At 38.5% G+C, this 461,373-nt stretch carries 486 protein-coding genes, 12 tRNA genes, 1 other RNA gene and 1 pseudogene (1 of these 500 cut by a window edge); 188 read left to right on the top strand and 312 right to left on the bottom strand.

Annotation, left to right across the window (positions count from 1 at the left end; all coding sequences use genetic code 11):
* Positions 1-10 precede the first annotated feature (10 nt).
* The 22 genes from MNY28_RS07605 (at position 11) to MNY28_RS07500 (ending at position 18,599) form a co-directional block, all read left to right on the top strand.
* Entirely contained in the window at positions 11-352 is a 342-nt protein-coding gene (locus MNY28_RS07605; protein ID WP_346389408.1) for a hypothetical protein, read from the top strand.
* 13 nt (positions 353-365) lie between these two features.
* Positions 366-599, top strand: a complete 234-nt coding sequence (locus MNY28_RS07600; RefSeq protein WP_346389407.1) for a hypothetical protein — start codon at positions 366-368, stop codon at positions 597-599.
* A 114-nt stretch (positions 600-713) separates the two neighbouring features.
* The gene (gene mraY / locus MNY28_RS07595) at positions 714-1,775 is read left to right on the top strand and encodes a phospho-N-acetylmuramoyl-pentapeptide-transferase (protein ID WP_151901544.1); all 1,062 of its coding nucleotides are present in this window, start codon (positions 714-716) and stop codon (positions 1,773-1,775) included.
* Between the two features lie 5 nt (positions 1,776-1,780).
* Positions 1,781-2,344 carry a phosphoribosylglycinamide formyltransferase gene (locus MNY28_RS07590; protein WP_346389406.1) on the top strand — a complete coding sequence of 188 codons (564 nt, stop codon included), beginning with the start codon at positions 1,781-1,783 and terminating at the stop codon, positions 2,342-2,344.
* Positions 2,332-2,931, top strand: coding sequence for a TRIC cation channel family protein (locus MNY28_RS07585; protein WP_346389405.1), 600 nt, complete (start codon positions 2,332-2,334; stop codon positions 2,929-2,931). The genes MNY28_RS07590 and MNY28_RS07585 overlap by 13 nt, the downstream gene beginning before the upstream one ends.
* A 64-nt stretch (positions 2,932-2,995) precedes the next feature.
* Positions 2,996-5,695: a cation-transporting P-type ATPase gene (locus MNY28_RS07580; protein ID WP_346389404.1), complete on the top strand. Its 2,700-nt coding sequence runs from the start codon at positions 2,996-2,998 to the stop codon at positions 5,693-5,695.
* Positions 5,696-5,740: 45 nt separating this feature from the next.
* On the top strand, positions 5,741-6,703 hold the full coding sequence (locus MNY28_RS07575; protein WP_151900927.1) for an ABC transporter ATP-binding protein: 963 nt from the start codon (positions 5,741-5,743) through the stop codon (positions 6,701-6,703).
* Positions 6,700-7,980, top strand: coding sequence for a biotin/lipoyl-binding protein (locus MNY28_RS07570; RefSeq protein ID WP_346389403.1), 1,281 nt, complete (start codon positions 6,700-6,702; stop codon positions 7,978-7,980). Before MNY28_RS07575 ends, MNY28_RS07570 begins: the two co-directional genes overlap by 4 nt.
* Positions 7,981-9,324, top strand: coding sequence for a TolC family protein (locus tag MNY28_RS07565; protein ID WP_346389402.1), 1,344 nt, complete (start codon positions 7,981-7,983; stop codon positions 9,322-9,324).
* Positions 9,325-9,382: 58 nt separating this feature from the next.
* Positions 9,383-9,904 (top strand): Na+/H+ antiporter subunit E, encoded by a 522-nt coding sequence (locus MNY28_RS07560; RefSeq protein WP_346389401.1) that lies wholly within the window; start codon positions 9,383-9,385, stop codon positions 9,902-9,904.
* On the top strand, positions 9,891-10,865 hold the full coding sequence (locus tag MNY28_RS07555; protein ID WP_346389400.1) for a universal stress protein: 975 nt from the start codon (positions 9,891-9,893) through the stop codon (positions 10,863-10,865). The genes MNY28_RS07560 and MNY28_RS07555 overlap by 14 nt, the downstream gene beginning before the upstream one ends.
* Before the next feature lie 8 nt (positions 10,866-10,873).
* Positions 10,874-11,155 carry a monovalent cation/H+ antiporter complex subunit F gene (locus MNY28_RS07550; RefSeq protein WP_346389399.1) on the top strand — a complete coding sequence of 94 codons (282 nt, stop codon included), beginning with the start codon at positions 10,874-10,876 and terminating at the stop codon, positions 11,153-11,155.
* Complete coding sequence (gene mnhG, locus MNY28_RS07545) at positions 11,148-11,441, top strand: monovalent cation/H(+) antiporter subunit G (protein WP_346389398.1); 294 nt, start codon at positions 11,148-11,150, stop codon at positions 11,439-11,441. The genes MNY28_RS07550 and mnhG overlap by 8 nt, the downstream gene beginning before the upstream one ends.
* Positions 11,429-11,692 carry a DUF4040 domain-containing protein gene (locus tag MNY28_RS07540; RefSeq protein ID WP_346389397.1) on the top strand — a complete coding sequence of 88 codons (264 nt, stop codon included), beginning with the start codon at positions 11,429-11,431 and terminating at the stop codon, positions 11,690-11,692. Before mnhG ends, MNY28_RS07540 begins: the two co-directional genes overlap by 13 nt.
* 20 nt (positions 11,693-11,712) lie before the next feature.
* Positions 11,713-12,372, top strand: a complete 660-nt coding sequence (gene mbhE, locus MNY28_RS07535) for a hydrogen gas-evolving membrane-bound hydrogenase subunit E (protein ID WP_151900935.1) — start codon at positions 11,713-11,715, stop codon at positions 12,370-12,372.
* Positions 12,369-12,677: an NADH-quinone oxidoreductase subunit K gene (locus MNY28_RS07530; RefSeq protein WP_151900936.1), complete on the top strand. Its 309-nt coding sequence runs from the start codon at positions 12,369-12,371 to the stop codon at positions 12,675-12,677. The genes mbhE and MNY28_RS07530 overlap by 4 nt, the downstream gene beginning before the upstream one ends.
* Entirely contained in the window at positions 12,677-14,143 is a 1,467-nt protein-coding gene (locus MNY28_RS07525) for a proton-conducting transporter membrane subunit (RefSeq protein WP_346389574.1), read from the top strand. The genes MNY28_RS07530 and MNY28_RS07525 overlap by 1 nt, the downstream gene beginning before the upstream one ends.
* The gene (locus tag MNY28_RS07520) at positions 14,140-15,633 is read left to right on the top strand and encodes a proton-conducting transporter membrane subunit (protein ID WP_346389396.1); all 1,494 of its coding nucleotides are present in this window, start codon (positions 14,140-14,142) and stop codon (positions 15,631-15,633) included. The genes MNY28_RS07525 and MNY28_RS07520 overlap by 4 nt, the downstream gene beginning before the upstream one ends.
* Position 15,634: 1 nt before the next feature.
* A complete protein-coding gene (locus tag MNY28_RS07515) occupies positions 15,635-17,278 on the top strand; it encodes a proton-conducting transporter membrane subunit (protein ID WP_346389395.1) in 1,644 nt (547 codons plus the stop codon).
* Between the two features lie 87 nt (positions 17,279-17,365).
* Positions 17,366-17,741, top strand: a transfer-messenger RNA (tmRNA) gene (ssrA, locus tag MNY28_RS07510).
* Positions 17,742-17,932: 191 nt separating this feature from the next.
* Positions 17,933-18,241, top strand: a complete 309-nt coding sequence (locus MNY28_RS07505) for a nucleotidyltransferase domain-containing protein (protein WP_346389394.1) — start codon at positions 17,933-17,935, stop codon at positions 18,239-18,241.
* A complete protein-coding gene (locus tag MNY28_RS07500) occupies positions 18,234-18,599 on the top strand; it encodes a HepT-like ribonuclease domain-containing protein (protein ID WP_346389393.1) in 366 nt (121 codons plus the stop codon). Before MNY28_RS07505 ends, MNY28_RS07500 begins: the two co-directional genes overlap by 8 nt.
* A 51-nt stretch (positions 18,600-18,650) precedes the next feature.
* Here the strand turns inward: MNY28_RS07500 and MNY28_RS07495 are convergent, their stop codons facing one another.
* A complete protein-coding gene (locus MNY28_RS07495) occupies positions 18,651-18,815 on the bottom strand; it encodes a hypothetical protein (RefSeq protein ID WP_346389392.1) in 165 nt (54 codons plus the stop codon).
* Between the two features lie 72 nt (positions 18,816-18,887).
* Here MNY28_RS07495 and MNY28_RS07490 point away from each other — a divergent pair, with 72 nt between their 5' ends.
* Positions 18,888-19,220, top strand: a complete 333-nt coding sequence (locus MNY28_RS07490; RefSeq protein WP_230973257.1) for a SprT-like domain-containing protein — start codon at positions 18,888-18,890, stop codon at positions 19,218-19,220.
* A 5-nt stretch (positions 19,221-19,225) separates the two neighbouring features.
* On the opposite strand, the gene MNY28_RS07485 is transcribed toward MNY28_RS07490, so the two are convergent.
* The gene (locus MNY28_RS07485; RefSeq protein WP_151900940.1) at positions 19,226-19,909 is read right to left on the bottom strand and encodes a hypothetical protein; all 684 of its coding nucleotides are present in this window, start codon (positions 19,907-19,909) and stop codon (positions 19,226-19,228) included.
* A gap of 101 nt (positions 19,910-20,010) precedes the next feature.
* Positions 20,011-20,085: transfer RNA gene (locus MNY28_RS07480), tRNA-Val, on the bottom strand.
* Between the two features lie 208 nt (positions 20,086-20,293).
* Here MNY28_RS07480 and pckA point away from each other — a divergent pair.
* On the top strand, positions 20,294-21,883 hold the full coding sequence (gene pckA, locus MNY28_RS07475; RefSeq protein WP_151900941.1) for a phosphoenolpyruvate carboxykinase (ATP): 1,590 nt from the start codon (positions 20,294-20,296) through the stop codon (positions 21,881-21,883).
* Between the two features lie 37 nt (positions 21,884-21,920).
* Here the strand turns inward: pckA and MNY28_RS07470 are convergent, their stop codons facing one another.
* Positions 21,921-22,481 carry a DedA family protein gene (locus MNY28_RS07470; RefSeq protein WP_151900942.1) on the bottom strand — a complete coding sequence of 187 codons (561 nt, stop codon included), beginning with the start codon at positions 22,479-22,481 and terminating at the stop codon, positions 21,921-21,923.
* Between the two features lie 123 nt (positions 22,482-22,604).
* Positions 22,605-24,587, bottom strand: a complete 1,983-nt coding sequence (gene uvrB / locus MNY28_RS07465; RefSeq protein ID WP_151900943.1) for an excinuclease ABC subunit UvrB — start codon at positions 24,585-24,587, stop codon at positions 22,605-22,607.
* 124 nt (positions 24,588-24,711) lie between these two features.
* Between uvrB and MNY28_RS07460 the strand changes: the two genes are divergently transcribed.
* The gene (locus MNY28_RS07460) at positions 24,712-25,089 is read left to right on the top strand and encodes a group III truncated hemoglobin (protein WP_346389391.1); all 378 of its coding nucleotides are present in this window, start codon (positions 24,712-24,714) and stop codon (positions 25,087-25,089) included.
* 5 nt (positions 25,090-25,094) lie between these two features.
* On the opposite strand, the gene MNY28_RS07455 is transcribed toward MNY28_RS07460, so the two are convergent.
* The gene (locus MNY28_RS07455) at positions 25,095-26,237 is read right to left on the bottom strand and encodes an aminoacetone oxidase family FAD-binding enzyme (protein WP_346389390.1); all 1,143 of its coding nucleotides are present in this window, start codon (positions 26,235-26,237) and stop codon (positions 25,095-25,097) included.
* Between the two features lie 246 nt (positions 26,238-26,483).
* On the opposite strand from MNY28_RS07455, the gene rimO reads away from it, so the two are divergent.
* Together rimO and tilS are read left to right on the top strand one after the other, a co-directional pair.
* Positions 26,484-27,809, top strand: coding sequence for a 30S ribosomal protein S12 methylthiotransferase RimO (gene rimO, locus MNY28_RS07450; protein ID WP_346389389.1), 1,326 nt, complete (start codon positions 26,484-26,486; stop codon positions 27,807-27,809).
* Entirely contained in the window at positions 27,790-28,782 is a 993-nt protein-coding gene (tilS, locus tag MNY28_RS07445) for a tRNA lysidine(34) synthetase TilS (protein ID WP_346389388.1), read from the top strand. Before rimO ends, tilS begins: the two co-directional genes overlap by 20 nt.
* Here the strand turns inward: tilS and MNY28_RS07440 are convergent.
* From MNY28_RS07440 to MNY28_RS07405, 8 genes are read right to left on the bottom strand one after another with little or no spacing between them, the layout of a single operon-like run.
* Entirely contained in the window at positions 28,728-29,285 is a 558-nt protein-coding gene (locus MNY28_RS07440; protein WP_346389387.1) for a hypothetical protein, read from the bottom strand. The two genes, tilS and MNY28_RS07440, sit on opposite strands and share 55 nt — an antisense overlap.
* Positions 29,275-29,808, bottom strand: a complete 534-nt coding sequence (locus tag MNY28_RS07435) for a hypothetical protein (protein WP_151900947.1) — start codon at positions 29,806-29,808, stop codon at positions 29,275-29,277. The genes MNY28_RS07440 and MNY28_RS07435 overlap by 11 nt, the downstream gene beginning before the upstream one ends.
* Positions 29,805-30,842 (bottom strand): hypothetical protein, encoded by a 1,038-nt coding sequence (locus MNY28_RS07430; protein ID WP_346389386.1) that lies wholly within the window; start codon positions 30,840-30,842, stop codon positions 29,805-29,807. The genes MNY28_RS07435 and MNY28_RS07430 overlap by 4 nt, the downstream gene beginning before the upstream one ends.
* Complete coding sequence (locus tag MNY28_RS07425) at positions 30,836-31,672, bottom strand: tyrosine-type recombinase/integrase (protein ID WP_151900949.1); 837 nt, start codon at positions 31,670-31,672, stop codon at positions 30,836-30,838. Before MNY28_RS07425 ends, MNY28_RS07430 begins: the two co-directional genes overlap by 7 nt.
* Positions 31,653-32,108, bottom strand: coding sequence for a hypothetical protein (locus MNY28_RS07420; protein ID WP_346389385.1), 456 nt, complete (start codon positions 32,106-32,108; stop codon positions 31,653-31,655). The genes MNY28_RS07425 and MNY28_RS07420 overlap by 20 nt, the downstream gene beginning before the upstream one ends.
* Positions 32,098-32,721, bottom strand: coding sequence for a lysophospholipid acyltransferase family protein (locus MNY28_RS07415; RefSeq protein ID WP_346389384.1), 624 nt, complete (start codon positions 32,719-32,721; stop codon positions 32,098-32,100). Before MNY28_RS07415 ends, MNY28_RS07420 begins: the two co-directional genes overlap by 11 nt.
* Positions 32,714-34,018, bottom strand: coding sequence for a tRNA (N6-isopentenyl adenosine(37)-C2)-methylthiotransferase MiaB (miaB, locus tag MNY28_RS07410; protein WP_151900952.1), 1,305 nt, complete (start codon positions 34,016-34,018; stop codon positions 32,714-32,716). The genes MNY28_RS07415 and miaB overlap by 8 nt, the downstream gene beginning before the upstream one ends.
* A gap of 10 nt (positions 34,019-34,028) precedes the next feature.
* Positions 34,029-34,274, bottom strand: a complete 246-nt coding sequence (locus tag MNY28_RS07405) for an HP0268 family nuclease (RefSeq protein ID WP_151900953.1) — start codon at positions 34,272-34,274, stop codon at positions 34,029-34,031.
* Positions 34,275-34,626: 352 nt separating this feature from the next.
* On the opposite strand from MNY28_RS07405, the gene nusA reads away from it, so the two are divergent.
* Entirely contained in the window at positions 34,627-35,763 is a 1,137-nt protein-coding gene (gene nusA / locus MNY28_RS07400; RefSeq protein ID WP_346389383.1) for a transcription termination factor NusA, read from the top strand.
* Between the two features lie 46 nt (positions 35,764-35,809).
* Here the strand turns inward: nusA and MNY28_RS07395 are convergent, their stop codons facing one another.
* Positions 35,810-36,769 carry an ABC transporter permease gene (locus MNY28_RS07395; RefSeq protein WP_346389382.1) on the bottom strand — a complete coding sequence of 320 codons (960 nt, stop codon included), beginning with the start codon at positions 36,767-36,769 and terminating at the stop codon, positions 35,810-35,812.
* 222 nt (positions 36,770-36,991) lie between these two features.
* Positions 36,992-38,245 (bottom strand): hypothetical protein, encoded by a 1,254-nt coding sequence (locus MNY28_RS07390; RefSeq protein WP_346389381.1) that lies wholly within the window; start codon positions 38,243-38,245, stop codon positions 36,992-36,994.
* Positions 38,246-38,352: 107 nt separating this feature from the next.
* Between MNY28_RS07390 and MNY28_RS07385 the strand changes: the two genes are divergently transcribed.
* Positions 38,353-38,769: a hypothetical protein gene (locus MNY28_RS07385; protein WP_346389380.1), complete on the top strand. Its 417-nt coding sequence runs from the start codon at positions 38,353-38,355 to the stop codon at positions 38,767-38,769.
* A gap of 200 nt (positions 38,770-38,969) precedes the next feature.
* Here MNY28_RS07385 and fabI read toward each other — a convergent pair whose 3' ends face one another.
* The 4 genes from fabI to gap (MNY28_RS07365) all read right to left on the bottom strand — a co-directional run bounded on the left by fabI (position 38,970) and on the right by gap (MNY28_RS07365) (position 42,792).
* Positions 38,970-39,791, bottom strand: a complete 822-nt coding sequence (gene fabI / locus MNY28_RS07380; protein WP_151900958.1) for an enoyl-ACP reductase FabI — start codon at positions 39,789-39,791, stop codon at positions 38,970-38,972.
* 71 nt (positions 39,792-39,862) lie between these two features.
* Positions 39,863-40,567 (bottom strand): triose-phosphate isomerase, encoded by a 705-nt coding sequence (locus tag MNY28_RS07375; RefSeq protein WP_346389379.1) that lies wholly within the window; start codon positions 40,565-40,567, stop codon positions 39,863-39,865.
* Between the two features lies 1 nt (position 40,568).
* The gene (locus tag MNY28_RS07370) at positions 40,569-41,780 is read right to left on the bottom strand and encodes a phosphoglycerate kinase (RefSeq protein ID WP_151900960.1); all 1,212 of its coding nucleotides are present in this window, start codon (positions 41,778-41,780) and stop codon (positions 40,569-40,571) included.
* 10 nt (positions 41,781-41,790) lie between these two features.
* The gene (gene gap, locus MNY28_RS07365; protein ID WP_346389378.1) at positions 41,791-42,792 is read right to left on the bottom strand and encodes a type I glyceraldehyde-3-phosphate dehydrogenase; all 1,002 of its coding nucleotides are present in this window, start codon (positions 42,790-42,792) and stop codon (positions 41,791-41,793) included.
* A 62-nt stretch (positions 42,793-42,854) separates the two neighbouring features.
* Between gap (MNY28_RS07365) and nadD the strand changes: the two genes are divergently transcribed.
* Both nadD and rsfS read left to right on the top strand, forming a co-directional pair.
* A complete protein-coding gene (gene nadD / locus MNY28_RS07360) occupies positions 42,855-43,427 on the top strand; it encodes a nicotinate (nicotinamide) nucleotide adenylyltransferase (RefSeq protein ID WP_346389377.1) in 573 nt (190 codons plus the stop codon).
* On the top strand, positions 43,387-43,704 hold the full coding sequence (gene rsfS / locus MNY28_RS07355; protein WP_151900963.1) for a ribosome silencing factor: 318 nt from the start codon (positions 43,387-43,389) through the stop codon (positions 43,702-43,704). The genes nadD and rsfS overlap by 41 nt, the downstream gene beginning before the upstream one ends.
* On the opposite strand, the gene mltF is transcribed toward rsfS, so the two are convergent.
* Genes mltF through MNY28_RS07325 form a run of 6 tightly spaced genes read right to left on the bottom strand, consistent with a single transcriptional unit; the run spans position 43,681 to position 50,764 of the window.
* Positions 43,681-45,111: a membrane-bound lytic murein transglycosylase MltF gene (gene mltF, locus MNY28_RS07350; protein WP_346389376.1), complete on the bottom strand. Its 1,431-nt coding sequence runs from the start codon at positions 45,109-45,111 to the stop codon at positions 43,681-43,683. The genes rsfS and mltF overlap by 24 nt on opposite strands.
* 23 nt (positions 45,112-45,134) lie before the next feature.
* Positions 45,135-46,415: an ArsS family sensor histidine kinase gene (locus MNY28_RS07345; RefSeq protein ID WP_188109982.1), complete on the bottom strand. Its 1,281-nt coding sequence runs from the start codon at positions 46,413-46,415 to the stop codon at positions 45,135-45,137.
* Entirely contained in the window at positions 46,412-47,074 is a 663-nt protein-coding gene (locus MNY28_RS07340; protein ID WP_151900965.1) for a response regulator transcription factor, read from the bottom strand. Before MNY28_RS07340 ends, MNY28_RS07345 begins: the two co-directional genes overlap by 4 nt.
* Before the next feature lie 33 nt (positions 47,075-47,107).
* Positions 47,108-49,249, bottom strand: a complete 2,142-nt coding sequence (gene feoB, locus MNY28_RS07335) for a ferrous iron transport protein B (protein WP_346389375.1) — start codon at positions 49,247-49,249, stop codon at positions 47,108-47,110.
* Positions 49,246-49,473: a FeoA family protein gene (locus MNY28_RS07330; protein WP_151900967.1), complete on the bottom strand. Its 228-nt coding sequence runs from the start codon at positions 49,471-49,473 to the stop codon at positions 49,246-49,248. The genes feoB and MNY28_RS07330 overlap by 4 nt, the downstream gene beginning before the upstream one ends.
* A gap of 19 nt (positions 49,474-49,492) precedes the next feature.
* Positions 49,493-50,764, bottom strand: a complete 1,272-nt coding sequence (locus tag MNY28_RS07325; RefSeq protein WP_346389374.1) for an OprD family outer membrane porin — start codon at positions 50,762-50,764, stop codon at positions 49,493-49,495.
* Between the two features lie 152 nt (positions 50,765-50,916).
* On the opposite strand from MNY28_RS07325, the gene MNY28_RS07320 reads away from it, so the two are divergent.
* Positions 50,917-51,474 carry a CDP-alcohol phosphatidyltransferase family protein gene (locus tag MNY28_RS07320; protein WP_346389373.1) on the top strand — a complete coding sequence of 186 codons (558 nt, stop codon included), beginning with the start codon at positions 50,917-50,919 and terminating at the stop codon, positions 51,472-51,474.
* Between the two features lie 185 nt (positions 51,475-51,659).
* On the opposite strand, the gene MNY28_RS07315 is transcribed toward MNY28_RS07320, so the two are convergent.
* Genes MNY28_RS07315 through MNY28_RS07305 form a run of 3 tightly spaced genes read right to left on the bottom strand, consistent with a single transcriptional unit; the run spans position 51,660 to position 53,531 of the window.
* Entirely contained in the window at positions 51,660-52,046 is a 387-nt protein-coding gene (locus MNY28_RS07315) for a DoxX family protein (RefSeq protein ID WP_151900970.1), read from the bottom strand.
* A 1-nt stretch (position 52,047) separates the two neighbouring features.
* The gene (locus MNY28_RS07310) at positions 52,048-52,245 is read right to left on the bottom strand and encodes a hypothetical protein (RefSeq protein WP_151900971.1); all 198 of its coding nucleotides are present in this window, start codon (positions 52,243-52,245) and stop codon (positions 52,048-52,050) included.
* Complete coding sequence (locus tag MNY28_RS07305) at positions 52,242-53,531, bottom strand: DNA recombination protein RmuC (protein ID WP_346389372.1); 1,290 nt, start codon at positions 53,529-53,531, stop codon at positions 52,242-52,244. The genes MNY28_RS07310 and MNY28_RS07305 overlap by 4 nt, the downstream gene beginning before the upstream one ends.
* Positions 53,532-53,904: 373 nt before the next feature.
* Here MNY28_RS07305 and MNY28_RS07300 point away from each other — a divergent pair, with 373 nt between their 5' ends.
* Positions 53,905-55,458, top strand: a complete 1,554-nt coding sequence (locus MNY28_RS07300; RefSeq protein WP_346389371.1) for a DEAD/DEAH box helicase — start codon at positions 53,905-53,907, stop codon at positions 55,456-55,458.
* 5 nt (positions 55,459-55,463) lie between these two features.
* Entirely contained in the window at positions 55,464-55,850 is a 387-nt protein-coding gene (locus tag MNY28_RS07295) for an HIT family protein (protein ID WP_151900974.1), read from the top strand.
* 284 nt (positions 55,851-56,134) lie between these two features.
* Here the strand turns inward: MNY28_RS07295 and MNY28_RS07290 are convergent, their stop codons facing one another.
* The 22 genes from MNY28_RS07290 to ppsA all read right to left on the bottom strand — a co-directional run bounded on the left by MNY28_RS07290 (position 56,135) and on the right by ppsA (position 76,337).
* Positions 56,135-57,133: a beta-ketoacyl-ACP synthase III gene (locus MNY28_RS07290; RefSeq protein ID WP_151900976.1), complete on the bottom strand. Its 999-nt coding sequence runs from the start codon at positions 57,131-57,133 to the stop codon at positions 56,135-56,137.
* A complete protein-coding gene (plsX, locus tag MNY28_RS07285; protein ID WP_151900977.1) occupies positions 57,134-58,132 on the bottom strand; it encodes a phosphate acyltransferase PlsX in 999 nt (332 codons plus the stop codon).
* A 3-nt stretch (positions 58,133-58,135) separates the two neighbouring features.
* On the bottom strand, positions 58,136-58,285 hold the full coding sequence (gene rpmF, locus MNY28_RS07280; RefSeq protein ID WP_013326319.1) for a 50S ribosomal protein L32: 150 nt from the start codon (positions 58,283-58,285) through the stop codon (positions 58,136-58,138).
* A gap of 75 nt (positions 58,286-58,360) precedes the next feature.
* Entirely contained in the window at positions 58,361-58,732 is a 372-nt protein-coding gene (locus MNY28_RS07275) for a hypothetical protein (protein WP_346389370.1), read from the bottom strand.
* A gap of 9 nt (positions 58,733-58,741) precedes the next feature.
* Complete coding sequence (gene ndk, locus MNY28_RS07270; RefSeq protein ID WP_151900979.1) at positions 58,742-59,155, bottom strand: nucleoside-diphosphate kinase; 414 nt, start codon at positions 59,153-59,155, stop codon at positions 58,742-58,744.
* A gap of 134 nt (positions 59,156-59,289) precedes the next feature.
* Entirely contained in the window at positions 59,290-59,574 is a 285-nt protein-coding gene (locus MNY28_RS07265) for a 4Fe-4S dicluster domain-containing protein (protein ID WP_151900980.1), read from the bottom strand.
* A 113-nt stretch (positions 59,575-59,687) separates the two neighbouring features.
* Positions 59,688-60,845, bottom strand: coding sequence for a methionine adenosyltransferase (metK, locus tag MNY28_RS07260; RefSeq protein ID WP_151900981.1), 1,158 nt, complete (start codon positions 60,843-60,845; stop codon positions 59,688-59,690).
* An 83-nt stretch (positions 60,846-60,928) separates the two neighbouring features.
* A complete protein-coding gene (locus tag MNY28_RS07255; RefSeq protein ID WP_346389369.1) occupies positions 60,929-61,909 on the bottom strand; it encodes a lipid A deacylase LpxR family protein in 981 nt (326 codons plus the stop codon).
* Positions 61,899-62,741 carry a M90 family metallopeptidase gene (locus MNY28_RS07250; RefSeq protein ID WP_346389368.1) on the bottom strand — a complete coding sequence of 281 codons (843 nt, stop codon included), beginning with the start codon at positions 62,739-62,741 and terminating at the stop codon, positions 61,899-61,901. Before MNY28_RS07250 ends, MNY28_RS07255 begins: the two co-directional genes overlap by 11 nt.
* Before the next feature lie 2 nt (positions 62,742-62,743).
* Positions 62,744-63,472 carry a DUF4395 domain-containing protein gene (locus MNY28_RS07245; protein WP_151900983.1) on the bottom strand — a complete coding sequence of 243 codons (729 nt, stop codon included), beginning with the start codon at positions 63,470-63,472 and terminating at the stop codon, positions 62,744-62,746.
* Positions 63,473-63,549: 77 nt separating this feature from the next.
* Entirely contained in the window at positions 63,550-64,248 is a 699-nt protein-coding gene (locus MNY28_RS07240; protein WP_346389367.1) for a 2,3-bisphosphoglycerate-dependent phosphoglycerate mutase, read from the bottom strand.
* Complete coding sequence (gene lipA, locus MNY28_RS07235) at positions 64,248-65,084, bottom strand: lipoyl synthase (protein WP_346389573.1); 837 nt, start codon at positions 65,082-65,084, stop codon at positions 64,248-64,250. The genes MNY28_RS07240 and lipA overlap by 1 nt, the downstream gene beginning before the upstream one ends.
* Entirely contained in the window at positions 65,074-65,655 is a 582-nt protein-coding gene (lipB, locus tag MNY28_RS07230; RefSeq protein WP_346389366.1) for a lipoyl(octanoyl) transferase LipB, read from the bottom strand. The genes lipA and lipB overlap by 11 nt, the downstream gene beginning before the upstream one ends.
* On the bottom strand, positions 65,652-66,944 hold the full coding sequence (locus MNY28_RS07225; RefSeq protein ID WP_346389365.1) for an NAD(P)/FAD-dependent oxidoreductase: 1,293 nt from the start codon (positions 66,942-66,944) through the stop codon (positions 65,652-65,654). Before MNY28_RS07225 ends, lipB begins: the two co-directional genes overlap by 4 nt.
* Positions 66,945-66,947: 3 nt before the next feature.
* The gene (locus tag MNY28_RS07220; protein WP_151900987.1) at positions 66,948-68,159 is read right to left on the bottom strand and encodes a dihydrolipoamide acetyltransferase family protein; all 1,212 of its coding nucleotides are present in this window, start codon (positions 68,157-68,159) and stop codon (positions 66,948-66,950) included.
* Positions 68,152-69,129, bottom strand: coding sequence for an alpha-ketoacid dehydrogenase subunit beta (locus MNY28_RS07215; RefSeq protein WP_346389364.1), 978 nt, complete (start codon positions 69,127-69,129; stop codon positions 68,152-68,154). Before MNY28_RS07215 ends, MNY28_RS07220 begins: the two co-directional genes overlap by 8 nt.
* Entirely contained in the window at positions 69,116-70,087 is a 972-nt protein-coding gene (locus tag MNY28_RS07210; protein ID WP_346389363.1) for a thiamine pyrophosphate-dependent enzyme, read from the bottom strand. The genes MNY28_RS07215 and MNY28_RS07210 overlap by 14 nt, the downstream gene beginning before the upstream one ends.
* Before the next feature lie 20 nt (positions 70,088-70,107).
* Entirely contained in the window at positions 70,108-70,539 is a 432-nt protein-coding gene (locus tag MNY28_RS07205) for a glycine zipper 2TM domain-containing protein (RefSeq protein WP_151900990.1), read from the bottom strand.
* A 17-nt stretch (positions 70,540-70,556) separates the two neighbouring features.
* Positions 70,557-71,564, bottom strand: a complete 1,008-nt coding sequence (gap, locus tag MNY28_RS07200) for a type I glyceraldehyde-3-phosphate dehydrogenase (RefSeq protein WP_346389362.1) — start codon at positions 71,562-71,564, stop codon at positions 70,557-70,559.
* A gap of 43 nt (positions 71,565-71,607) precedes the next feature.
* Entirely contained in the window at positions 71,608-73,008 is a 1,401-nt protein-coding gene (locus MNY28_RS07195; RefSeq protein ID WP_346389361.1) for an NAD(P)/FAD-dependent oxidoreductase, read from the bottom strand.
* Positions 73,009-73,017: 9 nt separating this feature from the next.
* The gene (locus MNY28_RS07190; protein WP_346389360.1) at positions 73,018-73,920 is read right to left on the bottom strand and encodes an aldolase; all 903 of its coding nucleotides are present in this window, start codon (positions 73,918-73,920) and stop codon (positions 73,018-73,020) included.
* A complete protein-coding gene (gene ppsA / locus MNY28_RS07185) occupies positions 73,920-76,337 on the bottom strand; it encodes a phosphoenolpyruvate synthase (RefSeq protein ID WP_346389359.1) in 2,418 nt (805 codons plus the stop codon). Before ppsA ends, MNY28_RS07190 begins: the two co-directional genes overlap by 1 nt.
* 173 nt (positions 76,338-76,510) lie before the next feature.
* Between ppsA and MNY28_RS07180 the strand changes: the two genes are divergently transcribed.
* Positions 76,511-77,554 (top strand): YfdX family protein, encoded by a 1,044-nt coding sequence (locus tag MNY28_RS07180; RefSeq protein ID WP_346389358.1) that lies wholly within the window; start codon positions 76,511-76,513, stop codon positions 77,552-77,554.
* On the opposite strand, the gene MNY28_RS07175 is transcribed toward MNY28_RS07180, so the two are convergent.
* The 6 genes from MNY28_RS07175 to MNY28_RS07150 are packed head-to-tail and all read right to left on the bottom strand — an operon-like array spanning position 77,551 to position 81,801.
* Positions 77,551-78,477: an NAD(P)-dependent oxidoreductase gene (locus MNY28_RS07175; protein WP_346389357.1), complete on the bottom strand. Its 927-nt coding sequence runs from the start codon at positions 78,475-78,477 to the stop codon at positions 77,551-77,553. The genes MNY28_RS07180 and MNY28_RS07175 overlap by 4 nt on opposite strands.
* The gene (locus MNY28_RS07170; RefSeq protein WP_151900997.1) at positions 78,478-79,398 is read right to left on the bottom strand and encodes an EI24 domain-containing protein; all 921 of its coding nucleotides are present in this window, start codon (positions 79,396-79,398) and stop codon (positions 78,478-78,480) included.
* Between the two features lies 1 nt (position 79,399).
* A complete protein-coding gene (locus MNY28_RS07165; RefSeq protein WP_346389356.1) occupies positions 79,400-79,627 on the bottom strand; it encodes a hypothetical protein in 228 nt (75 codons plus the stop codon).
* 59 nt (positions 79,628-79,686) lie between these two features.
* The gene (locus MNY28_RS07160) at positions 79,687-79,980 is read right to left on the bottom strand and encodes a DUF4282 domain-containing protein (protein ID WP_151900999.1); all 294 of its coding nucleotides are present in this window, start codon (positions 79,978-79,980) and stop codon (positions 79,687-79,689) included.
* Between the two features lie 15 nt (positions 79,981-79,995).
* Positions 79,996-81,216: an FAD-dependent oxidoreductase gene (locus MNY28_RS07155; protein ID WP_346389355.1), complete on the bottom strand. Its 1,221-nt coding sequence runs from the start codon at positions 81,214-81,216 to the stop codon at positions 79,996-79,998.
* A 39-nt stretch (positions 81,217-81,255) separates the two neighbouring features.
* Positions 81,256-81,801, bottom strand: coding sequence for a DedA family protein (locus MNY28_RS07150; protein WP_346389354.1), 546 nt, complete (start codon positions 81,799-81,801; stop codon positions 81,256-81,258).
* Between the two features lie 145 nt (positions 81,802-81,946).
* Between MNY28_RS07150 and MNY28_RS07145 the strand changes: the two genes are divergently transcribed.
* From MNY28_RS07145 to MNY28_RS07085, 13 genes are read left to right on the top strand one after another with little or no spacing between them, the layout of a single operon-like run.
* Positions 81,947-85,441: a hypothetical protein gene (locus tag MNY28_RS07145; RefSeq protein ID WP_346389353.1), complete on the top strand. Its 3,495-nt coding sequence runs from the start codon at positions 81,947-81,949 to the stop codon at positions 85,439-85,441.
* Complete coding sequence (locus tag MNY28_RS07140; RefSeq protein WP_346389352.1) at positions 85,438-86,064, top strand: type II secretion system protein; 627 nt, start codon at positions 85,438-85,440, stop codon at positions 86,062-86,064. Before MNY28_RS07145 ends, MNY28_RS07140 begins: the two co-directional genes overlap by 4 nt.
* Positions 86,055-86,954, top strand: coding sequence for a type II secretion system protein (locus tag MNY28_RS07135; RefSeq protein WP_346389351.1), 900 nt, complete (start codon positions 86,055-86,057; stop codon positions 86,952-86,954). The genes MNY28_RS07140 and MNY28_RS07135 overlap by 10 nt, the downstream gene beginning before the upstream one ends.
* Positions 86,954-87,415, top strand: coding sequence for a hypothetical protein (locus MNY28_RS07130; RefSeq protein WP_346389350.1), 462 nt, complete (start codon positions 86,954-86,956; stop codon positions 87,413-87,415). Before MNY28_RS07135 ends, MNY28_RS07130 begins: the two co-directional genes overlap by 1 nt.
* The gene (locus MNY28_RS07125) at positions 87,412-87,870 is read left to right on the top strand and encodes a prepilin-type N-terminal cleavage/methylation domain-containing protein (protein WP_346389349.1); all 459 of its coding nucleotides are present in this window, start codon (positions 87,412-87,414) and stop codon (positions 87,868-87,870) included. Before MNY28_RS07130 ends, MNY28_RS07125 begins: the two co-directional genes overlap by 4 nt.
* Positions 87,871-87,914: 44 nt before the next feature.
* The gene (locus MNY28_RS07120) at positions 87,915-89,390 is read left to right on the top strand and encodes a hypothetical protein (protein WP_346389348.1); all 1,476 of its coding nucleotides are present in this window, start codon (positions 87,915-87,917) and stop codon (positions 89,388-89,390) included.
* Position 89,391: 1 nt separating this feature from the next.
* Complete coding sequence (locus MNY28_RS07115) at positions 89,392-90,006, top strand: hypothetical protein (protein ID WP_346389347.1); 615 nt, start codon at positions 89,392-89,394, stop codon at positions 90,004-90,006.
* The gene (locus MNY28_RS07110; protein WP_346389346.1) at positions 90,003-90,341 is read left to right on the top strand and encodes a hypothetical protein; all 339 of its coding nucleotides are present in this window, start codon (positions 90,003-90,005) and stop codon (positions 90,339-90,341) included. The genes MNY28_RS07115 and MNY28_RS07110 overlap by 4 nt, the downstream gene beginning before the upstream one ends.
* Positions 90,338-91,900 (top strand): secretin N-terminal domain-containing protein, encoded by a 1,563-nt coding sequence (locus MNY28_RS07105; protein WP_151901011.1) that lies wholly within the window; start codon positions 90,338-90,340, stop codon positions 91,898-91,900. The genes MNY28_RS07110 and MNY28_RS07105 overlap by 4 nt, the downstream gene beginning before the upstream one ends.
* 9 nt (positions 91,901-91,909) lie before the next feature.
* Positions 91,910-92,695, top strand: coding sequence for an ATP-binding protein (locus tag MNY28_RS07100; RefSeq protein WP_346389345.1), 786 nt, complete (start codon positions 91,910-91,912; stop codon positions 92,693-92,695).
* On the top strand, positions 92,688-93,596 hold the full coding sequence (locus tag MNY28_RS07095) for a CDC27 family protein (RefSeq protein ID WP_346389344.1): 909 nt from the start codon (positions 92,688-92,690) through the stop codon (positions 93,594-93,596). Before MNY28_RS07100 ends, MNY28_RS07095 begins: the two co-directional genes overlap by 8 nt.
* Positions 93,593-95,272 (top strand): ATPase, T2SS/T4P/T4SS family, encoded by a 1,680-nt coding sequence (locus MNY28_RS07090; protein ID WP_346389343.1) that lies wholly within the window; start codon positions 93,593-93,595, stop codon positions 95,270-95,272. Before MNY28_RS07095 ends, MNY28_RS07090 begins: the two co-directional genes overlap by 4 nt.
* Position 95,273: 1 nt before the next feature.
* Positions 95,274-96,512, top strand: coding sequence for a type II secretion system F family protein (locus MNY28_RS07085; protein WP_346389342.1), 1,239 nt, complete (start codon positions 95,274-95,276; stop codon positions 96,510-96,512).
* A gap of 113 nt (positions 96,513-96,625) precedes the next feature.
* On the opposite strand, the gene MNY28_RS07080 is transcribed toward MNY28_RS07085, so the two are convergent.
* The 3 genes from MNY28_RS07080 to MNY28_RS07070 are packed head-to-tail and all read right to left on the bottom strand — an operon-like array spanning position 96,626 to position 98,946.
* Positions 96,626-97,123: a type II secretion system protein gene (locus MNY28_RS07080; protein WP_346389341.1), complete on the bottom strand. Its 498-nt coding sequence runs from the start codon at positions 97,121-97,123 to the stop codon at positions 96,626-96,628.
* A gap of 56 nt (positions 97,124-97,179) precedes the next feature.
* Positions 97,180-97,626 (bottom strand): type II secretion system protein, encoded by a 447-nt coding sequence (locus MNY28_RS07075; RefSeq protein WP_346389340.1) that lies wholly within the window; start codon positions 97,624-97,626, stop codon positions 97,180-97,182.
* Positions 97,627-97,683: 57 nt separating this feature from the next.
* A complete protein-coding gene (locus MNY28_RS07070; protein WP_346389339.1) occupies positions 97,684-98,946 on the bottom strand; it encodes an arsenic transporter in 1,263 nt (420 codons plus the stop codon).
* A gap of 344 nt (positions 98,947-99,290) precedes the next feature.
* On the opposite strand from MNY28_RS07070, the gene MNY28_RS07065 reads away from it, so the two are divergent.
* From MNY28_RS07065 to MNY28_RS07050, 4 genes are all read left to right on the top strand, one after another.
* On the top strand, positions 99,291-99,614 hold the full coding sequence (locus tag MNY28_RS07065) for a metalloregulator ArsR/SmtB family transcription factor (RefSeq protein WP_346389338.1): 324 nt from the start codon (positions 99,291-99,293) through the stop codon (positions 99,612-99,614).
* Positions 99,611-100,039 carry an arsenate reductase ArsC gene (locus MNY28_RS07060; RefSeq protein WP_151901019.1) on the top strand — a complete coding sequence of 143 codons (429 nt, stop codon included), beginning with the start codon at positions 99,611-99,613 and terminating at the stop codon, positions 100,037-100,039. The genes MNY28_RS07065 and MNY28_RS07060 overlap by 4 nt, the downstream gene beginning before the upstream one ends.
* Positions 100,020-100,274, top strand: a complete 255-nt coding sequence (locus MNY28_RS07055) for a hypothetical protein (RefSeq protein ID WP_346389337.1) — start codon at positions 100,020-100,022, stop codon at positions 100,272-100,274. Before MNY28_RS07060 ends, MNY28_RS07055 begins: the two co-directional genes overlap by 20 nt.
* 74 nt (positions 100,275-100,348) lie before the next feature.
* A complete protein-coding gene (locus MNY28_RS07050; RefSeq protein WP_151901021.1) occupies positions 100,349-100,945 on the top strand; it encodes a peroxiredoxin in 597 nt (198 codons plus the stop codon).
* A gap of 22 nt (positions 100,946-100,967) precedes the next feature.
* Here MNY28_RS07050 and MNY28_RS07045 read toward each other — a convergent pair whose 3' ends face one another.
* From MNY28_RS07045 to MNY28_RS07025, 5 genes are all read right to left on the bottom strand, one after another.
* Positions 100,968-101,108 carry a hypothetical protein gene (locus MNY28_RS07045; RefSeq protein ID WP_346389336.1) on the bottom strand — a complete coding sequence of 47 codons (141 nt, stop codon included), beginning with the start codon at positions 101,106-101,108 and terminating at the stop codon, positions 100,968-100,970.
* On the bottom strand, positions 101,098-102,366 hold the full coding sequence (locus MNY28_RS07040) for a sensor domain-containing diguanylate cyclase (protein ID WP_346389335.1): 1,269 nt from the start codon (positions 102,364-102,366) through the stop codon (positions 101,098-101,100). The genes MNY28_RS07045 and MNY28_RS07040 overlap by 11 nt, the downstream gene beginning before the upstream one ends.
* A 234-nt stretch (positions 102,367-102,600) precedes the next feature.
* Positions 102,601-102,918 (bottom strand): hypothetical protein, encoded by a 318-nt coding sequence (locus tag MNY28_RS07035; RefSeq protein ID WP_346389334.1) that lies wholly within the window; start codon positions 102,916-102,918, stop codon positions 102,601-102,603.
* Positions 102,919-102,953: 35 nt separating this feature from the next.
* Positions 102,954-103,178, bottom strand: a complete 225-nt coding sequence (locus MNY28_RS07030; protein WP_151901024.1) for a hypothetical protein — start codon at positions 103,176-103,178, stop codon at positions 102,954-102,956.
* A gap of 71 nt (positions 103,179-103,249) precedes the next feature.
* The gene (locus MNY28_RS07025; protein ID WP_151901025.1) at positions 103,250-103,966 is read right to left on the bottom strand and encodes a DUF4852 domain-containing protein; all 717 of its coding nucleotides are present in this window, start codon (positions 103,964-103,966) and stop codon (positions 103,250-103,252) included.
* 157 nt (positions 103,967-104,123) lie between these two features.
* Here MNY28_RS07025 and MNY28_RS07020 point away from each other — a divergent pair, with 157 nt between their 5' ends.
* The gene (locus MNY28_RS07020; protein ID WP_346389333.1) at positions 104,124-106,004 is read left to right on the top strand and encodes a sensor histidine kinase; all 1,881 of its coding nucleotides are present in this window, start codon (positions 104,124-104,126) and stop codon (positions 106,002-106,004) included.
* Complete coding sequence (locus MNY28_RS07015) at positions 106,001-106,696, top strand: response regulator (protein ID WP_151901027.1); 696 nt, start codon at positions 106,001-106,003, stop codon at positions 106,694-106,696. Before MNY28_RS07020 ends, MNY28_RS07015 begins: the two co-directional genes overlap by 4 nt.
* A gap of 14 nt (positions 106,697-106,710) precedes the next feature.
* Here MNY28_RS07015 and MNY28_RS07010 read toward each other — a convergent pair whose 3' ends face one another.
* Positions 106,711-107,595, bottom strand: a complete 885-nt coding sequence (locus tag MNY28_RS07010) for a DMT family transporter (protein ID WP_346389332.1) — start codon at positions 107,593-107,595, stop codon at positions 106,711-106,713.
* Positions 107,589-108,857: an AAA family ATPase gene (locus MNY28_RS07005; protein ID WP_346389331.1), complete on the bottom strand. Its 1,269-nt coding sequence runs from the start codon at positions 108,855-108,857 to the stop codon at positions 107,589-107,591. Before MNY28_RS07005 ends, MNY28_RS07010 begins: the two co-directional genes overlap by 7 nt.
* Before the next feature lie 81 nt (positions 108,858-108,938).
* On the opposite strand from MNY28_RS07005, the gene MNY28_RS07000 reads away from it, so the two are divergent.
* Positions 108,939-110,192, top strand: coding sequence for a diguanylate cyclase (locus MNY28_RS07000; protein ID WP_346389572.1), 1,254 nt, complete (start codon positions 108,939-108,941; stop codon positions 110,190-110,192).
* Here MNY28_RS07000 and MNY28_RS06995 read toward each other — a convergent pair.
* The 3 genes from MNY28_RS06995 to MNY28_RS06985 form a co-directional block, all read right to left on the bottom strand.
* Positions 110,183-111,322: a VWA-like domain-containing protein gene (locus MNY28_RS06995; protein WP_346389330.1), complete on the bottom strand. Its 1,140-nt coding sequence runs from the start codon at positions 111,320-111,322 to the stop codon at positions 110,183-110,185. The two genes, MNY28_RS07000 and MNY28_RS06995, sit on opposite strands and share 10 nt — an antisense overlap.
* A gap of 268 nt (positions 111,323-111,590) precedes the next feature.
* Positions 111,591-112,586 carry a MoxR family ATPase gene (locus tag MNY28_RS06990; protein ID WP_346389329.1) on the bottom strand — a complete coding sequence of 332 codons (996 nt, stop codon included), beginning with the start codon at positions 112,584-112,586 and terminating at the stop codon, positions 111,591-111,593.
* Positions 112,583-113,827, bottom strand: coding sequence for a hypothetical protein (locus MNY28_RS06985; protein WP_346389328.1), 1,245 nt, complete (start codon positions 113,825-113,827; stop codon positions 112,583-112,585). The genes MNY28_RS06990 and MNY28_RS06985 overlap by 4 nt, the downstream gene beginning before the upstream one ends.
* 75 nt (positions 113,828-113,902) lie before the next feature.
* On the opposite strand from MNY28_RS06985, the gene nhaA reads away from it, so the two are divergent.
* Positions 113,903-115,231, top strand: coding sequence for a Na+/H+ antiporter NhaA (nhaA, locus tag MNY28_RS06980; protein WP_151901033.1), 1,329 nt, complete (start codon positions 113,903-113,905; stop codon positions 115,229-115,231).
* Here the strand turns inward: nhaA and MNY28_RS06975 are convergent.
* Both MNY28_RS06975 and MNY28_RS06970 read right to left on the bottom strand, forming a co-directional pair.
* Positions 115,224-116,504: a sensor domain-containing diguanylate cyclase gene (locus MNY28_RS06975; RefSeq protein WP_346389327.1), complete on the bottom strand. Its 1,281-nt coding sequence runs from the start codon at positions 116,502-116,504 to the stop codon at positions 115,224-115,226. The two genes, nhaA and MNY28_RS06975, sit on opposite strands and share 8 nt — an antisense overlap.
* 3 nt (positions 116,505-116,507) lie before the next feature.
* Complete coding sequence (locus MNY28_RS06970) at positions 116,508-117,557, bottom strand: dipeptide epimerase (RefSeq protein ID WP_346389326.1); 1,050 nt, start codon at positions 117,555-117,557, stop codon at positions 116,508-116,510.
* A gap of 183 nt (positions 117,558-117,740) precedes the next feature.
* Between MNY28_RS06970 and MNY28_RS06965 the strand changes: the two genes are divergently transcribed.
* Both MNY28_RS06965 and MNY28_RS06960 read left to right on the top strand, forming a co-directional pair.
* Positions 117,741-119,738, top strand: coding sequence for a GGDEF domain-containing protein (locus MNY28_RS06965; protein WP_346389325.1), 1,998 nt, complete (start codon positions 117,741-117,743; stop codon positions 119,736-119,738).
* A 55-nt stretch (positions 119,739-119,793) separates the two neighbouring features.
* Complete coding sequence (locus tag MNY28_RS06960; protein ID WP_346389324.1) at positions 119,794-122,085, top strand: EAL domain-containing protein; 2,292 nt, start codon at positions 119,794-119,796, stop codon at positions 122,083-122,085.
* 42 nt (positions 122,086-122,127) lie between these two features.
* Here MNY28_RS06960 and MNY28_RS06955 read toward each other — a convergent pair whose 3' ends face one another.
* The 6 genes from MNY28_RS06955 to MNY28_RS06930 form a co-directional block, all read right to left on the bottom strand.
* Positions 122,128-122,517: a hypothetical protein gene (locus MNY28_RS06955; RefSeq protein WP_346389323.1), complete on the bottom strand. Its 390-nt coding sequence runs from the start codon at positions 122,515-122,517 to the stop codon at positions 122,128-122,130.
* Between the two features lie 250 nt (positions 122,518-122,767).
* Positions 122,768-123,106 carry a hypothetical protein gene (locus MNY28_RS06950; protein WP_346389322.1) on the bottom strand — a complete coding sequence of 113 codons (339 nt, stop codon included), beginning with the start codon at positions 123,104-123,106 and terminating at the stop codon, positions 122,768-122,770.
* 75 nt (positions 123,107-123,181) lie between these two features.
* Positions 123,182-126,058 carry a putative inorganic carbon transporter subunit DabA gene (locus MNY28_RS06945; protein ID WP_346389321.1) on the bottom strand — a complete coding sequence of 959 codons (2,877 nt, stop codon included), beginning with the start codon at positions 126,056-126,058 and terminating at the stop codon, positions 123,182-123,184.
* Positions 126,055-126,786, bottom strand: coding sequence for a hypothetical protein (locus MNY28_RS06940; RefSeq protein ID WP_346389320.1), 732 nt, complete (start codon positions 126,784-126,786; stop codon positions 126,055-126,057). Before MNY28_RS06940 ends, MNY28_RS06945 begins: the two co-directional genes overlap by 4 nt.
* On the bottom strand, positions 126,783-128,393 hold the full coding sequence (locus tag MNY28_RS06935; RefSeq protein WP_346389319.1) for a proton-conducting transporter membrane subunit: 1,611 nt from the start codon (positions 128,391-128,393) through the stop codon (positions 126,783-126,785). The genes MNY28_RS06940 and MNY28_RS06935 overlap by 4 nt, the downstream gene beginning before the upstream one ends.
* A gap of 28 nt (positions 128,394-128,421) precedes the next feature.
* Entirely contained in the window at positions 128,422-128,817 is a 396-nt protein-coding gene (locus MNY28_RS06930; protein ID WP_151901041.1) for a P-II family nitrogen regulator, read from the bottom strand.
* A gap of 725 nt (positions 128,818-129,542) precedes the next feature.
* Here MNY28_RS06930 and MNY28_RS06925 point away from each other — a divergent pair.
* From MNY28_RS06925 to MNY28_RS06875, 11 genes are all read left to right on the top strand, one after another.
* Positions 129,543-130,112 carry a carbon monoxide dehydrogenase beta subunit family protein gene (locus MNY28_RS06925; RefSeq protein WP_151901043.1) on the top strand — a complete coding sequence of 190 codons (570 nt, stop codon included), beginning with the start codon at positions 129,543-129,545 and terminating at the stop codon, positions 130,110-130,112.
* Positions 130,113-130,116: 4 nt separating this feature from the next.
* A complete protein-coding gene (locus tag MNY28_RS06920; protein ID WP_346389318.1) occupies positions 130,117-131,319 on the top strand; it encodes a transketolase C-terminal domain-containing protein in 1,203 nt (400 codons plus the stop codon).
* Between the two features lies 1 nt (position 131,320).
* Positions 131,321-132,190 (top strand): thiamine pyrophosphate-dependent enzyme, encoded by an 870-nt coding sequence (locus tag MNY28_RS06915; protein ID WP_346389317.1) that lies wholly within the window; start codon positions 131,321-131,323, stop codon positions 132,188-132,190.
* Complete coding sequence (locus MNY28_RS06910) at positions 132,190-132,891, top strand: 2-oxoacid:acceptor oxidoreductase family protein (RefSeq protein ID WP_346389316.1); 702 nt, start codon at positions 132,190-132,192, stop codon at positions 132,889-132,891. Before MNY28_RS06915 ends, MNY28_RS06910 begins: the two co-directional genes overlap by 1 nt.
* Positions 132,892-132,986: 95 nt before the next feature.
* Positions 132,987-133,979: a GTP-binding protein gene (locus tag MNY28_RS06905; RefSeq protein ID WP_346389571.1), complete on the top strand. Its 993-nt coding sequence runs from the start codon at positions 132,987-132,989 to the stop codon at positions 133,977-133,979.
* Between the two features lie 454 nt (positions 133,980-134,433).
* Positions 134,434-135,111: a carbon monoxide dehydrogenase beta subunit family protein gene (locus tag MNY28_RS06900; RefSeq protein ID WP_346389315.1), complete on the top strand. Its 678-nt coding sequence runs from the start codon at positions 134,434-134,436 to the stop codon at positions 135,109-135,111.
* Between the two features lie 12 nt (positions 135,112-135,123).
* Positions 135,124-136,308 (top strand): transketolase C-terminal domain-containing protein, encoded by a 1,185-nt coding sequence (locus MNY28_RS06895; protein ID WP_346389314.1) that lies wholly within the window; start codon positions 135,124-135,126, stop codon positions 136,306-136,308.
* Positions 136,309-136,320: 12 nt separating this feature from the next.
* The gene (locus MNY28_RS06890) at positions 136,321-137,229 is read left to right on the top strand and encodes a thiamine pyrophosphate-dependent enzyme (protein WP_346389313.1); all 909 of its coding nucleotides are present in this window, start codon (positions 136,321-136,323) and stop codon (positions 137,227-137,229) included.
* Between the two features lies 1 nt (position 137,230).
* Positions 137,231-137,941, top strand: coding sequence for a 2-oxoacid:acceptor oxidoreductase family protein (locus MNY28_RS06885; protein ID WP_151901052.1), 711 nt, complete (start codon positions 137,231-137,233; stop codon positions 137,939-137,941).
* Between the two features lie 385 nt (positions 137,942-138,326).
* Entirely contained in the window at positions 138,327-139,583 is a 1,257-nt protein-coding gene (tig, locus tag MNY28_RS06880) for a trigger factor (protein ID WP_346389312.1), read from the top strand.
* A gap of 7 nt (positions 139,584-139,590) precedes the next feature.
* Entirely contained in the window at positions 139,591-140,235 is a 645-nt protein-coding gene (locus tag MNY28_RS06875) for a leucine-rich repeat domain-containing protein (protein WP_151901055.1), read from the top strand.
* Here the strand turns inward: MNY28_RS06875 and MNY28_RS06870 are convergent.
* Positions 140,228-140,503: a GNAT family N-acetyltransferase gene (locus MNY28_RS06870; RefSeq protein ID WP_346389311.1), complete on the bottom strand. Its 276-nt coding sequence runs from the start codon at positions 140,501-140,503 to the stop codon at positions 140,228-140,230. The genes MNY28_RS06875 and MNY28_RS06870 overlap by 8 nt on opposite strands.
* Before the next feature lie 181 nt (positions 140,504-140,684).
* On the opposite strand from MNY28_RS06870, the gene MNY28_RS06865 reads away from it, so the two are divergent.
* Together MNY28_RS06865 and MNY28_RS06860 are read left to right on the top strand one after the other, a co-directional pair.
* Positions 140,685-141,275, top strand: coding sequence for a hypothetical protein (locus MNY28_RS06865; RefSeq protein ID WP_151901057.1), 591 nt, complete (start codon positions 140,685-140,687; stop codon positions 141,273-141,275).
* Between the two features lie 139 nt (positions 141,276-141,414).
* Positions 141,415-141,717, top strand: coding sequence for a hypothetical protein (locus tag MNY28_RS06860; protein ID WP_346389310.1), 303 nt, complete (start codon positions 141,415-141,417; stop codon positions 141,715-141,717).
* Positions 141,718-141,732: 15 nt separating this feature from the next.
* On the opposite strand, the gene MNY28_RS06855 is transcribed toward MNY28_RS06860, so the two are convergent.
* From MNY28_RS06855 to MNY28_RS06845, 3 genes are all read right to left on the bottom strand, one after another.
* On the bottom strand, positions 141,733-142,200 hold the full coding sequence (locus MNY28_RS06855) for a hypothetical protein (RefSeq protein ID WP_346389309.1): 468 nt from the start codon (positions 142,198-142,200) through the stop codon (positions 141,733-141,735).
* 1 nt (position 142,201) lies between these two features.
* Positions 142,202-142,651: a hypothetical protein gene (locus MNY28_RS06850; protein WP_151901060.1), complete on the bottom strand. Its 450-nt coding sequence runs from the start codon at positions 142,649-142,651 to the stop codon at positions 142,202-142,204.
* 107 nt (positions 142,652-142,758) lie between these two features.
* On the bottom strand, positions 142,759-143,889 hold the full coding sequence (locus tag MNY28_RS06845) for a DUF819 family protein (RefSeq protein ID WP_346389308.1): 1,131 nt from the start codon (positions 143,887-143,889) through the stop codon (positions 142,759-142,761).
* Between the two features lie 268 nt (positions 143,890-144,157).
* On the opposite strand from MNY28_RS06845, the gene MNY28_RS06840 reads away from it, so the two are divergent.
* Entirely contained in the window at positions 144,158-144,901 is a 744-nt protein-coding gene (locus MNY28_RS06840; protein WP_346389307.1) for a 3'-5' exonuclease, read from the top strand.
* Here the strand turns inward: MNY28_RS06840 and MNY28_RS06835 are convergent.
* Positions 144,879-146,231, bottom strand: a complete 1,353-nt coding sequence (locus MNY28_RS06835; protein ID WP_346389306.1) for a Na+/H+ antiporter NhaC family protein — start codon at positions 146,229-146,231, stop codon at positions 144,879-144,881. The genes MNY28_RS06840 and MNY28_RS06835 overlap by 23 nt on opposite strands.
* Positions 146,232-146,273: 42 nt before the next feature.
* Positions 146,274-146,897, bottom strand: coding sequence for an acyl-CoA acyltransferase (locus tag MNY28_RS06830; RefSeq protein WP_151901551.1), 624 nt, complete (start codon positions 146,895-146,897; stop codon positions 146,274-146,276).
* A gap of 70 nt (positions 146,898-146,967) precedes the next feature.
* Between MNY28_RS06830 and MNY28_RS06825 the strand changes: the two genes are divergently transcribed.
* Positions 146,968-147,660 (top strand): L,D-transpeptidase family protein, encoded by a 693-nt coding sequence (locus MNY28_RS06825; protein WP_346389305.1) that lies wholly within the window; start codon positions 146,968-146,970, stop codon positions 147,658-147,660.
* Between the two features lie 8 nt (positions 147,661-147,668).
* On the opposite strand, the gene argS is transcribed toward MNY28_RS06825, so the two are convergent.
* The 9 genes from argS to rpsB all read right to left on the bottom strand — a co-directional run bounded on the left by argS (position 147,669) and on the right by rpsB (position 156,204).
* Positions 147,669-149,264, bottom strand: coding sequence for an arginine--tRNA ligase (argS, locus tag MNY28_RS06820; RefSeq protein ID WP_151901064.1), 1,596 nt, complete (start codon positions 149,262-149,264; stop codon positions 147,669-147,671).
* 3 nt (positions 149,265-149,267) lie between these two features.
* Positions 149,268-149,498 (bottom strand): twin-arginine translocase TatA/TatE family subunit, encoded by a 231-nt coding sequence (locus MNY28_RS06815; RefSeq protein WP_151901065.1) that lies wholly within the window; start codon positions 149,496-149,498, stop codon positions 149,268-149,270.
* An 87-nt stretch (positions 149,499-149,585) separates the two neighbouring features.
* Entirely contained in the window at positions 149,586-150,206 is a 621-nt protein-coding gene (gene gmk / locus MNY28_RS06810) for a guanylate kinase (RefSeq protein WP_151901066.1), read from the bottom strand.
* Entirely contained in the window at positions 150,203-151,558 is a 1,356-nt protein-coding gene (locus tag MNY28_RS06805; protein ID WP_346389304.1) for a hypothetical protein, read from the bottom strand. The genes gmk and MNY28_RS06805 overlap by 4 nt, the downstream gene beginning before the upstream one ends.
* Positions 151,559-151,629: 71 nt before the next feature.
* Complete coding sequence (gene fliR, locus MNY28_RS06800; protein ID WP_151901068.1) at positions 151,630-152,394, bottom strand: flagellar biosynthetic protein FliR; 765 nt, start codon at positions 152,392-152,394, stop codon at positions 151,630-151,632.
* 10 nt (positions 152,395-152,404) lie between these two features.
* Positions 152,405-153,049: an ATP-binding cassette domain-containing protein gene (locus MNY28_RS06795; protein ID WP_346389303.1), complete on the bottom strand. Its 645-nt coding sequence runs from the start codon at positions 153,047-153,049 to the stop codon at positions 152,405-152,407.
* A 29-nt stretch (positions 153,050-153,078) separates the two neighbouring features.
* Positions 153,079-154,284 (bottom strand): FAD-dependent oxidoreductase, encoded by a 1,206-nt coding sequence (locus MNY28_RS06790; RefSeq protein ID WP_346389302.1) that lies wholly within the window; start codon positions 154,282-154,284, stop codon positions 153,079-153,081.
* Positions 154,285-154,369: 85 nt separating this feature from the next.
* Positions 154,370-155,422, bottom strand: coding sequence for a translation elongation factor Ts (tsf, locus tag MNY28_RS06785; protein ID WP_151901071.1), 1,053 nt, complete (start codon positions 155,420-155,422; stop codon positions 154,370-154,372).
* A gap of 2 nt (positions 155,423-155,424) precedes the next feature.
* Positions 155,425-156,204, bottom strand: coding sequence for a 30S ribosomal protein S2 (gene rpsB, locus MNY28_RS06780; RefSeq protein WP_151901072.1), 780 nt, complete (start codon positions 156,202-156,204; stop codon positions 155,425-155,427).
* 302 nt (positions 156,205-156,506) lie between these two features.
* Here rpsB and MNY28_RS06775 point away from each other — a divergent pair, with 302 nt between their 5' ends.
* Positions 156,507-158,081, top strand: coding sequence for a DUF3373 family protein (locus MNY28_RS06775; protein ID WP_346389301.1), 1,575 nt, complete (start codon positions 156,507-156,509; stop codon positions 158,079-158,081).
* On the opposite strand, the gene MNY28_RS06770 is transcribed toward MNY28_RS06775, so the two are convergent.
* From MNY28_RS06770 to MNY28_RS06710, 13 genes are all read right to left on the bottom strand, one after another.
* Entirely contained in the window at positions 158,078-160,015 is a 1,938-nt protein-coding gene (locus MNY28_RS06770; RefSeq protein ID WP_346389300.1) for an EAL domain-containing protein, read from the bottom strand. The two genes, MNY28_RS06775 and MNY28_RS06770, sit on opposite strands and share 4 nt — an antisense overlap.
* A 44-nt stretch (positions 160,016-160,059) precedes the next feature.
* Entirely contained in the window at positions 160,060-160,605 is a 546-nt protein-coding gene (locus MNY28_RS06765) for a hypothetical protein (RefSeq protein ID WP_151901075.1), read from the bottom strand.
* On the bottom strand, positions 160,606-162,666 hold the full coding sequence (locus MNY28_RS06760; RefSeq protein WP_346389299.1) for a TonB-dependent receptor: 2,061 nt from the start codon (positions 162,664-162,666) through the stop codon (positions 160,606-160,608). It abuts the gene before it with no gap.
* Positions 162,648-163,235: a GNAT family N-acyltransferase gene (locus MNY28_RS06755; RefSeq protein ID WP_346389298.1), complete on the bottom strand. Its 588-nt coding sequence runs from the start codon at positions 163,233-163,235 to the stop codon at positions 162,648-162,650. Before MNY28_RS06755 ends, MNY28_RS06760 begins: the two co-directional genes overlap by 19 nt.
* A gap of 12 nt (positions 163,236-163,247) precedes the next feature.
* Positions 163,248-163,718 (bottom strand): thioredoxin-dependent thiol peroxidase, encoded by a 471-nt coding sequence (bcp, locus tag MNY28_RS06750; protein WP_151901077.1) that lies wholly within the window; start codon positions 163,716-163,718, stop codon positions 163,248-163,250.
* A 289-nt stretch (positions 163,719-164,007) separates the two neighbouring features.
* Entirely contained in the window at positions 164,008-164,487 is a 480-nt protein-coding gene (locus tag MNY28_RS06745) for a DUF420 domain-containing protein (RefSeq protein WP_346389297.1), read from the bottom strand.
* A gap of 3 nt (positions 164,488-164,490) precedes the next feature.
* Positions 164,491-165,090: a DedA family protein gene (locus MNY28_RS06740; protein ID WP_346389296.1), complete on the bottom strand. Its 600-nt coding sequence runs from the start codon at positions 165,088-165,090 to the stop codon at positions 164,491-164,493.
* Positions 165,087-166,109, bottom strand: a complete 1,023-nt coding sequence (gene murG / locus MNY28_RS06735; protein WP_346389295.1) for an undecaprenyldiphospho-muramoylpentapeptide beta-N-acetylglucosaminyltransferase — start codon at positions 166,107-166,109, stop codon at positions 165,087-165,089. Before murG ends, MNY28_RS06740 begins: the two co-directional genes overlap by 4 nt.
* A 12-nt stretch (positions 166,110-166,121) precedes the next feature.
* Positions 166,122-167,288 carry an FtsW/RodA/SpoVE family cell cycle protein gene (locus tag MNY28_RS06730; protein ID WP_151901081.1) on the bottom strand — a complete coding sequence of 389 codons (1,167 nt, stop codon included), beginning with the start codon at positions 167,286-167,288 and terminating at the stop codon, positions 166,122-166,124.
* Between the two features lie 7 nt (positions 167,289-167,295).
* Positions 167,296-167,820: a hypothetical protein gene (locus MNY28_RS06725; RefSeq protein WP_346389294.1), complete on the bottom strand. Its 525-nt coding sequence runs from the start codon at positions 167,818-167,820 to the stop codon at positions 167,296-167,298.
* Positions 167,817-168,341, bottom strand: a complete 525-nt coding sequence (locus tag MNY28_RS06720; RefSeq protein ID WP_151901083.1) for a hypothetical protein — start codon at positions 168,339-168,341, stop codon at positions 167,817-167,819. Before MNY28_RS06720 ends, MNY28_RS06725 begins: the two co-directional genes overlap by 4 nt.
* On the bottom strand, positions 168,338-169,198 hold the full coding sequence (gene mqnP, locus MNY28_RS06715) for a menaquinone biosynthesis prenyltransferase MqnP (protein ID WP_346389293.1): 861 nt from the start codon (positions 169,196-169,198) through the stop codon (positions 168,338-168,340). Before mqnP ends, MNY28_RS06720 begins: the two co-directional genes overlap by 4 nt.
* A gap of 53 nt (positions 169,199-169,251) precedes the next feature.
* A complete protein-coding gene (locus MNY28_RS06710; protein ID WP_346389292.1) occupies positions 169,252-172,365 on the bottom strand; it encodes an FIST N-terminal domain-containing protein in 3,114 nt (1,037 codons plus the stop codon).
* Between the two features lie 102 nt (positions 172,366-172,467).
* Between MNY28_RS06710 and MNY28_RS06705 the strand changes: the two genes are divergently transcribed.
* Both MNY28_RS06705 and miaA read left to right on the top strand, forming a co-directional pair.
* Positions 172,468-173,139, top strand: a complete 672-nt coding sequence (locus MNY28_RS06705; RefSeq protein WP_151901086.1) for a hypothetical protein — start codon at positions 172,468-172,470, stop codon at positions 173,137-173,139.
* Complete coding sequence (gene miaA / locus MNY28_RS06700; RefSeq protein WP_346389291.1) at positions 173,136-174,032, top strand: tRNA (adenosine(37)-N6)-dimethylallyltransferase MiaA; 897 nt, start codon at positions 173,136-173,138, stop codon at positions 174,030-174,032. Before MNY28_RS06705 ends, miaA begins: the two co-directional genes overlap by 4 nt.
* Here miaA and aguB read toward each other — a convergent pair.
* Positions 174,013-174,870: an N-carbamoylputrescine amidase gene (gene aguB, locus MNY28_RS06695; protein ID WP_346389290.1), complete on the bottom strand. Its 858-nt coding sequence runs from the start codon at positions 174,868-174,870 to the stop codon at positions 174,013-174,015. The genes miaA and aguB overlap by 20 nt on opposite strands.
* 3 nt (positions 174,871-174,873) lie before the next feature.
* Positions 174,874-175,152 (bottom strand): peptidylprolyl isomerase, encoded by a 279-nt coding sequence (locus MNY28_RS06690; RefSeq protein WP_151901089.1) that lies wholly within the window; start codon positions 175,150-175,152, stop codon positions 174,874-174,876.
* A gap of 248 nt (positions 175,153-175,400) precedes the next feature.
* Here MNY28_RS06690 and MNY28_RS06685 point away from each other — a divergent pair, with 248 nt between their 5' ends.
* The gene (locus MNY28_RS06685) at positions 175,401-175,970 is read left to right on the top strand and encodes a hypothetical protein (RefSeq protein WP_346389289.1); all 570 of its coding nucleotides are present in this window, start codon (positions 175,401-175,403) and stop codon (positions 175,968-175,970) included.
* On the opposite strand, the gene MNY28_RS06680 is transcribed toward MNY28_RS06685, so the two are convergent.
* The 11 genes from MNY28_RS06680 to MNY28_RS06630 form a co-directional block, all read right to left on the bottom strand.
* Positions 175,960-176,712 carry a TIGR01458 family HAD-type hydrolase gene (locus MNY28_RS06680; RefSeq protein ID WP_346389288.1) on the bottom strand — a complete coding sequence of 251 codons (753 nt, stop codon included), beginning with the start codon at positions 176,710-176,712 and terminating at the stop codon, positions 175,960-175,962. The two genes, MNY28_RS06685 and MNY28_RS06680, sit on opposite strands and share 11 nt — an antisense overlap.
* 11 nt (positions 176,713-176,723) lie before the next feature.
* The gene (locus MNY28_RS06675) at positions 176,724-177,647 is read right to left on the bottom strand and encodes a glutaminase (RefSeq protein ID WP_346389287.1); all 924 of its coding nucleotides are present in this window, start codon (positions 177,645-177,647) and stop codon (positions 176,724-176,726) included.
* A gap of 128 nt (positions 177,648-177,775) precedes the next feature.
* Entirely contained in the window at positions 177,776-180,010 is a 2,235-nt protein-coding gene (locus MNY28_RS06670; protein ID WP_346389286.1) for an AAA family ATPase, read from the bottom strand.
* A gap of 4 nt (positions 180,011-180,014) precedes the next feature.
* Positions 180,015-181,295: a pitrilysin family protein gene (locus MNY28_RS06665; protein ID WP_346389285.1), complete on the bottom strand. Its 1,281-nt coding sequence runs from the start codon at positions 181,293-181,295 to the stop codon at positions 180,015-180,017.
* Positions 181,295-182,344: a dehypoxanthine futalosine cyclase gene (locus MNY28_RS06660; RefSeq protein WP_151901093.1), complete on the bottom strand. Its 1,050-nt coding sequence runs from the start codon at positions 182,342-182,344 to the stop codon at positions 181,295-181,297. The genes MNY28_RS06665 and MNY28_RS06660 overlap by 1 nt, the downstream gene beginning before the upstream one ends.
* Positions 182,341-182,775, bottom strand: coding sequence for a DUF302 domain-containing protein (locus MNY28_RS06655; protein ID WP_151901094.1), 435 nt, complete (start codon positions 182,773-182,775; stop codon positions 182,341-182,343). Before MNY28_RS06655 ends, MNY28_RS06660 begins: the two co-directional genes overlap by 4 nt.
* Entirely contained in the window at positions 182,775-185,204 is a 2,430-nt protein-coding gene (locus tag MNY28_RS06650; protein WP_346389284.1) for a multiheme c-type cytochrome, read from the bottom strand. Before MNY28_RS06650 ends, MNY28_RS06655 begins: the two co-directional genes overlap by 1 nt.
* 6 nt (positions 185,205-185,210) lie before the next feature.
* Positions 185,211-185,615, bottom strand: a complete 405-nt coding sequence (nusB, locus tag MNY28_RS06645; RefSeq protein WP_346389283.1) for a transcription antitermination factor NusB — start codon at positions 185,613-185,615, stop codon at positions 185,211-185,213.
* The gene (gene ribE / locus MNY28_RS06640; protein WP_151901097.1) at positions 185,615-186,079 is read right to left on the bottom strand and encodes a 6,7-dimethyl-8-ribityllumazine synthase; all 465 of its coding nucleotides are present in this window, start codon (positions 186,077-186,079) and stop codon (positions 185,615-185,617) included. Before ribE ends, nusB begins: the two co-directional genes overlap by 1 nt.
* A 20-nt stretch (positions 186,080-186,099) precedes the next feature.
* Positions 186,100-186,894 (bottom strand): 3-deoxy-8-phosphooctulonate synthase, encoded by a 795-nt coding sequence (gene kdsA / locus MNY28_RS06635; protein WP_151901098.1) that lies wholly within the window; start codon positions 186,892-186,894, stop codon positions 186,100-186,102.
* 53 nt (positions 186,895-186,947) lie between these two features.
* Positions 186,948-187,853, bottom strand: a complete 906-nt coding sequence (locus MNY28_RS06630) for a DMT family transporter (RefSeq protein WP_151901099.1) — start codon at positions 187,851-187,853, stop codon at positions 186,948-186,950.
* 43 nt (positions 187,854-187,896) lie between these two features.
* Here MNY28_RS06630 and MNY28_RS06625 point away from each other — a divergent pair, with 43 nt between their 5' ends.
* Complete coding sequence (locus MNY28_RS06625; protein WP_151901100.1) at positions 187,897-188,652, top strand: TerB family tellurite resistance protein; 756 nt, start codon at positions 187,897-187,899, stop codon at positions 188,650-188,652.
* 3 nt (positions 188,653-188,655) lie between these two features.
* Positions 188,656-189,012, top strand: a complete 357-nt coding sequence (locus tag MNY28_RS06620) for a cytochrome C (protein WP_346389282.1) — start codon at positions 188,656-188,658, stop codon at positions 189,010-189,012.
* Positions 189,013-189,164: 152 nt separating this feature from the next.
* On the opposite strand, the gene MNY28_RS06615 is transcribed toward MNY28_RS06620, so the two are convergent.
* Positions 189,165-189,617 carry a phosphoribosyltransferase family protein gene (locus MNY28_RS06615; protein WP_346389281.1) on the bottom strand — a complete coding sequence of 151 codons (453 nt, stop codon included), beginning with the start codon at positions 189,615-189,617 and terminating at the stop codon, positions 189,165-189,167.
* A 70-nt stretch (positions 189,618-189,687) separates the two neighbouring features.
* On the opposite strand from MNY28_RS06615, the gene MNY28_RS06610 reads away from it, so the two are divergent.
* Together MNY28_RS06610 and der are read left to right on the top strand one after the other, a co-directional pair.
* The gene (locus MNY28_RS06610; RefSeq protein ID WP_346389280.1) at positions 189,688-190,290 is read left to right on the top strand and encodes an LPP20 family lipoprotein; all 603 of its coding nucleotides are present in this window, start codon (positions 189,688-189,690) and stop codon (positions 190,288-190,290) included.
* A 119-nt stretch (positions 190,291-190,409) separates the two neighbouring features.
* A complete protein-coding gene (gene der / locus MNY28_RS06605) occupies positions 190,410-191,888 on the top strand; it encodes a ribosome biogenesis GTPase Der (RefSeq protein ID WP_346389279.1) in 1,479 nt (492 codons plus the stop codon).
* A gap of 131 nt (positions 191,889-192,019) precedes the next feature.
* Here der and MNY28_RS06600 read toward each other — a convergent pair whose 3' ends face one another.
* The 3 genes from MNY28_RS06600 to raiA are packed head-to-tail and all read right to left on the bottom strand — an operon-like array spanning position 192,020 to position 193,390.
* Positions 192,020-192,442, bottom strand: a complete 423-nt coding sequence (locus tag MNY28_RS06600; RefSeq protein WP_151901104.1) for a CopD family protein — start codon at positions 192,440-192,442, stop codon at positions 192,020-192,022.
* 9 nt (positions 192,443-192,451) lie between these two features.
* Positions 192,452-193,051 carry a hypothetical protein gene (locus tag MNY28_RS06595; protein ID WP_151901105.1) on the bottom strand — a complete coding sequence of 200 codons (600 nt, stop codon included), beginning with the start codon at positions 193,049-193,051 and terminating at the stop codon, positions 192,452-192,454.
* A 9-nt stretch (positions 193,052-193,060) separates the two neighbouring features.
* Positions 193,061-193,390 (bottom strand): ribosome-associated translation inhibitor RaiA, encoded by a 330-nt coding sequence (raiA, locus tag MNY28_RS06590; protein ID WP_151901106.1) that lies wholly within the window; start codon positions 193,388-193,390, stop codon positions 193,061-193,063.
* A gap of 108 nt (positions 193,391-193,498) precedes the next feature.
* Here raiA and trpS point away from each other — a divergent pair, with 108 nt between their 5' ends.
* On the top strand, positions 193,499-194,464 hold the full coding sequence (gene trpS, locus MNY28_RS06585) for a tryptophan--tRNA ligase (protein WP_346389278.1): 966 nt from the start codon (positions 193,499-193,501) through the stop codon (positions 194,462-194,464).
* Positions 194,465-194,517: 53 nt separating this feature from the next.
* Positions 194,518-195,369: a nitrate- and nitrite sensing domain-containing protein gene (locus MNY28_RS06580; protein WP_346389277.1), complete on the top strand. Its 852-nt coding sequence runs from the start codon at positions 194,518-194,520 to the stop codon at positions 195,367-195,369.
* A 21-nt stretch (positions 195,370-195,390) separates the two neighbouring features.
* On the opposite strand, the gene MNY28_RS06575 is transcribed toward MNY28_RS06580, so the two are convergent.
* From MNY28_RS06575 to hemB, 5 genes are read right to left on the bottom strand one after another with little or no spacing between them, the layout of a single operon-like run.
* Positions 195,391-196,578, bottom strand: coding sequence for a multiheme c-type cytochrome (locus MNY28_RS06575; protein ID WP_346389276.1), 1,188 nt, complete (start codon positions 196,576-196,578; stop codon positions 195,391-195,393).
* A gap of 20 nt (positions 196,579-196,598) precedes the next feature.
* The gene (gene purE, locus MNY28_RS06570) at positions 196,599-197,114 is read right to left on the bottom strand and encodes a 5-(carboxyamino)imidazole ribonucleotide mutase (RefSeq protein ID WP_151901109.1); all 516 of its coding nucleotides are present in this window, start codon (positions 197,112-197,114) and stop codon (positions 196,599-196,601) included.
* Positions 197,111-198,262 (bottom strand): 5-(carboxyamino)imidazole ribonucleotide synthase, encoded by a 1,152-nt coding sequence (locus MNY28_RS06565; RefSeq protein WP_346389275.1) that lies wholly within the window; start codon positions 198,260-198,262, stop codon positions 197,111-197,113. The genes purE and MNY28_RS06565 overlap by 4 nt, the downstream gene beginning before the upstream one ends.
* A 10-nt stretch (positions 198,263-198,272) precedes the next feature.
* Positions 198,273-199,193 (bottom strand): ornithine carbamoyltransferase, encoded by a 921-nt coding sequence (argF, locus tag MNY28_RS06560; protein WP_151901111.1) that lies wholly within the window; start codon positions 199,191-199,193, stop codon positions 198,273-198,275.
* 52 nt (positions 199,194-199,245) lie between these two features.
* Complete coding sequence (hemB, locus tag MNY28_RS06555; RefSeq protein ID WP_346389274.1) at positions 199,246-200,220, bottom strand: porphobilinogen synthase; 975 nt, start codon at positions 200,218-200,220, stop codon at positions 199,246-199,248.
* 121 nt (positions 200,221-200,341) lie between these two features.
* Here hemB and ribA point away from each other — a divergent pair, with 121 nt between their 5' ends.
* Complete coding sequence (gene ribA, locus MNY28_RS06550; protein WP_193151133.1) at positions 200,342-200,905, top strand: GTP cyclohydrolase II; 564 nt, start codon at positions 200,342-200,344, stop codon at positions 200,903-200,905.
* A 3-nt stretch (positions 200,906-200,908) separates the two neighbouring features.
* Here the strand turns inward: ribA and MNY28_RS06545 are convergent, their stop codons facing one another.
* Positions 200,909-201,352 (bottom strand): CZB domain-containing protein, encoded by a 444-nt coding sequence (locus tag MNY28_RS06545; RefSeq protein ID WP_151901114.1) that lies wholly within the window; start codon positions 201,350-201,352, stop codon positions 200,909-200,911.
* A 111-nt stretch (positions 201,353-201,463) separates the two neighbouring features.
* Between MNY28_RS06545 and MNY28_RS06540 the strand changes: the two genes are divergently transcribed.
* From MNY28_RS06540 to MNY28_RS06525, 4 genes are all read left to right on the top strand, one after another.
* Positions 201,464-202,027: a PAS domain-containing protein gene (locus MNY28_RS06540; protein WP_346389273.1), complete on the top strand. Its 564-nt coding sequence runs from the start codon at positions 201,464-201,466 to the stop codon at positions 202,025-202,027.
* A 75-nt stretch (positions 202,028-202,102) separates the two neighbouring features.
* Positions 202,103-202,690 (top strand): 16S rRNA (guanine(527)-N(7))-methyltransferase RsmG, encoded by a 588-nt coding sequence (rsmG, locus tag MNY28_RS06535; protein ID WP_151901116.1) that lies wholly within the window; start codon positions 202,103-202,105, stop codon positions 202,688-202,690.
* Positions 202,687-202,923 carry a PP0621 family protein gene (locus tag MNY28_RS06530; protein WP_346389272.1) on the top strand — a complete coding sequence of 79 codons (237 nt, stop codon included), beginning with the start codon at positions 202,687-202,689 and terminating at the stop codon, positions 202,921-202,923. The genes rsmG and MNY28_RS06530 overlap by 4 nt, the downstream gene beginning before the upstream one ends.
* The gene (locus MNY28_RS06525) at positions 202,923-203,312 is read left to right on the top strand and encodes a hypothetical protein (protein ID WP_346389271.1); all 390 of its coding nucleotides are present in this window, start codon (positions 202,923-202,925) and stop codon (positions 203,310-203,312) included. Before MNY28_RS06530 ends, MNY28_RS06525 begins: the two co-directional genes overlap by 1 nt.
* Positions 203,313-203,320: 8 nt before the next feature.
* Here the strand turns inward: MNY28_RS06525 and MNY28_RS06520 are convergent, their stop codons facing one another.
* The gene (locus tag MNY28_RS06520) at positions 203,321-204,349 is read right to left on the bottom strand and encodes an alanine racemase (protein WP_346389270.1); all 1,029 of its coding nucleotides are present in this window, start codon (positions 204,347-204,349) and stop codon (positions 203,321-203,323) included.
* Positions 204,350-204,365: 16 nt separating this feature from the next.
* On the opposite strand from MNY28_RS06520, the gene MNY28_RS06515 reads away from it, so the two are divergent.
* The 8 genes from MNY28_RS06515 to MNY28_RS06480 all read left to right on the top strand — a co-directional run bounded on the left by MNY28_RS06515 (position 204,366) and on the right by MNY28_RS06480 (position 213,730).
* The gene (locus MNY28_RS06515) at positions 204,366-205,421 is read left to right on the top strand and encodes an agmatine deiminase family protein (RefSeq protein WP_346389269.1); all 1,056 of its coding nucleotides are present in this window, start codon (positions 204,366-204,368) and stop codon (positions 205,419-205,421) included.
* Positions 205,422-205,697: 276 nt separating this feature from the next.
* On the top strand, positions 205,698-207,698 hold the full coding sequence (locus MNY28_RS06510) for a TonB-dependent receptor (RefSeq protein WP_346389268.1): 2,001 nt from the start codon (positions 205,698-205,700) through the stop codon (positions 207,696-207,698).
* A gap of 82 nt (positions 207,699-207,780) precedes the next feature.
* Positions 207,781-209,109 (top strand): DUF2202 domain-containing protein, encoded by a 1,329-nt coding sequence (locus MNY28_RS06505; RefSeq protein ID WP_346389267.1) that lies wholly within the window; start codon positions 207,781-207,783, stop codon positions 209,107-209,109.
* 47 nt (positions 209,110-209,156) lie between these two features.
* A complete protein-coding gene (gene ispG, locus MNY28_RS06500) occupies positions 209,157-210,215 on the top strand; it encodes a flavodoxin-dependent (E)-4-hydroxy-3-methylbut-2-enyl-diphosphate synthase (RefSeq protein ID WP_346389266.1) in 1,059 nt (352 codons plus the stop codon).
* 54 nt (positions 210,216-210,269) lie between these two features.
* Positions 210,270-210,557: a nucleotidyltransferase domain-containing protein gene (locus MNY28_RS06495; RefSeq protein ID WP_346389265.1), complete on the top strand. Its 288-nt coding sequence runs from the start codon at positions 210,270-210,272 to the stop codon at positions 210,555-210,557.
* Positions 210,550-211,011: a HepT-like ribonuclease domain-containing protein gene (locus MNY28_RS06490; protein WP_151901125.1), complete on the top strand. Its 462-nt coding sequence runs from the start codon at positions 210,550-210,552 to the stop codon at positions 211,009-211,011. The genes MNY28_RS06495 and MNY28_RS06490 overlap by 8 nt, the downstream gene beginning before the upstream one ends.
* Complete coding sequence (locus MNY28_RS06485) at positions 211,001-212,446, top strand: replicative DNA helicase (RefSeq protein WP_346389264.1); 1,446 nt, start codon at positions 211,001-211,003, stop codon at positions 212,444-212,446. The genes MNY28_RS06490 and MNY28_RS06485 overlap by 11 nt, the downstream gene beginning before the upstream one ends.
* Positions 212,447-213,730 (top strand): ComEC/Rec2 family competence protein, encoded by a 1,284-nt coding sequence (locus MNY28_RS06480; protein ID WP_346389263.1) that lies wholly within the window; start codon positions 212,447-212,449, stop codon positions 213,728-213,730. It begins immediately after the preceding gene.
* On the opposite strand, the gene MNY28_RS06475 is transcribed toward MNY28_RS06480, so the two are convergent.
* Genes MNY28_RS06475 through MNY28_RS06465 form a run of 3 tightly spaced genes read right to left on the bottom strand, consistent with a single transcriptional unit; the run spans position 213,677 to position 216,692 of the window.
* Positions 213,677-214,501 carry a YihY family inner membrane protein gene (locus tag MNY28_RS06475; RefSeq protein WP_346389262.1) on the bottom strand — a complete coding sequence of 275 codons (825 nt, stop codon included), beginning with the start codon at positions 214,499-214,501 and terminating at the stop codon, positions 213,677-213,679. The genes MNY28_RS06480 and MNY28_RS06475 overlap by 54 nt on opposite strands.
* Before the next feature lie 6 nt (positions 214,502-214,507).
* Complete coding sequence (locus tag MNY28_RS06470; RefSeq protein ID WP_346389261.1) at positions 214,508-215,893, bottom strand: FAD-linked oxidase C-terminal domain-containing protein; 1,386 nt, start codon at positions 215,891-215,893, stop codon at positions 214,508-214,510.
* Between the two features lies 1 nt (position 215,894).
* Entirely contained in the window at positions 215,895-216,692 is a 798-nt protein-coding gene (locus tag MNY28_RS06465; protein ID WP_346389260.1) for a plasminogen-binding N-terminal domain-containing protein, read from the bottom strand.
* A gap of 100 nt (positions 216,693-216,792) precedes the next feature.
* On the opposite strand from MNY28_RS06465, the gene MNY28_RS06460 reads away from it, so the two are divergent.
* Both MNY28_RS06460 and MNY28_RS06455 read left to right on the top strand, forming a co-directional pair.
* The gene (locus MNY28_RS06460) at positions 216,793-217,983 is read left to right on the top strand and encodes a peptidoglycan DD-metalloendopeptidase family protein (RefSeq protein WP_346389259.1); all 1,191 of its coding nucleotides are present in this window, start codon (positions 216,793-216,795) and stop codon (positions 217,981-217,983) included.
* Positions 217,976-218,551, top strand: coding sequence for an NUDIX domain-containing protein (locus tag MNY28_RS06455; protein ID WP_346389258.1), 576 nt, complete (start codon positions 217,976-217,978; stop codon positions 218,549-218,551). Before MNY28_RS06460 ends, MNY28_RS06455 begins: the two co-directional genes overlap by 8 nt.
* A gap of 309 nt (positions 218,552-218,860) precedes the next feature.
* On the opposite strand, the gene MNY28_RS06450 is transcribed toward MNY28_RS06455, so the two are convergent.
* The 4 genes from MNY28_RS06450 to MNY28_RS06435 all read right to left on the bottom strand — a co-directional run bounded on the left by MNY28_RS06450 (position 218,861) and on the right by MNY28_RS06435 (position 222,692).
* Complete coding sequence (locus tag MNY28_RS06450; RefSeq protein ID WP_346389257.1) at positions 218,861-220,777, bottom strand: primosomal protein N'; 1,917 nt, start codon at positions 220,775-220,777, stop codon at positions 218,861-218,863.
* 364 nt (positions 220,778-221,141) lie between these two features.
* Positions 221,142-221,627, bottom strand: coding sequence for a type II secretion system protein (locus MNY28_RS06445; RefSeq protein WP_346389256.1), 486 nt, complete (start codon positions 221,625-221,627; stop codon positions 221,142-221,144).
* Between the two features lie 16 nt (positions 221,628-221,643).
* Entirely contained in the window at positions 221,644-222,108 is a 465-nt protein-coding gene (locus MNY28_RS06440) for a type II secretion system protein (protein ID WP_346389255.1), read from the bottom strand.
* A gap of 143 nt (positions 222,109-222,251) precedes the next feature.
* A complete protein-coding gene (locus tag MNY28_RS06435; protein ID WP_346389254.1) occupies positions 222,252-222,692 on the bottom strand; it encodes a type II secretion system protein in 441 nt (146 codons plus the stop codon).
* Positions 222,693-222,933: 241 nt separating this feature from the next.
* Between MNY28_RS06435 and flgB the strand changes: the two genes are divergently transcribed.
* From flgB to MNY28_RS06415, 4 genes are read left to right on the top strand one after another with little or no spacing between them, the layout of a single operon-like run.
* Positions 222,934-223,365 carry a flagellar basal body rod protein FlgB gene (flgB, locus tag MNY28_RS06430; RefSeq protein WP_346389570.1) on the top strand — a complete coding sequence of 144 codons (432 nt, stop codon included), beginning with the start codon at positions 222,934-222,936 and terminating at the stop codon, positions 223,363-223,365.
* Positions 223,366-223,377: 12 nt separating this feature from the next.
* Complete coding sequence (gene flgC / locus MNY28_RS06425) at positions 223,378-223,872, top strand: flagellar basal body rod protein FlgC (RefSeq protein WP_193151109.1); 495 nt, start codon at positions 223,378-223,380, stop codon at positions 223,870-223,872.
* 18 nt (positions 223,873-223,890) lie between these two features.
* Positions 223,891-224,190, top strand: a complete 300-nt coding sequence (gene fliE, locus MNY28_RS06420) for a flagellar hook-basal body complex protein FliE (protein ID WP_151901138.1) — start codon at positions 223,891-223,893, stop codon at positions 224,188-224,190.
* Between the two features lie 24 nt (positions 224,191-224,214).
* Entirely contained in the window at positions 224,215-225,975 is a 1,761-nt protein-coding gene (locus MNY28_RS06415; RefSeq protein WP_346389253.1) for a penicillin-binding protein 2, read from the top strand.
* On the opposite strand, the gene panC is transcribed toward MNY28_RS06415, so the two are convergent.
* On the bottom strand, positions 225,952-226,773 hold the full coding sequence (gene panC / locus MNY28_RS06410) for a pantoate--beta-alanine ligase (RefSeq protein ID WP_346389252.1): 822 nt from the start codon (positions 226,771-226,773) through the stop codon (positions 225,952-225,954). The two genes, MNY28_RS06415 and panC, sit on opposite strands and share 24 nt — an antisense overlap.
* A gap of 63 nt (positions 226,774-226,836) precedes the next feature.
* On the opposite strand from panC, the gene prfB reads away from it, so the two are divergent.
* Positions 226,837-227,934 (top strand): peptide chain release factor 2, encoded by a 1,098-nt coding sequence (gene prfB / locus MNY28_RS06405; RefSeq protein WP_346389251.1) that lies wholly within the window; start codon positions 226,837-226,839, stop codon positions 227,932-227,934.
* Here the strand turns inward: prfB and MNY28_RS06400 are convergent.
* Positions 227,931-228,200 (bottom strand): hypothetical protein, encoded by a 270-nt coding sequence (locus MNY28_RS06400; RefSeq protein ID WP_346389250.1) that lies wholly within the window; start codon positions 228,198-228,200, stop codon positions 227,931-227,933. The two genes, prfB and MNY28_RS06400, sit on opposite strands and share 4 nt — an antisense overlap.
* A gap of 107 nt (positions 228,201-228,307) precedes the next feature.
* Here MNY28_RS06400 and MNY28_RS06395 point away from each other — a divergent pair, with 107 nt between their 5' ends.
* On the top strand, positions 228,308-229,021 hold the full coding sequence (locus MNY28_RS06395) for an arginyltransferase (protein ID WP_346389249.1): 714 nt from the start codon (positions 228,308-228,310) through the stop codon (positions 229,019-229,021).
* Here the strand turns inward: MNY28_RS06395 and MNY28_RS06390 are convergent.
* From MNY28_RS06390 to MNY28_RS06295, 20 genes are all read right to left on the bottom strand, one after another.
* Entirely contained in the window at positions 229,008-229,676 is a 669-nt protein-coding gene (locus MNY28_RS06390; RefSeq protein ID WP_151901144.1) for a hypothetical protein, read from the bottom strand. The genes MNY28_RS06395 and MNY28_RS06390 overlap by 14 nt on opposite strands.
* Before the next feature lie 109 nt (positions 229,677-229,785).
* Positions 229,786-231,876 carry an elongation factor G gene (gene fusA / locus MNY28_RS06385; protein ID WP_346389248.1) on the bottom strand — a complete coding sequence of 697 codons (2,091 nt, stop codon included), beginning with the start codon at positions 231,874-231,876 and terminating at the stop codon, positions 229,786-229,788.
* A gap of 11 nt (positions 231,877-231,887) precedes the next feature.
* Positions 231,888-232,355, bottom strand: a complete 468-nt coding sequence (gene rpsG / locus MNY28_RS06380; RefSeq protein WP_226067598.1) for a 30S ribosomal protein S7 — start codon at positions 232,353-232,355, stop codon at positions 231,888-231,890.
* 105 nt (positions 232,356-232,460) lie between these two features.
* Entirely contained in the window at positions 232,461-232,835 is a 375-nt protein-coding gene (rpsL, locus tag MNY28_RS06375; protein WP_151901147.1) for a 30S ribosomal protein S12, read from the bottom strand.
* A 358-nt stretch (positions 232,836-233,193) separates the two neighbouring features.
* Positions 233,194-237,714 carry a DNA-directed RNA polymerase subunit beta' gene (gene rpoC, locus MNY28_RS06370; protein WP_151901148.1) on the bottom strand — a complete coding sequence of 1,507 codons (4,521 nt, stop codon included), beginning with the start codon at positions 237,712-237,714 and terminating at the stop codon, positions 233,194-233,196.
* Positions 237,707-241,852, bottom strand: coding sequence for a DNA-directed RNA polymerase subunit beta (rpoB, locus tag MNY28_RS06365; RefSeq protein ID WP_346389247.1), 4,146 nt, complete (start codon positions 241,850-241,852; stop codon positions 237,707-237,709). Before rpoB ends, rpoC begins: the two co-directional genes overlap by 8 nt.
* A 212-nt stretch (positions 241,853-242,064) precedes the next feature.
* The gene (gene rplL, locus MNY28_RS06360; protein WP_151901150.1) at positions 242,065-242,436 is read right to left on the bottom strand and encodes a 50S ribosomal protein L7/L12; all 372 of its coding nucleotides are present in this window, start codon (positions 242,434-242,436) and stop codon (positions 242,065-242,067) included.
* A 180-nt stretch (positions 242,437-242,616) separates the two neighbouring features.
* Complete coding sequence (gene rplJ / locus MNY28_RS06355; protein ID WP_151901151.1) at positions 242,617-243,102, bottom strand: 50S ribosomal protein L10; 486 nt, start codon at positions 243,100-243,102, stop codon at positions 242,617-242,619.
* A 218-nt stretch (positions 243,103-243,320) separates the two neighbouring features.
* On the bottom strand, positions 243,321-244,013 hold the full coding sequence (rplA, locus tag MNY28_RS06350; RefSeq protein ID WP_151901152.1) for a 50S ribosomal protein L1: 693 nt from the start codon (positions 244,011-244,013) through the stop codon (positions 243,321-243,323).
* Between the two features lie 64 nt (positions 244,014-244,077).
* Positions 244,078-244,503 carry a 50S ribosomal protein L11 gene (rplK, locus tag MNY28_RS06345; protein WP_151901153.1) on the bottom strand — a complete coding sequence of 142 codons (426 nt, stop codon included), beginning with the start codon at positions 244,501-244,503 and terminating at the stop codon, positions 244,078-244,080.
* Positions 244,504-244,614: 111 nt separating this feature from the next.
* Positions 244,615-245,142: a transcription termination/antitermination protein NusG gene (nusG, locus tag MNY28_RS06340; RefSeq protein ID WP_151901154.1), complete on the bottom strand. Its 528-nt coding sequence runs from the start codon at positions 245,140-245,142 to the stop codon at positions 244,615-244,617.
* 10 nt (positions 245,143-245,152) lie between these two features.
* Positions 245,153-245,332: a preprotein translocase subunit SecE gene (gene secE, locus MNY28_RS06335; RefSeq protein ID WP_151901155.1), complete on the bottom strand. Its 180-nt coding sequence runs from the start codon at positions 245,330-245,332 to the stop codon at positions 245,153-245,155.
* A 71-nt stretch (positions 245,333-245,403) separates the two neighbouring features.
* A tRNA-Trp gene (locus tag MNY28_RS06330) sits at positions 245,404-245,479 on the bottom strand.
* A gap of 143 nt (positions 245,480-245,622) precedes the next feature.
* Positions 245,623-245,775: a 50S ribosomal protein L33 gene (rpmG, locus tag MNY28_RS06325; protein ID WP_151901156.1), complete on the bottom strand. Its 153-nt coding sequence runs from the start codon at positions 245,773-245,775 to the stop codon at positions 245,623-245,625.
* 45 nt (positions 245,776-245,820) lie between these two features.
* Positions 245,821-247,020 carry an elongation factor Tu gene (gene tuf / locus MNY28_RS06320; protein WP_151901157.1) on the bottom strand — a complete coding sequence of 400 codons (1,200 nt, stop codon included), beginning with the start codon at positions 247,018-247,020 and terminating at the stop codon, positions 245,821-245,823.
* 90 nt (positions 247,021-247,110) lie between these two features.
* Positions 247,111-247,185: transfer RNA gene (locus tag MNY28_RS06315), tRNA-Thr, on the bottom strand.
* Positions 247,186-247,338: 153 nt separating this feature from the next.
* Positions 247,339-247,414 (bottom strand) — tRNA-Gly (locus tag MNY28_RS06310).
* A 7-nt stretch (positions 247,415-247,421) separates the two neighbouring features.
* A tRNA-Tyr gene (locus MNY28_RS06305) sits at positions 247,422-247,506 on the bottom strand.
* A 60-nt stretch (positions 247,507-247,566) separates the two neighbouring features.
* Positions 247,567-247,643 (bottom strand) — tRNA-Thr (locus tag MNY28_RS06300).
* A 55-nt stretch (positions 247,644-247,698) separates the two neighbouring features.
* Positions 247,699-248,481, bottom strand: coding sequence for a 3',5'-cyclic-nucleotide phosphodiesterase (locus tag MNY28_RS06295; RefSeq protein ID WP_346389246.1), 783 nt, complete (start codon positions 248,479-248,481; stop codon positions 247,699-247,701).
* Positions 248,482-248,567: 86 nt separating this feature from the next.
* Between MNY28_RS06295 and yaaA the strand changes: the two genes are divergently transcribed.
* Positions 248,568-249,296, top strand: coding sequence for a peroxide stress protein YaaA (yaaA, locus tag MNY28_RS06290; RefSeq protein WP_346389245.1), 729 nt, complete (start codon positions 248,568-248,570; stop codon positions 249,294-249,296).
* Positions 249,297-249,308: 12 nt separating this feature from the next.
* Positions 249,309-250,058 carry an RNA methyltransferase gene (locus MNY28_RS06285; RefSeq protein ID WP_151901160.1) on the top strand — a complete coding sequence of 250 codons (750 nt, stop codon included), beginning with the start codon at positions 249,309-249,311 and terminating at the stop codon, positions 250,056-250,058.
* On the opposite strand, the gene MNY28_RS06280 is transcribed toward MNY28_RS06285, so the two are convergent.
* The 14 genes and pseudogenes from MNY28_RS06280 to MNY28_RS06215 all read right to left on the bottom strand — a co-directional run bounded on the left by MNY28_RS06280 (position 250,048) and on the right by MNY28_RS06215 (position 264,416).
* The gene (locus MNY28_RS06280) at positions 250,048-250,434 is read right to left on the bottom strand and encodes a CZB domain-containing protein (RefSeq protein WP_346389569.1); all 387 of its coding nucleotides are present in this window, start codon (positions 250,432-250,434) and stop codon (positions 250,048-250,050) included. The two genes, MNY28_RS06285 and MNY28_RS06280, sit on opposite strands and share 11 nt — an antisense overlap.
* A gap of 33 nt (positions 250,435-250,467) precedes the next feature.
* Positions 250,468-251,232, bottom strand: a pseudogene (locus MNY28_RS06275) (methyl-accepting chemotaxis protein); the annotation flags it as partial.
* A gap of 249 nt (positions 251,233-251,481) precedes the next feature.
* On the bottom strand, positions 251,482-251,991 hold the full coding sequence (locus MNY28_RS06270; protein WP_346389244.1) for a PAS domain-containing protein: 510 nt from the start codon (positions 251,989-251,991) through the stop codon (positions 251,482-251,484).
* A gap of 91 nt (positions 251,992-252,082) precedes the next feature.
* The gene (locus MNY28_RS06265) at positions 252,083-252,403 is read right to left on the bottom strand and encodes a thioredoxin family protein (protein WP_151901163.1); all 321 of its coding nucleotides are present in this window, start codon (positions 252,401-252,403) and stop codon (positions 252,083-252,085) included.
* Positions 252,404-252,407: 4 nt separating this feature from the next.
* Positions 252,408-253,601, bottom strand: a complete 1,194-nt coding sequence (locus MNY28_RS06260) for an O-antigen ligase family protein (RefSeq protein WP_346389243.1) — start codon at positions 253,599-253,601, stop codon at positions 252,408-252,410.
* The gene (locus MNY28_RS06255) at positions 253,598-254,890 is read right to left on the bottom strand and encodes an exopolysaccharide biosynthesis polyprenyl glycosylphosphotransferase (protein WP_346389242.1); all 1,293 of its coding nucleotides are present in this window, start codon (positions 254,888-254,890) and stop codon (positions 253,598-253,600) included. The genes MNY28_RS06260 and MNY28_RS06255 overlap by 4 nt, the downstream gene beginning before the upstream one ends.
* Positions 254,887-255,978, bottom strand: coding sequence for a glycosyltransferase (locus MNY28_RS06250; protein ID WP_346389241.1), 1,092 nt, complete (start codon positions 255,976-255,978; stop codon positions 254,887-254,889). Before MNY28_RS06250 ends, MNY28_RS06255 begins: the two co-directional genes overlap by 4 nt.
* Before the next feature lie 153 nt (positions 255,979-256,131).
* Positions 256,132-257,010 carry an NAD-dependent epimerase/dehydratase family protein gene (locus tag MNY28_RS06245; RefSeq protein ID WP_346389240.1) on the bottom strand — a complete coding sequence of 293 codons (879 nt, stop codon included), beginning with the start codon at positions 257,008-257,010 and terminating at the stop codon, positions 256,132-256,134.
* A 3-nt stretch (positions 257,011-257,013) separates the two neighbouring features.
* Positions 257,014-258,051: a GDP-mannose 4,6-dehydratase gene (gmd, locus tag MNY28_RS06240; RefSeq protein ID WP_223176099.1), complete on the bottom strand. Its 1,038-nt coding sequence runs from the start codon at positions 258,049-258,051 to the stop codon at positions 257,014-257,016.
* Between the two features lie 2 nt (positions 258,052-258,053).
* A complete protein-coding gene (locus tag MNY28_RS06235; RefSeq protein WP_151901169.1) occupies positions 258,054-259,343 on the bottom strand; it encodes a TolC family protein in 1,290 nt (429 codons plus the stop codon).
* Positions 259,333-260,628, bottom strand: coding sequence for an HlyD family type I secretion periplasmic adaptor subunit (locus tag MNY28_RS06230; protein ID WP_346389239.1), 1,296 nt, complete (start codon positions 260,626-260,628; stop codon positions 259,333-259,335). The genes MNY28_RS06235 and MNY28_RS06230 overlap by 11 nt, the downstream gene beginning before the upstream one ends.
* Before the next feature lie 14 nt (positions 260,629-260,642).
* Entirely contained in the window at positions 260,643-262,442 is a 1,800-nt protein-coding gene (locus MNY28_RS06225) for a type I secretion system permease/ATPase (RefSeq protein ID WP_151901171.1), read from the bottom strand.
* 17 nt (positions 262,443-262,459) lie between these two features.
* Positions 262,460-263,851 (bottom strand): SapC family protein, encoded by a 1,392-nt coding sequence (locus tag MNY28_RS06220; RefSeq protein ID WP_346389238.1) that lies wholly within the window; start codon positions 263,849-263,851, stop codon positions 262,460-262,462.
* A gap of 109 nt (positions 263,852-263,960) precedes the next feature.
* Positions 263,961-264,416 carry a hypothetical protein gene (locus tag MNY28_RS06215; protein ID WP_346389237.1) on the bottom strand — a complete coding sequence of 152 codons (456 nt, stop codon included), beginning with the start codon at positions 264,414-264,416 and terminating at the stop codon, positions 263,961-263,963.
* 79 nt (positions 264,417-264,495) lie between these two features.
* Here MNY28_RS06215 and MNY28_RS06210 point away from each other — a divergent pair.
* Positions 264,496-264,572: transfer RNA gene (locus MNY28_RS06210), tRNA-Thr, on the top strand.
* 2 nt (positions 264,573-264,574) lie between these two features.
* Here the strand turns inward: MNY28_RS06210 and MNY28_RS06205 are convergent.
* From MNY28_RS06205 to MNY28_RS06195, 3 genes are read right to left on the bottom strand one after another with little or no spacing between them, the layout of a single operon-like run.
* The gene (locus MNY28_RS06205) at positions 264,575-266,005 is read right to left on the bottom strand and encodes a DUF4214 domain-containing protein (protein WP_346389236.1); all 1,431 of its coding nucleotides are present in this window, start codon (positions 266,003-266,005) and stop codon (positions 264,575-264,577) included.
* Positions 266,006-266,032: 27 nt separating this feature from the next.
* Positions 266,033-267,553, bottom strand: coding sequence for a FecR family protein (locus MNY28_RS06200; protein WP_346389235.1), 1,521 nt, complete (start codon positions 267,551-267,553; stop codon positions 266,033-266,035).
* Between the two features lie 12 nt (positions 267,554-267,565).
* Positions 267,566-268,732 (bottom strand): hypothetical protein, encoded by a 1,167-nt coding sequence (locus tag MNY28_RS06195; RefSeq protein ID WP_346389234.1) that lies wholly within the window; start codon positions 268,730-268,732, stop codon positions 267,566-267,568.
* Between the two features lie 71 nt (positions 268,733-268,803).
* Here MNY28_RS06195 and MNY28_RS06190 point away from each other — a divergent pair, with 71 nt between their 5' ends.
* Both MNY28_RS06190 and MNY28_RS06185 read left to right on the top strand, forming a co-directional pair.
* Positions 268,804-270,966, top strand: coding sequence for an adenylate/guanylate cyclase domain-containing protein (locus MNY28_RS06190; RefSeq protein WP_346389233.1), 2,163 nt, complete (start codon positions 268,804-268,806; stop codon positions 270,964-270,966).
* Positions 270,967-270,981: 15 nt separating this feature from the next.
* On the top strand, positions 270,982-273,333 hold the full coding sequence (locus tag MNY28_RS06185; protein WP_151901178.1) for an HD domain-containing phosphohydrolase: 2,352 nt from the start codon (positions 270,982-270,984) through the stop codon (positions 273,331-273,333).
* On the opposite strand, the gene MNY28_RS06180 is transcribed toward MNY28_RS06185, so the two are convergent.
* On the bottom strand, positions 273,328-274,578 hold the full coding sequence (locus tag MNY28_RS06180) for a DUF4214 domain-containing protein (protein ID WP_346389232.1): 1,251 nt from the start codon (positions 274,576-274,578) through the stop codon (positions 273,328-273,330). The genes MNY28_RS06185 and MNY28_RS06180 overlap by 6 nt on opposite strands.
* Before the next feature lie 248 nt (positions 274,579-274,826).
* On the opposite strand from MNY28_RS06180, the gene MNY28_RS06175 reads away from it, so the two are divergent.
* Positions 274,827-275,189: a nucleotidyltransferase domain-containing protein gene (locus tag MNY28_RS06175; RefSeq protein WP_346389231.1), complete on the top strand. Its 363-nt coding sequence runs from the start codon at positions 274,827-274,829 to the stop codon at positions 275,187-275,189.
* Positions 275,179-275,583, top strand: coding sequence for a DUF86 domain-containing protein (locus MNY28_RS06170; protein ID WP_151901180.1), 405 nt, complete (start codon positions 275,179-275,181; stop codon positions 275,581-275,583). The genes MNY28_RS06175 and MNY28_RS06170 overlap by 11 nt, the downstream gene beginning before the upstream one ends.
* Before the next feature lie 45 nt (positions 275,584-275,628).
* Here the strand turns inward: MNY28_RS06170 and MNY28_RS06165 are convergent, their stop codons facing one another.
* Together MNY28_RS06165 and MNY28_RS06160 are read right to left on the bottom strand one after the other, a co-directional pair.
* The gene (locus tag MNY28_RS06165; RefSeq protein ID WP_346389230.1) at positions 275,629-275,889 is read right to left on the bottom strand and encodes a Txe/YoeB family addiction module toxin; all 261 of its coding nucleotides are present in this window, start codon (positions 275,887-275,889) and stop codon (positions 275,629-275,631) included.
* A gap of 2 nt (positions 275,890-275,891) precedes the next feature.
* Positions 275,892-276,137: a type II toxin-antitoxin system prevent-host-death family antitoxin gene (locus tag MNY28_RS06160; RefSeq protein WP_346389229.1), complete on the bottom strand. Its 246-nt coding sequence runs from the start codon at positions 276,135-276,137 to the stop codon at positions 275,892-275,894.
* Positions 276,138-276,326: 189 nt separating this feature from the next.
* Between MNY28_RS06160 and MNY28_RS06155 the strand changes: the two genes are divergently transcribed.
* From MNY28_RS06155 to MNY28_RS06145, 3 genes are all read left to right on the top strand, one after another.
* Positions 276,327-276,668 (top strand): type II toxin-antitoxin system RelE/ParE family toxin, encoded by a 342-nt coding sequence (locus tag MNY28_RS06155; RefSeq protein ID WP_346389228.1) that lies wholly within the window; start codon positions 276,327-276,329, stop codon positions 276,666-276,668.
* Entirely contained in the window at positions 276,659-276,943 is a 285-nt protein-coding gene (locus tag MNY28_RS06150; RefSeq protein ID WP_346389227.1) for an XRE family transcriptional regulator, read from the top strand. The genes MNY28_RS06155 and MNY28_RS06150 overlap by 10 nt, the downstream gene beginning before the upstream one ends.
* Positions 276,944-277,376: 433 nt before the next feature.
* Positions 277,377-277,577, top strand: coding sequence for a helix-turn-helix domain-containing protein (locus MNY28_RS06145; RefSeq protein ID WP_346389568.1), 201 nt, complete (start codon positions 277,377-277,379; stop codon positions 277,575-277,577).
* Between the two features lie 76 nt (positions 277,578-277,653).
* Here the strand turns inward: MNY28_RS06145 and MNY28_RS06140 are convergent, their stop codons facing one another.
* Positions 277,654-282,174, bottom strand: coding sequence for a DUF4214 domain-containing protein (locus tag MNY28_RS06140; protein WP_346389226.1), 4,521 nt, complete (start codon positions 282,172-282,174; stop codon positions 277,654-277,656).
* 259 nt (positions 282,175-282,433) lie between these two features.
* On the opposite strand from MNY28_RS06140, the gene MNY28_RS06135 reads away from it, so the two are divergent.
* A complete protein-coding gene (locus tag MNY28_RS06135) occupies positions 282,434-283,006 on the top strand; it encodes a hypothetical protein (protein WP_346389225.1) in 573 nt (190 codons plus the stop codon).
* Positions 283,007-283,040: 34 nt separating this feature from the next.
* Here MNY28_RS06135 and MNY28_RS06130 read toward each other — a convergent pair whose 3' ends face one another.
* From MNY28_RS06130 to MNY28_RS06110, 5 genes are all read right to left on the bottom strand, one after another.
* A complete protein-coding gene (locus MNY28_RS06130; RefSeq protein ID WP_346389224.1) occupies positions 283,041-283,784 on the bottom strand; it encodes a transposase in 744 nt (247 codons plus the stop codon).
* 453 nt (positions 283,785-284,237) lie between these two features.
* Entirely contained in the window at positions 284,238-284,489 is a 252-nt protein-coding gene (locus MNY28_RS06125) for a hypothetical protein (RefSeq protein WP_151901194.1), read from the bottom strand.
* A gap of 227 nt (positions 284,490-284,716) precedes the next feature.
* The gene (locus tag MNY28_RS06120) at positions 284,717-284,947 is read right to left on the bottom strand and encodes a hypothetical protein (protein WP_346389223.1); all 231 of its coding nucleotides are present in this window, start codon (positions 284,945-284,947) and stop codon (positions 284,717-284,719) included.
* A gap of 777 nt (positions 284,948-285,724) precedes the next feature.
* Positions 285,725-289,417, bottom strand: coding sequence for a DUF4214 domain-containing protein (locus MNY28_RS06115; protein ID WP_346389222.1), 3,693 nt, complete (start codon positions 289,415-289,417; stop codon positions 285,725-285,727).
* 166 nt (positions 289,418-289,583) lie between these two features.
* Entirely contained in the window at positions 289,584-291,344 is a 1,761-nt protein-coding gene (locus MNY28_RS06110) for a nidogen-like domain-containing protein (protein WP_346389221.1), read from the bottom strand.
* An 82-nt stretch (positions 291,345-291,426) separates the two neighbouring features.
* Between MNY28_RS06110 and MNY28_RS06105 the strand changes: the two genes are divergently transcribed.
* Positions 291,427-292,818 (top strand): MBOAT family O-acyltransferase, encoded by a 1,392-nt coding sequence (locus MNY28_RS06105; RefSeq protein WP_346389220.1) that lies wholly within the window; start codon positions 291,427-291,429, stop codon positions 292,816-292,818.
* Positions 292,819-292,919: 101 nt separating this feature from the next.
* Positions 292,920-293,801, top strand: a complete 882-nt coding sequence (locus tag MNY28_RS06100; RefSeq protein WP_346389219.1) for a hypothetical protein — start codon at positions 292,920-292,922, stop codon at positions 293,799-293,801.
* On the opposite strand, the gene MNY28_RS06095 is transcribed toward MNY28_RS06100, so the two are convergent.
* From MNY28_RS06095 to MNY28_RS06070, 6 genes are all read right to left on the bottom strand, one after another.
* A complete protein-coding gene (locus tag MNY28_RS06095) occupies positions 293,769-297,365 on the bottom strand; it encodes a glycosyltransferase (protein ID WP_346389218.1) in 3,597 nt (1,198 codons plus the stop codon). The two genes, MNY28_RS06100 and MNY28_RS06095, sit on opposite strands and share 33 nt — an antisense overlap.
* Entirely contained in the window at positions 297,365-298,612 is a 1,248-nt protein-coding gene (locus MNY28_RS06090; protein ID WP_346389217.1) for a methyltransferase domain-containing protein, read from the bottom strand. The genes MNY28_RS06095 and MNY28_RS06090 overlap by 1 nt, the downstream gene beginning before the upstream one ends.
* Positions 298,602-299,828 carry an ABC transporter ATP-binding protein gene (locus tag MNY28_RS06085; protein WP_346389216.1) on the bottom strand — a complete coding sequence of 409 codons (1,227 nt, stop codon included), beginning with the start codon at positions 299,826-299,828 and terminating at the stop codon, positions 298,602-298,604. Before MNY28_RS06085 ends, MNY28_RS06090 begins: the two co-directional genes overlap by 11 nt.
* Complete coding sequence (locus MNY28_RS06080; protein WP_346389215.1) at positions 299,825-300,619, bottom strand: ABC transporter permease; 795 nt, start codon at positions 300,617-300,619, stop codon at positions 299,825-299,827. The genes MNY28_RS06085 and MNY28_RS06080 overlap by 4 nt, the downstream gene beginning before the upstream one ends.
* Entirely contained in the window at positions 300,620-301,996 is a 1,377-nt protein-coding gene (locus MNY28_RS06075) for a mannose-1-phosphate guanylyltransferase/mannose-6-phosphate isomerase (RefSeq protein ID WP_346389214.1), read from the bottom strand.
* A gap of 74 nt (positions 301,997-302,070) precedes the next feature.
* A complete protein-coding gene (locus MNY28_RS06070; RefSeq protein WP_346389213.1) occupies positions 302,071-303,234 on the bottom strand; it encodes a glycosyltransferase family 1 protein in 1,164 nt (387 codons plus the stop codon).
* Between the two features lie 42 nt (positions 303,235-303,276).
* Between MNY28_RS06070 and MNY28_RS06065 the strand changes: the two genes are divergently transcribed.
* Positions 303,277-304,185 carry an AEC family transporter gene (locus MNY28_RS06065; protein WP_346389212.1) on the top strand — a complete coding sequence of 303 codons (909 nt, stop codon included), beginning with the start codon at positions 303,277-303,279 and terminating at the stop codon, positions 304,183-304,185.
* Here MNY28_RS06065 and MNY28_RS06060 read toward each other — a convergent pair.
* Positions 304,172-304,231, bottom strand: a complete 60-nt coding sequence (locus MNY28_RS06060; RefSeq protein ID WP_346389567.1) for a hypothetical protein — start codon at positions 304,229-304,231, stop codon at positions 304,172-304,174. The genes MNY28_RS06065 and MNY28_RS06060 overlap by 14 nt on opposite strands.
* 149 nt (positions 304,232-304,380) lie before the next feature.
* On the opposite strand from MNY28_RS06060, the gene MNY28_RS06055 reads away from it, so the two are divergent.
* The 5 genes from MNY28_RS06055 to MNY28_RS06035 all read left to right on the top strand — a co-directional run bounded on the left by MNY28_RS06055 (position 304,381) and on the right by MNY28_RS06035 (position 311,420).
* A complete protein-coding gene (locus MNY28_RS06055; RefSeq protein ID WP_346389211.1) occupies positions 304,381-305,928 on the top strand; it encodes a SagB/ThcOx family dehydrogenase in 1,548 nt (515 codons plus the stop codon).
* Positions 305,929-306,025: 97 nt separating this feature from the next.
* Positions 306,026-307,921: a TonB-dependent receptor plug domain-containing protein gene (locus MNY28_RS06050; RefSeq protein WP_346389210.1), complete on the top strand. Its 1,896-nt coding sequence runs from the start codon at positions 306,026-306,028 to the stop codon at positions 307,919-307,921.
* Positions 307,921-308,346 (top strand): hypothetical protein, encoded by a 426-nt coding sequence (locus MNY28_RS06045; RefSeq protein ID WP_346389209.1) that lies wholly within the window; start codon positions 307,921-307,923, stop codon positions 308,344-308,346. Before MNY28_RS06050 ends, MNY28_RS06045 begins: the two co-directional genes overlap by 1 nt.
* Positions 308,346-310,238, top strand: a complete 1,893-nt coding sequence (locus MNY28_RS06040; RefSeq protein WP_346389208.1) for a bifunctional diguanylate cyclase/phosphodiesterase — start codon at positions 308,346-308,348, stop codon at positions 310,236-310,238. Before MNY28_RS06045 ends, MNY28_RS06040 begins: the two co-directional genes overlap by 1 nt.
* 72 nt (positions 310,239-310,310) lie before the next feature.
* The gene (locus MNY28_RS06035) at positions 310,311-311,420 is read left to right on the top strand and encodes a GGDEF domain-containing protein (protein WP_346389207.1); all 1,110 of its coding nucleotides are present in this window, start codon (positions 310,311-310,313) and stop codon (positions 311,418-311,420) included.
* A 3-nt stretch (positions 311,421-311,423) separates the two neighbouring features.
* Here the strand turns inward: MNY28_RS06035 and tkt are convergent, their stop codons facing one another.
* The 16 genes from tkt to rpmJ all read right to left on the bottom strand — a co-directional run bounded on the left by tkt (position 311,424) and on the right by rpmJ (position 323,127).
* Complete coding sequence (tkt, locus tag MNY28_RS06030; protein WP_346389206.1) at positions 311,424-313,346, bottom strand: transketolase; 1,923 nt, start codon at positions 313,344-313,346, stop codon at positions 311,424-311,426.
* 2 nt (positions 313,347-313,348) lie between these two features.
* Positions 313,349-314,197: a polyprenyl synthetase family protein gene (locus MNY28_RS06025; protein ID WP_346389205.1), complete on the bottom strand. Its 849-nt coding sequence runs from the start codon at positions 314,195-314,197 to the stop codon at positions 313,349-313,351.
* Positions 314,198-314,216: 19 nt separating this feature from the next.
* Entirely contained in the window at positions 314,217-315,197 is a 981-nt protein-coding gene (locus tag MNY28_RS06020; protein WP_346389204.1) for a PDZ domain-containing protein, read from the bottom strand.
* The gene (locus MNY28_RS06015) at positions 315,198-315,491 is read right to left on the bottom strand and encodes a YbaB/EbfC family nucleoid-associated protein (protein WP_346389203.1); all 294 of its coding nucleotides are present in this window, start codon (positions 315,489-315,491) and stop codon (positions 315,198-315,200) included.
* Positions 315,492-315,512: 21 nt separating this feature from the next.
* Positions 315,513-315,878, bottom strand: a complete 366-nt coding sequence (gene panD / locus MNY28_RS06010; RefSeq protein ID WP_151901213.1) for an aspartate 1-decarboxylase — start codon at positions 315,876-315,878, stop codon at positions 315,513-315,515.
* A gap of 10 nt (positions 315,879-315,888) precedes the next feature.
* Positions 315,889-316,263 carry a (2Fe-2S) ferredoxin domain-containing protein gene (locus MNY28_RS06005; RefSeq protein ID WP_151901214.1) on the bottom strand — a complete coding sequence of 125 codons (375 nt, stop codon included), beginning with the start codon at positions 316,261-316,263 and terminating at the stop codon, positions 315,889-315,891.
* Between the two features lie 100 nt (positions 316,264-316,363).
* Positions 316,364-317,659, bottom strand: a complete 1,296-nt coding sequence (locus tag MNY28_RS06000; RefSeq protein ID WP_346389202.1) for a UDP-N-acetylmuramoyl-L-alanyl-D-glutamate--2,6-diaminopimelate ligase — start codon at positions 317,657-317,659, stop codon at positions 316,364-316,366.
* Positions 317,649-318,242, bottom strand: coding sequence for a hypothetical protein (locus MNY28_RS05995; protein ID WP_151901216.1), 594 nt, complete (start codon positions 318,240-318,242; stop codon positions 317,649-317,651). The genes MNY28_RS06000 and MNY28_RS05995 overlap by 11 nt, the downstream gene beginning before the upstream one ends.
* Positions 318,243-318,251: 9 nt before the next feature.
* On the bottom strand, positions 318,252-318,527 hold the full coding sequence (locus tag MNY28_RS05990) for a NifU family protein (RefSeq protein WP_151901217.1): 276 nt from the start codon (positions 318,525-318,527) through the stop codon (positions 318,252-318,254).
* 324 nt (positions 318,528-318,851) lie between these two features.
* A complete protein-coding gene (locus MNY28_RS05985) occupies positions 318,852-320,096 on the bottom strand; it encodes an aldo/keto reductase (protein ID WP_346389201.1) in 1,245 nt (414 codons plus the stop codon).
* A gap of 116 nt (positions 320,097-320,212) precedes the next feature.
* Complete coding sequence (rplQ, locus tag MNY28_RS05980; protein WP_151901219.1) at positions 320,213-320,563, bottom strand: 50S ribosomal protein L17; 351 nt, start codon at positions 320,561-320,563, stop codon at positions 320,213-320,215.
* Positions 320,564-320,574: 11 nt separating this feature from the next.
* Complete coding sequence (locus tag MNY28_RS05975) at positions 320,575-321,579, bottom strand: DNA-directed RNA polymerase subunit alpha (RefSeq protein ID WP_346389200.1); 1,005 nt, start codon at positions 321,577-321,579, stop codon at positions 320,575-320,577.
* Positions 321,580-321,606: 27 nt separating this feature from the next.
* Positions 321,607-322,233, bottom strand: coding sequence for a 30S ribosomal protein S4 (rpsD, locus tag MNY28_RS05970; protein ID WP_151901221.1), 627 nt, complete (start codon positions 322,231-322,233; stop codon positions 321,607-321,609).
* An 11-nt stretch (positions 322,234-322,244) separates the two neighbouring features.
* A complete protein-coding gene (gene rpsK, locus MNY28_RS05965; RefSeq protein WP_151901222.1) occupies positions 322,245-322,637 on the bottom strand; it encodes a 30S ribosomal protein S11 in 393 nt (130 codons plus the stop codon).
* Positions 322,638-322,648: 11 nt separating this feature from the next.
* Positions 322,649-323,011 (bottom strand): 30S ribosomal protein S13, encoded by a 363-nt coding sequence (gene rpsM / locus MNY28_RS05960; RefSeq protein WP_151901223.1) that lies wholly within the window; start codon positions 323,009-323,011, stop codon positions 322,649-322,651.
* A gap of 2 nt (positions 323,012-323,013) precedes the next feature.
* Positions 323,014-323,127: a 50S ribosomal protein L36 gene (rpmJ, locus tag MNY28_RS05955; RefSeq protein WP_041675103.1), complete on the bottom strand. Its 114-nt coding sequence runs from the start codon at positions 323,125-323,127 to the stop codon at positions 323,014-323,016.
* 275 nt (positions 323,128-323,402) lie between these two features.
* On the opposite strand from rpmJ, the gene MNY28_RS05950 reads away from it, so the two are divergent.
* From MNY28_RS05950 to MNY28_RS05935, 4 genes are all read left to right on the top strand, one after another.
* Positions 323,403-325,511, top strand: a complete 2,109-nt coding sequence (locus MNY28_RS05950; RefSeq protein ID WP_151901224.1) for a ribonucleoside triphosphate reductase — start codon at positions 323,403-323,405, stop codon at positions 325,509-325,511.
* The gene (nrdD, locus tag MNY28_RS05945; RefSeq protein WP_151901559.1) at positions 325,511-325,660 is read left to right on the top strand and encodes an anaerobic ribonucleoside-triphosphate reductase; all 150 of its coding nucleotides are present in this window, start codon (positions 325,511-325,513) and stop codon (positions 325,658-325,660) included. The genes MNY28_RS05950 and nrdD overlap by 1 nt, the downstream gene beginning before the upstream one ends.
* Positions 325,626-326,327 (top strand): anaerobic ribonucleoside-triphosphate reductase activating protein, encoded by a 702-nt coding sequence (locus MNY28_RS05940; protein ID WP_346389199.1) that lies wholly within the window; start codon positions 325,626-325,628, stop codon positions 326,325-326,327. The genes nrdD and MNY28_RS05940 overlap by 35 nt, the downstream gene beginning before the upstream one ends.
* Positions 326,328-326,458: 131 nt before the next feature.
* A complete protein-coding gene (locus MNY28_RS05935) occupies positions 326,459-326,587 on the top strand; it encodes a hypothetical protein (protein WP_255613235.1) in 129 nt (42 codons plus the stop codon).
* A gap of 7 nt (positions 326,588-326,594) precedes the next feature.
* Here MNY28_RS05935 and MNY28_RS05930 read toward each other — a convergent pair whose 3' ends face one another.
* Genes MNY28_RS05930 through MNY28_RS05920 form a run of 3 tightly spaced genes read right to left on the bottom strand, consistent with a single transcriptional unit; the run spans position 326,595 to position 328,855 of the window.
* Entirely contained in the window at positions 326,595-327,278 is a 684-nt protein-coding gene (locus MNY28_RS05930; RefSeq protein ID WP_346389198.1) for a response regulator transcription factor, read from the bottom strand.
* Complete coding sequence (locus MNY28_RS05925; protein ID WP_151901227.1) at positions 327,278-328,492, bottom strand: PAS domain-containing sensor histidine kinase; 1,215 nt, start codon at positions 328,490-328,492, stop codon at positions 327,278-327,280. The genes MNY28_RS05930 and MNY28_RS05925 overlap by 1 nt, the downstream gene beginning before the upstream one ends.
* Before the next feature lie 18 nt (positions 328,493-328,510).
* The gene (locus MNY28_RS05920; protein ID WP_151901228.1) at positions 328,511-328,855 is read right to left on the bottom strand and encodes a hypothetical protein; all 345 of its coding nucleotides are present in this window, start codon (positions 328,853-328,855) and stop codon (positions 328,511-328,513) included.
* Between the two features lie 95 nt (positions 328,856-328,950).
* Between MNY28_RS05920 and MNY28_RS05915 the strand changes: the two genes are divergently transcribed.
* Positions 328,951-329,580 carry an NAD(P)H-dependent oxidoreductase gene (locus MNY28_RS05915; RefSeq protein ID WP_346389197.1) on the top strand — a complete coding sequence of 210 codons (630 nt, stop codon included), beginning with the start codon at positions 328,951-328,953 and terminating at the stop codon, positions 329,578-329,580.
* Here the strand turns inward: MNY28_RS05915 and MNY28_RS05910 are convergent.
* Positions 329,570-330,013, bottom strand: coding sequence for an HAD hydrolase family protein (locus MNY28_RS05910; RefSeq protein ID WP_346389196.1), 444 nt, complete (start codon positions 330,011-330,013; stop codon positions 329,570-329,572). The two genes, MNY28_RS05915 and MNY28_RS05910, sit on opposite strands and share 11 nt — an antisense overlap.
* Positions 330,014-330,435: 422 nt before the next feature.
* Between MNY28_RS05910 and selD the strand changes: the two genes are divergently transcribed.
* The 8 genes from selD to MNY28_RS05870 are packed head-to-tail and all read left to right on the top strand — an operon-like array spanning position 330,436 to position 337,198.
* Positions 330,436-331,470, top strand: coding sequence for a selenide, water dikinase SelD (gene selD / locus MNY28_RS05905; protein ID WP_346389566.1), 1,035 nt, complete (start codon positions 330,436-330,438; stop codon positions 331,468-331,470).
* Between the two features lie 2 nt (positions 331,471-331,472).
* Positions 331,473-332,573, top strand: coding sequence for a tRNA 2-selenouridine(34) synthase MnmH (mnmH, locus tag MNY28_RS05900; protein ID WP_346389195.1), 1,101 nt, complete (start codon positions 331,473-331,475; stop codon positions 332,571-332,573).
* A gap of 20 nt (positions 332,574-332,593) precedes the next feature.
* Complete coding sequence (locus tag MNY28_RS05895; protein WP_151901232.1) at positions 332,594-333,277, top strand: Crp/Fnr family transcriptional regulator; 684 nt, start codon at positions 332,594-332,596, stop codon at positions 333,275-333,277.
* Positions 333,278-333,336: 59 nt separating this feature from the next.
* Positions 333,337-333,780: an Hsp20/alpha crystallin family protein gene (locus MNY28_RS05890; protein WP_346389194.1), complete on the top strand. Its 444-nt coding sequence runs from the start codon at positions 333,337-333,339 to the stop codon at positions 333,778-333,780.
* Between the two features lie 11 nt (positions 333,781-333,791).
* Positions 333,792-334,217 carry an Hsp20/alpha crystallin family protein gene (locus tag MNY28_RS05885; RefSeq protein WP_151901234.1) on the top strand — a complete coding sequence of 142 codons (426 nt, stop codon included), beginning with the start codon at positions 333,792-333,794 and terminating at the stop codon, positions 334,215-334,217.
* Positions 334,218-334,245: 28 nt separating this feature from the next.
* Positions 334,246-334,740, top strand: coding sequence for an Hsp20/alpha crystallin family protein (locus tag MNY28_RS05880; protein ID WP_151901235.1), 495 nt, complete (start codon positions 334,246-334,248; stop codon positions 334,738-334,740).
* Positions 334,741-334,766: 26 nt separating this feature from the next.
* Entirely contained in the window at positions 334,767-336,017 is a 1,251-nt protein-coding gene (locus tag MNY28_RS05875) for a spore photoproduct lyase family protein (protein WP_346389193.1), read from the top strand.
* A 14-nt stretch (positions 336,018-336,031) separates the two neighbouring features.
* Positions 336,032-337,198, top strand: a complete 1,167-nt coding sequence (locus MNY28_RS05870; RefSeq protein ID WP_346389192.1) for an NnrS family protein — start codon at positions 336,032-336,034, stop codon at positions 337,196-337,198.
* A gap of 204 nt (positions 337,199-337,402) precedes the next feature.
* On the opposite strand, the gene MNY28_RS05865 is transcribed toward MNY28_RS05870, so the two are convergent.
* Entirely contained in the window at positions 337,403-337,600 is a 198-nt protein-coding gene (locus tag MNY28_RS05865) for a hypothetical protein (RefSeq protein WP_151901267.1), read from the bottom strand.
* 748 nt (positions 337,601-338,348) lie between these two features.
* Between MNY28_RS05865 and MNY28_RS05860 the strand changes: the two genes are divergently transcribed.
* The 3 genes from MNY28_RS05860 (at position 338,349) to MNY28_RS05850 (ending at position 339,829) form a co-directional block, all read left to right on the top strand.
* Entirely contained in the window at positions 338,349-339,206 is an 858-nt protein-coding gene (locus MNY28_RS05860) for a S1-like domain-containing RNA-binding protein (RefSeq protein WP_346389191.1), read from the top strand.
* Positions 339,206-339,409 (top strand): hypothetical protein, encoded by a 204-nt coding sequence (locus MNY28_RS05855; RefSeq protein ID WP_346389190.1) that lies wholly within the window; start codon positions 339,206-339,208, stop codon positions 339,407-339,409. The genes MNY28_RS05860 and MNY28_RS05855 overlap by 1 nt, the downstream gene beginning before the upstream one ends.
* A 126-nt stretch (positions 339,410-339,535) precedes the next feature.
* Entirely contained in the window at positions 339,536-339,829 is a 294-nt protein-coding gene (locus MNY28_RS05850; protein ID WP_151901264.1) for a chorismate mutase, read from the top strand.
* A gap of 29 nt (positions 339,830-339,858) precedes the next feature.
* Here MNY28_RS05850 and infA read toward each other — a convergent pair whose 3' ends face one another.
* From infA to rpsJ, 23 genes are all read right to left on the bottom strand, one after another.
* Positions 339,859-340,077, bottom strand: a complete 219-nt coding sequence (infA, locus tag MNY28_RS05845; protein ID WP_151901263.1) for a translation initiation factor IF-1 — start codon at positions 340,075-340,077, stop codon at positions 339,859-339,861.
* 36 nt (positions 340,078-340,113) lie between these two features.
* The gene (map, locus tag MNY28_RS05840; RefSeq protein ID WP_151901262.1) at positions 340,114-340,872 is read right to left on the bottom strand and encodes a type I methionyl aminopeptidase; all 759 of its coding nucleotides are present in this window, start codon (positions 340,870-340,872) and stop codon (positions 340,114-340,116) included.
* 2 nt (positions 340,873-340,874) lie between these two features.
* The gene (secY, locus tag MNY28_RS05835) at positions 340,875-342,137 is read right to left on the bottom strand and encodes a preprotein translocase subunit SecY (RefSeq protein ID WP_226067371.1); all 1,263 of its coding nucleotides are present in this window, start codon (positions 342,135-342,137) and stop codon (positions 340,875-340,877) included.
* A gap of 2 nt (positions 342,138-342,139) precedes the next feature.
* Entirely contained in the window at positions 342,140-342,538 is a 399-nt protein-coding gene (gene rplO, locus MNY28_RS05830; protein ID WP_151901260.1) for a 50S ribosomal protein L15, read from the bottom strand.
* Positions 342,539-342,542: 4 nt separating this feature from the next.
* The gene (rpsE, locus tag MNY28_RS05825; protein WP_151901259.1) at positions 342,543-342,983 is read right to left on the bottom strand and encodes a 30S ribosomal protein S5; all 441 of its coding nucleotides are present in this window, start codon (positions 342,981-342,983) and stop codon (positions 342,543-342,545) included.
* Positions 342,984-342,991: 8 nt separating this feature from the next.
* Positions 342,992-343,348, bottom strand: coding sequence for a 50S ribosomal protein L18 (gene rplR, locus MNY28_RS05820; RefSeq protein WP_151901258.1), 357 nt, complete (start codon positions 343,346-343,348; stop codon positions 342,992-342,994).
* A gap of 13 nt (positions 343,349-343,361) precedes the next feature.
* A complete protein-coding gene (gene rplF, locus MNY28_RS05815) occupies positions 343,362-343,898 on the bottom strand; it encodes a 50S ribosomal protein L6 (RefSeq protein ID WP_346389189.1) in 537 nt (178 codons plus the stop codon).
* Between the two features lie 9 nt (positions 343,899-343,907).
* Positions 343,908-344,306: a 30S ribosomal protein S8 gene (gene rpsH / locus MNY28_RS05810; RefSeq protein WP_151901256.1), complete on the bottom strand. Its 399-nt coding sequence runs from the start codon at positions 344,304-344,306 to the stop codon at positions 343,908-343,910.
* Positions 344,307-344,378: 72 nt separating this feature from the next.
* The gene (locus tag MNY28_RS05805) at positions 344,379-344,564 is read right to left on the bottom strand and encodes a type Z 30S ribosomal protein S14 (RefSeq protein WP_151901255.1); all 186 of its coding nucleotides are present in this window, start codon (positions 344,562-344,564) and stop codon (positions 344,379-344,381) included.
* Complete coding sequence (rplE, locus tag MNY28_RS05800) at positions 344,564-345,109, bottom strand: 50S ribosomal protein L5 (protein WP_151901254.1); 546 nt, start codon at positions 345,107-345,109, stop codon at positions 344,564-344,566. Before rplE ends, MNY28_RS05805 begins: the two co-directional genes overlap by 1 nt.
* A gap of 3 nt (positions 345,110-345,112) precedes the next feature.
* The gene (gene rplX, locus MNY28_RS05795; RefSeq protein ID WP_151901253.1) at positions 345,113-345,343 is read right to left on the bottom strand and encodes a 50S ribosomal protein L24; all 231 of its coding nucleotides are present in this window, start codon (positions 345,341-345,343) and stop codon (positions 345,113-345,115) included.
* The gene (gene rplN, locus MNY28_RS05790) at positions 345,343-345,711 is read right to left on the bottom strand and encodes a 50S ribosomal protein L14 (RefSeq protein WP_013326030.1); all 369 of its coding nucleotides are present in this window, start codon (positions 345,709-345,711) and stop codon (positions 345,343-345,345) included. The genes rplX and rplN overlap by 1 nt, the downstream gene beginning before the upstream one ends.
* A gap of 4 nt (positions 345,712-345,715) precedes the next feature.
* Positions 345,716-345,961, bottom strand: a complete 246-nt coding sequence (gene rpsQ, locus MNY28_RS05785) for a 30S ribosomal protein S17 (protein WP_151901252.1) — start codon at positions 345,959-345,961, stop codon at positions 345,716-345,718.
* A gap of 9 nt (positions 345,962-345,970) precedes the next feature.
* Complete coding sequence (rpmC, locus tag MNY28_RS05780; protein WP_151901251.1) at positions 345,971-346,159, bottom strand: 50S ribosomal protein L29; 189 nt, start codon at positions 346,157-346,159, stop codon at positions 345,971-345,973.
* Positions 346,146-346,571, bottom strand: a complete 426-nt coding sequence (rplP, locus tag MNY28_RS05775; RefSeq protein ID WP_151901250.1) for a 50S ribosomal protein L16 — start codon at positions 346,569-346,571, stop codon at positions 346,146-346,148. The genes rpmC and rplP overlap by 14 nt, the downstream gene beginning before the upstream one ends.
* Before the next feature lie 2 nt (positions 346,572-346,573).
* A complete protein-coding gene (gene rpsC, locus MNY28_RS05770) occupies positions 346,574-347,290 on the bottom strand; it encodes a 30S ribosomal protein S3 (RefSeq protein ID WP_151901249.1) in 717 nt (238 codons plus the stop codon).
* Position 347,291: 1 nt separating this feature from the next.
* The gene (gene rplV, locus MNY28_RS05765) at positions 347,292-347,609 is read right to left on the bottom strand and encodes a 50S ribosomal protein L22 (RefSeq protein ID WP_013326025.1); all 318 of its coding nucleotides are present in this window, start codon (positions 347,607-347,609) and stop codon (positions 347,292-347,294) included.
* A 2-nt stretch (positions 347,610-347,611) separates the two neighbouring features.
* Positions 347,612-347,887: a 30S ribosomal protein S19 gene (rpsS, locus tag MNY28_RS05760; RefSeq protein WP_151901248.1), complete on the bottom strand. Its 276-nt coding sequence runs from the start codon at positions 347,885-347,887 to the stop codon at positions 347,612-347,614.
* 2 nt (positions 347,888-347,889) lie between these two features.
* Positions 347,890-348,735: a 50S ribosomal protein L2 gene (rplB, locus tag MNY28_RS05755; protein ID WP_151901247.1), complete on the bottom strand. Its 846-nt coding sequence runs from the start codon at positions 348,733-348,735 to the stop codon at positions 347,890-347,892.
* Position 348,736: 1 nt separating this feature from the next.
* On the bottom strand, positions 348,737-349,018 hold the full coding sequence (locus MNY28_RS05750) for a 50S ribosomal protein L23 (protein WP_151901246.1): 282 nt from the start codon (positions 349,016-349,018) through the stop codon (positions 348,737-348,739).
* The gene (gene rplD, locus MNY28_RS05745) at positions 349,018-349,632 is read right to left on the bottom strand and encodes a 50S ribosomal protein L4 (protein WP_188109991.1); all 615 of its coding nucleotides are present in this window, start codon (positions 349,630-349,632) and stop codon (positions 349,018-349,020) included. The genes MNY28_RS05750 and rplD overlap by 1 nt, the downstream gene beginning before the upstream one ends.
* Positions 349,632-350,207, bottom strand: coding sequence for a 50S ribosomal protein L3 (rplC, locus tag MNY28_RS05740; protein ID WP_151901244.1), 576 nt, complete (start codon positions 350,205-350,207; stop codon positions 349,632-349,634). The genes rplD and rplC overlap by 1 nt, the downstream gene beginning before the upstream one ends.
* Positions 350,208-350,215: 8 nt before the next feature.
* Entirely contained in the window at positions 350,216-350,527 is a 312-nt protein-coding gene (gene rpsJ, locus MNY28_RS05735; RefSeq protein ID WP_013326019.1) for a 30S ribosomal protein S10, read from the bottom strand.
* 177 nt (positions 350,528-350,704) lie between these two features.
* On the opposite strand from rpsJ, the gene MNY28_RS05730 reads away from it, so the two are divergent.
* From MNY28_RS05730 to MNY28_RS05705, 6 genes are all read left to right on the top strand, one after another.
* Positions 350,705-351,769, top strand: coding sequence for an ATP-binding protein (locus tag MNY28_RS05730; RefSeq protein ID WP_346389188.1), 1,065 nt, complete (start codon positions 350,705-350,707; stop codon positions 351,767-351,769).
* A gap of 352 nt (positions 351,770-352,121) precedes the next feature.
* Positions 352,122-352,601 carry a DUF2628 domain-containing protein gene (locus MNY28_RS05725; RefSeq protein ID WP_346389187.1) on the top strand — a complete coding sequence of 160 codons (480 nt, stop codon included), beginning with the start codon at positions 352,122-352,124 and terminating at the stop codon, positions 352,599-352,601.
* Positions 352,601-353,155: a ribonuclease HII gene (locus tag MNY28_RS05720; protein WP_346389186.1), complete on the top strand. Its 555-nt coding sequence runs from the start codon at positions 352,601-352,603 to the stop codon at positions 353,153-353,155. The genes MNY28_RS05725 and MNY28_RS05720 overlap by 1 nt, the downstream gene beginning before the upstream one ends.
* Positions 353,156-353,475: 320 nt before the next feature.
* Positions 353,476-354,846 carry an FAD-dependent oxidoreductase gene (locus MNY28_RS05715; RefSeq protein WP_151901240.1) on the top strand — a complete coding sequence of 457 codons (1,371 nt, stop codon included), beginning with the start codon at positions 353,476-353,478 and terminating at the stop codon, positions 354,844-354,846.
* Positions 354,847-354,859: 13 nt separating this feature from the next.
* Positions 354,860-355,606 carry a sulfur oxidation protein gene (locus MNY28_RS05710; protein ID WP_346389185.1) on the top strand — a complete coding sequence of 249 codons (747 nt, stop codon included), beginning with the start codon at positions 354,860-354,862 and terminating at the stop codon, positions 355,604-355,606.
* A gap of 11 nt (positions 355,607-355,617) precedes the next feature.
* Complete coding sequence (locus MNY28_RS05705; RefSeq protein WP_346389184.1) at positions 355,618-356,040, top strand: hypothetical protein; 423 nt, start codon at positions 355,618-355,620, stop codon at positions 356,038-356,040.
* Between the two features lie 386 nt (positions 356,041-356,426).
* Here the strand turns inward: MNY28_RS05705 and MNY28_RS05700 are convergent, their stop codons facing one another.
* From MNY28_RS05700 to MNY28_RS05685, 4 genes are read right to left on the bottom strand one after another with little or no spacing between them, the layout of a single operon-like run.
* Positions 356,427-356,972: a hypothetical protein gene (locus MNY28_RS05700; protein WP_346389183.1), complete on the bottom strand. Its 546-nt coding sequence runs from the start codon at positions 356,970-356,972 to the stop codon at positions 356,427-356,429.
* Positions 356,972-358,198: a gephyrin-like molybdotransferase Glp gene (gene glp / locus MNY28_RS05695; protein WP_346389182.1), complete on the bottom strand. Its 1,227-nt coding sequence runs from the start codon at positions 358,196-358,198 to the stop codon at positions 356,972-356,974. Before glp ends, MNY28_RS05700 begins: the two co-directional genes overlap by 1 nt.
* Positions 358,198-358,641 (bottom strand): molybdenum cofactor biosynthesis protein MoaE, encoded by a 444-nt coding sequence (locus MNY28_RS05690; RefSeq protein ID WP_346389181.1) that lies wholly within the window; start codon positions 358,639-358,641, stop codon positions 358,198-358,200. Before MNY28_RS05690 ends, glp begins: the two co-directional genes overlap by 1 nt.
* A gap of 3 nt (positions 358,642-358,644) precedes the next feature.
* Entirely contained in the window at positions 358,645-358,866 is a 222-nt protein-coding gene (locus MNY28_RS05685) for a MoaD/ThiS family protein (RefSeq protein ID WP_346389180.1), read from the bottom strand.
* A gap of 66 nt (positions 358,867-358,932) precedes the next feature.
* On the opposite strand from MNY28_RS05685, the gene MNY28_RS05680 reads away from it, so the two are divergent.
* Positions 358,933-359,574: an MqnA/MqnD/SBP family protein gene (locus tag MNY28_RS05680; protein WP_346389179.1), complete on the top strand. Its 642-nt coding sequence runs from the start codon at positions 358,933-358,935 to the stop codon at positions 359,572-359,574.
* A 324-nt stretch (positions 359,575-359,898) separates the two neighbouring features.
* On the opposite strand, the gene MNY28_RS05675 is transcribed toward MNY28_RS05680, so the two are convergent.
* From MNY28_RS05675 to MNY28_RS05645, 7 genes are all read right to left on the bottom strand, one after another.
* Positions 359,899-361,203 carry a malic enzyme-like NAD(P)-binding protein gene (locus tag MNY28_RS05675; RefSeq protein WP_346389178.1) on the bottom strand — a complete coding sequence of 435 codons (1,305 nt, stop codon included), beginning with the start codon at positions 361,201-361,203 and terminating at the stop codon, positions 359,899-359,901.
* 116 nt (positions 361,204-361,319) lie between these two features.
* On the bottom strand, positions 361,320-362,555 hold the full coding sequence (locus tag MNY28_RS05670) for a SpoIIE family protein phosphatase (protein WP_151901274.1): 1,236 nt from the start codon (positions 362,553-362,555) through the stop codon (positions 361,320-361,322).
* 8 nt (positions 362,556-362,563) lie between these two features.
* Positions 362,564-364,540 carry a methyl-accepting chemotaxis protein gene (locus MNY28_RS05665; protein ID WP_346389177.1) on the bottom strand — a complete coding sequence of 659 codons (1,977 nt, stop codon included), beginning with the start codon at positions 364,538-364,540 and terminating at the stop codon, positions 362,564-362,566.
* Positions 364,541-364,543: 3 nt separating this feature from the next.
* Positions 364,544-364,831 carry a hypothetical protein gene (locus tag MNY28_RS05660; RefSeq protein WP_346389176.1) on the bottom strand — a complete coding sequence of 96 codons (288 nt, stop codon included), beginning with the start codon at positions 364,829-364,831 and terminating at the stop codon, positions 364,544-364,546.
* 40 nt (positions 364,832-364,871) lie between these two features.
* Positions 364,872-366,056, bottom strand: coding sequence for a replication-associated recombination protein A (locus MNY28_RS05655; protein WP_346389175.1), 1,185 nt, complete (start codon positions 366,054-366,056; stop codon positions 364,872-364,874).
* A gap of 3 nt (positions 366,057-366,059) precedes the next feature.
* A complete protein-coding gene (locus MNY28_RS05650) occupies positions 366,060-366,857 on the bottom strand; it encodes a pseudouridine synthase (RefSeq protein WP_188109992.1) in 798 nt (265 codons plus the stop codon).
* A 2-nt stretch (positions 366,858-366,859) separates the two neighbouring features.
* Positions 366,860-367,822 carry a KpsF/GutQ family sugar-phosphate isomerase gene (locus MNY28_RS05645; RefSeq protein WP_346389174.1) on the bottom strand — a complete coding sequence of 321 codons (963 nt, stop codon included), beginning with the start codon at positions 367,820-367,822 and terminating at the stop codon, positions 366,860-366,862.
* Positions 367,823-367,890: 68 nt separating this feature from the next.
* Here MNY28_RS05645 and MNY28_RS05640 point away from each other — a divergent pair, with 68 nt between their 5' ends.
* The 3 genes from MNY28_RS05640 (at position 367,891) to MNY28_RS05630 (ending at position 371,103) form a co-directional block, all read left to right on the top strand.
* The gene (locus tag MNY28_RS05640) at positions 367,891-368,625 is read left to right on the top strand and encodes an ATP-binding protein (RefSeq protein WP_151901280.1); all 735 of its coding nucleotides are present in this window, start codon (positions 367,891-367,893) and stop codon (positions 368,623-368,625) included.
* A gap of 2 nt (positions 368,626-368,627) precedes the next feature.
* A complete protein-coding gene (locus MNY28_RS05635; RefSeq protein WP_346389173.1) occupies positions 368,628-370,028 on the top strand; it encodes an NAD(P)H-hydrate dehydratase in 1,401 nt (466 codons plus the stop codon).
* 295 nt (positions 370,029-370,323) lie between these two features.
* On the top strand, positions 370,324-371,103 hold the full coding sequence (locus tag MNY28_RS05630; RefSeq protein ID WP_346389172.1) for a thiazole synthase: 780 nt from the start codon (positions 370,324-370,326) through the stop codon (positions 371,101-371,103).
* 149 nt (positions 371,104-371,252) lie between these two features.
* Here MNY28_RS05630 and MNY28_RS05625 read toward each other — a convergent pair whose 3' ends face one another.
* Positions 371,253-371,534 (bottom strand): hypothetical protein, encoded by a 282-nt coding sequence (locus tag MNY28_RS05625; protein ID WP_230973273.1) that lies wholly within the window; start codon positions 371,532-371,534, stop codon positions 371,253-371,255.
* Entirely contained in the window at positions 371,531-372,868 is a 1,338-nt protein-coding gene (locus MNY28_RS05620) for a sodium-dependent transporter (protein WP_151901283.1), read from the bottom strand. The genes MNY28_RS05625 and MNY28_RS05620 overlap by 4 nt, the downstream gene beginning before the upstream one ends.
* A 148-nt stretch (positions 372,869-373,016) precedes the next feature.
* On the opposite strand from MNY28_RS05620, the gene MNY28_RS05615 reads away from it, so the two are divergent.
* From MNY28_RS05615 to MNY28_RS05595, 5 genes are all read left to right on the top strand, one after another.
* A tRNA-Pro gene (locus MNY28_RS05615) sits at positions 373,017-373,094 on the top strand.
* A gap of 37 nt (positions 373,095-373,131) precedes the next feature.
* Positions 373,132-373,208 (top strand) — tRNA-His (locus MNY28_RS05610).
* Between the two features lie 41 nt (positions 373,209-373,249).
* Positions 373,250-373,326: transfer RNA gene (locus MNY28_RS05605), tRNA-Arg, on the top strand.
* Positions 373,327-373,331: 5 nt separating this feature from the next.
* Positions 373,332-373,408, top strand: a tRNA-Arg gene (locus MNY28_RS05600).
* A 50-nt stretch (positions 373,409-373,458) separates the two neighbouring features.
* A tRNA-Leu gene (locus MNY28_RS05595) sits at positions 373,459-373,543 on the top strand.
* 214 nt (positions 373,544-373,757) lie between these two features.
* On the opposite strand, the gene MNY28_RS05590 is transcribed toward MNY28_RS05595, so the two are convergent.
* The 13 genes from MNY28_RS05590 to MNY28_RS05530 all read right to left on the bottom strand — a co-directional run bounded on the left by MNY28_RS05590 (position 373,758) and on the right by MNY28_RS05530 (position 382,298).
* Positions 373,758-374,381 (bottom strand): P27 family phage terminase small subunit, encoded by a 624-nt coding sequence (locus MNY28_RS05590; protein WP_151899716.1) that lies wholly within the window; start codon positions 374,379-374,381, stop codon positions 373,758-373,760.
* A 142-nt stretch (positions 374,382-374,523) separates the two neighbouring features.
* Positions 374,524-375,096: a hypothetical protein gene (locus MNY28_RS05585; RefSeq protein ID WP_346389171.1), complete on the bottom strand. Its 573-nt coding sequence runs from the start codon at positions 375,094-375,096 to the stop codon at positions 374,524-374,526.
* The gene (locus MNY28_RS05580; RefSeq protein WP_346389170.1) at positions 375,086-375,529 is read right to left on the bottom strand and encodes a hypothetical protein; all 444 of its coding nucleotides are present in this window, start codon (positions 375,527-375,529) and stop codon (positions 375,086-375,088) included. The genes MNY28_RS05585 and MNY28_RS05580 overlap by 11 nt, the downstream gene beginning before the upstream one ends.
* On the bottom strand, positions 375,526-375,846 hold the full coding sequence (locus tag MNY28_RS05575) for a hypothetical protein (RefSeq protein WP_346389169.1): 321 nt from the start codon (positions 375,844-375,846) through the stop codon (positions 375,526-375,528). Before MNY28_RS05575 ends, MNY28_RS05580 begins: the two co-directional genes overlap by 4 nt.
* A gap of 15 nt (positions 375,847-375,861) precedes the next feature.
* Positions 375,862-376,098 carry a hypothetical protein gene (locus MNY28_RS05570; RefSeq protein WP_346389168.1) on the bottom strand — a complete coding sequence of 79 codons (237 nt, stop codon included), beginning with the start codon at positions 376,096-376,098 and terminating at the stop codon, positions 375,862-375,864.
* Between the two features lie 85 nt (positions 376,099-376,183).
* Positions 376,184-376,603 (bottom strand): hypothetical protein, encoded by a 420-nt coding sequence (locus MNY28_RS05565; protein WP_346389167.1) that lies wholly within the window; start codon positions 376,601-376,603, stop codon positions 376,184-376,186.
* Between the two features lie 29 nt (positions 376,604-376,632).
* A complete protein-coding gene (locus tag MNY28_RS05560; protein WP_346389166.1) occupies positions 376,633-377,067 on the bottom strand; it encodes a hypothetical protein in 435 nt (144 codons plus the stop codon).
* A gap of 517 nt (positions 377,068-377,584) precedes the next feature.
* Positions 377,585-377,896, bottom strand: a complete 312-nt coding sequence (locus MNY28_RS05555) for a hypothetical protein (protein WP_346389165.1) — start codon at positions 377,894-377,896, stop codon at positions 377,585-377,587.
* Positions 377,897-378,121: a helix-turn-helix domain-containing protein gene (locus MNY28_RS05550; protein ID WP_346389164.1), complete on the bottom strand. Its 225-nt coding sequence runs from the start codon at positions 378,119-378,121 to the stop codon at positions 377,897-377,899. It abuts the gene before it with no gap.
* 144 nt (positions 378,122-378,265) lie between these two features.
* Positions 378,266-379,168 carry a hypothetical protein gene (locus MNY28_RS05545; protein WP_346389163.1) on the bottom strand — a complete coding sequence of 301 codons (903 nt, stop codon included), beginning with the start codon at positions 379,166-379,168 and terminating at the stop codon, positions 378,266-378,268.
* Positions 379,165-380,325, bottom strand: coding sequence for a tyrosine-type recombinase/integrase (locus MNY28_RS05540; protein WP_346389162.1), 1,161 nt, complete (start codon positions 380,323-380,325; stop codon positions 379,165-379,167). Before MNY28_RS05540 ends, MNY28_RS05545 begins: the two co-directional genes overlap by 4 nt.
* Before the next feature lie 277 nt (positions 380,326-380,602).
* On the bottom strand, positions 380,603-381,544 hold the full coding sequence (locus MNY28_RS05535) for a nucleotidyl transferase AbiEii/AbiGii toxin family protein (protein ID WP_346389161.1): 942 nt from the start codon (positions 381,542-381,544) through the stop codon (positions 380,603-380,605).
* Positions 381,537-382,298, bottom strand: a complete 762-nt coding sequence (locus MNY28_RS05530; RefSeq protein WP_346389160.1) for a type IV toxin-antitoxin system AbiEi family antitoxin domain-containing protein — start codon at positions 382,296-382,298, stop codon at positions 381,537-381,539. Before MNY28_RS05530 ends, MNY28_RS05535 begins: the two co-directional genes overlap by 8 nt.
* A gap of 594 nt (positions 382,299-382,892) precedes the next feature.
* On the opposite strand from MNY28_RS05530, the gene MNY28_RS05525 reads away from it, so the two are divergent.
* Positions 382,893-383,102: a hypothetical protein gene (locus tag MNY28_RS05525; protein ID WP_151901299.1), complete on the top strand. Its 210-nt coding sequence runs from the start codon at positions 382,893-382,895 to the stop codon at positions 383,100-383,102.
* A gap of 146 nt (positions 383,103-383,248) precedes the next feature.
* On the opposite strand, the gene MNY28_RS05520 is transcribed toward MNY28_RS05525, so the two are convergent.
* On the bottom strand, positions 383,249-383,662 hold the full coding sequence (locus MNY28_RS05520) for an Rrf2 family transcriptional regulator (protein WP_151901302.1): 414 nt from the start codon (positions 383,660-383,662) through the stop codon (positions 383,249-383,251).
* Positions 383,663-383,796: 134 nt separating this feature from the next.
* On the opposite strand from MNY28_RS05520, the gene MNY28_RS05515 reads away from it, so the two are divergent.
* The gene (locus MNY28_RS05515; RefSeq protein ID WP_151901303.1) at positions 383,797-384,231 is read left to right on the top strand and encodes a globin domain-containing protein; all 435 of its coding nucleotides are present in this window, start codon (positions 383,797-383,799) and stop codon (positions 384,229-384,231) included.
* A gap of 19 nt (positions 384,232-384,250) precedes the next feature.
* On the opposite strand, the gene MNY28_RS05510 is transcribed toward MNY28_RS05515, so the two are convergent.
* The 3 genes from MNY28_RS05510 to MNY28_RS05500 are packed head-to-tail and all read right to left on the bottom strand — an operon-like array spanning position 384,251 to position 387,007.
* Positions 384,251-384,952 (bottom strand): Sir2 family NAD-dependent protein deacetylase, encoded by a 702-nt coding sequence (locus MNY28_RS05510; RefSeq protein WP_346389159.1) that lies wholly within the window; start codon positions 384,950-384,952, stop codon positions 384,251-384,253.
* Positions 384,940-386,187, bottom strand: coding sequence for a sugar MFS transporter (locus MNY28_RS05505; protein ID WP_346389158.1), 1,248 nt, complete (start codon positions 386,185-386,187; stop codon positions 384,940-384,942). The genes MNY28_RS05510 and MNY28_RS05505 overlap by 13 nt, the downstream gene beginning before the upstream one ends.
* The gene (locus MNY28_RS05500; RefSeq protein WP_346389157.1) at positions 386,180-387,007 is read right to left on the bottom strand and encodes an HAD-IIB family hydrolase; all 828 of its coding nucleotides are present in this window, start codon (positions 387,005-387,007) and stop codon (positions 386,180-386,182) included. The genes MNY28_RS05505 and MNY28_RS05500 overlap by 8 nt, the downstream gene beginning before the upstream one ends.
* Positions 387,008-387,076: 69 nt before the next feature.
* On the opposite strand from MNY28_RS05500, the gene MNY28_RS05495 reads away from it, so the two are divergent.
* Positions 387,077-387,784 carry an SDR family NAD(P)-dependent oxidoreductase gene (locus MNY28_RS05495; RefSeq protein ID WP_151901306.1) on the top strand — a complete coding sequence of 236 codons (708 nt, stop codon included), beginning with the start codon at positions 387,077-387,079 and terminating at the stop codon, positions 387,782-387,784.
* Here the strand turns inward: MNY28_RS05495 and MNY28_RS05490 are convergent.
* Both MNY28_RS05490 and fliS read right to left on the bottom strand, forming a co-directional pair.
* Entirely contained in the window at positions 387,774-388,028 is a 255-nt protein-coding gene (locus tag MNY28_RS05490) for a hypothetical protein (protein ID WP_151901307.1), read from the bottom strand. The two genes, MNY28_RS05495 and MNY28_RS05490, sit on opposite strands and share 11 nt — an antisense overlap.
* Complete coding sequence (gene fliS, locus MNY28_RS05485) at positions 388,015-388,389, bottom strand: flagellar export chaperone FliS (protein ID WP_151901308.1); 375 nt, start codon at positions 388,387-388,389, stop codon at positions 388,015-388,017. Before fliS ends, MNY28_RS05490 begins: the two co-directional genes overlap by 14 nt.
* Before the next feature lie 158 nt (positions 388,390-388,547).
* Between fliS and fliD the strand changes: the two genes are divergently transcribed.
* On the top strand, positions 388,548-389,939 hold the full coding sequence (gene fliD, locus MNY28_RS05480) for a flagellar filament capping protein FliD (RefSeq protein ID WP_151901309.1): 1,392 nt from the start codon (positions 388,548-388,550) through the stop codon (positions 389,937-389,939).
* 11 nt (positions 389,940-389,950) lie between these two features.
* Here the strand turns inward: fliD and MNY28_RS05475 are convergent, their stop codons facing one another.
* Genes MNY28_RS05475 through MNY28_RS05440 form a run of 8 tightly spaced genes read right to left on the bottom strand, consistent with a single transcriptional unit; the run spans position 389,951 to position 397,953 of the window.
* A complete protein-coding gene (locus tag MNY28_RS05475; RefSeq protein ID WP_346389156.1) occupies positions 389,951-390,652 on the bottom strand; it encodes a nucleotidyltransferase family protein in 702 nt (233 codons plus the stop codon).
* The gene (locus MNY28_RS05470) at positions 390,653-392,065 is read right to left on the bottom strand and encodes a PfkB family carbohydrate kinase (protein ID WP_346389155.1); all 1,413 of its coding nucleotides are present in this window, start codon (positions 392,063-392,065) and stop codon (positions 390,653-390,655) included.
* 7 nt (positions 392,066-392,072) lie between these two features.
* A complete protein-coding gene (locus MNY28_RS05465; RefSeq protein ID WP_346389154.1) occupies positions 392,073-393,182 on the bottom strand; it encodes a radical SAM protein in 1,110 nt (369 codons plus the stop codon).
* 11 nt (positions 393,183-393,193) lie between these two features.
* A complete protein-coding gene (locus tag MNY28_RS05460; RefSeq protein WP_346389153.1) occupies positions 393,194-393,682 on the bottom strand; it encodes a transketolase in 489 nt (162 codons plus the stop codon).
* Complete coding sequence (locus MNY28_RS05455) at positions 393,675-394,466, bottom strand: transketolase (protein ID WP_346389152.1); 792 nt, start codon at positions 394,464-394,466, stop codon at positions 393,675-393,677. The genes MNY28_RS05460 and MNY28_RS05455 overlap by 8 nt, the downstream gene beginning before the upstream one ends.
* Before the next feature lie 2 nt (positions 394,467-394,468).
* Complete coding sequence (locus tag MNY28_RS05450; RefSeq protein WP_346389151.1) at positions 394,469-395,458, bottom strand: SDR family oxidoreductase; 990 nt, start codon at positions 395,456-395,458, stop codon at positions 394,469-394,471.
* Between the two features lie 8 nt (positions 395,459-395,466).
* Complete coding sequence (locus MNY28_RS05445) at positions 395,467-396,561, bottom strand: radical SAM protein (protein WP_346389150.1); 1,095 nt, start codon at positions 396,559-396,561, stop codon at positions 395,467-395,469.
* Entirely contained in the window at positions 396,562-397,953 is a 1,392-nt protein-coding gene (locus MNY28_RS05440; protein WP_346389149.1) for a glycosyltransferase, read from the bottom strand.
* 68 nt (positions 397,954-398,021) lie between these two features.
* On the opposite strand from MNY28_RS05440, the gene MNY28_RS05435 reads away from it, so the two are divergent.
* Entirely contained in the window at positions 398,022-398,582 is a 561-nt protein-coding gene (locus MNY28_RS05435; RefSeq protein WP_346389148.1) for an SIS domain-containing protein, read from the top strand.
* On the opposite strand, the gene MNY28_RS05430 is transcribed toward MNY28_RS05435, so the two are convergent.
* From MNY28_RS05430 to MNY28_RS05400, 7 genes are read right to left on the bottom strand one after another with little or no spacing between them, the layout of a single operon-like run.
* Complete coding sequence (locus MNY28_RS05430; RefSeq protein WP_346389147.1) at positions 398,558-399,250, bottom strand: acylneuraminate cytidylyltransferase family protein; 693 nt, start codon at positions 399,248-399,250, stop codon at positions 398,558-398,560. The two genes, MNY28_RS05435 and MNY28_RS05430, sit on opposite strands and share 25 nt — an antisense overlap.
* The gene (locus MNY28_RS05425; RefSeq protein WP_346389146.1) at positions 399,250-400,296 is read right to left on the bottom strand and encodes a nucleotidyltransferase family protein; all 1,047 of its coding nucleotides are present in this window, start codon (positions 400,294-400,296) and stop codon (positions 399,250-399,252) included. The genes MNY28_RS05430 and MNY28_RS05425 overlap by 1 nt, the downstream gene beginning before the upstream one ends.
* Positions 400,293-401,456: a UDP-N-acetylglucosamine 2-epimerase gene (neuC, locus tag MNY28_RS05420; protein ID WP_346389145.1), complete on the bottom strand. Its 1,164-nt coding sequence runs from the start codon at positions 401,454-401,456 to the stop codon at positions 400,293-400,295. The genes MNY28_RS05425 and neuC overlap by 4 nt, the downstream gene beginning before the upstream one ends.
* The gene (neuB, locus tag MNY28_RS05415; protein WP_346389144.1) at positions 401,453-402,451 is read right to left on the bottom strand and encodes an N-acetylneuraminate synthase; all 999 of its coding nucleotides are present in this window, start codon (positions 402,449-402,451) and stop codon (positions 401,453-401,455) included. The genes neuC and neuB overlap by 4 nt, the downstream gene beginning before the upstream one ends.
* Positions 402,448-403,023: an acetyltransferase gene (locus tag MNY28_RS05410; protein WP_346389143.1), complete on the bottom strand. Its 576-nt coding sequence runs from the start codon at positions 403,021-403,023 to the stop codon at positions 402,448-402,450. Before MNY28_RS05410 ends, neuB begins: the two co-directional genes overlap by 4 nt.
* Positions 403,020-404,156, bottom strand: a complete 1,137-nt coding sequence (locus MNY28_RS05405) for a LegC family aminotransferase (RefSeq protein ID WP_346389142.1) — start codon at positions 404,154-404,156, stop codon at positions 403,020-403,022. Before MNY28_RS05405 ends, MNY28_RS05410 begins: the two co-directional genes overlap by 4 nt.
* Positions 404,156-405,343: a UDP-N-acetylglucosamine 4,6-dehydratase gene (locus MNY28_RS05400; protein WP_151901329.1), complete on the bottom strand. Its 1,188-nt coding sequence runs from the start codon at positions 405,341-405,343 to the stop codon at positions 404,156-404,158. The genes MNY28_RS05405 and MNY28_RS05400 overlap by 1 nt, the downstream gene beginning before the upstream one ends.
* 74 nt (positions 405,344-405,417) lie before the next feature.
* Between MNY28_RS05400 and MNY28_RS05395 the strand changes: the two genes are divergently transcribed.
* On the top strand, positions 405,418-407,430 hold the full coding sequence (locus MNY28_RS05395) for a 6-hydroxymethylpterin diphosphokinase MptE-like protein (protein ID WP_188109995.1): 2,013 nt from the start codon (positions 405,418-405,420) through the stop codon (positions 407,428-407,430).
* A gap of 20 nt (positions 407,431-407,450) precedes the next feature.
* On the opposite strand, the gene MNY28_RS05390 is transcribed toward MNY28_RS05395, so the two are convergent.
* A complete protein-coding gene (locus MNY28_RS05390; RefSeq protein WP_346389141.1) occupies positions 407,451-408,668 on the bottom strand; it encodes a flagellin in 1,218 nt (405 codons plus the stop codon).
* 218 nt (positions 408,669-408,886) lie between these two features.
* Between MNY28_RS05390 and topA the strand changes: the two genes are divergently transcribed.
* The 4 genes from topA to MNY28_RS05370 all read left to right on the top strand — a co-directional run bounded on the left by topA (position 408,887) and on the right by MNY28_RS05370 (position 413,847).
* Positions 408,887-411,118 carry a type I DNA topoisomerase gene (gene topA / locus MNY28_RS05385; RefSeq protein WP_346389140.1) on the top strand — a complete coding sequence of 744 codons (2,232 nt, stop codon included), beginning with the start codon at positions 408,887-408,889 and terminating at the stop codon, positions 411,116-411,118.
* A gap of 153 nt (positions 411,119-411,271) precedes the next feature.
* The gene (locus MNY28_RS05380) at positions 411,272-411,799 is read left to right on the top strand and encodes a YfcE family phosphodiesterase (RefSeq protein WP_346389139.1); all 528 of its coding nucleotides are present in this window, start codon (positions 411,272-411,274) and stop codon (positions 411,797-411,799) included.
* Positions 411,792-412,637 carry a biotin synthase gene (locus MNY28_RS05375; RefSeq protein WP_346389138.1) on the top strand — a complete coding sequence of 282 codons (846 nt, stop codon included), beginning with the start codon at positions 411,792-411,794 and terminating at the stop codon, positions 412,635-412,637. Before MNY28_RS05380 ends, MNY28_RS05375 begins: the two co-directional genes overlap by 8 nt.
* A 52-nt stretch (positions 412,638-412,689) precedes the next feature.
* Positions 412,690-413,847, top strand: a complete 1,158-nt coding sequence (locus MNY28_RS05370; protein WP_346389137.1) for a cation:proton antiporter — start codon at positions 412,690-412,692, stop codon at positions 413,845-413,847.
* Here the strand turns inward: MNY28_RS05370 and MNY28_RS05365 are convergent.
* From MNY28_RS05365 to MNY28_RS05355, 3 genes are read right to left on the bottom strand one after another with little or no spacing between them, the layout of a single operon-like run.
* The gene (locus MNY28_RS05365) at positions 413,844-414,800 is read right to left on the bottom strand and encodes an NAD(P)-binding domain-containing protein (protein WP_151901336.1); all 957 of its coding nucleotides are present in this window, start codon (positions 414,798-414,800) and stop codon (positions 413,844-413,846) included. The two genes, MNY28_RS05370 and MNY28_RS05365, sit on opposite strands and share 4 nt — an antisense overlap.
* Before the next feature lie 41 nt (positions 414,801-414,841).
* A complete protein-coding gene (gene msrA, locus MNY28_RS05360) occupies positions 414,842-415,369 on the bottom strand; it encodes a peptide-methionine (S)-S-oxide reductase MsrA (RefSeq protein WP_151901337.1) in 528 nt (175 codons plus the stop codon).
* Positions 415,366-416,232: a 2-dehydropantoate 2-reductase gene (locus MNY28_RS05355; protein ID WP_346389136.1), complete on the bottom strand. Its 867-nt coding sequence runs from the start codon at positions 416,230-416,232 to the stop codon at positions 415,366-415,368. Before MNY28_RS05355 ends, msrA begins: the two co-directional genes overlap by 4 nt.
* Before the next feature lie 305 nt (positions 416,233-416,537).
* On the opposite strand from MNY28_RS05355, the gene MNY28_RS05350 reads away from it, so the two are divergent.
* The 5 genes from MNY28_RS05350 to MNY28_RS05330 all read left to right on the top strand — a co-directional run bounded on the left by MNY28_RS05350 (position 416,538) and on the right by MNY28_RS05330 (position 422,422).
* Complete coding sequence (locus MNY28_RS05350; protein ID WP_346389135.1) at positions 416,538-417,119, top strand: class I SAM-dependent methyltransferase; 582 nt, start codon at positions 416,538-416,540, stop codon at positions 417,117-417,119.
* Positions 417,119-418,918 carry an asparagine synthase (glutamine-hydrolyzing) gene (asnB, locus tag MNY28_RS05345; RefSeq protein WP_346389134.1) on the top strand — a complete coding sequence of 600 codons (1,800 nt, stop codon included), beginning with the start codon at positions 417,119-417,121 and terminating at the stop codon, positions 418,916-418,918. Before MNY28_RS05350 ends, asnB begins: the two co-directional genes overlap by 1 nt.
* 170 nt (positions 418,919-419,088) lie before the next feature.
* Positions 419,089-420,300, top strand: a complete 1,212-nt coding sequence (locus MNY28_RS05340; RefSeq protein WP_346389133.1) for a dicarboxylate/amino acid:cation symporter — start codon at positions 419,089-419,091, stop codon at positions 420,298-420,300.
* A complete protein-coding gene (locus MNY28_RS05335) occupies positions 420,278-421,150 on the top strand; it encodes a DMT family transporter (RefSeq protein ID WP_151901346.1) in 873 nt (290 codons plus the stop codon). Before MNY28_RS05340 ends, MNY28_RS05335 begins: the two co-directional genes overlap by 23 nt.
* A 90-nt stretch (positions 421,151-421,240) precedes the next feature.
* On the top strand, positions 421,241-422,422 hold the full coding sequence (locus MNY28_RS05330; RefSeq protein WP_346389132.1) for an FAD-dependent oxidoreductase: 1,182 nt from the start codon (positions 421,241-421,243) through the stop codon (positions 422,420-422,422).
* A 32-nt stretch (positions 422,423-422,454) separates the two neighbouring features.
* On the opposite strand, the gene MNY28_RS05325 is transcribed toward MNY28_RS05330, so the two are convergent.
* The 8 genes from MNY28_RS05325 to MNY28_RS05290 all read right to left on the bottom strand — a co-directional run bounded on the left by MNY28_RS05325 (position 422,455) and on the right by MNY28_RS05290 (position 429,586).
* Positions 422,455-423,495 carry a CNNM domain-containing protein gene (locus MNY28_RS05325; RefSeq protein ID WP_151901348.1) on the bottom strand — a complete coding sequence of 347 codons (1,041 nt, stop codon included), beginning with the start codon at positions 423,493-423,495 and terminating at the stop codon, positions 422,455-422,457.
* 14 nt (positions 423,496-423,509) lie between these two features.
* Complete coding sequence (mgtE, locus tag MNY28_RS05320) at positions 423,510-424,838, bottom strand: magnesium transporter (protein WP_151901349.1); 1,329 nt, start codon at positions 424,836-424,838, stop codon at positions 423,510-423,512.
* A 19-nt stretch (positions 424,839-424,857) separates the two neighbouring features.
* Positions 424,858-425,601: a DUF481 domain-containing protein gene (locus MNY28_RS05315; RefSeq protein ID WP_346389131.1), complete on the bottom strand. Its 744-nt coding sequence runs from the start codon at positions 425,599-425,601 to the stop codon at positions 424,858-424,860.
* Positions 425,602-425,616: 15 nt separating this feature from the next.
* Positions 425,617-426,267 (bottom strand): AMIN domain-containing protein, encoded by a 651-nt coding sequence (locus MNY28_RS05310; protein WP_346389130.1) that lies wholly within the window; start codon positions 426,265-426,267, stop codon positions 425,617-425,619.
* A 46-nt stretch (positions 426,268-426,313) separates the two neighbouring features.
* Positions 426,314-426,592 (bottom strand): hypothetical protein, encoded by a 279-nt coding sequence (locus tag MNY28_RS05305; protein WP_151901352.1) that lies wholly within the window; start codon positions 426,590-426,592, stop codon positions 426,314-426,316.
* Positions 426,593-426,599: 7 nt separating this feature from the next.
* The gene (gene eno / locus MNY28_RS05300; RefSeq protein ID WP_346389129.1) at positions 426,600-427,865 is read right to left on the bottom strand and encodes a phosphopyruvate hydratase; all 1,266 of its coding nucleotides are present in this window, start codon (positions 427,863-427,865) and stop codon (positions 426,600-426,602) included.
* 41 nt (positions 427,866-427,906) lie between these two features.
* Positions 427,907-428,944: a recombinase RecA gene (recA, locus tag MNY28_RS05295; RefSeq protein WP_151901354.1), complete on the bottom strand. Its 1,038-nt coding sequence runs from the start codon at positions 428,942-428,944 to the stop codon at positions 427,907-427,909.
* Between the two features lie 159 nt (positions 428,945-429,103).
* Complete coding sequence (locus tag MNY28_RS05290) at positions 429,104-429,586, bottom strand: hypothetical protein (RefSeq protein WP_346389128.1); 483 nt, start codon at positions 429,584-429,586, stop codon at positions 429,104-429,106.
* A 103-nt stretch (positions 429,587-429,689) separates the two neighbouring features.
* Here MNY28_RS05290 and MNY28_RS05285 point away from each other — a divergent pair, with 103 nt between their 5' ends.
* The 3 genes from MNY28_RS05285 to MNY28_RS05275 are packed head-to-tail and all read left to right on the top strand — an operon-like array spanning position 429,690 to position 431,620.
* The gene (locus MNY28_RS05285; RefSeq protein WP_151901356.1) at positions 429,690-430,553 is read left to right on the top strand and encodes an MqnA/MqnD/SBP family protein; all 864 of its coding nucleotides are present in this window, start codon (positions 429,690-429,692) and stop codon (positions 430,551-430,553) included.
* Positions 430,554-430,820: a flagellar biosynthesis protein FliQ gene (gene fliQ, locus MNY28_RS05280; protein WP_151901357.1), complete on the top strand. Its 267-nt coding sequence runs from the start codon at positions 430,554-430,556 to the stop codon at positions 430,818-430,820.
* Positions 430,820-431,620, top strand: coding sequence for a UDP-N-acetylmuramate dehydrogenase (locus MNY28_RS05275; protein ID WP_346389127.1), 801 nt, complete (start codon positions 430,820-430,822; stop codon positions 431,618-431,620). The genes fliQ and MNY28_RS05275 overlap by 1 nt, the downstream gene beginning before the upstream one ends.
* A gap of 243 nt (positions 431,621-431,863) precedes the next feature.
* Here the strand turns inward: MNY28_RS05275 and MNY28_RS05270 are convergent, their stop codons facing one another.
* The 7 genes from MNY28_RS05270 to MNY28_RS05240 all read right to left on the bottom strand — a co-directional run bounded on the left by MNY28_RS05270 (position 431,864) and on the right by MNY28_RS05240 (position 438,151).
* A complete protein-coding gene (locus MNY28_RS05270) occupies positions 431,864-432,616 on the bottom strand; it encodes a TIGR04219 family outer membrane beta-barrel protein (RefSeq protein WP_346389126.1) in 753 nt (250 codons plus the stop codon).
* A gap of 183 nt (positions 432,617-432,799) precedes the next feature.
* Complete coding sequence (gene tpx, locus MNY28_RS05265) at positions 432,800-433,306, bottom strand: thiol peroxidase (protein WP_151901360.1); 507 nt, start codon at positions 433,304-433,306, stop codon at positions 432,800-432,802.
* A gap of 127 nt (positions 433,307-433,433) precedes the next feature.
* Positions 433,434-434,411: a tRNA (adenosine(37)-N6)-threonylcarbamoyltransferase complex transferase subunit TsaD gene (tsaD, locus tag MNY28_RS05260; RefSeq protein ID WP_346389125.1), complete on the bottom strand. Its 978-nt coding sequence runs from the start codon at positions 434,409-434,411 to the stop codon at positions 433,434-433,436.
* Entirely contained in the window at positions 434,402-435,481 is a 1,080-nt protein-coding gene (dxr, locus tag MNY28_RS05255; protein ID WP_346389124.1) for a 1-deoxy-D-xylulose-5-phosphate reductoisomerase, read from the bottom strand. Before dxr ends, tsaD begins: the two co-directional genes overlap by 10 nt.
* Positions 435,482-436,237, bottom strand: a complete 756-nt coding sequence (locus MNY28_RS05250) for a phosphatidate cytidylyltransferase (RefSeq protein WP_346389123.1) — start codon at positions 436,235-436,237, stop codon at positions 435,482-435,484.
* Positions 436,238-436,279: 42 nt separating this feature from the next.
* A complete protein-coding gene (locus MNY28_RS05245) occupies positions 436,280-436,600 on the bottom strand; it encodes a hypothetical protein (RefSeq protein WP_151901364.1) in 321 nt (106 codons plus the stop codon).
* Between the two features lie 222 nt (positions 436,601-436,822).
* Positions 436,823-438,151, bottom strand: a complete 1,329-nt coding sequence (locus MNY28_RS05240; protein ID WP_346389122.1) for an NFACT RNA binding domain-containing protein — start codon at positions 438,149-438,151, stop codon at positions 436,823-436,825.
* A 79-nt stretch (positions 438,152-438,230) separates the two neighbouring features.
* On the opposite strand from MNY28_RS05240, the gene MNY28_RS05235 reads away from it, so the two are divergent.
* Positions 438,231-438,902, top strand: coding sequence for a precorrin-2 C(20)-methyltransferase (locus MNY28_RS05235; RefSeq protein WP_151901366.1), 672 nt, complete (start codon positions 438,231-438,233; stop codon positions 438,900-438,902).
* Here the strand turns inward: MNY28_RS05235 and MNY28_RS05230 are convergent.
* Genes MNY28_RS05230 through MNY28_RS05200 form a run of 7 tightly spaced genes read right to left on the bottom strand, consistent with a single transcriptional unit; the run spans position 438,899 to position 444,980 of the window.
* Positions 438,899-439,699 (bottom strand): precorrin-3B C(17)-methyltransferase, encoded by an 801-nt coding sequence (locus MNY28_RS05230; protein ID WP_151901367.1) that lies wholly within the window; start codon positions 439,697-439,699, stop codon positions 438,899-438,901. The two genes, MNY28_RS05235 and MNY28_RS05230, sit on opposite strands and share 4 nt — an antisense overlap.
* Before the next feature lie 19 nt (positions 439,700-439,718).
* Positions 439,719-440,768 (bottom strand): cobalamin biosynthesis protein, encoded by a 1,050-nt coding sequence (locus tag MNY28_RS05225; protein ID WP_346389121.1) that lies wholly within the window; start codon positions 440,766-440,768, stop codon positions 439,719-439,721.
* Positions 440,765-441,514 (bottom strand): cobalt-precorrin-4/precorrin-4 C(11)-methyltransferase, encoded by a 750-nt coding sequence (locus MNY28_RS05220; RefSeq protein WP_346389120.1) that lies wholly within the window; start codon positions 441,512-441,514, stop codon positions 440,765-440,767. Before MNY28_RS05220 ends, MNY28_RS05225 begins: the two co-directional genes overlap by 4 nt.
* Positions 441,507-442,676, bottom strand: coding sequence for a precorrin-6Y C5,15-methyltransferase (decarboxylating) subunit CbiT (gene cbiT / locus MNY28_RS05215; RefSeq protein WP_346389119.1), 1,170 nt, complete (start codon positions 442,674-442,676; stop codon positions 441,507-441,509). Before cbiT ends, MNY28_RS05220 begins: the two co-directional genes overlap by 8 nt.
* Positions 442,670-443,761, bottom strand: coding sequence for a cobalt-precorrin-5B (C(1))-methyltransferase CbiD (gene cbiD / locus MNY28_RS05210; RefSeq protein WP_346389118.1), 1,092 nt, complete (start codon positions 443,759-443,761; stop codon positions 442,670-442,672). Before cbiD ends, cbiT begins: the two co-directional genes overlap by 7 nt.
* A gap of 6 nt (positions 443,762-443,767) precedes the next feature.
* On the bottom strand, positions 443,768-444,277 hold the full coding sequence (locus tag MNY28_RS05205; protein WP_151901372.1) for a (2Fe-2S) ferredoxin domain-containing protein: 510 nt from the start codon (positions 444,275-444,277) through the stop codon (positions 443,768-443,770).
* Positions 444,267-444,980, bottom strand: a complete 714-nt coding sequence (locus MNY28_RS05200; RefSeq protein WP_151901373.1) for a precorrin-8X methylmutase — start codon at positions 444,978-444,980, stop codon at positions 444,267-444,269. The genes MNY28_RS05205 and MNY28_RS05200 overlap by 11 nt, the downstream gene beginning before the upstream one ends.
* A gap of 50 nt (positions 444,981-445,030) precedes the next feature.
* On the opposite strand from MNY28_RS05200, the gene bluB reads away from it, so the two are divergent.
* Complete coding sequence (gene bluB / locus MNY28_RS05195; protein WP_151901374.1) at positions 445,031-445,657, top strand: 5,6-dimethylbenzimidazole synthase; 627 nt, start codon at positions 445,031-445,033, stop codon at positions 445,655-445,657.
* Here the strand turns inward: bluB and MNY28_RS05190 are convergent.
* On the bottom strand, positions 445,641-446,897 hold the full coding sequence (locus MNY28_RS05190) for a cobyrinate a,c-diamide synthase (RefSeq protein ID WP_151901375.1): 1,257 nt from the start codon (positions 446,895-446,897) through the stop codon (positions 445,641-445,643). The genes bluB and MNY28_RS05190 overlap by 17 nt on opposite strands.
* Before the next feature lie 41 nt (positions 446,898-446,938).
* Here MNY28_RS05190 and MNY28_RS05185 point away from each other — a divergent pair, with 41 nt between their 5' ends.
* The gene (locus MNY28_RS05185; RefSeq protein ID WP_151901376.1) at positions 446,939-447,775 is read left to right on the top strand and encodes a sirohydrochlorin cobaltochelatase; all 837 of its coding nucleotides are present in this window, start codon (positions 446,939-446,941) and stop codon (positions 447,773-447,775) included.
* Between the two features lie 14 nt (positions 447,776-447,789).
* Here MNY28_RS05185 and MNY28_RS05180 read toward each other — a convergent pair whose 3' ends face one another.
* Positions 447,790-448,467 carry an energy-coupling factor ABC transporter permease gene (locus MNY28_RS05180; protein ID WP_151901377.1) on the bottom strand — a complete coding sequence of 226 codons (678 nt, stop codon included), beginning with the start codon at positions 448,465-448,467 and terminating at the stop codon, positions 447,790-447,792.
* Between the two features lie 62 nt (positions 448,468-448,529).
* Here MNY28_RS05180 and MNY28_RS05175 point away from each other — a divergent pair, with 62 nt between their 5' ends.
* Together MNY28_RS05175 and MNY28_RS05170 are read left to right on the top strand one after the other, a co-directional pair.
* A complete protein-coding gene (locus MNY28_RS05175; protein WP_151901378.1) occupies positions 448,530-448,955 on the top strand; it encodes a hypothetical protein in 426 nt (141 codons plus the stop codon).
* Positions 448,956-449,756 (top strand): phosphotransferase, encoded by an 801-nt coding sequence (locus MNY28_RS05170; protein WP_346389117.1) that lies wholly within the window; start codon positions 448,956-448,958, stop codon positions 449,754-449,756.
* 98 nt (positions 449,757-449,854) lie between these two features.
* Here the strand turns inward: MNY28_RS05170 and MNY28_RS05165 are convergent, their stop codons facing one another.
* Entirely contained in the window at positions 449,855-451,399 is a 1,545-nt protein-coding gene (locus MNY28_RS05165) for a DUF2130 domain-containing protein (RefSeq protein WP_346389116.1), read from the bottom strand.
* 373 nt (positions 451,400-451,772) lie between these two features.
* Between MNY28_RS05165 and MNY28_RS05160 the strand changes: the two genes are divergently transcribed.
* From MNY28_RS05160 to MNY28_RS05110, 11 genes are all read left to right on the top strand, one after another.
* A complete protein-coding gene (locus MNY28_RS05160) occupies positions 451,773-452,783 on the top strand; it encodes an aminotransferase class I/II-fold pyridoxal phosphate-dependent enzyme (RefSeq protein WP_346389115.1) in 1,011 nt (336 codons plus the stop codon).
* Positions 452,780-453,211 (top strand): thioredoxin fold domain-containing protein, encoded by a 432-nt coding sequence (locus tag MNY28_RS05155; protein WP_188109997.1) that lies wholly within the window; start codon positions 452,780-452,782, stop codon positions 453,209-453,211. The genes MNY28_RS05160 and MNY28_RS05155 overlap by 4 nt, the downstream gene beginning before the upstream one ends.
* Before the next feature lie 3 nt (positions 453,212-453,214).
* Positions 453,215-454,606 carry a cobyric acid synthase gene (locus tag MNY28_RS05150; RefSeq protein ID WP_346389114.1) on the top strand — a complete coding sequence of 464 codons (1,392 nt, stop codon included), beginning with the start codon at positions 453,215-453,217 and terminating at the stop codon, positions 454,604-454,606.
* A complete protein-coding gene (gene cbiB / locus MNY28_RS05145; protein ID WP_346389113.1) occupies positions 454,596-455,441 on the top strand; it encodes an adenosylcobinamide-phosphate synthase CbiB in 846 nt (281 codons plus the stop codon). Before MNY28_RS05150 ends, cbiB begins: the two co-directional genes overlap by 11 nt.
* A gap of 39 nt (positions 455,442-455,480) precedes the next feature.
* On the top strand, positions 455,481-456,356 hold the full coding sequence (locus MNY28_RS05140) for an AraC family transcriptional regulator (RefSeq protein ID WP_151901388.1): 876 nt from the start codon (positions 455,481-455,483) through the stop codon (positions 456,354-456,356).
* Between the two features lie 256 nt (positions 456,357-456,612).
* Positions 456,613-458,070, top strand: a complete 1,458-nt coding sequence (locus MNY28_RS05135; protein WP_346389112.1) for an NADP-dependent isocitrate dehydrogenase — start codon at positions 456,613-456,615, stop codon at positions 458,068-458,070.
* A gap of 136 nt (positions 458,071-458,206) precedes the next feature.
* On the top strand, positions 458,207-459,184 hold the full coding sequence (locus tag MNY28_RS05130) for a sodium-dependent bicarbonate transport family permease (RefSeq protein WP_151901390.1): 978 nt from the start codon (positions 458,207-458,209) through the stop codon (positions 459,182-459,184).
* A gap of 3 nt (positions 459,185-459,187) precedes the next feature.
* A complete protein-coding gene (locus tag MNY28_RS05125) occupies positions 459,188-459,466 on the top strand; it encodes a transcriptional regulator (RefSeq protein ID WP_151901391.1) in 279 nt (92 codons plus the stop codon).
* A 30-nt stretch (positions 459,467-459,496) separates the two neighbouring features.
* Positions 459,497-460,339, top strand: a complete 843-nt coding sequence (locus MNY28_RS05120) for a metallophosphoesterase (RefSeq protein WP_346389111.1) — start codon at positions 459,497-459,499, stop codon at positions 460,337-460,339.
* A gap of 60 nt (positions 460,340-460,399) precedes the next feature.
* Positions 460,400-461,113 carry a carbonic anhydrase family protein gene (locus tag MNY28_RS05115; RefSeq protein ID WP_151901393.1) on the top strand — a complete coding sequence of 238 codons (714 nt, stop codon included), beginning with the start codon at positions 460,400-460,402 and terminating at the stop codon, positions 461,111-461,113.
* Positions 461,114-461,171: 58 nt separating this feature from the next.
* On the top strand, positions 461,172-461,373 hold the 5' portion of the coding sequence (locus MNY28_RS05110) for a hypothetical protein (RefSeq protein WP_151901394.1). It continues 8 nt past the right edge of the window; the window shows 202 of its 210 coding nt (coding positions 1-202); it begins with the start codon at positions 461,172-461,174; its stop codon lies off the right edge, out of view.

Raw genomic sequence — 461,373 nt, 5'->3', positions numbered from 1 at the left:
GGGGTAAAATATGGCACAATCACTTATTAGAAATAAGGTCGGGGAAAAAACCTACAATATCTATGTTCCTGCTGATGATGTAAATGCACAAACATTTGCTGATGCTGTTCTTGAGGGCACTTATGCTGTTCTTGCTGAAACAAGCGTTGCTGGTTCTGATGTTGTCACTGAGGCTGAGGATGTTACAATCTTTTATGAAGAGGATGCAACTAAAAAACGTAACTATTTGCGTTTTCTTGCCAAAACTACTGTTGATGAGGAGCAAATCATTAATGCTCTTGTCGGTAAAACTTACAATGGAATCAAAGCTGATAAAGTTGTAATTATCTCTATGCGTACAGTAACTTTCTAGGAAGTTATTGTATATGGAACTTAGTACAAGTATAGAAATTGTAGGTGTTGTTATTCTTTTACTCACTCATTATGGTATCATTGTTGCTAAGTTCCAAAAGCATGATAATAAAATTGACTCTTTAGAGAAAAGACATTTAGAGCTTTTAAATACCCAAAACAAACATTCTGAATATTCAAAAACTTTACATAATATAGAGGGTAAATTAGAAATACTTTTAAGCCTCTATCAAAAACGTGTTCAATAATTTTATTACTTTTTGTAACACTTTTTATAAAATCTTCTTAAATTTGACTTAAATTATCATATAAACTATAATGTCACTTTCAAATAACAAACAAGACTCTAATCAGGACAAATATTGCTATATTTTATACATCAGTTTCTCGACATAAATATTTTAGGCTATATTACTATTCGTGCCGGAATCGCTTTTTTTATTGCCCTCACTCTTACATTGTACTTAATGCCAAAATTTATACGCTGGGCCCAAAAAACATCCAGTGTGCAGCCTATTAACGAATGGGCACCGCAAAGACATCAGGAAAAAGTCTCGACGCCTACAATGGGAGGCATCGTCTTTATAGGTGCTACCATTATTGCCACACTCCTGACAGTCCGTCTTGACAATGCGTATGCTTTGGCCGGACTGCTTACCCTTGTGCTTTTTTCACTCATAGGCTTTTGGGATGATTTTGCAAAAATCAAAAAAAATGAAAACCTTGCAGGCTTTAAAGCAAGAACAAAACTGCTGCTTCAAATCATTTCAGCCCTTGCTGTTTCGTGTTTTTTATGTTACTTTGCTGATTTTAACACCGATTTATATGTGCCTTTTTTAAAAACACCTCTTCTTGACATGGGTGCATTTGCCGTTCTTTTATGGGTTTTGGTCATTATTTCCACTTCCAATGCGGTCAACCTGACAGACGGACTCGACGGTCTTGCAACAGTGCCTTCCATCGTTGCCCTTGCCACTTTCAGTATTATCATCTATATTATAGGCAATGTCAAAATCAGTGCTTACCTGCTCATGCCTCATTTTGAGGTCAGTGAAGTAGCCATTATTGCCAGTGCCCTCATAGGTGCGCTTACAGGATTTTTATGGTACAACTGCCATCCTGCAGAAGTTTTTATGGGAGACAGCGGTTCTTTGACCATAGGCGCATTTTTGGGATATCTGGCAATTATCAGTAAAAGTGAGATACTTCTGCTGCTTATCGGTTCCATCTTCGTTATAGAGACGCTTTCCGTTATTCTTCAGGTAGGCAGCTTCAAGCTCCGTAAAAAACGGGTCTTTTTAATGGCACCGATTCACCATCATTTTGAAATGAAAAAATGGGCGGAAAACAAAATTATCGTCCGTTTTTGGATCATTGCTATTCTTTCGAATATTTTGGCACTCATCACACTCAAAATCAGGTAGAAAACATGAAGAACATAGCTATACTTTCATCGCATAACGGAAGCGGTCTCGATGCCATCTTTGAAGCTGTCAATGCAGGAATTTTATCGCTCAACATTGCCTTGGTGATTTCAAACAACACAGATGCCAAGGTTTTGCAAAAAGCAAAAAAATATGGGCTTACATGTAAACTTGTCAATGCAAAGACAGATACGGATCCTGATAAAACTATTTACCGGCTGCTGAAAGAGTATCAATGCGAATGTGTTTTTTTATCAGGTTACATGAAAAAGCTCCCTCCTTCGCTTACATTTAATTTTACAATAATCAATTCGCATCCCTCTCTACTGCCAAAATATGGCGGTGCCGGCATGTATGGACGCTTTGTACATGAAGCTGTCATACAAAACAGAGAAAAAACAAGCGGTGTCACCATTCATGAAGTCAATGAAAATTATGATGAGGGAAAAATCATCTTGCAAAAATCATTACAAATACTCCCTGAAGAGACCGTTGATTCACTTGAGAAAAAAATCAAAACCCTGGAAAAAAAAGCAATAGTTGAAGGGCTTGCTCTGTGTTTGAAATAGCAGAGTACATAGGCATTATCGCTTTTTCAATGAGTGGCTTTTTTGTGGCAACCAGAAACAGACTTGACCTGCTCGGTGTGTTAGTCGCTACATTTCTAACGGCTCTTGGCGGCGGGATCATGAGAGATGTTACCGTAGCAAAAATTCCTTTTACTTTTTCGCATAACTATCCGGCACTGATTGTCATCTCTGTTTTGCTGCTTCTTATCATTTTTAAATTTCATCACCGCAACTCTATCGAGAACAAAGCTCTTTTTATTTTAAGCGACTCTATCGGTCTGGTCTCATTCAGTATCTCGGGGGCACTGATCGCCATAGAGAGCAGTTTCAATCTCACAGGCATTATTGCCATGTCCTTTCTGACCGCAGTAGGGGGAGGAATTGCACGTGATGTCATCATCAACGAAGTACCTTTTGTTTTAAAAACAGGTTTTTACGGAACAGTTTCTATTCTTATTGCCGTTATTTTATATGCACTGCATACTTTACATGTAACCACGTATACAAATATCTCTATCCTCTTTTTTGCTGCACTGACCCTCAGGCTTATTGCCTACTATGCCAAATGGTCTATCCCTTTACGATAACATTTATCATTAAGCTAAAAAAGAGTACCATTTACCTGATTTTAAAATAAAAACAGGGTTAGATATGAAAAACAGCTGGCATGCTCTTCATCAAAAAAAGATATTGGAAACCTTAAGCTCGGATTTGAATAAAGGACTTCAAGAAGATGAGGCAATAAAAAGGTACAAACAATATGGTCCGAATCTTTTAAGTGTCAAAAAAACAAAATCTGCACTCCTTCGTTTTTTAAGTCAATTCAATCAGGCACTGGTCTATATTTTGCTGGCGGCTATTGTCATAAAAATATATCTGGGTGCCTACGTTGATGCCAGTGTGATCTTTGGTGTTGTTTTGCTCAATGCCATCATAGGATTCATCCAGGAGAACAAAGCACTCAATGCACTGGCCGCTTTGTCAGAGTCTTTAGTTACAGTAAGCACTGTGTTGCGTGGCGGAAAAAAACAGCAGATTGATGCAAAAAAACTTGTGGTTGGAGATATTGTGTTGCTGCAGTCAGGAGACAAAGTCCCTGCTGATATGCGACTTCTCTCATCCCGTGAACTGCAGATAGACGAATCCGCCCTTACAGGAGAATCAACCCCTGTTTCAAAAACAGATACAATACTTCCCGAAGATGTTTCTCTTGCGGATCGTACCAATATGCTCTATTCGTCAACTTTTGTCACATACGGTACAGGCACAGGTGTTGTTGTTGCAACAGGCGATGAGACAGAAATAGGTCATATTTCAAAGCTGCTCAATGATGCAACCGTATTGGATACTCCTTTGACACGTAAAATATCCAAATTCAGTCATCTCTTATTGTTGGTAATTCTCTTTTTGGCAACAGTCACATTTGCTGTAGGGCTATGGCACGGTAAATCCTGGGAAGAGTTGTTTATGGCATCCATTGCTCTGAGTGTTGCCATGATACCCGAAGGTCTGCCTGCTGTTATGACAATTATCTTGGCTATCGGTGTCGCACGCATGGCCAAACGAAATACAATCATTCGCCATCTTCCGGCTGTAGAAACCCTGGGAAGCACCACAATAATCTGTTCAGACAAAACAGGGACATTGACACGCAATGAAATGACCGTCCAGGAACTCTACTGCGCAAATGAGAAATTTGAGATAAGCGGAGTCGGGTATTCACCCGATGGAGAGATCCTCCAAGAAAACAAAAATTATGACAGCGGCAAGAACCGGACTCTTTTGGAACTCTTCAAAGCAGGAGTTTTATGCAATGATTCCACACTCAAAAAGAGTGAAAAGGCATGGAGCATAGAAGGAGATCCTACGGAGGGAGCATTGCTGGTCTGTGCAAAAAAAGCGGCAATAGACACTGACACATTAAGAGCTGACATGCCAAGGATAGATGCGATCCCCTTTGAATCGCAATATCAGTATATGGCAACTCTGCATTTTGACAAAAAAACAAACAAATATATCATTTATGTAAAAGGTTCTGCAGAGAGTATTACCCAGCGATGCAGTACTGTTTTGGATATAAACGGCGAGCCTGTCCCTCTCGATGAAAATGACATTTTTATGCAGGTGGAGTCTATGGCAAAAAAAGGCTTAAGGGTCTTGGCCTTTGCCAGACTTGTCATAGAGCACAAAATAACACTCGAACATGAACATATCTCTCATAATTTGGAGTTTATCGGTCTTCAGGGTATGATAGATCCGCCAAGAGAAGAGGCAATAATTTCGATTGAAGCATGCAAAACAGCAGGCATAGATGTAAAAATGATTACAGGGGACCATGCCATAACAGCCACAGCAATTGCCAGGCAGATGGGATTAATCCATTCTGCGCAAAAAGATGAAAACAGTGTCGTCATTACAGGAAATGCACTGAATAATTTACAAGAAAAAGAAATGCTCGAAGCTTCAAAAAATGCTTCGGTATTTGCCAGAGTAACACCGGAACAAAAACTGCGTATCGTCGAAGCCCTCCAAAAGAACAATGAAATTATTGCAATGACAGGAGACGGTGTCAATGATGCCCCTGCGCTTCGCAGAGCCGATATCGGAATTGCTATGGGGATCACAGGGACAGAAGTTGCCAAGGAAGCGGCAGATATGGTACTGACTGATGATAATTTTGCTTCTATAGAGGCAGCTGTCGAAGAGGGACGGGCTGTACTGGAAAATATTATCAAGTTTATCGGTTTCATATTGGCAACAAATCTTGGAGAGGGGCTTGTCATCATGGTTGCTATTTTAGCAAATGTCACACTCCCGATTCTTCCTGTTCAGGCTTTGTGGATCAACATGACAGCTGCAGTTTTTCTCGGACTGGCCCTGGCATTTGAACCGCAGGAACCAGGTTTGATGCAAAAACCGCCGCATCCGCCATCTACTCCGATACTAAGAAAAGAGATGCTGATTCGTATCTTTTTAGTGGGTACAATGCTCCTAGGCGGCTCTTTTGGCTTATTTGAACTGGCACTCATGCACGGAAACAGTTTGGAAGAGGCCCGCACAATAGCAGTCAATGTTTTTGCCGTTGGAGAATCTTTTTATTTGCTCAATTCCCGTTCACTGCGTTTTTCCATATTTAAGCTGGGACTCTTCAGCAATCTCTGGATATGGATCGGTATTTTTTGTATGATAGGCGCTTCTGTTGCCCTGACATATCTGCCGATTATGAATAAAATGTTTCATACTGCACCGATCAGTTTGCATGACTGGCTCAATATATTTGCCGTTGGAGTGCTGATTTATGTTACAGTTGCCATTGAAAAAATGGTTCGGCAGCGGTATTCAAGCATATAAAGCAGTTTTGTATGGCATAATTTAGATTTAGGGGCAAAAAACAACATGACAAATGAAGAAATTTTTAGTAATGTTTTCAAGCAGCTCAAAAGTATTGCATCAAAAGATAAAAAAAATATTTTTTATCTTCTGTACTATTCTGTTATTGAAGCAATTTTACTGCTTGTGAGTCCGTTGACCTCAGCATTTATTATTAACAGCGTACTGGCACATGCTTCTATCTCCATTACTGTCTTAAGCATTGTCGTAATTGTCATTTTTTCACTTATTGCAATTTTGCAAGTCATAAAAGAGTACATCATAGAAAAATTTGAGCAAAAAATATTTGTAAAAAATGCCATTAAAGTCTCTGAACTTGCGATCAACAATAAAAATAACCTTCAAAACAAAGATAAAATCGACAAATATATGAACTACTTTTTTGATGTTGTACACATACAGAAACTTTTTCCGATTTTGCTCCTCAATGGTTCCAGCCTTATTATCAAAGTTGTCATAAGCCTGCTGCTTCTTCTTCTGTTTGATGTTTCCTTCTTTGTACTGGGCGTGGTTTTTATAATTATATTTGCGATTATGATTTTATTTTTAGGAAGAAAAAGTCCAAAAAATGCAGTCGCACGGTCTGATGCAAAACATAATGCCATATACTTTTTGCAAAGTATTCCCTTCTTAAACGATACAAGCCAAAGCATATCATCCAGACTGGATGGATATCTGACAAAATACATTTCAAAAAGACAGCAAATGTTTGCAATAATCATCAAACAGGTTGCGCTTACTTTTGTTACAGAAGGATTTATTTTGGCATCCTTCTTCATTTTGGGCGGTTATCTTGTTTTTGAAGGCATTGTCCCTATTGGAGAGTTCGTTGCAGCTGAGATCCTCATTATCTCTGTTGTCGGTGCCTTAAAAGAGTTTATTGAAAAAATAGATTATATTTATGACATGATTGAGGGTTTTTACAAAATCGACAAACTCTCCAAAGTCTTTGAAAGTGAAGAAACGTGAAAAAATACAAATCATTGGAACTCGTCGAACCGCATAAGTTTATAAAACACTGGATGCTTATTACCTTCTCTATTATATCAATTTTCATAGTTTTGCTTTTTTTGCCATGGCAACAAACTGTTTTCGGTATAGGAAAAGTAATCGCATTAAACCCTACTGAACGGGAGTACAACATAGTTGCAACCGTTGATGGCGTAATAGAGAAGTTTTATGTGCAAGAAAATCAGGAAGTCAAAAAAGGGGAACTTCTTTTTTCAATGAGAGATTTGGACAAAGATTATCTGCAAAGGCTCCAGGATATCCAACAGCAGACACAAAACCAGATAAGCAATCTTGCAATTAAACTTGAAAATCTAAAAAACAACCTCACCAATCAAAAAGAAAACCTTGAAAACAAAATGAAAGCTTTTACTACAAAAATATCACAGCAAAGAAATAAAATCCTTGCTCTGCAGGAGAAAAAAACCGCACTGACCAGTCAGGAAAAAATTGCCTATATCAACTTTAAAAGAACGCAAAAACTTTTTCAAGACGGTATAGAATCAAAAAGAGCACTGGAGGTACAAAACAATGCGTACATATCAACCAAAGCAGAACTTTCAATAATAAACACAAAAATAGAAAATGCCTACAAAGAGATATCAGTACTCCAAAATGAAAAAGATGCGATTTTCAATACACTTACACAAAAGATAAACACCATAAAAAACAGACTGCTGGAAACAAAGAACAGCATAAATACACTTAAAAAGAATCTGCAAAACGAAAGTGTAAAACTTTTACGCTATGAGAATAAAGACATTAAAGCCAAATCAGATGGTTATGTGGTCAGAATCTATCAAAATGACACAAACAAACTTCTCAAAAAAGGGGAGAAGATTCTCTTTTTTGTTCCAAAAGTAACAACAAGGGCCATCCGCCTTGAAGTCTCCAACTTCAATATGCCACTCATTAAAAAAGGCCTTGAAGCCCGTATAATATTTTACGGATGGCCTGCTCTGCAGATTTCCGGATGGCCAAAAATCTCTCACGGAACATACGGCGGAAAAATCGCTACAACAGAACAAACGGCATATGATCAGAATAACTACTATGCACTTGTTGTAGAAAATGAAAAAGACAGCAAATGGCCTCCGTCACATCTTTTAAGAAACGGAACACAGGCAAAGATATGGGTACGGCTCTCAACGGTTCCTATCTGGTATGAAATATGGAGACTCATATCGGCACAACCGCCAAAAATGGTCCATGTAAAAATAGATGAATCGAGTTTTTAAATGCAGATAAAAAGCTTGCTTATCGTTCTTTTATGCAGTTACGGTTTTGCTCAGGAAGTATTTGTCCAAAAAGACATCATAAACTATTTTAATGAAAAAAACCCTTTTTACTACGAAAAAGTGGGTGATATTTACATTAAAGAATACAATGAGATTTTCTACAAAGGTGCTTTTGATATAAAACTTGATGCAAAATATGAAAAAAAAGAGTACCCGCTCTCTACATCAGAGTTTACAAAAGCAGGACTCAGGCAGTCTCTTGGAAACGGAGTGGAATTTTCAGCCGCATACAGAAAAGCAACAGGAACACAGGAGTACAACAACATAAAAACATCCAAAAAGGGAGAAGCCATTGTCAACCTGCATCTTCCAGTTTTCAATATCATTAACAGCATCAGCAAAAACCAAAAGAATCTCTCTCTTGCCCAACAAAAGACAAAAATAGCAAAACTGCAATCACAAGACAAAATAATCAAATTTTATCTTGATGTATCAAAGCTCTATTATAAACTTTTGCTTCACAAAGAACTGCTCCAAGCAAACAGAGAACTTCTCAACAAAGCATATATTAATTTTGCATTCATTGACAAAAGTATTCAAACCGGAAAATTGCCGCAAATAGCATTAACAGAGATAGAAAGTGAAATTATCAACAGAAAACAGAGAGTTGTACTGACAAATATGCAATTTCAAAAAGTTTTTTATTCTTTTTTGCAATATCTCAATATTAGCAAAAAAGATTTTGATGCCAAGTATACACTTTCGGAATTACCCAAACAAAGTTCTTTGGAGCTGCTGCAGGATCAAGCAGTTCAAACAGCCTTTAAAAACAGTTTGCTTCTCAAAGCGTTACATGTAAAGGAAAAAGAAATAACAATTAAACAAAAGTACAATGAAGTCAAAAAGTACCCAAAACTGGATGTCAATTTTTATGGTGTCTATGATTTGCAATACAAAGAAGGGTACAAAGCTACTTTTGATTTCAATCTTCCTTTACAGCGAAGTTCCTACAAAGGACAAAAAGGTGCCTATACAAAAGAAACGCTTTTGCTGCAAAACAGGATAGCACTCCAAAAGAGCAAACTAAGAACGGCCATCATTACAGTACTGCAGGAGATAAAAACAAAAAAAGAGATTATAAATCTTGCAAAAAAAGAGGTGACACTCAAACAAAAAGTTGAAGATGCGCAAAGAAGACGCTACAAGCTTGGCATAGGAAACCTGCTTACGCTCAACCAAAGAGAGATCATAACACTTCAGGCAAAACAAAAACTCCTCAGTGAATACTATAAACTTATAGAAAAAGAGCTGGAATTAAAATACATTCTAAGGGAGCCGCTGTGAATCTTTTTAAAATATTGAGAAAAAAGTGTACAATGTTATTATACAAGGTGGTCATACTATGAAAAATATTCAGATTGGAACCCGTTTTCTTTTTGTTCTTTCCAAAAGAATGTTTTTATTTTTTATTATTTGGATAATACTGACAGACGGCGACATCTCTTCTCTTTGGATTGGCGTTCCTTCTGTATTGCTCTCATCCATAATCAGTCTTATCCTTGTTCCTCCTGTCTTTTGGAACTTTACTGCATTCCTGAAATTTATTCCGTTTTATCTTATACGCTCTCTTTTGGGAGGATTTGATGTCATGTTGCGTGTTTTTCATCCGGCTCTTCCGATAAACCCTGGTTTGCTAAAGTATCAGCTGCATCTTCCAAAAGGAGTACAGCAGGATATGATTGTCAATGTATTAAACCTGCTTCCGGGTACACTTTCAGTAGAAATTGAAAATAATTTGTTGTTGATTCATGTTTTGGATATTGGTAAAAATATCAAACAAGAGGTCCTGCTCATTGAAGATTATATCGATGAGATATTTTCCAAAAAGACCAACACTCAAGGTAGTTCAAATGAAAAGATTTAAAAACATACTCTGCATTATTGAAGATACACAAGCGAGCCAAAGCATTTTGCAACGCGCTGTCAAGTTGGCAACAGACAATCAGGCAAAACTGACAGTTGCGAGTGTTATTAGCAACTCAAAAGCCAGTTTTGGTATTTTGAAAAACTTTTTGGATATGGATGTAAAAACTCTTTTAAAAAAAGAAAAAACAAAAGAGCTTAAAGATTTGACACAGACTGTTTCAAACCAGTCAGATATCGAAATTAAAGTATTTTTCGGAACGCCTTTTTATGAGATAATCTATCATGTTTTGCTAGACAATTATGATCTGGTCATCAAAATTCCGGAAAATGCAAGTTGGATGCATCGATTGTTCGGGAGCAATGATATGCATCTTTTACGAAAATGTCCATGTCCGGTTTGGTTTATCAAAAAAAACAGCCCTGAATCTTTCAATCATATCATGGCTGCTGTCGATGTAAATATTGACACTGAAACGGAAGAAGAACCAGATACACAAGAAAAACTAAACCATCAAATTCTTCAAATAGCAAGTTCTCTTGCTGTCAGCGAGTTAGCCCAATTACATGTACTGCATGTATGGGATGCTCCAGAAACAGCACTCATGCAGGGTGCATTTATAAAGATGCCGGATTCAGAAGTTATTAAATATGCACAGGAGATGCAGCATCTGCATGATTCAAAGCTGCAAGCACTCTTACGTGATGCAGCACATACGCAAATCGGTGATATGTTAAAATTTCTAAAACCGAATATTCATCTGCTGCGAGGTTTGCCAAATAAAATCATTCCCCAGTTTGCCCAAAAACTGCAAATTGATTTGATTGTTATGGGCACTGTCGCGCGAACAGGTTTGGCCGGAGTCATTATGGGAAATACAGCAGAAGACATACTCAACCAGATAGACTGTTCGGTTCTTGCAGTCAAGCCTCCGGGATTTAAAACTCCTGTATCCCTGTAGGTATGCAAATGATGAATATTATCTATACAGGTCTTGCAGTATTTTTATTTCTAAACCTTATTGCAGGCATATGGCGTCTTGCCTATGGTCCGACAAATGAGGACAGAATCTTGGCATCACAGTTATTTGGTACGATTGCCATCATTATTTTGCTTTTGCTTTCGCAAATAAACGGACATGCCGCTTTGCGCAACATAGCACTGCTTTTTGCTTCACTCGCTGCTGTCACTGCAATAGCCTTTGTCCAAAGCAATAGCAGAAAAAACCAAAAAAGGCGTGAAAATGATTGACATTCTCTCTATCATATTTCTCCTGTTCGGAGCAGTTTTCTTTTTAGCCGGCACAGTCGGGCTTTTACGGCTGCCGGATGTTTATACCCGATTGCATGCTTTGACAAAAGCTGACAATATCGGTGTCGGTTTCATTGTACTTGCACTCTGTTTGCAGGCAGATTCGTTCTTTGAGATAGGAAAACTGCTGCTTATCTGGTTTTTGGTTTTTTTGGCAGGAGCAGGTGTCTCACATTTAATCGCAAAAAACGCATTTCGCAATGGAATAAAAATATGGAAACGTTAGCAATCGTAGAATTTGTCTTTGACATGTTACTCTCAAGTTCATTGTTGCTTGTTGCCTATAAAACACTTACATGTAAAGACTTGTTTCAGGCTATTGTCTTTTTTATCGTCTTTGGTTTGTTAATATCTGTTGCATGGGGACGGTTGGGTGCTTACGATGTGGCTATGGCCGAAGTGGTTATTGGTGCCGGGCTTACAGGGGCACTGCTGTTAAGTGCTTTGGTCAAACTCAAGAAAATGAATATAGATTAAAACAAGAGAGGGTATAAAGTATGGTACGTTTTTTTACATTCATTTTAACAGCTCTTCTTTTTGCAGGCTTAACGTATACCGTTTTATCTTTACCTCAACAGACACAGGGTCTTGCCCAAACAGTAGGCTCACAAATGCAAAACAGCGGTGTTTCCAATCCTGTAACAGCGGTATTGATGAACTTCCGTGCCTATGACACCCTCCTTGAGATGGCGGTTTTGTTTATTGCTCTTTTGGGAGTTTATTCATTGGGCAGTTCAGCAAGAGAGGCGAAGTCTCTTTTAAAAAGCCCTGTATTAAAAAGATTGGGAGGGATTTTGGTTCCTGTATTGCTTTTGCTGAGTGCTTATATTTTATGGATTGGAGCGCAGGCTCCAGGCGGTGCTTTTCAGGCCGGTTCTATTTTAAGTGCTACTGGAATTTTAATCTTTTTAAGCGGGTGGAAACTTGATTTGTCTTATAAAAATTTCTTTGTACGACTTCTTGCAAGTACAGGTTTGCTTGCTTTTGTTCTTGTTTCGGCAATCACACTACTGTTTTCTGATACACTTCTTGAATTTTCTGCAACAGAGGCTTCTTATTTCATTTTTATTCTTGAAGCCGCTGCAACTGTTTCAATAGCAATAACTCTGTTTAATCTTTTTTTTACTATTTTTGCACAACCAAAGGAAGAGAAGTGAGCACACTGTTTTTCTATGCTGTCGCCGGAATCGGACTTTTTTGTACAGGTTTGTATACACTCATTGTACAGGCCCATCTTTTGCGAAAACTGCTTGCCATAAACATTATGGGAAGCGGTGTTTTTCTTTTACTTGTCTCCCTCTCCATGCGCACTGCAGGCACACAGCCGGACCCGGTACCGCATGCCATGGTCATTACGGGGATAGTTGTTGCTATATCCGCAACGGCCCTGGCCCTGGTTTTTATGATAAAAATTGCATTAAAAACAGGCAAAGCAGAGCTTTCAAGCCTGGAAGAAAAGTGATGTATTTAAAACTTGTATTAGCAACCCCTTGGGAAGTTTTTTTGATTTTATTGCCGATTTTAGGAGGATTGTTCTCTTTTCTTTTGCCGAAATTCAATAAAGCTATCGGTATTTCCACACTCATACTCACACTCTTTTTTGTAGTTTTTATTGCTCTGAAACTACGTACGCGAGGTGCTTTTTATCATCTTGTAGGCGGCTGGGATGCACCCTTGGGTATAAACCTTTACATAGACGGTTTAAGTCTTGTTATGCTTGGGCTAACTGCACTCATCGGAGTCGGAGCAAGTGTCTATGCAGGAAAATATTTTACGCAGACACAGTCTCTTTGGTTTTGGCCAATCTGGCTGTTTCTCATAGCCGGGCTTAATGCCCTTTTCTTATCGCAGGATATCTTTAATTTTTATGTAACTTTGGAACTTATCGGACTGGCCTCCGCCGCCCTGACTGCTTTGAGCAATACAAAAGAGGCACTGACAGGAGCTATGCGGTATTTGTTAGTGACACTGCTTGGCTCGCTTGCTTATCTTTTAGGCGTCGCTCTGTTGTATCATGGTTTTGGAAGTGTAGATATTGCCATTCTTTCAAATACAATAGAATCTACCCCTGCAGCATGGGCTGCAATGGGTCTGATGAGTGCCGGTTTGCTTCTTAAAAGCGCTCTTTTTCCTTTGCATTTCTGGCTTCCGCCTGCACATGCCAGTGCTCCTGCCCCTATAAGTGCAGTATTGTCGGCGCTCATCATCAAAGCTTCCATATATATACAACTGCGCTTATGGATATCTCTTTTCTTCCCTCTGCATAATTTTTATTTTGAAATATTTTTTGCTGTACTTGGATCCATAGCCGTTTTATGGGGCTCCGTTCAGGCACTTGTGCAGACTCGGCTGAAACTGCTCATAGCCTACTCCACAGTAGCGCAGGTAGGCTATCTTTTTCTTGCTTTTTCTTTGGCTTTGGGAGGGGTGTCTGTAGCATGGAGCGCACTTATCTATCTTATGCTCTCACATGCACTGGCAAAAAGTGCTTTGTTCCTTGTAGCAGGAAATTTATTGCATTTTCACGGGCATGACCGTATCATTGATTTGGACCGTATTGCACAAAGGCTTCCTTTGAGTACTGCTGCTTTTGCTTTAGCGGGAGTGAGTATTATCGGATTACCCCTCAGTGGCGGTTTTATAGGCAAATGGTTTCTCCTTGAAGCATCACTTGCAGACAACAACTGGGGAATAACCGCAGTAGTTCTTCTGGGCGGATTGTTGGCTGCAGGATATATTTTCAAGGTTTTAGGGTTCACTTTTACAAAGACCACTCGTACACAAAAGGCACAAAACATTCCTCTCTCAATGGAACTTGTACCTCTGTGTCTTGCGATAATGGCAGTTTTGACAGGTTTTTTTGCCACACCACTGCTTTCGCTGATACATATCGGAAATCCTTTTGGAAACATTGGAGCAGCTCCATGAGTTTCAATACATATGTACCCTTGTTTGTAGTTTTGAGCTCTTTTTTACCCGCTCTGATAATCTTCAGGCTTTCAGAAAAACAGCATAGGCTCCGTACTTTTTTAAATCTTTGGGGAATTTTCATAACACTTGTTTTAGTCATATGGATGTTTGTCGGTGTCTATTACGGAGAACATTATGAAATACGTTTTGCGCTTATCCAGAATCTTGATATCAGTTTGCGTGCCGGACCTTTTGCTCTTTTTTTTACAGGGCTTTCAAGTGTTTTGTGGTTTATAACCACAATCTATGCTATTGGTTATCTGGAGGGATCTGCGCATAGCAGCCGTTTTTTCGGGTTTTTCAATCTTTGTATTACGGCTACTATTGGCATTGCCTTATCCGGAAACCTCATCACTTTTTTGCTTTTTTATGAAATACTGACACTTTCTGCCTACCCTCTTATTATCCATAGAGGTACTGAAGAGTCCCGTCTTGCAGGCAGCAGATACCTTCTCTATACTCTGATTGGAGGAACCCTGTTACTTTTGGGAACAGTATGGCTTTATACATTAACCGGTACACTTGAGTTTACGCCAAAAGGATTTGTGCAAACAATACTGCAAGAGCATTCTTCGGCTCTTGTAGCAATTTTCATCCTTTTAATTGCAGGATTCGGTGTCAAAGCAGCACTCTTTCCTCTGCATGGATGGCTGCCGCAAGCCATGGTGGCTCCGGCACCGGTAAGTGCTCTCTTGCATGCAGTCGCCGTTGTCAAAGCAGGAGCATTCGGTATAGTACGCGTTGTATATGAAGTATACGGACTTGAAACAGCAGCTTTTCTTGGTTTGACAACACCTCTGGCTATTATAGCTTCCATCACTATCATATACGGCTCTCTCAGGGCACTTTTTCAGGATAATCTCAAACGAAGGCTGGCTTTTTCTACAATAAGCCAGGTTTCTTATATCATCCTTGGTATTGCCATAGTGGGTCCCATCGCAACAACAGGGGGAATTATACATCTTGTGCACCAAGGTGTTATGAAAATCACTCTCTTTTTTGGAGCAGGAAATTTTGCAGAAACACTTGGCGTACATCAGGTAAGCCAAATGAACGGCATCGCAAAACGCATGCCCTGGACTATGGTGTCTTTTACTATCGGCGCCCTTGGCATGATCGGTATACCTCCGATTGCAGGATTTATTACGAAATGGTACCTGGGACTTGGTGCTTTGGAATCCGGGCAGGGGTGGGTAATAGCTGTACTTGCTGCGAGCAGTCTCCTGAATGCAGGATACTTTTTACCTATACTTTATCGAGCATGGTTTTTGGCACCTCCAAAATCCTGGCCTGATGAACATAATTTTTCAAAAGGGGAAACAAAACTCAGTCTCTTATGGCCGCCGCTTATTACAGCATTTTTTGCTCTTTCTTTTGGTCTGTTCGCCGCTTCTCCCTGGAGTCCTTTAGCATGGGTGCATCTCATTACCCAGCGGGAGTTTTTTTAAAATGTATGAAACGTCTGTAAACAGCCTGCTCTTATTGGGTGTACTCTGGCCTCTAATGCTGGTTCCCCTGTTGTCTCTAAAAAAAATCCGTCCTATAACTTTATCGCTTGCTGCATGGGCAGGTATCCCTGCACTTTTTGCCGCTTTACTTGTCTCGCCTAGCATCGCTCATTGGAATTTTCCATGGTTGCTTCTTGGTATGAAAATCGGACTCGATGCCACAGGAACTCTTTTTTTGCTTGGCAGTGCACTCCTTTGGTCTGTTGCCGGCATCTACACAAAAGCATATTTTTCCAAAGAAGACAGACAGATCTCTTTTTATAGTTTTTTTCTGCTTGCAATGGCCGGAAACTTTGGACTTGTAATATCTCAGGATATTTTCAGCTTTTATCTTTTTTTTACTTTAATGAGCTTTGCTTCATATGGACTTGTCGTCTTTAATAAAGACAAGGAAGCCTTTGATGCAGGATTAGTCTATATAATTTTGGTTGTTATTGGCGAAGTGATGCTTTTTGTTGCTTTTTTATTACTGGCGCAGACATCTGATGTAACTTCATTTGAATCTGTACGAACAGGATTTATAAACAACCCGAATAAAAATTTAGTAATCCTGTTGCTTTTTACTGCTTTTGGTATAAAGGCAGGGATTATCGGTTTACATGTATGGCTGCCTCTTGCGCATCCCGTAGCGCCCACACCTGCAAGTGCAGTTCTCTCCGGTGCAATGATAAATGCCGGACTTTTGGGATGGTTGCGATTCCTTCCATTAGGAGAGATCATCTCCCTCTACTGGGCAGCAGGCATTATACTTTTAGGTCTTTTAGCACAATTTTACGGAGTCATTATAGGCTTGACACAACGTAATCCCAAAACACTTTTAGCCTATTCAAGCATAAGCCAAATGGGGATTATGACTATGCTTATAGGTTTTGGATTTTATCTGCCTGAGCATTGGAAGAGTATCTTGTCCGGTATCACTTTTTTTGCTTTGCATCATGGCCTCAGCAAAGGAGCTCTTTTTTTAGGTGTCGGCATGCTTGGCAGCACAAATAAACTGCAAAGATATGCGATATGGCTCGGACTCTGTATACCTGCTCTTGCATTGGCAGCTGTACCCTATAGCAGCGGCATGACAGCAAAATTTTTGCTAAAGAGCTATACCGCGTACTTTGCAGCACCTTGGAGCAGTATGCTTTCCGTACTTCTTGTTATCGGCACTGTAAATACAACATTGCTTATGATAAGATTGCTGTATTTGGTTCGGCCGGCTGCAGCTCCTTTTGGGGTCAGTACAAGTTTTTCTCTGCTTTGGCCTTGGATTTTACTTCTTGCAAGCATTCTCTCTTTGCCATTTTCTTTAGACTTTTCTGTAGAAATTATGCGAGAGCTGAATGCCCTCCCTTTCCTGTACCCCTTGCTTTTAAGTATCTTTATCACTGTTTTTATAAGGAAAATAAAAAAGTTTCAAAATATAAAACCTGTACCGGCAGGTGATATAGTCCTTTACTATGAAAAAGTTCTTCTTTTCTTAATCAGAAATGGCAAAAAATTTTATTTTATTTTGCTTTACTACACTCGCTTTCTCTCTTTTTTAACTGCCAAAATCACAAAATTCTCAGATAAAATAGCAGCATGGATAAAATAAACCAGCTAAAAAAGCATCCTACTATTTACAAATTAACAAATATATTTGGTATAATATATTATTACTTTTAAAATAAGTAATAAATATGGGGCTGACCTGGTTTCGACGGGATCTGGTGGCTCCCAACTGCATGTCGGACTGAGCATTCCGTTAGACGGCTCACAATTGCTTAAACGCAAACAATACAAATTATCGCCCAGCTTTAGCAGTAGCTTAAGTTTTAACCCCTCTTAAAGAGGCGGGCTGCTTCACCTGTGGATTCTAAATAAGCAGGACTCGAAGTATAACCCTTCATTTAGATATATCTTGAGTCTGTCTCAGCTCAAGACGAATCCTTGAGACTGGTCTTGCGTAGCTTTGCAGGTTGTGTGAAGCAAGACGAGATTAAACAACCTTTCTAAGCATGTAGACGTTGGGAGTAGCCAGGTTTCGGACTGCGGTTCGATTCCGCACAGCTCCACCATCCAACAATTTTTTAATCCCACTAAAAACCTATTATAAATACCCAAATTAAGGGATGCCTGTTCATCCAAATGGTCCAAATTTTTCCTTGGTCGAAAACAACTCTCAATTTTTGCAGAACAGTCTTATGAAAATTAATAAATTAAATAAGTAATTATGTAGTATAATTAAAAAAAAATATAGGTGCAGTTCATGGAGAAAAGCCAAATATTATCATACTTAAAAAATGTTAAATCAGAGTATGAAAAAGAGGGGTTTGTCATCAAAGCGCTCTTTGGCTCTTACTCTCGTGATGAAGCTGACAAGAATAGCGATATAGATATTCTTGTAGAAGCAAAGCCTGAATTTGCCAGCAGGTATGGTTTTGGTGCAATATCCCGCATACAAGAGATACAAAATGAACTCACTCAAGCATTTGGCATAAAAGTTGATTTAGCTGATAGTACAGGGATGGGAAAAACTGCTAAAAAGTTCATCATCGATAGAGCAATTTATGTCTAAAGAGTCTATAAGCAAAGTTTATCTCATAATTGAAAAAATAGACTACATTGAACAAACTGTTAAAAAAGCAGGAGGAGTTGTCAAAGCGCTGGAAGATGTAGCAATTTACAGAGCTGCGATACTTATGCATCTGACTGCCATAGCTGAACAGTTTAACAAACTAAAACAATCGCATAGTAACGAGATACTCTCAAATTTTGAAGATAAAGACCTAAAAGGCATGTATGATGTCAGAACATATATAGCTCACGATTATGAAGGTGTCAATCTTGCAATTATTGAATGGATAATAAGAAATGCTTTGCCAAAATTTAAAACAGAGTGTGAAAACATCATTAAAAATTACTCTCAAAATTAGCATAAAAAAGGATAATAAAAAAACTTATGCACAACAATATATACCACTTTTTTAAAGCCAATTCAAAAAGAGGCTTATTTTTGGAATGGTTCGATTCCGCACAGCTCCACCAAACAGGACTGCAACATCTTTGGTAAAAAACTTGAATACATTTTTATAGCTGTCATCTTTATTTTTGGGAGTATTCTCATTTTCAACTCCTACAAAAGCTATCAATTTAAGCACAATCCTCTTCCGCAAACATATATCAATCAAATACAGGCAAAAGAGCAGGATGTTTTACAACACATGCAGGACAATTTTGGTTTCATTTACAGGTTTCCAATTATTATTACAGATAAAGTGCCGGGAAGACTTTATGGTCTGACCTCTTACAAAAACGGAAAGATAAAGATATTTTTAAACAAAAAGGTAATGCAGGAGAGTATGCCTTATATGATTTCGGATGTAATCCCTCATGAATATGCCCATGCTCTTCTTTTTAAACTCCATCAAAATGCTGTAAGAAATGATGGGCACTCCAGACTTTGGCAAGAAACCTGTAAAAGTCTGGGAGGAAAAAACTGCAGGCGCTATGTAGATCAAAAAGAGATTATCATGTCAAAAATGCCCTTTAAATAATCTCCCTATTCGTCAATATCTCTTTGGGCATCTTGAAAATAATATCCTGGAAATTCTATTTTTTGTAAAGATTTCAGCCCCTCTTCATTTTCTATGACTTTATACAGTTCCCCGTAAATAATCTGCGGTTCAAAAACAAAATTTTCTACAGTAGCTTTATTCTCCTGTGTTGCCAGGGATTCTGGTAAAAAAGTATCACAGACTACATCATAGTAACTCTCACGCAATAAATCATACTCATCCAGGTCTGTACTGCAGTCAAAATAGGAAAAGCTCATAGCCTCATCGCTGTTGTTTATTTCAAGACTCAGCATTATATTTGCTTTTCCCTGCTCTTTTCTTAGATATATTATATCGCCCTTGCATGCCTTTGTTAAGAGGTTTTTAATAGGTTTGAGTGTTTGATTGACCAGTTTAAAACTCTCCATTGAAATTTCTTTTTCTTCATTCTCTTCATCAGCACATGCAAGATACTCAATCTCCTCACCGTTCATGACTTTATATGTACATACGTCAGTTACAGCATCAAGCTCACCGCTTTGCGCATAAGCATCAATCTCTTCCATAATGCTTTTTATTTCTGATTCTTCGTTGATTTCCTCGTTTTCTAAATTAAATTCCTCAAAAGTCCCGACATTGCTCAGACTTACTATAGAAATATCACCTTCGATTATAATTTTTCTTTCCATTGTATACTCCTGTCTGTTTTTTATGATTATACATCTTTTGGAATAAAAAGCAATGGAACTTAAGTAACAAATATGTGATTTTTTTATAAATTTTGTTATGATGGTGCTCGATACTGGATTTGAACCAGTGACTCCTACCTTGTCGAGGTAGTACTCTACCACTGAGTTAATCGAGCTGTAGTAAATGAAGAGTAAAATTCTACCAAAAAATCCTTAAACCAATTTTCTTTTTCAAACTTTTTGCGAATATCTTTTTCTTTTCTATAATATTTTGAAAAACAATCTATTTTACTTTTAATTTATGTTTAGAAGTAGTATAATTTCGCTCTAGAGATGATACACTGCTAAAAAGTATCAATTATTACATATACCACAAGGTAAACTATGAGCATAACAAAAGAATTAGAAGATTTAGGACTTAAAAATGTCGGAAAAATTTATCATAACCTTGACTATGATGAATTAATCAAGCATGAACTTGAAAATGGTGAAGTAAGAAAAACCAAAACAGGTGCAACTGCTGTAGATACAGGTATATTTACAGGCCGTTCACCCAAAGACAAATATTTTGTTGACCGTGAACCATCTAATAAATACATAGCATGGGGAGATGTCAACCAAAAAATCAGTGAAGAAATTTTCAATGAGCTTCTGGATCTTTCCCGTGAACAGCTTTCTGGGAAAAATCTTTATGTGACTGATGTATACAGTGGCGCAAGTCCCGCTTCAAAAAAATCTATTCGTTTTGTGACAGAGATTGCCTGGCAGTCTCATTTTGTTAAAAATATGTTTATTCGCCCCACTCCTTCCGAACTTGCATCATTTAAATCTGATTTTACTGTTTTAAATGCCTGTAAAGCTGTCAATGACAAATGGAAAGAACACGGCATGAACTCTGAAGTTTTTGTTCTCTTTGATATCGAAAGAAACATGGCTATAATCGGTGGTACCTGGTATGGCGGTGAATTGAAAAAAGGTATTTTTTCAATGATGAACTACTGGCTGCCGCTTGACGGAAAACTCTCCATGCACTGTTCTGCAAATGTTGGAGAACGCGGAGACACTGCTCTGTTTTTTGGACTGAGCGGAACCGGAAAAACAACACTCTCAACAGATCCAAAACGTGCCCTCATCGGTGATGACGAACATGGTTGGGATGATTACGGCGTCTTTAACTTTGAGGGGGGATGTTATGCAAAAGTCATTAACCTTGACGCAAAAAGTGAACCTGAAATTTACGGTGCAATCAAAAAAGATGCACTTTTGGAAAATGTTGTTATGCATGATGACGGTGAAGTTGACTATGATGACGGTTCCAAAACCGAAAACACCCGTGTTTCTTATCCTATTGAACACATAAAAAACCACAAGCCTGATTTAATGGCAGGACACCCTGAAAACATTATTTTTCTCTCTGCCGATGCGTTTGGTGTACTGCCTCCGGTTTCAAAACTGACCCGAGAACAGGCAATGTACTACTTCCTCAGCGGATACACTGCAAAAGTTGCCGGAACAGAACGTGGTATTACCGAGCCGGTTGCAACGTTCTCTGCATGTTTCGGTGAAGCATTTATGACCCTGCATCCTACAGTGTATGCCAAACTTCTCGGCGAAAAAATTGACAAACACAATGTAAATGTTTACCTTGTCAACACAGGTTGGACCGGTGGAGGATACGGTGTCGGCAAACGTATGAGTTTAAAAGACACCCGTGCATGCATCAATGCCATACTTGACGGTACCATCAATGAAAGTGAATTTGATACGACAGAGACATTCAGACTGCAGGTACCTAAAACACTGGGAGATATCAACCCTGACCTTTTAAACCCCAGAAATGCCTGGGAAGACAAAGAGGCCTTTGACGCAACCCGCGACAAACTTGCAGATATGTTTGTGGAAAACTTTAAAAGATACCAGGATGCCGACAGCGAATTTGACTTCTCTGCAGCAGGTCCCAAGGTAGAAAAGTAAAAAGCTTTTTGGCTTTTTACTCTTACTCTCTTTCAAGCTACTTTTTTTTCGTAGCCTTTTCCAGATAGATCCAAACTGCTCCGCCGATAGTAAGTAAAATCACAGGGGCTATCCATTTGTTATCATTAATATACAGGGCAAACTTACTCAAAACAGCCCCGAAGTAGTAACTGCTCAGACCAAATGCCAAAGCCCACACAGCAGCTGCAAAAATATTTAATATTGCAAACTTTTTAAAGTCATATTTTGTCAATGCTATTGCAATCGGTACGACAGTTTTTAAACCGTATATAAACTTTTGAATAAAAATAACCCAATCCCCATGTTTTTTTATAAGTATATGTGCAAGTGCGAGTTTACGTCTGTGCTTTCGCAACCCCTCAACCATCATAGACTTCTGGTATCTTGTCAGCCAAAAAAGTAAAACATCTCCAAGCGCATTGCCCAAAAAGGCAATACTGATTGAAAGTGTCAAATCCATCTTCCCCATAAAACTCAAAACACCTGCTGCTACAAGTCCGATGAATCCGCCGCCTAAAGAGTATAAAAAAAGTCCTATATACCCGTATGTTGCCAAATTACTGAATGTATCTTCCATATTTTATTGTTGCTCCTTGTTTGTTACTTTTTGCTTTCTAAATTGCTAAATTTTTCTGTAACCCAGTCTTGAATCTTGAAAGACACAAAGCCCGCACTGAAATACAGGTTCCAAAAAGCAAATCTAAAGTTTTTTAATTTTTGTGATTTCATCACGCAGTCGTGCCGCTTCTTCAAAATTTAGCTCACGGGCAGCCTCTTTCATTTTTAAGGAAAGCTCTTTTATCATTGCTTTTCTTTCACTTGGCGGTATTTTATCCTGTTTTTTGTATTTTTGGTAGAGCCCGCCATGATCTTCAACTTTAAGATTTTCATCCAGGGCCCGTTTTGTTGTTTTTGGCGTTATGCCATGCTTCTTGTTATACGCTTCCTGAATTGCCCGTCTTGCATTTGTTTTGTCTATGGCTCTTTGCATGGAGCCTGTCATTTTGTTTGCATACAGAATGACCCGACCGTTTTCATTTCTCGCTCCGCGTCCTATAGTCTGTACAAGCGCCGTTTCACTTCGTAAAAACCCCTCTTTGTCCGCATCCAAAATTGCCACCAGAGAAACCTCCGGCAGATCCAGACCTTCACGCAACAGGTTGATTCCTATAAGCACGTCAAACTCACCCAAGCGCAATGAACGAATAATTTGGTTTCGCTCGATTGTGTCAATATCTGAGTGCATATACTGTACTTTAATGCCCAAATCCGCCAAATATTTTGTCAAAGCTTCTGCCATTTTTTTCGTCAAAACTGTAATTAAAACACGTTCGTCTTTGACAATGGTCTTTTTAATCTCATCATGTATATCTTCTACCTGATTGTCTGAGGGCTTTATCTCTATAACAGGGTCAAGCAGTCCCGTCGGACGGATAATCTGTTCCGCTTTGACTGCCGACATCTCCAGCTCATATTCAGAAGGCGTCGCCGAGACAAAAAGATAATACGGCGCTTTGTTTATATACTCTTCTGCCTTTAGCGGACGGTTGTCGAGGGCTGACGGCAGGCGAAAGCCGTAATCGACAAGCACCTCTTTTCTGGCTCTGTCACCCGCATACATCCCCCTGTATTGCGGCAGAGAAACATGGGATTCATCTACGATAACAAGATACTCTTTATGGTTTTGTTCAAAATAGTCAAGCAATGTAAAAGGGGCTTCTCCCGGTTTTTTATTTGTCAAAAGTCTTGAATAGTTTTCAATACCCTTGCACATTCCGGTTGTCTGTAACATCTCCAGGTCAAATTCGACACGCTGTTTGAGTCTTTGATACTCGACTAATTTTCCCTCTTTTTGAAAATATGCCAAACGTTCATCAAGCTCTTCTTCTATGCGTTTGACAGCTACAGCCATTTTTTCCTGAGAAACACTAAACTGTGAAGTCGCATAAACAGTAACACTTTTATGCTCTTCGAGACGTTTGTTATCTATGACATCAAAAGTATAAATTGCCTCTATTTCATCACCGAAAAATTCGACACGGATTGCTTCTTGTTCAAAATACGGCGGATAGATATCTATGCTTTCTCCGTTCACGCGAATATGCCCGCTGTCAAAATAGCTGTCATTTCGGGAATATCCCATTTCCACCAAACGCAAAAGCAGTTTCTTCTGCGCTATTTCATCACCGACGGCCAAAGACTGCACCATGTTTTGGTACTCCTCAGGATCTCCCAAACCATAGTTTGCAGAAACAGAGGCGATGACGATAACATCATCATACGAAAGCAGGTTTGCCGTAGCGGAAAGTCGAAGACGTTCAAGTTCATCATTGATAGCGGAATCTTTTTCTATAAAAAGATCCTGACGCGGGATGTAGGCTTCAGGCTGATAGTAATCATAATAAGAAACAAAATATTCGACATGATTGTTTGGAAAAAACTGACGAAATTCTGAGTAAAGCTGTGCAGCAAGCGTTTTATTGTGTGTCATAATGATAGTCGGCATTTTTACATTTTCTATAACGCGTGCCATTGTATGGGTTTTTCCGCTCCCCGTGACTCCTTCAAGAGTCTGGTAACGATTTCCTTTCAGTATGGAGTCGGAGAGTTTTTTTATAGCTGTCGGTTGATCACCCGCCGGTTCATAGGGTGATACTACTTTAAATTCTGGTTTCTTTTTCATTAATGGAATTATAGCCAAATGAAAGAAACATCAAAGATTATAATGTATTTCTGATTGATTTATATCAAGTCAACCTCTGCTATTATATAATATAATTTTATACAAAACAGACAAACGAGGTTTTATGCAATACCAAACTATTACGAAAAAAAACATTCGCGTTATGGTTGACCGCTTTTACAGCAGTGTACTCAAAGACGACCTTATCGCTGATTTTTTTATTGAAAAACTTGGGGATGAGATGATTTCGGATGAATGGCAGCATCATCTTAATCTTCTGACAGACTTTTGGGCAGCGATGACAACAGGCGACAACAGTTATAACGGTACCCCCATAACACCGCACTTGGATATGCCCGGACTTAACAAAGAGAGTTTTCAAAGATGGCTGGAACTTTTTTCTGAAACAATAGACAGACTGTATGAAAAAAAAGCCGCAGATATTTTTAAGACCAGAGGTGAAATGATTGCAAATAATTTTATGAAACAATTGAAACTTTAAATTTTTTATTTTATAAATTTAGCACAACTGTAGGCACTTGAAAATGCCCACTGAAAATTATAGCCCCCGAGTTCGCCCGTTACATCTACAACTTCGCCTATAAAATAGAGACCTTTTACTTTTTTTGATTCCAAGCCATTATATGTAAGCTCATCTGCCAAAACACCGCCTCTGCTTACCTCCGCTTTGCTAAAACCAAAATTTCCCGCAGGAGCAAAGGTATAATTGTGCAATGTTTTTAATGCCTCTTTGTCATGTTTGCTCAGTTTTGTACACTCTTTGTCTTTAAAATCTATCGCGGACAAAAGAGCTTTTGCAAGTCTTTTTGGCAAGGGGATGAGTGAACTCACCAGTTTTTTACTCTTTTGCACCAAATCTAAAATATTTTTATTGGGCAAAAAGTCTATGCTTATTTCCCCTTTTTTCCAATAGAGTGAAGCAGAAAGTATGGCAGGACCACTAATGCCTTTATGCGCAAAAAGCATCTCTTCTTTGAGCATTTTATCTGCCACCTTTACATGTACATAGCAGCTCAGCCCGCTGAGCTCTTTCATCCAAAACTGCTCTTTTTGCAGTGTAAGCCCGACAAGTGCAGGCGTAAATTCTTTCACACCGATACCAAAGCTTTTTGCAATTTGCAACCCTGCATCACTTGCACCAAGCGTTTGAAAACTTTTTCCACCGGTGGCTACAACAACTTTTTTTGCCGTGTATTTGTTTTTGTCTGTCGTAACTGTAAAAAAATCTTCTGATTTGCTTACATGTAACACTTTGTTGTTCAAAATAATTTCACTGTTTTTTGCATTTTTTTTCAATACATTGATAATATCATCCGAAGAGTTTTTACAAAAATAGTAGCGTCCTTTTCTCAGTTCCAACGCTACCCTGTTTCTGTCCAAAAAGTCCAATAAATCATCTTTCGTGAATCGTTTAAAGGCTGCTGAGAGTAATCTCTCTTCACCGTCAAAATTATTTATCTGCACACTGACATTGGTAATATTACATTTACCTCCACCGGAAATTTTGAGTTTCTTGGCAGCTTTTTCATTGCCCTCGATTATAGCAATGCTCATTTTTTTACTCAGACTGCCTGCACACATCAGTCCACTCGCCCCGGCACCAAGAATAATTACATCATAGTTTTTCATAGACTAATTATACGGTATAATTACACAAATATATCGTAATTTAAAATCAATTTTGATCTTATTGCCTTAAATGAAGCAGCTTTTTTGGAACGCGGACTTCAGTCCGGGCTGAGAGTGGCAAGACTATTGCAACAGCCGGCACTGAAGTACCGGTTCCAAGAGGGCATTAAAGGACGGGTTTCAAAAAATCCATTCAGAAAATGAATTTTAAATTGCCATGAAGCAAAAACAATACAAAGAAGAGATATGAGCAACAAACTCCACATAGTTTCACTCGGATGTACCAAAAACCTGGTCGATACAGAAGTGATGATGGGAAAACTACAAAATTTTGAACTCACAGACAACAATGAAGAAGCCGATGTCATTATTGTCAATACCTGCGGTTTTATTGACGCGGCAAAAGAGGAATCAATCAATACCGTGCTTTCTCTGCATGATGCACGAAAAGAGGATTCACTTCTTGTGATGGCAGGCTGCCTGAGCGAGCGCTATCAAGAGGAGTTGATGGAGCAGATTCCCGAGGTTGATATTTTTACCGGTGTGGGTGATTATGACAAAATTGATGAGCTTTTGGTTGAGAAAAAGAGCCGTTTTTCTGATGAAGTATACCTTATTGACGGTGCTGAGCGTGTTGTAACAGGTTCTACATACCATGCCTACATCAAACTCTCAGAAGGGTGTAATCAGACATGCAGTTTTTGTGCGATTCCCTCTTTTAAAGGTAAATTAAACTCGCGTAATTTAGATTCTATCGCCAAGGAAGTTGAAGGACTTGTCAAAAAAGGCTATTGGGATTTCTCTTTTGTTTCACAGGATTCAAGTTCTTATCTGCGTGACCAAAATATCAAAGACGGACTTTCTCTGCTTATTCAGAGAATTGAACTGATTGAGGGTGTCAAATCTGCGAGAATTCTCTATCTCTACCCTTCAACTACAAGCATGAAACTTCTGAAAAATATTGCAAAAAGCAAAGTGTTTCACAACTATTTTGATATGCCTATCCAGCACATTAACGATGAGATGCTGCGTATTATGAAACGCGGATTCGGCAAAGAAAAAACACTCGAACTGCTGAACTACATGAGAAGCCTGCCAGACTCTTTTGTACGCACAAGTTTCATCGTCGGACATCCGCATGAAACAGAGGCAATGTTTGATGAGATGTGTAATTTTGCACAAAATTTCGGCTTTGACCGCATCAATGTTTTTTCCTATTCTGACGAAGAGACGACTTCAGCCCATGATATGCAAGATAAAATCTCAGAAAAAGTCAAAGCCGAGCGTGCACAGATTCTTGGTGATATTGCAGCAGAGTGCACAAAAAAATCTCTTCAAAAAGAGGTCGGCAAAACCACACAAATCGTCATAGACGGGGAGAGTGATGAACATGAGTATCTTTTAAGCGCAAGAGAACTTATCTGGGCACCGGAGATTGACGGTGAAATTTATGTCAATGACAGAACGCTTGATGAAGATTTGGATTTTGGCAAGATTTATCCTGCTAAAATTACCGAGCTAGTCGGAAATATTCTTACAGCAACCGTAGACAATGCTCAAAAGCAAGACTAAAAAGGCCTTACAAACAACAAAAAACCTGCTGGCATTTTCTGCCGGAGGCGACTCTACTGCCCTGCTCTTTCTTCTTTTGGAAAATGACATCAAATTTGATATTGCCATTGTCGATTACGGAATAAGAGAACAAAGCAAAGAAGAGGTAGTCTATGCAAAAGCCTTGGCAAAAGAGTACGGCTTTACATGTAATGTCCATCACGCACAAAAAATTACAACTAATTTTGAAGCCAATGCCAGACAAATTCGTTATGATTTTTTTGAATCTCTTATACAGCAGAATAGTTACGACACCCTCCTCACAGCCCATCATTTGGGAGACAGGTTTGAATGGATGCTTATGCAGTTTTGCAAAGGTGCCGGTTGTGCAGAACTTGCCGGCATGCAGGAAAAAACACAGCGCAACGGCTATATGCTTTACAGACCACTGTTACATGTAAACAAAGAGGAACTTCTTGAATATTTGCATGGAAACAACATTAGATATTTTGAAGATGCAAGTAATGCAGACGAAAAGTATACACGCAACATTTTTCGGCACAACTACACAAACCCTCTCTTACAAAAATATGCACAGGGTATCAAAAAAAGTTTTGCCTACATGGATGCGGATGTAAGGGATTTGATACAGAGTACTTCCTTGCAAAAGATAAATGAACTCGCCTGCTTTAAAAAAACACCTACAAGAAGAAATGACATCTATCATATTGACAAATATCTCAAATCAATCAATCATCTCATGAGTGGCGAAGAAAAAAAATTGCTACAAATTCAAGACAGTTTAGTCATAGGCAGAAAGTATGTGGTGACGATGATGGCAGAGTATATTTTGATTGCACCCTATATAAAACCCGTCAATATGCCAAAAAATTTTAAAGAAAGAATGCGTTCTTTACATGTAGAACCGAAATTACGGGGCTATTTACTCACAGACCCGGAAGCAGTAGAATTTTTATCTTTGTTATTGGTATAAACTTTCATTGTGAATGATGACTTTATCATTTCTCCCTCACGCTTAAAATCTATAGGAAAATTTACGCCTATAATCCAGTCAGCCTTGTTGAGTGCATCTAAAAAATTATAGAAATTTTTTGGTGAACTGATTTTGGATGTTGTATTGACTTCATATGTTGCAAAACCCTCTTCATCTTTTGAGCGCTCCACTTTCATTACATGTAAGGATGAAAAAAAAGTTTTATATTTTTTTTCAAACCTGTCAGGGTTAAATGTCATATCAAATGCAGTTATAATATGTCTGTTCTTACTCTGTAAATCTTTGAGTGTTTTGAGGGTTTTGTCATAAAAATCCTGATATTTACGCAACTCTGCATTCTCTTTTCGCAGCTCAAGCCTGGATTGGCGATACTCTTTTCCTTTAGGAATAAGCAGTCCAAAAGAAAAAACAAGCACAAACAGAAACAGAAAAACAGATATCAGTAAAATATATAAATAGTGACGGGAAATTTTAATTTTCACTGTCTAACTCCTCTGTCTGTGATTCATCCATATAGTTTGTCGATACAAACATAAGCCAACCATTCTTTGCAGGATAAAAGCTGCTGTATGTTTTATGAAAAATTGAACGTAATGGCGCCTGGAGCATAAAATTATAAACATCTTTGTTTGGTGTTATACCATACAGTATCAAACCGTTTTTTAAAAGTTGTGCCCGCGAAAGCGTGATGCGTTGCGGCACCAGGTCAAACAGGTTTGCGATAGAATCTTTTAATACCATATTTTGTGTAAATACTTTTTCTGCTAAAGCCTTTTGCTTTTGAATAAAGCTTATTTGATTCTGCATATGACTGATACTGGCTTCAAGTTCTTTTTTGTGTTCTATGATTGATTGCTTATCCTGTATGAATGTATAATCTTTATAAAGCAAGAACGAATATGTTGCAAGAAGCATTAACAGTGTCATCGCAAAAAAAGTGAACACTATTTGCAATTCCGGTGTCAGAGGCGTCTTTTTTCTTGGTTTTATATAGCTGTATTTCATAAACCAAGCTCCAGCTTTGTGAGTTCACATAACTCGGCTCCAAGATCAGCCTGTCTTACATAAACATTAAAGAACATCTCTTCTTCAAGGTACTTTTTTAAATCGTTTGTCACCCCTGTACCATCGGCAATATAGACATTCTCTACAAATCTGCTTTCATATTTTTCATCTTTGTAAAAGTGTGAAACAGCCAACTGAATGAGTGTAAACCGCTGATAGTCTTCATTAAAAGATTCATTTTGTTCATCTTCAGGCAACGCATTCTCACTCTCAAACAGTTCTTCTTCAACATCTTTACTTTCGGAAAACTCATCGATGTCCTCAATCGAATCCAGATCTTCAATATCACCAAAATCATCTAAAGAATCCAAGTCATTCTCATCAACATCTATATCTTCCAAATCAATACCCTCATCAAGGTCCAGATCAAGATTTGTATCAATATCTTCATCTATTCCTTCATGAAGTGTAATATCTTCAGCTTCATCAGATGCAATCATATCCAGATGTTCTGCATAAAGAAGATTTGAATGTTCAAAAATAGCCACAGAAATTACATTGTTTTGAACAAGAACATACATTGCAAGATTTCCATTAATTTTATCCTGAAAAAAATTTGCCAAAAGAACAAAAGGAGAAAATATCATATCAACACCAATATCTTCATATTTGCGTTCTATCTCATAAATATCATTTTTTGCAGTATAAAAAGTCCATCTGTTCTCAAAGCATTTGTATTTTGACATAGACAAATCAAAATAATGGTCCAACTTGTTTTTTTCACATGAAGGAAGAGCTCCCTGCACCAAAGATGTATCTAAAACAGCTATGTAAAAGTAGGGAGACTCTTTTGTGTATTCAGAAATAAAATCATACATTTGTGTAGTGAGAGAGGTTGTGTGAAATTCAGAGTTTACTTCATCGATTACTCCTTTTTTTCCATATAATTCTATATGAACCAGGGTACTCTCTTTTTGGACAACAATATTCACCAGGACTTTAAGGTAAAAAGATTCCAGTAATCTGCTCAGCACTCGTTCTCCCCTAAGGGGTGTGCTTTGTTGTAATTTTGTTGTTTCAATGCACTGCCTAATTTTGTATATATCTGCGTTGTTGCCATGGATGCATGTCCCAACAGTTCACTGACATCCACTATCGGTGCACCTCCGTTTAACAAAGAGGAGGCATAAGAGTGACGAAGCTGGTGGGGTGTGACTTTCAAGGCTACACGCTTAAATATTTTAGTTATCATATATCTTAGACTATTTTCGCTTAATCTTTCGCCATTTTTTTCAAAAAGAAATTTTTTTAGCACAAAAGTTGACAAATATTCATCAATGAGTGTTCTTGTGGATTTGAGAAGCGGTATATCTCTTTGTTTATTACCTTTTCCTGTAACCCGTATCCATTCACCCGAAATATTTTCCAGTTCCAGTGATGCAAGCTCAGAAATACGCAACCCCACAGTATAGAACATACTCACCAGCAGTTTTTCTTTTAAATCACACTTTTGCAAAGCTTCCAAAATATGTTCATGAGAGATGGGCTTTGGCAGTGTCTTTGCGACCTTTATACTCTCATCCGCCTGCAAGGTTACATGTAAACCCTGTTCTTGTACAAATGCAACAAAACTTCGAACAGCACTTAATTTTTTACTGATTGTTTTTGCATTTAAACCAGCGATGAAAATCCTGTAAGGCATCAAATTTAAAACGGTATGCCCGTTTTCCTCCACTGTCTCTATGTATCCGAATGCTTCACTCAGAACATCTGCATAGGTTTTTATCGTTAAATCTGAATAGCCTCTGTGCTCTTCCAAGGAGGTGAGAAAATCTTTTTTGTATTTATCTATTGACTTTTTCAAGAAGCTTCTCAAAATCTTTATAATATTTTGCTGCTTCACGTACTAACTTTTTATCTGTAATTACGCTTGGAGCAAGTTTTTTATAAGAATCCACCATTATCTCACTCATCAGTTTTATTTTGGCTCTGTCCGCATCACTTATGGTCTCTTTAGCTGCTATAAGATTAATCTCAGTCATATACTCTTTTGCCTGATCTATGTATTTTTTATACTTTATGGAAGTTTTGGACTGTGCCATTATTGTTGCAGCCATGCGGTTGTATATGTCTAGGCTGAAGGCCTCATTGGCACGTTTATAGGCTTCTTCATAATCACCAATCTCATAATAATATTTCGCTTCTATGGACTTTTCATAAGAGGGATTGACCAAAAAGTAGATACCCATAATTACTAAAAAAAGAGCAGCCAAAGCCGGAAAAAAAAATTTATTGTTCATGTTTGAGTAACCCCTTTTTAATCAAGTCTCTGGCCTCTTCAAGTTCAAGCCCTTTTATATCCAGCAAATCACTTATATAATAGGTAATTGTACCAAAAGGTTTGGGAATTACAAACTTATCCCATGAATTCAGCTGCCAGTAACTGCTCGGTTTGATCTCTACAAGGGTAATTTTCACATCTGCTTTTTGTGCCATGACGATGATCCCGTCAGCAACCTCATGCCGTGGGCCTTTTGGCCCATCCGGGGTAATGCCCAGGTCATATCCCTCTTTTAAAGCCTTTATCCCTTGCAAAAGCGCTCTTGCAGCATTGCGTCTGCTTGAACCCCGAATCGTTTTAAAACCAAAATAACTGAGTGTTTTTGCGATGAGTGTGCCATCAAAATGATCTGAAATTATAAGTTTTACATGAGGAGTTTTTCTGTAGTGTAAGTAGGCATAGGGAATCATCAAAAGTTCCCCGTGCCAGCAAGCCATTATGAAGTTCTCTTCACCAAGTGTTGCAGGCGCATGAAAAACTTTTTTATTTGTAAGGTAGAGTAGTTTTATAAGCAAAGAGCCTGTAAAGGGAAGGAGGTAAAGTGCAAGAGAACGGCTTATCTTCTTAAGCAACGACTTCGCCTGTTAAAATTGTTCTGCCGATAGAAGTAATTTTAACATCTCTAAACTCTCCTAACAACTCTTCGCTCCCTTTGACTTTGATTACGAGGTTATTATCACTTCTGCCTGAAACAAAATTATCTTTATTTAGATTTTCAAAATAAACACGAAAAGTTTGTCCCAAATACTTTGCATTGATCTCATCTAAAAGTTCATTATGCAATGATTGCAGATACGAAAGTCTCTCTGAAGCTACTTCTTCATCTACCGTATTTGTAAAATGCTGTGCTTCTGTTTCAGGACGAGGAGAATATTTGAATGAAAAAATCTGATCAAACTTTACCTGTTTCATCACATCAATTGTATCTGCAAAATCTTCATCACTCTCACCGGGAAAGGCTACTATAATGTCTGTTGATATACTTACATCAGGACACTCTGCGCGCAGTTTTTGCACACGGTTTAAGAACCACTCTTTTGTGTACCCGCGTTTCATATCTTTGAGCACTTTGCTTGAACCGCTTTGCAGTGGCATATGCATAGATTTGCAGATTTTAGGATTTTTGGCAAATTCTTCTATAAATTCATCATCCATATGAAAAGGGTGCGGTGAAGTAAAACGGATACGTTCCAGGCCCTCTATTTTTGAAAGTCTTCGCAATAATTCCGTAAAATTTACCTTTTCATGTTCACTTGATGAAAAACGGCGCCCGTAATTGTTGACATTTTGCCCGAGTAAAAATACTTCTTTTGCACCGTTGCTGACTGCGCGTTTTGCTTCATTTATAATCAAATCATCAGGAATCGAAATTTCATCTCCGCGTGTTTTTGGAACAATACAAAATGTACACCGCTTGTCACAGCCTATTGAAATGTTGATATATGCTTTATAGGGGGATGTTCTAAAATCATCAAAAGCAAATTCACTCTCATCATAATTTATGTCTATTTCCACAGCTTTGTCTTTATGTAAAACTTCACCGATTTTAGAAACATTTCTTGCACCCAGAACAAAATTAACATAGGGTGCCCGTTTTATAATCTCTTCACCGAGATGAGAAGCGGTACATCCGCATACACCGATTTTAGCCGAAGGTTTTTTTCGTTTGTTAAAACCGCCGAGCTCGGAGAAAAGCTTATGAACAGGACGCTCTCTCACAGAACAGGTATTTATCAAAATAAGGTCGGCCTCTTCAAGGGTCTGTGTCGTTTCATACCCCTCTTTTTCGCGTAACTGTGCTATCATATGTTCAGAGTCACGAGAGTTCATAGCACAACCCAAGGTTTCAATAAATAACTTTTTACTCATAAACTGCTCTTTAGCTCATGATGTGAACTTGGTACATGTAGTCATTGTCTGACAATCCGTACTTTACTTCACTCATATAAAAACTTTTTCCCATTGCTTCGTAATGGTCTTGCAGTTCGAGTAAATCTTTATGTGAATTTTCTCTGTCAAAATAAAATATTATACTCTCATTTTTTTCTACTTCTGCATCCAATTTAGCTAAATCAACTTTTTTCGGTTTTGCTTCTAAATCAGTTCTTGCAAATTTCAAATCCATTACTTATTCCTTTAATTTATTCTATACATTCAAGGGAACCTTTTTATTCCCTATTTACATGCCAAAGAAAATATACCCTCATGGGGTACCTTGATTCCTTTGACTGCGTTAATACCCCGAGGGTACTTCCTCGCTTCACTTACAGCGCACAGGTTTCCTTCGACAGGAAGTCCACGCCGCATTGCGGCTTTTTATAACTCATAAAAGTTTTGGATTATACTCAAAATCTACTAAAAATTGGGTTAAAGCTATTTTTAGTAGATTTTGGATACAATTATATACTTCAATTAAGAAATCCCCCGTCATAGCAATTATCAATGTCAGATTTCTTAAAAATACTAAGGAAATACCTATGGAAAAAATTTTAGATATAGCCGAAGCAATCGGTCATGAAAAGGGTTTACAACCTGAAAAAGTAATGGAAGCACTGAAAACTGCTTTTGTACAAACTGCAAAACGTGTAATCGGACAAAACTTTGCTTTTGAAGCAGATGTTGATGAAGATACAAAAAATTTAAAAATTATTCAGACAATCACAGTTGTTGCTGATAATGATGAAAAACTCCAGGATGAAGAGATTGCCCCCGCATATATTTCACTTACCGAAGCAAAAGAGTATGATGATCAAGTAGAAATCGGAGATCAACTCCAAATTGACCATGACCTTGAGGACTATGGCAGAACAGCCGCTTCACAACTTCACCGTGAAATAGAGTACCATATACAAAGACTTGTGGAAGATGAAATTTATAACAAATACAAATCCAAAGTAGGTACACTTGTCAGCGGTCGTGTTACACGTGTTGATGCACAAAACAACACATACATCGAAGTGGATGAAATTCGTGCAGTTTTACCAATGAAAAGCCGTATAAAAGGCGAAATATTTGAAGTGGGTGATCACATAAAAGCGGTTGTAAGGCGTGTAAATATGGACAAAGAAAACGGGATGCAAATCGAACTTTCTCGGACAAGTCCAAAATTTTTAGAAGCACTCTTGGAACTTGAAGTGCCAGAAATTGCAGAGGGTTCGGTCATCATAGAAAAGTCAGCCCGTATTCCGGGTGAGAGAGCAAAAATCGCTCTTATAAGCACACACCCGCAAGTGGATGCTGTCGGTGCAACAGTCGGTGTCAAGGGTGTGCGTATCAATGCGGTAAGCCAAGAGTTGATTGGTGAAAACATTGACTGTATAGAGTATACTACCATTCCTGAACTTTTTGTATCACGTACAATGAGTCCGGCTATCATCTCTCATGTAGAAATTGTCAAAAACGAAGAGGGCGAAAATGAAAAAGCCATCATTACACTGCCTACCGACCAAAAAAGCAAGGCAATCGGAAAAAGCGGTATCAACATCCGTCTGGCTTCAATGCTCACAGGTTTACAGATAGAACTTGTAGAAAATGATGCTGTCACTACAAATGAAGACGGTACCGTAGAAGAGAAAAAAGAGAGTGTTGATGCGTTGGAGGCACTTTTTAACTAGAAAAATTTTTGGAATCGGTGCATTAGTGCCGGCTGTTCCTGCTTACTTATGTTCTATTCATATAAGGATTTAATTTCAACAAAAGCAGATCTGCCAACATATTCCCCACAAGTGTCAACAATGCGGTTATCATTAAAATCCCCATAATGATGGGATAGTCTCGTGATAATGCCGAGATGTAAAAAAGCTGTCCCATCCCCTCTATACCGAAAATAGACTCCAAAATAACACTCCCACCGATGAGTCCGGGCAAAGAAAGCCCCAACAGAGTTATAACAGGTGGCATCAAATTTGGTAAAATATAATATCGCAACAGCTCTTTTTTTTCTAAGCCACGGGCACGTGCAAAAAAGTAATAATCACTTTTGAGTATCTCCAGAGTCAATGACCGGATGTAAATTATCATACTTCCCAAGCCTGTAAAAATCATTACCGACACTGGCAAAGTCACATGCCATGCCATATCTGTATAATTTGCAAAACCCTCTTTTGCTTCAATCGAATGAAGTCCCGCTATAGGAAACCATTCAAGTTTTATGGCAAAAAGAATAATAAAAATCAATGCAAGATAAAATGAGGGCATAGAAAAAGAGACTAAAGATATTTGACGAATAATATAGTCGCTCTTTTTTTCATACGAGAGTGCTGCTTCGATACCCAGATATAAAGATAGCACAAAAACAACAACCAAAGAGATACTGTTCATCCAAAGAGTTACAGGCAGGCGTTTGAGTATCTCAGAACTTACATCCTGACCACTTACAAATGATATGCCAAAATTAAGCATAGTAATGTTTTTTACCCAAGAAATATACTGCTCAAGAAGTGACTTGTCCAGTCCATACACAGCTTTTAGTTTTTCTATTGCCTCTTTCGTCATATTCGGATTCAATTCTCCCGCTCCAAAAAAACTGTTTGGTGCAGCGTGAATAGCTAAAAAAGAAATGATTGAGATTAGCAGTAACATAAAAAGGATATAGGCTGTTTTTTTCATAAAAAGTGTCATATCTCTGCTATAAACCCTTTCGTATATATTCAGAGTATTGTCTTATATCACTACTCTCTGTTTGATTATTTTTTGCATAGGAGCCAAACAGATATGCAAATTCTATTTCATTAATTTTTGCCATAAAGATATTATATCATAAGTTAAAAAAATATCTTTGTTAGTGTTTTTGAAGAAGAGTAGAAAAGACCAACTCCCGGAAGGGAGCTAGAAAAGTTTAGACTAGAAGTTTAAAGTTAAATATGCTTGTACTATATTGTCATTTGTTGCTGCATCTGTATTAATAAATACTAATGTTGCATCTAATGGTCCAAATGATTTGCCAGCAGTTACTGTAAGTTCTTTAAGATCTTGACTACCAGTTGCTTTATGGTTAACATCTGTATAATAAACACCTAAATCAAATAAACCCTGTACAGGTGATGTAACTGTTAAGTGGATTGAATCAGTATCACTCATAGTAACCTGTCCATAGTTCCACCATACTTCTGTGTAAAGTTTTGTTTGTGCAGTTGTTGCTGCTGTTGCAGTATTGAAACCGGCATAACCGATTGAACCACCTTTGTTTACTGATGAGAAAGACAAACTTGCAGCAAAAAGATCTTTCATTTCGTACCCTACCTGTAAAGCATATACATCATCAGCTTTTGCTCCACTTGCTACAGATTTAATATTAGAATATTGTGCACCTACAGTAAGACCTGCTACACCTAAGCCGCTAGCATCTAAATCAGCTTGTAACCAATAAGCATCTGCAACTGCAGTAACACTGTAGTACCACGCTTGTGCAGTTAATGGTTTAAATGAATTATTTATAACACCAACAGCATATGCTCCTGATTTACCATATGTATCAAACTTACCACCTTCATTTACTAAAGGTGCTGTTGCAATTGGACCTGCTGCCAAAGATGATCCACCAAGACTTTCTGTACCATTTCCGTTACCTACATATGCACCTACTAACGTAGTGTCTGGAAGATCTTGATTAATAACTACAGCCGCTTCAAAAGTATTTTTTTCAATAGACCATGTTTCTGTAAATGCTAATGGTGTATCTAATTCCATACGCCCAAGTTTTACTGTAGTTTTTCCAGCAGTTGCTGCAATCCATGCTTCATTCATCCAGTTAGGAGTATTTACATGTGCACCGCGACTTGATGTATTAGGAGTAATCCCATGTGCACCACCCCATACACTGCTTACAAGGTTTTGCTCTAAACCTAATGTTGTAAGTACTGTATAACCGGCACCGGCACTAATTGCCACAGTCGAATTTTTTACTAAATCAGTTGTAACATTTAGGTTGATTGAGGCATCTGCTGAACTGTTGTCTTTATCAAAAAAAGAATTGCTTCCCGCATCAGTTGTTTCATAAAACAAGTTAGCATCACCACTAATTTTTGTGTTTTCAATTGCAAACGCACTTGAACCTATTAGCAGCGCTGCCACCAAACTCATTTTTGTAAATTTCATATTTTCTCCTTATCCTTTTACAAATTTCACGGGTAGTATAGCATAATCAACTCTTAACTTTTCATTAAAGTGATGAATTATTATACAAAATAAGATATAATTACAATATGAAACAATTAATTACAACATCACTAACAATACCACTCTTTATATTACTCAGTGGATGCGCGACAGACGCTCCTGTGGCACCATCACAAAACAGTGATTTAAATAAGATAAGTAACTCAAACGGCAAAGCAAAACCGGGATTAATACAAAAAAATCTCGACAGTTGGCTCAAAAATGAGTGGACACCTACTGTAAATGAAGACAGAAAAGTGCAAAAAAAATATATGAAAAAAGTAGATATGAACGCTACAAATACCAGCAACGACAGGGAAGAAAAATATGTAGAGGACAAGGAAAGGAACTTTACACTTCAAGAGTATGTTGACAAAGCGGCAGCATATTCAAAATTACATCCTTCTGATGAAAAGGATTCTCATGTGAAAAAACTGGGAAATATGCCTGTTATAGGGAAATAATCCGTTTTTTTTCAGTTTAGCCCGCACTGAAGTACGGGTTCCGGGTTTTTTCGGAATCGGTACTTTCTATGCTAAAGCATGACTTGTGAGAAAAACTAAATTTTTTTCTGTAATGCCGACTGTAACTTTGTTGTCTTCTCAGCCCAGATTGAAATCTGGGTTCCAAAAACTTAATTAACTTACATGTAAGCTAAGAAATCCTATTTTCTGGTATCCCATGCCAAGACAGTTTTGCCTTCTTCGTTAGTAGCTGCGGCTGCCATACCCATGATGTTGTACCCTGCATCCACATAATGCACTTCACCTGTTACACCTGAGCTTAGATTGCTCAACAGATACATTGCAGAGTTGCCGACTTCGTCTATTGTTACATTTCGCTTCAATGGAGCATTTGTTTCATTCCAGTTCAGTATCTGCTTAAAATCACCTATCCCTGCAGCGGCAAGTGTTTTGATAGGTCCGGCAGAGATAGCATTGACACGTTGCCCTTTTGCACCGAGTTCAACTGCCATATAACGTACACTCGACTCCAAGGCTGCTTTTGCCACGCCCATTACATTATAATTTACAATGTATTTTGGTCCGCCAAGATAGGAAAGTGTCAAGATGGAAGCATCATCAGACAAAACAGATTCCAAGCGATTGGTCAAATCAATAAAAGAGTAGACAGAAATATCCATGGCAATCTGAAATGCACTTTTTGTTGTTTTCATAAAAGGTGCAGAGAGTGCCTCTTTTGGTGCAAACGCAACAGAATGCACCAAAAAGTCGATTTTTCCAAAATCTTTTTCAATTTTAGCAGCAATCCCGGACATATGCTCTTCATTTGAGACATCTAACTCATATACACAGTCACTTCCAAACTCTTTTGCTATAGGTTCTACTCTTTTTTTCAAGGCATCATTCAAATATGTAAAAGCCATTTCAGCTCCCTGTGCCGCACAGGCTTTTGCTATGCCGTATGCTATGGATTTATTGTTTGCCAGACCTACTATTAAGCCTTTTTTTCCTTTCATTATCATTCGATTTTTTCCTTTATAATTAAAATTTTAGTTTTAAAGACGCAAAGCCCGAATTGGAGTACGGGTTTCGGTTAGATGTGGTCTAACTCGTCTGCCGACTCTATCATTGTACAAAAATGTTCAGCATATAATGCTGCACTGCCGACTAAAACACCGTCAACATTTTTTACCTGCAAAATATCTTTAACATTGTTGACTTTCACGCTGCCACCGTATAAAAGAGGTGCAGATGATTTTTTCTTCAATTCGGAGTGAATATCTTCTATATCCTCTAGCGTCGGTATTTTGCCCGTACCTATGGCCCAAACAGGTTCATAGGCAATAATCAGGTTTTCATATTGGGTATCAATGCCTTCATATTGTTGATATAAATATGCAAGCATCTCCTCTTTTGAAGACTCTCTCACAGCAAGCGGCTCGCCTACGCAATAAATAATCCTAAAACCCTGTTCTTTAAAATAGTGAAATTTTTCAGCTATGAATTCTTGGGACTCACCCAAAATATGACGACGCTCACTGTGCCCTATCAGTATAGTTTTAATGCCAAACTCTGCAAGATGTTCCAGCCCTATTTCACCCGTGAAAGCTCCTTTTTCAACAGGATATGCATTTTGGGCACCTACAGTGATATCCGTCTTATAAGCATCAAGGGATGATATTGCAGGAAAAACTATAACCTCTTGTGAACTCTTTTGCACACAGGAATCCAACTCTTGCATATATTTGTGTGTCGCTTTTCTTGTAAGGTTTGTTTTCAAATTCGCTGCAATAATCATCTTAGTCCTTTTTATCTGTAGTTTCTACCATCAAAGGTTGTACACCCGGAAGAACCTTGCCCTCAAGCAACTCCAATGAAGCACCGCCGCCTGTAGAGATAAAGCTGATGTCTTCATCAACGCCCACTCTTTTTACCAAATCAGCAGTATCACCACCGCCTACGACTGTCGTGGCATAGGTATCTGCTACAAAATGTGCTATTTTTGAAGAACCTCTGGCAAATTTTTCCATTTCATAGACGCCCATAGGTCCATTCCACAGTACTGTCTGGACATCATTGAGCGCCTCTCTGTACAGTCTTACAGTTGCAGGACCGATGTCAAGTCCCATCCATTTTTGTGGAATCTCTTGCACTGTGACAATTTTACTGACAGCATCTTCAGAAAATTTTTCTGCTGCTATAACATCCACTGGCAGATAGAATTTCACACCCAGTCTTTTTGCTTCATCCATAATATTTTGTGCTTCTTCCAGTAAGTCATCTTCCACAAGAGAAGCGCCTATTTCATAACCCATCTGTTTTAAAAATGTAAAAGCCATGCCTCCGCCGATGAATACTTTGTCAACTCTAGGCAGTAGATTTACAAGTGCTTCAAGTTTACCTGAAACCTTGCTTCCACCGATAATAGCAGCAAACGGACGGACAGGATTGTTCATAAGTTTTGAAAAGTACTGAATCTCACGCTCAAGCAAAAAGCCGGCTGCTTTGTGCTCATTGTCAAAAAACTTTGTAATGCCGTGTACAGATGCATGCGCTCGGTGACTGACACCAAAAGCATCGTTGATATAAAACTCTGCCATTGATGCAAGCTTTTTTGACAACTCCGCATCATCTTTTGTCTCCCCCGGCTCGAAGCGCAAATTTTCAAGCAAAAGTACCTCATGCCGGGGCAAATCTTTTGCTTTTTGCATAGCATCTTCACCGACAACATCTTTTGCCAACGCTACATGACGCTTTAAAAGTTGCTGTAAACGCCTTGCGACAGGAGCCAAAGAGTATTTTTCTACAACTTCTCCTTTCGGACGACCAAGATGAGATGCCAATATAACAGCACAGTCCAAATCAAGACAATAGTTGATAGTCGCTATAGCAGAACGAATCCGACGGTCATCTGCAATGTTTCCAAACTCATCCATAGGCACATTAAAGTCACATCGAATGAAGACCTTCTTATTTGCTATATCTAATTTTTTAAGGTGTAATAGTTCCAAATTTTTTGTCCTATTTTGAAATATGAAGAGCCATATCTAAAAGTCGTGACGAATAACCCCACTCATTGTCATACCATGCCATAACTTTTATCATGTTACCCCCGATAACCTGTGTCAAATCTTCTGCAACAACTGCACTGAACTGCGAGCCTACAAAATCTTGAGAAACGCGCATCTCTTTATCCATATGCAAAAGCCCTTTGAGTCTTGTATCTGCCATTTCGTTAAAAACAGCCGTCACTTCTTCTTTTGTTGTATTTTTGGAAACGACAACATTTAAATCAACCATAGAAACATCAGGTGTCGGTACACGTACTGACTGCCCATGCAGTTTTCCTTCAAGCTGAGGCATTACAAGGCTGATGGCTTTTGCTGCGCCCGTAGTTGTAGGAATCATGTTTATAGCACCGGCACGTGCACGGCGTTTGTCTTTGTTGTGTTTCACATCTAAAATATTTTGATCGTTGGTATAAGAGTGGATAGTCGTCATTAAGCCTTTTTCAATACCGAATGCATCATCAAGAACACGGGCAACAGGACCCAGACAGTTTGTTGTACAAGAGGCATTTGAAACGATCTTTTGTCCCGCATATTTTTCTTCATTGACACCCATCACAAATGTCGGTGTTGCTTTGTCTTTCGCAGGAGCAGAAAAAAGAACTTTTTGCACGCCGTTGTCAATATGCACCTGCGCGGACTCCTGTGTCAAAAAGACACCGGTACACTCCAAAACCATATCAGCGCCACATTCGGCAAACTTCAGGTTTTTTGGATCACGATCAGAAAAAACTCTTATTTTTTTCCCGTCAATTGCAATGTTTTCATCATCAAGCTGCACAACTTCACTCTCAAATGTTCCGTGAACAGAGTCATTTTTCAATAGATAGATCATCATATCTATATTTGCAGTGTCATTTATAGCGACAACTTCCACATCATCTCTTTTGTGTGCAATACGTGCCACACAACGACCTATTCTACCAAATCCGTTAATTGCTATTTTTAGTGCCATTATAGTTCCTAATATAAAATAATTGGGTAATTTTATCCAAAATTAGTTATAATTCGCATTAAATGAAAACGATAGCACTTTACGGAGGTTCATTTGACCCTCCACACATCGCACATGAGGCAATAGTCAAGGCTTTGGGCGAACTGGACTTTATTGACAAAGTAGTGGTAATGCCTACTTTTTTAAATCCGTTTAAAAAAACTTTTACTGCTCCGGCTGAGTTACGGCTGCAATGGCTGAGAGATATTTTTTCATCTTATAAAGATGTGGAAGTCAGTTCATATGAGGTCGACTTGAAAAAAAAAGTGCCGACAGTTGCGACAGTCAAACATTTGCTGGATAGTTATGACAAAATTTATTTGGTTATCGGTGCAGATAATTTAAAATCACTGCATCAATGGTATGCTTATGATGAACTGAAAAAACTGGTAACTTTTATAATTGTCACAAGAGACAGTATAAAAGTACCAAAAGATTTCATTCAGCTTAACATAGATGAAGACATATCTTCATCTATGTTAAGAGAAAATTTTGACAGTTCAAAAATACCAAAAAAAGTCAGAGATGAAATAACACAATATTACAAGGAACACAATGCAAGACAGAATACAAAACATAGTAAACACACTCGATAAAAACAAAGCGGAATCCATAGAGGTTTTTGATCTCCGTGACAAAAACTATTTCGTTGATTATGCGGTTATAGCCTCTTCTCTTGGACAAAAACACACCACTGCCCTTTTGGACCATTTGAAAAATGAACTCAAACCTGCCGAACATTTTAACAATGTAGATGAAAGCGGTGACTGGATTGTTGTTGATTTGGGTGATATACTTATTCACATCATGACTCCGGAATACAGAACAAAGTATGATATGGAAACATTTTTAGGGGAGCTTGGAAGTCACTAGATCAGTTTTCAACACCTTGTTTTGTTTATCTAAAATATCTTTATAGTTATAGATGGACTCAACATATTTGACAGGCTCTGCCCCTCTTGCATATCCGTATTTTAAAGTTCTGTAATACTTTTTTTGCGAGAGCAGAGGCAGTACTATTTTCAAATCACTCCAGACATTTGGATTAAGTCCCAGTTTTTTTGCAAGCTTTTGCGCATCTTTTATATGTCCCATACCTATATTGTAAGCAGCCAGGGCAAATTTTAGTCTGTTCTCCCCTTCTACCTCTTTGGGAACAAATTTTATCATCTGTTTTAAATGCCGTGTTCCGCCAATTACACTCTCTTTCGGATTCAATCTGTTTTTCACACCTAACATCTTTGCTGTACGTTGTGTCAGCATCATCAACCCGCGAACACCTGTAAAACTTTTGGCTTTTGCATTCCAGTGTGATTCTTGATACGAAACAGATGCCAACAGTGTCCACGGAATGTCAAATCTTTTTGCAGCATACTTAAAATATTTTTCATACTTTGGCAGTCTGCTTTTCATTCTTTTGTAAAACATTTTTGTATTATAATAATCAAAGAAAAGAATATAGCTGTAATAGTGGTCTTTAAGCTGTGTCATCTTGCCTTTTTGGTTATAATCATTGAGCCAGGCATACATATCAGCTTCTAGCTCTTTTGCATTTTTTGGGAGCAGCCATGCCAACTGTTCTCTTTTACTGATGGAAAAAGCAAGTGCTATTTCAGGAAAATACCGCAAATTAAGTGCATAGATATTTGAATCCGCTATTGTGCAGTCTATCTCATGTTTGGCAACTTTTTCAAGTAACTCTTCTGTTGAGTATTCTGAAGTTGTCGTTGCATTTATTTCATATCCGTCTGCCTGCAGTGATTTTATCGTTTCGCTGTAACTCGTATCAGCACCTACCATAATATTTAATCCTGCCAACTCCTCCACATTTCTTGGAAAATTTGATCCGCGTAACATTCCTCTGTTACAAATCACCTGCTCTTCGACTTCAAAATACGAAGGTCCAAAGTGAAATTTTTTTTCTCTGTGTGGTGTTTTTGACAAAGATGCAGATGTGATATGAATATTTGGATTTTTGGAGAGTGCTATCGCTTCTTTGACAGTATGTGCTGTTGTAATGTTTAAATCCACTCCCAAATGTTCTGCATATGACTGTAACAAATCATATTCAAAACCCTGTGGACCATCCGGACCTATATAGTAGGTCGAAGGAGCATTGAGCAGAACAACGTTTAAAGTTTTGTTTTCGCGAATTGTATCAAGCAGTGTTTGCTCCTGCTCTTTTTCATAGGGCACATAGGCAGTATGGCTCACCCAGCCAAATGCAAAAAAAGAGAGTGCAAAAACAAGTAATATGAAGCTGTACATGTATCTATTCATTGCATTAGTTTACATTTTTAAACTTATGCAAATATAAAACGGTTGACTCCGTTTTCATACTCATGCGCCAAAACCTGCCCATGTGCTTTAAGGATAGAGTCAACAAGATACAGTCCTAATCCAAAGCTGTTTTTCGATGGGTTGTCTTTTGTAAAAGGCTCTATGTAATACTGTAGAGGATGCGAAAGGCATGCACCTTTGCTTTCAAAACAAAGTTCGTTTTTGTCATTCATACGAATTGTAATATGCGAATCGGTAGCATATTTCATTGCATTGTCAATCATATTTTTAATAGCTGTCGTATAAAGTCTGTAGTTTACATGTACTTTTATTTTTCCGCTGATTTTTACTGTGACATGTTCTTTGTCAACCATAGCCATATCTATAGCTCCATCAATTACATCAAGCAGCCTGTACTCGGAAAAATCTTTTTTATCGCTCAGACTTGTCACCTCTTCTATCATTGCAAATTCAGTTACAAGTGTCTCCAGGCGTTTAAAAATAGAGCTGAATCTGTCTTTTTGTTTTTGCGAATCAAGCATCTGTGTGGCGATAGTCCCTTTGGCTATAGGCGTTTTCAACTCATGCATCAAATTTCTTAAAAAGAGTGTACGGGATTCCAACACAGTATTTATTTTCTGTCGTGCATTTTCAAGTTCATTGGCAACTGCACCGATTTCATCTTCACGGTTTGTTTTAAAAGAAATGTCCATATTTCCGTTACCGTACAATTCAATCTTTTTTCTCAATCTGATTAAAGGACGCAGTCTTTGAAGTATCAGAATAAAAGAGAGACTGATAATCATAAATATTGTAATATAGGAATAGAGCAGATTAATATAGCTATAAGGTTTTAAATCGTTGTCTTTGATCAGGATATCACCACTTGGTGTTTCTATATGAAAGTATATATTTCTTTTATACTGAATCATAGTCGCTCTGAGATTTGTTACGATATTTTTCGTATATAACCCTTTGTCATTGATAAGCAAGGAGGTTTTAAAACTTTTAAATCCCTCTCTTTTGAGAACTTTTCCTTTTTCAAATATCTCTTTTTTCAGTTTTTCATCTTTGGTGACTTCAAGATTATACACAGCCAGATTTGCCTCAAGCATAATCTCTGAACTCTGGCGCTGCTGATGTTCACGGTATATTTGGGTGATTACTGAGTATTTTGTAAAAATGTGGTTTATATACTGTTCTTTGTTAAGTTTGTAAAACTCCCAAAAGATTGCACTCAGACTTGTCAAAGAGACAACAAGTGCAAAAAGTACCGTAAATAAAACAGCATGACGTTTGATCATTTGAGGAGCTTGTATCCTACACCACGGACAGACTCTATGAGGGATTTGTCTCCGAGCTTGTTTCTGATGCGTCCGACCATTACATCTATACTTTTGTTGGATGAGTCTTCATTAATGGCATTGACATTATGAATCAAATCTTCACGAGACACAACCAGACCCTGTTTGCTTATCATATAAGACAATATTCCAAATTCTGCATTTGTCAACTCAATCTTGCGACCTTTATAGGTAATGGTCATCGTCTCTTTATCGCATTTGAAATCACTTTTTGATTCTGCTTTTTCTTCACTTTTTGCTTCATAACGACGCAGTACTGAGTGAATCCTTGCCTCAAGTTCTCTCGGGTCATACGGTTTTGGCAAGTAATCATCCGCACCGAGTTCCAGTGCTTTTATCTTGTCTGTCACATCACTTCTCGCACTTGAAATGATTATAGGAATATCCTGGCGTTCACGAATTGCTTCACAAACTTCCAGCCCGTCCATACCCGGCAATGTCAAGTCCAGTATAACCAAGTCAAAAGGCTCTAACTTTAATATACTTACTGCTTTAAAAGGGTCGTCTTCAGTGACAACCTCAAACTCAAATTGTTCGAGATACTCTGTAAGTATCTCTGCCAGTTCCAAGTCATCTTCAATCATTAATATTTTTTGCATAATTTATTTTAACCAATCTAATCTAATAATGGGTTAATAACCCAGTAAGAGTGTTATATGATATGCTAAAAAAGCAAGAACATATGCCGTAATACTCGTAAATGCCAACAGATAAAAGAAATACTTCAAGCCGCCTGCTTCACGGGTAAATACGACAGAAGCGGCAAAACACGGAAGATATACCATGATTATCACTATAAACGCTACAGCTGATGCAAAAGAGATATTTTTGCTGATGGCATCTTTTAGCGAATAGGTTGTCTCATCGACATTTTCACCAAGTGCATACAATACACCCAGTGTTGAAACAATGACCTCTTTTGCCGCCAAGCCGGTTTCAAGTGCCACCGCCATTTTCCAATCCAGTCCAAGCGGACGAAAAAGCGGCTCGGAAAATGCACCGATTCGTCCCAAATAGCTCTGTTGTAAATTTTTACTTGCAAATTCGTTTGTCAGTTTTGCTTTTGCCTCTGCTGTTTGTGCCTGTTCTATTTTTACTTCATATTTTTTTTCTAACTCCGTATTGTGTGGATAATTACTTAAAAACCAGATAAGTATGGTAGCTCCGGCAATAAAAGTCCCCGCTTTTTTCAGATACATCAGTGTTTTTGAAACTACCGTATGCCATACAAGCTTGAAAGATGGCAAACGGTACTTTGGCATCTCCATAACAAAAGGTTCATCTACCCCTTTAAAAGCCGTAATTTTTAAAATTTTGGCAGCAATCAGCCCGAGCATTGCACCTGTAATATAGATAGCAAAAAGAACATTGCCTGCAATCGATTCACTGAAAAATGCTCCGGCAAAAAGCACATATACAGGCAGTCTTGCCCCACAGGACATAAAACTGATGATAAAAAGTGTGAGCAGTCTGTCTCTGTCATTTTTGAGGATTCTCGCACTCATATAAGCCGGAATGGAACATCCAAAACCGGTTACCAAAGGAATAAAACTCTGTCCGTGCAAACCAAATTTATGGAAAAATCCATCGAGCAAAAAAGCGACCCGTGACATGTAACCGGTACTCTCAAGCAAGGCTATCCCTATAAAGAGGATAATGATATTCGGTGTAAAAAGCACAACCGCTCCCACTCCCGCAATAAGCCCGTCAACAACCAAAGAACGTATATCCTCATTAGTGATTGTTGCACCGATGGCATCTCCAAACCAACCAAAAAATCCGTCAATCCACTCCATAGGTACTGCACCCAGTACAAAGGTAAGCTGAAAAAGCCCCCACATTAAAAACAAAAATATAGGAATACCGTATAAAGGATGAATCAAAACAGAATCGATCTTTTCCGTAATTGTCTTTTTCTCTTTTTCCTGTTTTGTTACTTTCACGACTTCAGCAACAATACCTCGGTTAAAAGAGGCATATTCTTCGGCAAAAGCTTCCTTGATGTCATCTGTATCATGGTGCAGTTCTATATGTTTGGACGCTTCTATCAAAATAGGCTGCAACTCTATCCAAATAGGATCATCATGCAGTTTTTCATAAGTTTTTCTGTTTTCCTTTAAAAGATTTATTGCAATATTTCTATAACTGTTTTTTGCTTCATATTTGTGTTTTTTCAGATAAGAGACTATCTTTTGTATCTCTTCTTCAACCGGTTCGCTAAATACAAGCTTCGGTTCAAGTTTGGGCTTTTCATGCACATCAACAACCATGTTTATCAACTCTTCTATCCCTGTTTTTTGTGCTGCTGAAACTTTTACACAGGGGACATTGAGCAGTTCGGACATATACTCGGCATTTATCTCTATGCCCTCTTTATCCGCTTCGTCACTCATGTTCAGGGCAATGACCATCTTTTTACTCATCGTAAAAAGTTCTGCTGTGAGTTGGAGATTTTTTTCCAGATTTGTAGAGTCTACAACATTGATAATAATATCATAGTCTTCCGCGCAAAGATAATCTCTTGTGACTCTCTCTTCTATTGTATAGTCCGTAAATGCGTAGGTTCCGGGCAAATCAACAACAGTAAAATGATAATGTTTATAATCAAACAACACCTCTGTTTTATCCACTGTCACACCGGAAAAGTTTCCTACATGCAAGTGGGCATTGGAGACAGAGTTAATCAGCATACTTTTACCGACATTCGGCTGTCCCACAAGTGCTACTTTAATATGATTGGCAATAATCGGGCATACTTTTGTTTCTTCATTCATATTGTTTCAACCTCAATAAGTTCTGCTTCTTCGGCACGTAAGGCAATTCGCATTTTTCCTACTTTTACTTCTATTGTTTTTTTTCGCGGGGCATGCTCTAGTACCTGCAGTTGTGTATCTTTCATAATGCCAAAGGAGATAAGTCTTTGTTTTAAATCATAATTTGTCGCCAACTTTAAAACCTTTACTTTTTCGCCTTTTTCACAGTCTATTAATTTTTTCATTTTATTCACTTTGTCTCTTTTAAAAATTATAATTAAGCATAAACTGAACACGATTCCAGTCATGGTCTGTATTTACAGAGTTTTCTTTATCTTTTTGCATACTGTATACACATGCAAACAATAATTCATTATCTATATTATACTCTAAACTTACATCTTGTTCTATTATATGTGCTTTCTCACCCAAACTGTTTGCATTTCCTTTAAAATCACCATAGGCATACAAAAGAGTAAAAATCTCTGTTGTATAACCAATTGAGGATACCAAAGCATGCGCATCCCTGTCATCCGCAATATCATCCAATATGAGTGTATCCATACTGCTAAAAAGTGTTCCTCCGCCAAATCCGCTAAAACTTGCTGTGGCAGGGTCGTTTAAAGATTTGTCATAGGCAATACTCAAACTGATTCCCTTTACTACAAATTCAAACAACCCGCCATAAATCGTAGTGTCATAAGCACTTGAAGCCAACTCTTTTTCATTTAAATACTGCAAAACACAGTGAAGGATCATATCCTCATTAAAATGGTACTGAATCCCTCCATCGAGGTAAAATGCATTTGTTACATCTGTAATATTATAAACCCAAAGATTTAATTCCCATACATTATGATAGCTTAGCCCGCCAAAATTTGTCCCTCGGCTACCCGTTTTTTCCCATGGAGTATCCAGTCCGGCATCAACTCCCTGCCATGACTGAATATTTCCGGCCATCATCTCTAACCCGCCATCCGAATAAGATGCAACATACGCTTCAAAAGTATTACTTATCATACGGATATCATCACTGTCAGCCAGTGGAGTGTCTAAAATCTGGCGTCCTGCCCTTATGTTAAATGCTTTATATTTATAATTTATATATGCTTCGGCAAGCTGCGTATAACTGCCGTCACTTGAAGAGAGTTCACTGTTGTGCCGAGTTCCCTCACCTGTTGCAAAGCCTAGATCATGTGATATGTAAACAGCCGCACCCGCATTAAAACCCTGCAGTTCTGCCAACTCATACTTTAACTTTCCGCCAAGTGCAGTCGCATAATTATTCGCCACATTTTGTTCTTTTTGCTCATATCCGGCAAACATAATCCTAAGCTGACCTGAGACTCTGGCATCTTCAAACATGTGTTCAATATTATTTATTGGAGAAACTTTTCTCACCTGCATCAAGGCCTCTTTGTCTATATTTTTTCTTACAGAGTGAAGACGTTTCTCATTGACTGATGTTTGTTCGGCAGCACTCAGCAATGCTGTAAAAGAAAAATATAATATACTGAGTCTAATAATTTTTAGCATAAAATTCCTATTTATGATTTTGATATGCAATAATAATTCAGTTCTACTTACAGTAAGCTTAATGATATTGATAATATTTATCATATCTTTCTATTCTGTTTAATATGATTTTGCTATAATTGCATTTATATTTTACAAAGGCAGCTATTTATATGAAATTTTTATGGACACCCTCTTCTCACTTTAATCTCGCAAATGTGTTTACCTTTGTCAACATCACAGCAGGACTCCTTGCAACCTATTTTATCACACAGAACAATTTTACTTTGGCGATAGTTTTGGCATGGATTGGCGGTGCTTTTGATATATTTGACGGAAAAATTGCAAGAAAGTATAAACTCTCCAATGAGTTTGGGGTACAGCTTGACAGCTTTGCAGATTTTTTAAGTTTTGTTCTCGTTCCTGTCTTTTTGATATTTCAAGCCGCATATGCACCTTCTTTGCATGGGTTGTGGTTTATTCTTGCGGCAATTGCAAGTATCTACTATGTGATATCAGGGCTGCGCCGTCTTATCCATTTCAATTTGCATACCGACGCCGGTGCGGTTGATAAATATTTTACGGGTGTGCCGACGCCGCTTGGAGCAATTCTGCTCTGGCTTGTCTATTTGTTAAATACTTACAATATTTTACCGGCATACGGAGTTATCGTTTGTATGTTGCTTATCGGCTGGAGTTTGAATTCTACTATAAAGGTAAAACATCCCTAAGCATCAGGCTTTAAAGACACAAGCCCGCACTGAAGTACGGGTTCCAAGGGTGCTTAAAATGTAAGTTTGCCATGTCAGCTTATAAATTTTTTGCAGCATATATTTCAGTCTGAATGCCATTAAACTAAGGAACTTTTCGGAACCCGTACTTCAGTGCGGGCTTTAAGCTTTAAAATCTCCATTTTCTATTTGGAATTTACAGCGTATTTTCCGCTTCCAAGAAGTATGACAAGCAGAGACAGTATCAGATAAAGCAACGGTGTCTCCCAGGACAAACCTCCAAACTTTGAAAGTGTCAGTGAAAATCCATATGCCAAATAGATTGCCGCAAACATATTCACAACCAAGGCAGTCGCCGCCACTCTGGCATAGAGCCCTAAAATAATAAAAATTGGCGCTATCAACTCCCCAAAGTAGACGCCATAGGCTAAAAACTCAGGCAATCCCGCACTGACAACCAGACTTTTAACACCGCCTATACCATGTATGACTTTGTGAATTCCGTGAAACAGGATCAACACACCCAAACTTATTCGCAACAGCAGTTTTGCAATATCCTGATTTTGAAACATTTTATCCCTTTTTCTCTGTTATTTTAAATTTGCATGAACCGACACTTATTACCTTACCCTTTTTCACAGCCTCTTTTATATAAGCAAAAACACCCTCTACATCATCATTGCCTATTTCTTCTTCTATTATTTTTAAAATATCCTTCTCAGATGTCAGCGTCCAGCTCTTTTCATAATTGTACCTTGTCTCTATTTTCATGTATCGTCTCCATCATCTTCACTCTTGAGCGGCAACTCTTTTTTCGGCTTTAATCCCAGTGCTTTCATATTTTGCGCTCTTTTGATAACATTGCCGCGTCCCGTGCTGAGTCTGTTCATCGCCTTGTCATAAGAGTCCTGTGTTTTTTGCAGGTAGGCTCCTATGTGTTTCATCTCTTCAACAAATAATACAAGTTTGTCATACATCGCTTCTGCTTCTGCGGCTATCTTTTTTGCATGTTCTTCCTGTCTTTGCGTTCGCCAGATGTGCTCTATGGTTCTGAGCGTTACAAGCAGCGTAGAAGGAGATACGACTAAAATATTGTTTTCATAGGCACGCTTGAAAAATTCACCGTCTTGTTCAAGTGCCAGTAAAAAAGCCCCTTCAATCGGCATAAAAAGCAGAACAAAATCAAGCGTATTGACCCCTTCAAGTTTTTCATAGTTTTTTGCACTCAGCTCTTTTATATGTGAAGAGATACTTGCAATATGCTCTTTTAAGGCTTTTGCTTTTTCTTCAGGCTCATCCGCATTGACAAACCGTTCATACGCAGTTAGTGAGACCTTGGAATCCACTATAATATCTCGCTTTTGCGGCATATGTATTATGACATCGGGTCGGTATGTTTTACCCTCGTTTGACTTGAGTGTGGCCTGAAGTTCATACTCAACCCCATCACGCAGACCGGATTGTTCCAAGATATTTTCTAAAACCAGTTCACCCCAGTTTCCCTGCGTTTTGTTCTCGCCTTTGAGGGCATTGGTCAGGTTGAGCGCTTCTTGTGCCAGTGTTTCATTCATCATTTTCAGGCGATGCAGTTCATCTTTGAGCAAATGGCGGTCTTTGAGTTCCACTTCAAACTGTTCTCTTGCCTCTTTTGAAAAATTTGTTATCTGCTCGCGAAAAGGTTTTAAAAGCAGTTCCAGCTGCTCTTTGTTTGCACTGCTGAACTGTTTTGACTTGTCTTCAAATATTTTATTTGCCAAAATTTTAAATTCCTGTGAAAGTTCTTCTTTTGCTTTTTGTAAAACTTCCAATTTCTCAGCCGATGCTTTCATCTCATCATTGTATCTCGCATTTAAAACCGCATATTCAATCTCCAACGCATTATAGTCTTCTTTTAGCTGTTCATACGAACCATTGAGTGTAAAATAACTGCTTTGTAACTCTTCTGCCTTTACATGTAAACGTTTGTTCGTGTTTTTTTCTTTTAAATAAAAATATAAAACCAGTAAAAATGAGAGGAGCAAAAAAGCAATAACGACTAAAGAGATGTTTTCATTCATATAAAACCTTCTATAATTTTCTTTTGTGTATTATACTGGATTTTGCCCAGACTTGAAGTCTCAATGCCGTTAAGTTAAGCAAAAAACTGCTGAGAAACTTCTCGGAATCGGTACTTTAGTGCCGACTATGAGCGCTCTTTTATCATTCCAGACCAGACTACAAAAAAATTTACCTGCTCTTTTGTAGCATTATAAACTTAAGTAATTAAAAATATTTGCAACTTTACTGTAAATATTAAAAAATTTAGCTATAATTCCATAAATATTTTAAGGGGAAGATGCCCTGATAGACTTAAAGTGGAAATTTTAGTAGAACTTGCGTCATCTCCTTATGTATAAAAAGGCTTCAAAAGCCTGTTAAAAAAGGATAATGATGCAAGAAACTGCACAAGAAACACAAACAACAACTACAGAAGAACCTACAATCACATTTGATTCGTTAAACCTAAAACCAGAAATACTTAAAAGTGTTAAATTCGCCGGCTTTACAGTCCCCTCTCCTATTCAGGAACAGGCAATTCCTATCATACTTGAAGGCCGTGATATGGTCGGTCAGGCACACACGGGTACAGGAAAAACAGCAGCTTTTTCACTTCCTGTTCTTTCAAACATGAAACTCAACGGCAAAGTGGAGATGCTTGTCATCACACCAACACGGGAACTCGCAACACAGGTTAGTGATGAAATATTCAAATATGGCCGTAATCTGAATGTAAAGACAGTTACCGTATACGGGGGAAGCTCTTATAAGCGCCAACTTGACCTTATCGGTCGCGGTGCAAGTGTTGTCGTAGCAACACCCGGAAGAATGCTCGATCTCTTAAAAAGAAATATGCTCAACAATTTTGCACCGAGTGTCGTTGTACTTGATGAGGCAGATGAGATGCTTGACATGGGATTTTTGGATGACATCACTGAAATTTTCTCTTATCTTCCGACAGACAGACAGACTCTGCTTTTCTCGGCAACTATGCCGCAGCCGATTAAAAATCTTGCAAACAAGATTTTAAAAGACCCTGCTTTTGTCTCTATCACAAAAGGGGAGACAACAAATGCCGATATCGAACAGGAGTATTATGTCATTGATGAGCACGAAAGAGATGATGCGATTATTCGCCTTATGGATGCTGAAAACAGTACAAAATCAGTTGTCTTTTGTAGAACAAAATCAGAAGTTGACAGATTAAGCAATGTTCTTTCAAATGCAGGATATCTGGCGAACGGTCTGCACGGTGACATGGAGCAGCGTCAGCGTGAGACTGTTATCAAAGGTTTCAAAAACGACTCTGTCAAAGTCCTTGTGGCAACCGATGTGGCTGCCCGCGGTATACATGTAAGCAATATTTCTCATGTATTCAACTATCATATTCCTTTTGATCCTGAGTCTTATGTTCACCGTATCGGGAGAACAGGACGTGCAGGAACAAAAGGAAAGGCTATCACACTGTTGACACCTTTGGAGTTTAAAGAACTGCAGCGTATCAAACAAAAAGTCGGTACCTCAATGAATCATGCATTCGTGCCAAGCAAAAATGATTTGCGTGAATCTACTGTGGAAAAAATGGTCAAAACAATTGAAGACCAAAAAATATATGATGAGGCACATAAAATTCTTGACCGTCTCAAAGAAGATATAGACGAAGAAAAAATCATGTTCAAACTCATCTCTATGATCCTGGACAGACAGGATATAAAAGGGCCAAGCAATATCGGTATTCCTGCTGACAAACTTGCTGCTATCCTGGAACGTGCCGGAAAACGCAATGACAGTCGAGGAAAAGGCGGCAGAGGCCGTGGCGGCTTCCGCGGAAACAGCCGTAACCGTTCAGGCGGAGACAGAAACCGTTCGGGCGGCGAAAGAAACCGTGACGGCGGCGGATACAGAGGCAGCAGAAGTTCTTCAAACAGAAACCGAAACAGAGACTAGTTTTTATGGACACTCTCATCATTTATGAAGATGAAAACTTTTTTATAGAAAAAGAAGAGAGTGAAATTCCCTGGCTCAAAATCTTCACAAAAAAGCCTTACAAAGAGCTTGGAGACATGCCAAAAGAGCTGCGCCTGCAGCTCTTTGAAATCTTTGATATCATCGAAGATGAAATGAAAAAATATTACAAACCTTCCAAAATAAATATGGCTTCCTTCGCAAATATGCTTCCGCGCGTCCATTTACATGTAATGGCAAGATTTGAAAATGACAGCTGCTTTCCTAATCCGATGTGGGGTGAAAAGCTAAGAGATGCTGTTTTAAACCTGCCGGATGAAGCAGAATTTTATAAAAGAGTTGTTGTAGCTTTAAAACAAATCAGCCTGGGTTAAAACCTAGCCTACGTGCTCTTTTAGAAACGGTGCTTTAGCATTTTAACAAAATATCATCGGAACCGGTACTTTAGTGCCGGCTATTGGCGTTTTTCTGCCACTCTCGCCCGCACTAAAGTACGGGTTCCGAAATAGTTGGCAATTGAGAAGCAAAAAAAATATTTTTCGCCTCTCAAGTTCTCATTTTTATTCTAGTTCAAGGCGGATATAAATATATTTGAGGAGCTTACTATAGTAAGTGACGAAAAGATATTATTATCCAACGCAGAAATTGGATAAAAATGTTACTTGAGTGGTGAAAAAGGGATAAGGGCGCTTCCCCAGGTTAATCCTCCGCCAAAGGCGTCAAGCAGCATCAGCTCACCAGGCTCAAGTTCCCCTGATTCATACAGATCATTAATAGCCATCGGAATGGAAGCTCCTGAAGTATTTCCATACTTTTGTACAGTGATTACGACCTGATCATCTCTCATTTTTAAAGCTTCGCCAACAGCTTTGATAATTCTCAAATTTGCCTGATGCGGAATAAAATGTTTGATATTTTCACTTTTTATGTTATTTTCTTCTAAAATTTCTTTAACATCTTTTGTCAGCGTACGCACAGCTACTTTAAAAGTTTCATTGCCTTTCATCTGCATAAAACAGCTTCCCGCTTCACTTTCAAGTGCATCATGTGCAGAACCGCTGCCGCCGTTTGGTGTCATTAGCAAATCTGCATATTGACCGTCAGCACCTGTATGTACATCTATAATAGCTTCACTTTTATCATCTGTTGCAGAAATTACAGCAGCCCCTGCACCGTCACCAAAGAGTATACATGTACCGCGGTCACTGTAATCTGTAATAGCAGAGAGTTTTTCCGCACCGATGATTAAAATGTTTTTTTTCATCCCTGATTCTATAAATGCTTTTGCTATTGCCAAAACATAGATAAAGCCTGTGCACGCTGCAGAAATGTCAAAAGCAGTGGCATTTTTGATACCCAGTTTTGTAGCAATGACTGTTGCGGTTGATGGCATACAAAAGTAGTCGGGTGAAATTGTAGCGGTTATTACCATATCTATCTCAGAGCTCTCTATACCGCTTCGCTCTAAGGCTTTTTGCGCGGCTTTTGCACCTAAATCACTTGTAAATTCATCTTTAGCAGCAATGTGACGCTCTTTAATTCCCGTTCTTTTGGTAATCCATTCATCTGAAGTGTCCACCATATGAGAGAGTTCTTCATTTGTAAGTATTTTTTCGGGCACATAGGCACCAATAGAGCGAAATGCAGCGTAAGCCATTTAGATATCCTTTTGTTTTAACTCTTGAAGCCTTGCAATAATATGTCTGTTAACGCCGGTATCGACATAATCAATAGCCTGATAAATTGCATTTTCAATTGCCCTGGCATTACTTTTTCCATGACTGACAATTGCACAGCCTTTTATACCGATAAGAGGAGCTCCTCCTATCTCGGCATAATCTATCTCTTTTTTTAAAAGTTTGAAAACTTTTCTCATTAACAGTGCGCCGGTAATGCGAATAGGAGATTTTTTTATATAGTCTTTAATCAGTTGTGAGATTGTAGAGGCAACACCTTCACTTGTTTTAAGGACCAGATTTCCTACAAAGCCGTCACATGTAATAACATCACAGCTTCCGTTAAAAATATCACCGCCTTCGACATTTCCTTTAAAGCCTTTGTAACCTTCTAAAATTTTGAAGGCTGCTTTTGTGACTTCGTTCCCTTTGGAGTCTTCTTCACCATTGGCTAAAAGCCCGATACTCGGCTCTGCTATACCTAAAACATCTTCTGCATAACAACCGCCCATAACAGCAAATTCTGCCAAATGCTCAGGTTTGGAATCTACATTTGCCCCCACATCCAAAAGAACAGAACGACGCCCTGTTTTTGTTGGCATCAATGTGACAAGTGCAGGACGGGAAACACCCTGCAGGCGACCAAGTCTTAAAGTGGCAAGTGTCATTGTGGCACCACTGTGTCCGGCTGAAACCACACCGTCTGCCTGACCGTCTCTAACTAAATCCACAGCTTTATAGATACTGCTCTCTTTGCGTTTTACTGCATCTGTTGCAGCATCACTCATTGCAATGATATCCTGAGACTCGACAATTAAAATCTTATCTCTATAACGTTTTGGTAACAGAGGTAAAATTTCTGATTTATTTCCTACAAGTATCGGAGTGAATCTTTTCTTTTTGAGTGCTTTTATGCATCCGTTTACAATCGGCTCGGGACCAAAGTCCCCGCCCATTGCGTCAATAGCAATTTTTACCATTGACTACTTATACTCACCGGTAGTTGGGTTAATGTGGTGTGGTAATCTATAAGTTCCGTCTTTATCTTTAACCGGACGGGCTAAAGAAATTTTATAATGAGTTCTTCTCTTCGCTGAACGGGAATGAGAGACTCTTCTCTTAGGTACTGCCATAACTTTTTTCCTTAATTTAATTTTTCAATTGCGCCGTTGAGACGACTAAAGCTTTGCCTCAAACGAGGCAAGAGTTTAAAACTCAATTTCTTCTGGTTTAGAGCAATTTCCACATGAATGGTAATCACTTTTGATAAGTTCGATCTCTGAGTGTAAAATCTCTTCAAGATCCACATTACCGTCCAAAGACTCAACAACATCCAAAAGAGTGCTGCTGTCATCTTCGTATATTCCGTCATTAATGAAAAATTCGACCTCTTCACTAACTTTAAGATTAAAATCCTGCGCACATATATCACAGGATTTTTCCAGTGTTCCACTGATGCTTGCTTTAAGCAGAATCAATTTTGCACTATGGTACTCCAAAAAACCTTTAAAAGTCATTTCATTCGAGGTGACTTCAAAGTCTAAAGGAGTTTTTGTTACTTTTCTAAGCACAATCCTCATCGGATATACTTAAGAAATTTCTCTCTCAGCAAAAAAGAATGCAATTTCATTCGCAGCATTTTCAACCGAGTCACTTCCATGAACTGCATTTGCATCGATATTTTCAGCGAAATCTGCACGGATAGTACCTGCTTCAGCCTCTTTAGGGTTTGTAGCACCCATTAAATCACGGTTTTTCTGCATAGCATTTTCACCTTCTAAAACTGAAACAACAACCGGTCCACTGATCATAAAATCAACTAAGTCGTTGAAAAAAGGTCTCTCGGCATGAACAGCATAAAATGCCTCAGCATCAGCACGGGAAAGCTGTAGTTTTTTTGTTGCTGCAATTCTAAGACCATTGCTTTCAAAACGATCTAAAATTTTGCCTATAACACCTTTTGCAACTGCATCTGGTTTGATTATTGATAGTGTACGTTCCATCAAATCTCCTCTGAAAATATAAAATTAGAATGGAATTGTATCTAAAAAAAGATTGTTTTTAGTTTAAAATGTAAATTTTATGGATTTAAATGAATTAAAAGGAGTGTTATGAGAGCACAGAAGTGCTCTTATAACTATTCTACTACCGGTTCGTGGTTTAAACGCTGTTCTTCAGTAATATCTTCACGGTGCTGTGGACTTGGCCCAACAACATCCCATGTTATACAACCCTCAGTCGGACAAGCAGTAGCACATGCAGGCTCATCATGATGTCCAACACACTCTACACATTTGTCTGGATACACATAATAAATATCCTCACCTGTTGGATTATCATCCTCATCTACGATTGCTTCTACCGGACACTCATCTATACAAGCTCCACAGTTAATACATGTATCATTAATTACAACTGACATTTTATTCTCCTTGTTTTTATTAAAATGCAACTATACACTGTAGACTTTTAAATACAGCTAAAAGCGCTCAGCTAGTTTAAAAACTGTAGTTTATAGGTTACACTTAAACTATATTAGATGCCTAAATACTCTTTTATTGCATCAACTCTGTCTGTTTTTTCCCAGTTGAAACCAAGATTTTCACGGCCGAAATGTCCGTAAGCAGCCGTTTTTCGATAAATTGGCTTTAATAAATCCAGTGATTTGATTATTCCGGCAGGGGAAAGATCAAAAAGCTCTTTTATACAGCTTTGGATTTTCTCTTCTGCCACTATGCCGGTATTGTGCGTGTCAACCATAATTGAGACAGGCTGTACTACACCGATTGCATAGGCAACCTGAATCGTCACCTTGTCACAGGCTCCTGCGGCTACAAGATTTTTTGCAACCCAGCGCGCTGCATATGCGGCTGAACGGTCAACTTTTGTTGGATCTTTACCGGAAAATGCACCACCGCCATGTGGACAGCTGCCTCCATAGGTATCAACAATAATTTTACGACCTGTAAGTCCGGCATCTCCCTGAGGACCGCCGATTACAAATTTTCCTGTCGGATTGATATGAAAAACAGTGTTTTCATCCATCATCTCCGCAGGAATTACTTTTCGTATCACTTCTGCTATAACATCTTTGTGGATCTGCTCTTGCGATACTTCAGGTGCGTGCTGTGTGGAAATAACAACAGTTTCTACAGAAACAGGCTTCTCGTCTACATACTTTACACTGACTTGTGCCTTTCCGTCAGGACGCAGATAGGGAATAATTCCCTCTTTTCTTACTTCTGCCAGGCGTTCTGTCAAACGGTGGGAGAGGTGAATAGGCAAAGGCATCAGCACATCTGTCTCACGACAGGCATATCCAAACATTAACCCCTGATCGCCTGCTCCGGTTTCTCCTCCGGCCTGATCAACCCCCTGATTGATATCAGGAGACTGTTCTCCTATGCCGTTTAATACTGCAGCTGACCTGTGATCAAAACCATACGTTGCATCGGTATACCCGATATCTCGGATCACTTCTCTTGCAATCTCTTGCATTGGGGCATACGCCGTCGTCTTCAGTTCGCCTGCAATTACACAAAAACCATTTGATACCAGTGTTTCACACGCTACACGTGCATTGGTATCATGCTCAATAATATAATCCAGAATTGCATCACTGATCTGATCTGCCATCTTGTCAGGATGCCCTTCTGTTACAGACTCTGAAGTAAATATATACTCTTTCGTCATCGATTTTCCTTATTGAAGTACAGAGTCTCGCTCCGTAAATCATGTGGATTATAGCGAAGTAGCTTAAATATCAGTTGAATTCACTACTTAAATATATAAATATATTCAAAGCCTCCAAAAATATTAATTGCATTATCTTCTTTTATATAAGGAGTTGGAATTTCATAAAAAAGTCTAAATTTATGCTGATTATAATAGATACTTCCGGAAAAATAAGCTAAAGCATTTAAAATATTCTTATGTACTGCATAACCATCACTAGATGCTTTATCCAATATAACAGAATACAATAATACCTTTGTTTCTAAACCACTGCTTAACGACCAACCAAAACCATGTTTTAATGTATCAACACTCAGTAAATTTGCTTCTTCCTTCAAATAAGGGTAATGTACATTGAAATTTTGCACATAATTTTTTCCAATGCGTATACCAGTCCCGGTAAAAACTGAAACATCAAAATTTCCAGCAGTCATGCCATAATGATAGCACCAATCGGTTTGCAAGGTGTTCACTATTTTTCTTTGCCATGCTTTTACACCATGTTGCAGTAAAAAGTTAAGTGTATACTTGGTACCTAGCTGAGTGCTCCAGCCCTGAGGCTGCTCACTTTTTATTATTTTATGAAATTTTTTTTGAATAAATTCAGCACCAGAATATTTCCCCATAACACCAATTTCCACACGATATTCGTTAAAACTATCATCATCCCACTCAAATAAAAAACTTGATATAGAAAGATACCCTGCATATGGAAAATCATTGTATTGTACATTCTTTACATCTATATTTTCAGGTGTTATAATAATTTGTTCAAGGCTAATACCTGCATTATATTTTTTTGAACCATTTACAGGCAATGAAATCTTGTGTGCCAAGGATAGCAACATATTTGTATATACATTATCACATTTTTTCTTATCTTCAAGCCAATTAAAAGAAGCCCCATTTGTAAAATGTCCATCACTTCCTCCAAAAAAATCATTATAAAATGTAAATGAAATATTATCCGCATCTAATAACAAAGTGAAAAATAATATCCCTAACAATAATTTATTCTTCATTTGTAACCCCTTTAAATTCCATTTTATAAAAGCTGTTAAACTCTTCAAAGAGTTCCGGAAAGTGTTTTTTCAAAGCTTCAGGCTTTTCAAAATAACGCTCCGTGACAACGGCAAAGAATTCTGCCTCATTTGTTGCGGCATAGGCACCTAAAAGCTTGTATTTCCCCCAGTCACGATTTTTCAGGGCAACATCACTGAGTTTGTTAAACTCTCTTGAAAGCACTTTTGCCCACTCGTGATATTTTGCATACGGCAATGGCGGTGTTCCGTCTGCACTGCCGTCAAGAAAGTCTATTTCATGGGCAAATTCATGCAGCAACACATTGTTTTCATGGAGATGATAGGCATCTTTTTTTGCATCATGCCAGGAGATGACAACGGTATCACTTGCTGACTGTCCCTCAAGCAAAAATTCACCTTTGGTGTATATACCACCGTTGGCACTCACCTGCCTTGCAACCATAGTATAAGGATATATCAAAATTGTCGAAAGATTTTCATAACAGGCTGTAAACTCTACATGCAACACCAATAAACAGGCATGAAAAGCAATCACTATTTTCATTTCATCACTCACATCAATATTGATACCTGTAAACTCTTTTGTGTTGATAAAAATCAATATAGATTTATGTATGCGCTGTTGTTCTTCCTCTTTGAGTCTGTTATAGAGCACAATACGTTTGAGTATTGCTATATATTCTTGACGTATTGGCTGTTCTAAGATTTTTTGCAGTTTTTTTTGTTTGGAGTATGTGTAAATCACATAGGCACTCAGCAATGCAAAGCCGAGACCAAGCATAAGCGTTAAAAGAGCAAAATAGTAGTTCATTCCTAAAAATCGTCTTGTTCAAATTCTTGATCGGCTTTTTCATCTTCAATTCTCTGCAGTTCTTCATCACTGAGCATCATTGTTTTTATCTTTTTTGTCAAATTTGTTCTGTCCGGGAGTTTCGTCATGTAGGCATAGGCTCCGTATGCCATTACAATCACAGTGATAATCAGAATGCTTTTTTGCACCGGATTAAATGTCTGAATAGGCTCTTTAATTTTCATCTCACACACTCCGCCAGGGCAGTGTGTTGCCTTATTCTTTTTTACCAGATTAAAAATTTTACATCCCAGACAAATGGAAAAAGCTGCTTCAAAAAAGAGCAGTGCCATACAGATAAGGCACACAAGAACTTTTAGCGGATTTGGCTGAAAATCAAGCACCAGATAATAAAACATCGGCCAGGCTATTATCATGCCCAGTGCCCAGGCAAAGCGTTTTTGTTCGGCTCCGACATATTCCGGTGTCTGATTGCTTACAAAAAAACGTCCCAATAACAGACTCGGAGCATATCGTGGCTGAATCACTCTGAGTGTAAAATCAATAGCAAAAAACGTCACAAAGTATTTAGAAAACACTGCTGTCCCAAGCATCACTCCGTTTGTAAGCCCTATAAATGCACCTACAAAAAGAATTGCCGCGGCAGCTCTTGCTTCTCTCTCATTGAGTACCCGTACATCATAGCCGGGAACTTTTTCGCCATATGCAAAAAATTCTTTTAGTTTTTCCATTTTTTTCCTTCTCTAACTATCCAATTCAAATATCATAAAGTTTTTCATTAAAGTGTCGAATTATACATAATTCGGGTTTAACCTATCAAAACATTTTTCTGTAGTATCTTCATATCGCTGTCAAAATCATACATTATAATCTCGCCTGTCGGTATTTCAAATTGCACTATCTCCTGTGGAGTCATTTTTTCAAGTTCCATTACCAAGGCACGCAGAGAGTTGCCGTGTGCCGAAATCAACACAGTTTTTTTCTCCTGCAGTTGCGAAAAAATCTGCTCTTTATAATATTGCAGCACTCTCTTTTTTGTATCCTGTAAAGATTCTGACAAAGGCAAAAGCGCTCTGTTGACATTCGCATATTTTTTATCATTCCATACACATCTTTTATCGTTTACATGTAAAGGTGGCGGCGGCACGTCATAGCCGCGTCTAACAGCCAGAAATTTTTCTTCTCCATACTCTTTTTTGACTGTATCTTTATCTCTGCCCTGCCAGTCTCCGTAATGTCTTTCATTGAGTTTATAACTTTTAAGCATATTTATATGCTCCCATTCCAGCTCCTGCAGTAATATCTGTGCTGTATGAATGGCACGTTTCAGCCATGATGTAAAACAGATGTCCGGATAAATATTATGCTTTTTTAACACTCTTCCGGCTTTTTTTGCCTCATCCCTGCCCTGCTGACTTAAGTCAACATCTGTCCATCCTGTAAAAACATTTTTTTGGTTATATATACTTTGTCCGTGACGCACTAAAACCAACCTTGCTTTGCTCATTAGTCATCTCCCAAATTTTCTGCAAAATAAGAACTTCTTACCAAAATACCTGAAGCTACTGCACGAAATCCCATACACAAGGCCTCCTCTTTCATTTCATCAAAAAACTCCGGCGGGTAATATTTTGCTACCTTATGATGTTTTTGCGTCGGTTGCAGATACTGTCCGAGTGTCAATTCACTCACGCCGACATCCAGCAACTCCTGCATTGTGACCAGCAACTCTTTTTTTGTTTCACCAAGCCCACACATCAAAGAGGACTTTACATGTAAAGGTGAATATCTGGCATAATACTCCAAAACTTTTAATGAACGGTCATAATCACTCTGCAGACGTATACTTTTACTTAATCGTCTGACAGTTTCCTGGTTGTGTGCCAGTTTGTCAGCACCGCTTGTTGTAATTGTCTGCAAGGCATCTTGATGGTATTTGAAATCAGGCGTTAAAAGTTCTATTTTTATCTCTGGATTTTTCTCTTTTATCGCTTGGACACAGCGTGCGAAATGCCCGGATCCGTAATCTTTCAAATCATCTCTGTCCACCGATGTAATCACAACATACTGCAACTCTAACTCCTGGACAGCCTTCGCCAGACGTTGCGGTTCGTTCATGTCGACAGCTCTGCCATGACCTGTTTTTACGTTGCAAAAAGCACAGGCTCTTGTGCAGGTATCGCCTAAAATCATAAATGTTGCACTGTTTCGCGCATAGCACTCTGCTCTGTTTGGGCAGGCTGCCGCTTCGCATACTGTTGTCAAAATATTTTTTTCCAAAATATCCTGCATATTTTGTAAAATCTCCGGAGCAGGCACTTTTACTTTTGGTTTAAACGGCATCTTCAAAATGTTTTCCTATAAATTGTATCATCTGCTCGTTTACTTCTTCTGACGTGAGAATCAAGCCTTCATTTTTTAAAGAAGTCGGTACAATATTTGCCAGGTTACACGGTGAAACCAGTGAATGAAAGTCCAAATCCACATCAACATTCAAAGCAACACCATGCAAAGAAACCCCTCTGGAGTAGCGAAAACCCAAAGAGGCGATTTTACGATTTTGTATATAAAAACCGGGCTTGTTTTTGTCATATCTGACTGCAGGCAGATTTTTCATAAAAAAACTCTCGAAAGCCTCAAGAACTTTTTTATAAAATCGCGCCGGCTGTTTTACCTGAAAACAGAAATAAAAGATGTTCTGTCCCCTCGAGTGACAGGTAACGGAACCCCCTCTGTCGCTTTGCACGGTGGGTACATTGAAATGCCTTTGCTCATCGCTGCCCACTGTGAAAACCGCAGGATGCGAACACAGTATGAGGTGATTTTGTGTATCTTGCTGTGCCTTTACATGTAAAGCGTGCATCTGTCTGTTTGCTGTAACATATGCAATTTCACCCCAGTTATGGACAATCATAACTTAAAGAATGTTCTCTCTAAAGCTTCACTGAATGTCGGATGTCCGAAAATCGTCCGTTTTGCCTGCGCCGCATCCATTTCACCAGCCAAACTCATACCTGCGATGGCGACAAGTTCTTCTGCATTCGGTGCCAGAATTTCGGCACCAAGGATAAATCCTTCCTGATCCGCATATGTAATCATCACTCCTTTTGCAGCATGATTATATACAGAGTAGGGAAAATGACTCAAAGGAACAATGCTTGATTTTAAACCGTCAGTTTTTCCGACTACAGCATAACTCATAGGCAGGGTGTGTATAAATTTGACAACATGGTCCAGATTGAGAGGACGTGGATTGTTCCCTAAAATACGCTCTACAACATTTAAAACCTCTGCTCTTGCAGCATGAGCGAGCTGAAGTTTTGCGTTACAGTCCCCTATGGCATAATGATTTTTCAGGGTTGTTTCAAAAAATCTGTCTGTGACAATGCCTTTTTCAACTTCTATCTCTTTACATGTAAGAAAATCAACATTCGGTCTGCGCCCGGCTGCAACAAGCAAAACAGGCATATAGATACTGCTTTTGTCTTCAAAAGTGATATGCACACCTTTTTTTGTACTTTTTGCAGTTTGTATTTTGTGCATTTCAAGAATTTTCACACCGATTTTTTCAAGCTGGTTTTTTATCTCTTTTTGAATAAGCGGGTTTGAGTGTTTTAAAATTTGGTCGTCGCGATTGACAAGTGTTACCTGTGTGCCTGCCGTTGCGAAAAAACCTGCCATTTCCAAACCTATAGCCCCGACACCGTAAATGGCAATTTTTTCCGGCAGCTTTTGCATCATCAGCACCTCATCACTGACGATAATATCCTTGGCATTATACTCTATGCCTTCAGGAATAAAAGCCGAAGAACCCGTGCCCATGACGATATGCTCTGCTTCAAGAATTTTACCGTTGACTTCTACCTTATGGGGTTCTTTGAGTCGGGCTTCGCCCTCTATTAAATCTACATGCGCACACTGTTTCTTAATTGCCTGCCAGGCATTGTTTATCAAATCTGTTTTTCTATGAAAAAGCTTTTGCATTGAAAGTGCTGTTTGTCCTTCTAAAATGTCACTTTTTGACGCATACACAACATTGGCATAATGTAAAAACATTTTTGAAGGAATACACCCCTTATGCAGACAGACACCTCCAAGCTGACGCATATCTTTTTCAACCAAAGCCACTTTTTTGCCGTTTTTTGCCGCAACAATTGCTCCTGCATAGTTCAATCCGCCACCGATAAAAATTATGTCATACATCTTTCAGTCCTTAAATTGAAGAGGATTTTGTGCCTCTTTCTTGAGATCCTGCATAAAGAGTGCTGCCTCATAGCCGTTTATCACTCTGTGGTCTGCACTCAGGGTGAGAGATATCTTCCCATCCTGCAAACTTCCTACCGCTGCGATACCCGAGTCATTCTTGTTGATCATTGCATCAAAAGATTCTACACCCAGCATCCCAAGATTTGAAATACCGAAGCTTGATCCCTGCATATCTGCTGCAGTAAAAGAATTTGCTTTGAGCTTTGTTTTAAAGCTTTGCAGCTGTGCCGAAATTTCTGCTATAGAGCATTTGTTCGCATCTTTGACAACAGGCATGTAAAGATTTTTCTTATCTGCCACAGCAACGGCAATAGAGGCATTGGGACTTATAACAAGCGCATCATTTTGCAGGCGTGAACGAAATGCTTCATGTTGCATCATCACTTTTGCAAAAATCTTTATCAGCCAGGCGGTTATGCTGTATGCATCATGCTCCACAAAAAGTTTTGCATCAATATGCTCATACAAACGGTACACAGGCTTTTGTGCAGAAGCCGTCACATTGGCAATAATCGCCTTTTGCATCTGACTCAAAGGCTGTGGCAGGGGTGTTTCATTTTTGTCAATAAACTCCTGCACTTCTGCTTCGTTTATTTTATGGTTGAGTGTAAATCCTGCAAGATCCAAGCCGTACCTGTCCAACAGCTGTAATGCTTTTGGTGTAAAATAATGTTCTCTTAAATATGCCTCCACATCCTTTACATGTAAAGCATCTTTGGCTGTTTTTTGCAAAACACTCTGCATATCGACACCATACTGTGCCGCTTTGGCTCTTGCTTTTGGAGATATACCGCCTGTTTCTTTTTTTTGAAGATGTTTGACAACAGGTGTTTTGGGGATTGGTTCTGCCTGTTTTGCCACCGGTTTCTCGACAACTGCTGTTTCTGATGTTTTTACAACTTTTTCATTCTTACTTTCACTGGTTTGAATCCGAGCAATAACTTTTCCAACAGGAACAACATCACCCTCTTTTGCATTTATTTCTGCAACAACCCCGCTTTTAAAGCTCTGTACCTCCATAATTGCTTTGTCACTCTCAACCTCGGCAATCACATCTCCCACATCTACCTTTTGTCCCTCTTTGACTTTCCAGCTGATAAGCTTGCCCTCGTCCATTGAGTCGGAGAGCTGTGGCATCACTATTTCATACATCGTTTTTCTTACCCCATGCCACTATATCACGAGCAATAGACTCCGGTGTAGGAATACTCAAGAGTTCCAAAGTTCTGTTATAGGGAACTGGCACATCTTTTCCTGCCAGGCGCAAAGGCGGAGCATCCAAGGCATAAAACATCTCTTCTGCCGCCCAGGAAACTATCTGTCCTCCGTAGCCTCCTGTTTTGTGATCCTCTTCAACCATTACAAGACGGGAAGTTTTTTCTATAGATTTTTTCAGTGTTTCATAATCTACAGGGTTCAATGAGCATAAATCTATCACTTCGCAGGAACATCCAAGCTCTTTTTCTATCTCTGGGACTGCCAGCATCACATCATCAACCATTTTCAGGTAACTCACAATGGTAATGTCTCTGCCCTCTTTGGCTATTCTTGCCTGAAAAGGGTTCAGTTTTTGTGTAAAATCCACCTCTCCCTTTTTGTTATACAGCAGTTCATGCTCTATAAACACAACAGGATCATCTGACAAAATCGCATATTTGAGTGCATGGTAGGCATAATTGACATCATTCACACTCAACACTCTTAGTCCCGGTACCGCACAGAGCATCTGCTCATAACTTTCACTGTGCTGGGCTGCGAGTTGACGACTCACGCCCTGAGGAAACCGTACCACCATAGGCAATATGATTTTACCGTTGCTCATATAGTGCAGTTTTGCCATGTGGTTGATAATCTGATCAAAGGCAAGCAGAGAAAAATTGCCCGTCATTATCTCTGCTACAGGTCGCAAACCTCCTATAGCCATGCCCACGGCATTCCCTACAATACTCAGTTCCGCTATAGGTGTATCAATGACTCTTTTCTCACCGTATTTTTCCACCAGTCCTTCCGTCACACGAAAACTGCCACCGTAAAGTCCGACATCTTCTCCCAGTGTTACCACCGTATCATCTGCCTGCATCACCTCATCAAGTGCTTTGTTTAAAGCTTCACGATACAACATTTTCACGCTCCTCGTAAAAGAGATGTTCAAACAGAGCATCAGCCTCTGGTTCAGGGGATTCTTCGGCATATTTCACGGCATCTTCCACTTCTTCGTGTGCTTTTTTTTCTATATTTTGTATCTCTTCATTCGTGCAGAGCCATTTTTCATGTAAAGCTTTTTTAAACCTCTGTATCGGATCTCGTGCCTTGCAGTGTGCCATCTCCTGCGCACTTCTGTAACTGTTTGCATCACTGACAGAGTGTCCTTCGTATCTACATGTAAAGGCTTCTACAAAAACAGGACCGTGTCCTGATTCTATCTGTTTTTTTGCCTCACTCACTACCTCATACACAGCTTCAACGTCCATTCCGTCCACGGTATAGGTCATCATATAGGGTTCTGCTTTTTTTGCCTGTTCTCGAAAAGGCGCCGTTCGCTGAATATTTGTTCCGATTGCATATTCGTTGTTTTCACACAAAAAAAGCAGGGGAAGTTTGTGTGTGGCGGCAATATTGAGTGATTCAAAAAAAGCCCCGCCGTTTGTAGCTCCGTCACCGAAGATGGCCATCACACCCTCATCTTGTTCCAAAAAAGCTCTTGCATAGGCACAGCCTACGGCATTAGGGAGCTGTCCTCCGACAATGGCATCTCCGCCGTAAAAAAAATGCGCAGGTTCAAAAAGGTGCATAGAACCGCCCTTGCCGCCGCTTACCCCTGTAACTTTTCCAAAGAGTTCCGCCATAACAGCTTTAGGCTCAAGTCCACGGCTCATTGCCATAATGTGTTCACGATAGCCTGAAAAAATATCGCCTTTTTCAAAGGCTTTTACCGCACCGACACTCAAAGCTTCCTGTCCAATATCCAAATGTAAAAATCCGGATATATTGCCTTGCATATAATTCTCTTTTGCCGCATACTCAAAAGCACGTCCAAGAACCATCAGATAGTACATCTCTTCAGCCAGTAGTTTGTTCATGTTTTACTACTTATACATGCTTAAAACGGTTCGACGCTATATACACGACCATTTCTTTTGACTATACGGATTCTTTCGCCCTTGTAAAAATCCTTACCTTTGGCAATGACCACAACTCTTCGTCCGTCATCCAGAAGAACGCTGAGTTCAAGGGCATTGGCTTTACCCAGTTGGCTTCCCGCATATGCACCGCCTAAACCGCCTGCAAGTGTTGCCAGAGCACTTCCTCTGCCTTTACCGATTAGTGAGCCCAACACTATACCCGATACCGCTCCAATAAATGTACCTGTGCCATTATCTCTTATAACAACAGGTTTCACAGACTCAATTGTGCCAACCTGATAACTCAATTCATAATTCACAGCACTCGGATCTATTTCATTAACACCGCGTGTTGCACATCCGCTAAAAAACAAACTCCCTGCCAAAACAGTCGCTACAATTCTTTTCATATTTTTATCCTCTCTTTTTATAATTTTGAAGCCATATAATCAGTTACTTCAAGCAGTCTTTGTGAATACCCGTATTCATTATCATACCACGCCATTACTTTAACCATTCTTCCACCTATAACAGATGTCGAAAGTCCGTCTATTATAGAGGAGTGACGATTTCCCAATATATCACTTGAGACTATTTCATCTTTTGTAAACTCCAATATACCCTGTAATTCACCCTCTGAAGCTTCTAAAAAAGCTTCATTGACACTTTCTATGCTCACATCTCTGTGCAACAATGCCACAACTTCGGTTATAGCACCGTCGGGAACAGGCACCCGCAGTGCCATCGCTTCCATTTTTCCTGCCAATGCCGGAATAACTTCAACCGTGGCGACTGCCGCACCCGTTGTCGTCGGTATAATGTTTATAGCCGCTGCACGACCGCGTCTGCGTTTTTTTGCACGTTTGTCAACTGTTACCTGTGAAGATGTGTAGGCATGGGTTGTCGTAATCATGGCATTTTGCACACCGAAACGCTCTTCAAGCACTTTCATCACAGGTGCAAGTGAATTTGTCGTGCACGAAGCATTGGAGACAATATGGTGCTTTGCAGTGTCATACTCCTGATGGTTCACACCTTTGACTATCGTCAAATCCACATTTTTTCCCGGTGCAGAGATAAGCACTTTTTTTGCCCCTGCTTCTATATGCTGCACAGCCAAAGTTCCATCCGTAAAACGTCCGGTACAGTCTATAACAATATCTATACCCAACTCTTTCCACGGCAGTTCAAGCGGATTGTGATTACTGACGATTGTAATTTCATGCCCGTCAATGATAAGTTTGTTTTCTTTTGTTTCAATAGAAAAATCTGCCCGCCCATGCACAGAATCATATTTCAGAAGGTACGCAGCATCTTCTACACTTGAAGTGTTTGCCGCAACTATTTCACAGTTTTTTGGAAGATTGTTAATATAATGCCGAAGTACCTGATTTCCTATTCTTCCGAGTCCGTTAATTGCTATACGTTTTTTCATAATTATTCTCTTTTATTTTCATTTATTGACTGTTACCTTTGTCTTATCTTCTGCTTTTTTGCATCATAGATTTAAAAAATATCTGCTGTGCCAATTTACCAAAAGCTTCACCCAGTGTCGGATGCGGATGAATTGCCCCTAATACGTCCATAGCAGTCATTTTATTTGCTACTATCAAAGAAGCCTCTCCCGCAAGAGATGAAGCATCTGCACTTACAATCTCTACACCTATGATAATTTTTGTTTTCTTGTCAATAATAAACTTCACAAAGCCGTCTGTTCTTTTGTCTATTTGTGCTCTGGCATCTATCTCATAGTTATAGACTTCTGTGCTTATCTCTATCTCTCTTTTTTTTGCAACATTTTCATCTATTCCGACTACAGCGATTTGAGGATCACTAAAAAGTACCCAGCTGTTTTTATCATAATCGACGACATGCGGGCTTGGCGCATACATGTTGTGTACAACTACACCAGCTTCATAACTTGCAGTATGCGCGAATTTTGGGCTATTGATACAATCGCCGCAGGCATAAATATGTTCCTGAGATGACTGCAGTTTTTCATTAACCAGTATCCCTTTTTCATCATATGCCACTTTAGCTTTTTCAAGGGCCAGATTATCAAGATTTGCCACACGACCTGTTGCCATGACAACATTGTCATACTCAAGAATCTGTTTTTTACCTTCTTGTTTAAAATGTATGATAAATTTATCATTTTCATAATCAATCTTCTCCAACACTGCATTCAAGTCTACTTTGATACCAAGTGTAAGCATATTGTTATAAACAATGTCTGTTGCATCTTTACTGATGTGCTGTAAGATTTTTTCACCACGCTCCAGCACATGACATTTTGTGCCAAGTTTTGCAAACATTTGCACCAATTCACAACTAATAGCACCAGCACCTATAAAAAGTAACTCTTTTGGTATCTCTTCTTCAAAAAACAAATCTCTGTTTGTCCAAACTTTGTCAACCCCATTCCCTTTTATATCAGGAATTGAACTTTTTGCACCTGTCGCAATCAGTGCCTTTTTAAAACCAAAAAGCTCTCCACCTACTTCTACGGTATGCCCGTCAACAAAGGCTGCTTTGCCTTGTTTAAAATCGAGTGAAGGTAATCTGGCTATCTGCTTTAATGCGGACATAGAGCGTTTTTTCAAAATCATATCTTTATCTTCTAAAACAGCTTCCCAATGTATCTGTTCGCTTCCTTTACGCTCTACATTAAAAGTACTGCAGGTGAGCACATCCCAATATTTGTTTGCCGCATTTTCAAGCACTTTTGAGGGAATACATCCTTCAAACAAACATTCCCCGCCCGGTGCTTCTCTTTTATCTATCAACAAAACTTTTATACCAAACTGTGCTGCTGCCATAGCCGTTGGAGTTCCTGCAGGACCTGCACCAATAATAATTAAGTCATATTCTGTTTTCATTTCTCGCTCCTATTGGAGTAGTTTTAATGCTTCTTTTACTGTAGCATTTTGCGAAGTTATTGCATAAATGGCATTTGCCATTTTTACAGCCTCCTGTAACGGCCTTTGATGAATGTTACGCCCAGTACCATTTCCTCGAGAACCGCCTTTGTGAATTTGTTCGTACAGTTGTGTCAAAAACTCTTTTTCATCTGTTTTGGCGCCGCCCTCACACAGAACACCTGTTCTGCCAGCTGCCATTGTAGCCTCTCGCAACAGTTTCGGATCAAATTTTCCTTTTTTATCATATGGCACTTTGAGTTTTACAAAATCAGCACCCAAGGCTGCTCCGACACCTGCGGCACCTGCTATTAAATGCCCGTCATGTTCATCTTTCACAAATTTGCCTTTTGGATAAATCCACAGCACAGCCAAAAGTCCGTTTTTATGTGCTTCATGGACAATACTCGCCGCCTGGGTCAGCATCTCATGCTCATACGCACCGCCGAGATAAAGCGTGTACCCGACACCTTTTATATCAAGTTTACTCTCTTTGGCAAAGGAAACAACCTCACCGACACTCAACCATGCTTTTGAATACGGGTCTTGTTTCTCATAAGGGACAAGATTTGTTTTAGCGTTGAGCTTTACAAGATAAGGAACATTTTTATAATCACGCCCATATCTGCTGATAAGCCCAAACTGTGTTGCAAATACACCTATTTTTGCACGTGAAGCAATTTTGAACAGATGCTCCGGAGAGTTGTCTTCAAGCGGAATATCTTTGCCGTAAAAATCATTGTTCAAATGCTCGACTTTCTGGTCTCCTGCAAAAAGCATCAAATGGTTTGTAGCGTTTGTCGCACTTTTGAGATTTTTTTTGTATGTTTCTTCTTTGTTCTTTGGTACATCTGCCGGAATATTGTATTTCATCATGTTCTCCCAAGTTTTTGTTCAAGTTTGCCTACATTTTCTATGGTTTTTAAGACACTGTCAGGATTCAGACTCATAGAATCAATACCCAGACGCACAAGATACTCCGCCATTTCAGGGTAATCTGACGGTGCCTGGCCACAGATGCCGCTGTGACGGTCATTTCGTTTACAACCTTCCACTGCCAGCCGTATCATCTCTTTGACCCCTTCGTCTCTCTCATCATAATCAAAGGCAACGATTTCGCTGTCACGGTCAACTCCAAGTGTAAGCTGTGTCAGATCATTGCTTCCGATACTGAAACCGTCAAATATTTTGCTAAAAGCATCTATTTGAATAACATTGTTGGGAATTTCGCACATGACATAAATTTCAAGTCCGTTTTCACCCTGTTTGAGTCCATATTTTGCCATAGTGTCTATAACACGCTCTCCTTCATCCACTCTGCGGCAAAAAGGAATCATTAAAATAACATTTGCAAATCCCATCTCATCACGTACACGCTTCATAGCCGCACACTCCAGAGCAAACCCTTCCTCATAGTTTGGATGGGCATATCGTGAAGCGCCTCGAAAACCTATCATCGGATTATCTTCTTTAAGCTCAAAAACCTCACCGCCGAGCAGTGTTGCGTATTCGTTTGATTTAAAATCACTCATGCGAACCACACAGGGTTTCGGGTATACAGAAGAAGCGATGGTTGCCACACCCTCTGAGAGTGTTTTGACGAAGAAATCTTCCATCGAATCATAAGCACGTGTCAGTTCTTCCAATTTGTTTCGTGTTGCCTCATCCACTTTTTGGGGATGTTTCAAAGCCATCGGATGCGCTTTTATGTACTCGTTAATGATAAACTCCATTCTTGCAAGACCTATTCCGTCAACAGGCAAAGAGGCGAGGGAAAAAGCAATATCAGGATTTCCGAGGTTCATCATAATCTTTGTTTTTGTTTTTGGCAGATTTGAAAGGTCTGTTCTTATGATTTCATAATCTAAAAGACCTTCATACACATGGCCCTCTTCTCCCTCGGCACAACTTACAGTCACTTCATCAGCATCTTTGAGCACCTCTGTGGCATTATCGCATCCTACAACCGCAGGTATGCCAAGTTCCCGTGAAAGAATTGCCGCATGACAGGTTCTTCCGCCTTTGTTTGTAATGATGGCAGAGGCTATTTTCATGATAGGTTCCCAGTCAGGGTTTGTGGTATCTGCGACCAGTACCTCACCGGCTTTAAAGGTATTGAGATCTTTGACGCCTGCTATGTATCGGGCTTTTCCCTGTCCTATTTTTGTACCGATAGCCTGACCGGTGACAAGAACCCTGCCCGTTTCTTTTAAATGATAGGTTTCAAGAATATTGCCTTTTTTCTGAGATTCAACCGTTTCAGGGCGTGCCTGCACCATATACAGATGCCCGTCGAGTCCGTCTTTTGCCCACTCCATATCCATCGGTTTCGTAAAACCGGCTTTTTTTGAGTAGTGATTTTCCACCTTGATGGCATAATCTGCAAGGACCATTACCTCTTCATCTGTTATACAGAAACGGCTCTGCTCTTGTGCTGTCGTCGGTATGTTTTTTGTGTATTCCACTGCTATATTGTCCAGATTTATCGTATCTGTAAAAATCATCTTTTTTTCTTTGGAACCCAAAGAGCGTTTGAGAACAGTACGAAACCCTTTGTTGAATGTCGGTTTATGCACATAAAAAGCATCAGGGTTGATGCTTCCCTGCACAACATTCTCGCCAAGTCCGAGTGCTGCATTTATGAAAACAACATCTTTAAAACCTGTCTCGGTATCAAGTGAAAACATGACGCCGCTCGCCCCGATATCACTGCGCACCATTTTCATAACAACTACAGAGAGGTAGACTTTGAGATAGTCAAAACCGTTATCATATTTATAATGTATAGAGCGATCTGTGAAATTTGATGCCAGACATCGTTTGTAAGCATCCAGCAGTTCTTCTGCACTTGAAATATTCAGATACGTGTCATTTTGTCCTGCAAATGAGGCTTCCGGAGAATCTTCAGCCGTAGCAGAGGAGCGAACAGCCAGAGAGAGACTCTCCCCGTACTCTTCTTTGAGTTTTTCATACGCCTTTACAATATCCTCACGCAGATCATCCGGCAGTTTTGCATTATAAACTATCTCACGGCATTTTTTTCCTGCACTTTGCAGGGCATCAACATTATCGACATCAAGATTATCAAGGAGTGCATGCAGTTTTTCCCAGGCATTGTTTGCATCCAGTACATGTATGTAAGCACTCGATGTAACGGCAAAACCATTGGGCACACGGACACCTTCCGCTGTCAGGTTCTGATACATCTCTCCAAGGGAAGCATTTTTCCCGCCAACCTCGGCAACATCCTCTATCCCGATTTCCTGAAACCATTTAATATTTTTTGACATCCTTGCACTCCTTGAAATACTTTTTGCTTTTTGCTCTTATAAAGTATTGTACTCCTTTTTCAGTAAACAAATATCCAATAATATACAACTATTTTCAATACAGTGTTTACTGTCTGTTATCAATCATATTTCATAATTAGACTAAATAAACTTGATATTAAAAGGATAAAGTTATGAAAAAAAGAGTTATATTATCAACAGTATTGGCAGCCCTACTGCTTTCAAGCTCAGCACTCTATGCAAGCTACAATGACAGTGTTTCAAAAAAAGAAGAGAGAGCCATTAATAATCCGACTTCGGTAAAAGGTCACGCTGCTGCCCAGGCAAAGGTGGAAGAATCCCAATCCAAAGAAGAATTTATGCGTAAAATGGATGCTAAATATTTTCAATCAGATGCAAAAAAAGAGGATATGCGAAGGTTGAAAGATGTTGTCAATCAAGAAGCAGACCAACACAGACAAACCCTGCAAAAAGCACCAAAAGAGATTGCACAGGCGCTCAGACAGACAGTTGCAGCCCTTAAAGCTTTGCAAAAAAGAGACACAAAAACAGCAAAAAATGCCCTCAACAAAGCCACTAAACTTTTTGACACGGCACTCAAAAACAATCCGAAACTCACACTCGTACCGGTTGCAGATGCCATAGAAGTCCATGATTTTACAGGAGATGCCAAACTGGTCAAACACATCATAAAATCTGCGCAGGATCTGCTGGATGATTATGATACACAGGCGGCCAGAGCCATTCTCATGCCTTTAGAAGATGAAATGGTAATGACAACACAGTATCTGCCGATGGGTATGTATCCGCTTGCGACAAAAGAAGCACTCAAAGAGTTAAACAAAGGCAAAGCCAAAGAGGCTTTTTCAATGCTTGTCACTGCCTTAAACGGTATAGTCATTAAAACAACCATTGTTCCTTTGCCGCTTATTACGGCACAAAGCCTGGTAGTCGAAGCATCCAAACTCAATAAAAAAGAGAAAGACAAAGCACTCAAGCTGCTTGATTTGGCACAGGATGAACTTGAAAAAGCAGTCTATCTGGGTTATACAAAGAAACATGCGCCTGAGTATAAGATGCTGCAAAAAGAGATTAAAAATATTGAAAAAGAGATTAAAGGGAAAAATATTGTTGCAAAACTCTATGAAAAAATCAAAAAAGATTTTGCATCACTGCTTACAAAACATGAAGCGGACACAAGTACAAAAAAACACTAACTGTACTCACGATTACATGCCAGTTTCAGACAGTTTGGCAACTGTCTGTCTGCAAGAAACGCCTTCATGTTTTCTAAAGAGATCTGCATAATTCTTTGCAGAGCCTCTTTTGTATAGTATGCCATATGCGGCGTGTAGAGAATGTTATTTCGATGAATGTACTTTATGTCGCTTATGACATCGAGACAGAGAATATTTTTCATTCTTCCGTACAGCACATCTTCAATCAGCTCTCCGCGTGCCGTATTGACAATTATGGCATCTTTTTTTAGTCCTGCTGCATTTTTTTCATTCAAAATATTTTTTGTAGCCGGTGTCAAAGGAAGTGCCAGCATCAAAATATCACTTTGTGCTATCACAGAGTCCAAATCACAAAAATCAATCCCTAACGCATCGACAATCGGTTTTTTTGTTCTTGAACAGGCGACTACTTTCATTCCAAAGCCTTTGCCAATTTGTGCCATTTGCGAACCTATGGTTCCAAGACCGAGTATTCCCAGTGTTTTTCCCGAGATTTCCATACCCTGAAGATCACTGTAGTCAAAATTGTTTTGTTTTGTGCGCTGCAGAGCCATATGTGTATGTCTTGTGGCATTTAAAAGCAGTGAAAATGCAAACTCTGCAACAGCAGGACCGCCATAGCCTGCAACATTCGAAACAAGCAGTCCGCGCCGGTAGAGTGTATCGCATTTTATATGATCATAGCCTGTTGATCTTGTCTGCAGGTACTTCAGTGCCGGAAGTTTTTCTAAAATTTCATCGGTGATGCGAGAGTGTACAAAAACAGAAACAGCATCATACGCCTGCGTCTTTTTGAGTGCCTCATTGACAGTCTCTTCAAAAAAGAAGAGTTCCTGCTCTTTGAGATGTTCTTGAAAAAAAGCTTTTTCTTCCGGTTTTGTCTCAAAAAATGCAATTTTCATCTACAGTTCCTTTTGAATTTCTTTCAAATAATAAAACATTGCAGTTTCTCCAAAAAACGGTCCAAAAATATTAAAAATCGGCAAAAAGTTAAAAAGTGCTGTGACGGCGCTGATAACGAAAAAGCCCGATTTGTATCCGGAAAGCTTTGCTCTTTTTTCCTTTGGTATCACCAAGAGAGCACTGTCGTTGACAAAAGTATCTTTAATAAGCCAAATCCATAAGCCGAGTTGCAAAACAAAATTAAGCACCGGGATAAACAGCAAAGGAAAAGCGACAATCGAAACCACCGTATATATCGCTATATCCAGCAGTCTGTTTTCGCTTGCTTTGACCTCATCTTCCTGTAAAAGCGGTTCATAAGGAAAATGCTCTTCATTGATATCTTCCAGCAATGCCTCACTGAAAAAGCTTGTTATCAGCAACATACTGACAATGATACCGCTGTAGATAAAATAGATCCCCAGCAAATATGCCAGACTTTCCTGTACTGTCTCAAACGGCAACCAGTTAAAAAGTCTTAAAAACTGCTCATGCAAATATGCACCTTTAAAAAACCATATTACAGCCCAAAATACAGCACTTAAAAATACAACAAGCAGTGAAAAGGAGCTGTACTTTTCTTTAGAAACCCTCTCTAAAATCATATTGCCAAAAAATGCCAAAATCAAGGCAAAGGTAACCAATACCAGAGAAAACCATAAAAAGGAGGAGAAGATCCAGGCTCCGTTTGAACGAAGCATAGAAAACGGTACCAAATCAATAAAACCTGCGGCGACAGAGATAAGTCCGCCCCACATAAAATAGCCGATGATCGACCAGACAATGGTAACGGCTGCCCCTATTGCCAAGGCACGTTTCATTATTTTGTAATTGAGTATTTCACTAAAACCAAAAAGTATTGCTTCTATAATGTTTTGCATCTTACTTTTTTTCGCACTTCATTGCATTTGCTTTGATGAATGAGAGTTTACTGAGTATATGCCCGAATTCGGCATCTTCTTCTTCAAATTTCTTACGAAGTTCGGCTCTTTTTTCCTCTAAAATCTCTATCTGTTTTTCAACATCTTTAGGATTTACATAGCATTTTTTTGCCGCTTCCAGCTCTTTTTCAAGTACCCAATCCATTGCTTTTTTTAAAAAATCTACCATTTTTGATACTCCGTTTATTATTTACATGTAACAATTATAACCCTTATTTTATTAATTTTTCATACTTTTTGAGAAATTTTATAAAGATAATCATGCATGTCAAAATAGCCGATCATTCCTTCGAACAGTATTCGCAGGCACAACTCCATACATAAAAAAATCACACCAAAAAAAAGAATAAGCACAAGTTTGTTTTGTTTGCCTAAAGCCCTCTCTTTCAAAAAAGAAAATCTTTTTATAAGAAAAAAACGCATCTTCCATACCAACACCGGCACAAACAAAGCAAAGATATAATAAAAGAAAATAAATATATCCTGTGCAATGAATGTATTAAAACTTAAGATATTCCACATGTACAATTATACCCCTTATAAAAATTTCACAAGTCTGTCTGTTGCATCAAGAACAAAATCCGGCGGCATATGCCCTTTGTTATAGTAGAGATAATTGTCAAATCCCCATTTCATCATTTTTGCAAGCGGTGAATGAAAAGCAATATCTCTGTTGCCGCCGTAAAGTACATTTGAAGCAATGAGTGTGGCATCATGTCCGCCCATGTTCATAATACAAAAAATTTCCAAATCATAAGAAGGTATTTCTATATCTTCTCCCAATTCCTTCATCACAGCAGCCGCAGCAATAGCCCCCTGAATAATAGCAACATGCCCAAGTTTTGGCTGTGCAAGCGCCGTAGCGTCACCTGCTGCAAAAATGTTCGCATAATCTAAATGGCGCATCTGTTTATCTGTAGGAATAAAACCTTTTTCATCACCCAGACCTGATTCAATCAATACTTTTGGAGCACTGTAGGGAGGAATGACAATCGCTAAATCACATGCCATTCTTGAGCCATCTTCAAATGCTACATAATCTTTCGCTATTTCTGTTAAGACTTTTTTATTGGAAAGCTTTATGCCTCTTTCTTGCATAATTTTTCCAACAGCATTTCTTGGCGTATCGCCGACATCTTCAAAAAATATCTCGCCAGGAGTAAAAACCTCAATCGTATAATCTTTGGTACGTTGCAAACCTTTGTCATGTGTGAGGTAAAAGTCAAGCATAAACATTATTTCGCCTATTGGTCCTTCACACGGTGCCAAAAGTTTCGGTGCATCAACGCGTGTTCCCCAACTGCTTTTTGCAGCACCCGTTATTATTTTTCCGCCTTCAAAACTTTGTACTTTTTTCCAAAGTTTTTGCGCCTGCAGCTCGTCACACACCGAATAGCCAAACTCTTTGAAACCCTTAATCGCATCATAATCTTTTATAGCACCCGGTGCTAAAAATATGTAATCATAACCAAGCATTTCACCATTTTTCAGTGTAAGCTCATTTTTTGGGGCATCAATATTTATAACTTCATTTTGTACAAACTTTGCTCCGCGGTTCTCTAAGGTGTGTTTCAGTTCTATCAAAGAGTGTGAAACAGGAGCGCCTTCAAAAGAGACCTCGGGCAAAGAGGGCTTCAAAAGAGAGTGGCTTCTTGAGTCAACAACGGTAACTTCTATTTTTTTACCGATAAGATGGCGAATTTTGTAAAATATATGCAAGCCTGCAAAACCTGCGCCTAAAATAACGACTTTTTTCATGTTTGATCCTTATAAGTGCCTGATTTTGACTGTAACATTTTACTTTTCCTCTTTATTTTGCAAAAAGATAATCAAAACAAAAAACAGTACCAGAAACAGTACAGACAAATGTTTTTGCAAAACAATCATTATGCCGATGATGCTTTCGCCAAACAGATAGCCCAGCGATGTAAATACAACCGACCATAAGAAAACACCGATAATATCCGCAATGAAAAACTTCCAAAACGAAAATCCTGACATACCGACAAAAAGCAGTGAAGGAATGTGTGTTCCGTATATAAATCGCTCAAATATTATAACTAAAATGCCATGCTTGTGAAACCAGTGTTCAATGTTTTCTATCCGCTTCTTATAATGAACAGGTAGAAAATCTTTTTTTTTGATAAGAAAACGACCGCTTGTATAAAGAAGTATATCGCCGATCAAAGCGCCGGCAGTAGCAATCAGAATAATTTTCTCAATAGAAAATACTCCTTTTTTGGCTAAAAATCCGGCAAGTGTCAGCCCTATTTCTCCTTCGAGGATACTCCAAAAGAACAATATCCAATAAGAAAAATGATGTAATAAAAATTCCGTTATCATCTTGTTTTCTGTCCTTTAAACGTTCACAAATAATAGCGCATTTTTGATAACACTGTTCAAAAACGCTAAAACAGAGGGTTCATTAAAGAAAAGTTAATGTAAATAACAGTTATAATAAACAAACTGATCTCAGGAAAAAGATGCAATGCAGCAAAAAAGAATTATTATAAAAATTTTATTACTTTTATCTCTTTTTTCAATCTCTCTTTATGCAGATATTCAGCTAACAGGAAACTTGCATCCTGGTGATAATGTTGAGAGCAGCTTTATTCCTTCTGAACCTCTCACAAATGACACCGAAGACACATATGACTACTACCTTAACAATCCTACAAAATTTTATTTGAGTGAAAACAGTGATATTACCGCAGTAGAACTTGTAAATGCGGTAGGAATTGACAGTGCTATTCGTGTTTATATTGATGGAAATCTTGTGGGGACAGGGGCAAGCGGAAGTGCTGCCATATCACTCGATACGACACTCAGTCTGGTTAGCGGCTATCATGATATTGCTGTACGAGGGAGTTGTTATGATAGACGGGGGAATGAACTAGCCTGTAGTTCAGGGCAGGTAAGAGATATTGATGATTTTAATTTTTCAGCGCTAAAACTTATTTCTCAGCAAACAACAATCGCTTATAATTTTCTCACAAAACAGCATCTTGGCGACAATAATGACGATGATGATAACTATGATATTGACAATACCTCATACGCTTACTATCCAGATGCACCATCAGGTACATCTATTGACTACCCAATAAATGAAACAAACTCGTTTATAGGTTTTCGAATTTTTATTGCCAGAATGCGAGATATTCATGAAAACGGTATCAATAAAGTTGAAGTATTCGATTTGAACAATAATTTGATTGTATCGTGGGATATCAACAGCACCTCAACAGATAAATTTGATTTTGATCAGGCACTCATACAGAATATCAACGGGATCAGCAAAGTACGCATACAGAGCGGTAACTTTACAACACAAAGTGGAGTTGATGACATCTCTTTTGATGAGCTTATACTCATCCCTTATACATCTGTAGCAGATGCTTATCCAAAACCAATTATTGATTACCGTATGGATGAGTGTAGCTGGGACAGTGACAGCAATACTTACGAAATAAAAAACGACGGAACTCTTGGAAGTGATTATAATGCAACGGCTCTCAATGATGCCAATGTTACGGATGGGAAAATTTATACCGGTGGTAATTTTATAGCTCCAAAACAAATTGTACCACAAAATGTAATCCCTTTATCCAATAAATACACAGTTGCTACTTGGATTCAATTTCCTTTAGATACAAATAATCATGAGATATATTCTTACCAATCAGGGTTCACATCTTATGAAGAAAAATATTTCAATATTGCTGATAGGGATGGGGCATCTGATAGTTTTATATTTTTTAAATACTATAGAACAAAATTTTGGTTTTTCTCATGGAGTGCTTGGAAGTGGGCTTGGTGTGTTGATGCACAAAACGGAACGCCTACATGTAAAGATCTTAGTTTACCAAATGATTGGACTTTAGTTGATTTTATTAGTGCAAACGGACAAACTACAATCTATTATAACGGTAATGAAGAGGATACTATTAATAATGCCCTAGAAAATATACAGCTGGATCGTATAGGTGCAAGTGATTTTTACGGGGATAATGATGGCAATACCACCATCGGTGCATCTATGGATGAGTTTAAAATATTTGATGGTGTTTTAAGCCAAAATGACATTCAAGCTTTTTATAACAATGAAAACAGCGGCAACAACTATAATGGAACCAGCAGAGCTGTCCCTCAATGTGGTGGCGGCAATCAAAACAACAATAAAACCACGCTTTTTAATGCAGTCAGTTCTATTGGCGGCGTTACATGTAACGCGGTAAATGACTGGGATAACAACCTTACTACACAAATAGTCAACAAGCCTTATGGTCTTTACATCCTCTCAAAAGATGCACTGACGCAGACTGCTCCAAGCGTGGCAGACATTACAAAAGTCACACTCAAATACTATGATGACGGAAACACTACAGACTGTGGCGGCAATCTTCTTGCCAATGTCGTAAAATGTGATGACGCAACCAGCACTACATGTAACGATACCAATGCAAGCGGCTGTGCTTATTATGACAATATGACGATAGACCGCGCTGTAAAATGTGTTCAGGTTTACATAGAGGGAAGAGATCAAAACAATACCTCTTTGGACACAAACAGCTCTTATTCAAGTGATAATTATGCCGTACGCCCTGTAAATTTCACATTGAATGTCACAACTTTACCTCTGGTTGCAGGCGCAGATTTCAACACCACTTTTCAAGCTTTGGATGCAAACGGCAATCCTTCCACAGACTATAATGAAACAAGGAACAGTTCTTTTAAAGTGGACGCCAATATTACAAAAAGCACATGCAGTCTTGGAAGCTTTACGATGGAAAATTTTTCCTTTGTCAACGGACAAAAAAATGATGTCAATGCAAGCTACAGTGAAGTCGGCGAACTTAATATCACTATACAAGAGATAAACGGCAATGAATTTGCAAAAATAGATGCAGATGACACAAATGACATTCAAAGACTGATAGAACAAAATTCGACAACAGTCTCATTTGCACCACATCATTTTTCCATCATAAACTATAGCTTTACGCGCAACAATCCGGATCAGGACTGGCGATACATGGCGAATGTCAATGATGCCAACATCAGCATCGCCTTTAATGTCCGGGCACAAAACGAACAGAATCAGACAACACAAAACTTTGATGCTCTGTGCGCTGCAACAGATGTCGGTGTAAAAATAGATCTCAACACAACAAATGATGATGCGAATGCAAGTTATTTTGAGCGTATAAACAATACCGTTACAACCGGACATGATAAAAATTTAAGCAATATGAACCTGAATGCTACAGTCAATGACAGCAACTTCAGTTCCGGAGACTCAACACAAATAGAGTATGCCCTCAATGTCTACAGAGTCTTCAACGCTCCAAAAGAACCTCGTACTATCACGGTCACAGAGGTAAACACAACAAGTTCCAGTGTCATAAACAGAGGATTGACTCCGGAAAACAACAGCAGTAAATTTTACTATGCAAGACTCTATACACAGGATTTGGCAACTTCTCAGACAACTGATACCGTGCAGGCAAAAGTACTGGTCTATGACAGCCTTGCAGACAGTTATGTAAGTGATTTGAATTTGACAGAAGAGTTGAGTCACTGGTATCACTATGTCCCTCAAAACGAAAATACAAACGGAGACATCCTTGCTCTGAATGTTTCAAGAACTACAACGAAAAAATCGGCGGATGATGACGGAATGAGCGCAACAGTCAGTTTTGATACAAACGGCACCTTTAGCATAACTGTCAACAATCCAAATCAAAATACACTGACTCACTATATTCATTTGGATGTCAGTCCGTGGATCTGGTATGTCCATGAAAATTTTGGCAGTGACTATAACGAAAGTGTCGGCAGCAGTTGCAGTGAGCACCCCTGTATCAAATACAATTTCAATACACAAAGCAGCGGAACAGGTGTCAGCAGCGGGAATGTCAACGGTGTCTCTTTTGATGTCAATGTCTCCAAAAATTCTCGAGGAATCAGGCTGCTGCGATGAAAAAAGCATTTACGCTGATAGAACTTATCTTTTCTATGGTTATCATCGCCATTGCTTTCTCTGTATTGCCTAAAATTCTGCAGCTCTCCATCAAGTCATCCACAACAAGCTTAAAAGAAGAAGCAATGTTCAATGCCGTAGCCTATGTCGGCTTGATTAAATCCACCGCATGGGATGAAGAAAATACAAAAGTTGATGACATTCTTCTTGTGACCAGCGGCAACAGTGTTTATGACTGTAATGAAACATCAGGCTACAGAGCAGGCGGTATGAAAGGCTCTCGGAACTGTTTTCATAAAAAATATGCTTCTGTACTTGGGTCTGACAGCAATGATTTGGATGATATGGATGATTTTATCACGCTCAATGCAAAAAACTCCAGCAGTTCACGTGACTATAACCTCAGTGTAACGGAAAACTATATAAATGACATTACGCTCAATGCAACCCAGTACACAATTGTCTATCCTCCCAATGCCACCGATACTACCAATACAAAGTTCATAACAGTCACGGTTCAGGCAAATAAAAAAGGAAATGTTTTAGGCAACAGTTTTGTAAAAATTCCTTTTATTGCCCAAAATATCGGGCAAATCAAAGTAAACAGAAGAGTATGGCAATGAGAAGAGCGGCAACCCTCATAGAAATGATATTTGTCATTGTCATTATTTCTTTTTTGGCTACGGGTTCATTTAAAGCGATGCAGGCAATTTTAGTGCGTGAGTATAAAGCAAAACAGCTTACAAACCTCTCTTTGGAGTCTCAGATTGTTGTCAACCAAATCAGTAATTATTTAACGCAGCGCATCGTCTACAGTACCATTGGATACAACCCCAATGACGGCAGTTTTGAGTATATAGGCGATTTGACAAGCTCCAAACCTGTACTTGAGTGGATAGGCAGAGCCAATGACTTATACCTTGAAAAAAGATACAGTGGCTTTTTTGATATGGCAACAAAAACCGGTACAAAAGTCGCCTCATACGATATAGACGGCACTGCCATAGATACAAGTAAAACAGCTCTTATATTCGCAGGAAGTTTTGACCGTTCACAAAGTGACAGTGCAAATATAGCTTCGAGTTTCGGCTGGCATGAAAGCAACAGAGAGGACACCTATGATATCACAATAAGTGATCAAAATATCTCTCTTGACAACCCTGTCCCGCAATTTCTGTATGAAAAATATTTTTTGGTTGAGAGCGCTTATGCTATCGCCAGAGGAGAAGATATCGATCAAAATGCCACCTGTATCACAGATCTTGGCTTAAAGAGCAAAGATGTCAACAGTACTCTTTTTCTTTTTTCAAACTACAGACCGTGGAAGCAGGAAACATTTTGTGCAGACAAACAGGGCAACTCCAAAGTGGGAAATATCTCTGTTTTGATGCAGAATATAGACGGTTTCAACTTCAGTGAAGTTGATTACACGATACGCATTCTTTTGGATGTCAACAAACAGATTCGCGGCGCCCACCCGGTGCACTTTTCCAAAATGAAGGTGGTATTTTAATGCGCAGCGGATTTAACCTTTTAATGGCCATTTTCATCATTCTTCTTTTAGCCGGAGCAAGTGTACTGACACTCAAGTACACTTCAATTTCTGCAAAACATTTTGCCGACAGCTATATAAAAGAGCAGGCAGAAATTTTTTCCCAAAGTGTTTTAGAGACAACAATTTTAAAAATTGAAGGGACAGACAGAAGTACCGAGTGCCTGACACTCTTTAGCCTTGATTCGGCAGACGGCAAATTTACAGCAGATGTAAATATTTCAACATATTATCTTTATGCAGATGACTATGACAATGCAACCGGGACAAACTGCAACAACATAAAAAAAAGAATTCAGACAGAAGAGTCAAACGGCTATGTTCTTATAAACATCACAGTACAGACAAACAGCAGCAATAATAAGATAGGAGACTATATATCTCCCGTCAGAATCGTAACAAGGAGCCTGCAACGACCATGAGAACAAAGGCCTATACATTAATAGAATTGATTTTTGTCATAATCATCATAGGGGTTTTAGCCGGAACAGGATTTTACTATTTTAAACCGCATTACCTTCAGAACGATCGTGATTTTTTAGAACTCCAACTCAATACAACCCGATATGAAGGACTCAATTATGACAAAAGGAATCCGTCCGGAAGTATGGATTATACTATAGGATGTATCGCTCAAGAGAATTTTTTCACCGACAGAACAACAATTGATACACATTATAAAGTACATGCTGTATTTACGGTAACTCCAAATGAGAACATTCTCTGTTTTGATACACTCGGACGCGTACACAACGGAACTGACGGAAACAAAACAACACAAAACTCATTATTGGCCAGTGATATTGTGATAACATTAAGTTACAATAACGAAGAAAAAAACATTACAATTGACCATTTCAGCGGTGACTTAAGGTAACCTAATTCATATTTTGTTATAATAAAAGAAAATAGGATTGGTTTTTGGCTGAAAATGCAATAGTTCTTCTTGATAATGAACATACTGTTATTTATGACGGACAAAAACCTGTTTTTGATACAAAGAACAAGGACCCTGAACTTTTCACTGCAGTTGTTGTTCCCTTAAAATATATTCACTCTTTTTCTTTTAAAATTGCAAATACAATCAGCGATGATGAACTCGCAATGAAAACAGAACTCAAAATGTACAAAGAGGGCGGACTTGATGTACAAAAAGAGTATGCTGTTGATTTTATCAAGTATGAGCTTGACCATGAGTATCTCATCGAAGCCTTTGCCCTTTCTCTTGATGATTTCAATCACCATATTGCGAATTTTTCATATAAAATAGATGTAGTCGACCTTGCCCTGCCCCGTTTTTTGATATATGAAGCACTTTATAAAACAGAAGAAGAGAAAAAATCAAATGATTTGTATATCTACATCAGCGACGACGAAGCTTTCGGAGCGATATACCAAAACGGCAGGTATATCGGTCACAGGGTTATCAATTCACTCAATGCTATCTCGAAACGGACAGGCCTGGAACTTGTAAAACTCAAAGAATATTTACAGGAAAAAGGCTTTAACCGTGACAACTACGGGCTTGAAGAGACCTTGATTTTAGATACCGTCATTGAAGTCTTTTCAAAAGATATAGAAAAGATTGTCTACTCTATCAACCATAAACGCGGTCTTTTCGGATTGACCGGCATAGATACAGTTATCATAGATTTTGAAGGGCACACCCTCGAAGGCATAGGAGATTTTTTCTCTCAATATGGCTTTGAACCTGTTATAAAACCTTTGACACACCATATACAGCAGGCAACACCTTCTCTTTCTGTCTTGCTTGAGTATCTCTTTGGGCTGCATCAGGGAGCAGATTTTCATCAGGTTAATTTAACACACCTTGAAAGAAAAAAACCGCTATCGCAGTATACGGGCTTTCGATATCTTATAGAAACACTTATTACAATTGTTGTTCTTTTAGGCATCGGCATCTTTGTCAGCTACTATCTCAACCAACAGCAGGAAAGAATTACCCTCCTTGAAGTCAAAGCAAAAGAGCGAAAAAAGAAGATAGAAGATCTCTCTCTTCGTTTCAAAAAGATCAAAAAGAAAAATGATCGGCTGCTCAAAGAAAAAGAAGGGCTTGAAGACAAAATATTTGTATACGAAACGACTTTCAGGGTTATTCCTATGATAGGACAAATTGGGATAAAACGGCAAAAAATGATGAATGACATTCTGAAAGTACTGAAGAAGTACCGTTTGAGCGCCTCCTCTATATTTCAAAAAGATGAAAAAAGATTTGAGATTCAACTCATCTCGCAATCCGCTAAAAGAGGTAACATTTCCAAGTTTATGCATGATCTTATAGAACTGGGATATAAAAATGTTATGACGAAAGATATTACTTATGAAGACGGTGTCTATAAAAGTAAAATCTATATCAGTGTAAAAGAAGTTGAGTAGCATGCTAAGAGATAAATTTGAAGAGATAGAGAATTTAGATTCCAGAAAAAAAACTGGCATATATATTGCTATTCCTTTTATACTGTTTGCTCTTTTTTACTTTCTGTTTCTTTCCTCTGCCCTGGATGAGTTTGATGCCAACCAAAAAAAGACAGAGGCACTGCAAAAAGAGTTAAGCAAACCGACTCTTAGGCTGCTTTTGGCAAAAACAGTTCGTTTAAAAAAAGAGATTGTAAAAAACAAAACAGCAATTGAGCAAGACAGAGAGCAGTTGAATTATTTTCAGCATAAACTGGATTCAAAAAGTTTTCTGTTTATTTCCAAAAAGTCAATCAGTCTCTTTTTGGACAAACTTTTAGATAATTCTTTGCACAAAGGTGTCTTGATTCAAGCCATCACTCTGCACAATGAGAGCAAACCCTACATAGGGAATTTAAAACTGAAAAAGGTCATCGATGTCAATGCCAGCGGACGATTTTTAAATGAACTCTCTTTTTTGCGCAGCGTAGAAAAAAGTACCATGCTGATAAAAGTTGAGAACCTGCACATTTTTTTGCAAGAAACGAATCAACCGCTTTTCTCTTTTGAAGTAAAATTTTATGGAGTTGAGAAATGAAAAAAGTGATTTTAGCCTCTGTGTGTTTTCCTTTTTTATATGCAAACTCTCTGCCCATTGTCAACTATGACCCTTTTTACAAAAGTCAGAAAATACTGCATACACGCCATGCCACCAAAAGGCAGAGCAACTCTTTTGTACTCAGTGCAATTTACAACAACCGTGCCTTTGTCAACAACAGATTTTATACTGTCGGTGAAAAAATCCAGAGCTATAAAATAAAGAAAATATATAAACAATCCGTTGTTTTGCAAAACCGCAGCCGTCTAAAAATACTGCATTTGCAAAAAAACCACCTTATCCAAATCAAACAAGCAAAAAGAGAAGAAAAATGAAAATACTACTTTTACTGTTCCTCGCACATACCCTGTTTGGATCCACTGTTTGTGAAAACCAGCTCTTCTCACTCAGTGCCTACAAACAAAAACAAAAAAGTGCTATAGAAGTCGCTTCGATTTTAAAAGAATTAAGTGCTACCTGTAAGCTCTCTATTGTATTCAATGATGACGTATCCAAAAAAATGCTTCATAAAAAACTGGATTATGTCAATATTAACAACTATACTTTTGAGCAGTTTTTAGACTTTCTGTTTAACGAGGCAAATCTTTTTTATACCTATGAGCCTACAAAAAATACCCTGGAAGTACAGTATTTGCGAACAAAAACCTTCAGTGTTGATTATATATATCTAAGTGAGTTAAGCAGTGAAAGCAGTAAGTCCATTACAACAGGAGCAGCAGGTATTGCGGCAGGTAATACAGGAGGAGGCGCAGGTGGCCTTTCTGGCGGTGGAGGTGGATTTGGCGGTGGCGGCGGTGCCGGAGGCAACAATGGACGCCAAAACAGAGGAACTTCATCTTCCAATGATTTTACCACTATTAGCTCAAAATCAAAATTTACTTATTGGGACAATCTGTACAGTAATATTTCAAAACTGTTTCATACAAAAGAAAATGTACGAATTTTCATTAACAAAGATGCTTCTCTTTTAACCATCACCACAACAAAAAAGAACCTGGAAAAGGTAGACAGATACCTTAATGTTTTACTGAAAAAAATGCACAAACAGGTGGCTATAGAAGCAAAAATAATAGAACTCACCTATGATGACAGCTCCTCAACAGGCATCGACTGGAGCAAACTTGACATCTCTTTAAGCGGGAGTATAAGCAATGACCCCGGAGCTGTTGATGCCACACTTTTAAACAAACCTTCCTATAATCTGGCATACAGTTTTTCAACAGCAAAGTTTTTAAAATATTTAAAAACATACGGGGACATCAAAGTCCTCTCCAACCCAAAAGTTGTCACAATGAACAACCAGCCTGCTGTTATCAATGTAGGAGAGCAACTCTCCTATAAATTCCAGACAGGTTCCGTGACAACGACAGGCGGCACAGCGGCCGGAACCAACACTTTTTCTGTCGGTTCGACCTTTATAGGTGTTACTCTTTATGTTATTCCCGAAGTCAGCGAAAACAATGAAATCATTATGAAAATAAATCCTGTGGTTTCCAAACTCGCTGACAACACCTCCACAACGAACACCGCTTCAAGTGCTACACGGGAGATTCCGCCTGATACAAAAATAAAGCAGATGACCTCTATTGTACGTATAAAAAACAATGAAAAAATAGTCATTGGCGGGCTTGTCAGCATCACTAAAGGCGGTTCTTCTGTAAAAGTACCTCTTTTGGGAGATATCCCGTTTTTTGGATCTCTCTTTAACTATAAAGAGAAGATAAAACAAAAAACGGAGATGTTTATTATCATACAGCCCCATGTTGTAACGACAAAAGCTATGCCGACACTCAGAGACATTGATTTAAAAGATCCGTTTTTTCAATCAACTTTTGACAAAAACAGTACCATTGAGAATACAACCAATGGGTAGGTTTGCCAAATGAACTATTTAGAACTTGCCCAGTGTTTTGAAGAACAAAACAGTTCTGAACATTATCATCAAAACAGTGAAGTGCTTCACATAAAAAATACAATAGAGAGCATCTTAAACAACAATACAAAACAACTCCTCTTTTTAACGGGCGAACCAGGCGTAGGAAAAAGTGCTTTTTTAAATTACATCGAAGAGCAGTTTACTTATGACATTATCAAATTTGACATTCCTTTTTTGGAACCTATAGACTTCGTAAAAATTCTAATTCAAAAAACGCAGACAGAAGTTGCCAACTACTCCTTAGAAGAACTCATCAAGCAGGTCATCTCTTTATACCAGAATTCAAACTATATAGTAGTGCTCGATGAAGCACAGCTGCTCTCTAAAGATATGATTGAAATCATTCGGATTCTGGCAGATTCCAAGGCATTCTGGTTTATCCTCGCTATGCATGAGCATGAGTCACAAAAGATACTCAAAGAGCCACAGTTTGCATCAAGACCACACAAGGTTCTCAAGTTGCAAAATATTTCAATGCAGGAGTGCAGAGAGTATATTTACACAGAACTGCAAAATAAAAATGCCTCTATGCTTGCCGATGAAATCACAAAAAAACATATAAAAGATATATACAGACTCAGTAACGGCAATATGCGCGTACTCAAAAAACTTCTCTATACCTCCTTTTTACTCATTGACTATGCACAAAAAAAAGATAAAGAGCATTACAAAGCATTTAACAAATGTATTCTGACTATGGCTGCCATAGACGGAGGACTGATCAATGCATAATTTTGATGACTTGCAAAAACGCTGTAAAAAATATGCAATGAAAAAAAAACTGAAATATGCCCTGGTCGCTGTTTCTGTAATTATCGCTGCTGTGCTTCTTTATCTTTATGCGCTTGAGCAGGTATCGACTCTTCCTGAGAAAAAAACTTCTGCAAAACCCAAAGCTGTTACAAGTGCGCATCCTGTAAAAAAAACAGCACCCAAAAAAGAAGTGCAAAGAGAAAAAGTCAAAAAAGTATCAAAAAAAGTGCAAACAGATGCAAAAAAATACTCTTTGCAGTTTTTGGTAGCATCTCCACGCTATACAAACAGAATCAAAAAAGAAAAAAAGCATCTCGAGACTCTTGGTTTTGTCAATTGCAAACTGCAGCAATCTTCTGTTTACATCCACCTTGTATGTAATGAATCAGACACTTTGCAAGACCTTGATCCCTATATAAAACTGGCACAAAGAAAAAAACTGGACTATGTTATCCGGACACAAAATAATGATGCCCTGCAGCAAGAAACAGTGCCAGAAAAAAAAGAGAAAGTTAAAAAAGCAGTTCCGCCGTTGCAAATACAAAAAAATGTACAAAAGACAGTGCCCCCTATGATCAAAGTGCAAAGTGCTGATACACAGGAGCTTCAAAAAAGGTTTGCACAGACTCCAAATTATGCCGTAGCACTTGTCATAGCACGTAATTATTACAAAGAAGGCAACTACAAAAAAGCGATAGTTTGGGCAAAAAAAGCAAATCAGCTTAACAAAAGTGATGCACAATCCTGGATAATTTATGCAAAATCTCTTTATGCACTGCATCAGGATGCCAAAGCCAGGCAATTGTTGCATATATATTTGCAGTATGAAAATTCGGATGCAGCGCAAAGCCTGTTAAAACAATGGGAGCATACTCAATGATAAACAAAAAGATAAGACTCGGTGACCTGCTGATTGAAAAAGGATATATCACACAAGAGCAGCTTGAGTCTGCTCTTGCCAAACAAAAAGAGCTTAACTTTACAAAAAAACTCGGTGAAATTTTTATTGACGAGGGGTACATTTCACAAAAAGAACTGCTTAAAATGCTTGCAACTCAACTCAAAATTCCTTTTGTCGACCTTTTTGGCGAAAAAATTGATTTTGAAAAAATTGTTGCAAGGTACCCGATAAATTTACTAAAAGTTGCCCATGCCATTCCTTTTAAAGAGGATGAGGACTTTATCTATATGGCAACCAGCGATCCGCTTAATTATGATGCTTTGGAGAATTTGGAAAGAAGCATATCCATCAAACCGATGAAAATTTCTTTGGCCTATGAAGATGACATTAATGTTATTTTCAAAAGAATAGAGACGCTTAAAAAAACCAAAGTCCTTATAGATGAAGTAAAAAAAGAGTTACAGACAGAGGGATTAAAAAAAGAGGGAGAAGACAGCGCTGTTATGCGGCTTATTCGACTGCTCATCAGCGATGCTATTGCAAAAAGAGCCAGTGATATCCACATAGAACCCGAAGACAATGACAGAATGATTGTACGCTCCCGTATAGACGGCGTTTTGTTTGAAAACTTCATTTTTGATATGGAGATCTACCATGCCATCTCTTCACGCATCAAACTTTTAGGCAATATAGACATATCCGAAAAGCGGGTTCCCCAGGACGGAAGATTCTCTTTGAACCTTTTTGACAAAGCCTATGACTTCAGACTCTCTACCACGCCGACTATCTTTGGCGAATCTATCGTTATGAGAATCCTCGACAGAGAAAAAGTTCTTTTAAAACTCGAAGATTTGGGCTTTGCAGATGAAAACCTGGAAGCGTTTAATGACCTGATTACCTCGCCTCACGGCATTTTACTCATTACCGGACCTACGGGTTCTGGTAAAACAACCACTCTGTATGCGGCACTCAATGAGATAAAAAGCATCTCCAACAAGGTTATGACGGCAGAAGATCCTGTTGAGTACAGACTGCCTCTTGTACAGCAAATCCAGGTAAACGAAAAAACAGGACTCACTTTTGCAAGAGCAATAAAATCTTTTTTACGCCAGGATCCTGATATTATCCTCATCGGTGAAATTCGTGACAGCGAAACCCTTGATGCCGCATCCCAGGCTGCCCTTACCGGACATCTCGTACTCTCAACACTCCACACAAACGATGCCCCGGGAGCAATCCCGAGAATGGTACAGATGGGGCTAAAACCCTACTTGATTTCAGATTCTCTTATCGGTGTTGTAGGACAGCGTCTTGTAAGAAAGATTTGTCCCTACTGCAAGCATGAGGTAAAAATACAAAAATCCCAACTGCCAAAAGTAGAAAAATATATCAAGCCTGACGCTGTTGTTTATGAAGGGAAAGGGTGCTCAAAATGTGATTTTACAGGGTATTTCAACAGAACAATGATTTCAGAAGTTTTTGTTCTTGATGAAGATACCGCAAAGCTTATCTCTGAAAATGCAAATAAAATAGTTTTGGCAGAGTATGCAGAAAAAGCGGGAAAATACAAGCCGATGATTTACGACGGAATGAACAAGGTACTCAAAGGAATAACAACTGTTGCGGAAGTACTGCGTGTAACCAAGGAACATTAGGGTGAAGTATTTTAAAATTGATTACAAATTTGGGAAAAAACGTTCCTCTGTTGTTCTCGAAGCACAAAACAAGATAGAAGCCATGGAGAAGTTTTTTGAAATGGAACTTGGCGTTCTTGTAAAAATTCAAGAGACTTCAAAACCGCTTGAACAGTCATTTCAAGACCTTTTGGCAAAATACAACGATCCTGTCGGCAAGGGAAAAGTTGATCAGGAGAGGCTCATAGCACTGCTCGATCAAATGGCAATTATGCTTGATGCAGGGCTTCCTCTCAACTATACACTCAGCGAAGTAACAAAACACCAGGAGGACAAAGCGCTCAAAGCCATATTTGAAAAGGTTTTAAACGACATAGAGAGCGGAAAAGGTTTTTATGCTTCCGTGCTTCCGTTTCAAGAGCAGCTTGGAAGTCTCACTGTTGCCATGATTCAGCTTGGTGAAGAGACAGGCCAAATAGCCGAATCACTCACACATCTCACCGATATACTCCAAGACATTCTGGACAACCGAAAAAAATTCAAAAAAGCCACACGCTATCCGCTGGTCATCGTGACAGCCATGGGTATCGCATTTAGTGTTGTGACAATTTTTGTTATTCCCCAATTTAAGTCTATCTTTGAAAGTTCACAAATGGAACTGCCTCTGCCGACAAAGTTTTTACTCTGGCTGGAGTATGCTTTACGTGTCTATGGTCCCTATATTCTTGCTGGTGCTGTATTTTTGGCGCTTACTATTTCTTACATGTATAAAAAGAGCGACAAAGTTCATATGTTTTTGGATAAACTGATACTTAAAATTTACATTATCGGCAAAGCAACTTTTTTTGCAATGATCAGTCGTTTTGTCTATGTGTTCAGCGTACTTGTCAAAGCAGGAATTCCCATGCTTGAAGCTCTGCGCATAGCCTCCGGAATTATAGACAATGTCTACATCAAACAAAAAGTAGACAGAATTGCGAGTGCTATCGAAGAGGGGAAAAGTCTGAACCAGGGTTTTGAAGAGACAGAACTTTTTGAAAATATGGTTGTTGAGATGATAAAAGCGGGTGAAACCGGTGGCGGTTTGGATAAAATGCTGCAAAAAGTTGTCAAAATTTACAAAGACAGATTCAGCTATATTGTCGATAATATTGCTACACTGATAGAGCCTATACTGCTCGGGGCAATTGCAGGATTTGTTTTAATGCTTGCACTTGGAATTTTTCTGCCAATGTGGAATATGGTCGATATGGCAAACTAAAGGAGTCAGAATGGATATAGAGACAGGGAGTATCGGTATAGCAATTGTAAGTGCATTTATACTGGGATTTGCTTTATGGATTATACACAAAATGTCAAATTTATAAGAAAGTTCTACCCCTCTATAAGTATAAAAGTTCCGTTGACATCATTGTATTCCCAATGGTCTGTACTGTCAGGTTTGTCACTGCTGTTTTCGCCAATACCGCTGTTTGTGCTTGATGCCGGTCCGTGGTAGTCGTTGTTTGCAGTGCAGCTCCATTTTGCATCCACACTTGCCGGATTTTTCAGCAGATACTTAAAAGCCTGGGAATTTGTTGCTGCACACTCACCCAGTTTTTTAGGGTAACCGTTGTCACAGTCAAAAAGAGCATCACTCCCGTTGTTGCAGTCAATACTGTTGCCGTTTCCCCAGCTGAATGTACCCTCAGCGGTTATCCAGTCGGCATGAATATCATCGAGTGCAGACTGCACCGTCGCAGCCGTTGCCATTTCAGAAGAGATTTTGGCATTTGAAGAGAGGTGACTAAATTTTGGTATAGCAACTGCGGCTAAAACACCGATGATTACAATAACAAAAATTAGCTCTATGAGTGTAAATGCTTTTTTCAAACAAGCCCTTTATAAAAGAAAAAAAAGAAGAGCTATTGCCCTTCTTTTTGTTTTAATTAAAAATCTAAACTCTCAGTTATTGATGTAGCATTGATGTCGTTTTGACACTTAGTTTGTGTTTTAGCATCATTAAATTGAGTACAATCTATTGCATATATAACTTTGTTATTTGTTTTATCCAAAGCTATTGAACCTACCACATTCCCACCTACAGGGTCTGTATATGTATAATTTCCGTCTGCAGGAGTTGTTGTATATCTCCAACCTTTTCCTTTAAGAGAAACTATATCACTTAATACATAAGTTGTATTGCCTTCTAAATCTCGCATATTTACAGCAGTACTTACAGCACTTTGCGCCCCATCAATTACATTCTTTATAACAGAATTTGACTCTGCACTCTGTTTCAAGTTTTTAAATTTCGGAACAGCTACTGCTGCCAAAACACCAATGATCACAATTACGAAAATTAACTCTATAAGAGTAAAACCGCTTCTTTTCATATTACTTCCTTGCATTAATATATCATACTCATTATATCGGCTTAAAACTTAAAAAACTTAAATTAATCCCAAAAGTGCGATAAATAAAACAGGAGGTGTTACTATAAGTCCTACTTTCATGTATTCGTCCCAGCCTATTTTTACTCCTTTTTGTGCGAGTACATGTAACCAGAGCAGTGTTGCGAGAGAGCCTATGGGTGTCATTTTCGGTCCAAGATTTGCTCCGAGTATATTGGCATATACCAAAGCTTCATTGCCTGCATAGCCGACTTTATCTATGGCGATGTCCATTATCATAATTGTCGGCATATTGTTCATCACAGAACTGATAACGGCCGACAAAAAGCCCGTACCTAGGACAGCTGCCGTTGTGCCCTGTGTGTTGAGCATTGCTATCCATGAAGCAATGATGTCCGTTAATCCTGCATTTTTCAAGCCGTACACCACAACATACAGCCCGATACTGAACCATACAATCTGCCAGGGTGCCGCTTTGATTGTCATAATCGGTTTGACGGCCTTGTAATGGTTTGCTATTGCCAAAAACACCAAAGCCCCGCCGAGTGCAAAGAGAGACACGGGCAGGTGAAATCTATCGCCTATAAAATAGCCCAACATCAAAAGTACCAAAAAAGCCCATGAAATTTTAAACATTACAGAGCTTTTTATGACTGTAGAGGCTTCAGGCAAGGCTTCTACGTTTACATGTAAAGGAATATCCTTTCGAAAGTAAATCCATAAAACAGCAATGGAAGCAAAAATACTCAAAAGATTTGGCAGGAACATATTTTTGGCATACTCCACAAAACCTATGTCAAAGTAGCCTACTGTTACGATATTTGTCAGGTTTGAAATGACCAGAGGATTTGATGCGGCATCGCCTATGAAACCGCCTGCCATTAAAAAAGCAAAAATAGGCAAGGGCTTCATTTTCAGGTATTTCATCTTTGCCAGTAAAATCGGTGTCAAAATCAAAGCTGCTCCGTCATTGGCAAAGAAAGCTGCCACAACTGCCCCTAAGAGTAAAATATAGACAAACATTTTGTTTCCGTTTCCACCGCTGAGACGCGCCATTTTAATGGCTGCCCATTCAAAAAAGCCTATTTCATCCAGTACCATGGAAAGGATGATAATGCCTATAAAAGAGAGTGTCGCATCCCAGACTATATCTATCACTGTGAGCACATCATCAAAACTCACTATACCCAGCACTAGAGCGACGACAGCGCCAATAACCGCCGTTGTCCCAATCTGCAAACCTCTGGGCTGCCAGATGATAAAAACCAATGTCACTAAAAACAAACCAAATGCAAGTATCATACTTCACCTTTTATACTATTTTTAAAATCAATACTGTTGTTGCAGCCCTACTGCTCTCAGCCGGCACTGAAGTACCGGTTCCGAAAAAGCTGTTTCACTTAATGGCATCAGGTTTAAAAGACACAAAGCCCGTACTGAAGTACGGGTTCCCAAAAAGTTACTTTACTTTATGACGCAGTCTCTATTCCAAAAACACCTCGGAACCGGTACTTCAGTGCCGGCTGTTACAACTTTCGTGCATAATTTGTACGCTTTCGTGAAAGTATAACGAAATAAAATCTATAAATCAATATATCTTGATATTTGTGTTTTTATCTGCTATAATTTTGCAAACGGAGGATGCAATGGAAATATTTTTAAAAACTGTTTCGGCATTAAATGATGAAACCAGAGTCCTTTTACTGCGATTTTTGGATGAATACGGGGAGTGTTGTGTCTGTGATTTGCAGGAATCGCTTGATATGATTCAGTCTCGTCTCTCACGGCACCTGAAAATACTCAAAGAAGCCGGGTTTTTAAGAGTTGAGAGAAAAGGCACCTGGGGATTTTATGCTATTCGCTCACCGCTTGACAGGTTTCGCACAGAGGCTTTAAGAGAAATTCGGCATTTGGAAACAGCCTTGCCGCCTTTGAAAAAATCATCCCAAAACGGAGCATGTAAAATATGAGTCAAAAAAAAGAAGTTTTAATTCTCTGCACCGGCAACAGCTGCCGCTCCATCATGGCCGAAGCCCTTGTCAATGCGAAACTTGGTGAGTGTGTGCATGCCCAAAGTTCGGGTGTCAAAGCAAGCGGCAAGGTAAACCCTCACGCACAGGCACTGCTCAAACAAAAAGGGTATTGGAAAGATGAGTATCATTCAAAGGTGATAGAGACGGTGCTGGATACTCCTTTTGATCTGGTCATTACGGTCTGTGACGCTGCAAAAGAGAGCTGTCCCGTCTTTGCCAAAGCGGTAAAGACCTTACATGTAAGCTTTGAAGATCCAAGCGGCAAAGCAGAAGCGGAGTACGAAAAAACTCTCAATTTAATAGAAAAAAAGTTATTGCCAATCATAAAAGAGGAGTTATGCGATGAACAGAAAAGTAAATAAAACAGACAGCGGTGTAAAAATTTCCTTCAGTGGTGCAGTCAAAAAGCAAAATATCGTTTCCATGGTAGAAAACTGTGCCACAGGAAAGTGCGAATGTATGAGTGATGCCACAAAAAGCAAAATCAAAAATATGTCTGTCAGCGGAAAAGACGGCAATGTTTCGTTAAAGCTTGACGGTGATGTAAGCACCCAAGAGATAGAAGCGGCACTGGCAAAATCAAAAGTTATAAATTAACTCAAAAAATATAGATTTTTATTAGTAAAAATTAGATAGAATCGGTTTATAAAATTAAACACAAGGACATATATATGTTAGTAACAAATCCAGCTCCAGATTTTACAGCTACAGCAGTTTTAGCTGATGGCTCAATCGTAGAAGACTTCAAATTAAGCGAAAATTTCGGTGAAAAAGGTACTGTAGTATTCTTTTACCCGTTAGACTTTACTTTTGTCTGCCCGTCAGAAATCATTGCATTTTCTCACAGATACGATGAATTTCAAAAACGCGGTGTGAACGTTGTAGGTGTTTCAGTTGATTCACAGTTTTCTCACTTTGCATGGAGAGAAACTCCGGTTGAAAAAGGCGGAATCGGCCGTATCAATTTCCCTCTTGTTGCAGACTTGACAAAAGATATTTCCCGTGCTTATGATGTACTTTTAAACAATGCAGTAGCACTTCGCGGTTCATTTTTAATAGATGACAAAGGCATTGTTCGTCATGCGGTTATCAACGACCTTCCACTTGGACGTAATGTTGATGAAATGCTCAGAATGATCGATGCACAGCAGTTTACTGATGAGTACGGTGAAGTTTGTCCTGCCGGCTGGGAAAAAGGTGACGAGGGTATGAAACCTGACGCCGAAGGTGTTGCCGAGTACTTGGCAAAACACGAAAAAGAGTTATAAAAATCTTTAGATAAGAGAGTTTTTACTCTCTGTCTAGCTTCTGCAGTGCTTTCTCGCTTGCCTTGTTTGCTCTTTCATAATACCCTTTATCCTGATGTGATACACATCCGCTGAAACTGACAACCGCCAACAATAAAACCAACAATAAATTTTTATGCAGCAACAACCTGATTCCTCCCGTTTTGTTTCGCTCTGTACAAAGCATCATCTGCTTTTTTCACCAGCTCTTCTCTCGTCTGCGGCTCCTGATACTCGGCAACGCCTATACTGATCGTGATTTTATATTTTTTATCTATAGTATATGCCTCAACTCTCTTTCTTATTTTTTCGGCAATGACAACAGCCTTCTCTTTTGTTGTATTTTCCAGTATGACAACAAACTCTTCACCTCCCCAGCGACCAAATATATCAGTTTTGCGAATATGCTTCAAAACCAGACGACTCAAAGCTTTTAACACTCTGTCTCCTATATCATGGCCGTATGTATCATTGACAACTTTAAAATGATCTATGTCAAACATTAGTATGCAAAACGGTTCTTTATAGCGTTTATATCTTTGTATTTCTATATTTATCGCATCATCTATTTTGTAACGGTTGTATATTTCCGTCAAGCTGTCTATGGTTGCCAGCTTCTTCAGCTCTTTTTCCATCTCAATGCGGCTTGTTATATCTGTACTTGTGGAAACAAAGTTTTGAATATTTCTGTTTTCATCAAAGAGCGGTGTTATTTTCAAGTCTGCATAATAGAGCCTGTCATCTTTTGTCTTATCAATCAGAATATTATGATAATTCTTTCCAGCGAGTATTGTCTCCCAAAGATTCTTATAAAACTCCTGTGTATGTTTTCCTGATTTAAAAATATTTGTTTTGTTGCCTATCAGTTCTTCTCTCTCATATTTTGTTTTTTCAATCACAGAATCATTGACATACTCTATGATACCGTTTGCATCGGTAATCAACACCATGTCATCAGTCTGTTCCAAAGCCTGTGCAAGAAGTTGCACTTTTTTTCTCTCAAGCACTGTTTCTTTATCCAGATAATACAACTCTTCTTCCATCTGCTTACACCTCGTCATATCTTTGTAAAAGACTATCAGTTCACCGTTTGGCAGTTTTCTTACACTGTTATATCGCCAGCCGCTGAGCTTCTCATCTTTGTAAAGCCTTGTGTCAAGATCTCTTGCTTTGCCGTCTTCATGGACCTGCAACAAAACATCAAAAAGCCCGAACTCTTTTACTCCGGGAAAAACTTCTGTCAATTTTTTGCCTATCAGTTGCTTTTTAGAAATATTTTCAGTTTTCTCAACATTTTTATTTAAATCCACAAAAATAAAATCATTCTTTTCAAATTTATAAATAACAACATTATCAGGAAGTTCATCTATTGCAATAGTAATACTTCTGTCCGCACCTTGCATCTACTCTTGCCTTTTTTAATATATTTAAATGATAACCTTTGTTTTCTGCCAAAAAGCTTAATTGGGATTTTTCATTGTTTGTTGTGGCAGAGAAGAAGACGGAAACACACTAAATATAATTTTCGGATACTCTTGTACTTTACACCATTTATACCCGTTTTTACGATAATAACCCGGAATTTTTTTCTGCACTATATTAGCTTGGTAACAATTCTCGTAGTTCTTTGAGATTTTTCACAGGTCATAATGTCTTTTATCTTTGATTTTATAGTTTTTTTTATATGTTTTCGTTGGATAGATTTTCAAATTTCCATTGACAACTTCATAGTTATACACAGTATTTGTCGTCTTATTTTTCACTTCTCCCCTTTTGTTAAAGGAAAGAGTATAAATTTCACCTCTGGTTTTTGAAAATTCTTTTCCAAAGGAGACAAAACCATTTGGTTTTACTGACGAAACCTCCCATACTCCTAAAATATTTTTTTTGCTATAAGAATCAGCATAGACTAATCCGTTCAGTAAGATTATCATAGTAATTATCACTTTATTCATTGCACTACCTTGCATTCTTGATAGAATTTTATGGACTATAATCGGATTTTATCTTCTGAAGAGGCTCCTCTGTTGAAGTCTTTGATTCTTTCTCCAAGTTCTACACCTTTTTCTCTGCATTCCTCTTTTGAATATTTCAAATTATAACAATCTTGAAAAAGTGTTTTCATTTCTTGTCTTAAAGACTCTTTTGAATCAGAACTGCATCCAGAAAACATAACTATACCTAAAATACTTACTGTTAATAAAACTTTTTTCATTATCTATTGACCTCTACTCTTTGTTTTTTTGCACTCATTTTAATTCCTCCGTTTTTCAGCTATCTGTACTTTTACTTATAGTTGTCATATGTTTTTAAAACTTTGCCATCTTTGCCTAAAATTTCCAGCTTCGTTATATGTCCGATCACTTTCACATTAATATCATCACTACATCCGCGAAAATTTTCCTGACATTGTTCAATATTTTCAGATGAAGAGATTATTTTTTTAATTACATAAGAATATTTTGCAGTCAAATCTCTATCTACACTGCCTCTGCTGTTCTTTCTTGCTTTCATAAATTGCTTAGCATCTGCTTTTATCATTGGAAGTATTGTATTATTAGGATTAATATTATCAAATGACAATTTAGTCTTCCCGTTATATGCCAAAACGGATCCATAATATGATATATACGAATTTTTACTCATAAGTGACAGAGGAAATTCTTGTTTTTTAAAGTTATATTTTCCAAACTGTGCCCCCAGTCTTAATACACTTGTTTGTCCAATTATGTCTTTATTTTCTTTTATTTTATTTAGAAAATGCGTATATGCCTCTTCAATTGCACCGTCAAGTTCAAATTCATCATTTCTTACTTTTCTCCAAACAGCTGTTTCTCCCTGATATAAATACCAACGACCGGCTGCAGCTTTATCAACTTTTGCTATGTTTGCATTTAATCCTGCTAATGCTATCTTGTCAATAGTTTTATGTTCATTTAAATCGACCTCTGCAAAAAGGCTGGCACTCATTGTTAGTATTCCTGCAAGTATTACTTTCTTCATTTATTTCCTTTGTGTTTTAATTTCACGAAATTCTATAAAAAAAGTGTGTGCCAAATGTGAAAAATATTAATTGTTATAAAAAAACGGATAAAAAGATTCTCTTTATGTAAAAATGATACACTTTCGAAATAATATTGCAACTGCATAAGGCCCATTATTGAAATTTTCAACATATAAGTATTTTTTTTCTCTTCTTTTGCTGATGCAATTGTCTGTTAATGCACAAAGCATTACGTCCATAAATGAAAATACAAGTAATCTTAATCTCTTGAAAGAAAGCTCCTGGTTTTTAGATAAAAACAGTCAAAAATCAGTGAGTGACATACTGCAAAAATCAATATTATTTCAAAAAAGTACAAAAGATTTTTTTAATTTTGGATATATTTTCAAAGACACACTTTGGATAAAATCTATTCTTAAAAACACTTCAAACAAACAAATAATACGCTATTTTACCCTTGATGCACCAAACCTTGCTGTTTGCGATCTTTATGAAATCGATGCGAATAATACACTCAAAAGAAAAGAGAAAAACGGAGTTCTGCAAAGAAAAAAATTCAAAAATGAACTTTTTTTCACATTTGAAGTTTCACTTCGTCCCCATGAAGAAAAAACTTTTCTTTTTGCACTTCGTCCTATGACCCACTCGCTCCATTTTCATCTAAAACTACAAGATTACAAAATGTATAAAAATGAAGAACTTCGCCATCAGCTTCTCTTAACTGTTTTTTTCAGTATTTTGCTTGTTGCATTTATCTATGCAATAAGTATAAGTATTCACAGTGACAATTCAAGCTATTTTTATTATGCTCTTTTTATAGCAATGATTTTTATACATCACCTTTCTTTAAGCGGTATGATCGCATATTTTCTGCAAGACAACCAAACACTGATTTACCAACAGGCATATATGCCTGTTTATTATTTGGCTACAGTAGTCTTTTCCATTTTTCTTTTTACCAATAAATTTTTAAATTTACATAATTATAAAAAAATTTATTATTTCTTTCATTTAGTTATGTTTTTAATTGTCTTGATTGTTCTGTTTAATTCACACCAGAATTATCTTCTAAAATATATGACACCTTTGGCTATTGTTTTTGCTTTATATTTAGAGGCTGTCAGTATCTATCTTGCAGTAACAAAAAAAGAAAAATATGCAAAATATTTTGCTTTTATTTGGGGAGTTTCTCTAGGTGGAATGATTTTTACCATGCTTTATTATGTAGGGTTTTTAAGCAAACCTATTGCATACCTCTTTGAGATAACTGTCATTTTTGAAATTTTCTCCTTTTCCATAATATTATCAAGACAAATACACACGCTGCAAAGAGAAAATCAACATAAAAATAATCATCTCCAGCGCCAAAACAAATTAGCTGCAATGGGAGAAATGTTACAAAATATTGCGCATCAATGGCGACAGCCATTATCTGAACTTAATGCAGTAGCAATGAAAATTGATGCTGATTTTTATACAAAAAAAATTACACCAAAAACACTAGATACAGATATAGAACGAATAGAAACAATTACACAACACATGTCCCAGACTATTGAAAATTTCAGCAACTATTTTAAAGAGAGCTCTAAAAATATAACCGTAGCAAAATTAGAAGACCTTATCTCTCAGGCACTACGATTAATCGATACAAAACTACAAACAATAACAGTAAAAGTAGATATTTCCCAAAGCATTTCGGCAAAGATAAACAGCAATGATTTCATTCAAGTCCTTCATGTACTTTTAATTAATGCTGTCGATGCATTTAAAAATAAAAATATGGAATATAGGAAAATTCATATTACATTAAAGAATGCAGATGGAAAAGCCATTATTGAAGTTGAAGACAATGCAGGCGGTATAGATACAACAATTTTAGAGAAAATTTTTGAACCCTACTTCACAACCAAATTTAAATCAAACGGAATCGGTATTGGTCTATATATGGCAAAGATGCTGGTAGAAAATAGTCTAAAAGGAGAATTGTATGTCAAAAACACTCAAAAAGGAGCGCTGTTTAGCATAATATTATGAAAAATTTTACACTACTGTATGCAGAAGATGAGTACACCACAAGGAAAAATCATATTGCCTATATAAAAAGTCGATACAATTGTACTGTTTATGAGGCTGACAACGGAGAAGAAGCGCTTAGTTTATACAAGACACATTCCCCTCACATTGTTCTTACAGATATTACAATGCCCTTTTTATCAGGCTTGGAACTTTCAAAAGAGATAAGAAAAATCTCCAAACATACACAAATCATTATACTTACTGCACACTCTGAAAAAGAAAAACTGCTTGAGGCTTTAAGTATGCAAATGCTTAACTATTTAGTAAAACCTATCAAAAGAAAAGAATTAACACAGAGTATAGATATAGCATTGGAATTATTAAAAACTGAATCTTTTACCAAGAATATTATACACTTGAATACAATCTCAACATATAATTTGGATACAAAAGAATATTTTGTCAATAATACATTGATTTTGTTAAGTAATTATGAAACGAAACTTTTGCATCTATTATGTCTCAATGTAAACAAATCGCTCAATTCATTTGATATTTTTGTTAACATTTGGGAGGACAATGATAAAGAATACAGTGCTGCTTCTATAAGAACACTTATAAAGAAGCTTCGAAAAAAACTCCCTGATGGAATTTTAATAAATATATATGGTGGTTTGTATACTCTTAAACCCTTGCAGCAAGTGGAATGAAATAATTTCATTCTTTAACGCCTGCTTACCAAAATACCTCCAAATACAATACAGGCTATGCCTGTAAATGTCAATATATCCGGCAAACTGTCACCAAGCAGATACCCAAAACCTATGGCAAAGGGAATATTTGTATAACTGACAACACCTATAATACTTAAGTTTTGCGCACTGTATGCTTTTGTCAGGAGCCATTGAGAGAGTGTCGATATAAATGCCATAAAAACCACCAAAAGCCATACATGCAATGTAGTCGGCAAAATAAACTCAGGGAACAAAAAGCTTAACGAAGCAGGAGCATTGACAAAGGGTGCAGTCAGGAACAACAATGCCGGCAAAAATGTTCCTACACCCACAAAGGAGAGGACAATCACACGTGAGTCATATATATCTTTTATTTTTTTTATCGTTGTATATGCTGCTGCTGCAAAAAAACCGCCCAAAATACCCAGGAAATGGGTATATGAAAAGCTCATTCCAAAAGGTTTGGTTATAAGAACAACACCGAAAAAGCCTATAAACAGTGCCAGCAGTGTTTTTTTGTTTAAACGTTCATGCAGAAGAAAATAGGCAAACAGTGTTACAAAAAAAGGAGAGGTTTTGTTCAGAGTTATCGCCTCGCCCAAAGGAATAACGCTAATGGTATAAAAAAAGAGGATCATTGCCATAAATCCAAAAAGCCCGCGGGTAAAAAGCATATAAATCTTTCCGCCTGTAAGTTTTGGCGCCGTATGTTGCAGCGTATACAGTATGATAAAAATTCCGATAAGATTGCGAAAAAAGACAATTTCCAAAGCAGAAATATCTTCGGAGAGTATTTTAGTCAACGCTCCGTTGAGTGCAGAAATCAAAGCCGCACCAAGCATAAAAAGTATGCCGCTCTCTACATTTTTCAACAAGCCTCTTCCTTTTGTACAAAATTCAAAGCTTTTGGATTTACATATGCAAGCTCATACCATTGTCTTTTTGGGGCAATAAGTGTGAGTCTCGCAGGATTACAGGAACGTGAAAGTGCCACATAAAACTGAGAAGGTGCAAAAATCTCATTGGTCTCTATAATCAAATCTTCGATGGACATCCCCTGTGACTTATGGATGGTTATCGCAAACGCAAGTTTTATTGGAAACTGATAGACCGTAAAAACATTCTCTTCCACCATCTCTTTTTTTCCCTCTACACTCTTTTCTTTCCATACGGCCTTACTTTGTGCACTCGGCTCAAGTTTTACCACTTTGCCGTCACTCTTTTGCACATACACATAGCGCTCATCCACATTCACAACAGTGCCTCTTTCTCCGTTAAAGTAGTTCCAGGCGTTTCGTGTAAACAAAACAGGAGCACCCACTTTCAATGCAAGTTCTTTATCTATTCTGGCATCATCCATAAAACGCTCCACTTCTTTGTCCTGCGTTGATTTGAGATGTTTTACAATCTGTGCTTCCTTTACATGTAAAGCCTCATCTATAAAATCAAGCTGGGCTTTATTGTGTTTTGCAGCCGAAGCATTTTTGCCAAACAAAAATGTAAACTGACTCAAATCAGCGGGCAATGGCTTTATAAATTCGTTCAGATGATTATGCGTCTGTTCATCTATCCTGCCAAATCGCACTGCATGCAACAACTCAATGAAACGAAGATCATCTGTTCTGTAGATATGTGTCAGTTCCACTGTTTCAAAAGAGAAATTCTGCCAGGCGGGTGATTCAAAAGCAAATTTTACTTCGCCATAACCGCGTACAACCGGAGGGAGTTGCAAAAAATCACCTACGACCAGCAAAGAGCCATTAAAATTTGCCTGCTTAAGACGCAGTTCTATCATTGCAAAGAGTGTATCACTGACCATGGAAATCTCATCAATAACGATTAAATCCATACTCAATATCAGTTTTTTAATCTTCTTTTTAATTTCAAATTTTGCATTTTTTTGCAACTCATCCACATTCGAAGCAATCCCCAAATCAAAAAAGCTGTGCAGTGTCTGCCCGCCTATAAGTGTAGCTGCCATTCCGGTTGAAGCCAGTTTTGCAACTTTTTTTGCCTCCCTCTCAAATGCTGCAATAATTTCTCTTGTAACAGTCGTTTTTCCAACACCGGCACCGCCTGTTAAAAAAAGATTCTGTTTCCTGTATAGTTTATCAAGTATCAAAGCTTTATAATTCATAAACGGATAATAGCCATTCTTAGTATAATATCAGATTAATAACTGTATACTGTTACTTAACATTTTTTAGGAATATTTATGATGAATGAAAAAATTTTAATTGTAGAAGACAATAAAACACTGGCAAAACTTATTGCAAAAAAGCTACATTCTGCTCTTGATTTGGAAGTCGATGTGGCGTACACAATGGCAGAAGCAAAACTCTTTATCGCACGGTATTCCTATTTCGTTACACTTCTGGATATCAACCTGCCTGATGCGCCAAACGGAGAGATTGTTGATTATGTAACGCAAAAAAAGATTCATGCCATAGTTTTAAGCGGTAATATTGACAAAGAATTCAGAAAAAAAATTCTTCAAAAAAATATTATTGACTATGTCAACAAAAGCGGTGTAGATGACATAAACTACATCATCCACACCATAGAGCGTCTGCAAAACAACAAAAAGCACAAAGTGCTTGTAGTGGATGATTCGAGAATCTTTAGACAGCAGATGCAGACAATGCTTGAAAATCTTTTTTTTCAGGTCATCAGCGTTGCCCACGGAGAAGAAGCGATCGGTATGCTCAAATCCCAACCTGACATCTCTCTTGTTCTGACTGATTACAATATGCCTGTCATGGATGGTTTGGAGTTAACCATAGAAATCAGAAAAACATATACCAAAAACGAACTCTGTATTCTTGTCATCTCTTCAAATGAAGATGAAGAGATAACGGCACTCTTTTTAAAACACGGAGCAAATGACTATGTTAAAAAGCCTTTTTCCAAAGAGGAATTTTCCTGCCGCATTAACAATTCCATAGAAGCTTTGGAAAATATACAGATGATCACAAACTACGCAAACCGTGACTACCTCACAGGGCTGTATAACCGCAGATACTTTTTTGACACAATAAATGAATATATCGACGAAGTTAAAAACAGCGGTGAAAGATTTGCCATCGCGATGATAGACATAGATCACTTTAAAAATATCAATGACACTTATGGTCATGATACAGGAGACAAAATCATCATCGCCCTCGCAGATATCCTGAGAAGTTCTACAAATCCGCATGATATTGTAGCAAGGTTTGGAGGAGAAGAGTTTTGTGTTGTACTGAAAAATATCAATCAGTACAGTGCAGAAGAAATTTTCAACAGGCTCAGAGAAGAAGTGGAAAAATTCTCATATCACCTAAAAGATGACAAGTATATAAATTTCACTGTCTCAATAGGTGCAACACTCTTTAACGAAGAGGAATCTCTTGAGGAGAATATTAATGCAGCCGATATGCTTTTATACAATGCAAAAAAGAACGGAAGAAACCAGGTTGTTTTTCAAGCCTGATTCATCTTTATCAGTGTTCCAAACGGAAGTTCCTTTTCCTTGGAACTTATCCATTTCACCTCATAATCCGGTGCATTTTTCGGAAAAACTCCTGCCAGATCTGTAAAATACAAAAGCAGTTTCACATCATCAAAGTTTTCTTCTATAAAGTAAAACACAGGACGAAAGTCTGTTGCCCCGCCGCCTTTTATATCAATTTCCAATCTTTCTCCACTATAAAAAGTACTGTGTGATTGGATTTTTTCATCGCATACAAGCAGTTCAATCTGATAATTTTGCACCAATGTCATTAAAAAGTTTACTTCACTCAAAAATTCATTTAAAAGCACTGTATCAATGGAGCCGGAACTGTCCACTGCAATCACAAGACGGAAGGTCTGAGAAATATTCGAAGGCAGGTATATACCGCTGTAGAGCAGTTTTTTAGAAGGCGGCATCATGACATAATCATCTCGAAAATACGGGTCAAGTGCAATCCTCAGTTCATTTCGCCAGTCAATTTTTCCAAAATCACTCAGTTGGAAAAAACGCTCAATCGTCACCGGTGCTTCACCTTTGTGCATTTTGGATTCCAAAAGAGCAATGGCTTCCTCTGCAAAAAGCTGTTCTTGCAAAATTTCTTCTTGCAACTGTTGTTCTGAACTCTGTTGCTCCTGCTCATTGTTCTCTTTTTGCTCTACATCACCTGCATCATCGGCTTCATACTCCAAGTCTTCATCATCACGCAGAATATCATCTTTTAACTCGGCATAAATCTCCTCTGCATACATCCCGCTGAAACGTTCCCGGTATTGTGCACCATAGGGCATATCCAAGCCGTTTTGTACAAGCATATCATTGACTGCCATATCCGTAGCCATCTGCCACAGCCAGCCACTGCGTTTGTTTTTACGCATCTCATGAGCCAGGCTGGCATGCATCGCCCCGTTGGCAAAGACAAATTCCATTTCACTGAGTTCCAGATTTTTCAGATAATCGCTGTTGATTTCAAGCTTTTTACCGTCACTTTTAAAGGCTTCAATATCATCATTCATCACAACATCGATTTTGGAGGCAAGGGTTCCAAAATAAGGATATTCAAGCAAAAGTTTTGCTTTTGCCTGCGAGATTTTTTCTTCTGTTTTTTGCATATTTTTCCTTTACTCCTGTTTTTCGGAACGCGGACTTCAGTCCGGACGAAAGTGGCAAGACTATTGCAACAGCCGGCACTGAAGTACCGGTTCCGAAGAGATGCTGTATTTTGGTAGCCAAACTGAAGTCCGCGTTCCGAAAAAACTACACATCCTCCCGGAATCGGTACTTCAGTGCCGACTGTTTGAACTTTCTTGTCATTCTCAGCCCGGACTAAAGTACGGATTCCGGGAAAAACACCCTTTGAGACCAGTGTGTTCGTGTCGGCTATTGCAACAGATAGGAAAACTTTTTTACCCACTCTTTAAAGACAGTTGAGCCTTCCATAGTGATGCCCGCTCGTTGTAAATCCTGTGCTATCATCACGGCAAATTCCCCTTTGAGCTTGAGCGTATATCGGAGTAAATTTTCCAATCGCTCATCGCTTGGATTTTGCAGATAGTGACTCACCAGTCCAGAGCTCAAAGCATACAAAACATCGACCTCATCACTGTAAACAAAATCATCTGCACTGAGTATCTTCCCAATATCGGGCAGCCTGTCCATCACTTTTAAAAAACTCAAAAATGAAACGGCAACATCCCGTCCTACCGCACCGCTCACTGTTTCCAAAAGCACAGATGCAGGCAGAGCACTTTGTAAAATACTCCCGACATATTCCCAGCTTCTGGGTGTTGCAAAACTTTTATGCTCTTTTTTTGCATCAAAGGTAAAGAGATGCTCGTTTTTGTAACTTATGTAGGCAATTATGCGACTGTCAAGTCCGGATTTGTATGCCCAGTTGCGCCAGTCATCCACACTCACTTCCAGTTCAAAATGCACAAAACGGTTTGCCAGAGGAGCCGGCATCCGGTAGGTCACGCCTCTGTCACCCTCACGGTTTCCCGCAGCAACTATAGCCCATCCCTCAGGCAACTCATATTCACCGACACGTCTGTCAAGTATCAACTGATACGCCGAAGACTGCACGGCAGGCGCTGCAGAGTTAAGCTCATCCAAAAACAAAATCCCCTGGCCTTCACTCGGTAAAAAAGCAGGCGGAGCCCAAAGTGCGGTGTGTGACTCTTTGTCATAAAAAGGGATGCCTTTTAAATCTGTCGGGTCCATCAAAGCCAAACGCAAATCAATAAAACCAAGCTTGTTTTTCTCTGCAATCTGTTTGACAATCGAAGATTTTCCAATTCCCGGTGCTCCCCACAGAAATGTCGGGATTTTTTGCAGAACCAGTGCCTGCAGTGCCTGTGTCAATTCTCCTGCTCTCATACTAACCATCCTATATTTTCACTTTGTATATGTTTTGAAAAGGCTCTGTTTGTTTTGACTGCCCGCTCAAAACGGCTCTCAAGTTGCAGTTGATATAAAATATCTACCGGAGTATTTTCATTGTTTGCCAAATTCAGAAGTATCTGTGCATCCCCGCATTTAAAAAGTTCTTCCAAAATATTTTGCGGTGTCGCATTGTTGCGACTCAGCGCTTCACTGCAGTTTCCCTCTTTATAGGCAGACTTCAGAATATCTCTCGGCGTTGCACTGTTGGCATAAATTACTTGTCTGATTCTCTCATTATTTAGACAAAGCAGCTGTTTACATGTAATTACATGTAAACACTTGTTTGCAGCCAAAGCAAGATGAATTGTCTCATCGTTACATGTAACAAGCTCCTGCTGCATAGCTTCATCTAAGGTCTCATTTGCCGCCAATGCATTTTTATACTCAGACAAAAGTGAGAACATCTCCTCATCGAGCCTGATATTCTGTGCTGCAATCTCGGCAAATTTTTTATTTTTTATCAACTCACGAGCTATATTTTTATCCAGATTGACATTGTACGCCATCGCTTCTTTTGTTGCTTCATCCCCTTTTTTTAAAAACATTTTCTGCACACTTTTTGGAAGCTTTGGATGCAGGGCAAGTACTTTTATAATTTTGGGATGTTTTTTACTCGGCTCCAAAAAAGCAATGGCTTCTAAAAGCTGTTCGTTTTTTGTTTGTACTATCAGATGATAAATTCCCGTTGTCGCATACTGTACATTATGGTTTCTCTCTATATTTTCATAAAACCTTGCTATTAAAGCAGCAGAGACATCACGATTGTCATCATTTTCGAAAAAATCTTCACCGCCAAAAGAGTACATTTTTAAGAGTTTAAAAAAAAGCGCATCTTCTATACAGCTGTTTTGCAAAAAACTTTTTAATCTTTTTTTGTCATTGGAGAGTTTGAGACTCATAAGCAGCGTATCGCTGTCAATCTCTTCTGCCAAAAGTTTTTCAAACAAATCTATATTCATAAACTCATATTTTTCTTCTTCATAAAGGGTATCACTCAGGTTTTGCTCATACGGACTCATCATGCGCCCCTCAACAACAAGAGTAACCGCATCGGTAACTTCTTTACACAGGGTAATATTATGAAACTTCAGCTGTGACACAAACTCATCTTCACTAAAAGCCCTGCTCTTTCCAAGCAGCAATATGGTCTTATTTTTCAAATTCTGTAAATTCATACACAAATTATACACATATTTCAACTTATTCTTATTTAGTGTTATAATTGATCTCTGATATTTAAGGAATGGCAAATGAAGTTATACGCACCGTGGGAAAAAGCTTTTGAAAAAATTTCCACTCCTTTGGAAAATTTCATTCATGCACAAACAACTACGGGACTTATTTTATTTTTTACAACTATTCTTGCTCTTATCCTTGCCAACTCACCTTTTTCCGGACTCTATTATGATATATTTCATACGCCCATATCTGTTTCTATAGGTTCATGGAAACTTTCACAGTCACTCAGCCATTGGATAAATGACGGACTGATGACCTTCTTTTTCTTTTTGATAGGACTTGAAATCAAACGGGAAATTCTCATCGGAGAACTCTCAAATATCAAAGTTGCCATTTTGCCTATTTTTGCAGCTGTCGGCGGTATGGTTTTTCCTGCACTCATATATATGAGCATCAACACAGACGGTCCCGGTGCAAACGGCTGGGGCATACCAATGGCCACAGACATAGCATTTGCCATCAGTGCCTTGGTGATTTTAGGACGCAGAATTTCTCCGGCACTTGTTACATTCCTGATTGCGCTTGCTATTGTAGATGATCTTGGGGCCGTTGTAGTTATTGCACTTTTTTACACCGAACAAATTCATATTCTCCCTCTTTTTCTGGCAGGTTTGTCATTTTTCATTATGGTGGCCTTTAACCGTTTTGGCATTCACATGCTTTTGCCCTATCTCATTGTAGGCATTTTTATGTGGCTGTTTATGCTCGAATCAGGTATCCATGCGACAATTGCCGGTGTTATTGCCGCTTTTGCAATTCCCTCCAAGCCCAGCTATACTCCTTTGGATTTTACAACACATACCAAAAATCTGCTTGACGAATATGACAACTATCCCATTGCCACCGATCACACAATGCATGAAAAACAAAGAGCCCTTTTGCAAAACCTCAAAGACAGAATTGACTTGGTAAGTTCTCCTGCTTTGAGGCTTGAGCATGCGCTTCACCTTCCCATAGGACTCTTTGTCATTCCTCTTTTTGCACTTGCAAATGCCGGTGTCAGTTTGGATTTTACATCATTTAGTCAAAGTCTAGCCAATCCTGTCTCCCTGGGTATAGTATCTGGGCTTCTGCTGGGCAAGGTCATTGGTATATTCGGGGTTTCTTACCTGAGTGTGAAGCTCGGCATTGCCAGACTGCCGCATAACAGCAGCATGAGTCAGCTGTTTGGTGTTGCCATTTTGGGCGGTATTGGTTTTACGATGAGTATTTTTGTCGCTGATTTGGCCTTTGCAGGCAACAGCACACTGATTTTTCAGGCAAAAACAGGAATACTGCTGGCCTCATTGCTTGCAGGTTTTTTGGGCTTTGTCTGGCTGAGATTTGTTGTCTCTAAATAGCCTCAATCGTGTTTCTTCCGTTCTCTTTGGCACAGTAAAGCATCTTATCCACAATCATTACATATTCGTCAAGCAGGGTATGCCTGTATATTTTATCAGGCTTAATCCACATAGCCCCCATGCTTACAGTGGCCTGTAACTTTTGTCCATCCGCTTCAAGTACCGCGGCTTCAAAAGCCTGGCGTATCTTTTCCAATACTTTGAAACCTGCCTCTTTTTGTATGGCTGAGAGAATTATCATAAACTCTTCGCCTCCGTATCGGATGACAATATCAGAAGTTCTGATATGTTTTTTCACAATTGCAACAAAAAAATGCAACATTTTATCTCCGGCGACATGCCCGTAGGTATCATTTATTTTTTTAAAATAATCCAAATCGCACATTGCCAGAACAAAAGAGTTCTCTGTGGCATAAGAGAGTTCATACTGGGTTTTAAATATCAGTTCCAGGGAATTTCGATTGAGCGCACCTGTCAGATTGTCCTTGGTCATTTTTTTATTCATCTCGATATTGTCAATAAGTGCCAACTCTGTACCGATGTTCAAAGAGATAAGCTCACATTTTTCCAAATAGGAGATAAGTACATGATACTCCGATGTTGTTAAATTTACAAATATTTTCTTTGCAAACATATGCAAATCATTATGCAACCGTGTCAAAACATCAAGCTTTGAATTGTTTTGGATGATTTTTTTTGCATGATTGTTTAGCCACAGCCCAAAGTCACACTGCATCCCGTCAAGTTCGGGAAAATCATTTTTGTCAAAACTGTTAATATGTTTTGCCAACTCATTCAGCCATTTTAGATGCGCTTCATAGTGTTTTATGATAATGTCTTTGTCCAAAAGATCAGATAAAGAACTGAGCCGATTGTTATTGACCGTATAAATTTCCTGTGTATATCTTGAGAGATAGATATAGGCAACACCATTGTTTATCTCTTTAAACAGGGATATGAGATTCAAAATTTTATTACTCTCAATATTTTGCGCAATTCTGGATAACAAAAGGTTTTTCAGCCCGTATATTTCGTTGGTCATAATAATGTAGGGAACATTCATCGAAATTTTATACATTGCCAGCTCTTTGTAGAGAGTATTTATATCATTCGAAGTGAATGACTGATGAAATAAATTAATAATTCGCAGATAAAACTTTTTTATCACCTGCTCACAGGCATATGATTCTATACAGGTTAAATATCTGTCTCTGAGTTCGGTATAAATCAGCTCCGAATCACCCTCTAAAACCCCGGAAAAATCATATTTCATTTCTCAACCTTTATAAATGTTCGAACCTGCAAGACTCTGTATTGTGTTGCGTATTATACCAAATTCTCCCAAAATCTCAGGCGTATCTTTATACAATAAAGGAGAGTCCAAGTCTACATACTTTACAACATCTCTGTATGCAAAGGCAAGACAAAGAGCCGCATGTATGGAGACAGGTCCCTCCAGCATAGACCCCAGCATACACTCTATGTTGTTGGATCTGGCATATTCCAAAATCTCCTGTGCCCTGCTCACACCGCCGCACTTCATCAGTTTGACATTTATCATATTTGCACAGCCCTCTTCATACACTTTTTTTACATCCTCAAGAGTAAATACCGCTTCATCCGCAAGAATGGGAACAGTGCTTTTTTGGGTTATTGTTTTGAGGCTCTGTAAATCATCTGCAACTACAGGCTGTTCAATCAGGCTTACATGTAATCCCGCTACCGCCTCAACATAGTACAGTGACTGTTCAAGATTCCACGCCTGATTGGCATCTATGAGCACCTCTGCATCTACAAGCGTTTCAGTAATCATTTTTGTAACTGCAACAGCATGCTCCAGATCACTGCCAAGCTTTACTTTTAAAATATGAAATCCATTGTCAAAAGCTTTTTTCGCATCTGAGAGCATTATGTCTGCATCATTGAGACTGACAGTAATATCGGTAAAAATCGGAGAAAAATCTTTTGTACCGAGATACTGTAACAGTGTCTGATTATTCTGTTGTGCCAGCAAAGAGACAACTGCCATATCAAGAGCGGCTTTTGCACTCGAACCCATTGTACTGCCATGGATTACATGTAAAGCCTCACCCGGCGTCAGGCCAAGCAAGGCATCTTGCAACCCGCCAATCGCATTTGCAATGCTTTGCAGGTCTTCTCCTGTCACTGCTTTGGTGGCAGGCGCTTCACCGTAAGCGAACAGACCATTGTCACATGTAATCCTTAGCCGTATAAACTCAACATTTTCCACCCGTCGCAGCGCGGTAACAAAAGGGGTCTTCAACGGAATATGCAAAACCTCAATAAAAATATTTTTTATCTTCATACTACTGATGCTGTTTGTCCGAACATGGAATATGCCTTTGTGGTTTTTTTACTAAAAGTATAACAAAAAATTATTATTTCTTCTCTATATGTTCCTGAACTGGCTAATTAATATTTAATTAATTCATCAAATTGTACAATGTCTGATAATTGAAGTTTTACAGATGGAGTTACCAACAATCGCATGCACAATCTATACGAAATTGGAGCCTGGCTCACACAACACAGTGCATCTGTGATTGAACAATGGCTGAATGATCCAAAGATTCTCTCTATATTTACACAGCACAAAATAAATCGCCAAAAATTTTCCAAAAATTTTGCAACAGCTATTCTTTCCCATGCGGTTGATGTTATGCAGGCAAAAAAAGAGATGCAAAACTGTCCGAGTATGAATAAATTTGTCGATTTGATGCTCAAGAACAATATTACTGCAGATGAGATTTTTATCCTCTGTGTTACCCTTCGCAGTACTGTTTTTAAGCATCTGTTCCAGCAGTCTGCTGAGACTCCAAACAATGTTGCTCTGATGATGTCTCTTTTGAAAATATTTGATACAAATCTTGCAGGGGTTATGAAAAACTTCAGTCGCGGCAAGTATGCACATTATGTCACACAACAAAAAGAGTTGCAGCTCAAAAGATATCTGAAACGTTTGCAGGTTATTCTTGATGCACAAAACAATATCATTTTTAAACTGCACAATAATGAAATTTATATTGCCAACAAAGCACTCTACAAAACAGCAGGTGTCAGAGACCTCAAAGAGTACAAAACAAAATTTCCCTCTGCCTTGGATTTCATTAGCGACAGCAACTGCCACAACTCTTTTTTCAGAGTAAAGGATTATGAGGCTTGGATAGAAAAAATTATACAAGAGTACAAAGGTAAATGCGAAGTACGCCTTTTTGACCACCTGACACAGCAGATGGTAGTTATGCAACTGCATGTAACCCGGGTAGAAGAAGAAAACAATTTTGTTTTTACTCTTGAGAATATTACAGCACAACAAAAACAAATCAATGTCCTGAAAAAACTTGTCTACAAAGATGATCTGACAGGGTTGGATAATTTACGGGGATTTGAGGAGATGATTGCTCAAAAACTTGCAAAGCTGCCAAACAGTAATTTAAAAATTCTCATGCTCTCGCTCAAAGGCTTCAGCCAATACAGTAAATACCATACACAGCAAGAGAGTGAGCACATTATTCAAGAAGTCGCCAATGTGATACAGACAGAGTATCCTATAGACTCAGCACGTATCGGCAGCAGCCATTTTGCTCTTTTGTCAGATACACTCACACTTCAAAATGCCAATCAGCTTTTAGAGAGTATTGATACTGCCCTTCACGCAAATGTTGATGCAAAAGAGATACAAACAAATGCAGCCCTTATACTCCTGCATGATAAAGATACTTCAAAAAGTATTATAGAACGAGGAGAAATTCTGCTCAACAGTATTCAGAATTCTCCGCAAAAATCAATTACAGATGACGCCGCTTTCCAGGCAGAAAAGCAAAAACACTTAGAAGAACAGCATGTATTCTTAGCATTGATGAAAACTTATTATGACAAAGGAAAGAGCCTGTCTGTCACAAACTACTATATGGAAATACCCTTGCAGTCCACTGCAAAAATCATACATCTGACACACAATGAAATGACGCTCAGCATTCGAAAAATAGCTGCTGCAGCACTGCAGATAAACGACAAAATGTACATTACCATGCCAAAAAAACCAAATTTCAAGGCATATGTAAAATATGTGGATGTAAAAAACAGCCAAGTAGTTCTGGAAAACTTTCAATCTGCACAGTACTCTGCACTGGATCGGAGAAATATACATGTACGTATAGAAAACCCCATAGAAATAGTGCTGCAGTCACAAAAAGCACAAATTCCGGAAGAACTGCATACTGTGTCCCTTACGACTTTTGTTGTATATGTTCAGACTCTTTATGATATCCATATTGATTCGGAATTAACAATGCGTGTTCGCTTCTTTGAATCAGAAGAGAACTTCTTAGGAACGGTTGATAAAATCATGCCCGTAGACAACAAGTTTAAACTCATCATACATTTAAAAAATACGCCAAGCATTAAGAGTACACTCACCCCTTTTATATCAAAAAGACAGTTGAAAATTATTCAGCAGTTACAGGAAAAGGCCTCATATGTATAAACTCTCAGCAACTCTTCTCTATCCGATTACCGCTATAGTTCTGCTATCTCTATGCATGTTCGGTTTTTTTGAGTACACAGTTTCAAAAAGTAAAGAGGCAATTCTGACAAGTTATCTCAACAAGGCAAAAGAAGAGTCGTATATGTTCAAAACACTTATAGATGAATTCCCTGCAAACAAAAAGGAAGATGCACTCCAAAAGGGTATTTTTCAGTTGTCTCTCCAGTCCAATATCAAATATATTATGCTCGTCTCGGCAGATGAAAGAATACTCTATGCCAGTCGCAAGCAGGATATTGGCAAAAAACTCCAAGAAGTTTTTTCTGCAAAAAGGCTGCAGCATTACGAAAAAGAAATAAAAAATTTCTATGATTTTTCTATCCATCTTTTAGGCCAAAGTATAGATGTGACAATCAGAATTGATGACTATGGCTATCTGCTAATGCTGTATGATCTGCATACTCTGATCCTACAAAAAGAAAAAGAGATTTTTCAAGAGTTGCTTGCTGTCTTTTTCTTTTTGTTGTTTATCATTATACTTTTATTTTATCTTTACTATAAGCATTTTTTAATAAAACTGCACAAAATTTATGATATAACATCGACTTTCAACAGGAAGCAAAGCAGGGTAAAATCCCTTTATATTGATGACCTGCTTGAGCAAATTACAAATATAGCCAAGGAGTCTGAAATCATAGCCCGCGTTATCGAGTACAGCAATGATGCCATACTTATTACCGATGCAAAGAAAAATATTATTTTTGTCAATCCTGCATTTGAAAGAATCAGTCAGTTCACACGCGATGAAGTCATCGGAAAAAAACCCGAAGAGATCATCAAATCAAATCTCATGAGTGATGAATATTATGCCGACATGTGGTATAAAATTCATACATTTGGAAATTTCCAGGGAAAAATCATCGATAGGAGAAAAGACGGCACAGACTATGTTGTCTGGCAAAAAATCTGGGCCTTAAAGGAGCCAAAAACAGGAAGTATTACCAACTATGTGGCAATGAGCCAGGATATCACCGACTTAATCGCGAAACAAAAAGAGGTTGAACAGCTCGCTTATTATGACGCTTTGACCGGATTGGCAAACAGAAACTACTTTATACGCATTTTAAACAAACTGATCAAAAAAAGAAAAAAAGAGCATTTTGCACTGTTCTTTGCGGATATAGACAATTTTAAAGAGATCAATGAAACCATAGGCTACCATGCCGGAGACATCGTCATTCAAAAATTTGCTCAGTATTTGCAAGATACCCTCCGCGAAGAAGACATTATCGCAAGGCTCGGCGGCGATGAGTTTGCAATCCTGGCCTATGATATTACAAAACCGGAAGATGCGCTTGAGATAGGCTGCAAAATCAATGATTTTTCAAAACAAGAGCTCTTTATTGACAAGCACATCATTAATGTAAGTGTCAGCAACGGTATTGCACTCTATCCGGGTGACGGGAGCAACACAAAAGAACTTTTGGCAGCTGTCGATATTGCACTTTTTCGTTCAAAGAAAGAGGGAAAAAACAGGTGTACAATATTTCAAGCACGAATGCAGGAAGAGGCTGTGAAAAAAATGCTTATAAGGCATGAACTCAAAACAGCACTTAAAAACAATGAGTTTGAACTTTATTACCAGCCAAAATTCACTGTAGACGGTAGGAGCATTGCCGGATTTGAAGCACTCATCCGGTGGAACCATCCAAAAAAAGGTTTTATCCGGCCTGACCATTTTATCCCTGTTGCTGAAGAGAGCGAAATTATAATAGATATAACACAATGGATATTCCGGGAAATCAACACGGTATGCAAAGAATTAAACCAAATCTGCAACAAATTTACGATTGCGGTAAATATATCTGCGCAGCATTTCAAAGAACATAATCTGCTTGAGCATATACAGACTTATATTGACAAACAATGGATAGACGGTGGACATATAGAGCTTGAAATTACAGAAAGTGCTATTATGAACAATATACAAGAGGCCGTGCAACAGCTGACACAGATTCAGTCTTTGGGCATCGATATCTCTTTGGATGACTACGGGACAGGATACTCGTCTTTGGCCTACCTGAAAAATCTGCCAATAAACAAAGTAAAAATAGACAAATCATTCATAGACGAAATATGCACAAACAGAAAAGACTATATTATTGTGAAATCCACAATAGCGTTGGCTGAAAATTTGGGAATGTGCACTATTGTAGAGGGGGTCGAGGACAAAGAACAGCAGCAGCTTGTGCAGGAGTTTGGCGCTACCTATATACAAGGGTATATTTTTTCCAAACCTTTGAAGAAAAAAGATGCGGTCCAACTTCTACAATTAACTTTGCAGTAATATGTAAAACTTAATATTTTGAGCAGTATCTTTGTTGCAGATTCATGCAAAAGCCATATAGATAAAAAACGGATAAAGCAAAAGCCCTGCATACGGCAAATACGGTCCTATGGGAGTCAGCAATACCTGGGCAAACTCTTTTGATATCTCTTTTTTTATAAAAACCTGATCAATCATAATAATTTTACTTACAATATCAGCAGTTTTAAAAGAGAGTAATGCCAAAGCATAGGGATTATAGTGGGTATAAAACAAAAACCAGACGGCAAAATAAAAGGTCGGGTGCATAATCAGAAAAAGAAGAACATTTTTATGATAATAGCGGTACATCCGTGCCAACATGTCCATAAGTGTCCCAGCCTTTTGCCACTGCACTTCATAAAACTCCAAAAGCATATACAGCACAATAAAGACAATAAGATAATCCTGCATCAAATTTCACTCACTTTTTTTGTAAGTATAGCAAAAGAAAAATAAGCAATATTTCGGAATTGGTACTTTCTATGCTAAAGCATGACTTGTGAGAAAAACTAAATTTTTTTCTGGAGTGCCGACTGTTACTGCTTTTCCTGGCACTCTCAGCCGGCAGTTCTCGGAACCGGTACTTCAGTGCCGGCTGAGAGTGGCAGGACTATTGCAACAGCCGGCACTGAAGTACCGGTTCCAAAAAAGATGCCTGGCTTTAAAAATCAGAACTTGGAGTTCTGCAGTTTTCTTTTCCGTTTGGTGTGCTTTCACTTGCGTCAAATCCGATGGTTACACCGCTTCTTTGCACCAGGTCTCTTGCATCCTCGATATCTTCATCTTCGTCTTCCACAGGTCTTACAGTACTGTGAATGATGATTTTGTCACCGTAATCTACAGCCTGAAAAAAGTGTTTCATGCAAAACTCTTGATTCATACGACACTCTAACACTCTTGCCTTGTTGATCATGTCTTCTCTTGAATCAAATGTCATATTGTTTTCAAATCCGCTTTTTTTAAAGCAACTGCATTCTTTGTCAATTTCTATTGTATACATTAATATTTCCTTTGTATAGAGTAATCTCTGTTTATATCACTTTGCGCTTAAAAGTATGGTTAAGAAAACATACTATTAAAACTCTTTTATAACTTTAAAATCACCTGATTCATACGAATATACCTTCTTCGCTTTTTTGTCAATGATAACAGGTCGTATCCACTCATTTAAAATAAACTCTTTGGCCACCGAATTTTCAACCGCCTTGCCCACTGCTTCCAAAGGAGCTTCCATATACGTAAGCAATCTGACAGGTTCATGATAGGCTTTACCCTCCAGCATAACAGATTGCGTAGGAAGTCCTATTTTAAGGTCACCGTAATTACCGTTAAAAACCCCGACTTTGGCAACAATATTGTGGTAGACTTTGGAACCTGCCCCATAAACGGCATTGTCTACTGTAGAAAAATAGTGTTCCATGTTGATCCACTCGCCTACAATAAGAGGTCCGTTGAAAATTTTTGTCAGAATATCCGCATTTTCATTATCCAAAGAAGCCTCATACGAGTGCATAAAGAGTCTGTTTTTAAATGCCATATGTTTTATAGAACTTCTTGGACCGGCAAAAACACCCATATTTCCTGCCAATCCCCACTCCGGCCTTGGTTCTGACCAGTCCATTGATTTTACAATGATATCTTCCTGGCTATTTGTATACGGCAACTGGGTGATTCTCTCCTGACGCGAAATTTTTGAAGCTTCTTCAAAATCCTTCATAACTTTTGTAAATTTTGTCATCTCTTCTTGCGTTAGGATGTCTGTATCATAAAACTTTATCTCATCTGTACTCGTTACATGTAAAGCCGGCATAAATTTAACATCATCAGGAATGACAATCCCTTTTTTGGCTATGGCCTCTCTTACATCTTGCGAGTTGGCTATCATACAAAGAGCTCTGTTGTTTGGCAAACTGCTGCTCCCGCCACATGCGCCACAGTCAAGTGCCGACTCAAACGGATTGTTGTCCGAAACACTTTGGTGTCCACAGAGAATGACGAACTCGGCAAAATTATCCACCTGGCCTATCATCATCAAAAAGCTGTAGAGGTATTGCACTTTCTCTTCAAGAGTAAATCCGACCATTTTGAGTTTGTTCTTCTGATACTCATAATCTTTTCGTGTTATTTTATACTTTGTGCGCAGTTTTTCCAGCAACTCTTTTGGAATATCCAGTGACAACTCTTCTTCAAAAACCAAATGATCGCGAATGGCCTGAATCTCTTCTGCCGTGTACTCCTGCGATGCACTGTTTTTCAAAGCTTCTACAATCACATATCTGTGCATTTTATTGACATACATTTCTATCTCTTGATCTGAGAGTTTGTCCAGAGTATATGTGGTTTTAGGTTTTTGTGCCTTAAAGCCGGACAAAAACCTGTTTGTTTTTCTTGGAGAAAATGTTTTTCCAAAAAGGTTTATTCCGAAGATCCAGCCGATTGCCTCTACCATTATATAAGGAGTATAAGGATTGTTTTTCAGATCACTTAAAACTTTTTTCGTAGTTTTGTTCATAATTTTTTTCGAACTGTACTCTTCATGCGCTTCTTTTGGCAGTTCAAATATAATATTGCCGGGTTTTACCACCGCCGGACATAAAAACTGTTCATGCGCCTTGTCAAACTCCACAAAGGCAATAGGAAAACCTAAAAAACCTCCTGCCCCGTATGTTACATAACTGCCTCTGCTCTCAAGAGATCTTCTCATCAGTTCCGAACGCACGTCCAGACAAAATGTGGCAGAAGCCAGAGGCCTCTGCCCATTAGCTGTTTGAGTCAGTTTCATCTCATCAATAAAAGCATGAATATAGCTGTCTTCAAGGGACTTCAGCCAGATATATCCTTCATGGGAGCGTAATGTTTCCATGATTTTTGCCAACTCTGTCAAGGCAATCTCTTTATTGTTCAGCTGGGCACTTGAGAGGTGTACCTGTTTGGCATCAAGTTTGAGTTCATCCTGCACATAGTTTTCCAAAATCTGCTCATAATTTTGATGTTCCTGTATAGCATCTATATATTTGCCGGGCAGATCCCCTTTTGCCTGCAGTATTTTCAAAATGACACAGGCACTGTTTTTTTGCACAAAAGAGTCCAGCAATTCAAAGTTCTTGATTTGTCTGTGCTGAAGGTAGGCAAGTTCAAAATAGAGTCTGATAGCCATATAGTCCATCAGTGATGACGGATACTCCTGCTGTGAAAAATAGTCAGGATCCTCGGAACGGTACTTTATAAATCCGGCCCATCCGTGCAGTTTTAAAATATGCGCGAGCAGATACTGCTCGACATTTTTCACTTTCAGTTTTTGTAGCGCTTCATTCACAAAAGATTCGGAATCCTTGGCATAGTCAAAGTTTTCATACAGTTTGAATGTTTCAAACATTCCCAGTTCTCTGTTTGGCATAGTGATGGTTGTCTGTTCCTCATCCAAAAACCTGGTGATATACTCAATAATATCTTTTTCTATCATCTCTTTGTCATCACGATCAAAAAGAATATCATTGATCTCATAGAGTGTCATATGCTTTGTCAGTTTTTCTATCCACTTTTCTTTATTGTGATAGAAAAACTTTTCATCAAGATATGCCAACAGATCTTCATCAATTTCATGTTCGTTTAAATCTGCAGTGCTTCTAAGACTGTTCCATTTCGGATTGACTTCTATCAGACATTTTTTTGCCAGATCATAATGTTCTTGCAATCCGTCACTTTTGAGTATCTCTTTTAAGTTTGCTTCGAGCAAATCAGAATTGATTTTGCCTTCTTTGTAAAGATTCAGATAATACGACGGCTGCATGTAAACATTCCCGCCAAAGATACTCTGCGCCTTGGCCACTCCCTCTTTAAAATGGAGATGTTCAAAACCTTTTAAAGGGTTGTGATGAATAAATGCACCGATTGGCCAGTAATGGGGTACCGTTGATTTGACAGCATCAAGTTTTTGCATGATTGTACTCATAAAAGCAGCTCCTTCAGTCCATATATACTCAGTCCGAGTAAGACTGTAACAACAGATAAATGCAACAGTTTTTCTCTAAAAGTTAAATCCACATAGTGAATATTTAAATTCGGCTTTCCAAAAAGTGACTTTTCCATAACTCTCATAGCCAAGAAAAAGTTTCCTATAAAAAGCGTTATAACAACTATAGACCAAAGCCCAAACGGTTCCCCCGTAAAGAGATAATTCAAAAAAAAGAGCGAATTGGGAAAGGGAGGATAGAGAGCTATACAAAGCAGATACACAGTGATATAGATGCTCAGATAAGGTGTGGCAAGTGTTATGCCTCTTACGGCAAGATAATTTGCACTGCCGTAATTTTTTTCATAAAACCTTCCTATAAAATAGATCCCAAGAAGAGAAACCAGCAAAGAGAGACTGTAAAAGGCTCCCTTGTCTTCAAAAAGCATAAAAAACGGAGCATTTATAAAAACAAAATAGTATCCGAGTTTATAAAAATTTGTTGTTTTTGTAGCCCTGTATATAGTATACAATGCACTGAAAAAAGATATCATGACAAGTGAAGTCGGATGTTCATTTACTATAAAAAAAGAGAGAACAATTGCACATAAAAGCAAAAATCCGCTCAATAAAAAGATACCTTTACTGCCAATCTTCTTGCTTTTTTCCAGGAAAATATAATAAGGAAATCCTGCAGCCAATACAAATAATAAAATACTAGATATCATAGTCTCCCTTTTTTAGAACGCTTAAATATTTCAAAATAGAACCCTTCTTTTGCCAGCAGTTTGTAAAAAAGCCACTTCATTTTGTTTGGTTTTATGTCGGCATTCGGAATTTCCACAAAATGCTGTTTATACATAAAGAGCCAGCCAATGGTCATAATGACAGCCAGCATAACCATGGAACTTGCCATCGTCACATTCAGTGTTGCCGCTTTGTAAAAGAGTAAGGCATCCTCACCATATAAAAAATGCTCAAGTGTCAGACCGATAAACTCATAGGTAAACAAAATCAGAACAAATGTACTGACAAGTGCCAGAATGACTTGTATCGAGTCAGATTTTGACACTTTAAAGAATGACAGGAAAAGCTGTGTTCCTGTCAACCAGGCAAAGGCCAGTATAACAATAGCCGCATTAAATTCAAAGAACTCTTCGCTCAATACCATTTTCACACCTATAAAAGCCAGAACAGGCAAAATGGTAAAAATTGCAATAAGATAAAAGAGTCTGTTGCTCCTGTTGCCTGTTTTATCCTCCCAAAATACTTTATAGGAGAGGCGTTCGGGTATATTAGGATCATGCCGGGCATATTTGATCAAAGCGCCTGATTCCAGGAAAAGTGTTGCCTTGAATATACCATGCACAATAAGATGATAGATGGCAAGTGAAAATGCACCCAAACCGATTTCCATGATCATATACCCCATCTGTCCTACGGTAGAGTATCCAAGAGAACGCTTGATATCTGAGACTACCAGCATTAAAGCCGATGCAAATATTGCCGTAAAAAGGCCTACGCCAAAAGCAATATTAAGCACACCCGGAGTCAGCATCAACAGGTAAGCAAGCTTATTGAGCAGTATACCGCCAACATTGACAACACCGGCATGCATCAATCCCGATACAGGAGTTGGTGCTTCTGAAGTGTAAGGCAGCCAGATATGAAACGGCACTATTGCCGATTTCATCATCGCGGCAATCAAGAAAAGCAGTCCTATAACAAAGATCACAGGATCTTCAACCGGACCCTTGGACATAAGAAGCCACTTTTCGCTCAATGTTGCAAGGTCCAGACTCTGAAATGTTTTATAGGTCAGTATCACGGCCAGTAAAAAAACCAGATCGGCACCTTTATGTATGTACATAGTCCATCTTGCATTTTTTACAGCTGTTTTTGAACCGACATTAAATGAAACAAGCAAATACAGACCGATACTCATCAGTTGCCATGCCAGAGCCAAAACAATCAGATTGTTACTCATAACCAGTAAATATATTGACGCAAAAATAAAGTTCAAAAGAATGAAAAATCTTTTATACCCTGCTTCGTCCCACATGTATTTCGTAGCATATTTACGAATGACGAGACCAAGAATTGCAACATAGGGTACCAAAACAGCTGAAAGCTGATTATATATAAGCAATCCGCCAAATCCCTTGATTTGTGTATCATTACTTATGACATAATACGCTCCGTACAGTCCGAGCAAGGCTATCATACTCGACAAAATAAGACTGATTTTCGGAATAAACTCTTTTTTCTTCACAAAAATCAGCAAAAATGCTATTACAATAGGAATACCCGGAATGAGCAGTATAATTTTTTCCATTAAAACTCCTGTTTTCTAATGCAGATATTTAGCTCGCCGGTGTATCAATAGCACTAAAAGCATCTAAATCAATATCATTCGATCTTTTTTTGTTTTTCACTATAGTCTTTTGCAGAGCATCCAAATCTCTTTCACCTGTACGGATACGTTCAACCTCCAACACAGGCACGACCCAGATTTTTCCTGCACCGTGATCTATATCCTGTGCATTTGCACGAATAGCCTCCATTGCTTTGTCTTTATATATCTTGTTGGGAACTATAACAATAACCATTACCTTTTCTGTCAATTCGGTTTCTGTACCGTCCCAGCAACCTTTTCCTAATACTCTTGTTACAGTAACACCCTGTATTCCCTCATCTTCTAAGCCATGCAACACATCATTAAGTGCTGACGGATCTATAATACTATTAACCTGAACCATATGGAACCCCTTTTTGTTTATATGGCAGCAATTTAAACATTATAACTTTTAAGCTCGGCTAAAAATAGAATCAGTCACAGATTACTACAGCTAATATTTAGGTTAAATCTCACTATACAGCCATTTGAGATAATCTGGCTATCCTAAGTGCTACATATTGTAACACCAATATATCCTCATTGCTTCAAAAAGTAGCATAAGACCCGGCAAAACAACTTATTTGTGCAGGTTTATTGTTTTACAAAAAATATTTATCTCATAAATTAAAGAGAATTTAAAGGACTTTCCAAGTAAACTCCCAACTGAAAACATAAAATGTTGCTGATAAAAAGTATATTTCTATATTTTTTGATGCCGCAAAATTGATAAAGATACTTAGAATTGATTGAATTTTCAATAGACTGGTATTTTATGTTTAAGTCATTTATAGGAGAAAAAATGTATTATGTAGCAAAAGTTAATGCTGACATGTGTGCAGAGTACAAGTGTAATACATGTACTCTGTATTGCCCGGAAGCAAATACACTCATGTTCGATAAAAGCGGAAATACATCTTGGGTTGATGTAGACAGATGTAAAGGGTGTGCATTATGTGTATACGTATGTACTGATATGCTCAATCGTGATTGTATTACGATGGAAATGCCTAACGTTGAAGCAGTCTAAGTCTAAGTTTTAGATTTAAGTAAAAAATAGAGTAAAATAAAAAAATCATAGGAGAACTTATGGCAAACCAAGGTCCTGCGTATTATTCACCATATCCTGCGGCTACGTATGAAGGTGTAATAACACCACCAGAAGGAAAAGCACTTTTATTAGAAGATGTGGTAGATGAAGAAACGGCAATGAGAGAAATTGCAAAACAGATGTTGACAAAAGAAAATGCAACAATTTTCCCCGGTCCACAAGTACTTTACGCATGGAGCGATGAAGCAAAAAGAAAAGCAACTCTTATCAAAGAGATGGCAGAAGTTCTGAATGCGAACATGATTCCAATGTATGACTACAGACCAAAATATCCAAAAATTGATGCTGAAGTTGAGATCAATCCAAATCATCCAAACTTGACGATTTGGGAAAACAAAATCAAAGCAGCAATTTTTATCGGTGTTCACTGTCATTATGCAAATGTTGCATTAAAGATTGTTAGAGCAGAAACAGACTGTTACACTATAGCAATGTGTGCTTTATCCGGACATGAAGATGCAATGGCTACTATTAGAGACCAACATGCTTCTGATCTTGAAAAGTTCATCAAAATAGCTAAAGAAGTTAAATCAGAGTTGGGAGTATAAAACAATGAGTAAACGAAGTGATATGACAAACACACACAACTGGTCTGGACAAAAATTAGTTTCAACAGACTATTTGCTTTTCGAAGCTCCTAGAGAGAAACACTTCATGACTGGTTCTGAAGTTTTAAAAGAAGCAATGAAAAGATGTACGGTAGATGCCTCGGTATCCTACCCAATTACACCGCAGTCAGAAGCAGCACACCTTATCGGTGAATTATGGGCTGAAGGGTATGTCGGTACTTATTTTAGAGGGGAAAACGAATTTGGTGTAATGTCTGAAGTTGCAGGCTGTGCAATGGCAGGCGCCAGAACAGTGACAACAACTTCCGGACCGGGAACACTCAGAGCGATGGAAAACTTTCCTCAGTGGTCTGGAACAAGAATCCCCTGTCAACTGGTTTTAATGGCTCGCGGTATTAACTCGCCACTGACTATTCAACCTGACAACCTGGAAGTTTCTTTTATGCTTGAAACCGGATGTATGATTTGGTATGCTGAAAATGTTCAAGAACTTTTCGATATGTCAATTGCAGCATTTACAGTAGCTGAAAAGCCTGATGTACATGTTCCGATTATTACAGTTGTTGACGGTTTCTTTGTATCACACACAAGAGAGGCAGTTATGCTTCCGGCTGATGATATAGCATTAGAGCCGTATGATCCGTACAGAGCTCCGTTGCCTCCGATTGATTCTGAAACACCTCCGGGACGTTTCTTAAGAGATCCATTTGTAATGAAGTCTAACTATATTTCGTATGCAACACACGCTTCTTGGCAGTGGGAAGTACGATCAGCGGTAGAGCGTTCACGCCCTTATGCAGAGCATTACTTGAAAGGTCTTATTCACATTACCGGTGAAGATGATGCAGAAATTGCATTCGTAACATGCGGAACGGCATCAAACCAGGCAAAAGAAGCACACAGAGAGCTTATGAAACTTGGTATCAAAACAAAAGTTATCAAGCTAAGAACAATCAGACCTTTCCCTGCGAAAGAACTTCTTGCAGCTGTTGAAGGTATCAAACACATATTTGTACCTGAATTCAATGTTGTCGGATGGCTGGAAAAAGAAGTAAGAAAAGAACTCTACAACAAGTGTGAAGCAGACATTATCGGCGGACCGAGAGTCGCTGGCGGTATGAGTATGCCTGCTGAAGCAATTATTGCGGAAGTAATGGAAAAAATCAACCCGGGAAAAGGAGCATAAGATGGCATTAGATATCTATAAAATAAATCCAGAATTTCGTGATATTATGCCTCAAGAGATTATAGATCTTGAGGAAAAAGCTACATGGTCAGTCAAAATGGACAAACCGCGTGGTATCAAAGAACTTCCTGACACAAAAGAGTTGCTTGAAGAGCATTCACTCTGTGCCGGTTGTCCTGAAGCGGCTGCTCTGAGATATGTATTATCTGCACTGCCAAAACCGGAAGATACTATTATTGTAAACTCTACGGGTTGTACATCTTTAATGTTCCCGCATATCGCGCTTCATACTGTGCACTCACTTTTTGGTAACCAAAATGCGGTTGCATCAGGAATCAAAAGAGTGCTTGACTGGAGATTTCCGGATATTGAGAAAGATGTTGTTGTTTTAGCCGGAGACGGTGCTACTGTTGATATCGGTCTTGACTATACACTTCAGTCTTTCTTTAGACAGGAAAATATCACTACAATCTGTTTTGATAATGAAGTCTATGCAAATACCGGAGGACAGGAGTCTGGTGCTACAGCCAAAGGACAGGTCTTTAAAATGGCGCCTCTTGGTAAAAAGTTTGACAAAGTTCCTATGTGGGAATTGGCAACGACTTCAGGATGTCACTACTCTGTAAACATGACAGCTTCTGCTCCAAAAGCAGTTGCCAAAGCAGTCAGAGAAGCGATCTTGGTTGCAAGAGAAATCGGACCGACTTTCCTTAATATTTACACACCGTGTATTCTTGAAATCGGTTTAAGTGCAAATGAAGGCCTTGGTGAGATGAAAGATCAGGATAAAGACAGATTTGCATCTTACAAACATGTTTCACCAGAAGCAGAAGAATTTTTGAAAAAATGTAAAGAAGAAGGGCGTATATAATGGCAAAAGATTCAATAAAAATCAGAATGCCTGGCCTTGGCGGCCAAGGCGCGGTAACAGCAGCACACATTGCTGCTACAGCTGCAGATACAGAAGGTTACTATGCTGTATCAAATCCGTTTTTTGGTGCTGAAAAGAGAATGGCGCCATCTGAAAGTTATGCAAGAATAGGGACAGTGCCTATTTATGACAGAGGGGAAGTTATTTACCCTGATATCATTATGATTTTTCACCCGCAGGTTATTACTATGGGTAAATCATACACAATGCCTTTTTATGCCGGTATCAAAGAAAACGGCCTTGTAATCATCAACAGTGACAGAGATCTTTTGACTGATGATGATAAAAAAACATTGAGTGATTTGAATGTAAAAGTGCTTACAAAAGACTTTACTCAGTTTGCTATTGATATGGCAGGAACTGAACTTGCAACAAACATGGCAATGCTGGGTGCACTTTTTGGAGCTTTGGGCACTGTAAGCAAGCCGGCTATTGAAGAGGGAATCAAAGACAGATTCCTGAAAAAATATACAGCTTCCGGCGGTACGGCTACACTTGACTCGGTTATTGAGAAAAAGTTCAAGAAAAAGAAAGAACTTATTCAAAAAAATCTTGATACTGCTTCAGCAGCATTTGACTTGACAGTTGATTGGTGTAAAGAAGTCGGATTTGAACAGATTTTAGAATCTCCAAAAAAATAGTCATAATGTAACTACTGTTATTCAACACAGTAGTTACTTTTTCCAAAATATACTATAATACTCCAGAACAATTTGTTCTATACAAACATAATTCCATATCATTAAAGGAAGATCCCATCATACAGTCATTTATAATTACAGGATTTTTAGGTGTTGGTAAAACTACCATGCTTACAAATACTGTCAAAAAATATTTTAAAGATAAGAAAATAGCAATAGTTGTCAATGAATTTGGTGATGTAGGAGTTGACAGTAAAATTCTTACAAATGTACACAGTGAGGTACTTGAAATTTCCGAAGGGTGCATTTGCTGTAAATTGGCACAGGAATTTGAAAGCGGTGTGAGTGAAATTATCAGCAAATACAGTCCTGACATAATTTTTGTAGAAACCTCCGGTGCATCAGAACCTTTTCCGATTTTCCTCTCTTTGCAGAACCTCGGTATATCAATAGAGGGCATTATATGTGTTGTCGATACAAAAAACTTTGATACATACAAAGAGAACTCTACCGCAAAGTATCAGTTGGGCGGTTCAAACATTATCATACTCAATAAAGTCGATTTGGTAACACCTGCACAGCTTGAAGAAGTAAAAAAAGAGGTTATACAGATTAAAGAAGAGTATAACATTAAAAACAATCTCACAGGAGAGACAGTATTTAACAACTATATGATTCATTATGCCCAGCAGGGTCTGGTAAACAAAGAGGTATTTGAAGGCGTTTATAAAATAGATGAAGTCATCGGCCTGGCAAAAGACTACAAGCATCTTGATCATACCGGCAAAGACTCTATCACCCAAAAAGTAGCCTATCTCAAAGACAATGTGGCATTTAATGATATAGACCAGCTCCTCAGTGCCCTTCCTAAGAGCATCTACAGGACAAAAGGTATTGTAAAAGTGACTGATGTCGCCAATCCTATATTTATCAATTACTCCTTTGGTGATGCCAGCTATGAAGAGTTACCGGAGTATAAAGAAAAATCACTCTTAATCTTTATCGGTGAGAGCATAGAAGATGATATAAAACTACTCAGTCAAAAATTTCCTTTTTTGGTTCTTCCCCAATTCAGTATAAATAAGTAATTTATACTGTGTAAATTCTACACACCTTTCTTTATGCTTTCTCTCCTAACTCCCTGCAGATACTAAAATTCCAATAGCGTCTACAGGGGAAATAGGCGAAAAAGTTACAGAATTTTTCCAAAAAATTAATCTTGATAAATTAAATAATTTTTTTATGTTTACTTTAAGAGTAAAGACAAAGAGAAATTATACCCCCTGTAGCCTCCTATATGCGGAGCTCTGTTTTCCCTGCTTATTTGGAATCCTTATCTTATAAATAATAATATAAAATGCTAATAATAATAATTCGCAAATTCAACTAGATGAAGGAAGATAGTCTTAAGATTAAAATATAGTTACTAAGCTTAACTGCGTGTTAGGGCATTTCGATGTAATTTATCGAAACTTTTTCGTATTCGTACTAAATAAGGAGGTAACAATGTTAAAAAAAGTAACAGAAGGTCCGGCTGGGTATATGCCTCAATCGGCACCATATATGGGAGTTGAACTTGCACCTGAAGGGCAGGCTTTGCTTTATGGAAATAAAGTAAGTGAAGAAGAGGCTATGAGAGATGCAGCAAGAGCATTGCTGACTCGAGATAACCCGACAATTTTCCCTGGTCCACAAGTATTATGGGACTGGAAAGATGATGTAGCTGCAAAAGCAGAAGCGCTTTTAGAGCTGGCGTCTGAAATTCCAAACTGTAAAATTATTCCAATGCCGGATTACAGACCAAAGTATCCAAAAATCGATGTGAAGGCGGAGATTAATCCTAATCACCCTAACCTGACGATTTTGGATAACAAGATCAAAGCGTGTGTTTTTGTCGGTGTACACTGTCACTATGCAAATCTTACTCTTAGAATGATACGTGCAGGTACTGACTGCTACACTGTAGCATTATGTGCCTATATGGGTCATGAAGAGGCTATGGCATCAATCAGAGACCTTCATGCAGACGATATTCACAAATTTAAAGAAATTGTGATTGAAGAAAGAAACAAACTAGGCATTGAGTGGGAAACTACTTTACCACCTGAAAATCCATCTTTACCTAAAGAAGATTTGACTACATTATCACCTGCTGATTATGGTGAGTACAGAAGTCTCATCATGACAAGAAAAGGTGAACATGTTACTGAAGTTGAATAAAGGAGATAATCAATGAGTCCAAATCCAGAAAAAAAATTAGAAAAAACATTAGTAGATATTAACTATCTGTTAAAAGAAGCTCCGAGAGAAAAGCACTTTATCACAGGTGCGCAGGCAATGGCAGAAGCTGTTAAAAGAGCAAGTGTTGATATGGCAATCGCCTACCCTATTACACCACAGTCAGAGGTAATGCACCTTGTAGGTGACATATATGCGCAAGGCCACATTAAAGAGTACTACAGAGCTGAAGAAGAGCTTGGTACCATGTCTGCTATTGCAGGTGCTGCAAGAGCGGGTGTACGTCTTTTTACAGCTACTTCAGGACCGGGACTGCTTCGCGGTTTGGAAGCTATTGTTTCTTGGCCAGGTCACCGTGTTCCGGCTGTCCTTGGAATATTAACACGTGTTATCAATGCACCGTTGTCTATTCAGCCTGATAATATCGAAATGGCATATATGATGCATTGTGGTGCCGTAATGTTACATGCTGAAAATCAGCAGGACACATTTGACTTCACTTTGGCAGCCTTTGCTATTGCTGAAAAAGTTGATGTATACATTCCTGTTGCAGTTGCTACTGAAGGTTTCTTCGTAACACACGCAAAAGGTTATGTTGACATGACTCCGGAAGATATGGCACTGATTGAATTTGATCCGGTAGCTGCACCGGTTCCTGCGATGGACAATGAAACTCCACCTGCAAGAATCCAGCGTGATGCTCCTGTTCAAAAGTCAAACTTTATGTCTTACCTGATTCATGCTGTATGGCAACAGGAAATCTGGGATTCAAACAAACGTGCAATGAAATATATCTATGAATATCTTGGCGGACCGATTGAAGTGAAAAATCCTGAGTCTGAAGTATTCCTTATCGCTTCTGGCTGTGCAGCTGCACAGGCAAGAGAAGCATGGAGATATGCACAGGAAGCAGGTTTAAGCGTCGGTTTAATCAAAGTAAGAGCTATCAGACCGTTCCCGATTGATGAAATCAGAGATGCAGTGAAAAATGCAAAATCTATCATCGTCCCTGAACACAATATTATCGGCTGGTTATGTAAAGAAGTAAAAGCGGCGATTCCAAATGGCGGAATTGTTACAGAGGGACCAAGAGTATACGGTGGTATGACACTTCCGGTTGAGTTGATTATGAAAGAAATTCATAACTCACTTGGCTTAGAATACGACCTAAAACTATAAAAAGGAGATAAAATGAGTTTAAAATATATAACTCCGGCAGAGAGATTTAAAAAATATCTACCAAAAGATTATGTAGAGCTAGTTGACTACGGTCCGTTTGGAAAAACACAAGAAGAAGCCGGACCAGGTAATATGGGGCAGTTTAAAGAGCTCGTTGAAGAGCATCCGATGTGTTCTGGTTGTTGGATGGCATACTACATCAGACTGATTTTTGCTTCACTTCCAAATCCGGAAGATACAGTAACACTGGGTACAGCCGGTTGTGGCCGTTTGGCTATTTCTCAGGCTGCGGTACCGTTTATCTATGGTAACTACGGTGACCAAAATGCTATGGCATCAGGATTGACACGTGCGTTCAGATTACGTTTCCCTGATAAAACAAAAGATGTTATTACTATTGCCGGTGACGGTGGTACTATGGATATCGGATTCTCAATGACTATGCACTCATGGATTCGTGGCGAAAAATTCACGACTATCATGCTTGACAATGAAGTTTATGGAAATACAGGCGGACAATCTTCTGGAATGTCTCCAAAAGGTGCTGTTCTTAAAATGGCTCCAAAAGGAAAAGACTTCGGTAAAATGCCGGCAACAGAGCTTGCCAGAGCAGCCGGTTGTGTCTATACTGTAAGAATGTCTCCGACAAACATCAAAAAAGCGGCTAAGATTATCAGACGTGCAATCTTTGTTGCAAGAGAAGTCGGACCGACATTTATTCATGCATATACATCATGTAATATCGAATATTCAATTCCTACGCATGAAGTGTTTGCTGATGCAAAAGCACAGGAAAAAGATCGTTTTACATTTGAAGAATACATGACTGATGAAGCAAAAGAAGTCATCGAACGTGTAGAAGCTGAAGAAAAAGCAGCAAGAATGGCAAGAAAAGCTCAAAAAACAGAGGCGGTAAATTAATATGGCTGATAAAACAAGAAAAAAAAGATATAACATACGTATTTCCGGATTAGGCGGACAAGGTGTTGTAACTACTGCTCACATCCTTGGTTCAACAATGGATAATGCAGGTCAATATGCATCTTTGGTACCGTTTTTTGGTTCTGAAAAAAGAATGGCACCTGTTGAGGCTTATGTAAGAGCTTCAACAGAGCCGATTTATGAAGTTGGTGAAGTTGTATATCCTGATATTATCATGATTTACCACTCACAGGTTGTAACACACGGTAAGTCTTATACAATGCCGTTTTATACAGGTCTTAAGCCTGACAGTTTGATTATCATCAACTCTGAAGTAAATGTACTTGATGAAGATGATGTAAAAGTTTTAAAAGACTTAAGAGCTACTGTTGTTCAGTTTGATGCAACAAAACTTGCACTTGATACGGCAGGAACAGAGCTGGCAACAAATATGGCAATGATGGGTATGATGCTTGGACTTATAAACCTTGTCAGTATTGAAAACATTGAAACAGCGGTAAAAGAGAGATTCCTGGGAACATCATTTGTATCTTCAGGCGGTACAGCTATGCTTGACTCTGCAATAGAGAAAAAGTTTAAGAAAAAAGAAGAGTTACTCCAAAAAAATATGGATGTAATCAGCAAGACTTTTGAAATGGCAAATTCTATCGATTTGGATACTGCTGATTTAATTATTAAGTTCGACATATAAAAGGATAATAAATGTATTATGTAGCAAAAGTTAATTCTGACATGTGTGCCGAGTACAAGTGTAATACCTGTACTCTGTATTGCCCGGAAGCCAATACACTCATGTTTGATAAAAGCGGAAATACATCTTGGGTTGATGTAGACAGATGTAAAGGGTGTGCATTATGTGTGTACGTATGTACTGATATGCTCAATCGTGATTGTATTACGATGGAAATGCCTAACGTCGAAGCAGTATAATTTCTGTATATATAGGTCATCCTTTAGGGATGGCTTATACCCTCTTAAAATTTAAAAAATCTTTTATTATTTATCCAATTCCTTATAAAAAGTTACTTTTAGACAATAATGTTAAAATAATATAATTAAAAATCAAAAGGACCATAGTGGAAGTCTCAGTAAAAAAAATCGATGATATTAACTTTATCTTGAGTGGTACGATCGAAAACAATATAATAGAAAACAAAGTGGCAGAATTTAAAGAAAAATTAACACAGGGGACAGATAACGATACGTCAAAAAGTGAAAATATTGAGCAGGAAGCAGCAGGCGAAGTTTTCAAAGAATTTATCAATACCGGCATCAAAAAAGCAAATATAGACATAGATACTATTTTGGGACAACCGCTCCTGAAAAAATATGAACAGCAGGAGAACAATGTCTACTTCGAGGTCGCGCTCTCAACAAGTCCTCAAATCAATACAGATATAGACTATAACGATATCATCCCCGACTTCACAAAGCCAAAAGCCGATCCTGCAGCAGTGGAAGCCAAACTTCAGGAGTTTGCACAACAGCAGGCTCCCTTTACCAAAATAGACAAACCGCGGGCAGTAAAAGCAGGTGATGTTGCTGTCATCGACTTTGCCGGTTCTATTGATGGAAAACCGTTTGAAGGCGGCAGTGCAGAAAAATTCAACCTGAAAATCGGCTCCCAATCATTTATTCCTGGTTTTGAAGAACAGATAATCGGAATGGAGTATGGCGAGGAGAGAACCATTACCGTAACCTTTCCGGCAGACTACCAGGCAGAAGATCTGGCAGGAAAAGAGACTAAATTTGCTGTCAAACTTCATGAAATTCAACAGCAGGAAGCCCAAACACCCGATGATGCTTTTGCCCAAAAAATTCTAAGCGATCCCTCTGCAACGCTTGACACACTCAAAGAAAAATTTGCAGACCAGATTATATCCGAAGAACTTTCACAACTGTATATGCAGGAGCTTAAGCCAAAGATAATAAATGCTTTAATTGAAAAATTTGATTTCACACTGCCTGAGAATATCGTCGAGCAGGAGATAGATGCAAAAGTGCGCGAAAAAACAAAAAACTACACAGAAGAAGAGCACAAACAGTTCCTTGAAGACAAAGAGAAATTTCTTCAGCTAAGAGAATCTGTACGTGAAGATGCGAAAAGAGTTGTAAAAACTGCCCTTATCGTTGAAGCTTTGGCAAAAAAAGAAGGAATAGATGTTCATATACAGGAAGTGCATGCCGCACTAGGCTATCAGGCAATGATGACAGGCCAGGATGCCCAGGAACTTGTAAAGTACTATGAAGAGAACAATCTTATGACATCTGCCAAAATGGGTCTTACCGAAGATAAACTTTTTGGAAAACTCCTGGGGTTTCATAATCAGTAAAGATCCAATGATTCAAAAAATCTGGGACTGGGCTGATAAAAACAATATATCTGATTTAGAGTGGATAGCGCATGATTCCTATCTCAAAGGTGGCTATTTCAGAGGACTTCCGAGAGACAAAGAATCATTGCTCGGACTGCAGGAGCTCAATCTTCTTGGCAGTCAGCTTTCAGACTTGCCGCCGGAAATAGCCTGTCTTAAGAATTTAAAAAAACTTTATATGCTGGGAAACCGGTTGAGGAAACTGCCCCCGGAGACAGGCCTTCTGACACAGCTTGAAGAACTTTATCTTGCAGGGAATCAATTGGAAGAACTGCCAAAAGAGATAGGGTCTTTAAAAAATCTGAAACTGCTTCTTTTGCAGGAAAACAGACTCTCAGGCATACCAAAAGAGATCGCTTCGCTCAAAAATTTAAAAACATTGGAACTGGGCGCAAATCAGCTTTCATCCCTTCCTGCTGAAATCGGACAATTGACAAATTTAACCAAGTTGACTTTCTGGAAGAATCGGCTGAGCACCCTGCCTGACGAGATTGAAAATCTGCTAAACCTGGAAGAGCTGGACTTCACTTACAACAGGCTTTCATTAACCCAAGGGCATGCCCTGTGGCTGGACAGGCTTATGCAAAAAGGCTGTTGTGTTTCTATATAAACAGGTGACTCTTGTCAGGATTTTTTTCCTGATATTTGACAATATACGAACATTGCGCCACAGCTTTTTTATTCTCTTTTTCTATCTCTTTGAGCACATCTTCAAGCAAAGCTTTTGCAAGACCTTTTCCCGCCAGTTCTTGCGGTACAATAGTATGTGTCAAGTGCATCTTGCCATCCTGATCATCATATGTTATATAAGCTACATGTCCCTCTATATGGTATTCGTATCTGCACTCATCTGGATTGTGAATTAAAGTATTTGACATCTCTTTTCCTTTTTTTTCTATAATTTTATCATGCTAAATTTAAAAAGAAACTACCCTGTCAATTACATAAATTTCACAACCTTTATATAAGCCTAAGAAATGAAGATGTTTTCTTCTTTAACTTCAAATTACTGTAGTTTTATCTAAAATACAAAAAAAATTATTGTGAGGTACTGATTATATGGCTACTCAAGAAACAAAACGGTATATGGAAATGCAAATGCAGGAGCTTAAAGAAGCCTGTGCCGCAAATGAAGAAGAAAAAAACCCTGCTCCAAAAAAAGCAAACAACAATAGGGACAAAAATGCTGAAATTGCAAAACTCTATGAAGATGCAGCCGAGTATGAAGAAGATTTAAAAGGCTTTCAAGAAGAACTTGAAATAGTCAATGCAAATGAATTTAAAGATATTCCCGACTTGTTAAAAGAAAAATTCTCAACACAGGAGAGAGACTATGCACAAGAGATAAGAACTCTTTTGGAAGCTACATGGGCACACTATGTAAATGTGGAAAAAACACATCCTCAGGAGCAGCTTGATATTATAAAAACAACTGCGTTACATGAAATTGTCACAGCACTTGCCAAAGCCTACCCTGATTATGAAGGTGATTTTGAGTCAGATATAAAAGAGATACTTGTCAAGAGATGGGAAATGCTTATAGCAATCAAAAAAGAGCATATCAAAGAAGAGATAGCAGAAATCAAAATATTAGGTCTTAAGCCGAATTATGTCCAAAGAATCTATAAACAGTTTCATGGCATAGAATAAGAAAATATGATGTAAGAGCAGTTTTTCGTTTTTTACACACTTTTGTCATGTTTCAGAAAAAGAGTTCTCATATCTGCATGGATACTGTTAACTTTGCTATAATTATTCTATAGACGATATTATTTCAGGAGAGTTTGTTATGGACACAGTAACGAAAGAAAAATTAGAGAAAGTTGTTACACTGGTAAACAAAGCGATGGTAGATCCGGATATAGATATTGATTATTGTATACCCGGTGTTGAAACAACGGTAAAAGAGTGTGATGTATCAGAAACCCCTTTTGTATTAGTTACCTATGTTTTGGGTGATTACAACAAACATACACGTAAAATTCATTTGGATGCAACCTTATTGAGGGAAACACCCGAGGAGATCGCCAACAGAATAACATTTTCCATTGAAGAGTTCAAAGGTGAAATAGATTCTGTAGAGATGGGCTGATGCCCTCTCTGTTTTTTATTTTACAGTAAAAGGAATTTCATCCAGTGAAAAATCTTTTAATTTGGAAGTTATCCATTCATACTCTTTAGAATTTTCATTGACATAAAAATAAAGTGCTCCGCCGTCTTCGTCATTTTGGACAAGAATATTACTCTCGTTTTGCAACTCCCAGGCAGCCAAGCCTTCATATTGTGTGAACTCTTTTGCAAGCACATAGCTTTGCAGTGTTATTCCCTTTTCCAGTGAATAAAAAAGAAATCTTTTCGAAGCGATATCTGAAACTTTGACAGGAACAGATGAATTTAAATTAAATATTTTATACTCAAAAGCATCCAATAATTCGGACAAAAACTCTTGACTCCATGCCATAACTTTTTTCATACATTGAGAAGTTTCAGGATCTAAATTGTCTCTGTCCAAATAAAATGTATTATAATCCTTACAGATATTACTGTATTCAATGCCAATGCCTATTTTTTTCAAACTAAACTTCTTTTACCACTTTTACATCATTTCCGACTGCAATTCCGCCGTATTCAAGAGGCGTTACAAAAAGACCGCGTTTTCCTTTTATCAGTGCAGGAAGTTCAGGAGCGAATGCATACAGATACCGGTAATCTTCACACGGCCCGTTAACTTCAAAAAGCATCTCGCCGATCTCTATTATCGAACCTTTGTTGAGATGATACAGGTCAACATCCACGTAAATATCTTCCATTAAAAGCCCTCTTTCAAACACAAGTTCTGCATCTTCTATGATGTCATAACTTTTTTTTGAAACCAAAACCATTGGCTTCACTTCACCGTTGTCATAGTCTCTGCTCCCAACAATTCCGTTCTCATCGCAATCAAAGTCTTCACATTTCATACGATGCCCCGCACGCATCATATCAGGCATCGTCACAAACAACGATAATACTTTTCCCTCTGTCATTTCTTATCCTTCATATCATTATAAAATTTTAATGATAGTAACATAATTTGTCTGTAGCCTTATTACTAATTTTAATTAGATAAATAAAATAATAATAGATAAATTCTCTACTGCGTGCTGTAAATAAGTATATATCCGACCAAAAGCCCGCCAAAAGTTCCTATCAAATACCCCATTATTGCCATCAGTACACCTATACTTACAAGTGCTTTGTTGTAAGTTGCCGCAAGAATTGGTGCCGAAGCCACACCGCCTATGTTTGCCAGAGAGGCAACCGAGATACTGAATAAATCGAGCTTGAATATTTTTGCCCCTGCCACCATTATCAATGCATGCACAAGCAAGACGGCAAAACCGGCAAAAACATACATGCCAAGACCACTGAAGCTTTCTATGACAGCACGAGAACCTATCAGTGCTATTAAAATATAGAGCATGGTTGTTGCCACTTCGTTTGAACCGTTTATAAACCGTAATTTTGTAAAAGAGCCGAGCACCCCTAAGAGTGTGGAAAAAAGAACAATACTTGTCGTTGTATTGAGTATCACCAATTTTTCGGCTATTATCTGAGAAAACAGAGATGCTCCGAGTGCCAGAAGAATTAGGAGCCAGTATCTTTTGGCACCCACAGAACAGGCACAACCGATTTTATCCAGATAGGCAAGTTTTTCTTCACTCTTTGTAAACCTGTTGAATATTTTTGCAAAAGGGACCAAAAAAAGCAAGAGCATCACCCATACAGTATAATTGACACTGTCCACAACAAGAGCATAGGCAAAGGCATCTTCATTTACATGTAAAGCACTTCCGACAGCGATCATATTTGCCGTACCTCCCATCCAACTCCCTGCGAGTGCGCCAAATGCTGCTGCTGTTTCTTTGTCAAACCCAAACAAATATGCAACGGCTATAAAGGCAAAAGCAATGGAAAAAACAGCTAAAACATAAGCGATTAAAAGCGATTTTCTGAGCTTGAAAAAATGCTTAAAATCCACTTCCAGAAGCATCAAAAAAAGCATTGCCGGCAGCAGATTCGTTTTTGTCAGTCTGTAGACAGCTGTAATCTCCTGATTTTGCGCAAACACTCCCGAAGAGGCAAGCAGCATAGAAAAAGCATATATCAGCACAACAACAGGAATATACTCGAAAAATTTGTGTTTTGTTTTGATTTGTGCAAAGCTGAGTGCTGCTACAAGTAAAGCAAGTGTAAAAAGATATACCAAAGGAGAGTCAATCAAAGCTTTAACCTACTTTTTCATTAGTATATCATATAATAGCGACATGGTAAATCAAAGCAAATTAGCCTGGGGTAAAACCTCACTGCCATTAAGTTGAGAAAATTAATGCTTTCTCGGAACCGGTACTTCAGTGCCGGCTGTTGCAATAGTCTTGCCACTTTCAGCCGGCACTGAAGTACCGGTTCCAAATAAATGCTTAACTTAATGGCAGTGAGGTTTTAACCTAGGTTCCAATATGCTTTATAATATAATTAAAAGTGAAACTCTGATGGCAAAAAAATATGTGATTTTAGATACAGAAACAACAGGTACAAATGAAGAAGACAGAATAATTCAACTCGGTTATATGGTTTTAGGCACAAAAGAGATAGAAGTGCATAACGAATTTTGTTCTGCTGATATTGCTATAAAATACGGTGCGATGGAAGTGCATGGGATTACGCCTGATTTGATTGAAGGCAAGCCCCCTTGTGTAGAGACACAGGCATACAAAAGACTTCTGGAATTAAATACTGCAGAGAATTATCTCATCATTCACAATGCCCCTTTTGATATAACAATGCTCGAAAAAGAAGGCTTTGTAACACAGATGAAAGTTATAGATACGCTAAGGGTTGCAAAACATGTTATGCCGGATGAAGAGGCGCACAGACTGCAGTATTTTCGCTATAAAATGGAACTCTACAAAGAAGAAGAAAAAGAGGCCGAGGCACTTGGCATCGTTGTCAAGGCCCATGATGCCATCGGTGATGTCCTTGTCTTGAAACTCTTTCTCTCTAAACTCAAAGATATTGTCCAAGAACAGTTTCCAAATGAAAATCCTGTTGAAAAGATGGTCGATTTAACCAACACTCCTATTTTGGTACAAACATTCAGATTTGGAAAACACAAAGGCAAAAGTCTTGAAGAAGTTGCAAGTGAAGATGCAGGATATCTGCGATGGATGTTGAAGAATATGGAAAATATTGATGAAGATCTGCGCTACTCTATCAACTACTACCTGGAGTCATAAATCCAAACAGTATAAACAGAAAAAAAGCAATAAAACCGCTTATAAGCGCATAAGGGAGTTGTGTCTTTACATGTTCGATTACCTCACAATCACTTGCCAAAGAGGAGATAATTGTCGTATCAGAAATAGGAGAACAGTGATCCCCAAAAACACCGCCGCTGATAACCGCTCCTATTGCCAAAGCCACATCAGCATCCATCCCAACAGCCATCGGTACGGCTATGGGTATCATAATGCTGAAAGTACCCCAGGATGTTCCTGTGGAAAAGGAGATGATGCTGCTGAGCAAAAATATCACACCGCTTAAAAGAAACAGACTCAGAGACTCATTGGCAAGTGAAGCCAGATACTCCCCTGTTTTCAAGTCAACCGTTACTTCTCCTATAGCAAAAGCAAAAAGCAGTATCACAGCAATCGGAAAAAGTTTTTTGGCGCCAATGTAAGCGCTTTTTGTATAAGTTTTTACAGACATGTTTTTTGTCCCGACATAATAGAGAAACATTACACTCAAAGTAGCAAGCATTGTATAGTAAATAGAAGTCGAACCGCTTCCTTTGAGCATATTGCCCTCTCCCGTTATGTATAAGAATACAAACACAAATGCAATCATCAAAAAGATCGGGATAAGCATATAATTCATACTCACATGCGCGTTTACATGTAAAGCAGTTTTGGCTAAAGACGGCTTGGCATGTTTCATCGCACCAATGTCAATATTAAACCAAACAGCCAAAAAAGTGACGACTAAAGCACTCATGGCATAAAAATTATACATGACGCTATGGAGTAATAAATTTACATTATCACCTTCTATGATGCCTGTTTGTATTTGCGTCGCAATCAGTCCGAGCAAAAGCGCACCCCAGCCATTAAGAACAATTAAAGAGCTGACAGGCGCAGAAGTGGAGTCACAGACAAAAGCCAGTTTGGCATGCGGCACTTTTTCTTTGTCGCAAAGCGGTCTGCCGACAGCTCCTGCTATTAAAGCAGTTATAGAAGATTCTATAAAAATCAATACACCGATAAAATAACTGACAAGCAAAGCGGAACGGGGAGAATTGACAAGTCTTGTTTTTTGGGTCATAAAAGAGACAAATCCGTTAATGCCTCCGCTTTTTTGCATCAACTCCATAACGCTTCCGACAAGCACTGCAAAAGCCAGTGTCTTAAGTATCCACCCTTCACTTAACAAAGAGAAAAAAAGTGCAACTAGAGCATCAGCCGTTGCAAGGAATGAAAAACCATGCAGAAAAAAAAGTCCTAAAAATATACCGCCAGATAAAGAGAGTACAATATTTTTGGTATAGAGCGCCAAAATAATGGCTAACAAAGAAGGGAGAACCGAGAGAGAAGAGAGTTCTATAAGAAGCCTTTAGAATTCCATAGCCAGAAGCATAACACCGGCTCTGCCAAAAATTTCTCTGTACGCATCACACTCTTTTTTATCGACAATTTCAAAGCCGAGTCTCTTATAAAAAAGTTCTGCTTCCAAAGACCCTATCTCTATAACGGTCTGTACAATACTGTAGCCCTTGAGTCTTGCAGTGAGCAGACTTTTTTGCATCAATGCTTTGAGTACACCCACATCAATAAATCCCTCAAGTTCTTCCATAAAATCAAACATCAATCTGCTTTTGCTTGTATTAAAACTGCATTCATACACAACTTCCAACGGTTTTTGGATCTCATCACCGCAACCTATCTCTTTAAGGGCCTCTTCAAAAGCCTCTTTTGTTGCAATTCTGGGCTCATAGCTGCATAAGCTTCCCACACTCTTTCCGTCCATTTGCGCTATTAAAAAATTTTTGTAATGGCAATGGCTTTTTGACTGTGTCTGTGTAAGCTTTTGTAGTTTTTCCAAGACTTCTGTATCATTATCTGTCCCAAAAAGCACATCAAAAAGACCCTTCTTTTTCCCTGCCCGTGAACTTTGTAAAATCATTTGTGCTAAAAAAGAAGCATCTTCAGCCGTAGCCTGTTTTATTTTAAGACTCATTGTTTTATCCAAACTTTAATTTTATCTATTTTACTCTTGACATCGTATAATAGTAATAGTACCATACTTTATGATAAAAAGTTTCTTAATTACAGCAAGTTTGTCAATTTTCTTGTTTTCTTCCCAGCAAATAGTGCTCGTTGTTGCCAATGATATGAACAGTTCATCGGCAAAACTCGAATGTTATGAGGGCTCAAACAAAGTCTTTGAGACAATGAGCGTCAATTTGGGGAAAAATGGATTAGGCTGGGGTGCAGAAAGCAGGGAATTTCAAAAAAATCCTGATGAAGCGTTGAAATATGAAGGTGACAAAAAAGCACCTGCAGGGATTTTCAGCCTAAGTGCAATTTTTGGTTACGCTCCAAAAAGCAATTATAAAATGCCCTATCTTTATGCTGAGAAAAATCTGATATGTGTTGATGATACAAACTCAAATTTCTATAATCAGATAATTATGGCACAGGGAGATGAAAAAAGCTTTGAATATATGAGACGAAACGATGTCCAGTACAAAACAGGCATAGTCGTTGATTATAACAAAAAGTCAGCAAGAGGAAGAGGTTCATGTATATTTATGCATATTGAGCGTGCACCGAAGAGTCCCACTGTCGGCTGTACTTCCATGAGTGAAAAAGATATAAAAAAGATTGCCGGCTGGCTCGATAAGAAGAAAAACCCTGTTTTAGTGCAGATTCCAAAAAAATCCGCTAAAAAGGTTCTCAAACTTTATCCGCAGCTGAAAAATTCCGAATTGCTCAAATAAAAAGAGGATTACTCCTCTTCTTTAGACATTTTATCTTTGGCTGCAATACCCATAAGTGAAAGTCCTGTTTTTATACTCAACGCAACCATCAGCATGAGCTTTAAAAGCTTTGCTTCATCTTCTGTACCGATCATGCGCACATCATAATAAAACTTATGCAAAGAAGCTGCCAGAGATTTCAGGTAATCAGTTAATTTCTGCACCTGTCTTGTGTTAAAAGCATCTTCAATGATTTCAGGCAGCAAAAGTGCATCAAACAATAGTGTATCTGCATTTTCTCCAAGATTTTTCAAACTTGCATTTGCAATATCCTCTTTGGACACAGTTGCTTTGGAGAGCAGTGTCTGAATACGTGCATGTGCATATTGAATATAAAATATAGGATTCGAGCTGTCCTGTTTTTTAAACTCTGCCAAATCAAATTCGAGTGCGGTATCGCTCTTTTTCGATGCAAAAATAAAACGCAGAGCATCTGCACCTATCTCTTCGACTATATCACTCATAAGTATGACATTGCCGGCACGCTTACTCATTTTATACGGTTCGCCGTCTTTTAAAAGACTTACCATCTGAGAAAGCAGCACTTCAAGTTTTTTTGAGTCATATCCAAGATATTCAACTGCTGCCTTCACACGGGCAATGTATCCGTGATGATCCGCTCCCCAGATATTAATATAATGATCATACCCGCGTTCAAATTTTTGATTGTGATAGACTATATCGCCGGCAAGATAAGTCGGGCGACCGTCTTCACGGACAACAACTCTGTCTTTTTCATCACCTTTAGCCTCTGAAGCTATCCAGAGTTTGCCCTCTTTTTCATAAATGCCGTCGCCCATTTTTTGCATCACTCTGCCCCAGTCAGCATACAAAGTTGATTCATACACAAAAGTGTCAAAGAAAATATTCAAATCACCCAAATCTTTGACAATGATTTTCATCACTTCATCTTTTGCCCAAAGCGCCAACTCTTTTTGACGAGATTCATCATAAAAAATTTCTCTGCCGAATTTTTCCATTGCATCACGGGCAAGTGCATCCAAATACTCTCCGCGGTAATAACTCTCAGGATATTCTACCGTTTCATCTAAAAGATGATCTCTTGCATAAAGCTGAATAGAAAGTCCAAGCAGATCAATCTGATTGCCGGCATCATTTACATAATATTCGGCTGTTATATCATATCCGAGATGTTTTGCCAGACGGTACAGAGTATCGCCGTAAACAGCACCTCTTGCATGACCGATATGCAGAGGTCCGGTTGGATTTGCACTGACAAATTCTAAAAGTATTTTTTGGTTTTTTTCCTGTTTTGCAAACTCTGCAGGATTCTCCAAAGCCCAGGAAGCATACTCAGCTAAAAAATCTTCACTTAAACGAAAATTCAAATAGCCTTTGACGGCCTCTACTTTGGAAAATACTTCACTCTCTTCAAAAGATGAAGCCAGTTCATCCGCAATGACCATCGGAGATTTTCTGAGTTCTTTTGCCAAAGAAAATGCTATAGGAGTAGCAAAGTGACCAAAAGAACGATCACGTGGCTTTTCTAAAACAACTTCACGACCTATTTTTTCGCGTAATAACGCCGATACACGTTGTTTCAATGTTTAGGCTTGTGTTGTAGATTTAGGAGTTGATTCAGTAGAAGCTACTTCATCACTTTTTTCAACTTTTTTCGGTGTCTCAACTTCTACTTCATCAACCTCTTTCATTTCTGCTTTGAAGTTTTTGATTCCTTTTCCGAGACCTTTTGCTAAATCAGGTATCTTTTTTGCTCCAAATAATAAAACGATAATTCCGAAGATTATCAGTAGTTCAGTTCCACTAGGCATTCCCATATTTTTTCCTTGTTATAAATTATGTTGTGAAGTATAACTCACATTTGCTGTAAATTCTCTTATCACTATATATTATGTTTTGAAGTTTTACAAATCTTCCCATTTTTGGACAAATTTGTTAATCTCTTCATTTGATTTTTTAAATCTTGCAACAGTTGCAATAAGACGCAGTTTTTCAGCAGCAGCATCCAAATCATCATTTATCAAAAGATATTCATACTCAGAGACTCTCTGAATTTCACGTCTGGCCATTTGAATTCTGCGTTCTATCACTTCCTGCGCATCCGTCTGTCTGTTTTGCAGTCTTCTTTTCAATTCACTCAGTGTCGGTGGCGTAATAAACACAGAAGTTGTAATATCCCCGAGCCGACTGTTAATTGCACTGTTCCCCTGCACGTCTATGTCAAAAATAACCAGTTTTCCTTCAGAGAGCGCTTTTTTAACCGGCTTGAGTGAAGTTCCGTAGTAATTTCCATGCACAATGGCATACTCTAAAAACTGATCTTCTTCTATCTCTTTTTTAAACTCTTCTTCATCCACAAAATAATAATCCACACCATCCGCTTCTCCCTCTCTCATAGGACGTGTTGTTGTAGATATGGAAAAATAACATTCACCGATATCATCGATAATTTTATGGATTAAAGAACTTTTTCCCGCCCCGCTTGGACCGGAAAGAACCAAAACTGCCCCGTGAATAGCACTCATGAGTTGTCACCCAATGTAATATTTATACTGATTTTCATTCCTTTCATAGATGCTGCAACATCTTTGTCACTGAGTGCCTCAAGAAGTTTTTTCAGTGCTTCGACTCCACTGTTTTGTTCTTTATTCTCCTCTTCAGACTCTACTGTTTCTTCAGGTTCCAAAAGATCCGTCTCTTCTGCTGTTTCTTCCTCTGTCTCTTCTCCAAGAGCCTCTTTTAAATCTTTGCTTGTCAGGCTCTCCAACGGATCAATCTCGTTTTTTGCTATTTGAAGCAGAGTATCTTCATCCAGTTCGCTCTCTAAATCTTCTTGTGTCAGATTTTCAACAGCATTTTGAATTTCTTCTTCCAGGCTTGCATCTTCTGCCTCTTGCGGCATCTCTAAATCATCTACAGGATCACGCGAAATATCGACATCTGCTTCGTCTTCCAAATCCAATGCCAGATCCATTGCCAGGTCACCCTCTTGGGCATTGAGTTCATCTGTGACAATTTCGTCTATTTCCTCTTCAAGCTCTTCTACTGTTGCTGTATCGAGTTCTTGCAGTTCTTCGTCTTCAAGTGCTTTGACTTCCTCTTCCAAATCAAAACTCTCCTCCTCTGAAATATCAGCGTCTGCTTCATCTTCCAGATCCAATGCCATGTCATAAGCCTCCATGAGATCCTCTTCTTCGGCAGATGCCTCTTCTGCTTCCGGTTTTTGCTCCGGTGCCTCTTCATCCAAAGACTCATCCAGGGAAAACTCTTCTTCATTTAATCCCATCTCATCCAGTTCCAGACTCTCAAGATCATTTTGCACTTCCTCATCAAAAGAGAGATCTTCTTCATTTTCATCAAGCAGATCTTTTACCTTCTGTGCCTCTTCATCATCCAGTACGCTTTCACCGAAATCTTCTTCATCATCATCCAAAATCAACTCATCATCCAGGTCCAAATCATCAGTCAGCGTATCCAAATCACCCAAATCATCCAATTCTTCTATTTCATTCTCTTGTGCATGCAGTTCTTCAACCGGCATCTCATCTGCTTCTTTTTTGATTTCTTTTTCCAACATCATAAAAAGTTCTACCAAATCAGTCGGTAAAAAAGGTTTTTTCAGTATTGATGAAAAAGAATCTCTCTCTTTGGCATCTTTTGCACATATAAACAGTGATTTCTTATATTTTATTTTTGCCTCTAATTCATGCAGTAAATCATCAGTGTAAACACTGTCATCAACAATAAGCAAATCATAATCATGTGACGAAATCTCCTCAAGACCAGAGGCTGTTTCTACTTCATCAGAAGTTTTTTGTGCACTGAGCGTCACTAATTTATTTACAACGGGATTATCATTTAAAAGCAGTATTTTCACGCATATTCCTTTGGATGATCTATTGATTGAATTTCAAAAATCTCTATTAGCACTATTGTATCAAAAAAAAACTAAAAAAGTATTTCCAAAGAGTTAAATGCTTCTTGAATTTCTCCCTTGAGTAATAGCATAATTGTAGTAAAAGTTGCTATAAGCACGACAAAAGCCACCATTATTTTAATAGGAAAACCAATGACCAGAAGGTTAAACTGAGGCATTGTCTTCATAAGCATCCCAAATATGACATCGGCCAGCCATGAAAGTGCAATTACGGGAAAAGCAATAATAAAACCGACCAAAAACATGTTTGATGCCGCATGCATAATGTAGTGAAACAGATCTTTACTCATCATAAAACCGCCCAGAGGCACTGTTTTTAAAGAATGGTCGACAAAAAGCAGCATCCAGTGATGCAGATTGAGTACAAGCAAAATCATTAAGCCCATCAAAGAGAGAAACTGAGAAATTATAGGCATTGAAATGCCTGACTGCGGATCAATAGCACTTGCCATCGAAAAGCCCATCATAAAAGATATTTGACCGCCTGCAAAAGTAATGACATTATAGGCAAGCTGCAATACAACGCCCACTGACAGACCCAGCAAAAGTTCACCCAGTATAGCAATGACAACAGTAGGCACATCAATACTTATATGCAGGGGAGGCATAGAAGAGTAAAAAACGACTGTAAAGAAAAAAGCCATGGTCGCTTTAATGTTCATTGGGATATTTTGATGATTGAAAATAGGCACAGCAATAAACAATCCGGCAAAACGAAAAAAAAGCAAAAGAAAGGCTACTACATTCGTTTCGTTAAGTATCTGTGTCCATCCCACTTTTCTAACCTTATTTAATTGGTTTCAATGCTTTGTCTTCAAGTTTATAGACTCGTTTACACATGTTGGCCAGACTATTGTCATGCGTTACAAGTATCATACCGGCATCATTCTCCTGACAATAATCAAAAAAAAGTTTCATTACTTCCGCAGCCGTTTTATTGTCAAGATTTCCTGTCGGCTCATCGGCAAATATTATTGAAGGTTTTTTTGTCAAAACCCTTGCAATAGAGACACGCTGTTGCTGTCCGCCTGAGAGTTCCGTGACTTTTTGGTGCATGCACTGCTCGATTTCCAAATCTTTGATTAAACTGTTGTCTATCTCTTTTTGTGAAAGAATTTGGGCAACTTCAAGATTTTCATAGGCGGTAAAGCCTTTAAAAAGATAATGGGATTGAAAAACTATACCGAGTTTGTTTCGTTTTATAAGCGTCAGCTCTTTTTTACTCATAGAGGCTGTCTCTTTTCCAAAAAGCGCAACAGTCCCCTTCTTTGGTTTCAAAAGAGTAGATAAAAGATGCAGCAACGTAGACTTTCCGCTCCCGCTCATACCGATAATAGCAATACTTTCATTACTTTCAAGAGAGAGGGAAACGTCAGAAAAAAGCTCATATTCAAATGAGTGTGATAAATTTTTGGCAGATAATAGATTCATAGGGCTATTATATTCTACTCTTGCTTATTTTAAGCATTAAAAATTTTATCACAGCCTTTTTTTGAACGTCTGTCCAGTTTTATAAAATAGACTTTTTCAATAAATTTTTTCATAACAAATGCCACAAATCCGCTGATGTATATATTGGAAATTTTTCCTGCTGCATACCTGCGTCCCAGGGCAATCAACATACCACGTGAACGGATATCATGCGCTTTGAGATTTTTGTTTGTGCCGATACGCATAATATTTTCACTGCACAACTCTGCCATCTGCTCAGCAACATCTGCCGTAGGTGCTATTAATTCACCTTTATTATACAAAGTGGCACAGTCACCTATGGCAAAAACCTCTTTTTTTGAACCTGCCTGCAGATACTCATTAATATTTAAAAAACCCCTTTCATTTTTCGGCAAGTCAAGTTTATAGATAAGTCCGTTTGGCTCAATCCCTCCGGCAAAAATCATAAAATCCATAGGTATGGTCTCTCCGTTGCTCAGTGTAACACTCTCTTGTGTTAAAGAGACCACTCTTGCCTTTGATTTTATAACGACTTCGAGATCCAGCAATCTTTTGTGAGACTTTTCGACTAAAAAATCATCCAAACCTTTGAGTATCTGCTTTGATGAACTGACAAGGACTATATTTAATTTTCTGCATAAAAAATTATTTTCACAATAAAACTCTTTTGCATATGATGCCATCTGTGCCGCTATTTCAACACCGCTCAGTCCTGCACCGGCAACCACAATACTCAAAGCCTTACATGTAACACCGCTCTCCTGTACTTTTTTAAAAAGTGACATTTCAAACTTTTGTTTAAAATACATCGCACGATGCAATGCCTTGACTCCATGAGCATACTCTTTGAGACCCTCAATACTGTTGACAAATTTTGTCCGTGCACCCACAGCTATAATAAGATAATCATAAGAAAACCGTTGTGTATCAGTAATGACTTTTTTATTTTCAAAGTCAATATTTTCGACTTCCTGTTTGTAAAAACTGACATTTCCCTCAAAACCGCTGCAGTAGGTAAAAAGATCGACACTCACTTTTGCAAAATCTTTTTCATTGGCAATAAGCTCATACACATCTGTCTGCATAAAATGATAGGCATTTTTATCAAAAAGTGTAATTTGATTGTTTTTGTCTTTGGCAAGATTTTCTACAGCCCTGAGACCGCCGTAACCGCCGCCGATAACAATGATTTTATTATAATTATTTATACTCATGCAAAAAGTATAGCATAAAATTCAGGAAAACGGAGTTTTTAAAAAAGGGAGGGGTTTGTAGTAAGAAATGAGTCAAGCCAAAGGCTTAGCTCATTTGTGCTGCAACTTCTGCTGCGAAGTCGTCTTCTTTTTTCTCGATTCCTTCACCTACTTCAAGGCGAATAAATTCAGTAATCTCGGCAGTACCGCCGCATGCTTTTGCTGCTTTTTCAACTGCCTGAGCTACAGTTAATTTGTCATCTAAAACATATTGCTGGTCTAAAAGTGCCTGTTCCTGATCAAGAAGTGTGTTGTCTAAAATAAAACGGGCAATTTTACCAGGAATAATTTTGTCTAAAATTTTCTCAGGTTTTCCCTCTGCAAGCAATTCTGCTTTGATATCAGCTTCAGCCTGCTTCATCACTTCATCAGTGAGTTGCATCATAGAGATGTATTTAGGTACATTTTTCAAAGGTTTTCCGAGTCTTTGCAACTCTTCATTCTCTTTTTTCAGTGCCTCAATACGACCCTGTGTTTCACTTGCAACATACTCAGGATCAAAATCTTTATAGCTGAGTGTTGTCGGTTTCATAGCCGATGCATGCATAGCAATTTGTTTCAATGTATCTTTCATGCACTCCGCAGTCTTTTCACTGTCACATTTTGCTTTTACAATAACGGCTATACGGCTGTTTGAGTGGATATATCCGTTTAATGCCTCATCCGGAGCAGCTGTAAGCGTACCAAAACGGCGTACTTCGATTTTTTCACCGATTTTCGTTACAGTTTCTGTAAACTTGGCACCGAATTCACTTGCCATAAGCGCATCAACATCAGCAGGCTGATTGTTGTATACCTCTTCTGCCGTATCTTTTACAAGATTTTGGAAGCCTTCGTTTTGTGCAACGAAATCTGTTTCAGAATTTACTTCAACCACAGAAGCTTTCGAGTTGTCATCAGCCATTTTCAGTCCAACAAGACCTTCAGCCGCAACACGGTCAGCTTTTTTGGCTGCTTTGGCGATGCCGCGCTCTTTTAAAAGCTCTTTCGCTTTTTCCATATCTCCGTCAGCTTCAACTAAAACTTTTTTACAATCCATCATCGGTGCATCAGTTGCCTGACGCAACTCTTTTACCATTGCTGCTGTAACTGCTGCCATAATTATGCTTCCTCTGTAGTTTTTTCTTCAGTTGCAGGAGCTTCTGTAGCTGCTGTTTCTTCACTTACAGCTTCTTCTGTTTGCTCTTGCTCTGCCGGTGCATCGCGAAGTGCTTTTCCTTCATTGATAGCTGCTGTCATTTCACGACAAAAAAGCTGAATAGAACGGATAGCATCGTCATTACCAGGAATAGGATATGTGATAAGATCCGGATCACAGTTTGTGTCAAGCGGTGCTACAATTGGAATATCTAAACATCTTGCTTCCAAAACTGCAATATGCTCTTTTACCGCATCAACAACAAAAAGCATATCAGGAAGTTTTTTCATATCTTTGATACCACCGAAATACTGCTCAAGTTTGTCTTTTTTGCGAGAAAGCATTAATGCTTCTTTTTTCGTCAAAAGATCTATCTGTCCGTTTTCCTGCATTTGTGTAATCACATCAAGTTTACGAATAGACTTTTGAATAGTCGGGAAGTTTGTAAGCATTCCACCCAACCATCTGTTGTCTACATACGGCATACCACAAGCGATAGCTGCTTCTCTTACAGAATTACGTGCCTGCTTTTTTGTACCGACGAAAAGAATAGTCTTGCCCTCAGCTGCCGCATCCATAACAATAGTATATGTGTTACGGAAATAACGCAAAGTTTTTTGTAAATCTATAATATAGATATTTTTACGAACACCAAAAATGTATTTTTTCATTTTCGGGTTCCAACGACGTGTCTGGTGTCCGAAGTGTACACCGCATTCTAAAAGGTCTTTCATAGTTACCATAGGGTATCCTTAAAGGTTTTGTTTCAAACCAGAAATTTGTCAGTTGGCTTTGGTAATGTCGAACAATTATCCGTTAAAAAACGGGTTGCACTGACTTTTGACACATACCTGTTAATATTTTCTCTTACATGTAAAAGAAAAATCCGCGAATTATACTAAAACTTTATTTAAAGCCAGCTTTTTTAAAAATATGCAATTTTGCATTTGCATAACAAATATTTATATATATCTGCACTTGTTTAAAAGTAAATTTATCTTAAACAATGTATAGTATCACAGAAACAACACAAAAAAGGGATGAAATGAAGAAACCTCTACTGCTTTCTTTAGCAACTATTGCTATTTTAGGAACAACAAATGTAAATGCCGAATCAATGTATGACAGATTTCAAGCAATGGAACTTGAAATGAAAAAGATGAAAAAAGAGCTTGATGCCCTTAAAGCAAAAGAACAGGCATCTATGATGCAAGAAGAAGATGCTGATGAGGAAGAATCGGCTGATGATACCGAGGCAACAGCTTCATCAGATGAAGAAGATGACGAAGATGATGATGAAATGACGGTAGAAGAGCAGCTCGCAGAGATTCAGGATTCCATTTCTAATCTCAACAGAAACACCAACGGAAATCACATAAAATTCAATGTTGATTACAGATTTGCCGTTGATAATCTTCAGTACAAAATGGCAGACGGCAGCACACAAAAGAACAATGCTTTTATGACAAACAGACTCTGGTTAAATATGAACTGGGCGGCTACAAAACACCTGAGTTTTACCGGTCAGCTTGCATACAACAAAGCATTCGGTGCCAGAAGCGGTGCTTCCAATCCTGCAAATGCCTCTTTTGAAACATTTGACTGGATAGCCAATGAAAATGCCTATAACGATACCTTAAGAGTACGTTCTGCATACTTTTTCTACAAAAACGACACCTTTATGGGCAGTGATATTCCCTGGACATTCAGTGTAGGACGCCGTCCTTCAACAAACGGACATCTTGTCAACCTGAGAGATGATGACCATGCAGCTTCTCCGATGGGGCATACAATCAATGTTGAATTTGACGGATTGAGCTCTAAATTTAATTTAGAGAACGTAACCGGTATTGACGGGATGTATGTCAAATTCTGTGCCGGCCGCGGCATGAGCAATGCAGCACCGAGGTTTAATACAGCCCCTTATGCAGATACAACTTCAAATGCATCTATAGACCTGGTTGGACTGATCTTTACTCCTTGGAGCGACGGACAGTATTCTGTGAATTCCCAGTACTATTATGCAGGAAACCTGATTGATGTTGTCAATCCCGCAAACCAGACACAAGGTTTTCAGACTGTCGGCAACATACACTCATTTACAGCCAACTTTGTGGCAAACGGTATAGGAGACGGAATCAATGACTTTTTAGACGATACACTCTTTTTTGTCAGTGGCGCTGTAAGTATTACAGACCCGGACAAAGGACAGAGCATGCTTGGCAGCGCGGTTGATGAAAGTGTGAAAGGGTATTCTTACTGGATTGGGCTGCAGGTACCTTCACTTGTGACAGAAGAGGGAAGATGGGGAATGGAATTTAATCACGGTTCAAAATACTGGAGAAGTATTACCTACGGTGAAGATACGAACATCGGTTCAAAACTCGCAGCTCGCGGTAATGCATACGAGGCATATTTTACAGAACCTTTGATAGAAGATATTTTATCTTTTCAGATTCGCTATACATATATAGACTATAAATATGCCGGAAGCAACGGCTTCTTTGGAAGCACTTCAGGAAATGCAATGAGCATTGACCAGGCAATTGCAGCCGGTTTAGGTTCCCAGGTCGTAGATACAGCCCAGGATATCCGTTTCTATCTCAGATACAGATACTAGTTTTTGGGTATCTCTTTATCTGGCTCAGCCAGATAAAAACCCTGTACCCGTTCAATATCAAGCGATTTTACTATTTCAAACACCGCTTGGTTATGAACAAACTCCGCTACAATTACCAGGTTTAATTTCTTGGCAAAATCTACAATTGTTTCAACTACTATGCGTGCATTGTTATCTGTTTCAAGATTTTTGATAAGACTGCCGTCAATTTTAATGTAATCAACATCAAGCTTGAGCATATGCTCAAAATTGGAATACCCCGCACCAAAATCATCTATAGAAATTTTACAGCCCAATGTTTTCATCTTGCGTATAAAAACTGAAACCTCTTCATAATTTTCAATCCCTTCCGTCTCAAGAATCTCAAAAACTATTTTTTTGCTGACACCGTATTTTTTAACGGTTTTTTGAATATACTGCACCATCTCTGCATCAAGCATATCATCAATAGAAAGATTGACCGAAAACGATGTGTCTCTGTGCTCAAAATACTGACAGCTTTTACTCAGCATAATCTTTGTTAACTGCGGATAGAGTTTACTTTTTTGGGCAATATCTAAAAACCTGTAAGGACTGACAACTGAGCCGTCTGTCTCTATCAGGCGAATAAGGCATTCATAACTCACCGCTTTTTTCGTTCGGGTATCAAAGATAGGCTGGAAAAAAGGCACTATTCTCTCTTCTTTTATGGCAGCTTTCAGTTTTTTCACCCACTCCATATTTTCTTGATATTTTCTCTCTATTTCAAGTTTTTCATCATACAGCAGAAAATACTTTTTCTGCTCTTTGGCAACTTTAAGGGCAATATCTGCTTTTTCCAACATCTCATTGGGCTGCAAAGTTCCACCCATTGTCACACGGATATAAATCTCGTTTTCTTCATAATGAAATACCATCTGTTCAATCTCTTTTGACAGACTGTTGACAATTCGTATAAAAGTCCTGTGAGAAGGCCTTGCTCTAAAGCACAGCGCAAATTCGTCTCCTGAGAGTCGTGTGACACTGATGTTTTGCTCCTCTTCGACAAAAGCCTGCAGTTTTTTTGCAAATTCTCTGAGGACATAATCCCCTGCAATCTGTCCGTAGAAATCATTTATCTCTTTAAAGTCATCTATATTTAAAATCAGCAATGCCCCGTCATTATTCAAATTTTCTATATTGTAAAAAAGTTTTTTTCTGTTGGGCAACTGTGTCAGATCATCTATAAAAAGCTGTCTTTTCAACTCTACTGTTTTCTTCTCGACTTCTCTTGCCAGATAGGCGTTGATATCTTTTTGTTTTCTTGCATAATCAAATACTTTCTCCTGCATCTCATTTAATGCAGAGACTATAAGCGCGATCTCATTATTCTCTTGTATCGGTTCTATCTTTAATTTTTTCTCCGGTGTAAAACCTTTTAGTATATTGGCAATTTTTCGCAAAGGCTTGAGCAAATTATCTATATAGGCACCAAGAAATATAAATATCAGGAAAAGAATCACAAGCATTTTGAGAAGCAAATGTGTATACTGTTGTATAAGCTGTTCATAATTGTGATTTGAGTAGCTTAAAACAATTGTTCCTATTTTCTTCCTGGAATTTGGCTGAAGAATATCCCATTTGATGGTAAAAAGACTCTGATAATTGTTTTTAGATCTTGTTTCATAAATCAACCTGTCCTTTTCAAAAACCTTCACAGAGAGAATTTCTTTATTTTGCATTAACTGCTTCAGTTTCACATCAATTTGGTTTTCCAGTCCCAGATACATATCTACCGCTATCAAAGGTTCTATTGTTTTTAAGATGAGGGTTGCTTTTTGAAATTCCATATTGTAAAAGGCGTGTTTGTTTATTTTTTCAAATGCAAAAAAAATCCCCCCAATTGTAATAAATGAGGTGATTACGATGGAGCTCATAATCCTGAATGAGAGCGATTTGAATTTTTTTTCTTTCATGCAGCAAGCCTGTTTTTTGCATATATTTTAGCATAAATGTTATGTCAAAAACTATCTTTGTCCAAAAACTTTACCATTTGATATAAAAAAGAGACAAAATCAACATCATCTCTCAGGTTCTCTTTATTAAGATAAATCATGGTTGATTTTTCTATCAGCAAGGAGAGCAGCAGTCCCTCTTTTAGATTTTCTATATCATACGAAAAGGTGATGATTCCTTTTTCCCTGGCAATTTTTGCAACTCTGGCAATATTCTCCTTGGAAGATTTCAGAACATAAAATGCTGACGCAGGTGTTTTCATATCAAGATGTGCGAAATCAACTATCTTCACTTCATAAGGGTATTTATCAAAATGCCCTTTAAATTTATTTTCTATATACTGCTTTACATGTAGGGCTGTATCATAATCACTTTCATCACACACAATGGTATATACAAGTCTGTTTTTTATAAGTTTTTTTTCTATTTTTTTATCAAGTAACATGATTTTTGGAAAAATTGATGCCTGTGCTTTGAGTAACAACTCATCATAACTGTATCCAAAAAGCAGAGGAACAAACAAGAAATGTAAAAGTAGTAAACGCATCATCTAAAACCTCTTTTTAAAGGTAAGTAAAAATGTTCTGCGTTCCTGCGCATAATCATTTACATAGGTATTTGGTGAAGAGGGGTATCGCACATCTGTATCAAAAAGGTTTTTCACACTGACATTCAACGTATAACCATACTGAATATTTTTATAATTCACTGCAGTATCGAGTGTCATATAGCCCTTTAGCTTTGGACGCAGATCTGTCTCTACCCTCTCTTTTGAACTGACATACTTTGCTGTTGCACTCAAAGCCAAAGCAGGATTTATATTATAAATATAAAATCCTTTTACCAGATGATGGGATACATTCGGCAGGTTATTACTGTCGCTGCTGCCATCCATCCTGTAGCTGCCATCTGTGTAGGTATAATTTGCATATACTTTGTCATTAGGCAGGATATGCCCCCTGAACTCAAGTTCTATTCCGTAAATATCTGTCTTGGCACTGTTTTTATACACAGGATCTGTAACAGAATTGTATATCTGATCTTTGTTGGCAAGATAAAAAAGATTCGCCTGCAAATAGGCATCATTGGAAAAATTTCTGATGTATGCCAGTTCATACGATGTTACTTTCTCCGGCTTTAAATCTGTACTGCCTACTCTTGCACTGTTGTTTTTTGTAAACATCTCCTGCCAAGAGGGATTTCTGTGGGAGTTACTGTATATGGCTTTAAATATGTTTTTGAAATCTTTATGATACACAAAAGAAATTCTTGGTTCAAACCCTGCATCTTCATAAGAAGTCTGTTCATAATTTATACCGTATAAGATGCTTAGCTTAGCATTAACATTGTATTCATCCCCCAAAAAGAACGTATAAACATCCCGTGAAGCATCTTTATCAAAAAACGGCCGTGTCAGCGTATAATCTACCAAAGTTGCATCACCCGTAGCAAGATTGGAGAGTTTCGAACTCATCTGGATCGTTCTCTCCTGTCTTGCTTTGTAGCCTATTGTAATGGTATGTTTTGCAACTCCGCTGTATTTCACATACGTCGACTGATACAAAACTCTCTGCTTGGCATAATGCTCTCCGTAAATACCATCAGGAAATACTACACTGCCTAAAACCAAGTTATCAGGTGCCAGTTTTGCTTTTGAATCAAAAGCATTGTATTTTACTCCTGCTTTTATGTCCAGTTTAAAAGAGTGTATCTTTTTCATATATCCCAGTTCAGCATAGTAACTCGGCAGTTTCATTCTGTCACTCTTTTGAGGCAGGGCAAGGTTGATCCCGTAGGCGCTTCCCTGTTTATGTTGCAGCATACGGGCTTTGAGTCGAAAGTCTTTGTACCTTACATCCAGTCCGAGAGAATATTCATCAAGCCACAGGGGAGCTTCACCGGACTGAGACAAAGCTATGTTTGCCGGACCTAACGCACCTTGAGAGAGTCCGTCCGGACCGGAAGATATGTTTTTATTGTCTTTTTGGTAATAAAAATCTATATGTGTCTTAAACTCTTTGCTTTTAAAGTTTTTTACAAAACCGCCCATTGTGTAATCATACGACCCGTATTTAAATACAACTTTGTCATTTGATTCAAATTCTTCAAAATCTTCTGCATAAGTAACAACATTAATAGATCCGGCATAGGCATTAATCCCGTCTACTTTACTCCCTGGTCCTCTGATAACCTCTATGCGTTTTATCATCTCTATCGGCATGGAAAGATACTCGGAATAAGAATCAAAGAAAAGATTGTTTACTAAAACACCGTCTATAAGCAGTTTGGACTGTCCATAGGCAAAAGGGTTGGAACCTCTGAAAATCGGTGTCTGGTTATTGAAATTATCAGTAGCCATATCTACACCCGGAACAAGCAACAATGCCTCTTTAAGTGTCGACACACCCAACTTTTCCAACTCTTTTGCTTCAAAGACAGAGATAATATAGGGTTGGTAATGTTCATTTTGTTTTGTTTGTGTAGCAATTTCATTAAACTGCTTCATATCTGTCATAATGGAAGAGAGCAAATCTTCTGCCTGCAGTTGCAGTACTGCCAAACAGACAAGTAAAAAAAGTCGTATGCTGCGCTTCACTCCGTTGTCCCCCATAATTTTACTAATTCGGGATTTGCACACCCAAGTTCTTTCGTATATAAAATACAGGGATAACGCCATCCAAAATCTTGATGCTGTTGAAGCTTTCCTACCGGTTTATATGGCATTTTGTATATTTTCAAAAGCCGTAAAAAGTTTTTTTCAAGATTTCCATATGTATATTCTATTCCCTCTTCTAACATTTTACCATACATATAATGTTTTACCGCTTCTATAATAACTTTTGTTGTCTTCATACTTCTGTATTTTTTATCAACAAAGATTCGTGACATCTCGCCAAGTTTGTTTTTTTCAAACATACTGTTGTCAAACCTTGCACTGTTTTGTGTCGGATATCCAATGGGAGAATTATAAATCAGGCGTACTGTTGCACAGACATTCTCTTCTTCATCCAATGCTGCAAAATGTACCGAATATGCGTCATATTTGTCATACTCTTTTTCATCTTTAAGAGCATTTTTTTCCAGATATTCCGGATATATTTCCCTCAGTATTTTATACCTAAAAGCAAAAATTTTGTCCAGGGTTTTTTTATCGCTTACCTCTAAAAATGTAAAATTCATCATCTTCCGGTTTTATGACTGCTGCAGTTCTTTGAGTTTTTCTTTGACAGCTTCTACATGTCCTTTGACACGCACTTTTTCCCATTTCGCACGCACAATGCCCTCAGGGTCTATAATGAATGTGGAACGGACAATGCCCATATACTCTTTGCCATAGTTTTTCTTCAACTGCCACACACCGTACTTCTGCATCATCTCGGTACTTTCATCACTCAAAAGCGTAATGCCTAAATTGTGTTTTTCTATGAAGTTCCTGTGCTTTTTCGTACTGTCTGCACTCACCCCAAGAATCACCGCATCCAATGATGAAAAATCCGGAGCAGCCTCCGTAAACTCACAGGCTTCTGTTGTACATCCCGGGGTATTGTCTCTCGGGTAAAAATACAACACTATCCATTTTCCTTTTAAATCCCGCAGACACATCTCAACATCATCCTGATTCGGCAGGCAAAAATCCGGTGCCTTCTCTCCAACTTCTATCATTTTCTTTCCTCCTAAAAATAAATTTAACATGCAAACTTCAAAGCCACTCTCAGCCCGCACTAAAGTACGGGTTCCAGTAAACCGTCTTCAAAGCCGCCCTCAGCCCGCACTAAAGTACGGGTTCCAGTAAACCGCCTTCGAAGCCACTCTCAAGTCCGCACTGACGTACTAATTCCGAAAAAATATCAATATGTACTTCGGAACCGGTACTTTTAACGCTAAAGCGTAACTTAGAAAAAAACTAAATTTTTTTCTGCAGTGCCGGCTAATTGCTTTAAAAGCGCTATTGCTAGTAAACAAACAACAGCAAATATACCCAAATACCGCTAAATGAAGTAAAAACTATACCCAAAAAAGTTTTCAAAGCCAATAATTTATGCTCATTGGACTTTAACCCAGGAAGCACTCCTTTTATAACCTGATAATTTGCTTTTGCTATTGTACGACTCCAGTATACCAATGTAAGTACGGCTATGATTACATGTAAGCCCAGTACAAGAGAAGCGTAAGTATGTGAAACACCGCTTCCTTCCATAAAAGCATCAAATCCTCCGCCCATACGGACACCGTATTCAAAGTATCCGACGACAATGACCGATACTGCAAAAATGGTATTTTGAATAATTCCGTGCGCCCTGTAAAGCTTTTTTCTTGCCAAAGATATTGCTCCATATACCAATAATGGCAAAACTGCTACAATAAGTGTCACAACATCCATAAACAAAGGGGCTCTTGTTCCCAAAAACCCCTGCGTAAACATATAATCCATATCTTATGCCTTTCTTTTTTGATAAGTGTAGTATATCCAGACTAATATTACCAACAAAACAAAAACTATTATAGTTATCTCTTTTAAGTATTCTTGTATAAGCGTCTCATTTTCTCCTATAAAATAGCCCAAAAGTGTCAAAATCAGCGCCCAGATTCCGGCTCCCAGCGTGGTAAAAAGAGAAAACTCAACGATATTCATGCGGGCAAGCCCTGCCGGAATCGAAATAAGCTGCCGAATTCCCGGAATAAGCCTGCCTGTAAAAGTAGAGATATGCCCGTGGCTTTGAAAATAATTTTCCATTTTATCAAGTGTCTCTGGAAAAATAAAAAAATATTTCCCGAATTTCAAAAGAAATTTACGTCCCAGTGTCAGTGCCAGATAGTAATTCACAAAAGCTCCAACCAAAGAGCCGCCCAAAGCACTTCCCATAATGTACGCTATACTCATATCTCCTTTTGCTGCCAGATATCCGGCAGGAACCAAAACAATTTCACTCGGAAAAGGAATAAAAGAAGATTCAATCGCCATCATAATAAAAATGCCGGGATATCCCCAGTCAAATATCAAATCTACCAAATCCTGCGCCAGTTCCTGTATCATTTCATCTTCTTTTGTACATCTTGAATCATTTGCTGTGCGACATTCCCGTTTGTGTAGTGCAGGAGCTTTTCACTTTTTTCTTTGAGTTGCGGATTTTTAAGTACCTTGATTAGTTTTGGTTTCAAATTTTTCCCTTCACGTTCGCACCATGCCACATTGTCTTTGACAAGAAACTGCGCATTATAATACTGATGATCACCTGCAGCATGCGGATAGGGAACAAAAAACGCAGGACACCCGTTTGCTGTGAGTTCCCAAAGTGTTGAAGCGCCTGCACGCGAAACAGCCAAATCGGCACGTGTAATCAACTCCGGCAGTTTTTTTGTAAATCCATAAAGCTCAACTGAAACACCAAGTCTGTCATACTCCTGCCTGACCCTTTCATAATCAGCCTCTCCGGCCTGGTGTATGATGGCAATATCCATCTTTTGCAACTTATAGGCTACATGTAAAGCCAAATCATTAATTGCCTTTGCCCCATGAGAACCGCCTAAAAATATAATGGTTTTCAGTTTGTCTCTGCACCTGGCATTTTTATAAAAAAACTCTTTGACAGGATACCCCTTTACAGGAGAATTTTTGTCATAAGCAGAAATGAAACTTTTGGCATATTTTTTTAAAAGCCTGTTGAGTCTGCCCTCAACCGAATTTTGCTCATGAATAAAAAGCGGTATAAAAAGGCTCAAAGAAGCAAAAGATGCCGGTGCCGCAGAAAATCCGCCAACACTGTAAACTGCTTGTATTTTATGTTTTTTCAGAATCTTTCTTGCCTCCAAGAAGGCTTGAAAAACCTTATAGAGTGCGTTTATCTTTGCAATACCCTTTTTGTTCACAACACCTGTTGTTTCTAAAAAATAGACATTTGAAAAATTACTGTATTTTTGAAAATATTTTCTGTCCTGTCCCGAGGTCGAACCGACAAAAATCACCTCATGTCCATCAGCTACAGCAGCCTCTGACAAAGCTTCGGCAATCATCAAATGCCCGCCTGTTCCGCCGCCTGTAATACATAGTTTCATACCCGCTTTTCCTTAATTCATTTTTGCTTTTTTCGATGCCATCAACACCATACCAACACCAAAAGCAGCACCAAGCATTGCCGAACCGCCATAAGAGAGAAAAGGAACAGAAATCCCTTTAATAGGCGTTATACCGCTTATTCCATAGGCATTTACCAAGAAAGAAAAGGAGAGGATCAGTCCGATGCCGATACTAAAGAGATATATACTTGTATCTTTGGTTCTGTTGGCTATTTTAAATATACGCTGAATCATCCACAAAAAGATGAAAACAACACATAAAACACCAAAAAATCCAAACTCTTCCGCAAGTCCTGCCAAAACAAAGTCCGTATGTACCTCACTTAAAAAACCGAGTTTAAATGTTCCGTTTGCAAGGCCTGTACCAAAAAGACCGCCATTGTGTATAGCATTGAGAGAGTGCCCTATCTGATATGGTTCAACTTCAACAGGCACCCGAAGTTTATCGGCAATCGCATCAGGCAAAAGATCAAGCACAGAGTTTTGTGCCAAAGCCCACCATGATTTTATCCTGAGTATTCTGTGCTGTGCCGTTACAATAAAGAGGATAACTGCTCCAAAAATCACACCCAGGATAGAAAAGAAAAACCGAAAACTGCTCCCTGCAAAAATCAGCATAAAAAGCAAAGTAGCTCCGAGAACAACAACCTGACCCAAATCTTTTTGCAAAAAGGCTATAATAAACATTGCCCCTAAGAAAATAACAGCATAGGGCATAAATCTTTTAAACTCGCCACTCAGTCCCATACCGTCATGATGCCCGAGTTTTCGGGAGAAGCTCCAGGCCAGAAAATAGATAAAGCCCACTTTGAAAAACTCAACAGGAGCAAGCGAAAAGCCGGCTATTTTAATCCATCGTTTTGCTCCGCCGACTTCAGAAACAATACTTTCAGGCAAAAAAGGCATGGCTATCATTAAAATCAGAGAACCAAAAAAGAGAGTGAAACCTATGGGTTTGAGCCATCTGTCCGGATCAAGCTGTGAAAGCATAAAAATTATGATCAGACTCATGAGCCCAAAAACAGTCTGTCTTATCGCAAAATGAAATTCATTCACGCCAAACAAGAGTGTAGTATACGGCGTCAGCGTATACGAAAGTACTATACTGATACCAATCAAAAGTGACACGAGGGTAAAAAGCTTTCTGTCTGCGTTCACGCTTGCTCTACTTTATCTTATTTATTTTTAATACAAATTCCACTTCGGGTTTGGAAAGGTGCAGTTCTTTGGAAATTGTCTCAATTGAAACACCCTGTTTAAACAAAGATATAATTTTTTCATCATCATTCCCGTGAATAGATGCAGGAATAGAGATCTGCTTGACACCGCTTTCAAGCTGCAGTATTTTGTTTTGTATTTCATGTTCAATGATATTGATATTGTTTTGCAGCTGCTTTATCGCCAAAGAGAGCGGATGCACCATATCATATACACTGCGTTCTATTTCCTGATAAATCTCCTCATCAGTCATTCTTTGTGAATTGTCTTTTATACTGCTTTGTGTCTGATCAAGTTTTTTTTTCAGATAATAAAACTCTCTGTTTAAATCTTCAACCACAGAAGCAACTGAGCGAATGTTTTTTGAATACTCGGCATCTTTTGTATAGACATAATAGAGCAGATAGAGAATAATCGCACCGAGTATGACAATAAGATATTCTATATTGAAACTGAATTGATCCAAATTCACTGTTTTTTCTCTTTGGATTCACGGATTAATATACGTTCACGTGCAGTCAGGTAAGCAGCCCACTCTTTTTCATCACGCTCATGCATTCTGACAATCTGTGCCAAATTTGGAGAAAGTGCCTTAAAAAACACACCGATATCACGTTTGGGATGTACCGGCATACTAATGCGTCCATAATACTCTTTTCCTTCTTGCAGCATAGGTTCTTCGAGTTCAAAATGTTCAAATCCGATAGCACGAATATGCGCTTCATTTGTCAAAGAGAGCCTTTTTGGTGTTTCATTTTTTAAAAACATCTCCAAAGCGTCTATTTTTCGGTGAAGTTCCACCATAAGGTTCAGCAAAACAGGATCGCTTTCTGCTGTTTCACCTCGGGCTTTTGCAAGCTTGAGCCACTGTGAAATCGGATCATCATCACTTTCACTGAGTTGCTGATACTCTCTTTCATATGCGTCTTTGTTTAAATCGGCTTCTGAAAAAACTATAGCAATCGGTGCGGGAACTAAACGGGGTTTATTCATGAGAGTGTCCTGTCAATAATAATTAAAATTAAAAAGGCAATGCCCAGATAGCCGTTGACGGTAAAAAAAGCACGGTCTATTTTTGTAAAATCTTTTCGTACAAGCATTTGCTCATAATAAAGTACAAAACCACTGCCCAAAGCCGCTGCGTACGCAAACATGCCAAGATCTGCCGCCCATACAAAAAGCAGCCAGAACAAAACGGCCAAGGCATGAAAAAGAGCAGAAATGAAGAGTGTTGCATCTGCTCCGTAACGCGACGGAATAGAGTAAAGATCATTATCTTTGTCAAAATCTATATCCTGTAAAGAATAGAGCAGGTCAAATCCAGCCACCCAAAAAATGACACCCAAAGAAAGCAATACAGACCATAAAGGTATAGCCGCATTGACCGCAACCACTCCGGCAATCGGGGCCAGTCCGAGCGCTATACCCAAAACCACATGTGCCAAAGACGAAAAACGCTTAAAATAAGAGTATGCAGCCAGAACAAATAAAATAGGAAAACTCAAAGCAAAGGCAAGAGAATTTATCATATAGGCTACGGCAATAAAAATAAGCGCATTTACAATGACAAATATAAGTATGCTTCCCCTGTCAAGCCGTCCGTCTACATTCGGACGGCTGCTTGTTCTTGGGTTTTTTGCATCAATATCACGATCGGCATAACGGTTTACACCCATTGCAAAGTTTCTCGCACTGAGTGCCGCCAAAACACCAAGAACCAAAAGCCATAAACCGAACCAACCATCCGCTGCCACTATCATCGCTATAAAAATGAATGGCAGGGAAAAGACGGAGTGTTCAAACATCACAAGTTCATTAAAATCTTTTGCTTTTTGTAGTATCCGCTGCAAATCAAACCTCATCTTCACTCTTTTTTATATTCTATCTAAATGTGATTTAAATTTTAATGATATTGTGCAACTCCTGTTTCAAATGCTTCAATATATTCATAAAGCACTTCTGTTTTGTTTTTGTGTTGCAAAGCATTTTCTTCCAAGGCACTCTTTTCTGTCTCTTGCATGAGGGTGTAGAGTTCCTCAAGAAAAAGTGCCCCTGCCGCACCTTTTATTTTGTGTGCCGTCTCATATATTTTTTTGTTGTCTTCGCGAACAAAGGCATCTTCAAGAAGAGGTACAAGCTCATGCAGACTCTCTAAAAACAACCTCAAAAGTTTTAATCCGACCTCTTTGCTGACACCTACTTTTTTATTTACCTGCAGTAAGATTTTTTCTATATCTATCTGTATGACATCTCTGTGTTGTCTTGAGTATTTTGACAAAATCGTTTCCAGTTCCTCACTGTCTATCGGCTTGCTCAGATACTCATTCATACCGCAGGCAAGAAATTTTTCCCGGTCTCCTTTGATGGCATTTGCCGTCAGTGCCACAATGGCAACATCAGACTGCAGTTCTTTGCGTATAAGTTTTGTCGCTTCAAGACCATTCATCACCGGCATATTTATATCCATAAAAACCAGATCATACTCGTTTTGTGCCACTTTATCCACGGCCTCTTTCCCGTTATGTGCAAATTCGAGGGTTATATTTGTATACTTCCTGAAAATTGATTCTATCAGCATTCTGTTTATTTCATAATCTTCTGCGACAAGTACATGTAAAGAGAGCTTGTCACATACCCCCTCTTGCTGACACTCTCCATATATATTGTCTTCCTGGAGCGTTTCTTCATCCGCATCACACAGATCAAAATCCAGATAAAAGAAAAATTCACTGCCTTTGTCTTCAACAGACTCTACCCGCAGTTCACTGCCAAATACATGAAGCAGATCAGCACTGATGCTCAAACCGAGTCCTGTTCCTCCGAATCTTCTCGTTATCGATGTCTCCGCCTGGGCAAAAGGCTTGAATATCTCTTCGAGTTTGTCCTGTGCAATGCCAATGCCACTGTCTTTGATACTAAAATGAAGTCTTTGCTGTGTCGCAGTTTCCCTGACCAAAGATATACTCAACTTCACAGTACCGCATTCGGGAGTAAATTTAATGGCATTTGAGAGTAGATTTATCATGACCTGTCGCAGGCGGGTAGCATCACTGTACAAACATGCAGAGATGGCATTGTCAATTTCAAGTGTATAGTGCAGGCCTTTTTCGTCTGCTACCGATTTGAGCAGTTCATAGGTTGTTGCAAATTCCACAAAAGGATTCAACGGCACCTTTTCAAGTGAGATTTTATTGTTGGTTATTTTTGAAGAGTCTAAAATATCATTGACAATATTGAGCAGCGTTTTTGTCGAAGAGCTGATAACATTGAGATATTTTTCCTGTGTCGCATCCAGCCGTGTTTTACTCAGCAGCTCCGTAAAACCCAAAATTCCGTTCATCGGAGTTCTGATTTCATGACTCATATTTGCCAAAAACATTGCCTGTGCTGTTTCGGCTGCTTCAGCCTTTTTTCTGCTCTCCACCAAAGAGGTTACATCTTCACGAATTGCCATATATTCTATAATCTCATTATTTTCATCATGAATGGGAATAATAGAGCTTTTGACATAGTAACTGCTGCCGTCTTTTGCTCTGTTGGCAAACTCTCCCTGCCAGATATTTCCTTTTTTTATTTCTCTCCACATCTCGGCAAAGACCTCGTCAGGCACATCCGGATCACGGACAATACTGTGCGACTGACCGATAAGTTCTTCTTTTTTATACCCGCTCACCTCTTCAAAACGTTCATTCACATAGGTAATGTTTCCCAGAGTGTCTGTTCTTGAAATAATAACAACACTGTCAAGTGCTTTTAAAAACTCGTCAAGTTTAAACTTTGACGCTTTAAAGTGCTTCTCTTTTTCCTTCAACTCGGTTGTCACATAGTCAATCAGATTAAAAAGAGCACTGTCTGTTTTGGAACTGTTTTTCAGTTTTCTTTTTTCATTGAGCGTATGCTTGCGTGTTTGGGTCCCTTTTTCACGCAAAAATAAAATTGTTGTCGTGATATTGAGCAGTCTTGCTTTTTTTTCATTTAAGAAAAACTCTCCAAAGGTAAAAAAACCGCTGGTGGGTGCAATATTCTCAAGCAATCGAAATATTTTCTCCAGCTCTTTGTCCAAAAACTGTTTTCTTGCAATACAGGAGTATATAAAGCAGGCCTGCAAAGAGTCTGTATCCGTTATGCCTTCTTTGAGAGTATACTGGTTCACAAGAGTTCTGCTGCCTATGCCAAAACGCACCTCTTCTCCCTCCGCCAAATTACCACCGTACAATAAACTTCCGTCATCAAACACACTGAGCATGGATCTTGCGACAGGCATATCTTTTTCCTGGCAGATGAGCGGAAATTCTATCGTTGAAGCCGGCATATTGTCCACGGCGAAATCACCAAGCACTTCGGCATACACATCTTTGATAGGACGGTGATCGATTTCATAGACTCTTGCACCTTCGGATTTTGTAATCATAAAAGTCGGACCGACAGCTCTCCAACCCAGGTTATAATCCTGAAACACTTCCAGTGCCTCCCCTTGCAGGGTAACACATACAGCACCACCGTCAAACACTTTGTCTTCAAAGACTGTATAGGTCTGCTGAAAATGAAGCATATCTGCAGCCATCCCTCCGGCAATGACCGCATGATTGAAATTACAGGAGGCAAGCCCTTCAAGATACTCCTCTCCGTTATGCTGCAGACCGTCCAAAAAGGTAATGACACATTTTGTATCTTTGCCAAAAATCTTTTTTGACAAAGTGTGCCCGAGTCTATAAGAGTCCTCTCCTCTTTCATAATATGCATACAGCGTTGTTTTTTCAAAAAGTGTTATGCTGACAACCGTACTGCTGTCGAGCATCTCTCCGTTTGCAATTTCTCCTGCCGCAGAAGCACCGATGAGCAGGGCATCTGTAAAAGTCGTATATATCTCTGCAGCGGTTTTTTGCAGTGCCTCTTTTGATTCCAAAGAGCTGAACAGTTGAATTAAAATATTTTTTTGATTTACATCAATGGCTGCCTCTTGCAAAAAGCTGTGAAAAGCATCCAAATCTGTATATATATGATTGTACTGTTTCATAATAAATCTTTTTGTTTGAGTTTACACCATAAGGCTTTACAAAGTTATTAAGTTTGGTATAATTACTCTTCAAATCAACAAAACAATAAGGTTTATTCAATTATGAAATTTACTATTTTTCTTTTTCTGCTCCTCTTTTTCAGTGCCTGTAATTTCACTGAATCCAAAGAAGAGCTTGCAGCAAAACAGCTTGCACAAAAAAAAGCTTTTGAAGAAAAAGTTGCCGACACAAAAGAGATACAACTCAAACAAATTGATGCACAAAAAGAGCAGGAGCTGGCAAAGATAAATGCACAGACTACTCTGGCGAAAATGGAAAAAGCACAACTGCTGGAAAAAATAAAACTTGAAGCAGCAGCACAGAAAGAAAAAATGCTTTTGGCCCAGGCAAAAGAGAAAGAGGCTTTTGAGGCAAAACTGCGTGATTTGGAGCGTCAGGATGCTATGGAATTAAAACGCTACCTCCTGTTGATACTCTTTTTTGTACTGCTTATTGCTACTTATTTTATCTACCTCTATTTCAAGCGCAGACACGATGATAAACTCAGAGCCTACCAGGACAACCTGGACAAATATTTTCATCAGCAGGAAAACATGACAAAAATGCGTATAGCCGAAAAAATTATCGACACTGTCGCCAGCGGCAAGCTGGGAAAAGAACAGGAGAGTGAGCTTATAAAAGCACTCAGCGGCAATATTTCACCTGCAGATGAACCTAAACTGCTCAGTGATGAAACAACGCAAGACGCGCAAATAATCGATCAAGACAAATGAGTTTCAAACAGATTGCCATTATAGGACCAACGGCCTCGGGAAAAAGTGACTTGGCCATCAGCGTTGCACAACAGACAAATGCCTGTATTCTCTCCATAGATTCACTGAGCATCTATAAAGAAATTGACATCGTCTCGGCAAAGCCTTCTTCTGAAGAACTCACACAAATCAAACATTACGGTATCAATGAACTTTTTGTCAATGAACATTTCAGTGTTGATATTTTTATAGATTTGTATAAAAAAGTACGCCTTACATGTAAAGAAGAAAACAAAAATCTCGTCATCGTCGGCGGCACCTCTTTTTACCTCAAATCTTTGCTTGAAGGGCTCTCGACACTTCCCGATATTACACAGGAACACAGTTTACATGTAACGAAGAAACTGCAAAATCTGGATGCCTGTTATGCATTTTTGGTACAAACAGATCCAGAATATATGCAAAAAATCGCCTCCAGTGACAGATACCGTATAGAAAAAGCGCTCCTGATTTATGAAGCATCGGGTATCTCTGCGAGTGAATGGTTCCGACAAAATCCGCCAAAGCCCATTATCGAAGACATAGATATTTACAATATTGACGTCCAAAGAGATCTTTTGCGCCAACGCATCCAAAAAAGAACACAGAAAATGTATGAAAAAGGACTGATTGACGAGGTTTGTTTTTTGGAACAAAAATATACAAGAACACCCCATGCCATGGGCGCCATCGGCATAATGGAAGTGCTTGATTTTTTAGACGGCAAAATAAAACAAGAGGAAATGCTCTCTCTTATCTCTACACACACCGCACAGCTTGCAAAAAGACAACAGACTTTTAACCGCACGCAGTTTAAGAATGTCACAAATGCAAAGCTTGAAGATTTGGAAGAACTTATTTTGAGCAGATTTTAGCATACATCTCAGGACGTCTGTCTCTTAGCAGCCCCCAATATTCTCTTTGTTTGGCATTCTCAGCCAGGTCAAATTCAGCGTAAATAACCTCTTCTCTCCAACGGGAAGCCTCTGCAATTTTTGCCCCTGTATAGTCTGTAATAAAAGAAGAACCGTAAAAAGTAAGCCTGCAGCTCTCCCCTTTTTCTTCTCCTGTACGGTTTGCAACAACCACCGGTACCGTATTTGTCGCGGCATGCCCCATCTGGACTCTTTGCCAGTGCTCTTTGGAGTCCAAATGAATCTCCGGTTCACTCCCTATAGCCGTCGGATAAAACAGAATCTCTGCACCCATCAAAGTCAATGCCCGTGCCGTTTCACAGAACCATTGGTCCCAGCAGATGCCTACCCCGATTTTTCCGTACGCTGTTTCATAGACCTTAAAGCCGGTATTTCCCGGTTTGAAGTAAAACTTCTCTTCATATCCCGGACCGTCGGGAATATGTGTTTTTCGGTAGTTCTCCATCACCGTTCCGTCTGCATTGATCACAACAAGCGAGTTAAAATACTCTTTATCTGCTTTTTCAAAATAACTCACTAAAACAACTACATGTAGCTCTTTTGCCAAAGCCGCAAAATGTTGTATCAGTGCGTTATTTTTCAAAGGCTGTGCCCATGCAAAGTATTTTTCGTCCATATCTTTGCAAAAATAGAGCCCTTCAAAAAGTTCCGGTAAAAGTATGATATTTGCTCCGTTTGCAGCAGCTTCACGGACAAACTGCCCAGCTTTTAAAACATTGGCGTTTTTGTCTTCGCTCATACTCATCTGAATTGCAGCTGCTTTTACCGGTTTATTCATAACCTATCCTCTGCCTGTTACTTCTAAAAGATGGTAGCCAAACTGTGTCTGAATCGGTCCGTACACGACACCGACATCCCCGCTAAATACAGCCTCATCAAATTCAGGAACCATTTGTCCCGGTCCGAATTTCCCCAAATCTCCGCCGTTTGCCGAAGAAGGACATGTGGAATTTGCTTTTGCCACCTCCGCAAAATCCGCTCCGTTTTGTATTTCGTTTTTCAATTCATTACACTTTTCTTCACTCTCTACAAGTATATGTCTTGCTGTTGCCCATGCCATCTTTTAATTCCTTAATTTTGTTTTACAAAATGAAGGAAACCGTCTATTGATTTTATCACGAGTATGAAAGTAATTTCATTCTCTACGTTAACACTAGGTTTCCTTCGGCAGGAAGCCCGTCGCACCAGTACGACTTTATTCCACATTTTGTTTATAAAATTTTACTCTATTTTTACTTATAGTTACACTTTAGGACTTTTGTATTAACTACTTTTACCTATAATACTGAAAAAATACGGAGAAGATATATGAAAAATATAATTATTGGACTTTTGGCGACTTTTTTGCTGCTGGGCTGCAGCTCAAAAAGTGATGAGAACAAAAATGTAGAACCAAAACTCGTTGTCTCAAAAAGTCTGGCAGATCTAAAACTCAAAGACCAGTTTGAAAAGCCGCATACACTCAATGCAGACACATACAAAGTGATTTTTGCTTTTGACAAAGAGCCTGCACATACATGTAACGACTTTTTTAACACACAAAAACAGAACTACCTGCAAGAGCATCATGTGCAGTTTGTAGCCGATGTGAGTGCGGCACCTTCCATTATCAGAAGCCTTTTTATTCTTCCTGGACTCAAAGATTTCAAACATGTTGTTCTGCTTTTGGATGACAAAAAAGTTGCAGCACCGTACAGAAAAGGGATTGATACAACAAAAATAGTTGTTGTGACACTCTTAAACAAAAAAATTACGGACGTAAAAACAATCTCTACAACCGAGCAGTTGAAAAAAGCGGTTGAAGATGATTCGGCTATGTCTTACATCGCCCCTGTTATCAACAAAGTTATGGACAGTGTAGACAACGCTACAAAATAGAAGCAACTGAATCAAAAAGATACTCAGGCTTGATGCCCAAAGACAAATCTTTTTTTGAAAACTTTCCTGTTTTGACAAGAGCCGCTTTTATACCGGCGTCTTGTGCTCCTTTTATATCACTCTCTATATCATCGCCTATCATGACGCACTTCTCTGGCTTTACATGTAAACTCGCACAGGCCAAATGGTAAAATTCTTTGCTTGGTTTGCCTATAAGCGAAGCACTCTGTCCGCTGGCATACTCCAAGGCACTCACAAAACAGCCGGCATCCATACTCAGTTCGTTGTCCGCATCTTTAAAGTACCTGTTTTTTGCAATGGCAAGCAGCGAAGCCCCCTCCATCAGCTTTCTGAATGCACGGTTGAGATTTTTGTAATTGAAATTTTCTTGGGCATCTCCGACAACGACATACTTTTTGTCATAATATTTCAGCTCGTTAAAAAAAGAGAGCGCATCATCCGTCAGTAAAAACTCCGCAGAACTTTTCTCTTTTGCTAAAAACATTTTTGTCACGTCAAGCGCCGTAATAATTTCCTCACTCTCAATGTCAAAGCCCATTTTTTGCAGTTTTTTGACAACCTGTGCAGAGGTTTTTTGGGTGGTATTTGTCAAAAAACGTATGGGGTAGTGCTTTTTTATCTCTCTTATTGCCGCAACCGCGCCTTTTATAGGCTCCTCGCCTACATACAACACACCGCCGATGTCACACAACACCGCCTTTACAGATTCATCAAACATCATTCTCTCCTCCTTTAAAAAATCGAAAGCCCCGTTTTTGTCGTAAAAAGCTCCAGTGCCTTTGTACCTATGAGTGAGTTTCCCTGTTCATTCAGTGCAGGTGACCAGACACAGATTCCCATTTTTTGAGGAATGACGGCTACAATTCCCCCACCTACACCGCTTTTTCCGGGAACACCCACTTTAAAAGCAAAATCCCCCGACGCATCATAATGTCCACAGGTCAGCATCACGGCATTTATCCGCTTTGCCTGCGCTTTGGTTACATAGGTTTTTTTGTTTATGGGGTCTATGCCGTGGTTGGCAAGGTAGAGCATAGAGCGTGAAAGCATTTTTGTATTCATCTCCAGGGCACAGTGATTAAAATAGGTCTGCACCAGTGTTATCGCTTCATTGTCGATATTGCCAAAACTTTTCATCAGGTTTGTCAGTGCCAGATTCCTGTAGGCATGCTGCATTTCTGAACTTGCTACGACTGTATCCATACTTATACTTGTATCATCGGCAATAGAGCGTATAAAATCCACTATGGCATCAAAGGCGAGCGTATCTTTTTTATAATGGCTTATAAGCGTGTCTGTTATAACAATGGCACCCGCATTGATAAAAGGATTTCTTGGAATCCCGTTTTCATATTCGAGTTGCACAAGAGAATTAAAAGGGTTTCCCGAAGGTTCACGTCCTACGCGCCTGTAAAGCTCTGCACCGAAATATTTTAAAGCCATCGTAAAGGTAAAAACTTTGGAGATACTCTGTATGGAAAAAAGTGTCTCTGAAGCACCCACATGGTAAGAACTTCCGTCAAAAAAGGTAATGCTCATCGCAAACTGCTTTGCATCAGCCTCTGCAAGTGCAGGAATATAGTCGGCCACTTTTCCTTTTCCAAAAAGCGGCTGTATTTCAATCTCAATATCTTGCAGAATTTGTTGGTAGTCCATCGGTTTATCCTTTTAAGCCACAGAGCCCGCACTGCAGAAAAAAATTTAGTTTTTTTCTAAGTTACGCTTTAGCGTTAAAAGTACGGGTTCCGAAAAAGTCACTCTAAGATATTTTAACACAATTAAGATTATTTTAATTCCAAAAGTACCGTGTCTCTCCTGGTTACATCAACCCGTCTGCAGGCATTTTCAAAGGCTCCGCCCTCGCCTATGACGATACATTTGTGCTTGGCACGCGTAATGGCGGTATATATCAGCTTGGTATTGTGCATAATATAGTGCGTAAAACTCATAGGAATCACCACTATATCATACTCCATGCCCTGTACTTTATGAATCGTCAGGGCATAGGAGAGCATCAAATGTGATTTCAGCTCTTCATATTCATAACGAACCACTACATCTTCATTGGGGTAAAAAACAAATACCTGCTCTTCTTCTTCATCAATTTTAAAAAGGAGTCCGCTCATGCCATTAAAAATTCTCCGCTCATTTGCTTCCTCCCCCTCTTTAAAGCCCTCGCCGCTCCAAGAAACCATATTTTCGTTTTTCGTATGCACGACCTTGTCCATCAAACGAAATTCAAGTTCACCCCGCTTGACACACTTTTTCGGATTGGGATTAAAATACTCCTGCAAAACTTTGTTGAGATTATTCGAGCCTAATATTCCGCCTTTCATAGGCGTAATAACCTGAAAATAGTTCAGATACTCTTTAATCTGTTTGTTGCTCAGCCGGTATCTGGCTTTTTCTATAGACTCGACAACCCGGTGAATAATCTCCGCAATAATCTGTTGTGAGTTGTCCTCTCTGAGGTTTTTTAACTCCTCCTGTGAGAGTTGGTTTTTCAAGGCGTAGTAGTTTTGAATACTGACATCGACAAACTCGAAATCTTCATATTTTTGCCGATACTCGGGAATCTCTGCCTGACGAATTTGGTTGGCGATGAGGGTAATCGCCTGTTCTTCACTCTGTCTGTAAATCTGTGTCAGTTTCACAGTAGGCGCAAGTGCGAGTGTCAGCACATCACTCAAAACATTTCCCGCTCCGATAGGAGGCAACTGCGCATCATCTCCGACAATAATGACAATGGCCTTTTTAGAAATTTTGTGCATCACCCGTGCAAACAATGAAGAGTTTATCATAGAGGCTTCATCAATCAATACAACCGAATAGGGAAATTTGTCACTTCCCTCATGTTTGACCAGCAGTGACTGAATTGTTGCAGACTCAAAACCCGTTGTGTCGCTGATACGCTGGGAAGCAATGCCACTCAAAGCACAGGTAATTATCTCTTTTTTATCATATCGGGTGTTGAGCAGTTCTAAAATTGTTTTGCTTGTCGTACTCTTTCCTGTTCCAGCATAGCCGACCAAAAAAAGTAAAGAAGCGCCCTTATTTATCATCTCCACGGCAGTTTTTTGCTGTTCGCCGAGCTTGAGAGAACTCTCAGACAAAAAAGCATCAAGGTCTTTGACAAATCCGCCGCTGTCAAGTTTTGCTCGCGTTGTAAAATCATCATACAAAAACTTCTCTGCATCATACAGACGTACAGGAGAAACCCGATCGTTTTTCATAATCACTATACTTTGTTCAGCCACCCGCTCCACCAAAGCCGCCTCATACAGATTTTCTTTGTTGACAAACCCGAGCAGTTCGTCCAGACCGCCAAAAAGCACCTCTTTTGCTATGCAGCTGTTTCCCTGTGCCTCACAGTAGTTTAAGAGCACATAATCCATCGCCGAACTGATACGCTGTTCATTCTCAGGAGTCACGCCCATTTTCAGTGCCAGTTCATCCGCACGTTTGAAACCTATGGAGTTGATATTTGTCAGAATGTAGGGATTTTCTTTGATTTTTGTGCACGGCTCGTCCACATCTTTCATCGCGGTGGCAATCGTTGTCAACAGTGCCGGTGTTACATCATAAGGGCTTAAAAACTCCCCCAGCCGACGCATGGAACGAAACTGTTTCCATGAAGCCTGGATTTTTTTGAGCCGTTTTTCTTTAATGCCTTTGAACTCCAGCAGTTTTTCTATGTCATTGTCCAAAATTTCTACAAGTTCTTCCGCGCCGAAATGTTCTATCAGATCCGCAGAGAGTTTTTTTGTAAAGCCTTTAATGATTTTATTTAAAAAGAAAAAGAGTTCATTCTGGTTGACTTTGAGTGTCTCAAATTTAAAAGTCTTGCCATACTTTTTATGCTCAACCCACTCTCCCTCAAGCGTAATAGCAGACCCTTTAATACTCTCGACATCACTTTCAAAATAGGTCCCGCTGATTTTTTCACCGCTTTTTAAAACAGCAATGAAAAAGCCCTCGGATTCAAAAAGAATTCTGTCGATTTGCCCTATGAGTGTCACGAAACTACTTCGTTACTATCGCAAAGCTCTGCTCTAGGATCTCTGTATGCTTTTTGATAAAATCATTCAAATCTTTGAGCTTTAATTTTTTAATTTTTTTGAGTTCTGTTTCTGAATGATTCAGAGGAAAACCTTTGTAGTAGTCCATAAAGGTGCGTTGCAGTCTTTGGCTCATGGTTTCTACCCGTAACGGTTCACTGCCGAGAAGAAATTTCTTTGTCTGTTCAAGCTCTTCTTTGCTTACACCTTTGTGAACAAATTCCGAAATCACATTTATGACTGTTTTTTTCGCCTCATCCATTGAGTCAAGTTTTGTCTGCAGATATCCGTCCATATACGAAACAGATTTGTTTACATGTACCCGAGCATAGGCGGAGTAGGCAAGTCCGCGTTTGACACGAATCTCTTCCATCAGACGACTGCCAAAACCGCCTGTTCCGAGTATAAAGGTTGCCACTCTGGCTTTGTAATACTCTTCATCATTTACAGCCATATTATACGGTGAGCCGAAATAGATGTATGCCTGTTCTGTTTCTCTTTTTAAAATACTCTCTTTTGGCTTGTCACTCGCTTGAAAATGCGGCAGAGGTTCGCTTTTGCCTTTTGGCAGTGTATTTAAAATTTTGGCCATATTCTCTTTGACTTCTTTTATATCAAGATCACCTCCGATGACAATGATAGCTCTAGCCACAACCAAATGCTGCTTCACAAACTCTTTTACATCCTCTAGTTCTATGCTTTTTACGCTCTCTACCGTGCCCGATGCAGGCTGTGCCAGCGGTGTGCCTGGGAAAAGAAGTTTTTTGAGTTCGTTTGATGCAACATAATCGTAGTCATTCTCTTTGCGGCTAAGTGAACCAAGCGTCATTGTTTTGACTTTGGAAAGCGCTGCTTCACTGTAGTTTGGATCTTTCAGCAAAGTATTTAAAAACTTTGTGGCATTTTCAAACTCATCTTTAAGCGAACTCATTTCAATTACAAAGGTCTCACTGCCTGTATTTGCAGATATGTGAATCGCCCGAGACTCAAGCTCCTCAGAAAAGCCGTTGGAACCCAGTTTTTTTGTTCCCTCATTGAGAAGTTTTGAAGAAAATTTTGCCAATCCCGGTATTTTTGTATCTGTTATCGTTCCGCTGTTTGTAAACACAATCTGTGTGTTGACAAGGGGAAGTCTTTTATCCTGCTCAAAAATAAGCGGGACTTTGATTCCCTTTACTTCTATATAGTCTATTTGTGCTGCCATGATTATCTGTCCTATTGCTAATATTATAAAAAAAAGTTTCATTATTGAAATATCTCTAAAGTCTCATATGCCGTATTTCTTACAGCCGGGATTTCACCCAGGTCTTTAATGAGATGTACCATCTCCTCTTTTGCCATATGGTAGGCCGCACCGGCTGAACTGACGACATTTTCTTCCATCATCGTGCTTCCCAAATCATTTGCACCGAATTTGAGTGCCATCTGACCGATATAGGGACCCTGCGTAACCCAGGAACTTTGAATATTTGGCACATTGTCAAGATACAGACGGGCAACAGCCAACAAACGCAAGTATCTGTTAGAAGAGGGTTTTTCCATGTCAGGAATCAGACGCAGCAGTTCCGTGTTTTTGCCCTGAAAACTCCACATAATGAAAGCACGGAATCCTCCCGTTTCATCCTGCAGATTTCGCACCATATCCAAATGCGCTATGATGTCTTCATCACTCTCAACTGTTCCGTACATCATTGTCGCCGTACTCATTATACCGAGTTTATGCGCCTGTCTGTGAACATCCACCCAGACTTCAGCGTCTATCTTTTTGGGTGCAATAATGTCACGCACTTTGTCTGAAAGTATCTCAGCCCCCGCACCCGGAATGGAAGCCAGTCCTTTTGCTTTTAAACGTGCCAAAACTTCCTGAATACTGATACGCGAAACTTTGGCGATGAAGTCCAACTCGATGGAACTGAATCCGTGAATCGTAATCGTCGGGTATTTTTGATGAATGTGTTCCACCAAATCTTCATACCACTCTATTTTGAGTTTTGGATGCACACCGCCTTGAAAAAGTATCTGTGTCCCGCCGATTTCCAAGAGTTCGTCTATTTTTGCATCTATCTCGTCAAAGCTCAGCACATAGGCATCCGCATCTTTTTCATGTCTGTAAAAGGCACAGAACTTGCAGTCTACCCAACAGATGTTTGTATAGTTAATGTTTCTGTCAATGACAAAGGTCGTGATTCCTTTTGGATGCAACTCTTTTTTTCTGTTTGTCGCCATCTTTCCTAACTCTTTTAAATCCGCATTGCGGATTAAATCCAGTGCTTCTTCTTTTGTCAGTCTGCTCATTGTATCGCTTTGTTTGTAATTTTATCAAGTGCATTATCTATTTTTTGCACCAGTTTATCTGAGAGCAACGGGTGTTCTTCTTTGAGCCAACTTCCGTTTCTGTAGGCAACTTTCACCTTTTTGTCTCTGTCTTGGTAGACAAGAATTTTCATAGGCAAATCAACACCTGTTACAATATCCTGCTGCATCAGTTGTGTGCCTGTTTCAGGATTGCCAAAAATTATCAGTTTACTGCTTCGCATTTGCATCCCGATGTGTTTTGCATTTGCCTGATGGTCAACTACAGTAAAAACACGCAAACCCTTTTTTGTCACAATGTCTTTTATCTTCTGTATTGTTGTATCAACACTCTTTGTACTCTCTTTTATAATGATATCATTTGCAAAAAGAGTAACATTTAAAAGTGTTACCAACAGTAAAAAATATTTCATTATTTCCATCCTCTGTTTCGTGAACTGATAGACTTCTTTTTAATAAAAAGCCTATAAAAAATGTACATTGCAAGCATACCAATAAATACACCCAGAATTACCTGAAGCCATGCAGCTAAATTTAAAACTTTATGTAAAATATCGGCATGTTCTTTGTTGTCTATATTTATATTTGCCATCTCTGCAATATGTGCCATTGCGGAAACTGCCAGATTTCCTTCCGGTATACTTTGGTGACAGGCTATACAGGCTCCTGCTCTGTCTGTTTTATCAATCTGTGCCTGACTCAGAGGCTGTGAAAGTTTCCAGTGATGCCCGACAGTCTGCAGTTGCGTTCCGTTTTCATCTAAAAATTTTGAGTAGTCAAAATGAAGATTCGGTATGGCAGGAATTTGTTCATCTACAATCGTCGGCATTATTTTTCCATCAGCACTCATGATATCGACTATAGTATCCACAGAAGGATCAAATGTTGTTTGCGAACCTGTTATACCGTACCCGAGTGCTTTTTTCATTGCATGACAGCTTTCACAGCTTCTTGGTTCTTTTTGAATGGTATGAGGCTGAATCGGTGCCATATCAATGGCATTTTGACCTTCAGCTCCTGCACCTTCGACATTTGGTATTTTAAAAATGTGATTTTGCAAAAGCGCCTTACCGTCTTTCCCGATAACGGTAATCGTTGTCTGGCATCCCGGAACAGTCGGGCTTATACGTCCTTCTCCGTTTTGGGACAGAGCCGGATCTTCCCAGCGTAAAAAACTTCTTGTTTCGGTAACCTGTCCGTCAACCAGATATTTTTTCAATGATTTTCGCATAATACCTGTTTGTCCGTGTATATCATGATCATGAGAAGACTGCAGATAATCAGGGTTTTGTTTTCCGCCGCTGTAGTCAATTTTCACATGACAACCGTAACACTGCGGTGCCCAGGTTGCATGACAGGTGTAACACTCAAGTCTGTCATTGTGTGCTGTAATCTTGTCCATTGCCAGCAGTCCGGCTTTTGAGAGTTTTTCCTCTTTTTTAAGTAGTTTGAGCGGTTTGAGCACCACATCTTTTCCGCTTGCCAAATGCATTATAACTTCATTGCCTTTTTTGGTTGCATGTATCAAAGGATTTCCCCGTGCCGAAAGCAGATAACCCTCATCCGGTTTATTGACACTTCCCTGTTTTAGATACTCTGCCATCGTCTTTGTAACGCCTCTGGCTTCTCCTGTCTGTGGAGATGTCTTAAACTCATCACTGTAACCCAATGGCAGTTCCCAGGGATATTTTTTTGTTGTTCCGTGGCAGTCCTGACACTCTATCTCTACAGCACCGGCATTGGCTCCGCTTAAAAAACCGTCTCCGTGCATATCATTGGATGTGTGGCAATCCTGACACAGCATTCCTTTTTTGAAGTGCACATCTCCCTGCATATGAATGTATCGTTTGGTATGAAGTTTGGGCTGGGGGTTTCCGTCTTTGTCAAAAGTTGCCTTGTAAGCAGTTTCCATCAGTCCCTGATATGAAACCCCGATACGCTTTCCGCGATTATGGCATGTTGAACATGTCTCTGTCGGAATGCCCGAATAACTCTGTTTATGCACCGTAACTTTTGTTTCGCGTGATGACTGTATCTGATGCACAAGCAAATGGCCCCGTTCTTTATGCGATATACTTTTGTCGCCACCCTCATAATAGCCTTCGTTTGAATAGGGGATATGACAGGCTGCACAGCCTATACCTCGGTAATCACCTCTTTTTTGACGCCCTTTGCTTCCTGTATGGCAACGCAGACACTCTTGACGCAAATAGGTATACACAGCCAAAGAAGGGTCTTTTTCAATCTCTTGTGCTGTTGGAGCGGGAGGCAACTGGGTCATCTCTTTAGGAAATGCCTGCGGTTCCATTTTTGAGAGTTTTTGCATATACTCCTGATACTTTTTTGTACCGAGTCTGGCATGAATGTCTGTCGGATTTTTTGTTTGATATGTGCCTACTGTATGGTTATATCCCTCTTTGCCGCCAAAACTCCAAAGTGCTCCCTGGATTTTTCCCTGTTCTGTCATCATCAGAGAATTCATTTGTGCTGCGACTTCTTCTTTGTGACACATTCCACAGGTATTTTTGTTGACCCAGGTACTTCCCGGTGCCGGATAAAACTCTTTGGGGCCTTCATGCGACAAAAAGTATTTCAGACTTCCTTTATGGGCTTTGCTTTTATGTTTTGTTGCCGGATTGCCTCCGTGACAGACAATACAGCTGTTTTTCGGATACCCTGCTTTGGCTGCTTTTTTTGCAATCGCTTTTGCCATGCCGGATTCAGGCGCCCGTATATGCTCAATCCCTCCGTGACATTTCAAACAGTTGTTTGTTTGTTTGTAATTGACTGCTGCAGATAAAAATGTTGCAAATAAAACACCGAACCAGAGTATCTTTCTCATCTCTGTTTATACCTTTTTGTCTTTGGCTATTGCATCTAAAACACCATTGATAAACTTTGGAGACTGTTCTGTTCCAAACGATTTTGTAATTTCAACTGCTTCATTGATAACTACGGCAGAATCAAGCCCGCTAAAAAGAATTTCATACGTAGCCAGTCGCAATGTTGCACGTTCAATGGCACCCAGACGTTCAAAATCCCACTCTTTGAGATGTTCTACAATTGCTTTGTCAATTGCCTCAATATGCTCCATTACACCTTCATAGAGTCCAAGAGCAAAATCTTTTTGCTTGTTTCTGATTTTTTTCTCTTCAAGAATTTCATTAGAGTGTTCGGAAGTATTGCCATTTCCAAGATCGTATGCGTACAAAAGGCTGACTACAGCCATACGTGCCTGTTGACGAGTAGCCATTACAGCACCTCATACAAATCTAGCATTTCAATCACAACCGTCATTGCTTCAAAACCTTTGTTTCCGGCTTTTGTTCCGGCTCGCTCTATCGCCTGTTCAATCGTGTCAGTTGTCAAAAGACCGAATGAAACCGGTTTTTGGTATTTTAGACTCATACTTGCAATTCCTTTTGTCGCTTCAGCCGCAACATAGTCAAAATGCGGTGTTGAACCGCGTATTACGGCTCCCAATGCACAAATTGCATCATATTTTCCACTTGCAAGGAGTTGATCGACGATCATCGGCAACTCAAACGCACCCGGAATCAATACATGTGTCAAATCTTCTTCATTCCCGCCGTGACGGTCAAAGGCATCTTTTGCTCCCTCTACGAGTCTGTCCACTATAAAGTGGTTCCATCGTGTACTTACTATGGCAATTTTTTTGCCGTTTACTACTTTTAATTTACCTTCAATTAACTGCATACTTCTTCCTTGTGAGTTATTTATATTACTGCTTGTATTTTTTTGATTTTCTCTATCAGTTTTTCCAATTCGTCTAATTTTAGCATATTTGGACCGTCACTCAAAGCACAACTTGGATCAAAATGTGTTTCAAAGAAAAATCCGTCCACGCCGATGGCTGCTGCTGCTTTTGCAAGATGCGGCACCATAGAGCTGTCACCGCCTGTTTTTCCGCCTAAAGCACCCGGCATCTGTACAGAGTGTGTGGCATCGAAAATCACCGGTGCGAATTCTTTCATAATCACCAAAGAACGCATATCCACAACAATGTTGCCATATCCGAAAGAACTGCCTCTCTCTGTCAGATAGACCCCGTGCTTTTGGGAATTTTCATAACTCACTTCATCACATCCGCGGGTTTTAAGCACTTTCATAACAGAGTATTTCATATCAGGCGGGTTGATAAACTGTCCCTTTTTGATATTTACCTCTTTGTCTGTTTTTGCACAAGCGACGAGCAAATCTGTCTGCCGACATAAAAATGCAGGAATCTGCAACATATCTACCACATTTGCAACAGGCTCAACCTGAATCGTTTCATGCACATCCGTCACTATTTTATAGCCAAAATCATCTTTGACTTTTTGGAGTATGCGAAGACCTTCACCCATACCCAAACCACGAAAACTCTCCAAAGATGTTCGGTTGGCTTTGTCAAAACTCGCTTTAAAATAAAAATCTATTGTCTCGTCATTATGATATTTTTCCAATGCTTTTGCTATTGTAAAAATATTTTCTTCACTCTCAATAACACAGGGGCCCGCTAAAAGTTTCATAATATATCTGCCTTTCAAAAATATAGCTTATTATAGCTAAACGATTTTAATCCCTACTTATCGCGTGCAACCATAATACCCGCAACCACTATCAGTACAATTCCAAAACTCGTTACCAGTGACGGAAAAGCATCTCCCAAAAACAGACCGACCAGTATCGAAAAAAGTATATTTGTATAACTTACAGCACCGACAATTCCCGCTTTTGTCTCTCCGTAGGCTTTTGTCATCAGCAATTGTGCAATTGTAGCAAAAATTCCCATCGCAAAGAGATAGAACCAGACAATACCATGCGGCATTACAAATTTTGCAAGCATAAAATCAAGTTCAGGAAAGTTCAGATAAGGAGAAACAACAAACAAAATGACCGGACCGAGTGTTCCTGTAATCATAAAAGAAAGCACAATGGCACGGGTGTCATAGTAGGCTTTTAATTCCCGTACAGAGGTATAGGCAAGTGCTGCACCCACCCCGCTGAAAATTCCGAGCAGATCATATTTTGAAAATCCGATTCCGCTCGGCTGTGTAATAAAAAGTATACCGATAAAGCCTGTAAAAACGGCAATCCATCCCCTGTAAGAGAGTTTTTCATTTAAAAAAAGCCAGGCAAATATTGCCGTAAAAATCGGAGATGTTTTTGAGTAGGTCATTGCATCGCCCAGAGGAATATGTGCGATATTGTAAAAAAATGCCAGCAGAGCGACAAAGCCCATGAAACCCCGAAAAAAGAGCAACAGAGGCTTTCCTCCCTTGTGCTGCATAGGCTTTTTCAATACTGCGATACCGACTAACAGTACCCCTGCAATATTTCTAAAAAAAACAACTTCAAGTGAACTCATGTTTTGACTGGCAAGTTTGGCAAAAGCACCCATAACAGCAAATGCCAGGCTGGCAATAAGCATATACTGTACGCCTTTGTTTAAATTTTTGATTCTATTCATAAATGCAATTATATCCATTTACTTCAGCATTGTATAATCTCATAAAAATATAGGAAAAAATATGGGTAATTTATTTTTATTTCTGCTTTTAGGGGCAGTCTTTTATTATATATTTAAAAGTTACGGCAGATATACAGCCGAGTATTCGCAAGAAGCATTTAAAAATTTTTCTGTTTCGTATGAATCACTCAAAAACAGTGAGCTGGGACTTTTTGTCGCCCTTGTTGCCAAAGTTGCCAAGGCAGACGGTCATGTCGATGCCCTTGAAGCACAGCTTGTAGGCATCATGTTTGATGACATTTCCAAGGTCTTTCCGGAACCTGCAAAAACAAAAGATATTTTAAAACAAATCTTCAACGAAGAAAAAGAACGCCGTGACAATACAGAGCAGATTGCCCATGCTTTAGCAGAGGCACTCAGACGTAATAAAGCCCAACAAGAACAGTTTATGGGATTTCTCATTCAGCTCGCTTTTGCAGACGGTGAAGTGACCCAAAGTGAAGAAGAAGTACTCACCACAATTGCCGAGGCTTTTGCTTTTGATCCGCAAAAATATCACGCTCTGTTTGACCAGTTTGAAGCGATGATGAAAAACATCCATCCGCAGGCTACGCTGGATGATGCCTACAAAATTTTGGGTGTCAGCAAAAATGATGATATGAGCAGCATCAAAAAAGCCTACAGAAAGCTTGTGCGTCAGTATCATCCTGACATCATCAAGTCTCAGGGAAAAAGCGAAGAGTATATCAAAGAAGCAACTGCCAAAACGCAGGAGATAAATCAGGCCTATGAGATGATAAAAAAAGCCAGAGGATAGCGTGTGAAATCTCTTTTTATACTGCTTTGCTTCCTTGGCACTCTTTTGCAGGCATCACAAAACAGTGCCCTGCTCTTTCACGGCAACTGCACAACCTGTCATTTTGAAACGAAATCTGTCTCGGCCCCGGCAATGATGGAAGTGCGTACAAGATATTTGAATGCATTTCCCAATAAAAAAGATTTTGTCAGACAGATGGCAGAGTGGGTACGAAAACCGAGCGAAACAACTTCAATCATGCAAGATGCCATTGACAAATACGAACTCATGCCCAATCTTGCCTTTGAAAAAGATGTTTTACAAGATATAGCTGCATATATTTACGAAACAGATTTTACCAGGCAACACAGTCCGCACTGAAGTACGGATTCCGGGAATATGTCACAACCCGTCCTTTAAGGAAGTGAGAGTGGCAAAAAAGCCGCACCAGTCGGCACAAAGTATCGATTCCGATATGTTCTTGGAATCGGTACTTTAGTGCCGACTCTCGGGATTTAAAAGCATAAAACCGTTTAACCCGCTGGGCTGAAATCTTTCTCCCAAAAAAATTCTATCCATGCATCTGCTTCATTTATCCAAAAATCCGGTTCGTATATTGATGTTTTTTTATAAAAAAGTGTCGAAGATTTAAATGCCGCTTCAGGAAAGTTTTTTTGCAAATGCTGCATGACATACGCAAGTGTTTCACCGCTGTCGGCTATATCATCCACAACGAGCACTCTTTTCACATCTGCCAAACTGCACATTCCAAAAAGAGACAGCGCTTCGCGTTTACATGTAGCATCATACAGTTCTGTTCTTATACTCTGCACATCTCGAATATCAAGCCCTTCTGCCAGACAATGCGCCAGGACAAGCCCGCCTCTTGCAACAGCAACTATTGTTTCAGGTTCAAATGTTTTCACATTGTCTCTAAGTTTACATGTATCATTTCTGAAATTTTCATAAGAATAGTACTGTTTCAATGTTTTCCTTAGTTATGGTAAAGATTTATGGTAGTATACTACATGTAATGTTAATAAAAAGGTACTGTTAATGAATAAAATAATGAAAAATATAATTGCAACAACACTGATCGCAGCAGCGATTACAGGCTGTAGCAGCAAAAAAGCCGAACCAAAAAAGCAGGAAGTCTACACACCCACCTTTACATGTAAACAAGAGGGAGTAGCCGCTCCCAGATGGACCTGTATACCGGAAGTACCCGGTTACTATGCAGGTGTGGGTGTTGCAGAGAAAAGTGCAGCAGGTATTGCCCATATGCGTCGTGTTGCCCTCATGAACGGCCGTTCTGATTTGGCACAACAGATTGAGAGCAAAATCAAAGACAAGATGGAAGGTTTTACGAGAGCCACAGGAAACGGTTCTGCCGAAACAGTGGACAAAGTCACAACGGCTGTCACAAAACAGGTGGCAAAAGTGGATTTAAAAGACTCCAAAGCTATAGATATGTGGACGGCGCCATCAGGTGCAATTTATATGCTTGTAACTGTTCCCGAGTCAAGCGTTAACCAAGAGGTCAAAAAAGCCTACAAAAAAACTGTTGCTTCAAGTTTTCAAAATGACAATGCCCTTTGGCAGCAGTTTCAGTCAAAACAGGCACTGGAAAATTTAGACAAAGAATTTCCGACTGAATAACAGCACTCCCTACTGCCTGTAAAAACAGGCAGTTTTTGCTTCTCTCCCCATTTAAACCATAATTTAGATATAATTTCAAAAATATTTTATAATTCTTCGCAAGTTTACAAGGTTCACTCATGAAAAAAATCGCAATTATAGGCCGTCCAAATGTTGGAAAAAGCTCACTTTTTAATCGTTTGGTAAAAAAACGTGATGCCATAACATCTGATTTGGCAGGAACAACACGGGATGTCAAACGAAAAACAGCCGTAATTATTGACAAAGAAGCAGAACTGTTAGATACGGGTGGACTTGATAAAGGGTGCGAGCTTTTTGATAAAATAAAAGAGATGTCATTAAAAGCTGCCTACAAAGCAGATATTATTTTGTATATGGTCGACGGCAAAGGTTTGCCTGAGGATGAAGACAAAAAACTTTTTTATGAACTCCAAAATATGGGTAAAGAGATTGCTCTTGTTGTCAACAAAATAGACAATGACAAAATGAAAGAGAAGCTCTGGGAGTTTTATGAGTTTGGCACAGATGCCATCTTCGGTATCTCTGTAGCACACAACAGGAATACTGTTGAACTGCTTGATTGGATCTATGACAAACTGCCACAAAGTGATATTCTCAAAGAAGACGAAACAGAAGAAGTACAAATCATCACAGAGGAGAAAGAAGAACTCAGTGATGAAGAATTTTTCTCACAATATGCCCAGGATGAAGAAGATGACAGTTTCATCTACTGGGACGAGGAAGAGGTAGAAGATGACTCAATATTTGCTCAGAATGATCGTATCAAAGAGTTTGATGAAAATGACATAAACCATATAAAAATAGCTATTATCGGACGTACCAATGTCGGAAAAAGTTCACTGCTTAATGCTCTTTTGGGCGAAGAACGTTCTGTTGTGAGTTCTGTTGCCGGTACAACAATCGACCCGATTGATGAGACCATAGTCTATAAAGACAAACAGCTTACCTTTGTTGACACAGCAGGGCTTCGCCGTCGTGGAAAAATTGTCGGTATTGAAAAATATGCTTTAATGCGCACAAAAGAGATGCTGGAAAATGCAAATATGGCACTTGTTGTTTTGGATGCGAGTGAGCCGTTCTTGGATTTGGATGAAAAAATTGCGGGACTTGTTGATCAAAACAGGCTTGCCTGTATTATCATTCTTAACAAATGGGATATTGCCAAAAGAAAAGAGCATGACAAAATCATCAAAGAGGTGCGTGACAGATTTAAGTTTTTAGCCTATGCCCCTATTTTAACCCTTTCGGCAAAAAGCCATCAAAGAGTAGACAAACTTCATGATATGATTTTAGAAATAAACGAAAACTATTCACAAAGAATTCCGACATCCCGGCTGAATGAAGTTTTGGAGCGGGCACTGCGCCGTCACACCCTGCCAAGTATGCACGGACAGGTGATTCGAATCTATTATGCAACACAGTATGAAACACGACCGCCAAAAATTGCCATTGTTATGAATAAGCCCAAAGGTCTGCATTTTACCTACAGACGCTATCTTACTAACAAACTGCGCGAAGCCTTTAATTTCAGTGGAACCCCGCTTCTTTTTAAAGCAAAAAAGAGAGGAGACAAATAAACATGAGTTATGCGCTTGCGTTTACATTTTTATTTGGCGGAATCGGGCTGACAGCCTTGAGTGTTTATTTTTACAAAAAGATGAAAGAGGAAGAAAGAAAAAACAGTCGGCACTAAAGTACCGATTCCGATTTAAAAGGGTTTGAGTACAACCATCGCTACAATAACAAGCATCAAAAGTGTCGGTACTTCATTATACATTCTGAAAAACTTTCCGCTTTTTGTGCATCTGTCTTCTAAAAGCTGTTTTCTGTACACATTCATTGAGTAAAAGTCTATAATTAAAAAAAGTACAAACAGAAGCTTTACATGTAACCACGGAGCACTCATCCATCCGCCAAGATAAATAAGTGCCGCACCGCTAAGGAGTGTAGCCCACATAGCAGGCACACCTATATATTTAAAAAGCTTCATTTCCTGAATTTTAACTACCTCTACAAAACCTTTGTTATTACTGTTTTCAACATGATAGACAAAAAGCCTAGGCAGATAAAACAATACTGCAAACCAGGAGATAAAAGAGATGACATGAAACCATAAAAGCCAGTTATACATATAAGACACCTAAAAGTTTTTTTCTATATACACAGATTCATAGTTTGAACCACCGTGTCTTACATTGTTAATCAAACCAAAAATCCCTGACCGGTGTTTTAACAAAACACCAATATATGTTTCATCTAATGGCTTATACTTCACAAGTTTTCCCAAATCAAAATCCAGGCTTATATCCAAATAATTTAAAAAGTGTGAATTGTTGTCATTATGATTTTGAGCATCTATGCGTTCTATCTCCAAAACACGGCTTACATAAGAAGCCCCCTCTCCAAAACCAAAACGCACTCTGTTATTCCAAAAATCAATATTGTAATATGCTTTTATATAAATATCAGCACCATATACATCTTTTTGTGCCGTTTCATCATAAAATGTCAATCCGCCTTTAAGATACAAATCTAATGGTAAAGTAAATAAATCTTTTGCTAAAAGATACCCTCCATCTAAATTATACGCTTTTAAATCATCTCTGTAAGCTCCGAACTTTCCAAGTGCTATATCAGCTGCCGAATAGAATGTAGGTTTTCCAACCGCCACTCTAAGAGAATAGTTACTTTGTGATGCCCAAAGATTTACTGTGAAAATCAAAAATAATAATAATTTCATATAGCTGCTTTATACATCTGTAAGTTCTAATTCTTTAATAGAAGGCCCTTTATGATCAGTTACTTTGTCATGTAAGCGGCGTAAAGCTTTATTTGCACGGTCAACAGCCACATCAATGGCAGCATCCAGGTCTTTGTGGTGTTCACTGATGACAATAGGAGCAGAGTGTGCTACATGTATTTCAAATTCAACCAAGACACCTGCTCTTTCAGCAGAAACTATACAGTTTACTCTTGTAATATCTAAAGAAAACTTTTTAAATTTTTCAATGCCCTGTTCTATATGTGCTTTCTTTTCATCTGTTAAAGTTATATCTTTTGCACGAATTTGTACTATCATCATAAATCCTTTAATTTTAAGCCATAGGGCTTAATTATATTTAACTATATAATAGCAAAATAAAGCTGAGATGGGTATAATACGCCTTAAAAAATCAGGAATTGTATAATGAGAGTTTTAACCGGTATTCAACCCTCAGGTGATTTGCATATAGGAAACTACTTTGGTTCTATCAAACAGATGGTCGATGCACAAAAAGAGAATGACACTTTTGCATTTATAGCAAACTACCATGCACAGACAAGCGTAAAAGACGGCAAAAGACTGGCAGAGCTGACTATGCAGTCGGCAACAGATTTTTTGGCACTCGGCATAGACCCGCAAAAATCAACTTTTTGGGTACAGTCTGATGTAAAAGAAGTCTTGGAACTCTACTGGGTGCTCTCTTCTTTCACACCTATGGGGCTGCTCGAACGTGCTCACAGCTATAAAGACAAAACTGCCAAAGGCATAGCCGCCAACCATTCGCTCTTTTCCTATCCTGTTTTGATGGCAGCAGATATTTTGTTATACCAGCCTGACATTGTTCCTGTCGGAAAAGATCAGATTCAGCATGTTGAGATTGCACGCGACATTGCTGTAAAATTCAACAATGAGTATGGTGAAATTTTTAAACTTCCGGAATATAAAATAGAAGCGAATGTTGCCACAGTTCCAGGAACTGACGGACAGAAAATGTCTAAAAGCTATAACAATACTGTCAATATATTTGGTGAAGAGAAAAAACAGCTCAAAACAATCAAAAAAATTGTTACCGAAGCAGTACCGATGGAAGAACCAAAAGAGTATGAAAACTGTAATGTGTACAATATGGCAAAACTCTTTTTAAATGAAAATGAATGCAAAGAACTCCAGGAACGTTACAAAAAAGGCGGGGAAGGACACGGGCATTTTAAACTCTATCTGCATGATGTGATTTGGGAATATTTCAGACCCTACAGAGAAAAAAGAGAATATTTTGCAGCGCATCAGGATGAGGTTCGGGATATTTTAAAACTAGGTGCAGTAAAAGCACACGAAACAGTACTGCCTGTAATAGAAAAGATTAGACAGTTAACCGGTATTAAATATTAAATTCTTGTAACTTAGGTTATAATACTTATTAATTAAAATAATAGGAAGATACAATGCGTTTAATTTTGCTGACTTTACTTTTACTGCTCAGTCTGGAGGCTAAATCTTTATTTAGCAATGATACACAAACTCAAACAAGTAAGTATGTTGATAATTTAAAAGAATTAATTATAGCAACACAAAAAACCAGAGGTTTGACAAACTCTTATTTAAATGGAAATACTGCGGCTATGTTACTGGTATATTCAAGCAGAGATGACATGAAACAGGCAATAGGGAATATGGAATCTTTTTCATTGGCTGCAGACCCTGTTATAAATGCCAGAGCTACAAAAATTTCTCAAGCACTTGTTAAGCTCAACCACAAAGCATTTAAACAAAACCCTCAAAAATCTTTTTCTGATTATACGGAACAGATTGAACAGACACTCATGTTGGCACAAAGCGTCAACAAAAGATTTGCCAAAGACTTAACACCTTTTGCTAAAAACACCTCTTCTGTAATGATGGAAATTATGCTTCCTATGACCGAATACACAGGAAGACTCAGAGGTTTTGGTGCAGGGATTGCAGCAAAAGGAAAAATAACAAAAAAAGAGATTGAAAATCTTCAGGTATTAGCTTATCAATTACAATCTTCAAATAAAAAACTACAGGAAGAAATGACACAGATACTGTCAAATTATTCAAATATATTACCAAGTAATATAAATTCAGAACTCTCTTTAATTAACCGGGATGTAAAAGAATATACACTCCTTGCAACTCAAGACCTGGTGTCACATCCGGAGCATATAAATGCTGATACATATTTCAACAAGGGAACAGAAGTGATTTCGGATATTATAAAAGCATATGATACTCTCAATAAAGCTATTTTAGAAGATTCAAAAGGGTGGTTTTGAGGCTAACATTTAGTTTACTTCTTAAAGTCGCAAAGAACTTTTTACTATAAAGTTCTTTTTCGACCAGATCGGCTCTTTCAGATCCAGCAAATTGCGAACCTCATCGTTTACCAGACGATAATACAATGTCACTTCAACACTGTCTGCCCCATTGACCAGCGGCAAACGTATTGTTTTCTCACCATGTGCCTTTATACTTGTATCTTTACTTTGCTTCAGCGCAAGATGCGCAATACCGACTTTTTTATGTCTTCTTATATAATGGCGTGAAAGAGAAACAGTTTTTTCACTGATGACTGCAGTCCCTTTCTTATAGACAATTTCAACAAGAAGTTCTCTTGAACCAAAACCGCTTGGTATATTGTGCGGTTGCGGATTTTTAACTTTTATGAGCAGTCTGTTTTTTTGTTTTTTCAGTTGCAAACGCAAAGCGCCTTTCCATAAACCGGGTGTATGTGCACCAATAAATCCGTGTTTTCTCACCATTCGCATTTTTGCTTTACCATTGTACATTTTATATGTTGCGGCAACACCCTTTTGTTTGGGACCCATATGACACGAGACACAGGTCTGCTTGCCGACATACTCACTCTCCATATCTGTAAAAACCACGCCTTTTACACTTCTGTCATTTGCATGGCATACAAAACAGAGTTTGTTTGGATTTGAACGCATAAACTCATGTGAAACTACCTTGTGATAAGGCGATTTGGCATCTTTGAAAGGTCCCGTCATAACACCCGACGGAGTCCACTCCACTCTGTTGATTCCTCGTTTTGATTTGTCATATTCATCATGTATTTTATCTATATTGTGACATACAACACAATTAATTCCTTCACTGATAACCTTTGAATTTACTGCTTTGTTCACAGGATCATCTTCATCTGCCAATCCCATAACAGCAGCAATTTCATAATCTTCATCTGTTTTTGTTACACTGATTCGAGGGTTATGACAGGTAGCACACTGAATTTTTACAGCATTTAAACTTTTTCTCGTTTTACGGCTGACATATTCAAGACTTTTCTTAAAATATTCATCTTTTTCAAAATGACTTTTTGCATGCCATGAAGCACTCCACTCTTCTACGATACGCCTGTGACAGACTTTGCAGTTTTCGGAACTTTCAAACCGTTTGCCGACTTCAACTGCTTTTGCTCCAAAAAGAGAAGTAAAAAAAATGAGTAAAAAAAGAAAAAATTTCATCTGAATCAAATCCTTGTCTGTTATTGGTTCAAGTACTTTTTGTACTTCATTTTTGCAAGTTTTTCTGACTTTTTGTCTACCTCATCCTTCATTGCAGTTTTATACTCGGCAATCTTTTTCTGCAGGGCTTCATCCCCTGTCCCAATAATTTGCGCTGCAAGAATTCCTGCATTTTTGGCACCGTTAATAGCTACTGTTGCCACAGGAACACCTCCCGGCATTTGCACGATAGAGAGCAGAGAATCCATTCCGTCAAGTGCAGAACTTCTCACCGGCACTCCAATAACAGGCAAGACACTCAGCGCAGCAATCATACCCGGCAGATGTGCAGCTCCGCCGGCTCCTGCGATGATGACGCGCAAGCCTCTTGCTTGTGCTGTTTGTGCATACTCTACAAGTTTTTGCGGTGTACGGTGTGCGGAGACAATATCTACTTCACAGGCAACACCAAATGCTTCACATATCTCAATAGCCCCACTCATAACCGGTAAATCCGAGTCACTCCCCATAATAATTCCAACCAACGCTTTACTCATATCTTTTTGCTTCCTTTAATTTTTAGAATATCTTTTGCTTTCATTGCCTTTTTTAATGCCTCGTCAATATCATCATCAAGGATTGTAACATGCCCCATTTTTCTAAATGGTTTCGTAAAGGTTTTTCCGTAAAAATGAAAAGACAACTCCGGAATCTCCAATGCATCATGAATTCCTTCTATAAAAGGTTCTCCCTCATATCCTTCTTCTCCGAGCAAATTAATCATAACTGCAGGAGAAATAAGCTTGGCAGATCCCAAAGGCAGATTTGTTACCGCCCGGATAATCTGTTCAAACTGTGATGTTGCACAGGCTTCGACTGTATAATGTCCAGAATTATGAGGACGCGGTGCTATTTCATTAACCAAAATCTTGCCTTTTTTTGTTAAAAACAATTCAACAGCAAAAATTCCGACACCGTCCAAGGCTTTGATTGCTTCAATTGAAATTTCTCTTGATTTGTCCGCAATTTCTTTTGAAATTTTTGCAGGAGCCATCACAATGTCACAAATATTCACTCTCTCATCAAAAAGCATTTCAACCACAGGGTAGCATTTGATCTGGCCTTCAATATTCCTCGCGACGATTACGGCCAGTTCCTTGTCTATATCCACAAGCTCTTCGATAAATGATTCGGTCTGGAGTGCATTTTTTACATCTGCTTCGGATTTTAGCATTTGCACGCCCTTTCCGTCATACCCGCCCATCTTTGCTTTTTGAATAACAGGAAATCCGAAGGCAGCCAAATCTTCCTCTTTCTTCACATCTTTATAGGAAGGAACAGGAACACCTTTTTTGTCAAGAAGTTTTTTTTGCTCATACTTATTTTGAATGAGTTCGATAATATAAGGAGAGGGATGAATGATATGCCCATGATCAAACAGCTCTTTGAGTATGGAAGTGTCTACATGTTCCAATTCAAAAGTTGTCACATCTGTCTCTTGCACTAACTGTTCAAGCTTCTCTTTATCATAAAACCCGCCAAGGATATGCTTGTCTGAAACCTGTGCGGCAGGACAGTTAAATGTGGGGTCAAGTATTGTTACATGAAATCCCATCTTTTTTGCTTTGTGTGACATGATTCTGCCGAGTTGCCCGCCTCCGATAATGCCGAGTTTCAAATTTGAATAGTTGAAATTTTTATCCATTTGTCAACAGTTACCTTTGTCTGTCAAGCCAGACCATAAGCCCTTTTTGTGCATGCAGTCTGTTCTCAGCCTCTGCAAACACTATATCCGCATTGTCTTCAAGCAACTCTTCGCTTACTTCCTGTCCCCGATACGCAGGCAGACAATGTAAAAATTTTGCATTTTTTTGTGCAAGACACATCATCAGTCCGTCAACCATAAAGCCTTTGAAATCTTTGATTCTCTGCTCTTTTTCATCTTCTTGCCCCATTGAAGCCCATGTATCTGTTGTGACAATTGTAGCCCCGCGTACTGCCTCTTTGGGATCATTCATTACCCTGATAATCGCACCGCTCTCTTTTGCTGTATCCAAAGCATCTCGAAGAACCTTACTGTCAACTTCATATCCCTTTGGTGTTGCAATACGTAATTCAAAGCCCAGTTTTGCAGCAAGCATCAACCATGAATTTGTCATGTTGTTTCCGTCACCGACGTAGGCAACAATTGCATTTTTTGCAACTCCAAATTCAATCATCGTCATATAATCAGCCAAAAGCTGCACGGGATGATAGGTATCAGTGAGTCCGTTAATAACAGGTACCTGAGAATACGATGCAAACTCTTCTATCATGGAATGTTCATAGGTGCGTATCATTACCATATCACACATGCTCGAAATAACTCTTGCCGTATCTTTTACAGGTTCTCCCCGTCCCAAATGAATATCACGGCTAGAGAGAAAAAGCGCATGCCCCCCAAGTTGAAACATTCCTGTTTCAAAACTTACACGCGTTCTTGTTGAACTCTTTTCAAAGATCATAGCAAGTGTCTGCATCTCTAATTCTTTATTGTAAATGCCCGCTTTGAGCTCTTTTTTTATTTTCAGACCGATATCTATAATTTCTAAAATCTCTTCTTTGGTAAAATCTTTGAGTGTTAAAAAATGTCTCACAGTTTCTTCCTCTTTTTTGTTTATCAGCTATTTTAATATACTTTTCTTTAAATTAGCGATTTTTGAGCATTTGTGCTACTTCTTTTGCATGATATGAGATAATTATGTCAGCGCCTGCACGTTTAAATGCTATCATCGTCTCCATCACCACGCGTTCATAGTCTATCAAATTATTCAGACCGGCAAATTTCAGCATAGCATACTCACCGCTTACATTATAAACAGCCATCGGAAGCGAAGTGTTGTCTTTAATCTCACGCACAATGTCCAAATAAGCCAAAGCAGGCTTTACCATCAAAATATCAGCCCCCTGCTCTTCATCACTTTTACTCTCAACAATTGCTTCACGGCGGTTTGCAGGATCCATCTGGTACGAGGAGCGGTCACCAAAACTAGGAGTTGATTCAGCCACATCACGAAACGGTCCGTAATATCCACTTGCAAATTTTGTAGAGTATGCCATAATCGGCAGCTCTTTATATCCTGCTCTGTCCAGGTATGTTCGCAAAGTTTCTATAATACCGTCCATCATACCCGAAGGTGCTATCATATCTGCACCTGCTTTAGCATGTATAATTGCCTGCTGTCCGGAAATCTCCAAAGTGGCATCATTATCAACTGTCTCACGATCATCATCAATTATGCCGCAATGCCCGTGATCGGTATATTCACAAAAACACAAATCTGTGACGACAAACATATCAGGGTGTGCTTTTTTTATCTCCCGTACTGCTGAAGCGATAATCCCGTGTTCACACAAAGCATCACTGCCTATGGAATCTTTGACATCGGGAATTCCAAAAAGAATAATCGAATACAATCCTAATTTTTTAAGCACCGCACACTCTTTTACAGCCTCATCAATACTCATCTGATAAACACCCGGCATGGATGCCACTTCGGTTTTAATACCTCCACCGCTACGGATAAAAAGCGGATATATAAAATCATCTACAGTTACATGTGTTTCTCTTACAAGCGCACGGAGATGCTTGTTTAGTCTGGTTCTGCGAAATCTTTGAAACATTTTTGACCCTTTATATTTTAAAGAGGCTATTTTACCCTTTTAAAGATTAAATTTATTCATATAATATAATTCTAATCATAATCTAACTATAATGCCTGCAAAATTGTACAGGACAGCATATATGCAAATAAAAATATCTGATGTGGCAGATTTGCCCTCAAGATTCGGTGATTTCAATGTACAGGCTTTTAAACAAGGGCAAAAAGAGCATCTTGTTATTTGTGCAAAAGAGTTGGCTGAAGTGCCGATAGTACGTGTTCACTCGGAGTGTCTTACCGGAGATGCCATAGGCAGTTTAAAATGCGACTGCCGTGACCAGCTTGAGTATGGTTTGCAAATGGCTGATGAAACCGGCGGAATGGTAATCTATCTTCGGCAGGAGGGAAGAAACATAGGACTTTTAAACAAAATCAACGCCTATGCCCTGCAGGACAAAGGGCTCAATACCATAGAGGCCAACCATCAACTCGGTTTTGCTGCAGATGAGCGTACCTATGAAGTCGTCACTTTTATTTTGCATCATTACAATATCAAAAAAATAAAACTGCTGACCAACAATCCTGACAAAGTAAACTCGATCAGCGGTGTTGAAATTGTTGAGAGGATTCCCATTATTATGAAACCGAACAAGCATAATGAAGGATACCTTGATGTCAAGCGCGACGGAATGGGACATCTTTTATAAAGATCAGGAAAACTTTGATGCGCTCAGGGCCTGCACTCTTCTTTTGCTTGTCTCAAGAAGTCTCAGCAGATCTTTTGTAATCTCTTCAAGATCTTTATAATATACTTTTGCCTTTTCGAGTTCCAAATCATCTACCTTATGTGTTTTAAACAGTTTGGAAAAAAAACCCTCCTCTTTTGCACCCGTAAAAATAGCATGGATTTTGGCATACTGTATATGCCACTCTTCATGTATCCTGTCTAGACTCTCATAAAACTGAACACCTAAAACACTTTTTATTTCTTGGGTATCATCATAAAACCACTTCCCAAATTCACACTTCATTTTCGACACAGGTGTTAAATTGTCAATATTTTTGCCTTCAATCAAAAACTTTATTTTTGTCATCTGCTCTATATGTGCCTCACGGGCATGTTCCATCGCATCTATTGTTTTTTCTTTCGTCATATTGTTTCACCTTATAAAGTACCTGTATTATTACATAAAATTTCTAAATTTATTCATCTATTTAAGAAAAATCATTATATAATTTGTCAAAACTTAAGAAAGGAATGTAACTTGAAACACCCAGAACCAATTAATAACCAAATCAAATTAAATCCAAAAAAATATATAGTTTCCAAAACAGATCCAAAAGGAATCATCGAATACGGCAATGATTATTTTGTAGAAATCTCCGGATACAGTGAATCAGAACTTATCGGAAAACCTCACAGTATCATACGACATCCTGATATGCCAAAAGTTGTATTTAAAATGATGTGGGACAGAATCAATGAGGCAAAAAACATCATCGCTGTTGTGAAAAATCTTGCCAAAGACGGAAGTTACTACTGGGTTGTCACAGAATTTGAGCCAAAAATAGATCCTATTACAAACAAAATCATCTCTCATACGGCATACAGAAAAGCCGCTCCGCAAAAAGCAGTTGATACAATGGAACCGATTTATGCAAAACTGCTTGAGATCGAGCAGGAAGGCGGGATGGAAGCAAGTGAAAAATACTTAAGAGGATTTTTTGAAGAAAAACAAATCACTTATGACGAGTTTATCAATGACCTTGTTGGAAACAAAGGTCTGTTCAAAATTTTCTTTACAGCTATGAAAAAAATATTTTCATAATAAATTCTGAATTCCTGCAATTTACATTCTATTAAATAATATTCAGATAAAATATCCTTTTTAAAGGATATTCTATTGGATTTAAAAACAACACTGGCTCATGACAAAATAGAGTTACCAAATAATTTTTTTCAAAACATACAAAAATACAAAGAGCATCTCTTTAAATGGAATAAAATTCATAATCTTACAGGTGCAAAAAGTGAACGGACTATAAATGAGTTCATTTATGATGCGGTTTTTCCTGTCAGTTTTTTACCAAAAGTAGACTCCCTCCTCGACATAGGCACCGGTGCCGGATTTCCGGGAATGATTTTGGCATTTGCACTGCCGCACACAGAGGTAACACTTGTAGAGCCTTTAACAAAACGGGCAAGTTTTTTGCAGTTTGTCAAGGCTGATTTGGGACTTGACAATGTAAAAGTCGTAAAAAAACGGGTTGAAGAGATGCAGCCGAAAGTATTTGATCTTATCACATCACGTGCCGTCACAGACACAAAAATGCTTTTATCTCTCAGTAAAAATTTTCGGGATGCTCATTCAAAACTGCTTTTTTACAAAGGTGAAAAAGTTTTTGATGAAATTGAAGCTGATATTGATATAAAACATAAAATAATTGAAACAAAAAACAGACACTATTTACTTCTAGGAGAAGAATTATGATACTGAAAATACTTATAATCGGAGCAGTTATTGCTGCGGTTTACTTTCTGTTTTTCAAGACAAAACCAGAAGCAAAAGTTACAAAAAAGAACACGAAAAAAGACTCAGAAAAGCCTGATGCCGATGAAATGGTGGAGTGTGCAAGCTGTGGTGTTTATGCGGAAATACAAGAGTGTATTCTCAGTAACGGAAAATACTACTGCTCTCGCGAATGTTTACAAAAGGGGAAATAATGCTTTTATTTGGTCATAGATTTATAAAGAGTGAAAAATTTTATCATGTGTCTGATATAGACGCAATTGTTCAGACACCACCTGCGTCAATAATTTACCTCGAATTTGAAGAGAAAAATCTTGATATTATTGAATACCTCAATCAAAATTCTATAAAATTCGCACTCAAAGTTCAAGATGTCACAGAGCTCATTTATGCTTCTGCCCTGGGTGCAAGTTATATCCATGTAGAGCAGAAACTGGCAAAAACTGCCCAGAAAATTGCTGAAAACTATTTGTTTGATGCAAAAATATTAGTACATATAGAGAAGGAAGAAGAGATAGAAGAGATGGCACTGTTGGGAATAGACGGTGCTGTATTTACAGAGGCGATTGTCAAGATAGCTTAAGGATACCTCTAAATTGTTCTTCGCAGGTGTGCTTTTAAAGAGGTAAGAATTTCATAGCTTATTGTGCCCGCATACTTGGCAACTTCGCGTGCATCGTTAAAAATCAGGAGTTCTTCTTTGTCTGTCAAAAAAGAACTGTTGTCCATAGAAATTCTACCCGCTATTTTAATGCCCTCAGGCGTTATAAAATTGTGCGAACAGCTTCTTAAAAAACCATCACCATACCCAAAATCATAATTTGTCACGCTACAAGAGGCCTTTGCCTCAAAAGCTGCTCCATAACCGACACAGTCTCCTTTTTGAAGCTTTCTTGAAGAGATCTTTTTTGCATATACAGACAAAACAGGTGCCAATTCGTTTACATGTAAGCCTTTTACATGTAAAGCATTCGGCAATTCCAGACAACCATAGGCTGCGATGCCTACACGCGCCATATCTTCATCAAAATCATTTGTGCGAAAGAGTGCGGCAGAATTACACGAATGAAACTCTAAAGGAGCAAAATCATACTTTTTTGCCAACACCTTTGCTTCTTTTTTCACCTGTTGAAAATTTTTGTTTTGCAAATCAAAATATTCATTCTCTTCATCAGCGCAAGAGTGGTGTGTAAAGACAGCTTCAAGTCTGAGTCCTTGTTTTGCACATAACACAAAGGCTTCTTCGAGTTCATCCATCAAAATACCGTTACGACACATTCCCGTATCTACTTTAAGTTGTACTTTTGTGTTTTTTGCAAATTTGTGAATTGCCTGCAAATCATTAATCGTATATCTTATTTTTTCATTTGACTCCTGTGCAAAATCTGCCAAAACCAAAATATACTCAAAAAAGCTCTCAATCTGTTTTGCTTCTTCAAAGGTGCGTACCACTGCTTTTGTTATGCCGTACTCTTTTGCCATCCGTGCGATTTGCAAAAGTCCGTGCCCGTAGGCATTATCTTTCAAAACCAGCGCTGTTTTATCTTTTGTTTTAGTTAGTTTGGTAATAATATCAAGATTGTTAAAAAAATGATTTTTATCTAATGCGATGTAAGCCATAGGAGAATTATACACAATGAAAGAGAAAAAAAGGCTAATTGCCGAATTTGAAGAACAAAGTTTTACCCAAATTATATTTCCCCATGCAGATACAGACTGGACAGACTACCTTGAAGATGCACAAAACACCTTTGTCAGCATCATCAATGCCATCAGAAAATATCAAAAATGCCTTGTTGTCGCCTATGACACAGATGCGGTAAAAAAATATTTTTCAGATACAGACAATCTTGAATTTGTACACTGTGTCACAGATGACACCTGGGCAAGAGACTGTTCTGCTTTATCTGTTAAAACAGCCAATAAAACCGCTTTGCTTGATTTTTCTTTTAACGGCTGGGGCAACAAATTTGATGCCAAAAAGGACAATCTGATGACGCAAAAAATTGCGCACAAATACCTGCCATGCAAGGTTGAAAAAATTGATTTTGTTCTTGAAGGCGGTGCAGTTGAGAGCAATGGTGCAGGTATCCTTTTAACAACCGCTGCATGTATGCTTAACAAAAACCGCAATCCTCATCTTAATGCCGCACAAATTACACAAAAATTAAAAGAGTTCTTTGATGCAGAACATATTTTATACCTAAACTCCGGCTATTTGGCGGGGGATGATACCGATTCCCACATAGATACCCTTGCAAGATTTACAGATGAAAACACCATTATGTATGTTACATGTAAAGAGACCAACGATGAACATTACAAGGCACTCAAACGGATGGAAGAAGAGTTGCAGATAATAGCCAAAGAGCATAATTTCCGACTTATTGCCCTGCCGATGTGTGATGCTGTTTATTTTGAGGGCGAACGACTCCCTGCCACCTATGCCAATTTTCTTTTTGTCAACGGTGCCGTTTTAGTACCGGTTTACGGTGTTTCACAAGATAAGGAAGCACTTGCAATTTTTAAAAAAACGTTTCCAGACAGAGACGTTGTAGCCATAGACTGCTCTGTTCTAATCCGTCAGCACGGCTCACTGCACTGCGTAACAATGAACTTTTGCGTATCAGTTCAGCTTTTTAAAAACCCAAACACTTTAGTCGGCACTGAAGTACCGATTCCGATTAAATAGCGTTACGGAACCCGTACTTTGCAGTGCGGGCTGTGTGTCATACAAGCCATCTCTGCAAGACAAAGCCTTTACTGCAGCATCGCCATCCCGCTCATAATCAAATAGGTCGCCAGACCAAACCCCGCTGCTATTAAAATCGTCCGTTTTATTTTTTCTTTTGTACTCATAGTGCAATTTTAGCAAAAAATTAACACTTTTGTAACACTTCTTTTTGTATCATAAATTAAATAATTTCTTAAAATTATTCTTTAAATATATATTTAAAAAGGGTACACCATGAAAAGAACAATTACACTCTCTTTATTAGTCTTCTCCTCTTTGTATGCATCAGAAATTGAACTTGCACCAATCAGTGTAGAATCCACAACACTCACAGAAGTCGCACAAAATGCGCAGGTTTCTGCTGATGTCGCACAAGCGCTCGCTGATTCAGTTCCAAGCATAGACATGAGTCGCAGAAGCGGTATTGCCAATGACATCTTCATCCGCGGTCAAAAACGCGACAATATTTCCGTAGAAGTTGACGGTACAAAAATCTATGGAGCCTGTCCAAACAGAATGGATCCTCCGGTTTCACACATTGTAGCCAACCAGATTGATTCTATCGAAATAATCACAGGACCATATGATGTAACAACATACGGCAATTTAAGCGGTGGCGTGAAGATAAAAACAAAACAACCTACAAAAGATTTCAAAGCATCTGTTAATCTTGGTTTTGGTTCATGGAACTATAAAAAATTTGGTGCAAGTGCAAGCGGTGGCAATGATTTTATCCGTATGACTGCAACAGTTTCAACTGAATCCTCTGATCAGTATCATGACGGAAACGGTGACTCTTTAGCACAGCAGATTGACAAATACCAAGCAGCAAATTCTGCAACACTGGTTGGGTCCAAAGACCCAAGACTCCAACCTGCTTATTATGATATGCCTGCATACACAAAAAAAAGTGCCATGGCCAAAGCCTTTATCACAACTGCAAAAGATCAAGAACTTCGTTTAAGTGTCACAGCAAACAGAAGTGAGAATGTATTGTATGCAAACTCCAAAATGGATGCACTCTATGATGACTCAAATATATACTCAGTGGAATATAATATTGACAATGTAGCCAAAGGGTACAAAAATATCAATTTGCAATATTACCACTCTGATGTTGACCATCCAATGGGAACAAATTACAGAAACTCTTCTCTTGCAACAGGAAATATTAAAAACTGGCTGACAACAAATCTTGACGGTATCAAACTAAAAAACAGTTTTGACATCAACTCCTACAAACTTCTTATCGGTCTTGATGCTAGTAACAGAAAATGGAATGGACATTATGAGAAAAATGATTCAACAGCACTCATAGGGTACAAGAAAAGTATCGACAATGCAGTAACAAAAAACACAGCACTCTTTGCAAAACTTGACAAAAATTTTGGTGCATTCAACCTTTCTCTTGGAACCAGAGTTGATGACACTATCATAACAAACGACAGCTATCAAGACAACGATTATCACTCGGTAGGTGCAAATATTCTTGGAACATATAATCTCAATCAAGAGAATAAAATCTTCTTTGGTATCGGACAGGCTTATCGTGTACCAGATGCCAGAGAACTTTACTTCTTCAGTTCTATGGGTAATCTTGTCGGAACCCCTGACCTTAAAAATGTCAGAAATCAAGAAGTTGATTTAGGATACGAAATCAATAATGACAGTTTCGAGTTTAAAATCAAAACTTTTTACTCAAAACTTAAAAATTATATCTACATCCAAAAAGGTGTAGCCGTAAATGCATTTCAAAATATTGACGCATATATTTATGGCGGAGAAGCCAGCGCATCTGTTTATCTGAGTGATGACATCTCCTTAGATATGAGTGCAGCCTATAAACGCGGGAAAAAAGATGCTCCCCTTGCAGGACAAACAAACACAAACCTGGCGGATATAGCACCGCTTGAGGGGAAAATTGCTCTTAACTATGAATATGCAAACCGTTCTATGGCAACAATTGACACTATGATGCGTAAACGCTGGACACAGATAGATGATGAAAACGGTGAACAGGTTCTAGCCGGCTGGGCAATACTCAATGCAAAAATAAAACATGCTGTCAGTAAAAAATTCGACTTCACTGTAGGGATGAATAATATACTCAACAAAACCTATGCAAGAAGCAATACATATGCAGACTTGGTACTTATTTCAGGTGGTACAACTGATGTTATGCTTATGAATGAACCGGGGCGTTACTTCTACACAAATTTGGATTTTAAATTTTAGGTACCTCATCCTGAGGTACTAACACTGCGCTAACACTTTTGTATTATACTTTTGAAAATTAAGGACAAAAGGATTCTACTCTATGCAAACAAAATATTTAAAAACACTTCTTAGCATATCTACTGTTGCAGCGACACTTCTTTTAAGTGGCTGCGGTTCATCATCTGACAGTACTGCTACAGCCACATCTCTCACTGCAAGCGGGCAGCTTGTTGACAGTTTTGTCGCTGATGTCAACTATACATGTAGTGACGGTACAACAGGTGTGACTGATGAAAACGGCTCATTTACATGTACTGCACTTCCAGTAACGTTCAGTGTTGAAACACTTGAACTTGGAACAATTTACACACTTCCACAGGATGCTATGGTTTTTCCGCAAGATTTGACAGATGTAAATAGAACAGATCTCAATAACAGTGAAGTCATCGCAATTGCAGAATTTTTGCAGTCATGCGACGACAACAACAACACAAATGATGGTATTCGTATTCAGGCACAGGTACGCGAACAGCTTCGTCAAAGAGCACATGAAAAACTAACAGCAGAAAATCTTGATGCAATTGCTGCAGATTTAAACCTTACACTTGTCGACCAAGAAACAGCAATCCAACACCTTACCCAAACAACAGATTATGTCCAAAGTGTCATTTCGGCTCATGGATATTCAAGAAACTCAGCCGCACATCAGGGTAATGGAATTTCAGATACCGCTACTATGCAGACACAAACAACATCAGCAGTAACACAGGCACTGCTTTCACCTGCTTCTACTCTTACGCAAGAGGCAAAAGATACTCTGGCATATATGGGAAATGAAGAGCGTTTGGCACATGATATCTATATGACACTCTATAATTACCACCTTGAGAGCGGAATCGAAATTAAAACACTCTACAATATCGCAACAAATTCTGAGACAGTCCATACAACAGATATGCAACTTTTGATTAAAAAATATATCACTTCTTTAGATGAGTTTACCAATGTAGATGCAGCTCAAAATCTTCCGGATGCGAATTTAAGCTATTTAGATATGAGTGTAAGTGAATTACCGGCAGGACAATACAACATTCAGGCTATCCAAAATCTTTATGACACACTCGTAGCAAAAGGAAAACAGTCTCAACAAGATGCACTTGAAGTCGGATGTATGGTAGAGGTGACAGATATCAACGATCTTGATGAGGATATCGCCATTGCACAGGATTCAAATGCAAGCGATGTTGTCACCGTATTTAACTTTTTAAGAGACGGTAGTTATACACATTACTGGGCATTTGATACGGCACTCAAAAATATAGGTGTAACACAGGGATGTGCAGTCATTGGTGAAGAATACAATCATCCGGAGTACCCACAAGACACAGCATCTGCAACAGGAAACGGTCATCAATACGGACGACAGTAAAAAACTTCCTAAGCCCTTTTTTACCTAAAAAGGGCTAAAATCCAACCATGATAAAAAGATACCCAACTAAAAAAATATTTGTCGGTGATGTACCCGTCGGTGGTGATGCTCCTGTCTCCGTGCAGTCTATGACCTACTCGGACACACACAATGTTGCAGCAACGGTTGAGCAGATAAACCGCCTGCACTTTGCAGGAGCGGACATTGTCCGCGTTGCCGTTCCTGATATGGAAGACGCCCTTGCACTCAAAGCCATCAAAGCACAGATTTCACTCCCGCTTGTTGCAGATATTCACTTCAATTACAAACTTGCACTCATTGCAGCCGAATCTGTTGACTGCATCCGTTTCAACCCCGGAAATATCAGCGATAAAAGCAAAATAAGAGAGATAGTAAAAGCCTGTCAGGAACGAAATCTTCCTATTCGCATCGGTGTCAATGCCGGCAGCTTGGAAAAAGAGTTTGATGACAAATACGGTCCGACGGCAGAAGCAATGGTCGCTTCGGCAGAGTACAACATAAAGTACCTTGAAGACTTGGGTTTTGATGACATTAAAATATCGCTCAAAGCAAGCGATGTGCAAAGAACGGTTGAAGCCTACAGAATGCTGCGTCCAAAGAACCACTATCCGTTTCATTTGGGTGTAACAGAGGCGGGAACTATTTTTCATGCAACCGTTAAAAGTGCCATAGGCTTGGGAACACTTTTGCTTGAAGGTATCGGTGACACTATGCGCATAAGCATTACCGGCGAACTCGAAGAAGAGATCAAAGTCGGCCGTGCCATATTAAAAGACAGCGGCGTTGCAAAAGAGGGCTTAAATATCATCTCCTGCCCGACCTGCGGACGCATTGAAGCCGATTTGGTCTCAGCAGTAGCCGAAATAGAAAAAAGAACAGCCCACATAAAAGCACCGCTGGATGTAAGTGTCATGGGCTGTGTCGTCAATGCCATAGGCGAAGCAAAACATGCCGATGTTGCCATAGCCTACGGAAAAGGCAAAGGACTTGTCATGGTAAAAGGCGAAGTGGTTGCCAATTTGGATGAAAAAGAACTTGTCGACAGGTTTGTCAGCGAAGTGGAAGATATGGCTAAAAAATCATAAACCTTTGATATAAATTATGCTAAAATATGTCTAATACACAAAGGATGTTGCGTTATGACAAAAGAGTATATTTTAAACTTTTTAAAGAACAATAAACAACTTTTAAAAGAGAAATATAATGTCACTAAAATCGGACTGTTTGGAAGCTATGCACGTGATGAGGCAGAAGAAGAAAGTGACATCGACTTAGCTATTGAAACATCTAAAAAAGATTTTTTTATCAAATCTGATTTACAATATTTTTTAGAAGATACTTTCGGCACAAAAATAGATATAGGCTATTTAGACAGTATGAGAGAGTTTTATAGACGCCGTGTTGAAAAAGAGATACTTTATGTCTAAAAAAAGAGATGTTGAACTCTTTGTACTCGATATATTTATTGCTATATTTAAAATAAAAGCATATTCTTCCAACTTTTCATCAGCACAAGAATTATTACATGATTCTCTGCATTGGGATGCTACTATAAGACAATTAGAAATTATTGGTGAAGCCATTAAAAACCTACTTCAAACAAAACAGTTCCATCAATCTTCACCAAAATATTTTAGACAAATCATAGATTTTAGGAATATAGTTGCTCATGGTTATTTTGGTATTGATGAAGAAGAAGTTTGGAACGTTTTACAAGACAAAATTACTCCACTTCATGATGACCTAAAACAAATAACTATAAATATTTATAATTTAGGTGAAGCTTTCGACACTACTATTAACTATGATCTGAAAAATAGAGATGAAAAACTAAAAACATATTTAAAAAATTTACAAAAAGAATTAAACAATGCAAGATAACCTCTACAACCTCGCTTTTGAACGTTCCGTCTTAAGTTCCATAGTCTTTGAGCCGAGTCAGTTTGATGAACTGAGTGTCATACTGAAAAAAGATGATTTTTACCTGCCTGCTCATCAGGATATTTTTGCTGCAATGCTTACACTTTTGCAAAAAGACCAGCCAATCGATGAAGAGTTTATAAAAAAAGAGCTCATGAAGGCAAAAAAATTTGATGAACAGGTTTTGCTTGAAATTCTCTCTGCCAACCCTATTTCAAATACCAAAGCCTATGTTGATGAGATCAAAGACAAATCACTCAAACGCCATCTGCTGACACTCACGACCGAGATAAAAAGAGTGACTGTAGAAGAAGAACTGCCATCGGCCGAAGTGGTTGACATCGTAGAGAAAAAACTCTATGAAATCACCCAGGACAACCAGACAAGCGATTTTAAAGACTCTCCAAAAATGACCTTTGATACTATGGAATACATCAAAGAGATGAAAGCACGAGGAAACTCCGTACTCGTCGGTGTCGATACAGGCTTTAAAGAACTGAACAAAATGACAACAGGATTTGGCAAGGGAGACCTGGTTATCATCGCCGCTAGGCCGGCGATGGGCAAAACTTCTTTTATACTCAACACCGTTAACTCTCTTATACTCCAGGGTAAAGGTGTTGCCTTTTTCTCGCTTGAAATGCCGGCTGAACAGTTGATGCTGCGTCTGCTTTCTATTCAGACCTCCATTCCTTTGCAGAAGCTTCGTGTAGGGGACATGAATGATGACCAGTGGTCCAATCTTAACGGTGCCATAGACAGAATGAATGACGCAAAACTCTTTGTCGATGACCAGGGAAGTTTAAATATCAACCAGCTCCGCTCAAAACTCAGAAAACTCAAAAATCAGCATCCCGAAATTGAGATAGCCGTGATTGACTACCTGCAGATTATGCAGGGAATAGGCTCGCAGGACAGACACCTGCAGGTCTCAGAAATTTCGCGTGGACTCAAAATGCTCGCGCGTGAGCTTGAAATGCCGATAGTTGCACTCTCTCAGCTCAACCGTGGGCTTGAGAGCCGTAACGACAAGCGTCCGATGCTCAGCGATATTCGTGAATCTGGTTCAATAGAGCAGGATGCCGACATTATTTTATTTGTTTATCGTGATGATGTCTATCTCTACAAAGAAGAAAAAGAGCGTGAAAAAGCCGCAAAGGCCGAGGGCAAAGAGTTTACCTCAACCTATGTGGAAAAAGAGGAAGAGGATGCCGAAATCATCATCGGCAAACAAAGAAACGGTCCGACAGGGCATGTCAAACTCATCTTTCAAAAAAAGCTTACCCGTTTTGTGGACGCACCGGGTTATGCACAGGGGGTTGAGACCGTCTATGAAAATGTAGATACAAAATCGGCCAATATCGAGATGCCACAGGTAGAGATGCCCTCTATCTAAATGCAAATAATTGAGAAAGTAACACTTTTTAGTGCAAAAAGAGATTACTTTCTCTTTGTGGGACTTATGCTCACGCTTCTTAGTTTTTCCTTCTCTTATGAGTACTACAAATACAAACAGCTCACAAAATTTGATTCCCAACTTTCTGACGTCACAGTTGTAAAAGCCTACAATAAAACAAAGTTGACAAAAAATGGAAAGATAAAAAGCTATAAAATTTTAAAACTCAGGAGTGATGACGGATTTGTTTTTTATACAACCGCAAAGAAAAATCTTCACAACCTTCAAAACAAACGCTTACATGTAGAACTGTGGGCGGGGAACATCAGCTTCAAAGAGTATCTCAAAGGTTTTTTTGCCTTTAGCAAAATACTCAAAATTTATAAAAAGCCTACTTTCAAACAAAAAACGGCCTCGTTTATAGATGCACAGCACGCAAGCAGTGAAATTGCCAAACTCTACAAGGCACTGTTTTTGGCGCTTCCCCTCCCAACATCTATACAGACACAGTTTTCCAACCTCGGTATTTCACACCTCATCGCCATCAGCGGTTTTCATTTGGGTGTTTTAGCTACTCTTTTGTTTTTTCTGTTTAAGTACCCTTATAAATTTTTGCAAAACAGATACTTTCCCTACAGAAGCTACAAAAGAGACAGTTTTTTCTTTATCAGCCTGGTTTTGCTTGGCTATTTGCTCTTTTTGGATTCGCCGCCCTCACTGCTGAGAGCCTATGTAATGCTTGTCGTCGGTTTTGTATTGTATGACAGAGGCATGCAAATCATCTCGATGCAGACACTCCTGCTTACCGTGCTTTTGATTCTTGCACTTTTTCCAAAACTTCTGCTCAGTATAGGTTTTTGGCTTTCGGTAAGTGGCGTTTTTTACATCTTTTTATTTCTGCTGCATTGTAAGGAGTGCAGTAAGCTTACACAGTTTCTGCTCCTGCCGTTTTGGGTTTACTTGATGATGCTTCCTTTTTCTATGGCAATATTTGGCAACTTCAGCCTGTATCATCCCCTTTCAATTCTCTGGACAACACTTTTTACGCTCTTTTACCCCTTGGCAATTGCATTACATATAATGGGCCTGGGAAATCTTTTAGATGCACCTCTAAGTTATCTCTTACATGTAAACGCACATGCCCTGCAACACACACTTGCAAAAGTTTATCTTATTGCAGAAATTGTGCTTTCACTCGCAGCCGTATTTAGCAAAAAAGCACTCTATGCCTTACTCGGCTATACGCTGCTTCTTTTTGTATATTTCATCTATAATGTGGCATAGTTTCAAACCATACAAAAAGATAATCCACGAAACATAAATCCACAAAAACAAAAACATCAAAATAGCAAAGGAACCGTACATTGTTGTGTAGGATTTGTTTAAAAAGACATAGTAGATAAAAGCATTTTTACTGACACTGAAAATTACAGAGACAATAAAAGAACTGATAAGTGAAGCTTTTGGATTTATTTTTGCATTGGCGGCAATTTGAAATATCAAAAAGAAAAGTCCCCAAATGATGATGTAGGGAACCAGAGGCAAAATATTAAGCCCTGAAGTCAAAGAATTTGAAGCCATAAGGGTGGCAATGTAGCCTGTAATATAAAAAGAGATGCCAAGTGCAACAGGCGTGAGTGTCAGCAGTGTCCAGTAGGTCGTAATGCTCTCCCACAAAGTTCTTGGTTTTGCATGAAAAATTCTGTTGGCAATGTATTCAAAATTTTTAAAAAACAAAAGAGAAGAGACTAAGATTGCCACAAATCCTATGGCTCCCATTTTAGAAGCGTTTTGTAAAAATCCGTTTATCTGAAACATAACCGTGTCCGAATTCACAGGCATCAAATTGGAAAATATAAAGCCCTGAATTTTTTCATAATAATCGGCAAAAGAGGGCAAGGCAGTCAAAATAGCCATCACAATCAACAAAAGAGGAATAATGGTAAAAATCGTATAAAAGCTCAAACTTGCCGCAAAAAGTGTGAGCTCTTTATCAATAAAAGAGCTGACAAACAGTTGAACAGGCTTAAAGTATTTTGTCAGCTTTTCATTCATGACCTATTAGTCAAGCCCCATTTTTGCAGGATTTAAAATATTGTTCGGATCAAATGCTTTTTTGATGGATTTAAAAAGTGCCATCTCCGCATCACTGAACGCCATTTTCATGTACGGTGCTTTTGCAAGCCCTATTCCATGCTCACCAGAGAGTGTTCCGCCCAAATCAATTGTTGCCTGAAACACCTCTTCTATGGCTTTATAGGCAATTTTTACCTGCTCAGGGTCGCTGCCGTCAACCATAACATTTGTATGCACATTTCCGTCACCCGTATGTCCGAAACACGGGATTTTGACATTGTATTTGTCCGCTATTGCATAAAATCTCTCTAGCAGTTCCGGCAGAGCTGAACGGGGCACTGTTACATCTTCATTGAGTTTTTTACTGCCGTAAATGCTGAGTGACGGCGAAGCATTTCGACGGGCAAACCAGATGTCTGCCGCCTCTTTGTCATCTTTTGCCACTTTAAAGTCACTGCATCCGTTTTCACGGAATACTTTTTCAATCTGTGCAAGTTGAAAATCCAGATCATCTTCAAGATTGCCGTCAACATCCGTAACAAGCAAAGCACCCGCATCAACCGGCAGACCTTTATGAAAGGTCTCCTCCACGGCACGAATCGTCAAATTGTCCAAAAATTCCATCGCAACCGGAGTAATACCGCTTGCCATTGTTTTGTAAACTGCTTCCATTGCCTCATTGACAGTCGGAAAGATTCCCATTGCCGTTTTTGTCATTTTCGGTTTTGGGATGAGTTTGAGCGTGATTTCTGTAAGCACTGCCAAGGTGCCTTCACTCGCGATCAATATCCCGCTTATGTTATATCCTGCCACATCTTTGATGGTTCTTTTTCCTGCTTTTATCACATCACCGTTTGGCAAAACAGCCCGTGTTGCCATGACGTAATCTTTTGTGATTCCATACTTTGCAGCACGCATTCCGCCGGCATTTTCACTCACATTTCCACCGATGGTAGAATAATCCTGACTCGCAGGATCCGGCGGATAAAACAGCCCTACCTCTTCTACTCTCTTTTGCAGGTCCATATTGATCACACCGGGCTGAACAATGGCGACCATATTTTTCATATCTATTTCAAGAATTTTATTCATATGTTTTTCCATTGCCAGGACAATTCCGCCTTTGCTTGGAAGTGCTCCGCCCGTAAAACCGGAACCGGCACCGCGCGGTACTATAATGATCTGATGTTCATTACAGTACTTGAGTATTTCGCTGACATCTGTTTCATTTCTCGGAAAAATAACCGCATCGGGCTCAAAATGTTCCCGTGTCGCATCATACGAATAGGCAAGCAGATGTGCCTTGTCGCTGTAAATATTCTCTTCTCCTACAATATTTGTAAAATGTTGTAAATGTATTTTATCTATCATCTTATTTTCCTGTTTCAAATTCATCAAGTAAATAATGCAAAGAAGCATCACCGTTTTTTATAATATTATAAAGCTCTTTGTTCGTTTTGTTGTTTGCAACCAACAGTTCATAATAGTGTGGCGCATAACTTTTGAGTCTCGAACTCCCCGCTCCCCACCATGCAGCATCAATGTTGTTGACACGCGTATAAAAAGGAAGATGGACCTTGTCCTGCTTGAGTTTTGCATCACTGATACTCAGGATTTTAAAACTTTTGATGTCGAGCGTATATACTTTTTGATTGAGATATATAAAAAGCAATCCTACGCTGCCGGCATCTGCCATCGCTTCAAAGTCCTCTTTCAAAGGTGTCGGATGTCCCCGAAAAGAAAGAACCGTTGCAAAAAGATCCGGATGAATCCATTGTGTCTGCACACTCTTGGCAATTCTATAATAAATCTCTTCATTGGGAGCGATAAGCAGTGAACGGGAGTAGCCAAATGCCAACTCGACCGTATCACCCACTTGCACTTGCCATTTTCCGTGAGGCAGTGCACTGTTTTGCAGAGCAGTAAATGCACTCATTTTGATTGTTGCCGTCTTTGTTTGTGCATTAAAACTCTGCACAACAGCATTTTTAACAATGGCACTGTGTTCAGGGCTAATGTGATGCACAACAAAACCGCTGACACCGACATCTATTTTGTCTGTTTTTATTGTTGCAGTTTCATTTTGATTATCAACTGAGACTACAGGTGATTTTATAACAGCGCCAAAAACTTCCAACGCAAGTATCGTGAATAAAAGTATATATTTCATGTTTCTTCTTTGATTTTTTGTTTATGATTATATCAAACAAACCTCAGACTAAGCCAAAATTTGATAATCTTTGCAAATTATTTATTCTAGGCTTATATTTATGATACGATTTTTCATATTTTTTTTACTGATTACCTCCTCTTTTGCTGCCCATGTGGACAGATACCGGTGGAGTAACGGAGAAACTTATCTGGATTTTTTACAAAATCACAATCTTCCGTTGCGACCGCTCTACTACAATCTTGACAAGGATGACCAAAGACTCACAGAGGAGATGCGTGCAGGCATTCATTATCAGATTTTAAAAGATAACAAAGAAGAGATAGAACAGATTTTACTGCCTTTGAATGATGAACTGCAAATCCATATATACAAAGATGACAAAAGCTACAAATTTGAAGCCATTCCCATTATAAGCACAACAAAAACAGAAGCTTTTTACACAACAATAACAAGTTCACCGATGTACAATATTTTAAAAGAAACAGGTTCAAAAAAACTGGCACAAATTTTTGTTGCCAGTTTCAAACACTCATTAAACTTTAAAAACGACATTCGCAAAGGTGATGAACTTGTCATGATTTATGAACAAAAATATCGTCTGGGAGAGCCTTTTTCCATGCCTGCTTTAAAAGTCGCCATGATAGAGATGCACCATAAAAAACACTTTATCTACCTCAACAGTGACGGACGTTATTATGATGAAAAAGCCCATGAGGTCGAAGGATTTTTACTGGCCCGTCCGGTAAGGGGAGCCAGAATATCTTCTTATTTTACAAAAAGGAGATGGCACCCTGTACTGCATAAATGGAAGGCACATTTGGGCGTTGACTATGCTGCAAGACGCGGAACACCGGTTATTGCAGCGGGCAGAGGTGTCATTGTATGGGCTTCAAGAATGGGAAGCTATGGAAATTTGATAAAAATACGCCATGCTGACGGCTATGAAACACGCTATGCCCACTTAAAATCATTCCGCAGGGGTATTCACAGGGGCAAACGTGTAAAAAAAGGGCAGACTATAGGCTATGTCGGCTCTACAGGCCGCTCTACCGGACCACATCTGCATTTTGAACTCAGGAAAAGAGGACGTGCAATCAACCCGCTCAGAGTTGTACAGGTAACGACCAAAAAGCTCAAAGGCAAAGCAAAAAAAGCATTTTTACGATTAAAGAAAAACTATGATGAAAGTGTCAATCTTCACCTCAACAACAAAACAGCCTATAAAAAACGCCCGCCTTTTGAAAACATGTCCTATATTCATCTTTTAAAGGAAAAAAGCAATGGGTAAAATAACTTCCATAAAAGAGCTCAAAGAACCAAATTTTGTCAAACCGGTGGAGATAAACTACACACAAAACGGCAAAGAAAAAAGATGGGAAGCCGTACTTTCGCATGACAGTGTTGCCATACTCCTCTACCATAGACAAAAAGATGCCTTTGTGCTTGTCAAACAGCTTCGCGCTACCGTGCTTAACAAAAATCAAAACAACGGTTACATGTATGAACTCTGTGCCGGCATTGTTGACAAAGAGTGTTCCATAGAGCAAATAGCCAAAGAGGAAATTTTGGAAGAGTGCGGATATGATCTGCCTGTGCAAAATCTGGAAAAAATCAGTGCTTTTTACACCAGTGTCGGCATATCGGGGACCTATCAGACACTCTACTATGCCGAAATTGACGAACATATGAAAATAAATGAAGGCGGTGGTCTTGAAGAGGAAGAAATCGAAGTCATTTACATCCCCGTATCTGAAGCAAAAAAGTTTATGTTTGATGAACGCTATCAAAAAACAACCGGTGTTTCTTTGGCTTTTTACTGGTTTTTTGATACAAAAAAAGTCGGCACTAAAGTATGACTTAGAAAAAACTAAATTTTTTTCTGCAGTGCGGGCTTTGCGGCATGAAAGTTCAAAAGATGAAGCAAAGACATCAGTCGGCACTGAAGTACCGATTCCTGTGTCATCCCTCCTCTCGGCATCCAGACTTCAGTCTCAATGCCATTAAGTTAAGCGGCTTTTTCGGAACCCGTACTTCAGTGCGGGCTTTGTGTCTTTCAAGACTAAGGCCTAGGTTCCAAAAGAATATCGAACTTTTTTCTTAACTTAATGGTATTGAGACTTTAGTCTTGGCTTTGAGGCATTACAGCCAAAAATCCCTCATATGAACTACCCAAACTCTATGGGGTCCATATCTATTTCTGCCAAAGCCACTTTAGCTTTTTTTACTGCTTTTATGATATCGGTGCTTTTATCAGCCCGCAAAAGTATCTCAAATCTGTACTTGTTCGCCACTTTTTCTATGGCACATTTTTTTGCACCGACAATTTCCACACCTTTACATGTAAGCAGATTTTCATGCATTTTTCGCATCTGTTCTTGTGCTTTTGCTCCGTTTTTATGGGCAAACAAAATACGACACAGTTTTTTATAAGGCGGGTAAAGTTCTTTTCTGAAAACCTTTTCTTCTTCCAAAAAATCTTCATATTTTTCTATATATGCTTTGAAAAAATCTTCATTGAAAGTCTGCACAATGACCTTTGCATCTTTTGCCCGTCCGCTTCGTCCGGCTACCTGAATCAAAGAAGCAAGCGCTTTTTCCCGCGCACGGTAATCACCCATGTTCAGCATGTTGTCCATACCCAAAACCACAGCCAAAGTGACTCCGTGATAATCATGCCCTTTTGAGAGCATTTGAGTGCCGACAAGAATATCACTCTCTTTGTCATTAAAACGCTTTAATGCTTTTTTGAGTTTATTCGCGGTTGTGATGACATCTCTGTCAAACTGTTCTATTTTTGTTTCTGGAAAAATTCCACTTAAAATTTTTGCCGCTTCTGCCGTTCCAAGTCTAGAACTGGACAAATTCTGACTGTGACACTCCGGACAGACTTGCGGTATAGCCTGCGTAAAATTACAATAGTGGCATTTAAGTGCGCGTGAATGCTGATGTACGCTCATACCGACACTGCAAAAGGCACATTTTATAGTATGCCCGCAGTCTTGACACTGCAAATATTTAAAATTGGCACGTGTGGGCAAAAAGACAATGGACTGCTCTTTTTTTTCAATAACTTCTTGCAAATTTTTCAGAATCAAAGGCGAAAGAGTTTCCGCACTTTTTTCATATATAAATTTTTTATCTGCACTGAAATGTCCCCCTTTGAGCCTGAAATGAGGAAATTTCACATATGAGTTCAGTGAGGGTGTCGCACTGCCAAGCACTACGGGAACAGCATATAATTTTCCCATATATATGGCCAGATCTCTTGCATTGTATCGCGGTCTTGAAGATGACTTATAACTCTCATCATGCTCTTCATCTACAACAATGAGCCCCAGATTTTTGACAGGCAAAAAAAGAGCTGAACGGGCACCTGCAATGATTTTTGCTTCACCTGCATATATTTTTTCCAGTGCTTTTTTCTTTGCCAATGGGGTAAGTTTTGAATGCCACATCACAAAATCTTCCCCGAAGTGTTCTTTGAGACGTTTGGACATCTGCGGTGTCAGAGAGATTTCAGGCATTAAAAAGATGGATGTTTTTTCTTCTTGAATCATCTGTTCAAAGTATTTCATATAGACTTCTGTTTTTCCGCTGCCTGTATCGCCGAAAAGAAGGGAAACTTTGTGTTGTTTTAAGAAGGTGAGTGCTTTTTCCTGTTTTGATGAAAGTATAATTTTTGAGGTACTTTTTATGTTCTTATGACGTACAGCCCAGACTGAAGTCTGGGTTCCGAGGGCTGCAGCCTCAGTTTCATTTGCATCCGGAACCGGTACTTCAGTGCCGGCTGATTTATGCGGCAATATTAAAGCCAAAGCATCTCCGAGTGAGCAGATATAATAAGAGGCTATAAACTTTGCCAAAATGAGCTGTTTGTCTGAAAAACAAAATGCACTCACTTCTAAAATTTCATGTGTTTTAAAATCAGGCTGTTTACATGTAGCAATAACAACGCCGTTTACTACTCTGTTTCTTACATGTACAGTGACACGGGTGCCGATTTCTATCTCTTGTTCTGAGTGATAGGTAAACTCACCAAGTGGTGAACCTATGAGTGCTATATTGTAGTAATTTATACGCAAATTTAAAAAGATTTATTTACACTATATGATACAGTACTAACTATCAATTTCGATTATTTGTTTTGTTCCGTATATTATTGTAGCTGCAAAAAGAACTGCTACTGCTACAATTGCAATTGTTGCCAAATCCATTTTATAAATCCTTTAATCTTTTTATATTCGAATGAATACTCCGTGATATTATAATAAATAAAGTCAAAAGAGAATTGTTATATTATTGGAAACATACAACCTTGATACACCTGTACCCAGTGTTAATATAATAGCGACTAGAATATTCAAATAACTCTTCAGTGCGCCAATATGCTCTTTTATCTCATCTATTTTAGCCATACTTAATTATACTCGAATTTCGATTAATTATTTAGTCTACAAGTTTATCGCAAATTGTATCTTGACCGGTATTTAAATCAAATCTACCTGTTGTAGGGCTATAGGTAAAGGCACAGTTTTTACCGCCCACTTTATATACATAATGTAAATAAGGTGCAGTATTGTCTGTTGTGCTCCAATGTCCGTCAGTTGTTGCTGCAGTCACTCCATACATCAAAAGTTCTCTGCCTACTGTTCCGTTTCCGTCAAAAAGAGTTGTACTGTTTTGACTCAAACCCGATATATAATCCGGATCGCCTTGAATAATATGTGCCTGTCTGTCTGTAATTATAGCAGAGCGTATAGAGGCAATATCTGCACGTCCTTTGCTTATCTGTGCATCTGTTCTTGTTGCGGCAAACTTGGGAATGGCAATACCTGCCAAGATACCCAACACAACAATGACAAAGACAAGCTCTATCATTGTAAAAGCGTTTTGCAACGAGTGCCCTTGGGCTGCCTGTTTTGATTTTTTCATAAACATATAACCTTTTTTAATAAGTAACAGATGTTCCACGGAGTTTCATTGGGTATTGCGTGGCATCTATAGCACTTTGCAGTGCTGTACAGAGTGTATCACTGCCGGCATTACCAAAAGAGAGTGTTAAATTATCATCATTTGGACCTGTCTGTATCTGTATTGTAGCACAATCATTTACAGAACCCACTTTAAAAACTGCTTTCTTATCTGCTGTAGAAATAGCCGCTTCTCCTGTGTTTTCCAAGGAAGATATGGCATTGGACATTACAGACAAATTGTTTTCAGTTTTTGCTTTACTCATTGCATACGAAGCAATTTCAGATGCCCCTGTCATTATATTCATTGCTATTTTAGAAACTTGTGCATCGCCTCTTGTTGCAGAGAGTTTTGGAAGTGCTACAGCTGCCAAGATACCTAAAATAACAATGACAAATATGAGTTCTATCATTGTAAATGCTCTGTGAAAACCTGTATGCATAAAAACCCTTTATATTTTTTTAAATTTAATAGTATCGTTTTTATTATAAGAGTAACTTTAAGGTTTTAAAAAAGAATAGAAGACACGGAAGTTTTAAAAAGAAGTCATTTGTTGCATCTCATTTAAAGATGCAACAAAGTATTTTAGTAAGCTACGTTTGAGCCACCAAAGTTATATGTTTTTTGTAAATCTGCAGTCGCTTCTTTTACAGCTGTACAAACTGTTCCACTAGCATTATCTGCACTTACTGTTATGTTTCCATCATCAACATTGTTAAATTTAATTTCTAAACACGTATTATTATTATCATCGCCCAAAACAATTGTATCATTATTTTGAAGATCATTATCAGCTGTTTTAAGTGATATATTTGTAATATCTGCAGTATCTTTACCTTTAAAAGTACCTTGTGCTGTATAAAAAGTGCCTAACTCACTTACAAGTGTTGCTGCTTCTGTAGAAATTTTTGAAACTTGTGCATCCGTACGCGTCGCTGCAAGTTTTGGAATGGCAACTGCTGCCAAAATACCTAAAATAACGATAACGAAGATCAATTCGATCATTGTAAAACCAGCTCTTTTCATAAGAACTCCTTATATTTTTAAAAATTGGATTACACTGGTAATCTTAGGAAACATTATGGACCTATTTTCATTAAAGTTTGCTTAATCTGATTGTTTTCAATTTAAAAGACGCATGGTCCGCACTAAAGTACGGATTCCGGGAGGGAATGATTTAAGAACCGGTATTGTAATGCCGGCTGATAAAATATTTGGAATAAAAGTTGCTTATTATCTGTTATTACATGTAAACAAGGAGTCATTGATGAGCATTGAAATTTCCAAAACCCATTCTCTTTTAACAAAAGCGATGGACTATCGTGTTGCACGTCAGGATATGATAGCATCAAATATTGCCAATGCGGACACGCCTTATTACAAACCGAGAGATATCAGCTTTGAAGATGCTTTGATTGCACAAAAAAATGCCCTTTATCAGGACAATACACATCAGTTGAAAATGGCTCGTACCAATGCCAATCATTTGGCGCCAAAAGAAGAGACAAGCGATCTCAAACCCACACTCTTTTTCAGAGACGGACATATGGCTCGCAATGACGGCAACTCTGTCGATATAGATGTAGAAACAACCGAAATGAGCAAGAACTCCATTATGTTTAATGCCATTGTCATGGCAGCCAAAAAAGATGCAGGCATTTTCAAAAGTGTCATAGATGCTTCAGCAAAAGTAAATTAAGGATAGACAACCATGAGTAACTTTCTCAACAGTTTTGATATCAGCGGATACGGACTCTCAGCCCAAAGAGTCCGTGTCAATGTCATTTCAAGCAATATAGCCAATGCCCAGACAACAAGAACAGAAGAAGGCGGACCCTATCGTCGCAAAGAGGTTGTTTTTAAAGCAGTAAACTTTAATGATGTATACAACAAAGCCCTGGGTGAGACTGCACAAAGTGCCAAATATCAAGACCCTTTGAATGAAGGACAATTTGGACAAAAGGTAAATCCTGCTATAATGAGTGTAGTAGTTGACAAAATTGTAAGAGACGACAGCAAACCTCTTATGAAATTTGAGCCAAACAACCCGGATGCAGATGCAAACGGATATGTGGCATATCCAAATATTAATCCTGTTGTGGAAATGTCCGATTTGGTAGAGGCAACACGCTCCTACCAAGCAAATGTTGCGGCATTTCAAAGTGCAAAGGATATGGCAAACGCTGCCATATCACTGTTACAGTAAAAAAGGAAGTGAAAGATTATGAACAACATTAATAATATTTCCGGTGCTTCAACAGCAGACCTTTTAAAACAAAAAGGCAGTACTGAAAAAACCGGTGGTGAAGCTTTTGCTCAGCAGTTAAAATCAGCCCTCAATGAGGTTAATGAGATTCAAAAAGAGAGCGAAGAAGCTATAGCCGATTTGGCAACAGGCCAGGTAAAAGATCTCCATCAGGCAGCTCTTGCAATCGGCAAAGCAGAAACAAGTATGAAACTTATGTTAGAGATTCGAAACAAAGCATTAAATGCCTACAAAGAGATTGGCAGAACACAATTATAATCTGCCTCTGCACATAATAACTTCATGCTAAACCGTAACAAAAGTAAAAAAATATTCCTTCTTTATGTCCTTATTTCTCTTGCTTTTGCGGTTTTTTTAAGCGTTATGCTTCTCACTGCCACAAAATCACGCCGTATGCCCTCTTTGTATGCAACAGAAAGCTCAAAAGCACAACGTGGCAGTATCATCAGTGCAGACGGTTTTCACATAGCTACAACAAAAAAACTCTATAAAGCAGTTGTCAATACCAGATACATCGACCCTGATAAAAAAGAGTTGTTTGTCAAGCTTTTCAGTATTTACTCAGGTATGACACCAAAGGCCATTGAAAAAAGACTCTCCAAACGCAAAGGTGTTGTCGTTTTGAGTTATAATGTGCCACAAATAAAAGCACATTATCTCAAAACACTCGCGAGAGAACTGCGACGCTTTAAAGTATTTTTAGAGTTAAAAAACCCGGCAACAGGGCTTCGTTCTGTGCATGGGCTCAGCATACTTGAGAGCGGGGAAAGCCGGGAGTATCCTTATGGAACCCTGCTTACTCCTGTTATAGGCTATCCGCATAAAATAGAAGAAGACGGATATACCTCCATCAAAGGAGTCAAAGGACTTGAAAAAAGATTTGACAACGAACTCTCACCCAGACAGGACGGCTACAGCAGAGGCAAACGTGATGTAAACAGCTACATTATTTTAAATAAAGAGAGCTTTACCAAACCAAAAATAAACGGGCTTGACATTAAACTGACCATTCCGGTTTCTTTTCAAATACGCATAGAAAAGATGCTTGACAGTATGAAAAAAGAACTCCGTGCAAAAGAGGTTATGATTGCTATTATGGACTCCAAAACAGGTGATGTCTATGCTATAGCCAGTTCCAACAGATATTTGCCAAAAAAGATTAGACGCAGGGACTATCCCTCTCTCAACAGTTCTATGATAGAGTACAGTTTTGAGCCGGGAAGTGTTCTGAAACCTATCACTTTTGCCCTGCTCCTGGAACACAAACTTGTGAATCCCTATGATTTGGTAAACGGACATAACGGACGCTTTAAAATAGGGAGAAAGGTTATTACTGACGAGCACAGATTTGACTGGCTTTCGGCTGAGAATGTTATAGTCTATTCTTCAAATATCGGTATAGCCCAACTGGCACAAAGACTCTCCGGGTATGACTTTTATCAAGGGCTGAAAAAATTTGGCTTTGCAAGCAAATCCACACCTGATTTGATTTATGAAAGAAAAGGCTCTGTTCCAAGTGCCAAACGGCTTGAAAATGAAATATACAAAGCTACCTGTGCCTATGGTTACGGCATCCGTGCAAATCTTATGCAACTGCTCCGTGCCTACAGTGCTTTCAACAATAACGGGCGCATGGTAAAACCTAAACTTGTCAAAAGTTTTATAGATGAACACGGCACTGTAAAAGAACTCGGTTATGAGGAGAGTGTACAGGTTATAAAAAGCGCAACTGCCAAAAGAATGAATAAAATTTTACTCAAAACCGTGAATGAAGGCACCGGAAAAAAAGCCATCACAAAAGGATTGCAAATCGGTGGAAAAACAGGAACTGCGCACATTGTTGAAAAAGGACAGTATGTAAGGAAATACAACACCGCTTTTATGGGATTCGCCAATGACAAAAAGCACAAATACACTATAGGTGTCATTGTTATACAGCCTAAAAAAAGCCAGTTTGCAGCCCAAACTGCTGTTCCTGTCTTTAAAAAAGCGGTTGATATTATGATAGAAGAGGGTTATTTAGAGCCAAATATTGTCAAGTAGCCTTGTTTCACCTACAATCACCTCTACAAGAATAACAGTATTTCCGATTTCTACTTTCTTTATTACTTCAAAGTCACGATTAAGTACTTCTACATATTTTACTTCCAAAGGAGACAAGATAGCGTGCATCTCCTCTTTAATTTTTACTGTATCCAAAATATTTTTACTGATTAGCTTTGAAGCTGCATATAATGACTTTGGAATTTTTAAGGCTTCTTCCCTTTGTGCTTTTGAAAGATATACATTTCTGCTGCTGAGTGCCAGTCCATCATTATCGCGAACGATATCTACAGGAACAATTTCAACATCCATGAAAAACTGTTTTACCATAAGACTGATGAGATTAAGTTGTTGTGCATCTTTTTTTCCAAAGTAGGCTCTTGTCGGGGAGACAATATTGAGCAGTTTCATAACAACTCTCAAAACACCGCTGAAATGCCCCGGTCTTGTTGCCCCTTCTAAAACATATCCACGTACATTAGGCGCACAGATTTTCACTTCATCCTTACTGTATATATCTGAAGCAGTTGGGAAAAAAAGGATATCTACGCCTGCCAATTCACATATTTTCTTATCGGCATCATCTTTTTTCGGATATTTGTCTAAATCTTCACCTGCCAAAAACTGTGCAGGATTGACAAAGACAGAAACTACCACTGTTTCATTCTCTTGTCTTGCGCGTTTTATCAAAGCAATATGCCCTTCATGCAAAGCACCCATGGTAGGCACAAAACCTACGGTTTTATTTTCATCTTTTAAGTATTGTTTTAATGCCAAAGGATTTGATATAATCTTCATTTTAAGCCCTGATATAATATAATCGCAATTATAACAAATTTAATGCCCCCTAAGTGATGGAATATGGATAACTACGAATACACAGAACTTTTAAAAAATATTGATGCAAAAATGAAAAACATTACCGAGGTTGTCGAACCGGAAAAAATCCACAAGAGACTCAAAGAGATTGAGACTATGGAAAATGACCAGGATTTTTGGAACGATGCTGCTTATGCCGCAAAAATACAAAAAGAAAAAACTCAGCTTCAAAGAAAACTTGACAAATACAATACTGCCAAAAATGCTGTTGATGACGCAAAAGAACTTTATGAAATGGCTAAAGAAGAGAATGATACAGAATCACTCGAAGCACTTTACGAAGATGCGCCAAATTTGGAAAAACAGATTCGTGATATGGAAATCGAAGTCCTGCTAAGCGGTGAAACCGATGCCAATAATGCCATTCTTTCTATTCATCCCGGTGCAGGAGGAACAGAGTCCCAGGACTGGGCAGAGATGCTGCTTCGAATGTATAAACGCTGGGCAGAGCGGCGCGGCTTCAAAGTAGAGGTTTTGGATTACCAGGCAGGAGATGAAGCAGGCATCAAAGATGTTTCCATACTTATAAAGGGAGAGAATGCCTATGGGTATCTCAAGGTTGAAAACGGTATTCACAGACTTGTAAGAATTTCACCGTTTGATTCCAATGCCAAACGTCATACCTCTTTTGCCTCTGTTATGGTCTCTCCCGAAATTGATGATGATATAGACATTACCATAGAAGACAAAGACATACGCATTGACACCTACCGCTCAAGCGGTGCGGGCGGACAGCATGTTAACAAAACCGAATCTGCCATACGCCTAACCCATATCGCCACAGGTGTTGTCGTACAGTGCCAAAATGACAGAAGCCAGCACAAAAACAAAGCAACAGCGATGAAAATGCTCAAATCCCGCCTCTATGAATTAGAACTTGAAGAACAAAAAGCAAAAGAAGCAGGTATCGCCAAAAGTGAAATAGGCTGGGGGCATCAGATACGCTCCTATGTTATGCAGCCTTACCAGCAAATCAAAGACACAAGAAGCAATGAAGCCTACTCTAATGTCTCTGGTATCCTTGACGGAGATATTGATACAATGATTGAAGGTGTTTTAATAGCTATGAACCGTACTTAGTCTTGCTCTTTTTTTATAAAACTGTAGCCCAGAAACAATACTCCAAGCAGCATTGCAAAAATCGTAAGATACTTTTTTTGCTGTTGCTGTGCACTTACTAAAGACTCCCTGAAAGTGGCTATGTCCGGTTTAGCTTTTTTTACACCTGGCACATGCCCTGAAACACTGGCTTCAATTCTTGCAACATTGGCTGCAGCTACCTCATTTGCACTCATTGCGATTTTGGGTGTCGTCCAAAAATGTACTGCAAAACCGATAAAAAACATGAATATGCCAACTGACCTTAAAATAACAATCTTATGTTTTAAAAAAAATTCCATCTTCTCTCTTTTTCTTTTGCTGTTTCTAAAGCAAATTATGTCAAAATCCCGGTATGAATCTACTTAAAGAATTTTTACTTGATGATACGTGCTCCTATCTGAGCGGCAAAAAACAGACTACACACTATAAAGTGATCAACAATTGTGACTCCAAATCTTGTGAAGCCCTGATTGAACGAGGATACCGTCGTTTTGGAAAAATGTACTTTAGACCCATATGCACTGCATGTACAGAATGCCAGAGTATTAAAATTGATGTAGAAAACTATGCATTCGGCAAATCTGCAAAAAGAGTTATCAAAAAATCCAAAGATATTACTTCTTACATACAGGTACCGAGTGTAACCCAGGAGCACCTTGAACTGTTTGAAAAGTACCATCTTTATATGCATGATAAAAAAGGGTGGGACTACTCTGCGACAACTGCACAGCACTACTATAACTCTTTTGTCACAGGCCATGCTGACTTTGGCTATGAAGTACTGTATTATGATCAGGAAAAGCTCATTGCAGTAGATTTGATAGATATTCTTGAAAACGGAATATCATCAATCTATTTTTATTATGATCCTGATTATGCCCAGTACTCCTTAGGTAAACTCTCCCTGTATAATCAGATAAAATATGCTAAAAATACAAACAAAAAATGGATATATTTGGGGTACTATGTAGAAGGATGCCCTTCTCTTTCTTATAAAGCCCAGTATACTCCTTACCTCACGCTTCAAGGCAGACCGCACGAACACGAAAAATTTATATGGTCTTAGAGAGCTCTTTTTTTTGTTCTTCTCTAATTTGTAACTTTTTCTTTTGTACTTCTTTGTTAAGTTGCTCTTCCAGTTTTTGCTGTTCGAGTTTGTCTTTTTTTCTGATTCTTTGAATTTTTTCCAATTCTCGTTCTTTTTTTCGTTGCAGCAGGCTTTTTTTACGCTCTTTTTTTGCCTGTAGTTTTTTATCTTCATCCAAATATTTTTGTATTATTCCTGTTGTATTGACATCATCAGAATGTGCAAAATAGTAATCGAGTATCTTGCTTTTACTTCTTTTTTCATCAATCAGTCCGCTGTTTGCCAGTTTTGTAAAAAGTTTTGAATTTTCATTTTCGATTGCCAAATCCAAATTTCTTTTGACAGAGCGTACAAAAAAATCATTTGTTCGTGAAAGTTCTCTTAATCTGTTTAGATAGCGCATCTTGTCTTTAACCGCTCCCTCATCCAATGAAAAACCCTCTTTTTTCAACTTTTTGACAGCAGTAGCATACTCTTGTATTTTCTTTTCATACGGTGCGTACTCATCTATATTTGCAAGCTTCTGAATTTTATCTACATTATTGTAAACAATATCACCAAGCGCAGAAAAAGCTTTTGGATTTTGTGCCGCAAGCAGTGTAACGAGTATAAGTAAAAGTAGTATTTTATGCATTCAAATCAGCCTGAAAAATTTTTACCATTATAACAGAATTTTATTTTTAAAAGAAGAAAGACTCCTCTCTCGTTAAAGAGAGAAGAAAGGAGAGTTTGTGACGAAAATACTATCCGTTACGTTTTTTCTGAATCTCTTCAGCTATATTTCTTGGAACTTCTTCATAATGATCAAATTCCATTGCATATGTTGCACGTCCCTGAGTTGCAGAACGAAGGTCGGTTGAGTAACCGAACATTTCGGCAAGTGGAACAAAAGCATCAATAATTTTGTTACCGGCACGGTCACTCATATTGTTTACCTGTCCGCGTCTACGGTTCAAGTCACCGATAACATCACCCATATACTCTTCAGGAACTTCAACTTCAACTTTCATCATCGGCTCAAGTATAGCAGCATCTGCTTTACGACAGGCTTCTTTAAATCCCATTGAAGCAGCGAGTTTAAACGCCATTTCATTTGAATCCACATCATGGTAAGAACCGTCATACAGTGTAACATCAATATCTTCCATAGGATAACCCGCAAGAACACCTGCCTGCATCGCTTCTTCACAACCTTTTTCAACAGCAGGAATATATTCTCTTGGAACAGTTCCCCCTTTGATTTCGTTGTGAAATACAAAACCAGAATCAGGCTCACCCGGCTTCACTTTCAAGAATACATGACCAAACTGACCACGACCGCCAGACTGTTTTGCATACTTGTATTCCTGGTTGACTTCTTTCTTGATTGTTTCACGGTAAGAAACCTGCGGAGCACCGACTTCTGCTTCAACTTTGAATTCACGTTTCATTCTGTCAACAAGAATTTCAAGGTGTAACTCACCCATTCCTGAAATAATAGTCTGACCTGTTTCATCATCAGTGTGTACTCTGAAAGACGGATCTTCCGCAGCAAGTTTACCAAGGGCTATACCCATTTTTTCCTGGTCAGCTTTTGTTTTTGGCTCAACCGCAACAGAGATAACCGGCTCAGGAAAGTCCATTCTTTCCAGTACAACTTTCTCAGCAGGATCACATAAAGTATCACCGGTTGTTGTTGATTTTAGTCCGACAACGGCACCGATTTCACCGGCATATATCTCTTTGATCTCTTCACGCTTGATAGCATGCATTTTCAAGATACGGCCGATACGCTCTTTTTTGTCTTTTGTCGTGTTGTGTACGTACGAGCCTGATTCTAAAGAACCGCGGTATACACGGATAAATGTAAGAACACCCACAAACGGGTCAGTCATAATTTTAAATGCAAGTGAAGCAAAAGGGCCGTCATCAGTTGATTCAACAACAACTTCTTTCTCTTCATCATCCATCATAGTACCCATGATTGGCGGTGCTTCAACCGGTGAAGGAAGATAGTCAACAACAGCGTCAAGCAGAGTCTGAACACCTTTGTTTTTAAATGCAGTACCCGGAGTCATCGGAACAACAGCCATGCCGATTGTTGCAGATTTGATAGCCGCTTTGATCTCTTCTTCAGAAATTTCTTCGCCTTCGAGGAATTTTTCGGCAAAATCATCATTGCCTTCAACTTCAGCTAAAGTCTCAAGCATTTTTTCTCTGTATTCGTCTGCAATTTCCTGTAACTCAGGACGAATATCCTGTACATGGTAATTTGAACCCATCGCAGCATCTTCATCCCAGACAATCTCTTTCATTTTAACTAAATCAACAACACCTTCAAACTTGTCTTCAGCACCGATAGGTAACTGAAAAGGCATAGGATTCCCTTTAAGACGCTCACGAATCTGACGCTCAACTTCATAGAAATCTGCACCAGTTCTGTCCATCTTGTTAACAAAAACAATAGATGGAACTTTATAACGGTTACGTTGTCTCCAAACTGTTTCTGATTGTGGTTGTACCCCACCAACAGCACAGAATACTGAAACAGCACCGTCAAGTACACGCATAGAACGCTCAACTTCAATAGTAAAGTCAACGTGGCCCGGAGTATCGATAATATTTATCTGTTTTCCGTTCCACTCACAGGTAGTCGCAGCAGAAGTAATCGTAATACCACGCTCCTGCTCTTGTTCCATCCAGTCCATAGTAGCAGCCCCGTCATGGACCTCACCGATTTTATGCTCAACACCAGTATAGAAAAGAATTCTTTCTGTTGTTGTCGTTTTACCCGCATCAATATGTGCAGCAATACCGATGTTTCTTACATCTTCTAATTTATGACTTCTTGGCATATGTTATCCTGTTACCATCTGTAATGAGCAAATGCTTTATTAGCTTCTGCCATTTTATATGTATCTTCTTTTTTCTTAAATGCTGAGCCTTTGTCTGATGCAGCATCCATGAATTCATTTGCCAATCTCTCAGCCATTGTTCTTTCATTACGTTTACGAGCTGCATCAACCAACCATCTGATTGCAAGAGACTGCTGACGCACCGGGCGTACTTCTACTGGAACTTGATAAGTAGCACCACCGACACGGCGACTTTTAACCTCTATAATAGGTTTGATATTCTCAATAGCTTCATTAAATGTGTCTATTCCTGATTTTTCTCCACGAGAGCTAATGATATCCATTGCACTGTAGATGATTTTTTCAGCTGTAGATTTTTTACCATCTAACATAATTTTATTTATAAATTTCGTTAAAATTTTGCTTCCATAAACTGGATCTGGCATAATTTCACGAACGGGAGCTTTTCTTCTTCTCATTTGTAATTTTCCTTACTTCAATTTTTTTCAAAATTTACTCAAAATTAATCACTTAAGATTAATCCTGTAGCTATTTTTGAATATAGTTAAAAAAATAATCTCAGATTATTTTTTTGGTTTTTTAGTTCCGTATTTAGAACGGGCAACCATACGGTTAGCAACACCGGCAGTATCAAGTGCACCACGAACGATATGATACTTCACACCCGGTAAATCTTTAATACGACCGCCACGTACAAGAACGATTGAGTGTTCTTGAAGGTTGTGACCTTCACCACCGATATATGAAATAACTTCAAAACCGGAAGTTAATCTGACTTTGGCAACTTTTCTTAAAGCCGAGTTAGGTTTTTTAGGTGTAGTTGTGTAAACACGTGTACATACACCACGACGCTGTGGACATGAGTCAAGAGCTGGTGATTTTGATTTTTTAATCACACGTTTACGCTCTTTACGAATCAATTGATTGATTGTAGGCATACAATTCCTTTTTACTTAATTTTTTTCCAGTAGAATAAAATTCTCTTTTACTTTATCTATAATGAGCAAAAGCCCATTATTACGGCAGAGACAAATGTCTCTGCAACCCCCTAAAGCTACAAAAAACAAAGTTTTTTGAGATAAGAAGTCATAATCGAGAGAATTATAGACACGAAATAATACAAAAATTGTAATTAAAGTTAGCTTATTTTAAGGAATTATTAAAGTGGATCTTAGATTAGTGTGCACATATTACTAATGTAAAAAACTCTGGCTCTCGTAAAGAGACTAGCTTTAGTGCCGAACGCAGTGATCAGAATATGGGCTTTGCTCATATTCTGAATATAAAAAGAAACCTTTACTCTTCTTCAATCTCAAATTCTATATTTTGATCTTTGTAGATACCGGTTCCAACAGGAATAGTACGGCCGATAATAACATTTTCTTTCAGGTTTTCAAGATTGTCAACTTTTGCAGAAACTGCCGCTTCTGTCAACACTTTCGTAGTATCCTGGAATGATGCCGCTGAAATAATAGAGTCAGCTGAAACTGCCGCACGAGTAATACCGACCAGGAACGGTTCAGCAATCGCAGGACGACCGCCAAGACGCATAATCTTTTCATTTTCCTGAGTAAATTTCACCTTGGAAACCAGGTCACCCTCAATAAACTTCGTATCACCCGATTTTACAATTTTTACCTGACGCAACATTTGGGTAAAGATGACTTCAATGTGTTTGTCGGCAATGTTAACCCCTTGAGAACGATATACCTGCTGCACTTCAGATACAAGATAGTTATACAGTGCTTTGACACCCATGATACGTAAAAGTTCATGAGAAGATAAAATACCCGTAGTCAATCGCTCACCGGCATGCACAAAGTCACCAGGGTTTACAACCGGTTCATGTGATTTGTCAACAAAATACTCTTTTACAATTCCGTTGTCTGCATTGCTGACAATAATTCTTACTTTTCCGCGAAGCGGTTTTCCAAAGCTGACCACACCGTCAATTTCAGAAATCAGTGCGGTTGCTTTAGGACGACGACCTTCAAAAAGTTCAGATACACGTGGAAGACCCCCGGTAATATCTGATGATTTTTGCAATGCTTTTGGCGTTTTTGCCAATATGTCAGCCACTTTCACTTCAGCACCGTCAGCAACATACACAGATGATTTTGGCTCAATTGCATAACGCAAAAGTTCTCCGTCTTCTGTTGCCAGTACTATTGCAGGCTTATACTCTGAAGAGATGTGGTCATTAATCATCAAACGCGTTTTACCGGTCAACTCATCAAGCTGCTCACTCGCAGTTGTTCCGACAATGATATCTTCATATTTCACAACACCGTTAGCTTCTGAAATAATCGGGTTAGAGTACGGATCCCATTCGGCGATCACAACTGATTCATCAGAGGAAGGTTTCGCAATAACTGTATCTCTGTCTACACTTTCATTGTCATCTGTTACAATAACTGAACCGCGTGCAATATAATGACGAATCGCTTCACGGTTGTTTGTATCAATTACAGCGGCAAAAAGACCTTTTTCTACAACTTCATATCCTGACTTCAGGCCTTCAAATCTCTCAAGGTAGTCCCCTTTGAGCAAGAAGTACTTCACAGTACCCTCTTCTTTTGCAAGAATCTTTTTCGTAACAGGTGCACCGTCATCAACTAAAAGTTCTGATGCATACGGAATACGGCTAGGTACGTTCCATCCGTCTTTGATTGTTTCAACAATAGAATCCAGTGCCTCGACTTTTTCCCCGTTTTTATGAGGGAAATAGTATTTTCCTTCAATCTGTCCGCTGACTCCCGCAAGTTCATTCGGCTTCGCTATTTCAAGCTTACGCAGTGAATAACGAACAGTTTCATCTTCGGATTTTACACTGATAATGACTTCATCATGAATCGTCTGAATCTCAACAGTTCCCGCAAACGGTGCTTTGATTTTTGGTTCAACCAGCAAAACACCCGCATTACGGCGATTGGCAACAATATTTTTACCCTCTTTGTTTTTATACGTTTTAAGGTTGTAATAACGTATAAAACCTTCTTTTTCTGCAACAACCTGACGTTCCTGTGCAGTAGAAGATGCCGTTCCACCAACGTGGAATGTACGCAGTGTCAACTGTGTACCAGGCTCACCGATAGACTGTGCCGCAATAATACCTATCGCTTCACCAGGACGAACAATATATCCGGTTGCAAGGTTCACACCATAACACAGGGCACACACACCTTCTTCACTTTTACATGTAGTCGGTGTTCTGATTACTGCTGTTTTGATACCTGACTCAGCAATAACTTTTGCAGAAACTTCATCTAAAAGTGTTCCCTCAGCATAAAGAATTTCATTGGAGATAGGGTCAATAACATCATCCGCAAGAACACGACCGTTGAGTCTGTCTTCCAATGATTCTATCAATGTATTTTGATCAGATATATCAGAAATCTCTATCCCTTCGTGCGTATGGCAGTCATGCTCAACAATTTTAACATTCTGTGCAACATCAACAAGTTTACGAGTCAAATACCCTGCATTGGCAGTTTTAAGTGCCGTATCTGCAAGACCTTTACGCGCACCATGTGTTGAAATAAAGTATTCAATAACATTAAGACCCTCTTTAAAGTTAGAAATAATCGGTGTCTCGATGATCTCTCCAGAAGGCTTAGCCATCAGACCACGCATACCGGCAAGCTGGCGAATCTGCGCTGCAGAACCACGAGCACCGGAATCTGCCATCATATGAATAGAGTTAAAACCGTCTTTGTCCGTCTGTACGAGCTGCATCATTTCTGCTGCAAGTGTATTGTTTGTATCTGTCCAAACATCAATGATCTTATTGTAACGTTCCTGCTCAGTCAACAGTCCCGCTTCAAACTGTTTTTGAATCTCAATGACTCTTGCTTTAGACTCTGCAATTTTTGCAGGTTTCATATCAGGCACACGAATATCATCCGCTGAAATTGATACACCGGCCTCTGTCGCATGCTTGAAACCCAAATCTTTCAAACGGTCAAGGAAAGATGCAGTAATGCCGATTCCCCCGTGTTTTTGTACATAATCAACAATCTCATTAATAGCTTTTTTCTTCATTACTTTGTTCCAAAGCTCAGCCGGAACAAAATCAGGAAGAATTGCCTTAATCAAAAGACGACCTGCAGTTGTGTGAATAATACGTCCGTCAACACGTGTTCTAACCTTAGCGTGCAAGTCAAGTGCGTCATGCTCTAAAGCAATTCGGATCTCATCAACATTTGCAAAAAGTTTGTTAGAACCCTTCACACCGTTTTTCTCAAGTGAAAGATAGTAAATACCAAGTACCATATCCTGAGAAGGTGTAGCAATAGCCTTTCCGGAGGCAGGAAGCAAAATGTTCATAGAAGCCAGCATCAACACTTTACATTCAGCTATAGCAGCAGAAGAAAGCGGTACGTGTACAGCCATCTGATCCCCGTCAAAGTCGGCATTGAATGCCGCACAAACCAATGGGTGAAGCTGAATTGCTTTTCCGTCTATCAGTTTAGGGTGAAAGGCCTGAATAGAAAGTTTATGCAGTGTCGGTGCACGGTTAAGCATAATCGGATACCCGTCAACAATCTCTGCAAGACACTCCCAAACTTCATTTGTTTTTTCTTCTATCATTTTTTTGGCAGCTTTTACCGTTGTTGCATAGCCTTTGTCTTCAAGTTTGGCAATCAAATGCGGCTTAAAGAGTTCGAGTGCCATTTTTTTCGGCAGTCCGCACTCATCCATTCGCAAACTTGGTCCGACAACAATGACAGAACGTCCGGAAAAATCAACACGCTTTCCAAGAAGATTCTGACGGAAACGCCCCTGCTTTCCTTTAATGATTTCACTTAAAGATTTCAAAGGACGTTTGTTTGCGCCTTTTACCGCATTTGCACGACGACCATTGTCAAAAAGTGCATCTACAGACTCCTGTAACATACGCTTTTCGTTTCTGACAATAATTTCAGGTGCTTCAAGTTCTACAAGACGTTTTAAACGCTGGTTACGGTTAATAACACGACGATACAAATCATTTACATCAGATACGGCAAACTTACCGCCGTCAAGTGATACCAACGGACGTAAATCCGGTGGGAGAACCGGCAGCACAGTCAGCATCATCCAGGCAGGGTTGTTGCCTGAATTTAAAAATGACTCAATAACTTTCAGACGTTTGTTAATCGTTTTTTTCTTTGCCTCAGATTTTGTTTCGCCAATCGCTTCTTTTAAGTTAGTAAAAAGGTCAACCAAATCAATAGAATCCAATAAATCACGAATCACTTCACCACCCATACGGGCTTTGAAACCAAGCTCACCAAATCTCTGCACAAGTGTACGGTACTGCTCTTCATTTAAAACATCATATTTTAAAACCGGAGTTTTAGCCTCTGCATCATAATAGGACTCTCCGCCCTCTTCGACGATATACGCTTCATAATAGAGTACACGCTCTAAATCTTTCATTTTGATACCAAGCAGCGTACCGATACGAGAAGGCAGTGAACTTACATACCATATATGTGCAACCGGAGTCACCAATTCAATGTGTCCCATACGTGTACGACGTACTTTTGTAGATGTTACTTCAACACCACATTTTTCACATACCACACCTTTATAGCGCATCTTTTTATACTTGCCGCAAAGACACTCATAGTCCCTTACAGGTCCAAAGATTTTTGCACAAAACAAACCGTCACGCTCAGGTTTTAAAGTACGATAATTAATAGTTTCTGGCTTTTTAACCTCTCCGTGACTCCATGACATTACCTTTTCAGGGGATGCCAAACGGAACTGGAGCTGTTTTATATCTTTTGGTCTGCTGTCTTCTGTTACTTCTACCGGTACTAATTTACTCATCGTCTTCTACCTCGTCCATAATATCTACATCAAGAGCCAATGCCTGCAGCTCTTTTGTTAATACAAATAGTGTTTCAGGAATACCAGATTCTGGTACCAATTCACCTTTTGTAAGTGCTTTGTAAGCACGTACACGACCATCAACATCATCTGATTTGATAGTCAACATCTCTTTTAGAACTGCTGAAGCACCATATGCTTCAAGTGCCCAGACTTCCATCTCACCGAATCTTTGACCACCAAAGAGTGCTTTACCACCAACCGGTTGTTGTGTAACAAGCGAGTATGGTCCGGTTGAACGGGCATGGATCTTTTCATCTACCAGGTGATGCAGTTTTAAGATATACATGTAACCGACATTGACACGCTCTTTCATCTTCTCACCGGTTTTTCCGTCATAAAGTACACGTTTGCCGTCAGCATCCATATTTGCCAGTTTGTAGAGTTTTTCAAACTCTTCAGCATTTGTCCCTTCAAAAATAGGTGCAGCAAATTTAACACCCTTGGCCCAGTCTCTTGCATGGATCAGAAACTCTTCATCACTCATATTTCCGATAACTTCAGAAGCTTTCATCATTCCTGCAACATCAGCTATTTCGATCATTTTTGCACGAAGATTTTGTATATAGTCTTTTTGTTTTGAGTCAAACTCTGCCTGTATCTGATCGCCAAGTTCACGACCTGCCATACCGAGGTGCATTTCCAAAATCTGACCGATATTCATACGAGAAGGTACACCAAGCGGATTCAAACAGACATCAACAGAACGTCCGTCTTCCATATACGGCATATCTACCTCAGGAACTATAATAGAAACAATACCTTTGTTTCCGTGACGTCCGGCCATCTTGTCACCGACTTTGAGATGACGTTTTGTTGCTATATAGATTTTTACATACTTCACAACACCGTTTGGTAAAATGTCGTCTTTTTCCAATATAGTGAGTTTCTCTTCATGTTCATCTCTGAAAACTCTTTTTTGCTTCTGGAAATGACTTTTCGTTTTGTTGTACTCATCCTGAATCTCTTGTGAAAAAGATTTGACGATTGCATTCATAGCAAAACGGTTTACTTCTTTTAAATCATCTCCGTTGATTTTTTCTCCGGCCTTATACTCGGTATCACCTATTTTGATGTCACTCTGTAACGGTTCACGGGTGAGAAGTTTTGTCACACGAAGCATCTCTTCTTTATCTATCATAATAAGTCTGTCATAATGCTCGCGTTCAAGGTAGTCTCTCTCCTCTTTTTCAAGTTCCAATGCACGGGGATCTTTGTCATAACCTTTTTTTGTAAATACTTTAATATCTACAACCACCCCTTCCATTGACGGCGGACAGTAGAGTGATTTATTGACGACATGACCGGCTTTTTCGCCAAAAATTGCGCGTAAAAGACGCTCTTCCGGTGTTGGTTTCACTTCCCCTTTTGGAGAAACTTTTCCGACAAGAATCATACCGCCTTTTACATTTGTACCGATTTTAACAATACCTGATTCATCGAGATGTGCCAGTTCATCATCACGAACATTCGGGATATCACGGGTAATCTCTTCGACACCGTGTTTCAATTCACGGGCTTCTACCTCTTTTTCATAAATATGCACTGAAGTAAAAGCGTCTTGACGGATTAAACGTTCTGAGATGACTATAGCATCCTCAAAGTTATACCCGTTCCACGGCATGAAAGCAACCATTGCATTGACACCAAGCGCCAGTTCCCCTTTGTCCATATTTGGACCATCGGCAATGATCTGGTTTTTCTTTACCATTTCACCGACTTTTACAATCGGTTTTTGTGTAAAAGAGGTGTTTTGGTTGGTTCGAAGATTTTTTTGTAACGGATAATAGTCAATAAAGATTTCGCCGTCTTCTTCACCCATCACATAAATGTGTTTACCGTCAACTTTTTCAATTTTACCGGCACGTTTTGCTTTGACACATTCCCATGCATCACGGGCAACCAGTTTTTCAACGCCCGTTCCAACCATTGGTGCATTTGCACGTAAAAGAGGCACTGCCTGACGTTGCATGTTTGATCCCATAAGTGCACGGTTGGCATCATCATGCTCCAAGAACGGAATCAGTGAAGCGGCTACACCGACAACCATCTGTGAAGAGAGATCTGCATATTCACACTCTTTGGGATCACGTAAAAGGATTTCCCCGTCCTGTCTTACAGCAATCAGGTCTTCAATAAACTGGCCGTTTTCATCCAGTTTGTTAGAAGCTGCGGCAATTTTTTTACCCTCTTCCTGTGTTGCCGTCAGATAAACTATTTCATGAGTAACTTTTCCGTCTTTCATTACTTTGTAAGGAGCTTCAATAAATCCATGCTCGTTTACTTTTGCATACATTGCAAGTGTATTGATAAGACCGATATTTTGTCCCTCCGGCGTTTCAACAGGACAGATTCTGCCATAATGTGTAGGATGGACATCACGCACTTCAAATCCGGCACGTTCTTTGACAAGACCGCCTTCACCAAGAGCCGAAAGACGACGTTTGTGTGTCACTTCAGAGAGTGGATTTGTCTGGTCCATAAACTGAGAAAGCTGACCGCCTGAAAAGAATTCCATGATTGTAGAGGTAATCATTTTTGAGTTAATCAAATCATGAGGCATAAGCTCATTCATCGGTCCGCTCATAGTAGAGAGCTTGTCACGAATTGCTTTTTGCATTTTCACAAGACCGTTGTGTAATTCATTTCCTAATAATTCACCGATGGAACGAATACGACGATTACCCAAGTGGTCTCTGTCATCCAGATGACCCTGTCCGTTTTTTACTTTAATAACATATTTTACAGACTCTATAATATCTTCGTGTGTTAAAACAGTCACATACTCAGGAATATTCATTCCAAGTTTGTGATTCATTTTCATACGACCAACCTGAGTCAAATCATATCTCTCAGGATCAAAGAAAAGCTGGTTGACAAATATTTTTGCAGCCTCTTTGGTTACAGGCTCGCCCGGACGCATCACTTTGTAGATACGAATCGCAGCCAAATCATTCTCATCTTCAATATCTTCTGTCTGTTTTAAAAGCTTCAGAGAATCTGTATCGGCATTGAATGCGTTGATAATAGAACTGTCAACACCTTCGGCAATATCATTGGCAATTTTGAATTCTGTTACGCCAATTTCAGCCATTTTCTTTAATTTGGTCTCATCTATATGTGTCATTGTATCAAATAACACTTCCCCTGTTTCCGGGTCAATGATAGGCTCAGCCAAATATCTGTCCAAGAGTATTTCCAAAGGATACTGAACTTCTTTCACACCGTCATCTAAAAGTTTTTGTACTTTTTTGCTTGAAAGTCTTTTGCCTGCAGCAACAAGCACTTTACCGTTCATATCAACCAAATCATAAGAGATACGTGTTGCATAATCTTTAGGATTAAAATCCATAGAAAAAGTATTGTCATTGATTTTTATTGTCTGAATCGGGTAAAAGAGTTTTAAAATATCCTGTTTGGAATATCCCAAAGCACGGAACATGATTGTTACAGGTACTTTACGACGTTTATTGATTCTCATATAGAGAATATCTTTAGGATCATACTCAAAATAGAGCCATGAACCGCGGTCAGGAATAATCTGTCCGGTATAAATTAATTTGTTTCCTGCAGTAGTTGACTCTTCTTCTTTAAAGATAACACCAGGTGATCGGTGTAACTGGTTGACTACAACGCGTTCAACACCGTTGATAATAAAAGAAGTTCTATCGGTCATAAGCGGAATATCACGAACAAATATACTCTGCTCTTTTATATCTTTTACACCAAGTTTTTCTTTTGTGTTTTCATCTCTGTCCCACAAAATAAGGCGTGTTTTCATTCTAAGGCTTACTGCATAGGTAAGTCCTCTTTCCATACATTCACGAACGGTATATTTTGGGTTCGTGACTTCAGAACCGATATATTCAACAGTTAATCTGTTTTGTGCATCATGAATAGGAAAAACAGATTGAAAAACTTTTTCAATACCGCTTGTTGCTCTGTCTTTTGCATTTAACATTAAAAATGTATCATATGAGCTTTGTTGCAGTTGGAGTAAATTTGGTACTTCAATTTCTTGAGGAGTTTTAGAGAAGTCTATACGAAGACGGTTTCCGGAATATAAAGTGTTTAACATAGGCTACCTCGATAAGTTGTTAATTAGGGACTTGATAAGTTCAAGCATATCGTATCCAGTCGTCACCAGATAGATTGTTTTACTCTTAGGTATTAAGAGATTTTTTATAGTGCTTATAAACGACATAAGGGCACTTTAGCCAAGAGAGTCCGTTCTCTTCGCTAAAGCGCCCAAAAAAGAGGGACAAAACCCTCTTTGTTTTTAAGTTAAGACTACTTAACTTCTACTGTAGCACCAGCTTCTTCTAAAGCAGCTTTTGCCTCTTCAGCAGTTTCTTTATCTACACCCTCTTTGATTGTAGACGGTAAGCTTTCACATGCTTCTTTTGCTTCTTTTAGTCCAAGACCAGTTAAAGCACGAACCGCTTTAATAACACCGATTTTTTTCGCACCGACATCAGTTAAAACAACATTGAATTCAGTCTGCTCAGCAGCAGCAGCGCCAGCATCACCGGCAACACCAGCAACAGCAACAGGTTGTGCAGAAACACCAAATTTTTCTTCAAACTCTTTAACAAGTTCAGATAATTCTAAAACAGAAAGTCCAGAAATAAACTCTAATACATCTTCTTTAGTAACAGCCATATTAAGCTCCTTTATTTTTTTCAAAAATTAAGGAAACCTTTTACTTGTTAATGACGACAGGAGAAGTAATTCTCCTATCTACGTTAACACTAGGTTTCCCTCAGCGGGAGGCTCATCGTGCCAGCACGATTTTCCCATTAACGATTTTAAATCGTAACCTCATTTCATAAAAGTGAAAGACTATGCTTCCTCTTCTTCTTTCTTTTTGCGTAAAGCATCGATTCCAATTGCCATATTTGTAATTGGAGCCATCCAGGTAGCAGCAAGCATACCGAGAAGTTCATCACGACCAGGAAGTTTTGCGAATGCTTCGATTTTAGCTACGTCTGCAGGTTCTTTATCTAAATAACCGGCTTTAATCACGAACTTGTCATGATCTTTGGCGAAATCAGCCGCGATTTTAGCAGCATTGATAACATCATCAGACCAAATAAAAATATTTGTATCTTTGATTTCAACACCACTCATCTCAGCATTATTCAGTGCAATTGTTGCTAAAGTATTTTTAACAACCTGAACACTTGTGTCTTTTGCACGAGCAGATTTACGTAACTCTTCAAGTTCACTTACAGTTAAACCTTTGTAGTCACATATAACAACTGCCGTAGTATTGGCAAATGAAGTAGTTAACTGCTCAATTACTTCAGCTTTTTTTGACTTAAGCATATATAGTTCTCCTTTCCAGACATAACTTCAAGCGGGGCGAAAGGGTACGATTAAGCTCACTGCCGACACGGCAGATACCCCCAACTATCTTTAGTCCAAGTAATTCAGATTTCCAAAATGAAAATCTTTATTGTAATATATATTTTATACTACAATAAAAACTTTTATTTCAGCATAGGAAAAAATTTGGTTTTTTCCTATGAGGGGCTTTAGCCCGCTTATTTGATATCTGCCAACTCTACAACATCAAGTTTAACTGCAGGACTCATAGTTAGACTCAATGCTGCATTTTTAATATAACGCCCTTTTGCAGAGGCAGGTTTTTGTTTATTGATTGCAGAAAGAAATGTTGTTAAATTCTCTGCAATTTGAGAAGCTTCAAAGCTTGCTTTCCCTATACCGGCATGGATATTACCTTTTTTGTCAACTCTAAAGTTAACCTGGCCGCCTTTGACATTTTTCACAGCTGTTGCAACATCAGGTGTTACAGTTCCAGTTTTAGGATTTGGCATCAATCCTTTTGGCCCAAGAATACGACCAATTTGACCTACAAGACCCATACAGTCAGGTGCTGCAACAACAACATCAAAATCAAAAATTCCCTCTTTGATTTGTGCAACCAAATCATCAGTTCCAACGATGTCTGCACCTGCAGCTTTTGCTTCATCAGCTTTGGCACCTTTGGCAAATACAGCAACACGAACTGTTTTACCGGTTCCATGAGGAAGAACGATAGCACCGCGAACCATTTGGTCTGCGTGACGAGGATCTACATTCAAGTTCATTGCAATTTCAACTGTTTCGTCGAACTTTGCACTTTTTAAATCTTTTACTGTTGCAGAAGCTTCTTCTACACTGTATGATTTTGTTTTGTCAATTTTTTCTAATAATTGTTTATATCTTTTGCTCATTACAAATCTCCATATTAATTCTGCCACATAATTTTGAAATCACTGTGGTCGATGATTGTTTTTACTAGTCTTTGATTTCTATACCGATTGAACGGGCAGAACCAGCCAAAGTATTTGCAGCCATCTCTTTGTCGTCAGTATTTAAATCTTCGATTTTAGCTTCTACAACTTCCATAAGCTGTGCACGAGTTAATGACCCTACTTTGTTTTTAAGAGGATTGTCACTTCCTTTTTTCAGTCCGGCTGCTTTCATTAAAAGTTCAGAAGCAGGTGGTTGTTTTGTAACAAAAGAAAAACTTCTGTCATTGTAAACTGTAATAATAACAGGAACTTTAAATCCCATTTTATCTTTTGTTTTTTCATTGAATGCTTTACAGAATTCCATGATATTAACACCACGTTGTCCTAATGCAGGTCCTACTGGTGGAGCCGGGTTAGCTTTACCAGCTTCTATTTGTAGCTTGATATAATCCATGACTTTTTTTGCCATTTTTTGTCCTTTTCATTATTTAATTACGTAATCCAAACGAGGTCCAGTTTACTACGCTAAGGTTAAGTTTCAAAAAATTAAAACCTAGCCTTAGCGTAGCAGGGTTCTTTATTAGATTATTTTTTCTACCTGTGTGTAAGAAATATCTACAGGAGTAGCTCTGCCAAAGATTGAAACATTCAGCTTAAGAGTGCCGTGTTCAAGGTCATACTCATCAACTGTTCCCGTAAAGTTGGCAAAAGGTCCGTCAATAATACGTACCGTTTCACCATTATCAAAAAATACTTTTGGTTTTGGTGCGGCACGGTTGTTCACACGATCCAAAATAACATTAATGTCATGTTCGCTCAAAGGTGTAGGTGTGTTTCCTTCCCCGATAAAACCTGATACTTTCGGTATTGACTGAATCATATGCTGAATTTCTGTATTTAAATCTATGCGGGCGAACACATAACCGGAATACAAAGATCTCTCACTCACCTTCTTCTTTCCGTCTTTTACTTCAATAACATCCTCTGTAGGAACTATTACATCGGTAATATGCTCTTCCAAACCATGTTCTTTTATCATATTAAAGATTGCATCTCTCACTGTTCTGTCACTGCCATAGGTCTGTATAGAGTACCATTGATGTGCCATTTTTTACTCCTTAACCTAAAATTGCAGACATAACAGATGACATAAGCAAGTCAACCAATGCAAGAAATGCTGCTATTGCAGAAACTACAATAACAACTGCTATATATGCCTGTTTTACCTGACTTTTGGTAGGAAAGATAACTTTGCTCAGTTCCAGTCTTGCGTTACTTATTACTTTACTTAAATTCATCTATCTTTTCCATATATTGAAATGTCATTTGTTATAAATAAAGCAGATCTGCTCTACTTATAATAAATGTGTGGCAGGCGTAGAGAGACTCGAACTCCCAACACCCGGATTTGGAATCCGGTGCTCTACCATTGGAGCTATACGCCTAAATTTTTACAAAATTTAGGCACCAATTATTTAATAGTGACGACATCGGAACAAGTCCCGATATCTACGCTAACGCTGAGTTTCCTTCGGCAGGAAACCCGCGGCACTAGTGCCTTCATTTGTTACAAAAAAATGAACTGTTATTACAGTTTCATCTCTTTGTGAATTGTGTGCTCTTTACACCATTTACAGTATTTACGTACTGAAAATTTCTCAGTGTGAGTCTTTTTGTTTTTTGTTGTGTGATAATTACGTCTTGTACATTTCTCACAACCCAAGTGTATTGCTTCTCTCATATTAAGGAACCTTTTAAAGGATTTTGCATATTAGCCAAAGGCTAATTATGCAAGAATCTCTGCAACAACACCGGCACCAACTGTACGTCCACCCTCACGGATAGCGAACTTAGTACCTTTTTCCATTGCAATTGGGTGAATTAACTCAGCAGTAATACTTACGTTATCACCTGGCATTACCATCTCAGTACCTTCTGGTAAAGTGATTGCTCCAGTAACGTCTGTAGTACGTACATAGAACTGTGGACGGTAACCATTGAAGAATGGAGTATGACGACCACCCTCATCTTTACTAAGAACATAGATTTCTGCAGTAAATTTAGTGTGAGGTGTAATTGTACCCGGCTTACAAAGTACTTGACCACGCTCAACTTCATCTTTCGCAATACCACGAACAAGAATACCACAGTTGTCACCGGCTTCACCTTGCTCCATTTCTTTACGGAACATTTCAACACCGGTTACAGTAGTTTTTTGTGTATCACGGATACCAACGATTTCTACTTCTTCACCAACTTTAATAACACCACGCTCGATACGTCCAGTAACAACTGTACCACGACCAGAGATTGAGAAAACATCTTCAACAGGCATTAAGAAATCTTTGTCAGTTTCACGTTCTGGTTCAGGAATATACTCATCAACAGTTTTCATAAGCTCAACAATCTTCTCAGACCATTCACCCAAAGTACCTGCTTTTGCTTCTTCAAGAGCTTTTAATGCTGAACCTGCAGTGATTGGAGTGTCATCACCCGGGAATTCATACATATCAAGCAGTTCACGAATTTCCATTTCAACCAACTCTAACAACTCTTCATCATCAACCATATCTTCTTTGTTCATGAAAACAACGATGTACGGAACACCAACTTGTTTTGAAAGAAGGATATGCTCACGAGTTTGTGGCATTGGGCCATCCGCTGCAGAAACAACAAGAATAGCACCGTCCATTTGTGCAGCACCTGTAATCATGTTTTTAACATAATCCGCGTGACCAGGACAGTCAACGTGCGCATAGTGACGGTTGTCTGTTTCATACTCTACGTGTGAAGTAGCGATAGTAATACCACGCTCTCTTTCTTCAGGTGCATTATCGATTGCATCATAATCCATAAATTTTGCATCATTTTTAACTGCAAGTACTGCAGTAATAGCTGCTGTTAATGTTGTTTTACCGTGGTCAACGTGACCAATTGTACCGATGTTAACATGGGGTTTGTTACGTTCAAACTTTTCTTTTGCCATAATGTTCTCCGACTTTAATTTTGAATTGAAATGGAATTATACCCAAAAATCATTCAATTATTGCTTAATTAAAACATAATTTTACTTAAATGGAGCTCACGAGCGGATTTGAACCGCCGACCTCTTCCTTACCAAGGAAGTGCTCTACCCCTGAGCCACGAGAGCAAACGAGATTATATTAAGCAATAATTGAATAATTCTTTTATTTTGATATTAGTTTTTTTGTGATTAGAATATTCTATATAAATATATATTTTACAAATATACAGATTGTATGAAGTAAGATAGAAATTATACTTCAGCTTCCAGAATCTCAGATGGAGCGGGTGAAGGGATTCGAACCCTCGACAGCCTGCTTGGAAGGCAGGAACTCTAGCCACTGAGTTACACCCGCATATGAGTGGTGGTGGGAAGAGGAGTCGAACCTCTGAACCCATAGGGAGCAGATTTACAGTCTGCCGTCGTTGGCCACTTGACTATCCCACCACGTGTACATTTATAAAATGTTTTTCTGGTCTAACACTGTTTCTAATATTCAAAATTCAATGGTGCCGACACGAGGATTTGAACCCCGGGCCTGCTGATTACAAATCAGCTGCTCTAGCCAACTGAGCTATGTCGGCATCGAATTTGAGCCAGAATTATAGTGCAAAACAAATTCAATGTCAAGGGTTTTTCTCAGAAATTTATAAAATCACCGTCTTTTAGTAGAATTGGCCTAAAATTTCTCCCAAATTCTTCTATTTCTTCAGTAATCTCTTTTAAATATGACGGTTTGATATGGTTAATATAGAGTCTTATATCATCTCTTTGTAATTTCTGCAATGCTTTAAAAAGCAGTTTTGGTGTCAGGTGTTTGCTTACTCTTGCTAGTTTTTCCATACTTGAAGGAAAAGAGCATTCAATAACAAGCGACTTTATTTCTCTGTCATTGTTCAGTCTGTTTATAATATTTTCAAGAGAGAGTGTATCTGCCGTTATAAGTACACCTTTGTTGTTTACTTTATAAATATAGCCGCAACTCGGAACCGTATGGTCCGTTTCAATTGGCATAATAGTTGTTTTGTTATTGAGTGTATATGTCTCGTTACAATGTACATCTCTGTATCTGATGCTCATTTCTTCTGAGCCTTCCAAAGGAATTTTGGAAAAATCCGGCCATATTATGTCATTAAAAAAATGTTTTTTTAATGCCTGTATTGTTTGGGGCAAGCCTATGATATGCAAAGTTTTTCTTCTTTGTAAAAAATAGTTGTCTACAATATAAGCTATATCCGCTATATGATCAAGGTGAGAATGTGTTAAATAAATATACTCTACATGTAAAGAGTTCTCGGCCAAAGCATTTAAAAGATTTCCGGCATCAATCACAGTTGCGGCATCCAACATAAAGGATGTTGTTCCAAAACCTTTGGCTTTAGTTCCATAGGCACCTAAAATTTTTATGCTGTTTTCATACATTTTATACACTTTTTGCTGTTTTGGAAATATTATAGCATTTATGTAGATATAATTGCATTAACAGTTTTTACAAAGGTATATAAATAATGTTAAAAATACTATTTTCTCCATCAGAAGGGAAAAAGAGCGGCGGAAACGAAAAAGCAAAAGACCTTTTTGGTGCATTAAATGCCAGGAAAGAAATTTTGGACGCTTATAATACTATAGTATTAAGTGCTAATGAAGAAAAAATAAAAGAACTTTTTGGTTTTAAAAAATTCAGTGAATGCCGGCCTTACATAAACGACATATACAATTCTGCTTTGATGTGTGCGATAGAACGCTATCAGGGTGTAGCCTATGACTACCTGAAATATGCTGAACTCAATGAAAGTGCGCAAGAGCATCTCAAAAACAATACTCTTATATTTTCAAATCTTTACGGTCCTGTACTCGGTGGTGATGTAATTGCAAACTATAAAGTCAAACAGGGAAACAGTATCGGTGATATTGCACCGGATAAATTTTACAAAGAACGTTTTTCCTACCAGCTTGATTTATATCTTGGAGGCAATGATATTTTAGATTTACGGGCAGGCTATTATAATAAATTTTACAAACTCACGCAACCGCATACAACACTGAAATTTTTAAAAAACGGAAAAACAGTTTCACACTGGGCAAAAGCCTATCGGGGAATTGTTTTGCGTGAAATTGCAAAAGCCGGTGTAAACTCTCTGAATGATTTTATGAAACTTGAGATAGAAAATTTACAGGTTCACGAGATTACAGAGCAAAAACTAAAAAAAGAAATTGTATACAATATAATAGAATAGGAGAAACACAATATGAAAGACTCTCAAGAGTATAAAGAAAAAAAAGCTTTTTTTGAAAAAATCATTACCTTGTACGGAAGAAATGTCGTTGTAGAAATACTCCAAGACAGTTCTATTGAAATTCACAAACTGCATCTGGCAGATTCAAACAAACCTGACGGAGCAATAAAAAAGATTCTTTTACTTGCAAAAGAGCGTAATATCGAAACAGTGAAACATAACAAAGCCGCTCTTTCACGCATAAGCAAAAATGCGAAACAGGATCAGGGAGTAGCCATTGATATAGTTTCTAAAACATATTTACATGTAAACAAAATAAAAGAACTGCAGCAATACAGACTCATTGCACTTGACGGTATACAAAATCCGCAAAATTTAGGAATGATTATACGTTCGTGTGCTGCAGGAAATATTGACGGTATCATTCTGCCAAAGAAGAACTCGGCAAAAATTTCTCCTCTTGTTGTCAAAGCAAGTGCCGGCACGCTTTTTAAACTGCCTGTCTACTTTTGTAATACACTTGAAGAGATATTGCCGCAACTTCAAGAAGCAAAAATCTATTCCCTCTCCTCCCATGCAAAAACTGCTCTCAACGATATCAGAGAAGATAAAAAAACCGTCTATGTTTTGGGGAATGAAAACGAAGGCGTCAGTGATGCAGTGGAAAAACTCTGCAATGATTCTGTCTCTATTCCCATGAACAGAGGTGTAGAATCACTCAATGTTGCCGTTACGGCATCACTGATTGCCTTTAAAGCGTAACTTTGGGGTTACCTTCTCTTACCATTGCTCTAAAGAGATCAAACATCTTAAAACTCGCTTCTTCCATATCTTTAAATCCGCTTATAACATTATCCTGGTTTTCTTTCGTAATACAGGTATGTTCAGGGACACAGCGCATTACTTCAAATATTTTATCATGGACTCTCTTATGGACATTCCCCAGCTCTTTATAGGCTTTTGTATGTCCAAACTTCTGTTTTGCATCGGTATTGTACCACTGTCCCATTCTACATTTATTGTGATCAACAAACTCTTTTACCATTGCTTCATTTTCATCTAAAAGCGCCTTGTAGGCTTTGTGCTTGAGTATAATATGGTCTACTTTTGCCAGACTGGTATAGAGTGAGTCATACATAAATACAGCTTCATATGCTGATTCATTTGCTTTGTTTGCAAAGCTGTTGAGTGTATTGTTAAATTTTGAAACATCTTCTTGGGAACGCATTGCAAGATCAGTAATCTGCATAGAGTTGTTTTGGATATCATCCGCTTCCTGCTTGAGTGTATTGGTTGTAATAGAGATTTCCTGGGTTGCTTTTTGCGTTCTTTCTGCCAGTTTTCTTACCTCATCGGCTACTACAGCAAACCCTCGCCCGTGCTCTCCGGCACGCGCTGCTTCAATAGCAGCATTGAGTGCCAGCAGATTTGTCTGGTCTGCAATATCTTTAATCAAATCAACAATAGTATTGATTTCACCTGTCTGTTCATTCAAAGCACGAATGACTTCATCTGAATTTGTAATAAGTGTGATAAGTTCTTCCAGCCTGTTTGTAATATTATTCACCACAACTTTGGACTCTGTTGCTTCCTCTGCCGTCTCTTGTGTACTGTGTGCAATTCTTTGCAATATGTCCAGATTATCAGATATATCTTCTTGAATAATATTCAGTCCACGTGTCACACCCCCATTACTGTTGACATCAAAAACTTCTCCAAGGTTTGTTTTTTGTGCAGCTTTGTGAGATACTCCTATAGACGTAATGGCATGGTTGAGCGCAGGAATGGATGCAAGAAATTCTCCTCTGTATCCGTTTTCATAGATTATTCTGTTGTTATATCCCGCATTTGCATTTTCAATCGAAGCAATCACATCACGGATATACTGTTCTGTCTGATCAAGCAAATCATTGATTCCCCATGCAACTCCCTGCATTATATGGGTATCAGGTATGTTTGTAATTCTATAAGAAAGCTCTCCTTTGCCAGCCTTGAGAAGCACATCTCTGATCTGTCGAACCAACTCATCCTGGAAGATTTTATCGCAGATATCACCTGATGCGAGTGATAAAAGCAATGTTGAGATAAGTCCGGCAAATACTGCTCCTGCAAATATATACTGTCCTGTAACCAATGTGTAAATCAATATGGCACCTAAAAGCATATAGAGAGAGAAAGTGTTTGCTTAGTGCTGTAAATGGAAGATAAAATCATCATACCCTGTCCTTTTTTCATGGAGTAGTGCGTCAAGCATTTGTTCGGAGCCAGCCATTCCTGACCTTTTTTCTTCCTGCAGCAACTGTGCATAAAGCTCCGGAATGACCGCCATTGCCCTGGCAGAGGGTTTACGCCTTACAGAATGGTAATCAATAACATCTCCGTTTTTTCCCATAGTGACTGTGACATTTGCCAATACCCAGTAATAGGAACCGTCTTTGGAGAGATTTTTCACATAGGCAAATATCTCTTTTTTCGCTTTGAGTCTCTCCCAAAGCAGTTTAAAGATAATCTTAGGCATATCAGGATGTCTCAGTATTGAGTGGGGCTGGCCAAGCAACTCTTTTTCTTCATAACCGGAAATCTTTATAAAAATTTTATTCCCGTAAAGAATTTTTCCTTTTGTATCAGTTTTAGAAACTATAAACTCATCTTCTGTGAGTGTTATTTCGTTATTTCTCGGAACAATTTTATTCACTGCTTATCCTTTCAAAAGATAATTATATGTTAAAAAGGTTACAAGAAGCTTACAAACATTGTATTATTTTATATAATATTACAAAAGGATATTAAGAGATCATAATTTCATAAGGACGGCGTATCTCCCGAATAACCTCATCCACACTCATATGACGGGATTTTCGCAAAAATTCCCTGCCGTCCAAAAAAACGAGTATCGTAGGAATTGCAAAAACACTAAAATGTGCCGCTATTTCCTGCTCAACTGAAATATCAACAGTTACAATGGTAAATTCTTTGAAATTTCTATCTATCGCTTCGAGCAGTTTTGGTTTGAGCGCATGGCATACGTTACATGCAGGCGCAGAGAAGTAGAGCATTACTGCCGGATTTTCTTGTATTGTTTTTTCTATGTTTTCTATTGTGTTCATAAATTTATCCTTTCTGATGATTTTCTATTCTTGATATTCCTAAAAAAAGACCGCTGAACAAAGCAAAAAAGACCATGGGATTCATTAGATGCAATGTGTTATGTGTCATTGAAAAAATGATAAAACTCAATACAAACATAGTATTGAGTATAAAGTATTGTTGTGTTGCAAATTTAAGTCTCAACAGGGCATACAGCATAAAAAGAACAAGCAACAGACCAATACTGCCAAGTTCTACTGCTTCATTGAGAAACATATTGTGATAATCAGCAAATTCGTTCATGTTTCTATGCTTAAAGCCGTGCTGGGAAGCCACCAAATTTGCCTCTTTCATTGCATTGCCTATTCCCGTTCCTGTTACTGGATGCTGCATAAACAGGTCTGCCCCGACTATCCACAAGGCAGCCCGCATACCTCCCTGGTCTGTATAGTCATCGTTATTAAATATTTTTGTCACTCCCTTTTTAAACTGATCTATCCGTACAGTAAAATTATCGGAGTATGTATAGGCAAGAAAAAAACTTATAAATATAATAGAAAAAGCCAAAACAGCCGCTTTTATTTTATGCTTTATCAATAAAAAAGGCAACAGTGCCATCAAAGCCATAAAAGCAATCTGTCCTGTTCTTCCGCCGTTGATAAATAAATTTACAGTGACCGTAATAAAAAAGAGTATATTAAAAAATTTGTATTTATACTCTTTTGCTGTAAATACATTTGTAAGCAGAATTGTACCTGTGAACGCCAAAATCACACTATAGGTAATATGGTGCATAAACGGTGTCGGGAACTGGGCTGTTGCCCCTTTATAGGTAAAAAGATGAAAAAAAATGCCATAGGACATCAGTTCACTCACAAACACACTGAGTACAAAAGCTGAAAAAACATAAGGAATGTATCTCTTTTGCAATGCAGTATATACCACAGGTATCAATAAAAAATGATGGTATTTTCCGATATATTGCAATGCGAATTCGGTATCTGACGCCCACATAACAGACAGCAGACTGTAAAGCAGAAACAGTCCCAACACTCTGATAAAGAGACTCGACTGTAAAAGTCTCAGTTTTTCTTTCCAGTTTCCCTCGTATATCCACAAAAGCAGTATGACTGCTTCTAAAATGTTCACAGCTGCTTTTGATACCGGAAAACTGAATGCATAAAGAATAATTAAATAATTGATATACCTGTTTGTCATTTAGCACCAACTTTTGCTAAAACAACTTTTACCGTTTTGACCAAAATTACAAGATCAGCCCACAGAGACCAGTTTTTGATATACCAGACTTCCAGTTCGCTTCTTTGTCTGAATGTCAAATTATTCCTGCCGCTTACCTGCCATAACCCGGTAATGCCGGGTTTTACTTTTAAAATAAGTTCTCGCAGTTTTCCAAGTTTTTCTGCTTCACTGAGCATATACGGTCTGGGTCCGACAAAGCTCATCTCCCCTTGCAACACATTCAAAACCTGAGGCAGTTCATCAAGAGAACTGCTTCGTAAAAATTTCCCTACTTTTGTTATACGCGGATCATTTTTATATTTATGATATTTTTCATAGTAGGCAATCTCTTCGGGATGTTCTGTAAGATACTGTTGCAACAGTGCATCAGAGTTTTCATACATTGTTCTGTACTTGTAGCATTTAAAAATTTTGTTATTTTTCCCTAACCGCTCCTGTTTAAAAAAGATTTTTCCTTTCGATTCCAATAAAACAGCCAAAGCGACAAAAAAATGCACAGACAGAAATATCGGCAATACTGCAAATGCCAGGAGATAATCAAAAATATACTTTATATATACATTTTGCTTTAAAAGCAGTTTGTTCTCTATACGAATGGTATTTACCCGAACATTGGTATAATCCATAATCACGGAATTTGCGAAATCAATACTTGTCACATAGGGAACAACATAAACAGCACTTTTTTCATTGAGATATTTGGTGATGGTGTTGTCCATCTCCTGGGGGTTCATACCCTTTGAAGGAATAATCACAATATCATAAAATCTCTTATTTGTTTTCATTCCCAAATACCAGTTTTTTTGAAACTCTTTTTTTAGTGTTCTGATTTGTACCGTATTCCCCAGCAGCAAAACATTTTTTTTAAAGCAGTCAAACGAATAAAGAACTCTTTTTTCCAGCCGTTTTACCACCGGCAGTAAAAAAAGACCCAAAAAAAAGTAGGTAGTAATAAATATTTTTGAATACGCAAAAGAAGTTTTTAAAAGTGCCAATATCGCCATCACCAGAAAAAATGCCAAAACAAGGGACTTTAAAATTTTATAGGTTTCCTGCCAAAAATCATAATGGAGCGTATAAATTTTTTCATATACAAATAAAATAAAAATAATAAACATAATAAACAAAAAATCCCCCAAAGCAATTTCTTCGGAGTGAGGAAAGAAAAAAGCAGTGATGTAAAACAGCACTGTCAAAGCAAGCAAATCAATACTAATAATTATCATATTGGAGATGTAAGTTTTCATTTTGCCAGCTTTTTTTCTACAAAAGTTTGAAATTCTGTTTTAAATCTTTTTTTATTAAAAATCTGTGCATGTTTGGATATAAGCTTTGCATCAAAGCCCATATTTTCAAAACGCTCTACTGCTTCAATTATATCCAAAACTGTTTGTTTTTTAAAATGGATGCCGGTAATACCCTCACAAACTGTTTCATGCGTACCACCCTCATCTAAAGCAATCACAGGCGTTCCGCATGCCTGTGCCTCTACAGGAACAATGCCAAAGTCCTCTACCGCCGCATATACAAAAGCTTTTGCTTTTTGCATGTACTCTTTTAGTATCGGTTTTTCCTGGTAGCCAAGAAGTATTATATTGGGTTTTGCGATTTTTTTTATGGCACTGTACTCTTCTCCCTCACCTATCACAACAAGTTTTTTGTCAGGCATGGCATTGAATGCCTCTACTATCAGTTTTGTTTTTTTATACGGTACCAGTCTTGAAGCACTCAAATAAAAATTCTCTTTGTTTTGACACAAAGTAAAAGTCTCTACATCTACCGGAGGGTATATTACAACAGAATCTCTGCTATAAATTCTTTTGATTCTCTGCTGTACAAATTTTGAATCGGCTATAAAGTAATCGACTCGATTCAGTGTTTTGAGATCCCACCTGCGAATGTATTGCAAAACTGCCTGCACCAAAAACTTTTTTGGCTGTTTCAAGCTTCCTGTATATTCATCATATAAATCCCAGGCATACCGAACAGGCGTATAGCAATAGGAGATATGCATTTGGTTTTTACTCTTTTTGATGCCTTTGGCAACTGCCCAGGAACTACTGATGACAAGATCATACTTTTGCAGATCAAAACTTTCAATTGCGGCCGGAAAAAGTGGCAAATAGTTACGAAAATGTTTTTTTGCAAAGGGAAATTTTTGTATAAAAGAAGTGTACGCATATTTGCCGTGTAACACATTTTTTCTCTCCTTTTCATCCAAAAAATCCACCAGACTAAAAATATCGGCATCTGGATATATCTCCAAAACAGCTTGCAAAACTTTCTCTGCACCGGCATCTGTTACCAGCCAGTCATGTACTATTGCTGTTTTCACTGCTTTAGTACCTCTTTGAAAACTGACAGATGCTCTTTTGCCGATTTTTCCCATGTAAACTGTTTTACTCTTTGCAAACCTTTGTCAATAAGCATTTTTTAATCCCCTAAAATTTCTAACGGAGAAAGCAATGCAACAGCGTCAACTAATATTTTAGGATTCAAACATATCTCGCAAAGTATCTTCAAACTCTTTTTGTTGTACTGTACCAACAACAGAAAAAAGTTTTTCTGCAGAACCTGTTAAAGATTCGATTTCATTTTTTCTGACGAAAGCAGGGTTTATTCTGACTTCAATTTCATATCCGGCAATTTTATTCATCATTGCTATAGCATCCAAAAGCTTTATTCCTCTTCCGGAACATATATTGAGTATTTCGGATTTTTTTTCGGATTCCAAAAGCCTTTTGTATACTTCACACACAAAACTGACATCGTTAAATTCACGCCTTACATGTAAGTTGCCGAGTTCTATACTCTTTTTGCCCGCTTTAAAGTGACTGACTATTTTTGGTATTAAAAAATTTTCTGCCTGCCCTGTTCCTGTATAGTTAAAAGGACGGGTTATGATAAGGGGTAATTTTTCAAAATAGTTTTGTGCCAGACACTCCATAGCGTATTTGCTCGCACCGTAATGGTTTACAGGCTTTGGACATAAAGACTCGTCCAAAACGCCAATACCCTGATTGCCATAGACTGTTGCACTGCCTGCCAGTATTACTTTTTCAGGTTTTGTATCAAGTTGACATAAGGCTTCTAAAATATTTGTTGTTCCGACAGTATTTACTTTATAAAAATCTTCACTGTTGCCGTGTGCACTAAAAGAGATACCCGAAAGATGAATCAAATACTCAGGCTGCACAGCCTGCAAAACTTTTTCAATGGCATTTTTGTCGGTTATGTCACACTGAAACTGTTTTTCATTCTCGTGAAAGAGAGAAGTTCCATAAACATCATACCCATGTTTCTCAAGATAGTGTGCCAAATGTTTTCCTGTAAAACTGTCACTGCCTGTTATTAAAACTTTTTTCATTCTTTAAAACTTGAAACCTGTTTTATTGCGTTTTAAATCCTCTGCAACCATCATCATGCAAAGCTCTTCGAGTGTTGTTTTTGGTTCCCATCCAAGTATGTTTTTTGCTTTTTGAGGATCACCTATGAGCAAATCCACCTCAGCCGGTCTGTAAAATTTCGGATTTACACGAACAACAGTTTTACCTGTTGCTTTGTCAATTGCCACCTCATTTTCTCCATCTCCCTGAAACTCAAGCTCAATATCTGCTGCTTTGAATGCCATGGTAACAAAATCTCTGACTGTTTCTGTTCTGTTTGTTGCCAGCACAAAAGTATCCGGCTGCTCTGCCTGCAGCATCAGGTACATTCCCTCGACATAATCTTTCGCATACCCCCAATCCCGTTTTGCATCCATATTTCCAAGCTCCAGGCACTCCAGTTTTGCAAGTTTTATTTTTGCAACTGCATCTGTGATTTTTCTTGTTACAAATTCAAGTCCTCTTAAAGGAGATTCATGATTAAACAAAATGCCACAACTGCCAAAGATATTATAGGATTCTCTATAGTTGATTGTCATCCAGTGCGCATACTGTTTTGCCACACCGTAAGGGCTTCTTGGATGCAATGGTGTCGTTTCTGTCTGTGGAATCTCCTGAACTTCTCCAAACATTTCAGAAGTACTCGCCTGATAAAATTTTATACTTTTATCTACGATACGAATTGCCTCAAGCAGATGCACACACCCAAGTCCTGTGATATGTGCAGTTGCAAGAGGCTGCTCAAAAGAAACACCTACAAAACTCTGTGCCGCAAGATTGTAGATTTCGTCCGGCTTAATCTCAGCTACCATTCGGATACTGTTTGCCTGATCTGTCAAATCATATTCAATCAAATGCAGATTCGGATGATTCTCGATTCCCAAATCTTCTATTCTCCAAAAGTTGACAGACGATACACGTCTATATGTTCCATACACTTCATAGCCCTTTTGGAGTAGCAACTCTGCCAAATAAGCGCCGTCCTGCCCTGTAATTCCTGTTACAATTGCTTTTTTCTTCAAAATCAGTCCTTTAAAAATCTATCCAGTATTTCAATGTTTTTCATATTATTTGTATCAGCCAAAATCTTTATATAGGATTGTAGCATATCATACAAGTTATTGATATATTTATAGCGTATATTATAGAGTTTTTGTTTTGCTTTGTTATACTCAATAATACTGCTCAAACCTCTGTCATATTTTATCTTTACCGCATCAATGTACTGCTGTGCAGACTTCAGTGCTTCGGCATACAGACTCACAGAGTCCATAGAAGAGTAAAAAAGAGAACGCGCATTTTCATACTTCATATTGACCTCTTTTTTTGTATTTTGCAAGTCTTCATAAGCTGCCTGCTTTATCAGTTTTGCCACTTCAACAGCAGCGGAATTGTATCCACCGTCATACAATGGCATACTTAAACTCACTACTGCATACTCTGTTTTCACAAAAGGATCTTGAATTGTCAGAGAATTCATATCAGATTTAGAATAGACTACATCCAGGTCTATTTTGGGATAATACCCTGCTTTTGCCTGTTTAATTTCATACTCTTTCATTTTAAGCACTATATTTGATTGTTTTACATCCACAGATTCTACCTGACCGCTCGCAGCTCTTTGCATATCGTACAAAAGGGGCTGCATATCTTTGTGTAACTTTATTTGTGGTATTTCAATACTCTTTTTCCCTGTGTATTCTTGCAGTTTTTGCACATACGTTTTATATGTTTTTTTTTCTTTATCCAGCTCTATTTTTGCCGAATTATATTCTACCTGCATCTCTAACAAATCTACTTTGTCTGAAAGTCTCATCACAAACTGTTTTTGTATTTTTGTCTGCATAGAACGGGTGTATGCTATCTGGGACTCTAAAAGTTTTATTTTTGCATCAGAACGCATGGCATCAAGATATGCTTGCATTGTATCCTGTGTCAATGCTATTTTTTTCTGTTTTACATCAATATCAGCATATTTTTCACGCTGCTTTTGAAGATTGATTCTCGCATAAGTTCCTGCATTATATATACTTTGCTTTAAAGAGAGTGCATAGTTTGCTACCGTCTGTTTGCTGACATCCGTAGCATAGTATCTCGCCTTTTTATATGATGCAGAAAGATTCAAATGCGGATAAAGAGCAGATTTTTCCTCTTTTAGCTTTTGTATTTCTGACTGATACATGTAACTTGATGACTTGACTGCATGTGAATTTTCCAAAGCCAGATTGTAGGCCCTCGAAAAGGTCAGCACTTCTGCATTTAGGGAACCTGCAACAATAAAAAGCAATATACCTGCATATATTTTATTCTTCATTGAAACTTCTCCCGAGCATATCTCTAAAAGGCTTGACAATATAACTTAAAAAAGTTCTTTGTCCTATATTTATCATTGCTTCAGCAGGCATCCCCGGTAAAAGTACTATTGATTTACTTTCCAACTCTTTTTTCCCCGCATCTGTAACTTCTATTTTCACAATATAGTAGGATGTGCCATTTCTTTTTTCCGTAAAACTGTCTGCCGAAACATAAATAACTTTCCCTTTTACTATGTCAAGCTGTGCGACATTAAATGCCGGAAACTTCAATGTTGCTTCAAGCCCTCTATGTACTTTGTCGATATCTTTTGTCTGAATCTGTGCTTCTACAATCAGGTGTTCATTTTGAGGCACAATACTTAAAATTTCTTCTCCCGGTTTTATAACACCGCCTACTGTATGTATATTCAGACCAACCACTGTTCCACTGATGGGTGCATTGATATTTGTTTTGCGCAGCTTATCCTCATAAGCAATGATTTGAGACCGCAAATCTGCTTCATCCGATTTGGCTTTTGCATATTTTTCCAATATTTCCTGCTGAAACTTTTTTTCTCTTAACAACTGCTGATTTTTTGCTTCGACTATCTGTTCTTTCAGTTTTGCCATATCAAAAGAGTTACTGAGAATTTCACCCTGTAAACTGTTGTATGTTTTTTGCAGTTTTCGTATTTGTTCATTGCTTACAAGCCGTTCTTTAAAAAGTTCTTTTTGTTCTTTTATTTCTTCGGCAACAGCCTCCAGGTTTTGTTTTTTACTTGCTACCATTGAAGAGAGACTGCTCATCTGATTTTCAAGTTCAGTTATTCTGTTTTTGGTAATTTCTCTCTCTTTGTTGTTGCTTTTATGCGTTACATTAAATATTTTCAGTTGAGTACTTCGTGCATTTTGATTTTGCAGCTCTTTTGGAAAATCTATCTTTTCTCTTGCCTCTTTCTGTGCTTCGAGTCGAGCTACAAGCGCAATGGTTTCTTGATATTTCGCTTTTGCGATAGCAAGTTTTGACTTTATTTCCACATCATCCAGTTTGATAAGAAGATCACCTTTTTGTACCTTGTCACCATTATTTATATAAATCTTTTTTATTGTACCGCCATACTGATTTTGAACAGTTTTTTTATAAACTCCCGCAGAAACTTTTCCCGGAGCAACCACAGATGTTTCAAGCGGATTAAATGCTGCCCATACCAGCAACGCAACCATTAACAGCAGTATAAACAGGCCATACTTGATTACTTTTGCTGTATCGTGTGGTGGTAACTCATGTTCTTGATTTTTTTGCATACTCTTATCCTTCATTACTTTTGCGGTTTGCTTAACGAAACTTTTGGCATAGCTGTCTGTTTGCCTGCTGCTTGTGTTTTTGTCTGTGCCTGCTGTTTTGCCTGTTGTGCTTTTGCTGCTGCCTGTTCATTAAGTTTTGCCAAAACATCATTTGTCGGACCATACATCTGCAGTGTACCTCCGCCGAAAAGTGCTACTCTGTCAGTTACCTTTAAAATATCCATCTTATGGGAGATAACCAGGACTGTTGAGCCTATACTTTTTAGGTGTAAAATGGTGTTATTCAACGCCATCTCTCCTTCGGCATCAAGATTTGAGTTTGGCTCATCCAGTACTACAAGTACCGGGTTGTTGTATACAGCACGTGCCAGTGCTATTCTTTGTTTTTGTCCGCCTGAAAGTCCGACGCCGCCATTGCCTATTGGAGTATCATAGCCATTTGGAAGTTTAAGTATCATTTCATGAACACCGGCCATTTGCGCGGCTGCAACAACTTTTTTATCATCTACTTCGCCAAGTCTGGCTATATTTTCCGCAATTGTTCCCTCAAAAAGTTCTATATCCTGTGGTAAATAGCCTATATATTTTCCAAGTTTCTGACTGTCCCACTGATGAATATCAGCTCCGTCAATTCTTGCTACACCGCTTTGGATAGGCCAGACACCCAAGATGGCTTTTGCAAATGTCGTTTTTCCACTGCCGCTTGCCCCTATGATACCTACGGTAATGCCCTGCGGTATATCAATGTTAATTCCCTTGAGCACCGGAAGTTTTGCCATCGGAGGAATAACAATAATATTTTCTGTTGTAATATGCCCTTTAGGTGCAGGCAGTTCAGTAGTTTCTTTTTCTTCCTGGTAATCTTTGAGCAGGGCATCAAGTCTTTTATAGGCAATTTTTGCATCCGCAAAACCTTTCCATGAACCTATAAGCAAATCAAGCGGTGCCAAAGCACGCCCAAGCAACACAGCCCCCGCAATAATTGTACCGGCAGAAATATCTCCGTTAATAGCCAGATAAGCACCGATACCGTAAGTTAATGACTGAAACAACTGTCGCAGTGTTTTACTCAGATTGGACCATTTTCCCGCATTGTCACTTGCTCGTGACTGTGTATGCAAAAATTTTATATGCTGTCTGTACCATCTTTTTTTAATATCTTCCTGCATCCCCATGGCATGAATAATTTCTGCATTTTGTATATTTTTGTTGATATAAAAATTTGCCTTGTTTGAGAGTTTGTTGGCTTCTTCAAGATCTTTTTTTGTACTTCTTTCATTTATGATGGTAATTATAACAATAACCAAAGCAGCAAAAATTGTAAATCCTGCAAGAAAAGGACTAAACAGATACATTACAAAAAGATAAAAAGGAAACCATGGCACATCAAAAAGGGCAAAAATCCCCTGTCCCGTCAAATACTGTCTCAATTTTGTCAGATCACTCATCGGCAAAGAAGAAACCTGTCCGGGTTTTAACCGTGCTGTTTCAAAAATAGTGTCAAAAAGTTTTGTATTCATATCCAGATCTATTTTATTCCCCACCCGAACAAGTATTCGTGAACGAATCATTTGCAGTGCGCCAAGAACAAAAAACAATCCTGTCACTAAAACAGTCAGCAAAATCAGCGTATCCATGCTTCGGCTCACCATAACTTTATCATATACCAGCAACATATATATTGACGGTAAAAGCATCAACAGGTTTATAAACATGCTGAAAAGACCCGCATGCACAAAAGCATTTTTAGACTTTTTAAGTATTTCAGCCAACGATAATGCTGCTTCACTGTTTTTTGATTGTTTTTTATTCATTGTTTCTCATCCGATTATTAGGCTATATTTTGTTTTTGCATTGTAAGTTTAAAAAGCGTTTCTATGTGTTTGAGTGATTCCAAATGTGCATCTATCAAAGTAATAATACCTTTTCTTACCCAGTCTGCCAATATGTCATCACTCAGTGCATTGAGTTTTTCTCGGTCGACCACTTTAAATCCGTTCACAAGAACTTTTTTCTCATCACCTTCACCTACAGAAATTTCTCTCTCTTCAAGAATACCGCTTTGACTAATCACTTTGGCAACATTGGCTGTAATCACTGCCTGGTTTTCATGATTTGTCAAAAATTCTATGGCATGTGTCAACAGTTCTGACTGCTCACCGCTTTTTTTAAAAAGCTGTTTGCCTTTTGATTTTGAAACAAGCGGTGATTCTTCATCTATGAGAATGACCTTTTGCTCCGGATTTTCTTTCGTACTTGCCAAAGCAAACGGATATTTTCTCAAAAACGACGGAACATACTGTGTAATCCATTTTCCTTCTTCATTAATTGCCAAAGAGTCACCGCCAAGTGATACAAGCGCAATAAGTGAAGGATTTTCATCCGCACTGAAAACTACAGGAAAATTCGAGCCTACTGTTGCCACTTCACTGGCTAAAACAGGAATAAAAGCACTCTGTTTTGCAAAGTTTAAATTTTCCATTGCCGCTATTTTAAGGTCTTTGTGTTTTTCTTTGTCTAAGACTACTAAATTTTTATACATGGTTTTCCTTTTTTCTTTGGTTTGTTTTTTTGGACGACCTCGACTTTTTGAAGCCAGTGTCATTCCGACAAGTGATTCTAATTCTTTTATAAATTCAGGAGTTGCTGTTATACTTTGTTTTTCCAGAGAATGTTTGATAAAAGAAATCTTTTTTTCATCTTTTTGTTCATTAAAAAGTTTTGCATACGCTTCAACCCTTTTTTCATCTGTATAGCCCAATTCTTTATACATTGGATGATAACTTACAATACTGTCTTCTCTACTGTAAAGGTTTTTACCTATACTGCTAAAAGAATGATTTTTCCCAGCCAATTGTTCAATGTATATCATGACATCAAATAAAAAAGATTTGTCCTCTACAAGAGAAGCTTTATATCTTCCTTCCCACAGTGTGCCACTGCGCTGGTATTTTTTATTATAGTAACCGACATATCTTCGTCCCAAACTCTGCATAAACTTTGGCAAAGTATCAGGTGCTGCCGGAGTAGCCAGAAATTCAAAACACTGACTAAGCAAGCTGTAGGCATGAATATGCAGTAAATTATCTGCTGAGAGCTCTTTTACTATGTTCATAAATACCGTATAATCATCACTGTCCTTAAAAAGCACCATATCATTGATACTCTTTAAAAGTACATGCTGTGATAAATTCTCTACAAAAACTCTGGTTTTCCGTGCCAAGCAAATTCCTTGATTTATTCTCAGAATGCATTGTAGTAGAATAAAACTTTATTGTTTATTAAATCACTCCGACACTGTTTTTATTTTAAATAATTGGTGCCATAGTGATTTAAAAATTTTCTGCAATTCCCCAGTTAATATTTGGTATCGCACTTTTTAAAACATGAAATATCTCCTGCATAACAAAAGCATCTACAACTGCTGTTGCAAGAATATTTTGAGATGCCAATGATATTTTTATCTCATTTTTTGTCTGTAAGGTAAAGTTTACTTCCATAAGCAACTCTTCTTTTGTTCTATAAAGCTCAAGATTGACTCCGTCAGTTTCTGTCCGTGCTGATACAGCAGAATTTTTATTTTCCTCTATTGTCCGGATCGGAGTATCAAGAGAAAAATGTTTTTCAAGAAACTCTTGGGCAGTCGGAATCAGATCTAAAATAAAATTTCTTGTAATCATAAAATCTATTCGGTTGTGTATGTCTTCATAATTAATGACAAAGCGTATCCGGTCTTCTACCACATCATAAATTGGTGTAAATGTTTGTGCAGTTACTGTTTTTTTCATAACGCAAATTATATCTTTTTTTCACTGGTTTTAGCTTTGCTCAAGGTTTTTTAGATATTATTCTGCTTCTACAATATTTGCCGACATAGCTCAGTTGGCTAGAGCAGCTGATTTGTAATCAGCAGGCCCGGGGTTCAAATCCTCGTGTCGGCACCATTTTATATCACGACCATAGTATTATCCTGAAAATAAATACCTGTCAAATCAATAAACTCCTGCGAATTTGAAAACCCTACAACCACATCAGCCTGTGTAAATCCCTTGTTCATTGCTTCTTCCCAATAGAGTAAACCGTCGGTATCTGCGCTTCGAAACAAAACATTTTCATACAGAGAATTTATAAATTCTGCATTTGTCTGTGAAACACCGTACAAAGAGCTAAACTCAGCAGAAAGTACAAAAGAGTTTGCAATATCGTTAATACTCTGTCCGTTGTTAAGGTTATTTACCCAGTAGTTTAAACCGGCGCTGTCTGCAACCCTGTCCAAAACAGCAAGGTAAAGTCTTCCTATAGCCGCTTCACTGCTTTGAGTATAAAAAACAGTACTTCTTTGGTAGGCAGTAAGGTTTACTGCAACGCTGTCAATATAAAGTGCTTCTACGTTTGTAAGCACATCAAAACCGGTATCTACTCCCGCTACTACAATAGTATTGTTAAAATAATCCACTCTCGGCACCCAGGTAATACCTTCTTCATACACAGTATCATACCCATTCCCTGCATCTACGTTGTTATTGAGAGAATTGAGAACAATTGTATCAGAAGATTGACTTCCGACAATATTTTCTATATAAGTATCTTCAGTTAATGCCAGATAGTGTTTCACCTGACCATTTGTAATGATACTTTGTGCACCCGGATTTATATCAATATATTCATTCCCTGATGCACTGAGAGATTCAAGTGAAATTGTATCATTCCCTCCAAAATCATAAATAGTTGCGATATTCCCTGTTGTCTGAAAGTTACCATATATCTTCTGGCTGTAAAGCAACGCATTTAAATCATACAAGGTATCGCCTGTATCCTCTTTCACACCATATATAGTCTGTAATGCCTTAATATCTGCTGCCTGATAGGAAGTAAAAGTATTGATGCCGTTATAAGGATTATAGGACATATCGGTATCATGTATATCTACACCTGGGTAAAAACCGTCTCCAAAAGGATGGCTTAGTCCGAGAGCATGCCCTATTTCATGCATCAATGCAGAATAACCAAGCCCTCCATAGCTAAAATCCTCATCATTAAAAGCTGCAGAAATATAAATATCTCCAGAAGGGCTTTTCACATTAGAATAAGGAGTGTAGGCATATCCGAGAGTTGTCGAATCTGACATATTTTTTTCAGATATGACTATATCTCCTACTCCGCTTGCATCATATATAAAATCTAGATTTATAAGAGTAGCAATATAATCAAATATTTTAAAAGCAGCATTTTTGAGTGCTTCTGATACTGTGACACTGCCTTCATAATCTGCAGCAAGTTCATAACTGAGTCTTGAACTCTTAAAGGAGAAAGAAACCGTTGTTTTGTCCCATTTGTCACCATATATTAAACCATCAACCAATTCTTGTGTAGTCATAACAGTATTATACCGGCTTTATACTAACTAATACGAAATTTCCTGATCGCCGGTACCGCTCCCTGGGCCAGTGTCGGGACCAGGATTGGAAGCAGCGGCAGCAGCGGCAGCTCTTGCAGCAGCGGCAGCATCTGCTTCCTCTTTTGCCTGCGTCGCCGCATCCTCGGCTGTACTTTGTGCATTCTGCACCTGAGTAAGTTTGGCAGCGGCATCACTTTCTATCTGCACTGCCTGCTCTTTATATAGTTGCACATTAAGATTTGCAGCAACAGCTTTATCACTCGCTGTCTGAGCATCTTCAGAGAGCGATACAGCCAGATCTGAGTGTTCTTTTGCTGCATCTTTTAAAATATTAATTTGACTGAGACTGTTTTCTGTTTGTGCACTTTGAGCGTTCAAACTTGTCTGTGTCGCTTCCAAGAGAGTCTCATTTGATTTTTGTGTTGCTATATCTGCCTGATTTCTGGCAGTATTTAACTCTTCAGATGCCAAAGTTTCTATATTTGTCACATCCTGTGTCAGCTGATGTATATCATTTGCTGTATTCTGTGCGCTCTCTGACTGTGCTTGTGCTGTTGCGGCCGCTGTTGCAGCCGCTGATTCTCTTGCCGCATCCGCTGCCGCCTGTGCAGCTGCATCCGCTGCTGCCTGTGCAGCCTCATACGCACTGATTTCATAAGCTGTAACATTCTCTTTTGCCTCTACAATTCTGCTAAAGGCTTCGTTGGCACTGTTTGCAGCTTCTGTTGCTGCCTGTGCCGCCTGCAATGCATTTTCTTTTGCCTGAAGAGCAGTCTGTTCATATTCCAGTGCCAGACTTTTTGCTGTATCTATTTGTGTTTCAAGTTCATTCGTCACTGCAGTTGCAACAGAATTTTGGTTAAAATTACCGGTTTGCTGTATTGCACTCTCTGTATTTGCACTTACAGCTGTATTGACACTTTTGCTTACTTTTACCTCTTGTGTTGCAACAGACACACTTTTTTTCTGTTCTTTTGCTGTTTTTGGTTCCTGCGGTGCTTCTCCGACAGGAACAAAAGTATACTCTCCTGCCTGTACATCCTGGCAGCTTCCTGAAGCACACACAACAATTGCATGCTCAATACACTGTATGAAATCTCCGTTTTCCCCTGTTGTTCCTTCAAAAACTGTTCCTCTGATACCGATTGTGGCATTTCTTGTTTTGAGATGAAAACGTTCCTGTGCTATTTTTCCTATTTTTCCCGTTATAACCCTGAAAAATCCTCTGCTGACTTTAAAGTCTGCTTTTGATTCCTGCGCAGTATCAAAAAAATATTCCTCTGTTTTAAAAATTGTTTTTTCACCAAGAGTAATAACTGTGTCATCTTTAAAAACAATTTTTGCCAAAGAATTTTTAGCCGTGCTTATTATATCTTTACGCTCTATTGGAAGAGATTCAAAGGCTTTAACAGATCTGTTGTCTCGCAAAATATGGACATCTCCTTTGAGCAGAGCAAAAGAACCTATACTCCCATGTACCCCAACCGTACATGTCAAAATTAACAAAACTATTTTAAAAATCTTCATAATGATTCCTTTTTAAAAATGCCGGGACAACATGAGGCTCAGTGTATTCTTTTTATAGGCAAAAGCACTGATTGTTGACTCGTTTTTTATATAATTGTATTTCAAAGAAAGATTATATACTTTGTAAAAACTTCTTGAGACTGTTGTCCCATACGTTTTTCTTCTGTCTTCTCTTTCTCCCAAACTGACATCATGATCGATAAAATGTCTCTTTTCATATTTTGCATCTACAGCAAAAGCATATTTTTTTATAAATGTTCTGCTGTAGCCTGTTTCAAATATATATTCATCTCGACTGATATCTGTTCTGTTTCCGAATTCTTTTCTTATTTTTTGGTATGCCACAGTACATTTTACAGCAGTCTGTGTTGTGAGATTATACATTGCAAAGAGTTTATACAAAGCTATATTGTCATTTTTTGTTTTATCTTCATCATGAACAAATTTATCTTTTTTAAAGGCAATATCCATTTTCGTCCGCAAACGTTGAAAAAACACTTTTGAAAGTTTCACGCCCAGACCATATGTGTACATATAATGCCGTGCGGCATAATTTAAATCATTTAGAAGTATCTGCGGGCTAAGAGTATATCCGTTTTTATGTACAGCAGGTCCGCTTGCAAGAGAAGTATACAACATATTTTGATCAGAGTATTTTAAACCATTCCTGTGAAAAAGCAAAACACTGTCTTCCCATGTTGTAAACGGGTAGTCCGGCATTGTATAAGTATGGGAGAAATAAACAAGTTTGTCTATAAAGATATCACTTACAGCATTTGTGTCATTGCTTAAAATAATCGAGTTATAACTTGTAACAGGTTCATAGGTATTGTTTCTGATGTTGCTGTCATATGTTGTCCCTGCAGACAAAAGGACAAAATATTTATGCAGTCGTTTTGTTCGATCGATTTGTTTAAGATAATATTGTGCCTCTTTTTTAAATTCGGCTTTTTTTAAAATCAAAAAAAGTTTTTTGGCGTCTTGAAGTTCTCCCAGATTGTATAAAGATTTTGCCAGATAGAGTATTACTTTTTCATTTTCAGGTTCCTTTACATGTAATATATAAAATTTTTCATATGCCTGCACAAAATTCTCTTCTTTATACAGGGTCACTGCATCTGAAAACACAGAAGCAAAAAGCTGAACAGTTGCAAATAATAAAATATATATAAATCGCATGTTTTAATTCCTTTTTTTAAAGTATAGTATACTTTAAATTGATTTTCCTTAAAATATGTTATCATTCATGTATGAACAAATATAAAAAAATATTGATGCAGCTTTTCATTTTTGTCAATATTACACTTATATCCATGTTTGCCTATTTAAAATACCCTTCCTTCTTTTCGCTGTTTGAAAATAAACTCAATGATGTAATGTTTCTTGCAAGAGGAGACAAAACAGCAGATGATCGTATAGTTATTGTTGATATTGATGAAAAAAGTCTTCAACAACTCGGACAGTGGCCATGGAGCAGAAACAAAATTGCTACGATTTTAGAGCATCTGACACAATACGGTGCAGGTATTATCGGTTTGGATATTGTGTTTGCAGAAAAAGACAACAGTTCTCCAAAACTTGTGCTGCAGAAGCTTGGTTTGAAAAATATAGCAGCAGAAGATTATGATAAAATTTTGGCAGAAACAATTGCTGCATCACCTACTGTTACGGGCTATGTTTTTGCACTGAAAAATGATACCCTGGAAAAAAGAGAAACCCTTCCAAAAACAACTGCAATTATTATAGAAAAAAACAAACCGGAAAAATCTTCTCTGATTAAACCTTACAGGGCCATTGTAAATATCCCTGTCATTAAAAATGCCGCTTATTCCAGTGGATATTTTAATACCATACCGGATGAAGACGGTGTGGTGAGAAGTATTCCTATGATTATGGAGTACCGTGGTCTGCTCTACCCCTCTTTAAGCCTGGAGCTTACAAGATTGGCACTTGGGGAGAGAAAAGTTGTTATCAATTATTATAAAAAAGGAGTAGAATCCATTCGTATAGGTAAAATCACTATTCCTACCGACAGATTTGGAAGAATGATAATCAATTACAGAGGAAGACAGCACAAATACAAATATATCTCTGCCTGTGATATTTATGCAAATAAAATTGATCCAAAAGAGATAGCCGGAAAAATTGTACTTGTCGGAACAACAGCAGCCGGACTGCTTGACCTCAGAAGCACGCCTTTTGACAGTGTTTACCCTGGTGTTGAAGTCCATGCAACAGCAATTGACAACATACTCAACCAGGAATTTCTTGCCCGTCCCTCATGGATTATCGGTTTTGACATAGTTGATATATTTCTCTCTTTGAGCATAGCATTCGGGCTGCTGCTTATCCCGAATGCTATGCTCAGTTTTACATTTTTAACTCTTTTCATCACAGGACTGCTCTTTATGCACTACTATACCATGACTGAAAAGGGACTGCTTATCAATACTCTGTTTCCTTTGGTAGGCATCAGTTTTTTGTTTGTTATTGGAGAAGCTGTCAACTACTTCCTTGAATCCAGACAGAAAGAGAGAATCAAACAAAAATTCGCCACAAAAGTTTCTCCAGCCGTTGTTGAAGAACTCATTGCAAATGCAGACTCGGATACTTTTGATGTCAAAGAAAAAGAGATAACCATACTTTTCAGTGATATAAGAGACTTTACCTCTATATCTGAAAAAATGGATTCTGCAAAAAGTCTTATAAACCTCCTAAACGAATATATGACCCCTATGGTGGATATTATCACAAAATATAAAGGTACTGTCGACAAATTTATAGGTGATGCCATCATGGCATACTGGAATGCACCCACAGATGTGCAAGATCATCCGGATAAAGCCCTGCAGTCTGCAATAGAACAGATTCTACGGCTTGAGACATTAAATATAAAACTCAGCAAAGAAAAAAAACCAAATATAAATATAGGTATAGGCATCAATACAGGTGTCAGTGTTGTCGGAGAAATGGGTTCCATAGGAAGAAGTGATTACACCTGTATAGGAGATTCTGTCAACCTGGCATCGCGGGCAGAGGGATTGTGCAAAGTCTATGCAAGTAAAATCATACTGAGTGAATATACAAAAAAAATGCTCAAGAAAGACAACTACTTCTTGAGAGAACTTGATACCGTTCGGGTAAAAGGCAAAAACAAACCGGTTACAATCTATGAATGTATGGGATACAAAGAAAAACACTGGGTGAATTTTAATGAAAATGATACTAGAATCTATACAGAAGCTTTAAAATTGTACAAAAACAGTCATTTTAAAGAGGCAAAAAAGTTGTTTACCCGGCTTAACAATGCAAACGTCCAAAAACTTTATACCATATATATAGAAAGGTGTGAATATTATATACACAACAGACCAAAAGATTTTGACGGTGTTTTTACATTTACAAACAAATAAAAAGGAGCTTTTGCAATGCAAGGTATAAAATTTTTAGGTGCTGGCGGCAGTGTCAGTAATGATTCTTATACTACCTGTATACAGTTGGGCAATCACACACTCATAGATGCCGGAAATATCATGCACTCTTTAAATGAAAAAGCCAAAGAGATTCATACTGTATTTCTTTCACATTCCCATTTGGATCATATAGTGGACATTGCCTTTTTACTTGACAGTTTTTTTGAAACCCGCAAAGAAACATTAACACTCTACGGACATCCGACAAGCCTGCAGATAGTGCATAAAAATATTTTCAACAATGACATCTGGCCTGATTTTACAAAAATCAATATCCCCGGGACAAACAAACCTTCCCTTGCCTTTGTAGCCATCGAAGAAAATAAAAAATATACAATTGAGAACAATATCAGCCTCACTCCTTTTGCTTCTGTACACTCGATTCCCTGTTATGGTTATATCATCGAACAGGGAGAAGATGCACTTTTTTACTCTGCAGATACATTTAAAAATGAAAAACTTTGGAAATACATTAATAAGCATCCCAACATACACGCGCTTATCATTGATGTCTCTTTTCCAAATGCACTTTCAAAGGTTGCACAGGAGAGTAAACATCTTACAAGTCAGTTTTTGCATGATGATATGCAGTATTTGCAGCGCAAGGACATCAAAATATATATTAACCACATAAAACCGATGTATAAAGATCTCATAGAAAAAGAACTCCATGCTATAGGCATAGGGAAAAAAGATATCATTCATGACGGAGATATCATTACTTACAAAAAAGGCATAAAACGAAGATCTCTTGATTCTGCGGAACATAAAATAGAAAAACTGAATAAAATAGGCATAGCACTCTCTTATGAACAAAACATTAACAAACTTTTAGAGAATATTGTCAAATATACCAGAGAGATAACAGAGGCCGACGGAGGAACGCTTTATCTGCTAAAAAATGACAAACTCCATTTTACTGTAGCACAGACAGACTCTCTCGGCATAAAAATGGGAGGGGAGAGTGCTGCCATCACATGGCCCCCTCTGCCTATGCATCTTGAAGACGGCAGTCCAAATAAAAAAATGGTTGCGGTTATGTGTGCACTTGAGGGCAAAGTCATCAACATCCAAGATGTCTACGAAGCGGAAGGTTTTTCTTTTGAGGGAACAAAAGCCTTTGACAAATCAACCGGTTACCGTTCCAAATCTATGCTTGTTATTCCTTTGCGTGACCATGAAAACAAAATAATCGGAGTCTTACAGCTTATCAACAAACTCGATTTGTTCAATGACACAGTTGTTTCTTTTAACAAACATGATGAACAGATTACACTCTCACTCGCATCACAGGCTGCCGTTGCCATCACAAAAGTAAAACTCATAGCAGGGCTTGAAAATCTGCTTGAAGCTTTTTTAAAGAGCATTATTTATGCTGTAGGAAAAAAATCCCCCTACACTGCCGGACATATAAAACGGATGGTACAGCTTTCCTTAATGCTTGCAAATGCCGTAAACAAAGAGAATCAAATCTTTCAAAACAAAACCTACACAAAAGAACAGCTACAAGAGATAAATTTTGCAGCGCTGATGCATGACATAGGCAAACTTGCCACACCTGAACAGATTGTGGACAAAGCCACAAAACTTGAAACAATTTATGACAGAGTTTATATGATAGAAGCACGTATAGCCTTGATAAAAAAAGAGTATGAAATTGCCTGTCTTAAAAAAGAAATAGATAAAAAAACCTTTGAAGACACTGTAAAAGAGCTAGAAAACTATTTTGATAAAATACAAGAGAGTAACAAGGCTGCCGGATTTACCTCAGATGAGGATGTGGCACTTTTCACAATGTTGGCGGACAAAGTGTATCAGATTAACAATAAAGCATACAAGGTGCTGACAAAAGATGAAGCCTATAACCTGAGTATACGCAAAGGAACATTGACAAAAGAAGAAAGACAGATTATAAATGACCATGCAAAAATCAGCCTTGAAATCTTAAAAAAACTGCCTTTTCCTCAAAAATATAAAAACATACCCGAAATTGCCGGCAGTCATCATGAAAAACTTAATGGTAAAGGCTACCCCAGAGGGCTCAAAGGAGATGAAATATCTTTTGAAGCCCGCATCCTTGCCATTGCCGATATTTTTGAAGCACTTACAGCAAGTGACCGGCCATACAAAAAAGCCAATCCTCTCTCCCTTGCGATGAAAATTTTATACTTTATGGCAAAAGAGAATGAACTCGACAAAAATCTTGTCAAATACTTTTACACCTCGGGACTTTACAAAGAATATGCCAAAAAATTTTTACCAAAAAGCAGTATAGATGAAGTAGAACTGGATTTTAGTGATTTATAATGTAGCTGTGGCATCTATCTCCTGTGTATCAGAAACAACACCATTTAATTCTGCCTCTGCAACTGCTGCGGTTGCTTCTTCCAAAGCAGAATACGCCATACCGGCATATTCCTCTACATTTGCCTGATCAAGAACAAAGTAAGAGTAGTCATGCCAGCCAGTTGCTTCATAACTTTGTGACAGAGTTTGCTCAAGTGTATCATTCCATGCCAGAGCCAATGCTTCCATATTTCCGTTTGCATCTGTAAAGACATGAGTCGCTTTGACATAGTTTGTCATATTCTCATTTGCATCATAAAATTCAATTATACCCCCATCATCAATAGTATAATCCGCCTGAAAGGAACCATCAGTCAAAGAAAGAGAACTGTCTGTAAATGCCAAGATATATTCTTCTGCTATTATATTGAAACTTCCAGGTGAACCATCTGCATATGCATCTTCATTATAAAGAGTTTTCCCGTTAAGCCAGTCTGTGGTAAATTCAAAAGCTGCTGCGACAGGCTCTCCTGGTAGCACTTCATCTGTTATAGTTGTCACTTCTTCTATATCTTCTACTGTCTCTGGAGTGTCGTATTCGGCATACATTATTTGTGTTGCTGCAATAACATCTGCATCCTGGTGTAAAAAATTCAAATCAATCACATCTGGTCCAATTTCTGCATAATGATTTTCAAACGTGCTAAAAGCAGCATCATCTTTCCACTGCGCAATACTATCCGCATCTGTAGTTGCAATACTGTCTTTGTTTGCATTATAATAATCAATCAGTGCCAAAGCTTCTGCTTTACTTTGAGGATCAGCGCTTATACCATCAAGAACACTTGAAGCCAGATCAATATCGTCACCTACCTTTTTCATATAATCATACCCAACGATTTTCATGTTTTCAAGTCTCAGAGCATCATCCCCTGTTGCACCGTTATTGACAGCTTCGATAAAACGGTCTTGCGAGAATGCCCCACCATCAAGCTGTTCTACCCAGTAGTCTAATCCCGCTGTATCAGCAGGACGACCCAGAACATTTTCATACACAGCAGAAACAAATGCTGTTGTATCCAAACCGTCATATTTGGCTTGTACTTCAGGTTGATCAAAAAAGCTTTGTCCAACTTCTGCAACACTCATATTTCCATTCATTACCTGATCCGTCCAGTATGCAACACCCGCACTGTCTGCCGCTCTGCCTATTGTTGTCAAGTACAATCCGCTTATTTCATCTTCAACCTGAGTTCTGTTTAACATTTGTTTTCCTTTGTTTTTTTTAATTATCAATTATAATTCTAACATACTTTTATGCAACTATTCCTTAAACATCACAAAAACAGAACCTGGCATGCCGGCAAATTCTGTTTTTGTCAATGATATTATAATAAAAAAGTGTTAGCAAATTGTTAGCAGTTCGTTTGACAGTTGCACAATAGTGCCTGGCACCTTTTTTTCATTTAAATATCATTTTATGCTATAATAAAGCCAAAAAAAGGAATATAAAGTTGGATATATTGGACGAGGTGACAGAAGAGTTGGCTTCAATGGATAGTGTCGTTTTTGCTTATTTGTTTGGTTCTTATAGTACAGATGAACAAACAGATGAGAGTGATGTTGACATAGCACTTTATTTGCAAGATACTTCGTTTGACACACAGCTTGATATTACTTATAAACTCTCCAAACGCCTCAATAAAAATGTAGATATAGTTATTTTAAACAGGGTGAAAAATATTTTTTTATTGGAAAATATACTCAAAGACGGCATTATTCTCAAAGACTCCCAACAAAGATTTGATTTTGAACTCAAAAAACAACATCAAATATTGGATTTTAAAGCTTTTAAAAGGTACATAAATGCAGCATAAAATTGATGCAAAGATTGCAAAGCTTAAGTACTATATAGGACTTTTACAAAGTTATAAAACAGATTGCAAAGAGAGATTTTTAAAAGATGCTATGTTTGAGGGTGCTGTTTTGCATTATTTGTATTTAGTGAGTGACGGTTCTATCTCACTTGCAGAAATGGTTATAAAAAGTAAATCTTTACCTAATCCTCAAAGCTATTACCAAGCTATAGATATACTTGGAGAACATGGAATTATCCCGAGAGAATTTGCATACAATTTTGCAAAAATCGCTTCTTTTAGAAATTTTTTAGCACATGATTATGAAAAGATAGACTATGCTTTTATATGCGATGAAATATTAAATAAATTAGATGATATTGAACAATATATTTCTTATATTGAAAATATTTGATGCACACAATGGTGCCTGGCACCTTTTTTATGGCATCTTTTCTTTTTAGTAGTGATACCTGCACTGTGCTATTACAATAAATCCATTGATGATTTTATAAACCAGTCTATGTTCAGATGTTATTCTTCTTGAAAAATAGCCTTGATAATTTTCCTTCAGTCTCTCGGGTTTTCCAAGCCCGTTTGAATCATCAGGATTTCTTTTGATATCTTCAAGGAGTGTATTGATTCTTTTTAATACTTTTTTATCATTTTGTACCCAGTACTGATAATCTTCCCAGCCTTTATCAGCAAACCCTATAAGCATATTTAAATTTCTTTTGTAATGAATTCACTGTTTTCAATCTGCTCAACAGCATCGTTCAGTCTATCTCTATTGTTTTTTGAACCCAATAGATACAGAGTTTCTTTCAGGGAACTATATTCATCATATGACATGATGACAGCAGACTTGTTATTTTTTGTAGTAATTATGTACTCATCAAAGTCATCACAGACCTTATCTATAATACTTCTGAGATTATTTCTTGCTTGTGAATAAAATACAGCTTGCATGAAAAACTCCTTTTGTCAATATGTTGTCATTATAGCTAAAGGATATATGATATGTCAATGTTTCTCATGCACAAAATGGTGCCTCAAAATGGTGCCTGGCACCTTAAATGGCACCTTAAATGGCATTAAAATGGTGCCTGACTGGCACCTTTTCTTGATAAAATGTATCTTTTTTGATACAATGTGATTATGAAAAAAATTACTTCACTATTTTATATATCTGCTAATGGAAATAAGCCAGTACGAGAATGGCTATTAAGTTTAAGTAAAGAAGATAGAAAAATAGTGGGTGATGATATAAAGACAGTAGAATATGGTTTTCCTATTGGTATGCCTGTATGCATAAGGCTTGAGAGCAAATTATATGAAGTAAGAAGTAATATAACCGATAAAAGAATAGCAAGAATTATTTTTACTGTTGAGCATGAGTATATGATCTTATTGAATGGTTTTATAAAAAAAAGTCAAAAAACACCTAAAAATGAGATTGATTTAGCACTTAAAAGAGCAAAGGAGATAAAATGGAATTAAAACCAAATATGAAAAGTGATTTTGATGAGTTTTTAAAAGAGGAAGATATACTTGTAGATGCTGAAACAACAGCTATAAAAAGAATAATAGCATATCAAATAAAGCAAGAGATGGAAGCTCAAAAAATAACAAAAACAAAAATGGCTAAACTTATGAACACAAGTAGAGCAGTTGTAGATAGGTTGTTAAACCCTCAAAACCATTCTATGACACTGCAAACACTAGAATCAGCTACATCTGCACTTGGGAAAAGGTTAGATATAGCTATTGTTTAAAGCCAACAAAATCAAAATGGCAAAATGGTGCCTTAAAATGGCGCCTGGCACCTTTTTATTTAATGATGTTGTAATTTTTCTTTTATTAATAGATAAGTTGAAAAAATAACTAAGACTAAAGTAACCACTGAAATAATTGTTTGTCCATCCATTATTTACTCCTTTTTTCAAAATGTATCATTGTTGCCATAATTAATATAGAACCTGCAGTAATTGAAATCGTATGTAAATTAATATCAGAATTCATAATTGCATAAGTACCATTAACAAATAATCCTAATCCTATATTTTTTAGTAATTCATACATAGTTGATTATACAATAAAAAGGATAAAAATGCGGTTTGCTTAACATAAGAAGATTTTCTGTGAAAAAAGAAAGAAAAAAAGGGAATGCACAAAATGGTGCCTGACACCCTTTTTTAAACAACAGCTATAAAAAGAGTAATAGCATATCAAATAAAGCAAGAGATGGAAGCTCAAAAAATAACAAAAACAAAAATGGCTAAAATGATGAACACAAGTAGAGCAGTTGTTGATAGGTTGTTAAATCCTCAAAACCACTCTATGACACTGCAAACACTAGAATCAGCTACATCTGTACTTGGAAAAAGATTAGATATAGCTATTGTTTAAAAATATAAAAACACAAAATAGTGCCTGGCACCTTTTTTTTGGCACCTTGGGCACCTTTTTTGGATAAAATTATAAATTATTGTCCAAAATCTTGTGTAGCATCAAAATCAGTTATACCTAAGAGAACAACAGCAACATCGTTTGTTCCATCATCAAATGCTATAAGTTGGTCTGTTCCATTTGTACTATCTATAGTAAATTTCGCATTTGTAGCATCCCAAGTTCCTTGAAGTATTTGATATTCATTTGCATTCAAACCTGTAAGAATATCACCACTTGCAGATGCACTATTTACAGATGAGATGACTAAATCATCACCATCTGCATTATTGTTTGAAGCATAAGTCGTAAAACTTGTAATTACATCAAATGCACCTGTTACAGTATCTGTATCATTTACAGTTCCACTACTATCAACATCACTATAGGTTAATGTTCCAGTATCTCCTGCAGCTGCTATAATGGCAGTATCATTACCAGTACCCATTGTAATAGCATCAGCACCAGCACCACCTGTAATAGTATCACCATTTGCACCAGCAATAATTTGCTCAATACCTGCACCACCTTTGATTGCTGCAGTTGCTCCACCTGTATTATTTAATACAACTGTTCCGTTGTTTGTATAACCTGTAAGTGTTGTCATATCTAATATATTACCATTTGCACTTGTAATATTTGCTATTGCACTAGCATTAACAGTTAAAGTATCTGCAGTAGCAAGGTTACTAAGGGAGTCTGTTCCTGCATCAACAGTGACTGTATCTGCACCAGCTCCAAGTATAATAATATCATCTCCAGCATCACCAGTAATAGTATCATCTCCTGCACCACCAATGATAGTATCTGCTGCTGTTCCCCCTTTAATGGTTGTACCTGTTGTTATATCAGCTCCTGCATTATCTTTTCCTGCAACAACATTGATAAATAAACTTTCACTTTGTGCAGAGAAGTCATATACTTCAGTACCATCAGCTCCTATATCTGTTACAACAATAGTTTCAATATTTGCTAAATTGGTATCAAGTAAGTTTGCACTAGCTACTGCTGCATCAAAAATTACTGTATCACCATTACTTCCGTTAGCTCTATCAAGTGTATAGTTACTTCCACCATCTATAACATCTGTATCATCTGCATAGAAGGTATCACTACCATCACCACCTGTTATAGTATCCGCTTGTGCAGAACCCATAACAGTAAAAAATCCTGCTGCAGTAATTGTTCCACTACTACTTGTTTCTGCAGAAGCATCAAAAGTTAATGCTCCAGTTATATCTTTAGCATTAATTGTAACTCCTGCTTGTTGTACATTAATATCATTAAATCCATCAACAGTTGTAATAGTAGCTGCACCACCACTTAAAGAAATAATCTCTACATTTGTGACATGATCTAAATCCGTTGCTGCTTGACTTGCGTAAACTAAAATATCATCATCTGCTCCGCCATCAACTGTTACACTACTGCTCATATTACCTGCAACAATTATGTCATTTCCATCAGATGCATTCACTGTTGTTATTGTCGAACCAGGTGCTACTGACATAACAGAATTTTCCCCCCCTGCATCTTGTAAAGTTGTTTGTGTACCATTAGCTAAATTAGCTAAATCAACTATATCTTCCGGCTTAATAGTATATGAAGTGGCCGTAGTATTTGATAAAGAGTATAAATCAAATGCTATTGTAGGCATACTTCCCTGTGTTAAATCCATATTTGCAATATCCATAGCAGGTGTAAAAGCTTGAAGCAGCGCTAATCCTGTTGACTGAGTTACACCAGTAATATTTACAGTAGATGTTGCATCCATTAAATTTAATGTACTTTTAATACCATCAGTATTAAGCATATATAAAAGTTGTGAAGCAGATAAAGTCAAATCAGAATGAACATCAAATGAATTAATATTTGATACAGTAGCATTTGCTAGATTTGCATTACCCCAAACTTCTATAACATTTGTTCCGGTACCACCGGCATACGTTTCACCACTTCCATCATAAGTCACACCATCTGCATTCAGTCCACTATCACTTGTAGTAAGTCCGGTATCTATAAGATTTGCCAATCCAAGTGCATAAGCACCCGTATTACTTGTCACATCTGCTGTCGTATAATCACTGGCACCAATCACCCCAAGTACAACAAATGTATCATCACCTGCATCACCATTAATAGTATCAACTCCAGCACCGCCACGAATAATGTCATTGCCATCTCCGCCATTAATGGTATCTGCTTCAATCCCACCAATGATTTTATCATCACCATCATTACCATTAATGGTAACCGCTGAAGATGTAAATGTAATGCCACTAACATCTATTGCATCTGCTGTCGATGAACCATCAGCTGTGCCGTTAATGATAACTGAATTTGTAATTGTAACTGTTCCACCTGTAGCTGCATCAATTGCTGCTAGATCGGCAGCCGCTACTGTTGCATTTGCGGCATCTGTCAGAGTTATATTTACAGATGGAGCAAATACTGTGTTCGCATCGATTAATGCTTTTACATCTGTTGTTGTTCCTGTAATTGTTGTAGCAGCTGTCGCATCTATAGTTCCGACTGAAGCATCTAAAGTATTTACATCTGCGGCTGCTAATGTTGTATCTGAGAGTGTAACATTTGCTGTATTTGTATAAGTTACATTTGAAATAAAAGTATTTACATCAGCTAAATTACCTGTAATTGTTGTAGCAGCTGTCGCATCTATAGTTCCGACTGAAGCATCTAAAGTATTTACATCTGCGGCTGCCACTGTTGTATCGGTTAAAGTAATAGCTGTTGTTGCACCGAGTAAACTTACAATAGTAGATACATCTGTGAGTGAACCTGTTACTGTAAATGTTGAATTGTTTACATTTGTAATTGTAACTGTTCCACCTGTAGCTGCATCAATTGCTGCTAGATCGGCAGCCGCTACTGTTGCACCTGCTGCATCAGTAAGAGTAATAGCCTCACTCCCACTTAGAATAACTCCAGATGTTACAAGAGCTGTTACATCAGAGGAAATGCCTGTAACAGTACTTACATTACTCGCATCAACTGTACCTGTTGTGGCAGCATCTATTGTATTTAAATCTGCTGCTGCTACTGAACCTGTATCAGTAACAGTAGCATTAACAGCACCTGTCAAGTATCCACCTGTATTTGTAGCAAGATTTGCCGCAGTATCGGTAATGGCTGTATATGTCAGTGTACCACTTGTAGCAGCATCAATAGTTGTAAGCTGTGCGATTGTTGCTGCATCGGTAAGAGTAACATTAATATTTCCTGTAATATAAGTACCAGTTGACGCATCAGCAGCAGCATTTGCTGCAGTATCTAAAACAGCATATGTTGTTGGAGTTGGAGTTGCAGCAGTTAACTCAGCTATAGTGTACCATATTGAATTATTTGTAACAGTTGCGAGTGTTTGGTCTATAGCTGCATTGCCTGAAGCATCCTTAATGGAGTTTGCCGTACCGTTTGAAGCAGTATAGACTACATCAGTAACAGTTGATGAAGCTAAAATTTTTGTCGGCATTGTCAATGTTACCGTATTTGTACTTACAGTTGCTGCAACAGGTGTTGTTGACGTACCATCTATGCTTACCGCATAATCCCCCGCTTCCACAGTCGAACTTGCCACACTTTCACTGTAGGTTATCACTACATCTCCATCACTGTTTACAACGGCAGAGAGCATAGTCGGCGGCGTTGTATCTGCCGGCGGTGGTGGCGGTGGAGTTGGTGTCGGTGTCGGATTGTTGGCATCTTCTATAGTGGTTGTTGCCTCGGTTACCACGCTGTCCGGATTTTCTACCAGACTTGTTGCCAAAGTGTCCGGATTTTCAACAAATGTAGGGTCAACTGATGCGGCTTCTACCGTTGTTGCCGTTGCTGCCAAAACAGATGCCACATCTGTAACTGTTCCTGCAACTACTGCTTCTTCTGTTTTTTGCAACAAAGTCTCTAAATTTGCCAATGTATTGTCAAGTGTAGTTGCCTGCGTTGTGTCAGTCAGCATTGTATGCACCGTGTCGAGCGTTGTAATAGCACCGCTTAAGTCCGCAGCATCCTCCCCTCCTGCTTGTTCCACTTCTTTTGCAGCAATACTGATAACACTTTTTGCTATAGAAACTGTTTCTGGTTTATGATTCACCGCGAGAACCACTTTTTTAGCCAGATCAATGTTGTTAATGCCGGCATTTGCCAAGGTTAAACCGGCATCCGTTCTGTTTGTCAATGTTAAAGCATCTGTCAGACTCCCCGTCGGTGCACTCGCACCCGCTACAACTGCCTGTACCAAATTTCCGGTATTTAATGTACCGCTTGAAAGTTCTGAAGACCAGTATGCCAAGCCATCAGCATCAGGTGCACGCCCTAAAACATGTTCATAGACCTTAGCCACAAACTCATCATTTGTCAGATTGTCACCATATAAATCAGTAAACTCCTGTTGCTCGGTAGACCAGTTCTGTGCAATGGCATCATAATCCATTCCCGTATTTTGCATTTGATCCAACCAATATGTCAGACCGTCCGCATCTGGTGCACGGTTAAAATATGCTATGTATAATTGTGTTAATTGTTCTTTTATAGTTGCCATAATATACTCCTCATTTTTTAAATCTTAAGATAACTTAATACCAACATAAGAAAAGTATACTACTATGAAACTAAATGTTTTATTAAGTTTAGCGTGGTATCTAAGTTAGATGTAGCAATAAAATATCACTTTACTTGTTTGAGTTTTTGTATTGACATTTTAAAAAAGTCTCAAAATAGTGCCTTTTGCCTTTTCTTAGATTTCTTTTATTGGAATAAATATTGCTTTTATTTTTTAAAATTTTAGAGGGATGACGAGCATGAGTATTAACAACAATCTCCTTGCATCAAGCACGGGTATACAGACAACTTCTACAAAAGCAGATAAACCTCAAAAGAGTGATACAACATTTCAAAAAGCTTTAGAAAATTTTTACGAAATTCATCAACGCTCACAAATAACAGGTGTTTCAACATTTGAGTACAATAATGCATTAAAAGATTTAGGTCTACAAAAGGATGATACTCTAAAAGCAATCCATCTGTTACAAAGTAATGGCTATACCACTGGAGCTCCATCTATAGATGCTATACTCAAATATGGTGACACTACTCAAACAACAGGCAATCACAGCTATATGAAAATTGCAGAAAATATAGAAAAAAATATAGAAAAACCAGCAAACTACTTCGATGCAGCACAAAAAATATCTGCCATAATTCCACAAGAAGAGACAAAACTAACACTCGGTGAAGTTTTAAAAAAAGAGATGCCAACAGGCAACGAGGAAGAAACCTCTACTTCCGATTTATTAGACTTGACCCAAAGGTTTTTAAATATAAAATACAGCAGTATTGAGAGTAGCCCTCTGTTAACATTGTTGCAGATATAACATTTGGATGTATTCTTGACAGCTTCATCCTTTTTTATACAAGTATTCTGTGAACTGAAGAATGGCTTAGCGACAAAAACTTTGCAATTTCACTTTTAGTGTACCCATAATCAAAAGCTTTTTTTATATTTTCATTTCTGTTTGCATCAGTGTCAAAATTGAAAAAAGTTTCTAACCTTTTAGTTAACATTTTCAGTTTTCCATTGACTGTTGTCAGTTTTGGAGCCTTATATACTATGTCTATAGCATCAATGTCCTGTTCGCTTTGTATATAGTTTTCATATTCACTGAGTGTCATGTCATATATTTTTGAATTTTCCAAAAGAGTTAGATATATATAGTCGTATTTCCATTGAAAAAAAGATTGAAATTTATAGTTTTTTACCTCTGTAACCATTTTTGCTTTTATGGGGTTTCTTTCTATATATTTTGCGACAATCCAAAAGTGTGCATCATCAAATAAAGGGTAAGATTTAAATCTTCCTTGCCAGAAATGTCCGACTCTTGTGTACTTTTTGTTATAATATTTTGCATATTTATCATTGATAAACTGCATAACTTTTGATAAATTGTGTTCGTGTGTTTCTAAAAGCAGATGGTAATGGTTTGTCATGAGGCAAAATGCATGATGTGTAAGCGTGTAGTCTTTTTTTGCTTTTGTTAATAAAAACAAAAAGTAGTCATAATCTTCCGGCTCTAAAAAAATGTCACGTCTTTCTGTTCCACGATTGATTATATGATATATTCCGGGTTCTGCGTATCTTTCTTTTCTTGGCATGAAAGATTATAGCACAAAATGGTGCCTGGCACCTTTTTTTTGGCACTTTTTTTTTGTTCCTGTCACCTTTTTGTTTAATTTAATTTAAAATTAATAAGTTTGTATATCATATAAAACAACGCTGTTAAGACAACTGCTAATCCAATAAATAATAGTTCCATTATAAATCCTTCAGTGATTTAATTTTTACTAGAATAAATCTAAACAATATAAGAATATTTATTGTAATTATACAAATAAGGAATAAAACAACAACGCTTTTCATATTAATTACTGTATGATTAAATAACCATGCAACTAAAGATGAGTCAATAGCAATCAATACTAAAGCAAAATGGTGCCTGGCACCTTTTTTTTTAAACCCAGTCTGCAATTTTCCAATGCTTTTTAACAGCTAAAAAACCTATAATAGCAGCAAATATAAAACCTAGTGGTATTATTAAGATTCCTATTTCATTCATCAGATATCCTTTCAAGTTTTTTAGTTGATAAATTCATTTTTATATAAGTAACAAAAATTGCTATTGATACAAATATAAAAATAACAGCAAATACATATCCAACCATATTTGAATCTGCTATATATTTTAGCGCATATGTACCAAACGCTCCATCAATTGCTAATAATATAATCAATTTTTTATAAAGAGAATCAATTAGTTTAGCAATAATATCAACTTTATCTTTCCGTTCCTGTAATGTCATAAGATTATTATACAATAAAAAAGATAAAGAATGATTGGAGTAACATAATGCTTATTCTTGTAGAAAGGTTAGTTTAAGAAAATGCACAAAATGGTGCCTCAAAATGGTGCCTGACACCCTTTTTTGGCACCTTTTTTTTCACCCTTCAGACAGTTTACTGACTCCGTAAAACATAACACCAATTGTTCCTAGTGCAATTAATAATATTGCTATTGTTGCTATATCCATTATAATTCCTTTATTTCTTTAGTTTTATTAGAAATTTTTTTAATTATTAAATAAATAGAAATAAGTAATAAAAAAGTAAAACCTACACCAATCCAAAAAATATCATCAATTTTATTAGCATCATATCTCTTGATAATGCTACCAATAACAATTACTAAGATACCAAATGCTATACTCATAGCAATTCTTAAGGTATTTAATATCTCTTTTATCTCATCTATTTTAGCCATAAACAATTATACAATAAAAAAGATAAAAAATAATTGGAGTAACACAAAATAGTGCCTGACACCCTTTTTTTTTGGTTTTGCCTGTGTGTTTATTCTGAAGCTAGTTTGTATGTTCCAAAAATAAATACTGCTGCCATTAACAAAGCTCCTACTATAAAAACAATACTTGCATCCATTACAAATCCTTTATTTCTTTTGTTTTATTTGATATTTTAATGATAATTAATAATAACACAAATATCAATATAAAGAATAAAAAAGATCTAGCATAAAACACCCAATCAATTTTATCAATGTCATATCGTTTAACTAGGCCACTCACAATTACCACTATAAGACCTATTGTTAAACTCAACCATATTCTTAAGGTATTTAATATCTATTTTATCTCATCTATTTTAGCCATAAGATATTATACAATAAAAATGTAAAATTGCTAGTTGGTTAACATAGTGTTACATTCTTGTAGAAAGGTTAGTTTAAGAAAATGCACAAAATAGTGCCTGACACCCTTTTTCAGCACCCTTTTTCAGCACTTTAAATTGATTTGCTAAGGGTTTAGATTGGGATTGATTGATTTTGGATTATTGGGGAGGTATACAGTAATTAAGGATAAAACAAGAAAAGTTAAGAAAAGGTACCTAGAAAAGGTACCTGACCCCTTTTCAGAGGAAGGGTGAGAACCCCTTAAGGGGTTCTCGGAATAGAAACTTTAAGCTTCTAGCTTCTGATCTCATTATCATGCAAAGGCATGAAGGTATGAGAAGAAATGAGAAATTATACGATATCAGCTAACGCCATATCAGTAACACCAGATAATTTAATTATCGTATCAAGTGCTGTAGTTGCATCCGCAGTTCCATCTGCATCATAAAATAACCATCCATCTGTACCATCTGTACCGAAATAATACAATACTGTACCATCTAAAGCAGTATCAGCATCAGCTTTAACAGCTGCAAAATCTGTTTTAGCAGTAGTACTTTCAGCATAATTAGTAGCACTTCCAGCAACCCCAGCCAAATCTATAGTATCTGTACCTGAAGTAAAATTCGAAACAACATCCATAGTTGCTTCATTACTGTCAGTAGTAGTCGTTACAACTAGTTTATCCGCACCAGCACCAAGCGTAATGCTATCAGCACCTGCACCACCAGTGATTGTATCACCATTGGCAGTAGCAAGAATTGTGTCATTACCTGCACCTGCTGTAACAGCTAAATTACCTGCTGTCGCATGAGTAATGTTAGATAAATCAATAACATCATTACCAGCTGTTCCTGTAAGAGTCAATATATTAGTAGATTCTGCAACAGCAATTGTTTGACCACTAATAGCTGAAGCATTAATTGATGCAGCAGCACTCACAGTCATATTTCCAAAACCAGAAACACTTAAATTGGTAAGAGCAATACTGGAATTATTTAAAACCAATGTATCAGTATCTGTTGTTGTAGTATCAGTAATAGAAACTGCTTGTGATCCAGCCAATGCACCTGCAATATTAACTGTATCATTCATAGCACTACCAGTATAAGTAATAGCACCATCCGTTTCCGCACTTAAATTTGTATTTGTAGTTGTTGTAGTATTACTTGATCCTGTCAATCCAGACAAATCAACAGTTTGTGTTTTTGTTGCATTTGCATTGTTAGCAAGTACTACACTCACAGAGTTTGTACCACCACCTAAATCACCTTTTACAGTCATACTAGTTTGTGCTGCACCACCTGTGATAGTAAAAGTTTCAGCTTGTGCTCCACCATTTAAAGTAGCAGTAAATGCAGTTGAAGTTGCATCTGTTGCAATATCTACACCGTTAGCTGTTAAGTTAGTACCTGTGTATGTTACAGATGTGTGAGCATTAATATCTGTTCCAGCAGTTGTTCCATTACCAATTGTCACAGCTGCTAATGCATTTTGTCCATCAACTGTTACATTATTACCTGTAATCACACCTGTAGTTACAGCGCCTATAGCATTTGTAGCTGTTACAGTAACATCTCCACCTGTTGCACCACCACTTGTAGTTAATGCACCTAATGTAGCTGTACTACCTATATTAGTAACATCGATATTAATATTGCCAGTAGTAGTTGTTAATGCAGATGTAGCATTTGATAACGCACCAGATAGATTTTGAGCATTTAAGGTAATACCTGCATCACCGTCTATTGTACTTAATGTTACTGCACCAGTAACATCACTAACATTGATAGAAACTGCAGCAGTTCCAGCATCAATAGCACCAGTTGTTAAACCATTTTTGAGACCTGTTGCTGTTACATCTACATTGTGAGTTAAAGTTGTTGCACCTAAGTTACCAAATAATGCAGAACTCGTAGATTTGTCTCCACTTAAAGTTAAACTTGCCATATCTGAAAAATAGTTAGCAGCAGTTCCAGCAGCAGTTCCAGCTGTGAAATCTTTAGCAGTATCAACTGTCATAGTTTGAACAGAATCTAAGCTTGTTCCTGCAGTTGCGGCACTCAACGTAAAACTTTGATTTGCAGTAATATTCAATGTTTGAAGTTTCGTTGCATCAATTGTCATAGTGTCGGCAGCTACTGCAGTAGAGCCAGCTGTGATAGTCGCAGTTGTTGCTTTAGCCACATTTAAAGCTAGACCTGCTAATTGACCCTTAGCATCAATAGTAACTGTTGTTGCAGAGCCTGCATTGATTGTACCAGCAAAAGTATCAACTTCTGTTGCATTTGCTACATGTGAAACTGTGTTTAAAGTAAGTTCTGTTGCTGCATTTGCTTGAATAGTACCAGTTGCATATGTCACTAAATCACCTGCATTAATAGTCAATGCTGTTGCACTGTCAAAAGTTGCATTCCCTGTATTATTACTTGGAGCAGCAGCAGTTGCAGTAGAAGCAGCATTTAAGTTGTAAGTCACTGCAGCAGCATTGTCAGCAGAGAAAGCAGCTGTATTTGCACCAGTTGCGTTTACAGTAAGAGCATTTGCTCCCATATTTACAAGTGAATCTGAACCAGCAGTTAAACCACTTACATTAACAGTAGCAATGTCTGATACATTTGTTCCTGAGAATATCAAAGTACCACCTGTTGTTTGAAGAGCTAAAGTCTCAAAACCACTCATTGTGTTTTGAAGAGTTTTACCAGTACCATTAAGAGTTAAAGTATCAGCACCTGCACCACCTTCAACCGTAGCAGAAGCAGTTAAGTCAGAAGCATCAACTGTAATCTTATCATCACCAGCACCAGATTTAACTGAAGTAAGTGAATTTGCAGCAGCATTAGTTAAATCAGCGATTACATTACCAGTTGCAGCTGAGGCATCAAAAGAAGTCATAGCAGCATCTACTGCTTGAATTTCAGTTTGACCTTCACCACTTACTGTAATTGTTTTAGCATCTGTTACACCTGAAAGGTTTAATGTATTTGAATCACCAGCAGTTGTAAGGTTAAGTGCTTCGACTTTAGCAATATTTACACTTAGTGCTTTTGCGTTAGATGTAGCTGTTGTACTACTGTTAATTGTACCAACATTAGTTACTTTTAACTCTTGAGTATCTGTTTGTGTTCCTGTTGCAACTGTTGTTGCCGCACCATATGTAGCAGTTAAAGTACTAGTGTTTGCAGGAGCTGTAACATCCAATGAAGCTAATTCTGTTAAGTCTGAAAGTGTTGTGTTTCCTGCTGTGTTAGCTACAGTGTATTTTGTAACATCTGTTGTGTTTTTTGCAGAGTAAGACAGTGCAGCAGTAGAATCATTTGTCAAGTTAACATTTTCTACATTTTTCATAGAACCTGTTGTGAAACCTGACCAAGTTTGCTTCATACTTATATTGATAGTATCGTTACCAGCAGCACCGTCAATTGAGTCAGTACCTTGAAGTGTTCCTTCTGAAGCAAGTGAAGAGTTAACAGCATTGATAGTATCATCATTAGCAGTCCCTTCAATTGTATCAGTACCAGTAGTTAAACTGAAAGTACCAGGTATATGCTCATCAACAACAGCCTCAGCCGCCGTAACAGTAGCAGCATCATCAGTAACACCAGCCAATACAGTTTTAGCTAATGCAACATCATTAAGACCCATATCTGCAAAGTAAAGACCTACTGTTGCCTTGTTGTTCATTACTGCAGCATCTGTAGCACTTCCTGTGTCTGCTTCTGCACCGTTTATAAGAGCGATGATCAGTTGGTTAACAGGGATTGTCCCACCGTCTCCGCTTACCCAGTATGCAAGCTCGTCTGCTGCTGCTGTTCTATTAAAAAGATTGTTGTACATTGCCTGTACTGTAGCTTCTCTGTCAAGTCCGCTGTAAAGTGCCTGATATTCAGCACTATCTGTCATAGCAGCTGCTAAGTCTGTTAAGTCCGTCAGACTTGTTGTGTTCGGCGTTCCGTCACTTATCCAGTAAGCAAGTCCGTCCGCATCTGCAGCTCTGTTAAAAGTTGCAACATATAATTTAGCTATTTGTTCTCTAGTAGCCATTTTTTCTCCTTAATATTAAGTCTGACCTAGGTATCTAGCCTCGCTAGATGTTAGCTTAGAAATTGAATTTTAACACTCTAGACTTTGAGACTAGATTGTAAAGCATGCATTCCTAGGTGAAACGTTGTGTATTGTAACATTGTAAAACTTAAAAGAAATATAAATCTTATATAACCAGTGTATCTGTATTTAACGAACTTAAATCGACATTGTTCAGAAAATTCTCTACATTTGCCTGCTGTGCCGCTTCATACTCACTGCTGTTTGAAAAACTCACTATCATTCCTGTTCTGTCCCCGCTGCTGTTTATTTCGGACATCCAGTAGTCATAGCCCGCCTGGTCGGCATCTCTGCTTAATATATTATTGTAAAGCTGATTTATAAAATCTGCATCAGATTGGGCACCAAAACGGGCCAGATATTCATCGCTTCCTGCAAAACCTCCTGAAATGTTCTGTATGGTACTGCCGTTTGTGTTCATATCATTGAGCCAGTAGGTGAGTCCGTTGTTATCCGGATTTCTTCCAAGTACTGCACTGTAGAGTCGTGCTATCTGCTGTTCCTGTTCCACTATAACTGCCAACAGTTCCACTGCCAGAGTAACATCTGCAAAAACTGCATCTTCGATTTCCTGCAGAGTATCTGTGGACGTTGCAGCATCATCTGTTATTATATATCTGTCTGTCTGCGGTGTAAAACTGTATTTGTTTAAGTTATCTGTGTAGACGACTTTGTCTATGCCGGCACCGCCTATGACGGTGTCATTTCCTGTTCCTGTAAAAAAGACATCGTTTCCGTCTCCGCCGTCCAAAATATCATCGCCTTCTCCGCCGTCTATGCTGTCATCACCCAGTCCTCCGCGTAAAATGTCATTTCCGCTTCTTCCGGAGAGAATATCAGAGGCAGCTGTCCCCTCCAGTTCATCATCACTGTTTTCAAGCCCTATCCCCTGAATGCTTCCGTTTGCAGCAGACAACTTCCAGATTCCTGTGTCTCCTGTTCCTGCAACTGCATAGGTATCGAGTCCCAACATCCCTGATTCACTTCCTGAAAAAGGCAGTTCATAGTAGTGTTCACCGTCTCCTGCACTGTAACCCGCTCTTGCGACTGTACCGCCAAGACCGTTTACACCGTCACTCGCATCCCCTGTTGTCCAGTTAATATCTTCATAGATATAGGAGATGTCAAAATTACCGTCTCCCACATTTTTTAACTGCAGCTGAAAGGCATTTGTTTTGTCCATATGTTCATTATAGTACCCCACATCATCCCAGGTAACGGTAATGGTTTGTGTGTCGGGGTCCAGATCGTACCAGACAAGGTTGGAACCTGTAGAATTGCCTGCTGTATTATAATTGGAGTCTCCTGTTTGTGCTGCGATATCTGCAGCTGCCTGCACCAAAAATGTATAAAGGCTCTCTGATGCAGTGAGTGCTTCAGGGTTTGTCGCTGTGTCCCATCCTGTTGTCGCTTTTACATCTTCATCAAAAGCCTGTAAGCTTGAAAGATCCCAGGCGGATATATTGTAATTCAATACTGCGGAGGTATAGTCAATACTGTCATAATAGAGTGTATCATTATTTATAAATGTTCTGTAGGCACCCAAACTCGTATCGACCGTTGCTGTGCTTCCGTTGTTTGCAGCAACCGTACCGCTTCTTGTATCAACATCAGCCCAAAATGCTGCAAATATCGGACTGCTCCCGGCATCAATACTGCCGGGAGTATAACTGTAGAGTCCACCGTCAAATGTAATGTTTCCGTTTGTGTTGACATACATACTTGTATATCTGTTTGTAAAAAGATTTATTCCGTTTGGAAAAACTGATGTGATGTCTATAGCATCAGAATACCCGTCATCGTTTCTTGTAAGTACATTTTCCCCAAAACCGGAGTCTCCACCTAAACCGTTAATTAATGCTGCCATATTGTTTCCTTGTTAAAAATTTATAAATGTTACCATTAGTTACTTTAATCATGGCTTTAATGAAAAAACACTACAATGATGTATGCTGTTTAACTCCTATGATTTTATCTTTTTGTTTTTACTGCCGGCTCTTTTTGGATTTTGGGTTCTCAAACTTCACAGGGCAGGTGTATGGTTTCTCATTGTTGCCTCTGTTGTCTTTTATGCACAGTGGAATCTGCAGCATCTTTTTATACTGCTTGGTTCTCTTGTTGTCAATTATCTTTTCGCACTGTCTATAGAGAGGCATCCCGGATATGCAAAAGTTTTACTGAGTATAATTTTGGTTTTAAACCTGATGCCTTTGGTTTATTACAAATACAGCTACTTTTTAAACATGACAGATACGCCTTTGATTTTGCCGCTTGCCATCTCTTTTTTCACCTTTCAGCAAATAGCTTTTCAGGTTGATTTGTATTATAAGAAAATAGAATTCTTTTCTTTTAAAGAGTATATGTTCTTTATACTTTTTTTTCCGCAGCTTGTTGCCGGTCCCATAGTCCATTACAGGCAGGTTATACCGCAGGTGCTGCATCCGAAATGGAAACATTTCAATCCGACATATTTTTCAGCGGGAGTCTTTCTTTTTTGTGTCGGACTTTTCAAGAAGGTGGTTCTGGCTGACAGTTTTGCGGTCTATGCAAACAGTGCTTTTTCACACATACAAGAGGGGTTGAGTGTTTTTGAGGCATGGATTGGTCTTTTTGCATACAGTTTTGAAATTTATTTTGACTTTAGCGGCTACAGTGACATGGCTATAGGACTGGGGCTGTTGTTTGGTATTCGCCTGCCGATAAACTTTTACTCACCCTACAAAAGTCGTAATATCATTGAGTTTTGGAGAAACTGGAACATCACCCTGTCAAATTTTCTGCGTGACTATATTTACATCCCGCTCGGAGGCAACAGAGTCAAAATCTCACGCCAGGCTGTCAACCTCCTGCTGACTATGACCATCGGTGGCATCTGGCACGGTGCGGGATGGACTTTTATACTCTGGGGGTTTTTGCACGGGCTTTTGTTGGGTTTTGTGCATTTGTTCAGATCTCATAAAAGTGCCAGATCTTATGAAAGTGCCAGATCTTATGAAAGTGCCAGATCAAGCTCTGGCACTTTGCTTACTTTTCTTACAGTTACTTTGCTGTGGGTTTTGTTTCGTGCTGATGATTTTTCAAGTGCCATGCACTACTACAGCACTCTTTTTAATTTTAAAGCATTCCATTTGCAACCTATAGACAAACAAACAATTTTTCTGTTTGCCACAGCTTTTGTTCTTGTCTGGTTTATGAAAAACTCCTCTGAAATGATAGCCTATCACACCAAACACATCCGTGTCAGAAACTGGCATGGTGCTGTAGCCGGCATCGCTTTTTTTACAGCACTCAAATATATGGCTGTCACACCGGCGCAGACATTTGTTTATTTCAACTTTTAAGGTTCAGTATGCGGTTTTTTCTCTGGTTTTCCTTCTCTTTGCTTCTGAGTTGCAGCCTGTGGTGTGCCCTGGTATATTTCCAAACAGGTAAAGCTACAAAAATGTCACAGTGGATTTTTGAGGTTTACCGGCAAAAAGAGTCACTGGTAAAGAAGACTTACACTCGAAAAACAGTCCTTGTTGCCGGTTCCAATGCACTTTTTGGCATCGACAGCCGTATGCTTGCCAAAGCCTTCGAAATGCCGGTACTCAATGACGGTGTCAATGCAGGAATTGAACTGCCCTGCATACTGCATGAAGCAAAAAAAGTCATTCGCGAAGGAGACATTGTCATCATGCCTTTGGAGTATCCTATGTACTCCTATGACGGTACTCCAGGTATGCAAATGATAGACTATATACTCTCAAGAGAACCGGAATGCTTTTTACAGCTTACACTCAAAGAACAGTTTTACATTCTGTGGCATGTGCGTTTTCAAAGACTTTGGGATGGGTATTTTCACAGCGACAGCCAGATGCCCACAACAGGGCTCTATGGCGTCCAACACATAAATGCCTATGGAGATCAGACCCATACTTCCCGCAAAGAGAGAACGGCTGCTTTTTACAAAGAGGTTCTTGGGTATGCAAAGCATCCGCAAAAGTATGGAGCAGCGTTTGACACGCAGGCACTCGGATGGAAATATTTAACTCAATTTGTCCAATGGTGCAGACAAAAAAAAGTCACAGTCGTTTTTATGCCAAGTACCTTAATGTACAACAGCACTTACCGTCAAAATCCTCAGGAACGATGGTTTTATGAACATATCGCTTCAGAGATTCGCAAACGCGGCTGGACTTTTGTCGGGAATCCTTATGATTACATGTATCCTCAGGAGATGTATTTCAATACGAATTTTCATCTCATCGACGCTGCAAGAAAAAAAAGAACTCTGCAGATGATCAAAGATTTACGCGATTGTAAGTGCCTGAATAATATTTGAAAGTCTCTCTCCCAAGTGTGAGTAGCGATGCTCTGTCCGCCATCGTTGTGCCTCCTGTTGTTTTTGCTGTATTTTCGGAGCATTTGTTTTGATTTGCTGCATCAAATGCTGTATACCTGTTGCTATCTCCTGCGGAGATGTTCCCTGCAATGTAAAAACTACATCTTTAACATCATCAAATATTTCTAAAGGTGTAACCGCTATGGGTTTTTGTGCTGCAAGACCATAACGGACAGCAGCACTTGAGGACTCTCCCGTTTCCTGATAGGCAAAAAGCAGTAAATCTGCTTTGTTGAGTTCGATCAGACTCTCTTCATCACTGAGATAGTCTGTAGTGAGTGTGATATGCTTTTGCAGATTCAGTGCAACTATTTTTTCTTCTGCTTTTTGTACCATATCATCAGATACCGGGTCAGGATATTTTGCATTAAACATCTTGAGATGGACTGCTGTACCTTGAGAACGTAAAATTTCTACAGCATCAATGAGTTCCAAAAGCCCCTTGTGCGGAAGAAAAAAGCCATACGATGCAAGTGTGAAAACGCTGTTTTTTGTAACTTTTTTCGGAGGTGTAAAATCTAAAACACCATGAGGGAACAAGGCAACATTTTCAACCAGTCCATAGGCTTTTAAGCGATTCAAATCTTTGTAGGAGTGCACAAGAATTCTTGCACACTTTTTAAAGCCCGGTACAAGCTGTGAAAGTTTTTTATGCGGGGTAATCGCAGCATCCTGTGTGGCATGCAGCATCATTATAATCTTTATGCCCTGCTGTGTCTGTTCTTCTATAAAACTGTTTAGGCTGCTAAAATTAAAAAAACTGTAGTTAAACTGTATAACAATCGCATCGGGCTTCATTTCATTTACTTTTGCTGAAAGGGTTTGCAGTGTTTGCTCCTCTCCCAATGCAAAACATCTCTGTACATTTGGTTTGTCTTGTGAAAGTGTTGTCTGTACATAGTTACACAACACCTCCACCTCTGCATTTTGCATATTTTCAATAAGGTGTTGGGAATATGTCGCTATACCGCATTTTGTATTGTAAGAACTTATCCATGCTATTTTCAATTTTTTTTCTTCTTTGTCTGTTTGTGTTGCCAGTGCCATATCAACCAAACGCTCTGTTACATGTAACCATGTAGCATTGTTTAACAAAAACTCTTTTGCTTTGCCTGTTTTTTGCAACCTTTTTTGAAGGGGTGTCTCATAAACTTCTTGCATCAATTGTGCCAAATGTGCCTGTGACGGCTCTGCCCATACGGAATCAAAAAGTTTAAAGTGTGTTTTTGCAGGAGCAAATGCGTACTCTATGAGCCAAGCGGTCTCATGCGAACAAAAATCAAGCTGTCCTCCCCACTCTGTTGTAATCACTGCCAGATCCAAAAGCATCGCTTCTGCTAGAGGAACACCGAAACCTTCTGCTCTGCTTGGCGCAACCAATACATCACACTGTTTATAAAGTGCTTTGAGCCGTTCTTCACTCAGGTCCTCTTCAATAATGAGAATATCGGGATATGCACTGTTTTGTTCTTTTGCCTCTTGGAGCCACTTATGAACTTCATTGTGCGGATTTGGAAATGTTTTAATAATAAGTAAAACATCCTCTTTGTCTGTAAAAGCATCTCCGTATGCTTTTAATAAAACATCAACTCCTTTTCTGGGAAAACAGGACGATACATGTAAGAAACGAAAACTGTGTTTGTCATCTAAAACATAACCTGTATCTGTCCCTACTCGCAACCAGTGGTCAACCCCGCAGCCGGAAGTGATAAGCGGTACTTTTACGCCGTTGTCAATCATAATTTTTTCAACATGTTTTGAAAGACAGGTCATACTGTGAAGATGCGTGTTAAACTCTTTGACCCACTCCTGTGGGAATGCTGACTCTTCCCATGCATAGTGATGGAGCATGTTTTTTTTTGCCTGCATATCTGCCACTCTTGGCGGGTAGAGATTACGGCTTACGACATCGACTGACTGCACCCCAAAGTGCGATTCTCTTTCGTACATCTCTTTAATATCCTGGTTTTCTCTTAAGAAATTTTCATCCGGTAAAAAATCACCGGGACCTTCTGTAGAGTGAAGTATAACGGTATGTCCGAGCTCATCCAAAGCTCGTGCTGTTTCACGGTTGAGCAGTGCCAAACTGTAGCTACTGTCAAAAGGACCTTCTACCCGCCATTTTAAAGGTTGTGAAAAATCTGCATATGCCTGGAGTCTCTGAATAGTCTTTTCGTTATTTGCTATGATGTTTGCAATATGTACCAAATCATTTTCTGTGAGTTTTTCTGTTTTTTGCAGCAGTGCTGTTTTTTGTATCAGTTTGTCTGTATTTGCTTTAAAATTTTGTGTCTCTTTTTGTGCAACTGCTCTGTCCTGTAAAGCCTGGAGTGTTGCCTTTGCACTCTTTTTCCATGTGAATTTTTTTGCATGCACCTTTGCATGTTTTTTCAAAGAATGCCAAAAATCTTTTTCAGTGATGACTTCTTCTATTTTGCTGGCAATACTTTTTGCATTGTAGGGATCAAAAAGAGCATCGTCTCTGCCTATCACTTCAGGAATACTTGTCGTGTCAGAACCGATAGTTGCCGCACCGCAGGACATAGCTTCAAGCGCCGGCAAACCAAAACCTTCATGAAAAGAGGGAAATACAAACAAAGTACATGAAGAGTAGAGATGTATCAACTCCTCATCCGGTATGTAATCCGTTAAAATACATTCTTCGGGTTGCAGACGAAATTTTTTTATGGCAGATACAAGCTGATTTTTCTTTTCCTCGTTGAGTTTACATACCAAAACAAGCTGTAACTTTTCTCTTATGTCCGGTTTGAGCAGAGAAAAGGCTTCTATAAGTCCTTCAAAGTTTTTTCTCTGCTCATAGGCACTTGTATAAAGCAGAAACTCTTTTGTAATGTTGAATTTTTTTCTGAGATTTTTCTGCTCTTTTTGTGCTTGAAACAGCTCTGCATCGACTGCTGAGGAGATGTTTATAATTTTGTCTGCGTCAATTTGTAAATATTGCACTGCCTCTTGTTTTGCAGACTCAGAAATGGCAAGCAGCAGATCTGCTTGTTTCAGAGACTCTATCTTATTGTAATACCACTCTTTTAAGGGTGCAAAAGAGAGATATTTTTCTTTGAGTATATGAGGTATCAAATCATACAGAACTACCGCAGTGGGAATATGGCAAAACTGACCTACAGAAGTAACAGAGTTGTCCATCGCCCCTTCAAAAAGACTTGTAAGCAGTAGAAAATCCGGGTTTAAATCTGCAATGAGTTTTTCTCTGCACAGCTGAGAAACTGCAACACCTAAAGCGTTTTCTTCTGAGAGGGCATGCCCTTTGTATGCATCAAAAACAACAAAATGATGTTTAGGCAATAAATTTTCAAACTGCTTAATAACCGGTTCAACAGTTTCCAAAAAGAGTCCGTTAAGCAGCAAAAAAATTTCATCTTCACTGTTTTCTTTCAGTATTGCCTCTGTAAGAGCACTCACATATCTCCCGATGCCTCTTGAAGCACTCAGGTTTTGCATTCCTTGAATATCTATGACAATACGCATCAGTTTATACCTTCATTCTTTTTTATACTCTCTTGCAATTGTCTATATATCTGTTTGGCACGGGGAGAGTTGAGTTGTCTGTTCTCCTGCAGATCTGTTTTTGTTTGTTTGGTTTGCGGCATTATGAGTCTTAGAATCAACATATTCAGTTTTGGATACTTTGTTAAAATATATACACTAATTTTTTTCAGTTTTGGCTGTGATGCTATTTTATATTTCAGACTGAGCAAAACTTTTTTGACTACTCTTCTTGGACGACTTGTCGGAGAAAATGTTACCCAATGGCGTACACCTGTAAGAAACCAACGTATAAAACTGGTCACTTCTCGCAATGGTTTTGTAATTTTCCATGATTTGCTGTTAAGTATGGCGTAGTAATTTTGTTCCGCCTGTGTCGCTTTCGCCTCCGCCTGTGTCGCTTTCGCCTCCGCCTGTGTCGCTTTCGCCTCCGCCTGTGTCGCTTTCGCCTCCGCCTGTGTCGCTTTCGCCTCAATCTTTTCTAAACGGTGTTCAAATTTTGCTGAAAGTACACTTAAAGGCAGTCCGTATTCCTGCGTAAACAGGGCATGAAACCTTTCCAACAGTTCCGGTTTTGCGAATTTTTGCGCTATAACTGCATAATCAGGGCTGACTCCTTCCAAAACATCTGACAAGGTTATATTTTCTTTTTTTGCCAATTGCGAAGCTTCTTGAAGTCTGAGAATTTTCACTCTTTCATACTTGTAAAATTTTGCTGAAAATGCAAGCAGATTTGCCGGAATGGGTTTTGTATGTGTCGGATCAAGATAAAAATTTTCTGTTGCTACTTTTATATTTTCCGGATTTGGTGTTTCCAAGATAAGCAATCCGGCCGGCTTAAGTACTCTTTTGGCCTCTTTTATAAAAGTTTGCAAATCTTCAAATGATATATGTTCTACAACATGAAAAGCACTTACAAGCATCAAACTCTCATCTTGTTGTTTTTTAAGCAGCTCTATACCGTCTGCACACTCTACATGTAACGAACGCCGGGAACATTCATGAAGCATCCCCTCATCAAGGTCAACCCCTTTTGCGATTACATCATTTTCCCTAAGAAGCTCCAGCCATTCACCTCTGCCACAGCCTATATCAAGAACTGTTGCATTTGGATACATCTCTTTTAGTTTTGTTACAAAAGGCAAATAAACACTTACTCTCTTTTTTATCAGTTCTCTTGAACCTCTGTGCGCATCTTCAAATGCTTTATAAAAATTGTTACTCGACATGAAAAACCTCTACTTTTGGATCAAGCCAGGATGAACCGATAAACTCTTCTTTTGATGCATTAAGAACATGAAAAATAACGGCTTGATCTTTCCATTGGTAATTTTTTACAACATGTGTGTTGTCGGCATGCAGTGCTATGGCAACTGAATAGGAACCCACTCCAAGATTCATATTAAAAATAAAAGAGACAAGGTAGTGTTCCCCTTTGTGTGGTTTTTTTATCTCTTTTTTATAATGATGGGTATTTGTTCCAAAAATCGGCTGCCCCAGTCTGTCTTTTATCATAAAACCGACTGTCATTTCTTCTATGTCAACCAAAGTTTCACATGCAATTTCAAGCGTCACTGCTTCACCGACACTAATGTACTCCACCGGCTCTTTTTTTGTGTTGAAAAAACCTGCACTTATAAGTTTTGCTTCACCTGTTCCGGAAGTTGTTTCCACTCTTCCATCTTCTCTTTTAATCTGCTTGAGCATACTGTTTTCTTTTTCTGCGATAAGCGCATTGTAGTAATCCATCACTTCTTCAGGATTTCCGCTCTTTACAATGCTTCCTTTTTCAAGTAAAACAGCCTTATCACAAATAGCCTGCACAGTTCCCTTGTCATGTGAAACCAAAAGCAGGGTTGTACCTTCTTGCCGGAACTGCCGTATGCGTGAAAAACTTTTATGCTGAAAATAGGCATCTCCGACAGAAAGAGCTTCATCAACAATCAAAATTTCCGGACGGTACATTGTTGCCACGCTAAAAGCCAGACGCATTTGCATACCGCTTGAATAGGTTCGCACAGGCTGGTCAAAATATACCCCGATTTCTGCAAAAGCTTCTATCTCATGCATAACTGCATTGATTTGTTGGCGTGTAAAGCCCATGAGTCCTGCTGAATGATAAACATTTTGACGACCTGTCAAATCGGGCTGAAATCCCATTCCAAGCTCTAAAATTGCTGATATGCGTCCATGTATATGAACAGTTCCTTCTGTCTGTTTCAGAGTTCCTGTGATAATCTTGAGAAGTGTACTTTTTCCTGCACCGTTTTGCCCGACTATTGCTACTGCCTCTCCATGCCCGACAGTGAATGAAACATCATGCAAAACTGTTCTCTCATGTGCCGGCTTATAATGTACGCCAAACCATGAAGCAATACGATGCAACTCCGAACTGTACTCTTTGAAAGATTTTGAGATATTGCATATTTCCAATAAACTACTCATAACACATCCGTCATCTCTTCTCTTGCTCTGTAAAAAAGAAGCATTGCCAAAAAGAGGCTGCAAAGTGCAAAAACTGCAGGATAGAACAAATGTCCGAAATTTGGCGCCTTGTCATACAAAAGGATATTTTGGAATCCCTCCACTATGCCTGTCATCGGATTGAGCATGAAAAGGGTATGGTATTTTTGCGGCACAATAGATGTCATATAAACAATAGGTGTCAGCCAAAACCAAAACTGCATCACGACCTCCATAATCTGCCCTATATCTCTGATAAAGACATTCAAAACTCCAAGAAACAATCCTATCCCTGTTGCCAATACAAGCGTGATTCCTATAAGCAGGGGCAACCAGTAGAGTGCATGATACGGCAAATGTCCTAAAAAAGCAAAAACTACAAACATCACAAGCATAAAAAGTATAAAGTTTATCAATGCTATACCAATGGCAATCAGAACCAAAGAAAGTTTAGGAAAGGCCATCTTTTTCAACAGATTTGCATTGTTAATAAAGACATTCAAAGAGCGTGTCAAAATATCTGAAAAAAGTGTCCATGCCAATATACCTGAAAGAATATAAATAGGATATGCATACTGTGTTTGGACTTCGGGCAGTTTTGCTTTCATGATTTGAGAAAGGATCAAAGCATATACCAATACCTGTGCCAAAGGATGAATAACCATCCAGAAGCCTCCTATTTTACTTCTGGCAAAACGGGTTTTGAACTCTGTTTTTATGGAAGAGACAATAAAAAACCTATATGCCCACAGGGCAAGCAGCATTTGCTTCATTTACACTCTTTTGTAATCATCTTCAATACGGATAATATCATCCTCACCCGTATACTCACCTACCTGTGCCTCTATAATGACAACATCAACCTTTCCTCTGTTTTCCAGACGATGAATCTCTCCCATTTTAATATAGGTACTTTCATTTGCACGTATCTCTTCTACCTTTTGCCCGACAGTGACCGTTGCAATCCCGCTCAAAACTATCCAGTGTTCACTTCGGTGAAGATGTTTTTGCAGACTCAGCCTTTTACCGGGCTTAACAACTATTGTCTTTATTTTATATCCTTCTGCCTGTTCCAGAACTGTATATGTTCCCCATGGTCTGTGCGTTGTAACATGTGTATGTGGAAGTTCACTCTCACGTACATGTAACTCTTTGACAATAGTTTTAATCTTTTCTGAGTTGCCTCTTTTTGTAATAAGAAGTGCGTCTGCCGTATCTACAACAATGAGATCTTGCACATCTACCAAAGAGATCAGTCTCGAAGCTGTATGAACAAAGTTGTTTTGGGCATGAAGTGTCAGAAGGTTTTCTGTTTTTGTATTCCCCTGTTCATCTTTTTCAAACTCTTCAGCCAAAGCATCAAAACTTCCCAAATCTGACCAGTCTATATCGGATTTGACTACTTTTACTTTTGTGCTTTTTTCCATAACCGCATAATCAATACTCTCTTCAGGTATGCTCTGCATATCTTCAAGTTTGATTTTATTTGTAGTGTTTTGTATTATTCTGTTTTGAAAAGCTTTTTGTGCAGTCTCGTATATCTGCGGGGCATATTTTTTCAACTCTTCCAAAAAGAGACCGGCTTTAAAACAAAACATTCCGCTGTTCCAGTAAAAACATCCCTGCCTGAGATACTCTTTTGCTCTTTGTGCATCTGGTTTCTCATGAAATGCTTTGACATTGTCTCCGTCTGCTTCTATGTAGCCGTAACCTGTCTCAGCAAATTTTGCTTCTATACCAAACGTAACTAAAAAATCCTGTTCTGCGAGATTTTTTGCCTGATGCAATACACGCAAATACTCTTCCTGATTTTTAATAAGATGGTCAGAAGGTGTTACAAGAACAATTTCATCGGCATCCAGTCCAAAACAGGAAAGTGCTATGGCGGGAGCAGTATTTTTGCCAACAGATTCAAGAATATATTCATTTTCTCTTTCGTATGCAATCTCTTCAAGCTGATCGAGCGCCAGAAAATATTGATCTTGGTTTGACACAACAATGCGTCTCTCGCAAAGTGATGAATTTCGTTTGACCGTCAGTTGGAAAAGTGATTTTTTATGAAAAAGTTTTACAAACTGTTTTGGTAAAAGAGATCGGCTCAGGGGCCAGAGTCTTGTTCCATTTCCGCCACATAAGATGATGTTTATCAATAGCTTTCCTTCTTTCTAGCATAAATGTTTCATATTTTATCGCATAAAGTATAAAAAGATGATTTAGTAATGCCTTATTTATATGCAAGAAATGTTTTATATAAAGCATTATAAAAAGATTTCCATGTTTTTTGTTTAAAATTATGTTGTATATATTCTTTTCTTTTTCTGTAATCCTCTGTGTTTTCACAATAATGTGAAAGAACAAGACCTAACTCTTCTCTGTTCTCATACAGTATATAGTCGGCAAACTCTCGTCCAACCTCAACCATTGAACTGTTTTTTGAAACAATTGTAATGTTTCCGTAATGCAGGGACTCAACAACAGGAAGCCCATAACCTTCATATTTGGAAAGATATGTTACCAAAAAAGCATTCCTGTAAAAATGTTTCAATGTTCCATCGTCAATATTTTGCAACCAGAAAAATCGTTTATTTTTCAAGGGGTGCTGTTGTATTTTTTCTACCAAATCCTCTACTTTCCAGCCCTCTTTTCCGACAAATACAAGGAAAAGCTCTTTGTATGTCTGTGCGAGAGAGGTAAAAACATCCAAAACTTCTTCATGGTTTTTCCTCGGTTCAAGTGTTCCGACAAAAAGTATATATTTTGACTGTAGCAGCGTTTTATATTTTTTCGGTGTGACAGACAAAGGTTTCTTGCAAAAATCAGAGCCTAAAGAAACAACCTGCACAGGTATATCTCTGTAAAATCTTTCTTTTTGTTTGAATTGCAAAAAATCTTCTTTTGCACTTGTTGAGTCACAAAAAACATAATCACTGTAGCGAAAAACTGCAGATAAATAAGGAAAGAAGTTTTTTTTTGTCTCTTCGTAAGCATATTGTGGAAAGAGAATTGGCGTCAAATCATAAATAAAATTAAAAATTAAAAAATTCTTCTCCTTAAGTTTTTTGTAAAGGCTCTCTCTTTTAACAGGCATATTCCAGGCAGAATCTATATCAAAAAAGATTTTTTTGTTTGCTTGATCATAGTCAAATATATCATACAGCACTGCTCTTTGAAAGATATAGTTTTTTGTATTTTCCAAAAAATGTTTCACTTCATCATTATCCAGAAGTATTACACTTTGTTCTCTCTCTTTCCACAAAAAAATTTTAATTTTTATCTTGTTCTGTCCCAATACACCTTTTAAAAATTCTTTAAGGGTTCTTTGTATTCCTGTGCTGGCTCTTGTCTGTTCAAACTGTGTTATATCAACATATAAAGTAATTCTTTGCATGTGAAACTTTACACTAAATACCTTTAAAGTGTATAATATACAATGCAAACAGTTATCTACTCCATTTTGTCTGTTTATGTTTTCATCGTGATGGGATACATCGCCAAACGCAGCTTTAAAGAACAGATAGACGAAAGAACCATTACACTGTTAAATGTCTATTTTCTTCAGGTTTTTTTGACTTTTTGGGGGCTTTTGCTGCATCCTGTAGATATTACCCTGCTCTATGCCCCTGCTGTCTATCTTGTCATTGTTGTGCTTGTGCTTGTGTTGTCTGCTCTTTTTGCCGTAAAACTGTTTGCAGACAAAAAAGAGTACTCCATTGCCATGGTTGCTTCCGTCATAGGCAACACAGGCAATCTCGGCATCCCTTTAAACATAGCTATTTTCGGGGAAGCTTCCATTCCCTACACAACGGTTGTCAACCTTGTGAATGTTTTTGTTGTCTACACTGTAGGGGTTTATTTTTATTCGCGCGGGAATTTTGATGCCAAAACATCCCTGAAAAACATCTTCAAACTCCCTATTCTCTGGGCAGCAATCATTGCCATTGTACTCAGTGTCAATCATTATACACCCTCGGATGCCGTTATGAATATGCTGATGATGGGTGCCTATGCTTCCATGACCATGCAGCTGTTTTTGTTTGGCATCTACATGTATGACATTAAAATACGCTCAATCAACAAAAAACTCATTGGCTGGGTTATGTCACTCAAATTTGTCCTGCTGCCGCTTGTCGCTTTTGTCATTTTATACAATATCGATTTGGCACCGATGATAAAAGGCATTATATTTATAGAACTGCTGATGCCGCTCGCCGTTGCCAATGTCAACCTGGCTTCACTCTATGATTGTCAACCCAAACTTGTGACGGCTTTGGTGTTTTTCTCTTCTGTTTTATTTTTGGGGGTTGTCTTTTTTGGTGTTTCCATACTCAAATATCTTTAACGATGAGAGCCAAGGCTCTTGATGTGCTGATATAAAGACCGTGCATTGCCTCAGACATTAAAAACTCACGTATACTCGAATGCAAAACAGCCAATTAGTTTCATCTCTTCATTGATTGCATTAAAAAAAGCTACTTTAAAAAATTAATTTTTAAAACGCTGGAAACTTTTAAGCAAAAAATATTACACTCCGGGCATGAATAAAGAACTCCAGACACTGTTTCACTACCATGAAACAACCAAACACTCCCAAAAAAGATATGCAAAATCTTTAGGTTATATGGACTGGGCGACACAGCCTGATCCTTTTCGTATGTATCAGGGGACAAAGAGCATAGCACTTGCATTGAGTTTTGACAATCCCACACCGCCCTATTCTCTTTTGGATGAGGAATTACCCTCTGCACCACTGATGTTAGAGTCCCTGTCTCAACTCTTGCAGTTTTCTATGGGCATTGCCGCATGGAAAAGTTCCGGCGGCAGTTCCTGGGCTGTACGGTGTAATGCCTCAAGCGGAAACCTGCATCCCACAGAGGCCTATCTTGTCTTGCCTCCGATATCGGAAAATACAAAAAGCACCGTAGCCCATTATGCGCCAAAAAACCATTCTTTGGAAATTCTGACTGAGTTTGAGAGTGATTTTTTTGACACCCTCCCCAAAGAGAGTTTTGTTGTTGCACTTTCAAGCATTGCCTGGCGTGAAGCATGGAAGTACGGAGAGCGTGCCTTTCGTTATGTCCAACTCGATGCGGGACATGCCTGGCAGGCACTTGCAGTATCTGCAAAAATGCTTGGCTGGAAGATTACAAGAGTTGAGAGTGTCAGTGATGCGCAAATAGCGAAAATCATCGGGCTTGACCAAAAAAACAGATTTTTTGAAGAGGAAAAGCCTGATATGCTTTTGATTGTTTCCAAAGAAGAGATTTCCCCAGGCCTGGATGTTGCACCGCTGACAGACGCGCTTGTAAACAAATATGAAGGCACAGCAAACAAGCTCAGCCCTTCAGTATATGAGTGGAAGATTATAGATGAAGTTGAAAAAGCAACTTCAGTGATGCAGATTCCACAGGCACAGACAGACAGATGCAAGATTGCAAGAGAGCCGAGCCGTGAGTCAAAAGAGGTTGTACTGGGCAGAAGAAGTGTCCATGTAATGGATAAAGAAAAATCCAAAATTTCCAAAAAACAGTTTCATACACTTCTAAAGTCGGTAGACTGCTCACTTGACGGCAAAGCCAATGCCGCCCACCTGGCAATATTTGTTCACCGGGTAGAAGAGTATGCCCAGGGACTCTACTTACATGTAAGAAACCAAAAAGATTTAGAACATTTCAAAAAAGAGTTTCATGATACATTTCTTTGGAAAAAAACAGACTTTGAAAACCTCTATCTATTGGAAACAGCTGATTTTACCAAAGCTTCCAAAATCATAAGCTGCAACCAGGATATAGCCAGTGACGGGGCTTTCTCTCTGGGGATGATATGCAGATACTCCGAAGAACTGCTTGCCTTTAATGCCCACAGATACAAAGAACTCTACTGGGAGTGCGGCATGATAGGACAGCAGCTCTATCTTGAAGCCACATCACTCGGACTCTCCGGCACAGGCATCGGCTGCTTTTTGGATGATCTGATGAATGTCAATGTATTGGGACTCAAAAACAATCTCTACCAGAGTCTCTACCATTTTACGGTAGGCCGCGGTTATGTTGACTCCAGAATAGAGACAAAACCGGCGTATTGAAATTTTACTGTATTTTGTTTTAATATGTTTTAAGTGGATCTTCCCTATAATTGCTTTTTTTAATGGTAAACGCTAAAACGATGAGGAGAGCGGGAAAATGAAATTTTTATTTGTAATAGGTTTTTGTACAGCACTTTTTTCCCAGGAGCTCCATTCTCTGCTTGATGCCTACAAAAAAGAGTCTGATCTCTCAAAAGTAACAAAAAGAGACACCTCGGGGTTTCTTGAGATATATACAAGAGAAGACCTTGAAAGAATGCAGGCACATAACCTTCTGGATGTTTTAAAAACAGTACCGGGTCTCTATCTCAAGAGAGGGGCAAACAACCTGACACTTTTTACAACGGCCTCTGCCCAGAGTACACCTGTCACTTTTTCAAGAATTTACATCAATGACCATGATATGACATCCAGCTCTTTTGGAAGCGGGTTTTTAATCTGGGGCGAGATGTCTATAGAGTATATTGACCACATAGAAATTTACAAAGCAACCTCTTCCATGGAGTTTGGAAATGAAAATGCTTCAATCATTGTCAAACTCTACACAAAAGATGCGGCGCGTGACAACGGTTCAAAAGTAAGGATGATAGGCGATTCGCGAGGAGGTTATGATGCCAACATCTATACAACCGACATCACAAAAAACGGTATAAGCTATTTTGCTTATGCCAACAGTGACAATATACGCAGAAAAACGTATCATAACACCTATAACAACAAAACATATGATTTTAAAAGTGATAAAAAAGGGTACAATCTTTACGGCTCTCTCGGCTATAAAGATTATAAACTGGAATTTGGAAAATATTATAAAAAAAATGACAGTTTTATAGGGATAGGAACACACAAAACACCCGAGGGAGGAGGACTTGATGCCCAACAGTTATACATACATCTTACAAAAAAATTTCCCAAGAGACTCAAACTGCAAATCTCCTACGACAACCTTGAATACAACAGACAATACAATGATGAAAACGGCATACGCATTGCCAATGCCCCTCTCATCAATAGCTACAATATAAAATTTAATGATGACATCTTTTCTGTCATTTTGGAAAAAAAGTTTCAAAACGATGCCAATACTCTTTTTATAGGATCTTTTTACAAATATAAAGCTTTTACGGCCAAAGGCGACTATTATGACACCGCTTTGACATACAGACACCAAAACCAACTCTCAAACAGCCTGAATCTGGTTTCTCTCTATGCAGAAGACACCTATGCAGTCAACGATACCACGCATATTTTGGCTTCTGTGAAAGGAGATTTTTTTCGTTATCAAAAAGATGTAAAATCGCAGAATGAATACCTTGCAAAAATCGGTTTTGTCAAAGCCGCAGGAAGGGCCCGATTTAAATTTTCATACAGTAAAACATACATTCCCCTTGCTTTTTATCAACTCTACAATCCCCAAAATATTCCATACAGGGCAAATCCTCAACTTAATGCGCCAAAAATGGATCTCTTTACAACAGGAGTCTATTATCAGGATCACTCCAAAAAGCATAAATTCTCCCTGGAATTTGTTCATGCCACGCTCAAAGATACACTTGTTTATGATCCGAGCACGGTATATGGCTGGGTAAACAGCAAGGAGGACATATACAAAGAGCTCCTGGAAATGGGTTACAGATATAAGTTTGATCTTGACAATAAAATTGTATGCAATATTGACTTTGGGCGAAACAGTAAAGATACAAACTTTTCACCTGCTTTTGAAACAACAATCCGTGCTTACAACAGGTACAAAAAATTTGATTTTTACAATGAACTGATTTATCGGAGTTCTTATACACTTTACAATATATATACAAAAGCCAGTCTTGACTTTACCTCTGCTGTAAAATACAACTACTCAAACGATTTTTCTGTAGGCCTCCGTGGTGAAAACATATTAAACCGCGGCTTTGCTTTGCCATACAGAGGGGTATCCTACGCGATTCCTGTGACTGACCAGAAATTTTTTCTGAATGTGGAGTACACATTTTAATGATGAAAAAATACCTTTTACTTTTCCTGTTTTTAACAGAGCTTTTATCAGCTTCGCAAATTGAATATGAATTGAAGATATATCAGACAATTTTTCAGGCGCTTTTTCCGGGCAAAAATGTTGTATATGTATGGAGTGACTCACAGACAACAAACAGAATTTTTACAAAAACAAGAGATATACAACTGGTCACAGCACCTGTGCAGGCAGATATATTACTGTTAGGTACAGGTGAAAATACCAGCAACCTGAATGGTTTGAAATTTGCCACAAACTATAAAACATTCAAAAAATACAAAAAGAGTCTTATCGGTGGTTTTTATTGGCAAAAAGGGCGTCCGAACATTATTTTTATAAAACGAAATTTGGAAAAATATCATATAACGCTTCCAAAATCAATGTCTGAATATATTGAGGACTATTGATGAAAAATTTAGCAAAAATATATTTTTTTATTTTTATTTTAATCGCTGTTGGTATCGGATATCTCTATTTTTCGCTGCAGCATACGACACAAAAATTATCTGCAAACGTCAACAGACTCTTTATACAGCAGGCAAACGAATTTGCAAAAAACATATCCCGTGAGATAACACAGCAGCTGCCGCAAGATGAAAATTTTTTTGATGCACTTTTTGAGGGAGAGTATCTCAGAGAAGAGTTGGAACGGGAAATAAGCCTGATTGCAACAGATACTTACAAATATGTTTTTGTGCTATACAGAGATGAAACGGGAACCTACAGATATCTCCTCGACGGCAGCAAAAAGGACAAAGGTGAATTTGGAGAGAAACTGCATGTAAACAAAGAGATATGGGATCAGGTCTGGAAAAATGCCCGCAGTCATGTTTTTTATCACAAACAAGTGGAAACTCTTTGGGTTACCTATCTTTATCCTGTTGTAATAGACGGAAAAACGCAAGCGATCATTGCCATAGATTTTTCAAACAATATAGAAAAACAGATACATGAAGCACTGTTACCGCTGAAGACAATCCTTTTTTCAATTTTTGCCGCTATTTTTCTCATGTTTATTGTCATACTGCTGCAACTCTATTTTACTTATAAAACAAAAAAAGAAAATCTTACAGATCCGCTTACCGGAGCATACAACAGAAACTATTTACGGGAATTTTTAAACAATGTACAGATAGAAAACTATAAAATACTGATGGTGGATATAGATCACTTTAAGCAGGTCAATGATACATACGGGCACCAGACAGGGGATAAAATACTTCAGGAAGTCTCCAAAATTATAAAAAATACAATCCGCGATGAAGACAGGCTCATCCGTTTTGGCGGTGAAGAGTTTATCATATTTATCAAAAAAAGCAGAGGTCTGGCTTCTGAATGCAAGGTTGCACAGAGAATCAGAGAAAATATTGCTGCTACAAATTTTCATTATAACAACCAGGATCTTCGCATCACTGTTTCCATAGGCGTTACATGTAGACCGCAAACATTTAAAACGGTAAGTGATGCCATCAAACATGCAGACGAAATGCTCTATGTCGCCAAAAGAGACGGGCGTAACCAAGTTGTATTAGATGCTGTAAATAGGCAAAAAGAAGCAGGAAAACAGAAACTCCTTCCGGTGTATGAGGTACAAGAAGCAATAGAAGAGGGAAGAGTTGTTTGCTATTATCAACCTATTTTCCATATAAAAAGCAGAAAAATTCATAAATACGAAGCACTTGTGAGAATTCAAAACAGAGACGGCAGTATTACTCCCCCGATGGAATTTTTGCCGGTTGTCATGCATACAAACATATACAATTTACTGACAAAAACTATCTTAGGCATTGTTTTTGAAAAAATCAAAGAAAACAGAGTTTCTATAAGTATCAATCTAAACTTTTCGGATATTATTGACAAAAATATATTTTCACTGATTCTCAATGAATTGGAACAAAACAAAGAATATGCCCACTGGCTTATTATAGAGTTACTGGAGTATGAACCACTCGATAATTCAAGTGAAATATTTATAAAAAACCTGCAAAACATTAAAGCCTGCGGTGTAAAAATAGCTATAGATGATTTTGGAAGCGGATTTGCCAACTATACACTGTTTCAGTCACTGCCGATAGACATTGTCAAAATAGATGCCTCTATTATCAAAAATATAGATACATCAAACATCTCTAAATCAATTACAGAGTCTATTCTCACTCTGACAAACGCACTCAACATTGAAACTGTGGCTGAATTTGTCCATTCGCAAAGTGTTTTAAAAACCCTTGAAGATATGAATATTGATTATGCGCAGGGATATTATCTGGGCAAGCCCGAAGCGACAATCAGTATTTTATAAATTTTCAGTTCAAATTAAAATTTTTTCTCCCCCGATATAAAAAAGATGTGATGATTGTGATATAATTATTACATGAATAAAATATTAGATTTTTTTATCCTGGAAAAAGAGAGTGATTTTTGTAACAGACGTTCTGTTGTTATAAAATTTGCCTTGATTGCCACTATTGTTCTCTTTTCACTTTTTGCCTGTATCAACCTTTTCATTGGGCAGTACTGGGCAGCGATTATAGACTCCGTCTCTGCCGTAGTCAGCATACTCTCTTATATTTATATGCAAAAAACGGGCAATATTCTTCTGTCTGTCCGTATAGTGACTTTCAATGTTGTTGTCTTTTTTCTTGTTTTTGCATATATTTCACAGGCCTCTCATTTCTCTTTAATCTGGACTATTTTTGTTCCTGTTTTTGCCATTATCAGTAACGGCAAAAAAGCCGGATTGTATTTTTCACTCCTGTTTTATACCTTTCTTTTTGCTCTTTCCTACCATTACATCAATGTATGGAATGGAGGAGAGTGGCACTTTACAGACTGGGTACGACTGGTCCTTGCTTCTACAATTCTCACGCTTTGTATGTATATTTATGAAGCCCTTTTGGATGCGGCACAACAGGACTTACAGCTTGCGAGAGCCAAAGAGCGCCAAAGAAGCGAAGAGCTGCATCAGCAGTCTGTTACCGATCAGCTCACCGGTTTGTACAACAGAAGATATTATGACAATATGATCAACAAACTCTCTTTTTTGGCAAAACGCCAGGATCTTTATATCACTTTTTTTATTTTGGATATTGATTATTTTAAATACTATAATGATTATTACGGGCATATAAAAGGTGATGAAACGCTCATACAGGTAGCAAATGTACTCCGAGAACACATACAAAGAGGCGATGATTTTGTTTTCAGGCTCGGAGGGGAAGAGTTTGCGGGTATCATTCTTTCAAACGAAAAAGAAAAAACACATCAGTGGGTATCTCAACTCACTGCAATTATAGAAAATCTGAAAATAGAGCACAAAGCCTCTGAAATATCAGATTTTTTGACTGTAAGTATAGGAATCGCCACCCTTGAGCATCTTGATGGTGATAAAAATATTGATTTACTCTATAAATATGCCGACAAGGCTCTGTATGCCGCCAAATACGGCGGCCGCAACAGAAGCCTGGTCAGTCAGGATTCGTAAAGTCTATTTGATTTTTTCCAGTATGGCATCTACTGTAAAACCAAATTTCTCAAACAGTTCTTTTGCCGGTGCTGATGCGCCAAAAGTATCCATGCCGATGACTTCATCCGCCAAACGGTACCATTCCAGTCCGCGCGCCGCTTCAATGGCTACTTTTTTTGTATCCGGAAGAATAATTTCATCGATATAGTCCTGATCCTGTTCTATAAACAAATCATAGCACGGAACAGAAACAACATTGGCAAAAAGACCTTTTTCATTCAGTGCCTCTTTTGTTTTGAGTGCCAGTTCCACTTCGCTTCCTGAAGCAATAAGCGTCAGCGAAGCATTTTCATCACTTGCCAGCAGATACCCTCCGCGGCTTATTTCCCCTTTTAGCGGAGCAGGGACAATAGCGAGACCCTGGCGGGAACATACAAAAGCAGACGGAGATTTTTTCATTGTCAATGCTGTTTTCCATGCTGCAACATTTTCAGCACCGTCAGCCGGACGCCACACATAAAAGTTCGGCAGGGCACGGAACTGTGAAAGATGCTCGATCGGTTCATGTGTCGGGCCGTCTTCTCCAACACCGATACTGTCATGCGTCCATACAAAGAACTGCTGAATGCCTGTCAGTGCCGCAATCCTTGCAGCAGGCTTGAGGTAATCCGAAAATACAAAGAACGTTGAAGTAAACGGCATGAGCGGACCATACAATGCCATTGCATTGGCAATAGCCGCCATCGCATGCTCGCGAATACCAAAATAGATATTTTTTCCTTTTGGAAAAACACCCATATCATTCAAATATGTTTTGTTTGAAGGACTTAAATCCGCCGAACCGCCGATAAAACCGGGAATCGCTTTGGCTATGGCATTGAGAATTTTTCCATTTGTATTTCTTGTTGCATCGGCTTTTTCAAAAACCGGCCATTGTATTCTTGAAAAGTCATGATTCAGGAGTGCCTCAAGTGCTTCATTCTGTTCCATTAAAGGAGCAGTTTTAAGCGAATGTATCCACTCGCGTTCTGCCAGATCACCCGCTTCAACGGCACATCGAAAACGTACCATCACATCCTCAGGCACAAAGAATTTCTTCTCCGGATCAAATCCTGCACCTCTTTTGGCATCTGCAATCACATCTTCACCAAGCGGTGCCCCGTGAGCATGATGAGAACCTTCAAGAGGACCTGCTCCCTTGGCTATAATAGTATTTGCAATGATAAGGACCGGTCTGTCTGCTTTTTTTGCCTGAGCAATTGTTGCGTCTATCTCATCATAGTCATGCCCGTTACACTCAAGTACTTCCCAGCACTGCGATTCAAAACGTGCTCGGATATCTTCACTGATACTTAAGTCAGTATTACCCTCAATAGTTATACGGTTTGAGTCATAAATAAGAATAAGATTGTCCAGTTTGTTGTGTCCGGCAAGAGAACATGCCTCATAAGAGATACCCTCTTCCAGGTCACCGTCTCCGCACAGACAGTAGACAGTGTGATCAATCAGTTTCGCTGTATCCGAATTCACCTGTGCACCGACATATTTTGATGCCATAGAAAAACCTACCGCATTGGCGATTCCCTGCCCCAGCGGACCGGTTGTGATTTCTATGCCTTCAGTGTATCCGTATTCAGGATGTCCCGGTGTTTTTGAATCAAGCTGACGAAACTGCTTTAAATCATCAAGCGTCAAGCCATATCCCCAAAGATAATAGAGCGAGTAGATAAGCCCTGTTGCATGCCCGCCTGAAAAGACAAGTCTGTCACGGTTCAGCCATGAAGGATTTTTAGGGTTATGCTTGAGATGTTCACTCAAAACCACTGCAATATCGGCCAATCCCATAGGCGCGCCCGGATGACCCGAATTTGCTTTTTGTACCATATCTGCTGCTAAAAATCTTATCGTATTCGCCATCTTTTGACGCATTGCATTTTCATTCATTTTTATTCCTTGTGCCTGTTTATGTATTTTGTTAATAAAGGTGACAACTCGCCTGACAAGCTCTCATCAAAATTACACATTTCACTGTTGAGCTCATCTGCCAAAGCATCTGCCTCTCTTACTGCCGTTTGCAGTCCAAGTATCGTTACGAAACTGTTTTTCTCTTCATCATTGTTTGTCAGCTTTCCTGCTTCGTCTGAACTTTGTGTGACATCCAAAATATCATCCTGAATTTGAAACAGCAATCCGAGTTTAATCCCAAAATCATACAACTTTTCTGCCATATCATCACGCCCGACAATAACAGCGCCCATCTTCAAAGAGGCGGCAATGAGTTTTGCTGTTTTGTTGGTATGCAAGATCTTAATCTCTTCTATCTTCAAAGGCTTGTTTTCAAAATAACAGTCTATAGCCTGTCCCAGCACCATGCCGCCCAGTCCTCCGTTGCTTGCAAGCTCACGAATCAGTTTTACCCGTATTTCATCAGAAAAAGGAGCATTGGACAAAAACTCGAAGGCATAGGTGTTTAAAGCATCCCCCGCCAATATTGCCGTTACTTCATCGAAGCTTACATGTAAAGTCGGATGTCCGCGGCGCAGTGGAGAATTATCCATAGCCGGCAGATCATCATGAATAAGCGAATAAGTATGTAAAAATTCTATAGCCAGGGCTGCATGGTTTGCAGATTCAAGCATGAGAGGGTTGTAGGCTTTGACAACACCCAGCAGCAATGCAGGACGAAATCTTTTTCCGCCTGCTTTGAGCATATCTTGCAAAGCACGCTCATATGTAGGATGAATACTTTGTGATGTCGGTAAGTTGTCTAATAAAAATTGTTCGAAGTTTTGCATGTGAAATTGTATTGTTTTTCTACTTAATCTTTACAAAAAACTGAAAGTTATTGCGTTCAAATAACAAAGAAGAGCAGTCTTTAAAGTTTTCTATATATTTTCGCAGTTCTTCCTGGTTCTTTACAGTGATGCCGTTCACCTGTATGAGTCTGTCTCCACTCTTGAGTCCATAGTTTTTAAAGGCTTTTTTTAACCGGCTTACATGTAAACCCTCATCAAAATAGATCCCTTTTTGTTCCAAGAAGGTATCACTCAAAAAACCGCCGCCGTATCTTTGCCTGCTCTGCACTTCAAAAGTCAGCAACGTTCCTCCACGCTTTATCTGCACCGTGTGTTTAACTCCCAAAGAGCCAAAAAGAACTTTTCTCATAAATGATGCGGCATTTTTCACTTTTTTGTTGTCGTAATACAGTATACAGTCACCTTTTTTAAAAGGATTGTCCGGCATATAGGGATCACTTGCAATGACGACTACTGATCTGTTTGCATCATTTACACGAACACCGATGTCAGCATAACGGACCTTTTCTGTTTTGAGAAAATACTGCAGATACTCTTTTTCTATCACCCCTTTTTTACTGACAACAGCTTCCAAAGAGCAGCAGCTGCTGCTGATGATAGCCGGCAAAGAAAGTTTTTGACTGTATTTTCCAAAAAAGTCGAGTCCTACCTGATGTACCAGCATACTTCCTTCTTTGGCTTCCTCGGCATTGACTATAGCAGTTCCAAGCTGTAAACGCATATTCAGATCATACGGATAGGCAAAAGAGGTTTTCTCTTCGATAAGATACAGAGACAAAAAGGGGTCATGTTTTAAAATTTTTGATTGGGGTTTTTGTCGGGAAAAGACAATACGGTGATTTTTTTCGACAGGAATAAAAAGTGCCCTGCCATGTATTATTTTTGCATCTTTTGCTTTTTTGACACAAAAATCATACCCGCCTTTACAGGCATAAACATTAAAAAAGAAAAGATGCAGTATGAGAAACAGGCGAAGCACCTATTTGAGCCCGCCAAACATACTCAAAGCACTGTTTTGTTGATTTTGTTGTACCATTTTATTTGCATCATTGATGGCGCCTATAAGTAAAATCTGCAGGGAGTCTTTGTCGCTTAAGAGCTCTTCATCAATATTAAGATCAATGACTTCGCCGTTGCCGTTGAGGGTGAGTTCAATCATCCCTCCACCGCTTTTGACACTAAAAGTTTTATTTGCCAGCTCTTCTTGAAGTTTTGCAGCATTTTCCTGCATTCCTTCAAGGAGTTTGCCCATATCGCCAAGATTACCAAACACTATGACATCTCACATTCATCATTAAATCTCATCGTGAATAGCGTCGATGTTATTGTCATCATCCAAAATAACAACTTTTGGTTTGTAGCTTTCAAGTTCTTTTTCGTCATAAGTACCGTAGGCTACAATGATAACCTTGTCGCCTTTGTGTACTTTTCTTGCTGCTGCACCATTTAAGCAAATGTCACGTTTTCCTCTTTCGCCTAGAATGATATAGGTAGAAAATCGCTCACCATTGTTAATATTAAGGATTTCTACCTTTTGTCCGACTCTCATCTTGGCAGCTTCTAAAAGTTCTTCATCTATGGTAATCGAGCCAACATAGTTCAAATTAGCATCAGTTACAGTGGCACGGTGTATTTTGCTGTACAACATTTCCATTAACATGACTGTTTTCCTACATTCCCATCTGTTTTTTTGCATCAGCAGGAGATATAGGCTCATCCCACATTTCAGAATCAATTACATATTCTTCAACAACTTTTCCGCCGATTATATGTTCTTCTATAATACGGTCAATTTTTTCCTTGTTTAGGCCTACATACATAGTATGTCCCGGCTCTACTAACATAACAGGACCTGCCGAACAACGGTTAAGACATGAAGTGCGCACGATTGGTGCTGTCATCATAATCCCTTCTTTCATCAGTTTTTGGGCCGTGTATTGAAACAGGTCCTGCGTCTCTGGTGTAACACATGATGGTTTTGGCATACCCGGAGGAGCAGACTGCTCACACTTGAAGATATAAAATGCCGGTTGTGGAATTCCCATTGAAATAATCCTTAATTTTTTCGCAATTATATCGAAAATTTGCATCTGTTTTCTAATAAAGTGAAATAAGTTTAGATTTTTAAGCTATTTTCTACTATTTTCACTCTAAATTCAAAAGTTCTTTTACAACTTCTCTGTCATCAAAAGGAAATTTTTCATCATAAATAATTTGGTCTGTTTCATCGCCTTTTCCGAGAATAACAACAACGTCATCTTCTCCTTGCAACTCAAGTGCCATCTGTATTGCTTTTTTTCTGTTAAGCTCAACCATAATATTTGATTTTTCCTGTATGCCTTCTAAAATATCCTCTACAATTGTCTGCGGATCTTCATAACGCGGATTATCACTCGTAACAATGACCTTTTTGGCAAGACTTGCAGCTACCCTGCCCATAAGCGGTCGTTTTTTTCTGTCTCTGTCACCGCCTGCTCCAAAAACGACAATCAGTTCTTTTTCTTTCAAAGCATTGAGTACCTGAGCCATACCGTCAGGTGTGTGTGCAAAATCCACTATGACATTCGGAGCAGCACAGACCTGTTCCATTCTTCCGCTCACCCCTGCAAAATTATCCACCACATCTGCAATCTCTTCAAGACTTTTGTCTGTTATGAGATGTGTTGCCGATATGGCAGCCATCAAATTATACAGATTAAAAAAACCGTGAAGTGAAGCGGTAAAAGGGACAATCTCTTGAAAATGCTGGATAATACCACTTGAGCCGTCATTGAGAGAATATGCCATAAGTCTGTATGTTGCAGGATTTTCTATACCGTATGTGTAGGCATTTTTAAAATTAAATGCAGCTTTGGATTCATCTTTGTTTATAAGTTTTTTGCTCTCATCCTGAAAAAAACTGTTTTTTACATGTATATATTCTTCTAAAGTTTTATGATAGTCCAGATGATCCTGAGTGATATTTGTCAAAATTTTCAGCGCAAAACTGAGGCCTTCAATACGTTTTTGCACGATTGCATGGGAACTGACTTCCATTACAAAATACTCACATCCCGCTCTCACTGCCTGGTAAATATGCCTGTAGGTATTGAGTACGGATGGGGTGGTAAGCGTTTTTCCCTCACATGCCTCATCATTCATAAACAACCCGCGGGTTCCCTGCATTGCAGCCTTGTAGCCAAGATCGAGTAAAAATGAATAGATTGCACTTGCCGTTGTAGTTTTGCCGTTTGTACCGGTAATACCGATTATTTTAATCTGGTCAACACCAAAGAACTCTGCAATGTCTTCGATTCTGACAATAGAGTGGGCATTATTCCTCTTTGCGTCTTCTATGTAGCCGCTGTTTTGGTGCGTCAGAACAAACGCCGTCTCGGCATCACACTCTTTTGAGTTTTCAGTGATATATTTATACGCTTGATTTGGCAGTTCAATTTTCAATATTTTTGCCCTGTGCCAGTTTTTTTAACAGTTTTCGCAAGAGTTTGTCACCGGGATATACACTCAGAGCATTTTCAAGATAGGTTAATGCCATTTGTGCAAAATCATGTTCAATCAGTTTGTCTAAAAAATCTAAAAAATCTTCTTTGTTTGTTATAATTACTCGGGTAGAAAACATAATATTTTCAAAGGTTTCTACAAAATCTCCGCCTTCATCCAAAATTTTTTGAAAATCACTGTAGAGAATCCCCTCTTCAAACTCCAATCTGTTACGCAAAGGTTCGGCAAATACTTCACTGAGTTTTTCCAAGGTACCGTCCATGCTTTCAAGTATTTCACTCATAATAGCATCAGCTTCTTCTTTGTCTTCTTCTCTTAATATTTCATAATAATCAAACAGTGCTTCGGCACCCTCTTCTCCGCTCATAGCCATTTCCGAAAGTATAACCCCGTTAAAAGCCTCTTTTGAATCCGGATCATTTTGCAAAACCTGTGCAAATTTATCTAAGGCATTTTTATATTCCGCCCGCGAAAAATTCTCTTTTGCCTGTGATAATATTTTATATTTACTTATTGTTCCCATATGCTTCTTTTATAAATTATCTATATCGTTTTCCATGCCCATCGGGACATTGACAACAGTTATTTCAGGATGGATATCCATTCTCAACTGTCTCTCGACACCGTACTTTAATGTACTTCCACTGCTCGCACACCCTATGCATGCACCTTTTAGCTGTACATAGACACTTCCGTTTTTCACGGTAATAAAATCTATGTCTCCCCCGTCAAGCGCCAAAGAGGGGCGCACCTTGTCTATAACACGCCGAACCGGTTCCAATAATTCTTCATCTGTAAATGGAATCATACTTATCCTTTTTATATTATTGCCATCCCAAAGCAAACTTAAGCATACCAGCGATTAAAAGAATATGCAATTGCGAGGCACAAATTCGCAGGAGCTACTAGTAGCTTCAAGGATTTGTAACGAAGTCAAGTGTATGTTCTTTTAATCGTCCTTTGGATAACACATAAAGAGGCAACCTGCAAAGCATCTATTCCTCAACTCTACTAGTAGAGCCTTCAGAATAGCTACTTCACATCTTACCTCTTGATGAGTTACTGGTATGCTTAAGTTTGCTTTGGGATGGCAATATAACTCTTCTATTATCATAAAATATGACAAAATCGCTTAACAAGTCATAAAATTATTATTTAACTCATCTTTTAAAGCCATAACCTCTTGTACGTAAGAGGGCTTTCGCATACCGACGAGTATATAATCAATTACATCCTGTTTATATAAAAATTCCAAAGCACACACCTGGGTTTTTTTATGACACCCCTGAAATTCTTCTTTAAGTTCACTTCTCACACGTTTTGAACACTCGTATGCAACCATTGTTCTGTACTCTTGTAAAAAAAGATCTACAAATCTGAGTAATTCATCCAAAGAATCCGGTTCTAAATTCTTCAATGCTTCTCTTATGTGAGGAATAATCTGTGAATGCAAAAAAGTGTCATACTCACCAATCCATCCGAACTTGTGCTTATTTTCATCCATTTGTTCAATCAAATTATACAACGGTTTGAGTAAATCATTGTCACAGGCCTGAAGCAATTCATTCAGATAGGTATAGTATTCTCTGCTTTCATCATAATCGGCCAGTCTGTGCATCAGTTTGTTTTTTTGTGCATTTAACGGACGGTTGGCAAGGACTCTCAGCCCATTTTTTTTCGCCCAGCCCGCACATTTGAGACCTTCTTTTTCAACTTTGTTTATTGGCAGTTGCACTGTGGTAAAACTGTGTTGTCTGTTTCCCGCTTCATCTGCGGCATTTTGGGCAAGTGTCAGTAAACTTTCATAGGGCAAAAACTCCAAATCGTCCTCTGCCTTTGCAAAGCTGTTGGAACTGATACCATAGGAGCTGATACGTCCCTCTTTAACCTCTTCTTCCAAGCCCACAAATGCTTCATAGATTCTTTGGTACATTTCATCCAAAACTTCATCTCTGTTTTTGCCCTTATTGAGAGCATCAAGCAAAAAATACTCAGGATTGTGAATTAAATAACAATCAAGTTTACTCATTTGCAGTCTTTGGAGTGAAGCATCAAGCTGTTTTTTTAGAAACGATTTTGCAATTGAGTGGTAACAGTGTTCACTGAACTCTACAACATCTTCAAAAGGCATTTCTTTGTGTGCGAGCAAATTTGAACCCTGGATATATCCGTATTTGCTTACAATTTTAATTTTATCTCTGATTTCATCAGGAACACTGCGCAGCACTTTGCCGATTGCTCTTTCGGCACCGCCGTCTGTATAATTTGTAGAGGTGTCAATCAGTTCTATCCCGGCGTATACAGCCTCTTTCAATGCTTCTATATGCAAAGGATTCTCATCTGTGACTCTGTAAGTTCCGAATGCGAAAGTACTCATAATGCGTCCTGTATTGTAAAGTATTTTAGAATTCGTAAATTCTCTCTGTCTAATGGGGAAAGTTTAAAAAGAAGTTACAATAACAGACACAGGGTCTGGTATTGTAAATATAATAACTATACTAATTCGATAAATGCCATTGGTGTAGCATCACCACGACGAATACGAGTTCTCACTATTCTAGTATATCCACCTGTACGATCAACATACTTCGGTGCGAGTTCATTTACTAAAGTTTTCGTTGCTTCTTTGTTTTGAAGCGCAGCAAATACTGCTCTGTGTGCATTTGAGTCATTTTTACCAGCAGTTGTGATAAGTTTCTCAATATAAGAGCGTAGCTCTTTTGCTTTTACAGCAGTTGTTTCTATTTTACCATGTTCTATTAACGAAATACTAAGGTTCGCTAAAAGTGCTTTACGGTGTGCACTTGTACGACCTAGCTTACGATATCCATGACGGTGTCTCATATCTCATTCCTCTATTGTGCCTGTACGGCTTCTATTTTCTTTTTTAGTGCAGTAACTACATCATCAGCTAAATCAGCACCAACTTCAAAACCAAACTCTTGAACTTTTTCTACGATTTCATCGTAAGATTTTTTTCCAAGATTTTTCACATTTTTCAAATCGTTTGTACTCATAAGTACAATCTCACCAATAAGTTTAATGTTTGAGCGATCAAGACAATTAAAGCTACGCGCACTTAATCCTAAACTGTCAATGTTTGTTGTTAGTTTTTTCAAATCAGGTGACTCTTCAACTCTTTCAATGGTAGCAGGCGCTTTAATACTGATTTCTGAATTAAATACAGCCAACTGTGCATACATTACTTCCAAAGAGTTTCTAAATGCATCGATTGGTGAAATTTGTCCATCAGTTCTGATATTCATAATAACTCTTTCAAAGTTAGGATTATCTTCTACCAGTACATTGTCAATTTTATATGTAGCACTTCTTACCGGAGTAAAATATGCATCCAATGCGATATATTCATCATCATCAACTTCCGCAGCAGTATCTTCACTCGCAACATAGCCGATACCCTGTGCAATTTTAAGCGTAAAATTCAGTGTAGAATCTTCATTTAAAGTTGCAAGCGGAGCATCCGGTGTTACCACCTCTACTTCATCATTGCTGAGATCGCCGCCTTTAATGGCACACGGTCCCGCAAAACTGTAGTTAATCTCAGCTTCTGTTGCATCATTGTTCAGTTTAAAGCGTATCTCTTTCAAATTTAAAATAAAATCTGAAATATCTTCAAGCATACCGCGAACCGAGTCAAACTCATGTTTGGCACCTTCGATTTTAATTGCGATTGGTGCATAACCAACCGAACTGCTTAATAAAAAACGGCGAAGTGGATGAGCCAACGATATAGCGTACCCTACTTCAAAAGGGTATGCCATAATGTTTGCTTCATTGTCACTTATTTGTTCTACCTCAAACTCTTGTGGAGCAAGTGGAGTAGTTTTAATTTTTTTCATATCTTTTACGCCTTTTGTATTAAATTATTATTTCGAGTAAAGTTCAACGATTAAACGTTCTTCAACTGGAATAACAACTTCTTCACGCTCCGGAAGACGAGTAAAGATACCATACACTTTTTCAGCATCAATGTCTACCCAAGGAGCAAGACCAGTTTGGTTTGTAAGTTCAATAGCACGAACAATCTGATTGTTCTTTTTGCTCGCTTCTTTTACTTCAATCTTTTGTCCCGGTTTAACACGGTAAGAAGGAATATCAAGTTTTTTGCCATCTACCAAAATATGACCGTGTGTTACAAGTTGACGTGCAAATCTACGAGTAGATGCGAATCCCATTCTGTACACAACATTGTCTAATCTCTGCTCGATTAATGTAATAAGGTTTGTACCTGTATTTCCATCACGACGCTTAGCTTCAACGAATAAAGCACGGAATTGCTTTTCAGAAATACCATACATAAATTTCGCTTTTTGCTTTTCATTAAGCTGTAAACCATACTCAGAAACTTTTTTACGACGCTGACCATGTTGGCCTGGACCGTAAGGACGCTTCTCTAAAGCAGATTTTCCTGCCAAACGACGCTCACCTTTTAGGTTAAGGCTTACTCCGAATCTTCTCTCGATTTTTTCTACTGGACCTCTATATCTTGCCATCAGTAATCTCCTTAAACTCTACGACGCTTAGGCGCGCGACAACCGTTGTGTGGTAATGGTGTAACATCTTTCATAAATGTAACACGGATTCCTTCGATAGCTCCGACAGCTTTTACTGCAGTTTCACGACCAGAACCGGGACCTTGAACTTTAATACCAAGCTCTTTTATACCATGTACCTGTGCTTTTGCAACTGCATCTTCAACAGCAGCCTGTGCAGCAAACGGAGTTGATTTTTTAGAACCTTTAAATCCTAAAGAACCGGCAGAACTCCAAGCAATCATATTACCCATTTCATCTGTAATAGTCACAAGAGTATTATTAAATGATGCCGCAATATGAATGATACCACGTGATATATTCTTTTTTATTACTTTTTTTCTAACAGCTTTTCTTTTTGCCATACTATAATTCCTTACGCTGCGCCGACAGTTTTACGTTTACCCTTACGAGTACGCGCATTTGTCTTAGTTTTTTGACCACGGCATGGAAGACCACGACGGTGACGAAGCCCTCTGTATGAACCTAAATCCATAAGTGCTTTAATATCCATAGCAACTTTTTTACGCAAATCACCCTCAACCATATGGTTTTCACGGATCTCTTTTGTTATAGCTGCTACATCTTCTTCGTTTAATTCGAAAACTCTTTTATTGTAGTCAATTCCTGTCGCGTCTAATATTTGACGGGCAGTATGAAGACCAATTCCATAGACGTATGTTAATGCATACTCTATTCTTTTTTTCTTAGGTAAATCAACACCAGCAATACGAGCCATGATTATCCTTGTCTCTGTTTATGTTTAGGGTTCTTGCAGATTACTCTTACAATACCTCTTCTTTTGATAACTTTACAGTCATCACACATCTTCTTTACTGAAGCACGTACTTTCATTGAAAGTCTCCTGTGGTAACATCTTTACTGCCTTTAGGCAAGCGCATAACACTTGTAATAACGTTGCTTGCCAATACTTTTATCTACATGTAATCATATAGATAGAAATACTCTTTGCTTTGTTAAAACAGTAAAGTGGATGGGAATTATATCCAAAACAATGTAAAAGTATTATTAAGACCATAGGAAGTGACACAAAAGTGACAAATTTTATTAGTGATTTTTAACGCCGGTTTTTATAAACTGTCGATATCACTTAAGAAGGAAAACAACAGATGGTAGAGTATATTTTAAAGCGAGACGGTTCCTACAAACAATTTTTCTCTTATAAAATAGAAGATGCCATCAAAAAAGCCTTTTTAAGTGAAAATGTAGATTTTGACGAAGCGGTATACATCAAAGTCATTCAAAGACTTGAAGCTAAACGGATTGTTGCTGTTGAAGATATACAGGACATTATAGAAAAAGAGCTGTACAAAGCAAAATATTTTGATGTTATGCGCTCTTTTATACTCTACAGACATCTTCATAAACTTCAAAGAGAAAAAGCCATTGAAGATGATACTACCTATATCCATTCGACACAGACTATAGAAGAGTATATCAGCGGAAGTGACTGGAGAATAAAAGCAAACTCAAATACAGGCTACTCCAGCGCCGGTCTTGTTAACAATACAGCAGGCAAAGTGATTGCCAACTACTGGCTTGACAAAATTTACTCAAAAGAAGAGGGGTATGCACATAGAAACGGGGACTATCACATACACGATTTGGACTGTTTGACCGGATACTGTGCCGGCTGGAGTCTGAGGGTTCTTCTGGATGAAGGATTTAACGGAGTAAGGGGAAGAGTAGAGAGTGATGCACCAAAGCATTTCAGAGAAGCTCTCGGACAAATGGCGAACTTTTTGGGAATTTTGCAAAGTGAATGGGCCGGCGCCCAGGCCTTTTCATCTTTTGACACCTATCTGGCGCCTTATCTTTTTAAAGATCAACTTTCATACAAGGAGGTAAAAAAAAGTATTCGCAGTTTCATATATAACCTAAACGTACCCGCTCGATGGGGACAATCACCTTTTACAAATATTACTATAGACTGGAACGTTCCTGATGATTTGAAGGATCAGATTCCAACATGTAAGCAGGAGCATCTTTTTAAAAATATTTCAGATACCGGGTTAAGATTCAAAGCACTGCAGAGGGGTGTTTCATCCCTCACAGAGATGACCTATAAACATTTTCAAAAAGAGATGCACATCATCAACAAAGCTTACTATGAGGTTATGACAGAGGGAGACAAAACCGGTCAGCCTTTTACATTTCCTATACCTACCGTCAATATTACAGAAGATTTTGACTGGTACGGTGAAAATACGGATTTGCTGTTTGAAAACACCGCTAAAATTGGCTCCTCCTACTTCCAAAATTTCATAGGGAGCCAATACAAACGGGACAAAAACGGGGAAATCATCGCAAACGAAGAGGCCTACAAACCCGGACATGTCAGAAGTATGTGCTGCAGACTACAGCTTGATTTAAGAGAATTGCTTAAACGAGGCGGTGGTCTTTTCGGCAGTGCGGAAATGACAGGCAGCATAGGGGTTGTCACTATTAATATGGCAAGGCTGGGCTTTTTGCACAAAGGCAATATGGAATCTCTGCTTGAACGCCTTGACGAACTGATGGAGTATGCAAAGTCTACACTGGAGAAAAAACGTGTTTTTATTCAAGAGATGTACGACAGAGGACTTTTCCCTTATACAAAAAGATATCTGCCCGGGTTTAGAAACCACTTTTCTACCATCGGGGTCAACGGGATGAATGAAATGATTTTGAATTTTACCGGAGGAGCCTATGACATCAGTTCCACACAGGGCATTGACTTTGCCACTGAGATATTAGACCACATAAGAAAAAGAATGGTCGAGTTTCAGGAGGAAACAGGCAATCTTTACAACCTTGAAGCCACACCGGCGGAGGGAACAACCTACCGGTTTGCCAAAGAGGACAAAAAAAGATACGGTGACAAAATCATACAGGCCGGTATGGATGAAAACATCTACTATACCAACTCTTCACAGATTCCTGTGGGTCTGACAGATGACCCTTTTGAAGCACTCACTCTGCAGGATGAACTGCAGACAAAATACACCGGTGGCACTGTTTTGCACCTTTACATGCAGGAGCGTCTCAGCTCAACCGAAGCCTGCCGCAGACTGGTCAAAAATGTCATCACAAATTTCAGACTGCCTTATATTACGGTAACACCGCTCTTTTCAGTTTGTCCAAAACACGGCTATCTCTCAGGAGAACACGAATACTGCCCAAAATGTGACGAAGCACTGATACAAGAATATGAAAACAACAAAAAGGAAGCATCATGATAAATAAAAATAAAATCTTAGAAGAACTTAAAGAACAGAGACAAAAATGTATAGTATACACACGCGTCATGGGATATCATCGTCCTGTTGAAAGCTTCAACCTGGGAAAAACCGGTGAACACAGACAACGCAAACAGTTCAAAGAGTAAAAAATGCATTTATGATATCACAAAATTTACCCATTTGGACTACCCTGATCATCTAGCCTGCATCATATGGTTCAGCGGGTGCAATATGCGCTGTGATTTTTGCTACAACAAAGAGATAGTCTTTGCAAAAGAAGGCAGTTACAGTATGGAAGATGTGCTGAAGTTTTTGCGAACAAGAGTCTCTTTGCTTGATGCTGTCGTTCTCTCAGGCGGAGAAGCCTCTTCCTATGCCCTCACTGACTTTTGCAAGGCAATCAAAAAGCTCGGATTTTTAATCAAACTTGATACCAACGGCACAAACCCTTTACATGTAAAGGAACTCCTTGGTCTGGACCTGCTTGATTATGTCGCGCTGGATTATAAAGCCCCCCAGTATAAATTCACACCTGTAACACACTCCGGCAAATTTCATGAATTCAGCCAAACACTTGACCTGCTTATCCGCAGTGGTATTGATTTTGAAGTACGCACCACACTCCATAGCGACTTGCTCAATGTAGATGACATCAACTGCATTCTGTCAGATTTAAAAGAGAGAGGCTATAAGAATACCTATTATATTCAGGAGTTTATCGAAGCAAAAAGTACTGTAGGCGGATTGCAAAAACCTTCAAAACCTTTCAACAAATCCCTCTTAAGAAGTAATTTTCCTGTTATTTGGAGATAAATTCCTTTTTCTTGACGTAAATCAATTTTTTACTGCCGTTTATAAGTTATCATTCTGTGAAATTTAAATCAGACAAAATTTGTCTTATTTAAAAAAACTGAGTATTTGTATACTCTTCACAAGGAAATATCATGACAAAAGTTATACTGACATTTACATTGGCAATGGTTGCACTACAGGCACAGGACACAGTACACTACGACAAAAAAGAAGTGAAAAAACCGGCTATTGCAAGACCATACCATCCGGGTCAGAATTAATCCGAGGCTATTGATTAAACGCTATCTGATAACCAAGTCCTTTTACATTTATAAGGAACTCTTTGGAGGTTTTTTCTCTAAAGCGCCTTATAAATGTTCTCAATCTTTCATCACTTACATCTTCCTTCCAAATCATATTTTTGATTGTTGCATACTCCAAAATACCTCGGTTCTCCTCATAGTTTTTGACTAACGCCTGCAAAAACAGAAGTTCCTTTTTTGAAAGTGCGATATATCTGTTGTTTTTGTATAGACTGTTGGTGGTTTTATTAAATACAAATCCGTCCAAAAAATTTAAAAGCTTTTTACCAATGCTTGCTTCGAGTGAGAGAATATACTGTAAAACCTCATCCGGATCAAAAGGTTTTATAAAGTACTTAACAACTCCGGTATCTATTGCACCCAACAATTTTTCCACATCGCTAAAAGCACTCAGTATTATAATTTTGCTCTGTGGATTTATACGTTTGATCTCCTGAGCCATCTCCAGTCCGCTTTTGTTTGGCATCATAATATCGGTGATCACAATGTCCGGAAAAACCTTCTTGTATATATGTAAGCCCTCATCTCCGTCTTTTGCCAGTAAAAAACTGTGAAAATGGTCTCCGATAGCATTTTTCAGCAACAGTGAAAGTTTTTCTTCATCTTCAACAAATAAAACTTTCAGACTTTTTAAAAATTTATTTCTCATTATCTTTTCTCTCTGTTTTGCAGCGGAATTTTTATACTGAAAGTTGTAGAGCCGTTTTTGGATTTTACATCTATGGAACCGTTCAAGCCCTGTTCGCAAATCATTCTCGACATAAACAGCCCAAGTCCTGTACCCGAAGAGGAGTGCTTTGTCGTAAAATAGGGTTCAAAGATTTTATAAATCTCTTTTTCTTTGATACCGCCGGCATTGTCACTAAACTCTATAAGTGCAAAATCTTTTTCTTTTTTTACACGTATATGTATCTCTTTTATCAAAACAGACGACTGTAAAAAAGCATCTTTTGAATTTTGGATAAGATTGATAATCACCTGTGTCAACTCATTTGAAATGCCTAAAATTTCCACATCTTCAAACTCCGTATGCACACTGATCATCTCTTTGATTATAATTTTTTCTAAAATGTTTAATGATTCATTGATACTGTCTGCTATTTTGAAATAGTTTTTCTGCTTTGTCGGTTTAAAAAAGTTGGTAAAATCATCAATCGTCGTCGACATATTCTGTATAATTGCCTTGCTCTCATCATACAGACTCTGCACTTCCTCTTCTTCGTTGTTAAGCGCTGCTTTTTTTAAACTAAAGAGTGTCAGACTGAGTTCTGTGAGCGGTTGTCTCCACTGATGGGCTATGTTTGCAAGCATCTCGCCCAGACTTGCAAGCCGTGACTGCCAAAACATCACTTTTTGCTTTTGTTCATTTTTGGCTATCTCTTCTTGCACCCGAAGCTCAAGCGTTTCATTGAGTTCTTTAAGCTCCTGTGTCTTCTCCTGCACCCTTTTTTCAAGATTTTCATTGAGTTCCTGCAGCTCTTTTTCTTTTTGCTCCAGACTCTTTTTGTAAAACACCTCTTTTGTAACATCATAACGAATCGCCACAAACTCTTCAATGTTGTTTTGTTTGTCAAGGATGGGAATGACGGTGGTATTGACATAAAAAGTTCTCCCGTCTTTTGCTCTGTTTTTTACGGTAGCCTTGTATGTTTTTTTTGCCTTGATTGTCTCCCACAATTTCTTAAACACGGAGGTTGCGACATCAGGATGTCTGACAATATTGTGGTTTTTCCCGAGCAGTTCCTCTTTTGAATAGCCCGAAATTTTGCAAAACTCCTCATTGACAAAGGTAATGATGCCGTTGACATCGGTTTTTGAGATAATATTGCTTTTTTCAATCGCTTCTTTATACTGTTCTAACATAGTTTAATTTTAGCCAAACTAATCCCAAAGTACACTTACGCCATACTCTTCATTCAAAATTATATTTTTTGTATAGTAAATCTTTTTGCCGTATTTTTTACTGAGCAGTTCCACTTCGAGTTCCCCCTCACTTAAAAGTTCTCTGACCTCCTTGTAACCCAGCCATTTACCGTATTTTGCCAAAGAGTTCTGCCAGATTCTGAAGCTGCATGTAGATTCCGGCGTCACTTCAAACATCTCTCCGTCTTCTGTCTGCCAGTGGGCGTTTGAACAGGCATAGAGTTTTACTTTTTTTCCTCGCACCTCTTTGTCGCGTACCTCAATCTCCCCATCCTCGCAATATGGGCATTTTCCTAAAATCATTACTTACCTCCCGGCTTTTGTGCTATGATTATAAAACATCTTTACAACTGCTCTGCAATTTATTGCAATTTGACATATATAAAAAGGATCAGACAATGCAAAACAAATTTATGGATGCGATGAACTTTCGCCATGCCTGTAAAATATTTGATGAAAACAAAAAAATATCAGAAGATGATATCCGTTTTATTCTTGAATGCGGCAGAAAATCACCCTCCTCTTTCGGTATGGAAGCCTGGAAATTTTTGGTCATTACAAACGAAGACCTCAAAGCCGAGCTGAGACCGGCATGCTGGAACCAGGTACAAATCACTTCCTGTTCGCATCTCGTTGTTATTCTTGCCGGAATAGAGAGTCTCAAACCGGAGTCAGGAGAAGTCAAAAAAAGATTTTCAAGACGTAATATGCCGCAGGAATCACTTGATATGTATATGGACCTCTATGCCAAACATTTGGAAAAAACACTTAGCAGCGATGAAAATATTTACTGCTGGAGTGCAAGACAGACCTATATAGCTGCAGCCAACATGATGACAGGTGCTGCCTATATAGGAATAGATTCCTGTCCTATAGAAGGGTTTGAAAAAGAAAAAGTCGAAGATATTTTAGGTCTTGATACTAAAAAATTTCAAGTCGCAATGGTGCTTCCTTTTGGCTACAGACTCAATCCGCAACCAAAACAGATCAGACTGCCGTTCGACGAAGTGGTGGAGTTTATACTCTGAGTGTGGCAGTCAACCGTTTAGGGTAAATGAAAAGTTCGAGTGCTTCGGTGACAGACTTGCAGACTATATCCGAAGCGAGCAGACTTTTTGTGCTGCACCCTTCATCTCCAATCAGACAAATTCCTATTTTTGCTTTTTGCAGCATTTTCACATCGTTGTTTCCGTTACCCACAGCCGCACATTCACTTGCATTTAATGCAATAATATATGCCTCTTTTTCCAAAGTATGGTTTGCACTCTCTAATACCTTTACATGTAAAGCATACTCTTTTAGCTCATTTTTGACACTGCCAAAGGTGTCTGCCGTGATTACATGTAAGGTATACTCTTTGGCCAAAAGCGGCAACAGTCTCTTTGCCTCTTCCAGTAAAATACCGTCTTTTGCAAGCGTACCGTTATAATCCAAAATAATATGTTTTATATTTCTCTGCATTTTTTTCCTTCCTGTTTTGTATAGTTTTCAAGTCTAAAGCCCGCACTGAAGTACGGGTTCCGAGAAAATCACTTAACTTTAAAATATCGTCTTTTGCTACAGTACTGTTACAATCAAAGACAAATTATTTTGTGTAATTTCCAAGTCTAAAGTCGGCACTAAAGTACCGATTCCGAGGGATAGTACAGTTTTTCGGGACCCGTACTTCAGTGTCAATGCCATTAAGTTAAGCATTTTTTTCGGAACCGGTACTTTAGTGCCGGCTTTGTTTTTTTGAAGACTAAAGCCTGGGTTCCAGGAAAATCTCAGTTTTTGTCTTAACTTAATGGCATTGATGCTTCAGTACAGATTCCGGCATACTTCTTAATCTCTCTTTTAGTCAAAGAAGACTAGTATATGAAAAAATATTTAGGACATTATACATTATGAAAGGTATAAAACTCACACAATACAGTCACGGGGCGGGTTGCGGCTGTAAAATTTCTCCAAAACTGCTTGATACTATTTTAACAACCACGAGAGAAACGATTGCTTACCCTGATTTGCTTGTCGGCAATTCTTCAAAAGATGATGCCGCGGCTTTTGATTTGGGCAACGGGACGTCTGTTTTAAGCACGACTGACTTTTTTATGCCCATAGTCGATGACCCGTTTACTTTTGGGCGCATAGCTGCCACCAATGCCATCAGCGATATTTACGCTATGGGCGGTAAACCGCTTATGGCCATTTCCATTTTTGGCTGGCCGATTGACAAACTTGATGCGGATGTGGCACGCGAAGTTATTGACGGCGGCCGCTCAGTCTGTGAAGAAGCAGGTATTCCACTGGCAGGCGGGCACAGTATAGATTCTCCCGAACCTATATTTGGACTTGCAGTTACAGGCATAGCACAAAATAAACATCTTAAACGCAATGATACTGCCGAAATCGACTGCGAACTCTACCTCACAAAACCACTGGGGATAGGCATACTGACAACGGCACAAAAACAGGGAAAAATTGCCGAGGGTGACATAGATATTGCCGTAGAAGCCATGTGTACCCTGAACAAAATCGGTGCAGAAATCTCCGCATTAAAAGGCGTGACCGCACTTACCGATGTGACAGGTTTCGGACTGCTTGGGCACTTAAGCGAAATATGTGAGGGAAGCAGTATCAGCGCTGTTGTAGAATTTGACAAAGTGCCGACACTCAAAAATGTCAAAAAATATCTGAAGATGGGCTGTGTTCCGGGAGGCACACGCAGAAACTTTGAGAGTTACGGAAATAAAATTTCTCCGATGTCCCAAGAACAGCAGGACATTTTATGTGACGCACAAACCTCTGGCGGACTGCTGTGTGTGGTGAAAAAAGATACAAAAGAAGCCTTTTTGGCACTTACAAAAAATGCAGGGCTTTGCCTGGAACCAATCGGATTTACATGTAAAGCAAGCAAATATCTTGTAGAGGTAGTCTGACTTTGCCCAATAATATTACAAATGTAACAGATGATTTTTTATCTATTGTCCTCAATGAAACACCTCTGCTTGATGTCCGCGCCCCTGTTGAGTTTGAAAAAGGAAAGTTTATCAATGCAACAAACCTGCCTATACTTGATGATGAAGAACGCAGACTTGTCGGCATACGGTACAAAGAGGCCGGAAATGACGCAGCCATAAAGCTGGCCGAGTCTCTTATTCAAAATGAGGGAAAAGAGAAAAGAGTCCGCCTCTGGCAGGACTACCTCAAAAAAAATCCCGAGGCAAAGCTTTACTGTTTTAGAGGAGGACAACGCTCAGGGATTGCGCAGGAGTGGCTCAAAGAGAGCAATATTGATATTACCCGACTCAAAGGCGGATACAAGGCTTTTCGCAATTTTTTGATGCAACAGAGTGAAGACATCAGTACGCAGACACCCACACTTATTTTAGGTGGCAGAACAGGCTCGGGAAAAACCATTCTTTTAAATAAACTGCCAAATGCCATTGACCTTGAAGCCGTTGCCAATCATCGCGGCTCTTCATTTGGAAGTTTTGTCAACGCACAGCCCTCGCAGATTGATTTTGAAAACAATCTTGCCTACAAACTCATACAGTTTCATCATAAAAATTTTACCCATCTTGTTTTGGAACATGAAAGCCATAATATAGGCAGAACATTTATTCCAAAACCCGTATATGACAATTTTATGCAGGGACAGCTTGTATTGCTGCAGACTCCGATTGAAGTTCGCGCACTCATAACGTATGAGGAGTATGTTCTTGGCGCACTCAAAGAGTATACATTACAATACGGGGAAGAAGGTCCGCAAATATGGGCGCACAATGTGCAATCAGGACTCAAAAGAATCCAAAAACGTCTGGGTGACCAGCTTTACAGACAACTTGCACAACTCTTTGACGAAGCCTGTTCCCAAGATACCCAGGCAGAGGCAAAAACATTCTACTTGGAGTGGATTACCCTTTTGTTACAAAGATACTACGACCCGATGTATGATTACCAGATTAAAAAGAGTCCCATACCTGTTGTTTTTGAGGGAAATGCTTCTGATGTGTTGCACTTTTTACAACACCAGTTATGAAAATATGATACAATTTCCTCATGCAAAACAATTCAACACAATTAGAGCTTTTAAACAATACAAATAAAACCTTTGAAGAAGAGTTTTTCCGATATGCCAAACCTTTTGAGTATGAAAAAGGGTCTTCGCCATTTTATCCGGATGATCTGCTCAAATATTTTTATATAGTCGTTAACGGCAGAGTCAAAACATATCAGATAAACTTTCAGACAAACAAAGAACAGACTCTCTTCATCTATAAGCGCGGAGATATGTTTGATGTCATCTCCCTGCTTGACGGCAAACCGCATGAGGTTATTTATGAGGTTATCGAAGATGCAAATATTTTACGCCTGCCGATTGAAAGAGTCCGCTACTGGCTTGAAAATGATGCTACTTTTAACAAAAAGTTCTTTCCCTACCTTGCTGCGCACATGCGCTATACGGAAGAACTTGCTACCGAACTTGCCCTGTATGATACAAAAGAGCGTTTTTTAAATCTTTTAGTACAGAATTTAAACCCCAATCACAGATTCCGCTACCAACTCCTGCAAAATCTCTCCAACAGCGAAATAGCAAAACTGCTCGGAACGGTCCGTCATGTTATAGAAAGAAGCATCAAACAGCTCAAAGCCGACGACATTATAGAAACCAGCAGACGCAACATAAAAGTAAAGAATCTTCAAAAACTTTTAGACAAAACCTCCCAAATGCTACTTAAGTAGCAAAATACTTTTTCAAAACAGACTATCATTTCTTAAATAAAAAATTTAAGGAGTGAGACATGTTAGTGACAAGACATAGAAATCCGATACAAAATACAAGAAGATTTGATTTAATTAACGAATTTTTTAATGCACTGGAAACACAAAGCAGCGAAGAGCCAAGAGAGGTTTTTGACTTTATTCCTGCTGTAAATACCAGAGAAGGTGACGATGCCTACTATATTGAGCTTGATCTGCCGGGTATAAAAAAAGAGGATGTGGAGATCAGTGTTGACAAGAACATCTTAACCATCAAAGGCAAAAGAGAAGTCAAAAAAGAAGAAGAGAAAGAGGACTACTACAGAATAGAGAGTGCCTACGGTACTTTTTCAAGAAGTTTTACGCTCCCTGAAAAAGTAGACAGTGAAAATATCCGTGCAACCGGAGAAAACGGGGTGGTCGAGATTACCATACCAAAACTGAAAGTCGAAAAAGATACAACGAAAAAAATTGACATCGAGTAAGGAGGATTATCATGGATATCGTACAAACATCAAAAGAGTTAGTGGAAAAAGCGGAAGAAAAAGTTGAAAAAGGTTTGGAAGTTGTCAAAGATACATTTCACAATGTAGCATCACATCTTCCTCTGGCAAACTTGGCAAAACATCGTAATGACACCTTCACAATCGAAGTTGATTTACCGGGTGTTAAAAAAGAAGATATAGAATTAAAAGTCGAAGATGACTATCTGACTGTTACAGCGGTCAGAAAATTTAAAAACGAGGTCAAAGAGGATGATTACTATCTCTGTGAATCAAATTTTGGCGTCATCTCAAGAAGTTTTATCCTGCCTGACAATATAGACAGAGATAAAATTCAGGCAAAATTTGAAGACGGAAGACTGTACCTGACTCTTGAAAAACTCGAATCCAAAAAGACAAAGAATATCAGCATCCAATAACAAAGGGTGCTGACACAAGGAGTTAGCCATGAAAAAACTAGTAAGCAGTCTGTTGCTTTCATCTTTGCTGACCGGATCTGCATTCGCGAGTATGGATGCAATGAACCCCTATGATGCAGATTTTGCAAGAATGAACCAGTATTTCAACTCTTTAATAGAGTCACACTTAAGCAGTTCGGCATTAAATAATTTCAGTTATCCAAGAACGGACATTCAGGATGCAAAAGACAAAATAGTATTAAAGTTTGATTTGGCGGGAGTTGACAAAAAAAATATTAAACTTTCCATTGATGACAATAAAATTTTGACTGTAAAAGGTGAGAAAAAAGAGTCCAAAGAAGAAAAATCCAAAGATTTTGTCAAAAAAGAGATTTTTTACGGTGAGTTTCAAAAATCAATTCAACTGCCTGAAAATATTGATGAAAGCAAACTTGCAACAAAATTTGAAAACGGCATTTTAACCGTCACGATTCCTAAAACAGAAGTTAAAAAACCAAAAGCAAGACTTATCCCTATAAAATAATTAATTTTTTCTGCTAGAATTCCTCTATGAATTCATACGCAGAAAAATTTACCAACGCTATAAAAAACAGTTTTTTTAATAAACTTCCCAAACATGAACAGGAGTTTATCGAAGAGAAATCCTTTGAGTACAAATTTTCCTATCAGGAAATCAAACAGATAATCAATTTCGCGCGAGATCTGGGGATGTGGGATGAGAAAAGAATCACTGCAGTATTTCCCGAACATCCCCAAAGAAAAGTTGTTTTCTCCAGGCTTAAAAAAGCCTATGAAAATATACGCAACAAACCAAATTCCTATAAAAACTTTACCCTCAAAAATATCCCCCAAGAACAAAAATATACCTTTAAAACAGTACCAAAAGAAGGTTTTGGCCTTGGACTCTGCCCTGTGGCAAGTGAAAAGACACGCTGCTGCAATCTGCTCACGCTTGATGCGGTTGAGAGCTGCGGGTTTGACTGTTCCTACTGTTCCATTCAGAGTTTTTACAATCAAAATACCATTACCTTTGACAGCAGTTTTGCAGACAAACTCTTAAATCTGCAACTTGATCCAAACAAGACCTACCACATAGGTACCGGTCAGGCATCGGACTCACTGATATTTGGCAACCGTGAGGGTGTTTTGGATGCTCTTTTTGCCTTTGCAAGAAAAAATCCCAATGTCATTTTAGAATTTAAAACAAAATCAGACAATATAAAATATCTGCTTGAAAATGAAGTGCCGAAAAATATACTCTGTACCTGGAGTCTCAATACCCAGACTATTATTGACAATGAAGAACATCTCACCGCTTCGCTTGCAAAACGTATAGCAGCCGCTCGAAAAATGGCGGACAAAGGTGTTAAAGTCGGCTTTCATTTTCATCCCATTGTAGAATACGAAGGCTATCTTGACGAATATCAAGAAGTATATGAAGAACTTATACTAAAATTCTCTCCACAAGAGGTTGCGCTTGTCAGTTTTGGGACATTGACTTTTATCAAACCGGTGATTAAACAGCTGCGTGAACGCGAGTTTAGAACTAAAATCACACAAATACCGCATGAAGACGCCAGCGGAAAGACATCGTATCCAGACAGTACGAAGGTTGAAATGTTCAAACATGCCTACACCAGCTTTGCTCCATGGCGCCGCCAGGTATTTTTCTATTTGTGCATGGAAGAGCATCATATGTGGGCAAAAACATTCGGCTACCAATACTCTACAAACAATGACTTTGAACACGCTATGCTAGGGGCATACTGTGAAAAACTCGGTCTAGATTTTTTATTATAAAAAGGAATAGTTTTATGCAAACAAGAGAAAGTTATTTTTTATCACAGCCGCATCAGCCGTTTTTTCTTTTAGGTATTATCAATGCAATCATTATGATGCTTATTTTTGCGTTAAATTATAAGGGAATTTTCTCTTTACATGCAGACTCGCTGACATTTCACAGCTACTCTTTGATATTTTTGGTTTTTACAAATTTTTTTACAGGGTTCTTATTTACAACTTTTCCGCGTTTTAATCAGACACAGGTGATAGCAAAAAAATACTATTCCAATATTTTTTATGCAAACACGCTTGCATCACTGCTTTTTCTTATCGGTGTTTTCAGCTCTGAAACCCTTTTACTCGGGGCAATGGTTATAAGTCTGACAGCTCAGGTTTTTATAGTATTGAAACTAAAAAACATCTATGAAACAGGAATGGCAGCGGACAAATCAGACTCATTTTGGATACTCAATGCAAACTACTTTGGACTCTTTGGCAATTTTCTTTTTATACTCTCTTTATTTATACCGGAAATTTTACCAGTTGCCATCAGTATCTCTTTTTACATGTACCTGATTTTTCTTGCTTTTAGTGTAGGACAGAGAATGATTCCTTTCTTCTCCCATTCATTTGCGCCAAAAAATGAAAATTTTGTCAAAATTGTTTTTGTTTTGTTTATTTTAAAAAGTATCTTTGTTTCTGCAGATATAAAAAGCTTGCAGATAGTTATAGATTTACTGCTTGCCGGTTATATGTTTTTTGAGTTTAAACGCTGGGATTTACACCCTTTGCAGTCCCCTCCTATTCTCTGGGTACTTCATCTTGCACTTTTTTGGCTGCCTTTGTCTTTCTTTCTTTCAGCGCTCAGTTTGGGTGCGGAGATATTTTTAGATACCTCTTTTTTCTTTTTAAATATTCATCTTCTGGCAATAGGTTTTTTAACAACACTCCTTATAGGCTTTGGAACACGTGTGACACTCGGTCACTCGGGACAACCGCCGCAGGCAGATACATTGGCAACAAAGATATTTTTATTTATACAGCTTGTTGTGTTGTTCCGTACGCTTTACAGTATCAATATAGCTTTTGGATGGGGGCTTGGATTTTTGTTTGACATCTCTTTTACTGCCTGGCTCTTGCTCTTTTTGATTTGGGGAGGGAGATATTTTCAAGTGTTGGTTTTTGGAAAAAAATTGTAGCATTGTTTTGCAAAAAGCAAAATTTTCAGATCGGGCTGGCACTTCAATGCCAATGCCATTCAATCAAGCGGTTTTACCGGAACCCGTACTTCAGTGCGGGCTTTGCATCTTTTAAGACTTATTCCTGGGTTACAGAAAATATTTAATTTTCTCACAAGTCGCGCTTTGGCATCTAAAAAACGGGTTCCGATAAATACGTAACTTTTACTGCATTTTAATTATAAAAGTATTGTCAGCTTCTTCAACTTTAAACTTGTGTTTGCCGCAGAATTCATCATTCATATGGTTGACCATCTCCAATGACTTCATCAACGCCTCATCTTTTGACGCTATTTCCGTACTACTTTGAAGATTACTTCTTTTAAAACAGCCACATTCTCTCTCTACTATTATTTTAAACATATTCTCATCCTTGTTAAGTTTTTATGCAATAATATCACGTACAACTTGTTCTACTCTTATTCATATATACAATGCAATTTTTACATTTTCATCTAAGATATGCTGCTCCTTGGTTGGGATTGGTATTATAATACTTTGAAACTTTTTCTATAGCCTGGGTTTTAATTTCCAAGACACACAGCCCGCACTGAAGTACGGGTTCCGGTAAAACAGTTGATTGTATGGCATTGGCACTGAAACATAAATTTTAAAGGAAATAACTTCAGAACCGGTCAGTGCCATTAAGTTAAGCGGCTTTTTTAAAACCACTCCTTCATACAATTTAGACTTTTGCACCCTAACAGTCGGCACTAAAGTACCGATTCCGATTAAGCGGCTTGTCGGAACCCGTACTTCAGTGCGGGTTCCGGTAAAACAGTTGATTGTATTGTATTGGCACTGAAACATAAATTTTAAAGGAAATAGCTTCAGAACCGCTCAATGCAGTTAAGTTAAGCGGCTTTTTTAAAACCACTCCTTCATACAATTTAGACTTTTGCACCCTAACAGTCGGCACTAAAGTACCGATTCCGATTAAGAGGCTTTTCGGAACCCGTACTTCAGTGCGGGCTTTGTATTTTGTCAGGTTACACTATAGCGTTCAAACCCAAGTTCTTTGGAAACATCAAGTTTTTTCTTAACCGGATTATTTAAAGAAGAGGGAAGAATTAATGCTATAATGTCACCATATTAACACAACGGAATTACCATGAAAAAAGAGACAAGCCCTTACCTGGAACTGGGCAAAATGAATACCCTACGTGTCGACAGAGACACAACACCCGGCCTGTACCTTATGGCTGAGGACGGCAATGATGTCCTTCTTCCCGGACAGTATGTCACAGATGATATGTGCGAAAATGCTCTTGTAGATGTTTTTTTATACACAGATTCAGAAGACAGACTGGTAGCCACTACCGACAGACCCCTTGCAATGCTGGATGATTTTGCACTCCTGGAAGTCGTGGATGTGGCTCCTTTCGGTGCTTTTATGAACTGGGGACTGCCAAAAGATTTACTTGTCCCTAAGATGTTTCAAAAAACACCTTTTGAAATCGGCGAAAAAAGATTTATTCGCATAATATATGACGAACGGACACACAGACTTGTCGGCACAGAAAAACTCGGTGATTTTTTTGATCGCAAAGTCAAAGACCTTGCACAGAACAAAGAGGCAGAAATATTAGTCATTTCCAAAACGCCGCTTGGCTTTAAATGTATTGTCAACGGTAAATATGAAGGACTGATATATCACAATGAAATATTTGAAGAGATAAAACTGGGAGACAAAAAGACTGCCTATGTCAAAACAGTGCGCAAAGACGGCAATATCGACCTTACACTTCGGCGTCCCGGCAGTAAAAAAGACGGCTCCTCTGCCCAAAAAGTTCTCAACCTGTTAGAACAGAACAAGGGTATTATGCCTTATAACTACAAAAGTGATGCCGAGCTGATTAAAAATGTATTTGGTCTGAGTAAAAAAGAGTTCAAACGCTCCTTGACACAACTTCAGGATGACGGAAAAATTACGGTCAAAGATACCGGTATATATCTCAAGGCAAAGTAATGGCAAGAAAGAAACAAACACATGATTTAAGTAAAAAAAATGTAGAATATATACAGGACAATATCTTTTACAAAGTTTTACGTTTTAATCCTTCAAATATGACAGTGGATGTAATAAAGATAGAAAAGAATGAAAAAACAAATACTGAAATGCCTTTTGCACATTTGCCCAAAGCAGTAAAAAAGAGTATAAAGCCCAATTAATGCTGGGCTCTATGGACGCATATCCATAATGAATCATGTTAAAGATATACAAGGAGAATCGCAAGTAAGATTATATACTTAAATTGTTACAATAGTGTTAACAAAACTTGAAAAAGGAGTAAAAATATGAAAAAATGCAATACACTGCAGGAAGTAAGAGACGAGGTGGATATTATTGACAAAAAACTTGTTGAACTGATATCTGAGCGCAGCCATTTAATTCGTCAGGCAGCCGGTTTCAAAGAGAGTGTGGCAGAGGTAAAAGCCCAGGACAGGATTGATGATATTATGCAGAAAGTAAGAAAAAAGGCGATTGAGCTCAATGTCAATCCGAATATGATCTCTGAACTCTTTAAGATAATGATTGATGAAATGGTTGAAACAGAAATAAGTGAGTTAAGAAACGCCGGGAATTTTTAAAATTAAAAAGAGGCCGAGACCTCTTTTGCCTATTTGTATCTGTAGGTGATACGCCCTTTGTCCAAAGAGTATGGTGTCAACTCAAGTTTCACTTTGTCTCCTGGAAGTATTTTAATATAGTGCATACGCATTTTACCTGCGATATGACACAGTATAACATGTCCGTTTTCTAATTCAACACGAAAAGTTGCGTTCGGCAAAGCCTCTATAATCTTGCCGTCAACTTCAATAACATCTGCTTTAGCCATTTTAGTCCTTTATAAAGAAATTTCTTACTTTAACTCTCACGCAAGAGATAAAATTTCAGCTTTACCGTCAACAACTGCGACAGTGTGCTCATAGTGAGAACCGCGTAAACCGTCGGTACTGACAACATCCCAACCGTTATCCAAGATAACAGGTTTTGGCTCTTTTTGACATATCATAGGTTCCAGACAAAAAACCATTCCGTTTTTTATTTTCGGTCCGGATTTCGCATTTCCGCCCGCCAAATAATTAGGAATTTCAGGTTCTTCATGAGGTTTTCTTCCTATTCCGTGCCCACAAAAATTACGTAAAGGAACAAAACCGCGCTCCAATATGAACTGTTCCATTAAATAGGAAAGTTCTTTAAAGCGCATTCCTTCTTTGATATTTTCAATAGCATAATACAAAGTATCTTTTGCACAGGCTATTAAATCTTCATCTTCTTTGCTGATTTCTCCGACACCCATGCTTATTGCGGCATCACCGAACCAGCCATCAAGTTCTGTTCCAATATCATACCCTATAACATCTCCTTCCTGGAGTTTGTAGTCACTTGGAATGCCATGAATAATAACTTCATTGAGTGAGGTGCATACCGCATTTGGGAAGCCGTACAATCCTTTAAAAGAGGGTTTTGCACCATGAGAACGGATATAATCCTCTGCCATGGCATCCATCTCTTTTAAACTCATACCGACTTTGGTATTTTTACGAAGAAGGTCTAATGTGCCGCCGACAATTTTGTTGGCGGCACGAAGTTTTTCAATTTCTTGAGGTTTTCTAAGCGCAATAGCCATTGCTACAGACCAACTGCACTGAGAGTTTCATATTTACTCATGTATATCTGAGCTTCAATTTTTCTCATTGTGTCAAGAGCAACCTGCACAACGATCAGCACGGCAGTACCGCCAAAGAAGAACGGTACCCCCATCCCTTTTATAATCATAAAAGGCAGAGTCGCAACGAGTCCAAGGTAGAGTGCTCCGGTAAATGTCAATCTGCTTGCCGTTTCATTCAAGAACTCTCTCGTAGCATCACCGGTACGAATACCGGGAATAAACCCGCCTTGACGTTTGAGATTATCCGCAATATCTTTTGCGTTGAATGTGATTGAGGCATAAAAGAATGCAAAAAACACAACAAACACAAAGGTCAAAAAGTTAAAAAAGTAACTGTTTGGATTCAGATAATCCGCAATAGCCTGAATAGCCGGATTTGTACTGCTTGAAAGCACGGTCATCGGAAACATTAAAATTGCCGAGGCAAAGATAACCGGGATAACACCCGCCAGATTCACTTTAATAGGAATATAGTTCATTACACGTTTGTTTTGGTTTTGCATCATCGTCTTTTTCGCATAGGTTATAGGCACACGACGCTCACCAAGCTCAACATAAATGATAATTCCTACCGTTGTCAGAATCAAAGCAAGAATTGCTATGACAGTAATAAAACTCATTGCACCGGTATTTACCATTTCGATTGTTTGACCAATTGCTCTTGGAATTGCCGAAACAATACCTGCGAAGATAATAAGAGAGATACCATTACCGATTCCGCTTTGTGTAATCTGCTCACCAATCCACATTAAAAGCATTGTACCTGCAAGCATTGAAACAGCAGAAAGCATGATAAATGTAGTGTGATCGGCAAGAATTGCAGAGTTGCCCGTAGGTCCGGTTAAGCTTTGCAGTCCTACACTGACACCGACAGCCTGAATTAATGTTATAACGATAGTCGCATAACGAATAATCTGCATATATTTCACCATACCGTCACGCTCTTTTTTCATTTGACCAAGTGTCGGAAATGTTGCAGCTAAAAGCTCCATAATAATTGAGGCGGTGATATAAGGCATAATGCCGAGTGAAATAATAGAGAGTCTCTGTACAGCATTTCCACTGAACATGTTAAACAATCCCAATGCGTCTGATTGATGTGAGTCGAAGAAAGAAGCAATAACAGCTGTATCTACGCCAGGAACCGGCACATAGGCCAGTAGGCGGTAGATAAATAAAAAACCGATAGTAATAAGTATCTTATTTACTAGATTTTTATTCACAACTAGTTACCTGTTGTTGTAACGTTTTCGTCTTTAATTTTCGATGCCAAATCTTTTGCTTTGGCACCTACTAGTTTAATTTTAGTCACTGAAGAAGCAACCTTGTGAACTGAACGGATTGATTCCATTGTAATTTCACCAAGTTCTGCTACAGCTTTGATTTTTTCAACGTTTATGACATACGGTTTGATCACTTTCGAGTGAAAACCGATTTTTGGCAAACGTTTTGCAAGTGGCTGTTGCCCACCTTCAAAGTTTCTTTTTCTTTTGTAACCTGAACGAGATTTCTGACCTTTTTGACCACGAGCGGCAGTCTTACCAGTACCAGAACCTTGACCACGCCCAACACGTTTGCGAGAATGTGTTGAACCCGGAGCAGGTTGTAAATTTTCAATACCCATTTTCCTATCCTTTTATACGAGAAAGTGCTTCAATTGTAGCACGTACCAGTGTGTTTGGATTGTTTGAACCGATTGACTTTGTAAGGATATCTTTAATCCCTGCAAGTTCAAGAACAGGTCTCGCTGCTCCACCAGCAATAACACCGGTACCTTCTGATGCCGGCTTTAATAAAACACGACTGGCATTATACTTATGCTCAATGTCATGTGCTATTGTAGAACCTTTTATCTTAACAGTTGTTAAATTTTTAAAAGCATTGTCTACAGCTTTACGTATAGCATCAGGAACCTCTTTTGCTTTACCAACACCATAACCTACAGTACCGTTTTTGTCACCAACAACGATAAGTGCAGTAAAACGAAAACGTCTACCACCCTTAACAACTTTTGTTACACGACCAATATTTACTATTGATTCTTCAAAATCATCTCTATTGATTTCCATCTGTGCTCCTAGAACTTGATTTCGTTTGCACGAATTGCGTCACCAAATGCAGCAATTACGCCGTGATATTGGTAACCATTACGGTCAAATACAATCTCAGAGATGTTTGCTTCTTTGAGTTTGGCAGCAAATGCCTCACCAAGTGCAGCAGCACCTTCTTTATTAGCTTTGTGACCAGTAGCCTTTGAGTGTAGTGAACAAATTGTTGTTGCAGTTGCATCATCAATTGCCTGTACACTTAAGTAACGGTTTGATTTAAATACAGAAACACGAGGAAGTTCAGCACTACCAGATATTTTTGCACGGATACGACGCTTACGTTTTAAACGATTCGCAATTTTGCTTTTTAATACTTTAGCATTCATCTATCTTCCTCCCTTATTTCTTAGCAGTTTTACCGGCTTTACGCACGATATGCTCATCTATGTATTTAACACCTTTACCTTTGTAAGGCTCTGGTGGACGGAATGATCTGATCTCTGCAGCTGCCTGACCCAACATTTGTTTGTCATGGCTTCTAAGAGTTATCACATTCTTTTCAACGCTTGCTTCCAAACCTTCAGGTAACTCATAATTGATATCATGAGAAAAACCAAGCTGAAGATTTAAAACTTTTCCTTTAACGGCTGCTCTGTAACCAACACCGTTAATTTCAAGTTTTTTCTCATAACCGGTAGTCAAACCTGTTACGATATTTTGGGCCAATGCTCTGAAAGTTCCCCAGAAAGCTCTATGCTCACGAGAGTCTGAAAGATTTTTAAAAGTTAAAGTGTTTCCTTCTACTTCGAAAGTCACATAACCTTTAGTATCTAAATCAACACTGTTTTTGCCTTTAGCAAAAGTTATAACATTTCCATTTGTAGTAACAGTAATGTCACTGGCAAATTCTACAGGATTTTTTCCAATTCTTGACATGCTATACTCCTACCATACCGTACACATAACTTCACCACCAATGCCAAGCTCATATGCTTTGTCATTTGGTAGTACGCCATGTGATGTACTTACAATAATAGTTCCGTAACCGTTTTTGAAACGTTTAATATCTTCTTTACCTTTATAAACACGACGTCCAGGCTTTGAAACTCTTTTCATTTCATTGATTACAGATTTTCCATCTTCACCGTACTTCAGTACAACTTTGATAGTTTTTTTCACACCGTCTTCGATTACATTACAAGACTCAATGTAACCTTTGTCTACTAAGATATTTGCTACTGCTTCTACACTTTTAGAGTGTACCAAAGTAGTAACCGGTAATCTTCTCATACCGGCATTACGAATACGTGTTAACGCATCTGATACTAAATCATTAATTGCCATTTATATTTTCCTTGTTTGTAGTTATTTTGTTTTTGCAAAATAACTGCTGACTGCTAGCAGTTTCCTCTTGGCTTACCAAGAAGACTTTCTAACACCTGGTATTAAACCTTCATTTGCCATTTTTCTAAAACAGATACGACAAATTCCAAAATCTCTCAGTACAGAGTGTGGACGACCACAAATCTGACAACGTGTATAACCACGTACCTTAAATTTTGGAGTACGTTTTGCTTTAGCTATCATTGACTTCTTAGCCATTAGTTGCTCCCTTTACTAAAAGGCATTCCCATTTTCTCTAAAAGAGTAAATGCCGCCTTGTCTGAATCTGCAGATGTTACTATTGTAATATTCATACCATGAATCTGCATGATTGAATCATAGCTGATTTCAGGGAAAATAAGTTGTTCCTGAAGACCGAAGTTATAGTTACCGCGACCGTCAAAACCATTTCTCGGAACACCACGGAAATCTTTCACACGAGGAAGTGCGATAGAAACAAGGCGATCGAAGAAGTTATACATATTTTCACCACGAAGTGTTACACGAACACCTACAGGCATACCTTCACGTACTTTAAAACCTGCAACAGATTTCTTCGCAATCACAGTAGAAGCTTTTTGACCGGCTATAGTAGTGATAGTATCTTCAATATTTTTAATGAGTTTGTTATCTTTCATAGCAAAACCTGCACCGACAGAGATAACAATTTTGTCAAATTCAGGAATCTGCATTACATTTTTAATATCTAAAGCTGCTTGAATTTCCGGCTTAAGCGCTAAATATTTTTCTTTTAAACGAGCCATCTATTATGCCTCCACTTTGCGTACGTTTGAAACATCGATTGGCATCTCTTTTTTGATATGCCCGCCTTTTGTATTCTCTTCAGTTGGTTTAACAGCTTTTTTCGCTATTTTACAACCCTCAACGATTACTTTGTTTTTCTTAGGAAATACCGCAAGTACAGCTGCTTTTGTACCTTTGTCATCTCCAGCGATAATTTCTACAATATCGCCTTTTTTAAACTTAAATTTTGCCATTACACAACCTCCGGAGCAAGAGATACAATTTTCATGAATCCTGCGTAACGTACTTCACGACCGATTGGTCCAAAGATACGAGTACCGATTGGTTCTCTCTTGTCATCAAGTATAACTGCCGCATTGTCATCAAAACGGATTAAAGAACCGTTTTCACGTTGGACTTCTTTATGCGTTCTGACAACAACAGCTTTTACAACTTTACCTTTTTTAACTTTGGCAGTCGGGATCGCTTTTTTTACAGAAGCAACGATAACGTCACCCACTGATGCATAACGACGCTTGGAACCGCCAAGTACCTTAATACACATAATCTCTTTAGCACCTGTATTATCAGCTACATTTAAACGAGTAAAACCTTGTATCATACTACTACGCTCCTTTTACAACTGATTTAAGTCTAAAAGATTTAGTCTTAGAAAGCGGACGACACTCGATTGCAATAATCTCGTCTCCGACTTTTACTTCATTACGCTCATCATGTACCAGGTACTTTTTGAAACGTTTTACAACTTTATGATAACGAGGATGCATTACACGACGTTCAACAAGTACAGTGACTGTTTTATCGCCTGCAATTTTAATTACGTTACCTTGAATTTCACGCTTATTAGCCATCGCCCGCCCCTACTTTGCTACTGCAGCAAGTGCAGTATTGATTCTAGCAATATCTTTTTTAGCAACACGAAGTTCGCTAGTATTTTGTAATTGCATCATTTTTTGTTTAATTTTTAAAGTAAACAGTTCTGTCTTTTTCTCTTTGAGCATCGCCTGAAGCTCTGCTGCATTTTTATCTGCTAAATCAGAATATTTCATTGTTCATCTCCGCAGTAACAATTTTACATTTGAATGGAAGTTTGTGCATAGCAAGAGTTAATGCTTCGCGAGCAAGCTCTTCCGGCACACCACCCATTTCAAAGATTATACGACCTGGTTTAATGTTCATTACCCACTGATCCACTGCACCCTTACCTTTACCCATACGAGTTTCAAGAGGTTTTGCAGTTAACGGCTTGGCAGGGAATACACGAATCCAAATCTTACCTTGTCTTTTAATGTGACGTGTTGCAGAAATACGAGCCGACTCAATCTGACGAGAGTTAATACGACCGGCTTCTACCGCTTTGAATGCGATGTCACCAAAAGATAATTTATAACCAGAACGAGCGTAACCGCGGTTACGTCCTTTCATCACTTTACGATATTTTGTTCTTTTTGGCATTAACATGATTATTCAGCCTTTTCACTATTTTCACGTCTGGCTGGTTTTCTGCCACGACGCTCTTTTTTCTCTTCTTTCGCTTCTGCAGGAATACCTTTAGTCAGTACTTCCCCTTTGAAGATCCATACTTTAACACCGATAATACCGTATGTTGTATGTGCCTCGGCAAAACCGTAATCAATTTTTGCACGAAGAGTATGAAGAGGAACACGTCCTTCCAAATACCATTCAGTTCTTGCCATTTCAGCACCGCCTAAACGACCTGCAACTGCAACTTTGATACCTTTTGCACCAGAACGCTGCGCACCCTGCATAACTTTTTTCATAGCTCTACGAAATGCAACACGACGTTCCAGCTGAGTCGCAACATTTTCAGCAACCAATTGTGCCGAAGTCTGTGCTTTTTTCTCTTCTTTAATATTGATAGAGATTGACTTACCAACTAACTTTTGAACAGCAGTTTTAAGTTTTTCGATATCAGCACCTTTCTTCCCGATAATGATACCAGGACGAGCAGCAACGATAGTTACACGAAGTCTTTTCACTGTTCTTTCAATGATGATGTTGGAAACACCAGCATAGTAAAGCTCTTTTTTCAAATATGTTCTTATCTTGTGATCTTCACCCAAAGCAGCAGGAGCTGTTTTAAAGTTAGGAAACCATCTTGATTCCCAGTTACGGTTGATTCCAAGACGTAAACCAATAGGATTAACTTTTTGACCCATACTATTTACCCTCTACTTCTACTAAGATATGTGCTGTTGGTTTACGAATACCAGACGCCATACCACGAGCACGTGGACGGAAACGTTTAAGTACTGGACCATTGTCAACACGACATGATGTAATTACACAATCTTCAGCTTCACTACCGCTGTTCGCAACTGCAGACGCAATTACTTTAGAGATAATTTTTGCCGCCTTGTTTGGAGTGAATTCTAAAGCTGCCATTGCCTCTTCAGCATTCATACCCTGCACTTCACGTGCAATAAGACGAGATTTGATAGGTGATACACGGATAAATTTTAGTAATGCTCTAGCCATGACTACCCCTTCTTCTGAACAGAGCCCTTGTGGCCCTTGAATGTACGAGTTGGTGCAAATTCACCAAGTTTATAACCAATATGGTTCTCTGTAACATATACAGGAACGAACTGGCGACCATTGTGAACATTTATTGTCAAACCAACCATGTCAGGAAGAATCATAGATCTTCTTGACCATGTCTTAATAGGTTTTTTCTTCGCTTCGGCTTTCATAGCCTCCACTTTTTTCATTAAATGATCATCTACGAATGGACCTTTTTTTACTGAACGAGCCATTATTAACCTACCCTTTTAGCATTTGGTTTACGGCGAGTAATAATTAACTTATCACTAGCTTTCTTACGACGAGTTTTAGCACCCTTCGTTGGTTTACCCCAAGGAGTAACCGGATGACGACCTGAGTTCGTTTTACCTTCACCACCACCATGCGGGTGATCAATCGGGTTCATCGCAGAACCACGAGTCTGTGGACGAATACCAAGGTGACGCTGACGACCGGCTTTTGCTATAACAATGTTAGCAAATTCTTCATTTCCAACAATTCCTACAGTAGCTAAACACTCACCAAGCACTAAACGCATTTCTGATGAAGGCATACGTAAAGATACATATTTGCCGTCACGACCCATAATCTGAGCCGAAGTTCCGGCTGAACGAACCATTTGTCCGCCTTTGCCCACTTTTAACTCAACATTATGAACAAGTGTACCGACAGGAATGTTTTTCAGTTTCATCGTATTACCCGGTTTAACATCCAAACCAGACTCTGCAGCTTCAACTGTATCGCCAACATTTAAACCTTTTGGTTGCAAGATGTATCTTTTTTCACCGTCTGCATATGTAATTAATGCGATACGACAGTTACGGTACGGATCATACTCAATAGTAGAGACTGTACCCGGTACACCAAACTTGTTTCTTTTAAAATCAATAATACGGTAAAGCTTTTTCGCCCCAGCCTGTTTGTGACGAGAAGTGATACGACCATTGTTGTTACGACCGGCTGTTGTCGGAAGTTTTACAAGTAATGAACGGACACTCGCTTTAGCAGTGATATCTGAACTGTCTACATTCGTATAAAAACGACGAGACGGAGTTATCGGTCTATAAGTTTTAATTGCCATCTTATACCGCCAAACTTTCTATTTGTGCACCTTCAGGGAGAGTAACATAGAACTTTTTAAAGTCATTTTGTTTCCCCTGTACACCACGGAAACGTTTTACTTTTCCGCTTTGATTCAGAGAGTTGATTTTTGTTGGAATTATTCCGAAATACTCTCTAAACACCTCTTTAAGACCTGTTTTAGTCATACGTGGTGATGTTTGAACAACTATAACACCATCTTCTTGTAAACCCAAAGTCTTTTCTGTATATAAAATAGATTTAATATCTGTAATATCAGCCATTACTTAGCCTCACTTGTCAAAGTTTCCCATACAGCTTTTTCTATCACGATTGAGCGATAGTTGGCAGCTAAGTATGCGTTTAACTCATTAGATTCAATAACATATGTCTGGTGCAGATTTTCAAACGCCAAATATGTTTTTTCATCCAATAAAGATTTAACAAAAAGTGTATCTCTTTGACCTAAAGCTTTGAACATTGCTGCCGCATCTTTAGTTTTACCAGACTCAACAGAGATGCTGTCAACGATAAAAAGAGTACCATTTTGTGCATGCTCATTCAAAGCAAAGTTTAAAGCAAGTTTTTTCTGCTTTTTGTTTACTTTTAAATCGTAGTTGCGGTTGTTTTGAGAACCAAAAGCTTTACCACCGCCTACGAATATAGGAGAACGACGAGAACCCGCACGGGCACGACCGCCACCTTTTTGAGCCCATGGTTTTTTACCACCACCGCGTACTTCACTTCTACCCTTAGTTGTCGCTGTGTTTGCACGTTGTGCAGCCTGAGCAGACTTTACATAAAGGTAAAGGTTATGAGGGTTAATTCCAGAGAAAGACTCTGGCAATGCTAACTCAGATGCTTTTTCCATTTTTTCATTTAAAACGATTGCGCTCATTATTTAGCTACCTTTACACGACCTAAAGAACCGTTAGCACCTGAAACTGAACCTAAAACCGCAATGATTTTGTTTTCAGCATCGAAAGAAACGATTTCATTTTTCACACTGTTTTGTGTATTTCCGTATTGTCCAGGCATTTTTTTACCCTTCATTACACGACCTGGCCATTCAGCATTACCGATAGAACCTGTTCTACGACCAAATCTGTGACCGTGAGATGCAGGACCACCACCGAAATTCCAACGCTTCATTGCACCTGAAAAACCACGACCTTTTGTGTTGAAAGTAGTTTTAAGTACACTTGCCTCTGCAAGCGGAGCTAAATCCAAATCACCGGCTTCGGTATTTGTTACTTCTAATGTAACAAAACGGTTAAATTCAGTCGGAAGGTTGTATTTCTTCTGTTGACCTTCTATTGCTTTATTCATTTTTTTACCACTGTTATACGCGACAATAGCAGTACCTTCATTCACTTCACATACTTTCGCATCTAAAACTCTTAACAGAGTAACTGGTTTAGACGGAACTGTGATAGTACGGCTCATACCGATTTTTTCAACAATATATTCCACGATTACTCCTATTTGTCCATAGAGCGAACTTCAACGTCCACTTCCGGTGCAAGATCTAGTTTCATTAATGAATCCACTGTTTCCGGTGTTGCAGAAACGATGTCGATCATTCTTGCGTGCATACGAATCTCAAACTGCTCACGCGCTTTTTTGTTAACGTGAACTGATTTCAATACTGTATATTTACGAATTTTTGTTGGTAAAGGTATTGGACCACGAATTACGGCACCTGTACGCTTTACAGCCTCTACGATTGACGCTACTGATCTATCTAACACACGATGATCGTAAGCTTTCAATTTTAAACGAATTTTTTCCATGTTTTTCCTTCTAAAGAACTCGTTGGATCCTAGCCCAACTATTTTAAGGGAACGGAATTATACTCAAAGAGCTCTGAATATTCAAGGATTTAGGGTCCAAAAATCGTTTTTCTTTATAATTTATTTCCTTTTAATAAGGAAATGATACAATTGGATAGTTTAAAAATTGGAAATTTTATGGAAATACTACTCGAAGAATTTTATAAAACCGACTTACATGTAGAAAAATATACACAAAGAAAAGTTTTTATAGATGACAGATCATACCAAATCAGCGGTATCACCAAAAGCGGAAAAACCCGTTTGGTCAAAAACTATCTTTTATCTTTAAAAAAGAGTTCCTATCTTTATATCAACTGCAATGATGTACGTATAGAGAGCGAAAAACTCAATGCCGCGCTCCCCTCTTTTTGCAATATCAACAAAATTGACACACTTGTTTTGGATAACTACAATCCAACCATCAAATTCGTGAATGTTTCGCAGTTGGTCATTACAAGTGAAATTCCCTACAATTTTGACTTTTTGGAGCCTTTGACACTTTATCCGCTTGATTATGAAGAATTTTTGGCATATGAGCACAAATATGACTCAAGTGCGCTCAACCACTTTTTCCAACTCGGAGGACTTGCATCTATGCATACTGTAGCACCGGATGAGCGAGTAATTTATTTGCAAAATATTTTACAGTTCGCCCTGAGCGAAATTGAATTTGACATATTGTGTTTATGTGCAAAATTCATGTCGCAGAAGCTCTCTGCCTATACATTATACGAAAGGCTTAAAAGTACGCGTAAAATTTCCAAAGACAGATTGTATGCATCTTTTGCTCTTTTGGCAGAAAAAAAGTATATTCATTTACTGGCAAAATATCAGCATACACGTGCAACAAAAAAGGTCTATCTGTGTGATACTTCTTTAAAAAGTGCCTTAAGCATTGAAAAAAACTTTGTAAAACTTTTTGAAAACATGGTCTATCTTGAGCTGCTTAAATCATCTGCCGAATGTTATTATGAAGAAGGTATTGATTTTTATCTTCCCACAAACGATGAAATTATTCTTTGCAAACCTTTTGTGGATGAACGCAGACTCTTTAAGAAACTTGAAAGTATTGAAGCTTTTATATTCAGCTACGGAATTACAAAAATCACGGTCATAACCATGAACAAAGAGGGAAATATCGCGCATCCGCTCAGCAGTGTGGATATCATCCCTTTTGATATCTGGGCACTGGGAGATTAAAAAGTTGCGACAGCCGGCACTGAAGTACCGGTTCCGGGGAGATTTCCGGCTTTTTCGGAACGGGGAATGCAGTCCGGGCCGGGAACGGCAGAGTGTGCAACAGCCGGCACTGAAGTACCGGTTCCAGGGAGATTTCCGGCTTTTTCGGAACGTGGAATGCAGTCCGGGCTGAGAATGGCAGAGTGTGCAACAGCCGGCACTGAAGTACCGTGGAGATTTCCGGCTTTTTCGGAACCCGTACTTCAGTGCGGGCCGGGAGTGGCTGGCAAATTGGCTGACTTTTGTCGGCAAAGCTGTACTTTATTAACTTCTTTCATTATAATACGTTATATAAAACAAACAGGAAAAGTTTATGCAATTACCTCAAGACGAATATGAAAAAGCAATGCTGGAGGCTTTTGTGAACAAACCGGAAAAAACATTCTGGTACCAACAGGCGTTTTCCAAATTTGATGTCAACGGGATTGACACGATAAAATGGGTTTGGAGCTGGTGGGCTTTTTTTGGCGGATGGGCCTTTTTGCTTTACAGAAAACAGTATGTCCCTGCACTTGTGCTCTTTGTGCTTTCCATATTGGCCACAGCCATACCCTTTGGCGGATTGCTCGTTGCCATACTTGCGGGCGGTTTTTCTACCTATTTTGTATACAAAGGCTATAAACAGAAAAAAGCCGAGATAGAAAATGCTATTGCGGATCCGCAAAAACGTATTGAGACAATGAAAGAAGTTGGCGGATACAATCAATGGGTTGTATGGGTCTATGTTCTCTTTGTTTGCCTCTTTTTCTTATATATTGTTTCTGTAATGTTTACCATGGCGAGCATGAACTGATGCATTTGCTTTGTGGTATAGACGAAGCCGGGCGCGGACCTCTGGCGGGAGATTTGGTAATGGCCGGCTGTATTTTGCACAATACCATTGTCGGACTGCATGATTCAAAAAAACTGACAGCCAAAAAGCGTGAAGCTCTTTATACCTTGATTGTCAAAAATGCAAGTTACCATATCGTCAAATTTTCTGCACAGGATATAGACAACAATGGAATATCTGCATGTTTAAAAAAAGGGCTTCTTGAAATTATGAAAAATCTGCAGGCGGATGAGTATCTGTTTGACGGCAACCAAAGCTATGGAGTACAAAACCTGACAACTATGATCAAGGCTGACGGTAAAGTCCCCGAAGTAAGTGCAGCATCCATCCTGGCTAAAGTTGCACATGACAGAGATATTTTGGAACAGGCAAAAAAATACCCCCAGTATCAGTTTGAAAAGCACAAAGGCTACGGCACCAAGTTACATGTAGCCATGATAAAAAAGTATGGCTACTGCGAAATTCATCGCAGAAGTTACAAAATAAAGGCACTGGAATCTACACTCTTCGATTAAAAATAGACTTTTAATATTTCTTATATGTTACTTTTATACACATCATTAAAATATTTTAGCTATATTACATTTTTGTGATAAAATTATTTTAAATAAACTCAAACTGTTTCAAAAGCCCTGCTGTATGAAACTTTCATTTTCACACACGGTCAAGAACAGCACAATAATAATTTATAATTATAATTATTAAAAGATTAATACTTTAATATTATAAATTAATTTTATATTTTAAGATTGCTTAAGACGAGCAGTAATACTATTTTCCTGATTGAAAACAAGTTTTTGTTTTTAAAGTATATTTAACTTTACAGGAGAATGGAATGAATATGAATCGTAGAGATGCCCTGAGACTTGGTGCTATAAGCGTAGCTGCAGCTGCTACAACTTTGACCGGATGCGCTTATGGTGAAGCAAAACCCTCAAAAAAACAAAACAAAACAAACAGCAGTGTAGGTATGGGCACACCCGCCCCTCTTCCTCCGGCAACCGGTAAAAGAGTAGTGATTGTAGGCGGCGGATGGAGCGGTTTATCTATCGCAAAATACACAAAAAAATTCGCACCCAATGCGGATGTTGTTTTAGTGGAACAAAGAACAGAATTTATATCCTGTCCTATAAGCAACCTGTATCTTGTGGGTGAAGTGGATTTGGAGTTCTTAACACATGATTATTTACAGGCAGCCCGCGAAAACAAATATACATACTTTAATGCTACGGCTATCGGTATAGACAAAGCAAACAAAATCATTAAAACAAGCAACGGAGACATCAAATATGACTATCTGGTACTGGCTCCCGGTATTGACTATGACTACAGTGCATGGAATGTCGATACTGTTACAGAACAGAGGCTTCGCACCGAGTATCCTGCCGCCTTTATTCCCGGAAGCGAGCACATGACACTCAAAGCAAAACTGGAAGATTTTGAGGGCGGTAATTTTATACTGACGGTTCCGGGCGGAAACTACAGATGTCTGCCTGCTCCTTATGAAAGAGCCTGTCTGATAGCAGATTATTTTAAGAAAAACGAGATTGAGGGCAAGGTGATCCTTCTTGATGAAAATCCGGATATAACGATCAAAAAAGAGGGATTCCAGTCCTCTTTTGACGAAATGTACAAAGACTATATCGAGTACCATCCAAATTCTAAAATAATGAGCATAGATTTAGATAAAAAAGTCGTTGTCGCGGGTGAATTTGATGATGAGTATTCCTTTGAAGATGCTGCATTTTATCCGCATGTCAGAGGCGGAAAGCTCTTGGAGGTCTGCGGCGTTGCAAAAGACAATGTATTTAACAAGAAAGTAGGAAATATTGACCCGTTTACCTATGAGGTTATAGGCGAAAAAGATATTTTTGTCTCCGGTGATGCACGTCCGATGGGTTACTCCAAATCAGGCAACACATCAAATTCTGAAGGTCACTATATCGGGAAACTTATAGCACAAAGAGTCAACGGCAAAAAAGACATTCCTTGGAAGTCTCCGCTGACAGTCTGTTATTCTGCTGTTTCAGCCGGACCGATACATGCAATTTCCGTCAGAGCAGAGTATGAGTTTGAGGGCAAAAAACTCAAAGGATTTACAAATGTCGATCTTTCACAGCAATGGCGCGGCAAAACAGGCCTAAACAACGGAAAAGCTCTGAATGAATGGGCAAAAGGTATGTTTAGAGATATGTTTAACGCGTAACAGGGAGTTTTGCATGCAAAGAAGAGACTTTTTAAAAGTAGTCGGAGGTGTTGGCGTTGTCGCTGTAGCACCTTCTTTGATAGAGGGCAGACTCTATGCCGAGGATGGTACACTCTATACATCGTACAAGAAAGTACAGCTGAGTGATGCCGAGGGCAAGCCTTTGTTGGCATCACAGCTGGACAAAGAGGTTAATTATGTTTTTAACTATCCGTATGCGGGAACAAGCTGTATGTTGATTGCCCTGCCTCATCCTACAGAGAAAAATGTCAAACTGACAAGTGAAGACGGTGTCCAATATATATGGAAAGGCGGAGTCGGCAAAGAAAGAAACATTGTTGCTTTCTCATCCATCTGCCCGCACCAGCTTACACATATCAACAAAAGTGACACATTTATATCTTACTTAAAAACAGGGGGCAAAACTATGGGCTGCACCAAAAGTATGCCCTGTCATGACAAAGGAGAGGTAATAGTATGCGGTTCTCATTTATCGGTGTATGATCCCAAAAAAGGAGCGAAAGTACTTGGCGGCCCTGCACCGCAGCCTTTGGCTTCGATTGTATTGGAGCATCATGATGATGATACCTTATGGGCTGTCGGTGTTTTGGGCCCGGATAAATTTCATGAGTTTTTCAGAGCATTCAAACCAGAACTTAAAGAGCAGTATGGCGGAAAAAGAAAAGCAAAAAAACTTGTAAAAGACAAAGCCCAGACTGTAACTCTTGCAGAGTTTACAAAAGATATTATAAGATACTAAAGGATAGCAAAGTGAAGTCACTACTCATCATGACAGCAATTTTCATCTTCTCTTCGTCTCTTCAGGCAGGCGATACGCTCAAACAGTCAGAACTTGCTTCAGATATGCGCAAAATGTTACAGGCAGTCAATCAGATTCAAACGGCAGGGTTTTATTATAACAAAGAGGGCATGACAGAGGGCGTCAATAAACTAAAGAGTGCAATTGGTTCACTGACAACAACAGATGCAAGAAGTTACCTTCCTGCAAATGAAGCTTATGCGGACAAGTTCGCTCAAAAAAGAGCCAAAATGATTACAATGTATGCGGATGATATGATTGTATCTCTCAACAATGAAAACATAGATGATGCCATAGAAGATTATTCCCAGATTATCAGACAGTGTACATCATGCCACTCCCGAATAAGAGCAAATGCCTGGAAATTAAAATAAGAAGGAATCGGAGTGAAATGACCTCGGAACCGGTACTTCGGTGCCGGCTGGTGTTAGCACTGCATTGACAATCTGTCATGCCACAGGGTCCGCACTAAAGTACGGATTCCGGAAATGGTATGACGCTGCGACATGAAGTTCGGAGTGAAACGACCTCGGAACCGGTACTTCAGTGCCGGCTGGTGTTAGCACTGCATTGACAATCTGTCATGCCACAGGGTCCGCACTAAAGTACAGATTCCGGAAATGGTATGACGCTGCGACATGAAGTTCGGAGTGAAATGACCTCGGAACCGGTACTTCAGTGCCGGCTGGTGTTAGCACTGCCTTGACAACCTGTCATGCCACAGGGTCCGCACTAAAGTACGGATTCCGAAAACAGTGGGTTATGCTGCGACATTCATGGCAAGCTGTGCCATTTTTTGCATATATTCTGCAATATTGTTTTTCGCTGCAACCGCTTTTTTCAATTCATTGATAAAATACTCTTTTGTTCTCTCGTCGGCAATATTAAATGTATAAAGCACCCATTCGGTGTTGAGCGCAATTTTTTCGCCGTTTTTTTCCACCGTGAATGTTTTGTAGAGATTTATGTCTGTATCGGCCAGCATATCCAGTACTTCTGTGTAAAATGCATTTACCTCGGGATTGATTAAAGAATGCAGTTCCTCTTTTGCAATTTTGGCATCCACATCGTCAAAACCGTCTCTGCCCAAGATCAGGACATCCCCCAAAAGAAGCTGTTCTCCTATGAAATAGGGTTTTTTCTTTTCACTCAGGGCATTTGCATCTGTATACATTACATGTTCTTTCAGACCTGCCAGTTCGTCAATTAAAATTGAACTGAAAAAAGTATATACGGTATTTGCAGCCATGGTAATATCAATCTCTTCAACCGCCAGTGTCTGATTGTCTATACTCAGCGCTTTCATTAAAAAGTATCCAGTAAAATAACATTCACAGATGTTCCCGCTTCCAGAAACTTGTCATCTTCGCCTGTAATCATTAATGCACTCTCATGAAGCATATTTGTCAAAATGGCAGAACTTCCTACTTTCTTTCCTTTGAAATTCACAAAATACTCACCGTCCTCTACCACAATATTGCATGCGGTAAACTCTGTAAACCGGCTTCGTTTTGTAAAATCTTCCTGCAGTTTTGCAGCAACAGTTTTGTACGGAACTTTTTTGCCAAGCATTTTTGCAATCAGCGGCAGTGCATACAAAATCGCAGTAACTGTTGAAGAGTAGGCAAATCCCGGCAACGCCAGAATAAACTTGTGCCCGCGCTGCGCAACCATAATATGGCGCCCTGGCTTGATACCGACACCTTTATAGACCACTTCTGCACCCAAACGGGGAATAATGTCTTTTACAAAGTCATAATCACCGACACTCACTCCGCCGGTACTCACCAAAATATCTGCAGACTCCAAAGCATTCTCAAACGTTTTCATAATAGTATCTCTGTCATCGGGAGCAGTGCCAAGCTGTATGACCTCTGCACCGGCCGACTCAAAAAGTGCTGCAAGCGTATAATTGTTTGAACTTCTTATCTGGGCAGGGTTATCCGAATTTTCGCCCAGATCAAGTATCTCGCTTCCGGTTGCGATAACTGCGACACGGGGGCGAAGGGCTACTTTTACCATCACCTGATTGAGTCCGGCCATTACACCGATTTGGGCAAAACCTATTTTTGTGCCTTTTTGAATAAGCACATCCCCTGCTCCGTATCCTTCACCGACCGGACGTACCGCATTGCCTTTTTCAACCGGTTCATTGATAATTATCTTGCCGTCACTGTAGCTGACATTCTCTATCTGAATCAGCGTATCACTTCCCTGCGGCATCATCGAACCTGTAAATGTTTTAATAGATTCCCCTGCAGACAGTACCCGTATCTCATCATGTCCCGCAGGGTTGTCACCAAGAACAGCCAGTATGCCGTTTTGCAAATCTTCATGACGCACCGCATATCCGTCCATGGAAGCGGTAGGAAACTGCGGATCATTAAATTCGGCCACAATGTCCTCTGCCAACACACGGCCTAACGCATCGCTTAAAGGCACTCTTTCATACCTGTGGTTGTTTACCTGTAAAAGCTCCAGCATATTTTGGCTTGTCTCAAAAGAGATAAAATCAGTTCCTGTTATACTCATTATTTTGCTCCTAAAATTCCGCTGCCTTTTATTGCAGTTGAACGGTCTTTTGCATAGACTCTCTGCCCGTTTTTCAAATCATATTTCCATATCGGCGCGGATGCTTTGAAATCTTCTACAAATTCGTCTATAAGTTCCAGGGCCACCCGTCTTTTTGGTGAAAAGACTGCGGCAATATATGAAGATTCATGCAGCATTACATCTCCGCGGGAGTGCGCCATTTTGACCACAGCACCTTTTTCTTCTGCTTTTTTCTGCCAATTTTTAAACCATGCTTCCAAAATCGGTTCATAGATATCAAAACTCAGTCCTTCAATGCCGTCTTCGCTGCGCACCGTTCCGACAAAAGGGATATATGCGCCATAATTGCTTTTCGCCTCTTCTTCATACCATTCCTGCAGGATTTTCGGCACATCCAGTGAATTGTTATATAGTTGCAACAAATCTCAGCCTCCGCAAACAGGAGGAAGCAAAGAGATTTTATCTCCGTTTTTAAGCTTACACTCCAAAGAGGTCACAAGATTATCGTTCACTGCCACCGCACAGTTGTCAAGCCACTCTTTTACCTCTTCGTCTTTTTGCAAAATTGCTGCCAGTTCATTGAGATTGGCTATTTCTAATTCCAACGCCTCTTTTTGTATCGGTCCTAAAAATTCTACTCTTACCAAAACAACATCCTCATCTTAAATTACTCTAATTATATCTAAGATAAGTTAAGTGATGTATAATTACGCATGATTTTTGGAAAAATAGAATACCTCAATCTCTTGCCTTTTCATGTATTTATGAAGCGATTTACACGAAGCACACAGCAAAAGCTACAGATGGAATACAAAAAAAATGTTCCGGCAAAAATAAACGATGCTTTTTTAAACAGACGTGTTGATGCCGCATTTATCTCAAGTATCAAAGCAAAAAAAAGCAAACATGTAAACCTTGGAATCATTGCAAAAAAAGAGGTCAGAAGCGTTATTGTTATTCCCTCGGTACAGAATAAAACAGATATTGAATCTGCTTCATCCAACCTTTTGGCAGAGCTCTTACATGTAAAGGGCGAAGTACTCATAGGAGACAAAGCATTGCGTTATGCACTTGTAAATAATGACTATATTGATTTGGCGCAACTGTGGAATGAAAAGTATCATCTGCCTTTTGTTTTTGCGCTTTTATGTTATCACAAAAACCAAAAGCAGTACAAAAAGATAGAAAAAGCATTCCTCAAAAGAGAGATAAAAATTCCGCAGTATCTTCTGCAAAAAGCATCAAAAAAGACAAATGTTGCCCCCGGTGATATACTTGAGTATCTGCAGCTTATCTCTTATAAACTTGACTGCAAGGCAAAAAAAGGTCTCAAGAAATTTTATAAATTACTGTAAGTACCTATCCAAAAGAAACACCAAAAAAAGAGAGTTAAAAAAGCAGTAGGTACAAGACAAAACTCCATAGGAGCTACTAGTAGCTTTTGCTATGCCCCTTGGGTACAAGGGGTTTTAACGAAGTAGATACTGCTTTTTTAGCTCTCCCTTTGGGTAAAAGAATAATGGCACGATTGACTTCGTTAGATTTCATCAGATTAGCTACGGCTAGTCTATCAAAAATCTGCCTTGCACTCGCACCATTCTTCTTTTACTTTTTTTGGTGTTTCTTTTGGATAGGTACTTAACAGCCCGCACTGAAGTACGGGTTCCGAAAACGGCTGCTTAAATTTTACCGTCTAAATGATCCGCTAATCTTTGCAGTTTTATTTTATACGCATCAGTATCAAAATCCTTTACACGGGCAACACCGTCTTGTATCGCTGCTTTGGCAACCGCGGAAGCGACATACACCAAAACCCGTCTGTCAAAAGGCGAGGGAATAATATACTCGTGCCCAAACTCCATATTTTCTCTGTGATGTATCTGTTTTACATGTTTTGGAACAGGCTCTTTTGCCAGAGCGGCCAAAGCATGTGAAGCTGCAAGTTTCATATTTTCAGTAATTTTTGTTGCTCTTACATCCAATGCACCGCGAAAAATCTGCGGAAAACCGAGTACATTGTTTACCTGATTGGGGTAATCACTTCTGCCGGTTCCAATAATCACATCCGGCCGCGCTTTTTTTGCATCCGCAGGGGTAATTTCGGGGTTTGGATTTGCACAGGCAAAAATAATGGGATTTGTCCGGGACATAGATTTTACCATTTGGGGTGTGATAAGGTCAGGTCGGGAGAGCCCAAGCACCATATCTGCGTTTTTCATTGCATCTGCCAAACTTCTGTCAGCTGTCTCAAATGCAAAAAGTTTTTTGTATTTGTTGAGATCGCTTCTGCCGCTGTGAATAACCCCTTTGGAGTCAAGCATGGTAATATTTTTCACGCCCAATGCCTTATACATTTTCCCGCAGGCAATTCCCGCTGCTCCGGCACCAATAATGACGACCTTGAGATCCTGTATATTTTTATTGCTCATTTGGGCAACATTCATCAGCCCTGCTGTTGTAATAACGGCTGTCCCATGCTGATCATCATGAAAAACAGGAACATTGCAAATCTCTTTGAGTCGTTCTTCTATTTCAAAACATCTTGGTGCTGAGATATCTTCCAGATTGATGCCGCCAAAACTGTCAGCCATCGATGCAACAATATTCACAATTTCGTCTGTATCTTTTGTGTTAAGTTCAATATCAACAGCATCAATATTTGCAAAAGATTTGAACAAAACACCTTTACCCTCCATAACCGGTTTTCCCGCCAAGTGACCGATGTCACCAAGCCCGAGGACCGCTGTGCCGTCACTTATCACTGCAACCAGATTTCCTTTGTTGGTATATTCATAGGCAAGGTCTGCATCTTTTTGTATCTCCAGACACGGATATGCGACACCGGGACTGTAGGCCATTGAGAGCTCTTCTTGTGTTGTGCACGGTTTTGTCAGCAGTGTTCCTGTTTTTCCGTTTGTGTCAAACTCGCTTTTGGCTTTGTGGTAATCCAGTGACGCCTGTTTAAATGATGGTTTCTCTGCCATAATTGTTATCCTTGTTGTTTATATTTCAAATCTGCTGCCAACACCAGCCGGCACTGAAGTACCGGTTCCAAGTGGAAGTATCCGTTGTGAAATTATTCCGCACTCTGCAGAGACTTTTAGACCTTTGTTAGAAAAAGGACACTGTTGCCTTTTGAGTTGTAGTATATGCCCATAGAGTTTTTACGGGAGACAAAAACTCCGCGACCATTGAATTTTTTTGAATTTCTAAAGATTGTCGCCAGTTGATTTGTGTCAAATCCCTCTCCCTCATCTGTGATTTGTGTCACTCTGTATTGGGCAGATGCAGTTTTGATATTATATATTTTTACGGTTATTTTTTTTGTACACTCTTTTTCAAGCGAAACCAGTGTCTCAAAATATTTATCCTGCTCAAGCAACTGATGTTTTATTTCAGAATCAATACCCAGATTTCCATGCTCGTATGCATTCATAAAAAGTTCATTAAAAGCAAGCCCGCTGCAATGATTCCGACAAATACCATCATACCAGTTATTTGCTTCTTCAACGGCATCCAGCGTTGTTTCAAAAACCTTTGCACTGACCAGTGTTGTTTCATTTAATTCTAATCTGTTGATAAATATAAAAGTAAAATCATCTTCCTGTATGGCAATTTTTTCCAATACATGTTTTTTCATCTCTTCTCGGGTAAAAGAGCCTATAAAATCATTTTCAATAAAACTGTTATATACGATTCCCTCTACAGTATTGTTTTCTACTATGCCGTCACTGTAAAAAAGAAATTTATGTATATTTTTTACAGAGCAATTGTCTATCTTGTATGTTTCGCTCCACTTGCTCATCGGCGGATTGTTTGATTTGATTTTTATCACATTGCCTGCATTGTCCTCAAGTAAAAAAGGCGGCATTGCAAATTTGGCATATTCCAATTCAAAAGAGTAGTTGTCAAATAAAATATAGTCTACAGACAGAGCTTCCTCATCAAGCAAGATAGGCTTCATAAAATCCATAGACTCTTGAATCAGTATATCAAGACTGAAATTCTCATACTCTATCATTTTGTCTATCAAATGATTGACAAAGACTGTCACAGCCATGGCACTGAGTGAAGCACTCAATCCTTTTCCCATCCCGTCAACAAGAAAGTAAAAAGTTTTGTCTTCATTGATTCTTCGAGCAGAATAGGCATCCCCGCTCAGTGTGTCAAGAGGCTGATAAAAAAAGTCTACCAGTGAAATATCTTTAGAATCAATCATCTTGTAATAAAAATCATTTCTCAGGATATTGAGCTCTTTTTGAAATGCCAGCTCTTCCTGGTAGGCGGCATAGGCATCTTTCTCCTGTAATGATTTATCTGTACTCTTTTCCTGCATTGTTTGGACTAAATTTTAAATTTACTGAGTTCATTTTTTAAAGCAGCGGCATCCTGAGAAAGTGTTGAGACAACAGCTTCTATCGTTGTGCGCAGCTCATTGTTTTTTGTAGAAACAACAACAATCTCATCCATCGTACTCACAAGCTCTTTTGTTTTTGTTGCTATGTATATGCTTTGGTGCATGACATCAGTGGAGCTCTCTTTTGTCTGCATCAGATTCTCTTTTGTATCATTGGATGCTACGATTAGTTCCTGCGCGGATTCTGCAATCTGATCCATACTTTGTGAGGTATGCTGTGTCTCTTCGGCGATTTCAACTACATTTTGGGTAATGAGATTTACATTTGCACTGATTTCGCTTAAGGATTTTTGTGTACGCTCGGCAAGTTTTCTCACTTCATCGGCAACTACGGCAAAACCTCGACCATGTTCCCCGGCACGGGCTGCTTCAATAGCGGCGTTGAGTGCAAGCAGATTTGTCTGATCTGCAATATCTGAAATAATCTCCAGCACATCTTTGATATTTTTTGCCTGTTCTGTCAACTCGCTGACTTTTTGAACAAGCTCCTGCTGTTGTGAACTGCCCTCTTCTATAGACTCTACCACTGTACTCAGTTTGCTTATAAACTCTTCTAAGAAATTCGATGTTGTCTGTAAATCTTCTGTCACTGTCACAGTAGATTCTTCTACCGTATCGAGTTTATTACCAATATCTACCGCCAGTTCATTGACCACACTGATTTTGCCGTCTTCCACTTCACTGTTTTCTTTTAAAGTAATCACGACATCCCGTAATCTCTCAGATTCATTTTGGTTTCTTCTTGAGACATCGGTAACACTCAGAACTGTCTCTTTAAAGGCACTGATCATTACATGTAAAGCTTTGGAAATTTGGGAAATTTCATCATTGCCTTCTACAATGATGTTACATGTAAGGTCAAGATCACTCGAAACGCATTTTATTTTTTCCAAAGAGCTTTGCACGCTTTTGTTTACGCCTCTGCTGATTGTCATAATGATGATAAAAATAATAATTGCAAAAGCAATATAACTTACAAGAGTAATGACTGTCCGTTTTTTATATTCTGATTCTATTTTTGCCAAAATTGCATCATTGTTTTTGGCAAGTTCATCATCTACATGTTTTAAAAGATTTATCTTTTTTGTAATGGTTTGAAACCAGACAACACTGTCAACCCCAAAATTACCTTCATTTGCTTTTGTTTGGGCAATTTCTCTCATTTTGTTTACTTTATCCACAGCAGGAGAGTTCATTGTGCTTCTGTAAAGTTGCTTTGCCCTGTCTGTCGCCATCGTTAAGAATGCATCTATATAAGCGTCCTGCTGCGCCACAAGTGTAATAAACTTGGCATACATTCCCGGAGCAAACCTGTCTGCAGAAAATGTAGCACTCAGTACCGCACGCTCTATCCCCGCTCTCTCTTTTGATTTTAAAAAGTTTGTATAGGCGTCCAGGGCTTTGACCAGTTCAGGAGTCGATGCCAGTTTTGCACTCAAGCCGACAATATTTAAAATCTTCTTGTTCATCTTTGTATAATATGCAACTTCTTTTGCAACACTGATACTGAAACTGTCAACAAGATTTCTGATTTGACTGATTTTATTCATATATTCTTGCAGTCCACGGATCTGATCTTGAAGTTCTTTTGGAAAATCATTTAAATCCAATGTCTTGAGATACTCTTTGAACTCCTGGTTCCTTTTATCTGTCAGTTCTCTTTGTTTAGGAAGAATACCTGCAAATTTCTTCCCCTTCGAACCCAAATAACCGGCACTTGCCCCTCTCTCTTTTTGCGTCTCATGAATCAACAGACTCAGTTTTTGAGACATTACATTCAACATCTTTGACTGTTGTACAACAGTATCTTCTTTCAGCGCTGTGTTAACCGTCAGTCCTATAATTACCAAAGCAAAAGAGACAACAATGGCAGTAATAAGATTGAGTTTGCTTTTTATAGTCATTTTTTATACCTTTTTTACGTGAAATAAAGAGACAAGATTCAGATCTTCAAAAAGCTCCATAAGCTGTTCATCGCCTACTTCCACATGTAAGTCAATATTGTCCTTTAAAACAAGTTTGTTTAAATACCCGATCACAGAGGAGGTGATGGATATGGAATCTTTGATTACGAGAACAATATGCCTGTGTGTTGTTCTGAGCGTATCTATCGTCTCTTTAATCTGTTGATAGTCCTGTATCGATTTGATATTTCCGTTTATAGTTACAGTATTTGCAGACACTGAAATAGTCATATAATCTTCCTTGTTGAAAAGTATTTTTTCAAGTATATCATTATTTTGATGAGTGTTTTATAATTTTAATCCACTCTTTCATCTTTTTTTCATAGCCTATCTCTTTTAACTCCACAAAATGCATCGGTTTTGCAAGATAGTTTTGTTCGACATAGCCGCCAAAATCGTGGGGATACAAATAGTTTTCATTATTGTTTGTGATATTTTTCGGGATTTCTGCAATGTTACCCTCTTTCACACTCTTTAAAGCTTTGTTTATTGCCAAATATGCAGAATTGGATTTTGGAGAGGCACACAGATAAATAACCGCCTGTGCCAGGATAATTCTTGCCTCCGGATAGCCTATCTTGCTTACACTTGTCAGGCAGGAGGTCGCCAATGTCAGAGCCTGCGGGTTTGCATTCCCGACATCTTCGCTTGCCAGGATTACAAGCCGTCTGGCGATAAAATCGGCACTCTCTCCGCCTGCAATCAAACGTGCAAGGTAATAAATCGCTGCATCCGCATCACTGCCGCGAATAGACTTAATCAGTGCTGACGTCAGGTCATAATGTACACCGTCTTCACTGCTTCCGGCCTGCAGCGCATTGGGACGGAGCGACTGCAACAGCTCCAGAGTCACTGTTTCGTTGATGCTGGCGGCAAATTCCAACAGATTGAGCATCGCTCTTGCATCTCCGCCGCTTGAAGCTATGAGGTACTCTTTTGCATCCTCCTCAAGGACAATATTAGTTTTATTCAGTGCTCTCAGTAACAGTTTATCCAAACCGGCATGGGAGATACTTTTGAGCTCAAAAAGCATAGAGCGTGAACGGATCGCAGAGGTAAGCGAATAAAAAGGGTTTTCGGTTGAAGCGCCTATGATGAGCACAGAATTGTTTTCCATCACCGGCAATAAAACCTCCTGCTGATTTTTTGAAAGCCTGTGCACCTCATCTATAAATATCAAAGGCTTTTGCAGAGCATTTTTATACTGATCAAATATTTTACGAAGCTGTTCGACCTTCAGTGAAGTGGCATTAAACTCATAAAAAGGGAGCTGCATAGTTTTTGCTATGACTCTGGCAAGTGATGTCTTTCCGACACCGGCAGGTCCATAAAAAAAACTGTGACCAATTACTTCTTTTTCACATAAAACACGCAAAGGCGCATCTTTTGCTGTTAAATGCTCCTGTCCTGTCATCTCATCAAAATTTGCAGGTCGCAGCAGATGTGTAAAATCCATCTCCTACTCTTTTTCTTCTTTTCTCTTTTTCTCTCTGGCTCTCTTCTTCTCTTCTTTTAAAAATTTGTAGAGTGCAGAATACTCACTGCGCGTCAAATATCTTGTTTTGCCCGTTGGCAGGTTGTTTAATTCGATTTCAGCAAAACTTACACGTTTGAGATCAGCCACTTCTGCGCCAAAGTGTGCAAAAAAGCGGCGAAGTTCACGGTTTTTCCCCTCTTTTAGCGCTACTTTGAGGATGGAGTAGTTGGGCTGATTCTTTTGAATCTTATAGCCTATAAAAGGTTTTATGTCCATTGAGATAATTTTGGAATGCGAATGCGCTCCGGCACTTGCATCATCCAGATAGATCCCGTTGAGCATGGCATCCTCCATATCCGGAGTCACCATCCCTTTGATTTTAATCTTGTAAATTCTCTCAAGATCTGACTCCATCAGCGCCGTCGCTACATGGGAGGCATCTGTCAGAAGCAGCAGTCCTTCACTTGCAAAGTCAAGCCGGCCGACAGGAATAAAATGCTTAAACTCTTTGCTTAAAGAGTCGTAAATTGTGCGTCTGCCTTTTGGGTCATTTTTGGTTACAAGCTCGCCTTTTGGTTTGTTATACACAATCACCGTGTATTTTTCCTGAGGAGAAACCTGTTTTCCGCTGATATAGACAATATCCACACCCTCTTGTATCTGTGTTGCAGGATTCGTTTCTATCTCTCCGTTTACACGCACATAACCATCCTGGACAGCTTTGTCAGCCTCTCGTCTTGAGTAGGTTGAATAGTGTGCAATATATTTGTTTAGTCTCATTATTATGAAATTCCTTTTTCTATGAGCGTATGAATATGAAGTACGCCCTGTATCTTTTTGTCCTTGTCTGTTACAACCAGAAGCTGGATTTTTTTCTCTTCTATTAAAACAAGTGCATCACTCGCAAGCATCTCTTCATCATCTATGCTCATAGGATCAGATGTGGCATATTTAAGCACATCATCTTCAAGTGAAAAGTCATCTCTTAAAAGTGCCCGGCGGACATCGCCGTCACTCATAAGTGCTGCAAGCTTTCCTGCATTATCGGTTATCAAAACAGTTCCGAGCCTGCCTTCGCTTATTTTCAAAATAGCATCTTTTACTTTTGCATCTTTTGAAACTACAGGCAGATCATCGCTTTTCATCAGATTTTTCACTTTAATAAAAAGTTTTTTTCCCAAAGCGCCGCCGGGATGAAAAGAAGCAAAATCACTCTTTTTAAAATCTCTGGCCTTCATGAGAGCCACAGCCAAAGCATCACCGAGTGCAAGCGTCAGTGTTGTCGAGCTTGTCGGTGCGATATTGAGAGGACAGGCCTCTTTTTCAACAACAACCTGAATGACTACATCACTGTACTGCCCAAGCGTTGAGTGTTTGTCCCGTGTCATGCCTATAAGCGGTATGCCAAAACGTTTGATATGCGGCAAAATAGAACTGAGTTCTTCGCTTTCGCCTGAATAACTGATAGCAATAACAACATCATTTTTGTCTATCATGCCAAGATCGCCATGCAGTGCTTCTGTTGGATGCAGAAAAAAGCTTGGTGTTCCTGTCGAGGCAAAGGTAGCCGCCATTTTTGCACCGATAAGTCCGCTTTTTCCAACACCGCTCACAACAAGTTTGCCTTTGCATGCAAGTATGATTTCTACAGCTTTGTTAAAGGAATCATCAATGTTTTTTGCCGCATTGAGCAGGGTATTTGCTTCGATATTTAATGTTTCCTGTGCAATTGTTTTATAATTCATAGTCTAATTATACCTTTTTTATCATCAAGAAGATATAATACTAAAAATATGATTTTTAAGGACATGCTATGAGAAATGTTATTGGTAGATATTTGGATACTATTGATGCTTTAAGATTAGAAAACAGAATGCTCACACACAATACATTGATTTTGGGTGAAGAGGGTGCGGGCAAGACAAACCTGGCCTGCAAAATAAGGAATTTTGTCATTGACAATAATGTACCCACGCTCTATATGGACTTTGCAGATTCCCATGAGGATGATGTTGAGCTCAGATACAAAGATGAGCACTTTAACTATATTCGTTTTGAAGAGAGCGAAGCGTTTGATGAGGCTTTTGCTGCACTTGTAGCTGAAAAAAAGCATATCTATATGGCTGTCAATCCTAACTTTTTTGCCACAAAAAGAGAGAAGAAAAGCAAACTTTCAAAAGTAATTTCCCAGCAGGAACTTTTGGACAACTATTACTATTTTTTCCATGATATTGAAAACCTCAATGGATTTTATACAAAATTTGAAGATTTTTTACTCTATATGCTCAGTTTCACAAATCTTCAAAAACAGGGCTTTACATTTTTGGCACAGCCGCATCCTACTTTTGAGAACCCGCATCTCAAACTGTTGTTTTCCTTTCTTTATGTAGGAAAATGTTCCAATGCCAACTATTTCAATACAGCCATTTTAAAAACACTGAAAAAAAACCACTTTTACTACCAGTACAGAACTGCCTACCCTACACTGCTCTTTAACGATATAAAAAGCAGTATGGTAAAAATAGACGAGTATGTTCCTGAAGTCTGATTATGCAAAAGATATTTGAAGAGGTTGCCCCGCTTGATCAAAGATGCTACCAAGAGTTCTTTTTAAGCGAAGATATTTTAATGGAACATGCCGCAAACGGCATGGCCTCCTATATAAGAGCCAACTTCTCAAACGAAGAGAAAATCCTCATAGTCACAGGAAGCGGCAACAACGGAGCAGACGGAATCGCTTTGGCACGGCTTTTGCATGGTGAGTATGATGTCTGTCTTTTGTATGCCAAAGACCCAAAGTCCCAAATGGCTTTGCTACAGAAAAAAAGAGCCAAAGCTTTACATGTAAAGCAGATAAAAGAATTTCAGGAGTGTGATATCCTTGTTGATGCCATTGTCGGCACAGGCTTCAGTGGAGAATTTTCTGCAGAAATTGCAAACCTTTTACATGTAATGAACACCGTCAAGGCTTTTAAAATTGCCTGTGATGTGCCAAGCGGGCTTACAAAAAGCGGTGCCTGTGCAAAAACAACCTTTTGTGCAGATGTGACGCTGACAATGGGGGCTTTAAAAAAAGCACTCTTTTTGGACGAAGCAAAAGAGCAGACAGGAAAGATTGAAGTTCTGGATTTGGGAGTTGCAAGAAAACTCTATGAAACACAGACAAACTGGCAGCTTCTGGATCTGTGTGATTTACAACTTCCGACAAGAGAAGAAAAAAATACCCATAAAGGCAGTTTTGGCCATTTAAGCCTGCTTTGCGGTGAAAAACCGGGAGCTTCCATCATGAGTGCTCTGGGTGCTCTTAGATTTGGTGCAGGGCTTGTTACCCTTGTCGGATATGAAAATCATCAGATGTTGCATATTCCGCATTCCCTCATGTATGCCCATGCTCTGCCGGCTAATACAACTGCAATTGCCTGCGGTATGGGACTGGGAACAGAATTCAGTGATGCTGAACTTAAAGAGCTGCTAAATAACGATCTTCCTCTTCTGGTGGATGCGGACCTGTTTGCGATGCCTCTTGTTTTGGAAATTTTAGAGCGTAAAAATATTGTGCTCACACCGCATCCAAAAGAGTTTGTATCACTTTTAAAACTCACAGAACTTGCCGACATCACTGTAGGGGAACTGCAAAAAAAACGATTTTTCTATGTGGAACTCTTTTGCAAAGCCTACCCGGATGCAACCCTTCTCTTAAAGGGGGCAAATGTTATTATCGGTGCAGGAGATGCGTTTTTCATAAACCCTCACGGCAGTGCCAAACTTGCCAAAGCAGGAAGCGGCGATGTACTCAGCGGACTCATAGGCTCTTTGCTGGCACAGGGAAAAACCCCACTCGATGCTGCAATACACGGATCTCTTGCACACACAAAACTGGCACAAAACTACTCCGGTGCTGATTTTTCTCTTACGCCGGAGAATTTGATACAGGGAATTGGGAATTTATAAGATTGCTTATGTTATAAATCGTATAATTTCTCTTATAAGCTTTTTTCGGAACCCGGACTTCAGTCTCAATTCCATTAAGTTAAACAGTTTTTCGGAACCCGTACTTTAGTGCGGGCTTTATATCCTTAAAGACAAAGGCCCAGGTTCCAGAAAAACATCAGGTTTTTTCTTAACTTAATGGCACTCAGACTAAAGTCTAAGCTGAGTGTCTTTAAGAAACTTGCTTCCGAAAAATATCATACTCTTTACTCCACAGCATTGTGAAGGGAATACAACAAAAAAGGACAGATAAAAAATGGATAACAAATTAAAAATCGGAAAATATGAACTCGGTTCAAGACTTATTGTCGGAAGCGGGAAATATGACTCTTTTGAAACAACAAAAGAAGCAACACTTGCCAGCGGAAGCGAACTGATCACCGTTGCGGTCAGACGTCTTAATATTACAGATCCTGACAAGGAAAATCTGCGTGATACTTTTGCCGGAACAAATGTAAAGTTTCTGCCAAACTCCGCGGGATGTGTTACTGCCGAAGAAGCAATTACGACATTTCGTTTGACACGCGAGGCTACGGGTATTGATCTGATCAAACTTGAAGTCATCGGCGATACGCAAAAAACACTCTACCCTGATGTGCTTGAAACCATAAAGGCCTGTGAGGTTTTGGCAAAAGAAGGTTTTACAATCATGGCATACACTTCGGATGATCCGATTATGGCAAAGCGTCTTGAGGATGCCGGAGCAGATGCGGTTATGCCTCTTGCCGCTCCTATCGGAAGCGGCCTGGGTATTCAAAACCCATACAATATTGTATTTATCCGCGATGCGATCAAAGTACCGGTAATTGTGGATGCAGGCATCGGCTGTGCCAGTGATGCCGCCTATGCGATGGAACTTGGTGCTGACGGTGTTTTGACAAACACAGCCATAGCCCAGGCACAGAACCCTATGGTAATGGCAGAGGCTATGAAGCATGCCGTACAGGCGGGAAGAATGAGCTACCTTGCAGGAAGAATTCCAAAACGCCCTTACGCAACCGCATCATCTCCGGTAGACGGCATGATACAGTTTTAGTCCCGTAAAAGAACTTTGTTCTTTTACTTTGCTTTTAGCGGTGGAGCGGGTGTTTGTAATCTGACGGATTGGCTGCCTTGTACACCAGTCCGCCTACTGCCAAAAGCAAAACAACTGCGATAATAATATTTTTTACCATAAAAACCTCCTTATTTGATATCAAATTTTTCAGAAAGATGTGTCATCAAAAGAAGTTTTCCCATTCCCTCAAAAAATTTTTCAATTCCCATCTCTTTTGCAACTACCGCTTTTTTCAAAGCACTCAAAAATACCAGCCGTGACTCTTCTGATGCCTGCATATACGTTTCTATAATATAGATAAAACTCAAAGAGTGTACTTTGCCGTTCACATCAAAATCTATAGCAGAGACCGGATTTATTCCCTCCTTCTCCAAGATTTTTATACACTCGTCTTTAATTTTGTCCATCATATAATCCCCATTAGTGAAAGCATCACCACAAACATGGCGACAGGCGTAATATAGCGAAGAGAAAAGTACCATGGACCAAAGGCCCATTTTAACTGTGGTTTCATTGTTGCTTCCACTTCCGAACGCGGCATGACATAACCGACGAAAATCGCCATCAAAAGCCCGCCAAGAGGCAACATAATCGCAGCAGTCACATAGTCAACCCAGTCAAAAAAGTTTTTGCTGCCCCATGTCAGATACTCTTTTGCACCGTCTATGTTTGAGAGAATGGCAAAAATACCGAAAAACCAGAAAAATGTCCCCACAGAAAGAGTCGACTTGAGACGATTCCAGCCAAATCGGTCTATGAAATACTGTACCATAGGCTCAACAAGAGAAACAGAAGATGTCAATCCTGCAAAGGCCAAAGCAATAAAAAACAAAATGGCAAAAATATTTCCGATGATGCCCATCTCATAAAATGCAGCCGGCAAAGAGATAAAGACAAGCCCCGGACCTTTTGCAGGACCCGAACCGTACTGGTACAAAAAGGTAAAAAGCATCAGTCCCGCGACTATGGCTATTGTCGTATCCAAAAAGACAACCCAAAAAGCACTCTTGACAATATTTGCATTTTTTTCAAGTGATGCCGCATAGGTCATAATGGCACCCATCCCAAGACTCAGTGTAAAAAAAGCATGCCCGACAGCGACCACAAAGGCTTCCGAGGTAATCTTGGACCAGTCAGGAGAGAACATAAAGGTGACCGCTTTTGAAAAACCGTCCAGTGTAACTGCATACGCAAACATCGAAGCCAAAATAATCATCAGTGCCGGCATCAAAAACATATTGAGCTTTTCTATACCGCCTTTTAAACCCTTGTGCAGGACATAGGTAATCATAACAAAGGAAAGCGTATGGTAGAAAAACTGTGTCCAGAAATCAGCATGAAGCATCTTTGTAAAGGTTGTTTCTGCTTCGGCAACCGTCGAGGGAAGATAGGTCAGCGAGGTAACTATATAGTTGAATATCCATCCGATGACTACAGAATAGAATATCATGATAAAAAGACCTGCCAGCCCCTGAAAACCGGCAAATTTCCATAAGTTTTTATGTTTTGGTGCCAACACTTCAAAAGAGGTCACGGTATCACGTCTGCCAAGATACCCGATGAGCATTTCCGCTGTCATAATGGAAAAGCCGATAAGCAGTACCGTGATGAGATAAACAAGGACAAAAGCTCCGCCTCCATACTCTCCTGTAATATAAGGAAATTTCCAAATATTTCCAAGTCCTACAGCACTGCCTGCTGCTGCCATTATAAAACCAATCCGACTAAATCTAGCTATTTTCATGCGTAACTTTCTGTATTGAAGTAGTCTAATTATACTGAAAAAATCAGTTTTTTAAAAAGAATTCCAAAATACTATTGACATTTTGAATCAAATTAACTATAATTTCGCCTCATTAATCAGCATAACTGCTTGTTTAATGTGTGCAGGTCGGGGTGTAGCTCAGTATGGTTAGAGTACCTGGTTTGGGACCAGGGGGCCGAAGGTTCGAGTCCTTTCACCCCGACCACTTTAAATTTTTACTTTATATTTTATATAACAATATGGTGGGATTAGCTCAGCTGGTTAGAGCACTGGTTTGTGGTGCCGGGGGTCGCGGGTTCGAATCCCGTATCCCACCCCATGAAAAAATATAAAAAATTAAATAATATAACAAATGTAGTAGCGTCCGTGGCTCAACTGGATAGAGTTTCGGATTTCGGCTCCGAGGGTTATAGGTTCGAATCCTATCGGGCGTACCATTTTAGCCTCCTTAGCTCAGCTGGATAGAGCAACGCCCTTCTAAGGCGTAGGCCACACGTTCGAATCGTGTAGGGGGTACCACTAAATTTTTTATATTATTTTGTCAGAAGTGACGTTAAAAACTTATCCACGCGGATGTGGTGAAATTGGTAGACACGCCAGACTTAGGATCTGGTGCCGCAAGGTGTGAAGGTTCAAGTCCTTTCATCCGCACCATCTATAATGCCCTAAAATAGGCACTTTCAAGCTTTAAGAATTAATCTAAGTACAAATAAAAGTACAAAAGCATCTTATAAATCATAAATTATCAAATTTACTATTATCTTTTTATAGAAACATCTTTATTTTTTTTAAATATGAATTTTTTATAATGTGAGTAGTTTTCTGTAGTAGGTAGTAGGCTGCCAAACCTACTATGATTATTTAAAGATTAATCATCTCCAAACAGTATAGAGTCCATTAATTCTTGTTCTTGTTTCTCTTTCTCTGTCCGATTGTCTTTTTTTAGTTCAAGCTTTTGTCTTGCAAGTGGATTAAGTCCTAATCTATCGCCGTAAGCTAACATCATCTTCTCGTGGTGTTGCAATACTTTAAAATAAGGATGTAATGTAATCGCCCCTGTATCGCTAACAAAAGTACATTGTGCCTCTGTCGCTAAATGCAAATATTTATGATACATTTGAACAGATAGAGCATATAAGACTATTATCTCTTTGTCGCACTCTTCGTACAAATTAAGCTTTTGCAAGTATGATGTTGTTTCTGCAAGATACTCATATCCAACTTTTGTTAAATTATCAGCGGATGCAATATTTCTACATACTTCTTTAACTTCAGCAGGTAGCTCTATTCTCTTCTTTTCTCTTTTGGGCAGGTCTGTTCGATATTTGCTTCTTTTGTTCTCTATCTCTTTAACAAGCACCGCCACTTCGTGTTCATCATAATAAGTGCGTCTTCCATTTTTCACTCTTTCAAGTTTACCCTCTTTCACATATCTTGATAGAGTCATCTTGCTACAATTTAAGATAATCAAAGCTTCTTTTTGCGTGTGCATCTTCTTAGCCTCCTTATATGTTATTATTTATGTTACCTTTTCAAATATTTTGAAATTTCAAGTTCTTTTCTTCGTGACTGTATAGTCGGTGGATAAAAGTCTTAATTTTCCCAGAATTTTATCCCACCCCCGTGTACCTCTTTTAATTGTCTTCCAACTGATTTATAATCAAGTGCTGCATCTGTTCCATCTTTAAGAGGATCGTCTCTTCAAAAGTTCCCGCTATTGTATGAGGATCTAATCCTCGCAGCTGTTCAATAGCTTTGCCTAAGTCTGGCTTGAACTTCACTATTAAATCTCTGGCAACTTTGAGCTGTTTCGCTTTGTGTGCTTTGCTTGCTTCATAGGGCTTCACATACATTTCATTAATCGGATCAAGTATAAGAGTTTTAAAATCTGCTGTAAGCTCTTCTCCGATAAAATTCAAACAAACATTTTTAAAGAGTACATACTTATCAAGTGCATCGCTTCTTAGTGCCTGACTTATGTGTCGTGTCGGAATTCCCTTATCTTTCAATAGCTTTTCAGCATCAAGCCGTGTGAGATAAATATCATAATTTACAAGTACGCTTCCATTGAGCCAAAAATCTAACAACTCTATTGTAATCTCTTGTTTAATCCCTGCTTCTTCTAATGCCTCGAGGATGTCCTCAAACTCTGTTTTAATCTCTATCGTACTTCTGTTTGTGTAAGTCGCTGCCTCTCTATAAGTCATTTTGTTTTTTCCCTTTTAAGTATGTGTTTAATGCTTTTATCTTTGCATCATCTAAAAAATCGTTGATTGATTGAAACTCTTTTTGAACTTCCAACAACTCCGACAACTCCAATTGTTTTGAGACTCTCTCACTCATCGCATCTTTACCAATGACTTTCACATAGTTATGCAGAGCGTTGATGTTTTGACACGACAAATTAAAATCAGGTTTTGCACTTGATAGTTCGTGTCCTGTTCTCAATATCTTTGCTTTTAAGCCTGTACCTCTTGCATCTTTTGCATCAAAATTCAAGAGAACAAGTTGATAGTCTTCTTTTGATAATGCTTTTCTCTTCTCATCTGTGCCAGCGATTGACTTATCAAGCTTATGAAACTCTTTTATTAAGCTCGGTATCTTTTTAAGTGCTGCAATAATTTCTTTGTGTTCACTCATTTTAAAAGTCCTTTTAACATTTGTATTTTATTCTCATCTTTAAAATCAGCTTCACAATTAAATTTACAAGCCAACTCTTTTAAGGCACTCTTTTTTATAGTTTGTGCCATGTCCTCACTTATAGGTCTTCCCTCAACTGCTTTTAATAAAAATGATGTACTTGCCATTGCCATTGCCATTCCCTGTTCAGGCTGTGCATTTTCCAGTGCAGCAATTATTAATCTCATCTCTGATTTTGCATCATCATTGCCATTATTGAGATTTTTACTTATGCGTGGTATCTCTTTGAGTGCCATCATCACTAAATTTTTATCCATTTTCTCTGTCCTTTTTTAAGATTGTTTATTTTGACACTTATCAGAATCAAAGGGTAGTCCTAAAAATATCTTTTTCAGTTCTTCATCTGTTGCATCATAATAATTTTCAATCAGCGTTTTAAATGTTTCGGACTCATACAGAAGAGCCGTTAATATTTTGCCAACTGATACGCCTTGTATCTCTCTCAACCGTTCCAGCAGGATAACAATCCTTGTATCAATATACGGTCTTATTCGGCTATTGTCGTTCATTGTTTTTGCCTTGTAATATTGCATTTAAAGTACCTCTAAGCCATTATTTAAACTTAGAAGTAGATTTGTATGTATTTACTCTTTGCTACACTTCTTCAAACTTAATAACCTCATTTGGGTATATTCTCTCTTTGTCTTTATGAATATCAAAATAGATACTTGCAATTGTTTCTGCCAGATTTTCTTTTTTACTCTCTCCTGCATCATCAAGTAGATATTTATAACAATCTTCTTTACTCCCCATAAAATCAAACTCTATGCCCATCACTCCAAACTCTTCGTTAAATGCAAAAACTTTGCCTGTTGATACTTCCTGCACTATTGCTTCTACTGCTACGAGTTCAATATCAAAGTTATCGACTGCATATAATCCTTTTGGTTCTGCAAGTGAAACATAATCAATATTTACACCATCATTTGTAAGAATAATCCCGCCACTTTTAGAGATCGCTTTTGCAAGTTTTCTCTCGTATTTTTCTTTTGTTTTTACTGCTGTATTTTTCATCTTTTTTTGTCCTTTTTTTGTGTAGAAACTCAAAGAGAAATTAATCCCTTATGAGTTCTTTTATCTATGAGTAGTTTATTTTGTAAATTCAGATACTCATAACTAAATGATGAAGCATTAAAGAACTTTTTAGCTGTTGTCTCTATGTCTTGGATATACTCATCAAGGTTAAAGCCTTTGAGCTTAAACGATACATTTAAAGTCACTTCTAATCGTTTCCATCTTTGGAGTTCATCATCTAACTTCTTGTATCTGCTCTCTTTGAGATACTTGTCATAAACCACGACCTTTTTAAATCGATCAGCATCACACAGAACACTCGATGGTTGATTGATATAAAATGTACTTTTTTCAATGTGAGCATCTTTAAAGCTGTTGATATACTTTTGGAACTCATTACTAAGTTTATAAAAGTTTCTTTTGCTTATATCTATCTCACTAAAACCATCAAAGCAAATATCCATATCAGAGATTTTAAACCTCTTGATGAAGTTGCTTAGTATGGTGTAGGTACTCAAACTAATTTCTTTAGTAGGCTGCCTAAGCCCTGCAAATATAACCTCGCTATAATGAGATTTACTCTTTTTTCTACTCTTTGAGATTGACACACTCTCTAAGTTATGCTTGATTAATATGTAGCCACTTAGATTTTTGGTATTTCCTATCTCAACAAATTTCACTTCATAATCTCTATTTTGCTTCACTTCTTTAATCTCAAAATAGTTATTTATGATAAAATTCTTTGTGTCGTTCTGTATTGCCAAATCATCATCATCTAAAAATTTATATAGTGTCTTTGATGGTATAATAAAGCGAATTGTGTCTATTCCAATGCTGTTGATAAAAATAAGAAATTCTTATCTAAACTTAGCTGTTATTTAGGGCTATTAAGGAACTGCTACAAAAACACTTTATTTAGAACACTCTTAAAGCCCGTTGTGTAGGCTCTTTGAGTGCTGTTTTTACCATCTTCAAATATCACTACCTATCTGCCGTTTTTGTCGGGAAATTTTCTAAATGATTTTTGGCTTTTTTTTCTACTTTTGGCTTGTACTTTGTCCTATAGTCAAGGTCTGGGTTTTTCTTAAGCAACTTGTTTTTTATTCTTGATACTGTTGACAGAATACTCATATCTTTAGGTTCAAGTTGCACCACTTTTTTATCGGAGTGATTACACAGTAAATACTCGTGCATAATCAAAGAGTTTGAAAAATCTCCACCAAACTTTTCAGGGTTTTCTTTTATTTTATCGTATGTCCATACATACAATTGTTTTTTAAAATAATTATCCATCTAAGCTACCTCTACACGATTACTATTTAACCACTCGTTAATCTCAACACGGTTATATCTTATGTACTTACCAATTTTTGAAAATGGTATTTTCCTGTCCATTCTGTATTTAGCTTGTGTACTCACACCAAACCCATACTCACTTTGTAACTCTTTAGGCGTTAGCCATTGTTTTTGAATAGGAGCTGTTAAGGCTTCAATCGCTTTATTTCTTGTTGTTTCCATTGTACGACCTTTTGAAAATTAAGTCATAATTTCAAGCTTTACTCTTACGCTACATATCAGAGGGTAAATAACCGTCGTTAAGTTCTTTTTGATATTTAAAAGTATATTTAAGAGGATTAGCACATATTCGTGCAAAAAAAGTTTTTATAAGAAATATGAAAATTTTATGTTATGGAAGTTGAAAGATTGTGTTTTTGAGGATGTTCTTACTCTTGGTAATTGTATTTTAGTAGCCCATTCAGGAATTATTTTATCTGAATTCTTATGTGCTGTTTCATCATAATAATGTTCAAATTCAATACCATTATCTAAAAAATATTCTATACATTTTCGAAATAAATTATCTACTCTTTGTTTGTTTGTTAAATCTTTTTTCATAATCGACTTATCTATGAATAAACTATTCAGGTAATATTTAAAACTTCTAATAATTTTTTGCTTATTCATCAGACTAATATTATTTAAATGCAATAATTCTTTGTCAATATCCAATTCTTTTATGAAGTTTTCATTCATTAAATAGGATAATAATTCTTGTCTATTTTCAAGTCTTGCATAAAGTGTTAATTTATCTTTTTTTGATTTTGTAAGATTATTTATATTTGAAATACTTTTATGAAATATGATTTTTTCTTTTTCTCTTTCAAATACAATTCCTTTATCAAATTCATTAAGTGATTGTTTCGTGTGAATTATATTTGTAAGAAGAAGTTCAAAGCTATACATAGGAGTATCTTCATCATTTAACCATTCGAAACAACCAACTTTTTTAGATAGAGATTTTTTTCCATAATCTGCTAAAAAATAATCATCAGCTAATATCACTTTTTGTATAAAATTGCTTAGTTTGCTAATATCATTCTTTCTTAATACACTTCTTTTATATCTTGCTAATTCCCGTCTTTGTTTAAATATATATGTTGCATCAGTTGTTTGTGCATATTTCTCTTTAAATATTTTATAACTGCTTCTATAAAGTGCTCTTTTATGCTTCAAAAAATCATTTATGTATTTAGTAATATTTTCTTTAGTGTTTTTGTTTTTCATTTCACAATCTCCACATCTAAAATATCATCAACTTTATTAAGCCCTATTTGGCTGCTTTTATAATGATTTGTACTTAGGTATTTGTTTATCGTGTTTACATCTCTATGACCAAGTAAACCGCTTAGAGTGATTGCTTCTACCTGTTGTTCTGCTAAGGCACTTACTAAAATATTTCTCATATAATGAAGTGATAAATTTTCTATTCCTGTGAACTTTTTGAGCTGTCGCATTTGTCTATCTGTATTTGCAATTACTCCACCAGTGATAGGACTTTTAAACACTAAGCCATTTCGTTCATCTTTTATGTCAAGAAGAGACTCCTTTAAATATGGCGGCAGCTGATATTTTTGCTTGTCATCATTTTTAGTATCTTCTATCCAATAGTAGTTATTGTCTATATCGATATTTTCCCATTTTAAGTTAAGTATTTCTGATTTTCTCCGACCTGTAAAACCGAACAAAAATAAAGTTTTATAGTATGGGTTATCGTGGTAATATGCAACTATTCCAGCATATACTTTTTTGAATAGTTCTGTTGCATTTGTTACTATTTTCTTTTGAGATGGAATTTTTACCGTTATAAAAGTTGTAGGATCTTCTTTTGTGATTTTATTCATTACTGCAAATTTAAACATAGGTTTTAAAACTTCTAATATGCTTTTTTGTGTTCGTGGGCTTAGCCCGATTGCATCCATATTAGAAATTATTTTGCTTATGTGCATTTGTTTAATAGAGTCTATTGACTTATGACCTATTTTATTTTTATCTATGGACTTCTTTTGTTGCAGTTCTTCTTTTGTAAGTTTGCCTATATCTTTCCTGTTTGCTTTTTCATAGCTTCCTATGTAGCGATGATAGATACTTCCCTTGATTGTCTTCCACTTTGTTTCTTTGAGCGTATCAAAGTATATCTCAAACAGTTTATCAAGCTTAATCGCCTTTGTAGGGCTGTAGCCGCTTTCGATATTTTCCTTAAATTTTTGAAGCAATAGATTTGCACTTCTATCTGTTAGCTTATCTTTTTTGCTATAGCCCAGAATTTTTTTATAGGCTTTACCATCTATCATAATTCTTGCTTGATATTTGTAGCCCTTGTTTATATATTCTTTTGTTGATTTGTATAATGCTGGGTATTTTGTAGAGTGAAATTCTTGCATTTTGTAGAGTCCTGTAATATAAGCAAATTTCAAAAAGGTACAAATAAAAGTACAAATTGATTTCCAGTATTATACATCAAAAAGAATTAATAAAGAATATAAAGCCTTTAAATAGGGCTATTAAGAGCCATTAAACAGTTTAAGCTTTCTTAGGTTGCTTGATTCAAGTCCTTTCATCCGCACCATTTGAAGGCACAGCGTGCTCTCAGAGACTTTCTTTCTTAACAAAATCACTTAATTTTTTTACTAGGGTATCAATAAAGGGTATCACTCTACTTTATTCTATACTGTTTTTATTTTTTAGTACCAAACTACGTTCCAACTTTTCAAAAGCTTCTAAACGTTTCACTTTATCCATTTTCTCAAGATTAAGCATTTTCCACTTTACCGATGGAAGCTGGTCAATATTCTCGAACGGCAATAGATTCCAAGCAGGATCCCCTTTTTTGAACCCAAGCAAAAATGCTTTATGTCTCTCTGTTAATTTCTGGTGCAGGAGCTTGATCAGTTCTTCTCTTGTATCTGTCAAAATCTCTAACTCTATGGATTCTGTGGTCATACCCACAAATTGTTCTTCAAAAGTATGGCTAATGTCTATGAGGTTTGGCTGTAGCAGTTTGGATATGGGTTGACTGGAGCTGATAAGATAAACCATAAACACCTCCATAAGAGAATCACTGATGCCTTCATTGTCAAGCAATCCTCTTACATCAAAAAAGTCTCTTGGATGCTGACGGTCAAGTGCAGCACATATTTTACCGGCATAGAGATCATCATGATGTACTACCAATGTTTCTGCAAATCCAAATGCTTCTTCTACTTTTGGACTTACCATTTGAACAGTCGATTCTTTTACTGTTCCTCTCATGACAGGTGATGTCTCTATCTTAATACGCACACCATCTTTTTCAACTTGCAGCTTAGAGAGTGTTCCGTCTCCTCTTTGTTCTAGTCGGTATACTTTTGAACCTCTAAGACTCTTTTCAATGTCCTGTGCAATTCGTTCAAGTGACTCTGCAATATGCTTTAGACTGCTTGTTCTGTCTTCAATGGGCAGATACATCAAGTCAATGTCTACAGAGAGTCTGGGCATATCTCTGACGAACATATTGATAGCTGTCCCACCTTTAAGTGCAAAACATTCTTCATTGTTGATATATGGTAGTGCTTCTAAAAGTAGTTGCACCTGTTTATAGTAAATATTTGAACTGTCAAGCATTAAATTCCTTTGGTACTGTAATCATATAGGTTTTATTATAATTTCCATCTTTTACTATCTGTAATTTTCCTGCTCCTAGATCCAACGTTTTACTGATGTGTTTAGCCCAGGGAAAGCTATAGTAGTTTGCAAAGAAGAGGAACAGTCGTTTTACTTTTCTATTGCTACAGTTTTGCAGTAACTCATTGAGTAGCCGTGGACTCAATGTAGTTAAGGATTCAAATATCTCTGACACAAACTTAAAAGTGATGCCTTTGTCATCCACCTGATAGAGAAGCTCAAGTATGGCTCTTTCTGCTGAAGATATGGTTATCTGCCAGTTTCGTATAGAGGTACTTTGCTTCTTTAATCCCAGGTCTCCAAAGAGAGGCTTTTTATGAAAGGTGAATGAAGGAGATTCCATTTGTCTGATCCAGGCGGGAGGTGTCTTCTCTCCATATAGAGTGATGGTTTTCTCTCCCCCTATAGGTAAATAGTGTGCATATCCCAATATATTCAGTGAAGAAAGTCCACCCACATGAAAAGGCAGTTCTGCAAGTTTCTGGAGTCCCAGTACAGCTCCCTGCCATTCATGTATGGATGCAGGTCTTATATAGGCTCCATTCCCAAGTTTGGTCAGCCATCCATTTTTAACGTACTTGTAGACTAGCTGTGATGAATAGCCATTAGCCGTGAACCACGCACTTGGTGCTACAACACTTTCGGGTAACAATTGATATAGTTGTTTTAATTTTAACTCTTTTTCTAAACTCATAGTTTATATTCTAGCATATTTTAGAACCAACTAGTATAAAATAGTTCTAAATATTTAAAATAAATAAACTATAGGTATATATATTCATGTATTTTGGAACTAAAAGGAGTTTTTGAGGTATATATAAACGAGACAGATATAGCTTATACCTGTCATCATATCTCTCGTTGCCCACAACAACTTCAATCTATCTTTTGTCATTGTTGTGTGTAAATAAATTGGAGGCACAAATGCCATGGAAAGAATTAGCTTCAATCGCAGTCTCTATTCTCGTACTCGTTATAGAACAGAGTACAAAAAAGAAATAGTAGACTCCCCACACCCACAATGGTTAAAATGGTGGATCATCAAAACAGTGTCAACGGCGGAGTTAAATTCTGCAGTTGACATATGCCATTAAACGAGAGGTTGTCACTAATAGAAAAGTTCCTTATGACATTTTTGTTAAAAGTAATATAGACTCTTTTCACACAGTTATTAGTATAAAACAGCAATATAATGGTAAAATTACATTAAATTATTTAGACAAAAGAGATGATACCCTTTACAAAGATATTGACTCAGATACATTAATAGAAAAATTAGGAGGTTATTTTGATATTAAGTGAAGAACAAATAAAACAAGCTATTCATAGAATCAATGAGCTCCAAAGAGAAACTATTGAAAAAGCTGATAAAATTCAAGGTTCAAAAGAGTATGTTGAAGAACAAATGAAATTATTTAAAGAGGCAGAAGAGTATAGAAAAAAACTCAATGCAATCAAACAACAGCAAAGAATAATTTCTGAACAGTTTGCCAGTTAAAATCTGGTGCCAAATGAGTACCATTCCCTACCAAAAAATGGCACTCATTTTCAAAAACTAAAAAAAAATTCAAAGCCTGTATTTATGGTATTTGAAGGGGTTGTCCCCAGTTTCCTTTCATCCGCACCACTTAATTATTTATTCTTTTAAATTTTCGTTTCTTTGTCCTTTGCAAGAGAAGCTAAAGAAGTTGTCTGCAGCATATTTTCAATATTTGTCTTGGGTTCAACCCATTGCGAATGCAGGGCACAGGGATTTGACGCGTCACACATTTCAAAACCCAAAATACACCGGTCAAATTCCAACGGTTCACCTATTGCTTCAAGAATATCACATAAAAATATTTGCTCAGAATCCTTTGCCAGGTTAAAACCTCCGTTGCGTCCTTTTGAGGCATGTACCAAACCCTGTTTTTCAAGTTGGGTCATAAGTTTCGTAAGGTATTTATAAGGAAGCTCCAACTCTTTATGCAAAAAAGAGACTGAATGTGCCTTATTTGGGTAACGGTCCAGGTAGGACAAAGCGCGAATAGCATATTCAGTTGTTTTTGAAAAGTGCATAAACTACCTCGAAAAATTGAGTTTATTGATTGTAACTTATAAATCATAACAGATTGCTTTTTAGTTAAACAACAATATACCACTTTAAGGTAGTATATATATAATTCCGCATAAATTAAATTAAGGAATATCCTATGAGCTTATCTCAAGAGACAGTAACAGCTGTTAAAAAAACAATCCCGTCAGTCGGAAAAAATGCCGAAAAAATAACAACACGTATGTATGAAATACTTTTCAGCAAATACCCTGAAACAAAACCTTTGTTTGCAAATGCACAAGGTGATCAGCATAAAAAACTCGCAGGTGCTATTGCAGCTTTTGCCGCAAATATTGACAATCTTGGCGCTTTATCTGCAGCAGTTGAAAAAATGGCAAATACACATGTACTGACAAAAGTAAAGCCGGAACACTATCCTATGGTTGCCGATGCTTTAATCACCGCTATGGGCGATGTTTTAGGTGATGATTTCACTGATGAATACAAACAGGCATGGATCGAAGCATATACATTTTTGGCCAATATTTTAATGCAACGCGAAAAAGAGCTTTACAGCCAACAAAATAGTTAAATTAACCTTAGGTTCAAACCTAGGGTTTTAAAAACTCTTCTATATCATTTACAATTTTATCAATTGCCACAGTCGCTTTTTTATACAGCACTTTTGAATACAATTCATCATTTATTGCACTGCTTTTTTCTAAATTATTGAGTATGGAATATCTGATATTTCCCTGCAAAAAAGCATCTGTATTGATAACATTGCCGCTTGTTCCTATAACAACCAACATTTCACAGTCTTGCAGTTCATTGTACAGATCCTGGTATTTCGGAGCCTGTTCTGCAAAAAAGACAATATTCGGGCGTAGTTTATTTGAACATTGAGGACAGTTCTCATATGCTTCACGTAATTTCCTATAGCCTATATTATCTGTAAAACCGCAGCTTTCACACCTGACTTCCGGTAGAAACCCATGCAAATGTAAAACATCTCTGCAGCCTGCACGTTCAAACATATCATCAACATTTTGTGTGATCACGGCTATTTCAGTTGGATATTTTTCCTTTATTTTGCTTATTTCACTGTGTGCTTTGTTTGGTTTTTTATCTTTTATCTCTTCTCTTCGTTTGTCATAAAACCCTATCGTAGCCTCATAATTCCAGTCCAGGCAACCGGCATAACAGATCTCTTCAATTTTGTAATTTTCCCAAAGTCCGCCGCTGTCCCGAAATGTTGAAATCCCACTCTCCGCACTCACTCCTGCGCCGCTGAATATTATTACTTTTGCCATGATTTCCTCCAACCTGTCATTTTATGCCATTGTAATCCATACATCAGAATCACTGCATAACAAATAATGCCTATCAGATAAGACTTCTGCATATCCTGTGTCAGTTGTGCCACTTTTCCAAAAACAAGCGGTACAACTGCTCCGCCTGCTATTGCCATAATGAGTAATGCACTTCCTTTGGCTGTGTGCTTGCCCAAATTTTTTAATGCCAAAGGCCAGATTGTCGGCCAGACAAGAGCATTTGCCAAACCTAGCATTGCCACAAAAACCACGCTGTCAGGAAGGCCCGTTATAATGTGTGACTCAGTCGTAGAGCTAAAGGCCACTCCAAACAAAAAAACAATACCAAACAAGGCAGAAAAAACAAGCGCTTTTTCCTGCGATAAATATTTTGGTATAAAAAAGACACCTGCAAGATAGCCGACAACCATAAATCCCATAGTGTATGCAGTTAAGGCAGTTGCATTGGACATACCCAGACTTTGCCCGTACAGCCCAATCGTATCACCGGCTATAACTTCTATGCCGACATAAAAAAAGAGTGCCAAAGCCCCCAATACAACCCGGGGAAAAGCAAAAATACCTGCCTTATCATACGGATCATCTTCAAACTTCACATCAGGCAATGAGGAGAACCAGACAAAACAACTCAACAAAAAAAGTATCCCTGCCATTGCCATGTAGGGGCTAATGAGCTTATGTGCCAGTTCTTGTGTATTTATACTTTCCAGGTCTACGCCAAAACCGATGTCTGCCAATATAAATGCGGTAAAAAGAAGCGGAGCCAAAACACCTGCACTTTTGTTGATGAGTCCCATTATACTGATACGCATTGCCGCTGATTCTATCGGCCCTACCAAAACTATATAGGGATTTGATGCCGTTTGTAGTATTGTGAGTCCTGTTCCAAGTGTAAAAAGTGCTGCCAGAAAAACAAAAAATTCACCGCTCAGTGCTGCGGGAATAAAAAGCAAAGCACCAAGACTCATGACCAGAAGTCCCAGTGCCATCCCTTTTTTATAGCCTGTTTTTTCCAAAATCACAGCCATTGGCAACGCCATTACAGTGTAAGCAATATAAAAAGCAAAGGTCACAAAGAGCGCTTCAAACTCATTTAAATGACAGATAACTTTCAGATAGGGAATCAGAGAGCCGTTGAGCCAGGTTACAAAACCGAATATAAAAAACAAAACACCTATAATGCTCATTGACAAAACACTTGACTGTTTATGCATTGCTGATTTCCTGCAGATACTTTGCCACACCGTCCTCATCATTTGTATGTTTTAACACTATGTCAGCACACTCTTTTACCTCTTTTTGAGCATTTGCAACCGCTACGGAAGTCTTTGCAAGCCTAAACATACCTATATCGTTAAAATTATCACCAAATACTGTTAATCTTTTCAAATCAAAACCGGCCGCTTCACTGACACTCTGTATGCCATGGGATTTATCGGCATCTTTATGCAAAAGTGTCAAAAAATAGCATCCCATATAGGCTTCGGGTGCCAAAATATACTTCAGTTCCTCCCCAAAAACAGCTCTGAGATTTTTTTCCAACTCCCTTAAAAGTGCTTTATCTCCCATATAAACGATTTTAAAATTGTTCTGCATGGCTCGTAAATTTTCAAACACCTGTGTATGGTCATCATTCACATAGCGTTTTATTATTTCACTTTGATAGCTGTTAAGCGTTGTAGAATAAGAAAATGCTTCATTAAGTTCATCATCAACCAAAGAAAGTACAAAAGGATAAATGCCGAGTTTTGCACCTTCTTCTATGATGGTGTTGCCTGCTTCTTTGGTCACAAACTTTGTATCAATGATCTTTTTATCCATTGTCGCTATGAGTGCACCGTCAAGCAGTATCATCGGCGCATTCACATGCACACCTTGTAAAAACTGTGCCGTTTTTTTATAGGTTCTTGCTGTTGCAACAGATAAAATCGATCTGTCTGCATACGAGTTCCATATATTTTTAGTATAATCACTCAAAGACAAATCACTCCGTAAAAATGTGTGATCCAGGTCCGTTATGTAAATATTTTTCATACATATAGTATATCAAAATTGTGAAAATAAATTTGACAAGAACTAAATTTCAATACAGGAAGGCACTAAATGTCGAGTCGTAAAAAAGCAGTAGTCACCGGAGCAAGCAGCGGCATAGGAAAAGCTATAACAAACAGACTGCTAACACTCGGGTTTGAAGTGTTAGGTGTTAGCAGAAGTATACAGGAGAAGGATTTCAGTCATGTAAACTTTCAGGCAGTTACATGTAACCTCGCAGAAGAAAAAGAGACAATAAAACTATGTGAAAAGCTTAAAAAAGAAAATCTCTTTTTACATGTAAACTGCGCAGGTTTCGGCCGTTTTGAACCGCATGAAGAGTTACATGTAAACACTATCACCGCCATGACATTTTTAAACCTTACCGCTCCGATGCTGCTCACAAATGCCTCACTGCGTTCTCTCAAAGAAAATGAAGGCTACCTCATCAATATCAACTCCATTGAAGCCTTACGGGCAAGTAAATTCGCAGCCGTTTACTCAGCCACAAAAGCAGGTCTCAAAGCTTTTGGCGATGCCCTTTTCGAAGAAACCAGAAAAAGCAGACTCAGTATAACAAACATAAATCCGGATATGACACAAAGCAACTTTTATGATGAGCTGCGTTTTGATGTCAGTCCAAAAGAAGATGAGAGGCTGATTGCTGCGGATATTGCCGATGCTGTAGAGCATATACTCACCATGCGAAAAGGTGCCGTGGTCACTGAGTATACTCTCAGAAGTTTACATTTTGGAATTGCTAAAAAAGCTAAGAGGTGATGTCAAACTTATTATTTGTCATTGGAGCAGTTGCACCTAAAAAATCTTGATGCTGGCGTAACTTTTTTAAAGTCTCTCCTGTTTCACTTTTCAATTGCCTTACAACTTTTAATGCCTCTTTTATAAGTAAAGCAGCAGATTTCATCTGCTCTATTGTCTCAAACTTTGGCATTTGTGATACAAGTATATCAATGCGTTGTGCATTTTTTTCTATAATGGCAATCTGCAGTTTAGTATGCCACATCAGTTGTTTCTCTCCATCCTGCAAGCAAACCTTTGAAAACATTACTTACCTCATCAATTTTTGCTGTATTGTTTTCAATATTTGCATAACTTAATAATTGGATCTGATAATTATAAAGTCCGTCCAGATATACAGCAACCTCTCCCTGCGATTTATCCAGCACTGCAATCAGTTCTACAATTACTGAAACGGCACGGTTTATCCAATATACTTTTTTCGCATTATCTTCATCCAAAATAGCTTTTTTTGCCTGTGCATTAAAACGTAAAACACCCTCATACATCATTTCTATTAATTTTTCCGGTGATTCTATATTGACATTGTTTTGATTGTAAATATTATAAGCTGCATTACTGTACATCGCAGATTCCTTTTGTTTTTCTTCATTGTTCATTCAATGTATATCGGCAACATTATGAATAACTTGAACATAAATTTATAAAAAAACATTGTCAATTATGCTAAAGTTTTTATCGCTTAAGACGATATAGTTATAATTATTGAAAGAAGGAATTTATTATGGCAGGAAACATCAGTTCACTCGGTATAGGTTCAGGTGTTTTAACAGCAGATGTTATCGACCAACTCAAAGCAGCCGACACGGCAAAAATAATTGACCCTATTGACAGAAAAATTGAAACAAACAATCAAAAACAGCAATCATATGACCTCCTCTCTTCATATATGAATAGCTTTAAGGGAAGTACTTTTGCCCTTAGTAACGATACTCTTTTTGACAATAAAACAGTTGATGTAAGCGGAGCTGCCGAAGTTACGGTTGATGCCGGAGCCAATGTTGACTCTTTTACTCTCGAAACAGTTACATTAGCCAAAAAAGATATTACAAAACTCGGTGCACTAAACAGTAAAACTACGCCCATCGCTTCTGCAGCCGGCGTTTTGAACCTTGATATCAACGGCACGACCTATAACATTAACTATGATGCGACAACAACACTTGAAAGCCTGACACAATCCATAACAGATATTGCAGGAACCCAGATAGATGCCTCCATTTTAGAGACAAGCTCCGGAGCATTCAGTCTTGTACTCTCCTCTAAACTAACTGGCGCAAATCAAGCTATCACGATAACTGACACAGATGACGGAACCAATGGAACAGGTTCACTTGATGCGGCTCTTTTTGACACGACTGTAACAGACGGCTACCAGAAAATACAAAACGCTACAGATGCTGTTTTTAAATTCAACGGAATCACAGCAACACGCTCAACCAATGAAATAAGTGACTTGATTTTAGGTGTAACTATTACGCTCAAAACGGAGGGGGACATTTCCAATGTTACCATCAATCAAGATACTCAAAAAATTGTTGATGAAATGCAAATGTTTGTTGACAACTATAATACCTTAATGACCAACCTTAACGATATGACCATTTTTGACAAAGAGCAGGGAAAGCGGGGAATCTTCCAGGGAGACAGCTTTGTTAACGGGCTAAAAAGAGATATCGCAGGTACTGTAACAAGCCGTTTTAGTTCAGGGTCTCTTATGGACTACGGAATTGATATAGACAGATACGGAGTAATGAGTTTTGACAGTAGTGTTTTGGAGTCAAAACTGCAAACTGATTCCGCAAGTGTTAAAACTTTTTTTGCAGGAGGAACGGACAGCAACGGCAATACCGTAACAGGTTTCTTTACAAATCTCGATGATAAAGTAAAACAATATACCGGGTATGGCGGGCTTCTCTCAAATTTTGACAGTGGACTGACAAAAGATGCCAAAAATTTAGCCGATGCAAAAGAAAAAGCCCAGGCTTCTCTTGATACAAGATATGAAATTATGACCAAAAGATTCACTGCATACGACGGAATAATCAGCAGACTCAACTCCCAGTTTTCATCACTGCAGCAAATCATCTCAGCGCAACTTAACAGTAACAACTAGCCATCTTGCACTTATACGTACAGATATTCTATCTGTGCCAAGGCATAACTTTCTACAGTTCCAATATCCCTGTGATACACTCTGTTTTCATAAGTGTATATCTTTCCCATAAAATGAGGTAAAACATCCAGACTAAAATCTATATTTTTTTTATGCAAACTTTTCAGAAAAGGAAACAGCGTCGGCTCACAGATATAGACAGCACCGTTTGCCAAATTTGAAGGCGGGTTTTCTACTTTTTCAAAAAAATGCTGTACTATTTCTTTTTCATCCAATTCAACTATTCCACAAGATGACGGTGTATCTGTCTTAAATGTCATCATTGTGATCTCACAGATTTTCGGACGCGTTTTGTGTGCGTTGACAAATGCCTGAAAATCACAAAATGACAAGTTGTCGGCATGAATCAAGAAGAATGCCTCCTCATCAAAAAAATTTTGATTTTGCAGCAGTGTTCCTCCTGTATTAAGCAGTTGCTCTTCATGTACAAGCGTTATTTGTTCACAAAAAGAACTCTTCTCCTTCCATGCCAACACCTGTTCGGCAAGATAGGATGTATTTATCAAAAACTCATCAACTCCTGCTGCACTCAAATTCTCAAGCCAGTAATCCAGCAAAGGCTTCCCGTGAACAGGCACCAGACACTTTGGAATAAAATCCGTAACGGGACGCAGCCGTGTACCCAGTCCGCCTGCAAGCAACAAGGCCTTCATTTATTCCAGTTCCTGTAAAAGTTCATCTTTTTGAATGGGAATATTGCCGACCCGGCTTACCTGAATCGCAGAGGCCAAAGAACCCAAATAGGCACTCTGCCAGATATTTGCACCCACAGCCAGTGCCATCGCGCTACATGTAAGCAGAGAATCTCCTGCTCCGCTGACATCACGGACTGCATTTCCCAAAGCGTTTATGTTATCTGTCAATAAATCATCTTCCCAATTGTTATATATTAAAATACCCTCTGCTCCGAGTGTTGTAAAAACATATTTTGCCTGTGCTTTTTTTACCAGTTTGTCCGAAAGCACCACCAAACCCGATTCAAAATCATTTAAAGAGAGTCTGATTTCTCGCTCAGTAGGCGTGACCAGCGTCATATTGTTAAATTTTGAAATATCCCCGACCTGTGAAGAGCTTTGAGAATCAGCGGCCATTAATATACCTGCCTCACGCCCCATTGTTGTAATGGTATCAATAATCTTTTTACTCAGTACACCGTAACTGAAATCTGAAAAAATAATCAAATCCGTACACTCTATATTTTCTTTGACGTCTTGAAGAATTTTTTCCTCTATATCTGTTGCAATACTGTGCTGCTTGAGATGATTGACACGCAGCAGTGTTTTTGTATTGGCACGAAATCTTTGTTTGAGAGTAGTGGGTCTTGTCGTGTCTTTATATAATTTCGCGTCAATATCGAGTTTTTTAAGCCCCTCGTCCAAATAGTTAAAATTTTTATCATCTCCGACAACAGAAACAAACTTTACGTTTGCACCGAGCGTTTTTGCATGACTGGCAACGATGGCGGCGCCTCCTATGAATTTATCGCTTACAAGAGGCGTTACGACGATAGTCGGGTCCTCCTGACTCATCCCCAAAGGCTCACAAATAATGTACTCATCTACAATGGAATCACCTATGACCAAAACATTAAGTTGTGAAAATTTTTCTATAATGGCATTTAAATGCGCCATATCAAAAGAGTGGCGTTGCAAATACGAACTGTTATGTTCTACTTTATAATTGAGTGCAGCGAATTCCTGCTTTAATAAATCTATAGAAGAAAAACCTATCTCTCCGGAGCTAAAAAGAAGTTTGCCGCCATAAGCACTGATAACCTCCAGTTCCGCATTTGATTTATTTGCGAACTCTTTTCCCTTGACAACAATCTCAGGTCTGTTTTGCTTAATGTACTCAAGTGCCGGAACATCCAGAATAAACGCTTCATCCACATAGCTCGTAGCATTGATGGACTCCAGTCTGATATCTTGAGAAATACCTTTTTGGCTGATTTTATCACTGTTGACACCGACAACAAGGTAATCCCCGCTCTCTTTGGCAAATTTCAACAATCTCAAATGCCCGGGGTGCAGTACATTGAAATCACCCGATACAAATACTTTTTTCATAGCCATACTAAATAAAATTGAGATGCTGCGGCAAATCGCCGCTTGGACGTGTCAGCGCATGTTGTCCTTTTTTATAGGCATCAAGCACTTCATTTGTCTTATCCTGCAAACATAATGTTTCGCACATCGAGCAGGCATCAAACTTGTCCGATGCCAAAAAATCCATCACTTCCCAGTATCTCTCACTTTTGAGTATATCTTTAAAACGCACTCCCGGTTCTGTTATATTAGCTATATGGTACTGCTTGTATTTTTCATTGAAAAAGCTCCCGCAGGGGGCTATCAGACCTGTTCCGGACATTTGCAGGTGAAAAGGCGTACCGTGGCATCTGCTGTAGTTCCTTTTGCCCTTGGAAAGAATTTTGGACCACTTAGCTTTGACGAGATATTCCTCGTCACTGTAACTCTCTGCTTCTTTTAAAAGGTCAACCAGGTCATCATATTTGTCATAATCAACCCCCAGGGTTCCCTCTTCATCGTCACTGCAATGTTTAATAACAAGATAATCAGGTCGCAACTCTTTTCCGAGTTTTGCAAGAGGAATAATCTCATCCGCATCCTGCGGCATCAAGACCATCTGCATCCCGATAGTCACATCAAGATTTATCTCTTTTTTTATCTTCATTGCCATTTTGATGTTTTCGCAGGTTTCATAATACTTCTCAACCGGAACACCCATTATCTCGCTGTAACGTTGTGGTGTTCCCGCACTGAAGTTAAAGCGCAAATATGTCAAAGCCGGCAAAATTTTTCTAAGTACTTCTTCTGTGAGTGTATTTCCGTGTGTGGCTATAGCCATATCCAAACCGACTTTTTTGCCATAAACGATGACATCTTCATATATAGGGTTTGCCGTACTTTCCCCGTCACTCACGAGACTGATGGCTTTGACTCCCACCTCGGCACAGTCATCCAAAAAGTTTTTCATAATTTCGAAAGTAATCTTGTGCGGTTTGTTTCTTTGCATATTTGCATAACAAAAGACACAGTTATACTGACAAGCCTGTGTCAGTGCCATATCAATGGTGATAGGGACAATTCTTTCCCCTCTTTTCCATTGCTCCAAGCGCTCTTGATGCCATAGTATTTTAGATCCATCTAGTATTAATTCTGACATTTATTCTCCATTTATAAGCATCGTAAATATGTAGGTCCGTCATAGGCAAACATATTTTTTATATCTTCTTGCAGCGTCTCTTGTGTCGGTGCAAATATTTTAAAATTTTTAAATATTTTCATCATGGCTATGTCATCATCATCCATACAATGACTTCTGCCCAAACTAGAAAAATAATTATCGGCACCTACACCGATAAGTTTAACATTCATTTTGTGTTCATTTAAATCATAACGAATCTGCTCATACGCACGCATTACCAAAAAAGGCACCTGAGAATAAACAAGCGGCTTCAATCCTGCCAAATACATTCCCGCACTCATGCTCATGGTTGCCTGCTCGCATATACCTGTATTAAAAGTTCGCTCTTTATGATTGTCAAAAAAATCATCCAACACGGCAAATCCCATATCGCCGACCAGCAGGACCATCTTTTCATCATTTTTAAAATAACTATATATTTCTGCCATAACTTCTTTTTTGCCGACCAGTTTACTCATCATCACACCCCAAAACATAGCCGTCTTGCGTCGGGCATCGAAAATGATGGGCTATAGAATTTTCACAAAGCGCTACGCCCTTGCCCTTGAGCGTATCACAAAACACAATGGAGAAGTTGTCATTTTTTGTATGAAAAAAGTTCTTCAAGCTTACATGTAAACTGTTTTCATTATGCCCGTCTATTTTTGAGAAATTATCCGTATAACTGTGCAAGACTTTTGCCAGTCTCTCATTATCAAGCCCCACATCTGCCACTCTGTCCATCGCCTGCAGTTCGTTTGCATCGACAATCAAAAGAAGATTGTCAAGTTGAAATCTGTATGCAAGCGCCAAGGCTTCAAAATTGCTTCCCTCCTGCATCTCTCCGTCTCCGACGATACAGACAACCTTGTTTGTTTTGTTTTGCATTTTAAAAGCCTGCGCCATCCCAACGGCTATAGGCAGACCGTGTCCGAGTGAGCCGGTAGAGGCTTCTATCATATAGTCCAAATTTTGTGTCAAACATCCTTTAATGGATGCTCCCTTATAAAAATTATCCAGTTCTTCTTTTGGCAAAAAACCAAGCTCGTTTAAGATCACATAGTACGCATAGGCACCATGCCCTTTGGAAAATATGAGCCTGTCACGGCTTTCATCCTGAGCATTTTTTTTGTTATAGTGCAAAAAATCGCGAAAAAGGACACTCAGCATTTCGACGGTACTCAGTGAGGGTGCCAAGTGGCCTGCTCCTGTTTTACAGGAGAGTTCTATTGTTTTTTTTCTTATCTCTTTTGCATCTAACAAAATTATTTCTCCCCCAGATACAAGAACCACTCTTTAGTCGCTTCTTGAATGCTTTTTTCATCCCAAAGCGGAGCTTCCCGCCAAGAATCTATATTTTCAAGCATTATTTTCACGCCCTCTTCAAAGCTTATTTTTGGTTTCCAGCCTAGCATAGTTTTTATTTTTGAAATGTCCGCATAAGTGCTCTCAGGTTCTCCCGGTCTTTTTGGAATGTAGTGTTTTTCTCCGCCTAAAAGCTCGGCAAGGTAATTAATGCTGTAAGTATTGTCACTGCCTACATTAAAAATCTCTTGACTTATAGGGCTTTTTGCTGCCATGAAACATGCATCGACTATATCACTCACATAGGTAAAATCTCTTGTCTGCTCTCCGTCACCCACTATTGTCAGTGGTTTGTTATTTAACAATTGTGCCAAGAACACCCCAAATACAGCACCGTATGTCCCTCCTGTTCTATGACGCACTCCATAGACATTAAAGAACCTCATCGACACTACGGGCATATTATATAACTGCCCCCAGTGCATGACATACTGTTCGGCTACTGTTTTTGTGTGGGCATACGGGTATTCCGGTTTTATGGGAGTATCTTCGGGTGTCGGATAGACATCGGGAATACCATAGCAGGAACTTGATGCGGCATAGACAAACTTTTTAAGATTTTTGCTCTTTTTCGCCGCTTCAAGCACATTGATTGTGCCGTCTACATTGGCTCTGTGGTATTTCACAGGGTTGTTAATTGATGGGACGATATCCGCCAAAGCTGCATAATGAAACACATAATCCGCATCTTCAAAATAGCTTTCCAATTCAGTTTCATAATCGCCAATATCAACTTGGAAAAATTCTATCTTCCCCTTGTGATGTGCAATATTCTCAAGCCGTCCGTTTGCCAGATTGTCCAACACCGTTACATGGAAACCCTCTTTGACCAACAAATCAACCATATGCGAGCCGATAAACCCGGCTCCACCCGTTACTACTGCTTTCATATCATCCCTTATATAAAATTATCATGCGCCTCTGGATTTTTCAACCTGTCCAGATAGCGATTGACCTCATCCATTCTGCAGTTGACTCTGCAATTTTTAATATCCAACTCCTTTTGCACAAAGTTGTACGATTCTCTGCGTTTGTCACTTTCCCAAATTTCACTAAAGCTGTTGTCATAAATATTGCCGTAACAAAAGCGCTCATCCCCAAGGTAAGCACTGCAGCCGAAAACTTTTCCGTCAGCGGCAATGTATCCCCAAAAAAACGGAGTCGCGTGGCAGGTAGAGTAGGAATGCTCTTTTTTCACATATTTTTTCATCGTATTTGCACGAAAAACTATATGAAAATTCTCATCATTAAAGCTTTTTAGTTCCTCTTCAACATCGAGCATTTGAGAGTAGTCTATGTCTTTGTATCTGTCTGTCTCACTGAAATTATGTTGCGAATAGGGTTTTATCACCAAATAGTCAGCCCCGAGCTCTTTGACTTTTTGAGCTAAAATCACCGCTTCATCTCTGTTTTCGGGAAGCAGAAGCATCTGTACGCCAAGCGTACATGTAAGCTTGTTTTGTCTTCTGTACTCCAAAGCATACGCTAAATTGTTCATGACCCGCTCAAAATCAAGCTCTTTTGTTTGATGAATTGCGGCGTAGCTTTGAGCCGTTCCCGCATTGAGGCTCACTTTTATCCAGGAACAGTTCTCAATGCAACGCTCAATGTTTTTTTTATTGAGCGGAACAAAGTTTGTTGTTATGGAGGTATCAATACCCACTTGTGAGCAGTGCTCTACTATAAGGTCTAAATCTTTAAACAGCAGAGGCTCGCCTTCTCCTGCAAACATCACACTTTTCACACCATGGGCTGCCATATCACTCATGCTGTTTTTTAAAACTTCAAAATCTATACCGATATTTTCATAGCCCATATAATCAAGCGCGCAAAATGTACACCGGTGATTGCATCCGCCATACGGTGACACTTCCACATACACAGGGTAGATTTTTTTGAGTCTCTCCCAGTTATCATCTGCTTCAAGCCATCTTGCAACCCGGACAGGATGTAAACTCATTTTATGGGAATCTATTGCATATTTATCTGCCATTTATTTATTATCTTCTATAATTTTTAAGATTTTTTTAGCAAAAGATTTATAAGTATGACTCTGCAATAATCGACTAAAATCTTTCTCTGGTATATCGGCAGTAAGTATTTTTTCTAAATCTTGTGTTGTTTTATAGTAACACAAGGCCTCTTCATAAGAGTCCTCATCAGATATTTCTCGGCAATCATATACTATAGGGATAGCCCCACAAGCAGAAGCTTCAAAAGTTCTTTGTTGCAAAGTATATTGCTGATGTGGAGCAAAAGCAAAAGTAGCACTGTTATATACATTTGCTATCTCTTTCCCATATTTGAGTGAACCTTTATAATAGGGTTTTAGTTCTTCGTATACATCCCATCCATGTCCATATATTTCTATTTTATAATCACTGTTAATTTTACATAATTTCAACAGTCCAATATCTCTTACGATATAAGGAATCAGTCTAGTACTCACAAAATTCACATTTAATTCATATTTTTCAGATATTAAAGCAGTTAGTTCATCAGTAAAACTATCACCCTCTAAAAATATTTTTTCAAGCTCTTTTACTGCTAATTTTATATTTTCTTTATATGGAATACTTTTTAAATATGAACTTCCTATAAAAACTATTTTTTTCTCTCTCTTTATCTCTGGATTATTTTTGTAAATTTTCTCATTAATGCAAAATCCCTGTCTTTCAAAAGGTATTCCTTTTCTTTTTAACATCTCATCAAATATAGGAAGTAAAGAGAAAACAAAATCTTTCTTGCGTATTTGTACTTGTTTTCCATCCATTAAAAATGGCATAGGATCTTGAAACCATACAAAATTAAATACATCATCAGCTATCTGCCATGTATTCATAGCATTTAAGTTAATTGTTACATGAGGATTAAACAAAAAAATATTTTTCGAACAACTCATATCTTCGGTACCATTTCGCAAGTCAAAAAATACACTGTAACCCATACTTTCCAAGGTTTCAGCAATTGCTTTTGCTACATATTGTAATACTTGTGAATTACTATGCGCTGTTAGATAAAAGCGCCAAGGTTCGTTAAAATTTAATTTTCTGTTTTTAAGTGCTTTTACATATTCTTCATTTAGTATTTTTCTTATACTGTTTGTTTGTGTTAATAGAGACTGAAAACTATCTTCAATCTCCTCTTTTACCTCATCAGAAATATCTAAATTGGTAAAATCAATTTTAGTAGGAAGTCGATGAACTCCCTTAGATAAAGTATCTACAAAACTCTCAAAAGGAAGATGAATTAGATTCTCAAAGTCTGTCTCAATTTTTTCACCTGCATAATAACATGCTTGTAGTACAGACAAATTTTGTCTGTTTTGTTGTGAAGCAATGCGTATTGCTTCTTCGAAATCCAAAAAATATGTATCTTCAAACACTTATTAACCCTTATTTTCAAATTAATTTAGATAAGATTATCGAATAATTACTTATAAGGATATTTACAATGAAAAAATTTGCTAAAAAATATATTAAGCATCTTATATCTGTACTTCAAAGTAGTGACTTAGAAGCAATTGAAAAAATTGTCACTTTACTTGATAAAACAAAGGGAACAATATATATTATTGGGAATGGGGGAAGTGCTGCCACAGCTTCACATATGGTAAATGATTTAGGAGTAGGACTCAAAAGAAGAAATATTAAAAGTTTACATGTTGAAAGTCTTAGTGACAACAGTTCTGTTTGCAGTGCACTTGCCAACGATATAGGGTATAAAAATATTTTCTATATGCAACTTAAAGACAGAATTACAAAAGGAGATGTCCTTATTAGCATTTCATGCAGTGGAAACTCCAAAAACATCATCAAAGCAGTAAAATATGCGAAAAAAAAAGATGCCAAAATTATTGGGCTCACAGGTTTTGATGGCGGAAAATTAAAAAAACTCTCAGACATCAACTTCCATGTAGCAACAAAGAAAGGAGCATATGGCATTGTGGAAGATATGCACAGTATTATAAACCATATAATCTATAGCTATTATATTGACTTAGAAAGTAAATAATTGGCTATTTCAAGATCTAATTTCGTGTCAATATCAATTGATTTTTTTTGATCCATCACATAAGCATAAATATTATCTTTTAAAAAAAAACTTTTTTTTTCTAAAAGTTTCGCGACTTTTATAATATAAATTGAGCCGTTTAGCCTATAATATGTTTCTAAATCCTGACTTCTTTTATTCAAAATTTCTTTATGTAAAAAAGTCGCCATACTTTTATCTTTTGGCAGAGTATTAGACCAAAGTGGTGAGTGTTCCATTTCACATACACTTATAACTGCATCTGCATTTTTAGTATGCAAGAACTCTATTGCTTTGTCAATATCTTCACTTTTTCTCAAAGGGCTTGTTGGTTGCAACAAAATAATATATGTATATTGTTTTTCAAAATTTTTTATCAGATGTTCAACAACCTCAAAAGTTGTAGCTGTATCAGTAGCGAGTTTTACAGGGCGTTTCATGATTGAAGCATTTTGTTCTTTCGCAATATTAAGAACCTCATCATCATCACTTGAAACAACAACTTCGTCAATATATTTGCTTTGTTTGGCAGCTTCTATACTCCACGAAATTAATGGTTTACCTGCCAAATCCAGAACGTTTTTACGAGGTAACCTCTTGGAACCGCCTCTTGCAGGAATTATGGCTAAAAAAGTTTTATCATATAACATTAGAATATCTCACTGTACTCATTTTGAGCCTGTTCAAAATCACTCATCCGTCCAATATCAAGCCAATACTCATGAATAGGAAAGGATATAGTTTTGAGTTCATTTTTTATAATATCTTCAAAAAGTGTCGGCATATCATAAAACTCATTTTTTGGAATATATTCAAAGACCTGAGGAGAAAGAACATAAATACCGGCATTGACAAAAAACTTGTGCACAGGCTTTTCCTCTATAGATATTATTTTGCTTCCCTCAGTCTGTATCACCCCGTAAGGCACCTGATAGTCATACTCTCTCACACACATCGTACCCACAGAATTCTCAAACGAGTGATAGTCCAAAAGATGCTCAAAGTTTACATTGGTCAGCAAATCTGCATTCATAACAAAAAAAGGCTCTTGCGGACGTTCTTTTATCAGCGAAAGTGCTCCAGCTGTACCTAATCGTTTATCCTCTTGAATATAATCAATATTGACACCAAGTGTACTTCCATCGCCAAAATACTTTTTAATCATATCTGCTTTGTAATTGACACTGATGGTAATGTTAACAAAACCGTATTTTGCAAAGTTTTCTATAATTGTCTCTAAAATAGGCTTGTTTCCAACTTTTAAGAGGGGCTTGGGTACATCCTGCGTGAGTGGTCTCAGTCTTGTTCCAAGTCCTCCTGCCATTAAAACAACTCTATTTTTTTTCGCATTTGTTTTGAGCAGTTTTGCCAAATCTTCAATCTTGACAAGTTTTCCTTCATCATCAACAATAGGAATCTGATAAATCTGCTTACGAATCGCTTTTTGGATAATAAGTTCTTTGGAATCATTTATATTTGCAAGCGTTGGTTCCTTAAAGTAAAGATTTTCAATACTAGAGTCCAAAGAGAGTCCATTTAAAAGCCCACGGCGGATATCTCCATCAGTAAGCGTTCCTACAACTTTTTCATTTTCCCCAAGTACTATGGCAATACGCATAGCACCTTTGTCTATCACTTTGAGTGCTTCTTGGATAGTTGAATTTTTATGTAACAAAATCTCTTTATATGTACTCATAACATACCTCCTACATCATAAAATTTTTTCTCTAAAATATGTTCAAGTTCTACTGTTTTTAGGCACTCTTTTATCTTTTTACTCGGTTCTTTGCCCTCATAAGGGTTCTTAACTCTTTTGAGACTCTCTAAAAAAGAGGGATCATAAATCTTCTCAAGACCTTGTCTAATGGCATTAGCCTCTATATCTACAGTTATAATACTCTTTGCCTGAATCCGCCCCTCTTGTCTCTCTCCAATATTGAGTGTTGGAATTTTAAAACTTGGAACCTCTAAAATTCCACTTGAACTATTGCCAACCACCCCATCAACAAACTCCAAGGCAGAAAAATAACGAAGCTGTCCAAGAGATGCAAAAACAATGCTGTTTTTATGACTCTTTACATACGCATCTATCATTGCATTAATGATCTGTCCGCCCTCATCAGCATTTGCTTTGGTAAAGATGATTTTTGTCTCTTTTAAACTCTCTAAAGCTTCTAAAAGTGTACTAAATTGCTCTTTTGGAATTTTCTCTGAGAGTGTTTGAGGATGATAGGTTACAAGTAGATTTTTTTTGCCAAGTTTGAAGCCAATACTTTTTTCAAACTCTTGTTTATTTAAAAGCTGCAAAGTCTTTATGCTTTGTACCCCTAAACTACCAACATTAAACACTCTTCTTGGCTCTTCTCCCATTTGTATAACTCTTTTGGCGTATACCTCTGTTGATGTAAAGTGTAGATGTGAGAGTTTGGTAATGGCATGGCGGATGGCATCATCAATTGCCCCTTGTGTAAGCTCTCCACCATGAATATGTGCTAGAGGAATATGCAACATTAAACAAGCAGTAGCAACACTCAGCATCTCATAACGATCTCCCAAAATAACCATTATATCAGGGCAAAGTTGTACCAAAACTTCTGTTATATCTTTTTGTAGTTGTGCCATTGCCAAAGATAGACACTCCCCGCTCTCACAAGATAAATCCATTGAAATCTTTGCATCAATATCAAATTCTTGCTCTATCTCTTTGTAGGTGTTACCAAAGTTTTCCTCTAAATGTGTACCAGTTACTATAAGCTGTAGTTGCAGAGTATCATCATTCTCGATCTCTTTAAGCAGTGGTTTCAAGAGTCCATATTCTGCACGAGTTGCAGTGACTACAGCTATTTTTCGTTTCATATCATCTCATCTTTTGCATAATCTTTTTGTGCAACAGTTCCAATGACTGTATCCCACTTCATAGGGCTTATTCCTTTGGCAGGGCGTTTTGTTGTGAGATTTCTTTCGCTGAATATCTCTCCTTTTTTAATATCTCTTGCTGCTACGATGGATTTTCTTGCAACCTCTATGTTTGGTATTTCACTTTTGCTTGGTTTTTTTTCACTGCTTCCAAGTGCTGTTTCAATATTTCTTATAGCTGTGACCATGGCTTTGAGTTCATTTGGCTCCAACGAAGCTTTATGGTCAGGTCCCTCCATACTCTTATCAAGGGTAAAGTGCTTTTCTATTACACTCGCTCCCATTGCTACAGCGGCAATATCCACCTCAATTCCAAGTGTATGGTCACTATAGCCATATGCCACATCAAACCTTTTACCAATTATTGGCATTGCTCTTAAATTTACATCCTCCATTGGGGTTGGATACATTGTATTTGCATGTAGTACCGTAATCTTTTGCTTTGGTGTACCTGCTTTTGTTAAAACATTTAAAGCATCCTCTATTTCTCGCATACTTGCCATACCGCTAGAGAGAATTACCTCTTTTGAGAGTTTGCCAATCTGGCGTAAATATGGTAGATTTGTAATCTCTCCGCTTGGTATTTTAAATATTTTCAATCCCAAATCATTAAGCATCTCTATGCTTTCATTATCAAAAGGGGTGGAGAGAAACATAATATTTTTACTTTTTGCATAATTAATGAGTTGATGGTGTGCGTCTACATCGAGTTCAAGTTTTTTAAGCATATTGTACTGAGAGTCATCTGTCTCTTGCATATTTTCTTGTTGATACTGTGCTTTTTTTGCATCACGGCTGACAAGCTTTTCTGCCTTAAAAGTTTGAAATTTTATAGCATCAGCACCGGCACTGCTCGCTACATCGATGAGTTTTTTTGCCAACTCCAAAGAACCGTTGTGATTGACTCCCGCTTCTGCGATGATAAAAACATTCATTTCACAACACTCCCCATTTTGACAAATCCCTCTACTCTATAACCCTGTTTCACAACAGCGCCACTCCCTATAAAACTATGTTCTTTTACATGTACATCACCATTAAGAAGTGCATTTGTACTTACATGTACATGATTTTCTATGGTACAGTCATGCTCAAGAAGTGCTTTGGAATTGATGATGCAATTTTCACCCACACGCACCCCCGCGTTGATAAGTGTATGGTGCATCACAACAGTACCAGCTTCTATTTTTGCGTGTTTGGATACATAGGCAAAAGGGGAGATAATAATGGGAATGGTAAAGCCTAAATTTTTGAGTTTTTCAAAAAGTTTGATGCGTACGGTGTTTGACTTGATGTGTCCAACAGTGACAAAAGCGTATTCATATTGCTCGCGCAACTTCTCTAATTCGTCATCTGTACCGATAAGCTTATACCCTAAAACACTCTTGGACTCACCTACATACTTCTCAATAATACCTGCAATTTTAAAATGACCTTCAGCCTCAATAACATCGATAACAGACTTACAATGCCCACCACCACCGAGTAAAATTATCTCTTTTTTCATAGCACACTACTTGGTATATTGATAATGCGTTCACTCAAAAATTTTGAGTTTTGAAGTCCATCATTTTGACAATTTTGAAACATCTCTAATTCACTCATCAATCTCCAAATCGGCCGGCTCATCACACCATTTTCATTGAGATACTTAAGATATGTATCCCTTTGCTTTTTATCTTTTAATATTATGGCATTGAGCCAGTAGTTACTTTTTGCATCTTTTGGTTCTTTAATAAAATCTATATCGTCAAACTGCTTAAAAAACTGCATATATTCTTGACTTAAAAACCGTTTATTTTGTAAAAATGTTTCAAGTTGTTCCATCTGTGCAACTAAAAGGGCTGCATTAAGGTTTGGCAGACGGTAGTTATAGGCGATGGTGTTGTGTTCGTATTCATAAGGGTGAGGGAGTTTTGCTGTGGTTGTGAGATGTTTAGCTCTTTTTGCAAGTTCTTCATCATCGGTGATGATGACACCGCCTCCGCCACTTGTAATGATTTTGTTGCCATTGAAACTAAACACAGCACTTTTTCCAAAAGTTCCTGTGTGTCTACCTTTGTAAAAACTCCCCAAAGACTCCGCAGCATCTTCTATGAGTGTAAGGTGCCACGCCTTACAAATCTCTGCGATTGTATCAATTTTGCAAGGATGCCCAAAGGTGTGCATCGGTACGACAGCTTTGATAGTTTTGTTTGTAGCAGTATTGAGGCAGACACCATTTTGAACTTCGCAGTTCTTCTTTAAAAATGACTCCAAAGCATCAGGGCTCATCCCCAAGGTATCAAGCCCAACATCTACAAAAACAGGCTCTGCTTGGCAATATTTTATGGCATTACATGTAGCGACAAAAGTGAGGGCCTGGGTGATCACTTCATCTCCCGCTTTGACATCAGCAAGAAGGAGACTTACATGTAAAGCACTTGTGCCATTGACTGTAGCTATGGCGTATTTGCTTCCCACATAAGAGGCAAACTCCTCTTCAAATCTATTAACAAACTTTCCGACAGATGAGACAAAAGTAGAGTCGATACATTCATTTAGATATTTTTTTTCATTCCCTCGAAATCGTGGTTCATGCAGGGGGATGAAATCTGTTGTATTGTAGAGGTTCTGAATAAAGTTTACAATTTTTTGCATCACATTTTTCCGTCTAAATATTTCTGCTTATCTTCATACTCAAAGTTTGGGAGAAGTTTAAAAAACTCTGCAACTATCTCCTCTTTACTCCATTGCAGATTTTTTTTAAAATCTTCAATCTTTTGGCTGAATGCATTGAGTGCATTCTCATCAAAATCAAGCTTGTTTTTGATGATGCCAATATTTTCATACCTCTCTACATCCAACACTTCATTTTCAGTAAAAAACTCTTCAAAATCTTTCTCACCTGTGGTATCACTTTTTGTAAAAAGGCAAGGCCATTTTCCCTCTTCTGGAAGTATTTTTGCCAGAGTTCTTGCTTCCTCTTCACTTTTGCAGATGTAAGGCTCATATCCCTTTACATATAAGTATTTTACAGCAATATCTGCAAAAGAAACAAGGTGTAGCGATTCTGAGAGTTTTGGGAAGAAAATATCACGGTTCTCCCCAAAGACAGCACTCATCAGGCATAACTCACCACTCTCTTTCGGTGTGACAAAGTAGCGTTTTATATCATCCGGCGCTACAAGGGGTTGCTGTTTTTCAAGACGCATATTAAAAGAGTGCAAAAGAGAACCATCACTAAAAGCAACATTGGCAAAACGTGCCATAGAGACATTGATTTGTTGTGATTTTCTATGCACATACATCTCCATAATTCGCTTGCTCGCCCCCATCATATTGACAGGATTTGCAGCTTTATCAGTTGAAACACAGAAGTATTTTTTTACTCCGTGTTCAATAGAATGTTGTAAAGTTTTGTCAGTATTGAAAATATTGGTTTCAATCATCCGCATTAAAGTAAAGGAATCTTTTTCACTGCGTACATGTTTGAGTGCTGAAAGATTAAGTACATAGTCATATTTTCCATCCTGTGCAATAAAAGCATCGTACTCAATTGAACCGATATCGAGTGCGTAAGTCGCAAATTCTCCTTCTATATAACCAAATGAGCTTCTAATGTCACGAACCAATTCAGTCAAATTATTTTCCGAAATATCAACAACGTGCAGCTTTTTTGGATTACGAGAAAAAATTTCTTTTACAACAGCACTCCCAATACTTCCTGCTCCGCCAAGCACCAAAAATTTCGCATCACTTACAATTTTGTCTAAATCATTTTTGTATGTTTGTATGTCATCATCAAATAATGCTTTTTCCCTGCCTATTAGTTTTAAAATATCCATACGTATCAATTAGCAACTTTCATACCATTAATTTTGGTATATTTTATGCTTGCAATACTTATGAAAGGATATTTATGCAAAATATAGAAGAGCAGGCTATTAAAAATTATCAAAAAAATATTGAGTTTTTTAAAGAATATAATGAAAAAGTTTCTAATAAAATTCTAGCTTTAGAAAGTTTGCTCAATAACGGAAAACTCTCTGCCAAATATGATCTTGTATATGAAAATGGCTATTTTGATGTTGTAGAACTTTCAAGCGGTGCAAAGCTATACAATACGAATTCTCAGGACTTCTCACAAAAAATTGTAGACAATATCAACTTAAAAAAGAATGACCAAAGCTTTAGAAGTTTACGAAAAATAAACTTTGAAAAAGCTTCTTTTGAGACAATAAAAAATGCAAATGCCTATACGAACTTTGCAACTACAGCAGAAATATATGAACTTTATCATAAAAATATTAACGACTCCAGTCATATGAAAGAACTTGACAAGTTTATATTTTTAGGAGTGGGTCTTGGGTTACATATTCCAAAAGCTATCAAAAAATATGATTTTCAAGTAGTGCTTATAGTAGAAGACAATCTGGAACTTTTTCGCCTTTCTCTTTTTACAATTGATTATAAACAGGCACTTATGGATACAACAAGTTTTTTTTCAATTGCTGATAATGCAGGTAGCTTTAGAGAATGTTTTAACGGTTTTTATACCAATGCTTTTTTCAAAAACCAATTCATAAAGTTTCATCTTTTTTCCTCTGCATATGAAGCAAAAATTCGAGAGATTCAAGCTATTCTTATCTCCCGACCAGAAGCAACTTATTCTCATAATCGTCTTTTAGAAAAAAACAGAAAAGTTTTGGACAGAATCAATGCAGAATATAAATTTCTTGATTTGCGTAAAAGAGAAAGTGATACAATATTTCAAGAAAAGGCATGGCTTGTTTTAGGAGCAGGACCCTCTCTTTATAAAAATGCACAATGGGTAAAAGACAATCAAGACAGATTTATAATTGTCGCTGCTTTTACAGCACTCAATACACTTAAACGTGTCGGTGTCACTCCAGATATTGCTGTTCAAATTGATGAAAATGTATATACAACACATGAAATGCTTAAAAATTTGGGCGATTTAAGCTTTTTGGATGATACACTCCTCTTTTTTAGCGCTTCTGTTTCTGGTGAGCTGTTTGAACACTTCAAAAAAGAAAACATTTATCTGCATGAGGATAGAACAAAATACAAACTCTCCCGTAGCACCTTAACAGTTTCTAGCGTGGGAGACTCTATCCATGCATTTGCACTTATCTTTAATGCACCGGAAATTTATCTTTTAGGGATAGACTTGGCACTTAGTGATGATGGGTTATCCCATACGCCTGATCATTTTAAGGCGCGCTCCATCGAAAATAAGAAAATACAAACAAAAGAAAATCAAGATTTTCACCTTGGCGATGCTATCCTGCAAATAACAGGCAACTTCAAAGAAAAGGTTAATTCTACTCCTTTGTTTATGCTTTCCATCCCTGTTATTAACTACTTTACACGAAAGTACAAAGCACCCATGCAAACTATTTACAACCTTTCCGATGGATGTAAACTTGATCAGACAATCCCAACCCCTCTTAAAGATGTAACGTTACCACAAAAACAAAACAAAATACTTTTAAGAAAAGAAATGAAAAAATATTTTGACACTTTATCTACAACAGAACTTGATCAAAATGAAATAGATGGTATTTACTGTCGTATTGGACAGATTAAAGATTACTTGGCCCTTCTTGAAACATTTAAAAATGCTCCGCACAGTGACAGCTTAATGTTTAAACTCAATCTTATAGAAATGGTAAGCGCAATGTGTAATCACGAGTGCATCTTTGAACTCAGAGATTTAATGACCATATATTATATGAATACTACACCCTATGCAGATGATTTTTTTAATACAAAAGAGTTAAAAAACCCAAAAAAATTCACAAAAAAATTTCATGCTATTTTTGTAAAAAATGTTAAAAAGATTATAGAGACCTATGAAAAAGATCTACATGTACTCAAAGTGCTGGAAAAAGAAAATTCCCAAGCATAAAGCTTGAGAATTTATAAAAACTACTGAAGTAGTCTTAAAACATTTTGTTGAACGGCATTTGCCTGACTCATAGCATATGAACCTGACTGTGCAAGAATATTCAATTTAGAGAAGTTTGCACTTTCCGCAGCAAAGTCGACATCTCGAATTTGAGATTCTGCAGCTGTGACATTCACCTGTGTAATCGATATATTTCTCACTGTAGATTCAAGCTGATTTTGAACCGAACCAATATCTGAACGTGTTGCATCTATATCTTTTAGTGCATACGAAGCAATAGTAATTGCTTTTTGTGCATCTCTACGAGTAGTTACATCAACTGTTGACAAGTTGTTATTTAAACCGGCAGCAGTATTTGCAATAATTGCAGTTGATTTTCCATCTGTAACACCATCACCAAGTGTCATACCAGTTAAATCACCAGCAGAATCTATACGGATTCCATACTCCGGATTATTTACAGTCGAGCCTGTTGCTTCAATGATTGAAGCTCTTACATCCGCACCTGCAACCTGTGCCTGTTGATTAAACTTGTCAACAACAGCCTGCGCTATCTCATATCCGGAAAGATCAGCACCAGAAGCAAAAGAGATAGTAGATGTAGATACTGTAGCAGTCGTCCCATCAGCATTTACAACTGTAACAGAAAGTGAAGCTGATCCACCAGCACTGTTTGCAGCACCACTAAGTCTTGAAAAACCAACACTTGTTTCAGCTAAAGAAAACTCAGCTACTTGTGAGGTTTGTGTATCACTAATGGAAAGTTTTACAGTCTCTCCGGAATATGCACCAATTTGGAATGATTTATTTTGGTATGCACCGTTTAAAAGTGTCTGACCATTAAATGAAGTCGTTGAAGCAATGTTCTGTGCCTCTTCAAGAAGTCTGTCAATATCCGCCTGAATTTTTTTACGAGAATCTAATGTTTGCCCGTCAGACGCTGCTTGAATTGCTTTCGTTCTGACAGTATCAATAATTTTAGTATACTCATCCAAAGCACCGTCAGCAGTCTGTGCAACACCAATCCCGTCATTTGCATTGTTGATAGCCTGACCGAGACCCTGTGCCTGTTGACGCAGTGAGTTGGCGATTGCCATACCAGAAGCATCATCTGCCGCTTTGTTAATACGCAGACCTGAAGATAAAGCATTTAAACTTTTGTCTAAACCCAAGTTTGTCTGTGTTGCATTACGCAATGCATTCATTGCCGCAACGTTTGTGTTAATTCTAAAACCCATAATAAATCCTTTTCTATGGAAGAGCTTTCGCTCTTTGTATTTTTTGTTCTCTAAAAGGCATCCTTGCCTTGAGACTGTAACAATATCGTCAGTCAAAAAAATAACTTTAATTTTTTTTGCAAATTTTATAAATTTAAAAATATTTCCTTATTTTATTCTTTTTCGCTACACTTCCAAAACCAAAAACCAAATCACTATACTATATATAGGAAAACTATTTGAACTTAATAATCGTCGAATCACCCGCAAAAGCCCGTACTATCAAGAACTTTTTAGGCAAAAACTATGATGTCATTGCCTCAAAAGGACACATCCGGGATTTGCCAAAATCCCGTTTTGGAATTACAATTGATGAAGAAACTCATGAAATCATTCCCAAATACTCTGTCGCCAAAGAAAATGCGCCAACTGTCAAAGAGATAAAAGAAAAAGCCAAAAAAGCCGACACAATTTACATCGCGACCGATGAGGACCGCGAGGGAGAAGCAATTGGGTGGCATATTGCCCATGCTATCAAAAAAGACCCCGAAACACTCCCGCGTATTGTCTTTCATGAGATTACAAAAACAGCCATCAAGCATGCACTTGAGAATGCAAGAAAAATAGACATGGACATGGTAAATGCCCAACAGGCCCGTCGTCTGCTTGACCGTATTGTAGGCTACAAGCTCTCACCTCTGCTTGCTTCTAAAATTCAAAAAGGCTTAAGTGGCGGGCGTGTGCAAAGCTCGACACTCAAGCTTGTCGTAGATCGTGAACGCGAAATCAAAGCCTTTGTTCCTCAGGAATACTGGACCATTGACACTCTTTTCAAGCCAAATATCGAAGCCAATCTTATCAAACACAAAGAGCAAAAAATCTCCAAACTCTCCATAGAGAACAAAGAACAGGCAGAGGCAATTGCCCAAAGTGTCAAAAATGATGACTTCAAAATTGCAAAAATTGAGACAAAACAGCGAAAAAGTGCCACACCGCCGCCATTTATGACCTCAACCCTGCAACAGGCTGCTTCAAGCAAACTCGGATTTACCCCGAAAAAAACCATGATGGTCGCCCAGACTCTGTATGAAGGTGTCAAAACTCCAGACGGTACTTCAGGGGTCATTACCTATATGAGAACCGATTCCCTCAACCTCGCACAAGAAGCCGTGGGTGCAGTTCGAGGCATCATTGAGAGCCGTTACGGCAAGAAATACCTGCCGAAAGAACCAAAGGTTTATACGAAAAAATCAAAAGGCGCACAGGAGGCACACGAGGCCATCCGCCCGACTATGCTGCAGTTTACACCCGAAGTGGCACAAAAATTTTTAAAAGCCGATGAAATCAAACTCTACCGCCTCATATATGAGCGTTTTATGGCATGTCAGATGGAAGATGCGCTCTTTGAGCAGCAAAGCATTATCTTTAAAGGCAATGAAAATGAATTCCGTGCAAGCGGACGAAAACTCATTTTTGACGGTTTTTATGCGGTCACAGGAGCAGAAGACAAAGACAAGCTTTTACCTACTTTAAAAGAGGGTGACAAAGCTGAAATTCAGAGTGTAAAACCCGAACAGCACTTCACAGAACCGCCATCGCGTTACTCTGAAGCAAGTCTGATTAAAAAACTCGAATCAGAAGGCGTCGGGCGTCCATCGACCTATGCCCCGACAATTGCGACACTCTCCAACCGTACCTATGTGACCATAGAAAAAAAGCAGATTATCCCGACAGAAATCGCTTTTACCGTGACAGAGATTCTGGAGAAAAACTTTCCAAATATCGTTGATATTAACTTTACGGCTGAAATGGAAGAAGAACTCGATGAAATCGCCGAAGGCAAAGTGGACTGGCAGAAACTGCTCCTTGAGTTTTATGAAAAATTCATGAAGCAGATAGAAGCAGGAAAAGAAAACATTGTCTCGCTCAAACTTGCCAAACCGCTTGGGCGCACCTGCCCTAAATGCGGTGAACATGAACTGCTTCTGAGAAGCGGACGTTTTGGAAACTTCATCGCATGCTCCGGTTTTCCAAAATGCAAATATACAGAGCAGTGTGACGAAGAGGGCAATCCTGTTGAGAAAAAAGAGACAACTGCCGATGAAAAGTGTGACAAATGCGGTGCGGATATGATAGAAAAGAATGGCCGTAACGGAAAATTTCTTGCATGTTCAAACTACCCTGAATGCAAAAATACAAAAAGTATTAATGTCGAAGAGAAAGTGAGTGAAACTCCTTGTCCTGACTGCGGCGGAAAAATCAGCCTGAAAAACTCTCGCAGAGGCCCTTTTTGGGGCTGTGAAAACTATCCTGAGTGTAAATTTATCTCAAAGTTTGAGCCGACAACCATTAAATGTAAAGAAAAAGGATGCACAGGTGTACTTGCGCCTCGTACCTACAGAAATAAAGAGGTGTACGAATGTGTAAAGTGTAAAGCGCGTACACCAAGAGAAGAGATAGACAAGGCTTAAAATCCTTACTCAGTCGGCACTAAAGTACCGATTCCGCAATACCCTCGGAACCCGTACTTTCTATGCTAAAGCATGACTTGTGAGAAAAACTAAATTTTTTTCTGTAGTGCGGGCGAAAGTGGCAGAGAAGTTACAGAAGCAGAGGATAAAAAATTGAAAATAGGCATACTCTCCGATACACATAAAAAGGTCAAAAAGGCAAAAGCCGCCCTTGATTTTTTGGTGCAAAACGGAGCCGAGTTTATTATACATGCCGGAGATATTGTCGAAAAAGAGGTACTGGACCTGCTTGAAGCATGCGGGAAAAAATATATAGCCGTTTACGGAAACAATGATGCCCATTTAGTACAATATCATAACAGGTACCACCTGGTTCAGGAACCCTACTATTTTAAACTGACAAATACAAAATTCAAGTTGATGCACCTGCCTTTTTATATGAGCAGAGATGCCGAGGTTGTCATCTTTGGACATACACATCAGTTTGAAGTAGAGTTTGCAGGGGGTACACTCTTTTTAAACCCCGGTGAAGTGTGCGCACGAAACAAACCGCTTTCTGAGTGTGCCATGCTTGAAGTTTTAGAAAAAAAATTTATAGTAAAATACTATACAAAAAAGAAAGAGCAGGAGCAGTATATGCTCACAAAAACTTTTTCTTATGAAAGGCAAAAAAGTGAGTGAAAAAATATTTTTATGTTCCATTTGTAATATCAACAGCGGTACATGTAAAGAAGACTGTAAGTTTTGTTCGCAAAGTGTGCGCTACAAAGCAGATATAGAGCGTTACAAACAAAAGCCTGTGGATGCCATCTGCCAAGAAGCCATTACGGCAAGAGACAACGGAGCCCTTGGATTTTGTCTTGTCACTGCAGATAAAGGTTTAACTGACAAAACACTCAAATTTGTTTGTGATGTTGCCAAAGAGGTACAAAAAGTCGCCCCTGAATTACGTCTTATCGCCTGTAACGGCACAGCAAATGTTGAGCAACTCCTCACACTCAAAGAAGCAGGTATCAAAGCCTATAATCACAACCTTGAGACAAGTGAAGCCTTTTATCCGCAAATTTGCACAACCCATCCCTGGAGTGAACGATATGAAACCTGCCAAAATGTCAATAAAGCCGGCTTGGTACTCATAAGCGGTGGAATTTTCGGGCTTGGTGAATCACAAGAAGACAGAATTTCTATGCTCGAATCTCTCAAATCACTCAACCCTGCTTCGGTTCCTATTAACTTTTATCATCACAACCCTGCACTTGAACTTGAACCAAATCCTTTAACAGTGGATGAAGCCCTCGCACTCATCAGGTTGACACGCGAAACACTTTGTGATGCCGAGAGAATTATGGTTGCCGGCGGTCGCGAACTTATGTTTAAAGAACGTCAGGCAGAAATTTTTCAAAACGGAGCAAATTCCATTGTGATAGGAAACTACCTCACCACAAAAGGACGTGTTATGAGTCAGGATCTGGCAATGTTGCAGTCTCTTGGTCTTGATATTGCAAAAAGTGTGCAATAAAAGCCCTGCACACGGGTTATAACCCGGATTTTTAAAATAAAAGGAGAAAAGTATGACTGATAATATTATACTGATTGTTACCATATCGCTTATCATCATTTTTTCTCCGTTTTTTGCCAAAATTTTACGGCTTCCTACAACACCCATTGAAATTATTTTAGGTTCTCTTTTAGGATATGTAGGCTTCTTGCATGATGAACATCTTTTTGATTTAGTCGCTGAATTCGGGTTTTTATATCTGATGTTTATTGCAGGAACAGAGATCAATTTAAAAAATGTACTCAAAACACCTGTCTCTGTTATGAAAAAGGTTGTTGTCTATCTTGCAGTACTTTATGGATTCTCCATCGCCTTTTCCGTACAGTTTGATTTGGGAAAAATCTTTATCGTTTTGTTACCCCTCATATCTGTAGGACTTGTCGCCACACTGGCCAAAGAGTATGGAAAAACACCCTGGATTGCTCTTTCCATGACAGTTGGGGGCATAGGTGAAGTTGCAAGTATTGTGATACTTACTATAAGCTCTGCAGCACTGAAGTCTGGTTTTGGATTGGGACTTTTTCAAACAATCATGGCCCTTTTGGCATTTTTGCTTTTTATGTTTCTTCTTTTTCGCTCTATGCAGCTTCTGTTTTGGTGGTTTCCCAAAGTCGCTATTGCCCTTATGCCTCACAATGACAACAAAGAACAGGACATCCGTCTCTCTATGGGAATCTTTTTTCTGCTTATAGGGGCTATGCTCTTTTTGCATCTTGAACTTGCTTTTGGGGCTTTTTTAGCCGGTATCTTCATTCCGACTTTCTTTGAGCACAAACATGAATTGCCTGAAAAGCTTGCTTCTTTCGGATTTGGATTTTTAATCCCTATATTTTTCATTCATATCGGGAGCTCTTTTGACCTCAACGCCCTCTGGATCAACGGACTCATACGGGAGGCTGTCATCATCACAGTGGTAATGATTCTTATGCGGCTTATTGCCTCTTTGGTGTTTATAAAAGAGCTCGGACTAATTGACACGGTTCTGTTTGGACTTTCTCACTCTATGCCTTTGACCCTGCTTATTGCAATGGCCACTCTGGCATATACTGCTAACTCTATTGATCAGTTGCACTATTATGCTTTTATTTTGGCCGCACTGTTTCAGGTTATCAGTATCATGATTATTATCAAACTCATACATATTTATAAAATGCGAAAAGCAAAAGACTAGACTTCACTTTTTCCTTTAATATATCTGGCAATATCATAGCCGTGATTGAGTCCAAGCGCAATGCTGCCGCCGCTCTCCTGAGTAATATCTCCGGCAACAAAAAGTCCTTTGATGTTTGTCTCATAATGTTCATCATGTACAGGTTTGCCGTCTTTTTCTTCTATGCCCGAACTTGCCAAAAATGTACTTGGTGTCGTTCCGCCTATGGCATAGATAACTCTGTCAAATGTTTCAGGTTCTCTTTCGCTGAAAAGCACTTTGACTCTGCCCTTGTCATCTTCGAGACCGTTGATATTTATACCTAAAATCGGTCGGACATCTCCCTGTGCAATCGCATCGGCAATATTTCTTTGATTCGTAGGATTTGCCCGGCGGAAACTCTCCCGTCTGTAACAAATGGACACATCATTATGCTCACTTAAATCAACTGCATACTCTACAGCACTGTCACCGCCTCCGACAACAAGAATCTTTTCTCCCTGTGAGCATTCATCTGTTGTATAGTTAATTTTCTTTCGTATAGTTGGAGGAATTTTGTAGCTCGGTTTGTTTGGCTTCCCCATCCGTCCGATGGTCACAACTACATTTTTTGCCTTAATGCTCCTACCTGCCATGTGGACTTCAAAGTAGTCTTCTTTTTTTTCTATAGACTGCACTTCCACCTCTGTTTGCAGTTCTACGAGATGTTCTTTTAAAATTTCATCAAAAAAATCGAGTGTCGTCTCTTTGGTACCGTCTATAAAATGGATACGGCCGTTGAGTTCGACTTTTTGTCCTTTCCATTCCAAATCCACACGCTTGTTTTCTTTGTAATATTTACGAATAGTCGAGTTGTGATTTGTGTCTTTTTCAAGCAGCACAATATCACGGACACCCTGAAGGTAACTTTCAACAGCAGTGGCAATCCCCGCAGGTCCGGCACCGACTATAGCCAATTCATATATTTTTTCCATAAAAACCGCCTCTATGATAATCTAATCATAGTTTATCACATTTAGGCTAATTTATCAGGAAACTTTGTCATAAATTTTTGCAGTTTTGGCGCGATAACCACCTGGCAGTAGCCTTGCGAAGCATTTAAATTATAATAGTTCTGATGATACGGTTCCGCCGGATAAACCTCAGGCAGAGGGCTTACCTCAGTTACGATCTTATCGGAAAAGTCCTGCTGATGTTTTGCAATAGAATCTTCAATCACTTTTTTTTGTGCTTCATCCCCATAGTAAATAACAGAACGGTACTGTGTTCCTTTGTCCGCACCTTGCTGATTCAGTGTTGTCGGGTCATGTATTTCAAAAAATATATCCAAAATCTCACTCAGACTGATAACATCTGCGTCATAGGCAATATCGACAATTTCAGCATGTCCGGTTGCACCTGAACAGACGTTTTCATAACTCGGGTTGGCTCGGGCGCCTCCGGCATAGCCGCTCACCGCCGAGAGTACCCCCTTGACATTTCTGTACACCGCTTCTATACACCAAAAACACCCGCCGCCTAGTACAATTCGCTCTTTTTTCATTTGTTTTCTCTCTTTTTTAACTCATTATAGAGTTTTTGCATAAAAGGCTTTTGAACATATCCACTTAAATTCTCAAGCTCAGTTTTTTTGCCGTTTTTAAAATCAAGAGCCATGGACGTAGAAGCATCATAAGGCACTTTTTTTGCCGTTTCCAAAGACTTTTGCACCTCATCGAAAATATCTATGCCCTGTGTCTCTTTTGCAAATTCGGCAATTTCTGTTAAAAGTCTTTCTGCCTCCTCATAATGTTCTTCGTAAATCGTGCCGATACCTGTCTTGTAATATGAGGTCAATGTCGCAAAAGCGGCAATAAATATATATTTTCTATACAAAGCTTCTTTGATATTTTGCGGTGTTTTGTAACGCAGGCCGGCTTTTTGAAATATATCTGCCACAGTTTGGACAGCCGCCTCATCTTCTCCTCCAAAGAGTGCCGCAAAGACTTTTCCTTTTTTGCGAATCACACCCGGGGATTCAATATGCGAAAGGATGTAGATGCAGCCGTCAAGCACTCTGGCATCACAGCATGCACGCAATACATCACCGTTATTGACCCCGTTTGAAAAAGAGAGCAGAATCGAGTCTGCGTTGATGTGATTTTGCATACCTTTGCAAGAAGTTCCCAAATCATAACTTTTGACACAAAACATCACAACATCATATATGCCCTCCGCTTCATCCGGATGCTTTACATGTAAAGGAACACGCCACTCTATTTCATCTTCTGTAATCTTTATTCCCTCTTTCTGTATGGCTTTGAGATGTTCTCCCCGTGCAAAACCCGTCACATCCAAACCGCTTTTTGCAAAGGACGCCGCCAAATATCCGCCGACACCGCCTAAACCGACTATTGCAATTCTCATATATATTTCCTCTGTTTCAATTTTTAAGATACCCCGCCCGCACTGAAGTACGGGTTCCGAACAACACACCTTCCACTTTTCCGGAATCGGTACTTCAGTGCCGACTGTTGCAACTTTCAAGCCACTCTCAGCCCGCACTGAAGTACGGGTTCCGAACAACACACCTTCCGCTTTTCCGGAATCGGTACTTCAGTGCCGACTGTTGCAACTTTCAAGCCACTCTCGCCCGCACTGAAGTACGGGTTCCGAAATGCCGGCTTTTTTACATAACTATTATATAATAGCAAAAGTAAAAAAGGAGCCTTATGCCGCGTATAGACAGTGAAAAATTTTACACAGCAGCACTTCAAAAGCACGGCATCTCCGCATGCGGTCTGCACTGGTCCTCTGATGCGCATCAAAGTATACGGTTTGACAAAATTTTAGAGATGCTCGGCGATGATCTTACACAGAGTACCATCGTCGATGCAGGCTGCGGTTTTGGAGATTTTTACAGATTTTTACAAAACAACGGTGTACATGTAAACAAATATATCGGCATAGATTCGCTCCAGGAGATGTGCGACATTGCCCGCGAAAAAACAGCGTGTGAAATCATCCGTGCCGATATAACAAAAGCCAGACTTCCTGTGGCAGACTATTACATCTGCAGCGGTGCACTCAATATACTCACACCTTTTGAAACACAGCTTTTTGTACGCAACTGCTTTGCCTCTTCAAAAAAAGGTTTTATTTTCAATGCCCTCTACGGCGACAAGGAGAGTGATGTTTATAATTATATAAATATAGACACCATCCATACCCTTGCAAAAAGCTTACATGTAAAGCATACCCGTTTGACAGAGGGCTACATAGAACATGACATTACCGTAGGATTTTTCAAATAATGTGTGCAGTTTTTGGCATAATCGGCGAATATAATGAGAATCATGCAAAAAGCGCCTTGTCTCTTCTTGTGCATCGTGGACCTGATTACTGTGGTATTGTGCAAAAGAAAAATCTCTTTTTTGCCCATCAGCGCCTCAGCATTGTTGATGGCCACCACAGAAGCCATCAACCGCGCAAACACAACAATATTTTGCTCTCATTCAACGGAGAGATATATAACTTTAAAGAGTTAAAAAGAGAACTTGATTTTGACTTTCAGACACACAGCGACAGTGAAGTCATCATTGCCGCTTATCTGAAATGGGGCGTTGATTTTGTCCAGCATCTGCGCGGTATGTTTGCCATTGCTTTAATGGATGATGACACGCTTTACCTTTTTCGTGACAGACTCGGGAAAAAACCGCTTTTTTATATGCAAGGGGAAAGTTTTGTTTTTGCCTCGGAAATCAAAGCGCTCAAGCCTTTTTTGTCTACATGTAAACTCAACAATGATGCTCTGCTCTCTTATCTCTCTTTTTTGGCGCCGACTCCGCCGCATACTTTTTACGAAGGTATTCAAAAACTTTCAGCAGGTGAGTACCTTACATGTAAAGAGGGCCGCGTTACATGTAAACACTACTTTGACCTGCTTGATGTCACTCCAAACATTATAACAAACAAACACGAAGCTTTGCGTGTGTTAGGAGAAGAGTTAGAACATTCCATTCATCTGCGCTTAGACTGTGATGTTCCTATGGCATCACTGCTTTCTGGTGGTATAGACTCTGCAACACTCAACTATTTTGCCAAACAAAACAACACACATTTGCAAACATATACACTCGGTTATAAAGAATTTGCAAAATATGATGAGAGAAAAAATGCCAAAGCAAGTGCTGAGTTTTTAGGTTTGGACAACATCCAGGTGGAAATAGATGAAGATGATTTTATCCGTGCAAGCGACAAAGTGTTAGATACACTTGACGAACCGCTTAATGATCCTGCTGCCGTGCCTTTGTATCTGTTGTTTGAGCGTATTCAAAAAGACGGATACAAAGTTGTACTCAGCGGAGAGGGTGCGGATGAGCTTTTTTTAGGCTACCGACAGTATTTTGAATATCTAGACATTGAAAATGCCGCAGGTTTGGCACACAAAAACTGGCTCAAAAAATATTTCCGTGCCAATTTTTCAATGAACAGAGAGTGGGAGTGGTACAAGCGGATTTTTGACGACTCGCTTCTTTTTCGTACAAGCGGTGAAAAATTTACGGACCTGCAAAAAAACCAGCTTCTCAGGCGCAATGTCAAAGATAACGAAAGCCTCAAATACCTGCAAAGTTACAGAGAACGCTTTGAAGCCTCTGCCCACAGTGATGAAAGTATTTGGTACAGCTATATTGACCTCAATATTTTTCAGGCGGAGCATTTTTTAACCAAACTTGACCGTGTTTCCATGGCACACTCCATAGAATCCCGTACCCCGTTTTTGGACCATAAACTGGCATCTTTAATTTTTGGCATAGATCCAAAGCTGCGTTATGAAGACGGCATCACAAAATCACTCTTAAAGCAAATCATGACAGACAAACTCCCTGATAAGATACTCACACGGAAGAAAAAAGGCTTTTCCAATCCTTATATGGAGTATCTCATCAGTTCCAAAAAAATTGATCTCATTCAAGAGGTCAATGTGCAAACAGGGATGTTTCACAAAAAAAAGTTAGACGAATATATAAACACCGCATCAAGGGGGAGTTTTAAGCAGCATGTATGGGGACTTTATGTACTATCGTATTGGATAAAGAAAAATCTGCTTTAGTCCGGGCTGAGAATAGCAGGAAGAAGCAACAGTCGGCACTGAAGTACCGATTCCGGAAAAGCGGAAGATGCTTTTGTTCGGAACCCGTACTTCAGTGCGGGCTGAAAGTGGCTGAAAGTACCGATTCCGAGAACTCAATAATATTTACAAAGAAACAGAGGAAATGTAGAATGATCAAAAAAATAAAAAAATATGCAACGACAAATACCCTTGTCATCTTCGGTATTGTTTTGGGTGTTTTGTTTGGCATCTTTTTTCCCGAACTCGCCCTCAAACAAAAGATGATAGGAACCGCCTTTGTCTATTTTTTGAAGATGCTTGTCGTGCCTCTTGTTTTTGCCAGTATATTTGTCGCTATTCTTGGGCTTGGTTCTATTGAACATTTAAAACGGATGGGCCTCAAAACTATAGGGCTGTATGTTTTGACAACCGCTCTTGCCGTTACTGCCGCCATTGCTGTCATGAATATTTTTCACATTGGCGAGCATGTCAGCAGCAGTGGTCTTGCCTATGAAAAAGCGGCAGCACTGGCTCCTTTTTCTTTTGAGAATATGATTTTAAGCTTCATTCCTACCAATATATTTCATGCTCTTTCTGAGGGCAAGATGATGCAGATTATTATATTTGCCATTCTTTTTGGTGTGGCATCTCTCTACCTTGTTCCAAAACAAAAAGAGGCGCTCAGCACCCTCTTTACAGCCATCAGTGAAGCTATGCTCAAAATGGCAGAGTGGGTGATACTCCTTACTCCCATCGGTGTTTTTTCGCTCATCTCCTATGTTATTGCCGAGCAGGGAATTGATGTTGTCTTTGGGCTTTACAAATATGTTTTGGTCGTTATCGGTGTCATCATTTTTCATGGACTTGTCACACTCCCTGCAGTCCTGCGTTTTTTTACAAAAGTAAATCCCTACAGCTATCTCTCAGATGTAAGAGAAGCCCCGATTATGGCATTTTCCACAGCATCTTCTGCGGCTACGCTTCCTGTGAGTATGCGTGTTACCGAAGAGATGGGCGGTATCGACAAAAAAACTGCCTCTTTTGTTCTGCCTTTGGGGGCTACCGTTTCCATGGACGGTACAGCGGCCTATTTGAGTGTAGCTGTTTTATACATTGCCAATTTGGCGGGAGTCGCTTTGAGTTTGGGAGATCAGATTCTTTTAGGGATTACCGTTGTCGCGCTCAGTGTCGGTGTTGCGGCCCTACCGAGTGCCTCTCTTGTTATGATGGTGATTATACTCAACCAGCTTGGACTGCCTGTTGAATACATGGCTTTGATTGTAGCCGTGGACAGAATTCTTGATATGTGTCGTACCTCACTCAATGTCACCTCTGATTTGATTGTTACAAAAATAGTTGATGAATTTGAAAAACGACGATAGACGCTATGCGTATCTGCTCATTTTTTCCATGCTGCTCTGGGGCGGCGGCTGGACAGCTTTAAAAATTCTCACCACAGCAATGCCGATGGATGTCGTCATCTTTTGGCGGTTTTTTCTGATGAGCCTCGCATTTTTGCCCATTCTTTACTTTTTTAAAATTCCACTGACACTGACTCAGGGCTCATTCAAATATATCCTCGGCAGTTCTTTTTTAAATATAGCCTTTATGGTTTTTTCTTTTTTAGGCATAAAGTACGGTCTTGCGGGTGCGGGCAGTGTCATCATAACAACTTTCAGCCCTATTATGACCTTTTTGCTTGTTGCTGTGATTTTTAGGAGCAGACTCTCAACACGGCAGTATTTCGGGCTTTTGCTCGGGCTGGTCGGCGGCTATGTTTTACTCCAGCTTAACAATTTTTCTCTTTTTTTACACGGCTCAAATATCTACTTTTTACTCTGTGCCCTCATCTGGGCAGGAGTCACTCTGCTTTCGCAGCATTCGCAAAAACATATACATCCGGTCTATTACAGCTTTTTAATTTCTCTCATAGCTACTTTTTTCAGTTTTTTATATGCCTTCAATGCAGACCTTGGTGCTGTTTTTACCCAGGGAGCAAAATTTTGGACTGCCCTGATTTATCTCGCCGTTTTGGGACAGACTGTCGCAACAACCATATTTTTTATTGCCAGCGGGAAACTCGGCAGTCAGAGGACAAGCTCTTTTATGTTTTTAGTGCCTTTTTTTGCTCTTTTTTCTGCCTGGTTTATATTGGACGAACCCTTACAGTTACATATAGTTATTGGTGGACTTATCAGTATGTTTGCGGTATACTTTATAAACAAAAAGTAAAACTGACGATAAAAATAGCCAGTTTAATCTAATTTTAACATCAAATCAGATAATATACCTTATAACTGTAACAAATAAAAGGGTCAAAAGATGAAAAAAGTACTTATATTGGGAGGCGGTTTTGCAGGTGTTGATGCTGCAATCCACTTAAGAAAACTGAATTATGATGTTACTTTAGTCAGTAACAGAGACTATTTTTACATATATCCTACTTCCATCTGGATACCGACACATGAAAGTGAATTCCAAAACGTCTGTGTTGATTTGCGAGAATTGCAAAATGCACACGGGTTTACCCTTGTTGTTGACGACGTGACCGAAATATCAAAAAAAGAAAACAGTGTTACTTTGAAAAACTCAGGAACTCTTGATGATTATGACTATCTTGTCATTGCCATGGGTGCTGCAAAAATGAAAGCACCAGGCATAGAAAACACACTTTCTATCTGTGGCGCACCAGAACAGTCATTACAAATCAGAGATGCTCTGGACGTCCTTGTCAAAAAAGGAAGCGGCAAAATCTGTATGGGCTTTGGAGGCAATCCGAAAGACAGTTCGGCAGTGCGTGGCGGACCGGGATTTGAGCTCCTCTTTAATGTGCACAATATGCTCAAAGCAAAAGGCATCAGAGAGAATTTTGAGCTGACTTTTTTCGCTCCGATGGCTGAACCCGGCAAACGGATGGGTCCCCAGGCTCTGAAAATGATGGATGTTATGTTTAAAAAGCTAGGCATACAAAAACACTTTGGCAAAAAAATAAAACAGTTCGACAAAGACGGTATTGTATTTGAAGATGACACAAAGCTCGCCTCCGATTTTACCATGTTCATTCCTGCCGGAGACGGGCATGAAGTCATAAAGAATTCGGACTTGCCGACAAATGAAGCCGGATTTGTCAAAACAGACGACACCTCCTGCGTCTTAAACGAGGATGGCTCTTTAAGTAATATTTATGCCATTGGGGATGTTGCAGCACTCGAAGGATACGACTGGCGGGCAAAACAGGGTCATATTGCCGAGGTAATGGCAAAAAATACAGCACACAATATCGATCAGCGTGACAACGGCGGCAGTGATTTTAAAGGCTACCATGAGCATTTGAATATTTTATGCGTTATGGATACCGGAGACGGTGCGGCCTTTGTCTACAGAGACGAAAAACGTGCATTTATGCTTCCAATGCCTGTCATTGGACACTGGCTGAAAAAAGCCTGGGGATTATACTGCCGCAATTCTAAACTCGGTAAAATTCCTAGAATTCCCGGGATGTAAAAGTAGCTGTCCTAAAGAGTGTTGCACTCTTTTCAGCGTTCTTTCAGCTTCCGTTTGAGTTTCATTTTTCTTTTTGCCAGCTCTCTCATATCTTCGGTTGTATCGCTCTCATCCATAATCTCCAAGCCCAGTATTGTTTCTATACAGTCTTCAAGAGTGATTATTCCCTCTGTCTGGTCATAATTGTCTGTCACTAAAAACATATGGTCTTTTTTCTTTATAAACATATCCAGTGCTTTGCTTACCGGTATGTTTTCATTGATAATAAATATCTCTTTTTTGATATAAGACAAAGGTACATTGTCATCTTGGAGTGCCTGTTTAAATATCTTTTTTGTCAGTACCAGCCCTGTTACATTTTCTATGGAACCTTTAAAAATCGGTATCCGGGAAAATTTAAAAATTGCCGGCTGGGTCTTGATAACATCTTTGATGAGCATATCTTCATCCAAAGCAAAAACAACGCTTCGCGGCGTGAGAATTTCACTCACTTTGATATTGTCAAGATTCAGTATATTTTCAATGACATCTGACTCTTTTTCATCTATCACCCCTTCATCTTCACTCATCAACATACTCTCAAGAAGTTCCTGTTTTGTTAAAGAGTTGGAATCCTTTTTCCCTTTGGATATTTTATTTGTAACAGCCAGGGTCGTCAGTATTATAGGGTATGTAATCCATATAAAAACCCGAATAAAATATGCTGCCACAGGCGCCAGCTGTTTCCAGTAAATTGCCCCAATTGTTTTTGGAATTATCTCAGATATAAACAAAATTGCAAAAGTTAATACAACTGATACATACACAACGGCATCATTCCCAAATATTTTTGAAGCCTGTGCACCTACTGCCGCAGCACCGAGAGTATTAGCAATGGTATTTAAAATAAGCACCGAAGCAATTGATTTGTGAATATCTTCTTTGTGATGACGAAGAAGCTTTCCTACAGCAGGTTTCTCTTTTTCTAACACTGCCACATAAGACATATTGATAGAGAGTAATACCGACTCTAATATTGAGCACAAAAACGAAATGCCGACAGAAAGAAGAAAAAATATGAGTAATAGTTCCAAGTTTTACAGTTCCTTTAAAGTAATATATATTTTGCCAATGCCAAAAAGCTGAAAAAGCCGACAACATCAGTCACTGTTGTTAAAATAACAGTACTCCCTATAGCAGGGTCTATGCCAAGTATTTTGAGCAACAAGGGAATCATTGCTCCAAAAAATCCGGCCATTAACAGATTAATTATCATACTTAATCCAATAACTACTCCAAGCATCGGTATATGAAACCACAACCATGCTATTATACCCATTACTACAGCAAAAAGCAGACCATTCATCAGGGAGATGACAACCTCTTTTTTTATGGTTCTAAAGGCATCTGTCTGCGATATTTCACCCAAAGCGAGTTGGCGTACAACAACTGTCAGACTCTGCGTTCCGGCATTGCCTCCCATGGAAGCGACTATGGGCATTAAAACAGCAAGCGCAACCATGGAGTTAATCGTATCTGAAAACAAACCGATAACCAAAGAAGCGGCAATGGCTGTTAGAAGATTGATGCCCAGCCATGTTGCACGCTTTTTCGTCGCCTTGAGAACATCTTCATCCTCTTCCGCTTCGTCATCAACACCGGCAAGATTATACATCTGCTCTGTTGCATGTTCATTAATGATGTCATAAATATCGTCAGAGGTGATACGACCGACCAGGATCCCTTCATCATTGACAACCGGCATAACTGAAAGGTCATACTCTTTAAAATAGTTGACAACCTCTTTGATATCTTCCGTATCTCGTGCACTTTTAGGCTCAAAAGACTCTTCACTCTGCTCAATATTTTCTTTGACAGTCTTTGAAAAATCAAATATGAGCAGGTCATCCAGACCTACAGTATACAAAAGTCTGTTGTTGCTGTCTACTATAAAGAGATTTTGAACATTTTCGAGTTCATTCTCTTTTCTTAAACGGGCAAACCGTTTAATGACATCCTGAACAATTTCATCCTCTTTTGCAGTAAACACCTCAAGCTGCATGTAAGCACCGGCTTGATTTTCATCATACTTTTTGAGTTTTGCAATTTCATGTTTGTCTTCGGCATCAAGTTTGTGAAATACTTCTGAAGCTTTATCTTCATCAACATCTTCCAACTCCTGCATAAACTCAAGCTGATCATCCGATTCAAGTTCACTTACAGCATGAGAAAGTTCCTCTGCATTAAAATTTTCGACCACATCATCAAAATATCTGTCAGGCAGAGCCAGTGCAACATCGCCTACAAGGTCTTTTGGAACCAGTTTTATAGCCTCACTGAAATCTTTGTCATTTAAGCCTTTTAAAATTTTTGCTATTTCAGCCGGGTGCATTTCACTGCTGCTGTGTGATTGTAAATACTTATTCAGTTCTTTCATCTGTTATCTTATGTTCTTTTTAAAAATCATACACAAAACTTGTCTTTTGGGAAAAATCATATTTTTTTACTCCAATAGCAGGCCTTGTGTCCTGATTGTATGTCAATTCAAAATTAATTGAAAGCTGTTTGTATATTGTAACTCTTAATTCTGCTGCGTTGGATGCTATGGTATCACTCACCACATCTGCTCTGGGCTGGTAGTAGCCAATGTATGAAAATCTCACATTCCTGCTAAATCTGTTTTTATATGCAATATACATATTTAATCTTACATTATGCTCACTCGGATCAACATTTGTCGTATAGCTGATATATTCGCTAAAACAGCCAAATCCCACATAAATATTTCCATACCCCTGCATTTGTGTATGGTATCTCAGGCCAAGACCGGCTAACAGCCTTTTTTCTATCTTTGTAAACTTGTTTGTCTGGGACTGCACAAAAGCTTCCCAGTTCAAATGTTTCTTATAGAGTGTATGAATATAGCGCAGATGCGCATACGTGTTTTGTCTGTTTAACACTCCTGATGCTTTCGCGTAATTAAATGCTATATCGCTCCATGTCACATAGGAGCTGTTATTGTCATATATCATACGCAATCCTGCACTGTACTCATCGGTATCGGTATTGCCACGTGTTGTGGAAAAAGAGCCTTTAATACCGCCACTCAGCCCTGGCTGCTTTCCTATATCCACTGGTGCTATGGTAATGACAGCCTCCAAATTAACCAAAAACAGTACCAATATAATCAAAAACTTCATCTACAACCTTGTATTTTATAAAAGTGTAATTATATATCCGCCACGGATATAATCCAGTTTATAGCTGTAATACCCGTCGAGTTCTATCACAACCCTGTAGTAGCCTTTATGTGTTCCCAGTCGTATTTTTGTAAAAAGCGACCCCTCTTTTAAACTTTTTATCAGGCTGCCTATATCGGTATCACGCTTAAAATCACAGACAATTCTATGTGGTTTTACCAACAAAAAATTTCTCAGCATTTTATCTTTTGTCACAATCTTGAGTTTGTTCTTTTTGACATAAAATGCTATGAACTTTAATGATGCGACTTTTTTGTATTTTATTTTTACACTGCTTTTTTTTATCTGTTTTTCAATAAACTGTGTACTGTCGGATTCATTATAGTTTTGTGAAATAAAAACAGGCAAATGCCAGTCTATCGCATTTTGGATAGTGACTTTTTTATGTGCAATCGAACCGTCCAGGTTTTTATATGTCACGGTAACACTTTCAATCGTTCGTGCAGTTGAAGGTAATGTCACAGTGGCTCTTTTGAGCATCGGCAGTTTTGTTGTCTGATTGGATGTTAAAGGGGTATCCTGTCCACTCTGTACCGGGAAAAAGGGATTTTCTCTTGCATGAAGCATCATAAAAAAGAGACTTAAAAACAACAAAACTCTTATCATAATAACAAACCCTATTTTTTTAATACATTATAGCAAATTTATATGATTATTGTGCAGAAATTTCTTTGAGTTCAAAATACTCGCGTTGAAGTTCAGCATTTTCTTTTTTCAAATGCACCACTTCATTTTGAAGATAGTTCTCATACTCCTGCAAACCAAAGAGAACTTCAAGGGAGTTTGTACCGTACAAAAGTACACCCAAATATATCCCCAGTCCTATCACCAGAGCAAACAGGAGAAAAAACTTTTTTAAAGAGAGTCCCAGATATTTTTGAGTAATTGTCTGGGATGTGTCAATCTCTTCAAAAAGTTCTTCTTTGTTCATCAGGTACCTAGCTAAACAGTGCCGAACCTAAATACTCACTGTAGACTGTTTCATTTTCAATTTCCAGCAAACGATTGTATTTTGCAGTTCTTTCAGCTCTCGCAGTCGAACCTGTTTTAATCTGACCACAGTTAAGTGCCGTAGCAAAATCAGCAATAAACGCATCTTCACTCTCACCTGAACGATGGCTCATTACACAGGTGTAGCCGTTTCTTTGGGCAAGACGAACTGTCAGCATAGTCTCACTTACCGAACCGATTTGGTTTGGCTTGATTAAAATAGAGTTTGCTATACCTTTTTGAATACCCTCATTCAATATAGCGGCATTTGTAACAAACAAATCATCACCGACAATCTGAATTTTATTGCCGAGTTTTTCAGTCATAAGCTTAAATCCGTCCCAGTCATCTTCGCTTAATCCGTCTTCAATTGAGACAATCGGATACTTTTGACACAGATTTTCATAGTAGGCTACCAGCTCTTCACTGCTGAGTGTGCGATCTTCTGACTCCAGTCTGTATCCGCCCTCTGTAACAATCTCGCTTGCTGCAACATCGAGTGCAATCCCAATCTCTTCACCTGGTTTGTACCCTGCTTTTTCAATCGCTTCCATGATAACCTGAATAGGCTCCTCATTCGAACTCAGATCCGGTGCAAAACCACCCTCGTCGCCAAGCGCTGTACTGTGTCCTTTTGCAGCTAAAATAGATTTCAGGTTATGGTACACTTCAGCAGCGGCGCGTAAAGACGTTGCAAAATCTTCAAAGCCGACAGGCATAATCATATACTCTTGAAAGTCTACATTATTGTCAGCATGGCTTCCGCCATTGATGATATTGAGCATCGGTGTCGGCATAACCATTGCATTGGCTCCGCCCAAATAGCGGTACAAAGGAATATCAAGACTCTGTGCAGCTGCACGTGCAACCGCCATAGAAACGCCAAGAACAGCATTTGCCCCGAGATTTCCATAGTTTTGTGTTCCGTCAAGCTCTTTCATTGTTGCATCAATGACAGCCTGGTTAAAAGGACTCATCCCGATAAGCACATCAGAAATCTGAGAATTCACATTTTCAACAGCCTTTAAAACACCTTTGCCCATGTAGCGATCACCACCGTCACGCAACTCCAAAGCTTCACGTTTTCCGGTACTTGCCCCTGAGGGTACTATTGCGCTTGCGGTTGTTCCGTCACTCAGTCTTACTGTCGCTTTTACTGTCGGATTCCCGCGGGAGTCCATTACTTCAATTGCACTTACATCATCAATAAACATATATCATACCTTCTTAAAAATTTTAAATATTCAAAGGCTTTTTATGCGTCGGCTTCTGCTATATCAGAAGTATCCATCGTCATAAGAGAGCTCATGCCCATCGCCTGTTTAACCTTCTCTTCAATCTCAGCTGCAAGTTCCGGCTCATCTTTAAATTTCGCCTTGACATTTTCACGGCCTTGACCAAGTTTGGTCTCTCCATAAGAAAACCAAGCCCCGCTTTTGTCTATTATGTCTAATTTTACACCATAGTCAACGAGCTCACCCTCTTTTGAGATTCCTTCTCCGAACATTATATCAAATTCTGCCTGACGAAAAGGAGGGGCCACTTTATTTTTAATTACTTTTGCTTTGACTCTGTTACCAATTTGACTCTCCCCCTGCTTCAGTGAAGCTATACGACGCACGTCTATACGGACAGAAGCATAAAATTTTAAAGCATTCCCGCCTGATGTTGTCTCAGGTGAGCCATACCCCATCATACCGATTTTCATACGAATCTGGTTGATAAATATAATCGTACAGTTCATTTTGCTCAGCACACCTGTGAGCTTTCGCAATGCCTTAGACATAAGACGGGCCTGAACACCGACCTGCTGATCATTCATCTCACCTTCAAGTTCAACTTTTGGTGTCAATGCGGCCACGGAATCTATAACAATCAGATCAATAGCACCGCTTCGTGCAATCGTCTCTACAATATCAAGTGCCTGTTCAGCATAATCAGGCTGAGAAACCAGAAGATTGTCAATATCTACGCCAAGATTCTTCGCATAGATGACATCAAGTGCATGTTCTGCATCTATAAAAGCGCATACCCCTCCGGCCTTTTGGCATTCAGACGTAATTTGGAGCGCCAAAGTTGTCTTACCGGAGCTCTCCGGCCCGTATATCTCAACGACTCTTCCCTGCGGTACACCGCCTATTCCAAGTGCCAAATCAAGCCCCAAAGAACCTGTACTTATAGACCGGATCGGCACAATATCCTTATCACCAAGGCGCATTAAAGCACCTTTGCCAAAGGCTTTATCTATCTGCTTCATCGCCAAGTCTAATGATTTTTGTTTGTTTGCATCCATTTTGGACTCACTTATTATGAAATTTAGACTTATTTTATGCAAAAATTTGCAATATGCTTAAATTTATGTCATTTTGCCATATTTTTAATCATATTCTTTTTCCATAGAATTTGATGAAATTTTAGCTAAAAAACATAAAAAGAAGTAAATAAAAATAATTTACTTTTCACCTGCAGTTTTTTCTGCTATTGCTACGGCAGCTTCATCTCCATGCACAATAACCAGTATTTTGTTCTCCTGTATCATATCTCCGTATTTTTCCGCCAAAGATTTTTCTATGCCCAAATCAACAAGCCAGGCCGTCATCGCTCCGGTTGCGCCAAACATTACAGCCCCTGCTGCCATCCCGGCGATAGATGCAAGTATTCGCCCCGTTGCCACTATGGGTCCGACTCCCGGAGCCCAGAAGAGAATACCGCCCATCAGAAGTCCCCAGAGTCCGCCCCAAAAAGCACCCTGCTCACCCCAAAAAATTATATTTTCACTGTGTTTTTTATACTCAAATTCGTTTTTTTCTTCCTGTTCTCCTTTTGCTATTACTGAAATATATTTTTTCAGTACACCGTTTGCCAGCAGTTTATTGACAAATTCTGCTGCCTCATCGTAGTTATCATAGACTTTTACCAATGCTTCTTTGCTCATAACTGTTCTCCTTATATTAAAAATAATGTTATTTAATTATACTCCCATTATTATTAATTTAATCAAAAAGTTCTTTTTATCTATTTTTCGATAAAATAAACCTATGAAAAAAACTCTTATTGCACATTCACCTGACGCAGACGATATTTTTATGTACTATGCCATCAAATTCGGCTGGGTAGATATGAAAGATACACACTTTGACAATATTGCAAAAGATATACAAACCCTCAATGAGGATGCACTTAACGGTGTTTATGATATTGTAGCCATCAGCTTTGCCCTCTATCCGAATATCAGAGAAGAGTATGCTCCTCTTCGGACCGCTGTAAGTTTCGGTGAAGGTTATGGCCCTAAACTTATCAAAAGAAAGGGTCAGCGACTCAGACGAAATTTCAAAGTGGCTCTCAGCGGAAAACATACAACCAATGCAATGCTTTTTCGCATCGCCTACCCTGAGGCACGCATAAGCTATATGAATTTTCTGGAAATAGAGAATGCCGTCAAAGAGGGGAAAGTGGATGCCGGAGTACTGATACATGAAAGTATATTAACTTTTGCGGACGAACTTGAAGTAGAACGCGAAATGTGGGATATCTGGCAGGAACTTGCCGGCAAAGAGTTGCCGCTGCCTCTTGGAGGTATGGCAATCCGTCGCTCTTTGCCTCTTAACCGTGCAATAGATTATGAAAAAACACTGACAAAAGCAGTGCAGGTTGCCCGTGACCACAAAGAGAGACTCTCACACATGCTTATAGAGCGTGACCTGGTCCGCATAGATGCACAGACACTTGCAAAATATCTTGAACTCTATGCAAATGATGACTCCATCACCCTCAGCGATATTCAATACGAAGCCATCGACAAACTCTTTGAAATAGGCTATGAACACGGATTTTACGACAAACCTGTTGCGATCAGAGACTATCTGATCCCTACAGAGTATACGGCACTGAGAGAGTCATAAATGGAAGCAAAACTCGTAGCACTTGGCGTACAGACATTTCAGATTGCACTCTATCTTGCACTTCCCGGACTCCTTACAGGTATGTTTTTGGGACTTGCTGTCAGTATTTTCCAGGCTACAACACAAATCAATGAAATGACGCTCTCTTTCATTCCAAAAATAATCGGTGTGGTTATCGTCATCGTCCTTACAATGCCCTGGATGCTCAACGAGATGACAGACTTTTCTGTCGGTGTATTTAATATGATTCCCACCTTTGTCGAGTAATGCAGTTTAAAAGTATCGATTTTTCAAAATATTCCTCTTTTAAAATAGGGAATGTTGTTGATGTTGCTCTTTTAGAAGAAGATTTTACAGATCTGGCAGACTACACTCTCATAGGGTCCTGCAACAATACTCTTATAGGACCCAATCCACCAAAACTGATGATGCTCGATAAAAAATACAACTATATAAAAATAAACAACGGTCTTTTAAAAATCGGCGGAGCAACACCCTCGGGTAAAATTGCCTCTTTTTGTAAAAAGCACAATATCGCAAACTTTGAATTTCTTTCCCATCTTCCGGGAAAACTCGGTGGTCTTGTTTATATGAATGCCGGACTCAAAGAGTTTGAAATTTTTAACAATCTTATCAGTATTACCACCCCCTCCGGGTTACATGTAAAAGAGGAGATACAATTTGGTTACAGAAAAACAAATATCAAAGAACCCATACTTGAAGCAGCTTTTTCTTTAACATATGGTTTTAGTCAGGAAAAAGTAACAATGTTTAAAAAAATGCGCGCCAACCAGCCTGCAACCCCGAGTGCAGGCAGCTGTTTCAAAAATCCTGAGGGTGATTATGCCGGCAGACTGATAGAGGCGGTAGGACTCAAAGGCAAAAGAGTCGGCAATATAGAGTTCAGCAGAGTCCATGCAAATTTTTTAGTCAATCACGGAAACGGCAGTTTTGAGGATGCCGTTTTTCTTATAACTGAAGCACAAAAAAAAGTTTTTAACAACTTTGGAATAAAACTAGAGTTAGAAATCGTAATTTTAGACACAAAAACAAAAATACTCTTTTAACTTGCATGCAACCGCTGTTTTTTTCACTCTCAGCCCACCCTGAAGGATGGGTTCCAAATAATCCCGGAAACCCGTACTTTTCAGTGCGGTCTTTGTCTCTTTCAAAACTAAGGCCCAGGTTCCGAAAGAATATCGAACTTTTTTCTTCACTTAATGGCACTGAGACAGAAGTCTGAATCCCCAATGATTCCCGGAACCCGTACTTCAGTACGGGCTAAAAGCTTGCAAGCCAAAAAACACCTCTTAAAAACGCAGCATTAAACCTGCATAGAATCCTGAAAAATCCATATCTGTTTTCACATCTTCCCCGTCTTCGTCTATTTTTATTTTTTGTGTTCTGTAGCCTATTTCAAGAGCAGGCTGCACAATCGGTGAGATGTCAAAGGTATAGTCTATTTTTGCACGTATGTCATAAACAGTCGAAGAACCCGTAGTCACATACTTTGCATCACTCTCAAGAGCAATGTTTGTTGTCGGAATTTCCACTCTTACCCTTGCATACAGAAGCGGAATAGGTGCGGTATAGGAATCCTGATAACCCGGGAACGGTCCGTTTTGTGCCACTGTGTAGTCCATGTTCATCACTTTTATATCCAGCCCCAGATCAACTGTTGTCCAAAAAGTGTTGTCCAGTATATTATAGTAAGGAATAATATCATACTCTTTGATATCTAAAACACTGTTTGATGACCCAGGTATAGTCACGCCACCCCATGAACCTGTTGCCGTACCCGTTGCATGGATACTGACATACTCAAGTCTGATATTCGGAACAACCGGAATCGGATGTTTTACAAGCATCCACACATAGGCGGATGTATCTTTTTTTTCATCAAATGTATTTGTACCTGTGACACCGCCGCCAGCGTTATAATCAGCTGTACCGGACGGTGTCTGTGCCCATGCACCCGCACCGATTTCGACTCTTGCCATGTCGGCACAAAGCGAAGCGCTCAAAATTGTACTTACAGCAATAGCAGATAAGATTTTTTTCATGTTTAACCCCGTTAAAATAATTTACTTTATTATATCAGAGATTGCTGGAAGAATAATTAAAAATGTTTGATTAGATAGCGTTTGCATTTTGAATAAATCAAAATGCAAACAGAAGGAGAAACAAAATAAGACATACTCATTTTGCTTTTTTGCCACCAATGGCGGCAAGCTAAAAAGAAGTTACTATTTTTTAGCAGCTTCTATTGCAGCGTCATACTGAGGCTCTTCAGTGATTTCCGGAACGATTTCTTTATAAGTTACAATTCCGTTTTCATCAATTACGAAGATAGCACGAGCAGTTACACCTGCAAGTGGAGAACCGCCTAAAAGTACACCGTATGCGTTAGCAAAGTCTTTGTTTCTGAAATCTGAAGCAACAGTTAATTTATCGATTCCCTCAGCTGAACAGAAACGTCCTGCAGCAAATGGAAGGTCCATAGAAACAACAACAGTTTTAACACCGTCAAGTTCTGCAGCTTTTGCATTAAAGTTACGAGTTTCTGTAGCACATACACCTGTATCAAGTGAAGGAACTACGATGATAAGTTGTTTTGTACCTTGAGCACCACCAACTTTTACATCACCCAAACCATCTGAGTTTACTACATTAACTTCTGGTGCTTTATCACCTACATTTACTTCATTTCCTAATAACTCTACGTCTGTACCTTTGAATTTAGTTGTTGCCATATTCAATTTCCTTTATTTAACACTCATTTTGAATGTTTGATTTTTCTTGTTGGAATTGTACAATTAAAATACTAATATTTATCTTATTAAAGCTCAGAAAACCTTGCTTTAAGTTAAATTTAATTTATCACATCTTTACCCTTGCTGCTACACTCACTTCTTCCAAGGAAGTAAACATCCCCTGCTTGTACATATCCACTGCAACCCGCCCTATCATAGCCGCATTATCCGAACAGTACTCTAAATCGCTCAAAAGTAGTTGTGCATTATAAGGCTGCAGCAGCTTTTTTATTTCCCCTCGCAGATACAGGTTTGCACTTGCGCCTCCGACAATGGCAAAGTTTTTCGGAGGGTTTGTCTGAAAATATTTTTTAAGTTTGTGTACAAGATGTTTGCTTGCAGTATATTCAAAAGAAGCCGCTATATCTTTATAGTCTTGCGGTTCAGATTTTTCAACAGCAAGCCGAACCGCATTTTTCAGTCCCGAATAGCTAAAAGCAAATTTTGGTGTTCGCAGCAGAGGAACGGTAAAGTCATATCTTTTTCTGTCGCCCTCTTTTGCAAGTTTTTCTATAACCGGTCCGCCGGGATATCCCATCCCCATCATCTTTGCGACCTTGTCAAAACTCTCACCGAAACTGTCATCCATACTTTTTGCAACTGTTGCAATGTCTGTCAGACTTTTTACTTCCATCACTTGTGTGTGTCCGCCTGAAACAAGCAGAACCGTCAAAGGAAAAAGCGTCTCTTTTTCAATAAAAAGCGAATAAATATGCCCGGTAAGATGATTTACCGCAATAAGGGGAATATCAAGTGCAACACTCACTGCCTTTGCCAAGGTAACCCCCTCTATCAGCGTAACGGCAAGTCCCGGGCTCGTTGTCACTGCAACCGCTTTTATCTTTTTAAAATAGGGCTCGCACTGCTCTAAAATCTTTGGCAAAGCCTCTGCGTGCAGTCGCGCTGCAAGTTCGGGAACAACACCGCCGTATACGCTGTGTTCAATTTCCTGAGAAATTTTTTTATGAAAAACGAGCCTGTTTGTTGCTATTTCTGTTACAGCAATTGCACTGTCATCACAGGAACTTTCTATACTTAAAACCATCTGTTCTTTCCTACATATTTTCGCACTTCTTGATCTATAAGGAATATATCGCTTACATGTAAAGGGAGTGCATCACTGAAATTTTCATACGCATTGATAATAATTTTACTGATATCCATAAAACCTATTTTTTTAGCGATAAACATCTCAATAGCCGCCTCATTTGCCGCATTGACAACAACACCTCTTTGCGGATTATTCAGCAGATCTTCTTTAATCTGCCAGACAGGGTAACGCTCCGGACTGATTTGGCGAAACTCCAGACGTCCCACCTGTACAAGATCAACATGCGGTAAAATCGCTTCATCCATTTTTTCATCCAGCGCATAGGCTATGGGCAACTGCATACTCGCATTGGCAAAATGTGCTGTGGTTGAGCCGTCTTTGAAGTCTATCATCGCGTGAATCAACGACTGTGTCTCAATAATGGCATCATATTCTCCCTCGCCAAAGAGCCAGCGTGCTTCGAGCAGCTCAAACATTTTATTGACCATGGTTGCCGAATCAATTGTAATTTTTTGCCCCATTGACCAGTTTGGATGCTTTTGTGTATCTGAGAGTGTTGCTGTATGCAGTCTTGTTATCTCCCAGTCACGAAAAGCTCCGCCGCTTGCTGTAATCGTCATTTTTTTTACCGGTCTCTCCTGCAACAGATACCACAACCCGAAATGCTCGCTGTCAATGGGCTGTATTTTTGATGTATCAATGAAACTGCCGCAGGCAACGAGTGACTCTTTGTTTGCCAGGGCCACTTTTTTATCACACTCTATGGCTTTGAGTGTCGGGCGCAGGCCCAAAAAACCTACCAGTGCATTTACTACAAGTTTGGAGGTTGCTTCTTCTATTACATGTAATATAGCTTCTTCTCCACTATAAACACGAGAATGATTTACTTTTGCAACATCTGCTTTATTTGCTACAACGACAATTTTTGGCTTATGTTCTTTAATCTGCTTATTTAAAAGTGTAATATTTTTACCACAAACCAACACCTCAACTTTTATACCAAAACGTCTGGCAACCAGCAAAGCATTGACACCGATGGAACCTGTCGAGCCTAAAAGTATCAACTAGACCAGTCCGCGAAGCAGTACAAGCATGACAATCGCACCAAAAAGGTAGCCGTCAATTCTGTCAAGTATGCCGCCATGCCCCGGAAGCAGATCACCACTGTCTTTTACTCCGGCACTGCGTTTGAGCGACGACTCAAACAAATCGCCGAATATTGAGCTCAGAGCAACCATAAAAGAGATGACAAGAGCAATCCAGAAATCAACAGCAAAAACACCCAAAAATGCGCCGACAAATGTTGCAAGGGCTACACCGCCTATGACACCTTCAAGGGTTTTGTTCGGACTTGTCTCACAAAATTTTGTTTTTCCTATGCTTTTGCCTACAAAATAGGCACCGATATCAGTCAGGGCAACTACACCCAGCAGCCAGACTAGTGACAGTACGCCATACTCTTCATACATTGTTAAAATAAAAAGCAGCCCTGCCGTCGGATAGATAAACGGTAAAAAGTCAACCCATTTCAGGTTTTTATCATACGCCACAGCAGATGCGTAGCCGACGCCTGCAAGCACAAACAAATCATCCCCGTAAGGGTAAAAAGCGGCTATAAGCCATAAGGCTGCTGCATATGGCAGAAGATTATCTTTTTCTACACCAAAAAGCACCACAGCCTCTTTAAAAGCCAAAATGTATACAGTCCCAAGAAAAAGCCACATAACAAAAAAATTGTCTATCAATCCGACAGTCAGCACAACGGCCAAAAGTGCCAATCCTGTGACTATCCGCTCTCTACTATCTCGTAATATGCTCATAAAAGATCCCTACAAATTTTTCAGATAAAATATTATATCTAATCAGACTTTAATATCTAATAGATGCAGTGGTTCGTCCGGTTCGTCCTCACTCTTTTCTTCAACAATTTCATGCCCCTGGTTTTTTGGCAGATTGTTTGTTTCCTGATCCGCTTCTTCTCTTTGGTGTTCGCGGTCTGGGTCTATTGCATGACTCTCTTCGGTAGGACGGACCTCTTCTATCTCTTTTTCTTTCTCCTGCACAGCAGCCTGCGCGGCAAGGTTTTGCAAATCAAAGCGGACATATTGATTGCCCTGCAAAGGTGTGACGGCAGGTGTCATCTGGTTTACCAAGACTACATTTCCGATAGCTCCGACACTCATAGGCTCCTCCTTCCTTTTGGTTCACAAAGCCGGTACTGTAGTCCGGCTGTTGTTACTTCTTCACCATTCTCAGCCCACCCTAAAGGATGGGTTCCAAAACTTTCCGGAATCGGTACTGTAATGCCGGCTATTGCTACCTTTTCGCCATTCTCAGCCCACCCTAAAGGATGGGTTCCGAACTGTAGTAACTTCTCGGAATCGGTACTTCAGTGCCGACTGTTGCTAGGCTCTTGTATCTACCTCTATTGTTTTGTACTTATTATACAATACATTTGCCCCGTTTTGGATGGTGACTTCTCGTCTGGGAGTATAATCGACCAAAAAGCGGTCTTTTGAAGCGGTACTGAATTCTACACAAAGTCTTGCCGCTGCCAAAATGATGTTTTGCGGGAGATTCTGCTTGTCAGTGGTGATGATGACATGGGCGGAAGGACGGTCTTTCATATGCAGCCATATATCTTTTGCCCGTGCGTTTTTTAAAAGTTCAATATTGCCTTTTTCATTTTTTCCAAGCTGTACCTTGTACCCTTCTATCCAAAACACTTCTATGGAGTCATTATGCCTGACTTTTTTGTTTTGTACTTTTTTGGGCAAAAGCATCTCTATCTTTGCCACATCTTTTGCCTCTTTGATTACATGTATAAAGCGCTTGAGATGTTCTATTTTTGAGCGTAGAGACTCCTCTTCTATATGCAGATGCTTGGCACGTTGTTTTGCTTTTTTACTTTTGGAAAAGAACATTTCACTTATCATAAAAGGAGTGGGATAGCGTTTTTGCAATGCTATGTGCACTTTTGAACCGTCATAATCTTCCAGTTCTATTTCTCTTGCATAGGGCTTGATGTTTTGCACATTTGAGAGCACCAAATTACCCAAATGCCCATTTTCCTGTGCCTCTTTTTCCAGGCTCTCCTGTGAATCAAGTTTTGCATAAAGTTTTTGCAGTTTTTGCAGTTTTTTCTCAAGCTGTGAAATTTTTTGCTTTTTCAATCCTTCAAGTTTTGCATTTTGCTCTTTTTCATACACTTCGTATAAAAATGCTTCCACATCCTCAAGCGGATACTCTTTTGCCACAAAAGGCGCAGGCGGAACATCCAGCAGTTTTTGCCCAACCCGAACTTCCCGAAAAGAGGAAAACAGATCAACATGACGCAGTGCTTCAAGCACAATATTCTCTTCATCCAGAATAATGACATTGGTATATTTGCCTGTAAATTCTATCTGCAGATAGGTTGTTTCTTCTTTATAAGCAGAAGCCAGCGAGGTTTTAATGCGTATAATTTTATCATCATTGAGCAGTTCTGCATGTAAGACGTTTGCACGGTTGAACCGTTTGGCTAAAATGACATCAAAAGGGGCATTATAGACCTTGGAACGCGGGTACTCTTCACATTTGAATATGCTTGAATTCGAGCGTTGCATGTTAAAATAAAGCGCATCATTTTTGTCAAAAACAATTTTGATGATGCTGTCGCTTACCCGAAATGCAGCAGATATTTTTTTAAAATTTTGTAAATAATCAGTAATTTGTTCTAAATGTGAAAGTTTCATAACTTAATTCTAACATACAAATCATTCACAAAAAGCACACTTTATAAGAAGTTAGTTATAATTTCACAAAAAGAAAATAATGAATCAAAAACTTACTATGGTCTCTTTAGGTCCAGGAGATGTTGAACTCTTGACACTTAAAGCACTCAATGCTTTTAGGGAATGTGATGCCATCTGTGTACCTACAAAAAGCGAAGACAATACTTTTACAAAATCTATCAGCTATAAAATCGTCTCGGATGCGCTTTCACTCTTACATGTAACCAAGACTATTGTACCGGTTTATTCACCTATGCATTTTAACTATGAAGACTGGGTACACGAGGCCGATATAATTTTAGAGACACTGCAAAAATACAATAAGGTCTGCTTTGTCACACTTGGAGATGCTGCTATTTACTCAAGTATCTACTATCTGCTTGACATTATCAAAGAAAAAAATGAAAAAATCTATAAAAGCTGTAAAGTTATAGCAGGTGTCACTTCATTTAGCGCCGCTTCCGCCGAAGTGCAAAAAGCACTTTGTTTAGGTGATGAAAAACTCATCATTAAGCCTATAAATCCACGATCTGAAGTCAAAACTACAGAAATTTTAATGCGCCCAAAAATCGGAATGAATACAGAGGTTTTAGGAGAAGGTAATTTTTATACTTTTGAAAATATGTATCTTGAAGATGCTAAAATCACATCTTCAAAGATTAGTAAAGTCAAAAAGTATATGACCCTTTTTATCAATTTTGCAAGGCGCTAGTTAATCTTTTCCCATTCACCCTTTTGCATACCACTTAAGTCATATTTATTTAAATAGCCTCTTGGTGTTAAAACTCTGCCATCCCTTGTAAGTTTTGTTGTAGAGTTTCCTATAAGCAGTGTCGTAGACATATTTACATCTTCATTTTCTACGCCTGCATCTATCAACTCTTTTGCTGTAATTATTTTTATCATCTGATTTTCACGCCCTAAATCTCTTGCAACTACTACAGGGCGATTTGCATCAATATTTTTCAACTGTTCTAGCATTCCTTCATACGGCTCAAGTCTACTTCTACTTTTTGGGTTATAAATTGAGATAATGAAATCTCCCTCCAAAGCCAAACGTAATCGTTTTTGAATCAACCCGGCATCTGTTAGCCTATCAGAAAGTGATATAAGACAAAAATCTTGACTAATAGGCGCACCGACTTCACTCGCAAGTGCTAAAACAGAACTAATCCCAGGTAAAGCCGAATATTCTATACTTTCCCACAAGTCAAGCGTATCTATAAGTTCAACAACCAAAGAACCCATAGCATAAACATTTGCATCACCATTTGAAAGCAATGCAACAGTCCTGCCTTTTTTAGCTTCATCTATGGCATGCTGAACACGTTCTATCTCTTTTGTCATTGGCGTCGTAAAAACCTCTTTATCTGCTACCAATTCTGGTAAATCCTTGGCATATTTGGTATAAGCTACAACTAAATCCGCTTCACGTATTGCGTTTATTGCCTCTTGTGTCAAATATCTGTCACCACCTGCGCCGGTTGAAACTAATGTTAATTTTCCCATCTTGTTTTTGCTCCTTATATTAAAATGAAGCGGCAATCGTTACCGCGCCGTAAATTCTTTTACTTAAAAAAAGTGTTCTGTTTTTACTTGCCAATAAAGAAGCCGGTTCAGCCACTCCTTTAATATTAAAAAACTTTGTCGCCTGCGAAGGGCTAAACTTCTCAGGGAGTGCATTAATGGCATCCTCGCTGAAAAATTCTAACTCTTTGTTTATGTTTGAAACATATTGAAGTAAACCTTTTTCATCCGCTTTAGCACTAAAACTTGCAAGTTTTGTAATTTGTTCTTTTTTTATACCGTGTTCAAAACAAAATCTTGTAACTGCCTTGTCTATTTCATCAGCACTTGTGCCTCTGTTCATCCCAAGCCCTAAAACTATCTCTTGCGGATGAATTTGTAGTGCACTATTTGGTAGCTTTTGCGGAGTAATATAGACAGTCGGTATATTTTTATCCCACTTTCCTAAATCATCTGGCATAAAAAAAGAAAAATTTTCCTCTTTGTAACCTTCAAACTCTTTTACTGCCTCAATCATACAGGGATAGCTTATTACCTGTACTTTTTTCTTGTTGATGATGGCATTGGAAACCTCTGCTAAAGATTTTAAGTTGCTGATAGTAAAACCGTACTTTTTTGCAAACATATCAAAAGCAAGAACTTTTATCTGATCACTTGCCGTAGTTACAAAATTCACACAGCCTTCTATCTTTGCACACAATTCATTGGCAAGTTCATTTGCACCTCCCAAATGCCCTGAAAGTAAAGGAATTACCCTTTTTAAATCAAGCGTCATTATGAGCACAGCAGGGTCTGTTGCTTTATCTTTTAAGTGTGGTGCAATTTTTCTAATGACTGCACCCGTTGCCATTAAAAAGATGATGGCGTCAAACTCAGCCCATGCCGTAGGCATGATATCATCGACTTTGGCAAAAATGTGAAAAGCCGCCTCTTTTGTTGTACCATCTTCACTTTTGTTAAAAATATGACATTCATGTCCTTGCAGATAAGGTAAAAGTTTTTTTGCTGCTTCTAATGAAGGATTATTTATAGTTGCTATTGCTATTTTCATAATGATTTTGATTTCCTTTGACTCTCTTGTTTGTATTTGTCTGCGTACAGATGAGATTCTGCCGTTGAGTTTTGGTGTAAAAATTTGCCAAATATGATGAGTGCAACACCCTTTACATGTAAAACCTGCTCTTGTATAGTAGAAATAGTGGCTTTATAAATTTTTTCATCAGACCATGTCGCTTTTTCAACAACCCAGCAAGGTGTATCTTTGCTATAGCCTAATTTATAAGCTGTCTCTTTGAGTTTTTGTATAAGTGAGATAGAGAGATAAAACGCAAAAGAAGAGTGCTTGTTTGACAAAAGTTGTTCCAGACTTTCTGGATTTGGAGTACGCCCCTCAATACGGGAGATAATAAGCGTCTGTGATACTCCGGGAATAGTATATTCAATACCCGCCGATGCTGCCGCACCAAATGCTGCAGTAACTCCCGGAATAATCTCAAAATCTATATTTTCACTTCTTAAAAATTTTATCTGTTTGGCTATGGTAGAGTAAATAGAGCTGTCCCCCGTATGCAAACGCACAAATTTATTCTGGGCATATTTTTTTATAAAGCTAAAAATATCCTCATAACTCATATCTGCCGAGTTTTCTATAATCGTTCCCTCTTGACACCACTTAAGTAGCTCTTTTGGAACAAGGGAACCTGTGTATAAAACTACTTCAGCGTCCTGTAAGGCTTTCATCCCTTTTACAGTTATAAGTTCAGGATCCCCTGGACCCGCTCCTACAAATTTAATCATTTATTTCCTTCTTTAGTATAATCTGATGCATAATGCGTTCAGGTTCTGGCATAAGCAGGCTCATTTTATAAGTTGTCAGACTAATGCTTTTAACGTCAAAAGAAATTTTTGCTTTTCTTAAAACAGTGATAGCTTGTGTTAGGTTTGTAAGTGTTACAAAGTTAGCTACCAGAATACCGCCTTTGGCTAAGCGTCCATAGAGGTACTCAAGTTCAGCTATCACTTTTTGTCCGCCACCACCGATGAAAATTCTCTCAGGCGTGCTTAATTCTTTCTTGTATGCTTCACTTGCTTCGCCTTCATAAAGTTTTGTATCGAGTACTTTATGCTTTTTTAATGAATTTTTTATCATAGCCGAACGTTTGGGATTTTTTTCAAAAAGAATAGTTTTTACTTTATAACGTTTGTAGCCGTCTATACTAACAGAGCCAGAACCAGCTCCTATATCCCACAAAAGCATATTTGACTGCAGTTCAAGGTTTTGTAAAGAAATATGTCGCTTATAGCTTTTGGTAATCATCCCGTTTTCATGTTCAATACTTTCTTCGCTTGAGATATTAGGTAGTGGCTTATACTTTCGTTTAACAAGAAGAGAATAAGGCATACGAGGTGATTTTTCTAGCATTTTTTGTAATGTTGTCGTAGAAAAAGTCTCATCTTCATAACCAAACTTTTCACCAAGTGTAATACTTATGTCATCTTCATCTAAAAAACTTATAGCTTGCGACAAAACACGAGGTGTATCATTATCACAAACAATAAAAGTGTACTCTTTTGTCAAAAAGTTTTGTAAATCCACAAAGTTTTTTCCATGTAAAGTTATAATGCCTGTTTTAACAAGACTTACACCCTCATGAGCTAACATATAACTAAGGCTTGAAGTGTTATCAATAATTTTGAAAGCAATCTTTTGTTTTTTAAGTGCATTTATAATTAAAATTGCCCCAGAAAAAAAAGTAGGTGAACCACTGACTACATAGAGTAACTCTTTGTCAAGATTATTTAATATTGCTTCTTTGACAACTTTAAAATTTCCCTTTGTCACATTTGGCAAAGGGGTTTCATAGTTTTGATCGCAAAAAATCATATCAAATTTTGAGAAATCAACATCTATATTCTTAAAATTATATTCACCCATCCCTGAGCCTGCTATTGTTACCATTTTAGCCTTTCCTTTATCTCATTTGGCAAAGTAATTGTTTCAACCTCGTGTACATGTAAACCAAGCTCTAAAAACCACTCTTTCAATCTCAAAGCAGATTTATACCCTAAAAGTTTTATAAATGGCTCTTTATACTCATCCGGCAGAGTTTGTAAAACTCCTTTTAAGGTTACAAATTCTTCATTGCCCAGTTCAAAATTCAGTTCTGAATTTAACCAAATTTTCACCTCATCAAAATTAATACTGCCATATTTGTTATGTGTATTTTTAAAACCCTGTGCTACTTTACACATTTTTGCAACACTTGTTATAAATATCAATTTTTTTATTCTGTGTTTTTTCAGCCGAGAAGATGCATCATACACAAAATTACCAATCTCTATAATAGAACTTTCATTATAATATTTTTTCGCAAAATCATGCGCAGAATTACCAAGAGTAAAAATAATTTCCTCCTGTGACTCTGCCGCTGCGACATCTATTTCAGCTGTAACAGAATCAATATACGCAGAAGAAGAAACCGGCTTAACAATGCCTCGGGTACCTAAAATAGAAATGCCGCCAACTACGCCAACCTTTGCATTTGCCGTATCTTTTGCTATGTGCTCTCCATCTTTAACACTAAACACGGCATATAAAACTTCTTTCGATTCTTTTACAATACTTTGTGCATTTTCCAGCATCATGGTAAGAGGTACAGGATTTATTGCAGGATGCGGGGGACTGATTTTCAGCCCTTTTTTTGTGACGACTCCTATCCCTTCTCCGGCATAAACATAGACTTTTGTATTCTTAATTTTTAGAAGTGAGGGCGTTTGTTCTTTAATCTTTTGCGGTTTTTGTTTTAAAAGTTTACAGCTAATTTCACATCCTTTTGTTACATCAATATCGTCATTATCACCTTTAACACTAACATAACAAAGCCTCTCCTTTTGCCCAACATCTATAAGTGCTTCTGCACCCTGTGGCAACACTACTGACAACTTTTGCATAGGAAGCTTACCAAAATATTCATACAAAGTCGCTAAAAACACTGCTGTTGCATGTGTTCCTGTTGTGTACCCCGACTTTAGTTTTTCACTCATGCGAATTTAGTTATAAACCTTCATAGGAATAAAATACTTCTCATCCAACATCTCTAAAAGAATTTTATCTTCACTTAAAAGCTTAAAAAGTTCTCGCCACTGCTTGTCTGTAAAATTATGTGTGTGCCGTAACCAAAGTGCGTTGTTTTTTGCATTACCATTTGCCTGCGTATTTTCTGTTACTTGACAAACTTGGCGAAATCTACATGCTCCATAACAGCCTGTACGGCTTATCTTTATACGATTTTCTCCCTTATTAAGCCCCATCTCCTTTAGAATCTCACGCAAATGTGTTGCCCTGTCATCTTTGCCCGCTTTACCACATCGCTCGTCATCGCACAAAAGGAGCAGTGTTTTATAGTGCATAATTGGGCGATTTTTATCATAGTTTTTTGGTTTACATGTATAGCCTTCAACCACTTCACTGCCCATTTCATTCAGACGCACTTCACCTTTTTTTACTGGGTTACTACCGTATTTTGAACTTGAATGTGAATTTATCAGACTACTTGCCATTATATTTTCCTTGCCCTGTGTCAAAGTCTTTTATAAGCTTATAGGCTGCATGCAGTGATGCGACAACCATCGTTGATGCACCGTATCTGCCTTGTAGAATAATGCCCTCAGCACCAAAATGCTCTATAAATTTTTTTCCATACTCTTTAGATTCGACCACATTGACAAAACCAACAGGAAAAAGTAAAAACATGACATTTTCAAGATTTACTTTATTTTTTATCAATGTATTTACCGCTGCATAAATAAACGTCGGAGCATTTCCACAGGCTAAAACCATAGGCTCGTTTTGAAACTTTTGTATTGCAAGTTCTACTGCTGCATAAGAACGGGTTGTAGCATTTTTTTCTGCCATTTCAAAAGCTTCGGGTTCATTGACATAACAGATAACTTCGTTCTCATACTTATTTAAATAAAACTGGCTCAATCCTGATCGAATCATATTGGTATCAACAATGAGTTTTGCTTTGTTTTGCAACAGATCTTTGAGTTTAAGCATCGCGTTTTTGCTAAAGTAAATATTGTCTATAACCTCATTAAAACAGGTTGTTGTATGAATCAGTCTTGCAACAAGTGCTTTTTCATTTTCATCAAATTCATGGTATTTCGGATAAGAAACAATTTCATCTTCTATCATTTCAAAAGATTTTTCGCTAATATCTGCACCGATATTTATAGGGGGTTCTTCCAGAATAAAGTCCATACATTCTCTTCTTTTTTTTTAATAAGGATTATAACACAGTATAATTACGTATGAACTTTACAAAAGACGATGCTGACAAACTCTTAAATATTATAAAAGCTAGACGAGATGTCCGAGGAAACAGATTTATAAACAAAGCAGTAGAAAAAGAAAAGCTCAATATGATCTTAGAAGCAGCTATTTCGGCACCTTCTGTGGGTTACTCGCAGCCTTGGAAATTTATAGTCATCAGCGACAAAAACATAAAACAAAGACTTATAGAAAATTTTGACCATGAAAACACAAAGGCGAAAAAAATCTTCAAAGACAACCCTCTTTATAAAAAATTAAAATTAGAGGGCATAAAAGAAGCCCCTCTGAACATTGCTGTACTCTATGAACCAAAACAAGGTAATATTTTGGGAATGACCAGCATGGAAAAAATGGGTGAATATAGTGTTGTCTGTGCCGTTCAAAATATGTGGCTTATGGCAAGAGCCTTAAACATTGGCATAGGTTGGGTGAGCATACTCGATGAGAAAAAAGTGCTCAATACTTTACATGTAAAACAAGGCTCACGCCTTATAGCCTACCTTTGTGTAGGCTATGTAGATGAATTTTATCAAGAGAGTGAGCTTAAAACTTTAGGCTGGGAACGTGAAAAACTTTTAGATAAATGCGTCACATACAAAAATTAATACGCCACATTGTATGTAAATAGGTAGCAAAAATATTGTCTTGTCTATAGCCTCCCTCTTTTGCACTTTTTTTTGAAACTTTATAGAGCTTTATATCTGTTTTTGGTGCATCAATAATTTTAGAATAGTGAAAAGCATGTCCTTTGATGACCTCTCCATCAAACTCACATTTGTAGTAACCCAAACGCTCACGTTTCTTTGTGAGTGTAAAGGTTATAGGTAATATTTTACTCATCTTTTTTTCATCACAAGTCTCACCAAGATAAATAAACCCGGCACATTCTGCATAAACTTTTTTAGTTTTGACGTGCTCTTTCAAAGAGTTTTTAAAATTATGTGAATCTTTTATTTTTGCATAATGGCTATCTGTCTCCACATAGCCACCCGGTAATATCACAAGATCTGCATCATCTGGAATCGCTTCATCTTTTGTACTGCTTATAAATTGCACTTCTTTGTAAAGTTCTTTTAAAAACTCTATATTGTCATGATACACAAAAGAAAAGTTTTCATCTTTCACAAGTACACATTTTTCATCTCTTTTTATTACTTTCTCAAAGGGGTATACACTAACATTTTCTAAAACAGTTTTCATAACAGATTCTAACTGCTCTATATCAATATGTTCCAATACCTCTTTTGAAATTTTTTCTACCATATAAGAATCCAGTTCTTTTAAATCAAGCCCCAAGTGCGTTGCATTTAAAGTTTGTAATCCCTTTTGTATCCAACCACAGACTACAATCCCTTCACACTCTGCTTCTATATGCTTTTTTACGAGTTCATAGTGCATGGCAGAAGAAATTTTGTTGAGCACTACTGCTTTTATCGTATTGTCTTTTCTAAAGAAGAGCAAACCTTTTAAAACTGCAGCAACAGTTATGTAACTGCCGCCTGCATCCAGAATTAAAAGAGAAGGAATATTGAGAGTTTTTGCCACATCATAAGCACTTGCACCCTTGTCCATTCCGTCATAGTAACCCATAACACCTTCCAAAATGGCAACATCTTTGTCAAAATACTTTGTTAACATCCATTGCAGCTGCACTTGATTCATCATGTATCCATCAAGGTTAACAGATGGAATACCTGCTATACGTTCGTGAAACTGCGGATCAATAAAATCCGGCCCACACTTAAAAGGGCGTACATTCTTCTTATAATGATACAAGAGTGCCATAGTAAGAAGTGTTTTTCCTTGATTGGATGCGATTGCAGAGATTAATAATGCTTTTTTCAACTTTTTATCCTATAATTTGCAAAAAATTAGATTGGTGTATTATGAAACGATATAGACATTATAACAAAGGCACGGCAATAATTCTCTCCTGTTTTGGTTCGGTGATAGAGCAGGAAAAATATTTGGAGTTTGAAAAATTTATACAAGACTCCTTTACAGAGATTCCTGTTTTTACTGCATTTTCTTCAAAAATGGTCATTAAAGAGTTGGCAAAAAAAGGCGAAGTATATAAAAATCTTCCTCAGGTGATGGCAGATGTTGATATGGAGGGTTATAAGCGTTATATCATAGTAAGTGTGAATATTTTCCCGACAGATGAACATGAAGTCCTTATGAGAATGGTTAAAGGATTTCGGGAGTTTTCTTTAGCAAATATTAGATATACGAACCCTCTATTGCAAAAAACAAAAGAGACATCACTTTATCTTAAAGCACTTGATGAACGTATACGACAGAAAAAAGAAGACATTATTAACCTTTATATCATCCATGGTGTTCCTGTTTTAAATATCGGTGGACTTGAAGCTGTCAGTTACGCAGCAAACTTTTTAAGAATGCTCAATGAAAGAAATCTCACCTGTTCCTTAGAGGGAGAGTTTCCATTTTATGCTGTAAAAGATGCCATCAAACGCGACATACTCAAACTCACGCAAGGTGATAAAGAGCGAAAAGTTCAAATTGTTCCTATGCTTCTGGTCAGTGGGAATCACTACGACAAAGATATGAAAGAGATATGTGAAGAAGTGAGCGAGTATGCAGATGCAAGTATTGTTCAGCCAATCACACAAGATGAAAAGTTCAACCTCATAGAGCAAGAAGAAGTTCGAGAAATATTTAGAAAAAATATTGAGATAGAGCTCAAGAAATTAGGATTGTAAAATCCTGATTTCTTTTACGCATGACAAAGTTTTTTGTCAAATAAAAATGCACATTCATTTGTTTTGTCGTAAGCTTTTACGGCAGTTAAAACTGCAATATCTACCAAAGGTTCTATAATAATCACAGACATGTACGCCGCACCGAAAGTAGCAATGTTTTGTAAATTTTCAACTTCAAATCCTTGCCCATAAAGTGCCCAAAAAGCAACCCATGAAACAATACTCCCCTCCCAGACAACAGAAAGTTTTAAGAGTTGTGTATAGCTTATATCTTTATATGCCACACCTTCCGGTATCACTTTTTTTGCTGCTATATTTAAAACAAACATACTTGCAAGAAGCGTTGTTACATTGATGCCATACTGAGGCAAATCAAACTGAGCAAAGAAAAGTCCCTGAATTAAAAGTCCCAAAGCCAAACCAATTGCGGCAGGAGCAATGCCAAATACTAAAAATATGGTTGTTCCTAAAATAAGATGCACTTCACTTACACCTATTGGGTAGTGTGGTAAAACTTCAAAACAACAAAATACTATAATCGTTGCTATTATACTTTTAAATACTAAAGACAAAGCACCATTTTCCTTGATATTATCATACGCTGTTTTTGCTGTAGCTCCAAGCACTGCTGTTGCAGTTCCATAGCTCAAAAACATTTTAGCGCCTTCAACTACGCCTGCTTCTATATGCATTTTTGCATCCTTTAATTTGTTTATTCCAAATTATACTATAATTTCAAAAAAAGGAACTTTAGTTGGCTTACATTGACTGGGTACAAAACCATGCAAAAAAACATAAAAAGATTGTAGATAAACTTTTAGCACAAAACTTCAAAAAACAGCAGATCATCGACTACTTTGATTTTGAAAACATGAAAGAAAAAGAGAGTGACTTTTGTCCGCTTTATGCCAAAAATAAAAAATGCCATGATATGGAGAATCTCAACTGCTATCTTTGTTCCTGTCCGAATTTTCGTTTTAATGACGAAGGCATTCAAAAAGTAAAAGAAAAAACACAGTACAGTTTTTGTGATATTGATTCAAAAGACGGCAGACAGGGTGTCTACGGAGATAAAATACATCAAGACTGTTCCGGATGCAGTGTACCGCATCACAGAGCCTATGTCGAGAAACATTTTGACCTGGACTGGGCAAAGATTATGAAAGTCTGCCAGGTTTAAATGGGTGTCAAAACAGAATTAACGCTTGAACAACTGCGTCGGATTTTTCCCGACTATGGTTTTAAGCAAATTATCCCCACAACAAACGGCATAATGGATACAACCTACATTGTAAAAAACAGCAAAAACAGCTATATTTTAAAAAAATATGAAAGAGAAACGGGCAAAAAGGTGCAAACAGAACAGGCACTTTTAAAGCATCTCTTTACATGTAAATTCAATACACCGCAGTTTTTGGAAGAAAAAAACGGCTGGTATCTCTACTCAAAACTCCAGGGCAGTATGCCAAAAAACATACAACTCTTCCATATTCGCGCACTCGCAAGATTTTTGGCACAATTTCATACTGTGAGTAAAGATTTTACGGATGCTTCTCCTTTTTTAAACGCATACAATATCAACAGTATGCTGGATTTTGTAAAGAAAAATCATTTTTATTATTATAAAAAGCTCTGCTCACTGCAAAATTTACGCCAAAAGAACGAAGGTTTCATCCATGGAGACATTTTCAAAGACAATACCATTTTTCACAAAAACAACATAGCCGTATTTGATTTTATAGACGGCGGTTTGGGAGAGTTTGCCTTTGACGCGAGCGTAGCCCTGCTCTCTTTCAATCCAAAAAACAGGCAACTCTACACAAAAATGTTCTTGGCAACATACAACCAAAAAAGAAATAAAAAAATCACCACAGCAAAGCTACAAAAACAGCGCAACACAGCAGCAAACTTCTATGCCCTTCTGCGAATAAACCATGACAAAAAAACAAAACGTGCCAAAGAAATGTATAGTGCCTTCTAAAAGTTACTGACACGGAATTTTAAACGGTCTCACCACCTGCTAATCTAAGGATTTATAACTTCTCTGGTTTGTTATATATCATATATCTTTTTTTAATATTATTTTTTATTTTGTTCATCAAACTTAGCTTTCATAGTAGGATTCCCATGAGTTAATTTTTTAATGGTTAAATCATCAGCTTTATTATTTGCTAATCGTAAATTATTTTCTGATGACAATAGAGCATCTTTAGTTTTTTGAAGATGTGTGATTGTTTTATCAATCTCATCAATAGCTGTTTTAAATTTTCGACTAGCCAAATCATAGTTTCTTGCAAAACCTGTTTTAAATGCTTCTATTTTTTCTTCAAAATTAGTAATATCTATATTCTGATTTTTCATCAAGTTTAATTCAGCTTTATATTTCATAGAGTTCATTGCAGCATTTCTAAGTAGAGTAATAATTGGTATGAAAAATTGAGGACGCACGACATACATTTTTCCAAACTTATGAGAAACATCAACTATGCCTGTATTATAAAATTCATTTTCTGATTCTAAAAGAGATACCAGAACAGCATATTCGCACCCTTTTGCTTTACGGTCTTTATCTAGTTTCGCAAAAAAATCTTCATTTTTCTTTTTTGCAGCAGTCTCATCATTCTCATTTTTCATTTCAAACATTATGGAAATGATTTCATTGCCTTCATTGTCATTTTCTCTATAAATATAATCGCCTTTAGTTCCACCTCTAGCATCATTATCTTTTTCAAAATATGCATCTTGAAAACCTGTTGCTCGTAGCTTATTGAACTCATATTCACAATGTTGTTCGAGTGTCTCTCCAATCATTTTTGTTGAAAGCTTCTGCTTGAAATCTCTTAGGCGTTCAATTTCATCTTCTTTCATTCTAATAGTTTCATCTTTTACAACAAGTTGTTGGCTAAACTTCTCTTCAATAGTTTTTTCTAATAGTTTTTTTTCTCTCTCTTCTATCTCTAAATCATGAATAAGGTCATCTCGTGCTTTCTCTAGCTCTTTTGTAGCTTCTACAATTTCAAGTTTTTTCTCAGCTTCTGCAATCTGAATTTTAGATTTCATTTCTGCTATTTCTGCTTCTTTATTTGCTAATTGTTCAGCGAGTTCAGATTCACTTTTAGACTTTAATTCAGAAAGTTCTTTATCTTTTTTTGCCAACTCTTCTTGTAAATCATTTTGAATATTGGCAACAGCAAGTGTAATAGCATTCTCTTTTTCACTCTCTTTTGTTTTTAAATCATATATAAGTTTATCACGCTCTTTTTCTATCTGTTCAATAGCTTTTGAAACTTCAAGCTCTTTTTCTGTCTCTGCACTTTTTATTCTTGCTTCCATTTCAGAAATTTCTATCTCTTTTTGTGCTAATTTTTCAGCGAGTTCAGCATCATTTTTAGCTTTTAATTCGGTGAGCTGTTTATCTTTTAGAGCAAGTTCATTTTGTAACGAGTTTCTAATATTAGCCTCAGCCAATTTGACTGCATTTTCTTTTTCTTTTTGAGCAAGGGCTAGTCTATTTGTTAGCTCTTTATCAAATTCACGGTCACGTACCTGTTTAAGTATATCAGCAAATCCAGCTTCATCTACTTTAAAAGCTGTTTTACAATTTGGACAAATAATTTCATTCATTTTTATTCCTTCGTTAGATTAATTTTAATAGACTATATAACGGCGAAGCTGAGCTCCATTAATGTTATCTTTCGGAAAATTCGCTTGCGATTGATGTGGGACTCCTGACTTTTGTTGTATGTAGCGTAGCGGAATACGACAAAAGGTGGGTGGCACGTTTAGGGCTCAGCTTCGCCGTTGTAAGTTTCCGCTCCGCGGGAACTTACAACTATTTATTAACGCACATTATAGGTAGAATAACCTTAAATCACACAATTAACTGTCAATATAAATTTGTGTTATTTGTTAATTTTCGTACATAATACACAAAATATCGCTTAAAGTTTTTCTTTCAAACCAAGTAAAGTTAGTAAACTTTTGGTAAAATCCGCGTATGAAACACGGTGCCAATATATATAAATATGCAAAACAACTCGGATGCAGCAGTGATGAGATTATAGACTTTTCATCAAACATCAATCTTTATCAACCCCAGAGTGCTTTACATGTAACCAATAGTACCATTGCAAAATATGCCCAAAGCAATTACACAACACTCAAAACGGCCATTGCACACAATTATGGTCTGAAAAAATCACAAATTTCTTTGTATAACGGAGCGACTGCCGCTGTTTATGCTTTGTTTGAGGCATTAAAACAAAAAAAGGTCACTTTGTATGCGCCTCTGTACGGCGAATATGAAAAAGCGGCCCTCCAAAGCAAAAAAGATGTTTACAAAATCAACCGAATTGAAAATATCGACGCAACCGTTGCAAAAAAGTCCATTGTTGTTTTTGTCAACCCCTCTACGCCCGAAGGGAGTTTTTACGAACTTGCAACACTTTTTGCTTACTGGAAAAAGCAAAAATGTACTGTTATTTTGGACGAAAGCTTTTTGGAGTTTGAGAACCATCCCTCTTTGCGGCAGATGATTCAAAACTATAAAAAGCTCTATATCGTTCAGTCATTTTCCAAGTTTTACAGCTGTGCAGGGGTGCGAATCGGTGCTGTTTTTTCAAATAAAAAAAATATCACAAAATTGCATCCGCCGCTTTGGAATATCTCTTCACTCGATGCGGCATTTTTGCAAAAACGTCTTGGCGATAAAACTTTTAGAGAAAAAAGCCGCCAACTGCATACGATACAAAAACAGGAACTGCTTGATATTCTAAAAAAATGCGGACTTTTTGAACAGATTGTCCAAAGTGATGCAAACTTCATTCTGACACAATCATCACAGGCGGAAGAAATTTTTTCTCATCTGCTCAGACAGAAGATACTCGTCAGAACCTGCGGCAGTTTTGATTATCTTACAGACAGATGGCTTCGCTTTGCCGTAAAAGACAAACAATCACATACAGCGCTGCAAAATGCACTTACAACTTACCCAGGAGAAAACCAATGAAAATTATACTTAGCCTGCTACTCGTAGCCTTTAGCCTTTTCGCTCGCGCTGATTTGGACGAATACGCCCAGAAAATGGGCTTTCAACGCGATTATTACGCAGCCCTTGCCAAAGCAAAAAAAGAGCAGCGTCCCCTGATGCTTGTCGTGACCAAAGCAGAATGTCCCTGGTGCGACCGTCTCGAAGACCGCACTTTTACCAATCCGACAGTGCATAAACGCTTAAACAAAGAAGTGGTTGTTGTGCTTGTATATAAGAATTTTGATGAGGGAGAATACCCTGCCGAAAAATTTCCAGCACCCTTTAGCCCCCGTATCTTTTTCGTTGACCCTGCTACGCAAAAAACACTGCTTATTGTTAACGGCTATGTCAAAGCAGACAGCTTTCTTCAAGAACTCGATACACTGCAAATGCTGTGGCGCAAATAAGCTATGCACTCTCTGAGCATATTCGGTACCAGCAGTGATGCGGGCAAATCAACACTTGCCTTTGCCCTGACCTATCTTTTACATCACAGAGGTTTACATGTAGCCCCTTTCAAAGCACAGAATGTCTCGAACAATTCGCTTGTTACCGACATTGACAACGGTGAAATAGCCATTCCTCAGGCCTTTGCTGCCGAATCTATCGGGCTCAAAACTACCCCTCTTTTTAATCCCATACTCTTAAAATCAGGCGGAGCGAGCAGAGCCCACATGATTATCAACGGTAAAAGTGTCGGCGATACGGATGTCTGGAGCTATTACAAAGACATAAACCGGCTCAAACCCATCGTCAAAAAAGCATTTGCTTCTTTGCAAAAAGAGTATGACTGTATCATTGCCGAGGGGGCGGGCAGTCCGGTTGAGCTCAATCTGATGAGCAAAGACCTCTCAAACATCTATGTAGCCCAGGAATTTCAAACAAAGATAGTACTTGTCGCAGACATTCAAAGAGGCGGTGTTTTTGCCTCCATTTACGGAGTTTACAATCTTTTGCCGAAAAAACTGCGTAAAAATGTTATCGGTGTTATCGTCAATAAATTTCAGGGAGACATGAGCTTGTTTGATGAGGGGGTCAAAATCATTGAGAAAGATTTTGGCATCAAAGTTTTAGGTGTCGTTCCTTTTAAACCCTTTAATCTCGGCTTTGAAGACTCTGCTTCACTGATGGGCTACACACAGGACACTTCCAGGTCCATCATAAAAGTCGGTGTTGTCAAACTTCCGCACATCAGTAACTTTACCGATTTTGAGCCTCTTGTTGCGGATGCGGAAATTGAGCTGAACTTTATTGAGAGTGTGAATGAAGCAAAACATTATGATCTGCTCATCATTCCCGGAAGCAAGCGGGTTGTCGATGATTTGCTTTGGCTGAAAAAACGCGGTTTTGAAACTCTCTTAGATGACAAACAGAGACACGTCATAGCGATCTGTGGAGGTTATGAGATGCTGTTTGAGCAAATTCTTGACCCCGAGCATATAGAATCAGAAAAAGAAGTGACACAGGGATTTGGACGTTTTAAAGGAGATGTTGTTTTTCAAAAAGAAAAAATTGTACAAAAAGGCTGTTATAACCTCCAAGGCGTTATGGTAAAAGGATATGAGATTCACAACGCTGTCGCCAAAAAACGTGCCAAAAAAAAGAAAAACCTCTACGGCACCTTTGTTCACGGGCTTTTTGAAAGCGATGCCTTTCGCTATAAAGTTTTTCACAGACTCAACAAAAAGTACAAAGGTTATAATTTTAAAGCATTTAAAAAAGAGACCATTGCCGACTTTGCCGAGCATATCGCTTTACATGTAAACATAGACGCTATCCACAAGGCACTGGATGATACATAATATTTTCATCGCACTCTTTGCCTACCTCATCGACAGAAAATTCGGGGAGTTCTCCTTCATAAAACATCCTGTAATCGTTATAGGCGAGATTATCACTTTTTTTGAGGAAAAATTTTACAAGGACTCTGTAACACGCGGCTGTTTGTTAGTTCTGTTTGTGCTGGGAACTGTGAGTTTTTTCACTCTTTCACTCTACCTCTATCTGCAGCTTTTCAACACCTTTGTAAACATTCTCATCAGCTCCTTTATTGCCTCCATGTTTATCGCCCATAAGATGCTGCGAGACTCTGTACGGAATGTCTTACATGTAAAGAACAAAAAAGAAGCTATTGCCATGCTGGTATCACGCGACACGCAGGAGATGAGTGAAAGTGATGTCTATAAGGCAGCGATTGAGACCTATGCCGAAAATCTGAGTGACGGCGTTGTCGCCCCGCTCTTTTATCTGCTGCTGTTTAATCTGCCGGGCATTGTCATTTACAAAGCCGTTAACACCATGGACTCTATGGTCGGCTACAGAAATGAAAAGTATGAAAAATTCGGAAAATGTGCGGCAAAACTTGACGATATCGCAAACTTCATTCCCTCAAGGCTGACGGCACTGCTTATTATGCTTCTTGCAAGACAGAAAAACATTTTTGCCTTTTATGCAGACGGAAAAAAGCACGAGAGCCCCAATGCAGGACATCCCATCACTGCCATGGCACTGGCTTTACATGTAAAGCTTGGCGGAGACACATCTTACTTTGGCAAACTCAAGAAAAAAGCGCATTTTGGCGAAGGCAAAACAAAAATAGAAAAAACAGATGTTCAAAATGCTTTGAAACTTCTCTAAAGCAAATCATTTACAGTAGTTTTTGCTATAATTTACATCATGAAGCGAGAAACACTCAATAAAAAAACACAGATATCAAATGATATACTCTTCTATATATATACACATATTGATACCGACATCAATATGGATGAGCTGGCCCAGCAGTTTAACATCAGCAAAGTCTATATGCACAAGATCTACAAAGAGGTTTTCGGAAGAAATATTTATGAAAGCATCAAGTCTATCAGGTTGCAAAAAGCCTCTTCTTTGCTGCTGACAAACAAATATTCCACTATCACCCAGATAGCCGCTTTATGCGGATACAGCTCACAGACCTCTTTCATCCGTGTTTTTAAAGAGAGATTTTCCATGACTCCTACGGCATGGAAAAAAGGCGGACACAAAGAGTACTCCCAAACTATTCTTGCAGAATCAAAAAAAGCAATCGCCTCCAATGCAAACTATAATAACATTGAAGCAACTATAGTCAATATGCCGCAAATCGAAGTTTACTATATGCGGCACAACGGCTACAATGACCAAATCAAACAAACCTGGCAGAAAGTGCAGACATGGACCTACAGCAACAATATTAAAGACTACGAGCATATTGCCCTTTTTCATGACAATCCTACGGTCACACACCTTGAAGAGTGCCAGTATGTCGCCTGCATAAAAGTCAATGATAAAAGCAAAATTGATTATGAAAGACTGCCAAAACTCAACATTGCAAAAGGTGTCTATGCCAAATTTGACATTACCGGTGCCGATGGAGATTTTTTACACTTTTTATACTGGGTTTACACAGAATGGCTTCCAAACAGCGAATACGAAACAACGACCCAACCACCCTACGCAATCTACAAAAAGAACAAATATCTCTCTGATGACAATCATTTTGATTTAAGCTTTTACCTCTCAATCAAGTTTTAACACAAACCCTTTAAAACAGGCATATTCAGAATGGTCAGTTTTTCAAAAGTAAAAATTCTGAATAAAAATTGAAGATATTTAGAATAATATTTGTGTATAAATAGATTAAAAATAGATAATTTTAACAATAAAACCTGTAAAGACTTAATCTTTTATTTTTATTAAAATACCGGCATGTTTTCAAATGTAGGTGGAAATCATTATCAAAATGATGATTTCTCAAATATTATGAAGGATTTTATTAAGGAGAATTAAAATGGCAAAAAGAACTATTACAGTGGCACGCGGGGACGGAATCGGTCCTGAGATTATGGATGCAAGCATCAGAGTACTTGATGCTGCCGGCGCAGATGTAGAATGGGAACACATTGATGTTGGAGAGAAAGTATACCTTGCAGGAAATACTTCAGGAATTACTGATGAAGCATGGGAGTCTATCAAAAAGAACAAAGTGCTTTTCAAGGCACCTATTACAACACCTCAGGGAGGCGGATACAAAAGTTTAAATGTAACTATCCGCAAAACACTTGGCTTGTATGCGAATGTTCGTCCGGCTATCTCTTATGATCCGTTTATACCTTCAAGATACCCGGGTATGAATGTTGTCACTATTCGTGAGAATGAAGAAGATTTATATGCAGGGATAGAGCACCAGCAAACACCGGAAGTAACACAGTGTCTTAAAATCATTACAAGACCGGGTTGTGAAAAAATATGCCAGTACGCATTTGAATATGCCAAAGCATACGGCAGAAAAAGAATTACATGTATGATCAAAGACAACATCATGAAAATAACAGACGGTCTTTTTGTAAAAGTATTTTACGAAACTGCCAAAAAATACCCTGAAATTCAGGCGGATGACTGGATTATAGACATCGGTATGGCAAAACTTGTTGATGCGCCTGAAGATTTCGACATGGTGTTAATGCCTAACCTTTACGGAGATGTTGCAACAGACATACTTGGACTTATGACTGGTTCTGTCGGAATTGCACCGGGTGCGAATGTTGGTGCCGATATAGCAATGTATGAAGCAATTCACGGTTCTGCACCACGTCATGCCGGAAAGAACAAAGCAAATCCGTCAGGTCTTTTACTCTCTGGTGTGATGATGATGGTACAGGTAGGACAGCCTGAAGTAGCTGAAAAAGTACACAATGCCTGGTTGAAAACAATAGAAGACGGTATTGTGACATATGACCTTGCCAGAAAACTCAAAGCACAGGGCAAGGAACATACGGAAGTGGGAACAAAAGAGTTCGCTGATGCTGTCATTGAAAGACTGGGACAGGAGCCATCAACACTTGCTCCTGTAAGATATGACAAAGCGATTCAAATCAAAAAACCTGTTCTGTCAAATGTAAGAACTGAAAAAATGGATCTTATCGGTGTAGATATCTTTACAAGAGATGACTGTGATGCAAATACTATCGGTGACAAACTGGTTGAACTGGCAAAAGATACAGGTATGGCACTCAAAATGATCTCTAACCGTGGTCAGAAGGTCTACCCGAACGGTCACCCGGAAACTTTCCTGACAGACCACTGGAGATGCAGATACTATGCTAAAAACCAAGGGGATATCATAAGCAACAGTGATATTACAGATATGATGAACAGAATTGATGCAGCAGGCATAGAGGTTATCAAAACTGAAAACCTTTATATGCTTAACGGTGAACGCGCATACTCTTTAGGACAAGGCGAATAAAAACCGTACCTTTATCCCTCCTTTTTTAGGGGAAAAGGAGGGAAATACCACATAAAGATAAAGGTTTGTTTCGCTACACTACAGATAAAAATCTGAATCGAATTAATACCGCCTTTATGCAATAGGAGTTTAAAAAATGAATATCGATATAATTTTACAAAATATGTTAAATCCGCCTGTTTTATTCTTTTTTTTAGGAATGCTGGCCATTTTCTTAAAATCTGATTTAACTATTCCGCAGCCATTACCTAAACTGTTTTCTCTTTATTTGCTTATAGCAATTGGTTTGCACGGCGGACATGAACTTTCCCAAAGCGGACTCAGCACATACATCTTTAAAGCACTGCTTATTGCAGTAGTTATGTCCATGCTTGTTCCTGTATACAGCTTTTTTATCTTAAGAATGAAAATAGATGTTTACAATGCCATTGCCATTGCGGCGACTTTTGGGTCTATCAGTGCTGTTACTTTTATTACGGGGATTACCTATCTTGACACCATAGGTGTTGCACATGGCGGATTTATGGTTGCTTCTATGGCGCTTATGGAGTCTCCGGCTATTGTTATAGGTCTGGTCTTTGCAGCACTCTTTGCCAAAAGTCCTGACGCAGAAGATGAAAATACAAGTATAAAAGAAATTTTGCGGGAAGCTTTTTTAAACCCTTCTGTATTTTTGCTTATAGGCGCGCTTGCCATCGGGATATTGACAGGAGACAAAGGATGGCACTCTATGGAGCCGCTTTTTGGAACGCTCTTTAAAGGGATGCTTGCATTTTTCCTTCTTGACATGGGTCTTGTTGCAGCAAGAAAAATTCATGAACTGAAAAAAGTGGGTCTGTTTTTGATAGGATTTGCACTCATCATGCCGATGGTCAACGCCTCTGTAGCTGTAGCGGTAGCCTATTTCTTCGGAATTGAAAAAGGGGATGCTTTTCTTTTGGCACTGCTCAGTGCGAGTGCCTCTTACATCGCTGTTCCGGCAGCAATGAGACTCTCTGTACCTGAAGCAAATCCGGGAATATATCTTCCGCTCAGTCTGGCAGTTACCTTCCCATTCAATATTTCATTAGGTATACCGTTGTATTATTATATGATAACAACATTTTGGGGGTAAAAGATGAAAAAAATCGAAGTCATCATTGAGTCTGTTTACATAAAGAGACTCTTAAAAGTTTTTAAAAAGCACAAAGTAGACGGATATACTGTCATCAAAGATGTAGAAGGCTACGGGGGTCACGGTTTTCAGACAGCAGATGATGTCTCGGATGTACTGAGCAATATCCTGGTCTTCAGTGTTTGTAAAAAAGAACTGCTGGAGAACATGCAAAAAGATCTTAAAAAGTTTTTGGAGACATACGGGGGAAAATGTATTGTCAGTGATGCTACATTACTGTAGAGAGTATTTAAACAAAGAAAGGGAAAAACAATGTCACAAATATCACGAAGAAACTTTTTAAAAAGCGCAGTAGTCGCCGGTGCCATGCCTTTAATGGCCGGCGCACAGACAGATTCGAAAAAAACACTGAAGTTTATACATGTAACCGATTCGCATATGGATTTGAGCGACAGCGACAGTGTCGAAGCGATGCAGCTGATGGCTCAATTTATCAACACAAACTACAAAGATTTGGATTTTGTTCTCTTTGGCGGTGACAACTTTAACAACAATGCGCCGCAAGACAGTGATGCATTGAAGTTCAAAGAGATTGCCGATACGCTCCACTGTCCATACTACACGGTAAGAGGAAACAAAGAATCTTTTCCAAGCGGCGACAAACAGATTAATCTTGAAGCATTTAAAAACATGTTCTGCAGTGCGAAAGAGTTACATGTAGAGGGGAAAGACTGGCTGCTGCAAACAAAAGGCTACAATATTTTAGGGCTTGACAGCTGTATAGAAAACCACAACAACGGAGCCTATACAGAAGAGACAATCGCTTTTGCCCAAAAAATTCTCGACCAAAACAAACCGACGGTAATACTCAACCACCATCCCTATACAAACTACTGGGGCGGCACAGAAGAAAAAGATATTCATAAATATGTCCTGAACAACACACAAGAGGTACAAAAAAAACTTTTTAAATATCCAAACCTGATTTTGACGCTTTCAGGACACAAACATATAGACTCTGTCAAAGAGATTCAGGGGACAAGGGTTATTGTCACACGCGGATTTGTCCGTCCGCTTGACTTGGATATGTACCCGATGCGTTATGTTGAACTGAGCGGAAACACAATCAATGAAAAACTTATATATACAGCCTGATTTAGTCTCTATTAAGTAAGCTACCCTTATAATTAATATATAAATTAAAAAAGGCAGCTTATGACAAAATTCTCTACAATCGCTTTGACACTCATGGCGAGTTCAACAATTGCATTTGCAGGTGTTGAAGCACATTGGGACTACGCAAAACATGGTCCGCAAGACTGGGGACACTTCAGCGAAACTTGCAAAAAAGGCAAAGAACAGTCCCCTATAAATATAGAAACAGAAAATACACAGCAGTTAGACGAGAGTTACACGATTGAACTTTCCGAAGATTACAAAGGTATTTCCACTGTTGTTGATAACGGGCACTCTCTAAAGGTTACCCCGGTAGATGCAGGCTATATCTCACTGCACGGCAAAGACTACAAACTAAAACAGTTTCATTTTCATGGCATGAGCGAGCATACAATTGACGGCAGAAGATACAATGCAGTCGCGCACTTTGTTCATATGGCAAAAGACGGTTCAGTGGCAGTTGTGGCAGTAATGTTTGAAGTCGGAGAAGAAAATCCTGCTTTAGAAAAGATTTTACATGCAAAACACAAAATAGCCATAAATCCTAATGATTTGCTGCCTGAAGATACGGACCACTACTATCACTACAAAGGTTCATTTACCACACCACCCTGTACAGAGGGCGTAGAGTGGTATATTTTCAAAGATACTGTCAATATTTCAAAATCACAACTGGATGCTTTAAGAAAATACTACAGAAACAACGAAAGACCGACACAGCCTCTTCACAAAAGAGTTGTCCAAACAAAATAAAACCTGCAGACATTTAGCCGAAATTAGCAAATTTTGCTAAATTTGGCTAAAATATTTTATGCAGATAACTATTAACGACTACAACTTACAAAACCTGGAAACATTTACACAGATCCTTAAAAAAGATGAAAGCACACTTATCAATGAAGCCTTGGAACTCTACTTTGAAGAACAGCAAAAAAAACTATTGGAGAAGAACCTTGCAGATGAAAATGCACTGACTAATCTTGATTATGACGAGTTCTGGGAGGGTGTGGATA

Source organism: Sulfurimonas sp. NWX367 (genome assembly GCF_039667065.1).
Lineage (GTDB): Bacteria > Campylobacterota > Campylobacteria > Campylobacterales > Sulfurimonadaceae > Sulfurimonas > Sulfurimonas hydrogeniphila.
This window is presented reverse-complemented; position numbering and strand designations above follow the sequence as displayed.

Bases quoted from the DNA above. Each gene is read 5' to 3' on its own strand.
- MNY28_RS07605 (WP_346389408.1), top strand. From the start codon at position 11: ATGGCACAATCACTTATTAGAAATAAGGTCGGGGAAAAAACCTACAAT.
- MNY28_RS07600 (WP_346389407.1), top strand. From the start codon at position 366: ATGGAACTTAGTACAAGTATAGAAATTGTAGGTGTTGTTATTCTTTTA.
- MNY28_RS07590 (WP_346389406.1), top strand. From the start codon at position 1,781: ATGAAGAACATAGCTATACTTTCATCGCATAACGGAAGCGGTCTCGAT.
- MNY28_RS07580 (WP_346389404.1), top strand. From the start codon at position 2,996: ATGAAAAACAGCTGGCATGCTCTTCATCAAAAAAAGATATTGGAAACC.
- MNY28_RS07575 (WP_151900927.1), top strand. From the start codon at position 5,741: ATGACAAATGAAGAAATTTTTAGTAATGTTTTCAAGCAGCTCAAAAGT.
- MNY28_RS07565 (WP_346389402.1), top strand. From the start codon at position 7,981: ATGCAGATAAAAAGCTTGCTTATCGTTCTTTTATGCAGTTACGGTTTT.
- MNY28_RS07560 (WP_346389401.1), top strand. From the start codon at position 9,383: ATGAAAAATATTCAGATTGGAACCCGTTTTCTTTTTGTTCTTTCCAAA.
- MNY28_RS07555 (WP_346389400.1), top strand. From the start codon at position 9,891: ATGAAAAGATTTAAAAACATACTCTGCATTATTGAAGATACACAAGCG.
- MNY28_RS07550 (WP_346389399.1), top strand. From the start codon at position 10,874: ATGATGAATATTATCTATACAGGTCTTGCAGTATTTTTATTTCTAAAC.
- mnhG (WP_346389398.1), top strand. From the start codon at position 11,148: ATGATTGACATTCTCTCTATCATATTTCTCCTGTTCGGAGCAGTTTTC.
- MNY28_RS07540 (WP_346389397.1), top strand. From the start codon at position 11,429: ATGGAAACGTTAGCAATCGTAGAATTTGTCTTTGACATGTTACTCTCA.
- mbhE (WP_151900935.1), top strand. From the start codon at position 11,713: ATGGTACGTTTTTTTACATTCATTTTAACAGCTCTTCTTTTTGCAGGC.
- MNY28_RS07525 (WP_346389574.1), top strand. From the start codon at position 12,677: ATGTATTTAAAACTTGTATTAGCAACCCCTTGGGAAGTTTTTTTGATT.
- MNY28_RS07520 (WP_346389396.1), top strand. From the start codon at position 14,140: ATGAGTTTCAATACATATGTACCCTTGTTTGTAGTTTTGAGCTCTTTT.
- MNY28_RS07515 (WP_346389395.1), top strand. From the start codon at position 15,635: ATGTATGAAACGTCTGTAAACAGCCTGCTCTTATTGGGTGTACTCTGG.
- MNY28_RS07505 (WP_346389394.1), top strand. From the start codon at position 17,933: ATGGAGAAAAGCCAAATATTATCATACTTAAAAAATGTTAAATCAGAG.
- MNY28_RS07500 (WP_346389393.1), top strand. From the start codon at position 18,234: ATGTCTAAAGAGTCTATAAGCAAAGTTTATCTCATAATTGAAAAAATA.
- MNY28_RS07490 (WP_230973257.1), top strand. From the start codon at position 18,888: ATGCAGGACAATTTTGGTTTCATTTACAGGTTTCCAATTATTATTACA.
- MNY28_RS07485 (WP_151900940.1), bottom strand. From the start codon at position 19,909: ATGGAAAGAAAAATTATAATCGAAGGTGATATTTCTATAGTAAGTCTG.
- pckA (WP_151900941.1), top strand. From the start codon at position 20,294: ATGAGCATAACAAAAGAATTAGAAGATTTAGGACTTAAAAATGTCGGA.
- MNY28_RS07470 (WP_151900942.1), bottom strand. From the start codon at position 22,481: ATGGAAGATACATTCAGTAATTTGGCAACATACGGGTATATAGGACTT.
- uvrB (WP_151900943.1), bottom strand. From the start codon at position 24,587: ATGAAAAAGAAACCAGAATTTAAAGTAGTATCACCCTATGAACCGGCG.
- MNY28_RS07460 (WP_346389391.1), top strand. From the start codon at position 24,712: ATGCAATACCAAACTATTACGAAAAAAAACATTCGCGTTATGGTTGAC.
- MNY28_RS07455 (WP_346389390.1), bottom strand. From the start codon at position 26,237: ATGAAAAACTATGATGTAATTATTCTTGGTGCCGGGGCGAGTGGACTG.
- rimO (WP_346389389.1), top strand. From the start codon at position 26,484: ATGAGCAACAAACTCCACATAGTTTCACTCGGATGTACCAAAAACCTG.
- tilS (WP_346389388.1), top strand. From the start codon at position 27,790: ATGCTCAAAAGCAAGACTAAAAAGGCCTTACAAACAACAAAAAACCTG.
- MNY28_RS07435 (WP_151900947.1), bottom strand. From the start codon at position 29,808: ATGAAATACAGCTATATAAAACCAAGAAAAAAGACGCCTCTGACACCG.
- MNY28_RS07420 (WP_346389385.1), bottom strand. From the start codon at position 32,108: ATGAACAATAAATTTTTTTTTCCGGCTTTGGCTGCTCTTTTTTTAGTA.
- miaB (WP_151900952.1), bottom strand. From the start codon at position 34,018: ATGAGTAAAAAGTTATTTATTGAAACCTTGGGTTGTGCTATGAACTCT.
- MNY28_RS07405 (WP_151900953.1), bottom strand. From the start codon at position 34,274: ATGGATTTGAAATTTGCAAGAACTGATTTAGAAGCAAAACCGAAAAAA.
- nusA (WP_346389383.1), top strand. From the start codon at position 34,627: ATGGAAAAAATTTTAGATATAGCCGAAGCAATCGGTCATGAAAAGGGT.
- MNY28_RS07395 (WP_346389382.1), bottom strand. From the start codon at position 36,769: ATGACACTTTTTATGAAAAAAACAGCCTATATCCTTTTTATGTTACTG.
- MNY28_RS07390 (WP_346389381.1), bottom strand. From the start codon at position 38,245: ATGAAATTTACAAAAATGAGTTTGGTGGCAGCGCTGCTAATAGGTTCA.
- MNY28_RS07385 (WP_346389380.1), top strand. From the start codon at position 38,353: ATGAAACAATTAATTACAACATCACTAACAATACCACTCTTTATATTA.
- fabI (WP_151900958.1), bottom strand. From the start codon at position 39,791: ATGATAATGAAAGGAAAAAAAGGCTTAATAGTAGGTCTGGCAAACAAT.
- MNY28_RS07375 (WP_346389379.1), bottom strand. From the start codon at position 40,567: ATGATTATTGCAGCGAATTTGAAAACAAACCTTACAAGAAAAGCGACA.
- gap (WP_346389378.1), bottom strand. From the start codon at position 42,792: ATGGCACTAAAAATAGCAATTAACGGATTTGGTAGAATAGGTCGTTGT.
- nadD (WP_346389377.1), top strand. From the start codon at position 42,855: ATGAAAACGATAGCACTTTACGGAGGTTCATTTGACCCTCCACACATC.
- rsfS (WP_151900963.1), top strand. From the start codon at position 43,387: ATGCAAGACAGAATACAAAACATAGTAAACACACTCGATAAAAACAAA.
- mltF (WP_346389376.1), bottom strand. From the start codon at position 45,111: ATGAATAGATACATGTACAGCTTCATATTACTTGTTTTTGCACTCTCT.
- MNY28_RS07345 (WP_188109982.1), bottom strand. From the start codon at position 46,415: ATGATCAAACGTCATGCTGTTTTATTTACGGTACTTTTTGCACTTGTT.
- MNY28_RS07340 (WP_151900965.1), bottom strand. From the start codon at position 47,074: ATGCAAAAAATATTAATGATTGAAGATGACTTGGAACTGGCAGAGATA.
- feoB (WP_346389375.1), bottom strand. From the start codon at position 49,249: ATGAATGAAGAAACAAAAGTATGCCCGATTATTGCCAATCATATTAAA.
- MNY28_RS07330 (WP_151900967.1), bottom strand. From the start codon at position 49,473: ATGAAAAAATTAATAGACTGTGAAAAAGGCGAAAAAGTAAAGGTTTTA.
- MNY28_RS07325 (WP_346389374.1), bottom strand. From the start codon at position 50,764: ATGCTAAAAATTATTAGACTCAGTATATTATATTTTTCTTTTACAGCA.
- MNY28_RS07320 (WP_346389373.1), top strand. From the start codon at position 50,917: ATGAAATTTTTATGGACACCCTCTTCTCACTTTAATCTCGCAAATGTG.
- MNY28_RS07315 (WP_151900970.1), bottom strand. From the start codon at position 52,046: ATGTTTCAAAATCAGGATATTGCAAAACTGCTGTTGCGAATAAGTTTG.
- MNY28_RS07310 (WP_151900971.1), bottom strand. From the start codon at position 52,245: ATGAAAATAGAGACAAGGTACAATTATGAAAAGAGCTGGACGCTGACA.
- MNY28_RS07305 (WP_346389372.1), bottom strand. From the start codon at position 53,531: ATGAATGAAAACATCTCTTTAGTCGTTATTGCTTTTTTGCTCCTCTCA.
- MNY28_RS07300 (WP_346389371.1), top strand. From the start codon at position 53,905: ATGCAAGAAACTGCACAAGAAACACAAACAACAACTACAGAAGAACCT.
- MNY28_RS07295 (WP_151900974.1), top strand. From the start codon at position 55,464: ATGGACACTCTCATCATTTATGAAGATGAAAACTTTTTTATAGAAAAA.
- MNY28_RS07290 (WP_151900976.1), bottom strand. From the start codon at position 57,133: ATGGCTTACGCTGCATTTCGCTCTATTGGTGCCTATGTGCCCGAAAAA.
- plsX (WP_151900977.1), bottom strand. From the start codon at position 58,132: ATGGTAAAAATTGCTATTGACGCAATGGGCGGGGACTTTGGTCCCGAG.
- rpmF (WP_013326319.1), bottom strand. From the start codon at position 58,285: ATGGCAGTACCTAAGAGAAGAGTCTCTCATTCCCGTTCAGCGAAGAGA.
- MNY28_RS07275 (WP_346389370.1), bottom strand. From the start codon at position 58,732: ATGAGGATTGTGCTTAGAAAAGTAACAAAAACTCCTTTAGACTTTGAA.
- ndk (WP_151900979.1), bottom strand. From the start codon at position 59,155: ATGGAACGTACACTATCAATAATCAAACCAGATGCAGTTGCAAAAGGT.
- MNY28_RS07265 (WP_151900980.1), bottom strand. From the start codon at position 59,574: ATGTCAGTTGTAATTAATGATACATGTATTAACTGTGGAGCTTGTATA.
- metK (WP_151900981.1), bottom strand. From the start codon at position 60,845: ATGACGAAAGAGTATATATTTACTTCAGAGTCTGTAACAGAAGGGCAT.
- MNY28_RS07255 (WP_346389369.1), bottom strand. From the start codon at position 61,909: ATGAAGAATAAATTATTGTTAGGGATATTATTTTTCACTTTGTTATTA.
- MNY28_RS07250 (WP_346389368.1), bottom strand. From the start codon at position 62,741: ATGAACTACTATTTTGCTCTTTTAACGCTTATGCTTGGTCTCGGCTTT.
- MNY28_RS07245 (WP_151900983.1), bottom strand. From the start codon at position 63,472: ATGGAAAAACTAAAAGAATTTTTTGCATATGGCGAAAAAGTTCCCGGC.
- MNY28_RS07240 (WP_346389367.1), bottom strand. From the start codon at position 64,248: ATGAGCAAAGCAAGGTTGGTTTTAGTGCGTCACGGACAAAGTATATAT.
- lipA (WP_346389573.1), bottom strand. From the start codon at position 65,084: ATGCCGTTTAAACCAAAAGTAAAAGTGCCTGCTCCGGAGATTTTACAA.
- lipB (WP_346389366.1), bottom strand. From the start codon at position 65,655: ATGATTGTCCATAACTGGGGTGAAATTGCATATGTTACAGCAAACAGA.
- MNY28_RS07225 (WP_346389365.1), bottom strand. From the start codon at position 66,944: ATGTATGACATAATTTTTATCGGTGGCGGATTGAACTATGCAGGAGCA.
- MNY28_RS07220 (WP_151900987.1), bottom strand. From the start codon at position 68,159: ATGTATGAAATAGTGATGCCACAGCTCTCCGACTCAATGGACGAGGGC.
- MNY28_RS07215 (WP_346389364.1), bottom strand. From the start codon at position 69,129: ATGTTGTATCGTGAAGCTTTAAACAAAGCACTTGATGAGGTGATGCAG.
- MNY28_RS07210 (WP_346389363.1), bottom strand. From the start codon at position 70,087: ATGAACAAACTACTGGCTGAAGAGATGTACTATCTGATGGTTCTTGGA.
- MNY28_RS07205 (WP_151900990.1), bottom strand. From the start codon at position 70,539: ATGAAAAGAATTGTAGCGACTGTTTTGGCAGGGAGTTTGTTTTTTAGC.
- gap (WP_346389362.1), bottom strand. From the start codon at position 71,564: ATGAAAAAACGTATAGCAATTAACGGACTCGGAAGAATAGGAAATCAG.
- MNY28_RS07195 (WP_346389361.1), bottom strand. From the start codon at position 73,008: ATGAAAACAGAATATGACTTAATTATTATTGGTGCAGGTCCTGCAGGA.
- MNY28_RS07190 (WP_346389360.1), bottom strand. From the start codon at position 73,920: ATGAAATACAATATTCCGGCAGATGTACCAAAGAACAAAGAAGAAACA.
- ppsA (WP_346389359.1), bottom strand. From the start codon at position 76,337: ATGTCAAAAAATATTAAATGGTTTCAGGAAATCGGGATAGAGGATGTT.
- MNY28_RS07180 (WP_346389358.1), top strand. From the start codon at position 76,511: ATGAAAAAAAGAGTTATATTATCAACAGTATTGGCAGCCCTACTGCTT.
- MNY28_RS07175 (WP_346389357.1), bottom strand. From the start codon at position 78,477: ATGAAAATTGCATTTTTTGAGACAAAACCGGAAGAAAAAGCTTTTTTT.
- MNY28_RS07170 (WP_151900997.1), bottom strand. From the start codon at position 79,398: ATGCAAAACATTATAGAAGCAATACTTTTTGGTTTTAGTGAAATACTC.
- MNY28_RS07165 (WP_346389356.1), bottom strand. From the start codon at position 79,627: ATGGTAGATTTTTTAAAAAAAGCAATGGATTGGGTACTTGAAAAAGAG.
- MNY28_RS07160 (WP_151900999.1), bottom strand. From the start codon at position 79,980: ATGTGGAATATCTTAAGTTTTAATACATTCATTGCACAGGATATATTT.
- MNY28_RS07155 (WP_346389355.1), bottom strand. From the start codon at position 81,216: ATGAAAAAAGTCGTTATTTTAGGCGCAGGTTTTGCAGGCTTGCATATA.
- MNY28_RS07150 (WP_346389354.1), bottom strand. From the start codon at position 81,801: ATGATAACGGAATTTTTATTACATCATTTTTCTTATTGGATATTGTTC.
- MNY28_RS07145 (WP_346389353.1), top strand. From the start codon at position 81,947: ATGCAGCAAAAAAGAATTATTATAAAAATTTTATTACTTTTATCTCTT.
- MNY28_RS07140 (WP_346389352.1), top strand. From the start codon at position 85,438: ATGAAAAAAGCATTTACGCTGATAGAACTTATCTTTTCTATGGTTATC.
- MNY28_RS07135 (WP_346389351.1), top strand. From the start codon at position 86,055: ATGGCAATGAGAAGAGCGGCAACCCTCATAGAAATGATATTTGTCATT.
- MNY28_RS07130 (WP_346389350.1), top strand. From the start codon at position 86,954: ATGCGCAGCGGATTTAACCTTTTAATGGCCATTTTCATCATTCTTCTT.
- MNY28_RS07125 (WP_346389349.1), top strand. From the start codon at position 87,412: ATGAGAACAAAGGCCTATACATTAATAGAATTGATTTTTGTCATAATC.
- MNY28_RS07115 (WP_346389347.1), top strand. From the start codon at position 89,392: ATGCTAAGAGATAAATTTGAAGAGATAGAGAATTTAGATTCCAGAAAA.
- MNY28_RS07110 (WP_346389346.1), top strand. From the start codon at position 90,003: ATGAAAAAAGTGATTTTAGCCTCTGTGTGTTTTCCTTTTTTATATGCA.
- MNY28_RS07105 (WP_151901011.1), top strand. From the start codon at position 90,338: ATGAAAATACTACTTTTACTGTTCCTCGCACATACCCTGTTTGGATCC.
- MNY28_RS07100 (WP_346389345.1), top strand. From the start codon at position 91,910: ATGAACTATTTAGAACTTGCCCAGTGTTTTGAAGAACAAAACAGTTCT.
- MNY28_RS07095 (WP_346389344.1), top strand. From the start codon at position 92,688: ATGCATAATTTTGATGACTTGCAAAAACGCTGTAAAAAATATGCAATG.
- MNY28_RS07090 (WP_346389343.1), top strand. From the start codon at position 93,593: ATGATAAACAAAAAGATAAGACTCGGTGACCTGCTGATTGAAAAAGGA.
- MNY28_RS07075 (WP_346389340.1), bottom strand. From the start codon at position 97,626: ATGAAAAGAAGCGGTTTTACTCTTATAGAGTTAATTTTCGTAATTGTG.
- MNY28_RS07070 (WP_346389339.1), bottom strand. From the start codon at position 98,946: ATGATACTTGCATTTGGTTTGTTTTTAGTGACATTGGTTTTTATCATC.
- MNY28_RS07065 (WP_346389338.1), top strand. From the start codon at position 99,291: ATGGAAATATTTTTAAAAACTGTTTCGGCATTAAATGATGAAACCAGA.
- MNY28_RS07060 (WP_151901019.1), top strand. From the start codon at position 99,611: ATGAGTCAAAAAAAAGAAGTTTTAATTCTCTGCACCGGCAACAGCTGC.
- MNY28_RS07055 (WP_346389337.1), top strand. From the start codon at position 100,020: ATGAACAGAAAAGTAAATAAAACAGACAGCGGTGTAAAAATTTCCTTC.
- MNY28_RS07050 (WP_151901021.1), top strand. From the start codon at position 100,349: ATGTTAGTAACAAATCCAGCTCCAGATTTTACAGCTACAGCAGTTTTA.
- MNY28_RS07040 (WP_346389335.1), bottom strand. From the start codon at position 102,366: ATGCAAGGTGCGGACAGAAGTATTACTATTGCAATAGATGAACTTCCT.
- MNY28_RS07035 (WP_346389334.1), bottom strand. From the start codon at position 102,918: ATGAATAAAGTGATAATTACTATGATAATCTTACTGAACGGATTAGTC.
- MNY28_RS07030 (WP_151901024.1), bottom strand. From the start codon at position 103,178: ATGAAAAAAGTTTTATTAACAGTAAGTATTTTAGGTATAGTTATGTTT.
- MNY28_RS07025 (WP_151901025.1), bottom strand. From the start codon at position 103,966: ATGAAGAAAGTAATACTTGCAGGAATACTAACAATGAGTGCCAGCCTT.
- MNY28_RS07015 (WP_151901027.1), top strand. From the start codon at position 106,001: ATGAAAAATTTTACACTACTGTATGCAGAAGATGAGTACACCACAAGG.
- MNY28_RS07005 (WP_346389331.1), bottom strand. From the start codon at position 108,857: ATGAATTATAAAGCTTTGATACTTGATAAACTATACAGGAAACAGAAT.
- MNY28_RS07000 (WP_346389572.1), top strand. From the start codon at position 108,939: ATGAATGAAAAAATTTTAATTGTAGAAGACAATAAAACACTGGCAAAA.
- MNY28_RS06995 (WP_346389330.1), bottom strand. From the start codon at position 111,322: ATGCAAAAAACAGAAGAAAAAATCTCGCAGGCAAAAGCAAAACTTTTG.
- MNY28_RS06990 (WP_346389329.1), bottom strand. From the start codon at position 112,586: ATGAGAGCAGGAGAATTGACACAGGCACTGCAGGCACTGGTTCTGCAA.
- MNY28_RS06985 (WP_346389328.1), bottom strand. From the start codon at position 113,827: ATGAATTTACAGAATTTGAAAAATAAGACCATATTGCTGCTTGGAAAG.
- nhaA (WP_151901033.1), top strand. From the start codon at position 113,903: ATGAAGTTATACGCACCGTGGGAAAAAGCTTTTGAAAAAATTTCCACT.
- MNY28_RS06975 (WP_346389327.1), bottom strand. From the start codon at position 116,504: ATGAAATATGATTTTTCCGGGGTTTTAGAGGGTGATTCGGAGCTGATT.
- MNY28_RS06970 (WP_346389326.1), bottom strand. From the start codon at position 117,557: ATGAAGATAAAAAATATTTTTATTGAGGTTTTGCATATTCCGTTGAAG.
- MNY28_RS06965 (WP_346389325.1), top strand. From the start codon at position 117,741: ATGCACAATCTATACGAAATTGGAGCCTGGCTCACACAACACAGTGCA.
- MNY28_RS06960 (WP_346389324.1), top strand. From the start codon at position 119,794: ATGTTCGGTTTTTTTGAGTACACAGTTTCAAAAAGTAAAGAGGCAATT.
- MNY28_RS06955 (WP_346389323.1), bottom strand. From the start codon at position 122,517: ATGCAGGATTATCTTATTGTCTTTATTGTGCTGTATATGCTTTTGGAG.
- MNY28_RS06950 (WP_346389322.1), bottom strand. From the start codon at position 123,106: ATGTATACAATAGAAATTGACAAAGAATGCAGTTGCTTTAAAAAAAGC.
- MNY28_RS06945 (WP_346389321.1), bottom strand. From the start codon at position 126,058: ATGAGTACAATCATGCAAAAACTTGATGCTGTCAAATCAACGGTACCC.
- MNY28_RS06940 (WP_346389320.1), bottom strand. From the start codon at position 126,786: ATGATATCTAGTATTTTATTATTTGTATTGGCTGCAGGATTTCCTTAT.
- MNY28_RS06935 (WP_346389319.1), bottom strand. From the start codon at position 128,393: ATGGAAAAAATTATACTGCTCATTCCGGGTATTCCTATTGTAATAGCA.
- MNY28_RS06930 (WP_151901041.1), bottom strand. From the start codon at position 128,817: ATGGTTCAGGTTAATAGTATTATAGATCCGTCAGCACTTAATGATGTG.
- MNY28_RS06925 (WP_151901043.1), top strand. From the start codon at position 129,543: ATGGCAAACCAAGGTCCTGCGTATTATTCACCATATCCTGCGGCTACG.
- MNY28_RS06920 (WP_346389318.1), top strand. From the start codon at position 130,117: ATGAGTAAACGAAGTGATATGACAAACACACACAACTGGTCTGGACAA.
- MNY28_RS06915 (WP_346389317.1), top strand. From the start codon at position 131,321: ATGGCATTAGATATCTATAAAATAAATCCAGAATTTCGTGATATTATG.
- MNY28_RS06910 (WP_346389316.1), top strand. From the start codon at position 132,190: ATGGCAAAAGATTCAATAAAAATCAGAATGCCTGGCCTTGGCGGCCAA.
- MNY28_RS06900 (WP_346389315.1), top strand. From the start codon at position 134,434: ATGCCTCAATCGGCACCATATATGGGAGTTGAACTTGCACCTGAAGGG.
- MNY28_RS06895 (WP_346389314.1), top strand. From the start codon at position 135,124: ATGAGTCCAAATCCAGAAAAAAAATTAGAAAAAACATTAGTAGATATT.
- MNY28_RS06890 (WP_346389313.1), top strand. From the start codon at position 136,321: ATGAGTTTAAAATATATAACTCCGGCAGAGAGATTTAAAAAATATCTA.
- MNY28_RS06885 (WP_151901052.1), top strand. From the start codon at position 137,231: ATGGCTGATAAAACAAGAAAAAAAAGATATAACATACGTATTTCCGGA.
- MNY28_RS06875 (WP_151901055.1), top strand. From the start codon at position 139,591: ATGATTCAAAAAATCTGGGACTGGGCTGATAAAAACAATATATCTGAT.
- MNY28_RS06870 (WP_346389311.1), bottom strand. From the start codon at position 140,503: ATGTCAAATACTTTAATTCACAATCCAGATGAGTGCAGATACGAATAC.
- MNY28_RS06865 (WP_151901057.1), top strand. From the start codon at position 140,685: ATGGCTACTCAAGAAACAAAACGGTATATGGAAATGCAAATGCAGGAG.
- MNY28_RS06860 (WP_346389310.1), top strand. From the start codon at position 141,415: ATGGACACAGTAACGAAAGAAAAATTAGAGAAAGTTGTTACACTGGTA.
- MNY28_RS06850 (WP_151901060.1), bottom strand. From the start codon at position 142,651: ATGACAGAGGGAAAAGTATTATCGTTGTTTGTGACGATGCCTGATATG.
- MNY28_RS06840 (WP_346389307.1), top strand. From the start codon at position 144,158: ATGGCAAAAAAATATGTGATTTTAGATACAGAAACAACAGGTACAAAT.
- MNY28_RS06830 (WP_151901551.1), bottom strand. From the start codon at position 146,897: ATGAGTCTTAAAATAAAACAGGCTACGGCTGAAGATGCTTCTTTTTTA.
- MNY28_RS06825 (WP_346389305.1), top strand. From the start codon at position 146,968: ATGATAAAAAGTTTCTTAATTACAGCAAGTTTGTCAATTTTCTTGTTT.
- MNY28_RS06815 (WP_151901065.1), bottom strand. From the start codon at position 149,498: ATGGGAATGCCTAGTGGAACTGAACTACTGATAATCTTCGGAATTATC.
- gmk (WP_151901066.1), bottom strand. From the start codon at position 150,206: ATGAGTGCTATTCACGGGGCAGTTTTGGTTCTTTCCGGTCCAAGCGGG.
- MNY28_RS06795 (WP_346389303.1), bottom strand. From the start codon at position 153,049: ATGAATCTATTATCTGCCAAAAATTTATCACACTCATTTGAATATGAG.
- MNY28_RS06790 (WP_346389302.1), bottom strand. From the start codon at position 154,284: ATGAGTATAAATAATTATAATAAAATCATTGTTATCGGCGGCGGTTAC.
- tsf (WP_151901071.1), bottom strand. From the start codon at position 155,422: ATGGCAGCAGTTACAGCAGCAATGGTAAAAGAGTTGCGTCAGGCAACT.
- rpsB (WP_151901072.1), bottom strand. From the start codon at position 156,204: ATGGTAACTATGAAAGACCTTTTAGAATGCGGTGTACACTTCGGACAC.
- MNY28_RS06775 (WP_346389301.1), top strand. From the start codon at position 156,507: ATGAAGAAACCTCTACTGCTTTCTTTAGCAACTATTGCTATTTTAGGA.
- MNY28_RS06770 (WP_346389300.1), bottom strand. From the start codon at position 160,015: ATGAAAGAAAAAAAATTCAAATCGCTCTCATTCAGGATTATGAGCTCC.
- MNY28_RS06765 (WP_151901075.1), bottom strand. From the start codon at position 160,605: ATGATGCGTTTACTACTTTTACATTTCTTGTTTGTTCCTCTGCTTTTT.
- MNY28_RS06760 (WP_346389299.1), bottom strand. From the start codon at position 162,666: ATGGGGGACAACGGAGTGAAGCGCAGCATACGACTTTTTTTACTTGTC.
- MNY28_RS06755 (WP_346389298.1), bottom strand. From the start codon at position 163,235: ATGAATTTTACATTTTTAGAGGTAAGCGATAAAAAAACCCTGGACAAA.
- bcp (WP_151901077.1), bottom strand. From the start codon at position 163,718: ATGATAGAAGTTGGAGAGAAGGCACCGGATTTTTGCCTGCCGAATCAG.
- MNY28_RS06745 (WP_346389297.1), bottom strand. From the start codon at position 164,487: ATGGATTATATGTTTACGCAGGGGTTTTTGGGAACAAGAGCCCCTTTG.
- MNY28_RS06740 (WP_346389296.1), bottom strand. From the start codon at position 165,090: ATGATACAGGAACTGGCGCAGGATTTGGTAGATTTGATATTTGACTGG.
- murG (WP_346389295.1), bottom strand. From the start codon at position 166,109: ATGAAACTATGTATTACAGGCGGCGGAACAGGCGGGCATTTGATGATT.
- MNY28_RS06720 (WP_151901083.1), bottom strand. From the start codon at position 168,341: ATGAATAAACCCCGTTTAGTTCCCGCACCGATTGCTATAGTTTTTTCA.
- MNY28_RS06710 (WP_346389292.1), bottom strand. From the start codon at position 172,365: ATGAAACAGTACAATCATATATATACAGATTTGGATGCTTTTCACAGC.
- MNY28_RS06705 (WP_151901086.1), top strand. From the start codon at position 172,468: ATGAAATTTACTATTTTTCTTTTTCTGCTCCTCTTTTTCAGTGCCTGT.
- miaA (WP_346389291.1), top strand. From the start codon at position 173,136: ATGAGTTTCAAACAGATTGCCATTATAGGACCAACGGCCTCGGGAAAA.
- aguB (WP_346389290.1), bottom strand. From the start codon at position 174,870: ATGAATAAACCGGTAAAAGCAGCTGCAATTCAGATGAGTATGAGCGAA.
- MNY28_RS06690 (WP_151901089.1), bottom strand. From the start codon at position 175,152: ATGGCATGGGCAACAGCAAGACATATACTTGTAGAGAGTGAAGAAAAG.
- MNY28_RS06685 (WP_346389289.1), top strand. From the start codon at position 175,401: ATGAAAAATATAATTATTGGACTTTTGGCGACTTTTTTGCTGCTGGGC.
- MNY28_RS06680 (WP_346389288.1), bottom strand. From the start codon at position 176,712: ATGATGTTTGATGAATCTGTAAAGGCGGTGTTGTGTGACATCGGCGGT.
- MNY28_RS06675 (WP_346389287.1), bottom strand. From the start codon at position 177,647: ATGGACTACCAACAAATTCTGCAAGATATTGAGATTGAAATACAGCCG.
- MNY28_RS06665 (WP_346389285.1), bottom strand. From the start codon at position 181,295: ATGAAACTTTTTTTTATAATATTAGCAATAGGACAGATAATCATGGCA.
- MNY28_RS06660 (WP_151901093.1), bottom strand. From the start codon at position 182,344: ATGAGCAGACTGACAAAAGAAGAAGCACTGGATTTAATCCGCAATGCG.
- MNY28_RS06655 (WP_151901094.1), bottom strand. From the start codon at position 182,775: ATGAAATATTTTTTACTGTTGGTAACACTTTTAAATGTTACTCTTTTT.
- MNY28_RS06650 (WP_346389284.1), bottom strand. From the start codon at position 185,204: ATGAGAAAGATACTCTGGTTCGGTGTTTTATTTGCAACATTTTTATCT.
- nusB (WP_346389283.1), bottom strand. From the start codon at position 185,615: ATGGCTACTCGTCAACAGGCACGTATGGCTGTAGTCAGCCTTTTGTAC.
- ribE (WP_151901097.1), bottom strand. From the start codon at position 186,079: ATGCAGTTAATTGAAGGTAAATTAAAAGTAGTAAACGGCAAAAAAATT.
- kdsA (WP_151901098.1), bottom strand. From the start codon at position 186,894: ATGAAACTTTTAGCGGGCCCCTGTGTTATTGAGAGTGAAGAAAATATT.
- MNY28_RS06630 (WP_151901099.1), bottom strand. From the start codon at position 187,853: ATGGATATAATTGCATTTATGAATAGAATCAAAAATTTAAACAAAGGC.
- MNY28_RS06625 (WP_151901100.1), top strand. From the start codon at position 187,897: ATGGGTAATTTATTTTTATTTCTGCTTTTAGGGGCAGTCTTTTATTAT.
- MNY28_RS06610 (WP_346389280.1), top strand. From the start codon at position 189,688: ATGAATAAAATAATGAAAAATATAATTGCAACAACACTGATCGCAGCA.
- der (WP_346389279.1), top strand. From the start codon at position 190,410: ATGAAAAAAATCGCAATTATAGGCCGTCCAAATGTTGGAAAAAGCTCA.
- MNY28_RS06600 (WP_151901104.1), bottom strand. From the start codon at position 192,442: ATGTATAACTGGCTTTTATGGTTTCATGTCATCTCTTTTATCTCCTGG.
- MNY28_RS06595 (WP_151901105.1), bottom strand. From the start codon at position 193,051: ATGAAATTATTATTATTTTTGATTTTCACAGTAAATCTTTGGGCATCA.
- raiA (WP_151901106.1), bottom strand. From the start codon at position 193,390: ATGATAGTACAAATTCGTGCAAAAGATATAACTTTAACAGATGAAAAG.
- trpS (WP_346389278.1), top strand. From the start codon at position 193,499: ATGAGAGTTTTAACCGGTATTCAACCCTCAGGTGATTTGCATATAGGA.
- MNY28_RS06580 (WP_346389277.1), top strand. From the start codon at position 194,518: ATGCGTTTAATTTTGCTGACTTTACTTTTACTGCTCAGTCTGGAGGCT.
- MNY28_RS06575 (WP_346389276.1), bottom strand. From the start codon at position 196,578: ATGAAATTTTTTCTTTTTTTACTCATTTTTTTTACTTCTCTTTTTGGA.
- purE (WP_151901109.1), bottom strand. From the start codon at position 197,114: ATGAGTAAAGCGTTGGTTGGAATTATTATGGGGAGTGACTCGGATTTA.
- MNY28_RS06565 (WP_346389275.1), bottom strand. From the start codon at position 198,262: ATGGATAAAAATTTCAACTATTCAAATTTGAAACTCGGCATTATCGGA.
- hemB (WP_346389274.1), bottom strand. From the start codon at position 200,220: ATGTTTCAAAGATTTCGCAGAACCAGACTAAACAAGCATCTCCGTGCG.
- ribA (WP_193151133.1), top strand. From the start codon at position 200,342: ATGCAAATAAAAATATCTGATGTGGCAGATTTGCCCTCAAGATTCGGT.
- MNY28_RS06545 (WP_151901114.1), bottom strand. From the start codon at position 201,352: ATGACGAAAGAAAAAACAATAGATGCGATGGAACATGCCCGTGAGGCA.
- MNY28_RS06530 (WP_346389272.1), top strand. From the start codon at position 202,687: ATGATACTGAAAATACTTATAATCGGAGCAGTTATTGCTGCGGTTTAC.
- MNY28_RS06525 (WP_346389271.1), top strand. From the start codon at position 202,923: ATGCTTTTATTTGGTCATAGATTTATAAAGAGTGAAAAATTTTATCAT.
- MNY28_RS06520 (WP_346389270.1), bottom strand. From the start codon at position 204,349: ATGGCTTACATCGCATTAGATAAAAATCATTTTTTTAACAATCTTGAT.
- MNY28_RS06515 (WP_346389269.1), top strand. From the start codon at position 204,366: ATGAAAGAGAAAAAAAGGCTAATTGCCGAATTTGAAGAACAAAGTTTT.
- MNY28_RS06510 (WP_346389268.1), top strand. From the start codon at position 205,698: ATGAAAAGAACAATTACACTCTCTTTATTAGTCTTCTCCTCTTTGTAT.
- MNY28_RS06505 (WP_346389267.1), top strand. From the start codon at position 207,781: ATGCAAACAAAATATTTAAAAACACTTCTTAGCATATCTACTGTTGCA.
- ispG (WP_346389266.1), top strand. From the start codon at position 209,157: ATGATAAAAAGATACCCAACTAAAAAAATATTTGTCGGTGATGTACCC.
- MNY28_RS06495 (WP_346389265.1), top strand. From the start codon at position 210,270: ATGACAAAAGAGTATATTTTAAACTTTTTAAAGAACAATAAACAACTT.
- MNY28_RS06490 (WP_151901125.1), top strand. From the start codon at position 210,550: ATGTCTAAAAAAAGAGATGTTGAACTCTTTGTACTCGATATATTTATT.
- MNY28_RS06485 (WP_346389264.1), top strand. From the start codon at position 211,001: ATGCAAGATAACCTCTACAACCTCGCTTTTGAACGTTCCGTCTTAAGT.
- MNY28_RS06480 (WP_346389263.1), top strand. From the start codon at position 212,447: ATGCAAATAATTGAGAAAGTAACACTTTTTAGTGCAAAAAGAGATTAC.
- MNY28_RS06475 (WP_346389262.1), bottom strand. From the start codon at position 214,501: ATGAATGAAAAGCTGACAAAATACTTTAAGCCTGTTCAACTGTTTGTC.
- MNY28_RS06470 (WP_346389261.1), bottom strand. From the start codon at position 215,893: ATGATAGATAAAATACATTTACAACATTTTACAAATATTGTAGGAGAA.
- MNY28_RS06465 (WP_346389260.1), bottom strand. From the start codon at position 216,692: ATGAAATATATACTTTTATTCACGATACTTGCGTTGGAAGTTTTTGGC.
- MNY28_RS06460 (WP_346389259.1), top strand. From the start codon at position 216,793: ATGATACGATTTTTCATATTTTTTTTACTGATTACCTCCTCTTTTGCT.
- MNY28_RS06455 (WP_346389258.1), top strand. From the start codon at position 217,976: ATGGGTAAAATAACTTCCATAAAAGAGCTCAAAGAACCAAATTTTGTC.
- MNY28_RS06445 (WP_346389256.1), bottom strand. From the start codon at position 221,627: ATGAAAAAATCAAAACAGGCAGCCCAAGGGCACTCGTTGCAAAACGCT.
- MNY28_RS06440 (WP_346389255.1), bottom strand. From the start codon at position 222,108: ATGCATACAGGTTTTCACAGAGCATTTACAATGATAGAACTCATATTT.
- MNY28_RS06435 (WP_346389254.1), bottom strand. From the start codon at position 222,692: ATGAAAAGAGCTGGTTTTACAATGATCGAATTGATCTTCGTTATCGTT.
- flgB (WP_346389570.1), top strand. From the start codon at position 222,934: ATGAGCATTGAAATTTCCAAAACCCATTCTCTTTTAACAAAAGCGATG.
- flgC (WP_193151109.1), top strand. From the start codon at position 223,378: ATGAGTAACTTTCTCAACAGTTTTGATATCAGCGGATACGGACTCTCA.
- fliE (WP_151901138.1), top strand. From the start codon at position 223,891: ATGAACAACATTAATAATATTTCCGGTGCTTCAACAGCAGACCTTTTA.
- MNY28_RS06415 (WP_346389253.1), top strand. From the start codon at position 224,215: ATGCTAAACCGTAACAAAAGTAAAAAAATATTCCTTCTTTATGTCCTT.
- panC (WP_346389252.1), bottom strand. From the start codon at position 226,773: ATGAAGATTATATCAAATCCTTTGGCATTAAAACAATACTTAAAAGAT.
- prfB (WP_346389251.1), top strand. From the start codon at position 226,837: ATGGATAACTACGAATACACAGAACTTTTAAAAAATATTGATGCAAAA.
- MNY28_RS06400 (WP_346389250.1), bottom strand. From the start codon at position 228,200: ATGTTTTTTATCGGTTTTGCAGTACATTTTTGGACGACACCCAAAATC.
- MNY28_RS06395 (WP_346389249.1), top strand. From the start codon at position 228,308: ATGAATCTACTTAAAGAATTTTTACTTGATGATACGTGCTCCTATCTG.
- MNY28_RS06390 (WP_151901144.1), bottom strand. From the start codon at position 229,676: ATGCATAAAATACTACTTTTACTTATACTCGTTACACTGCTTGCGGCA.
- fusA (WP_346389248.1), bottom strand. From the start codon at position 231,876: ATGCCAAGAAGTCATAAATTAGAAGATGTAAGAAACATCGGTATTGCT.
- rpsG (WP_226067598.1), bottom strand. From the start codon at position 232,355: ATGAGAAGAAGAAAAGCTCCCGTTCGTGAAATTATGCCAGATCCAGTT.
- rpsL (WP_151901147.1), bottom strand. From the start codon at position 232,835: ATGCCTACAATCAATCAATTGATTCGTAAAGAGCGTAAACGTGTGATT.
- rpoC (WP_151901148.1), bottom strand. From the start codon at position 237,714: ATGAGTAAATTAGTACCGGTAGAAGTAACAGAAGACAGCAGACCAAAA.
- rpoB (WP_346389247.1), bottom strand. From the start codon at position 241,852: ATGTTAAACACTTTATATTCCGGAAACCGTCTTCGTATAGACTTCTCT.
- rplL (WP_151901150.1), bottom strand. From the start codon at position 242,436: ATGGCTGTTACTAAAGAAGATGTATTAGAGTTTATTTCTGGACTTTCT.
- rplJ (WP_151901151.1), bottom strand. From the start codon at position 243,102: ATGCTTAAGTCAAAAAAAGCTGAAGTAATTGAGCAGTTAACTACTTCA.
- rplA (WP_151901152.1), bottom strand. From the start codon at position 244,013: ATGAGCAAAAGATATAAACAATTATTAGAAAAAATTGACAAAACAAAA.
- rplK (WP_151901153.1), bottom strand. From the start codon at position 244,503: ATGGCAAAAAAAGTCATGGATTATATCAAGCTACAAATAGAAGCTGGT.
- nusG (WP_151901154.1), bottom strand. From the start codon at position 245,142: ATGGCACATCAATGGTACTCTATACAGACCTATGGCAGTGACAGAACA.
- secE (WP_151901155.1), bottom strand. From the start codon at position 245,332: ATGAATTTAAGTAAAGTAATAAGTAACGCAAGACTGGAACTGAGCAAA.
- rpmG (WP_151901156.1), bottom strand. From the start codon at position 245,775: ATGAGAGAAGCAATACACTTGGGTTGTGAGAAATGTACAAGACGTAAT.
- tuf (WP_151901157.1), bottom strand. From the start codon at position 247,020: ATGGCAAAAGAAAAGTTTGAACGTAACAAACCCCATGTTAACATCGGT.
- MNY28_RS06295 (WP_346389246.1), bottom strand. From the start codon at position 248,481: ATGTATGAAAACAGCATAAAAATTTTAGGTGCCTATGGAACTAAAGCC.
- yaaA (WP_346389245.1), top strand. From the start codon at position 248,568: ATGTTAAAAATACTATTTTCTCCATCAGAAGGGAAAAAGAGCGGCGGA.
- MNY28_RS06285 (WP_151901160.1), top strand. From the start codon at position 249,309: ATGAAAGACTCTCAAGAGTATAAAGAAAAAAAAGCTTTTTTTGAAAAA.
- MNY28_RS06280 (WP_346389569.1), bottom strand. From the start codon at position 250,434: ATGTATGACTCACTCTATACCAGTCTGGCAAAAGTAGACCATATTATA.
- MNY28_RS06265 (WP_151901163.1), bottom strand. From the start codon at position 252,403: ATGAACACAATAGAAAACATAGAAAAAACAATACAAGAAAATCCGGCA.
- MNY28_RS06260 (WP_346389243.1), bottom strand. From the start codon at position 253,601: ATGACAAACAGGTATATCAATTATTTAATTATTCTTTATGCATTCAGT.
- MNY28_RS06255 (WP_346389242.1), bottom strand. From the start codon at position 254,890: ATGAAAACTTACATCTCCAATATGATAATTATTAGTATTGATTTGCTT.
- MNY28_RS06245 (WP_346389240.1), bottom strand. From the start codon at position 257,010: ATGAAAAAAGTTTTAATAACAGGCAGTGACAGTTTTACAGGAAAACAT.
- MNY28_RS06235 (WP_151901169.1), bottom strand. From the start codon at position 259,343: ATGAAGAATAAAATATATGCAGGTATATTGCTTTTTATTGTTGCAGGT.
- MNY28_RS06230 (WP_346389239.1), bottom strand. From the start codon at position 260,628: ATGCAAAAAAATCAAGAACATGAGTTACCACCACACGATACAGCAAAA.
- MNY28_RS06225 (WP_151901171.1), bottom strand. From the start codon at position 262,442: ATGAATAAAAAACAATCAAAAAACAGTGAAGCAGCATTATCGTTGGCT.
- MNY28_RS06215 (WP_346389237.1), bottom strand. From the start codon at position 264,416: ATGAAAAAAACAGTAACTGCACAAACATTTACACCAATTTATGATGTG.
- MNY28_RS06205 (WP_346389236.1), bottom strand. From the start codon at position 266,005: ATGACTACACAAGAATTGGTTGATGGTTTAATATATGGTGACAAATGG.
- MNY28_RS06200 (WP_346389235.1), bottom strand. From the start codon at position 267,553: ATGAAGATTTTTAAAATAGTTTTGTTAATTTTGACATGTACGGTTGGG.
- MNY28_RS06195 (WP_346389234.1), bottom strand. From the start codon at position 268,732: ATGCGATTTATATATATTTTATTATTTGCAACTGTTCAGCTTTTTGCT.
- MNY28_RS06190 (WP_346389233.1), top strand. From the start codon at position 268,804: ATGAACAAATATAAAAAAATATTGATGCAGCTTTTCATTTTTGTCAAT.
- MNY28_RS06185 (WP_151901178.1), top strand. From the start codon at position 270,982: ATGCAAGGTATAAAATTTTTAGGTGCTGGCGGCAGTGTCAGTAATGAT.
- MNY28_RS06180 (WP_346389232.1), bottom strand. From the start codon at position 274,578: ATGTTAAACAGAACTCAGGTTGAAGATGAAATAAGCGGATTGTACTTG.
- MNY28_RS06170 (WP_151901180.1), top strand. From the start codon at position 275,179: ATGCAGCATAAAATTGATGCAAAGATTGCAAAGCTTAAGTACTATATA.
- MNY28_RS06165 (WP_346389230.1), bottom strand. From the start codon at position 275,889: ATGCTTATAGGGTTTGCTGATAAAGGCTGGGAAGATTATCAGTACTGG.
- MNY28_RS06160 (WP_346389229.1), bottom strand. From the start codon at position 276,137: ATGCAAGCTGTATTTTATTCACAAGCAAGAAATAATCTCAGAAGTATT.
- MNY28_RS06155 (WP_346389228.1), top strand. From the start codon at position 276,327: ATGAAAAAAATTACTTCACTATTTTATATATCTGCTAATGGAAATAAG.
- MNY28_RS06150 (WP_346389227.1), top strand. From the start codon at position 276,659: ATGGAATTAAAACCAAATATGAAAAGTGATTTTGATGAGTTTTTAAAA.
- MNY28_RS06140 (WP_346389226.1), bottom strand. From the start codon at position 282,174: ATGGCAACTATAAAAGAACAATTAACACAATTATACATAGCATATTTT.
- MNY28_RS06135 (WP_346389225.1), top strand. From the start codon at position 282,434: ATGAGTATTAACAACAATCTCCTTGCATCAAGCACGGGTATACAGACA.
- MNY28_RS06130 (WP_346389224.1), bottom strand. From the start codon at position 283,784: ATGCCAAGAAAAGAAAGATACGCAGAACCCGGAATATATCATATAATC.
- MNY28_RS06125 (WP_151901194.1), bottom strand. From the start codon at position 284,489: ATGACATTACAGGAACGGAAAGATAAAGTTGATATTATTGCTAAACTA.
- MNY28_RS06120 (WP_346389223.1), bottom strand. From the start codon at position 284,947: ATGGCTAAAATAGATGAGATAAAAGAGATATTAAATACCTTAAGAATT.
- MNY28_RS06115 (WP_346389222.1), bottom strand. From the start codon at position 289,417: ATGGCTACTAGAGAACAAATAGCTAAATTATATGTTGCAACTTTTAAC.
- MNY28_RS06110 (WP_346389221.1), bottom strand. From the start codon at position 291,344: ATGGCAGCATTAATTAACGGTTTAGGTGGAGACTCCGGTTTTGGGGAA.
- MNY28_RS06105 (WP_346389220.1), top strand. From the start codon at position 291,427: ATGCTGTTTAACTCCTATGATTTTATCTTTTTGTTTTTACTGCCGGCT.
- MNY28_RS06100 (WP_346389219.1), top strand. From the start codon at position 292,920: ATGTCACAGTGGATTTTTGAGGTTTACCGGCAAAAAGAGTCACTGGTA.
- MNY28_RS06095 (WP_346389218.1), bottom strand. From the start codon at position 297,365: ATGCGTATTGTCATAGATATTCAAGGAATGCAAAACCTGAGTGCTTCA.
- MNY28_RS06090 (WP_346389217.1), bottom strand. From the start codon at position 298,612: ATGTCGAGTAACAATTTTTATAAAGCATTTGAAGATGCGCACAGAGGT.
- MNY28_RS06085 (WP_346389216.1), bottom strand. From the start codon at position 299,828: ATGAGTAGTTTATTGGAAATATGCAATATCTCAAAATCTTTCAAAGAG.
- MNY28_RS06080 (WP_346389215.1), bottom strand. From the start codon at position 300,619: ATGAAGCAAATGCTGCTTGCCCTGTGGGCATATAGGTTTTTTATTGTC.
- MNY28_RS06070 (WP_346389213.1), bottom strand. From the start codon at position 303,234: ATGCAAAGAATTACTTTATATGTTGATATAACACAGTTTGAACAGACA.
- MNY28_RS06065 (WP_346389212.1), top strand. From the start codon at position 303,277: ATGCAAACAGTTATCTACTCCATTTTGTCTGTTTATGTTTTCATCGTG.
- MNY28_RS06055 (WP_346389211.1), top strand. From the start codon at position 304,381: ATGAATAAAGAACTCCAGACACTGTTTCACTACCATGAAACAACCAAA.
- MNY28_RS06050 (WP_346389210.1), top strand. From the start codon at position 306,026: ATGAAATTTTTATTTGTAATAGGTTTTTGTACAGCACTTTTTTCCCAG.
- MNY28_RS06045 (WP_346389209.1), top strand. From the start codon at position 307,921: ATGATGAAAAAATACCTTTTACTTTTCCTGTTTTTAACAGAGCTTTTA.
- MNY28_RS06040 (WP_346389208.1), top strand. From the start codon at position 308,346: ATGAAAAATTTAGCAAAAATATATTTTTTTATTTTTATTTTAATCGCT.
- MNY28_RS06035 (WP_346389207.1), top strand. From the start codon at position 310,311: ATGAATAAAATATTAGATTTTTTTATCCTGGAAAAAGAGAGTGATTTT.
- tkt (WP_346389206.1), bottom strand. From the start codon at position 313,346: ATGAATGAAAATGCAATGCGTCAAAAGATGGCGAATACGATAAGATTT.
- MNY28_RS06025 (WP_346389205.1), bottom strand. From the start codon at position 314,197: ATGCAAAACTTCGAACAATTTTTATTAGACAACTTACCGACATCACAA.
- panD (WP_151901213.1), bottom strand. From the start codon at position 315,878: ATGTTAATGGAAATGTTGTACAGCAAAATACACCGTGCCACTGTAACT.
- MNY28_RS06005 (WP_151901214.1), bottom strand. From the start codon at position 316,263: ATGGGAATTCCACAACCGGCATTTTATATCTTCAAGTGTGAGCAGTCT.
- MNY28_RS05995 (WP_151901216.1), bottom strand. From the start codon at position 318,242: ATGGGAACAATAAGTAAATATAAAATATTATCACAGGCAAAAGAGAAT.
- MNY28_RS05990 (WP_151901217.1), bottom strand. From the start codon at position 318,527: ATGATTCCATTTACAGATGAAGAATTATTGGAACCGGTTCGGCGTGTT.
- MNY28_RS05985 (WP_346389201.1), bottom strand. From the start codon at position 320,096: ATGAGTACTTTCGCATTCGGAACTTACAGAGTCACAGATGAGAATCCT.
- rplQ (WP_151901219.1), bottom strand. From the start codon at position 320,563: ATGAGACACCGTCATGGATATCGTAAGCTAGGTCGTACAAGTGCACAC.
- MNY28_RS05975 (WP_346389200.1), bottom strand. From the start codon at position 321,579: ATGAAAAAAATTAAAACTACTCCACTTGCTCCACAAGAGTTTGAGGTA.
- rpsD (WP_151901221.1), bottom strand. From the start codon at position 322,233: ATGGCAAGATATAGAGGTCCAGTAGAAAAAATCGAGAGAAGATTCGGA.
- rpsK (WP_151901222.1), bottom strand. From the start codon at position 322,637: ATGGCAAAAAGAAAAGCTGTTAGAAAAAAAGTAATAAAAAAGAATATA.
- rpsM (WP_151901223.1), bottom strand. From the start codon at position 323,011: ATGGCTCGTATTGCTGGTGTTGATTTACCTAAGAAAAAAAGAATAGAG.
- rpmJ (WP_041675103.1), bottom strand. From the start codon at position 323,127: ATGAAAGTACGTGCTTCAGTAAAGAAGATGTGTGATGACTGTAAAGTT.
- MNY28_RS05950 (WP_151901224.1), top strand. From the start codon at position 323,403: ATGGTAGAGTATATTTTAAAGCGAGACGGTTCCTACAAACAATTTTTC.
- MNY28_RS05935 (WP_255613235.1), top strand. From the start codon at position 326,459: ATGACAAAAGTTATACTGACATTTACATTGGCAATGGTTGCACTACAG.
- MNY28_RS05930 (WP_346389198.1), bottom strand. From the start codon at position 327,278: ATGAGAAATAAATTTTTAAAAAGTCTGAAAGTTTTATTTGTTGAAGAT.
- MNY28_RS05925 (WP_151901227.1), bottom strand. From the start codon at position 328,492: ATGTTAGAACAGTATAAAGAAGCGATTGAAAAAAGCAATATTATCTCA.
- MNY28_RS05920 (WP_151901228.1), bottom strand. From the start codon at position 328,855: ATGATTTTAGGAAAATGCCCATATTGCGAGGATGGGGAGATTGAGGTA.
- MNY28_RS05915 (WP_346389197.1), top strand. From the start codon at position 328,951: ATGCAAAACAAATTTATGGATGCGATGAACTTTCGCCATGCCTGTAAA.
- MNY28_RS05910 (WP_346389196.1), bottom strand. From the start codon at position 330,013: ATGCAGAGAAATATAAAACATATTATTTTGGATTATAACGGTACGCTT.
- MNY28_RS05895 (WP_151901232.1), top strand. From the start codon at position 332,594: ATGCAAAACAATTCAACACAATTAGAGCTTTTAAACAATACAAATAAA.
- MNY28_RS05890 (WP_346389194.1), top strand. From the start codon at position 333,337: ATGTTAGTGACAAGACATAGAAATCCGATACAAAATACAAGAAGATTT.
- MNY28_RS05885 (WP_151901234.1), top strand. From the start codon at position 333,792: ATGGATATCGTACAAACATCAAAAGAGTTAGTGGAAAAAGCGGAAGAA.
- MNY28_RS05880 (WP_151901235.1), top strand. From the start codon at position 334,246: ATGAAAAAACTAGTAAGCAGTCTGTTGCTTTCATCTTTGCTGACCGGA.
- MNY28_RS05875 (WP_346389193.1), top strand. From the start codon at position 334,767: ATGAATTCATACGCAGAAAAATTTACCAACGCTATAAAAAACAGTTTT.
- MNY28_RS05870 (WP_346389192.1), top strand. From the start codon at position 336,032: ATGCAAACAAGAGAAAGTTATTTTTTATCACAGCCGCATCAGCCGTTT.
- MNY28_RS05865 (WP_151901267.1), bottom strand. From the start codon at position 337,600: ATGTTTAAAATAATAGTAGAGAGAGAATGTGGCTGTTTTAAAAGAAGT.
- MNY28_RS05860 (WP_346389191.1), top strand. From the start codon at position 338,349: ATGAAAAAAGAGACAAGCCCTTACCTGGAACTGGGCAAAATGAATACC.
- MNY28_RS05855 (WP_346389190.1), top strand. From the start codon at position 339,206: ATGGCAAGAAAGAAACAAACACATGATTTAAGTAAAAAAAATGTAGAA.
- MNY28_RS05850 (WP_151901264.1), top strand. From the start codon at position 339,536: ATGAAAAAATGCAATACACTGCAGGAAGTAAGAGACGAGGTGGATATT.
- infA (WP_151901263.1), bottom strand. From the start codon at position 340,077: ATGGCTAAAGCAGATGTTATTGAAGTTGACGGCAAGATTATAGAGGCT.
- map (WP_151901262.1), bottom strand. From the start codon at position 340,872: ATGGCTATTGCGCTTAGAAAACCTCAAGAAATTGAAAAACTTCGTGCC.
- rplO (WP_151901260.1), bottom strand. From the start codon at position 342,538: ATGGGTATTGAAAATTTACAACCTGCTCCGGGTTCAACACATTCTCGC.
- rpsE (WP_151901259.1), bottom strand. From the start codon at position 342,983: ATGGAAATCAATAGAGATGATTTTGAAGAATCAATAGTAAATATTGGT.
- rplR (WP_151901258.1), bottom strand. From the start codon at position 343,348: ATGAATGCTAAAGTATTAAAAAGCAAAATTGCGAATCGTTTAAAACGT.
- rplF (WP_346389189.1), bottom strand. From the start codon at position 343,898: ATGTCAAGAATTGGAAAAAATCCTGTAGAATTTGCCAGTGACATTACT.
- rpsH (WP_151901256.1), bottom strand. From the start codon at position 344,306: ATGGCAATTAATGATTTAGTATCAGATGCGTTAACACGTATTCGTAAT.
- MNY28_RS05805 (WP_151901255.1), bottom strand. From the start codon at position 344,564: ATGGCTAAGAAGTCAATGATAGCTAAAGCAAAACGTACTCCAAAATTT.
- rplE (WP_151901254.1), bottom strand. From the start codon at position 345,109: ATGGCTCGTTTAAAAGAAAAATATTTAGCGCTTAAGCCGGAAATTCAA.
- rplX (WP_151901253.1), bottom strand. From the start codon at position 345,343: ATGGCAAAATTTAAGTTTAAAAAAGGCGATATTGTAGAAATTATCGCT.
- rplN (WP_013326030.1), bottom strand. From the start codon at position 345,711: ATGATACAAGGTTTTACTCGTTTAAATGTAGCTGATAATACAGGTGCT.
- rpsQ (WP_151901252.1), bottom strand. From the start codon at position 345,961: ATGGCTAATAAGCGTGAAATTCAAGGTAACGTAATTAAAATTGCAGGC.
- rpmC (WP_151901251.1), bottom strand. From the start codon at position 346,159: ATGAAATATTCTGATTTAGCAGATAAAAATGCAGCAGAGCTTCAGGCG.
- rplP (WP_151901250.1), bottom strand. From the start codon at position 346,571: ATGTTAATGCCAAAAAGAACAAAATATCGTAAAGTGATGAAAGGACGT.
- rpsC (WP_151901249.1), bottom strand. From the start codon at position 347,290: ATGGGTCAAAAAGTTAATCCTATTGGTTTACGTCTTGGAATCAACCGT.
- rplV (WP_013326025.1), bottom strand. From the start codon at position 347,609: ATGGCTAGAGCATTACTAAAATTTATCCGTGTATCACCTATCAAATCT.
- rpsS (WP_151901248.1), bottom strand. From the start codon at position 347,887: ATGGCTCGTTCAGTAAAAAAAGGTCCATTCGTAGATGATCATTTAATG.
- rplB (WP_151901247.1), bottom strand. From the start codon at position 348,735: ATGGCAATTAAAACTTATAGACCGATAACTCCGTCTCGTCGTTTTTAT.
- MNY28_RS05750 (WP_151901246.1), bottom strand. From the start codon at position 349,018: ATGGCTGATATTACAGATATTAAATCTATTTTATATACAGAAAAGACT.
- rplD (WP_188109991.1), bottom strand. From the start codon at position 349,632: ATGAGCGCAATCGTTTTAAATGAAAAAATGGAAAAAGCATCTGAGTTA.
- rpsJ (WP_013326019.1), bottom strand. From the start codon at position 350,527: ATGGAAAAAATTCGTTTAAAATTGAAAGCTTACGATCATCGTGTGTTA.
- MNY28_RS05730 (WP_346389188.1), top strand. From the start codon at position 350,705: ATGGAAATACTACTCGAAGAATTTTATAAAACCGACTTACATGTAGAA.
- MNY28_RS05725 (WP_346389187.1), top strand. From the start codon at position 352,122: ATGCAATTACCTCAAGACGAATATGAAAAAGCAATGCTGGAGGCTTTT.
- MNY28_RS05720 (WP_346389186.1), top strand. From the start codon at position 352,601: ATGCATTTGCTTTGTGGTATAGACGAAGCCGGGCGCGGACCTCTGGCG.
- MNY28_RS05715 (WP_151901240.1), top strand. From the start codon at position 353,476: ATGAATATGAATCGTAGAGATGCCCTGAGACTTGGTGCTATAAGCGTA.
- MNY28_RS05710 (WP_346389185.1), top strand. From the start codon at position 354,860: ATGCAAAGAAGAGACTTTTTAAAAGTAGTCGGAGGTGTTGGCGTTGTC.
- MNY28_RS05700 (WP_346389183.1), bottom strand. From the start codon at position 356,972: ATGAAAGCGCTGAGTATAGACAATCAGACACTGGCGGTTGAAGAGATT.
- glp (WP_346389182.1), bottom strand. From the start codon at position 358,198: ATGAGTATAACAGGAACTGATTTTATCTCTTTTGAGACAAGCCAAAAT.
- MNY28_RS05680 (WP_346389179.1), top strand. From the start codon at position 358,933: ATGATTTTTGGAAAAATAGAATACCTCAATCTCTTGCCTTTTCATGTA.
- MNY28_RS05675 (WP_346389178.1), bottom strand. From the start codon at position 361,203: ATGGCAGAGAAACCATCATTTAAACAGGCGTCACTGGATTACCACAAA.
- MNY28_RS05670 (WP_151901274.1), bottom strand. From the start codon at position 362,555: ATGCAGGAAAAGAGTACAGATAAATCATTACAGGAGAAAGATGCCTAT.
- MNY28_RS05665 (WP_346389177.1), bottom strand. From the start codon at position 364,540: ATGACTATAAAAAGCAAACTCAATCTTATTACTGCCATTGTTGTCTCT.
- MNY28_RS05660 (WP_346389176.1), bottom strand. From the start codon at position 364,831: ATGACTATTTCAGTGTCTGCAAATACTGTAACTATAAACGGAAATATC.
- MNY28_RS05655 (WP_346389175.1), bottom strand. From the start codon at position 366,056: ATGGATTTTACACATCTGCTGCGACCTGCAAATTTTGATGAGATGACA.
- MNY28_RS05650 (WP_188109992.1), bottom strand. From the start codon at position 366,857: ATGAGACTAAACAAATATATTGCACACTATTCAACCTACTCAAGACGA.
- MNY28_RS05645 (WP_346389174.1), bottom strand. From the start codon at position 367,822: ATGAATTATAAAACAATTGCACAGGAAACATTAAATATCGAAGCAAAT.
- MNY28_RS05640 (WP_151901280.1), top strand. From the start codon at position 367,891: ATGAGAAATGTTATTGGTAGATATTTGGATACTATTGATGCTTTAAGA.
- MNY28_RS05635 (WP_346389173.1), top strand. From the start codon at position 368,628: ATGCAAAAGATATTTGAAGAGGTTGCCCCGCTTGATCAAAGATGCTAC.
- MNY28_RS05630 (WP_346389172.1), top strand. From the start codon at position 370,324: ATGGATAACAAATTAAAAATCGGAAAATATGAACTCGGTTCAAGACTT.
- MNY28_RS05625 (WP_230973273.1), bottom strand. From the start codon at position 371,534: ATGATGGACAAAATTAAAGACGAGTGTATAAAAATCTTGGAGAAGGAG.
- MNY28_RS05620 (WP_151901283.1), bottom strand. From the start codon at position 372,868: ATGAAAATAGCTAGATTTAGTCGGATTGGTTTTATAATGGCAGCAGCA.
- MNY28_RS05590 (WP_151899716.1), bottom strand. From the start codon at position 374,381: ATGCACACGCAAAAAGAAGCTTTGATTATCTTAAATTGTAGCAAGATG.
- MNY28_RS05585 (WP_346389171.1), bottom strand. From the start codon at position 375,096: ATGACTTATAGAGAGGCAGCGACTTACACAAACAGAAGTACGATAGAG.
- MNY28_RS05580 (WP_346389170.1), bottom strand. From the start codon at position 375,529: ATGAGTGAACACAAAGAAATTATTGCAGCACTTAAAAAGATACCGAGC.
- MNY28_RS05575 (WP_346389169.1), bottom strand. From the start codon at position 375,846: ATGGATAAAAATTTAGTGATGATGGCACTCAAAGAGATACCACGCATA.
- MNY28_RS05570 (WP_346389168.1), bottom strand. From the start codon at position 376,098: ATGAACGACAATAGCCGAATAAGACCGTATATTGATACAAGGATTGTT.
- MNY28_RS05565 (WP_346389167.1), bottom strand. From the start codon at position 376,603: ATGAAAAATACAGCAGTAAAAACAAAAGAAAAATACGAGAGAAAACTT.
- MNY28_RS05560 (WP_346389166.1), bottom strand. From the start codon at position 377,067: ATGGATATTTGCTTTGATGGTTTTAGTGAGATAGATATAAGCAAAAGA.
- MNY28_RS05555 (WP_346389165.1), bottom strand. From the start codon at position 377,896: ATGGATAATTATTTTAAAAAACAATTGTATGTATGGACATACGATAAA.
- MNY28_RS05550 (WP_346389164.1), bottom strand. From the start codon at position 378,121: ATGGAAACAACAAGAAATAAAGCGATTGAAGCCTTAACAGCTCCTATT.
- MNY28_RS05545 (WP_346389163.1), bottom strand. From the start codon at position 379,168: ATGAAAAACAAAAACACTAAAGAAAATATTACTAAATACATAAATGAT.
- MNY28_RS05540 (WP_346389162.1), bottom strand. From the start codon at position 380,325: ATGCAAGAATTTCACTCTACAAAATACCCAGCATTATACAAATCAACA.
- MNY28_RS05535 (WP_346389161.1), bottom strand. From the start codon at position 381,544: ATGCTTGACAGTTCAAATATTTACTATAAACAGGTGCAACTACTTTTA.
- MNY28_RS05530 (WP_346389160.1), bottom strand. From the start codon at position 382,298: ATGAGTTTAGAAAAAGAGTTAAAATTAAAACAACTATATCAATTGTTA.
- MNY28_RS05520 (WP_151901302.1), bottom strand. From the start codon at position 383,662: ATGCACTTTTCAAAAACAACTGAATATGCTATTCGCGCTTTGTCCTAC.
- MNY28_RS05515 (WP_151901303.1), top strand. From the start codon at position 383,797: ATGAGCTTATCTCAAGAGACAGTAACAGCTGTTAAAAAAACAATCCCG.
- MNY28_RS05510 (WP_346389159.1), bottom strand. From the start codon at position 384,952: ATGGCAAAAGTAATAATATTCAGCGGCGCAGGAGTGAGTGCGGAGAGT.
- MNY28_RS05505 (WP_346389158.1), bottom strand. From the start codon at position 386,187: ATGCATAAACAGTCAAGTGTTTTGTCAATGAGCATTATAGGTGTTTTG.
- MNY28_RS05500 (WP_346389157.1), bottom strand. From the start codon at position 387,007: ATGAAAAATATTTACATAACGGACCTGGATCACACATTTTTACGGAGT.
- MNY28_RS05495 (WP_151901306.1), top strand. From the start codon at position 387,077: ATGTCGAGTCGTAAAAAAGCAGTAGTCACCGGAGCAAGCAGCGGCATA.
- MNY28_RS05490 (WP_151901307.1), bottom strand. From the start codon at position 388,028: ATGTGGCATACTAAACTGCAGATTGCCATTATAGAAAAAAATGCACAA.
- fliS (WP_151901308.1), bottom strand. From the start codon at position 388,389: ATGTACAGTAATGCAGCTTATAATATTTACAATCAAAACAATGTCAAT.
- fliD (WP_151901309.1), top strand. From the start codon at position 388,548: ATGGCAGGAAACATCAGTTCACTCGGTATAGGTTCAGGTGTTTTAACA.
- MNY28_RS05475 (WP_346389156.1), bottom strand. From the start codon at position 390,652: ATGAAGGCCTTGTTGCTTGCAGGCGGACTGGGTACACGGCTGCGTCCC.
- MNY28_RS05470 (WP_346389155.1), bottom strand. From the start codon at position 392,065: ATGAAAAAAGTATTTGTATCGGGTGATTTCAATGTACTGCACCCCGGG.
- MNY28_RS05465 (WP_346389154.1), bottom strand. From the start codon at position 393,182: ATGTCAGAATTAATACTAGATGGATCTAAAATACTATGGCATCAAGAG.
- MNY28_RS05460 (WP_346389153.1), bottom strand. From the start codon at position 393,682: ATGAGTAAACTGGTCGGCAAAAAAGAAGTTATGGCAGAAATATATAGT.
- MNY28_RS05450 (WP_346389151.1), bottom strand. From the start codon at position 395,458: ATGAAAGCAGTAGTAACGGGTGGAGCCGGGTTTATCGGCTCGCATATG.
- MNY28_RS05445 (WP_346389150.1), bottom strand. From the start codon at position 396,561: ATGGCAGATAAATATGCAATAGATTCCCATAAAATGAGTTTACATCCT.
- MNY28_RS05435 (WP_346389148.1), top strand. From the start codon at position 398,022: ATGAAAAAATTTGCTAAAAAATATATTAAGCATCTTATATCTGTACTT.
- MNY28_RS05430 (WP_346389147.1), bottom strand. From the start codon at position 399,250: ATGTTATATGATAAAACTTTTTTAGCCATAATTCCTGCAAGAGGCGGT.
- MNY28_RS05425 (WP_346389146.1), bottom strand. From the start codon at position 400,296: ATGAGTACATATAAAGAGATTTTGTTACATAAAAATTCAACTATCCAA.
- neuC (WP_346389145.1), bottom strand. From the start codon at position 401,456: ATGAAACGAAAAATAGCTGTAGTCACTGCAACTCGTGCAGAATATGGA.
- neuB (WP_346389144.1), bottom strand. From the start codon at position 402,451: ATGAATGTTTTTATCATCGCAGAAGCGGGAGTCAATCACAACGGTTCT.
- MNY28_RS05410 (WP_346389143.1), bottom strand. From the start codon at position 403,023: ATGAAAAAAGAGATAATTTTACTCGGTGGTGGTGGGCATTGTAAGTCT.
- MNY28_RS05405 (WP_346389142.1), bottom strand. From the start codon at position 404,156: ATGCAAAAAATTGTAAACTTTATTCAGAACCTCTACAATACAACAGAT.
- MNY28_RS05400 (WP_151901329.1), bottom strand. From the start codon at position 405,343: ATGGATATTTTAAAACTAATAGGCAGGGAAAAAGCATTATTTGATGAT.
- MNY28_RS05395 (WP_188109995.1), top strand. From the start codon at position 405,418: ATGCAAAATATAGAAGAGCAGGCTATTAAAAATTATCAAAAAAATATT.
- MNY28_RS05390 (WP_346389141.1), bottom strand. From the start codon at position 408,668: ATGGGTTTTAGAATTAACACAAACGTTGCGGCAATGAATGCATTGCGT.
- MNY28_RS05370 (WP_346389137.1), top strand. From the start codon at position 412,690: ATGACTGATAATATTATACTGATTGTTACCATATCGCTTATCATCATT.
- MNY28_RS05365 (WP_151901336.1), bottom strand. From the start codon at position 414,800: ATGGAAAAAATATATGAATTGGCTATAGTCGGTGCCGGACCTGCGGGG.
- msrA (WP_151901337.1), bottom strand. From the start codon at position 415,369: ATGAAAAAAGAGCGAATTGTACTAGGCGGCGGGTGTTTTTGGTGTATA.
- MNY28_RS05355 (WP_346389136.1), bottom strand. From the start codon at position 416,232: ATGAGAATTGCAATAGTCGGTTTAGGCGGTGTCGGCGGATATTTGGCG.
- MNY28_RS05350 (WP_346389135.1), top strand. From the start codon at position 416,538: ATGCCGCGTATAGACAGTGAAAAATTTTACACAGCAGCACTTCAAAAG.
- asnB (WP_346389134.1), top strand. From the start codon at position 417,119: ATGTGTGCAGTTTTTGGCATAATCGGCGAATATAATGAGAATCATGCA.
- MNY28_RS05340 (WP_346389133.1), top strand. From the start codon at position 419,089: ATGATCAAAAAAATAAAAAAATATGCAACGACAAATACCCTTGTCATC.
- MNY28_RS05335 (WP_151901346.1), top strand. From the start codon at position 420,278: ATGAATTTGAAAAACGACGATAGACGCTATGCGTATCTGCTCATTTTT.
- MNY28_RS05330 (WP_346389132.1), top strand. From the start codon at position 421,241: ATGAAAAAAGTACTTATATTGGGAGGCGGTTTTGCAGGTGTTGATGCT.
- mgtE (WP_151901349.1), bottom strand. From the start codon at position 424,838: ATGAAAGAACTGAATAAGTATTTACAATCACACAGCAGCAGTGAAATG.
- MNY28_RS05315 (WP_346389131.1), bottom strand. From the start codon at position 425,601: ATGAAGTTTTTGATTATATTGGTACTGTTTTTGGTTAATTTGGAGGCT.
- MNY28_RS05310 (WP_346389130.1), bottom strand. From the start codon at position 426,267: ATGATAAGAGTTTTGTTGTTTTTAAGTCTCTTTTTTATGATGCTTCAT.
- MNY28_RS05305 (WP_151901352.1), bottom strand. From the start codon at position 426,592: ATGAACAAAGAAGAACTTTTTGAAGAGATTGACACATCCCAGACAATT.
- eno (WP_346389129.1), bottom strand. From the start codon at position 427,865: ATGTTTATTGATGATGTAAGTGCAATTGAAGTAATGGACTCCCGCGGG.
- recA (WP_151901354.1), bottom strand. From the start codon at position 428,944: ATGGATGCAAACAAACAAAAATCATTAGACTTGGCGATGAAGCAGATA.
- MNY28_RS05290 (WP_346389128.1), bottom strand. From the start codon at position 429,586: ATGAGCAAAGAAGCATTGGTAAAAGTCTATGATAACTACGATGAGGCA.
- MNY28_RS05285 (WP_151901356.1), top strand. From the start codon at position 429,690: ATGAAAAAAACTCTTATTGCACATTCACCTGACGCAGACGATATTTTT.
- fliQ (WP_151901357.1), top strand. From the start codon at position 430,554: ATGGAAGCAAAACTCGTAGCACTTGGCGTACAGACATTTCAGATTGCA.
- MNY28_RS05275 (WP_346389127.1), top strand. From the start codon at position 430,820: ATGCAGTTTAAAAGTATCGATTTTTCAAAATATTCCTCTTTTAAAATA.
- MNY28_RS05270 (WP_346389126.1), bottom strand. From the start codon at position 432,616: ATGAAAAAAATCTTATCTGCTATTGCTGTAAGTACAATTTTGAGCGCT.
- tpx (WP_151901360.1), bottom strand. From the start codon at position 433,306: ATGGCAACAACTAAATTCAAAGGTACAGACGTAGAGTTATTAGGAAAT.
- tsaD (WP_346389125.1), bottom strand. From the start codon at position 434,411: ATGGTTTTAAGTATAGAAAGTTCCTGTGATGACAGTGCAATTGCTGTA.
- MNY28_RS05250 (WP_346389123.1), bottom strand. From the start codon at position 436,237: ATGAGCATATTACGAGATAGTAGAGAGCGGATAGTCACAGGATTGGCA.
- MNY28_RS05245 (WP_151901364.1), bottom strand. From the start codon at position 436,600: ATGAGTGTCGGAGCTATCGGAAATGTAGTCTTGGTAAACCAGATGACA.
- MNY28_RS05240 (WP_346389122.1), bottom strand. From the start codon at position 438,151: ATGAAACTTTCACATTTAGAACAAATTACTGATTATTTACAAAATTTT.
- MNY28_RS05235 (WP_151901366.1), top strand. From the start codon at position 438,231: ATGAATCAAAAACTTACTATGGTCTCTTTAGGTCCAGGAGATGTTGAA.
- MNY28_RS05230 (WP_151901367.1), bottom strand. From the start codon at position 439,699: ATGGGAAAATTAACATTAGTTTCAACCGGCGCAGGTGGTGACAGATAT.
- MNY28_RS05225 (WP_346389121.1), bottom strand. From the start codon at position 440,768: ATGAAAATAGCAATAGCAACTATAAATAATCCTTCATTAGAAGCAGCA.
- MNY28_RS05220 (WP_346389120.1), bottom strand. From the start codon at position 441,514: ATGATTAAATTTGTAGGAGCGGGTCCAGGGGATCCTGAACTTATAACT.
- cbiT (WP_346389119.1), bottom strand. From the start codon at position 442,676: ATGGTAACAATAGCAGGCTCAGGGATGGGTGAATATAATTTTAAGAAT.
- cbiD (WP_346389118.1), bottom strand. From the start codon at position 443,761: ATGAGTGAAAAACTAAAGTCGGGGTACACAACAGGAACACATGCAACA.
- MNY28_RS05205 (WP_151901372.1), bottom strand. From the start codon at position 444,277: ATGGCAAGTAGTCTGATAAATTCACATTCAAGTTCAAAATACGGTAGT.
- MNY28_RS05200 (WP_151901373.1), bottom strand. From the start codon at position 444,980: ATGGACTTTATTCTGGAAGAACCCCCTATAAATATCGGTGCAGATATT.
- bluB (WP_151901374.1), top strand. From the start codon at position 445,031: ATGAACTTTACAAAAGACGATGCTGACAAACTCTTAAATATTATAAAA.
- MNY28_RS05185 (WP_151901376.1), top strand. From the start codon at position 446,939: ATGAAACGATATAGACATTATAACAAAGGCACGGCAATAATTCTCTCC.
- MNY28_RS05180 (WP_151901377.1), bottom strand. From the start codon at position 448,467: ATGCATATAGAAGCAGGCGTAGTTGAAGGCGCTAAAATGTTTTTGAGC.
- MNY28_RS05170 (WP_346389117.1), top strand. From the start codon at position 448,956: ATGGGTGTCAAAACAGAATTAACGCTTGAACAACTGCGTCGGATTTTT.
- MNY28_RS05165 (WP_346389116.1), bottom strand. From the start codon at position 451,399: ATGAATGAAATTATTTGTCCAAATTGTAAAACAGCTTTTAAAGTAGAT.
- MNY28_RS05160 (WP_346389115.1), top strand. From the start codon at position 451,773: ATGAAACACGGTGCCAATATATATAAATATGCAAAACAACTCGGATGC.
- MNY28_RS05155 (WP_188109997.1), top strand. From the start codon at position 452,780: ATGAAAATTATACTTAGCCTGCTACTCGTAGCCTTTAGCCTTTTCGCT.
- MNY28_RS05150 (WP_346389114.1), top strand. From the start codon at position 453,215: ATGCACTCTCTGAGCATATTCGGTACCAGCAGTGATGCGGGCAAATCA.
- cbiB (WP_346389113.1), top strand. From the start codon at position 454,596: ATGATACATAATATTTTCATCGCACTCTTTGCCTACCTCATCGACAGA.
- MNY28_RS05140 (WP_151901388.1), top strand. From the start codon at position 455,481: ATGAAGCGAGAAACACTCAATAAAAAAACACAGATATCAAATGATATA.
- MNY28_RS05135 (WP_346389112.1), top strand. From the start codon at position 456,613: ATGGCAAAAAGAACTATTACAGTGGCACGCGGGGACGGAATCGGTCCT.
- MNY28_RS05130 (WP_151901390.1), top strand. From the start codon at position 458,207: ATGAATATCGATATAATTTTACAAAATATGTTAAATCCGCCTGTTTTA.
- MNY28_RS05125 (WP_151901391.1), top strand. From the start codon at position 459,188: ATGAAAAAAATCGAAGTCATCATTGAGTCTGTTTACATAAAGAGACTC.
- MNY28_RS05120 (WP_346389111.1), top strand. From the start codon at position 459,497: ATGTCACAAATATCACGAAGAAACTTTTTAAAAAGCGCAGTAGTCGCC.
- MNY28_RS05115 (WP_151901393.1), top strand. From the start codon at position 460,400: ATGACAAAATTCTCTACAATCGCTTTGACACTCATGGCGAGTTCAACA.